Source organism: Iningainema tapete BLCC-T55 (assembly GCF_014698965.1).
GTDB classification, from domain to species: Bacteria; Cyanobacteriota; Cyanobacteriia; order Cyanobacteriales; family Nostocaceae; genus Iningainema; species Iningainema tapete.
This window is the reverse complement of record NZ_JACXAE010000072.1, coordinates 173015-560217: the sequence shown is the minus strand read 5'-3', so window position 1 is coordinate 560217 and position 387203 is coordinate 173015. Positions and strand designations below refer to the sequence as shown.

The 387203-nt window shown below is 41.2% G+C and carries 350 protein-coding genes, 3 tRNA genes, 11 pseudogenes and 1 other annotated feature (1 of these 365 cut by a window edge); of the genes and pseudogenes, 185 read left to right on the top strand and 179 right to left on the bottom strand.

The window, feature by feature from the left end; translation table 11 throughout:
• The coding region (locus ICL16_RS23625; protein ID WP_190832626.1) for an ABC transporter ATP-binding protein/permease at positions 1 to 1313 on the bottom strand (1313 nt) is incomplete at its 3' end.
• A 560-nt stretch (positions 1314 to 1873) separates the two neighbouring features.
• On the opposite strand from ICL16_RS23625, the gene ICL16_RS23620 reads away from it, so the two are divergent.
• The 4 genes from ICL16_RS23620 to ICL16_RS23605 all read left to right on the top strand — a co-directional run bounded on the left by ICL16_RS23620 (position 1874) and on the right by ICL16_RS23605 (position 6211).
• Positions 1874 to 2098 carry a UPF0175 family protein gene (locus tag ICL16_RS23620; RefSeq protein WP_190832624.1) on the top strand — a complete coding sequence of 75 codons (225 nt, stop codon included), beginning with the start codon at positions 1874 to 1876 and terminating at the stop codon, positions 2096 to 2098.
• The gene (locus tag ICL16_RS23615; RefSeq protein ID WP_190832622.1) at positions 2095 to 2541 is read left to right on the top strand and encodes a PIN domain-containing protein; all 447 of its coding nucleotides are present in this window, start codon (positions 2095 to 2097) and stop codon (positions 2539 to 2541) included. Before ICL16_RS23620 ends, ICL16_RS23615 begins: the two co-directional genes overlap by 4 nt.
• A gap of 167 nt (positions 2542 to 2708) precedes the next feature.
• Positions 2709 to 4862, top strand: coding sequence for an NACHT domain-containing protein (locus ICL16_RS23610; protein WP_190832619.1), 2154 nt, complete (start codon positions 2709 to 2711; stop codon positions 4860 to 4862).
• Entirely contained in the window at positions 4859 to 6211 is a 1353-nt protein-coding gene (locus ICL16_RS23605) for a hypothetical protein (protein ID WP_190832616.1), read from the top strand. Before ICL16_RS23610 ends, ICL16_RS23605 begins: the two co-directional genes overlap by 4 nt.
• A 37-nt stretch (positions 6212 to 6248) precedes the next feature.
• Here the strand turns inward: ICL16_RS23605 and ICL16_RS23600 are convergent, their stop codons facing one another.
• Together ICL16_RS23600 and ICL16_RS23595 are read right to left on the bottom strand one after the other, a co-directional pair.
• A complete protein-coding gene (locus ICL16_RS23600) occupies positions 6249 to 6611 on the bottom strand; it encodes an aspartyl protease (RefSeq protein WP_190832613.1) in 363 nt (120 codons plus the stop codon).
• Positions 6608 to 6928 (bottom strand): hypothetical protein, encoded by a 321-nt coding sequence (locus ICL16_RS23595; RefSeq protein ID WP_190832611.1) that lies wholly within the window; start codon positions 6926 to 6928, stop codon positions 6608 to 6610. Before ICL16_RS23595 ends, ICL16_RS23600 begins: the two co-directional genes overlap by 4 nt.
• Before the next feature lie 123 nt (positions 6929 to 7051).
• Here ICL16_RS23595 and ICL16_RS23590 point away from each other — a divergent pair, with 123 nt between their 5' ends.
• Positions 7052 to 7915: a hypothetical protein gene (locus ICL16_RS23590; RefSeq protein ID WP_190832609.1), complete on the top strand. Its 864-nt coding sequence runs from the start codon at positions 7052 to 7054 to the stop codon at positions 7913 to 7915.
• A gap of 47 nt (positions 7916 to 7962) precedes the next feature.
• On the opposite strand, the gene ICL16_RS23585 is transcribed toward ICL16_RS23590, so the two are convergent.
• The 4 genes from ICL16_RS23585 to ICL16_RS23570 all read right to left on the bottom strand — a co-directional run bounded on the left by ICL16_RS23585 (position 7963) and on the right by ICL16_RS23570 (position 10677).
• Positions 7963 to 8406, bottom strand: coding sequence for a cupin domain-containing protein (locus ICL16_RS23585; RefSeq protein WP_190832607.1), 444 nt, complete (start codon positions 8404 to 8406; stop codon positions 7963 to 7965).
• A 112-nt stretch (positions 8407 to 8518) separates the two neighbouring features.
• On the bottom strand, positions 8519 to 10105 hold the full coding sequence (locus ICL16_RS23580; protein ID WP_190832605.1) for a glucose-6-phosphate isomerase: 1587 nt from the start codon (positions 10103 to 10105) through the stop codon (positions 8519 to 8521).
• 104 nt (positions 10106 to 10209) lie between these two features.
• Positions 10210 to 10461 (bottom strand): cytotoxic translational repressor of toxin-antitoxin stability system, encoded by a 252-nt coding sequence (locus ICL16_RS23575; RefSeq protein WP_190832745.1) that lies wholly within the window; start codon positions 10459 to 10461, stop codon positions 10210 to 10212.
• A gap of 18 nt (positions 10462 to 10479) precedes the next feature.
• Entirely contained in the window at positions 10480 to 10677 is a 198-nt protein-coding gene (locus tag ICL16_RS23570) for a hypothetical protein (protein ID WP_190832603.1), read from the bottom strand.
• 103 nt (positions 10678 to 10780) lie between these two features.
• Here ICL16_RS23570 and ICL16_RS23565 point away from each other — a divergent pair, with 103 nt between their 5' ends.
• From ICL16_RS23565 to ICL16_RS23555, 3 genes are all read left to right on the top strand, one after another.
• Positions 10781 to 11914: a branched-chain amino acid ABC transporter permease gene (locus ICL16_RS23565; RefSeq protein WP_190832601.1), complete on the top strand. Its 1134-nt coding sequence runs from the start codon at positions 10781 to 10783 to the stop codon at positions 11912 to 11914.
• Complete coding sequence (locus ICL16_RS23560; protein ID WP_190832599.1) at positions 11904 to 12677, top strand: ABC transporter ATP-binding protein; 774 nt, start codon at positions 11904 to 11906, stop codon at positions 12675 to 12677. Before ICL16_RS23565 ends, ICL16_RS23560 begins: the two co-directional genes overlap by 11 nt.
• A 188-nt stretch (positions 12678 to 12865) precedes the next feature.
• Entirely contained in the window at positions 12866 to 13678 is an 813-nt protein-coding gene (locus ICL16_RS23555; RefSeq protein WP_190832597.1) for a TRADD-N-associated membrane domain-containing protein, read from the top strand.
• 126 nt (positions 13679 to 13804) lie between these two features.
• On the opposite strand, the gene ICL16_RS23550 is transcribed toward ICL16_RS23555, so the two are convergent.
• Entirely contained in the window at positions 13805 to 14176 is a 372-nt protein-coding gene (locus ICL16_RS23550) for a hypothetical protein (RefSeq protein WP_190832595.1), read from the bottom strand.
• A gap of 150 nt (positions 14177 to 14326) precedes the next feature.
• A complete protein-coding gene (locus tag ICL16_RS23545) occupies positions 14327 to 14908 on the bottom strand; it encodes a DUF2087 domain-containing protein (RefSeq protein WP_190832593.1) in 582 nt (193 codons plus the stop codon).
• Between the two features lie 270 nt (positions 14909 to 15178).
• Between ICL16_RS23545 and ICL16_RS46880 the strand changes: the two genes are divergently transcribed.
• Positions 15179 to 15310: a hypothetical protein gene (locus ICL16_RS46880; RefSeq protein ID WP_273039314.1), complete on the top strand. Its 132-nt coding sequence runs from the start codon at positions 15179 to 15181 to the stop codon at positions 15308 to 15310.
• Between the two features lie 96 nt (positions 15311 to 15406).
• Here the strand turns inward: ICL16_RS46880 and ICL16_RS47365 are convergent, their stop codons facing one another.
• Together ICL16_RS47365 and ICL16_RS47360 are read right to left on the bottom strand one after the other, a co-directional pair.
• Positions 15407 to 15592: a hypothetical protein gene (locus tag ICL16_RS47365; RefSeq protein ID WP_337907104.1), complete on the bottom strand. Its 186-nt coding sequence runs from the start codon at positions 15590 to 15592 to the stop codon at positions 15407 to 15409.
• Between the two features lie 5 nt (positions 15593 to 15597).
• Positions 15598 to 15948: a cyclic nucleotide-binding domain-containing protein gene (locus ICL16_RS47360; RefSeq protein ID WP_475579618.1), complete on the bottom strand. Its 351-nt coding sequence runs from the start codon at positions 15946 to 15948 to the stop codon at positions 15598 to 15600.
• 418 nt (positions 15949 to 16366) lie between these two features.
• On the opposite strand from ICL16_RS47360, the gene ICL16_RS23535 reads away from it, so the two are divergent.
• Positions 16367 to 16987, top strand: a complete 621-nt coding sequence (locus ICL16_RS23535) for a chemotaxis protein CheB (protein WP_337907103.1) — start codon at positions 16367 to 16369, stop codon at positions 16985 to 16987.
• A gap of 156 nt (positions 16988 to 17143) precedes the next feature.
• Here the strand turns inward: ICL16_RS23535 and ICL16_RS23530 are convergent, their stop codons facing one another.
• The gene (locus ICL16_RS23530; RefSeq protein WP_190832591.1) at positions 17144 to 18430 is read right to left on the bottom strand and encodes a glutamyl-tRNA reductase; all 1287 of its coding nucleotides are present in this window, start codon (positions 18428 to 18430) and stop codon (positions 17144 to 17146) included.
• An 86-nt stretch (positions 18431 to 18516) separates the two neighbouring features.
• Complete coding sequence (gene glpX, locus ICL16_RS23525) at positions 18517 to 19554, bottom strand: class II fructose-bisphosphatase (RefSeq protein ID WP_190832589.1); 1038 nt, start codon at positions 19552 to 19554, stop codon at positions 18517 to 18519.
• Between the two features lie 386 nt (positions 19555 to 19940).
• On the opposite strand from glpX, the gene ICL16_RS23520 reads away from it, so the two are divergent.
• The 7 genes from ICL16_RS23520 to grxD all read left to right on the top strand — a co-directional run bounded on the left by ICL16_RS23520 (position 19941) and on the right by grxD (position 24359).
• Positions 19941 to 20711, top strand: coding sequence for an FkbM family methyltransferase (locus ICL16_RS23520; protein WP_238360915.1), 771 nt, complete (start codon positions 19941 to 19943; stop codon positions 20709 to 20711).
• Between the two features lie 142 nt (positions 20712 to 20853).
• Positions 20854 to 21156 carry a glutaredoxin 3 gene (grxC, locus tag ICL16_RS23515; RefSeq protein WP_190832584.1) on the top strand — a complete coding sequence of 101 codons (303 nt, stop codon included), beginning with the start codon at positions 20854 to 20856 and terminating at the stop codon, positions 21154 to 21156.
• Positions 21157 to 21247: 91 nt separating this feature from the next.
• Positions 21248 to 21733: a tRNA adenosine(34) deaminase TadA gene (tadA, locus tag ICL16_RS23510; protein WP_190832740.1), complete on the top strand. Its 486-nt coding sequence runs from the start codon at positions 21248 to 21250 to the stop codon at positions 21731 to 21733.
• Positions 21734 to 21848: 115 nt separating this feature from the next.
• Positions 21849 to 22619 carry a lysophospholipid acyltransferase family protein gene (locus ICL16_RS23505; RefSeq protein ID WP_190832582.1) on the top strand — a complete coding sequence of 257 codons (771 nt, stop codon included), beginning with the start codon at positions 21849 to 21851 and terminating at the stop codon, positions 22617 to 22619.
• Between the two features lie 232 nt (positions 22620 to 22851).
• A complete protein-coding gene (locus tag ICL16_RS23500) occupies positions 22852 to 23472 on the top strand; it encodes a hypothetical protein (protein ID WP_190832580.1) in 621 nt (206 codons plus the stop codon).
• 267 nt (positions 23473 to 23739) lie between these two features.
• Positions 23740 to 23991, top strand: coding sequence for a BolA family protein (locus tag ICL16_RS23495; protein WP_190832578.1), 252 nt, complete (start codon positions 23740 to 23742; stop codon positions 23989 to 23991).
• A 44-nt stretch (positions 23992 to 24035) separates the two neighbouring features.
• Positions 24036 to 24359, top strand: coding sequence for a Grx4 family monothiol glutaredoxin (gene grxD / locus ICL16_RS23490; RefSeq protein ID WP_190832576.1), 324 nt, complete (start codon positions 24036 to 24038; stop codon positions 24357 to 24359).
• Positions 24360 to 24533: 174 nt separating this feature from the next.
• Here grxD and ICL16_RS23485 read toward each other — a convergent pair whose 3' ends face one another.
• Complete coding sequence (locus ICL16_RS23485) at positions 24534 to 24782, bottom strand: DUF6761 family protein (RefSeq protein WP_190832574.1); 249 nt, start codon at positions 24780 to 24782, stop codon at positions 24534 to 24536.
• 614 nt (positions 24783 to 25396) lie between these two features.
• Here ICL16_RS23485 and ICL16_RS23480 point away from each other — a divergent pair.
• From ICL16_RS23480 to ICL16_RS23465, 4 genes are all read left to right on the top strand, one after another.
• Positions 25397 to 26164 carry a response regulator gene (locus tag ICL16_RS23480; RefSeq protein WP_190832572.1) on the top strand — a complete coding sequence of 256 codons (768 nt, stop codon included), beginning with the start codon at positions 25397 to 25399 and terminating at the stop codon, positions 26162 to 26164.
• Positions 26165 to 26597: 433 nt separating this feature from the next.
• On the top strand, positions 26598 to 27167 hold the full coding sequence (locus tag ICL16_RS23475) for a COP23 domain-containing protein (RefSeq protein ID WP_190832569.1): 570 nt from the start codon (positions 26598 to 26600) through the stop codon (positions 27165 to 27167).
• A 25-nt stretch (positions 27168 to 27192) separates the two neighbouring features.
• Complete coding sequence (locus tag ICL16_RS23470) at positions 27193 to 27942, top strand: S1 family peptidase (RefSeq protein ID WP_190832567.1); 750 nt, start codon at positions 27193 to 27195, stop codon at positions 27940 to 27942.
• 7 nt (positions 27943 to 27949) lie between these two features.
• Positions 27950 to 28894, top strand: a complete 945-nt coding sequence (locus ICL16_RS23465) for a S1 family peptidase (protein ID WP_238360914.1) — start codon at positions 27950 to 27952, stop codon at positions 28892 to 28894.
• Positions 28895 to 28901: 7 nt separating this feature from the next.
• On the opposite strand, the gene ICL16_RS23460 is transcribed toward ICL16_RS23465, so the two are convergent.
• From ICL16_RS23460 to ICL16_RS23445, 4 genes are all read right to left on the bottom strand, one after another.
• The gene (locus ICL16_RS23460) at positions 28902 to 29663 is read right to left on the bottom strand and encodes an ABC transporter ATP-binding protein (RefSeq protein WP_190832565.1); all 762 of its coding nucleotides are present in this window, start codon (positions 29661 to 29663) and stop codon (positions 28902 to 28904) included.
• 67 nt (positions 29664 to 29730) lie between these two features.
• Positions 29731 to 30273: a hypothetical protein gene (locus tag ICL16_RS23455; RefSeq protein WP_190832558.1), complete on the bottom strand. Its 543-nt coding sequence runs from the start codon at positions 30271 to 30273 to the stop codon at positions 29731 to 29733.
• Entirely contained in the window at positions 30273 to 30728 is a 456-nt protein-coding gene (locus tag ICL16_RS23450) for a DUF4079 domain-containing protein (RefSeq protein ID WP_190832733.1), read from the bottom strand. Before ICL16_RS23450 ends, ICL16_RS23455 begins: the two co-directional genes overlap by 1 nt.
• Positions 30729 to 30837: 109 nt before the next feature.
• Positions 30838 to 31230 carry a DUF1830 domain-containing protein gene (locus ICL16_RS23445; RefSeq protein ID WP_190832555.1) on the bottom strand — a complete coding sequence of 131 codons (393 nt, stop codon included), beginning with the start codon at positions 31228 to 31230 and terminating at the stop codon, positions 30838 to 30840.
• A 582-nt stretch (positions 31231 to 31812) separates the two neighbouring features.
• Between ICL16_RS23445 and ICL16_RS23440 the strand changes: the two genes are divergently transcribed.
• The 3 genes from ICL16_RS23440 to ICL16_RS23430 all read left to right on the top strand — a co-directional run bounded on the left by ICL16_RS23440 (position 31813) and on the right by ICL16_RS23430 (position 35544).
• Positions 31813 to 33405, top strand: coding sequence for a photosystem II high light acclimation radical SAM protein (locus ICL16_RS23440; protein ID WP_190832553.1), 1593 nt, complete (start codon positions 31813 to 31815; stop codon positions 33403 to 33405).
• Positions 33406 to 33560: 155 nt separating this feature from the next.
• Positions 33561 to 34916, top strand: a complete 1356-nt coding sequence (locus ICL16_RS23435; protein ID WP_190832551.1) for a DICT sensory domain-containing protein — start codon at positions 33561 to 33563, stop codon at positions 34914 to 34916.
• Complete coding sequence (locus tag ICL16_RS23430) at positions 34906 to 35544, top strand: pentapeptide repeat-containing protein (protein WP_190832549.1); 639 nt, start codon at positions 34906 to 34908, stop codon at positions 35542 to 35544. The genes ICL16_RS23435 and ICL16_RS23430 overlap by 11 nt, the downstream gene beginning before the upstream one ends.
• Before the next feature lie 24 nt (positions 35545 to 35568).
• Here the strand turns inward: ICL16_RS23430 and ICL16_RS23425 are convergent, their stop codons facing one another.
• On the bottom strand, positions 35569 to 37005 hold the full coding sequence (locus tag ICL16_RS23425; RefSeq protein ID WP_337907102.1) for an MFS transporter: 1437 nt from the start codon (positions 37003 to 37005) through the stop codon (positions 35569 to 35571).
• A 543-nt stretch (positions 37006 to 37548) separates the two neighbouring features.
• Between ICL16_RS23425 and ICL16_RS23420 the strand changes: the two genes are divergently transcribed.
• Entirely contained in the window at positions 37549 to 37779 is a 231-nt protein-coding gene (locus tag ICL16_RS23420) for a hypothetical protein (RefSeq protein WP_190832546.1), read from the top strand.
• Here ICL16_RS23420 and ICL16_RS23415 read toward each other — a convergent pair.
• Complete coding sequence (locus tag ICL16_RS23415) at positions 37754 to 38593, bottom strand: CPBP family intramembrane glutamic endopeptidase (RefSeq protein WP_190832544.1); 840 nt, start codon at positions 38591 to 38593, stop codon at positions 37754 to 37756. The genes ICL16_RS23420 and ICL16_RS23415 overlap by 26 nt on opposite strands.
• Before the next feature lie 62 nt (positions 38594 to 38655).
• On the bottom strand, positions 38656 to 38937 hold the full coding sequence (gene clpS / locus ICL16_RS23410; RefSeq protein ID WP_190832542.1) for an ATP-dependent Clp protease adapter ClpS: 282 nt from the start codon (positions 38935 to 38937) through the stop codon (positions 38656 to 38658).
• Positions 38938 to 39160: 223 nt separating this feature from the next.
• On the opposite strand from clpS, the gene ICL16_RS23405 reads away from it, so the two are divergent.
• The gene (locus tag ICL16_RS23405; protein ID WP_190832540.1) at positions 39161 to 39499 is read left to right on the top strand and encodes a hypothetical protein; all 339 of its coding nucleotides are present in this window, start codon (positions 39161 to 39163) and stop codon (positions 39497 to 39499) included.
• 157 nt (positions 39500 to 39656) lie between these two features.
• Here ICL16_RS23405 and ICL16_RS23400 read toward each other — a convergent pair whose 3' ends face one another.
• The gene (locus tag ICL16_RS23400) at positions 39657 to 39851 is read right to left on the bottom strand and encodes a hypothetical protein (RefSeq protein WP_190832538.1); all 195 of its coding nucleotides are present in this window, start codon (positions 39849 to 39851) and stop codon (positions 39657 to 39659) included.
• A gap of 451 nt (positions 39852 to 40302) precedes the next feature.
• On the opposite strand from ICL16_RS23400, the gene ICL16_RS23395 reads away from it, so the two are divergent.
• The 4 genes from ICL16_RS23395 (at position 40303) to ICL16_RS23380 (ending at position 46612) form a co-directional block, all read left to right on the top strand.
• Positions 40303 to 40665 (top strand): STAS domain-containing protein, encoded by a 363-nt coding sequence (locus tag ICL16_RS23395; RefSeq protein WP_190832536.1) that lies wholly within the window; start codon positions 40303 to 40305, stop codon positions 40663 to 40665.
• Positions 40666 to 40759: 94 nt separating this feature from the next.
• A complete protein-coding gene (locus ICL16_RS23390; protein WP_190832534.1) occupies positions 40760 to 43372 on the top strand; it encodes a TIGR03960 family B12-binding radical SAM protein in 2613 nt (870 codons plus the stop codon).
• A gap of 496 nt (positions 43373 to 43868) precedes the next feature.
• Positions 43869 to 45908 (top strand): ribonuclease E, encoded by a 2040-nt coding sequence (gene rne / locus ICL16_RS23385; RefSeq protein ID WP_190832532.1) that lies wholly within the window; start codon positions 43869 to 43871, stop codon positions 45906 to 45908.
• Positions 45909 to 45931: 23 nt separating this feature from the next.
• Entirely contained in the window at positions 45932 to 46612 is a 681-nt protein-coding gene (locus tag ICL16_RS23380) for a ribonuclease HII (protein ID WP_190832529.1), read from the top strand.
• Positions 46613 to 46633: 21 nt separating this feature from the next.
• On the opposite strand, the gene ICL16_RS23375 is transcribed toward ICL16_RS23380, so the two are convergent.
• Positions 46634 to 47218: a DUF1997 domain-containing protein gene (locus ICL16_RS23375; protein WP_190832526.1), complete on the bottom strand. Its 585-nt coding sequence runs from the start codon at positions 47216 to 47218 to the stop codon at positions 46634 to 46636.
• 108 nt (positions 47219 to 47326) lie between these two features.
• Between ICL16_RS23375 and pheA the strand changes: the two genes are divergently transcribed.
• A complete protein-coding gene (pheA, locus tag ICL16_RS23370; protein ID WP_190832524.1) occupies positions 47327 to 48211 on the top strand; it encodes a prephenate dehydratase in 885 nt (294 codons plus the stop codon).
• Positions 48212 to 48234: 23 nt separating this feature from the next.
• Here the strand turns inward: pheA and ICL16_RS23365 are convergent, their stop codons facing one another.
• The 9 genes from ICL16_RS23365 to ICL16_RS23325 all read right to left on the bottom strand — a co-directional run bounded on the left by ICL16_RS23365 (position 48235) and on the right by ICL16_RS23325 (position 57178).
• Entirely contained in the window at positions 48235 to 48876 is a 642-nt protein-coding gene (locus ICL16_RS23365) for an LON peptidase substrate-binding domain-containing protein (RefSeq protein ID WP_190832522.1), read from the bottom strand.
• A gap of 219 nt (positions 48877 to 49095) precedes the next feature.
• Positions 49096 to 49413 carry a 30S ribosomal protein S10 gene (rpsJ, locus tag ICL16_RS23360; protein WP_008232935.1) on the bottom strand — a complete coding sequence of 106 codons (318 nt, stop codon included), beginning with the start codon at positions 49411 to 49413 and terminating at the stop codon, positions 49096 to 49098.
• Between the two features lie 97 nt (positions 49414 to 49510).
• On the bottom strand, positions 49511 to 50740 hold the full coding sequence (tuf, locus tag ICL16_RS23355; protein ID WP_190832519.1) for an elongation factor Tu: 1230 nt from the start codon (positions 50738 to 50740) through the stop codon (positions 49511 to 49513).
• A 22-nt stretch (positions 50741 to 50762) separates the two neighbouring features.
• Positions 50763 to 52841 carry an elongation factor G gene (gene fusA / locus ICL16_RS23350; RefSeq protein WP_190832517.1) on the bottom strand — a complete coding sequence of 693 codons (2079 nt, stop codon included), beginning with the start codon at positions 52839 to 52841 and terminating at the stop codon, positions 50763 to 50765.
• Between the two features lie 147 nt (positions 52842 to 52988).
• Positions 52989 to 53459, bottom strand: a complete 471-nt coding sequence (rpsG, locus tag ICL16_RS23345) for a 30S ribosomal protein S7 (RefSeq protein WP_190832515.1) — start codon at positions 53457 to 53459, stop codon at positions 52989 to 52991.
• Between the two features lie 191 nt (positions 53460 to 53650).
• A complete protein-coding gene (rpsL, locus tag ICL16_RS23340) occupies positions 53651 to 54031 on the bottom strand; it encodes a 30S ribosomal protein S12 (RefSeq protein ID WP_190832513.1) in 381 nt (126 codons plus the stop codon).
• A gap of 80 nt (positions 54032 to 54111) precedes the next feature.
• On the bottom strand, positions 54112 to 54438 hold the full coding sequence (locus ICL16_RS23335) for a HesB/IscA family protein (RefSeq protein ID WP_190832511.1): 327 nt from the start codon (positions 54436 to 54438) through the stop codon (positions 54112 to 54114).
• Between the two features lie 175 nt (positions 54439 to 54613).
• Positions 54614 to 55042 carry a phosphomannose isomerase type II C-terminal cupin domain gene (locus ICL16_RS23330; protein ID WP_190832508.1) on the bottom strand — a complete coding sequence of 143 codons (429 nt, stop codon included), beginning with the start codon at positions 55040 to 55042 and terminating at the stop codon, positions 54614 to 54616.
• A gap of 228 nt (positions 55043 to 55270) precedes the next feature.
• On the bottom strand, positions 55271 to 57178 hold the full coding sequence (locus tag ICL16_RS23325) for a phosphodiester glycosidase family protein (protein WP_190832506.1): 1908 nt from the start codon (positions 57176 to 57178) through the stop codon (positions 55271 to 55273).
• A gap of 597 nt (positions 57179 to 57775) precedes the next feature.
• Here ICL16_RS23325 and ICL16_RS23320 point away from each other — a divergent pair.
• Entirely contained in the window at positions 57776 to 62527 is a 4752-nt protein-coding gene (locus ICL16_RS23320) for a glutamate synthase-related protein (RefSeq protein WP_190832504.1), read from the top strand.
• 103 nt (positions 62528 to 62630) lie between these two features.
• Here ICL16_RS23320 and ICL16_RS23315 read toward each other — a convergent pair whose 3' ends face one another.
• The 9 genes from ICL16_RS23315 to ICL16_RS23275 all read right to left on the bottom strand — a co-directional run bounded on the left by ICL16_RS23315 (position 62631) and on the right by ICL16_RS23275 (position 73320).
• Complete coding sequence (locus tag ICL16_RS23315) at positions 62631 to 63545, bottom strand: polysaccharide deacetylase family protein (RefSeq protein ID WP_190832501.1); 915 nt, start codon at positions 63543 to 63545, stop codon at positions 62631 to 62633.
• A 613-nt stretch (positions 63546 to 64158) separates the two neighbouring features.
• Positions 64159 to 65304 carry a mannosyltransferase family protein gene (locus ICL16_RS23310; RefSeq protein WP_238360913.1) on the bottom strand — a complete coding sequence of 382 codons (1146 nt, stop codon included), beginning with the start codon at positions 65302 to 65304 and terminating at the stop codon, positions 64159 to 64161.
• A 97-nt stretch (positions 65305 to 65401) separates the two neighbouring features.
• Entirely contained in the window at positions 65402 to 66805 is a 1404-nt protein-coding gene (locus ICL16_RS23305) for a DUF2079 domain-containing protein (RefSeq protein ID WP_190832499.1), read from the bottom strand.
• 21 nt (positions 66806 to 66826) lie between these two features.
• A complete protein-coding gene (locus ICL16_RS23300) occupies positions 66827 to 68230 on the bottom strand; it encodes a mannosyltransferase (RefSeq protein WP_190832496.1) in 1404 nt (467 codons plus the stop codon).
• The gene (locus ICL16_RS23295) at positions 68223 to 69605 is read right to left on the bottom strand and encodes a DUF2079 domain-containing protein (protein WP_238360912.1); all 1383 of its coding nucleotides are present in this window, start codon (positions 69603 to 69605) and stop codon (positions 68223 to 68225) included. Before ICL16_RS23295 ends, ICL16_RS23300 begins: the two co-directional genes overlap by 8 nt.
• Before the next feature lie 25 nt (positions 69606 to 69630).
• Positions 69631 to 70926, bottom strand: a complete 1296-nt coding sequence (locus ICL16_RS23290; RefSeq protein ID WP_190832494.1) for a hypothetical protein — start codon at positions 70924 to 70926, stop codon at positions 69631 to 69633.
• Positions 70927 to 71066: 140 nt separating this feature from the next.
• The gene (locus ICL16_RS23285) at positions 71067 to 71435 is read right to left on the bottom strand and encodes an EamA family transporter (protein WP_190832491.1); all 369 of its coding nucleotides are present in this window, start codon (positions 71433 to 71435) and stop codon (positions 71067 to 71069) included.
• A gap of 100 nt (positions 71436 to 71535) precedes the next feature.
• Entirely contained in the window at positions 71536 to 72504 is a 969-nt protein-coding gene (locus ICL16_RS23280; protein WP_190832724.1) for a glycosyltransferase, read from the bottom strand.
• Between the two features lie 75 nt (positions 72505 to 72579).
• Positions 72580 to 73320, bottom strand: a complete 741-nt coding sequence (locus ICL16_RS23275) for a class I SAM-dependent methyltransferase (RefSeq protein ID WP_190832489.1) — start codon at positions 73318 to 73320, stop codon at positions 72580 to 72582.
• 94 nt (positions 73321 to 73414) lie between these two features.
• On the opposite strand from ICL16_RS23275, the gene ICL16_RS23270 reads away from it, so the two are divergent.
• The 3 genes from ICL16_RS23270 to ICL16_RS23260 all read left to right on the top strand — a co-directional run bounded on the left by ICL16_RS23270 (position 73415) and on the right by ICL16_RS23260 (position 76789).
• Positions 73415 to 74986 (top strand): DUF2079 domain-containing protein, encoded by a 1572-nt coding sequence (locus tag ICL16_RS23270; RefSeq protein WP_238360911.1) that lies wholly within the window; start codon positions 73415 to 73417, stop codon positions 74984 to 74986.
• Positions 74987 to 75096: 110 nt separating this feature from the next.
• The gene (gene dxr / locus ICL16_RS23265) at positions 75097 to 76287 is read left to right on the top strand and encodes a 1-deoxy-D-xylulose-5-phosphate reductoisomerase (protein WP_190832484.1); all 1191 of its coding nucleotides are present in this window, start codon (positions 75097 to 75099) and stop codon (positions 76285 to 76287) included.
• A gap of 304 nt (positions 76288 to 76591) precedes the next feature.
• Positions 76592 to 76789, top strand: coding sequence for a hypothetical protein (locus ICL16_RS23260; RefSeq protein WP_190832482.1), 198 nt, complete (start codon positions 76592 to 76594; stop codon positions 76787 to 76789).
• 20 nt (positions 76790 to 76809) lie between these two features.
• Here the strand turns inward: ICL16_RS23260 and ICL16_RS23255 are convergent, their stop codons facing one another.
• A complete protein-coding gene (locus tag ICL16_RS23255; protein ID WP_190832480.1) occupies positions 76810 to 77298 on the bottom strand; it encodes an acyl-CoA thioesterase in 489 nt (162 codons plus the stop codon).
• A gap of 64 nt (positions 77299 to 77362) precedes the next feature.
• Here ICL16_RS23255 and ICL16_RS23250 point away from each other — a divergent pair.
• Positions 77363 to 77773, top strand: a pseudogene (locus ICL16_RS23250) (CHAT domain-containing protein); the annotation flags it as partial.
• Between the two features lie 63 nt (positions 77774 to 77836).
• Here the strand turns inward: ICL16_RS23250 and ICL16_RS23245 are convergent.
• The 3 genes from ICL16_RS23245 to ICL16_RS23235 all read right to left on the bottom strand — a co-directional run bounded on the left by ICL16_RS23245 (position 77837) and on the right by ICL16_RS23235 (position 80949).
• Positions 77837 to 78181: a DUF1815 family protein gene (locus tag ICL16_RS23245; RefSeq protein WP_190832478.1), complete on the bottom strand. Its 345-nt coding sequence runs from the start codon at positions 78179 to 78181 to the stop codon at positions 77837 to 77839.
• 837 nt (positions 78182 to 79018) lie between these two features.
• Entirely contained in the window at positions 79019 to 79231 is a 213-nt protein-coding gene (locus tag ICL16_RS23240; protein WP_190832475.1) for a DUF2839 domain-containing protein, read from the bottom strand.
• 167 nt (positions 79232 to 79398) lie between these two features.
• Positions 79399 to 80949 carry an ATP-dependent DNA helicase gene (locus ICL16_RS23235; protein ID WP_190832472.1) on the bottom strand — a complete coding sequence of 517 codons (1551 nt, stop codon included), beginning with the start codon at positions 80947 to 80949 and terminating at the stop codon, positions 79399 to 79401.
• A 127-nt stretch (positions 80950 to 81076) separates the two neighbouring features.
• On the opposite strand from ICL16_RS23235, the gene ICL16_RS23230 reads away from it, so the two are divergent.
• Complete coding sequence (locus ICL16_RS23230) at positions 81077 to 82033, top strand: M48 family metallopeptidase (RefSeq protein ID WP_190832470.1); 957 nt, start codon at positions 81077 to 81079, stop codon at positions 82031 to 82033.
• A 94-nt stretch (positions 82034 to 82127) separates the two neighbouring features.
• On the opposite strand, the gene ICL16_RS23225 is transcribed toward ICL16_RS23230, so the two are convergent.
• A complete protein-coding gene (locus ICL16_RS23225) occupies positions 82128 to 82367 on the bottom strand; it encodes a DUF2283 domain-containing protein (RefSeq protein WP_190832468.1) in 240 nt (79 codons plus the stop codon).
• Between the two features lie 476 nt (positions 82368 to 82843).
• Between ICL16_RS23225 and ICL16_RS44905 the strand changes: the two genes are divergently transcribed.
• From ICL16_RS44905 to ICL16_RS23205, 4 genes are all read left to right on the top strand, one after another.
• Positions 82844 to 82993 (top strand): hypothetical protein, encoded by a 150-nt coding sequence (locus ICL16_RS44905; protein ID WP_202895666.1) that lies wholly within the window; start codon positions 82844 to 82846, stop codon positions 82991 to 82993.
• Positions 82994 to 83041: 48 nt separating this feature from the next.
• The gene (gene lysS / locus ICL16_RS23215; protein ID WP_190832466.1) at positions 83042 to 84568 is read left to right on the top strand and encodes a lysine--tRNA ligase; all 1527 of its coding nucleotides are present in this window, start codon (positions 83042 to 83044) and stop codon (positions 84566 to 84568) included.
• A gap of 104 nt (positions 84569 to 84672) precedes the next feature.
• Positions 84673 to 85368: a hypothetical protein gene (locus tag ICL16_RS23210; RefSeq protein WP_190832463.1), complete on the top strand. Its 696-nt coding sequence runs from the start codon at positions 84673 to 84675 to the stop codon at positions 85366 to 85368.
• Between the two features lie 61 nt (positions 85369 to 85429).
• Positions 85430 to 85891 carry a hypothetical protein gene (locus ICL16_RS23205; protein WP_190832461.1) on the top strand — a complete coding sequence of 154 codons (462 nt, stop codon included), beginning with the start codon at positions 85430 to 85432 and terminating at the stop codon, positions 85889 to 85891.
• Between the two features lie 105 nt (positions 85892 to 85996).
• Here ICL16_RS23205 and ICL16_RS23200 read toward each other — a convergent pair whose 3' ends face one another.
• Complete coding sequence (locus ICL16_RS23200) at positions 85997 to 86590, bottom strand: glyoxalase-like domain protein (RefSeq protein WP_190832459.1); 594 nt, start codon at positions 86588 to 86590, stop codon at positions 85997 to 85999.
• Between the two features lie 365 nt (positions 86591 to 86955).
• Here ICL16_RS23200 and ICL16_RS23195 point away from each other — a divergent pair, with 365 nt between their 5' ends.
• Both ICL16_RS23195 and ICL16_RS23190 read left to right on the top strand, forming a co-directional pair.
• A complete protein-coding gene (locus ICL16_RS23195) occupies positions 86956 to 87594 on the top strand; it encodes an RNA polymerase sigma factor (RefSeq protein WP_190832457.1) in 639 nt (212 codons plus the stop codon).
• 63 nt (positions 87595 to 87657) lie between these two features.
• Entirely contained in the window at positions 87658 to 88677 is a 1020-nt protein-coding gene (locus ICL16_RS23190) for a tetratricopeptide repeat protein (protein ID WP_190832455.1), read from the top strand.
• Between the two features lie 40 nt (positions 88678 to 88717).
• Here ICL16_RS23190 and ICL16_RS23185 read toward each other — a convergent pair whose 3' ends face one another.
• The 3 genes from ICL16_RS23185 to ICL16_RS23175 all read right to left on the bottom strand — a co-directional run bounded on the left by ICL16_RS23185 (position 88718) and on the right by ICL16_RS23175 (position 92348).
• Entirely contained in the window at positions 88718 to 89527 is an 810-nt protein-coding gene (locus tag ICL16_RS23185; RefSeq protein ID WP_190832452.1) for a hypothetical protein, read from the bottom strand.
• A gap of 368 nt (positions 89528 to 89895) precedes the next feature.
• Positions 89896 to 90363, bottom strand: coding sequence for a DUF2267 domain-containing protein (locus ICL16_RS47355; RefSeq protein WP_337907107.1), 468 nt, complete (start codon positions 90361 to 90363; stop codon positions 89896 to 89898).
• Between the two features lie 548 nt (positions 90364 to 90911).
• Positions 90912 to 92348, bottom strand: coding sequence for a sensor histidine kinase (locus ICL16_RS23175; protein ID WP_190832447.1), 1437 nt, complete (start codon positions 92346 to 92348; stop codon positions 90912 to 90914).
• A 259-nt stretch (positions 92349 to 92607) separates the two neighbouring features.
• Here ICL16_RS23175 and ICL16_RS23170 point away from each other — a divergent pair, with 259 nt between their 5' ends.
• On the top strand, positions 92608 to 95310 hold the full coding sequence (locus tag ICL16_RS23170; protein ID WP_190832445.1) for a hypothetical protein: 2703 nt from the start codon (positions 92608 to 92610) through the stop codon (positions 95308 to 95310).
• 121 nt (positions 95311 to 95431) lie between these two features.
• Here the strand turns inward: ICL16_RS23170 and ICL16_RS23165 are convergent, their stop codons facing one another.
• The gene (locus ICL16_RS23165; RefSeq protein ID WP_190832443.1) at positions 95432 to 95863 is read right to left on the bottom strand and encodes a hypothetical protein; all 432 of its coding nucleotides are present in this window, start codon (positions 95861 to 95863) and stop codon (positions 95432 to 95434) included.
• A gap of 221 nt (positions 95864 to 96084) precedes the next feature.
• Between ICL16_RS23165 and ICL16_RS23160 the strand changes: the two genes are divergently transcribed.
• The 3 genes from ICL16_RS23160 (at position 96085) to ICL16_RS23150 (ending at position 99499) form a co-directional block, all read left to right on the top strand.
• Positions 96085 to 96549: a hypothetical protein gene (locus ICL16_RS23160; RefSeq protein ID WP_190832441.1), complete on the top strand. Its 465-nt coding sequence runs from the start codon at positions 96085 to 96087 to the stop codon at positions 96547 to 96549.
• A gap of 193 nt (positions 96550 to 96742) precedes the next feature.
• The gene (gene ppk1, locus ICL16_RS23155; protein ID WP_190832439.1) at positions 96743 to 98947 is read left to right on the top strand and encodes a polyphosphate kinase 1; all 2205 of its coding nucleotides are present in this window, start codon (positions 96743 to 96745) and stop codon (positions 98945 to 98947) included.
• A gap of 162 nt (positions 98948 to 99109) precedes the next feature.
• Entirely contained in the window at positions 99110 to 99499 is a 390-nt protein-coding gene (locus ICL16_RS23150; protein ID WP_190832431.1) for a response regulator, read from the top strand.
• 145 nt (positions 99500 to 99644) lie between these two features.
• Here ICL16_RS23150 and ICL16_RS23145 read toward each other — a convergent pair whose 3' ends face one another.
• On the bottom strand, positions 99645 to 99824 hold the full coding sequence (locus ICL16_RS23145; RefSeq protein ID WP_190832428.1) for a hypothetical protein: 180 nt from the start codon (positions 99822 to 99824) through the stop codon (positions 99645 to 99647).
• A gap of 172 nt (positions 99825 to 99996) precedes the next feature.
• Here ICL16_RS23145 and ICL16_RS23140 point away from each other — a divergent pair, with 172 nt between their 5' ends.
• Positions 99997 to 100551: a DUF2854 domain-containing protein gene (locus ICL16_RS23140; RefSeq protein ID WP_190832425.1), complete on the top strand. Its 555-nt coding sequence runs from the start codon at positions 99997 to 99999 to the stop codon at positions 100549 to 100551.
• 70 nt (positions 100552 to 100621) lie between these two features.
• Here ICL16_RS23140 and ICL16_RS23135 read toward each other — a convergent pair whose 3' ends face one another.
• On the bottom strand, positions 100622 to 100882 hold the full coding sequence (locus ICL16_RS23135; RefSeq protein WP_190832423.1) for a CRR7 family NDH-1 assembly protein: 261 nt from the start codon (positions 100880 to 100882) through the stop codon (positions 100622 to 100624).
• A 125-nt stretch (positions 100883 to 101007) separates the two neighbouring features.
• Between ICL16_RS23135 and ICL16_RS23130 the strand changes: the two genes are divergently transcribed.
• Positions 101008 to 102060, top strand: coding sequence for a response regulator (locus ICL16_RS23130; RefSeq protein WP_190832412.1), 1053 nt, complete (start codon positions 101008 to 101010; stop codon positions 102058 to 102060).
• Positions 102061 to 102072: 12 nt separating this feature from the next.
• On the opposite strand, the gene ICL16_RS23125 is transcribed toward ICL16_RS23130, so the two are convergent.
• Positions 102073 to 102144, bottom strand: a tRNA-Thr gene (locus tag ICL16_RS23125).
• 34 nt (positions 102145 to 102178) lie between these two features.
• Between ICL16_RS23125 and ICL16_RS23120 the strand changes: the two genes are divergently transcribed.
• Positions 102179 to 102448 carry a DUF3493 domain-containing protein gene (locus ICL16_RS23120; RefSeq protein WP_190832410.1) on the top strand — a complete coding sequence of 90 codons (270 nt, stop codon included), beginning with the start codon at positions 102179 to 102181 and terminating at the stop codon, positions 102446 to 102448.
• Between the two features lie 306 nt (positions 102449 to 102754).
• Here the strand turns inward: ICL16_RS23120 and ICL16_RS23115 are convergent, their stop codons facing one another.
• From ICL16_RS23115 to ICL16_RS23080, 8 genes and pseudogenes are all read right to left on the bottom strand, one after another.
• Complete coding sequence (locus tag ICL16_RS23115; RefSeq protein ID WP_190832722.1) at positions 102755 to 104419, bottom strand: DUF1565 domain-containing protein; 1665 nt, start codon at positions 104417 to 104419, stop codon at positions 102755 to 102757.
• A gap of 178 nt (positions 104420 to 104597) precedes the next feature.
• Entirely contained in the window at positions 104598 to 104795 is a 198-nt protein-coding gene (locus ICL16_RS23110; RefSeq protein ID WP_190832407.1) for a hypothetical protein, read from the bottom strand.
• 119 nt (positions 104796 to 104914) lie between these two features.
• A complete protein-coding gene (infB, locus tag ICL16_RS23105) occupies positions 104915 to 108028 on the bottom strand; it encodes a translation initiation factor IF-2 (RefSeq protein WP_190832714.1) in 3114 nt (1037 codons plus the stop codon).
• 80 nt (positions 108029 to 108108) lie between these two features.
• The gene (locus ICL16_RS23100) at positions 108109 to 108339 is read right to left on the bottom strand and encodes a hypothetical protein (protein ID WP_238360909.1); all 231 of its coding nucleotides are present in this window, start codon (positions 108337 to 108339) and stop codon (positions 108109 to 108111) included.
• Between the two features lie 146 nt (positions 108340 to 108485).
• Positions 108486 to 108737: a DUF448 domain-containing protein gene (locus ICL16_RS23095; RefSeq protein WP_190832405.1), complete on the bottom strand. Its 252-nt coding sequence runs from the start codon at positions 108735 to 108737 to the stop codon at positions 108486 to 108488.
• Positions 108738 to 109074: 337 nt separating this feature from the next.
• A pseudogene (gene nusA / locus ICL16_RS23090) lies at positions 109075 to 110412 on the bottom strand (transcription termination factor NusA); the annotation flags it as partial.
• A gap of 123 nt (positions 110413 to 110535) precedes the next feature.
• Positions 110536 to 111000, bottom strand: coding sequence for a ribosome maturation factor RimP (gene rimP / locus ICL16_RS23085; protein ID WP_190832403.1), 465 nt, complete (start codon positions 110998 to 111000; stop codon positions 110536 to 110538).
• Between the two features lie 162 nt (positions 111001 to 111162).
• Entirely contained in the window at positions 111163 to 112554 is a 1392-nt protein-coding gene (locus ICL16_RS23080; protein WP_190832401.1) for a hypothetical protein, read from the bottom strand.
• Between the two features lie 152 nt (positions 112555 to 112706).
• On the opposite strand from ICL16_RS23080, the gene ICL16_RS23075 reads away from it, so the two are divergent.
• Positions 112707 to 113408 (top strand): peptidoglycan-binding domain-containing protein, encoded by a 702-nt coding sequence (locus ICL16_RS23075; RefSeq protein WP_190832399.1) that lies wholly within the window; start codon positions 112707 to 112709, stop codon positions 113406 to 113408.
• Positions 113409 to 113455: 47 nt separating this feature from the next.
• Here ICL16_RS23075 and ICL16_RS23070 read toward each other — a convergent pair whose 3' ends face one another.
• The 3 genes from ICL16_RS23070 to ICL16_RS23060 all read right to left on the bottom strand — a co-directional run bounded on the left by ICL16_RS23070 (position 113456) and on the right by ICL16_RS23060 (position 117360).
• Positions 113456 to 114349, bottom strand: coding sequence for an SDH family Clp fold serine proteinase (locus ICL16_RS23070; protein ID WP_190832397.1), 894 nt, complete (start codon positions 114347 to 114349; stop codon positions 113456 to 113458).
• Positions 114350 to 114492: 143 nt separating this feature from the next.
• Positions 114493 to 116307 carry an ABC transporter ATP-binding protein gene (locus ICL16_RS23065; protein ID WP_190832395.1) on the bottom strand — a complete coding sequence of 605 codons (1815 nt, stop codon included), beginning with the start codon at positions 116305 to 116307 and terminating at the stop codon, positions 114493 to 114495.
• A 288-nt stretch (positions 116308 to 116595) separates the two neighbouring features.
• Entirely contained in the window at positions 116596 to 117360 is a 765-nt protein-coding gene (locus ICL16_RS23060) for a DUF6816 family protein (RefSeq protein ID WP_202895664.1), read from the bottom strand.
• Positions 117361 to 117862: 502 nt separating this feature from the next.
• Here ICL16_RS23060 and ICL16_RS23055 point away from each other — a divergent pair.
• From ICL16_RS23055 to arsC, 9 genes are all read left to right on the top strand, one after another.
• Positions 117863 to 118741 (top strand): DUF4388 domain-containing protein, encoded by an 879-nt coding sequence (locus tag ICL16_RS23055; protein ID WP_190832393.1) that lies wholly within the window; start codon positions 117863 to 117865, stop codon positions 118739 to 118741.
• Positions 118741 to 119286, top strand: coding sequence for a GTP-binding protein (locus tag ICL16_RS23050; protein ID WP_190832391.1), 546 nt, complete (start codon positions 118741 to 118743; stop codon positions 119284 to 119286). Before ICL16_RS23055 ends, ICL16_RS23050 begins: the two co-directional genes overlap by 1 nt.
• Before the next feature lie 157 nt (positions 119287 to 119443).
• Positions 119444 to 119962: a roadblock/LC7 domain-containing protein gene (locus ICL16_RS23045; protein ID WP_238360908.1), complete on the top strand. Its 519-nt coding sequence runs from the start codon at positions 119444 to 119446 to the stop codon at positions 119960 to 119962.
• 76 nt (positions 119963 to 120038) lie between these two features.
• Positions 120039 to 120497: a hydrocarbon-binding protein gene (locus tag ICL16_RS23040; protein ID WP_190832389.1), complete on the top strand. Its 459-nt coding sequence runs from the start codon at positions 120039 to 120041 to the stop codon at positions 120495 to 120497.
• A gap of 85 nt (positions 120498 to 120582) precedes the next feature.
• The gene (locus ICL16_RS23035; RefSeq protein WP_190832703.1) at positions 120583 to 121137 is read left to right on the top strand and encodes a protoglobin domain-containing protein; all 555 of its coding nucleotides are present in this window, start codon (positions 120583 to 120585) and stop codon (positions 121135 to 121137) included.
• 112 nt (positions 121138 to 121249) lie between these two features.
• Positions 121250 to 121579 carry an ArsR/SmtB family transcription factor gene (locus ICL16_RS23030; RefSeq protein ID WP_190832387.1) on the top strand — a complete coding sequence of 110 codons (330 nt, stop codon included), beginning with the start codon at positions 121250 to 121252 and terminating at the stop codon, positions 121577 to 121579.
• Between the two features lie 147 nt (positions 121580 to 121726).
• Entirely contained in the window at positions 121727 to 122794 is a 1068-nt protein-coding gene (locus ICL16_RS23025; protein WP_190832385.1) for a PstS family phosphate ABC transporter substrate-binding protein, read from the top strand.
• A gap of 1 nt (position 122795) precedes the next feature.
• Positions 122796 to 123509 (top strand): MIP/aquaporin family protein, encoded by a 714-nt coding sequence (locus ICL16_RS23020; protein WP_190832383.1) that lies wholly within the window; start codon positions 122796 to 122798, stop codon positions 123507 to 123509.
• Positions 123506 to 123901 (top strand): arsenate reductase, glutathione/glutaredoxin type, encoded by a 396-nt coding sequence (gene arsC, locus ICL16_RS23015; RefSeq protein ID WP_190832381.1) that lies wholly within the window; start codon positions 123506 to 123508, stop codon positions 123899 to 123901. Before ICL16_RS23020 ends, arsC begins: the two co-directional genes overlap by 4 nt.
• Here arsC and ICL16_RS23010 read toward each other — a convergent pair.
• From ICL16_RS23010 to ffh, 6 genes are all read right to left on the bottom strand, one after another.
• Positions 123898 to 124302: a ChuX/HutX family heme-like substrate-binding protein gene (locus ICL16_RS23010; RefSeq protein ID WP_190832380.1), complete on the bottom strand. Its 405-nt coding sequence runs from the start codon at positions 124300 to 124302 to the stop codon at positions 123898 to 123900. The two genes, arsC and ICL16_RS23010, sit on opposite strands and share 4 nt — an antisense overlap.
• Before the next feature lie 63 nt (positions 124303 to 124365).
• On the bottom strand, positions 124366 to 125319 hold the full coding sequence (locus tag ICL16_RS23005) for a PhoH family protein (protein WP_190832379.1): 954 nt from the start codon (positions 125317 to 125319) through the stop codon (positions 124366 to 124368).
• 177 nt (positions 125320 to 125496) lie between these two features.
• Positions 125497 to 125673, bottom strand: a complete 177-nt coding sequence (gene rpsU, locus ICL16_RS23000) for a 30S ribosomal protein S21 (protein ID WP_190832378.1) — start codon at positions 125671 to 125673, stop codon at positions 125497 to 125499.
• 94 nt (positions 125674 to 125767) lie between these two features.
• On the bottom strand, positions 125768 to 126211 hold the full coding sequence (locus ICL16_RS22995; RefSeq protein WP_190832377.1) for a KH domain-containing protein: 444 nt from the start codon (positions 126209 to 126211) through the stop codon (positions 125768 to 125770).
• Entirely contained in the window at positions 126174 to 126434 is a 261-nt protein-coding gene (gene rpsP, locus ICL16_RS22990; protein WP_190832375.1) for a 30S ribosomal protein S16, read from the bottom strand. The genes ICL16_RS22995 and rpsP overlap by 38 nt, the downstream gene beginning before the upstream one ends.
• Positions 126435 to 126590: 156 nt before the next feature.
• A complete protein-coding gene (gene ffh / locus ICL16_RS22985; RefSeq protein WP_190832372.1) occupies positions 126591 to 128054 on the bottom strand; it encodes a signal recognition particle protein in 1464 nt (487 codons plus the stop codon).
• Positions 128055 to 128275: 221 nt separating this feature from the next.
• On the opposite strand from ffh, the gene ICL16_RS22980 reads away from it, so the two are divergent.
• On the top strand, positions 128276 to 129409 hold the full coding sequence (locus ICL16_RS22980) for a pentapeptide repeat-containing protein (protein ID WP_190832369.1): 1134 nt from the start codon (positions 128276 to 128278) through the stop codon (positions 129407 to 129409).
• A gap of 17 nt (positions 129410 to 129426) precedes the next feature.
• On the opposite strand, the gene ICL16_RS22975 is transcribed toward ICL16_RS22980, so the two are convergent.
• Positions 129427 to 130905: a CHAT domain-containing protein gene (locus tag ICL16_RS22975; RefSeq protein WP_190832367.1), complete on the bottom strand. Its 1479-nt coding sequence runs from the start codon at positions 130903 to 130905 to the stop codon at positions 129427 to 129429.
• A gap of 866 nt (positions 130906 to 131771) precedes the next feature.
• On the opposite strand from ICL16_RS22975, the gene ICL16_RS22970 reads away from it, so the two are divergent.
• Positions 131772 to 132086 (top strand): hypothetical protein, encoded by a 315-nt coding sequence (locus tag ICL16_RS22970; RefSeq protein ID WP_238360906.1) that lies wholly within the window; start codon positions 131772 to 131774, stop codon positions 132084 to 132086.
• A 32-nt stretch (positions 132087 to 132118) separates the two neighbouring features.
• Here the strand turns inward: ICL16_RS22970 and ICL16_RS47350 are convergent, their stop codons facing one another.
• Positions 132119 to 132397, bottom strand: a complete 279-nt coding sequence (locus ICL16_RS47350) for a helix-turn-helix domain-containing protein (RefSeq protein ID WP_190832365.1) — start codon at positions 132395 to 132397, stop codon at positions 132119 to 132121.
• On the opposite strand from ICL16_RS47350, the pseudogene ICL16_RS22960 reads away from it, so the two are divergent.
• Positions 132368 to 132572 (top strand): annotated as a pseudogene (locus tag ICL16_RS22960) (hypothetical protein); the annotation flags it as partial. The gene ICL16_RS47350 and the pseudogene ICL16_RS22960 overlap by 30 nt on opposite strands.
• Here the strand turns inward: ICL16_RS22960 and ICL16_RS22955 are convergent.
• The 8 genes from ICL16_RS22955 to ICL16_RS22920 form a co-directional block, all read right to left on the bottom strand.
• Positions 132569 to 133126 (bottom strand): Uma2 family endonuclease, encoded by a 558-nt coding sequence (locus ICL16_RS22955; protein ID WP_190832363.1) that lies wholly within the window; start codon positions 133124 to 133126, stop codon positions 132569 to 132571. The pseudogene ICL16_RS22960 and the gene ICL16_RS22955 overlap by 4 nt on opposite strands.
• Before the next feature lie 88 nt (positions 133127 to 133214).
• Positions 133215 to 133613 carry a helix-turn-helix domain-containing protein gene (locus ICL16_RS22950; protein ID WP_190832362.1) on the bottom strand — a complete coding sequence of 133 codons (399 nt, stop codon included), beginning with the start codon at positions 133611 to 133613 and terminating at the stop codon, positions 133215 to 133217.
• Positions 133597 to 133896, bottom strand: coding sequence for a type II toxin-antitoxin system HigB family toxin (locus ICL16_RS22945; protein ID WP_190832361.1), 300 nt, complete (start codon positions 133894 to 133896; stop codon positions 133597 to 133599). The genes ICL16_RS22950 and ICL16_RS22945 overlap by 17 nt, the downstream gene beginning before the upstream one ends.
• Before the next feature lie 172 nt (positions 133897 to 134068).
• Positions 134069 to 136672 carry a UDP-forming cellulose synthase catalytic subunit gene (gene bcsA, locus ICL16_RS22940; protein ID WP_190832360.1) on the bottom strand — a complete coding sequence of 868 codons (2604 nt, stop codon included), beginning with the start codon at positions 136670 to 136672 and terminating at the stop codon, positions 134069 to 134071.
• 90 nt (positions 136673 to 136762) lie between these two features.
• Positions 136763 to 139072, bottom strand: coding sequence for a cellulose biosynthesis cyclic di-GMP-binding regulatory protein BcsB (locus ICL16_RS22935; RefSeq protein WP_190832359.1), 2310 nt, complete (start codon positions 139070 to 139072; stop codon positions 136763 to 136765).
• 31 nt (positions 139073 to 139103) lie between these two features.
• A complete protein-coding gene (locus ICL16_RS22930; protein ID WP_190832358.1) occupies positions 139104 to 140363 on the bottom strand; it encodes a family 8 glycosyl hydrolase in 1260 nt (419 codons plus the stop codon).
• A gap of 123 nt (positions 140364 to 140486) precedes the next feature.
• Positions 140487 to 142799, bottom strand: a complete 2313-nt coding sequence (locus tag ICL16_RS22925; protein WP_190832357.1) for a tetratricopeptide repeat protein — start codon at positions 142797 to 142799, stop codon at positions 140487 to 140489.
• Positions 142796 to 144544: a carbohydrate porin gene (locus ICL16_RS22920; RefSeq protein WP_238360905.1), complete on the bottom strand. Its 1749-nt coding sequence runs from the start codon at positions 144542 to 144544 to the stop codon at positions 142796 to 142798. The genes ICL16_RS22925 and ICL16_RS22920 overlap by 4 nt, the downstream gene beginning before the upstream one ends.
• Before the next feature lie 211 nt (positions 144545 to 144755).
• On the opposite strand from ICL16_RS22920, the gene ICL16_RS22915 reads away from it, so the two are divergent.
• Positions 144756 to 145535: a hypothetical protein gene (locus ICL16_RS22915; protein WP_190832356.1), complete on the top strand. Its 780-nt coding sequence runs from the start codon at positions 144756 to 144758 to the stop codon at positions 145533 to 145535.
• 47 nt (positions 145536 to 145582) lie between these two features.
• Here ICL16_RS22915 and ICL16_RS22910 read toward each other — a convergent pair whose 3' ends face one another.
• On the bottom strand, positions 145583 to 146311 hold the full coding sequence (locus ICL16_RS22910; protein ID WP_190832355.1) for a hypothetical protein: 729 nt from the start codon (positions 146309 to 146311) through the stop codon (positions 145583 to 145585).
• A gap of 829 nt (positions 146312 to 147140) precedes the next feature.
• Here ICL16_RS22910 and rpsT point away from each other — a divergent pair.
• From rpsT to ICL16_RS22875, 6 genes and pseudogenes are all read left to right on the top strand, one after another.
• Positions 147141 to 147449, top strand: coding sequence for a 30S ribosomal protein S20 (rpsT, locus tag ICL16_RS45890; RefSeq protein WP_190832701.1), 309 nt, complete (start codon positions 147141 to 147143; stop codon positions 147447 to 147449).
• Between the two features lie 169 nt (positions 147450 to 147618).
• Positions 147619 to 148398 carry a TatD family hydrolase gene (locus ICL16_RS22900; protein WP_190832354.1) on the top strand — a complete coding sequence of 260 codons (780 nt, stop codon included), beginning with the start codon at positions 147619 to 147621 and terminating at the stop codon, positions 148396 to 148398.
• A gap of 590 nt (positions 148399 to 148988) precedes the next feature.
• The gene (gene rpoB / locus ICL16_RS22895; protein WP_190832353.1) at positions 148989 to 152309 is read left to right on the top strand and encodes a DNA-directed RNA polymerase subunit beta; all 3321 of its coding nucleotides are present in this window, start codon (positions 148989 to 148991) and stop codon (positions 152307 to 152309) included.
• A 153-nt stretch (positions 152310 to 152462) separates the two neighbouring features.
• Positions 152463 to 158480: pseudogene (locus ICL16_RS22885) on the top strand (DNA-directed RNA polymerase subunit beta'').
• Positions 158481 to 159001: 521 nt separating this feature from the next.
• Entirely contained in the window at positions 159002 to 160303 is a 1302-nt protein-coding gene (gene hisD, locus ICL16_RS22880) for a histidinol dehydrogenase (protein WP_190832350.1), read from the top strand.
• A gap of 155 nt (positions 160304 to 160458) precedes the next feature.
• On the top strand, positions 160459 to 160884 hold the full coding sequence (locus ICL16_RS22875; RefSeq protein ID WP_190832346.1) for a universal stress protein: 426 nt from the start codon (positions 160459 to 160461) through the stop codon (positions 160882 to 160884).
• 6 nt (positions 160885 to 160890) lie between these two features.
• Here the strand turns inward: ICL16_RS22875 and ICL16_RS22870 are convergent, their stop codons facing one another.
• Positions 160891 to 161322: an RrF2 family transcriptional regulator gene (locus ICL16_RS22870; protein WP_190832344.1), complete on the bottom strand. Its 432-nt coding sequence runs from the start codon at positions 161320 to 161322 to the stop codon at positions 160891 to 160893.
• 146 nt (positions 161323 to 161468) lie between these two features.
• Here ICL16_RS22870 and ICL16_RS22865 point away from each other — a divergent pair, with 146 nt between their 5' ends.
• Together ICL16_RS22865 and ICL16_RS22860 are read left to right on the top strand one after the other, a co-directional pair.
• Positions 161469 to 162080, top strand: a complete 612-nt coding sequence (locus tag ICL16_RS22865; RefSeq protein ID WP_190832343.1) for a TetR/AcrR family transcriptional regulator — start codon at positions 161469 to 161471, stop codon at positions 162078 to 162080.
• Between the two features lie 20 nt (positions 162081 to 162100).
• Entirely contained in the window at positions 162101 to 163666 is a 1566-nt protein-coding gene (locus ICL16_RS22860) for an FAD-dependent monooxygenase (RefSeq protein ID WP_190832341.1), read from the top strand.
• A gap of 42 nt (positions 163667 to 163708) precedes the next feature.
• Here ICL16_RS22860 and ICL16_RS22855 read toward each other — a convergent pair whose 3' ends face one another.
• Entirely contained in the window at positions 163709 to 164533 is an 825-nt protein-coding gene (locus tag ICL16_RS22855) for a DUF4351 domain-containing protein (RefSeq protein ID WP_190832339.1), read from the bottom strand.
• Between the two features lie 518 nt (positions 164534 to 165051).
• Here ICL16_RS22855 and ICL16_RS22850 point away from each other — a divergent pair.
• On the top strand, positions 165052 to 166998 hold the full coding sequence (locus ICL16_RS22850; RefSeq protein ID WP_190832337.1) for a sister chromatid cohesion protein PDS5: 1947 nt from the start codon (positions 165052 to 165054) through the stop codon (positions 166996 to 166998).
• Positions 166999 to 167104: 106 nt separating this feature from the next.
• Here the strand turns inward: ICL16_RS22850 and ICL16_RS22845 are convergent, their stop codons facing one another.
• The 3 genes from ICL16_RS22845 to ICL16_RS22835 all read right to left on the bottom strand — a co-directional run bounded on the left by ICL16_RS22845 (position 167105) and on the right by ICL16_RS22835 (position 170256).
• Complete coding sequence (locus tag ICL16_RS22845; RefSeq protein ID WP_190832335.1) at positions 167105 to 169312, bottom strand: pentapeptide repeat-containing protein; 2208 nt, start codon at positions 169310 to 169312, stop codon at positions 167105 to 167107.
• A 206-nt stretch (positions 169313 to 169518) separates the two neighbouring features.
• Complete coding sequence (locus ICL16_RS22840) at positions 169519 to 169725, bottom strand: DUF4351 domain-containing protein (RefSeq protein ID WP_202895663.1); 207 nt, start codon at positions 169723 to 169725, stop codon at positions 169519 to 169521.
• Between the two features lie 330 nt (positions 169726 to 170055).
• A complete protein-coding gene (locus ICL16_RS22835; RefSeq protein WP_337907106.1) occupies positions 170056 to 170256 on the bottom strand; it encodes a DUF4351 domain-containing protein in 201 nt (66 codons plus the stop codon).
• Positions 170257 to 170536: 280 nt separating this feature from the next.
• On the opposite strand from ICL16_RS22835, the gene ICL16_RS22830 reads away from it, so the two are divergent.
• Positions 170537 to 172132, top strand: coding sequence for a gamma-glutamyltransferase family protein (locus tag ICL16_RS22830; RefSeq protein ID WP_202895661.1), 1596 nt, complete (start codon positions 170537 to 170539; stop codon positions 172130 to 172132).
• Between the two features lie 117 nt (positions 172133 to 172249).
• Here ICL16_RS22830 and ICL16_RS22825 read toward each other — a convergent pair whose 3' ends face one another.
• On the bottom strand, positions 172250 to 173797 hold the full coding sequence (locus ICL16_RS22825) for a glycosyltransferase (RefSeq protein ID WP_190832333.1): 1548 nt from the start codon (positions 173795 to 173797) through the stop codon (positions 172250 to 172252).
• 163 nt (positions 173798 to 173960) lie between these two features.
• Here ICL16_RS22825 and ICL16_RS47780 point away from each other — a divergent pair, with 163 nt between their 5' ends.
• The 3 genes from ICL16_RS47780 (at position 173961) to ICL16_RS22810 (ending at position 177042) form a co-directional block, all read left to right on the top strand.
• On the top strand, positions 173961 to 174209 hold the full coding sequence (locus ICL16_RS47780) for an inorganic diphosphatase (protein ID WP_420485293.1): 249 nt from the start codon (positions 173961 to 173963) through the stop codon (positions 174207 to 174209).
• A 300-nt stretch (positions 174210 to 174509) separates the two neighbouring features.
• The gene (locus tag ICL16_RS22815; RefSeq protein ID WP_190832329.1) at positions 174510 to 176618 is read left to right on the top strand and encodes an ATP-binding protein; all 2109 of its coding nucleotides are present in this window, start codon (positions 174510 to 174512) and stop codon (positions 176616 to 176618) included.
• Positions 176619 to 176682: 64 nt separating this feature from the next.
• Entirely contained in the window at positions 176683 to 177042 is a 360-nt protein-coding gene (locus ICL16_RS22810) for a hypothetical protein (RefSeq protein WP_190832327.1), read from the top strand.
• A 137-nt stretch (positions 177043 to 177179) separates the two neighbouring features.
• Here ICL16_RS22810 and ICL16_RS22805 read toward each other — a convergent pair whose 3' ends face one another.
• Both ICL16_RS22805 and ICL16_RS22800 read right to left on the bottom strand, forming a co-directional pair.
• Positions 177180 to 177647 (bottom strand): hypothetical protein, encoded by a 468-nt coding sequence (locus ICL16_RS22805; protein ID WP_190832325.1) that lies wholly within the window; start codon positions 177645 to 177647, stop codon positions 177180 to 177182.
• A gap of 520 nt (positions 177648 to 178167) precedes the next feature.
• A pseudogene (locus ICL16_RS22800) lies at positions 178168 to 178422 on the bottom strand (NF041680 family putative transposase); the annotation flags it as partial.
• Positions 178423 to 178608: 186 nt separating this feature from the next.
• On the opposite strand from ICL16_RS22800, the gene iscB reads away from it, so the two are divergent.
• Positions 178609 to 179958, top strand: coding sequence for an RNA-guided endonuclease IscB (gene iscB, locus ICL16_RS22795; protein WP_238360903.1), 1350 nt, complete (start codon positions 178609 to 178611; stop codon positions 179956 to 179958).
• A gap of 51 nt (positions 179959 to 180009) precedes the next feature.
• On the opposite strand, the pseudogene ICL16_RS47345 reads toward iscB, so the two are convergent.
• Both ICL16_RS47345 and ICL16_RS22775 read right to left on the bottom strand, forming a co-directional pair.
• Positions 180010 to 181074 (bottom strand): annotated as a pseudogene (locus ICL16_RS47345) (transposase); the annotation flags it as partial.
• A gap of 288 nt (positions 181075 to 181362) precedes the next feature.
• A complete protein-coding gene (locus tag ICL16_RS22775) occupies positions 181363 to 181689 on the bottom strand; it encodes a hypothetical protein (RefSeq protein ID WP_190832317.1) in 327 nt (108 codons plus the stop codon).
• A 31-nt stretch (positions 181690 to 181720) separates the two neighbouring features.
• On the opposite strand from ICL16_RS22775, the gene ICL16_RS22770 reads away from it, so the two are divergent.
• Positions 181721 to 182038 carry a hypothetical protein gene (locus tag ICL16_RS22770; protein WP_190832315.1) on the top strand — a complete coding sequence of 106 codons (318 nt, stop codon included), beginning with the start codon at positions 181721 to 181723 and terminating at the stop codon, positions 182036 to 182038.
• A gap of 210 nt (positions 182039 to 182248) precedes the next feature.
• Here the strand turns inward: ICL16_RS22770 and ICL16_RS44890 are convergent, their stop codons facing one another.
• From ICL16_RS44890 to ICL16_RS22755, 3 genes are read right to left on the bottom strand one after another with little or no spacing between them, the layout of a single operon-like run.
• A complete protein-coding gene (locus tag ICL16_RS44890) occupies positions 182249 to 183109 on the bottom strand; it encodes a hypothetical protein (RefSeq protein WP_202895658.1) in 861 nt (286 codons plus the stop codon).
• Between the two features lie 4 nt (positions 183110 to 183113).
• The gene (locus ICL16_RS22760) at positions 183114 to 184403 is read right to left on the bottom strand and encodes a DUF3696 domain-containing protein (protein ID WP_190832312.1); all 1290 of its coding nucleotides are present in this window, start codon (positions 184401 to 184403) and stop codon (positions 183114 to 183116) included.
• Positions 184403 to 185518 (bottom strand): DUF262 domain-containing protein, encoded by a 1116-nt coding sequence (locus ICL16_RS22755; RefSeq protein WP_190832310.1) that lies wholly within the window; start codon positions 185516 to 185518, stop codon positions 184403 to 184405. Before ICL16_RS22755 ends, ICL16_RS22760 begins: the two co-directional genes overlap by 1 nt.
• 98 nt (positions 185519 to 185616) lie before the next feature.
• Here ICL16_RS22755 and ICL16_RS22750 point away from each other — a divergent pair, with 98 nt between their 5' ends.
• Both ICL16_RS22750 and ICL16_RS22745 read left to right on the top strand, forming a co-directional pair.
• A complete protein-coding gene (locus tag ICL16_RS22750) occupies positions 185617 to 185772 on the top strand; it encodes a hypothetical protein (RefSeq protein WP_190832308.1) in 156 nt (51 codons plus the stop codon).
• Positions 185773 to 185941: 169 nt separating this feature from the next.
• Positions 185942 to 187285: a serine hydrolase domain-containing protein gene (locus tag ICL16_RS22745; protein ID WP_190832306.1), complete on the top strand. Its 1344-nt coding sequence runs from the start codon at positions 185942 to 185944 to the stop codon at positions 187283 to 187285.
• On the opposite strand, the gene ICL16_RS22740 is transcribed toward ICL16_RS22745, so the two are convergent.
• Positions 187215 to 187760, bottom strand: coding sequence for a phycobiliprotein lyase (locus ICL16_RS22740; protein ID WP_190832304.1), 546 nt, complete (start codon positions 187758 to 187760; stop codon positions 187215 to 187217). The two genes, ICL16_RS22745 and ICL16_RS22740, sit on opposite strands and share 71 nt — an antisense overlap.
• A 387-nt stretch (positions 187761 to 188147) precedes the next feature.
• Here ICL16_RS22740 and ICL16_RS22735 point away from each other — a divergent pair, with 387 nt between their 5' ends.
• From ICL16_RS22735 to ICL16_RS22705, 7 genes are all read left to right on the top strand, one after another.
• On the top strand, positions 188148 to 189596 hold the full coding sequence (locus tag ICL16_RS22735; RefSeq protein ID WP_190832302.1) for an efflux RND transporter periplasmic adaptor subunit: 1449 nt from the start codon (positions 188148 to 188150) through the stop codon (positions 189594 to 189596).
• A 157-nt stretch (positions 189597 to 189753) separates the two neighbouring features.
• A complete protein-coding gene (locus ICL16_RS22730; protein WP_190832299.1) occupies positions 189754 to 193035 on the top strand; it encodes an efflux RND transporter permease subunit in 3282 nt (1093 codons plus the stop codon).
• A gap of 252 nt (positions 193036 to 193287) precedes the next feature.
• Positions 193288 to 193572, top strand: a complete 285-nt coding sequence (locus ICL16_RS22725) for a hypothetical protein (protein WP_190832297.1) — start codon at positions 193288 to 193290, stop codon at positions 193570 to 193572.
• A 34-nt stretch (positions 193573 to 193606) separates the two neighbouring features.
• The gene (locus ICL16_RS22720; RefSeq protein ID WP_190832295.1) at positions 193607 to 193813 is read left to right on the top strand and encodes a hypothetical protein; all 207 of its coding nucleotides are present in this window, start codon (positions 193607 to 193609) and stop codon (positions 193811 to 193813) included.
• A 135-nt stretch (positions 193814 to 193948) separates the two neighbouring features.
• Positions 193949 to 194173: a DUF2281 domain-containing protein gene (locus tag ICL16_RS22715; protein ID WP_190832293.1), complete on the top strand. Its 225-nt coding sequence runs from the start codon at positions 193949 to 193951 to the stop codon at positions 194171 to 194173.
• Positions 194173 to 194577 carry a type II toxin-antitoxin system VapC family toxin gene (locus tag ICL16_RS22710; RefSeq protein ID WP_190832291.1) on the top strand — a complete coding sequence of 135 codons (405 nt, stop codon included), beginning with the start codon at positions 194173 to 194175 and terminating at the stop codon, positions 194575 to 194577. The genes ICL16_RS22715 and ICL16_RS22710 overlap by 1 nt, the downstream gene beginning before the upstream one ends.
• A gap of 259 nt (positions 194578 to 194836) precedes the next feature.
• Positions 194837 to 195028 carry a hypothetical protein gene (locus ICL16_RS22705; RefSeq protein WP_190832289.1) on the top strand — a complete coding sequence of 64 codons (192 nt, stop codon included), beginning with the start codon at positions 194837 to 194839 and terminating at the stop codon, positions 195026 to 195028.
• Between the two features lie 77 nt (positions 195029 to 195105).
• Here the strand turns inward: ICL16_RS22705 and ICL16_RS22700 are convergent, their stop codons facing one another.
• The gene (locus ICL16_RS22700) at positions 195106 to 195615 is read right to left on the bottom strand and encodes an NHL repeat-containing protein (RefSeq protein WP_190832288.1); all 510 of its coding nucleotides are present in this window, start codon (positions 195613 to 195615) and stop codon (positions 195106 to 195108) included.
• A 59-nt stretch (positions 195616 to 195674) separates the two neighbouring features.
• Here ICL16_RS22700 and ICL16_RS22695 point away from each other — a divergent pair, with 59 nt between their 5' ends.
• Together ICL16_RS22695 and ICL16_RS22690 are read left to right on the top strand one after the other, a co-directional pair.
• The gene (locus tag ICL16_RS22695) at positions 195675 to 196181 is read left to right on the top strand and encodes a hypothetical protein (RefSeq protein WP_190832286.1); all 507 of its coding nucleotides are present in this window, start codon (positions 195675 to 195677) and stop codon (positions 196179 to 196181) included.
• A 159-nt stretch (positions 196182 to 196340) separates the two neighbouring features.
• A complete protein-coding gene (locus tag ICL16_RS22690) occupies positions 196341 to 196691 on the top strand; it encodes a hypothetical protein (protein ID WP_190832284.1) in 351 nt (116 codons plus the stop codon).
• Between the two features lie 101 nt (positions 196692 to 196792).
• Here ICL16_RS22690 and ICL16_RS22685 read toward each other — a convergent pair whose 3' ends face one another.
• Complete coding sequence (locus ICL16_RS22685) at positions 196793 to 197755, bottom strand: glycosyltransferase family 2 protein (protein WP_190832281.1); 963 nt, start codon at positions 197753 to 197755, stop codon at positions 196793 to 196795.
• A gap of 348 nt (positions 197756 to 198103) precedes the next feature.
• On the opposite strand from ICL16_RS22685, the gene rplS reads away from it, so the two are divergent.
• The 8 genes from rplS to rplL all read left to right on the top strand — a co-directional run bounded on the left by rplS (position 198104) and on the right by rplL (position 202305).
• Entirely contained in the window at positions 198104 to 198466 is a 363-nt protein-coding gene (gene rplS / locus ICL16_RS22680; protein ID WP_190832279.1) for a 50S ribosomal protein L19, read from the top strand.
• A 140-nt stretch (positions 198467 to 198606) separates the two neighbouring features.
• Positions 198607 to 198679, top strand: a tRNA-Trp gene (locus ICL16_RS22675).
• A gap of 188 nt (positions 198680 to 198867) precedes the next feature.
• Complete coding sequence (gene secE / locus ICL16_RS22670) at positions 198868 to 199089, top strand: preprotein translocase subunit SecE (protein WP_190832277.1); 222 nt, start codon at positions 198868 to 198870, stop codon at positions 199087 to 199089.
• On the top strand, positions 199089 to 199730 hold the full coding sequence (gene nusG / locus ICL16_RS22665; RefSeq protein ID WP_190832275.1) for a transcription termination/antitermination protein NusG: 642 nt from the start codon (positions 199089 to 199091) through the stop codon (positions 199728 to 199730). Before secE ends, nusG begins: the two co-directional genes overlap by 1 nt.
• A gap of 6 nt (positions 199731 to 199736) precedes the next feature.
• The gene (gene rplK / locus ICL16_RS22660; protein WP_190832273.1) at positions 199737 to 200162 is read left to right on the top strand and encodes a 50S ribosomal protein L11; all 426 of its coding nucleotides are present in this window, start codon (positions 199737 to 199739) and stop codon (positions 200160 to 200162) included.
• Positions 200163 to 200264: 102 nt separating this feature from the next.
• Complete coding sequence (gene rplA / locus ICL16_RS22655) at positions 200265 to 200981, top strand: 50S ribosomal protein L1 (protein ID WP_190832271.1); 717 nt, start codon at positions 200265 to 200267, stop codon at positions 200979 to 200981.
• 40 nt (positions 200982 to 201021) lie between these two features.
• Positions 201022 to 201127: a sequence feature (ribosomal protein L10 leader region), on the top strand.
• Between the two features lie 147 nt (positions 201128 to 201274).
• Entirely contained in the window at positions 201275 to 201847 is a 573-nt protein-coding gene (gene rplJ, locus ICL16_RS22650) for a 50S ribosomal protein L10 (protein ID WP_190832269.1), read from the top strand.
• A gap of 44 nt (positions 201848 to 201891) precedes the next feature.
• A complete protein-coding gene (gene rplL, locus ICL16_RS22645; protein WP_190832268.1) occupies positions 201892 to 202305 on the top strand; it encodes a 50S ribosomal protein L7/L12 in 414 nt (137 codons plus the stop codon).
• 50 nt (positions 202306 to 202355) lie between these two features.
• On the opposite strand, the gene ICL16_RS22640 is transcribed toward rplL, so the two are convergent.
• The 5 genes from ICL16_RS22640 to ICL16_RS22620 form a co-directional block, all read right to left on the bottom strand.
• On the bottom strand, positions 202356 to 204176 hold the full coding sequence (locus ICL16_RS22640; RefSeq protein ID WP_190832266.1) for a serine/threonine-protein kinase: 1821 nt from the start codon (positions 204174 to 204176) through the stop codon (positions 202356 to 202358).
• A gap of 100 nt (positions 204177 to 204276) precedes the next feature.
• Complete coding sequence (locus ICL16_RS22635) at positions 204277 to 206082, bottom strand: ATP-binding protein (RefSeq protein WP_190832264.1); 1806 nt, start codon at positions 206080 to 206082, stop codon at positions 204277 to 204279.
• Positions 206083 to 206513: 431 nt separating this feature from the next.
• Positions 206514 to 207977: a hypothetical protein gene (locus tag ICL16_RS22630; protein ID WP_190832263.1), complete on the bottom strand. Its 1464-nt coding sequence runs from the start codon at positions 207975 to 207977 to the stop codon at positions 206514 to 206516.
• Positions 207978 to 208080: 103 nt separating this feature from the next.
• Complete coding sequence (locus tag ICL16_RS22625; RefSeq protein WP_190832261.1) at positions 208081 to 209049, bottom strand: lysylphosphatidylglycerol synthase transmembrane domain-containing protein; 969 nt, start codon at positions 209047 to 209049, stop codon at positions 208081 to 208083.
• A 60-nt stretch (positions 209050 to 209109) separates the two neighbouring features.
• Entirely contained in the window at positions 209110 to 210291 is a 1182-nt protein-coding gene (locus ICL16_RS22620) for a glycosyltransferase family 2 protein (protein WP_190832259.1), read from the bottom strand.
• A gap of 962 nt (positions 210292 to 211253) precedes the next feature.
• Between ICL16_RS22620 and ICL16_RS22615 the strand changes: the two genes are divergently transcribed.
• The 3 genes from ICL16_RS22615 (at position 211254) to ICL16_RS22605 (ending at position 213900) form a co-directional block, all read left to right on the top strand.
• Entirely contained in the window at positions 211254 to 211637 is a 384-nt protein-coding gene (locus tag ICL16_RS22615) for a helicase-associated domain-containing protein (protein WP_238360902.1), read from the top strand.
• Between the two features lie 74 nt (positions 211638 to 211711).
• Positions 211712 to 213241 carry an AAA family ATPase gene (locus ICL16_RS22610; protein WP_190832256.1) on the top strand — a complete coding sequence of 510 codons (1530 nt, stop codon included), beginning with the start codon at positions 211712 to 211714 and terminating at the stop codon, positions 213239 to 213241.
• Positions 213238 to 213900, top strand: coding sequence for a DUF4276 family protein (locus ICL16_RS22605; RefSeq protein WP_190832254.1), 663 nt, complete (start codon positions 213238 to 213240; stop codon positions 213898 to 213900). The genes ICL16_RS22610 and ICL16_RS22605 overlap by 4 nt, the downstream gene beginning before the upstream one ends.
• 33 nt (positions 213901 to 213933) lie before the next feature.
• Here the strand turns inward: ICL16_RS22605 and ICL16_RS22600 are convergent, their stop codons facing one another.
• Both ICL16_RS22600 and ICL16_RS47340 read right to left on the bottom strand, forming a co-directional pair.
• Positions 213934 to 214326, bottom strand: a complete 393-nt coding sequence (locus tag ICL16_RS22600; protein ID WP_190832688.1) for a response regulator — start codon at positions 214324 to 214326, stop codon at positions 213934 to 213936.
• Between the two features lie 282 nt (positions 214327 to 214608).
• Positions 214609 to 215211 (bottom strand): annotated as a pseudogene (locus ICL16_RS47340) (hypothetical protein); the annotation flags it as partial.
• A gap of 132 nt (positions 215212 to 215343) precedes the next feature.
• Here ICL16_RS47340 and ICL16_RS22595 point away from each other — a divergent pair.
• From ICL16_RS22595 to ICL16_RS22575, 6 genes are all read left to right on the top strand, one after another.
• Entirely contained in the window at positions 215344 to 215649 is a 306-nt protein-coding gene (locus ICL16_RS22595) for a TRADD-N-associated membrane domain-containing protein (protein ID WP_190832252.1), read from the top strand.
• 237 nt (positions 215650 to 215886) lie between these two features.
• Positions 215887 to 216003 (top strand): DUF6888 family protein, encoded by a 117-nt coding sequence (locus ICL16_RS47775; protein WP_420485292.1) that lies wholly within the window; start codon positions 215887 to 215889, stop codon positions 216001 to 216003.
• Complete coding sequence (locus ICL16_RS22590; RefSeq protein WP_190832250.1) at positions 216000 to 216212, top strand: DUF6887 family protein; 213 nt, start codon at positions 216000 to 216002, stop codon at positions 216210 to 216212. The genes ICL16_RS47775 and ICL16_RS22590 overlap by 4 nt, the downstream gene beginning before the upstream one ends.
• Positions 216213 to 216430: 218 nt before the next feature.
• Positions 216431 to 216715, top strand: a complete 285-nt coding sequence (locus ICL16_RS22585; protein WP_190832248.1) for a DUF3037 domain-containing protein — start codon at positions 216431 to 216433, stop codon at positions 216713 to 216715.
• The gene (tam, locus tag ICL16_RS22580; RefSeq protein WP_202895657.1) at positions 216675 to 217661 is read left to right on the top strand and encodes a trans-aconitate 2-methyltransferase; all 987 of its coding nucleotides are present in this window, start codon (positions 216675 to 216677) and stop codon (positions 217659 to 217661) included. Before ICL16_RS22585 ends, tam begins: the two co-directional genes overlap by 41 nt.
• 345 nt (positions 217662 to 218006) lie before the next feature.
• The gene (locus ICL16_RS22575) at positions 218007 to 218708 is read left to right on the top strand and encodes a hypothetical protein (RefSeq protein ID WP_190832246.1); all 702 of its coding nucleotides are present in this window, start codon (positions 218007 to 218009) and stop codon (positions 218706 to 218708) included.
• Between the two features lie 115 nt (positions 218709 to 218823).
• Here the strand turns inward: ICL16_RS22575 and ICL16_RS22570 are convergent, their stop codons facing one another.
• The 5 genes from ICL16_RS22570 to cysS form a co-directional block, all read right to left on the bottom strand.
• Positions 218824 to 221655, bottom strand: coding sequence for a peroxidase family protein (locus ICL16_RS22570; RefSeq protein WP_190832243.1), 2832 nt, complete (start codon positions 221653 to 221655; stop codon positions 218824 to 218826).
• Between the two features lie 130 nt (positions 221656 to 221785).
• Positions 221786 to 223846 carry an alpha/beta hydrolase gene (locus ICL16_RS45885; RefSeq protein ID WP_238360901.1) on the bottom strand — a complete coding sequence of 687 codons (2061 nt, stop codon included), beginning with the start codon at positions 223844 to 223846 and terminating at the stop codon, positions 221786 to 221788.
• 439 nt (positions 223847 to 224285) lie between these two features.
• Positions 224286 to 225632, bottom strand: coding sequence for a TldD/PmbA family protein (locus tag ICL16_RS22560; protein ID WP_190832241.1), 1347 nt, complete (start codon positions 225630 to 225632; stop codon positions 224286 to 224288).
• A 25-nt stretch (positions 225633 to 225657) separates the two neighbouring features.
• Positions 225658 to 227097 carry a TldD/PmbA family protein gene (locus tag ICL16_RS22555; protein WP_190832240.1) on the bottom strand — a complete coding sequence of 480 codons (1440 nt, stop codon included), beginning with the start codon at positions 227095 to 227097 and terminating at the stop codon, positions 225658 to 225660.
• A 7-nt stretch (positions 227098 to 227104) separates the two neighbouring features.
• Positions 227105 to 228580 (bottom strand): cysteine--tRNA ligase, encoded by a 1476-nt coding sequence (gene cysS, locus ICL16_RS22550; RefSeq protein WP_190832238.1) that lies wholly within the window; start codon positions 228578 to 228580, stop codon positions 227105 to 227107.
• A 234-nt stretch (positions 228581 to 228814) separates the two neighbouring features.
• Between cysS and ICL16_RS22545 the strand changes: the two genes are divergently transcribed.
• Complete coding sequence (locus tag ICL16_RS22545) at positions 228815 to 229939, top strand: CobW family GTP-binding protein (protein ID WP_190832236.1); 1125 nt, start codon at positions 228815 to 228817, stop codon at positions 229937 to 229939.
• Between the two features lie 113 nt (positions 229940 to 230052).
• Here ICL16_RS22545 and ICL16_RS22540 read toward each other — a convergent pair.
• Positions 230053 to 230836: pseudogene (locus ICL16_RS22540) on the bottom strand (Rpn family recombination-promoting nuclease/putative transposase).
• A 41-nt stretch (positions 230837 to 230877) separates the two neighbouring features.
• Here ICL16_RS22540 and dtd point away from each other — a divergent pair.
• From dtd to ICL16_RS22525, 3 genes are all read left to right on the top strand, one after another.
• Entirely contained in the window at positions 230878 to 231330 is a 453-nt protein-coding gene (dtd, locus tag ICL16_RS22535; RefSeq protein WP_190832234.1) for a D-aminoacyl-tRNA deacylase, read from the top strand.
• Between the two features lie 103 nt (positions 231331 to 231433).
• The gene (gene psb28, locus ICL16_RS22530) at positions 231434 to 231769 is read left to right on the top strand and encodes a photosystem II reaction center protein Psb28 (protein ID WP_190832232.1); all 336 of its coding nucleotides are present in this window, start codon (positions 231434 to 231436) and stop codon (positions 231767 to 231769) included.
• An 81-nt stretch (positions 231770 to 231850) separates the two neighbouring features.
• Positions 231851 to 232351: a MogA/MoaB family molybdenum cofactor biosynthesis protein gene (locus ICL16_RS22525; RefSeq protein WP_190832230.1), complete on the top strand. Its 501-nt coding sequence runs from the start codon at positions 231851 to 231853 to the stop codon at positions 232349 to 232351.
• Positions 232352 to 232402: 51 nt separating this feature from the next.
• Here ICL16_RS22525 and mraY read toward each other — a convergent pair whose 3' ends face one another.
• Together mraY and ICL16_RS22515 are read right to left on the bottom strand one after the other, a co-directional pair.
• On the bottom strand, positions 232403 to 233503 hold the full coding sequence (gene mraY / locus ICL16_RS22520; protein WP_190832228.1) for a phospho-N-acetylmuramoyl-pentapeptide-transferase: 1101 nt from the start codon (positions 233501 to 233503) through the stop codon (positions 232403 to 232405).
• Between the two features lie 86 nt (positions 233504 to 233589).
• Positions 233590 to 233829, bottom strand: coding sequence for a DUF3134 domain-containing protein (locus tag ICL16_RS22515; protein WP_190832225.1), 240 nt, complete (start codon positions 233827 to 233829; stop codon positions 233590 to 233592).
• A 211-nt stretch (positions 233830 to 234040) separates the two neighbouring features.
• Here ICL16_RS22515 and ICL16_RS22510 point away from each other — a divergent pair, with 211 nt between their 5' ends.
• The 5 genes from ICL16_RS22510 to mdh all read left to right on the top strand — a co-directional run bounded on the left by ICL16_RS22510 (position 234041) and on the right by mdh (position 237458).
• Positions 234041 to 234625 carry a PAP/fibrillin family protein gene (locus tag ICL16_RS22510; protein WP_190832223.1) on the top strand — a complete coding sequence of 195 codons (585 nt, stop codon included), beginning with the start codon at positions 234041 to 234043 and terminating at the stop codon, positions 234623 to 234625.
• Positions 234626 to 234811: 186 nt separating this feature from the next.
• The gene (locus ICL16_RS22505) at positions 234812 to 235024 is read left to right on the top strand and encodes a photosystem I reaction center subunit IV (RefSeq protein ID WP_190832220.1); all 213 of its coding nucleotides are present in this window, start codon (positions 234812 to 234814) and stop codon (positions 235022 to 235024) included.
• A gap of 106 nt (positions 235025 to 235130) precedes the next feature.
• The gene (locus tag ICL16_RS22500; protein WP_190832217.1) at positions 235131 to 235991 is read left to right on the top strand and encodes a DNA-formamidopyrimidine glycosylase; all 861 of its coding nucleotides are present in this window, start codon (positions 235131 to 235133) and stop codon (positions 235989 to 235991) included.
• 259 nt (positions 235992 to 236250) lie between these two features.
• Positions 236251 to 236466, top strand: a complete 216-nt coding sequence (gene ndhO / locus ICL16_RS22495; protein WP_190832214.1) for an NAD(P)H-quinone oxidoreductase subunit O — start codon at positions 236251 to 236253, stop codon at positions 236464 to 236466.
• A gap of 14 nt (positions 236467 to 236480) precedes the next feature.
• Positions 236481 to 237458: a malate dehydrogenase gene (gene mdh / locus ICL16_RS22490; RefSeq protein ID WP_190832211.1), complete on the top strand. Its 978-nt coding sequence runs from the start codon at positions 236481 to 236483 to the stop codon at positions 237456 to 237458.
• Positions 237459 to 237506: 48 nt separating this feature from the next.
• Here the strand turns inward: mdh and ICL16_RS22485 are convergent, their stop codons facing one another.
• Positions 237507 to 237968, bottom strand: coding sequence for a hypothetical protein (locus ICL16_RS22485; protein WP_190832208.1), 462 nt, complete (start codon positions 237966 to 237968; stop codon positions 237507 to 237509).
• Positions 237969 to 238042: 74 nt separating this feature from the next.
• Positions 238043 to 238537 (bottom strand): hypothetical protein, encoded by a 495-nt coding sequence (locus ICL16_RS22480; protein ID WP_190832206.1) that lies wholly within the window; start codon positions 238535 to 238537, stop codon positions 238043 to 238045.
• Between the two features lie 342 nt (positions 238538 to 238879).
• Between ICL16_RS22480 and ICL16_RS22475 the strand changes: the two genes are divergently transcribed.
• Genes ICL16_RS22475 through ICL16_RS22465 form a run of 3 tightly spaced genes read left to right on the top strand, consistent with a single transcriptional unit; the run spans position 238880 to position 243061 of the window.
• Positions 238880 to 239551: a hypothetical protein gene (locus tag ICL16_RS22475; protein ID WP_190832203.1), complete on the top strand. Its 672-nt coding sequence runs from the start codon at positions 238880 to 238882 to the stop codon at positions 239549 to 239551.
• Between the two features lie 46 nt (positions 239552 to 239597).
• Entirely contained in the window at positions 239598 to 241592 is a 1995-nt protein-coding gene (locus ICL16_RS22470) for a P-loop NTPase fold protein (RefSeq protein WP_190832201.1), read from the top strand.
• Entirely contained in the window at positions 241589 to 243061 is a 1473-nt protein-coding gene (locus ICL16_RS22465) for a DUF1802 family protein (protein WP_190832199.1), read from the top strand. Before ICL16_RS22470 ends, ICL16_RS22465 begins: the two co-directional genes overlap by 4 nt.
• 270 nt (positions 243062 to 243331) lie before the next feature.
• Here ICL16_RS22465 and ICL16_RS22460 read toward each other — a convergent pair whose 3' ends face one another.
• The 3 genes from ICL16_RS22460 to ICL16_RS22450 all read right to left on the bottom strand — a co-directional run bounded on the left by ICL16_RS22460 (position 243332) and on the right by ICL16_RS22450 (position 247418).
• Positions 243332 to 244654 carry an ATP-binding protein gene (locus ICL16_RS22460; RefSeq protein ID WP_190832197.1) on the bottom strand — a complete coding sequence of 441 codons (1323 nt, stop codon included), beginning with the start codon at positions 244652 to 244654 and terminating at the stop codon, positions 243332 to 243334.
• Positions 244655 to 244724: 70 nt separating this feature from the next.
• Positions 244725 to 246023 carry a tellurite resistance TerB C-terminal domain-containing protein gene (locus ICL16_RS22455; RefSeq protein WP_238360900.1) on the bottom strand — a complete coding sequence of 433 codons (1299 nt, stop codon included), beginning with the start codon at positions 246021 to 246023 and terminating at the stop codon, positions 244725 to 244727.
• A 66-nt stretch (positions 246024 to 246089) separates the two neighbouring features.
• Entirely contained in the window at positions 246090 to 247418 is a 1329-nt protein-coding gene (locus ICL16_RS22450; protein WP_190832195.1) for an ATP-binding protein, read from the bottom strand.
• Between the two features lie 86 nt (positions 247419 to 247504).
• Between ICL16_RS22450 and ICL16_RS22445 the strand changes: the two genes are divergently transcribed.
• The 4 genes and pseudogenes from ICL16_RS22445 to ICL16_RS22430 all read left to right on the top strand — a co-directional run bounded on the left by ICL16_RS22445 (position 247505) and on the right by ICL16_RS22430 (position 251132).
• Positions 247505 to 247828 (top strand): TMEM14 family protein, encoded by a 324-nt coding sequence (locus ICL16_RS22445; protein WP_190832193.1) that lies wholly within the window; start codon positions 247505 to 247507, stop codon positions 247826 to 247828.
• Positions 247829 to 248295: 467 nt separating this feature from the next.
• Positions 248296 to 249528 (top strand): aminoglycoside phosphotransferase family protein, encoded by a 1233-nt coding sequence (locus ICL16_RS22440; RefSeq protein WP_190832191.1) that lies wholly within the window; start codon positions 248296 to 248298, stop codon positions 249526 to 249528.
• A gap of 14 nt (positions 249529 to 249542) precedes the next feature.
• Positions 249543 to 250613, top strand: coding sequence for a T3SS effector HopA1 family protein (locus ICL16_RS22435; RefSeq protein WP_190832189.1), 1071 nt, complete (start codon positions 249543 to 249545; stop codon positions 250611 to 250613).
• A gap of 71 nt (positions 250614 to 250684) precedes the next feature.
• A pseudogene (locus tag ICL16_RS22430) lies at positions 250685 to 251132 on the top strand (acyl-CoA thioesterase).
• A 6-nt stretch (positions 251133 to 251138) separates the two neighbouring features.
• On the opposite strand, the gene ICL16_RS22425 reads toward ICL16_RS22430, so the two are convergent.
• Both ICL16_RS22425 and menA read right to left on the bottom strand, forming a co-directional pair.
• The gene (locus tag ICL16_RS22425) at positions 251139 to 252113 is read right to left on the bottom strand and encodes an o-succinylbenzoate synthase (protein ID WP_190832185.1); all 975 of its coding nucleotides are present in this window, start codon (positions 252111 to 252113) and stop codon (positions 251139 to 251141) included.
• Positions 252097 to 253020 (bottom strand): 2-carboxy-1,4-naphthoquinone phytyltransferase, encoded by a 924-nt coding sequence (gene menA / locus ICL16_RS22420; RefSeq protein WP_190832183.1) that lies wholly within the window; start codon positions 253018 to 253020, stop codon positions 252097 to 252099. The genes ICL16_RS22425 and menA overlap by 17 nt, the downstream gene beginning before the upstream one ends.
• Positions 253021 to 253322: 302 nt before the next feature.
• Here menA and ICL16_RS22415 point away from each other — a divergent pair, with 302 nt between their 5' ends.
• Positions 253323 to 254732 (top strand): isochorismate synthase, encoded by a 1410-nt coding sequence (locus tag ICL16_RS22415; RefSeq protein WP_190832181.1) that lies wholly within the window; start codon positions 253323 to 253325, stop codon positions 254730 to 254732.
• 277 nt (positions 254733 to 255009) lie between these two features.
• Here the strand turns inward: ICL16_RS22415 and ICL16_RS22410 are convergent, their stop codons facing one another.
• Together ICL16_RS22410 and ICL16_RS22405 are read right to left on the bottom strand one after the other, a co-directional pair.
• Positions 255010 to 255426: a hypothetical protein gene (locus tag ICL16_RS22410; RefSeq protein WP_190832179.1), complete on the bottom strand. Its 417-nt coding sequence runs from the start codon at positions 255424 to 255426 to the stop codon at positions 255010 to 255012.
• Positions 255427 to 255430: 4 nt separating this feature from the next.
• Positions 255431 to 256279 carry an FAD-binding domain-containing protein gene (locus tag ICL16_RS22405; RefSeq protein ID WP_190832177.1) on the bottom strand — a complete coding sequence of 283 codons (849 nt, stop codon included), beginning with the start codon at positions 256277 to 256279 and terminating at the stop codon, positions 255431 to 255433.
• 237 nt (positions 256280 to 256516) lie between these two features.
• On the opposite strand from ICL16_RS22405, the gene ICL16_RS22400 reads away from it, so the two are divergent.
• The 3 genes from ICL16_RS22400 (at position 256517) to ICL16_RS22390 (ending at position 258062) form a co-directional block, all read left to right on the top strand.
• A complete protein-coding gene (locus tag ICL16_RS22400; protein ID WP_238360899.1) occupies positions 256517 to 257188 on the top strand; it encodes an SDR family NAD(P)-dependent oxidoreductase in 672 nt (223 codons plus the stop codon).
• Positions 257189 to 257285: 97 nt separating this feature from the next.
• Positions 257286 to 257675, top strand: a complete 390-nt coding sequence (locus tag ICL16_RS22395; RefSeq protein WP_190832173.1) for a hypothetical protein — start codon at positions 257286 to 257288, stop codon at positions 257673 to 257675.
• Positions 257676 to 257678: 3 nt separating this feature from the next.
• The gene (locus ICL16_RS22390; protein WP_190832171.1) at positions 257679 to 258062 is read left to right on the top strand and encodes a hypothetical protein; all 384 of its coding nucleotides are present in this window, start codon (positions 257679 to 257681) and stop codon (positions 258060 to 258062) included.
• A 16-nt stretch (positions 258063 to 258078) separates the two neighbouring features.
• Here ICL16_RS22390 and purU read toward each other — a convergent pair whose 3' ends face one another.
• On the bottom strand, positions 258079 to 258933 hold the full coding sequence (gene purU / locus ICL16_RS22385; RefSeq protein WP_190832169.1) for a formyltetrahydrofolate deformylase: 855 nt from the start codon (positions 258931 to 258933) through the stop codon (positions 258079 to 258081).
• A gap of 140 nt (positions 258934 to 259073) precedes the next feature.
• Between purU and ICL16_RS22380 the strand changes: the two genes are divergently transcribed.
• On the top strand, positions 259074 to 260243 hold the full coding sequence (locus tag ICL16_RS22380; RefSeq protein WP_190832166.1) for a cysteine desulfurase family protein: 1170 nt from the start codon (positions 259074 to 259076) through the stop codon (positions 260241 to 260243).
• Between the two features lie 53 nt (positions 260244 to 260296).
• Here the strand turns inward: ICL16_RS22380 and ICL16_RS22375 are convergent, their stop codons facing one another.
• Positions 260297 to 265060, bottom strand: coding sequence for a tetratricopeptide repeat protein (locus ICL16_RS22375; protein WP_190832164.1), 4764 nt, complete (start codon positions 265058 to 265060; stop codon positions 260297 to 260299).
• 211 nt (positions 265061 to 265271) lie between these two features.
• Here ICL16_RS22375 and ICL16_RS22370 point away from each other — a divergent pair, with 211 nt between their 5' ends.
• On the top strand, positions 265272 to 265610 hold the full coding sequence (locus ICL16_RS22370; protein WP_190832162.1) for a type II toxin-antitoxin system HicB family antitoxin: 339 nt from the start codon (positions 265272 to 265274) through the stop codon (positions 265608 to 265610).
• On the top strand, positions 265607 to 266026 hold the full coding sequence (locus ICL16_RS22365) for a type II toxin-antitoxin system VapC family toxin (protein ID WP_190832160.1): 420 nt from the start codon (positions 265607 to 265609) through the stop codon (positions 266024 to 266026). The genes ICL16_RS22370 and ICL16_RS22365 overlap by 4 nt, the downstream gene beginning before the upstream one ends.
• A gap of 137 nt (positions 266027 to 266163) precedes the next feature.
• Here the strand turns inward: ICL16_RS22365 and ICL16_RS22360 are convergent, their stop codons facing one another.
• The 4 genes from ICL16_RS22360 to ICL16_RS22345 form a co-directional block, all read right to left on the bottom strand.
• Positions 266164 to 270927: a tetratricopeptide repeat protein gene (locus tag ICL16_RS22360; protein WP_190832158.1), complete on the bottom strand. Its 4764-nt coding sequence runs from the start codon at positions 270925 to 270927 to the stop codon at positions 266164 to 266166.
• Between the two features lie 290 nt (positions 270928 to 271217).
• Positions 271218 to 271415: a hypothetical protein gene (locus ICL16_RS22355; RefSeq protein WP_190832156.1), complete on the bottom strand. Its 198-nt coding sequence runs from the start codon at positions 271413 to 271415 to the stop codon at positions 271218 to 271220.
• Positions 271405 to 271608: a hypothetical protein gene (locus ICL16_RS22350; RefSeq protein WP_190832154.1), complete on the bottom strand. Its 204-nt coding sequence runs from the start codon at positions 271606 to 271608 to the stop codon at positions 271405 to 271407. The genes ICL16_RS22355 and ICL16_RS22350 overlap by 11 nt, the downstream gene beginning before the upstream one ends.
• 190 nt (positions 271609 to 271798) lie before the next feature.
• On the bottom strand, positions 271799 to 271978 hold the full coding sequence (locus tag ICL16_RS22345; protein WP_190832679.1) for a UPF0175 family protein: 180 nt from the start codon (positions 271976 to 271978) through the stop codon (positions 271799 to 271801).
• Positions 271979 to 272460: 482 nt separating this feature from the next.
• On the opposite strand from ICL16_RS22345, the gene ICL16_RS22340 reads away from it, so the two are divergent.
• Positions 272461 to 273504 carry a S41 family peptidase gene (locus ICL16_RS22340; protein ID WP_190832152.1) on the top strand — a complete coding sequence of 348 codons (1044 nt, stop codon included), beginning with the start codon at positions 272461 to 272463 and terminating at the stop codon, positions 273502 to 273504.
• Between the two features lie 90 nt (positions 273505 to 273594).
• Here ICL16_RS22340 and ICL16_RS22335 read toward each other — a convergent pair whose 3' ends face one another.
• Entirely contained in the window at positions 273595 to 274872 is a 1278-nt protein-coding gene (locus ICL16_RS22335) for a S41 family peptidase (RefSeq protein WP_190832150.1), read from the bottom strand.
• A gap of 404 nt (positions 274873 to 275276) precedes the next feature.
• On the opposite strand from ICL16_RS22335, the pseudogene ICL16_RS45880 reads away from it, so the two are divergent.
• Positions 275277 to 275405: pseudogene (locus ICL16_RS45880) on the top strand (VapC toxin family PIN domain ribonuclease); the annotation flags it as partial.
• A gap of 99 nt (positions 275406 to 275504) precedes the next feature.
• Here ICL16_RS45880 and ICL16_RS22330 read toward each other — a convergent pair.
• A complete protein-coding gene (locus tag ICL16_RS22330) occupies positions 275505 to 276188 on the bottom strand; it encodes a tetratricopeptide repeat protein (RefSeq protein WP_337907101.1) in 684 nt (227 codons plus the stop codon).
• 216 nt (positions 276189 to 276404) lie between these two features.
• Between ICL16_RS22330 and ICL16_RS22325 the strand changes: the two genes are divergently transcribed.
• Together ICL16_RS22325 and ICL16_RS22320 are read left to right on the top strand one after the other, a co-directional pair.
• On the top strand, positions 276405 to 276731 hold the full coding sequence (locus ICL16_RS22325) for a YbjQ family protein (RefSeq protein ID WP_190832148.1): 327 nt from the start codon (positions 276405 to 276407) through the stop codon (positions 276729 to 276731).
• A gap of 249 nt (positions 276732 to 276980) precedes the next feature.
• Complete coding sequence (locus ICL16_RS22320) at positions 276981 to 277604, top strand: hypothetical protein (protein WP_190832146.1); 624 nt, start codon at positions 276981 to 276983, stop codon at positions 277602 to 277604.
• A gap of 121 nt (positions 277605 to 277725) precedes the next feature.
• Here the strand turns inward: ICL16_RS22320 and ICL16_RS22315 are convergent, their stop codons facing one another.
• Entirely contained in the window at positions 277726 to 277971 is a 246-nt protein-coding gene (locus ICL16_RS22315) for a hypothetical protein (RefSeq protein WP_190832144.1), read from the bottom strand.
• Between the two features lie 122 nt (positions 277972 to 278093).
• Entirely contained in the window at positions 278094 to 278768 is a 675-nt protein-coding gene (gene sufR / locus ICL16_RS22310) for an iron-sulfur cluster biosynthesis transcriptional regulator SufR (protein ID WP_190832674.1), read from the bottom strand.
• A 215-nt stretch (positions 278769 to 278983) separates the two neighbouring features.
• Between sufR and sufB the strand changes: the two genes are divergently transcribed.
• From sufB to ICL16_RS22290, 4 genes are all read left to right on the top strand, one after another.
• Positions 278984 to 280423: a Fe-S cluster assembly protein SufB gene (sufB, locus tag ICL16_RS22305; protein ID WP_190832142.1), complete on the top strand. Its 1440-nt coding sequence runs from the start codon at positions 278984 to 278986 to the stop codon at positions 280421 to 280423.
• A gap of 101 nt (positions 280424 to 280524) precedes the next feature.
• Entirely contained in the window at positions 280525 to 281307 is a 783-nt protein-coding gene (sufC, locus tag ICL16_RS22300) for a Fe-S cluster assembly ATPase SufC (RefSeq protein WP_190832140.1), read from the top strand.
• Entirely contained in the window at positions 281307 to 282686 is a 1380-nt protein-coding gene (gene sufD / locus ICL16_RS22295; RefSeq protein ID WP_190832138.1) for a Fe-S cluster assembly protein SufD, read from the top strand. Before sufC ends, sufD begins: the two co-directional genes overlap by 1 nt.
• 54 nt (positions 282687 to 282740) lie before the next feature.
• A complete protein-coding gene (locus ICL16_RS22290; protein WP_190832136.1) occupies positions 282741 to 284006 on the top strand; it encodes a SufS family cysteine desulfurase in 1266 nt (421 codons plus the stop codon).
• A gap of 153 nt (positions 284007 to 284159) precedes the next feature.
• On the opposite strand, the gene ICL16_RS22285 is transcribed toward ICL16_RS22290, so the two are convergent.
• The gene (locus tag ICL16_RS22285) at positions 284160 to 284507 is read right to left on the bottom strand and encodes a Uma2 family endonuclease (protein WP_190832134.1); all 348 of its coding nucleotides are present in this window, start codon (positions 284505 to 284507) and stop codon (positions 284160 to 284162) included.
• A gap of 131 nt (positions 284508 to 284638) precedes the next feature.
• On the opposite strand from ICL16_RS22285, the gene ICL16_RS22280 reads away from it, so the two are divergent.
• From ICL16_RS22280 to ICL16_RS22260, 5 genes are all read left to right on the top strand, one after another.
• Positions 284639 to 286207: a CPBP family intramembrane glutamic endopeptidase gene (locus ICL16_RS22280; protein ID WP_190832132.1), complete on the top strand. Its 1569-nt coding sequence runs from the start codon at positions 284639 to 284641 to the stop codon at positions 286205 to 286207.
• A gap of 770 nt (positions 286208 to 286977) precedes the next feature.
• Positions 286978 to 287253 (top strand): TM2 domain-containing protein, encoded by a 276-nt coding sequence (locus tag ICL16_RS22275; RefSeq protein WP_190832130.1) that lies wholly within the window; start codon positions 286978 to 286980, stop codon positions 287251 to 287253.
• A 140-nt stretch (positions 287254 to 287393) separates the two neighbouring features.
• Complete coding sequence (locus ICL16_RS22270) at positions 287394 to 287597, top strand: hypothetical protein (protein WP_190832128.1); 204 nt, start codon at positions 287394 to 287396, stop codon at positions 287595 to 287597.
• Positions 287598 to 287704: 107 nt separating this feature from the next.
• Positions 287705 to 290104 (top strand): heavy metal translocating P-type ATPase, encoded by a 2400-nt coding sequence (locus tag ICL16_RS22265; RefSeq protein ID WP_190832126.1) that lies wholly within the window; start codon positions 287705 to 287707, stop codon positions 290102 to 290104.
• A gap of 195 nt (positions 290105 to 290299) precedes the next feature.
• The gene (locus ICL16_RS22260) at positions 290300 to 290737 is read left to right on the top strand and encodes an FHA domain-containing protein (protein ID WP_190832124.1); all 438 of its coding nucleotides are present in this window, start codon (positions 290300 to 290302) and stop codon (positions 290735 to 290737) included.
• 126 nt (positions 290738 to 290863) lie between these two features.
• On the opposite strand, the gene ICL16_RS22255 is transcribed toward ICL16_RS22260, so the two are convergent.
• On the bottom strand, positions 290864 to 292381 hold the full coding sequence (locus ICL16_RS22255) for a thioredoxin-like domain-containing protein (RefSeq protein WP_190832122.1): 1518 nt from the start codon (positions 292379 to 292381) through the stop codon (positions 290864 to 290866).
• 183 nt (positions 292382 to 292564) lie between these two features.
• Here ICL16_RS22255 and ICL16_RS22250 point away from each other — a divergent pair, with 183 nt between their 5' ends.
• From ICL16_RS22250 to ICL16_RS22235, 4 genes are all read left to right on the top strand, one after another.
• On the top strand, positions 292565 to 294331 hold the full coding sequence (locus ICL16_RS22250; RefSeq protein WP_337907100.1) for a sensor histidine kinase: 1767 nt from the start codon (positions 292565 to 292567) through the stop codon (positions 294329 to 294331).
• A 74-nt stretch (positions 294332 to 294405) separates the two neighbouring features.
• Positions 294406 to 296532, top strand: coding sequence for an ATP-binding protein (locus ICL16_RS22245; RefSeq protein WP_190832119.1), 2127 nt, complete (start codon positions 294406 to 294408; stop codon positions 296530 to 296532).
• Positions 296510 to 296839 carry a response regulator gene (locus tag ICL16_RS22240; protein ID WP_190832117.1) on the top strand — a complete coding sequence of 110 codons (330 nt, stop codon included), beginning with the start codon at positions 296510 to 296512 and terminating at the stop codon, positions 296837 to 296839. The genes ICL16_RS22245 and ICL16_RS22240 overlap by 23 nt, the downstream gene beginning before the upstream one ends.
• Entirely contained in the window at positions 296836 to 297225 is a 390-nt protein-coding gene (locus ICL16_RS22235; protein ID WP_190832116.1) for a response regulator, read from the top strand. Before ICL16_RS22240 ends, ICL16_RS22235 begins: the two co-directional genes overlap by 4 nt.
• A gap of 12 nt (positions 297226 to 297237) precedes the next feature.
• On the opposite strand, the gene modA is transcribed toward ICL16_RS22235, so the two are convergent.
• The gene (gene modA / locus ICL16_RS22230) at positions 297238 to 298017 is read right to left on the bottom strand and encodes a molybdate ABC transporter substrate-binding protein (RefSeq protein WP_190832113.1); all 780 of its coding nucleotides are present in this window, start codon (positions 298015 to 298017) and stop codon (positions 297238 to 297240) included.
• A 295-nt stretch (positions 298018 to 298312) separates the two neighbouring features.
• Positions 298313 to 299737, bottom strand: a complete 1425-nt coding sequence (locus ICL16_RS22225; RefSeq protein ID WP_190832111.1) for a hypothetical protein — start codon at positions 299735 to 299737, stop codon at positions 298313 to 298315.
• A 446-nt stretch (positions 299738 to 300183) separates the two neighbouring features.
• Here ICL16_RS22225 and psaA point away from each other — a divergent pair, with 446 nt between their 5' ends.
• The 5 genes from psaA (at position 300184) to ICL16_RS22200 (ending at position 307853) form a co-directional block, all read left to right on the top strand.
• The gene (gene psaA / locus ICL16_RS22220) at positions 300184 to 302442 is read left to right on the top strand and encodes a photosystem I core protein PsaA (RefSeq protein ID WP_190832109.1); all 2259 of its coding nucleotides are present in this window, start codon (positions 300184 to 300186) and stop codon (positions 302440 to 302442) included.
• Between the two features lie 105 nt (positions 302443 to 302547).
• Positions 302548 to 304761 (top strand): photosystem I core protein PsaB, encoded by a 2214-nt coding sequence (gene psaB, locus ICL16_RS22215; RefSeq protein WP_190832107.1) that lies wholly within the window; start codon positions 302548 to 302550, stop codon positions 304759 to 304761.
• Positions 304762 to 304939: 178 nt separating this feature from the next.
• A complete protein-coding gene (der, locus tag ICL16_RS22210) occupies positions 304940 to 306301 on the top strand; it encodes a ribosome biogenesis GTPase Der (RefSeq protein ID WP_190832105.1) in 1362 nt (453 codons plus the stop codon).
• Between the two features lie 7 nt (positions 306302 to 306308).
• The gene (locus tag ICL16_RS22205; protein ID WP_190832103.1) at positions 306309 to 307265 is read left to right on the top strand and encodes an energy-coupling factor transporter transmembrane component T family protein; all 957 of its coding nucleotides are present in this window, start codon (positions 306309 to 306311) and stop codon (positions 307263 to 307265) included.
• Between the two features lie 168 nt (positions 307266 to 307433).
• Positions 307434 to 307853: a retroviral-like aspartic protease family protein gene (locus tag ICL16_RS22200; RefSeq protein ID WP_238360898.1), complete on the top strand. Its 420-nt coding sequence runs from the start codon at positions 307434 to 307436 to the stop codon at positions 307851 to 307853.
• Between the two features lie 4 nt (positions 307854 to 307857).
• Here ICL16_RS22200 and ICL16_RS22195 read toward each other — a convergent pair whose 3' ends face one another.
• The 12 genes from ICL16_RS22195 to ICL16_RS22140 form a co-directional block, all read right to left on the bottom strand.
• Positions 307858 to 308775 (bottom strand): glycosyltransferase family 2 protein, encoded by a 918-nt coding sequence (locus ICL16_RS22195; protein WP_190832097.1) that lies wholly within the window; start codon positions 308773 to 308775, stop codon positions 307858 to 307860.
• Positions 308776 to 310068 carry a rhamnosyltransferase WsaF family glycosyltransferase gene (locus ICL16_RS22190; protein ID WP_190832095.1) on the bottom strand — a complete coding sequence of 431 codons (1293 nt, stop codon included), beginning with the start codon at positions 310066 to 310068 and terminating at the stop codon, positions 308776 to 308778.
• Positions 310069 to 310132: 64 nt separating this feature from the next.
• A complete protein-coding gene (locus ICL16_RS22185; RefSeq protein WP_190832094.1) occupies positions 310133 to 312487 on the bottom strand; it encodes a glycosyltransferase in 2355 nt (784 codons plus the stop codon).
• Positions 312488 to 312514: 27 nt separating this feature from the next.
• Positions 312515 to 313432, bottom strand: a complete 918-nt coding sequence (locus tag ICL16_RS22180; RefSeq protein WP_190832092.1) for a class I SAM-dependent methyltransferase — start codon at positions 313430 to 313432, stop codon at positions 312515 to 312517.
• A gap of 176 nt (positions 313433 to 313608) precedes the next feature.
• On the bottom strand, positions 313609 to 314169 hold the full coding sequence (locus tag ICL16_RS22175; RefSeq protein ID WP_190832090.1) for a phytanoyl-CoA dioxygenase family protein: 561 nt from the start codon (positions 314167 to 314169) through the stop codon (positions 313609 to 313611).
• 6 nt (positions 314170 to 314175) lie between these two features.
• Positions 314176 to 314622: a hypothetical protein gene (locus ICL16_RS22170; RefSeq protein ID WP_190832087.1), complete on the bottom strand. Its 447-nt coding sequence runs from the start codon at positions 314620 to 314622 to the stop codon at positions 314176 to 314178.
• Between the two features lie 105 nt (positions 314623 to 314727).
• Positions 314728 to 315966 (bottom strand): class I SAM-dependent methyltransferase, encoded by a 1239-nt coding sequence (locus ICL16_RS22165; RefSeq protein ID WP_190832085.1) that lies wholly within the window; start codon positions 315964 to 315966, stop codon positions 314728 to 314730.
• A 21-nt stretch (positions 315967 to 315987) separates the two neighbouring features.
• Positions 315988 to 316665 carry a class I SAM-dependent methyltransferase gene (locus ICL16_RS22160; RefSeq protein ID WP_190832083.1) on the bottom strand — a complete coding sequence of 226 codons (678 nt, stop codon included), beginning with the start codon at positions 316663 to 316665 and terminating at the stop codon, positions 315988 to 315990.
• Positions 316662 to 318029: an ABC transporter ATP-binding protein gene (locus ICL16_RS22155; protein WP_190832081.1), complete on the bottom strand. Its 1368-nt coding sequence runs from the start codon at positions 318027 to 318029 to the stop codon at positions 316662 to 316664. The genes ICL16_RS22160 and ICL16_RS22155 overlap by 4 nt, the downstream gene beginning before the upstream one ends.
• A 115-nt stretch (positions 318030 to 318144) precedes the next feature.
• The gene (locus tag ICL16_RS22150; RefSeq protein ID WP_190832079.1) at positions 318145 to 318924 is read right to left on the bottom strand and encodes a Uma2 family endonuclease; all 780 of its coding nucleotides are present in this window, start codon (positions 318922 to 318924) and stop codon (positions 318145 to 318147) included.
• 49 nt (positions 318925 to 318973) lie between these two features.
• Positions 318974 to 319822 carry an ABC transporter permease gene (locus ICL16_RS22145; protein WP_190832077.1) on the bottom strand — a complete coding sequence of 283 codons (849 nt, stop codon included), beginning with the start codon at positions 319820 to 319822 and terminating at the stop codon, positions 318974 to 318976.
• A 39-nt stretch (positions 319823 to 319861) separates the two neighbouring features.
• Positions 319862 to 320695, bottom strand: coding sequence for a Uma2 family endonuclease (locus ICL16_RS22140; RefSeq protein ID WP_190832075.1), 834 nt, complete (start codon positions 320693 to 320695; stop codon positions 319862 to 319864).
• Between the two features lie 106 nt (positions 320696 to 320801).
• On the opposite strand from ICL16_RS22140, the gene petP reads away from it, so the two are divergent.
• The 4 genes from petP (at position 320802) to ICL16_RS22120 (ending at position 323774) form a co-directional block, all read left to right on the top strand.
• Positions 320802 to 320993, top strand: a complete 192-nt coding sequence (gene petP / locus ICL16_RS22135) for a cytochrome b6f subunit PetP (RefSeq protein WP_190832073.1) — start codon at positions 320802 to 320804, stop codon at positions 320991 to 320993.
• Positions 320994 to 321116: 123 nt separating this feature from the next.
• Positions 321117 to 322217: a Get3/ArsA fold putative tail anchor-mediating ATPase NosAFP gene (locus ICL16_RS22130; protein ID WP_190832071.1), complete on the top strand. Its 1101-nt coding sequence runs from the start codon at positions 321117 to 321119 to the stop codon at positions 322215 to 322217.
• Between the two features lie 77 nt (positions 322218 to 322294).
• Complete coding sequence (chlG, locus tag ICL16_RS22125) at positions 322295 to 323302, top strand: chlorophyll synthase ChlG (RefSeq protein ID WP_190832069.1); 1008 nt, start codon at positions 322295 to 322297, stop codon at positions 323300 to 323302.
• Positions 323303 to 323486: 184 nt separating this feature from the next.
• Positions 323487 to 323774 carry a hypothetical protein gene (locus ICL16_RS22120; protein WP_190832066.1) on the top strand — a complete coding sequence of 96 codons (288 nt, stop codon included), beginning with the start codon at positions 323487 to 323489 and terminating at the stop codon, positions 323772 to 323774.
• A gap of 46 nt (positions 323775 to 323820) precedes the next feature.
• Here ICL16_RS22120 and ICL16_RS22115 read toward each other — a convergent pair whose 3' ends face one another.
• Complete coding sequence (locus tag ICL16_RS22115; RefSeq protein ID WP_190832064.1) at positions 323821 to 324780, bottom strand: MDR/zinc-dependent alcohol dehydrogenase-like family protein; 960 nt, start codon at positions 324778 to 324780, stop codon at positions 323821 to 323823.
• Positions 324781 to 324828: 48 nt separating this feature from the next.
• On the opposite strand from ICL16_RS22115, the gene ICL16_RS22110 reads away from it, so the two are divergent.
• Complete coding sequence (locus ICL16_RS22110) at positions 324829 to 325758, top strand: ChaN family lipoprotein (protein ID WP_190832061.1); 930 nt, start codon at positions 324829 to 324831, stop codon at positions 325756 to 325758.
• A gap of 36 nt (positions 325759 to 325794) precedes the next feature.
• On the opposite strand, the gene ICL16_RS22105 is transcribed toward ICL16_RS22110, so the two are convergent.
• Positions 325795 to 326601, bottom strand: coding sequence for an inositol monophosphatase family protein (locus ICL16_RS22105; protein ID WP_190832059.1), 807 nt, complete (start codon positions 326599 to 326601; stop codon positions 325795 to 325797).
• Positions 326602 to 326687: 86 nt separating this feature from the next.
• Positions 326688 to 328154 carry a BCD family MFS transporter gene (locus tag ICL16_RS22100; protein ID WP_190832057.1) on the bottom strand — a complete coding sequence of 489 codons (1467 nt, stop codon included), beginning with the start codon at positions 328152 to 328154 and terminating at the stop codon, positions 326688 to 326690.
• 115 nt (positions 328155 to 328269) lie between these two features.
• Here ICL16_RS22100 and ICL16_RS22095 point away from each other — a divergent pair, with 115 nt between their 5' ends.
• A complete protein-coding gene (locus ICL16_RS22095) occupies positions 328270 to 329211 on the top strand; it encodes an aldo/keto reductase (protein ID WP_190832054.1) in 942 nt (313 codons plus the stop codon).
• A 98-nt stretch (positions 329212 to 329309) separates the two neighbouring features.
• Here ICL16_RS22095 and ICL16_RS22090 read toward each other — a convergent pair whose 3' ends face one another.
• The 4 genes from ICL16_RS22090 to rimO all read right to left on the bottom strand — a co-directional run bounded on the left by ICL16_RS22090 (position 329310) and on the right by rimO (position 333271).
• Positions 329310 to 329630: a type II toxin-antitoxin system HicB family antitoxin gene (locus ICL16_RS22090; RefSeq protein ID WP_202895673.1), complete on the bottom strand. Its 321-nt coding sequence runs from the start codon at positions 329628 to 329630 to the stop codon at positions 329310 to 329312.
• Positions 329631 to 329755: 125 nt separating this feature from the next.
• Positions 329756 to 330034, bottom strand: a complete 279-nt coding sequence (locus ICL16_RS22085; RefSeq protein ID WP_190832049.1) for a serine hydrolase — start codon at positions 330032 to 330034, stop codon at positions 329756 to 329758.
• 306 nt (positions 330035 to 330340) lie between these two features.
• Positions 330341 to 331891: a DEAD/DEAH box helicase gene (locus tag ICL16_RS22080; RefSeq protein ID WP_190832047.1), complete on the bottom strand. Its 1551-nt coding sequence runs from the start codon at positions 331889 to 331891 to the stop codon at positions 330341 to 330343.
• Between the two features lie 63 nt (positions 331892 to 331954).
• Complete coding sequence (gene rimO / locus ICL16_RS22075) at positions 331955 to 333271, bottom strand: 30S ribosomal protein S12 methylthiotransferase RimO (protein WP_190832045.1); 1317 nt, start codon at positions 333269 to 333271, stop codon at positions 331955 to 331957.
• A gap of 724 nt (positions 333272 to 333995) precedes the next feature.
• Here rimO and btpA point away from each other — a divergent pair.
• The 4 genes from btpA (at position 333996) to ICL16_RS22055 (ending at position 339213) form a co-directional block, all read left to right on the top strand.
• On the top strand, positions 333996 to 334844 hold the full coding sequence (gene btpA / locus ICL16_RS22070; protein ID WP_190832672.1) for a photosystem I biogenesis protein BtpA: 849 nt from the start codon (positions 333996 to 333998) through the stop codon (positions 334842 to 334844).
• Between the two features lie 72 nt (positions 334845 to 334916).
• The gene (locus ICL16_RS22065; protein ID WP_190832669.1) at positions 334917 to 335879 is read left to right on the top strand and encodes a vitamin K epoxide reductase family protein; all 963 of its coding nucleotides are present in this window, start codon (positions 334917 to 334919) and stop codon (positions 335877 to 335879) included.
• A 181-nt stretch (positions 335880 to 336060) separates the two neighbouring features.
• The gene (locus ICL16_RS22060) at positions 336061 to 338262 is read left to right on the top strand and encodes a CHASE2 domain-containing protein (RefSeq protein WP_190832043.1); all 2202 of its coding nucleotides are present in this window, start codon (positions 336061 to 336063) and stop codon (positions 338260 to 338262) included.
• 708 nt (positions 338263 to 338970) lie between these two features.
• Positions 338971 to 339213, top strand: a complete 243-nt coding sequence (locus tag ICL16_RS22055; protein ID WP_190832041.1) for a hypothetical protein — start codon at positions 338971 to 338973, stop codon at positions 339211 to 339213.
• Between the two features lie 7 nt (positions 339214 to 339220).
• Here the strand turns inward: ICL16_RS22055 and nadB are convergent, their stop codons facing one another.
• From nadB to ICL16_RS22040, 3 genes are all read right to left on the bottom strand, one after another.
• Positions 339221 to 340897: an L-aspartate oxidase gene (nadB, locus tag ICL16_RS22050; RefSeq protein ID WP_190832039.1), complete on the bottom strand. Its 1677-nt coding sequence runs from the start codon at positions 340895 to 340897 to the stop codon at positions 339221 to 339223.
• Between the two features lie 69 nt (positions 340898 to 340966).
• The gene (gene psbU, locus ICL16_RS22045; RefSeq protein ID WP_190832037.1) at positions 340967 to 341398 is read right to left on the bottom strand and encodes a photosystem II complex extrinsic protein PsbU; all 432 of its coding nucleotides are present in this window, start codon (positions 341396 to 341398) and stop codon (positions 340967 to 340969) included.
• 201 nt (positions 341399 to 341599) lie between these two features.
• Positions 341600 to 342250 carry a DUF3120 domain-containing protein gene (locus ICL16_RS22040; protein WP_420485295.1) on the bottom strand — a complete coding sequence of 217 codons (651 nt, stop codon included), beginning with the start codon at positions 342248 to 342250 and terminating at the stop codon, positions 341600 to 341602.
• Positions 342251 to 342524: 274 nt separating this feature from the next.
• Between ICL16_RS22040 and ICL16_RS22035 the strand changes: the two genes are divergently transcribed.
• The 7 genes from ICL16_RS22035 (at position 342525) to ICL16_RS22005 (ending at position 355073) form a co-directional block, all read left to right on the top strand.
• A complete protein-coding gene (locus ICL16_RS22035) occupies positions 342525 to 343466 on the top strand; it encodes an undecaprenyl-diphosphate phosphatase (protein ID WP_238360897.1) in 942 nt (313 codons plus the stop codon).
• Positions 343467 to 344798: a TIGR03279 family radical SAM protein gene (locus tag ICL16_RS22030; RefSeq protein WP_190832033.1), complete on the top strand. Its 1332-nt coding sequence runs from the start codon at positions 343467 to 343469 to the stop codon at positions 344796 to 344798.
• A 74-nt stretch (positions 344799 to 344872) separates the two neighbouring features.
• Positions 344873 to 347638, top strand: coding sequence for a glycoside hydrolase family 10-like protein (locus ICL16_RS22025; RefSeq protein WP_190832031.1), 2766 nt, complete (start codon positions 344873 to 344875; stop codon positions 347636 to 347638).
• A 200-nt stretch (positions 347639 to 347838) separates the two neighbouring features.
• Positions 347839 to 350799 (top strand): PAS domain S-box protein, encoded by a 2961-nt coding sequence (locus ICL16_RS22020; protein ID WP_190832028.1) that lies wholly within the window; start codon positions 347839 to 347841, stop codon positions 350797 to 350799.
• Between the two features lie 57 nt (positions 350800 to 350856).
• Positions 350857 to 352062, top strand: coding sequence for an EAL domain-containing response regulator (locus ICL16_RS22015; RefSeq protein WP_190832026.1), 1206 nt, complete (start codon positions 350857 to 350859; stop codon positions 352060 to 352062).
• Positions 352063 to 352097: 35 nt separating this feature from the next.
• Positions 352098 to 353192 (top strand): hybrid sensor histidine kinase/response regulator, encoded by a 1095-nt coding sequence (locus ICL16_RS22010; protein WP_190832024.1) that lies wholly within the window; start codon positions 352098 to 352100, stop codon positions 353190 to 353192.
• A gap of 561 nt (positions 353193 to 353753) precedes the next feature.
• Positions 353754 to 355073: a PQQ-dependent sugar dehydrogenase gene (locus tag ICL16_RS22005; RefSeq protein WP_190832022.1), complete on the top strand. Its 1320-nt coding sequence runs from the start codon at positions 353754 to 353756 to the stop codon at positions 355071 to 355073.
• Positions 355074 to 355179: 106 nt separating this feature from the next.
• On the opposite strand, the gene ICL16_RS22000 is transcribed toward ICL16_RS22005, so the two are convergent.
• The 7 genes from ICL16_RS22000 to dndE form a co-directional block, all read right to left on the bottom strand.
• Complete coding sequence (locus tag ICL16_RS22000; protein ID WP_190832020.1) at positions 355180 to 355938, bottom strand: HEAT repeat domain-containing protein; 759 nt, start codon at positions 355936 to 355938, stop codon at positions 355180 to 355182.
• Between the two features lie 105 nt (positions 355939 to 356043).
• On the bottom strand, positions 356044 to 356523 hold the full coding sequence (locus tag ICL16_RS21995) for a GNAT family N-acetyltransferase (protein ID WP_238360896.1): 480 nt from the start codon (positions 356521 to 356523) through the stop codon (positions 356044 to 356046).
• A 3-nt stretch (positions 356524 to 356526) separates the two neighbouring features.
• Positions 356527 to 356736, bottom strand: a complete 210-nt coding sequence (locus tag ICL16_RS21990; protein WP_190832018.1) for a hypothetical protein — start codon at positions 356734 to 356736, stop codon at positions 356527 to 356529.
• A gap of 62 nt (positions 356737 to 356798) precedes the next feature.
• The gene (locus ICL16_RS21985; RefSeq protein WP_190832016.1) at positions 356799 to 357194 is read right to left on the bottom strand and encodes an ABC transporter permease; all 396 of its coding nucleotides are present in this window, start codon (positions 357192 to 357194) and stop codon (positions 356799 to 356801) included.
• On the bottom strand, positions 357179 to 358687 hold the full coding sequence (locus ICL16_RS21980) for an AmpG family muropeptide MFS transporter (protein ID WP_190832013.1): 1509 nt from the start codon (positions 358685 to 358687) through the stop codon (positions 357179 to 357181). Before ICL16_RS21980 ends, ICL16_RS21985 begins: the two co-directional genes overlap by 16 nt.
• A gap of 165 nt (positions 358688 to 358852) precedes the next feature.
• Positions 358853 to 360301 (bottom strand): DNA phosphorothioation-associated putative methyltransferase, encoded by a 1449-nt coding sequence (locus ICL16_RS21975; protein ID WP_190832011.1) that lies wholly within the window; start codon positions 360299 to 360301, stop codon positions 358853 to 358855.
• Between the two features lie 87 nt (positions 360302 to 360388).
• Positions 360389 to 360775: a DNA sulfur modification protein DndE gene (gene dndE / locus ICL16_RS21970; protein ID WP_190832009.1), complete on the bottom strand. Its 387-nt coding sequence runs from the start codon at positions 360773 to 360775 to the stop codon at positions 360389 to 360391.
• 256 nt (positions 360776 to 361031) lie between these two features.
• Between dndE and ICL16_RS21965 the strand changes: the two genes are divergently transcribed.
• The 3 genes from ICL16_RS21965 to ICL16_RS21955 are packed head-to-tail and all read left to right on the top strand — an operon-like array spanning position 361032 to position 362208.
• Entirely contained in the window at positions 361032 to 361379 is a 348-nt protein-coding gene (locus ICL16_RS21965) for an XRE family transcriptional regulator (protein ID WP_190832007.1), read from the top strand.
• 57 nt (positions 361380 to 361436) lie between these two features.
• The gene (locus ICL16_RS21960; protein ID WP_190832005.1) at positions 361437 to 362006 is read left to right on the top strand and encodes a Uma2 family endonuclease; all 570 of its coding nucleotides are present in this window, start codon (positions 361437 to 361439) and stop codon (positions 362004 to 362006) included.
• Positions 362007 to 362037: 31 nt separating this feature from the next.
• A complete protein-coding gene (locus ICL16_RS21955) occupies positions 362038 to 362208 on the top strand; it encodes a hypothetical protein (RefSeq protein ID WP_190832003.1) in 171 nt (56 codons plus the stop codon).
• Positions 362209 to 362370: 162 nt separating this feature from the next.
• Here ICL16_RS21955 and ICL16_RS21950 read toward each other — a convergent pair whose 3' ends face one another.
• From ICL16_RS21950 to dndC, 3 genes are all read right to left on the bottom strand, one after another.
• Positions 362371 to 364020 (bottom strand): RNA-binding domain-containing protein, encoded by a 1650-nt coding sequence (locus tag ICL16_RS21950; RefSeq protein ID WP_190832001.1) that lies wholly within the window; start codon positions 364018 to 364020, stop codon positions 362371 to 362373.
• 32 nt (positions 364021 to 364052) lie between these two features.
• Positions 364053 to 366029 carry a DNA sulfur modification protein DndD gene (gene dndD / locus ICL16_RS21945; protein WP_190831999.1) on the bottom strand — a complete coding sequence of 659 codons (1977 nt, stop codon included), beginning with the start codon at positions 366027 to 366029 and terminating at the stop codon, positions 364053 to 364055.
• A gap of 70 nt (positions 366030 to 366099) precedes the next feature.
• Positions 366100 to 367710 carry a DNA phosphorothioation system sulfurtransferase DndC gene (dndC, locus tag ICL16_RS21940; protein WP_190831997.1) on the bottom strand — a complete coding sequence of 537 codons (1611 nt, stop codon included), beginning with the start codon at positions 367708 to 367710 and terminating at the stop codon, positions 366100 to 366102.
• A gap of 147 nt (positions 367711 to 367857) precedes the next feature.
• Between dndC and ICL16_RS21935 the strand changes: the two genes are divergently transcribed.
• From ICL16_RS21935 to ICL16_RS21930, 3 genes are all read left to right on the top strand, one after another.
• A complete protein-coding gene (locus ICL16_RS21935) occupies positions 367858 to 369453 on the top strand; it encodes a DGQHR domain-containing protein (protein WP_190831995.1) in 1596 nt (531 codons plus the stop codon).
• 182 nt (positions 369454 to 369635) lie between these two features.
• Positions 369636 to 370178: a hypothetical protein gene (locus ICL16_RS44885; RefSeq protein WP_202895654.1), complete on the top strand. Its 543-nt coding sequence runs from the start codon at positions 369636 to 369638 to the stop codon at positions 370176 to 370178.
• On the top strand, positions 370159 to 371631 hold the full coding sequence (locus ICL16_RS21930) for a hypothetical protein (RefSeq protein WP_202895653.1): 1473 nt from the start codon (positions 370159 to 370161) through the stop codon (positions 371629 to 371631). Before ICL16_RS44885 ends, ICL16_RS21930 begins: the two co-directional genes overlap by 20 nt.
• A gap of 151 nt (positions 371632 to 371782) precedes the next feature.
• On the opposite strand, the gene ICL16_RS21925 is transcribed toward ICL16_RS21930, so the two are convergent.
• Positions 371783 to 372256: a DNA phosphorothioation-associated protein 4 gene (locus tag ICL16_RS21925; RefSeq protein WP_190831993.1), complete on the bottom strand. Its 474-nt coding sequence runs from the start codon at positions 372254 to 372256 to the stop codon at positions 371783 to 371785.
• 176 nt (positions 372257 to 372432) lie between these two features.
• On the opposite strand from ICL16_RS21925, the gene ICL16_RS21920 reads away from it, so the two are divergent.
• A complete protein-coding gene (locus ICL16_RS21920) occupies positions 372433 to 372681 on the top strand; it encodes a hypothetical protein (RefSeq protein WP_190831991.1) in 249 nt (82 codons plus the stop codon).
• Here the strand turns inward: ICL16_RS21920 and ICL16_RS21915 are convergent.
• The 5 genes from ICL16_RS21915 to argF form a co-directional block, all read right to left on the bottom strand.
• Complete coding sequence (locus ICL16_RS21915) at positions 372665 to 374737, bottom strand: AAA family ATPase (RefSeq protein WP_190831989.1); 2073 nt, start codon at positions 374735 to 374737, stop codon at positions 372665 to 372667. The genes ICL16_RS21920 and ICL16_RS21915 overlap by 17 nt on opposite strands.
• Positions 374734 to 374907, bottom strand: a complete 174-nt coding sequence (locus tag ICL16_RS21910) for a hypothetical protein (protein WP_190831987.1) — start codon at positions 374905 to 374907, stop codon at positions 374734 to 374736. The genes ICL16_RS21915 and ICL16_RS21910 overlap by 4 nt, the downstream gene beginning before the upstream one ends.
• A 95-nt stretch (positions 374908 to 375002) precedes the next feature.
• Entirely contained in the window at positions 375003 to 376469 is a 1467-nt protein-coding gene (locus ICL16_RS21905) for a DNA phosphorothioation system restriction enzyme (RefSeq protein ID WP_190831985.1), read from the bottom strand.
• A gap of 92 nt (positions 376470 to 376561) precedes the next feature.
• The gene (lexA, locus tag ICL16_RS21900; RefSeq protein WP_190831983.1) at positions 376562 to 377167 is read right to left on the bottom strand and encodes a transcriptional repressor LexA; all 606 of its coding nucleotides are present in this window, start codon (positions 377165 to 377167) and stop codon (positions 376562 to 376564) included.
• Positions 377168 to 377386: 219 nt separating this feature from the next.
• Entirely contained in the window at positions 377387 to 378307 is a 921-nt protein-coding gene (gene argF, locus ICL16_RS21895; protein WP_190831981.1) for an ornithine carbamoyltransferase, read from the bottom strand.
• 181 nt (positions 378308 to 378488) lie between these two features.
• On the opposite strand from argF, the gene ICL16_RS21890 reads away from it, so the two are divergent.
• A tRNA-Thr gene (locus ICL16_RS21890) sits at positions 378489 to 378560 on the top strand.
• Positions 378561 to 378575: 15 nt separating this feature from the next.
• Here ICL16_RS21890 and ICL16_RS21885 read toward each other — a convergent pair.
• Positions 378576 to 378785 carry a hypothetical protein gene (locus ICL16_RS21885; RefSeq protein ID WP_190831979.1) on the bottom strand — a complete coding sequence of 70 codons (210 nt, stop codon included), beginning with the start codon at positions 378783 to 378785 and terminating at the stop codon, positions 378576 to 378578.
• Positions 378786 to 378837: 52 nt separating this feature from the next.
• On the opposite strand from ICL16_RS21885, the pseudogene ICL16_RS21880 reads away from it, so the two are divergent.
• Together ICL16_RS21880 and ICL16_RS21875 are read left to right on the top strand one after the other, a co-directional pair.
• Positions 378838 to 378978, top strand: a pseudogene (locus ICL16_RS21880) (type II toxin-antitoxin system HigB family toxin); the annotation flags it as partial.
• Positions 378979 to 378989: 11 nt separating this feature from the next.
• Positions 378990 to 379370, top strand: a complete 381-nt coding sequence (locus ICL16_RS21875; RefSeq protein WP_190831977.1) for a helix-turn-helix domain-containing protein — start codon at positions 378990 to 378992, stop codon at positions 379368 to 379370.
• On the opposite strand, the gene ICL16_RS45875 is transcribed toward ICL16_RS21875, so the two are convergent.
• Together ICL16_RS45875 and ICL16_RS45870 are read right to left on the bottom strand one after the other, a co-directional pair.
• A complete protein-coding gene (locus ICL16_RS45875; RefSeq protein WP_238360895.1) occupies positions 379311 to 379940 on the bottom strand; it encodes an SNF2-related protein in 630 nt (209 codons plus the stop codon). The genes ICL16_RS21875 and ICL16_RS45875 overlap by 60 nt on opposite strands.
• The gene (locus ICL16_RS45870; RefSeq protein ID WP_238360894.1) at positions 379859 to 380158 is read right to left on the bottom strand and encodes a phospholipase D-like domain-containing protein; all 300 of its coding nucleotides are present in this window, start codon (positions 380156 to 380158) and stop codon (positions 379859 to 379861) included. Before ICL16_RS45870 ends, ICL16_RS45875 begins: the two co-directional genes overlap by 82 nt.
• Before the next feature lie 61 nt (positions 380159 to 380219).
• Between ICL16_RS45870 and ICL16_RS21865 the strand changes: the two genes are divergently transcribed.
• Genes ICL16_RS21865 through ICL16_RS21845 form a run of 5 tightly spaced genes read left to right on the top strand, consistent with a single transcriptional unit; the run spans position 380220 to position 383271 of the window.
• Positions 380220 to 380573, top strand: a complete 354-nt coding sequence (locus tag ICL16_RS21865) for a hypothetical protein (protein WP_190831975.1) — start codon at positions 380220 to 380222, stop codon at positions 380571 to 380573.
• Complete coding sequence (locus ICL16_RS21860) at positions 380570 to 381016, top strand: type II toxin-antitoxin system VapC family toxin (protein ID WP_190831973.1); 447 nt, start codon at positions 380570 to 380572, stop codon at positions 381014 to 381016. The genes ICL16_RS21865 and ICL16_RS21860 overlap by 4 nt, the downstream gene beginning before the upstream one ends.
• 54 nt (positions 381017 to 381070) lie before the next feature.
• Positions 381071 to 381634 (top strand): hypothetical protein, encoded by a 564-nt coding sequence (locus ICL16_RS21855; RefSeq protein WP_190831971.1) that lies wholly within the window; start codon positions 381071 to 381073, stop codon positions 381632 to 381634.
• A 17-nt stretch (positions 381635 to 381651) separates the two neighbouring features.
• Positions 381652 to 382029 carry a C6orf136 family protein gene (locus tag ICL16_RS21850; protein WP_190831969.1) on the top strand — a complete coding sequence of 126 codons (378 nt, stop codon included), beginning with the start codon at positions 381652 to 381654 and terminating at the stop codon, positions 382027 to 382029.
• A gap of 54 nt (positions 382030 to 382083) precedes the next feature.
• Positions 382084 to 383271 carry a TRC40/GET3/ArsA family transport-energizing ATPase gene (locus ICL16_RS21845; protein ID WP_190831967.1) on the top strand — a complete coding sequence of 396 codons (1188 nt, stop codon included), beginning with the start codon at positions 382084 to 382086 and terminating at the stop codon, positions 383269 to 383271.
• 69 nt (positions 383272 to 383340) lie between these two features.
• On the opposite strand, the gene dnaN is transcribed toward ICL16_RS21845, so the two are convergent.
• Positions 383341 to 384519 carry a DNA polymerase III subunit beta gene (dnaN, locus tag ICL16_RS21840; RefSeq protein WP_190831965.1) on the bottom strand — a complete coding sequence of 393 codons (1179 nt, stop codon included), beginning with the start codon at positions 384517 to 384519 and terminating at the stop codon, positions 383341 to 383343.
• Positions 384520 to 384888: 369 nt separating this feature from the next.
• On the bottom strand, positions 384889 to 386265 hold the full coding sequence (gene dnaA, locus ICL16_RS21835; protein WP_190831963.1) for a chromosomal replication initiator protein DnaA: 1377 nt from the start codon (positions 386263 to 386265) through the stop codon (positions 384889 to 384891).
• A 165-nt stretch (positions 386266 to 386430) separates the two neighbouring features.
• On the opposite strand from dnaA, the gene ICL16_RS21830 reads away from it, so the two are divergent.
• A protein-coding gene (locus ICL16_RS21830) for an HhoA/HhoB/HtrA family serine endopeptidase (RefSeq protein WP_190831961.1) crosses the window boundary here: on the top strand, positions 386431 to 387203 show its 5' portion. 466 nt of this gene lie beyond the right edge of the window; 773 of the gene's 1239 nt are visible here — the first part of the coding sequence; its start codon is at positions 386431 to 386433; its stop codon lies off the right edge, out of view.

Genomic DNA, 387203 nt, shown 5'->3' with positions numbered 1-387203 from the left:
GATTCTAGGGGAGGGCGCACCAGACTACCAGTCCCCGCATTCCACAAACCAGCGATCGCTCGCAACAGAGAACTTTTACCTCTGCCACTCGGTCCCACAATCAATAAACCTTCTCCTGGTTCAACTGACACTGACAAGTCTTCGACGATCGTCTGCTCATAATTCGGCGTTTGTAAGGTGACATCATCGAAAGCGATCCGGTTTTCTTCTATTATTTTAATGGTACTGACATTCTCTGGCTGTTTGGTCACTGCTTCTAACGCATCAGAAAACTCAGCTAAACGCTCAGCGTAACTAGCAAATCGTCCTGAATTTCCAAATTCTTTGATTAAAGTTGCCATAGCGTTGGCAAACTGATTACAAGCTATACTGGCTTGGACAACTTCTCCAATCTCAATTCTATCCGTCATATATAAAGGTGCAAGTATTATGTATGGAAATATTTGGATAATAGCCTCATATCCTCCGTTAAAAAGTTCCTGATTTCTCTCCCAATTAATCTTACGTCCTACATTTTTCAGGATATTATTAAATCGGCGTCCAATTATATTTAATTCTTGGTTTTCTCCCTGAAAAAAAGCTATCGATTCAGCGTGATTACGAACATGAGTTAGGCAATAAGTGTACTCGGCTTGAACTTCTAGTTCCTCTTGATTAATTTTATTCAATTCTTGAGTTAAGTAAATAGCAATCAAATTGCCTCCAATCGTATAAAAAACCAGAACTACTGCGATAAATTGAGAAATTGACCAGACAATTATCAAAAAAACCGTCATTTCCAGTACTTTTTCTAAAACAGTGGTGGAAAACGAGAGAGCATTACTGGTAATAGGTTCGATTTCTTGGGATAGACGTTGGTCTGGATTATCTAGCTCTGATTTAAAGTTGATTTTATAATAGGCACGATTGCCCAAATATTTGTCTAAAATATAATTATTCAGCCAGTGATACCAATCAAGAGCTATGTTTTTTCTGACAAATTTAGAAAATCCTCCCAAAAGTGTTACGCTCAAAAGACCAACGCTGTAAAGCGATATCATCCGAATAAAGTTGTAATAATCTTTCGCTTCAATCACATCGGTCAAATAGCGAGTAACGAAGCTATTAAAGGCAGTTACGCCGACGAGCGCGATCACTAATAAGATCAGGAGAGCTAGCATCCCCCACGCACGAATCACGTCGGAAAATGCTCTTCCCTCTGCCTCTATTGGATACCAGTAAGGTTGAGCGATCGCTTTTACATCCGACCAAAATTTATTAAAAGTTGAATAAGCATTCGTTAAGGGTTGATTGAGATAAATTTGGGTTGGCATATTCTAGAAATCAAATGAACATGAGTATATGTTTGCGCTCCCCCATTCGGCAGAGCGTCATGGGAAAAACCTTAGAGTTCTTGCACAACAATCTCTTTAACTTCTTGAGAGCGGAATAAAACGATGGGGCTTAATCCACTCTAAATATTTTAATGAAACGAAGGAAATTTTTCACAAATATTTCTTCTGACGCCAGTTCTTTATTTTTGTCTACTCATGTTATTGTGGTAAAAAGCTTATTTTAGACCCTTTTGCCACTCAATACTTTTTTCTAAGCATTTGGGGAAATATTCTGCCCTGACGACATGCGGGTTTGTGTAGTATTGCTTCAGTCATATTACGATCCCTAACTGTTCCTAAAATTATCATATTATTTTAAATCTACTAAAGTAATATAAATTTTATGATAAAAATTAATTAAGATTGCTATTTGCTTTTACGAACTGTGAGACATACTAAAAATTTAATGTGTTTGACAGAGTAGAGAAACGATTTCGCCGCAGTGAGCGTTCATTCATTAGGTTATGCTGATAATGTAGAGTAAATTGGGCGGTATAACAATGAGTACAAGCGCATTAAGAGTAGATTTACCTTTGGGATTATCAGAAGATGAAGCTAAGTTACTCCTTGCTGTCAAACTCTACGAAGTCGGAAAAGTCTCACTTGGACAAGCAGCGAAAATAGCTGGTTTCTCCAAGCGTACCTTTATGGAAATATTAGGTCGGTATAAAGTACCTATTTTCGCTTATTCCCCTGAAGAATTGCGACAGGAACTTGGTTTATGACACCAGTTGTAACGGACAGCACTTGTCTTATTGGATTAGAAAGAATAGGAAATTTAGATATACTACCAGCACTGTTTGAACCTATTTTAATCCCACCAGCAGTTCAGCAGGAGTTTGGAGTTACATTTCCGTGGTTACAAGTACAGATCCCATCCGATCAAGGGCAAGTAGTTGCTCTGAAACTGCTTGTTGATGAAGGTGAAGCAGAAGCCATTGCACTTGCTTATGAGCGGAAATTACAAATTATTTTAGATGATAGACAAGCGCGATCTGTCGCTCGAAACATGGGTATTTCCGTAATTGGAACAGTCGGAGTATTGGTAAAAGCCAAGCAAGCTAAACTGATTCCAATTCTCAAGCCTTTACTAGATGAATTAGAAGAAAATGGATTTTATCTCACTTCTGCTCTGAAAGCAGAGGCGCTAGGTCTTGTAGAGGAGTGAAAATAGCTTGCAATTGTCTTTTTTTATATGCATAGGAAAAGATTCAGCAAGCATTTGCGTCTACCTATGGATAGATTCTTGATTAAAGCTCTGCGTCAAGTTGGCAGGAGGGGTTATTTTATGTACATGTATATGAGCCTAACTGATAGGCGATCGCACTCAGTTGTTTGTCTCACCCTCCTATGCCGAGATTTATCAAAGATTTGCTGCTACCGTTGCTATTAATATTAAGTAATGGTTTTTTGGGTTGGCTGATCAACCAATTACCCAGCAAACAGGATTTAAAAATTGACGATCCGCTCGTACTGTTGCTGACTGTCGGCTGTATTATAGCGCTTTTTATCCTCGGCTTACTTTCGAGTCAGTCTCAACCAAATTCAGCACCAGCAAATCAAAATTGGATTGGTGGCTTTTTACCTCTACTGGGAGGTGTCATCCTCTACGCACTACTCAAAAGTAACTCTGTGGCTGCTGAATTCAGTACAGCAGTTTTTTATGCATCCCTGTTTCTCTTTGCTTTAGGTACTTTACTGCCACCTGTGCTGCTTTTACCAACAAAATGGCAGAAAAGGCTGGTATGGGTTATTCCTGGTGCTACACTAGTGATAACGTTTCATTTTATTCTCAGCCACCAATGGACAGCAGCAGTTGTGTGGTTAGTGTTAACAGGAATTATAGCAATATTGGCATTTTTTGGCTCATTTGTTCAAGGTGTCATTAGCAGAGTTTTAGACCAGATTAAGCAAAGGTTAGAAAAGCTTGAGCAGCCTTTTGCCGACTGGATTGTCAGCAAATTATGGGCATCAACCCCACCATTTAAGCAGGAATATTATCAAAGTTTGATTTATACTTGTCGAGACTATCAGACACAGGGATTGGATAAAGACCGCATTCTAAAATTAGAAAAGGTATTTGTGCCACTCAAGATAGTCGCAAAAGAGGCGGTACAGGCAAGTTCCAGAATTATTCCGCAGGTTTTGGCAGAAGCGAAAAACCCAAGGGAAAAGCAAATTTGGGATTTTTTAGCAGCGATGGCTAACGAACCCGCGTTTCGGCGCATGGCAGTGCTGGGCGCACCTGGCTCTGGGAAAACTACTCTCTTAAGACATTTAACACTGATTTATGCTCATAAACAAGAGCGACAACGCCATGCTAAAGCGCCAAAACTAATTCCGGTGTTGTTGTATCTTCGAGATGTGCGTCAGGAAATTGTCAATAACCAACCGTCAATAGCCGAGTTAATTACTCAACAAGTAAAGCAGCAACGAAAAATTCAACCACTTAATCCACCCGATAACTGGTTTGCAGAAAAATTGCGCGAAAATAAATGTTTAGTGATGCTAGATGGGTTGGATGAAGTGGCGGATGAAACCGAGCGTCTACGGGTTAGCAATTGGGTAGATGAACAGATGCAAGCATACCCCGACACAGCCTTTATCTTAACTTCTCGACCATTTGGCTATAAAACTGCACGGCTACAGCAAGAGGTAACAGTTCTAGAGGTGCAACCCTTCAGTCTGAAGCAGATGGAACAGTTTATTCATAACTGGTATCGGGCAACGGAGGTAATGAGTCGCGCTGGGGAAGAAGACTTGGGAGTGCAGGAGGAAGCCAAACAACAAGCGGATGATTTAATTAAACGGATTAAAAATAGCGCTCCCATTGCTGCTATGGCAGTGAATCCTTTGCTATTAACAATGATTGCCACAGTTCACCGTCGCGGTAGCGCCCTGCCCGGAAAACGAGTCGAGCTTTACAAAGAAATTTGCCAGGTTTTACTAGAAAGGCGACTGAGAGCTAAGAATATATCTGATTTGCTCACAGCTACCCAAAAGCAAGCTGTGTTGCAAGTGCTTGCACTGGGATTAATGCAGCAAAAGACTCGTGAGTTCAAGTTATCTGAGGGAATTTCTCTAATTCAAGACAAGTTAGCAAAGGTAGCTGGCAGTGGGGTAAATCCAGAGGAGTTTATAAAGCAAATTAGGGATGTTAGTGGGTTGTTAGTCGAAAAGGAGCTAGGAGTTTATGAATTTGCTCACTTGAGTTTTCAAGAATATTTAGCAGCAGTTCAGATTAAGGAATTTAACCAAGAGAATCTATTAATTACAAATATTAATAATTCTTGGTGGGCGGAAACTATACGTTTATATGCTGCTCAAAGTAATGCTAGTAATCTAATTCGTGCAGTCTTAGCTATACCATCTCCATCAGTTGAGGTTATGGCACTCGCCTATGATTGCTTGGACGAGGGTTTAAGTATAGATTCAGATGTTCGGCAACAACTGGAAGAAAGATTAGAGGCAGATTTGGAAAGTCGATGACAGAAAAATTTAACTTAGCAGCTAACGTAATGCTATCCCGGCGGCTGAAGAATTTATTACGCATTGATGAGAACGTTGAAATTGACATAAGCTACATCACTTGCGCGGAATACCAACTTTTTATCGATGAAATGTTAAAAGTAGGTAAACATCGGCAGCCCGATCATTGGACAACTGACAGATTTCCACCAGGAGATGCAAAAAAGCCAATTGTTGGAGTAAGAGGCAGTTATGCAGAGGAGTTTTGTAAATGGTTAACTCAGCAGCACTTAGCACAGGACTTTAGGTACAGACTACCTAATTTAGCAGAGATTCAGCAGATTATGGTAACGCAAGAAGCAGCACAAGAGTTCATTAGGTGCTGGTATAGAGAAGGAGAAAACAATATAATTGAACTACCTCAAAAGCAATGCAAAGAACATCTAGCTAAGATCTGTGATACTGACATAAAAGGTATACATTATCTTATTAGTCTTTTTGACTTTAACCGTATCCTTCATATTGCTACAAAGCTTCAGCAATCTGCTTATGATTTTAAGCATGAAGAAATTATTAAATTTATTAGAGCAATTTACAGTTACGATAGCAATAACTTTATCTCTGCCAAGCTTCTTAGCAGTGTAAATGATCTTTGGAAGAACTTTGATTCTACTACTGCCCTCAAGCTTAATCATACCTTTGACCAGAGTAAAATTGCCAAGGTTTTTCACCAAGCTGTAACCGATGTTCTTCTACAGATTGAAAAAAATACTCTTAATAATCTCAGTAAATATCCAGAAAGGCTTGATAATCAACGCCGCATAAACTATGAGAGCATAAGAGACGCAAAACTTAGGCTTCAGCTTGCTGAAAAACATACAATTCAGACTACTGAAGAAATTTTTATCCCTATTCATTCTAGAGATTTTATACGTGAACTAGATTGGGTTGAAATTGAATCTCGTCTTCCAGAATTTGTCGATGAACTCTTTGAACTAAAATCTCAAGGAGAACTTGTACAATATAATATTCAACGTATCCCTGAATTAAAAGAGGATATTAAATATATCAGAACTTGTGAATTTGCACTAGACGAAACTATTGCTGATGCCAAATTTCGCGAGGAGGAACTGGAAAAAGCTAAAGATAGAGATGAAAAACTTCGCGACCAAATTCCTCATGCACGTAATCTGCTTGAAGTTAGCCACTATTACTTACTGTTTATTTGTGTTCTCTCCAACTACTTAGGGAAACGAGAATTCAAAGAGGAAATTTTAAATCTTTATCTTTTTTGTGTGTTAATAGATGAACGACGAGCAGGAAGGCTACCATCGTGGGAGGGAATTAGGATTGTAAGGGAAAGAATTTAGTGAGGATGAAATAGCGAAAAAAAGGGATACGCTGCCTTCATCCCAACGTCAGTATTCCAGCTTGATAATTCACAACTAACGGCATAAACTTGAGCCACCCCGAACCTAGCAAAACTTCGGGAATTGCTTCTCCTACAAAAACAGGAATTTCATATTCAATTCCATCCAATAATACCTTGCCTAAGTATTTTTCAAAGAAAATTTCTCCTTGCGCTGTTAGTAGAGGTTCCTGACCTACGTAAGCCCAATCAAGAGCATCTAAATCTTGTTTGTGAATTGCTAAAAAACCTGTGAAACCAGTATCAAACATGGCATCCACAGGCAAATTTAATCCATCAGTAGTAATCAATTCAATTTCAAAAAATAGCTGTCCTCTACTGCCAAACGTACCCTGTATCATATTCTGCCAGTGGCTCCAGTCTCATTTAAACAAAAAACGCAGTGGTCAGCATTTGGGTATTTATCGAGAGCTTTTTTGTGAGCTTGCATATTATCTTCATCAATGAAATAATCGCCACTATTTGGCTCAACAGCAATATACCAACCATAGTGTTTCTCTATCCATTCCGGACGCACTCGCTCAAAAATTGCTCGACAACGTTGATGAAATGCCTCTCGTTCAGCTTTGCGTCTAGCTAGTTCCTCTGGTGGCAAAGTGCGTTCTGGAAATATCCTGCCCCGACGACGCTCAGGTTTTTGTGGTATTGCTTCAGTCATACTATAATCTCCATTGGTTAGTGAAATTATAATATTATCTTAAATAAAATGTTAGAGATGTTATTTTGTTTACATGTATATGCGCCTAACTGATAGGCGATCGCACTTAAAAAACTACCTGCCATGTTTCGTCCAGTATTTACTATTTTTGCTCAACAGTATCTTAAAGCTTTGCTCAGTGATTATGGAAACGTTTACCTCAACGAACCGATTCCTCGTGATCCAAAGTTGAGAATCTTTAAACATCCTTCTCGATTTAATTGGGGAACTGAGTACCTTAGTAAAATTACCGCAGGCAGCGAGCGCGTAATGATTAGCCCAGAGGTTATTGCAGAAGCAGAACTGGTAGATGTTCTGTTTGAACCTGAAGAAGAAAAATCGAGAACATCTTTAGGGCTATTAGGAGAACTCGTATCAATTCCGTGTATTATTGAAACTTTGCGCTGGACACCGAATCAAAGAAACTTAAGAACTTGTCTAGGACATTGGTTAACTTGGACAGTTGAAGCTGATGGCGGCATCATTCCTGTCGATGAAAATCCGGTTTATACAGAAGAAGAAAATGATCAGCTAGATGATGATGAGGAAAATGATCAGCTAGATGATGATGAGGAAAATGATCAACTAGATGATGTTAATAAAAAACTACTGATTATTACACCCTCTATTACCCCTGAACGTCTTCAAGGATTCGGAGCAAGAAAAACTGATCTTAATATTCCTGGTGTTTACGAGCTAGCGCCGGCTTTCTACACAACTATTGTTGTCACAAGTGAACTTCAACAAGACGCTTCCACCCTTTGGCTGCGAATTTTGGGAAGAGGAAGCACTCAAAGAACAGCAATTATGGAACTTCAAGAATTAGATGTTGAGCATCCACATCGCGCCGTGGTTAGACAACAGTTACAGCAATGGTATCAGCTTTTATCACATGGTCAAATGGGAAAAGAATCCAAAAGACTAATGCAAACGTTAGCTACTTGTTGATAGCTCAGATCCCCGACTTCTTAAAGAAGTCGGGGATCTTGTCTTGTCTAAACCTCTATTTTCTTTGTTGCTTCCAACTGCTTCAACGCATGAGCAGCAGCATCCAAATCATAAGGAAAAGGTCTAACACGAGTAATATAATCTCTTTCCTGAGTAGGGCGAGAACGCAGCACAGCATTCACAACAAAACATGGCTGTGAACTCAAATTAATTACACCGTGCAAAACTCCAGGCGGAATAGTCACGAGCACAGGATAATCCTCACTCAAAGGGATATACTGATATTTCTTATTTACTAAACTAACAAGAACAAACTGCCCTTTAACTACCATCAATTGGTCAGTTTGTGATTTATGAACAAATAAATCATCTACTGTATTAGGCGCAACTTGCACCAACATAGTTTCATGACTTTGTTGAGGAGTAAAGAACTCAACCATCCCCCCCTTGATTGACTCTAACTGACGGATTTCGATTTGTCTAATACTCATATAAAAAATCCTAAAAGAGCATCTTAAAGATTGAACTTATACATCCAATCTTAGATGCTCAAAAAGAAAAAAGTGTTGCAAAAGCAACCAAATATGATAAAATTACCGAACTCTACTGAGCGGATATCTTCAAACTGCTAGGTTCCCCAAAATTACCTTGCAACACTATACCGCGTCCATTGGCGTGTAAGTGACGTATAATCTTGTAAACTGCTTCAATCTGATCTGATACACCTGCTTTTTGGGCAACTTCCTCTAGGGAAAGAGGAGTTTTTTCGGTATGCAATACTTCAACAACTTGTTTTTGCAAATCGAGAATCACCGCAGCAGCTTTTTTACCAGCTTCTACTCCTGGTTGGTGGTAGGCGTTAACGTTTACCAAACTGCCATAAAAACCAACAGCACGGTCATACAAAGCAATTAATGCACCTACTGTGCGAGGATTAACTTGAGGAATAGTGACTGTAATGGAATCCCGCTGGTTTTCGTATAGTGCTTGTCGGGTTCCTTGGAGAAAACCAGAAAGATAATCACCTGATGTAATTCCCGGATCTATTTCTGGAGATGAACCCTTGCGGTCTTCTAAAACTTCAATGAAAGTGACAAAGAAATTCGCCACACCCTCGCGTAATTGCTGTACATAAGCATGTTGGTCGGTTGAGCCTTTGTTGCCGTAGACCGCAATACCTTGATGGACTACGTTGCCATCTAGGTCTTTCTCTTTGCCCAAAGATTCCATTACCAGTTGTTGCAAATAGCGACTGAATAATAGTAAACTGTCTTTGTATGGTAGGACAACCATGTCTTTTTCACCACGTCCATTGCCAGCAAAGTACCAAGACAAAGCTAACAATGCTGCTGGGTTCTGTTTAATGTCTGGTATACGGGTGGCGTCATCCATTTCTTTGGCGCCATCTAGCATAGCACGAATGTCGATGCCTTGCAATGCTGCTGGTACTAACCCTACAGTAGACATTTCGGAGGTGCGTCCTCCCACCCAGTCGAACATGGGAAACCGTGCCAGCCAGTTTTCGGATTTTGCCGTTTCGTCCAACTTACTACCAGGCATGGTAATGGCGATCGCATAATTAGCAAAGTCCAAATTATGCCCAGCGTAAGCTTTTTTCACCTCAATCATGCCGTTGCGCGGTTCCGGAGTTCCCCCTGATTTGGAAATCACTAACACCAAAGTACTGGCAAGGTTATTCCGCAAATGAGTCAAAGTGCGATCAATCCCTGCCGGATCGCTATTGTCGATGAAGTGAATTTTCAAAGGTGGGAATTCGGGAGATAATGCATCAGCCACAAATTCAGGACCAAGAGCAGAACCACCGATACCAATAGAGATAATATCAGTAAAGCGCGTAGCTTTGGGAGGATGTATTGCTCCTGTGCGAATTTTTTCGGCAAATACTTCGATTTGCTCTATGGTTTCGACAATTTCTGTTTCGATTTCTGGAGTGGGGGCGAGTTTTGGATTGCGCAGCCAGTAGTGTCCAACCATCCGATTTTCATCGGGGTTGGCGATCGCACCCTTCTCTAGTTCCGCCATATCCGCAAAAGCCTTTTCAAACTTTGGCTGCAACCCCTTGACGAAGGCATCATCAAACCGCATCCGGCTTACATCCAGATAAAATCCTAATCCTTCGTGGAAATATAACCATTGCTGGTATCTTTGCCAAAGTGCCGTCGCATCCATAAGGAGATCTCAGGTAAAGTGTTTTTCACCAACAAGTTTAAGTCAAGGTGAGAGTGTATCCCTGCCACTCTTATACAGTTTTAACTGTTGGCTATTAAATCACTTCAGGCATCTGGCGCTGGTATGACTCGCAGAAATTTCACAATCTCCCCCCTAACTTCTATCCCCACCAGATATTTATCTAAGGTAAAACGGTAAAAAATCCCTTCATTATCGAGCTGCCTGAGATCTGGTAAGCAATGCCAGGGTAACTTTTGGGGAAACTCCACCAATATAAAATCATGCACCAGCTGGTAGGCAGCTGGCTCTAAACTCTTCAGGTCTAACAAAAAAGACCGCGCATAGCGCACATCCATGTTCACATACCACCTACCCTATGAGCAAGCGAGTAATTGTACCGCCTCGTCATGGGTCAAAGTGTCCCAAGGTTGAGTAGATCGCTTGACTTCTTGTATAGCTTTCATCATATACATATCACAATGTAAAGCATAAACAATACTCCAAACATCTTCCAAATTCTCGTCAGCTAACTGCTCGATTAAGAAATGTATTCTGATTCTCAACAAATTCATCTAGCATTCACCTAGCACTATGCACTATATTGTTCCCAGAAAATCAGCTCATGTTAATGACACAGCCCTGCGCTAAAATTGATCAACCTAAATCCCCATTAATATGTTTGACTATTTAATATTCCTAGCGATTTCTACATCAATTTTTGGTTTGTTCAGTTTGGGATTGAACTTACAATGGGGCTTTACAGGCTTAATTAACTTTGGTCATGTTGCCTTCATGACTTTGGGAGCATACACAACAGTTTTGTTAAGCTTAAAAGGCTTCCCCTTACTTATATCTTCACTTGCTGGTGCCGTTTTAGCAGCATTGTTGGGGCTGGTAATAGGTTTCTCCACTTTACGCTTACGGGAAGATTACCTGGGAATCGTTACTATTGGTGTTGGGGAACTAATTCGTTTAGTTGTCAACAACCAGGAATTACCAGTGGGTGATAGTTGGACTCCTGGGGCTTTTGGTGTACAAAGTTACCGTATACCTATATCTGAACCACCTGGTTTGCCCATCAGATTTGTCATGATCGGGCTATTTACACTGCTTACTGGTATAATTATTTGGCAGTTGTGGCACTGGATTCAAAGAGCAAAACCATCGCGAGTTATTGATACAAATAAAAAGGTGGGAAATCAGCAAGAATACGTATCTCGGCTAGTAGTGGGAATTTTTTTAGGGCTATTAGCAGCAACAATTTATATCTCCGGGGTAATTGCACTGTACGACTACAACCCAAAAGCAGGTTTAATGTTTTTATCGTCGATCGCGTTCGCCTTTGTGTTCTGGCGGTTGGAGATTTTGGTAAGATCGCCTTGGGGTAGAGTCCTCAAAGCAATTCGTGAAGATGAACAAGTTCCCAAAGCACTAGGCAAAAATGTCTTTTGGTACAAACTACAAGCTCTCATGCTCGGAGGTGCGATCGCTGGGATTTCTGGTACATTCTTCGCATGGCAACTCAGCGCCATTTACCCAGATAACTTCCAGCCACAGCTTACCTTCGATGCTTGGATTATGGTAATTTTAGGAGGTTCTGGTAGTAACATCGGTACTATCTTAGGAGCAGTGATTTATTTTACATACGATGCTCTAACCCGCGAATTCTTACCGAAACTTTTCCCGCTTGATGAAGCACGCTTAGGTGCATTTCGCATCATGGTCATAGGTCTAATCTTAATGATACTAATGATATGGCGTCCTCAAGGAATCTTAGGGAAAAAGGAGGAACTCACCCTTGGCAAATAACCAATCATCCCCACTACTTGCAGCAAGTGGACTTTGCAAAAGCTTTGGTGGCATTAAAGCTGTAGATAATGCTTCCATACAAGTAGCTAGCCGCAGCATCACGGGATTAATTGGTCCTAACGGTGCTGGTAAAACCACCTTATTTAATTTACTATCTAACTTTATTCGTTCAGACAAAGGCAAAGTAGTGTTTGATGGCGAACAGATTCAGCACTTGCAGCCATACCAAATTGCCCAGCAAGGATTAGTACGCACTTTTCAAGTAGCGCGGGCTTTATCGCGGTTGACAGTCTTAGATAATATGCTTCTGGCGGCGCAAAAACAAATTGGGGAAAACTTTTGGCGAGTACAATTTCAACAAAAACAAATCGCTCAAGAAGAAAATCAACTAGAACAACGAGCGCTATCGGTGTTAGAATCAGTAGGATTAGCTCACAAGGCACATGATTACGCCGGGGGTTTGTCAGGGGGACAACGTAAGTTACTAGAAATGGGACGAGCGTTGATGACTAACCCTAAACTAATTTTATTGGATGAACCAGCTGCAGGGGTGAATCCTCGATTAATTGATGAGATATGCTCGCGCATCCTCGCTTGGAATCGCGAGGGCATGACGTTTCTCATTATTGAACATAATATGGATGTAATTATGTCCTTGTGCGATCATGTTTGGGTACTGGCGGAAGGAAGTAACCTTGCTGATGGTACTCCAGAACAAATTCAGACTAATACGAAAGTTTTAGAAGCTTATTTGGGAAAGTAATTTAAATAACTTGGCAAATATATAGAAAATGATCTTGTGGGATGGAGAGCAGCGCCGTGCTCTGGTTCCCAGAGTTGAGGCGACTGCGGAGCATCCTGCCCGTCAAGTGAGCTGGCAAGATACCCGTACCACAAGATGTAAGATGTAAAAAGCGCGATTCATAACATTGTATACATATACTTGCCCTTATGCTAATTGTGAAAAAAGTAGTTGTAGCGACTATAGCTATAACTACGGCAATTTTCGCCGCACCCGCTTACTCTCAGTCGTTACCACCGACATCAACTTACACAAATAGTGATAACCAAATTTCTAGTTTCAATTCTATAGAAGTAACTCGACCTATTTTAATTGGGGGTGTTGCCGCCACTGCTTTAACTGCTCTTGGACTTGCCACTGCACTACTTTCTGGTAAAAATAAACACCAGTTAGAAACAGAACTCAAAAGTGCAAAAGAAATTGCCGTTGCTGCTAAAACATCAAAAGTCCAAAACTTCCTAACTCACAGTTTCCGGGAAAGGGGGATCAATTCATCAGAGGAAAGCCTCAAAGCAGTAGCTACAGATTTGATCGAAGGATACCACACTCAAGCATTAGCTCAAGCGACAGCACAATTTTGGTTTAGTGTGACAGCAGCATCTTTTGGGTTCCTCTTAATTTTGTATACAGGTTTTAGCTCATTACGTTCAAAAGAACCGCAAATGTTGTTAGTTAATACTCTTCCCGGTTTAGCGATAGAAGCTGTGGCAGCACTGTTTTTTAGTCAAGCTGAAAATACCAGAAAAAGGGCTACAGAATTATACGATCGCTTGCGTTCAGATGATCGACAAATACAAGCGATCGATTTAATTGAATCTATCGAAAATCAAGAGTTACGGGATTTGGTAAAAGCTAGATGGGCGCTACAGATTGTTGGATTAGAAACTCAGCCCTTGGATCTAAGTTCTTATTTACCCAAGCCGCCTCTACCTAACGATGGAATACAACAATATCCGCAGTAGAAAAAACTAACTTAGGTTATAGAACTTTCAACACAAAGACTTAGTAGCCACGCTACCAAAAGCGTACTACTAAAGAAGGATAATTTGGCACTCTTGTTACTAAACTTTTGCAGTCAAAGAAATTTGTTAATTGAGATTGAGCTTTCTACTTCTAAATCTCATTTGACTAACTCCAAACATCACTTGACTATCAGCAAATTTAGATTGAGCAGTAAGAAATTTTTTGTGATTTTCAGCCTTAAACGCCAAAATTTTAGCCTTTACAACTGCTAAATAGCGTTTTTCTTCAGCAAGTTCTTCCGCCGTGTATATCTTACCCAAAGACGAATTACCTGTTTCACCTACAATCATTTCCTGCTTGGATTCTAATTCAATTTCTTCGTTAGGTTGACTCGCAGGTTCTATATCTAAAGCTTTCTGTAAAACAGCTAAAACTTCTAAATATTTTTGAATTATGTCTTTTGGAGTAATTAATGAAGGGGTAATTTCGTCAACCATTGGACGCACCTATGAATTCATGAACAACTATTGACTAAAGTTAGTACAACAATATCAAAAATATCAAAAGTTTATGCTCTCCAAAGTCTTAAATTTTGTGTACTATATCCAGTGGGAAGGAAATCTAACCACCGGAGCTTTTCAAATTTGTTAATCAAGTGAAGAAAGCTTGTAAATCCCGTTTTCATTTTGCATCAGTTGGTGGCTAATTAATTCTTGTCGTAGGATAATGTAGTCGGGATGGTAGCGCTGAAGAATTTCATCTACACCACTTTCTGAGTAATTAACCCCTACCTCAAAGAGGCTAGCTAGCCATTTGAGAATTACTAAGCGCTTTTTGCGGCTGGTAGGAATTTCTTTGAGGCGTTGAACAGAGTTTGCATCACCCTCTAGGTAGGTTTTAAGTACTTTGGTTTCCCACGCTTGTGTATTCACATTTTCTACCAAAGAGGCGATGTTTTCTGGAGTAAAAATCTCTTTACTTATTGTCTGTAATGCGATCGCATCTAACTGGTATAAGTGCGAATTTCCTTCTGGACGCATAGTTACCAAATTTAGTTCTTTTAGTTTTGTAAGATGATGGGATACTGTAGGTTCTTTCAGTTGTAGTAGTGCCGCTAATTCCTCGACACTGCACTCCTGATTTGCCAAGATACCTAATATTTTGAGCCGACTTTCATCTGCTAACGCTTTGAAAAAGCGCAGCAAAATTTGAAACTGTTCATTTTTCATTTTCGGTGATAATTTGATTAGACGTAAATCAAATTAGTTGTGCATCGAATTATTGCTGCTGTCTTCCTTTACACAGCATCAATTTGTTGTATTTTTTTACATAAATTAATTTTGTTATGAAATTATACAAACAGATAATTTTCTTAATTTGTTTTTTAGATTTGCTAAGGCAGCTATGCAGGAGGTAATTGCCAATTAATCCTGTTAACAGATGATGAGACAGATACATTGGCGTTATTTACTTTATAAGTAATAGTAAATTAGAGCATTATGCATAAGGTTTCAGAGGAGGCAGTAAAAGCCGCACAGGAACATGCCTTGATCTCACTTGAGCATGGCAAATCCATAGAAAAGGTAGGATTGAGTATGCACGATCGTACAGGAGCAGATCAAAGCAACTGAAGCTCATGTGAAGGCAGTTAGAGAATTTGAAAAGGCATCGCAAGCTTATTTAGATCGGGTAAAAAATAATGTTGACCTTAATGATCCCGATGGAAATTAAAGTGATGCATTGCCTAGCAAACGTTTAAACTCCTCTTGGATGATTCCATAACATTCACAGGTGGCGTCTTCCAAACCAACTCTGTCCAAAATCTTCATCTTGCCACGCTTGTAGGAGATTAGCCCCGCCCTTTGGATCGTAGCGGCTACTACACTCACACCGGCACGACGCACCCCCAGCATTTGCGCTAAGAACTCCTGGGTAAGAGGAACTCGTCTGTGTCTACTCGATCTTGAGTCATTAATACCCACCGACAAAATCGCTCTTCAATCGAGTGTAAGCGGTTGCAAGCAGCACCTTGGGCAATCTGATTAAACAGCGTTTGCGTGTAGCGTTGCAGTAGTTTGTACAGCGGGCTTTGTGAAGTCACTTCGCGTTGAAATACATCTACTCTCATCCTAAAAGCATTGCCGGGAATCTGCGACATAGCCATACCTGGAATTGAATTGGCTCCCAGGAATATGGGCAAACCCGCCATTCCTTCATTGCCCACCGTAGCTACTTCCACTACATCGCCGTTTTCCATTAGATTGAGCATAGAGACAACGCCATAGTTAACGAAATAGACGTACTCGATGGGTTCGTTGGGTTCGTAGAGGACTTGCTAGAAAGTTAGTTGGACTAGCTCTAGGTGCGGTTGGAGGCGATCATATTCTTCTTTGGGCAGGGCAGCCAAGAGCCCATTAATTCGATCAGGGGGATTTTGAGACGCGGACATTAATAACCTCTGTGAGCAAGTTGTATTTCAATTTAATAACTCATAGCATCTGTAGAGATCGTCTGGCGAAAGATGAACTCTTTTGTCAAGAAGTTTTGTACGCTTGCGTACAAAACTTCTTGACGATAAAATAAAATAGTACTTCTACGTTACCGTACATAAAGGTTTTACTTGCCCTCGCATACTAAGACACTCTAGAAGCGGTTGATTACAGAACTTCCGAGGCAGAAGAAAAAACGTGATTTCACAATTGGGACACAGAGTTATCTCTCACTTCCCCAACGTCCCTTATAATGTAGTGGCGATCGCCGCTTCTAGAGGTGGAATAAAAGCTATCAGCAAAATTCTATCGGCATTACCAGCTGACTTTCCGGCAGCAATTACCGTAGTACAGCATCTATATCCCCTGTACCCTAGCTATATGCCCCAAATCCTTAGCCGCTGCACGGCTTTGCAGGTAAAGCAGGCAGAGGATGGGGAACTGTTACGCCCAAGGACAGTCTACACCCCCGTTCCAAACAAACACCTGTTGGTTAACTCCAACGGTACTCTTTCCCTTTCCGATGCGCCAAAGGAGAACTTTGTTCGTCCCGCCGCCGATCAAATGTTCGCGTCAGCAGCTGCTAGTTTTAAAAGTCGAGCGATCGCAATCGTTCTTACTGGCGGAGACGGCGATGGTAGTGAGGGGGTGCTGGCTATCAAAAAGTATGGCGGTATAGTGATTGCCCAGGATGAGGCTAGTTGCGAGTGTTTCAGTATGCCCAAATCTGCTATTGATACTGGAAAAGTCGATTTGGTTCTTCCTCTAGACGCGATTGGCGATCGCTTGCTTAACTTAGTCATGAAAGAAGTAGCTTAACTACTGCTTACTGCACGGGACATCCCTAAACAACCCATTCCATAATACTTTTGAATGCGTGAATGCGTGACTTTCGCGCAGCGGTGCTACTTGAGAGATGCAAAACATAAAACAGTTAACTGTTAACAGTTAACTGTTTTTTAATCCAAAATTTGTTTAACTATATTGTTGTTCTACATCTAGGTTAAACAAAGTTTGTAGGGTTTGCATACAATGGCGTCTTGCCTCAACGTCTTGCTGAGCGCGTAGTTGTACCATTGGGTCATGTAAAATTTTATTAACTATTCCCCGTGTTAGGGCTTCGATGACTTCTTGATGTTTTTCGGCAAATTCTGAACCCAGTCGAGATAAAGCTTTTTCTAATTCTTGTTCGCGGATAGTTTCGATTTTATGACGTAAACAGCTAATAGTGGAGACAGTTTCCAGCGAGCGCAACCATTCCTCAAAAGTTTCTACTTCTTCTTCTAGTAATCCTAAAGCTTCTTGTGCCATTTTGCGACGGCTTTCGTAGTTTTGTGCGACTACTGCCTTTAAATCGTCTACATTAAACGCTTGTACGTTTGCTAGTTCGTTTACATCTGAGTGAACATTGCGTGGTACAGAAATATCAAATAGCATTAAGCGTCTACTTTGTTCTAAAACCATTTCTAGTTTAGCGCGGTCGAGTATCGGTTCCATTGCTGAAGTACTTGTAAACACCAAGTCACTCTCTGCAATTACTGGTAACATTGATGATATTGGATGAATTTGAATTGGTTGACCGGGGAATTGCTGTGCTAATTCTTGCGCTCTTGCTACTGAACGATTGAGAACGTAGATGGCGAGCGCGCCTTTGGAGAGCAGGTGTTGTACTAGCAAGCGGGACATTTTCCCCGCACCAACAATTGCTACTCGACAAGCAGCTAAATTTTGCACTTTCATTTGCGCCAGTTCCACTGCCGCAGAACTAATAGAAACTGCGCCCGTCCCAATACTGGTTTCAGTGCGCACCCGCTTACCTGCTGTAATTGCTTGTTTAAATAATCGATTCAAAATTGTTTTAATACCGTTATATTGCTGACCCAATTTGTGTGTGTTTTTTACCTGAGCCAGAATTTGACCTTCGCCTAGAACCAAGCTATCTAAACCTGCTGCTACTCGCATCAAATGCATTACTGCATCCTGATGTAGCAAAACAAACAAATGTTGCCGCAGTGATGATTTTGGTAATTTACTATGTTCCGACAGAAACTGAGTAACTTCCCGGATGCCTAATTCTGTTTCCTCTGTAACTATGTAAATTTCTAATCGATTACAAGTGCTAACAATTGCAACTTCTTCAATATTGGGGTAGCTAGCAAGTTGCGCGGTAGCGCCTTCCATCTGTGGTTCTGGAATGCTCAGCTTTTCCCGGACTTCAACTGGGGCTGTTTTATGGCTTAACCCCACTACTACTATATTCATTTGCTAAACGGTAATTGGTAATTATTGTGTGTTGATTGTTAATTGTTAATAGCAATCAACAATTAACAATCAACCATTAACATTTCTTAACGCAGTTGCAGAGTCTTGGTTGGTTCAAACATGTGAATCGTGTCTACAAATCGAGCAGTTTGCGACTGGCTGGAGATTACCAAACTTTGAGTTCTTGCACCTCCGTGGAAGAAGCGGACGCCTTCCATGAGGGTGCCTGGGGTAATACCGCAAGCTGCAAATAGTACAGTGTTGCCACTGGCTAGTTCCTCAGCATTGTAAGACCGATCTGGGTCATTAATACCCATTTCTTTGAGTCTGGCGATGTTACCTTCTTTGCTTTCCCCAATCAAACCTGTTTTTACTACTTCTGGATCGTAGATCAGTTGTCCTTGGAAGTGTCCTCCTAAGCAACGTAAAGCTGCAGCAGAAATTACACCTTCTGGTGCAGCACCAATACCCATCAAGCAGTGGATGTTAGTTCCGGCAAAGGCGCAGCAAATAGCGGCAGAAACGTCTCCGTCACTAATTAAACGTACTCTGGCTCCTGCTGAGCGAATTTCCTGAATTAGTTCTTTGTGGCGGGGACGATCCATTACCACTACTACCAATTCTTCTACAGCACGGTCTAAACACTCAGAGAGGATTTTCAGGTTTTGAGTAGGGGTCTTGTTAATATCTACATGACCGCGTGCTGCTGCTGGGGCTGCTAGCTTCTTCATATAGAAGTCTGGCGCTGCGAATAAACCACCTTTTTCGGAAATTGCCAAAACTGCCATTGAGCCATTTTGACCGTAAGCGACAAGGTTTGTGCCTTCACAAGGATCAACGGCGATGTCAATTTCTATGAGTTCGTCTGGGTTACAAAAATCTTTGGCATCTGTACGGGTACATATCCCTACTTCTTCCCCAATGTAAAGCATGGGTGCTTCGTCTCGTTCACCTTCCCCAATGACGATCCGACCACGCATGTAAATTTTGTTCATCCGCTCCCGCATAGCTTCTACAGCTACTTGGTCTGCTGTGTTTTTCTCTCCTTTGCCCATCCAACGAGCCGAGGCGATCGCCGCTTGCTCCACTACCTCTATAATCTCTAACCCCAGTGTATTTTCCACAAACTTTTCCCTCTAAGTTTACGCAGGTTGTTTCTTTTCTTAACAGCGTTTTCAGTTTTCAAGTCTACCAAACGGTGGATACCTGTGGAAAATAGTCTCTCTCTCCTACTGTATTAAGTTTTGCTACTTGCTGCTTTAACAAGTCTTCATATATGATAAATATCTTACGTGATCTCACTAGGTTGCTCAAATACAGTCATTTTGTCTATTCATTACAGGGTGAGAATTTTTCCAGTTTGAAATTGCCTCAGGGCTAATCAGATTCAAACGCAAGTTTCGGTGCATAGCCAAATATTTTAGTTGTTGCTGGTAGAAGGTTTGTTTCTGCCACCAATAATCAACATTCAGATGTGAATTATTGAGGTATGTTACCAATGGTAAAGCAAATGAAAATGTTCTTTGAAATTAAAAACTCTTTCAAAGAAATGCTCAAGGGTACACCAATAGAAAACTTTGCTAAGTCTACTTATGATTTGCTCATCCCTAGCAGCTACGAAATGGATTTGAATAAGCAAGACAATGCCTTAATGAGTCAAATTTTGCAGCGAATTTTGAACCAAGAATCTAACTGTATTGATATTGGCTGTAATACAGGAGATGTTTTAGCTCATATAGTACAACTTTCTCCTTCAGGCTATCATTACGCTTTTGAACCATTACCCAGGCTAGCTACGAGGTTAAAAAATAAATTTCCTCATGTGGATATTAGGCAAGTAGCTTTGAGTAATTCAGAAGGAGAAACTTCATTTTGGTATGTTGTCAATGCCCCTGCTTTAAGTAGCTTAAAAAAAGATATCTGGAAGCGACATATTAGGGATGCAATCACAGAAAATATCACCGTCAAAACGCAACGACTCGATGATATATTGAATCCAGAATTGAAGATAGATCTGGTGAAAGTAGACGTAGAAGGAGTAGAGCTTGAAGTGTTGAAAGGCGCTATACGTACTTTAAAAACTCATAGACCTTACGTATTTTTTGAACATGGTGAGCTGGTTGATGGTAAACCAGTACACGATCGCCGGATTTATGACTTGTTAGTTAACGAGTGTAATTTACATATTTTTGAGTTAAGAAGTTGGCTGCAAGGTTTGTCCCCACTCAGTCTAGATGAATACCTCCATACTGGAGTCTGGAATTTCTTCGCAGCACCGTAGTATTTCTGTAAGATGTACCAATAGGTAGGGGTGAAGAGCTTTTCGCCCCTACTTTTGTGCTGAGATTACAGCAATGGGCGATCGCACAAATAATTAATGATCTAGGCTAGAAATAGTTCACAAAAATAAATAATATAAAGATATGTTGAACCTCAACTCACTTTTCCATCGACACCCAGAGCGCGTCAAAGCCAATGTGGAGATTTACACATGGCAAATTTGCCCTTACTGTATCCGCGCTAAATTGTTGCTGTGGTGGAAAGGAGTAAAATTCACTGAATACAAAATTGATGGAGACGAAGCAGCTAGGGCGTCCATGGCTGAACGTGCTAATGGACGCCGCACAGTACCGCAAATTTTTGTGAACGGGCAACATATTGGCGGCTGTGACGATCTCTATGAGTTGGATACACAAGGTCAATTAGATCCTCTTCTTGCCCAATGATTGTATGAACGTTGAGGGAACTTATCTACAAACACCCTTGATGATTGTCGAAAGACGCCCCGGTGGGGCGTCTCTAAACTATGCACAGAATATGTTAGTGGAGTACTCAGAATATCTTATACATAGACAATGGATGAATCGCGCTTTAGAATTAGCACTAGTTGCAGGTAATGCGGGAGAAATTCCCGTAGGCGCTGTGATTATTGATTCATCTGGAAAATTGATTGCGGAGGGAGAAAATAGAAAACAACGAGATCAAGATCCAACAGCTCATGCAGAAATTATTGCCATTAGAGCAGCCGTGCAAACTTTACAAACTTGGCGTCTCAATCAATGCACTCTTTATGTCACTCTTGAACCTTGTCCAATGTGTGGGGGTGCTATTGTACAAGCGCGGATCAAACTTCTGGTTTATGGAGTGGACGATCCAAAAACTGGCGCAATTCGTACTGTCGCTAACATACCCGATAGCGCAGTTTCTAATCATCGTCTACATGTACTCGGAGGTATTCTAGAATCTCAATGTCGCCAGCAGTTGCAAGCTTGGTTTGCATCTGTACGACATAGTTCCATCTAAAGGACAGAGATAAAACTGTCCAGAAGGTGTTACACAAGTTGGTGAAGAAAATTTACGGTGTATATAAAAAGTCATCCCGATCATAAGAGCAAAAATTCACCACTCAGCCACTGTCATGATTGAGCTACTTTCGCCGTCTAAAATTCATAGTCAAACTTACTCTAGTCCAAAAGTAGATGCTCATGTTGCTAAATTCGCTACTTCGCGGGTTTCGCCATGGTTTAGTCCCTTAGCATATCTACTAGGGCATCACTTCGTCCTACCATTTTTTTTTGGGAGAATTAAAGTAATTGGACAAGAGAATCTCCCAAAAATTGGTCCTGTGATCCTTGCTCCTACCCATCGGGCGCGTTGGGATGCATTACTTATCCCCTACGTAGCGGGTCGTTGTGTAACGGGTAGAGACTTACGTTTTATGGTGACTATTACTGAGTGTCAAGGATTGCAGGGCTGGTTGGTTCGGTGGATGGGAGGATTTCCTGTAGATCCCAAACGTCCATCCATTGCGACTTTACGTCATGGAGTAGATTTACTTCAACAGGGAGAAAGCTTGGTGATTTTTCCCGAAGGTGGTATTTACCGCGATCGCCAAGTTCACCCTCTCAAACCCGGAATTGCTCGTATAGCCTTAGCTGCTGAATCTAGTTACCCTGAGCTAGGCGTTCAAATTGTACCTATTGACATTAATTACAGTCAACCTTACCCTAGTTGGGGCACAGATGTTACCATTCATATTGGACAAGCAATTAAAGTAGCTTCTTACAATCAGAGCAATTCTAAACAAGAAGCTAAACGCCTCACAGCTGATTTAACAAAGGCTTTGCAAAAACTAGGTCAACAAGAGTCAGAAATTCCTCCGCACACAATCTTGGATTTTAGATTTTAGATGATGGATTGTGGATCACAAAATGTACAGACGTTCCGCCGAAACGTCTCTACTAGCTCTTTAGGGTGATTTTAAATACTGTCAATCATGGTAAGGGAAACTAACTATACTGATTTTCGGTCTAATTCTTCAGAAATTAAGTATTTAATTCTGTTTTGTTTAAGTGCAAAACAGAGTTAAGATACCCGAAGTCTGTATCCCTGTATTTAGTTGTTGCACAACGCCAATAAAAATGATTCTTGCTACAACTGCTCCCTTGATTCGCTTTACCTCTCTATCAGTAATAGCAGCCCTTTGCCTGCTGTCACCAGTCCAAGCGCAGGAGGTAATTAAACTACCTTCCAACTCCACTCCAGTACAACCCATAGATCCAAATTCACCCAACAACCTTCGTCCCACCACATCAAGTGGTAGCGTTTTAAGTGTTGACGGAGGGAAACGTCTCATGAGTGAGGCAAGTAATGCAGTTTCTTCACAAAACTACCCTGTAGCGGCAAAAAAACTCCAAGAAGCGCGGGTAGTTTTCAATCAACTATCCAATTTTTATCAAGAACTGAACTCTAGCTTTTCTGGAATTGACAATAAAGTTGCTGACTCTCAGCGTAAAAAAGCCTTGGAAACAGCCCAAATGCGAGATGAAGCAACCTATCAGCTAGCATTGGTACATAGAGCGCAAAATCAACCGGAATTAGCAGTACCTTTGCTAGTCCAGATTATCAAGAGTCAAAACCCTACTAGAGAATTAGGTAAAAAAGCATACCAACAGTTATTAGAATTAGGTTTTGTGGAAGCTCCTTTTCCCAAAGCAGGTGGTAATACTTCCCCCTCCTCTAACTCATCCTCCAAAAAATAATTCTTTTGTTCGGTGTTTTCTCCCCTTTCTCCCCAATAGTGGTACTGTATACTGTTGGGGATGGGAATTTTTGCATTATTATATTATAAATTTAAGATCAATAATTTTTCGTTATTATTACCCCAATCTCTTTTACTCCCATACCCATTCTTAATGCAGATTAAACCATACATGTCAAGATATTTAGGTGTAAATTGTTGTAAAATAAAGTAGCCGCTCCGGTTAAAATTCCTATCAAGGTTGGAAATAAAATTTTCAGGAATTGCGATGATTAGTCCGCAGCAAGTTGAAGAAATGATTAAGGCAAAGCTGCCTGACGCTCAGATTCAAGTGCAGGACTTGACTGGTGGCGGTGACCACTATCAAGTCACAGTAGTGTCATCACAGTTTAGCGATAAGGGACTGGTGCAGCAACACCAATTAATTTATGCTGCATTACAGCAAGCTATGTCTAGCGAAGCGATTCACGCCCTAGCACTCAAAACCTACACTCCCGAAGCTTGGCAAAATAGCCATTAACAATTAGCAATCAAACCAAATCTAGCACAGTAAATACAAAGACCATGACCCCAGAACTTAAAGAGCGCATTGATAACTTGCTACAACAAAACAAAATTTTAGTTTTTATGAAGGGAAGTAAATTAATGCCCATGTGTGGTTTTTCCAATAACGTGGTGCAAATTCTTAATACGTTGGGAGTTCCCTTCACAACTGTGGACATTCTTGAAGATCCAGAACTCCGTCAGGGAATTAAAGAATATTCCAACTGGCCAACAATTCCCCAAGTTTATATCGACGGACAGTTCGTCGGTGGCTCAGATATTATGATTGAGCTATACCAAAAAGGCGAATTGCAGCAAAAAGTAGAAGTCGCACTCGCTTCTTAACGACATAAATCCCCCTCAGTTGCTTTAGGATATTGTCATCCATCTGAGGGGGTAATTATTGTAAAAGTAAAGTCTCCAGAAAATCACACCACAGTTACTTGTCAAATTGGGCAGATAGTATGCTATACTTGTCTGCGTTGATTGTGTTAAATTTACTTTTAAGCTACCAAACCATTAATAATAGTCGATCTGAGGTTCTGGTTGCGTCATGGCAAAATTTGATGGGTCGTACATGTAGCGAGAAGCTTCCTCCTCCAAACGATTAATCAAATATGGTTCAATGACGTTTCCGTGCCGCAGGGAGGCAATATAGCCATCCAAATACATCCGCATATCATCAGTACGATAACCGCGATTCCATAATTCGACGAAGGCGTCTGTTAGTCGTTGGTAAAATCGGATGGTTTGTGTGTCTTGGAGCATAACTGCTGTAAAAACTCTATTTGGAACGAGAATTGTAAATTATCCGAACTGAAATGTGAAGTCCTACATTCCAGCTTGACATTAAATCAAATCCAATATCTCTCCTCAAGGGAACACCCGTGAGCAGCTACAACCTAGCTTGATTCTATTCCAGAAGATAGGGGTTAGAACAGATTGGTAAGCTATTGTTATAGTGATTTCTACCAAAAGCCTAATAAGATAAATAGGTGATAAAGTTAACTTATGCAACATTAGGTTTGCTTTCACCATCAAATGGGCACAATTGTAGAAGTCCTAGCTTTGGGGTTCTTGTTGAAAACAGGAGTAAGAGCAGGTTGGCTCCGTTTGTTTCCGTTTTTTTGATTTAGTGACCTGATGAAGGTAAATCGCCTCCTGTAGTAGGAATGTACTTTACTAAAAGCATTTTTGGCAATTCTAACAAAAATTTAATCATAATTACTAACTTCTGTTTGCTCAAAGCCTAAGTTAAAGACTTTACGGGAATTAGCAATAGTAAATATTAAGTAAATAACCATTGAGGTAACAACAGTTACAAACCGGGAAGAAATGCTTTGATACCTTGAAAGTCATGCACGCTAAGGGGTCTTGTCACCGTGGGTTCGGTTTGTATTGAAATCATAGAGGGAAATCCCCATCTGAGGTCTTTGTTGGGCTGGCATCTACAACAACTGGACTATCGGGTGCACCAAGCCGCAAGTATTTACCAAGCAAGAGAAGTTTTTTTAACTAATCAACCAACACTAGTGATTCTTGATGCGGATTTACCGGATGGCGATGGCATTGAGTTCTGCCGTTGGTTGCATCGTCAGCAAGAGCCTTTAATTTTAATGTTATCAGCTCGTAATAATGAAGCTGATATTGTTGTGGGTTTGAAAGCCGGAGCAGACGATTATTTGAGCAAACCTTTTGGGATGCAAGAATTTCTCGCTCGGGTAGAAGCCATTATTCGCCGCAAGCGTACACCAGTCGCACCTGCTTATTTAGATTATGGCTCACTGCAAATAGATTTAGTCCAGCGTCGCGTCCGCTTTCAAGGAGAGTTTATCGACCTCACACCACAGGAATTTAGTTTACTATACGTTTTGGCACAAGCAGGAGGAGTACCTCTTTCGCGATCAGAATTACTCCGTCGCGCTTGGCCTGATGCGATCGACAATCCGCGCACTATAGATACTCACGTTTTATCTTTACGCAAAAAAGTAGAACTTGATCCTCGTCAACCCAGTTTAATTCAAACTATTCGCAATGTGGGCTATAGATTTAACATGGAAATTTTAAATGCTAATCTTCCCCAATCACAAACAAAGTTAGCTAAAGAGAGATTTAACAATCATCGCCCCACCTTGAGTGGACATGGTTAAGTTAGGCGGATGAGCGATCGCCGCGAATCAATTACTCCAGTCAGTACATTACTAGTAATTAAAAAGACACAGCATTAGGTCAGATGTAAATGCTTAAAAATAAAATTGTTACTTTATTTAATTCAGTATTTACTGAGTGACCAAACGTCAGCAAATAAATTGATGATGCTAAGTTGTACTTAATACATTGTTCCTAGAATGCTGAGACTTTTTACAGTGAGCATGAGAACTGTTTTCGGCTGTTGATATTGCATATTCTCACTTGTTTACTTGTGCGGCTATTTCAGTATTTATATTTTTTAAAAGTAAAAAATTTATCAATTTCTCAGCAATTACTGATCTGTTTTGGTTGAGTGTATCTTCTGTAGCGTGTTGTTTTAAAGACAAATTAACTTAGTAACTATAGTAATTTAGCGCTGTAGGAATGTCTTATATGCTACGAAAAGCTTTACACGTGTTGGGTGGTGTGGTAGTTTTAAGTGGTTTGGCAGGGGTTTTCAATGACCCAAGTTACGCTGGCAGTGGTATTCAATTTTCCTGTAATACTAGGGGTTCTTTGCCCACAACTGTCGCTTACAATTTGGCTGAAGGTACAAGCATGACAGTGATTCGCTGGTATTCAGAATATTTTACTGGTTCTGGATATGACCCCTTATCGCGCTGCCAGCAAGTTTCCGCAAGGTTTCAACAGGCATACAATAGTGATTCTTTAAATTACATCACTGCTGGCATTGTCAACGGTTTACCTGTGATTTGTGCTGCTACTCCCGGAGGAAGTTGCAACTCCAGCAATATGCTATTTACTCTCAAGCCGGGTGTGGATGCAGCAGCAACAATGCAAAGACTGTTTGATGTGCGTGATAGCGCAAGTCCTGCTTTACTGGAATCTCAAGAGCGGACTTACATTAACTTAATGCAAAAGTTAGCTCCTGTAGGTGTAGAAGCACCAAAGGCTAAAGCAAATTCTCAAGCTGCACCCAACAACCGTAGTCGTGCGTTTTAATTAGTTGGTATTTTTCCAGTTAAACATGGATTTTCGCATCGTTAGTTTGATTGCCTGTGTTGCTTGTCTATTACTTGCACTATCAACACAGGCACTTTCTTCAAAACTTGTTTTTAGTGCCACACCTAGTCAAACAAAACAGCAATTATCTTTGCCGGAACTGCGCGATCACGCCCGTTCAATTACTGTTAAAGTAATCACACAGCAAGGTTGGGGTTCAGGAATTTTAATTCAAAAAAACGGTTTAGTTTACACTGTATTGACTAATGCCCACGTCCTCAGAATTGGCAGTAGTTATCAAATCCAAACTCCTGACGGTAAGGTTCATGCGGCACAAGCAATCAAATCTGCTAATTTTCAAGATGATGATTTAGCATTAGTGAATTTCACAAGTGCTGATAATTATCAACTAGCCACCTTCACCAGTTCATTCAGTCTTGCTGTTGGCGATGAAACTTTTGCTGCTGGTTTTCCTGACGAGCAAAACCAATTTGTGTTTACAACAGGGAAAGTTGACTACGTTTTACCTCAAGCTTTCCTCGGTGGCTATCAACTTGGGTACAGCAACGACATTTTCAAAGGAATGAGTGGGGGACCGGTACTCAATCGTCAGGGCGAACTTGTAGCAATTAACGGTAAGCATAAGCATCCCCTGTGGGGAAATAGTTACATTTTTAAAGACGGTTCCACACCGAATTCAGAAGTTCGCCAAAAACTGGTTTATTCTAGCTGGGCTGTGCCGATACAAACATTTTTACAACAAAGTAAAAAGTGAAAACTAAATGTTAAATAGATATACCCTATCTGGGTGTTTTGTTGGCGTCGTGATGGTAGTGGTAGCAAGTCCGGCTTACGCTCTTGATGCTTTGCTGCCAACTCAAGTAGCTGATATTGCTAAATCTACTGTTGTACAGATTGAGCCTACGGTTAATTCTCCTGGTTCTGGCGTTATGATTGGGCGCTACAAAGAACAAGGAAAGAATGTTTATGTGGTACTAACCGCAGCTCACGTTGTCCAATACCTAGATGATGAATATCAAATTGTTACACCTTTGCCTCAAGACGGGAAAAAACAACGCCAAAAGATAGCGATTTCCACACGGAAAGATATTCAGAAATTGCCTGGGGTAGATTTGGCAATTGTGCGATTTAGGAGCGATCGCACTTATCAAACGGCAACTATTGGTGATTCTAATTACACAACTGAGGGTGCTAGTGTGTATATTGCCGGATTTCCCCAACCCGGTGCGGCGATTAAAAAGCGTGTCTTTCAGTTCACCTCATCCTTGGTTTCCAGTCGTTTAGATGGAGATACTGTGGAGGGCGAAAAAGAAGTAGTTGAAAATGGTTATGCAATTGTTTATACTAATGTTACCCGTGTGGGGATGAGTGGTAGTCCTATATTTGATGTATCAGGACGGGTTGTGGGTATTCACGGTAAAGGCGACAGAGAAGAAAGAGGTAGCCACTCGTCGTTACTCGCAAGTAAAACCGGATTTAACTTAGGTATTCCGAGTCAGACTTTTTTGAAATTAGTGTCAAATGCAACTCAAAAACTAGGTGTTAAATATGATAGCTCACAACCTGGTGTATCTAATACAACTATTACTGTCAGAAGTCGTAGAAATAGTTCTTCTCCAGCCCCGTCACCTATAAATATTCGTAAAGAAGATAATACAACCGTCGAGTCGGTGCAGACACCTTCTCCGATTGGTAACTCGTGGTGATGTTAATCTAAAGTTCAAAATCCTCTTGTGTTTGGAGCAAACTTGTGCGTAAGTTAGTCCAGTCTACTACCGACGCTGTTTGATTTGCGACTAACTTCCCTTGCTGGAGGTGCAACAGCCTGGTACAAAACATCTGAGCGAGATCGAGTTGGTGATTTACCATCAGAATGGTAGTTTGATGATTTTGATTTAAATCAATTAGAACTTGTATTAATTGCGTTGCTGTACCGACATCTAAAGCAGAAGTTGGTTCGTCTAATAACAGAATTTTTGGTTGAATAACCAAGCCACGAGCCGCCGCCACTAGCTGTCTTTGCCCTGCGGAGAGTTGCACTTCAGTTCTTCCTAACCAATCATTGGGAATGTGCAATTTTTCTACCCAATGACTGATGCGTTGCTGAATATTTTGTTTATTCAACCCGCGTAAAACTAGAGGATAAGCCAAAGCTTGCTCAACAGTCATGCCCAATAGCTTAGACTCTTGCGGTACAAGTGTCACACAGGCGCGTAACTGCAAAACAGGAATTTGACGATACTCTTGGTTTTCTAAAAAAATTTTGCCACTACTTGGATCGCTAAGACGATTCAATAGACGTAATAAGTAAGTTTTCCCTGCTCCAGATGCTCCGGTAATTGCAATGCGCGAACCAGCAGATACTTCAAAAGAAATATCTTGTAATATAGGGTATCCTGTCTGCTGAGTTTTCAGCTTTGTAAAAACATTAACTTGCTCTAGCCGTAACTGAGCTTTAGGAATGACATTATCCAAGTTTAGATTTATAGGTAATTAATTTAAATTAGGACGGGCAAGATGCCCGCCCCTCACTGCTACAATTTTAACCACTAATAGTCCAAGCCGTAGTAATAGTCCAAGCATCAACTAATAGTAGCAGTAGAGTAAATACCAGTAAAATAAGATACATCCACGGCTGCGCTAATGGATACACATCCGTAGTGTCTATCCCCGTCTTTTCCTGCACAAATTTCACCAACCGGGCAAATCCTGCCACACGCATCGGCAGTAGATAAGCTTTTCCATCTTGACTAAGAAAGTAGTATACAAGTCCTCCTTGACCAGTAGTGCGAGGTTTTAACTCCTTCACTTCCGCCCAAGGTAATAACCAACCCTTACGGAAAAAACGTGGTACCCAAAAGGGATAAGTTACCTGAATTCCTTGGTCATCTAGAATAACACGTTCGCTCAATGCTGCATACAGAGCAACTAAACCAATACTAATACCTACCCAAAGTAGTGCTGGTGGTACAGAAGCACCTGTTACCTGAGACAAAAAAGGTAATGGTACTGTAAGTGCTACATACAAACTTAAAAGAGTAACTCTAATTAGAGGAGACAGGCGAAAAATAGAAGGTGATGTCATTAGGGTAAATACTTTTGTACTACACTCCAGCCAGTGAGTGAAACCCAGATAAAGCTGACTAACAGAGCAATGTTAGCACCGATATGAATAGATCTAGCCCAAGATGTTTTGCTGATTAATGTTGCACTACTAGCGGAAAGCAAAACTAGGAACACGCTTGTTAAACCTGCCCACAGGTGTAATGAGTGTCCTAAGGAGCCAAAGTGTCCTAAAGTACCTATAATACCTATAAGTAGTAAAAGCAGGACTAAGCTAACCATACAAGTGCCGATTATGTAGTGGAGAGAACTTACTTCTTTATTTCCTCCTATATAATTCGGGATGAAAGAATTGAGTGAAGTTCTGGCAAGATACATCCATATACCGGTGACAGCTAATAGTAAGTAGGCTAGCAGCGACAAGCCCATCGACCAAGCGGCAATTTTCCACAACCAAAGGAAAGAAGGTAGATTCATATTCATTATTATATGTGGGGGGATGTAGAGACGTTACGGCGGAACGTCTCTATCAATAAAAAAGGGCTGCTGAATTTAGCAACCCACAAATTTAACAAAATTGTTTTTTTTAATCAACGTAGACTAAACCAGCGACTGTTAAAGATTTTATTGTATCTCCGGTTTTGGTGCTAATTGACTGGACATTTGGTTTTTTATGGTTTGGGTGTATTGGCTGTTCTGAGTTTTGCAACTCATAACTGCTAGGTTCTTGCATAGCAAGGCGATCGCACGGTATTTTATCCGATAGAATTGCGCTTGCCATCATCCCGGTGTGAATCTCTAGTTGAGCAACTCTAGGGGCTTCAAAAACCAGCCTTTGTCCGGGAAATACAACCCGTTCAAAGTACCAATTAGGGATATTCGAGATGCGTGCCACCTGTATTTTGCTCGTGGCATTCACATAGCAGCAGAGAGATTTTCCCGATTGCTCAGGTGGTAGAGGATCTAGTATTTGAGCCATAACTGCTGAGGAGCTTTACGCCACAATTTTACATTACAAAAGCAAAATTAGCATCGGCTGATCCCCGGATGCTGTAACCCCGACTACCAACTGAACTTTTTTACATTATTTATATCTTAAGATATTTCTGTCTTATGAAATTATTGTAAAAATCTATGCTTTTTCTGCAATTATATATTAGAGCACGAACAGCGCTCATATTTGGTAGATTACACCAAAAATCAGCTAGAACCAAAAGCCAGAAAAATTTGGCATCGCTGTTTGAGCGCAGTTTTCCTTCTTAACCACAATAGACATTTTTGTTTTCTTGCTCCTCAAAAAACACGTGAGTTCGTAGCTAAGTAATAAATTGGAGTGTTATTGTAGAAGAATAGCAAAAATACTTCCTTGATATATATCGACATATAGATACTATCCAAATAAAAAAATTATCCGGTTTTACTCTGCCGCTCACGGCAAAAAAAGATTATTGGTAAGCAAGAATATACTTGAATGTCAAGTATCATAGTAGTAGAGAAGAAAAATTAAAACAAACTTTAAGACATTGAGATTACCAATACTCAAGAGTAGAACAAAAACAAGATGGAAGTACAAACACCACTAAACGAAAACCGAATTCTCTACGTTCGACTTCCTTGTAACCCAATCTTTCCCATAGGGGTTGTCTATTTAAGCGATCACGTCCACAAACTGTTACCTAGCATATCTCAGCGCATTTTTGATTTGGGGTGCGTACCACCATTGGACTATGCAGAGGCACTAGATCGGTGTATAGATGAATTTAAACCAACACTACTAGTCTTTTCGTGGCGAGATATTCAAATATATGCTCCGGTAGGGGGAAGAGGCGGAAACCCATTACAGTACTCATTTGAAATCTTCTACGCCAAGAATCCCCTAATTAAATTACGTGGCGCATTAGGAGGACTACGAGTTCTGACAAGTTATTATGGAGAACTATGGCGGAACTTAGGATTAATCAAGCGGGGTTTAAAACGCGCTCAAAAACATAACCCACAAACCAAGCTCATTGTTGGTGGTGGTGCAGTCAGCGTATTTTACGAACAGCTAGGAAAAAGCTTGCCCACTGGGACAATTATTTCTGTAGGAGAAGGCGAAACCCTGCTAGAAAAACTTTTAAGCGGAAGAGAATTCAAAGATGAACGCTGTTACGTAGTCGGAGAAAATCAACCACGCGATCGCCTAATTCACGAACAACCCACACCACTAGAAAAAACCGCTTGTAACTACGACTATATCGAAAGCATTTGGCCCGAATTTAACTATTACTTGAACGAAGGAGACTTCTACATCGGCGTACAAACAAAACGCGGTTGTCCCCACAACTGTTGTTATTGTGTTTACACAGTTGTCGAAGGAAAACAAGTACGTATAAACCCGGCAACAGAAGTCGTAGCGGAAATGCGACAACTATATAATCGCGGCATTCGTAACTTCTGGTTTACCGACGCCCAATTCATCCCAGCGCGAAGATTCATCGAAGATGCCGTCGAACTACTGCAAAAAATTCTTGATTCCGGCATGACAGACATTCACTGGGCAGCATACATCCGTGCCGACAACCTCACACCAGAATTGTGTGACTTAATGGTAAAAACCGGAATGAACTACTTTGAAATCGGCATCACCAGTGGTTCCCAAGAACTAGTACGGAAAATGCGCATGGGCTACAACCTGCGCACAGTACTACAAAACTGCCGAGACTTAAAAGCAGCAGGATTCAACGACATAGTTTCCGTCAACTACTCCTTCAACGTCATAGACGAACGTCCCGAAACAATTCGCCAAACCATCGCCTACCATCGCGAACTAGAAAGTATCTTTGGAGCCGATAAAGTCGAACCAGCCATATTTTTCATCGGACTACAACCCCACACCCACCTAGAAGAATACGCCTTCAAAGAAGGTATCATAAAACCAGGATACAACCCCATGAGCCACATGCCGTGGACAGCCAGAAAACTCCTCTGGAACCCCGAACCCCTCGGCTCCTTCTTCGGCTCCGTCTGCCTACAAGCATGGCGACAAAACCCCAACGACTTCGGACGCGAAGTCATGAAAATCCTCGAACAAAAACTCGGTAGTGCCGACTTAGAACAAGCACTAACCGCCCCAATCGAAACCAAACAAAAACAACTCGTCAACCTATCCTAACCCACAGGTTCAAACCTGGGGCTACACAAACAAAGCTCCGAAGTTCCCTACGGAGGGAAACCCTCCTGCAGGACTTCTCTCTGCCGGAGCAGGCTAAAAAACTCCCTCCTTCCTCTCTTCCTCAGCGTCCTTGGCGTCTTGGCGGTTCATTAAAAATGTTACAAGGCTCACTACTCCAACAACTACAAACAGCCCATTCGCATAGCAAAACACCAATTAGATTTGGCGTATACTACAAAAATACCCTAGTATCCCTATGCCATGCCCTAGAAGATCACATCCTCACCGACAACAGTAAACCCCTAGTCATCACAGCCTTCCAACAAGGCAAATGGTATCTGCAAGAAGCCGATCGCTACGCAGACATTGCCCAAAAATCCCGTCATATAGCCATCATGGCAGCCCCCGACACTGGCTTCAAAGATCATCCCACCAGCGCCTTACCCAACGTAGACCTAGTAGAATTAAACCCAGCCGATCCAGTAGCACAGGAGTGGCACTTAATTATTATATCTCCAGAATACACAGCAATGGTAATTTGTCAAGAATTATCAGCAGCAGATTATGGGGCAGCCGGATTACCAGCATCGGACATAGAGCGGAAATTTTATGGTTTGTGGACATTTGTACCAGAACTAGTACAACAAACAGCAGAATTAGCGCTCGCCCACATCAAAAAATACAACCCCGAACTAGCACAACTCCTCCTCCCCCTACCAACACCAATCGCCACAACAAATCACCTTGCACCAGTAGTCTCCCGTGTAGTAGACTACCTTCAAACAGGGCAAGCAAAACTAACCGTCCCCACAGCAACTCGCATTGCTGAACTAGACAGTAACTTGATTTCTAACGAAATTCAAGCATTTTTTCGGATGGCAGAAATTATCGATGCTACAGATCTTCACAACCCACAAGCAGCAGCAGAAATTGTCGCACTATGCGAAACAATGGCACAACTTTTAAATCTTCCCGCGTGGCAAATTAAACGCCTGCGACTCGCGGGTTGGCTGCATCGGATTGATCCATTGCAAACAACAGAAAGTGCGATCGCCACAGGTACTTCCACTTACTATCAAGAAGATACATCCACTTGTCCATTGACTTGTCCCTTAGTACCAGGTGCGCAAGTACTGCGTACAATGCCAAGATTGCGGGCAGTAGCACAAATTATTACTCATCTAACCGAATGGTGGGATGGTACAGGCAAGCCGGGTGGTTTAGCAGGAGACGAAATTCCCCTAGAATCAAGAATTTTGGCAATAGTAGCAGAATTTCAGTGGCGAGTCAATCAGAAAAAAACATCTCAATTGAGTCGTGAAGAAATATTTACTCAAGCTTTGGCAGAGTGCCAACAACAATCCCGTCGCTTTGATCCTAAACTAGTAGATACCCTATCTTTATTAGTCATGGGTTTGCAACAGGGATTGGAGTTAGTAGCGATAGAACCTAAAGTTAGCACAGGAATGTGGTTGCTTGATGCCCAATGGGAGAGCGAAAATGGATATTGAAGCAATTAAATCGGGAAAACTCAAACAACTGCCAGGAACAGATTTAGAAGACGAGGATTTATCAAAACTTGATTTAAGCCGCGTTAACTTTGCTGGCGCTACCCTTGTGGGGACAAATTTCACTGGCTCTAAATTAGAAGGTGGGCATTTAGAAGGCGCAAATTTGATGGGAGCAAACCTTCAGCAAACAGATTTGCGGGCAAATTTGATGGGCGCTAATTTAATGCAAGCTGATTTGACAGGTGCTGATTTGCGGGGTAGCAATTTACGTGGTGCTAACTTAATGGGGGCAAGGCTGAGTGAGGTATCTTTTGCTGGTGCTTTTTTAAGTGGTGCTAATTTAATGAGTGTGAACTTACAAGGCGTTGACTTCAGAGGCGCTGACTTACGTGGTGCAAACCTTACAGGCGCAAATCTCAAAGGTGCTGACTTGAGTCGTGCAGATTTGCAAGGCGCGTTGTTAAGTGAAGCGAACCTAGAAGAATCTGATTTGCGTGGGGCGAATCTTGCCGGGGCAACTTTGACAAGGGCAAATTTACTGTGTGCTGAATTGGAAGGCGCTTCTTTGAATGGTGTTAATTTAGATCAAACTTGTTTAAGAGGAACAGTGGTAGCGACTGTTTCGTAATTCAAATCGTATATTATCTCACAATTATTTTACCAGAGCAACGATCACTTCTGGCTTCTGTTCACCGATCGCCTCAACTTGCTCTGGCTTAAAGGGTAGGAGATTTCGTAGCACTTGAAAAACTGGCTGACTGTGCTTTTCATGCACAAATACCAAAGGTAATAAAGCAATTAATCGCACAATAGCTGAAAGAGCAAATAATCCCAGTAAGCCTCCTGTAATATCCAACCCAGCTAAAAAGCCGCCCATTGTTGAACCTAAGCCACCACCAACACCGCTAACTGCTGCAGTGAGCGCAAAATATTTAGAAGGACGACGATTTTCTGATGCTAAGGACATTTGAAGATTGTTGTAGCACAAGTCAATCGCATCCCCGAAACCACCCCAAAACAGATACATCAGTGGTAGCCACACCCACACCGAAACTGAATCAGCCCCAATCCCAAACCACAATACGGGTGTTATGGCGATGGGAATTCCCACTAATAACAGTAACGGACGATTCCCGATTCTGTCAGCTAACTTGCCCCAAAACCTGAGCATTACTATGTTCGCCCCAGATACTAAACTGGTGTAAACTGTGACTGTGCTTAGGTCTAAAGCCAAATTTTTCATCATGTAAAGATTAAAAAACGGTGAACTGAGGTTCACTGCAAACATCCACAACCCAACATAAAGGAGAAACTTCAAGAAATTGGTATCTTTCAGGATACTGATTTCTGGTTGGTTGTCAGATTCTTGTTGTTGCGCCTGAGAATCTACACAGGGGCTGGAAACTGGATTTACATCCGTCATCCAACCTTGGCATCCCAAACTTACTAACCCGATCGCTACTCCTACAATTAACAGTACACCGTAACCAGAGATGATGTCACCAGGCAAAGCCGACACAGCAAATCCCAGTAACGGTACTACCAGCAAATTAGTCAAGCTAACGGCACTATTACGAAAGCCAAAATACCTGCCGCGTATGCCCTGAGGAACCAAAACCGCCATCCAACTCAACCAAGCGGAACAACCCAAGGCATTGAGTATATTACAAATGAAGATGATGATTAGTGTCGAGGTTACCAGTAGGTGTGGATCAGTATTAAACCAACTGTAAAGAGCAATCAGCGCAACTAATACCAGCCATAATAGCCTGGAAAGACCAACCAGTGTTCGGATATAATTACGTCGGCTCTGTGTGCGATCAGCAAAATAGGCTCCTAGTGGTTGCAAGAAATTCATTACCATCGGAATTGACGACAAAAAGCCAATTTCTACTGGAGTTGCTCCCAGTTGAAGTAGGAAGTTAATTAGCAATACGCCACCAGCAATGTTGGAAAAAATTGTGGCAAAAACTCCATCGAGGGTAGAAGCTTTTAAGCTCGTCCGAATGGCTTGCTTAGAAATTTTCTTTGCTGCTAAGTCAGCAGCAACAGGTGATTGTATTTCTATAGGAACAGATAAGGTATCCACGCTTGGTATCCCAACTATTGAGTTATATGAGCAACTAGTGAACTAGTTTAATTGGTAGACATAAAGCTGAATCACATTTGGCCATCGCTCCAGATAAATCAATTTATCACAACATCTAAAATTCTATCCTGAGGTACATGTAAAGCTATTTACAGCCAGGTAAAGTTACTATCAATTGTGGAAGTATTCGCCCAGTAAGGTTTTTTGACCAGCAGTTATGCTAATGAAATCATGATTGGGCGGTAATGACAGCACAAGAAATTTGTGAGCTGAAGATCGTCCTAAGTCCAGTGTACACAATGGACACAAGGTGGCGATATCATCCCCATCTGACAAATCAAACTGTGTTGCTAAACTTCATGAAATCTTTATATTTTATATTTAATCATAATTGCCATAAGTTAGGCAATGAGAAACCAGAATATTTTTTATTTGAGTAGGTGAGAATGCTTACTGTACCTTAATTTTGAAAATTGAGTAACTAGGTCGAGTATATTTCAAATCCACTGCTAGAATTTTTGTAGGTGAAGTAGGGGAAAACTTGTGACTCTACAAGAAGTTCTCAACCAAGCATTGCAGCTTTCCACAGGGGACAAAGTGCGTTTGATTCAGCAAATTGCGCCTGAAATAGAACGCGAGCTAATGGATAAACCACCTACGCCCCGTAAATCATTGTGGGGTTTGTGTGCTGATTTGGGGCAAGCACCAACAGCCGCTGAAATTGATGCAGCACGGGGTGAAGAATGGGCTAACTTCCCACGGGAGGATATCTAAATGCTTGTGCCCTCATCCACAAAGCTAGTACGCTCAAAAATAGTAGCCCCATCACTCCAGCGAGGGGATTATTATTCACACCAGTTACCCAATCGGGTACTTGACCAGAATATTTGACTAATTCGCCTACATTAATAATGTAATAACCCCAGATTATACCACCGTGCAGCCCCATTGGGAAGCCAAGGCGTCCTCTGCTCCATCGCTTTCCCCACACCAGCGTTAACCCTAATAGTACCAAAGCGGGAAATTGCGGTAATGTATGAATAATGGCATCTTTAGGCTTAATAAAATGTAATGTAGCAAATGCAACTGCATTAGCCCATAATGTCGTAGTCGGGCTGTAATCTCGCTGCAACTCATCAAGCAACCAACCCCGGAATAATAACTCCTCAGCAAACCCGTAGGCTACACCTACAACTAACCCTTCTAAAATTACTTTAACAAGAAATACTTTGGGTTGTTGCCACCATAACCAACCTAAAATCCCTTCTACCCCAAAAAGGAAGACGATACTAATCAATCCCGTAGCCAAACCATGTAGTAAATCTACACCATTAAGGCGTGTTAACTCTAAACCATAATGTTGTAGAAGCTTCTGTTGTTGATAGACATATTTACCCCATAGTCTGAGTAAGATCACAAACTCAACATATAAAGGCGGAATTGTCAAGATAGTGATTAAATTTGTATCCCTTACCAGTAAGTAAATTGGTACAGCTATGGGCAACCACAGCATTAATAAAGTCAAAGTAAAGCAAATTAACCTGATGGGGGCTGGCTGCTGGGCAAGACGATAGAAGTTGATTTTCATATGATGCTGCAAATAGCTAACCGCCCATCGTAGTCAAGCAATCAGCAAAGTGCTAATTAATTTTATTCATCAGGTTCAATAGTGCTAGTCAAACCGTGATTTTTCAAAGTTTCACAATAAAACTCAGCATGTTCTTGAGCGCAAGTAATGACTAATGCTAACCCGTTAGAGTGAGCCTCCATCATAATACTGACAGCTTGGGGCTGGGTAAGGTTTGGCACTGTGCTTAATAGAACCTCTACCACATACTCCATAGTGTTGTAGCTATCGTTATGGAGCAACACACGATATCGAGGCGCTAGCTTACGGGATGTTGAACGCTTCTCTATAGTTTCGACAGACACAGTTCTTTGCTCTTTTCTCGTTTTGTGACTACAACAGATCTATCTGCTCAGCGTTAGCTTAACAGTTGTTTACTCATTGTATAGCATTTTAATACAAAAATTCAGCCATGAAAATTTTTGCGGATAAATTTGACTGCCGCATTAGCGCGTAATGTCCGCGACTTCTTCAAGCAGTTGGAGTTGGGGTTACACTCAAAATTAGCGCTACTCCGAGTAAACTACCATGAACTCCACAGACTTTCAACCAGGACAAATTGTATCTTTAGAATATAACCACAGAAGGTTGTATGCAGAAGTCATCCAAGTTGTGGTTTCGCGCCAGCTATGCTGGGTACGCCCTTTACTACTTGCCAACTACTGTGGGGAAATACCCGAAGTAACGGATTTACGTGATGCCGCTGACTTAATTTTGACGATAAATTTTTTTCGTCCCGCTCTAGATACGGAAGTAATTGGCTTGTTGAGCGAAATTCAAAGCTTATCAAAGCTCAACACTGATACTGGTGCCAGATTCCAACTCAATCAGTTTATTCACGAAGTTTGGCAAGCGTATAAAATTTAGAAATTCAGGTAAAGACTTTAGTGGTGTGCGCTCAAGACAAGATTTTTGGATTAATTTAGAATGGCACTATAGCGCTAGAAAAGATAGGTAGATAGCTTCCTTGATCTATTTTGTTTAATTAAGCTGACTAAGCATAAAAAAAATCTATGGTTAGCATTTAAAAACTGGGAACTAACTTAATTCTACCAGCATCCATCTCTGCCATTAATAATTCCAACGCCTCGTAGTCAACGTCAGAAATATAACCTTTTTCAGTTAATTCTGAATTGATTTCGTTCTCTATTTCTGGTGTTAGTTTTTTAATATCAAGTGCTTTTGCTACCAGTTGACGAATAACGTACTTAGTTTTCATAACGACTCACCTGATGTCTTTAAATACTAATTATCCAATGCCTAATTCAGTAAAAAATGTGATCTGAGTATGGGTGTGTTAGTGATTTGGATCACAAATTAAATGTTGATTAAGCTGGGTAACAAGTAAGTCATCTGCCTATGGAAGGAAAATTTAAGTATTCTTCCTGATGAGATCAGCTATTTTCCTCGCCTAACTCAGGTTTTTCGTTAGTATCGTTGTTTTACAATCGGTTCTACGGCTGTTGAAGTTAATTATTTTCTCAGTGATAGCAGAAAAGAGTATATTTGAATACAGTTTTTCTCAAGGTTATAAAGATCTTTAATAGAAAGACAACAGCAGTAAAGATTCAGCAAAGAAAAGTAATACAAATGGTCGATGTATGAGAAAAAAGATTATGGTCAAATACATCTAACTTTAAAGTTCGACAACTTTAAGATAGGATCTAACAATGCAAGTAGCACTAAATTATCCACAAGTTACAGTTGTGTCTCCCTGTGGCACAATCAACGCCGCCAACGCTTTAGAATTTGAACGCGATTTAACCAAAGCGTTGACAGAAGATGAAACCAGCATATTGCTAGTAGATTTAAATCAAGTAGAATCATTAGACAGCGCCGGCTTGATGGCATTAGTATCTGCACTCAAGCTGGCGCAAAATTTAAGTAAGGGTTTTAGCCTTTGTTCCGTATCTCCATCATTGAAGATTATATTTGAACTAACCCAGTTAGATCGGGTATTTGAAATACATGAAAGTAAAGCAGCATTTGAGGCTAGTTGTCTGAACTTGAATCAGAGGCTAGTGTTGGCGTAGAAGTCGAGTGAGGGGAATCCTCTGATTTCTGTGCTCAAAAATGCTAAGGTTGGAGGTGAGAAGACGAAATTAAAGTAGAGAAAAGAAGCACACAGTGGCTGTTGCAGTAGAAAAATTAATCACACCGGATATTTTAAAGCCGGCTCGTTACCTGGGTAACGAGCTGTTGGCTGTTCACAAGCCTTGGGATACGGCAACAATACGTTGGGTATTAACTTACCCAGAGGTATATGAAGTTGGCGCAGCTAATCTAGGGCATGTCATTCTCTATAACATCTTAAATACTCAACCGCGTTCGTTATGCGATCGCGCTTACCTCCCGGCTCCAGACTTGGCAGCAAAACTCAGGGCAACCAATACACCCTTGTTTGCTGTAGAGTCTAAGCGATCACTTTGTGAGTTTGATATTTTAGGTTTTAGCCTCAGTTACGAACTCGGTGCAACCAACATTTTAGAAATGTTGGATTTGGCTGGTATTCCTTTGACTTGGAAGGAGAGGGAAGTAGGGGAGAAGGGGAGTAGGGGAGTGGGGGAGAATCAAGAGTTACTCCCGACTTACCCTTTGATTTTTGCAGGAGGGCAAACAGCGACATCTAACCCTGAACCTTATGCTGACTTTTTCGACTTCATCGTTTTGGGCGATGGAGAAGAGGTACTTCCAGAAATTGGTTTAGTTTTGGAGGAAGGTAAACTTGCCCGATTGAGTCGCCAAAAACTTTTGCTGGATTTGGCACAAATACCAGGCGTTTACGTTCCTCAGTTTTACGATATGAAACCCCCCTCTGGAGAGGTTCAACCGAATCGCCCAGATGTACCAAAACGAATTTTGCGGCGAGTTGCTACCCCTATGCCAGCATACTCCATTGGCTTGGTTCCTTACATTGAACCAGTACATGACCGTCTGACAATTGAAATTCGGCGTGGCTGTACCAGGGGTTGTCGCTTTTGTCAACCAGGAATGCTGACACGCCCAGCTAGGGATGTGGAACCAGACAAGGTGGTTCAAGCGATCGCCCAAGGAATGCAAAAGACAGGTTATAATGAGTTCTCTTTACTGTCTCTGAGTTGTTCTGATTATCTATCTCTACCAGCAGTAGGGATGGAAATCAAAAACCGCTTAAAAAATGAAAATATTACCCTCTCTCTACCCAGTCAACGAGTAGATAGATTTGACGAAAATATTGCTAATATCCTTGGTGGTACTAGAATGGGGGGAATCACCTTTGCCCCAGAAGCAGGAACCCAAAGGATGCGGGATATCGTCAATAAAGGTTTGACGAATGAGGAATTACTGCGCGGTGTGAAAACAGCCAGCGAAAAAGGTTGGGATAAAATTAAGTTGTATTTCATGATTGGTTTGCCAGGAGAAACCGATTTGGATGTACTGGGCATCGCGGAAACAGTAAACTGGTTACAGCGTGAATGTCAGGTAGAAGGCAGAAAATCACTGTCATTTAACTTGACAATTTCTAACTTTACCCCTAAGCCTCATACGCCATTTCAGTGGCATTCGGTTTCCACAGCAGAATTTAAGCGTAAGCAGCATTTACTGCGTCAAGCATTCCGCCGCAATAAACGAGTTCATGTGAATTTCACTGATGTCCGAATTTCGGCAATGGAAGATTTTGTTGGTAGAGGCACGCGCTCACTCGCTCCCGTGTTACGTCGTGCTTGGGAGTTGGGCGCTGGCATGGATTCCTGGTTTGAAAATGTCGAACAAGCTTTTAATGCTTGGGGACAAGCAATTGCCGAAGCTGGTTTAGATTGGAAATACCGCCAAATCGAAAACGGTGAATGGAATTCAGATGATCTCCCTCTCCCCTGGGACCACATTAACACGGGAATTGATAAAAAGTGGCTGCAAGAAGAGTTGCAAAACGCTCTAAAAGCTGCTACGATACCAGACTGTTCTTTTGCCGAATGTTCTCATTGCGGAGTGTGTGGTACTGATTTTGGTCACAATGTTGTGATTGAGTCACCACCAATTCCTCAATTTGCAGGTGAATTTGTCCCAAACACCACTAAAGCACTGAGGCTACGGGTTAAGTTTGGTAAACTGGGCAATATGGCTTTGGTAAGTCACCTGGATCTGATGCGTCTGTTTGATCGAGCAGCGCGACGGGCAGGATTACCAGTAGCTTTTACTGGTGGTTTTCATCCCACTCCCCGTATTTCCATCGCCAGTGCTTTGCCACTAGGAGCAACAAGCAGTGGTGAAATTGTAGATTTTGAGTTAACTCAAGCAATTGATGAAGAAAATTTCACCAAAAAGCTGACGTTTGCTCTACCCCCAGACATTCCTGTATATGATGTTCAAGTAGTGGATGTATCAGCTCCTGGTGCGGCGACGCATTTAGTAGCAGCAGAGTACCTGGTTACTGTGAGTTGTTCACAATCGGCAACAAAAGTAGACTGGCAGGCTGGGATTGATACAATAAAATCATCATCTGAGATTTGGATGGAACACACAACTAAATCAGGCAAAACGCAGCAGGTAAATCTGCGCGAGCGCCTATTTGAGTTGGACTTAATAGAAATTAACACAAGCTCCCTATGGGAAACAGCTATCCTAAAATATGTGGGTAGCTGTCGCCAAGACGGCACAGTGTTGCGTCCCGAACAAATTCTGTTTATGCTAGAACAAGTGGTAAGCGCAGAATTTCATCTGTTGCACATCCATCGCAATCAGTTAATGTTGGGGATTTAAATTAGGGAGGGCAACTTACCTTGTGGTTGTCCTCTAGTGGCACATTAAAAGAATTGATTTTTCACAAGGTTGCGTTAGAATGGGATGAAGAGAAATTTTCTGGCGCTGCGTTGAGTGATTCTGATTCATAGCCCTGTTACCCAGGGTGTGAGAGCCAAGATATAAGAGTGAATTTCTAGGACTTTATCGAAAGATTTGCAAAAAGTAGATAAAAGAACACTCTTTTTTATATAGCTACTTCGTGAATCAGTAACCAACAAAAAGCTCCAAGAGACAACTCTTTGTCTATGCTTTAAATCTAAACCTTGACGAAGGTAAGGGCTAATAGCTCAATTCTGTGAAAACGGATTTAAAGAGTTATTAAGCTCTCAGCCCCAAAATTGATTTATGGGGAGCTAAAGAGTGATTTTTAATATCAGCCAAGAGTGCAGCTTGTAGGGTGAGAGGAATAAAAACCCGGAAGCAACTTTGTGCTGCCAATTTTTGAGGAAATTGAATGCCGAAACAGATAATTATAGCAGAACAGCATCAAATTGCTGCAGTTTTTTCCGAGGACCAAATACAAGAACTAGTTGTTGCTACGGGTCATCACCAAATTGGTGATATATATTTAGGAGTAGTAGAAAACGTACTACCTGGGATAGATGCAGCATTTGTTAACATAGGTGATCCAGAACGGAATGGCTTCATTCATGTCACGGACTTGGGACCTCTCAGACTGAGGCGTACAGCCGCCGCAATTACTGAATTATTGACACCACAACAAAAAGTGTTGGTGCAAGTAATGAAAGAGCCAACAGGTACTAAGGGACCAAGGCTCACAGGTAACATTACGTTACCGGGAAGATACGTAGTGCTGATGCCTTATGGAAGAGGTGTAAATTTATCACGTCGAATCAAAAGTGAAAGCGAACGTAATCGCTTAAGAGCTTTGGCGATTTTGATTAAACCAGCAGGCATGGGCTTGTTGGTACGCACCGAAGCTGAGGGTAAACAAGAAGAAACGATCATAGAAGATTTAGAAGCGCTGCAAAAGCAATGGGAAATTATCCAGCAAGAAGCGCAATCAACCCGCGCCCCAGCATTACTCAATAGAGATGATGATTTTATCCAGCGCGTACTACGAGATATGTATGGCGCAGATGTAAATCGGATTGTGGTAGATTCCAGTACTGGTTTGAAGCGGGTGAAACAGTATTTGCAGAACTGGAGTGGGGGACAAACACCACAAGGGTTATTGATCGATCATCACCGCGATCGCATGGCAATTCTGGAATACTTCCGAATAAATGCGGCGATTAGAGAAGCCCTCAGACCAAGAGTAGATCTACCCAGTGGTGGCTACATCATTATCCAACCAACAGAGGCATTAACGGTAATCGATGTCAACTCCGGTTCGTTTACGCGATCGGCAACAGCAAGAGAAACGGTTTTGTGGACAAACTGCGAAGCCGCCACAGAAATTGCACGTCAATTGCGCTTACGTAATATTGCTGGAGTGATTGTCGTAGATTTCATTGATATGGAATTGCGGCGTGATCAATTACACGTCCTTGAACACTTCAACAAATCTCTCAAAGCCGACAAAGCCCGCCCTCAAATTGCTCAACTAACCGAACTAGGTTTAGTCGAACTAACTCGGAAACGTCAAGGTCAAAATATTTACGAATTATTTGGTCAAACTTGCCCCACGTGTGGCGGTAATGGGCATATCGTTCATCTGCCTGGAGAAACAGAACACAAATTGCCGACACCAACAGAATTACCAGAGCGTTTTGTGTCTGTACCGCAGAAAGAACCGCGTTTACCAGTAGTTCGGTCAACTGAACCACGAGAACCTTACGAGCAATACGGGGAATATGAGGCAGAAACACCAGAAGAGAATGCTCTGAATTTACTCAATCATCCCAGTTATCAAGAACTTGGTCGTGGTGGAAAGCGCCGTACCCGTCACAGTACTCGCTTGGCTAATGGCGGTAATGGTATTTCAGAGCCAAGAGTGGGTCATAATCCGATCGGTTATGTAAATGAGCCAGATTTGGATTTTGATGAACCAGAACTAGATCCAATCTCAGAACATCCCTCACCAAGCATTAACAAAGTTTCTTGGACTGAGAGAACAGAGCGTGCTAAACCTACTAAGATCGAGCCGATTAAGCCAGTAGTAGAACCGCCGGAAATTGTCACTGTAGAAATGCCTTCCGAGGAACAAGATGTTTATGCCTTAATGGGTGTTTCTCCACTGATAAAGTTAAACCGGGAGGTGAAAAACCCTAAATCTGTAATTATCAATGTTACAGGACCAGGACAAGCGCCAACTACACCAATTGAATCGCCCAGAGAAACAACTACAGCTACCATTACATCTCCAATTAGAAACCAAGAAGAAACATTTGAGCCAGAAGAAGAAGAAGAACCGATATTCACGCCACCTGTAACTCAACCACCAGTTGCTCCTGTAGCAATGGATGACAGCGAAAGCAGAGAAGCTAAGCGTCGTGTTCGCCGTCGTTCTTCTGCTGTAGAAAATACGTAAACGCAGAAAGTAACGAAATGCTTATGGTCAAAACAGAGCAACTGAGCGCAGTTAAAACGCCAACATCTGTAAATTCACACAGTTGGCTAGAATTATCTGCGCCGCATGATCAAGGACTAGTTGCAGGCGTAGATGAAGTAGGGCGAGGCGCTCTGTTTGGTCCTGTAGTTGCAGCAGCCGTGATACTGCCAGAGTGTGCTTTATTGGATCTAGCAGCGTCTGGCATTAAAGACAGTAAACAGCTTAAGAGTCAAAGAAGATCTCAGCTAGCGCAACTCATTTGTGCGCTAGCTGTAGACTGGAAAATTGGTTTTGCCACATTAGCGGAAATAGACTCAATCAATATTTTGCAGGCTTCACTCTTAGCAATGAAGCGGGCTGTTCTTAAATTAAAAGTACAGCCTGCTATATGTCTAATTGACGGTAATCAATTGGTCAAAGATTTGCCAGTACCACAACAAACTATTGTTAAGGGAGACTCGCTTTCGCTTTCGATCGCCTCCGCCAGCATTGTGGCTAAAGTTTGGCGTGATGATTTGGTGCTTCGTCTGGCAGCTAAGTACCCGATGTACGACTTGGAACGTAATAAAGGTTATGGAAGTCCTCGTCATTTAGCAGCACTACAAAAGTACGGTCCCTCGCCGTTACATCGTCAATCTTTTGGTCCGTGTCGTGTAGAGACGTTTGACCAGAATATCGTGTAGAGACGTTCCGCCGGAACGTCTCTACTCTGGATTTAGGATTGGTAAATCTGTTGTTTTATCCTTCATGGTTTCTGCTGTTTGTGAAATTACCCAATGGCGATAATCTACTAGGAGTTGATGCAGTAATCTTTGCTTAATTGTTAATAGGACGCTTTTGAGCAAACCGTTACCAGTCGCTTCTAAAATTGGTTTGGGTGTCAAGGTTATAGGCATAGGCAGATCTACTTGCACAACTAAATCAGCTTTTCCTTTTAAATAAGTATTATTACTTGACTCACAAGCAGATAAATACCCTTTTAAAGTCAGCGAAAAGCGTTGATTAATATATTCGACACCAAGTATTTCACAACCAATCGATTGTAAATACACTGTTCCATTTAATTCTGCCCATACTCTCATGTCTACAGTAGGTTGAATACTGAGAGACATAAAGTTTAATGGACGCATTTTTAAGCGAAAAACTTCAGCAGAAAGTTGTTGGATGCGGCTGGGGTCAACTAAAGCATTAACTAAACGTTGCGGCTGCCGCAGGTAGTGCTGAATGGGAATAGGCTGATCGGGAACAGGAATGTCAACAGATAGGGAGGAAGTAAACTTGGTTGTCATAAAGGAATAAAATATCTAATTCCTATATTTTAATCTTTTTTAAAGATTTTCTTTACTACCGTAGAAGTACATAAGTTTAATATTTTAAAAAATACTATACACAACCCTATGACCACACTCATTGCACATCTAGGACCTCCTGGTACTTATGCAGAACAAGCTGCTAATTTATACCTAAATTGGCTAAATAAAAATTCAGGCTTAGAAGCTGTTTTATGTCCTTATCCCAGTATTGCTCAATCACTACGAGCGGTAGCAAAAGATCAAGCACAGTTAGCTGTTGTCCCAGTGGAAAATTCTATTGAAGGCAGTGTAACTATGACATTGGATACACTTTGGGAGTTGGATAGTTTACACATTCGCCAAGCGTTGATAATACCTATTGCCCATACCTTAATTTCTTGCGCTCAGAGTTTAGAGGATGTCAAAATTGTCTATTCCCATCCCCAAGCTTTAGCACAATGTCAAAGATGGTTGGAACGGTTTCTTCCTCATGTACAGTTAATTCCTAGTAACTCTACAACTGAATCACTACTGCTACTGGAGCAAGATTTGAAAGTAGCGGCAATCTCATCTCAAAGAGCGGCACAACTATATAATTTGCCTGTACTTGCTACTGGTATTAATGATTATGCGGAAAACCGTACTCGTTTCTTAGTGGTTAGTAAAGACGCAATTTGTCGAGACGTTACATGTGGAGACGCGATTAATCGCGTCTCTACAGCACCTGCCAGTCATACCTCATTAGCGTTTAGTTTGCCTGCCAATGTCCCGGGTGCGTTGGTAACACCACTACAAATTTTTGCTAAATTGGGTATTAATCTTAGCAAAATAGAATCTCGCCCAACTAAGCGATCGCTCGGAGAATACTTATTTTTTATTGATGCGGAAACAGATGTAAATGAAGCACAAATGCAATCTGCTCTTAGCGAATTAAGAGTTCATACAGAAGTCTTAAAAATATTTGGCAGTTATAGTGTTTTACCCATGTAGAGACGCGCCATGGCGCGTCTCTACTAATTCAAGGTATCTTTAAGAACAGTACGAGCCGCCAAGTGATTACGAGTAGAAGTTAATATTTCGGCTTCTCGTTCCAAGCGAGCGTTCGTATCTTGTAGCTCTAGTAATGCTTGCTGCTCTGAGGCAACACCATAAAGTTTACTTGCTACCCAGTAAGAGAGTTCTATGGGTAAATCTGGCAAGTCTTCTGGCAGTTCAATTTCTTCTTCTGTTAACTTAGCTGAAAGACGCACAACATCCCGTAGGAGTTGTTCTAGGTTTGTTGCTACTGGACGTAGATCTTTATGTGGTGGTTCATCTTCGATCCATTCTACCAAACCCACGTAGTATGGTTTTTCACGCACATACTCTAAAATGCGAAACCTTTGCTGTCCTAAAGTTAACATCTTTAATCTGTCATCAGGCAGCCTTTGATAATGAATAATTTCTGCGCAGCATCCAACGTTAGCAATTGTACCTTTATGTGGATCTACCATCACAACTCCGAACCTGCGATCGCTTTCCAAGATTGTGTTCATCATAATTCGATAGCGAGGTTCAAATATATGCAGGGGCAATGGTCTCGTTGGAAATAGAACTACTTCCGATAACGGGAACAATGGTAGTTCGCGTACTGCAATTCGAGAATAAGATGTCATTGTTTCCTTTGTATAAATTTACTCAATAAAGATGTTTATTCTCTGATTTTCCCGTAATATATTTTCATTCTATCCTAAAAGTTTTCTACCTAATAAAAAGCCCTGAGATATATTTTTTCTCAGGGCTTTGTTAATATTGTGACAATTAAAATTTTTGCTAACAGTTAACTATCAGACGAATGTACAGACGTTCCGCTGGAACGTCTCTACGACAACTTCTTACAGCTTAACTTCAATATCTACACCTGATGGTAGATCTAATTTCATCAAGGCGTCAATAGTTTTAGAAGAAGGCTGATAGATGTCAATAATGCGACGATGAGTACGGGTTTCAAAATGTTCGCGGGAATCCTTATCTACGTGTGGCGATCGCAACACGCAGTAGATGCGGCGTTTTGTTGGTAAGGGAATTGGACCAATTGCTGTAGCGTTAGTACGGTTAGCAGTATCTACAATCTTCTCGCAAGATGTATCAAGTAAGCGGCGGTCAAAAGCTTGTAAGCGAATTCTAATTTTTTGCTGCTGTAGCGTTGCCATTTCTTTAATTTTCCTGGTACAGATGAGTTGTGGTCAGACAAAAGAGCAGAGAGGTATTATACCATCTCTGCTCCCATTAATTTAGGGTGAAAAGATGTTATTTGACTATTTTAGCAACGACACCAGCACCGATGGTACGGCCACCTTCACGGATAGCGAAGCGCATTCCTTGCTCAATCGCAATCGGGTTGATCAATTCCACGGTCATCTTAATACGGTCTCCGGGCATCACCATTTCTGCTTCAGAGCCATCGTCAGCGGTGAAGGCTTTGATAGTACCAGTTACATCTGTTGTACGCACGTAGAACTGAGGACGGTAGCCGGGGAAGAAAGGAGTCTTACGACCACCTTCTTTTTCGGTGAGAACGTACACTTCACCTTCAAATTGTGTATGAGGGGTAATAGAGCCTGGTTTAGCAAGTACCATACCCCGTTCAATATCAGCTTTCTGGATACCACGCAGCAGTAGTCCGGCGTTGTCACCTGCCATCCCTTCATCAAGACTCTTCTTAAACATCTCGATCCCGGTTACGGTGGTAGCGCGAGTATCTCTGATACCTACAAGTTCCACGTTATCGCCGATTTTAACTTTACCCCGTTCAATACGTCCTGTAGCTACAGTACCACGACCTGTAATGGAGAACACGTCTTCCACCGCCATGAGGAAGGGCTTATCCACATCACGTTCTGGTGTGGGGATGTAGGAATCTACAGCATCCATCAACTCGTAAATTTTATCTACCCACTTATCTTCACCCCGCTGTGTTTTGGGGTTAGCGGTCATTTTTTCCAACGCTTGCAAACCAGAACCGATGACTACAGGAATGTCATCACCAGGAAAATCATAGCTAGATAGGAGTTCGCGAACTTCTAGTTCTACCAACTCTAGCAGTTCTGCATCGTCCACCATGTCTTCTTTGTTCAAGAAGACTACCAGGTTAGGAACGCCGACCTGCTTTGCTAGTAGAATGTGTTCGCGGGTTTGGGGCATAGGACCATCTGCTGCTGAAACCACCAGGATGCCACCATCCATCTGAGCCGCACCGGTGATCATGTTTTTCACATAGTCAGCGTGTCCGGGGCAATCTACGTGAGCATAGTGCCGATTGTCGGTTTCATACTCTACGTGAGCGGTATTGATGGTAATACCCCGTGCCTTTTCTTCTGGTGCGTTATCGATTTGGTCGTATGCCCGAGCTACCGCTCTACCCTGAGCTGCCAAGGTCATGGTAATGGCTGCTGTCAACGTGGTTTTACCGTGGTCAACGTGGCCAATCGTACCGATATTAACGTGGGGTTTATTCCTTTCAAACTTTGCGCGTGCCATTAATACTGATTTCCTTTTTTAATTATGCGTTCCCTTTGCTTTTAGCGATGATAGCCTCAGCCACGTTGCGAGGTACTTCTTCGTAGTTGCTAAACTCCATCGAGAAGATGCCTCGTCCTTGGGTTTTCGACCGAATGTCAGTAGCGTAGCCAAACATTTCTGCCAATGGGACTTTAGCAGTTACTTTGGCTAGCCCCTGCTCTGATCCCATACCCTCAATTTGCCCACGACGGGAATTGAGGTCGCCCATAACATCCCCAAGGAAGTTTTCGGGAACTTCCACCTCAACTTTCATCATAGGCTCTAACAGTACGGGTGAAGCTTTCATCACTGCCTCTTTCATCGCCATTGAGCCAGCGATTTTGAAAGCCATTTCTGAAGAGTCTACTTCATGGTAAGACCCATCAATCAAGGTTGCTTTGACATCAATCAGTGGATATCCAGCTAAAACACCTGTTTCACAGCTTTCTTTCATTCCTGCTTCTGCTGGGGAGATGTACTCTTTAGGTACAGTACCACCAACAATTTTGGAAACGAATTCAAAGCCTGTGCCTGGTTCTCCTGGTTCCAAGTCAATCACAACGTGACCATACTGACCTTTACCACCACTTTGACGGATAAATTTACCTTCTACTCTGTTGACGGGCTTACGAATTGTTTCGCGGTAAGCTACTTGCGGCGCACCGACATTCGCTTCCACTTTAAATTCTCGTAACATCCTGTCTACCAGAATTTCCAGGTGTAACTCTCCCATCCCTGCAATTACAGTTTGGTTAGTTTCCGGATCGACGTGAACACGGAAGGTAGGATCTTCTTCGGACAGAGATTGCAGAGCCTTGGATAGTTTGTCCATGTCGTTCTTGGTTTTGGGTTCTACCGCTACCGAGATGACTGGCTCTGGAATGTATAGAGATTCGAGAATCACTGGTGAGTTTTCATCACACAAAGTGTCGCCTGTTAGGGTATCTTTCAATCCCAAAGCGGCTCCCAAATCACCTGCTCTTAGTTCATCAACGTCGATCCGATCGTCCGCTTTCAAAACTACTAAACGAGAGATCCGTTCTTTCTTGTCCTTGGTGGCGTTGTAGACATAGCTACCTTTTTTCAGCACACCAGAATAAACACGAACGAAGGTCAAGCGACCATATGGATCTGCCATAATTTTGAATGCCAGCGCCGACAGTGGTTCATTGTCGTCTGCACGGCGTTCCACAGCTTCGCCATTGCGCAGTGTACCTTGAATTGGCGGTACTTCACTTGGTGCTGGTAGGTAATCTACTACAGCATCTAATAGTAGCTGCACACCTTTATTTTTGAAGGCAGAACCACAAAGCATTGGCACAATAGTACCAGCGACTGCGCCTTTGCGTAGAGCTGTGCTGACTTCTGCTTCGGTTAGTTCTTCTCCCTCGAAGTACTTGTTCATCAAGTCATCTGAGGTTTCTGCTACCGCCTCTACTAATTTGACGCGGTACTCATCCACCAAAGCCTGCATTTCTTCGGGGATTTCTGTATCTTGAATGTCTGTTCCTTGATCGTTGGTGTAGATGTATGCTCGCATCCGCACCAAATCCACAATTCCCTTAAATTCGGTTTCACTACCAATTGGCAGTTGAATGGGTACGGCATTTGTCCGCAGGCGATCGCGTACTTGCTCGTAAACTTTATAAAAGTTTGCTCCTGTGCGATCCATCTTGTTCACAAACACGATGCGTGGCACTTTATAGCGATCTGCTTGACGCCATACCGTTTCTGTTTGGGGCTGTACACCACCTACAGAACATAGAACTGTGATTACCCCATCCAACACCCGCATAGAACGTTCCACTTCAATTGTGAAGTCTACGTGTCCTGGAGTATCGATAATGTTAATTTGATGATCTTTCCAACTGGTACTAATGGCAGCAGCAGTAATGGTTATTCCCCGCTCCCGCTCCTGTTCCATCCAGTCGGTTACTGCGGTTCCTTCATGAACCTCACCAATCTTATGAATAATTCCAGAGTAGAACAGTATTCTCTCTGTTGTAGTTGTTTTGCCCGCATCTATATGCGCCGCAATTCCGATATTGCGTACTTTCTCTAGCGGGTTAGTACGTGCCACAGCTGCCTCCTATTAGTTTTTGGCTCATGATATCTTGTATATTACACTTTGTTAAAGTTGTTATACTTTTACGGAAAACCGTCAGGTGTTTGTATATGCCTCTGGCGTTATATGTGGAGACGTTCCGGCGGAACGTCTCTACAAATATTAATAGCGATAATGTGCAAATGCTTTGTTTGCTTCTGCCATCCGGTGCGTTTCTTCCCGCTTACGAATAGCACTTCCAGATTCATTGGCTGCATCCATTAATTCATTTGCCAGTCTACTCGCCATTGTACGACCTGGACGTTGTCTAGAGAACTGTACTAGCCAACGTAGCGCTAGGGTTGTACCCCTTTCTGTACGCACTTCCATTGGTACTTGGTAAGTTGCTCCACCCACACGACGGGCTTTAACTTCTACTAGAGGCGTTGCATTGCGCACTGCTCTTTCAAAAGTTTCCATCGGATCGTTACCAGTCCGTTCGCCAATTGTTTTCATGGCATCATAAACAATCCTTGTTGCCAAAGATTTTTTTCCATGACGCATGATTCTGCGAATGATCATGCTAATCAAGCGACTATTATATACAGAGTCAGGCGGAATAGGGCGCCTTTGAACAATACCACGACGAGACATACTTAACCCTTACTTTGCTTTGAAACGTTATGACAATTTGTACAACTGCCCCGCCGGGGCAACTCCACATCGATCAGCTTTTCCAAATTTAACCTAAATTTTTTTCTGCTTGCTGTCTGCTGAAAGTAATTGCACTCCTTCCGACACAGACACAATTAACCGAGCGGACTTGCTCGATTAATTACGCTTGCTTACTGCTTGGCTTTGGGACGCTTAGTTCCATATTTGGAACGTCCTTGCTTACGGTCTTTGACTCCGGCTGTATCTAATGTGCCACGGATGATGTGATATCTCACGCCGGGTAAATCCTTAACCCTACCGCCGCGAATCATTACTACTGAGTGTTCTTGGAGGTTGTGACCGATACCTGGAATATAAGCCGTAACTTCAAATCCAGATGTCAATCTTACCCTTGCTACTTTGCGCAGAGCTGAGTTAGGCTTTTTCGGTGTTGTTGTGTATACCCTAGTACATACCCCTCTACGTTGAGGGCATTGCTTTAGAGCTGGGGACTTGGTTTTCTGACGCGCTAGTTCGCGCTCACTACGTATTAGTTGCTGTATGGTTGGCATGAGTTACAGCCATTGCTGCTTGTTGTCTAAGTTTTAACAAATCCTAATTATAGCTCTTATAGTTGATTTTTGTCAAACTTTTATGTCATAATGGAAAATGAATTGCCACAACTACAATTAGCGTGGGCAATGGGGTTATTAAAACGAAAACCACCGCCCATCAAGTCCTCAGAATAGTCCAAGAGTAGACCATCAAGGTAATTCAAACTTTCTGGATCTATAATCACCTGAAGACCATGACAATCAAAAATTTGGTCGTCAGTTGCGATCGCCGCATCAAAAGACATATCGTAAAACCATCCAGCACAGCCGCCTGGTTTAACAGCCAATCGAAACAAAACGTTTTCCGGCTGCTTTAATTTTAATCGCCCAATCTCTTTTGCGGCTTCTGGACTCAGTTTGAGCATAGAAATTTTCAAGTAAGGAAACACCCTATTTTAATATGTTAAAGGGAAGTATGTAGCTGGCGTGCAATACGCCCACACCAAGCTTATGTGGGGATAATCAAACAAAGCCTGCGTAGGCAGGCTTTGTACGTCTAGCGACACCCTTCTAGGGTGTCGAATTTTCGATATTGACGAGCTACGATTTTTTTCCTTCGGTACGAGCGTAGTCATCTTGGTAGCGGATAATATCATCTTCGCCAAGGTATTCGCCATTTTGTACTTCAATCAATACCAAGGGAATCACACCAGGATTCTCGAGACGATGTGCTGTACATTGGGGTACATAGGTTGATTGATTATTTTTGAGTAGTACTTCTGAATCACCACAAACTACCCTAGCTGTACCAGAAACAACAATCCAGTGTTCGCTGCGGTGATGGTGCATTTGTAGGCTGAGGCGATGCCCAGGTTTAACTTCGATGCGCTTAATTTTGTATCCCCGTCCTTCTTCCAAAACTGTAAAAGAACCCCAAGGACGTAGTTCTGTAGCAGCAATGCCTTTGGGTGTAACATTTGAGGGTAGGGGCAATGTGTTAATTTGTGTTGCTTCTTGAATTTGAGCCATAGTTACCTCGTTTTAGTAAAGATTTCGATGCACTTAAGACACTGAGTAATCTGATCAATTGATGAAAAATATGGCGTGATGTTGCAACCGTGAGAACTAGCAATTTATGCCACCTCTGCCCAACATAACACTCATCACATACTATGGTGTAATCAATTACTAATAAAAATGCCTTGTCTATACAAAGTCTTCATCAAAGCTAGGGTAACTATTAAGTAAACTTCAAAATTATTTCTGTTGTAGGAATATACCGATCGCGTTATGAATACGAGCAGCAGTACTGGGAAAACGATCAAGTAGTTGTCCTCCCAAGTAAAGGCTAGTAGAACTACCACCGTCTAAATTTAAGGCATTGATACATCCCAATTGCTGCATTAGTTGTGCGTGTTCTGCTAAATTTGGCCCTGCACCACCAACACGGTTATGTACAGCAGCAATAATGAGATTTCCTGCTCCAGTTGTACAAATACCGCTACGAATGGCTTTTTGAGTAATAAAAGCATTGTTGAATTTTTCGCCTTTGCCATCAAGGACAATTTGACGATTGAGAAGTAACACTGGTCCTGCGCCCAATATATGAGGGTAACGGCTAAAATCAGATGGATTGGTAGTACTGACAATGCGCACAGAAGAGCCTATAGGCATGTTTATACCAGTGGTGTTACCACGCAGTGTGAGCAGGTAGCCATTTGGTGGAATGGGAATAGTCGTTTCACCTGCCTTACCCCCTGGTAACTGATTGGTAACTTGGTTTTTTTGTACCACAAAGATAATTTCGTTGTCAGTTAGAGGAGTGTAAGTTACTCCCCAACTAGGAGTATAACGGGCAAGGCCACTTTGAACGTAGCCGCTATTGAGATTTGAAATCGGCAGTTGTAAATTATTTGCCCCAATTAAAGTTTCTTGCCAGACTAAACGGGCAATGTAAAACTGTCCTGCATCATTCCAAGCGATCGCCCCTCGATTTAAAATCGGACTTGACAACCATTGTCCATCGCGACGAATTGCTCCCAAAGGTAAGCGATTGTTCCGATTAAAATAACCACCGTTAATTGCGGCGTAAGCCCCTGTTTTTTGTGCAGTTTGAATTATTGGTGCTGTTCCTACCAAAGTATCTTCTTGCGTCCAAATCGGTTTCAACTTTAGTCCAGAAGTACGAGGATTAATTTCTAACCACACCACCGCAAAGCGTTCCTGATTTAAGGTACGATACTGCTGTTGCCAACGTAATCCCGATGCCCAGGTGATTGAACGTTGTACTAGAGTATCCGCTCGAATATCAATGATGAGGCGATTGGGGTTGGCTAAACTACTGACGCGAACAGACAAACCAACCGGAACCGAAAGATGAATAATTGTTTGGTTGTTGATTACCTGTACCTGTTTAATTAGGTAGAGACGTTCCGCCGGAACGTCTGTAAGCGGATTATAGCGTTGAAGCACTGAAGGATCGGCTATACCATCTATGGAGATCGCCCAATCTTTCCGTGGTACTGAAAACCCCCCCTCATTCTCCGACTCCCCGACTCCCCTGCTCCCCTGTTGACTAACTTGCCAAGATACTGGACGATCTAAGGTTACGACTATGCTACTCAAATCTTGCTTATTATCATTGATGTCCACCACTTTGGCAGTTGGAGTAGAAATTACTAAGGTATCGCCATATACTTGTAGTTGCCATGCTGCTGTTTGTGTTAAAGGAGAAATATCTAAATAGCGATATCCACCAGCCAATATACTTGCTAATAGTACGGAACTTTGAGGTGATGAAAACCACTTTACTTGTTGTTGGTTTGGATGATTGCTGTCGAGTAAATCTACCCCCATTAATTGGCTAATTACTCCATCACTCAGATAAGTTTTTAAAGAAGCATTTGTAGTCCGACGAACAAGCCAAGCCCCAGAGTAAGTGCGACCATTGAGAGAAATTTGATTACCTGCGGATATTACTCCCGATACAGAATATTCCTTCTGGTTAGTTTCTGCTAATAGTTTTGTGCTACTATTAGTATAAGTAGTCACAATTAAACACAGTACTAGCGAAAGTACTGCTAATCCCATAACTTTGATCAACTTACTCTTGCCTCGTGAAGCAAAAGTACTTTGATACTGTTGTTGCCAATTATGTATTTTCATTGAAATTTGTTGAGAAATGCGTAACAACGATCGCTTGAAAGCCGCGTTAACTGAATTTTTTGGACAATATCAAAGATTTATGACCTAAGTTTTGAACTATAACGTGATAATGTATATAAAGAATCTTTGCTTGTTGTAAAAATAAACAAAAAAATTTATCATTAATCCTACCTAGTAAGTCAAAAGAATTTCAATGGGTTCGTAGTAGCGCTAAGTGCGCACTTAGCACCACTAAAAACAAAGACGAATATTGTCAAATTGTACTTAATGTAATACTCTGGCTTTATTGGGAAATCGGAATAAATATTTTTGTAATTTAAATTGAGTTTTTTAGGTGAGTCTAGACGGCGAAAATCTCGAACTTAGCTTTTCATCAGGGAAAAAAATTGGCACAGAAAGCAAGACACGAATAAAAAATGCGTAAGACAAAAGTGATTTGTCTGACTCAGCATAAACACATAAAAAATACAAGGCTAATTTTAACACGGGTGAAACAGATGTGCAGCCCGACGTTAAAATTTTTTTTCCCTAAATTTTGGCTATTCTTTTTTCTCTTCAGTAGCAAAATTGCTAACTTCACAACGTCAGGGATGGTATATGAATCACAAACGGATGCATCAAGAACAGACAACAGATAGTATTGAACAAGGGCAGAGGTGGTTAGTAGAAGAAAGAGACGCTTGTGGTGTGGGTTTTATCGCCCATTACCAAAACATTGCCAGCCATAAAATTGTCGCCAGAGCCTTGGTAGCTTTATCTTGCTTAGAGCACAGAGGTGGTTGTAGTGCGGATCAAGACTCAGGAGATGGCGCAGGTATATTGAGCGCAATTCCTTGGGATTTGTTCCAACAAGATTTAGCGGCACAGGGAATACAACTATCCGCAACAGAAAACGTAGCTGTGGGTATGTTATTTTTACCTCAAGACCCAGAAGCTGCGCAAAAAGCTAGGGCAACAGTTGAGCAAGTAGCAAGTAGCGAAAATTTAACTGTACTGGGCTGGCGAGTAGTACCAGTGCAGTCTAATATATTAGGGGTACAAGCGAGAGAAAATCAACCCCAGATTGAGCAAGTTTTTGTCGCCGCACAAGATAAAAGTGGTGAGGAATTAGAACGACATCTGTATATCACTCGTCGTCGCATTGGTAAAGCTTTCCGTGATTTGCTCAACAGCGATTGGTCAGAAGAATTTTACATCTGCTCTTTCTCACACCGTACAATTGTCTACAAAGGCATGGTGCGATCGGCAGTATTAGGAGACTTTTACCAGGATTTAAAAAATCCTCTGTATAAAAGTGCTTTTGCTGTTTATCATCGCCGCTTTAGTACTAACACCCTGCCCAAATGGCCTTTAGCTCAACCAATGCGGCTTTTAGGTCATAATGGTGAAATTAATACCGTGTTGGGTAACATCAACTGGATGATGGCACGAGAAGCAAGTGTTAGTCATCCGGTGTGGGGAGAGCGCTTGGATGAACTCAAACCATTTGTTCATGTTAATAATAGTGACTCAGCTACACTAGATAACGTGTTTGAGTTACTCGTGCGCTCTGGACGCAGTCATGAAGAAGCTTTAATGATTATGGTTCCAGAGGCATACCAAAATCAACCTTCTTTACGTGATTACCCAGAAATTATAGATTTCTACGAATACTATAGCGGGTTACAAGAAGCTTGGGACGGACCGGCGCTTTTGGTGTTCGGCGATGGGCAAAAAGTTGGCGCAACATTAGATCGCAATGGTTTAAGACCAGCCCGTTATGTTATTACTAAAGATGGTTACATTGTGGTAGCTTCAGAAGCAGGTGTGGTAGACTTTGCTGAAGCTGACATCCTTGAGAAGGGTAGGCTCGGACCAGGGCAAATGATTGCCGTGGATTTAGAAACCCATGAAATACTGAAGAATTGGGAAATTAAGCAGCGTGTGGCAGCGAAGCTACCATACGGGGAATGGTTGAGCGAGTACTGTCAGGAACTTAATTCGTCATTGGTTATCAGTCATTCGTCATTAGAAAACGGCAACGGACAAAGGACAATTGACAAAGGACAATTGACAATTGACAGACAAACCTTGCTGCGTCAACAAATCGCCTTTGGCTACACCGGGGAAGATGTGGAAATGGTGATTCAGCCAATGGCGATAGAAGGTAAAGAGCCAACTTTCTGTATGGGTGATGATATTCCTTTAGCTGTACTGTCAGGAAAACCCCATCTACTGTATGACTATTTCAAACAGCGCTTTGCTCAAGTAACTAACCCGGCGATTGATCCTTTACGGGAAAGTTTGGTGATGTCGCTGACTGTTACATTGGGTGAACGGGGTAATTTGTTGCTTCCTTTGCCAGAATATGCTAAGAAAATTAAGTTAGCATCGCCGCTGGTTTTTAGTAAGGATTTGTCGGCTATTAAGCATTCAGGTTTTGCTACGGCACAATTGTCAACTTTGTTTGAAATTGCTAATGGTCCAGAAGGGTTGAAAGCTGCTGTAGAGTATTTGCAGGCACAAGCAGCGGAATCAGTACGGGCGGGTGCGAAGATTTTGATATTGAGCGATAGGAACCCCCCTACCCAACGCCAGACGCCTCTGTCGGGAAACCCGGATGCAGCGCTGGCTCCCCTTATCAAGGGGGGTACTGAAGGCGAGGGAATTGGTACTGAGTATACTTATATTCCACCGTTGTTGGCTGTGGGTGCTGTACACCACCACTTGATTCGTGAGGGATTGCGAATGAAGGTGTCTTTGGTTGTGGATACGGCTCAATGTTGGAGTACTCATCATTTTGCTTGTTTGATTGGTTATGGTGCGGCGGCAGTATGTCCTTATATGGCGCTGGAAACTGTGCGTGATTGGTGGCAAGATCCGAAAACTCAGCAGTTCATGGAGCGGGGTAAAATTACTGCCATGAGTTTAGAGCAAGCTTTTACTAACTATCGCAAAGCGGTGGAAGGTGGTTTGCTCAAAATTCTCTCGAAGATGGGAATTTCTCTGCTTTCGAGTTACCAAGGAGCGCAAATTTTTGAAGCGATTGGCATTGGTAAGGATTTATTGGATTTGGGATTCTATGGCACTATTTCCCGTGTCGGCGGCATTAGTACAAAAGAACTAGCACAAGAAGTACTTTCGATCCACAGTAAGGCTTTCCCAGAATTAACGACGAAGAAGTTAGAAAATTTGGGCTTTGTTAATTACCGTCCTGGGGGCGAGTATCATATGAACAGCCCAGAATTGGCGAAGGCTTTGCATAAAGCTGTGGATGGGAAGAAATACGATCACTATGAAGTATACAAGAAGTATTTGGAAAATAGACCAGTAACGGCTTTACGCGATTTGCTGGATTTACAAAGCGATCGCTCACCCATTCCAATTGAAGAAGTGGAACCAGTCAGCGAGATTGTGAAGCGTTTCTGTACTGGGGGAATGTCCTTAGGAGCGTTGTCGCGAGAAGCACACGAAACTCTGGCGATCGCCATGAACCGCATTGGGGGTAAATCTAACTCGGGTGAAGGTGGCGAAGATCCAGTACGTTATCAAGTCTTAGATGATGTGGATAGTTCTGGTTACTCGCCCACTTTGCCCCATTTAAAAGGTTTGCGCAATGGCGATCGAGCAACTAGTGCAATTAAGCAAGTTGCATCGGGGCGCTTTGGTGTCACACCAGAGTACTTGATGAGCGCAAAACAAATTGAAATCAAAATCGCTCAAGGGGCAAAACCAGGAGAAGGTGGGCAACTACCAGGGAAAAAGGTTAGCCCCTACATTGCCATGTTGCGGCGCTCCAAACCTGGTGTCACCTTAATTTCACCACCACCGCACCACGATATCTATTCTATAGAAGACTTGGCGCAGTTAATCTTTGACTTGCACCAAATCAACCCCCAAGCACAGGTATCAGTGAAGCTAGTAGCGGAAATTGGCATCGGTACCATTGCTGCTGGTGTAGCAAAAGCTAACGCTGATATTATCCAAATTTCCGGTCATGATGGTGGTACAGGCGCATCACCGCTGTCATCAATTAAACATGCAGGTTCACCGTGGGAACTGGGATTAACCGAAGTGCATCGCTTGTTGATGAAAAATAGTTTGCGCGATCGCGTAATATTGCGTGTAGATGGTGGCTTCAAGAGTGGTTGGGATGTGGTAATGGGTGCCTTGATGGGCGCAGAAGAATTTGGCTTTGGCTCCATCGCGATGATTGCCGAAGGTTGTATCATGGCACGAATTTGCCACACCAACAACTGTCCAGTAGGTGTCGCCTCTCAAAAAGAAGAACTGCGCGAGCGGTTTAAAGGCATCCCCGAACACGTCGTCAACTTCTTCTACTTCATAGCTGAAGAAGTACGTAGTCTGTTAGCAAAACTTGGTTATCGTCAGTTGTCAGATATAATGGGGCGTGCTGACTTGTTGAAAATGCGTGAGGACGTACATTTAACCAAGACACAATCACTCAACCTTGACTGCTTAGTTCAGCTACCAGATACTAGAGAAAACCGCAGTTGGCTACAGCACGAACAAGTCCACAGTAACGGCGCAGTTTTAGACGATCAATTACTTGCCGATCCCGACATTCAAGCAGCGATTAGTAACCATTCTACTGTTACCAAGACTTGGAAAGTTGTCAATACCGATAGAACAATTGGCACTCGTTTAGCTGGGGTAATTGCATCTAAGTACGGCGATAACGGCTTTGAAGGGCAAATTAACCTCCACTTCAAAGGCAGTGTAGGACAAAGTTTTGGTGCATTCAATCTCCCAGGAATGATTTTGACACTAGAAGGAGAAGCCAACGACTACGTGGGTAAGGGGATGAATGGTGGGGAAATTATCATCAAACCATGTCATAAAGCTACTTATGACCCAGCACAAAATGTGATCATTGGCAATACCTGTCTCTACGGAGCTACTGGAGGTGTCTTGTTTGCTAACGGTTTAGCTGGAGAACGCTTTGCTGTGCGTAATTCCAAAGGAATGGCGGTAATTGAAGGAGCCGGGGATCATTGCTGTGAATACATGACTGGCGGTGTGGTTGTTGTCTTGGGTAAAGTAGGACGCAATGTAGCAGCAGGGATGACTGGTGGACTTGCTTACTTCTTAGATGAAGATGGTGGGTTTCCTGAGTTAGTCAACCGCGATGTTAAATTTCAAAGGGTAATTACCAAGGCAGGAGAACAGCAACTGCATGATTTAATTAAAGTTCATGGGGAACGTACTGGTTCATCAAAAGCTAAGATGATCCTGCAATCTTGGCAAGAGTTTTTACCCAAATTCTGGCAACTAGTTCCACCTTCTGAGGTTGATAGTCCAGAGGTAAATCCCCAAGCTGTAGAAGAAAAACAGCTTGTGAGTCCTTAGTCGTTAACTAATTAAATAAGAACCACAGATGGACACAGATAAACACAGATGAAACTGGATTATCTGTGTTTATCTGTGGTTTAATTATCCTGCTTTGAGAGCTTTATTTCTTTCTAGCGGCGATCGCTTTTTGATCGTCTTTATCTTGCATTTCTAGAAGTTCTGGGATCGTAACAAAGCGATATCCTTGTTTTCTAAATTTATTAATAATCTCTGGTAAAGCTTGTACAGTGTTGGAACGGTTTCCACCGCCATCATGTAGGAGAACTATCCCACCAGGGCTTGCCGCTCTCATCACATTATTAATTAACCTTGGCACTCCGGGACGGCTATAATCTATGGAATCCGATGACCACATTATAGTCGCGTACTTTTTGTTTCTGGCGTAATCAGCTACCCCGTTGTGCATCTTTCCACCTGGTGGGCGGAACAAATTTGTTCTCACCCCTGTGATCTGATAGATTTGGTCTGTTGTGCGTTCTATCTCAAAGGCAGCTGCTTGTGGATTCATATAGTGATACCAGTGATGCCAAGTATGATTACCAATAGCATGACCTTCTGTCACTATTCGCTTGGTTACTTCTGGATGCTCTTTTAAGTTTTGCCCAACAACAAAAAATGTGCCTTTGATGTTATTTTTCTTCAGTATATCTAACACCTGTGCTGTAGTTCCAGCCCAAGGACCATCATCAAAGGTGAGAGCAATTACTTTCTCTGGTTTACTTAGTTTTGCTTGTACAATTGTTGCTCCTTGAAAGCGTGTTGGTAAAAAGTAGCCAAAACCTTTAGCTTTTGCTTCTTGCTGCCAAGTCGTCAAAAGCGCCGCCTTTAGTTTTTCAATCCGTTGTGCTGTTTGTGTTTGAGCGGCGATAATTTTTGGATTTGTACTTGGTTTTGTCTGAGCCTCTATGGTATTGGGATTTATTGGTAAAATTAAACCAAGGGTTAAACTACCACATAAAGCAGTGAGTGCAAATAATATTCCCTGCGGCCATGCGAACGATTTATGATTTTCCACGACACAGATCCTCAACGGGTTTCACCGTAAGTCATAAACCTGATAATAAGTTCTAATACAGTTTTCGTAGGAATCAGATACTTAATTATTCTCTGTTAATCCGGAAATTTACCCTAGATTAACAGAAATTTAGCAATTTTAATAGGTAATTAGATTACATCCAAAGCTTAAATTCTTTGGTTTTTATCGCCATTGCTGATCATCGGTAAATAGGCGTTTAATGATTAACCTATCGTACACAGTATGATACTATCAATTAATACGAAAAATTAGTCTTTTTGTTGACCAGCTACATTGTACTGCTTAATTTTATTCATTCATTTAAAAAAATATTAAATTTTTACACGACAAACTTTTTCACTAGACGTAAATCACATTCCGAGAGTTTCTCCTTACTACACCATATTTAATCAATAATCCAGATATTCTCCATTAAAAAATTAATAGCCATGTCATCTATTTTGCATAATGATACCTATAAGTACTTACAGCTTAAGTAAAGCTACTGTTGGCACTTTTTTCGGTAAAAAAATTATACTTACCACACTATTAACGTTAATCTCAAATACTAACGTCTACCGTGTAAACACTGAAAAGTAGTGGGGAGTTTAATCTAAGCAACCCATAACTTTTGCGCAAATCGCACAGCAAAGCTTGCTAGTAATATGGAAAATAAGCCCATAACTGGGTATCTCCAACGCGAATGACGAGCAAGTAGTAAACCAAGTGCGATCGACACTGACACGATACCATAAGTTAGGCGATTTAGGGAGATAGTACTTCCAGATGCTAGCAGTAGACCAATACCGCAATAACCATAGACTAAGGTAATTGGGCTAAGTTCAGTACGTAATCGCCATAATAGATAAAGACCACCAAAAATCATCACAACATTGGTTAAGGGATCGCCAGCCAACAGCCATAAAAATAAAGCTAAGCAGATAAAACCGTATTCTAGCTTGGCATTACCCAATTTTTGGCGAAAGTGCCATAATAAATAACCACTGCCAACAATAATCACGAATAGCAGTGGATGCCAAGGATCTTTAATGTAGCCGTACTTCCAATTAGTTGTACCGACTACAATTTGCATCAGCATTTTCAACCAATCTAGCCAATCAATACCCAATGAAGGACGCCACGCTTTCTGGGCATGGAGGAAAGCCAAAGCATCACCAAGTTTGATGTGGCAATATAGGCTAAATACAAATAAACCGCTACCTGAAGCACAACTGGCAATATAAGCTTTCACACCTCTACGTTCAATCCCCGCCACAAGCAAAAAAGCAAGTATTAACGCGATCCCGGTAGGACGTGTTGCAGTGGCTAATGCACCCCAAAGTGCTGTTTGAGTATACTGTTTTTGATCAAAAGCTTTTAAAGCCGCTGTACTAAATAAGAGGTACAGTCCTTCTGCATAAATGACTGTGCCAAATAAAGATAAAGGACACCACGCTAACACTGCTGTTGTCCATCTTGCTGTGCTACTTCCATGCCGCTCGTTCATCCAAGCGTACAATACTAGTAGCGCTCCTAAAAAAGCTATGTTGTTGACCAATGTACCTGCTACTGTCCAAGGTAAGCCAAAGGTCATTAATGTGCGGGTAAATAAAGGTAGTAAGGGGAAGAAGACAATAAATACAGGTTGTTTTTGCTCGATTATTAAGCGATCGTAACCGTCAGTTGCTATTCTTTCGTAGAAGGTACTATCCCAAGCTGAAAAAACATGCCACCCTTGGTTGGGAGCAATTAACAACATAATTATGCATATAAAGGCGCGGCTCGATAGCCACATTATCAGGGGGTAAAATAACCAGATACCCGACTTCTTAAAGAAGTCGGGTATCTGAGGAATCTTATGAAGCTGATTTCTCAAATAGGTAAACATCATTGCGATGAAAGATTGACTTAAATTTTGGATGATTTTTTAGTTGGGTTACGTAATTAATAGCTAATTTTTTATGCGCCCGTGAAAAGGTATGGCGGGTATTTAGTAATATATAATCGAATTTAGCAAAATCAATTTCGGGAGTTTCGGGAGATAGCAAATTAATAACTTTTCTCTGGCTTAAATGTGGAGCAGTTTCATCTAAGGTAAGAACATTTGCTTCCGGTTTTACAAGTGCGATCGCCTCACGAGTAGCTTGCCAAGTATCTAGAGATGACAGATACTTTCCGCCAAAATGACCATATTTAGCTAAAGCTAAAAACGCTACTAACGACCATAATATGATGGCACGTTTGTGTTTGAACCATCCCCGTCCTGCGGCAAGGCTATTAATGACAACTAAAAATAAAAATGGTATAATTGATAAAGAATACTGGTGAATTAAATCTTTCTGTGGGCGGTAGTCAGCAAGAATATTGATTACCAAAGTAGGAATCGCAGCGATCAAAGGCGTCATTTGTGCAAGTGAAAAGCTCCAAATTACAGGTGCTACCAGCAGAATTAAATATTCCAGGTTCGCTAAAGAAAAAACTTTTCCCAAAACAATTCCTGGGTGGAAGAGGAAATTTTTAATCATTTCTGGAAACGAGTTTCCCAGATAGCTATATCTATAAATATGACGATCCACTGACGCAGCAGATCCACCAAAATAAGGAATAATCCCCTTCGTCGCAATTATAAACCAAGCGATCCCGGAAAGTAGTGCGATCGCACCATACAAACGTCGCTGCTCAAATACCAGCAGCCAAACCCCCAGTGCAGCAACTGTTAAAGATAATACCGCCTTACACCCAAACACCAAGATAATACTGACACAAAACCAGCCAATTTTTCTTGCTCTTGTCGCCCACACCGCCGTCAATAGTGCTGGTACAGCAATGACATCTGGGTGAAAATCAAACAAACTGATGTTGAATACTAGTGGGTATAACAAGTAAGCTGCGGCTACTGCTATTCCAAGATTCTGCTTTAATCCTGCTTGTTGCGCTAGCTGATAGATGGGCAAAGCACCTAACGCTAAAGCTACTGCTTGTACAGCAAATAGCCAATAAACACTAGGGTAGATTTTGTATAGTACAGCTAATGGGTAAAAAATCCAAGCGGCATGATCGCCAAGAATGTGAAAACCAATTAAAGAAGATATTGGTTTTTCTCCTTGACTGATTAAGTAAACTACTTGATCGAAAATTGCTAAGTCTAAGGCGGTTGATTTAAAAAGAAGGTGTTTTACTGTGCTACAGGTGAATAAGATTAAAGCACTCACACCTATTATTAAGTTTATGGTATTAAGATTACCGAGTTTTTTGCTCATCCCTCCTGTCTCCTGTCTCCTTCAACCAAGCCATTTATCTTGACCGTAATTAATCCATTGTTTGACTAAAGTGATGGCTGAGATTACAATGAATAATAGCAGGGTTTTGTATTTGGTTGCGTCGAGAATACAACGATATATATATCCAACTGCGAGGAAAAAGTAAGGTAATGCGAATATAAATCTAGCTAGACTATATAGACGGTCTTGTGTGAATATTACAATAATAGAGTGAATGGCAGCAAAGTAGACGCAAAACCAAAAGATATAGTTTTTAGATAAGCTGTAAGTGTAATCTGATGTTATCAGCTTATCTAGTTTTAGTTTTTGCCGTTTGATAAATTGAAAAGCGTATAAAATAATGAGTAAGGGTGGGTAAAGGAATAATATGCTCCAGAATATAGATTTAGGTTTGTATATGTATGGTTCGCGTTGAATAATTTTGAAGTAAATAAATGTAAGTGATAAGCATAAAATGATTAAGGGTAGATAGAGTCCTAATAGGTCGAAGAATAATGATTTAGGGTAAAATAATAGTTCTACGTGTAATCCAAATTTTTTACTCCAGGATTTCTGATCGAGAAAAGGAGCAAAAAAGTTACCTCTAGTTTTTAAACAGAAGCTTCCGTACAGAGAATATCCTAGTATGGATGATATCCAGATGGTAAGAGTTGTTTTTAGATCAGAATTGAACCCCCCAACCCCCAAACCCCCCCTTGGGGGGGTGGGCAATAAACTTTGCGTGGGCAGAGGGGGTGGTGGAGGGGTATTTGCAAATGTTTTGCTCTGTAAAATTTCAAAAATAAAGATTGTTGCCAGGGCGGCTGTGCTAGAAAATAATATTTGTATCAATACTGGACGAGTTAAAGCCATCAAAAATGTGATGGGGAAAATAAGTAAAAGTTTCAGATTTTGATTAAGTTTTGATTGCGGTAGGCAAATCCAGATAAGTAGGGTACTTAGGGTGGCGAATAAGCTTTCTGTGTACCCAATCACACGGAAAATAGCCATCGGGTTAACAGTATAAGCTAAAACTAATAAAAAAGCTAAATTTATGCGTTCTAATCCTTTTTTAAATACCCAAAATAATAAGAAAGTTGAAATAAAGAATAAAATAGTGGCGACGATGACAAAGTAGTGTGCAGCTTGTTCTATAGTTTGAGGATGGAACAATGTCCGAATGATTAAAGGCCAAAGTGGATAGAAAGCGTCACAAATAGGATTTATAGCTTTGTAGGCGTATAGTTCTACATCCCAGTAGTAACTTTGCGAAAGCACGGCAGGAATTTCGGTAGATAATCGTATTGGCGAAAAGAATTTGTGGAAAGCTTCGGGAGATATCAGCATACCTACGGCAGCACACAAAATAAATGCGCCACAAATAATTAAAGGTATAGCTGTAATGATTATTCTTTTTTTAGTCATTCTTCTTCATAAACAAATACACATCGTCACGCTGATAGCTCAACTTAAATTCTGGCTGGCTTTTGAGTTGATTTGCCGCTTTTGTAGCAAATTCTTGATTACTTGACCATCCAGGATGACGCACGTTGAGTAATATATAATCAAAGGCACTATAATTTACTGGTGGAGAGTTAGCATTTGTCAAATTAATCAGTTTTCTCTGACTTAAATGAGGGGCAATTTCTGCTGTGGTAAGAACACTTCCTTTAGTTTGTACGAGTGCGATCGCATCACGAGTAGCTTGCAAAGTATCTATAGGTACTAAGTATCTCGACCAAAAATAACCAAACTTTGCCAAAGCTAAAAACGTCACCAAACACCATAAGATAATCGCACGTTTGTGCCTCAACCATCCAAGCTTGGCGGCAAAACTTTGAATTACCACCAAAAATAAAAATGGTAGAATTGGTAGAGAATATTGGTGGATTAAATCTTTTTGCAACCTATCCTCAGCTAAAAGGTTAAGCGCCAAAGCAGGAATAGCACCGAGCAAAGGCGTGATTCCTTGTCGTGAAAATCCCCAAATTACAGGTACTAGCAGTAAAACTAAATAGAAAAGGTTATCTACTGAAAAAAGTTTACCCAACAAGATATCTGGGTGGAAAAGCAAATTTTTAAAGATTTCCGGAAAAGATTTCCCCAGATAGCTATACCGAGAAATATGACGCTCTACCGACGCACCAGTACCACCAAAATAAGGGATGATACCTTTAGTCGCAATTATAAACCAGGCGATCCCAGAGAAAATTGCGATCGCACCATACAAACGTCGTTTCTCAAATACCAGCAAACATCCCAGCGCCACGACTGTTAAAGATAAAACCTCTTTACAAACGAATACCAAGAAGATACTCACACAAAACAACCAAATGCGTCCCCCCCTCGCCGCCCATACCGCCGTCAACAGTAATGGTACAGCCAAGACATCTGGGTGAAAATCAAACAAATTGATATTAAAAACTAGTGGATACAACAAGTAAGCAGCGGCAACAGCTACACCAAGATTATCCTTCAACCCAGCTTGTCTTGCTAAGTAGTAAATCGGCAAAGCTCCCAACGCCAAAGCAGCAGCTTGAAGAGCGAATAACCAATAAACACTAGGGTAGATCTTGTAAAGTACCGCCAAAGGATAGAAAATCAAAGCAGCATGATCGCCGAGAATGTGAAAACCAAGAAAAGAAGATATTGGTTTTTCCCCTTGACTGATAAGATAAATAGCCTGGTCAAAAATTCCTAAATCCCAAGCAGTAGATTGAAACAGAAGATGGCGTAAGCTGCTACAAACAAATAAAACTAAGGCACTTACGCCAATCATCCCACCAATAACACTAGGCATAATGAGTTTTTTTGGGAATGACGTTTTAGGCAACCCAAAGTTTCTGAGCAAATCGGATACACAAACTCAAAAGTGGCAGGGAGAAGAAGCCTATCACCGCGTACCCCCATTGTGGATAACGAGCAAGCAGCAACCCGAATGCGATCGCCAAAGATACAATACCATAAGCGTAGCGTTCAACAGAAAGAGTAAGTCCGGTATTGAGGATTAAACCGTAAGAGCAAAAGCCATACACAACCGCAACCAGAGGAAGTTGATTGCGTGAAAACCACAGCAAAAATAATCCACCAAAAATGAGTACAATTTTAACTAACGGATCGTAGGAAAATGGCTCACCTGGTAAAGGATTACGAGTGATGATCCACAGCAACATCCATAACAGATAAAATCCATAGCGCATCTTGGCACCCAGTTGCCTACGGAAGTACCATAACAAAAAAGCACTACAGACAATCATCGCAAACAGCAGTGGATGCCACAGTTGAAAAGAATTATTAATATCTTTTGTCCCCAAGACAATTTGTAGCAGCATTTGCCACCAGCCCTGCCCATCAAACCCAAAAGAAGAGCGCCAACCTTTCTGTGCATGAAGGAATGCCAAAGGATCGCCAAATTTAATCAAGCAATACAGACTAAAAAGAAATAAACCGCCACCAGCAGCACAACTTGCAACGTAAGCTTTTACCTCACGGCGCTCCTTCCATGCCACAAATAAAAAACTAGGTATAAGCATAGCTCCACTCACTCGCGTTGCGGTAGCTAAAGATCCCCAAAAAGCGAACCTAATATGCTGATGTCGATCAAAAGCACGTAAAGCCGCCGTGCTACATAATAAAAACAGCCCTTCAGTGTAAATTATCGTTCCGTAAAGAGAATAAGGACACCATGCTAAAGTAGCAGTTGCCCACCTAGCTGCACTTTTACCATAACGCTCCTCAACCCAAAAATACAGAACAATCAAAGCAGCTAAAAATGCTAGATTATTCACCAACATACCAGCCGCTTCAAACCTCAAGCCAAACGACATAACTATGTAGATGAGTAAAGGAAATAACGGGAAAAATGCAATAGAATGTTCCTTCCCATCCGGTGCATAATCGTAACCGACAGTTACTATTTTTTGATACCAAATACTATCCCATTCTGAGAAAGCTCTCCAGTTAAACATCGCCGCCGCACCATCAGGTGGAGCCGGAAGTAAAGGAGCAATGAACAAGATGGTAATAGCGATCGCAACTCGGCTAGATAGCCACATTATTACCGGGAAAATAATCTTTGTGTCTTGATAATTTTTGATTTCCAGCTTTTTATAATCAATCATTTTAAACAGGAGTAAAATTACTACTTGCTACAAGTAAGTAGATGAAATTAAATGTGAAATACACGCTTATGTTCGTAGTGAGCGCTTTAGCGTTCAATGCAAATATTTTAAGGGCTAAAGCCCTTACTACAAACTTTCGTTTATTTTCTCCAAATCACTAATATGACTCCGGTAACAATAAAGCTTAAACCGACGAAGCGAACTAAGGGAATAGATTCTCTAAATATGAAGTAACCCAGTAAAACTGAAAAAACGTAAACTAGTGAAGCAGATGGAGCGGCAATGCTTAAGTTAACTCTTGTTAAAAGGAGGATGTACGCTACAGCACCGAAACCATAGCAAGTTAGCCCAAATATAAGTTCATGGTTTGTGACAATGCCGAGAATCAAATTAACAAAATTTCCTACATTAACTCTGCCTAACTTCATTGCGCCCATTTTTAAAAATAACTGCCCTGCTACACTAGCAATAACTGATATTAGTAATAAAATAAATTCAGGCAAAGTCATAGGATTTTGGCTCTTATTTGCGCGATTTTGGATTGAATGTACAGACAAATTCTGGGACATGTGTACATCAATTCTTTTTTCCTGGGGTTTAAACCCCAGGCTATGAAGACTTGTGAATTGATACAGCAGACTGAGAAACACCGCTCATTTCCTTAACAGTATAAATAGGACGTCCCTTTACCTCCTCATATATACGACCAATATACTCCCCCAAAATACCAATACAAAACAATTGCACAGAACCCAAAAAAAACAAAGCAATTGTAATTAACGTATAGCCAATTAAAGGCGAAGCAGGATCGAACAAGCGCCAATACAGCACAAGGAATATCATTAGAATTGCTAACGCTGCAGACAGCATTCCCAAATAAGTAGCAAACCTGAGGGGAACTTTCGATAAAGAAACAATTCCGTTAACTGCCAATGCCCAAGACTTACCAAAGGTATACTTCACATTTCCCGCAAAACGAGGGTTGCGTTCAAAATGTACAGATGTTTGACTAAAACCCACCCAAGCACGTAAGCCGCGAATATAACGATTCCTTTCCGGCATAGCGTTCAGTATATCTACTACCTGCCGATCCATCAAGCAAAAATCTCCTGTATCAGCAGGTATATCCACGTCAGCAAGAATTTGCAGAATGCGGTAGAAGAGGTATGCTGTGAAGCGTTTGAGCCAACTTTCCTTCTGACGGGATATGCGCTGGGCATAAACTACTTGATACCCTTGTCGCCATTTCTCAATCATGGTTAAAATTAACTCAGGCGGATCTTGCAAATCGGCATCCATGACGATCGCAATCTTTCCTTGCACAAAGTTCAAACCCGCTGTCACAGCAATTTGATGACCGAAATTTCGCGCAAAACTTAGGTATCGCACCCGACTATCACGATGATGGAGTTCCCGAATCATACTAAGTGAGCGATCGCGACTACCATCATCAACTAAAATCAACTCTACATCACCGTCTAACTTTTCCATCACATTACAAATACGACGGTACATTTCCGGAATGTTCTCTTCTTCGTTATATATCGGTATAACTATTGAGTAGATTTGTTTAATCACGGCTAATTTTATCGGCACACTTGGGTTTAAATATTACAGTAATTAACCAGCCTGAGCGCGACAAGCTGGAGAACTTTAAAATTTTTTTTGTGCGAGAAGTAAAATGGATACACCAAAGGGAAGGCGAAAGCGACCGATCAAGTGACGTTCAGTAGCAAATAAAATAGTTAAAAATTGATTGACTAGTAGAGGTGGCTTTTTCAAGTCACTGCTGAGAGCAGAATTACTCTCAATGTGGAATAATTTTCGGAAAATACGCACACCAGCGACGAGAGGAAACAGAAAAGAGTTAAAATAACTACCGTGACGTACTGCAAAGCCTGCTTTAGACACAACTCGCTTTAAATCTCTCAAAACATAACGGCGCTTGTGATGATTAATCTCATCGTGATGACTCCACAAAAACTGGTACGCTGGAACGGTGATTAACAACCAACCTCCCGGCTTTAATTGAGAATGCAACTTGCGCAGCGCTGCCAAGTCATCATCAAGATGTTCCAAAACATCTAAGATGACAATCAAGTCATACTCAGTCGAGAAAGGAATGCGCTCTGGCAAGCTACCTAAATAAACTTTCGTCACTTGTCTTTGATTGGCAATAAGGCATGCAGTTTCATCTAACTCCATTGCCGAAACTTGACCGTGACGCGCTAGCATACTCAAGTTACCACCAGTACCACAACCTACCTCCAGAATTTGCGCGTTTTTTGGTAAAGTTAGTTGACGAATCACTTGATCGACAATCAAGCGACGACCAACAAACCACCAGTGTTGATCTTCAACTGCTGCATACTGTAGGTAAAAGTCTTTCTCCATATTGCTGTGAATGTTGCTTAATCGCTTTCATTTTATAAAAGACAAATCTAGCTTGCGCTTAACACTGACACTGGCAGCAATTTTTTTTGCTTTCATGTTGGTTTTTTCCCTACATCGCTTCTACACTTTATACGCCTCCTACGATCAAGCACTTTTTGACCAGCTTTTTTGGAATACTATACATGGAGACTGGTTTCAAGGCTCTCTCTCTTCAGGTCAATCGAGCGCCGTTTTACAAGATGGTCAAGTACATACAGTATTCTACTGCCATTTAGGACAACACTTTGTCATAGATTTTCTGTTATGGCTACCTATATACGCTTTATTCCCGAATGGTGCGACTCTTGTTGTTCTCCAAGTTACTCTCATTACTGCGGCAGGTATAGTTCTTTACTTTTTAGCACGACATTACCTGCCGGGTGCGATCGCCACTTTCATCGCTGCCAGTTATTATGGAGCTAATGCAGTAATAGGGCCTACTTTTGCCAATTTTTACGAACATAGCCAAATTCCTTTATTTGTTTTCTCTTTACTATTAGCTTTGGCAAAGCGTAAATGGTGGTTTTTTTGGCTGTTTGTAATTTTAATCTTAGGAATTCGCGAAGATACAGGTATTATTCTCTTTGGTATTGGTCTTTATCTACTTTTAAGTCGTAGCTATCCCCGTTTAGGTGTAGCGTTATGTCTGATTAGCTTTGGCTACATTGCGCTCTTGACTAATGGGATCATGCCTCTATTTTCTCATGATAATTCCCGTCTCTACCTCAGCTCATTCTTTGCTAAGTTTGCTCCCGGAAATCCTCGCCCCAATACTTTACAAATTCTCTGGGGTATGCTAAGCAATCCTGGGGTGCTGCTGGAAAGTTTGTTCTTTCCCCTTGACAAGCGGGTGAAATACTTTTTAGGGCAATGGCTACCTTTGGCGTTTGTACCTGCTATCTCCCCAGCTGCTTGGATGGTTAGTGCGCCTCCAATGTTGGTACTGCTAATTCAAGATAGGCAATTAGCTCTGGGTATGAGTGTTCGTTTTGCCTTAACTGTTGTTCCTGGCTTGTTTTACGGCACAATTTTATGGTGGCATCAACATCAAAGTAAGTTTAGGTCGCTGCGTCGTTGGTGGATAAGGTGTATTGTACTGTCAGTAGCGATCGCAATTACTTCTAGCCCCAATCAAGCTTTTTATTTTTTAATTCCTGACTCCATCAATCCTTGGGTTCATATTCCACTTACGCGCCAGTGGGAACATGTGGGCTATACCCGTCAATTAATCAAGTTGATTCCTCCGGAGAAAAGCGTTTCTGCAACTACTTTTGTGCTTCCTCTTCTGGCGACTCGTCGAGGAATTATTCGTTTCCCGGTTTTACAGTTACGGAATGATTTAAAAGAGGTTGTTGATGTTGATTATGTTTTGGCAGATTTATGGCGGCTGCAGCAGTATCAATCTGCTTTTAAGGTTGAGCGACAGCAGTTGCAAGATTATGTGGTTGAGGTTGATAAGGTTTTAGCGCAGGGTAGGTATGGTTTGGTTGATGTGCTTGATGGTGTTGTTTTGCTGGAAAAGCAAATTTCTTCCTCACCTCAGTCTTTAGGGCGGTGGTTGCAGTTTAAAAAAGAAATTCAGAATATAAAATTTTGTCCTTCGTGCCCTTCGCGTCTTCGCGGTTAAAAAATAAATTCTCAACCGCGAAGACACGAAGAACGCGAAGAATGAAGATTGAGTGATAAGAATTACCCACTTGATTTTATAGTGTAGTTGGAGTTTATTATAAGATCTTTGTGAAAGCTATTACTCTTGTTGGTTCAACTGGCTCTATCGGTACTCAGACTTTAGATATAGTGGCTCAGTACCCTTCGGAGTTTCGGATTGTGGGGTTGGCTGCTGGGAATAATGTGGATATGTTGGCGGAGCAAATTCGCGCCTTTCGACCTAGTATAGCAGCGATTTGTGCTGAGGAGAAGTTGTTAGTTCTTAGAGAAGCGGTTAAAGATGTTGATCCTCAACCGATTTTACTGGCTGGCGAGGCGGGGGTGATTGAAGTTGCTCGCTATGGTGATGCGGAAACTGTTGTTACGGGGATCGTTGGTTGTGCTGGTTTGCTACCTACTATTGCGGCAATTGAAGCTGGTAAGGATATTGCTTTGGCAAATAAAGAAACTTTGATTGCTGGCGCTCCTGTTGTTTTACCTTTGGTGGAAAAACATGGGGTGAAGTTATTACCAGCAGATTCAGAACATTCGGCTATTTTTCAGTGTCTGCAAGGTGTACCAAAAGGTGGTTTGCGGCGCATTTTGCTTACTGCTTCTGGTGGTGCTTTTCGAGATTGGGCTACAGAAAAGTTGGCGGAAGTTACTGTCGCTGATGCTATCAAACATCCTAATTGGTCGATGGGGCGTAAAATTACGGTGGATTCTGCTACTTTGATGAATAAGGGGTTGGAAGTGATTGAGGCTCACTTCTTATTTGGGTTGAATTATGATGATATTGAGATTGTGATTCATCCCCAAAGTATTATTCACTCTTTGATTGAGTTGCAAGATACTTCGGTTTTAGCTCAACTCGGTTGGCCTGATATGCGTTTACCTATACTATATGCTTTATCTTGGCCTGAGCGGATCTATACTAATTGGGAAAGATTGGATTTGGTGAAAGCTGGTAGTTTAACTTTTAAGGAGCCAGATCATCAGAAGTATCCTTGTATGAAATTAGCTTATGCTGTAGGACGTTCTGGTGGTTCGATGCCTGCTGTTTTAAATGCGGCAAATGAACAAGCTGTGGCTTTATTTTTAGCAGAGAAAATTAGATATTTAGATATTGCTCGGTGTCTGGAATCAGTTTGCGATCGCCATCAAAACGATCAATGTAACAATCCTTCTTTAGATGATATTATAGCAGCCGACCGTTGGGCAAGACAAGAAGTAATTAGTATTACGCAAAAGTTAGACTCCCGTGTAATTTCTTTACGCTAACCTTTGCGGTGATGTTGTTTCCCCTCATAGTTCCCAGCCAGAAGCTGGGAATGCTTTCCTGTGGGCTGCCGCCTCTACTAAAGTTCTAAAACATTTTTATTAAGTTATGCAAAAAGTTTGATTCAATACAGATTATTTTATTCCTGTTGGGTACACTAATCACAGGAAAATTTGCTCAAAAAATCCCCGATTAGGGAGCATTCCTAAAAAGAAGATTCGCAACAGAAATTGTTACCAAATGTAACAAAGGCATTTTTAAACAAATACTTTACATAACTTAAAAGTTTCTCAAGGATTAATCTCTATGATTATTGCTTTAATTGTGGCTTGGATAGTATTCACAATTTTAGTAAAAATACTGAAAACTACAGTAAGCAATGCGCTTACTGTTGCGGCAGTTATCGTTTTGTTGCAGGTAGGTTATGGCATTACTCCGCAAGATATTTGGCAACAGTTAATGCAGCTACCACAAAATCTGACGCACCTGAAAAAAATAATGTAGAGACGTTACATGTAACGTCTCTACATTGTGGAAATTTTAGCTAAGGCATCTTGGAAATTTGTTGGTAACTGACGCATGATTTTACCTCTTTGACGATCTACTGCAACTAAGGTCACTGCTGCGGTAACATATAATTCCTGGCGATCGCCTGATTCAATTGCATAATCCCAATTAATCCGGACGCCACTTACCGTCATGCGTGTTTTTACTACCGCTACCTTACCTAATTGAATTGGTTGGTGATAGCGTACAGACAATTCAACAACTGGTAATTCACAGCCCAAAGCCACTAAATTAGCATATTCAACACCGATTGAACGTAAACATTCCACCCGAGCTTCTTCCATCCAAGCTATGTACGTGCCATGCCAAACAACACCTGCATAATCGGTGTGGTGGGGTTGTACTTTGACAGGATACTCAAACCAATTTTTAGCTTCCTTACCTTTTGGACTATCAATGGTAAGTGTAGGGGGAAGTTGTGATTGATTTAGGTTTTCTTGATTCATTTTAAACTTTCTTCGCAATTCAGAAAGATTTTCTACCTGTATAATGGCAAACAATGGTTAGTAAGATACTTCTATTATTTTAGATGGAAATGGAAAACGAGCAAGCTTTAGAGAAGTTGCTACTGAGTCAATACTTAGAGCAGATTTGGTAGTGTTGAGCGCTTGCGAAACTGGCTTGGGCGGTTATTTCGGTAACGGTGAGAAAATTTTGGGTTTTGGTTACCAAATTCAAAAAACTGGGGCAAAGGCGGCGATGGCGTCTTTGTTAGCTGTAGATGACGGAGGTACTCAAGCTTTAATGAATGCTTGTTATAGTCTAATGTCCTCTGGTAAGTTGACACAAGCCCAAGCCTTAAGACAAGCGCAAATTACTTTAATTGCTGGGGACTTTTCTTTCCTCAGACAATAGCGTATTTGTAATCACCAACGAGAAGTAGTGGGCAGTAGTTTTAATCACCCCTACGATTGGGTATAGTTGATTTTGATGGAGAATAGATTGCCATTCCTAATTTGAACTACCCCAATAGCACAGAAATTCTTATCTTTTGGCGAGGGTTTTGTTACCTGTGTTGGTTTGCACAGGAGGGTATTTAATGATGTTGGCAAGTTCCTGTAACTGGTTTACTGCCTCTGCACCTTCTAATTTCATTAGTTCGCGATCGTCGCGCATTTCCGTCCAAGTGATCCCGTAATCAGATACCAGAAACCGAATCAAGTGGTTTTCTCCCAGGCTAACCATAAAAGAAGCACTATTCATCTGATCTCCACAGGTATAGCAAGAAGCGGGATATCCACGCCGTTCTAGTACTATTGCCAAAGCTTGTAGGTTCATTACCAAGTCTTGGACAAATTGTCGATGTTGTTGCGCTAGTCTCAGAAACACTTTTTTTCTCCTAACACCACAGTGATTTTAGACTCTTTTAGATTTTCTTTAGATTTTCTTCCCAAGTGGTATTGTAAACTATTCATTACCATTTCTAGATAGTCATAGACTTGTTCAGCGGCTACCTTGCTTAAGGTAGTCCAAATCGGCTTGTTTCGCCGTATCAAAGTATTCAGTTTGCTTAATTTAGATATCCGACAGGATCATTAATCTTTACATTTTTTTCATATATCCCTGTCAGGGTAGATGGTAGCAGATGACGATCCGATTTAAGAGTAGCGCAAATTGCACACAAGTCAACTACGTAAAAAGACACATATAGCTTCGTAAAAAGTAATTTTTCGCGGAAAAATGTAGTTAAAGATGCTTTTTACGCAATCGCACGTCTTTACTCTTCAATTCAGCTTTTGAGTAGCTTGTCAACTCTAAAACAGCCAACAGGTAGAAAGTACTCAAGCTTGATGTCAGCTACTTTAATTTATCCTGTGTATTTTGAGTATGGTAGATGTAGCTAATGTCGTTGAATTGTTGCTACTAACTATTGGTAATTTGTTTTACTTCACTGTTTGTAAGACGCTTCTCATCGACGATCCCAAGTTTTTCACCCAAATCATTTTACATATGACTGACAATAACTAAAAACACGGGAGCGATGTTGCCATTTCGGCAGCATTTTTCTCAATTGAAAGTAAAAAGTAGTGTTTTATACTATTTATTCTAGTTGATGTCCAGCGATCCCCACCGAAGAAATTTGATTTACTGTATAAAAATTTATTAAAACTTAAAGGCAGCTGGGTTGTCCTAGCTGCCTTCATGAAAAAAATATATAGTATTGGTTTAAACTACTTGCCACCAACCAAAAGCCGGACCGATAAAACGAATTGTTAACCAAGCTACAATCATTACACCAATACCAATCCAGGCACCCTTGCTAGACCATTTTACGAATAGTTCTGCTTGATTTTTGGTGATAGGAACCCACGGTAAGATACGAGTATCTTGACCGTATTTCTCTCCCAGTGCGGCTTTACGACGCTTTGCTTCGCCCATAGTTTTAAAAATGAAATTCAGATCTAGGCTGATAATAACGTTAAGTAGGGTGTAAGGTACCAATTCGTAATTCGTAATTCGTAATTCGTAATTATGAAGGTAGGGTATGGGTTCTGGAGTCTGAATCTGTTGCTTTGATGTTCGCTCATTGGAGGGGGTAGGGTGTATTAGTCTGTATCGTCCTTGTTGGCAGCAGAGAACAAATTGGGATCAAGATAGTTAATGCGAGCCAAAGGACTTAGGGCAGCGAGAATTTGCACACCATAACTACGCACAACTACACGATTATCAAGTAAGGCAACAATACCTTGATTTTCTCGCACCGGAGCTATTGCCCTTTGCAACTCATTTATTGCCACGGGCAACAAGTACAGCCGAAACCAATCTTGATGCGATCGCTTATAGTGAGCTACCCTAAGAGCTACTAATGGATGTTCTAAAGATGGTAGAGGTAAAGTAGCAATCACAAGCAGCCCTGGTGCTGGCAAGACTTTTTGATGTTCTCGCCAAAATTCCCAACCACTGACTAAAATACCATTTTCATCCAAACAAGTTTTTTCTACCTGTACTCGCGAACCAAATTCAGAGGCAAGAATTGCTCCTACTTGAGATTTCAACGGTACATCACCCACCAGCACAACAGTTAATTCTGATGCTGTAGCACTCAGACACACTAAAGTGCGAACTTTATTGATAAATGCCGCTTGAAATTCTGGTGTATTGGGTAAAGGTAATTGATAGGGTATGTACAGTTGAATTGCTTCGCTTTGGTTATCTGAGGAAAACTTGAGACAAGTTACATCTTCCAAACCCAAACTGGAGCGAAAAATTGGTGCCTCGGTTTCCGGTTCTAAGGAACTGCCAATTAGTACTACTGGTTGACGTTGCCAAATTGGCGATAGTATTTTTCCTAATTCAACAGGAACACAGTGTAAAGAAAATAAACCTTGACGACGGGCAATTGTCGCCCACAGCAGAGGTGGGGACGGGGGGGGCGTCTGGATAGTAGTAAATTGTAATGAGTCGCGGAAGTTTTTCCAAGATTCGGGGAGGTGAGCGGGGTGTAGTACCGAGAACAGACGGCACAAAATTTCTTCTTCTTGAGCAGAAATCAGATAACATTCATAGGGATTTACTGGATGCTGAAACAGTTCGTGTGTAATTTGTACCCGTGCAGAGCGAATGATTTCCCCTTGATTGGGGTAAGCAAGCATCAGTTGATCCCAGTCATATGGTTCAATGCTGACGGTAAGTTGATCGCGTACCCAATCTTCTAAATCGTCTACGCCATCGATAATTGTCGGAATGCCAGCGGGAAAATTATTACCAGATAGCTGTGCTTTTAACCAAGCTTGGGGGGAAATTAGGAAAAGTCCTTGGAACTCACCACCAGGCCAAGTTTCACCCGTTCTAATCGGTTTATTAACTTGTAGCCACTGCTGTAGGCGGGGAATTTCTACTTGGAGTAGGCGTTGCTGTACTGTTGGTGTCGCCACAATAATTACAGGATCGTGCCACATTAATGCCGATGCACTGTAACTGGTACGATACCGTCCTTGGTAGCCACAAGCCGCCCCTACTTGAATTAAGGCGCTACGTCCTAAGCGCAAGGCGCGTGCTACCAACCGTGCCATCGTCAAATGATGGGGCCACGTTGGGAAACCCGCCTGCGATCGCAGGAAGTTATGTAGTGACAAATGAACTTCTGCCTCAATCACACGCTTATAATCCCATACAAAGTGATTTTTACTTGCTGTCTCCCCATTTCTATTATGTTGTCAGTTTGAGTAGTTAGCTGTTAGTTGTTAATTGTTACTTCTAACTACTCATCACTATTAACCCTGTATGCCAACCTATAAAGGAATTTCCAGCGAAGCCTTCAGACATCCCCTGGATCGCCAAGCAGAACTTGCATTACGCAGTTTACCTGGATTTGATTTTCTCGCTCGTAAATTTGTGGAATTCTTTGCTGAGCGCCCTCAGTTAATTTATCTAATGGGCAACACCATCCAAGTCGGGCCACGCCAATATTCCACTATTTACCAGATATTTCGCGAATGTGTGCGGGATTTGGACATTTACCCAGAACCAGCACTGTTTGTCGAGCAAAACCCCAGAGCAAATAGTTATGCACTGGGACAAGAGCATCCTTTGATAGTCATAGATACAGGGATCTTAGATCTACTGAACGAAGACGAAATTAGGGCGGTGCTTGCCCATGAACTGGGGCATATTAAGTGTAGTCATACTATTTTAATTCAAATGGCAGGGTGGGTAATGAGTGCTGCTTCCACCCTTGGGGATATGACCTTTGGGATCGGTAAATTCGTCAGTCAAGGTCTAATTTATGCCTTTTATGAATGGCGGCGCAAAGCTGAGTTATCTGCTGATCGCGCTGCGTTGTTGGTTTTAGATGACCTAAACCCGGTGATGAATTCAATGATGAAAGTCTCTGGTGGCAGTATCAAATACAACCATGAATGTAGCTTACAAGAGTTTATTCGCCAGTCAGAAAATTATCAAGCACTCGACGAAGATGGATTAAATCAAGTTTACAAATTTTTGATTTATAACGGTGGTGGTAGTATGCTCACCCATCCTTTTCCTGTAGATCGCTTGCATTATCTCCGGCAATGGGCAGTATCAGAAGAATATCAGCAAATCAAAAAAGGAAATTATCAGCGCTCTCCAAGTGAGGGAGCAGTTAACGTCACACCAGATACAACGCCTACCGAAGTAGAAAATTTACGCAGTCAGATTGAAGAATTGCTCATAGAAATCAACAGAATGAAAAAGTCATAGTAGCCTCCCTCGTTCCCAGTCAGAGGCTGGGAATGCACTCCTTGAAGCTCCGCCTCACAGTAGTGTTTTCCCCTAGAGAATGTAAGAGCTTGACTTAAGCAACAGGAACAAAATGAAAATCTGCTACTAATGGCAATTCCAAAAGAGGTTGATTTGATAACCTTTGGGAAAAAAATAGAATTTCCAGATTTTCAATTTCACCAGTAGTAGGGTTAAGACGAGCAGTCACACCATACTCAATTTCTGCTGGTTCTTGTTCTGGGTAAGGAGGGCGTTTGTTGATATACAGAATGTCTTCTTCTTTGTCGTATTCAAACCCTAATTTCGCGTCCATATCATTCGTGGTATATTGCTTCTATCTGGCTACTACCAAAAAACAATCATCATGTCTTTCCATGCCGTAGAGCCAAATCAGCAGATGGATTTTACTGAAGCTACTTTCGGATTTACTATCTATCTTTTAGTTGGCATTTTTGCTTACATACCTAACACAATTAAAAGCAAAAATCCTCAAAGAATCTATTCCCCTAGCAATTACTCTTTATAGAGAATGATTCCGATATAATCTTATTATAGCTCCAATTTTCTTTTCAGTCTATTCCTAACCAAGAAATTGTCCGTGATTACTAGCCTTAAATAAATATACTTGTAATTGATACAAACCAAGGTGAGAACGATGACAATCCTAGCTACTGAATATAAATACGTGCAACTCTACGGAGTGTAATATGCCTATGATTGAAGGAACTTCGATGAAAATCGTTCTCATTAATTACTTCTGTAAAGGCTTACGGCTGGAGTCCTGAAGAATTGCAGCAAAACAACTACCTCACCTTAAGTAAAATTCACTCCGCATTGGCTTACTACTGGGAGCATAAAAAGGAAATAGATGGGGATATAGAGCGACGGGAGCAGTACGCCCAACGACTACAGCAGGAAGCCGAGAGAATTAACAGATAATTTGGCAGCATTTATAATAATACTTTGCCCTATTTTAGTTCGTTAATCATGTCGGAAGAAGATATCCGTGCTACGCGGCTGGAAAAAGTAGAACAGCTCAAGCAGCTAGGGATGAATCCCTACGCCTATCGTTGGGAAATAACTCATCACGCCGCTGAGTTACAAGAAAAATTTGCTGATTTAGCCAGTGGTGAAGAAGTTGATTTGGATGTGGCGATCGCTGGACGTATTATGGCACGTCGTGTCTTTGGTAAGTTAGCTTTCTTCACTCTAGAAGATGAAACAGGCACAATTCAGCTTTACTTAGATAAAAAGCGTATCCAAGAATGCATGGCAGATGTTGATGCTGATGCCTTTAAGCATTTAGATAAGCTTACCGATGCAGGTGACATCATCGGCGTCAAGGGGACAATTAAACGGACTGAAAAGGGCGAATTATCTGTCTACGTAAAAGAATATACCATACTTACGAAATCTCTTTTACCCTTACCTGACAAGTGGCATGGCTTGACAGATGTTGCTAAGCGCTATCGTCAGCGTTATGTTGACTTAATTGTTAACCCTGAAGTCCGACAAACCTTCCGCCGTCGCGCTCAAATTACTGCTGGTATTCGTAAATACTTGGTAGAACGTGATTTTATTGAGATTGAAACCCCGGTTCTACAATCGGAAGCAGGGGGTGCGGATGCACGTCCATTTATTACTTACCACAATACTTTAGAGATGCAGTTGTATCTGCGCATCGCCACAGAACTCCATCTCAAGCGGTTGATTGTTGGTGGATTTGAAAAGGTGTTTGAACTAGGGCGAGTTTTCCGCAATGAAGGAATTTCCACTCGGCATAACCCCGAATTTACGACACTTGAAGTCTACCAAGCTTACGTTGACTACAACGATATGATGGCGTTGACGGAAGGTATTATTACCACCGTTGCCCAAGAGGTTTTGGGAACACTGCAAATTACTTACCAAGAACAAGCAGTTGATTTAACTCCGCCTTGGCGGCGTGTGACAATGCACGAGTTGGTAAAAGAATATACTGGCTTGGATTTCAACTCGTTCTCGACTTTGGATGAAGCGAAAACAGCAAGTAAAAATGCTGTGGTTGAAGGTATAGAAGATTGCTCATCTATCGGCAAGTTGCTCAATGAAGCGTTTGAGCAAAAGGTGGAGGCAAACTTAATTCAGCCCACCTTCGTGATTGACTACCCAGTAGAAATTTCACCATTGGCAAAACCTCACCGTTCTAAGCCTGGTTTGGTGGAGCGATTTGAGTTATTTATGGTGGGGCGGGAGACTGCGAATAGTTTCTCGGAGTTAACAGATCCTGTCGAGCAGCGTCAACGCTTGGAAGCACAAGCCGCACGTAAAGCGGCAGGTGATTTGGAAGCTCACGGTGTTGATGAAGATTTTCTCACAGCCTTGGAATATGGTATGCCCCCTGCTGGTGGTTTAGGTATTGGGATTGATCGCTTGATCATGTTGCTAACTGACTGCGCTAGTATTCGGGATGCGATCGCTTTTCCGTTACTCAAGAAAGAATTAACCCAAGATACGGAGGAAGACAAGGCTTAGCAATTTATCTTGAGGTGCGTTACGTTTCACTAACGCACCCGACAAATTTGGGAATTGTATATTAAGATATACAATCTAAAATGGTGTGAGGTAGAGCATTCCTATTGCAAGCAAAAGAAATAAAAGATAAACTGAAGTCACTCATCAAAGAAGCATCTTCAATCGACGCCAATTTAGCGAGAAGATTAGGTGAGATAAATCGCTGGGTAAAAGATGTCAAGCCTGGTTCACTGACAGCTAAAAAATTTGTCATGCATTTCCTGCAACAGATAATCAAGGATGCTCAAATTTGGCTAGACATCAAATCCTTAACTTCAGAAGAAGAGCGACAGTGGTATTATCAGCAAATGACAGCAACTGAAAGCTATTGGTATAGCTATTTATTTCCTAAATGGCTAAACGAAACAGATCCAAAGTTTTCTATCTGGAAACAAAAACTGATGGCAGGGGAGTTTAATCAGGCTGATGGTAATTTTCTGAAATCTGTAGCTACTGATATCATCCGTCGTGAATGCACTTTTTGGCAGTGCTATATAGCCGATTTGTCAATGGCAACTGATATAATTGTTAGTAGTAGAAAGGAAAAGCCACTGTGTATTCAATTAACTAGCCTAAATAATGAATTTTTTCCCGAAAAGTCTGAGGATTGGGAAAGTAACCTGCAAAACTGGGGTATAGATAGAGGACTTTTCTTAAGTTATAACCCTAGTACAAATAATTTTGTGCATCAAATAGTTAACATCGCACTATATAACAGTGATAATCTAAGAACAGGCATTTATTTAAAATTAAGTTTATAGTCACAAGTCAAATGCATTAACTGGTTTTTGCATAAACAGGTATTACCTAAACTAGGTCATTATGGTTAAAGAAAAACAGATTGAGCCTCAAGAGAGATTAGAAAAATTTATTCAACATTTACAAGAAGCAAGACAGTTGCAGCGAGACTGGATGACTTATGGGCTTGATTGTGTAAACTTGTATGTTGATGATGTAGATGGAGATTGGGTAGAAAAATGGGGTGAAGATGAAAAAACGGTTTTAGAATCTGTTACCTCTTTCCTGGAAAGTGGTGACTGGGTGGCAGTGAAGGTACGCAAGCACCTTAAAAACAAATCGCTTCAAGAAATTGCTGTCGATTTGGAAAAATGCTTAAGTCTTTCGGAAGAAGAAAACCGAATTTTTGCTGTCAAAAATGTGTTAGTTAGCAACGATGGTGATTACCGAGATTCAACTGATAAAATTGATTTACTAGATTTAGCCGAAAGCCTGCTGGAAAAGTTGACCGATGTGTTAGATGAAACTCAAGATAAAGTAGATTAGTGCGATCGCCTAACGCTTCTAAAACCCCGGTTTCGCAGAATTTACCGGGGTTTTGTTGAGCCTCAAACGTTGGTTTATGCCAAAATTTCCCGATGTACACCTTGACTAATTTGCTACTTCCGCCATTTCAATAATGCGTCCTTCGTAGTCTTTAACTAAAAAGTTCAGTGGCTTTTGACTACGAATTTTAAATTTCAAACCACGCACTTCGACTCGCATTAAAATCATTTCCAAGCAATCACGATCAAAGCAAACATGGCGTTGCTGATGTTTAACGCCGATGCTAGCTCCCGTAATAACGTGCAGTTGGACGTTTTTCTTCAACTGATACCACAGCCCCTCACTAGCATTTGTCATTCTACTGGAGTAGGCAGGGCTACTGGAGAGGTAAAGTGGATCGACTCCGGCTGCTCCTATGGTTTGCTCGTAGTTGTAGTAGTAGTGTAAAGGTACTTCTGCTGCTGGTAAATCTAGCAATCCTTCATACAACTGCCGTGCTATTTCTAAATCCGACGCCATCACAGTGTATACTTTTGGTGCGCTGGTAAGAAATAACCACATAGCACCAGCATAAGCTGCTAGCAGCATCACCATAATGCCCTGAGTTGAGAATAGGCTATCTAATGGTAGGTTTGGTAAAAAAGAGCCTAGAGTATAAGGCTGAACAAGATCAGAGATACTACCAATGGTTGCAAGCATGAAATTACAAGGGGATAAATAACAACAAATTACGCTTAAATTGAGTTTTGGCTGACTGATCTAAAAATTAATAAGACTAATAATACCTAGTCTATCAATGTCAAGCTCAGGTTGAGGAAACTGTTTTTCTAGTTTTACATAAACTACACAACTCATCTGTGACGTTGAGTCGTTCAAATTGTCTCCGGTACGCCCATCAAGCTTTGTTGATCTAGGGTAAGTGATTATAGCTGAGAGTCGCAACTAGTTGTGGCTCTACTTTATTAGTATGTATGTTAAAAGATCAGTAGCTAGGCAAAAACCTGTTGATTTGCGCCTACATACCGATTTTTTACGCTTATTCTCGTTTTTGGTGGCAAAAGTTTGTGCAAATCCCTCATTTTCCTGAAGCTAATCATCCGCTGGTAAAATCAATGTTTCATCTGAGCGACGAGGAACTGCTGAATCTGTTTCAGCACCATCCCGACGCGGGAAGGTTCTTTACAGCAATTTTTTGTCGCTATAGCCCAATAGTTTATACGCTAATTCAGCATTCGGCACGATCGCCTGTACAAGCTGACTATCTTTTTGCCCTAGTCTGGCGACAGGTTTACTCTGAACTTGGTGGATTAAATCTCGACAATAGTCAAGGAGCTAAAGAAAATCTCACTTTGCAAAATTGGCTAATTAACATGACTGCTCGCTGCATCAACGAAATTGAACTACCCCCCACAGAAGCAATTCATTATTCGCTCAAAACAACTTCTCCACCATTATGGTGTTATGTCGAACAAGCTTTGGATCAACTTCCTCCCATGTTACGACTAATGGTCTTGATGGCGCAAACTTTTCATTGGAGCGAAACTAGAATTGCTGCCTACTTACAAGCTGAAGGAGAAGCGATCGCTCCTAACGAAGTAGCCAATTTTCTCCAAGAAGGTTATCGTATGTTAGAGGAAAAATTACCAGCAGATATTCGTGCCATATACTTGGGCGAACATTTACTTCAACCAGGTGCAGCGTAGAAACTCTTATTTATATTAATTCTGTTGGTAAAAAATAGCTTTATTAAACTACGGATAATACTTATGGACAGAGGGCATTTTTTACCAATATTTTTACTTTTAACTATTTTGTTCCAGCCGATGACAGCAACTGCTGCTGATATTACCGAACAACTTCACCGTCCCATAGGTAGTTCTTTGAAGCGAGAATCAAGGAATGAAGCAGACAGATTATTGAGTTTAGGTGAAAAACAGTACCAGCAAGGCTCTTATGCTAAAGCGATCGAATCTTGGTTACCAGCGCTGGAAATATATCGTTTACTTGGCGATCTCAAAGCACAAGGTTTAACTTATGATTTCTTAAGTAGAGGTTATGTTCAACTAGGGCGAGACAAAGCTGCTGACGATGCTTTACGCAGAAGATTAGCGTTTGCTCGAGATCTTAAAGATTTTCAAGGTCAAATTTTTGCACTAAATAATATTGGTACATTTTTACTCCAAAAAGGAGAGGCACTTGCTGCTGTGAAAACCTTTAGTGAAGCTGTGGAAATTGCTCGTTCTGTGAAAAATATAGAAGGGCAAGGACTATCATTAAGTAATCTAGGTCTAGCAACAGCAAGGTTAGGAGATTACAATAAGGCAATTAAACTATATGAATCTGCTTTGAATTTCCGCCGTCAAATTCGGGATAAAAATGGTGAGACAAATACTCTAAATAATTTAGGCGATGCTTACCTTGCCGCACTTAATTATCAAGATTCAATTGGCGCTTACGGATATGCGTTGCGACTAGCTAAAATAACAAGCGATCGCACCAGTCAATTACGAGCGATTGATGGTTTAGTTATGGCACATAGTGCTGTTGAACGTTATCAAAGAGTTTTCGACTTACTACAAGATCGATTAGCACTTGCGCAAGAGTTACAAAATCCGCAGGAAGAATTGAACTCTTTTGAATATTATGCACAAGTCTGTGAGCAACAAGGTAATTATTTAACTGCTCGTAATTTTTATGAGAGAGCGATTATTATGGCGCAAACGTTAAAAGATAGTAAAAAGGAATTATTTCTTGTTGATAAGATGAATAAAATGCCTAAACGATAGATGTGAGACGCTCCAGTGGAGCGTCTCTACAACAACACTTTTAATTCAGGTATACGGAACCATTTGGCTCAATTCTCATGGTAGTTCTATCCATGTTAAAGTCAGTTGTTTCCCGCAATGTAAGTTGCAAACTTCCTTGTGAAGATGAACCTTGTGGTGTTACCATCAGTAATCCGCGATCTTGACGGTAGAAGGTTACAGTTTTAGGTATAGCCAAACCTTGCAACATTACCTCTGACTTTCCGCCTAGAGTTCTTTGTGTGCTATCGCCAATGATTTGATAAGTAACAGGTGCGTTTGTTTCATTGACCAATTTGACACTTACTTTGCCACTTGTCGGTGAGACTGTTGCAACTGCAGTTTGTTGTGGTAAATTGTAAGACCTATTGGTTTGTTGCTGTCCTTGTAAAGGTGGTTGAATATAATTCGTATTTGTTTGTCTGCTACTTTGATACACTCTAGTTTCTGACGATGAACTATTCATGTTCATGTCTTGTCTTTGTTGCATTGTTGGTGCTGACGGAGTTGTTTGCTCAGTTGTTTCACCGCCTACGCCCATTTGAATTTGAGATTGTGAAGGTGTTGCAGGATAGTTACTAGAACTTACACCTTGTCCATTCTGTCTAGTGAAAGTATTTGCAGGGCAACCTTCAGGAACAAATACTCTGGTATCATGTGGCTGTTCGTAGAATATTTTTGGGCAAGGATTAACCTTAGCGTTTGGCTTTTGTTGCGGCTGCTGTTGCGCTACTACTAATTGAGGAACAGCAGGTACAATTAGTAATCCACCACAAAAAGCACCAAATAGGGCAACTGATGTGTTGCGTAACTTTTTAGTTATTTGATTCATTTATTCCTCCGAAAAAAAGATTTAAATTTATGAAAATATCTGAGTGCGTACTTTAAACTGACGCACCCTACTTAATTATGATTAACTCACAACTCTAAGCTAACAATCACCAATAGTTCTGACTTCTTACTATAGAAGTGAAAATATATGACAGCTAAGAACATGTTTTCTTTCTAACGTAAGAAAACATCTATCATTAGTCGCATACATACAGCAGATTTCAACTTAATGAAGTACAAAATACCCCACACCCCACCCTACCCTCCCCGATCTTCGGGGAGGGTAGGGTGGGGTGTACTCCATTTATATGCAAAATGCTGTAAAAACCCGGTTTCTTTTACGAAACCGGGTTTTTTAAAGTTTAAACGTTAAGCTTCTTCCCAGAGTTTGCGGACGTGATCTGGTAACCAACTAGCAATTTCCTCAATTCTTTCTTTGGATAATTCATCTTTGGTAGCAGAAAATACCGCCTTAACTACCTGTTCGCGGTCTACCTCTGGCTGCAATCCACCTTCATTGGCAACTCGGAATAAAAAGCGGTCAGAATCAATCTTAAAAATGCCGGGTCCTTGCCAAGGTGGACGAACTCGGCTGAGGAAGCCGACTATGGGGTTTGTATCGTGCCACAAATCGGCAATTTCCATTTGCAGCGCTTTATCTTCTGTAGGTAATGCCTCTTTGTGCAGTTCCTGTTCAACTCGATCAGCGGCTTCTGTAGTCATGAGGTCGCGCATAACGCGGAAGACTACCTCTGTTACGTCCCTAGCGTCAAATATATCCCCTAAACCGCCTTTCACCAAAACTTTTTCTAAGAAAGGCAAATCTTTTGTGTTAATGGGAGCTGATTCTGCTTGAGCTTCTGCTTCATACTTTTGTAATACTTTACGTCCTTTCTCGGTCGATTCGACGTTTTTGACGTGACCATCACCAGTAAATTCAGCTTTGATATACTGATTTTGATTTAAGTAATCTAAATGAGCTAACAAATCAGCTTCTGTTAATTGATGACCTGCTACGGTGATTCCTGCGAAATTAACTTGGTGGGAACCCTGACCACTTTCTTCAATTTTTTTTAGTAAGGTGTAAGTTACATCTTTTCTTATGGGAATTGACATCTACCCCTCCGGAATGTTTTTAAAGATGGCTTGTATCTGAATAAATGCCAATATTTCCCTATCAGTTTGTATTGCTACTTAAGTATGTTTAACTCGTTGGCAATTTTAAACTTAGAGAAACTGAGTTAATGACACTATTTTTCAGACATTGCCATATAAATTATTAGGTAGTGTTACTCAGTCGCATCTGCCACAGGAAACATTTATGAATTGGGGTGTAGAATTTAGGAGGTAGAGGGCGGAGATTTTATCACACCTGACAACATAATTTAAAGTTCCGTAGCCAAAGGTAGGGTAACAGTAACAGTGGTGCCAACGCCTTGAGTACTTTCTACGCTAATTTGCCCCTGATGGTTTTCAACAATGGCTTGAGCGATCGCCAGCCCTAATCCCGAACCAGTAGCATGTATCGCTGTACTTCCAGACACATGGGTACGTGCTGGATCGATTCGGTAAAAACGATCAAACAAGCGGGGTATAGCTTCTTTTGGTATACCAATTCCGGTATCACTAACTTTAATTTGCAACTGGGCAGCACCATAACGTAATCCAGAACGGTTGATTCCGTCTATACGTGCCAATTCCACATTCACTTGTCCAAATGGATTTGTATATTGCAAAGCATTACGAATCAAGTTTGTGAACAACCGCACTAATTGATCCCAGTTGCCTATCATCGTAAACCAACTGTCAAGTAATTCAGGATCGCTTTGTCTGTTGCTGGCTTCAACCAATTTCAAAGTCAGGGCGATATTCTTTTCTTTTGCTAACAAAAGTTGTTCTTCCACTACTTCCATTAGCAAAGCATCAATAGGACAAGAGGAAAAACTGATACTGATCCCACTATCTTGGCGTGCTAAAAATAGTAAATCATTAACTAACTTTCCTAAACGCTGTGTTAGTCTTTCTACTACCTTTAATTGTTGGCGATAATGTGTAAGATTAATACTTTCTGTTGGTGTGGACTCTAAATCGGCAAGGGCAACTTGTACATTAGTTTGAATTAAAGTAATCGGACTTCTGAGTTCGTGAGAAGCATCAGCAGTAAATTGTTTGAGGCGTTGATAAGACTCACGCACTGGTTCCATTGCAATACCAGAAAGAAACCAACCACTAGCTGCTACTGAAATTAACATCAATCCAGTACCAAGTGCTAAATCTAAGATTAACTGACGACTAGGTTTTGTAACTTCAAACCAGGGATGGCTTACACGTAAATATCCCACTACCTGTCGTCCAATTTGTACTCTATCTGTTACTTGTCTTAGTAAAAGTGGAGAAAGAGAAAAATCCTGACTCCTGTCTCCTGACTCCTGTCTCCTGACTCCTGACTCTTGTCTCCTAACTACACGAACAGTTTCCCCATTACGGTTGGAATGAATAGGAATATTCAATGGCTCAGATAAACTTGACCAAAGCAACTCACCCGTAGGACTAAACCATTCTAGGTCAATGTGGTCATCTTCGACTGTATCAGTACTACCGCGAAAACTAGCTTCGATATTAATACGGAATTGACCAGATTTAACAGGTTCAATGACAAGCGATCGCTCAACCACTTCCACCACATGATTCAAGGTATCGTCAATCCGTTCAATCAAGGTACTACGGACATACAAATACACCCCACAAGCAAATAGTAGTAGCAATACTGCTGTTACGGCAGTATACCACAAAGCCAGACGGCGACGAGTAGCTTGAAACATAATATTTGATTACGTGTTTATACCATTAAATTAAATTCTAATTTAGTTGGAACTTCAGCAATTTTGCTGAACTGTAATTTTTCTAACTGGTGTTAGATTCTGTTTGCAATATATTTACCAGGGTGTTTGTAAAACTTTAGTATAACTGAGCTTAAATACTCACTGCAAGACATTTACGCTTCCAGAAATTAATGCAGATTTTTAGTCTAGCTAAAAATCTCAGTACTTATGTTGTCCAAGACAGCAATATTTTGCCAAGATGATGAAATGGTATAAACTCCTAAAAATTATCATACTTTTTCTAATTTATCCTAGTATTTTACTCAAAGTTATATTTACACAACCAGCAGCATATGCTACACAATTTAATTTAGCAGACGTTGTTCCTATTGAAGAGTATAAAGTAGAACCACCTCAACAAACGGAAGATGAAAAAACGCAAACAAACACAACTGAACCATCTATAGAGGAACAACCAAAACCAGAAAAACCTCAATTAGAATCACAACAAACACAAGAAAAAATCATTCTTGATGCTTTAACAATAAGTACAATTAAATATCCTTGGGTTGTGAATCCAACAGATAACTTCACATTTGCTCCTCAATTATTTAAACCAAATCAAGAAGAAAATTATCTAGAAACAGATTTACGTGTTAGATTTGATAAAGATGATCAGATTATCAATAAGTTTACCTATGCTCATTTTCCTCAAGCCGAACAGTTTTATTGGGTTCTCGATCAAAATCGAATAGTGATTGAAACCAAAGGTTCACAAGCAGGTATTGTTTACCAAGGAAGAACAACAGATACTAAAATTACAGAAAACGTTACATCAAGCCAAGCATTTTGGGGATTACAATCTCTATCTATTATACCTGTAGATTTGAGAAATTTGACTGGTAAAGTCGATACTCAAGATTTTACAGTCACGTCTATAGCTGGACAAATAATTAATCTTGAAGGTATACCTGCCGGACAGGTTATTATTAATAGCGGTGTTAATCCACAAGATCCTAACGTCACAGTTATAAAAAAATCTACACCAATGATTGGTAATGCTTCTACCTTAAGTTCTCAAGGAGGCGAAGCGTTATTTAAATTTTTAGACTCTGACAATGCCCCACTAATTCTACAAGGATTTCCCACAACAAATCTTCAATCCTTACTAGATGATGGCAATATTAAACTACAAGAAGGAGAAATCATTCCTAATCGGGTTTTAGAAGCATCAGGTATTTTCTGGGGAAACATTTTAACTGGAAAAGGCTTTAATTTCACTGCTCCTATTTCTTCTTTTCCTGGGATTAAAATTGCCCAACCTGACAAATTTAGTAATTATGATTTATTAAATATAGCCGTTAACCCTTCACTCTCTCCTACTGAGAGGGATTATCATTACCTTAATTCTCTACTTTGGGTATCTCTTGGTAAAAGAAAACCAGAGGTAGAAATTTTATCAGAGCAGCAAGAAAGTTATGGTTGGCATAAATTTTATATTAGTTATCCCCATAATCGCAGTATCATTCAATATGATCCTATAGAAATTAGTGCTACTTACTCTAATATTTTCTCTAATCCTGGATTGTCTATAACAGCTAGTTTCAATGATTTAAGTATTGATTCTACTCAGACTTTTAATTCCCTATTAGGAATGGCATTAGGTGCAGTATTTGAAGTTATTAAAATCGACAATATTGATACATTTTTGGCAGAAGCTAGGCAAAAATTTAAGGACGGAGAAAGTTTTGTTCCTTTAAATACAACCGCAACAGATCTTCAAAAGAGACAAATTAATCAAAGACTGAATCAAGCCTTAAGCTATGCTAATTCAGCTAGTGATATTGAGCAGGTATCTGGTACTTTGACATTTCCCAGTAAAATTACTCCTCATAACTCTACTATCTTTCAAGTGAGAACAGGAACTCACAAACGAGTAGTGCAGTTTCTGGAAAGAGATATTGCTATTTTACGTGAAGGTGATTCAATATTTTCTGATTTAAGGCTATCTAATCGAAAGTTTGGTCCTCTCAGTTTTATTGGCGTACCAGTTCCTTTAAATAATACCACCATTCAGCCTGTTAATGAATCTTCTGCTGTAGAAGTGATTTTAACTAACTCTGAAAGTCAAATTGTACAACAGTTTAGTTCAGCCGACAATACAAATGTACCGCTGAATGTTCGTTCTTCTGATTTAGCATTTGATTATATTGAACTGACAAGAGTTGATTTAGTTCAAGATAGATTTAAAAGCTTTAATGGTTATTTATCTCTACCTTCTGTCGAATTTTTAGTTGCTGGTTCTTCAGGAGATTTTAACTACAGTGCTACCTTAGGAGGTTGGTTTAATATCAATCCTGATTCTGCCCCAAACGTTGATAATAATAATTTGGGACTACAAGAACCTACAGTAGGTTTATATACTAATCTTTTACTTAATTATATTAAAACTAATGTTCATTTGGACTCACAAAAAAAACCTGTTGCCGTCAATACACATATCCCGTTTTTAAAAATTGACTGGAATAGCGCAGCTAACAGAAATAATCCCTTTTCAACTTTTGTTAATTATCTGTTTCAACATCAAGGTAGAAAAGTAGGATATTATATCTCACCTGGTATAGCTTTTATTGAAGATAATAGTAATGGAAATTTAATCGGTTTATTAAATGGGGGGTTTGGTATTAATACTGGCTTTAATTTTAAAACTAATTTAGAAATAGGTAAAGATGTTTACTATGAGTTACAAAGTTTACAAAAAGTTAATAAAAACCATCAAGCGGGGTTATATTTGCGAAATTACAGTTTGAAAAATATTGGATTAAATACTAGACTTTCTGGTTTGAACTACGGTGTGATTTTGCGCCATGTTCTTCCTAATAATAATGTTTATCTAGAAACAGAAATTGGTACAGGTAGTCAAGGGTTTGATTTTAAAATGCAAGGTAGTTACCGATTTTGAGTAAACTCAAGCGATCGCCTACATGATAAGAAACCCGGTAACTTTTACGAAACCGGGTAACAGATGTCTTACTATATAATTTAACTGATGAGTTCACCAGTAGCAGAAAGAAAACATTTGTTTAATCCATAGCACCACCACTAATACCATCTGCACCAACAGCCGCTTTAATGATCGTTGCTTTATCTTCAATTGTTGTGGCGTTTATCAACTCTTGCGTTACTTGAGCGTCGAATGAGTTTGCAGCATCATCAGGTATAGCTGTAACTTCTCCTGGTGTTACATTGAGAGTTGCAACTTCTTGATTTGTTCCTGGATTTGTCGAAGTAGGTGTAACTGTTAATGCACCATTATAATATAAACTAGCGGGTAGAGTAACTTCACCAGAAACGCTGAAAGAAGAACCAGAAGGTCTAACAATTGTCACAGCACCACGAGCGGAAGCTTGGTCTGCTTTTGCTGGTGCTGCCATGAAATTTCCTAAGCTGATCAAACTTAATAAGCAGACGCTTCCTTTAACGATTGAAGATAGTTGAACAGACAATTTATTCATGGTTAATTAAATGGGATAGTTTGTGTTCACGTTTTAAATTTAACTTCACATTTGCCAAGTAACTTCAGCAATAATACTGAAGTTAATCATAAATCTTGGCGCTTATAAATGAGAAAAATAATTCATTAAATTGGTGTGGTCACATAGCGTGTGCTTTGTGAGATCGCGCTTTAATTAGAAACCGATTTTCTTAAAGAAACCCGGTTTCTTGAGGAGTCAAAATGAAAATATTGAATCATCTGCTTACGATATTATTTGTATTATTTCCGACACTAGTTGCTCAATCTGAATCTAATTTACTGCAACAAAACTTCTTTGTTCCTCAATTAAAGACCATTAGTCTTCATAAACTATTACTTGCACAAGTAAATACTGTTAAGGCTGGAGTAACTTCCACAGATGATAACGGTACATTTTTTGTCACTGATTTAATACCAAATACTAAATACACAGTAAGAATTTATGAATTATATTATGGTGGTTTGACTAAAACTATTACTAAAAACTCGCAAACTTCTAATAGCTGTGGACAATATGTCATCGGTAATTTGAATAAAAATGCTTATAATCTAATTGTCAAAATAAATTTAGAAGAAGATAATAGTTCTGTTATTACTTTTACAAAGCTAGCTGTAATAAAACAAGGTGCAGCAGCAATACCTGATTGTATGTTTTACAATAATTGAACAAAATTCAATTTGCTATAAATATTTAAATTATATATGTAATAAATTTATCTTTACTACACCGTATTTCTTCTTTTATCGTCACAATTGACAGTTTTTCACTCTGGTTAATATTAGATCCTATAGGGGAATAAACCTGTAGTATATTGAATATTCCCCTGTAGAATGAGCTATACTCAGCTTCTGCTCCGAAATGCCTAAATCAAAAAAGACAGTCCACCCGATTAATCTAAGCGATCCGCAATATTATTTCAACCGAGAGTTAAGCTGGTTGGAATTTAACAGTAGAGTTTTATATGAAGCTTGCGACTCGCGCACACCACTTCTCGAACGTCTGAAGTTTCTGGCGATCGCCAGTTCCAACTTAGACGAATTTTTTATGGTACGTGTTGCGGTATTAAAGCAACAGGTAGAAGCCAAAGTCAGCCAATTAAGTTTCGATGGGCGCACACCCCAACAACAGTTAGATGAAATTAGCTTGACTTTACGTCCTCAAGTAGCCCAACAACATCAACATTTCGAGGAAGTTATTCGACCATTGCTTTCTCATCATGGTGTTCACATCCTCAACTATATGGATTTGACGGAAAAACAGCAAAAATATCTAGATAACTACTTTGAGGAGCAAATCTTTCCTGTTCTCACTCCCTTGGCTGTTGATCCTAGCCATCCTTTTCCCCACATTTCTAACCTCAGTTTAAATCTGGCAGTGGTAGTCAAGAACCCAGAAACAGAAGAGGAATTGTTTGCCAGAGTTAAAGTACCAAATAACATCCTACCACGATTTGTTTCCCTACCGACGGAGTTGGGAATTCACCACGACCTCGAAGCAGCTGTTTGGACAGGTACACCACTAGAACAGGTGATAGCCCATAACTTGGAGTCTCTATTTCCAGGGATGAATATTCAGGAATATCATCCCTTCCGCATTACTCGTGATGCCGATATAGAAGTAGAAGAAGATGAAGCTGATGACTTGTTGTTAGCGATTGAACAGGAAATACGTAAAAGGCGTGTTGGTGGTTCGACAGTAAGGCTGGAAATTCAACCCCAAACTCCAGACTCAGTTCGTTCTAGGCTATTGGAAGATTTAGGCTTAGCACAAACAGATATTTACGAAGTAGAAGGTTTATTGGGGCTGCGGGATCTGATGTACTTTATGGCATTACCATTGCCTGAGCTCAAAGACGCGCCTTGGCAGTCTGTAGTACATCCCCGTTTGCAAAGGATTAGGGAACCGAATCTGAACTCGAATAGACGCTCCATCGAGGAAGGAAAAGACTTTTTTGCTGTCATCAGGGAACGGGATTTATTCGTACATCATCCCTATCAATCTTTTTCAGCTTCGGTGGTACGGTTTATTACCACTGCTGCCCACGATCCGGATGTGTTGGCGATTAAAATGACTCTTTATCGCACAACTAGCGACTCGCCGATACTTAATGCCTTAATTGCTGCTGCAGAAAATGGTAAGCAGGTGTCTGTATTGGTGGAACTAAAAGCACGGTTTGACGAAGAGAATAATATTAGCTGGGCAAGACGCTTAGAAAGCTTCGGAATTCATGTTGTTTATGGTTTAGTCGGGCTAAAAACTCATAGTAAAATTGTCTTGGTAGTGCGGCGTGAACAAGACAGTATTCGCCGTTACGTACATGTCGGTACTGGTAATTACAACCAGAAAACAGCGCGAATTTATACAGACTTAGGGTTGTTTACTTGTAGTCCGGAAATCGGCTCTGATGTTACAGATGTATTTAATTACTTGACAGGGTATTCACGGCAAAAGTCTTATCGAAAATTGTTGGTAGCACCAGTGAATATGCGCGATCGCTTTGACGCTTTGATTCGGCGTGAAATCGAAGCAACTCGAAATGGCTCTAATGGGCGGATTGTTGCCAAAATGAATTCCTTGGTAGATCCGCAAATTATCGCTACTTTATATGAAGCTTCCCGTGCTGGGGTACAAATTGATTTAATTGTCCGAGGAATTTGCTGTTTGCGCCCTGGATTAAAAGACATTAGTGAAAATATTCGCGTTGTTAGCATTGTTGGGCGCTTCTTAGAACACTCCCGCATGTATTATTTTTACAATCACGGACAAGAAGAAATTTACATTGGTAGTGCCGACTGGATGCCACGCAATCTCGATAGAAGAGTAGAAGTAATTACTCCAGTAGAAGACCAAGATATTGCTAAAGATTTGCAAGAGATTTTGGGCATTATGCTGGCAGATAACCGCCAAGCTTGGGAGTTACAACCAGATGGCAATTACATTCAGAGGCGTCCTGGGATTGATTGTCCTGAAGCTAGTTCACAAAAAACTCTGATGTCTATGGCTAATCGATCTACTAGTATCACTGCCAACTTAATTAATTCAAAACATACTCATAAAGATTAATGGATCAACTCAGCTTTTTTAGAAAAATTTAATTTTTACTAAGGAATCTAACTATTTGCAACAGAATAACACAGTTTATTCAACCATTGGATAGAGTAAGTAATGGCTGTTGTTCTCATAGACTATAAGAGTTATCTTACACTATCTTTCTAGTTTGCTTGGATGTTAATGTTGTCTTGTAAACCTTCTACCTTAAAAGTTCTAGTAGTTGACGATCACGAACTGACTCGTTTAACTTTAAAGTTAGCTTTTTCATGCCAAGAAAATATTCAAGTTGTAGGTTTAGCCAGTAACGGTCAAGAAGCTGTAGAAATGGTTAAACGCCACTATCCAGATGTCATCGTCTTAGATTTACAGATGCCAATTATGGATGGATGGAGTGCATCTTGTAAAATTAAAACAATTGCTCCAGATACTCAAATCATTGCTTACTCGTCAATGGAGGATAGTAAGTCCAGAGAAATGGGGAATCTGGATGCCTTTTGTAAAAAAGATACACCAACAACTGAATTGGTTGCTTTAGTTAGACAGTTGGGACACGCTCAGTGTTAAAGGAAATCATGAAATATACAGCGCAACAGGCTCGGCTCAGTCCCAAATTGGGAATAACAGATTATTTAATGGCGTCGGTACTTTAGTTGAAAAATATTTGTAACCGACGCATTTTTATTGTTTATACCATTAATAAGTGAGCAAATTAGTTTGCGTCTTGTGGAAAGGTGCGTCTATATTCATCAATTAACTCGTCCATTTCTTCCAAAGCCTGATTGACATCAACTCTCAAAGTCCCCAAATTTGGTTGCTCCAAGAGACTAAGCAAATACTCTCTTTTACTTTTAACAATGGCAATCCTTTCTTTTAAAGTTAGTAAATCCATATCCGTATTACCGTACTTAACAGTTATTAAATTCCAACAAGAGCGCAAGTAGTCAATAATTATTATAATATATAGCAATTTTGTCGCCGAGTTAGGCGATCGCCACTGCTTGTGCCTATAGATATCTTTCCACTATGCTGAGATTTTAACGGATATCCATCAACCTCAGCTCATGTTACGCAAAATTTCTTTAGGAACACTAGGTTTAACTATTGGTAGCATTTTAACTATTATTGGCTTCGTCGCCTACGCTGGCAATAATGCTACACTCAATCTGGCAGGATTTTTCTACGGGATTCCCTTACTACTTGGAGGCTTAGCACTTAAAGCCAGTGAACTTAAGCCTGTACCCTTCACTCAACCAACAACGCCAGCAGTATTAGCATTACAAAAGCAGCAAGCCACTAGCACACAAAATCAAATCCGTCAAGACATCACCCGGTATCGCTATGGTCAAGATGCTCATCTAGATAGCACTTTATCTTTTCTCGGTCTTGGTGCTATGGAAGAAGAGCAGCCAGTACTAACTGGGTTAAGAGAAACCGAAGTTAATGGAGCTTACGCCTTAATTCTAGAGTTTGACTCGCCCCAAGTAGCAATTGATGAGTGGCAAAATAAGTTAGAAAAGATGACTAAATATTTTGGTCCTGGAGTAGAGGTTACAGTAACACAGAAAGAACCAAATCAAATAGAACTAGCTTTAATTACTACGCCTAAATCTACATGATACTTACAGACGCCCCGGCGGGGCGTCTCTACAATCAACATCATGGTACAGACGCTCCGGTGGGGCGTCTCTACTTTTCTAATCGTACAGCGTACCACTGTAAATATTGATCAGGACCCAAATCTAAGTCGCAACTAGTGTCGATTAAATATTGTGCTTGCGCTTGGTGTGAATCAAAAGAACGCAAATCTGAGGGTAAATCTTCAAAGTTCATCGTTTGAAGAATGGAAGTGAGCTTTGTTAACAATTCTGAGGCAGTCAAAAATTGCTCTGGTTGATTTGTTTCCAGAACAACAAAATGATCCTGCCGATACATGAGTGGGTCAGGCATGAGGAGATTTACAACTCTGATGGCAATTACAGGTTAAAACTTGGGCATCATAAATAATAACATTTTCAACTCCATGCTCTAAGCATGATACATTCTTAATCTCATTTTTTTGTAAAACACTACTAATGTCAGGCACAAGGCCATTGTTTAATCCAACCCAACCCCCTCTAATTCTCGTGGCTGATGATGACAAAACCACGCGAGTGCTGTTGCGTGAAGCTATGGAAAAACAAGGGTATCGAGTGATTGAAGTCAGTAATGGCAAGCAGTGTTTAGATGCTTACACTGATGTCAAACCCGATTTAGTTTTGCTCGATGCCATTATGCCAGTTATGGATGGCTTTACGTGTTGTAAAGAGTTGATTCAGATTGCTAAGAATAATTTAGTACTGGCACTGTCCTCTTTCGATTCTGAATCTTTTTTTGGTAATACCATTATTTCTAAATTGTGGGATCGCACCCCTATATTAATGATTACAGGTTTGGATGATCCAGAGTCAGTAGATCGTGCCTTTGAGTCGGGAGCAAGCGATTTTGTTACCAAACCAATTCATTGGGCTGTATTGCGCCAAAGGGTACGACGGCTACTGCAACAAGCACAATTATATAAACAGTTAGAAGCCGCCAATCAAGCTTTACAGGATCTGGCTAATCTAGATGGCTTAACGAGAGTAGCGAATCGTCGCCGATTTGACCACTACTTAAATACTCAGTGGTTAAATTTAGTACACAATTCTCCTCCTGACGCAACGCCAACGCCCTTGTCACTTATTTTGTGCGATATCGATTTCTTCAAACTTTACAACGATAAGTATGGTCATCCTGCTGGAGATATGTGCCTGCAAAGGGTAGCAGGTGTTTTAAATGCTACAGCGCAGAAAAATCAGGATTTAGTAGCGCGTTATGGCGGAGAAGAATTTGCGGTGATTATGCCCAATACCTCGGCGGCTGGTGCAGTTCACGTTGCGGCGACGATGCAAGCCGGAGTCAGGGAACTGGAAATTGTTCATTCTGAGTCTGCTGTTAGTCAGTACGTCACCCTCAGTTTAGGAGTCGCGACTACCATCCCCAGTTTTGAAACTTCGCCCTCAGGTTTAATTGAGGCAGCAGATAAGGGACTATACCAAGCAAAAGCTGAGGGACGCAATCGTATTATTCTTAAACAAGTAAACTATTAATGATCTTATAAAAGCCGATGACGGGATTTGAACCCGTGACCTGCTGGTTACGAATCAGCTGCTCTACCACTGAGCCACATCGGCGTACACAATCAAAGATTATAGCATAATTATCAAAATGGTAGAACCCAATTCTCAAAATCGTATTAAACCTGAACAATATGCCCGTCTCAAAGCAGAAATGAAAGCGCCTTACCGTGGCTTACGAAAATTTATTTACCTAGTTTGTGGTGCTTCTGGTTCTATTGGTGCATTTATCTTTTTTACACAGCTACTTGCTGGACGTAATGTTGATAGTGTATTGCCTAACCTAGCCCTTCAAGTGGGAGTGGTTGCTCTGATGGTTTTTCTCTGGCTTTTGGAGCAACGTGGGCAAAGACTTTCATAAGTGGGTTTTCTGAAAATACGTTAAATTTCTATACAATAAACAACAATCATGACAGGAAAATTAAAAAAATATTAGGAATTCTGAGAAATAACACATTTCATTAGAAACTAGTAATTGTTGAAACGAGGTCAGCTTAGATAAAGACCTTGAATATAAAACCGCTTTAATAAAAAGGGGTCAGCCAATTTTAAAGACCCCAAAATTAGTATAAAAAACTACAATACAAGCGCCAGACTGTTAATTTACATGTCTGGCGCTTTTAATTTTAAAGGAGTCGTAGAGACGCTCCGCCGGAGCGTCTCTACTTTAAGGAACCTTGACTAAATAGGGTGATGCAATAACTTGCGCACGCCCTGCATTAACCAAAGCTTGATAAACAAAAGCCGCTACTTCTGCCCTAGTTGCCTGACGATTAGGACTGAGTTGCCCAATTGTTGGGTAGTTAACGACTAATTGCCGTGCTGTTGCTGCTGCGACTGAATCTGTGGCATACTTGGGAATCTGAGCAGCATCGGTATATACTGAGAGTACAGTTTGATTTTGAGCAGTCAAACCCAAACCATTAGCTAAGGAAACTAGAACCTGCACACGGGGAATTTGCTGCTGAGGTTTAAAAGTGCGATCAGGATAACCAGAAACAAAGTTACCTTGGTAGGCTGATTGAATTACTTGGTATCCCCAGAAGTTGCGATTTACATCAGGAAACTCATTCTTCTGTCGCTTTGCTGCTGGTTCAAAAGCTTTGGTAACAATGGCGGCAAATTGAGCGCGAGTGACAGGTTCGTTGGGTTTAAAATTGCCATCACCAAAGCCAGCAATAATGTTTTTAGCTGCTAAAGCTTCAATGTAGCTTTTTGCCCAGTAACCTGTAGGTACATCCTTAAATGCAGTTGCACCGCTTGCGGGTGGTTCAACTTTAGCGACGACCAAATCGACTTTACCAGAAATTCGACCTGGTTCAATATCATTGCCGATCGCCACTATTGTACTGCCTGTAGTCGCATTTAATACATCAAAGAATTTTTTCTTGTCTTTGCTACCGTTGTTACGGATAAGATTTTTGCCAGGATTTTCTTGAGTACCTAAATCTGGTTGTGCATTTTGAATTGCAACTAAACCATGATCTCGATTATTTTCAATAACGTTGTTACGTAGCACTGGTTTAGCAGAACCGTTGATGACAATGCCACCATTATTTTGAATAATTTGGTTATCACTAATTAAAGGTGATGCCAGATCACTTATGGCTACTCCAAATCCTGTATCTTGAAATAAGTTATTACGAATCTGTCCAGAGGCAGACTTAGCGATAGAAATTCCATTGCCTTTGTTTTGGACAAAGATATTATTTTCTATTTTCGGATTGGCTGTTCCTGTAAGAAAAACACCATCGCGAATACTGTTCGTAAATGTACTGTTCGTAATTACCGCATTGGTTGATTCAACCCACACACCAGTACCACGGTTCTCTGGGTTAGTGACAGTTACGCCAGTGATTGTACTATCTTTATCGGCGCGAATTGTCATATTTTGACGAGCAAAGGTGGGACTAATATAAATACCACTACCTGTAATTAATACTGCCTGACCTTTATTAGATTCATCACCCCGTAGAGTCACACCTTGTTTAATTAATAACGGAAAGGTTTCTCCGCTCTCTTGGTTATACGTACCAGGAGCCAGTTGAATAACTGTACCCGCTTGAGCGTCTTTGAGCGCGTTGGTGATAGTTTTATAGGGCTTGGCTTCGTCTTTACCGACACCTGTAGTATCTGTACCAGTTTGTGGGTTGACGTAAATAACTGCTTCAGTAGTTGGAACTTGGGCTTGAGTTACTGTGATTCCAACTTTGGCTGCACCAGCGTTTACTTGAAGTGGTAGCAGCATTGAGCTAGTGGAAAAGAGTAAGACTGTGAGTCCTGAATAAATAGAAAAATATTGTAGCGGAATATACAATCCCTGAGATTTCATTTTGATTTGCAAATTCAATGTGCTAGTAGTCATAGTTTGTGCAATGTAGAGACGTTCCGGCGGAACGTCTTTACAGTATCCTTGCCAAACTATAACCGTATGACCAGCACAAAAGCAGCTGGGTTCCCTATATTCTTCAACTGCACGCTTATATAAAAATTTACAAACCTTACTATACTTAGTATGCTAAAGTTTCTAATGTTTCCCGTAAATACCGTTGTACTTGTTGTTCAAGACTTAAGTGTTGCAATTGAGCGCCGCGTTCTGATTGCCAACGTTGGAAACCTGAGCTAGCTGCGATCGCCCATTTTAAACTATTCCACATTTCAGTATCACCCTGAAATTGGGGACTGTTATTTGTGTGAATTCGAGCCATAGTACCGCACCTTAATTGTTACTTTAACAGTTATACCTGTCTGTTCAGCAATAAAATGCATTCAGCGTCACAGTAGAGACGCCCCGGTGGGGCGTCTTTACAAAATTTAACATCACTGTTTATCTTGTCATAGTGAGACTGCGACGCTTGGTTACCATTTGGAAGGCGTCAAGAATGTCACCTTCAACCCATTCATTAAATTTATCAATGCCCACGCCGCATTCATAACCGGCATTTACTTCGCGTGCATCTTCTTTCATCCGCTTGAGTGAGTCTAGAACGCCATCGTAAATCACCTTACCACTGCGACGTACCCGCACTTTGCAGTTACGAAGTAGCTTACCCGACTGAACGTAGCAACCAGCAACGGCTCCACGCCCAACTGGGAAGACAGCACGTACTTCTGCTTGTCCAAGAGGTTCTTCAACCAACTCTGGTTCTAGCAATCCTTCTAAAGCTCCTTGAATGTCTTCGAGGAGTTTGTAGATAATGTCGTACTCGCGCACATCCACACCTGCTTCGTCGGCGGCTTGTCTTGCACCACTGGCGTAGGTAGTGTTGAAGCCAATAATTACGGCTCCACTGGCTGCGGCTAAGTCGATATCTGTTTGAGTGATTTCTCCTGCCGATGCCAACAACATGCGAATTTGCACTTCGTTTTGCGGAATTTGCCTGAGCGATCCGATGATGGCTTCTACCGAACCTTGTACGTCGCCTTTGAGAATCAAGTTGAGTTCTTTCAACTCGCCTTCTTGAGCTTGAGCGGACAAAGTTGTCAGAGTGACACGTCCTTGGAGTAGGCGGGACTGACGCTGTTTTTCGGCGCGTTGTGTGGCGATCGCTCGTGCTTGTTTTTCGTTGCTGAATACCTCGAATTCGTCGCCTGCTGCTGGTACTTCGCTTAAGCCCAGTACCTCAACTGCAAAGGATGGACTAGCTGCTTCTACTCTCTTACCTCCGTCATCTACCATTGCCCGAACTTTACCAAATACGGAGCCTGCCACCAACAAATCGCCGACGTGCAGGGTGCCATTCTGGATTAACAGAGTTGCTACTGCTCCCTTTGCCTTATCCAGATGTGCTTCAATTACAGTTCCTTTAGCGAGGCGGTCGGGGTTAGCCGAGAGTTCTTCTACTTCTGCTACCAGCAGAATCATTTCTAAGAGCGTATCCAGGTTTTCACCCTTAATAGCGCTCACCGGAACCATAATCGTCTCACCGCCCCATTCTTCTGGCGTCATCCCATACTGAGTCAACTCTTGCTTAACCCTGTCTGGCTGTGCCCCTTCTTTGTCGATTTTGTTGATTGCTACGACAATTGGTACTTCGGCGGCTTGAGCGTGGCTGATGGCTTCCACTGTTTGAGGTCTTACACCATCATCAGCGGCTACGACAAGAATAGCGATGTCTGTTACCCTTGCACCCCGTGCCCGCATTGCTGTGAATGCTTCGTGTCCAGGTGTATCTAAGAATACTACCTGCTGCATTTTGCCTGCGTGTTCCACATCTACGTGGTAAGCACCAATGTGCTGAGTAATACCACCTGCTTCCCCTGCCGCCACCTTGGTTTTGCGAATCGAGTCGAGCAGGGTTGTTTTGCCGTGGTCTACGTGACCCATAATTGTTACTACTGGTGGTCGTCGCTGGAGATTTTCCAGGTCTTCCACATCCAGCATTTCGGTGACTTTGCGGGCTTCTGCTTCTGGTTCGGCTGTTTCGACTTCTATTTCTAAGTCTGTTGCCACCGAAGTAATAGTTGGAACATCAAGATTTTGAGTGATACTTACTGCCATCCCTTTCATAAACAGGATTTTGACAATTTCCGTATCAGGTATCGCCAGTACCTCTGCCAGTTCTTGAACTGTCAGAGGACCTGTGATCACCACTTTTTCTGGACGTTCGCGCTTTTGTTCTGCCTGCTTTTGTTGACGATTTTGGTTTTGTTCGCGTCCGGACGACTTTTTATTTTTAGTTGGAGTTGCGACTGCAACTGCTGCTGGCACAGATGCTCTTGCTGACTTAGGTTTAGGTGGACGTGCGATGGAAAGACTTACTTGGACTGCTGCTGGTATTTCCAGTCCTTCTTCATCTAGTAGTAAATCGTCTTCGTCTTCAAAGTCATCAACTATTGGTTTGGTACGCTTACCTTTGGTAACGCCCTTACCTACCTTAGCTGACTCTTTTACTTCGTCAATTTCCTCTTCTTGCCATTTTTTGCCGCCTTTAGCTATGCGTGGCGGTGTTGGGCGTTTGAGTTCGAGAATATCTACGCCAACTGCTGGTACTTCTTCAATTACATCTGATTTTTGCGCTGCTACTTGTACAGGTCTTGGTGGAGTAGCGATGGGCATTGATGGCGAGGAAGGATCTGGACGAGTTGGCTTTGGTCTTGGCGCGTCTATTCCACCAGGACTTGAGGGCCGCACCTTCTGCTCCGGTTTCGTCGGTGCCGGAGTGGGACGCCCAGATTTTTGCGGTGCTCCTTGTGGTGCTTGTGTTTCCCCAGTTGGTGCTGCTGCTTTGACCTTTGGTTTTACAGCGTCGCGATCGCGCTTTAGGATTGGTCGCTCACCTTGACTAAGTTGAGGTGGACTTGGTTTTTCATCAACTGGTCTTGTTGGTGGCGCTGACAATTGCGGCTTTTGGGGTCTTTCTTGTCTATGTCTGGGCGCAGCTGGTTTTTCTGGTTTTTCTGCTGCCACTTTTTCTACTGACTGTTGGTTATTGGGCTTGTTGTCCACGTCCACCACAGAAGTTTGCTCTGTGGTTTCCGACTGATTCCGGGTTACAGGTCGAGTTGGTGCCAAGGGCTTCATCGTTGAGGCTGGTGTAGCGAAGGGGCGAGGGGGTGATGGAGTTGAAACTTCAGAGGAAGCAATTTCTGTATTGGTAGCAGGCGACGCATCTGGGGCGTTTGCCGTGTTATTCCGAATAGGTATAGGTTTACGAATCTCCAAAATTTGTTGTTTATTAGGTGCTGGTCGAGCTATTGAGCCATTTGGTGATGAATTTGCTTTATGGCTTATTATGCCATGATCCCGATTCGGCGTCACTTGTTGTATCGCCGCGTTTTTTTCCGCTTGAGCGCGGATCCTTTCTGCTTCTGATTCTGTAATTGTACTGCTATGGCTTTTGACCGCGATGTTGAGCTGGTCGCAAATTGCTAGTAGCTCTTTGTTATCCAAATTCAATTCCTTTGATAATTCGTAGATTCTAACTTTGCCGTTGTTCATCCACTCTTCCCCTACTAAGATTACAGTTTTGGCGGATGGCTGCCAGAAGAAAGAGACATCTCCATCCAATGATTACTGTTTTAGGTTGCCGCTGTAATTTTGACGGTGCCTCCAATCAGGAAAGAGAGATGTTTCGGTTTAATGCTGGCATCTCCATCTAGGGTGATGGTTGACGCCTTTGTGCGCACGGGCGCTACCAGGTTTATGTGTTGTTCTTTTTTGTTTTGCTGATTCTGAGTCTTCCACGACACAACCCTTGTCAAACTTTTTGGGAGTGTTGCTTCGCCCCCTAATTGTTGGAGTTTAGTCAACTCACCCTATTACTATTTTGGCACTAAAAGAAGTGTTTCTTGCCAATTGTGATGAGCAAATCAATGTTCGGCTCTAAGCACAATTTTATTCGGGATGTCCGGCGCACTTTTTTTGGTTTGCTTACTCATTCAATTTATGAGTTTGCTCATCTGGCTAGTCTTTGCCACAATGTTTGATACAGTGCGGATGGCACTGATGCACGTAGCGATCGCCCTAGCCGATTTTTCTTTTGTGCTGCCTCCAGGCAGCTTTCAAGGGGGCAAATGTAAGCGGAACGCCCCATGCCCTCATCTAATTGTAACTGCCCTGACTCACCATATACACGAACTACTCGCCAAAACTCCTGTTTTAAGCCAACTTTGCGACAACTAATACAACGTCGATAATTTGGTTTCACGATCTCCAAAGTTTAGTTCAATGTGGCTGGACTGGAGAAATGACATGAGTGCCTAACTTTTTAGTAAAGCTTGGACACTTTGCGGTGTATCACCTCCTTGTGCAAAAGCATTTTTGAGTTCATCTATGGCAGAATCCGTACCAGAATCTATAGCAATAGTAGCTAAACTTTCCAGAAGTGGTTTAAGTTCACCAAGACTTGATTTAAGTACCAAGTCTCTAAACAGAGGTGCTGCTTGTGAATCTTCATCTGTAATACTTTGTAGCGCAATTTTCAGGTCAAGGGACAAATGCTGGATTGACTTTGCTGCTGTTTCCAATTTGTTTTGAGATGCTTCTATTTCTTCTTCAAGCTCGGAAAGTTCTTCTTCTTCAAGCTCTTGTTCCTGTTCTTCTGGCTCTTCAGGATACTCCTCGTCATACTCCATTACATCTATTTCTTCTGGTTGTTCATACTCAGGTTCAATTTCCAGTTCTTCTTCTTGTTCTTCCTCCTCCAGCAGGGCTCTTGCTCGCGCTGCGGCAAATCTAGCATCTTCTGCGGCACTGTCGTATTTAGCTTTATCTTTAATATCTATTTTCCAACCAGTCAGCCGAGCTGCTAAACGAACATTTTGTCCTTCTTTCCCAATTGCTAAACTTAATTGATCCTCAGCCACTAATACGTGAGTTTGTCTAGTTTCTGGGTCCATTAGACGCACTTCATCTACCCGTGCGGGCGATAGCCCATTAGCAATGTAAGTAGCTGGATCTGGGGACCAACGAATTACGTCTATTTTTTCACCCCGCAGTTCGTTAACAACAACTTGAATGCGCGAACCTCGCGCACCAATACAAGCCCCTACCGGATCTACATCCCGATCTAAAGTGTCTACGGCGATTTTTGTTCTTGGTCCCACATGACGCGAAGGAGGATTAGCTTCACGTGCTACGGCGACGATCCGCACAACTTCATCTTCAATTTCTGGTACTTCATTAGCAAACAGGTAAACCACCAATCCTGCATCAGCACGCGACACTAGTAATTGTGGTCCCCGTTGTTGACCTTGAGAAACTTTTTTCAGATAGACCTTAAATGTAGCATTTGCTCGATAATTATCGTTGGGTAGTTGTTCGCGTTTGGGCAATTCAGCTTCAACTTCTGGTTGACCAAAGCCACTACTAACTGCCATGATTACCGATTGTCTTTCAAACCGTAGGACTCTTGCCTGTAAAACTGTTCCTTCTAAGTCTTGGAACTCTTCTTGTACCATCTGGCGTTGCTGATCCCGCAGTTTTTGCGCTAATACCTGCTTGGTTTGCATCGCCGCCATGCGCCCAAAATCTCTTTGTTCTGGGGTAACATCTAATACCACTTCTTGCCCTAGTTGAGCTTCATCGCCACCCATGTCCTGAACTTGTTTCAGTTCAATTTCATGGTCTGTGTTGTTGACTGCTTCAACTATTGTTTTCGTCGCAACAACGCGAAAACCTTCTTCTTCTACATCCAGTTGGACATCAAAATTGTCAAAGTAATCCTCATCAAACTGTCTTCGCTCTAAGTTTTGCGCCCGTCGAAAACGTTCGTATCCTTTAAGTAGTGCTTCTCTAATAGCTGATTGAACTGCAACACGAGGTAAATTACGTTCTCTACTTATATTTTCAATTAAATCTTTTAATCCAGGTAAAGTAACCATTGACATAGGCAATCTCCTTTTTTATACAAGCACCCTGCATCAGCTAGGAGTTAGGAGTTGTAAGGATGAGTTGTGAGTTTAAAATTCACAACTCATCCTCAAAATTAACTCTTAACTCTTAACTCAAGCTCGACGTTCGTCTAGTTGAACTTTGGTAATCAGGGAGCGATTGATTTCAACTACACGACCTTTTTGGTTTAAGTAAACATTTGTTTCATCCCGGCGAATCAACTGACCTGTCCACTCTTGTTGTCCGTTGTATGGTGGAGAAGTCCAAACAATGACAGGAAATCCTTTAAAGGAATTAAACTCTCTATCAGTGTTTAGTTGTCGCGAAATACCAGGACTGGAAACTTCCAATACATAAGCATCTGGAATTATTGACGCTGCATCTAAGGAGGCTTCCAAAGCACGGCTCATTAGCTCACAATCATCCAACCCTGTGTCCTGTTGAGGATTGCGGATGTCTACTCGCAAAATTGGTGGACGTTGATTGGTGTGGAAAACCACAGCAACCACCTCCAATCCCAGTTCTTCTGCTACTGGTGTTGCCAATTCTATAATTTGTGGAACTATCGGATGAGTCATGTGCTAATTCAACAAAAAAAGTGGGCTAGTACCCACTTCCTGCGATAAGTATATCTTCCAAGAAGTCTTGCGACGAATCAATGTTGATTCGCCTCTTTTTCGAGTTTAACGCATTTCTTCGAGGGCGAACAGTCAGAAATGATTTTCTTTTGAATAGAGTTTTTACGATGTGCTTCGTAGTTGTTTTGTTTGCTGGAGAATTTGCGTTATGTCCTCTTGCGATAAGCGTTGTACGTAATTAAGCTTGACTTCTTCTAAAAAGTCTAAAAGTAAGTTCTGAATTTCTGAGAGTACGTGTTTTTTCTGAATTGCTGTGCCTAAAATATCACTAAAGCTTTGCACTAGTTGATTGGAGAGTTTGGCGGAAACAGGATCTTCCACCGCGCTAACTAAGGTATTGTAAAGATTACTAGCGATTTGAGTTGCCAATTGCTCACTGAATTGAGATTGCATCTTTCCCATCATTGGTAAATATTGCAGATTGCGATAGATGGGGGATTGATTCAAGACATTATCTATATTATGGCGCAAAATAGCAGTTACCTCTGGTTGGATTTTGGGCAAAACTTGGTATACTACTGTCTTGACTAAAATGCCAACTAGTGCTTCAATTTCATTGATGTTATTCAAGTCTATATAAGGACGCAAGTTCTCTTTTTGCAATAGCCATCCAACCAATTCCCCTCTTTGAATTGAACCTTGGATTTGGTTAATTACTCGAACCACGACAATTTCTGTGAGTTCTTCGGCAAAGTTAGCGACAATTCCTTGATGAATTTGCTGTCTAACGGGTTGTAAAGTAAATAACTTTGCTTGATCTAAACGAATAATTACAGGTATAATTCGTAACCAGCGCCAAAATGGTAGGAGTAAAAACAGGTCATACCAGCGCCATAAAATCGCATTTAACCAACTAAAACTTGGTTGGGTAGCTTTGATGTAGTAACTACGTATGAGTAATTCTAGAGCAAATAATATTATAAAAGGTAAGTCAATTATCCAATAACGATCAATAAATTCGCCATCTTCGCCAATTTGACGGTAATAATTTGTAGCAATTAAGGGGGCAATTTTATGGTCGAAAAAATCAATTTCTTGTGACAAATTTGATGACAAATACCTTTGACTCCAAAAAGTAGCAAAGGCTTGTTTGGCAGATTTTTCGCCTATGTGTTCGCGCATCCGATTTTTAATCTTTTCCAAAGTGCCACTTTTCGACGCTCCGGCAAACGGATTGCTTTCGATCATCTCCACACTGAGACGACGCAATTCTTCTAACTGTTGTGCTACTTGCGGTGATTGTAAAGAAGTTTGTCTAACTTGTTGAGTGAGTGTATTTACTGCTGCTAAATAGTTTTCTGTTTCGCGATGAGGTTCAATTCCTTTAACCTTGTCGTATATTTGAACAACTTGCGGCAGATTGCGGAAAAAGAAATCTCGTCGGGAAACGTAGCTTAAATCAAATAAAACTAGGAACAAATTTACTAGGGCAATAATTGCCATTAATCGTTCATACAATAATTTACGTCCATGAGGCGATCGCGTGTTAACCATTCTCGCTGATAATTTCTTAAATATTAGTTAATACAAATACAACTCATACTAATCTAAAGATATTAAATAATTAGGAAAACAGACGTTAAAGAAAATTAAAATCATTTTTTAACGTCAACATCCTGTCGATCTTACCGTGAGGAGTTTTCATCATGTGGTGTGAGTTCAGAAAATCTAGAGTTGCTATTGCGGCAATTATTTGCCTTTTCTCTGCTAGTCTAGTTATAACAGACGCAGGTTTTGCCGTCCGTAAGCGTAACAATTATACACCGCAGCAATTTCGTGCTTTGTTGCGGGGGCTAGGGTACAAAGTTACAGCTTCAAATGCGCCTCTAACTGATGCTGAGACAAAAGCAGCAATCCAAGAATTTCAAAAGGGGTACAAATTAAAAACCGCCGATGGTGTAGCGGGACCAAATACGCAAGATTTTGCCGCACAAATAGTAGAAATTTTACAGGCAAACTTGAATTTAGTACTTAAACCCCAAAATCCTCTACCCCGCAACCAATATTATGGTCCGCAAACTGAAGCCGCAGTTAAGCAATTTCAGAAGAAATTCCAGTTGCAAGAAACCGGAGTAGCCGATTTAGCTACACGCCAAAGAATCGATCAAGAAGCAAGGACATTATTAACCAAGCCTGCATCCGAACCTTCACCAAAACCAACAGCGACACCAAAAACGACACCAGCGGCGACACCAACACCTGCACCTACATCCACACCGGAGGCAACCACAACACCAACATCTACGCCGACACCGGAGGCAACACCAGAGACAACTACAACACCAACACCAACACCTACACCTACACCTACAACAACACCGACATCTAAACCAAAACCCAAGAGTTAATAGCGCATTTGTGTAGAGACGCACCATGGAACGTCTCTACAATCTATTTACCTGGTTGGATTTGGTTCTTCTAAAGGTCTACCCTTAGGTGTAGGGAGAATAGGGCGACCACCATCGTAGGGCATGGGAATATATTGTACAGTGGGACGTCCACCTTGGGGTTGTGGATATAAATCCATCAGATCATAGATCACACGGGGTAGTCCAACGGTGATGGGTAGCCCCATTTCTGTTGCTTCCTCAACAGTGATAGGGTAGTCGTGAGTGACACGCCCAGTAGTTAAGGCATCGACAATTTTTTCGATGTTTTCTGGTTGAATTTTTTGATTGGGGATATCATCTTTAAGCAAAGTGCGTACAAAACGCTGCACCTGAGTAATGGCTTTGCGTGATAGATCTGCCATAATCAAAGTTTGATCATCAACTTCACCAATAGGTTTATCTTCAACTACTTTAATAATACTGGCTGCTGGGAAATTACCAAGTTGGGGATCAACCGGTCCGAGAACAGCATTGGCATCCATAACAATTTCATCAGAAGCAAGAGCTAGCATCGTACCACCACTCATAGCATAATGAGGTACAAAAACTGTAACTTTTGCTTGATGGCGAATTAATGCTCTAGCTATTTGTTCAGTAGCTAAGACTAAACCACCAGGAGTGTGCAAAATTAAGTCAATAGGTACATCTGGCGGAGTCAAGCGAATTGCTCGCAAAATTTGTTCTGAGTCTTCGATAGTGATGTAGCGCGATAAAGGAATTCCCAGTAAGCTGATAGACTCTTGGCGGTGAATGAGTAAAATCACCCTGCTTTTGCGTTGCTGCTGGAATTCCTGGAGAGCACGCAAGCGCCGAAACTCTATTTGGCGTCTCTGCCATATAGGTTGCACAGACGAAAGGAGGAGGAAAATCCAAAATATATCACCAATACCGAAGCCCATAGGATTGATTGTTCAATAATTGCCGTTATTATTGTCCCAATTTTTAGAGAAGTACAAGTCTATCTGAGGAATTAGACATTTGAACCAGCAGTAGGGACACGGCAATGCCGTGCCCTTACCCCGTGATTGACGACACCGTACCCCTAGCTCAGAAGTTCACCTGTTTCTTGCAGTGAGTGCAAGCGACGGTAAATTCCTTCGTGGCGCAGAAGTTCATCATGGCTACCAACTTCGGCAATTCTACCTTGATCTAAAACCACAATCTTGTCTGCCTCCCTGACTGTACTCAAACGGTGAGCAATAATAATTGTGGTGCGGGTGCCTAAAATTGATCGCATTGCTAGCTGAATCAATCGCTCAGATTCATAATCCAAGCTAGAGGTTGCTTCATCGAAGATCAAAACATCAGGATTAACCAGTAATGCCCTAGCTATTCCTAACCTTTGCCTTTGTCCACCCGATAATCTCACACCTCTTTCCCCGACAACAGTATAATAACCTTGTGGTAAAGAGCGAATCACTTCATCAACTTTGGCAATTCTACAGGCTTCCTCAACTTGAGCAAAACTGCAAGAGCGATCGCCATAAGTCAAATTTTCCAACAAAGTGCCGTTAAAAACATCTACTTCTTGATGCACAATACCCAAACGACGGCGATACGCACCAACCTCCAAATCCCGAATATCTTGCCCATCAATCAAGATTTTCCCTTGATTTGGTTCAAAATATCGAAACAGCAACTTCACCAAAGTAGACTTACCTGAACCGGAGCGCCCTACCAATGCCACTGTTTGATACGGTTCAATCAGTAGATTGATGTCTTGCAACACAGGGCGACTAGCATCATACCCAAAACTAAGGTTATAAAACTCTACTTTCCCTGTAAAGTTATAACTACCACTTTTTTCTGGTTCTACTAAACTTGCGGCATCAACTCCAGTTGGTAACTGCATAAGTTCGTGATAACGCAGCATAGAAGCATAGCGACGAGCAAAAACTTCTGCCAAGTTACTGATAGGTTCTAACTCAGCATAAGCCATACTAGAAACTGTCAAAGTAGTCACAAAATGTCCTAAGGAAATTTGACCTCTTACAGTAGATGCCAACACCAAACCAAGTACAGCAAAAACACAAAACTGAATTAATGTCTTTTGCCAAGTAGCTAGTTTAATGTAACCAAGGTGAATGCGGTAGTCAACAACTTTAAACTCACGATTAATTCTTTGTCGTTGACGCTTCAATTCCTGTGCTTCTGTGGCGAAAGCTTTAACAGTTTTGATGTTGGTGACAATTTCCGAAGTACGGCTTTGGGTATTTTCCATGTACTTATCTATTTTTCGTTCTTGTTCCATCAGCCGTCCTAAGTCTTTTATTGTCCAGCCAAGAATAACTATGAACGAAATTAGAAATAGTATGGCAATCCGCCACTCAATCAATAAGATAACTACAAAAATACCCAGTACTCGAAACAACTTGGGAATCAATTGTCCGGCAATTTCTGGGTAAGTCCAAGTCTGATTCTCCAAACCTCTAGCAATACGTCCGGCAATGCGTCCTGGGTTGTTTTCATCATAAAATTCTAGTGGTAAAGTCAGAATTTTCTCTAGAGTTAGCTGAAAATGATCCCGACGACTACGTAAAGCAATATCCCAATGAAACCACCAAGTACTCCACAGTTGAATTGGTGCTCTAATCACAGTGACGAGGAAGATTACACTCATAATCACCGCTAGGGATAGTAAGCGATCAATAGGTAGTTGAGTTAAGTTGGCAACTACTGCTATTGTATTTTGTACTGGACGATCTAGTGGTTGATTAGACAACACGTTTAACAACTGCCCGATCGCATACGGTACTACTAAGTCAACTATTTCAAAAAAGCTGGCTGCTGTAATACTGAAAATAGCCGCTGCTTGATAGCGACGGTAGTAATTAATGATGTCCCGAAATTTAGCCATGATGTATGCACCTTGGATGAATTAGTGAAGTACAAGATTACTGTACTCATAAGTTTTTACGAATGAAGAGTAAAAATCATCACCCGTAACTTTTCACTATCTGGCTCTGGACATTTTATGTTACATTTGTACTACAAAATAGTCAAGTTCAAAATTAGTAAATCTTTCTTAAGAAGTAGTGACAAGTTACAATCAACTACCTGTGGAATGATTTTTGCATGAAAATTAACTTCACCATGTCTTGGTAGGCGTTCGGACAATAGCGTCAGATTTGAACCGATGGTAGTTTCAAGGTGTTCTAGGTGGAAAAAATTCTAGACGATAGCGGTATAATGCTACAGGATGAGAGCCAGCTGTAAAGTAATCTGCATCTTGGGGCGAAAGGTAGACTGCGGTAACTTGATCTGCTTCTATTGCTGGATCAGATGTAGGTAATTTGTGATAAGCGGTTGTCGATTCAACACTATTAAAGTAAGGACGCGAACCACCTTTAAATAGTTGTTGAAACACTTCAGTGGTGATGAATCCAAGTGGTAAGGATTCTGTAGCGCGTTTTGTGACAATGGAAACTAGTTGGCGTTCGCCACGTAAAAAAGTAATCTGACGATTAGGAGAATCTGGATCTACTTTGACTGATAACACAGTGTTGTCTCCTAAATAAGCTCGTGCCAAACTTAAGCCATTAAAGGCTCTATCTGCTACTACTTTTTTCTCTTCAACAAATTTGACTGGAAAGCTAATTGGCACATTCAGAAACTGACGATTACCTTCAAACCCTGGCGTCACTATATCAGGAGCCAAAGGCGCAACCAAATCTACCAGTGTGCTTGTCACCTGCCAATCACCTAACATCCAGTCGGGATAAACTAAATCCCCCACTGCAGGTTGCACTACAGTTATTTTTTCCCACTGGGGAAAATGCGCTAACCGTTCAGCTAACTGCCCTGCGATCGCTTCGTCATTACCAAAGAAAAATAAACACAACAAATATAAACTCCAAATTACCCTAATAGTAAGGATTGACAGTGTTTTTTGCAATAATGTAATATTCATGTGATTGGTAACTTCGTTAATAAGAAGTTATATTGCATTATTTTTATTAAACTTAATATTTACATTAAAAATCTTAACATGAACATTAGGTGTTGTAGAGACTTTGCCTGCAACGTCTCTACAATCCACCAAACCTAGATATGGTGACATTACCCACCCCACATGTATTTCAAAAATCAAATAGTAGCTGTATGTATTTTAGGGGCAAATATGTGTTTGCCCCTAAAAGTGTTTAATTATCTCAATATAAAGTATTAATAATTACTTATATGGTAATATTGGTTAAGTAGAGTTACTTAAAAAGAGTTAATAGCACAAAATTATTTTTTAGCGTTAGTAGAATTACTTATTCTAATCAGTTTGGCATATATTTATGCTTCTAATTATGTACAAGTAAATGCATAAGTAACTTTTTACCACTGCAGAAATCAAATTTGCAGATCAGGTGAACTTGAGTGGGTGCAAGTTCATAGAAAATACCTTCATATTAATTTTTGAACTAATGAGCTTATCTAGTTCTTTTACAGATTTTTCCCTAGCTGAATTATTTCAACTAATTGACCAAGGACAAAAATCCGGATGTTTGACTGTATGTACTTTACCAGACCTTCATGCAACTGGATCTAAATCTCAATACTTCTACATCTGGTTTAAAGGCGGGCGCATAGTCGCGGCGGCTAACCGTCTCAATGGTCACGGTTTGACAGACAAAATTATACAACGGGGCTGGGTAAAACAATCCGCGATAGATATTTTGACGAGAATATCCACGTCAACACCATTGGGGTTGCATCTCAAAACTCAAGGTATACTGAGTGCAGAGCAACTAAACCTGTTATTTGCCAGCCAACTACAACAAATCCGAGATTTATTTGAAATTCAAAAGGGTGTATTTAAACTTGATAGCAAAGCAACTTTACCTTGGCAGGAAATGACAGGATTAAGCCTAAAAACAACCGAAGTAGCAATGATTGCGTTGAGAGCATTGAAAAACTGGAAACTGCTGGCTGATTTACTGCCAGCGCCTCATTTTGGAATCCAAAGTATCTCAGGTACAAAACCACAGCTAAAGTTAAATGCTTTTGAGTGGCAAGTGTGGGAGTTTGCTAATGGTAGTGTAGATATACAGGCGATCGCATCTCAACTCAACCAACCAGTACATTTAGTACAGCAGGCTGCGTTTCGACTCATGGTGATTGGTTTAGTACAAGAAGTTGCTTTAGTAAAATCTACAATAGAGTCATTGAAAGATTACACCATGGATTGGACAAGCGTGAATTCTCTCAGTAGGGAAGCAGAAAAACTAAGACAACCAGAAACGCTCAAAGTCAGTACAGCGTTTCTGCAAAATCTCGTTGGGTTTTTAAGGAGTAAAGCGTAATGGAAATCCTACGCATAGTCGTAACCGGAGGCGTAGGAGCAGGGAAAACAAGCTTTATTCGCACAATCAGTGAAATAGAAGTGGTTGACACCGACAAAAAAGCCACAGATGAAACTTCCCAGTTCAAAGATACAACTACGGTAGCAATGGATTTTGGGCGATTAAGCATTGCGCCAAATCAATCATTACACCTGTATGGCACACCAGGACAAAGCCGATTTGACTTCATGTGGGATATCCTAATTAAAAAAGCCCATGCTTATATCCTACTAATAGATGCTCATCGCCCAGAGCAATTTCGTTATGGGAAGCGAATACTCAACTTTCTTAATCAGCGCGTGCAAATACCATATCTAATTGGGCTGACTCATACCGATTGTCAAAATGCATGGGAAGTTGAGGATGTAGCAATCGCTTTGGGGTTAGTAGATGAGCGGGTGCGATCATCCATTATCTCAGTTAACGCTACTGAACGAACATCAGTGTTGCAAGCTGTGATTGCACTGGTGCAAGAATTTGCTCAATACCAGCAATCCTGCGGTTAATGATTAAGGTTTTGTAGTTGACTACAAGCCTATTTAAATGTAAAAGTAAGTAAAAAAGTTAAAAGCTTGTTTTACCTTTTTTCTCGTTTTCGGGCAAGGCATTTACCGTCAAAAATATGATTACAACCACTGCATTGCAGTAAGCAGCATAGCCCTTATGGCTTTGGGCAAATTTTTTCAGCTATTGTTAGGGGCATTTCAAAATCTGCCCTCTGAGTCGAAAAAGATACCTGTGGAGCGAGCAACAGAAGACTTCCAGTTGCAGATTCCGGAAACACGTTTACCAAAAGTTTTGGAGGAAAAACTGATGATTAATATTTCCATGCTACAAGATGAGATGCAAAACTTCGTTTCAGGTAGTGCTGAGGTTCAAGGGGCAATTCTCGCCAGCCCTGATGGCTTATCTCTAGCTTCTGTACTACCTGTGGGAATGGATGAAGAACGTACTGCGGCTATGTCTGCATCTATGCTCTCATTAGGCGAACGCATTGGCAGAGAACTAGCTCGCGGTAATGTGGATCGTATTGTCGTGGAAGGGGAAAAAGGCTATGGCGTGTTAGTAGGCTGTAGCAATGAAGCTGTTTTATTAGTTCTTGCTAGTTCTGCGGTGAAGCAAGGTTTGTTATTTTTGGAAATCAAACGGGCTGTGAGCAGAATTGCGCCTTTGCTGGCTTAAAAGTTAATAATTTGAGATTTTGGGATTGGAATCTAAAATCGCTCTGCTAGTAAAATTGTTGAGATAAGGGTCATTTATGTTACGACCAATACTGGGAGACTACAGTAGTATAATCTGTTTTAAGTCGGCAGTTGTCGGCATAGAAGATACTTTGGGTGAAAAAGCGGCGGCGATCGCTTTGACTGCAGCCGGTCGTAGTCGTGGCAAACTTCTTGCCCAAGAATTAGGTTTGACTGGATCATCATTGTCCTTTGAAGATATTACCTATAAAGTCGGGTCTGCTTTAGGTAACGATGGTACTCGTTTGTGTATCATAAATAGCATTGTAAAAGAAGGCAATGTTATTAAAGTTTACACTTCCGAAACTTTTTGTTCTGCTGGCGAACCCCAAGGTTCACCTCGTAAATGTACTTACACATTAGGTGCTGTTTGGGGAGTACTAGAGCAAACTTTAGGTAAGCGCTTACAAGGCAGACACAGCGAATCTGTGCTACGCGGTAGTGAATACGATGTATTTGAGTTTACCGAATTTTAATCTGTGAACAAGATAGCTAACTTTATTCCTCATTTCTAACTTTTGAGTGAGGAGTTTTTTGTCGAAACTACGAGGGAAGAATATGATTACATTGGAACCACAAGCCTTTATGACGAAACTAGAAAAGCGCGTAGGCTTGACAAATGAAGATAAAGAACTGCTAAAAACAAATTCAGAATGGGGATTACAAATTGCTCCAGAAATGGCAGATCACTTTTACGACTACCTGGGGCGCGATGAGGAAATGAATGGAATTTTACACACTGGGGAAGGACGTATTCATCGCCTACGTGAAACCTTTATTGAATGGTTTCATGAAATGTTTACAGGAATGGATGATTGGGGTGTTGTTTATGCCGAACGTCGTTGGAAAATTGGTTTAGTTCATGTCCGGATTGGCATTGGTCCTCAACACGTTGTTCCCGCAATGGCAACGGTAATACACGAAGTAGGTAAGCGCTTAGAAACTGATGGTAAAAGTTTAGCTCTTAAAGATGCTCTGGGTCGCATCTGCATGATTGACTTGGCTTTTATTGAACAAGCTTATGTAGAGGTATCTTCTGCTGCTGTTCTCCAAGAAACTGGTTGGACAGAAGGTTTGTTTAGGCGTTTAATCGCTACTGGCGCACGTTCTATGTAAACTAACTACACTTGGCTGCGGCAACATCAATGGGAATTGCCGCTACCAAAACACACATAACCACAATCTATTCCACTGTCTTAAAATAGAATTGTTGTTTCAAAAAAAGTTGATGACAGCTACCTCAACTGTAGTCCCAAATAACGTCATTGCAGGTTTTCATGCCCTGAGCGATCCCATCAGAGTTAACGTACTGGAACTGCTGCGAGAAAACGAACTTTGTGTGTGTGATTTGTGTGATGCTTTAGACGTGCCTCAGTCAAAACTATCTTTTCACCTCAAAACTCTTAAAGAAGCAGGTTTAGTTCGCTCTCGTCAGGAAGGACGCTGGATTTACTACAGTCTAAACTTGCCTCAGTTTATCATTCTAGAGCAGTATCTATCTGAGTTTCGACGCTTTAGCCAAATATGCGGTACTCGTTACTGCCAAAACCCTGAATAACCAATCATTTAGGGACGAACTGCTGTTCGCCCCTACTAACAGTTTAATAAATATGAAGATATAATACAGCTTAGCCAATACATCAATTTTTTTTGAAATGATGTAGATACTAACTTAAATTAATCATATCCTAAAGGAGTGAGGTCAATGGACGCCACATTAGTCAAGTTAGCCCTCGTACTAGGGGTGTTGGCTTGGACAACTAGTTGCACAACCACACCCAGCTCATCGACGAAGACTCAGAAGTTGCAAAATGTCAGTTACGTTACTAGCGGGGAAAGGATCGCTCAGACAGCAGTAGTAACAGTTGATGGTTCTAGTACCGTATATCCGATTACACAAGCGATCGCTAAACAATACCAATCACAACAAAATAAATCGGCACAAGTGAGAGTAAGCTTTTCTGGTACTACAGGAGGCTTTGAGAAATTTTGTGCCGGAAAAACAGATATCAACAATGCCTCGCGTCCAATCCTCAAGAACGAGATGGAAGCTTGTAAGAAAAATGGCATAGGGTATATAGAAATTCCCGTTGCTTTTGATGCGTTGACAATTACCGTTAATCCGCAAAACAACTGGGCAAAAGATGTTACTGTAGCCGAGTTGAAAAAAATGTGGGAACCAGCAGCACAAGGAAAAATTACCCGTTGGAAACAAGTGCGATCTTCTTGGCCAGATCGACCTCTGAAATTGTACGGTGCAGGAGACAAATCTGGTACATTTGACTATTTTACAGAAGCAATAGTAGGACAATCAAAAGCTAGTCGCAAAGACTACACAGGCAGTGAGGATGATGACGTTTTAGTGGCGGGAATCAGTAAAGACACTGATGCTTTAGGTTACTTCGGTCATGCATACTACGAAGCACACCAAAATCAGTTAAAAGCGCTAGCAGTTGACAATGGTAAAGGAGCAGTAACACCAACACGTCAAAACGTGGAAAAATCTCAGTACCAACCATTATCTCGACCTTTATTTGTCTACGTCAATCCATGGTCTGCTGAGCACAAAGCAACAGTTTACGAATTCGTCAACTACTACATTGATGTAGCCCCAAAGGTAGTAAACTCGGTAGGCTACATACCTTTACCAGATCAAGCGTATAAAATTGCTCATGTTCACTTGAACAGAGGCAAGGTGGGAACCGTATTTGGCGGACGAGCAGCATTAGATCTGACGATTGGAGAGTTATTACGCAAACAAAAACAGTATTAAGATGAAGTTTTTTCTTAAAGAAGTTTCTCAATCTAGGCGAGAAATATTAGCAGAAGCAATCGGCACCTTTACTTTGGTATTTGCCGGGACTGGTGCAGTGATGGTAAACTCCATCAGCAATGGTGCGGTAACTCATTTGGGTATTAGCATTGTCTTTGGTGCTGTAGTCGCCGCTTTGATTTACTCGATTGGACATCTCAGCGGCGCTCACTTCAACCCAGCAGTAACTTTAGCATTTTACACAAGTGGTTTCTTTCCCAAACGTCGAGTTTTGCCGTATATTTTCGCACAGTCAGTAGGGGCGATCGCTGCTTCTGCTTTACTCTTAATTAGTCTGGGAAGAGTTGGTAATTTGGGGGCAACTCTGCCACTGAATGATAATTGGTGGCAATCTTTGGTTTTGGAGTTTGTTCTTACCTTCATCTTGATGTTTGTGATTTTTGGTTCTGGATTAGATCGTCGTGCCCCGATTGGCTTTGCCGGGTTGGCGATCGGTTTGACGGTAGGGGTGGAAGCTGCGTTTATGGGACCAATTACAGGTGCTAGTATGAATCCGGTACGTTCATTAGGTCCTGCACTGGTGGGTGGAATTTGGCAGCACCACTGGCTTTATTGGCTCGGACCGATTTTAGGAGCGCAATTAGCGGTGATAGTTTATCGGCAACTTTCTCACAACTTTCAAGATATTCATTCTCATTGGAGGAACGGCACATGAAACGAGTTATGTTTGTTTGCAAGAAAAATTCTCGCCGTTCTCAGATGGCTGAGGGATTTGCTCGCACATTGGGTGAAGGCAAAATTGCTGTAGATAGTTCGGGTTTGGAATCAAGTCACGTAGATCCAACTACCGTTCAAGTTATGTCAGAGATCGGTATTGATATCAGCAATCAAAACTCCAAGCCTTTAAGCAATTTCAACTCAGAAAATTATGACGCAGTTATTTCTTTATGCGGTTGTGGAGTTAACTTACCCGAACAATGGGTATTAAGAGAAGTATTTGAAGATTGGCAACTAGACGATCCCGAAGGGCAAGATATAGAAACTTTTCGCCGTGTTAGAGATGAAGTTAAAGAACGAGTGGCGAAGTTAATTACATCTCTAAGTTAAAGGAGCTTTGGTTCCCACTCTTCCCCATACTGCTCCCTTAGACTGTGCCAAGCCTCTACCTGCCCTGGTTCATATTCTCCTGGCTTACCCCACTGCAAAAACGCACTTAAAGCTGGTTCTTGTTGCTCGTCAAGGAACCGAATCGCATAGGTAGTAAAGTTACCCCGCTTTGCTTCACCTATTTCAAATTTCACTTTGGTAATTTTATCCATATTTAAGTGAAACTCGAAGCCCTCGGTATGCATGTTTGCGTATTTACCTTTGGGCAGTTCTGCATAAAACAGTTTTTCTATCTTGCCGCGTGCTTCTAAAACAGCGGCACTGCTAGTGACAATGAGACGCAAAGTTCCCAGAGTGTGGCAAGTTTCTAAAAAGTCTTTTAAAGATTTGTCATTTGTCATTTGTCATTTGTCCTTTGTTGTTTGTATGTCTCATACTACTCACTCCTGTCTCCTGTCTCCTGACTACTTCTCATGTTGTTCGTAGGCGGCGACGATGCGCTGAACTAGGGGATGGCGCACAACATCTTTTTGAGAAAATTCGCAAAAGGCAATGCCTTCAACATGTTTTAAAATTTGTAAAGCTGTGACTAATCCTGATTGTTGGTGGGGTGGTAAATCGTTTTGTGTCATATCACCTGTAATTACCATGCGGGAATGGAAACCTAAGCGTGTTAAAACCATTTTCATTTGAGAAGGTGTGGTGTTTTGGGCTTCATCCACAATTACAAAAGCGTTGTTGAGTGTACGTCCTCGCATATAAGCTAAAGGAGCAACTTCAATTACACCTTTTTCCATCAGTGTTGGTACTTTTTCTGGGTCGATAAATTCGTTAATAGCGTCGTAGAGTGGACGTAAGTAGGGATTAACTTTCTGTTGCAAGTCTCCTGGTAAAAAGCCGAGTCTTTCGCCTGCTTCGACCGCAGGACGAGTTAAAATTAATCTTTCAAACTGATCGGCAAGGAGTGCTTGTACGGCGACAACAACAGCCAGAAAGGTTTTCCCAGTACCAGCCGGTCCAGTGCAGAAGGTAAGATCGCGTTTGCGGAGTGCTTCAATGTAGTGTCGCTGGCGAAAGGTTTTGGCACGAACTTCAACGCCATTACGAGTCCGGGCGATTACATCTCGCTGTAAGTCTTGTAGTTCGTCTACTAGATGGCTATCTAGAGCTTGACGAGCTGTTAATATATCGGTGTTGGTGATGCTGTTGCCCTTACTCCAAAGATCTTCAAGTGATCGCACTAATTTACAAGTGAGGTCAATTTGCTGACTCGTGCCGGAAATGTACAGTTCTTGTCCGCGTAGCACTATCGTAGCTCCTGTTTGTCGGGACATGATTTTGAGATTTTCTTCTCCCGCACCTGCTAGAGCGATCGCACTTGAAACATTCGGCAGTTGGAAGGTTAAGGCATCTGCCATAGATTTTCTGATTTTTATGGAGTAATTCCTAATAAAGCTTAATATTTTTTGATTGATTATAGGGAAATTTTTAATAGACAAAGTAGAGAATATTAGCAATTAAAATCTCTACTTTATCTCTCCCTAAATTTAACTACTGACATGAGTTAGCCACAAAAACAGACACTTTGCCATGTTTTAGACGTGACTACCTTTGCGTGCGGCTTCTGCTTTGCGTTTACGACGTAGACTGGGTTTTTCGTATCTTTCTCGGCGTTTGACTTCTGATAAGATACCGGCTTTCTGAATTTTCTTTTTAAAACGTCTTAGTGCCGAGTCAATCGACTCATTTTCACCCAAACGGACTTCAGCCACTCCCTAGTTTCACCTCCTTACAGAGATCATTGATAACTGGAAATTGGAATTGTGCCTCTCTTAGTAGAGACGCGAGAGAAATCGCGTCTCTACTTTAGTCTAAATAAGCACGAGTGCGGGGTTTTGTGATAACTTTGTGTCCATTTCCAGGTTTTTCTCTAGGCTTTGGTGGTGGTAATCGCTCTTGCTCTTCTTCTTCGGTATACATTTCTTCTCGGCTAAGACCTGTACTGCCGTAGATATCTAAATATACTGATTGCCCAGCGGCAGAAGCTGCTGCTGCCACCACAGTGCGAATTGCTTGAATATTGCGTCCACCTCGACCAAACACTTTTCCTTTATCTGTGTTGTCAAAAGCGATCCGAATCCAAGCCCGTTTACGGGTGTGAAAAATTTCACAATCAACGCTTAAAGACTCCGGTGAATCTAAAAATGGCTGCAAGAGAAAGCGTAGCAGCCCAACGTAGTCAGGATCATTTGTTGGGGATTTTATTCCTATCCTAAGATGCGGCTTGTGCACTGACCTGTTCAAAAACATTAGCTTTTTGTAAGATGCGACGCACTGTATCAGTGGGTTGAGCGCCTTGTTGTAGTCGCTTGACGATGCCGGGAACGTCTAGTCGTACTTCATCTGTTCTAGGGTTGTAGAATCCCAATTCTTCTAAGGGACGTCCATCGCGACGAGCGAGGCTGTTAATAGCGACTATGCGGTAGCTCGCTTCCCGCTTTTTACCGTATCGCTTCAAGCGCAGTTTAACCATGATTCAGAAATCATTCTCCTGTTTCTAGATTCTGTGGACGATTAGTTGGTGCTAAAATGCCCATTTTAACACTAAATTAGCATTCTTGGTCAGTTGTCATTTGTATTTTATTTTTACTCACTTTTGTAGAGACGTTCCGCCGGAACGTCTCTACGATTACAACGTGCCGAAACCCTTCTTTTTTTTGTCCTTTTTGGGCTTCTTTTTAGTGGTGTCGCCGCCACTATAACCCCGCCAACCAGGGGCGGGACGATTGCCTGCACCTGCTGCTGCATAGGGATCTCCCATATTACCACCGAACATTCCTGGCATTCCTGGGAAGCGACCTTGACCCATTTGCTGCATCAAACCGCGCATTTTTTGGAAGTCACCCACTAGCTTACTGACATCGGCTTCTTTGTAACCAGATCCGCCAGCAATCCGTCGCCGCCGACTGGGAGAACTTGCCAATAAATCAGGATTCTTGCGCTCCTGAGCTGTCATGGAATTAATCATCGCTTCGCAGCGTTTGAGCTGGGTTTCCCCTTGCTTGAGTTGATCATCTGAGATCTTATTCATACCTGGGATCAGCTTCATGATCCCTCCCAGCGATCCCATGTTTTTCAGCAAACGTAATTGCTTGACAAAGTCTGTGAAGTCAAACTTAGCCGAGAGGATTTTCTCCTGCATTTTTTCCGCATCGGCAAGATCAAACTCCTCTTGGGCTTTTTCTACCAAGGTAAGAACATCGCCCATTCCCAGAATTCGCGATGCCATGCGATCTGGATAAAACGGTTGCAAAGCTTCGACTTTTTCCCCAACACCGATAAATTTAATCGGTGCGCCAGAAATCCGCCGTACAGATAGCGCCGCACCACCACGGCTGTCACCATCCATTTTGGTGAGAATTGCACCAGTAATCCCTATTTGTTCATGGAATGCACGGGTAAGATTCGCTGCTTCTTGACCAGTCATGGCGTCCACCACCAAAAGTGTTTCATGGGGTTGGACGGTTTCCTTGATGCGGGCTAACTCCGCCATCATGTCTTGGTCAATTTGCAAACGACCCGCAGTATCAATAATTATAGTATTAACGCCTTCTGAAGCACCTTGTGCCACACCCTGACGGGCTATCTCCACAGGATCAGCATCGCTACCCAAGGAAAATACTGGAACCTCAATTTGCTTGCCCAAGGTAATCAATTGATCTATGGCAGCAGGACGGTATACGTCTGCCGCTACCATCAAGCAGCTACGGTTCATTTTCCGTAGATGTAAAGCTAGCTTGGCGGTAGCAGTTGTTTTCCCAGTACCTTGCAACCCAGCCATGAGGACAATTGTGGGGGGCTGCGGTGCTTCATGTAGAGGAACATTCTCTTCCCCCATTACCTTCAGCAGTTCATCATAAACAATTTTGATGAACTGTTGGTCGGGACGCACACCCGTGATTACTTCTGCTCCCAGAGCCGATTGTTCTACTTCGGCAATAAATTCTTTAACTACCTGAAGATTAACGTCTGCTTCCAATAAAGCGCGGCGCACTTCCCGCAACGCTTCAGTAATGTTGGATTGGGAAATTTTGTTCTGTCCCCGTAGTTTTTTCCAGGCAGATTCTAAGCTATTGGCAAGTGCATCAAACATAATACAGATATTTAGTCAGCAAAAATTTAAAGCGCTATTTACCAGCTTAGTAGTTTTTACTTCGACTATAGCGACAGGATAATTACTAAAATCCCTGAAAAACCGCAAAATGGCTTTTTTTACACAGAAATTTTTGTGGTCAATGGTTGGTATTGTCCGAGGCGATCGCTACGGTATTCAGATTAAAGTAGTTGTATAAGGGGTAAAAGAGGGTATTGGGCATGAGTGTAGCTAATGGAAGAAAGATTAGTTTTTGTCAAGAACTAAAAGCCGCATTGCAAACATTAATAAAGCTAATAGCTTTAGTTAGTTTAGCTTTTATAGCTACAATATTGCTCACAAAAAACAACCCATTGGGATTAGTACTAGGTTTGAGCTTTTGTTTAGGAATATTATCTATGGTTTGGCAAGAACAGAAATACCTAGCAAATAAGTCTCAAGATAATTTAAGTGTATTTACTGTTATAGTTGCTAAAAATAACACTAATAATATAATACAAGAAAATGACACTAGTTCACTTGAGCAAGTAATCTTTGAGAGATTTGCAAGTCTTGATCTTAGTCATACCAGTTTAATCCTCGCTAACCTCGAAAATGCACAGCTAACCAATGCTAACCTCACTAACGTATACCTGAGCGGTGCAAACCTTAATAACGCCAACCTAAGTGGTACTAATTTGTACAATGCTAATCTTAGTGATGCACAATTGGTAAATACTAACCTCAGCGATGCAAAGCTAGAAAGTGTCAACCTCAAGAATGCTAATTTAGAGAGTGCTAACCTCAGTAACGCCATTTTAACAAATGCCAGCCTGAGCAGCGCTCAACTTGACAATGCTCAGTTAGTAGGTGCTAACCTCAACGGTGCTAACCTCAGCGATGCGAAGTTGGTAAGCGCAAATCTCAGTAATGCCAACCTTGATAGTGTGTACCTGTGGAATAGTAATCTCACTCATGCTCAGTTGGTAGGCACTAACTTTAGCAAAGCCTACATGAATAGCGTCAAGCTCAGCGAAGCTAACCTTAGCAGTGCAATTCTCCAAGATGCAGTTCTTACCAATGCTAAGTTGAAAGATGCAAATCTTCGTGGTGCAAATCTTCGTGGTGCAAACCTCAGTGGCGCAAACCTCAAGGGAGCCAACCTCACCGATGCAAATCTAGAAGGTGCAAATCTAGAGTGTGTAAATTTGGAAGGCGCAAACCTAAGTAGAACCAATCTCAATGGGGCTAACTTAAAGTGCGTAAAAATTAATCAACAAACAATTTTAGAAATGCACTCAGATTCTCCTGGGAAGTTGGAGCAAGAACATGAAAGCAACGATGCACTCTTATCATTTCAAGATACCAACCTTTAATATAACATAGTTGTGTGCTAATTACTATTTTGTCTTGACGTTCCAGCCCTTATTTCTACACGTTGGCATTGCTGTTGGGTTAAACCTAACACCTGAATCGATGGTGATGTGAGGATGGTGTGTTTTTCAATCAGGTACTTACCACCTTGATCTTGTAAAGCAGGGAAGGGAACCAGGAATAAAGATTCTTGCGGCATGAAGATTACTCTGTCGCTGTCTTTTTTGGGTAAAAGATCAGCAATGGGTTTAATTAGTAATTCATGTAACCGCTTGAATTGATTTTGCGCTTTGGGTGCATTGGGGTTGTAAGATACAACAATACCGCGACCTCTGACACCGATAGATTGACGGCTAGTGGTAACTAACTCATATAAATTAGTATTGTCTTTTTGCCACAGAGGCTTGAGGTCAGCTTTACGGAATATAACTTCACCTGTTGGTTTTATAACCCAAATATAGAGTTCTGATTGTTTGGTTTGTTGTTTACCTGCTACTTTGAATTCATTATAAATAATCGAATATTGAACAAGTGTGCTTGATTGCTGTTTGGCGATTTGTTTAATCTCTTGAATAGTTGGTGCTTGGAGCTTTATTTGGGAGTTTAAACGAGACGAGAGTAAATCAACAAACGCCCTAGCGCGACCGCGTTCGGCAATTTCTAAGGCTGTGTCAGTTTTATTTTGGGCAATGAGGACTTGTTGTAAAGCGCGGTATGTACGAGCTTGCTCCTCAAAAATTGAGACTTTGTTTGTATCGTCTAATCCACCTCGGAGAGATTCAACAACGGTTATTCCCTTGAATAAAGTTTTCTCTGCCGAGGCAAGATTACCTTTTTTGTAGAAAGCTAGTCCGAGATTGTTCAAAGCTAACCACTCGCTTTGACGGTCTTTAATCTCCCTGGCAATTACCAACACCTGCTGAAAATACTCAATTGCTTTGGCGTAGTTTCCCAGATATAGGTAAGCAAGACCGAGATTACCCAGCGCCGTCCCCTCGCTTTGACGGTCTTTAATCTCCCTGGCGATTGCCAACTCCTGCTGAGAATACTCAATGGCTTTGGCGTAATTTCCCAAATTTCGGTAAGCACCACCGAGATTACCCAGCGCCATCCCCTCACCTCGACGGTCTTTAATCTCTCTGGCAATTGCCAACTCCTGCTGAGAATACTCAATGGCTTTGGCGTAGTTTCCCAAATTTCGGTAAGCAAGACCGAGATTACCCAGCGCCTTCCCCTCGCTTTGACGGTCTTTTATTTCTCGATAAATAATCAGTGCTTGTTGCCAAGACTGTAATGCTGCTTGAAATTGACTAGTTTGATACTGCTGTAAACCTTGTTCAAACAATCGGTCTGCTTCGGCTTGTGCTTTTCGCTCATTTGCCGAAAGCGCTAATACCTGCGAAGCTGTAAATGCTACTGGCAAATTGGCAGCATAAGACGATGATACAACAATCACCAGGGTAATAAATACACTTAGTCCAATTTTATTTGAACGCATATTCGTTAATCCAAAATCTAAAAGGTCATCTCCAATTGCAAGAGCGCAATGACGCTCGAAGACTCGCTAACGCTTCGCTAACGCAATTCGCAATTAATACCGAATGCCGAAATAGGGGGCGCAAAGATTGATACTGCGTGTTTTTTTATTTTCAGCACGCTCAGTTGGGGGCTTGAATCCCGAATGAACCAATCTTAATAATGCTCATGCTGTCGCTTTGTCAGGGTTTTTTAGTAGATTCTCATAAAACTCGCTCAGGGAAAAGAGTAGGTATATAAAATTACCAAATCTAGGCGCATTTTTTCCAGACTTTGCAGACAAACTCTGAACACGCCGTTGGGAAAGTAAATCTAAAACTTGAATTGAGAAGGCACTAGCGAGCCTCCTTTGGAGGAGCAATGCTAACGCCTTGATGGTTATAATACCAGGGGCAAGTTGAGAAATTACGTAGCTCAAGGGATTTTTGGGATGCATAGTAGTGATAGCTGTAACAGGATTCACTATCTATGTATTTCTCAGCGGACTGAGGTTATGCAATTTTTGGCAAAGAGGCAATGGTTCTCTTGGGAGGAAGAGGGATTTGATGCCAAAGCAATACCACTATTCAAACAAGGGTGATCATCAAGTATGCCTAAAGTCGCAATTTAGGGACAATGCGTGCAGAAGGTTTTCGCCGCAATACTACCTAGATACCTACTCCCCAAAGCGCCCTGAATGCAAAACTTGGATGAAAGAAGCCAAGAAAATTGTCTAGGCACACATTTTAATGGATATTAATCAACAAAAAGAACAGTTCAGTAGTACTTATATTCGGGCAGTTGTCACAGTTGCTCTTTATTTTGCTTATTAGTTTTGGAGGAATACCTGTGAAAGTTACTATACGAGATTGCCAAATTCTCAAAACTATAGAACCGGAGGTGCTACAGGTACACTTGCAAGAACGAGGCTGGCATGAATCTGGACGGATTTATGATAATGCGGGGGCAATCTGGAGATTAAAAAAAGACTCTAGTAATGAATTGGAGATTTTGCTACCCCTACAGCAAAATTTAGGTGATTATGCAGCTAGAGTCAGTGATATTCTTAAAACACTGGAAATTGTCGAAAATCGCTCTCAAATTGAGATTTTAAGCGAATTTATTACCAATGCTCCCAATATTACTAATGTTGAATATTGCTGATAATCCTTAATCATGGCAACCACTCCCGTAGATTAATTCCTACCTGTGCTGGCGATTACAATTCCAATTTCTTGAGCAGTTGCACCACAAGCCAACATTGCTCGAATCAGTAATTCAATAGAAACCGAAGCATCACCATTTTCAGCCTTTGCAATACGTAGTTGACCGGAGTGAATTTTTTCTGCCAGTTCATTCTGCGTCATCAGCTTTTGCCGCCGCTCTTTTAAAGAGTGACTGAGAGCTAATTTAATTTCAACTAAAGCAGCCTCTTGAGGTGTGAGTTGAATGCGACTCGGATAGTTATTGCTCACCGCCTAAGTACTATTCGTGGCGGCTAACCAAATTTATGTAATTGAAGAGGGGCACGTGGTGCAAGTAGGTACATTTGAGGAACTAGTGAAACTTGAAGGGCTATTTGCTCACCTGGTAGCCCGACAAATGGAATCAACCAAGGCGGCTGCGGTAGCTAAATTTCTTGTTAACTAAGGCGACATTACCTGCTGAACAGTTAGGTTTATTTCTGGGAACAGCTTAGAGATAATTTGTTGGCTGCCAGTAAACACACTTTGCTGGTAAACTTTTCCTATCAGTAGGCAAACCGTGACCTTGTTCTCCAAAGGATCAACAATCCAGTATTCGCCAACACCAGCTTCTGCGTACTCGGACGTTTTTATATTGTAGTCGCGGTCAACAGATTCGGGAGATACCACCTCAACAATCAGTAGTGGTGCCGTTTGAAGAACAGCAGAAGTTTTCTCGATTGTCTGTGCTTGCTCTTTTGTCATGACCAACACATCAGGTCGCCTGAGTTGTTTTTTGGTCATTACCTCGGTGCCATTGGGGCGCGGCTTTAGAGTCAAACCCAAGCGTTGTTTTTCTAAAAGAAACTGAAATAACAGCAGAGTAATAATCGCCTCATGCTTACCAGTACCGGGGGGCATTTCTACCAGCACCCCATCTTCCAATTCATAGCGTTTGTCTGTGCCATCATCGTAGGTTAAATACTCCTCAATTGTAAACTTTACAGGGGTTGTGGACATTGCGTAGCCTCCTTCTCCATGAGCGTGCGCTACTGCACTACTCTGTCCTTATGATAAATACTCTTGAAGGTTTTCTCAAAAAGAAAGCTTAAAAAAACAGACTTGGTGATACCTTGAAATAATCACCGAGCGCTTTAGCTTGTGCCTTGCTAATCGAACGTTTTCCATTCACAACCTCAGAAACTACACCAGAAGAACCGATAATTCCTACTAAGTCAGCTTGACGGATACCACTGGCTTCCATAATATGTTGCAGGATTTCATGAGGCGCAGATCGATCCATCGGATAGTTCTGTGTCTCATAAGCTTCAATCAATATAACTAGCAATTTGTATAAAGCTTGCTCCTCGATTGTACGATTTTTCTTAAAAGTTAGCTGTTCTACTACTTTTAAAATACGCTCGTACTCTTCTTCAGTGTCAATTGCGATCGGAACAACTTCAGTCAACAGATTGCGATAAGCGTTTTGGTCAAAAGTAAGGGTCATTTTTCCACTTTTCTTTATCGTATTCGGCGTGTGTCAGAAAATATTTGTAATAAACTACTTGGTTTTCATAGTCAATACCGACAATTAAGCGATAGGCATTGCCTTTAATATTAAAGACGGTAAAATTCCCAACGGCTTCGGCATCTTGATAGATTTTACGGACATCCTGTAAGTTACACCAATCCGCCTTATTGACGGTTGCATACCAGTCGTCAATTTGCTTTTTCACATCGGGAAACTTAGCTGCATCAACGCGGAGGTTACGAATCGAAATCAAATGCATTCGTCTGTTGTTTTGTAGTCATACTTGTTAACCAATAAAAATCTATTAAATGAATACTCTCAAACTGAGAGCAAAATGTCAAGAAGAACGCGAAATCTTAAGAGACTTTATGAAAAAAGATACCCGACTTCTTAAAGAAGTCGGGTATCTGAAGGGTATCTAAAGGAAAATTTTACAAAATTTGTAAAAGTTGTTTGATTTTGGTATCTTGGCTTTGCTTGAATTTATCAGGGAAATTCAACTCTAGGATAATATTACCGTTGGCTTCTTCTTGTACTGAAGAAATTTCGACAACAAATCTTTTGGGTAATAAATTATCTGATTCCTCACTCAAAAGCAAACCAACGAGTGGTTTCAAAGTGCGCATTTTGTGCAAGTCTTCTTCTACAAGCAATCGATTGGCTTGTTTAGCTTTTTTGCTTTGTAATTCCAACTTTAAACCAGTGACACCAAGTTCTGTTGCCACTCCGCCAAAAAAGTGACCATCCCAGTAAAGATCGCCTCTAGCTTGTACCTGCTTGCGTATCCTTTCGCCTGAAGTTGGTTTAACGTCACGCAACGAGCGAGTCAAACTGGTAGCAAGGAATCCAAGGGAAGCAAATGGTTTGTCTGTGAACTGTCGCTTCTGAGAATACCATTCACGGACATCAGAAAACAAAACCAGGGTGAGAGCATCTTGTTGAGCGCGATCGAGATTGACAAAATCAACTGCCAAATGTGTCTGGTGATCGTCAACAGGCGAAAGTCGAATCACTCTTGCGGTTAGAGTTACCCTAGCTGTAAAATCTCCCATAATCTCAAGCTGTACTTCATCTGGTAAGTTGGGCCAAGATTCCAAGGAAATTAACGCACCAGTTTCTGAGATATTGATCGTCTCACCCATCATCGTTTGGTCGTTACTAGAAACTACCACCCTAAGGCGTCGCTGCAAACGGTGAGCAGTACGAATTTGTGGTTGCTCGAAGCCAACTAACAAAGCCGCCATCAGCAAAACCAGGTTAAAAACAGACCACAAGGTATTGACTAAAACCGCCTCGGAATCTTCTGGACGTAACAGCAACCAATAAGGTACAGCTAGTAAGGAAACAATTACTAATCCTGTTACCACTAGCAAACCGCGCATAGATTGCCAGTCAAAAGTGCGTTTGGTAACATTTATCCCTTTATCGGTAACGTTGAAAGTACCCATTTTGGGGTTAATCAGTGCCAACATTGTTACCCATCCAGCCTGGAAAGCCATCACAAATTCAAAAATTTCGTTCCAGAAGGAGAAGCGGACGTGTTTGTAAATAATGTAGTTGGCATATAAAGACAGTAGGATATGTGGTAGGGCGTAAGCTAGAGTTTCTAAACCCAAACCTTGGATTGGGTTAACGCCAAATAGTAAAAACAGGGTTGGTATTATAGCATATGTTAGTCGCGGATATCCATACAAGAAGTGGGAAGTTGCGCTCATGTAACAAAGCCGTTGCGCTAGCGTTAAGTTCAGCTTTGGGTTAAACAGAGGATTTTCCAGCCGTAGAATCTGCGCCATTCCCCTCGCCCAGCGTACTTGTTGACCTACGTAGGAAGAAAAAGTGTCTGGTGCTAAACCAGCTACCATAATTTTGTCGTAGTAGACCGACTTGTAACCGCGTGAGTGTAACCGCAATGCTGTGTGACAATCTTCTGTCACAGTTTCAACGGCAATTCCCCCCACTTCTAAAGCGTGGTTTTTACGGATGATAGCTGCTGAACCGCAAAAGAAAGAGGCATTCCAAAAATCGTTGCCTTTTTGCAGTACTTTGTAAAATAATTCGTTGCCCACTGGGATTCTACCGCCTGTGAGCAAGTTGCGCTCGAATGGATCGGGGTTGTAGAACCAGTGAGGAGTCTGGACAAAGGACACTTTTGGATCGTAGAAGAAACCTACTGTGTGCAGCAGAAATTGGCGCGATGGGATGTGATCGCAGTCTAATATCATCACTAAATCGCCCCCAGTTTTGTGAAAGGCGGTGTTGATATTACCGGCTTTGGCGTGGCTGTTATCGCCCCGCGTCATGTGAATGCAGCCAATTTCTTCACACATTTGCTTGAGTTGTTCGCGTCTGGCTCGGAACTTTTCTCGCCGTGGATCGTCTTCTTTATACCTTTCGGGACGACCATCATCAAGGATATAAACTTTCTTTTTCTCTGGTACGTATTCGCAAGCCAAAGCGGCGATCGCTGTCTTACGGACTATCTCAACGTCTTCGTTGTAGGTAGGAATATAAATATCAACTGCGAACCATTTCTCTGGGGGAATATTAGAAAGATCGACTGGCTGACGTTCCTTGATTTTTAGGGTTTGAAAATAAGCCAGTACTAGGGTGGCGATCGCGTACAACTCTGCTCCGTACAACATCAAACAAGCAATGCTGTTAACCCATCCATTCAAGTTAAGCGTGTAGCTGGTACGGTAAAACAGATAACGCATTGTTGTTACTAAGCTCAGCCATACCAAAAATAAGTGGTAGTACTGACTAATTTCAGCAGAGGATTCTGCCTCCTCAGCTTGTACAACTAACTGACCTAATAGCACTAAAAATACAGCTACTGCTCCCTGTTGCCATATTTCGAGAGGAGTAACAATTACTGGAACTGAAAGCACCAATAGCAGCAAGACAAGCCACTTGAACTGTTTCACACCCACTTTTTCTAAAGCACGGTCAAAAAATTGGGGTGTAAGATCAATCAGCCATCTTCTTAAACTAAAGCGTTGACGTTGCCCACGAGGCGATCTCAATGATGACGACATTTTGGAATGAGGAATGAGGAATGGGGAATTGTAATCAGCAATTAACAATCAACAATTAACAATTAGCCATTAGCAATTAGCAATCAGCAATTAATGTTTGTTGGCGCTACTGATGCGTTTGAGATACAACTGAACAATTCCATACATCAGTAGTGATATGCCAACAATGCCTGCTGGTAGTAATAGCCAGTTTTCTTGCAGCAAACGGGATATTTTACTGAGTAGATTGGTATCTTCCAAGCGTTGAGTGGAGGGGGAACTTTGGAAAAACTCTAACTGATAAGCGTCGGGAGAGTAGGGATCGACATCCTTACTATCACTACTAATTAGCACTGTATCTTTTTTCAGTTGGAAGAACCACGGATCTTGATTGAGTACTTGTCGGACTCGCTCTAAACCTGTATCTGTTTGAGCAGTCAAAGCGAGAACAACGCGCGAGCCACTCCAAGGAGAGATTGTTTGCTTAATCATCCCTTGTGCATCCTGGGGAGTTTGAACTGCGCCTGCTGCGGATGAGCGGAAAAATGCTTGACTTAAATTAAAGCCACTAGATTTAAATATTTCTGGTAAAGGAAATTTTTCCCTTGTACCAATTCCCACCAAATGGTAATTTTTACGTGCTGTATCCGGTAATGAATCTGACGTGTAAACATCAAGTTTGATCGAATCTGCTCGACTTAACCTTCCTAAACGCTCACTCAAAGCTAATAAAGTCAAAATATCTGTGTCCGTTGGATTTTGTGGTAATACAACTGCTGTTTTCGACAAATCTTGCGGTGCAGCAAAGGGATAACCAAATTGTAGTAGTTTCAAATCTGGTAGTTGTACAGAACTTTCCCGTTTTAAATCAAAGCTAGTGTCAGCGTGTACTGTACCTGTCAATTGCTGATCTGGTGCGTTGGCACAGTTTTGTTTGTCAAATGGTTCCCTGGGATTCATCCGGAAAAACACCTGTAGCTTCGAGTTAGGCTTAACTAAGTTAGCTGGTAAGTCCACTTTCAGGTTTTTACGATTTTCGCCGCGATCTGAATCAAGACGTGCACCACCAATGAACACGTTATCGAGTAAAACTTCTACTGCAGAAGTTCTGGGATTCATCTGTGGACTATAACTGTAAACCAGATTCATGGAACTACCGCGTACAAAGCGATCGTCTGGTAGCGCACGGAAATCTATATCAATTGACGGTGCAGATGAACCACGTACAGTCACATCATTAAAAGGATCTCCATTTACCTGGGTTTTAATATCGCCTAATCTAAAAGTATTTTCCTGTGGTAAATAACGAGGCCATTGACGGAGTCCGGGTGTTGATATTTCCTTAACTTGATTGACTAAAACTACTTGACCAGTACCTAATCTCCGCAAGTCAGGCTCAGCCAAAAACTGTGCCGCCTTAGCAACGCCTTTTGCGCCATTACCAGTAGCGATTAACACGGGAGAACCAGTTTTATTAATAGTAGCAATTAATACGCCTATGTCCTCGGAAATAGGATTTTTATTGGCATCGAGAATTAAATTGCTAGCAACCAACAAAGGTAACTTCATCGTAGCTAGTTCCGGTTGTTCACTGGGAGTACCAATAATCACCAACCGCTGTTCTGGCTTTACCTCTGTTAAATTAGTTACTACATTAGTTTCTATAGGACGGAAATCTGCCAATCTACCCAATGCTGCTTGTAATCTCGCTGCCCCAGTTAGCCATGATTGGCTCACAGAACTAGGTTGTAAGTAAGCAATACTGTTAGTTTCTAAACTTAAGTCGTCAAAAAATGGATAAGGATAACGGCTGAAATTAAGCGCAACTGGTTGCCGTTGATAGTTGAAAATCAGTTTGGAATCTGGTAGTACTTCTGTCCACAAATCGGGATCGTTAGAATTACTACATTCCTGTGAGTTATTCTGCTGTACTACAATCTTAAGTTCATTGTAGTCTTGTAGCAGCTTAGGATTAATATCTAGCAGTACTTGACCTAACTGAGACTGTTTTTTGTTAAGTGGTACACTGCCTACAGCTCTGTCATTAATTAAAACTGTCAAATTAGAGCGGTTAGCATATAGTGCTGGCGAATGTTGGAAGCGAATTAAAGCTTTGACATTAGCTACTTTCCAACTACGAGGACGAGTAAAACCAAGCCGCCCTTCGGCATAAACTCCGCGCAAGCGCATACGGTTGCCAACAATCGGACTGCGATTAAATTCAAGGCTATAGGGAATCAAACCTTTGGCAACAGCCGCCTGTGATTCATCTGTACTACTTTGGGCTTTTGGTGTCGTTTGTTGTGCCAATACTTGTTGAGTGTTGGCAATTTTTGGGTTTAACAAAGAATTTGGAAACAGTAAAAAGCAACTAGTAAAGACGATCGCCTTTGTACTAATGTTATAAAACAAATGCTTCATAATTATTTTTTATCTACACCCAGTTTTATGACTACTTTTGTAACAATTGTTTCGGTACGACGGATGGTGGCAGTAACCCTAACCAAGCAAGATTTTGGCTATAATAAGATGTTTTATCATCCCAAATTCCTTGTTGATAGTTTAGTAATAATTTTTGCCTAAACACTTGTTCTGCTAACTGTGGTTCTACTATGTTCCAAGCAGCATAAAGCATTGCGTACTGCGATGTCGCTTCGTAATCGACTATTCCCTTGCCTTGAAGGTCGAGACGTGCGGGTATTCGCGATCGCTCTCGCCACATATTTTGTAAGTGTTTGGTATTTGTTTGCAAATAGCGCCGTGCTGCTAGTGAATTGAACCATGCAGCATCCAGCGACAAGCGCCACCAAACTCTATAAGCATCAAAGCTATAGACAGTCTGTAGAGGATTAGATGGTGGAAAAGGTTGGTATTTGCCTGTGGTAATATCTAGAGCAACCCAGTCACCGGGCAAACCAACAGTAGAAAGTTGTGACGATTGTTCAAGTATTTGATAGCTACTATCTACTAGACTCAACCAATCACGATTTGGATCGACTTGGGCAAATATACGAAAAGCATAAGGAGCCAGGTATGAAGGATTGAGATAGAGAGTAGAAGGATTGGGGACAAATGCCGCCTTTGGACCTGGTAGTAGGTAGCGCTTCCCTTGTGGTCCAATTGCAGTAGAATAGTCCCACAGAGAAACCAGCTTAACCTTTGCTAGTTCTAGGTATTCCGGGCGATTCCAGCGTCTGTAGGCAAAAATTAGGGCAGTAATTGCATCAATATCGCCATCACTGGCGAAGTTGTTGTCGATTGTACCCCACTTACCCTCGGCATTTTTTCCCCACTTCCAAGCCCATAAACCGTCAGTAACTTTACCGTTTTCTATTCGCCGGAGGTTATTTTCCCCCCATTTTAAGGTGAGGGCAAAGGTGGTGGGATCGTTAACTAGTACTGCCCGCAGCATAGCATAAGCTTGACCTTCACTAGTTGAGCGATCGCCCGCTTCGTAGTCAATCACCCGTCCATCTTTTTGAATAAATCTCCGACGATAACTATCCCAACTTTCAGCTAGTAACTGACCATTAGGGATATCACGTAAAGCCTCTACAGATACTGCTATATTTTCGTTACCACCTCCAGGTAAAGATGTTCCCACAACTTTTTTGTCATCTGGACTCTTGGGCTTTACTACTGGGTAACCAGAATAACAGGCATATAAACTACTTAAGCTGGCAATAACTGCCATTTTGGCTAAGCGCTGCATCCTCAGAACCGTTGGAATTGTGAGGGTCTTTGTAGAGACGTTCCATGGAACGTCTCTACATTTCCCCCTGTTCTTATTGTTCCCATACAAATGTTCACAATTAACGTAGTCGGGCAAATTCCTTTATCTGCCTCTACGCTCATAGTCTTCCCAAGGAGGTTGAAACCCTCGCCGCAACAGAAAGTCTTCTTGTATCTGCCGCATTTGGCGTAAGGCATCAGCATCAGTAGAACCCTGAGACATTTGCTGTATTTGTAGCTGTTCTAGTTGTGCCATTGCTGCTAAAGGTTGATCGGAAATAGCATTCAACCCAGCGAGGGCGCGACGTGCGTCTTTGTCTTCCGGCTTTTGTGCTATCACCTGTGAGTAAATCTGTTGAGCCGAATCATAACGCCGTTGTTGAAAGCGAATTCCGCCTAAACCCGCAAGGGCATCTAGGTTATCTGGTTGCTGCGCCAAAATATTTTTATAAGCAGCTTCAGCCAAATTGAAATCGCCCACCGATTTAGCTAACTCTGCCTGTAATTGGAATGAGTTAGGGTTGTTGGGTAAACGGGCAATCAACTGCTTGACACGCGCTTGAGCTTGTGTCGGGTTCCGTTTTGCCATTGCCTGTACAAAACGTAATTGCATGGGTATGTAACTGGGATCTACTTGAATCAGGTAACTATACAGTGGTTCACGTTGTTCTGTTGCCGGCAGCACACCCACCAAACTAAATAATTCTGGCGGTGTGTTGGTTGCAGGCTGTGTTGCTAACCAATTGTTGAGAACTGCTTCTGCGTCTTGTTGGGAAATACGCTTTGCTTGATAAGCGATACTAGCACGCCCTAACTGAGAGGTCAAATTTTGCGGTTCATAAGCTATCAACTGCTCATAAACTGTTAAGGCGTCGTCAAAACGCTTTTGTTGTACTCGCACACCTACCAACCCGCGTAAAGCACCACTAACTATGTCGCGCTCTGGTTTAGTGGTAAGTACAGCTTGGTAGCGCTGAGCGCTGGCTTCTAAATTACCTTCACGCCGCTCAATTTCTGCTGCTAGTAATTGAGTTGCTAAATCTTTACTACCTTGATCCGTTGCTGTATAAGCTGCTAAAGCAAGCCTAGCTTGATTCATGTCGTTTTGCTCTACATGAATTTGGGCGAGGCGAAAATTGAGAAACGGTACGTTAACTTTTGGTAGAATACTTTGGTAGACAGGAAGAAGTTCCGGATCGGGAGCATCTATATCCGCTAGGGCAACACCTAACTGTTGCAGTTGTCCTACTTCTGTGGGTAGGGTTTGCACTGCTGCTACCAAACGCTGTTTAAGATCGTTTTTGCTCAGCAATCCTAGTTTATTTTCCAAGGCTAACTGCCTAATAACTAAACTTTGATCGTTTGGCAACAATCTCGCCACCTGTCGATAAAGTTGTAGCGCTGTTTGTCCTTCACCAGGCAAGCCAGTGAAAACGTCAGCTACTTCTTTAAGTAATGTGGGTGAGGGATTGGTGGTATTGGCGAGTGCTTGACGGTAGAGAGTTGCGACTTGCTGTGTGAGGGCGGGATCGTTGGTTTTCTTGCGAATATCGTTGAGACTTCGCGCCAAAGGTAAAATTGCATCTTGTCTACCTTGGATTGGCTCTAACACAGCCACAGCTTTTGCTTGTTCAAGGTTTGCGATATACGCTTTGGCAAGTTCGGCACGAGTTTCTATGGCGATTTTGTCGAGTGTACTAGAACGCTGTAGTTGTGCTTCTAAAAGCTGTATCGCTGCTTTTTGATTGCCAGTTTCTCTTAAAGTGCTGGCGTAAGCTACTGCTGCATACCCTGTAATCGGTTTTCCAGTTGCTTGGTAGCGATTAAAAAGCTCTAAAGCTTTTTGGTAATTACCACTATAAGTGTATGTTTGAGCAGCACCAATAACTACTTCCGGCGTCGGGTTGTTAGCTAGAGCAATTTGGTAATCGGCTAACGATTCACTCATCCGTCCTTGGTAGGAATATAGCAGAGCGCGATAACCACGAGCTTGGGCATCGTTGGCATTTAACTTTAATAAAGTGCTGAGAGCTTCAATTCCTCGTAGATTCCATTCGGGGCGATAAGTCCCCATGATCCCAACTGTCTTTAAAGCCATTTGGTTATTGGGATCTAATCCTAGTACCTTTTGATAAGCACTCCAAGCTTCTTGAATCTTGCCAGCGCGATTATAAGCGATCGCCAACCCAATATAACCTTGTAAAGATTGTGGTTGCTGCTTGACAACTTGTTGGAAAGTACTAATTGCATCATTCACCCACCCCTTTTTTAACAAGTTAAAACCTTGTTGTAGTGAGGCAGTCTTCTGTGCTTGGGCTGGGGCAATATTTATTGGCGGTACAAAAGAAGTAAAAAGTAAAAAGTAAAAAGTAAAAAGAAAAACAGCCCTCTGCCCTCTGCCTTCAAATTGACTCATCGGTTCCTCCCTCTGGGAGTGATATCAAAATCTGATCTCACTCTCACGCCGACTACAGTTTCGTCAAAACCATCTCTTCCTTGGACTGTAAAACCCAGCCGCAAATAGGGAAGAACTTGAAAATCGTAATAAAGCTCCAAAACATCTAGGTTGTTCCGACGTAAACTGTCATTGGACAGAGCGCGTCCATAGGCTAATCCCAGACGATCATTGGCGGTAAATAAATCTAGTAAACTACCTCCCACTACGTATGTATTACCACCCTTACCTAAATCGCTGTTTTCGTAACGACCATAGCGTCCAAAAAGACCTAGTTTGAGATTGGGAATAAAAACTTCCGCATTTAAACCATAGGCTTCTTCGCGATCATCTTTAAGTGGACCAAATAAAGTTGCTTCGGAATTTCTGGCAATGCCAAAACTTTCTGCGAAAGAATCGCGGATACCAGAGTCGCGATCGGTTGCATAAGTACCGCGAATAATCGCGTTACCGTAACGAATACCAATTTCTCCAGCAAATCCATCTAAAGAAAAGTCACTGATTTTGTCTGAAGAAGAGAAAACAGCGGCTTTGGCTTCGATATTGTCAGTAGCACTCCAATTCACTAATAAGCCTGTGCGAGAAGCAATTCCCGTAGCAGCTAACGCCGGATTTGTTTGAAACACAGGATTAAAGAATTGGCTGGCTCCATCTTTAGCAAAGCTGTTTCGGTCAAAATAAGACGTTAAATCTAATTGCCCTATGACAAACCGTAGATTGGGTATCCCTGCCACCGAAGTCGCTAGATAAAGCTCGTTGATATTTAAACCTTCATTACGAGAATCATCAAAAGTGCTACCTTGGCTAGTCAAATCCAAAGTTGCTCCCACCAAAGCTTGAGGTGAGAGTGGGTAAACTCCTTCCAATCGCGCTCTTGCTGAAGTATCGCCTCCTTGGGTGACGTAAACTCCTTGGAACCTTAAAAATGGTTCTCTTAAAGCTGGATTAGTTACCAGTGGGAGAGGTTGATTGGGTGGTTGTTGTCTAGGTGGTACAGCAGGGTTATTGATTAATGGGGGTAGTAAATTAGGATCTCTATTCTGAGCATTAATTAGTTGATTGAAAGTTGGTGTTGCTCCAGTTACAGAGTCTTGCCTTGCCATCCCAGGGAGTGGTGGTAAAGGAGCTAGGGGTTGAGATGTGATTTGGTTGAAAGCTGGTGTACCAGGTGCGGTGAATTCTTGCCCCACATTCTGTGCCACCGGGCTTTTTTGTGACTCGTTCTTTTGATTGGATGGCAGCTCCAAATTGAGAAACGAGGCTTTGTTGGTATCAGCAGCTAGCTTTGGTAATCGTCTTTTTTGAGGATTAAGCTTGTTTAAAGAAGGTGTTTTTGGTGCAACACCCGTTAGCTGCTGCTGAATAAACGAGTTCTCTAGAGATTTAATCTCTTGTGTCGGTGTACGCTGTACTGGTTTGGGTAATGGTAGGTTGAGCGGTGCTACTGCTACACCAGGAGAGCCAGGTGGGGGTGGTACTGTCGATTGTCGCTTCTTTTGTCCGGGTAATGGCGTGCGTGGTACTGGTAACAGTCCCCCCATGCCCAGTTGAAAGTCGTTGTTGTGGTTATTGGACTTTGTTTGTGCTAAACAAGCGTTACCCGTAACCAGTATCCAGCACAAGACTGACACAATGTAAAACACCCAATATTTGTGTTGCTTGTGGGTAGAAGCATTTTGGTAACTATTTAATCTTGTGTTCCTCATTAGGTTAACTCATGGTTAAGTCAATCATTCAGTTATCGGTTGTCGCCACTTTAACAAAAAATCTAAGTAACTTCGAGGATAGTTGGTAAATTTTTCAGTTTCAGTTAACTTAGTTTAGAGTCAAATGGATTTTCTCTTTTATAGGCTATTATTTGTAAAATCGGGAAAAATCGATTTTTTACTTCTTACCAGTATCAAATACTTTTTTTATATGCCTAGTCTCTATTTTCAGCTTTTTAGGCAAAAATTTAGCCAGTTGCCTTCTTCTCTCTCCCTAGCCGCTATTTCTCTATTACTGCTTGTTGTTAGCTCTGGCTGTGTTCAAAAAGCACAAGAAGAAGTACAACTAGAAATAAAAAACGTTCAGTCAGTTCAGAGTAATGGTTTATACAATATATCAGGCAGTACAAATCTGCCTGACTCTAGCCAAATTACCGTAACAGCTGTGCGTAATTTACGACCACAAGAAGGACAACAACTATTAAATTCTCCTGATAGTACAAATCGCTCTATTTTGGCTCGTCAAATCGTCGAAGTCAAACAGGGAGAATGGCTTGCGGATCTCAATCTCTGGCAAGTGGCAGCCAATGGTACTTTTCAGGAAAACTGGCAAGCATCTCAAGTGCTAACGAGACTAACACCAGAAAACGGCGTCACGTTTATCGCCACTTTTGACGCCGCAAGTCAGCAGCAATCACAGCAAAGCTTGAAAAAACCCGATCAAGACTATCAAAACCTCGAAGGTAAGTTGATTCGCTTTACAAATGAAGGCGAAATCTATGTACAAGCGAGTCAAACTTTAGCAATTCCTCTACCCACAGGAAAAACAATTGCCCCTCGTTTCCAACTAGAAGACATGAATGACGGTTGGGGAATTCGTAACCAAATCCCGCCGCAACCAACAATAGGGGTAAATACCCGAGCGTCTTTACTAGCTACTAAATTCAGGCAGACAAACGCTTCTCTCAAGGCTTCAGAATTTATGCGTTGAAAAATGTAGAGACGCCTCGGCGGGGCGTCTCTACAAATTTTTTTGATTTAAATCATATGGACTTCATTAGTTTTGTAAGATTCATAAAATACTCTCAATCTTTCTGGTGCTTCTACCTCAGTATTTGTTGCGGGAGTTTTTTGTAGTAAATTGTTATGCATGATTTGCATCTGCAACATCATATCTCTAAGTTGTGTTTGTAAATGCTCAAACTCAGACATTGTAACTGTTGTTTGCTCTACATTTGTCGTAGCAACTTCTTTTGTACCATTTGTACTTGCTTGCGCAAAACCCAGGTAATTTTGTGCAGAAGAAAATGTCGATGCAGCCGTAACAGGTGTAGTTTCATGACTTACTGCTGGTTTATGCACTTTTGAATTCACTTGTAACATTTCATCATTCAAGAAGCTACTCAATCCAGAAGCTTGTAAGCGAGTCTCTGATAGTTTGAGTTCTTTGATCAATTCTTCCTTTTCTTGTAGGTTTTTCTCTAAGACAGATAACTGCTGCTCAAACTCTGTCGATTTTTGCGCAGAATTCCGCCAACCACACATAGCGATCGCCGATAAACCTGCTCCCATACTAATTGCCGTAGCCAAAACTACGTAAGGAGTAGCAACATCTCTAAGTTTCCCAGAGAAAAAAGGTTCTTCCTTGAATTTGATGTTTATTTGCTCAGCACCCAGTACAAATAAAGGTGCGCTCATTACTGAAAAAACAGCAGCAGAAGCCATCACTGGTGGTAGCAAAAATTTGGCGAGAGCAGATAGGGACATATTTAAATGTTGAATTAGTTATAACGAAAAACAATCATTCAATCGCAACAGATTCTGAACTACCGTCTATTAAATATAGCTTTTACAGCTAAAAACGGTAATTTAATATGTTGACTACATTCTTGTTCTAATTTATTCTTTATATCTCCCAAACGCCATAATGTTTTCCGTAAAATCAATTAAATTTTTTGTAAATTTAACAATAACACTCTACCTGCTTAACCCTACTGATTTTTATATATAAAATTTTCTTAAAGTTTTCGACTGTATCTTCTCAGTAATTAAACTTAAATCGTTTTCCCAGTAGGCAAACTATCTGAGTTAAAAATCCAGAGTTATAACTAAACAAGTTTGAATTTAAAAACATCATACATACTGATAACAAGCAAAATTAAGTCGTGAAATTCTCTTATTCTCTTTCCTCTGCGTAGGAGTGCGGTTGAGCAAAAAAACAAGTTTCCAAATTAAAGATACTCAATTTGAACTTTTTTCATAGCACTCTTCAAATCGGAACCTTCAAAAAACTCGCAATCGGATTCTCACTTATGGGATTCAGAGCTATAATATAATATAGATGTACTTATCTATAACGAAGCGGGCAGTAAAAAATCGCTCCTATCTACTTCGAGCCGACTTCCTGTAGCGTGACTATGAGTAGGAGCATTTGTCAAGTAAACTTTACTATGTTGATCTGCCCATGAGCGAAAAAGCTCATGGCAGAAAAATTTTTAGGGAAATTTTTCTTTTTGACCCTCACATTGGCAATAAGGGTGCTATATTAGTAAGTCTAGTAGTGTGTGTACATATATATAGTCTTTTTGGAATTGCTGTGGCGAATATAAAATCTGCTCAGAAACGCGCCCAAATCGCAGAACGTAACCGACTGCGTAACAAATCTTACAAATCAGCAGTGAAAACGCTGATGAAGAAGTACTTTACTGCCGTAGAAACCTACGCAGCTAACCCTAGTCCTGAATTAAAGCAAGAAGTACTTGCTCACATGTCAGCAGCTTACAGCAAAATCGATAAAGCCGTAAAGCGGGGAGTACTGCATCCAAATAACGGAGCAAGAAAAAAATCGAGATTAGCTAAAAGGCTCAAACCTCATACACAACCAGCAGTAGCAACTGCTGAGTAATCCTTAATTTTCCATAAATCCCAGTAGAGACGTTCCGCCAGAACGTCTGTACCAATGAAAAGGAATACAGTAGAGACGTTCCGCCGGAACGTCTGTACAAATTGAATCGGCAGTGAGAAAAATAGCAAAGTTTATTCTGTAGCCTGTCGCCTGTCTCCCCTTCCTAAAAATGCAGCTGATAGATACCCACGTTCATATCAATTTTGATGTTTTCCAACCAGATTTAGAAGCAGTGAGATCGCGATGGCAACAAGCAGGGGTAGTACGTTTAGTCCACTCATGTGTCTTGCCGTCAGAATTTTCGTCTATTCAAGCGATCGCCACTCGTTTCCCGGAAGTAAGTTTTGCAGTAGGATTACACCCGTTAGATGCGGAAAAATGGAGCGATGAGACAGCAGAATTAATCACATCTTTGGCTGTAGCGGAAAAAGTAGTGGCAATAGGTGAAACAGGGTTGGATTTTTACAAGGCGGATAACATTGAGCAACAGATCATGGTATTTGAGTCACAACTGGCAATTGCCACATCTCTCAACTTACCAATTATTATCCACTGCCGCGATGCAGCGGAAGAAGTAAAGCAAGTGTTGCACAAATGGCACAACAAAGGAGGAGAATTGAAAGGTGTGATGCACTGCTGGGGAGGAAATCCTGAGGAAACAAACTGGTTTGTGGATTTAGGATTTTACATCAGCTTTAGTGGAACTGTTACCTTTAAAAATGCCCAACAGATCCAAGCATCAGCAGCGATGGTAAGAAGCGATCGCTTATTAATAGAAACAGACTGCCCATTTTTAGCTCCGGTTCCTAAACGGGGGCAAAAACGGAACGAGCCTGCTAATGTACTTTACGTAGCAGAACAAATAGCTCGTTTGCGCGGCGAAACTGTCGAAGCGATCGCCTCTCAAACCACCCAAAATGCTTGTGAATTGTTCGGCTTAGTTTTATGAGGCAGTCCACATTTGCATGGGCAGTTGTGAAAAAATTGCTTTTCGGCAAAAATGTGGTAATATAGTTACCTCAAAAAAGGTTTGCTTGCGTCATAATAGTTATGTTGCGATCGCCAACTATTTTTCCTAGTGGCAAAACCATCATTATCACTCCACGCAACGGAAGCTCCTAACCCATAGTTACTCATCTCATCATGCTCAGTTTAACTCAAAAAATCTGCTTCAATTGTTACATATAGAAAGTACTTACACTTAATCATTTCCGCGCTCACGCTTGTGCAAAAACCAACTAATGCAAATGAAAACCAGGCAAAGAGAAGAAATATTTTCTTAGATAATATTGTATACCATGATATTGGGTAAAATTACACAAAACCAGATTAACATTCAGATAACGGTAGTGTAGAACTGCGTAGGCTAGCCAGAACTTTGTTGTCGGGTTAACCAGCTCTCAAGGCGATTGGCTATGAAACAACAAGTTCATTCCCTTTTAGAGATTTAATAGCTCCTGCCCACATCTGCACTCTTGTGTGTAGTGTAAGGAGAATCCGTATACCGAACAGTTGAACCAGGATGATAAAGGTAGAGGCATGACTAACGAATCAATTATGGAATCCGCCTTCTTGTTGCCCGACTTAATTGAAATCCAGCGTGCTAGTTTTCGCTGGTTTTTAGAAGAAGGGCTGATAGAAGAACTGAACTCCTTTAGTCCTATCACAGATTACACAGGCAAACTAGAACTACACTTTTTAGGAAATAACTACAGACTCAAAGAGCCAAAGTATAGTGTAGAAGAAGCTAAGCGGCGTGATAGTACTTACGCAGTACAAATGTACGTACCCACACGCCTAATTAATAAAGAAACCGGAGAAATAAAAGAGCAAGAAGTATTCATCGGGGATTTGCCTTTGATGACTGATCGCGGCACATTCATTATTAACGGTGCAGAGCGGGTCATCGTCAACCAAATCGTGCGCAGTCCTGGAGTTTACTACAAATCGGAAATTGATAAAAACGGGAGACGTACCTACTCAGCTAGCTTAATACCTAACCGGGGAGCATGGCTGAAATTTGAGACAGACCGTAATGACTTGGTGTGGGTAAGGATCGACAAAACCCGTAAACTATCAGCACAAGTGCTACTTAAAGCTTTAGGTTTGTCAGATAACGAAATCTTTGACGCACTACGTCACCCAGAGTATTTCCAAAAAACCATTGAGAAAGAAGGGCAATTTTCTGAAGAAGAAGCCCTGATGGAGTTGTATCGTAAACTGCGTCCAGGTGAACCACCTACCGTTTTGGGAGGACAACAACTCTTAGACTCGCGTTTCTTTGATGCTAAACGCTACGACTTAGGACGAGTTGGACGTTATAAACTAAACAAGAAACTACGCCTGCAAGTACCAGACACATTGCGGGTACTAACTTCTCCTGACATTTTAGCAGCAGTAGATTACTTAATCAACCTTGAATTTGACATTGGTAACACAGATGACATTGACCACTTAGGTAATCGCCGGGTGAGAAGTGTGGGCGAGTTGCTGCAAAACCAAGTTCGAGTAGGGTTAAACCGATTGGAAAGGATTATTCGGGAACGGATGACTGTATCCGATGCCGAAGTACTTACCCCTGCTTCTTTGGTAAACCCCAAACCTTTGGTAGCAGCAATTAAAGAATTCTTCGGCTCCAGCCAGTTGTCGCAGTTCATGGATCAAACCAACCCACTGGCAGAACTGACACACAAACGTCGTCTTTCTGCACTAGGGCCTGGTGGTTTAACGAGAGAACGAGCAGGCTTCGCTGTCCGAGATATTCACCCCTCGCACTACGGACGTATTTGCCCAATTGAAACACCAGAAGGTCCTAACGCTGGGTTGATTGGTTCTTTGGCTACTCATGCCAGAGTGAACCAGTATGGCTTCTTAGAAACCCCATCTAGAGTTGTCGAAAACGGGCGAGTCAGGTTTGACCTGCCACCAGTGTACATGACAGCAGATGAAGAAGACGACGTTCGCGTTGCTCCTGGTGATATACCAATCGATCAAAATGACCAGATCATTGGACCTCAAGTACCAGTACGTTATCGGCAGGAATTCACCACCACTACACCCGAACAAGTAGATTACGTGGCAGTTTCTCCGGTACAAATTGTCTCTGTTGCTACTAGTATGATTCCTTTCTTGGAGCATGACGACGCCAACCGCGCCTTGATGGGATCGAACATGCAACGCCAAGCAGTACCTTTGCTTAAGCCAGAGCGTCCTTTGGTGGGAACAGGATTAGAAGCTCAGGGAGCAAGAGACTCCGGGATGGTAATTATATCACGCACTGATGGTGATGTCACTTACGTAGATGCAACAGAAATTCGTGTGCGTCCTAAACCCGATTCTGGAGTGAGAACAGGACCATCAGGAGAAATTAAGTACACAATTTCTAAATACCAGCGCTCCAACCAAGATACTTGTCTCAACCAAAAACCACTAGTAAGGATTGGTGAACGTGTTGTTGCGGGACAAGTATTGGCAGATGGATCTTCCACAGAAGGTGGTGAGTTGGCGCTAGGACAAAATATCGTCGTCGCCTACATGCCTTGGGAAGGCTACAACTACGAAGACGCAATTTTGATTTCCGAAAAGCTGGTGCAGGAAGATGTGTACACCTCAATTCACATTGAAAAATATGAAATTGAAGCAAGACAAACCAAACTAGGACCAGAAGAAATTACCAGAGAAATTCCCAACGTTGGGGAAGATGCCTTGCGTCAGTTGGATGAACAAGGAATTATCCGAATTGGAGCATGGGTAGAAGCCGGCGATATCTTGGTAGGAAAAGTGACACCAAAAGGTGAATCTGACCAACCACCAGAAGAAAAGCTGTTGCGAGCAATCTTCGGGGAAAAAGCACGGGATGTGCGCGATAACTCTCTACGTGTACCTAACGGTGAAAAAGGACGTGTAGTTGACGTACGCTTGTTTACTCGCGAACAAGGCGATGAACTGCCACCCGGAGCAAATATGGTGGTACGGGTGTACGTGGCACAAAAACGCAAAATCCAAGTCGGCGACAAAATGGCAGGACGACATGGAAATAAAGGGATTATTTCCCGCATTCTCCCACTAGAAGATATGCCCTATTTGCCCGATGGTTCTCCGGTGGATATCGTCCTCAACCCCTTGGGTGTGCCAAGCCGGATGAACGTTGGACAAGTGTTTGAATGTTTGTTGGGCTGGGCTGGTCATAATTTGGGAGTCAGGTTTAAGCTCACACCTTTCGACGAAATGTACGGCGAAGAATCTTCCCGGACAATTGTACATGGCAAATTGACCGAAGCACGGGAGGAAACAGGCAAAGACTGGTTATTTGACCCAGATAACCCTGGTAAAATTACAGTTTATGATGGTAGAACTGGGGAGCCTTTTGACCGACCAGTAACAGTAGGTGTGGCTTACATGCTCAAATTAGTCCACTTGGTGGATGATAAAATTCACGCTCGCTCTACAGGTCCATACTCACTGGTTACTCAGCAGCCTTTGGGTGGTAAAGCACAACAAGGTGGTCAGCGGTTCGGTGAAATGGAAGTGTGGGCGTTGGAAGCCTTTGGTGCAGCTTATACCTTGCAGGAGTTGCTCACTGTGAAGTCGGATGATATGCAAGGGCGGAATGAAGCACTTAATGCGATCGTCAAAGGTAAAGCAATTCCTCGCCCAGGTACACCAGAATCTTTTAAAGTATTGATGCGAGAACTGCAATCACTGGGCTTAGATATTGCTGTACATAAGGTTGAAACACAAACAGATGGCAGCTCTTTGGATGTGGAAGTCGATTTGATGGCAGATCAAGCTACCCGTCGTACCCCTCCTCGTCCCACCTACGAATCTCTCTCCCGTGATTCGATGGAAGAGGAAGAGTAAATAGGGCAATGGGCATTGGGAATTGGGCAATGGGCATTGGAAAAATCAATTACCCATGCCCATTGCCCCATGCCCCGCCCCCTAACAATTAAATATCCCTCAAACACGGAATCTTAGTCCGTGAACTCATAACTAACGATTGAAATATTGCATATGAGAAGCGCCCAAACTAATCAGTTTGACTACGTAAAAATTGGCTTGGCTTCCCCTGAACGTATACGTGTATGGGGAGAAAGAACTTTGCCTAATGGTCAGGTAGTAGGTGAAGTTACTAAGCCGGAAACTATCAACTATAGAACTTTAAAGCCAGAGATGGATGGCTTATTTTGTGAGCGCATCTTTGGTCCGGCTAAAGATTGGGAATGCCACTGTGGTAAGTATAAAAGAGTACGGCACAGAGGAATTGTGTGCGAACGCTGTGGTGTAGAAGTGACCGAATCGCGAGTGCGTCGTCACCGCATGGGTTACATCAAGCTAGCAGCACCAGTTGCTCACGTTTGGTATCTCAAAGGGATTCCCAGTTATATTTCTATCCTGCTAGATATGCCGTTGCGGGATGTAGAACAGATTGTTTATTTCAATTCTTATGTTGTTCTCAGTCCTGGTAATGCCGAGACGCTAACGTATAAACAGCTATTAAGTGAAGACCAGTGGCTGGAAATTGAAGACCAGATATATAGCGAAGATTCTACCTTACAAGGAGTAGAGGTAGGAATTGGTGCCGAAGCATTGCTGCGGTTATTGGCTGATATCAAACTGGAAGAGGAAGCAGAAAAACTACGAGAAGAAATCGCTAATGCCAAAGGACAAAAGCGGGCAAAGTTAATTAAGCGATTGCGGGTAATTGACAACTTTATTGCCACCGGCTCTAAACCAGAATGGATGGTAATGACTGTGATACCTGTGATTCCGCCTGATTTGCGTCCAATGGTGCAGTTAGACGGTGGACGATTTGCAACTAGCGATTTGAATGATTTGTATCGACGGGTAATTAACCGGAATAATCGTCTAGCACGCCTACAGGAAATTTTAGCTCCGGAAATTATTGTGCGCAACGAAAAGCGGATGCTGCAAGAAGCAGTGGATGCTTTGATTGATAATGGTCGTCGAGGACGAACAGTGGTGGGAGCAAATAACCGACCACTAAAATCTTTGTCAGACATTATTGAAGGTAAGCAAGGACGCTTCCGACAAAACTTGTTGGGTAAACGGGTAGATTACTCCGGACGAAGTGTGATTGTGGTGGGACCAAAGTTGAAGATCCACCAATGCGGTTTACCACGAGAAATGGCGATCGAACTATTTCAACCGTTTGTGATCAATCGCTTGATTAAAAGCGGAATGGTAAACAACATTAAAGCCGCGAAAAAGTTAATTTCTCGTTCAGATCCAAGTGTTTGGGATGTTCTGGAAGAAGTAATTGAAGGACACCCAGTGATGCTCAACCGCGCCCCAACGCTACACCGTTTGGGTATTCAGGCTTTTGAACCAATTTTGGTAGAAGGAAGAGCTATTCAACTACATCCCTTGGTGTGTCCAGCGTTTAACGCCGACTTTGACGGGGATCAAATGGCGGTACACGTACCTTTATCTCTAGAGTCACAATCGGAAGCACGGTTGTTGATGCTAGCTTCTAACAACATTCTGTCACCAGCTACTGGTAGACCAATTATTACACCTAGCCAAGACATGGTGTTGGGGTCTTACTACTTAACCGCAGAAAATCCTCATGCCACAAAGGGCGCAGGGCGCTATTTTGCTTCTCTAGATGACGTGATTATTGCTTACGAACAGAAGCAAATTGATCTCCACTCCTACATATTCGTTCGTTTTGATGGCGAAGTAGAGTCACCAGAAGCAGATACAGAGCCAGTAGAAGTGAAACAAAACGATGACGGTAGCCGGACAGTGCTTTACAAGTTCCGCCGTGTTAGAGAAGACTCTCAAGGAAATCTCATATCTCAGTATGTACGGACAACACCGGGTCGCGTTATTTACAATAAGGCGATTCAAGAAGCACTAGCAAGTTAATAGCTAATTGTTAATTGTTAATTGCAATTAACAATTAACAATTAACAACTAACAAATGACTGAGGACTAAAAATGACAAACGAAAACATGGTCTTTCGCAATCGTGTTGTTGACAAAGGTCAACTGAGAAAGTTAATTTACTGGGCATTTACCAATTATGGTACGGCGCGAACAGCAGTAATGGCGGATAAGTTGAAAGATTTGGGCTTTCGCTACGCCACTAAAGCAGGGGTGTCGATCAGTGTTGATGATTTGATGGTGCCACCAACTAAGCGATCGCTCCTAGAAGCAGCAGAAGTAGAAATTCGCGCTACAGAAGAACGCTACCAAAGAGGAGAAATCACCGAAGTTGAGCGCTTCCAAAAGGTAATTGACACTTGGAACGGAACTAGTGAAGCGCTCAAAGATGAAGTTGTCAGCCATTTTAGAAAGACAAATCCCTTGAACTCGGTATATATGATGGCGTTTTCCGGGGCAAGGGGTAATATCTCTCAGGTGCGGCAATTGGTGGGAATGCGGGGACTAATGGCAGATCCCCAAGGTCAAATTATTGACCAACCGATCAAAACTAACTTCCGTGAAGGTCTAACTGTAACAGAATACATTATTTCTTCCTATGGTGCAAGAAAAGGCTTGGTAGATACTGCTTTGCGCACAGCAGACTCTGGTTATCTTACCCGACGTTTGGTAGATGTATCCCAAGATGTGATTATTCGGGAAATCGATTGCGGCACGACAAGAGGTATTCCCCTACGCTCAATGACAGAAGGTGCGAAAGTCTTGATTCCTCTAGGTTCAAGACTATTAGGACGAGTAGCAGCAGCGGATATCGTTCACCCAAAAACGGGTGAAGTGCTGGTAGCACGCAATATAGCGATTTCCGATGAAATGGCTAACAAAATTGATAAAGCAGGCGTGACGTCCGTTTTCTTGCGCTCACCCCTGACTTGTGAAGCCGCACGTTCGGTTTGCCAACACTGCTACGGTTGGAGTCTGGCCCACGGGAAAATGGTAGACTTGGGTGAAGCTGTAGGTATTATTGCAGCACAAAGTATCGGTGAACCAGGTACTCAGCTCACCATGCGTACATTCCACACAGGTGGTGTGTTTACTGGGGAAGTGGCAAAACAAGTCCGTGCGGAAAGTGATGGTACGATCCGCATCTCCCGGAAAATGCGTACCAGAGGCTACCGCACCCGCCACGGGGAAGACGCTTTGTATGCAGAAGCTAATGGCTTTATTCAGTTGGAGTCAATCACAGAAAACTCCGACAAACCAACTAGCAATGAAATTTCGGTCACTCAAGGTTCGACAATCTATGTTGTCGATGGACAGCAGGTACAAAAAGGTCAGTTGATAGCTGAAGTAGCAATTGGTGGTAGGACTACCCGTGTAAATACAGAAAAAGCGGTCAAAGAAGTAGTTTCTGACTTGGCAGGGGAAGTTAAATTTGCGGAAGTAGTTCCAGAACAAAAAACTGACCGTCAAGGCAATACTACCACGACCGCCGCACGCGGTGGTTTGATTTGGATTCTCTCTGGTGAAGTTTATAACTTACCACCAGGAGCCGAATTGGTCGTCAAAAATGGTGATGCGATCGCCACCAATGGAGTATTAGCGGAAACTAAGTTAACAACTATACACGGTGGTGGTGTGCGTTTACCGGAACCAACCCCAGGTAAAGGTACAAGAGAAATTGAGATTATTACTGCTTCGGTAGTTTTAGATCAAGCAACCGTCACGGCGCAAAGTTCCCAAGGTCGCAACAACTACACTGTAACTACTGGTAATAATCAAGTATTTAACCTCAGAGCCACACCTGGCACAAAAGTACAAAATGGTCAAGTGGTAGCAGAGTTAATTGATGATCGCTATCGCACAACCACAGGTGGATTGCTCAAATACGCTGGTGTGGAAGTACAGAAAAAAGGTAAGGCAAAGCAGGGATACGAAGTAGTAGAGGGCGGAACCCTACTGTGGATTCCCGAAGAAACCCACGAGGTAAACAAAGATATCTCCCTACTATTAGTCGAAGACGGACAATTTGTCGAAGCAGGTACAGAAGTAGTTAAAGATATCTTCTGCCAAAACAGCGGTGTAGTAGAAGTTACCCAGAAAAACGACATTCTCCGCGAAGTAGTGATTAAGCCAGGGGAACTGCTGATGGTAGACGATCCAGAAGCAGTGATGGGCAAAGATGGTACATTTGTCCAACCAGGTGAAGAATTTATGGGGCAAGTTGCTACTGAACTACGGTATATTGAGTACGTTGAATCTCCTGAAGGTCCTGCTTTATTAAGCCGTTCTGTAGTAGAGTTTGCTGTACCAAAGAATCCTGATGTACCATCAACTACATCAGTAAGTCAACAAACCGGACGTTCAATTCAATTACGCGCAGTACAGCGGTTGCCATATAAAGATTCTGAGCGTGTCAAAACAGTAGAAGGTGTAGAACTGCTACGCACTCAACTAGTGTTGGAAATTGAACAAGTTGGCGAACTTGATCACAACGCTTCTCCTCTAGCAGCAGACATTGAGTTAGTGCCAGATCCAGATGACTTAGAGATCCAGCGCTTGCAATTAGTGATTTTGGAATCCTTAGTCGTTCGTCGCGACATCACTGCTGACGCTACCCAAGGTAGCACTACTACAAGCCTAGAGGTGAATGATGGCGACACCATTGCACCAGGGGCAGTGGTGGCACGTACTCAAATTCTCTGTAAAGAAGGCGGTTTGGTACGGGGTGTACAAAAAGGTACAGAGGCAGTCCGTCGCTGTTTAGTACTTCGCGAAGCTGACAAAGTAGTGATGACTACCAACACCGCTCCGAGCGTCAAAGCTGGTGACTTGTTGGTTGAAGGTACGCAAATTGCTCCGTCCGTATTTGCTTCTGAATCTGGGCAAGTGGTAGCGGTGAAGAGAGTTCAGGGAGCAACGGATGCCCTGGGAGTAGGAGAAGAAACTTCTGCTCTTGCTGCTGTGTCAGCTTACTCTGTGGTGATTCGGACTGGACGTCCTTATCGGGTTAGTCCGGGTGCTGTGTTGCAAATCGAAGATGGCGATTTGGTACAGCGTGGTGATAACTTGGTGTTGCTGGTCTTTGAACGTGCGAAAACTGGCGACATTATTCAAGGTTTGCCGAGAATTGAGGAACTTCTCGAAGCTCGTAAACCAAAAGAGGCTTGTGTTTTAGCACGTAGAGGCGGAGAAGTCAAGGTAGTTTATGGCGATGGTGATGAAGCGATCGCGCTGAAGATTGTGGAAAGCAACGGCGTGGTGACAGATTATCCCCTGGGACCAGGACAAAACTTGATCGTTCCTGATGGAGCAGTTGTACAAGCGGGAGATGTTTTGACCGATGGTCCTTCTAACCCTCACGAAATTCTGGAAATCTTCTTTAACCTTGGTTCCGAAGATGGTATTTACGCTTGTGCGAGCCACGCTTTGCAGAAGGTACAAACCTTCCTCGTGAATGAAGTGCAATTGGTGTATCAATCCCAAGGTATTGACATCGCCGATAAGCACATCGAAGTTATTGTCCGGCAGATGACAAATAAAGTGCGGGTAGATGACGGCGGTGACACCACTATGCTTCCTGGTGAATTGGTGGAGTTGCGCCAAATCGAACAAGTCAACGAAGCGATGGCAATTACTGGCGGTGCGCGAGCGCAGTATACTCCAGTACTGTTGGGTATTACCAAAGCATCTTTAAACACCGATAGCTTTATTTCTGCTGCATCCTTCCAAGAAACAACACGGGTACTCACCGAAGCCGCCATTGAAGGAAAATCTGACTGGTTGCGTGGTTTGAAGGAAAACGTGATTATCGGAAGATTGATTCCGGCTGGTACTGGATTCAACGCTTATGAAGAGCCAGGTGCCATTGAAGACTATGCGAATGATATGACTAGTAGTGTCTTGGATGAAGTTGATGATGCACTTGATATGGTGTTGGACGATCGCACCGCCCGCACCTACAATCTTGATTCTCCAACTTTAGCTGATGGATTCGGCGCTCGGCGTACAGATTCGGTTTTAGATTTGGATGATGATGAGTTGATCACTGATGAGGTAGATGACCTCATTGATGAAGAAGACTTTGAGGATGACGACGATTTCGAGGAGGAAGAAGAAGAATAAACTGACAAGTAATCACAAATAGGGAATGGAGAATGATTTATTCTCTATTCCCTATTTTTTTCTTCATCCTGACCAAGGATTTTTCTGTTCTCCGTCAAAAATGCGTTAAAATTAGGTACTCCAGTAAAACTAAACTGATTGTTGATTTTCACACTTACTCAAAAAGAGAAATGAGCAATATTGCGGTTTTGTATGTATAATATAAGCAGCAATAAACCAAAATCATACTCAAACATCACCTAAACAAAGGTTAGGGGAGTGAAACGGCAAAAAGTGCTAATGAGTCTATCCACTATATGCTACAGCTTTTTAGGTTTTTTCTGAAAAGTCGTGAGCAATCAAGAAGAAAATAGTAATTTAGTCGCTTCTATAATTAAACCACGTTTCCCACCATGTGGGAGTATCAAAAAAATCCAGGTTAAGCTAGAGAAGAGAGTGGTTTTCTTGTTTGAACCCTGTGGGTTCATAGCAAGACTCATTCTCAAACAGGAACTTCGTTCATTTGGCAATGTCCTTACTCCATGCTGCGAATTATTACTCAGCAGGCAGACGTAAAAGCAGAAGTGCAACGGATCTGCGATCGCACTCATGACGAACAGGTACTTCACAAAGAGGCAACAGTGCGGGAAGTGTTGCAGGCGGTGAAGCGCCAAGGCGATAAAGCTGTATTACACTATACAGCCGAATTCGACCATCAAACTCTCAAACCAGAAGAACTACGTGTTACAGGCTCAGAACTTGATTCCGCATACCAACAAGTGTCGCAAGAATTGCTCGAAGCAATTCGGCTAGCTTGCCATCAAATAGAAGAGTTTCACCGCCAACGAGTGCCAAAAAGCTGGGTACAATTTGGCGATGACGATATAGTTCTGGGCAAGCGGTATACTCCTGTAGACAGGGCAGGATTATATGTACCGGGTGGTCGTGCGGCATATCCGAGTACGGTGTTAATGAATGCAATTCCGGCAAAAGTGGCAGGTGTACCGCGTGTGGTGATGGTAACACCACCAGGCGCAGGAGCCGCAATCAACCCAGCAGTGTTGGTGGCAGCCCAAGAAGCCGGATTGCAAGAAATTTACCGCATTGGAGGAGCACAGGCGATCGCCGCCTTAGCTTACGGTACAGAAACAATTCCCAAAGTTAATGTTATCACTGGTCCGGGAAACATCTACGTTACTCTAGCGAAAAAACTTGTCTATGGTACTGTAGGCATTGATTCCCTAGCCGGGCCCAGCGAGGTGCTCATTATCGCCGATGAAACAGCAAATCCAGTCCATGTTGCCGCTGACTTGTTAGCCCAAGCCGAACACGATCCAATGGCAGCAGCTATTTTATTAACTACAGATACAGCTTTGGCGAAAAACGTGCAAGTGGCGGTAGAAAGACAATTAATAGATCACCCCAGGCGTACACTCACCGAGAAGGCGATCGCTCACTATGGCTTAATTGTGGTTGTAGAATCCTTAGAAGCTGCAGCAGAAATCTCCAACGAGTTTGCCCCCGAACATTTGGAGTTGGAAGTAGAAGACCCTTGGGCAATATTACCACTCATTCGCCATGCTGGTGCTATTTTCTTAGGTTATTCTACCCCAGAAGCTGTAGGGGACTACTTAGCCGGACCAAATCACACTCTGCCCACCTCTGGCGCTGCCCGTTATGCTTCAGCATTAGGAGTGGAAACTTTCTTAAAACACTCCAGTATTATCCAATACTCCCAAACAGCATTGGAGAAAGTAGCAGGTGCAATTGATGTGTTAGCAACCGCTGAAGGTTTACCCTCTCACGCCGATTCGGTACGTCGTCGAGTGCAAAAGCAAGAGTGATGACCTTTCGACTTTGACAAAAGTCAGTTTATAGCTTAAGCTTAAAAGTTTAAGGCTATACAAACTACGCTGCCTACCAGTCATAGTTAGTGTAGCCATTAATAACTTTTATCCTGGTACTAATGTCAGAAGTCTACTCTTGAGGAGACACAGCGGTGCTGAAAACTATTTTGGTGGCTCTGGACGATTCCGATATAAAAGATAAAGTAATTGAGACTTTGCAACAATTGATGGTGTCAGAAGACACTAAAGTTATTCTCTCTCATGTATTTCCTACATTAGAATCACAAATAGAAATTCCCGCTGATCGCCCTCTATCAGCTACTCCAGCATTATCTTACTTACAAGTAGAAAAACAGCTACAATCTTACCAAGCGCAGTTAAGCGTCAAAAGCGAACTAGAAATGGTAACAGGCGATCCAGCCGAAGAAATTATTCGCCTTGCCAATATTTATAAAGCTGATTTAATTGTCATTGGCAGTCGTGGCTTAACTGGTATGAATAGAATTGTCCAGGGTTCTGTTAGTGGTGAAGTGGTAGAACAAGCCCCTTGTTCAGTATTAGTAGTAAAACATAAATAAAATTATTCAAATATAGTACATAATATCTATTTTTTGTCTAATTGCTAGTTGCTCACAAAGATCTTGGAGCGTACATTCTTGTAAAACTAAGGATGCTGCTTGATGAGCTTGTTGCCAAACTTCCTCAATCACTTCAATGTCTACTGTTTTAGGAGTGGATTCCTTCTTCACGGCATCTGCCCCTTCCATGCAGTTAAAAACATCTAAAACCGTAATTTTTTGGGGCTGTTGTGCTAAAACATACCCGCCTTTAGCTCCACGCACACTCTTAATTAAACCTCTAATCCTTAAAGTTGCTAGAATCTGCTCCAAATAACGATTTGGTATATTTTGTAGCGCCGCTATTTCTTTGATGTGCAAAGATTCGCCGTCGCTGTAGTGCTTGGCTAGTTCTAACATGGCTAGCATGGCGTATTCAAATTTGTTTGAAAGTTCCATTAGTACGTAATCTCTGACTAGCTAGTTGATTTTACTCTAGGAACTTCTAGTAATAAAAGCAAATGTTTATTTCTATAATTTTGATAAACAAAAATGATTGACTAACAGCAGCTAGTCCCAATCTTGTTGTGCTAGCATTTTGTTGAATGAACGCTCAATCAGTAAATATGCAAGCGAAGAATTCGCGACAGCAGCAAGCGGTCCTGCGGCGTGACCATCTAGTAGATACGGCGTTAGCACTGTTTTCCGAGCAGGGTTATGATGCGACGAGCATCAAGCAAATTGCGGTGGCGGCAGAGGTGGCAGTTGGTTTGCTGTATCACTACTTTCCGAGCAAGAGCGCGGTTCTTAGGGCGGTCTGTGAGCGGCACAGCTTTTTGCCGGAACTACGCAAGCTGCTTTTGGTGGAGCATGGCGAGACGACGATGCTTGTTCTGCAAGACGTGGCAGAAAGCTTTTCAGCCCTGATCGATCGCAAGGAGGCGTTTTTTCGCCTTATGGTGCGCGAAAGCCAGAGTGACCCCGAAGTCGCAGCCTCTCTGCACGCCGTCGTGGAAGAAGGCATCGGAGCGTTGGGGGCTTATCTGGAAACGCGAGTTCAGGTCGGGGAGTTGCGTCCCCACGATACGACCCTGACAGCCAGAATGCTGCTTGGAACTGTGTTTACCACGCACTTGGCGCGTCTGCCAACTCGGCCGTGGGCAGAACTGGTTGCTCAATTGCTGCACGGTATCAGTACTCACCCTGACCAAGGCTGACTTAGGAAGAGGTTAAAACTATGGAGACAACGATCAAAACGGACGTCATCATCGTCGGTGCAGGCCCAACCGGGCTAACGCTTGCTGTGCAACTGATTCGTTACGGCATCGACTTTGTGATCTTTGACAAAAAAGAAGGTGTCACTGATTTATCAAAGGCTCTGGTCGTTCACGCACGCACACTAGAGATTTACGACCAGGTTGATCTGGCGCAAAAAGCAGTCGTTGGCGGCGAGATCGTGCAAAAAGGTGACCTGATGCACGACGGCAAAATTAGCGCCCACCTTGATTTTTCGGACTTCGGCGGACGGCTCAGCCCTTTTCCTTTTTTCCTCGTTTTTGAACAAAGCAAAAACGAACGTCTTCTTTACGAGTATCTCCGGCACAACGGGAAAGACGTTCAGTGGCAGACCGAAATAGAAAGTTTGACGCAAGATGCAGACGGCGTGAAAGCGGTTCTCAAAGCCGCAAACGGTGAAACACAAACCATTGAAGCCCGATATTTAGTGGGCTGTGACGGCGCGAGCAGTCCGACGCGGCATCTCCTCAATCTCCATTTTGAAGGTTCGACTTACCCGCGCCTGTTTTACGTCGCGGATGTGGAGATGGAGTTCCAAGCGGAAGAGGCAACGTTCAATGCTGCCTTGGGGCACAACTCGTTTGTGCTGATCGTTCCCATGCAAGGCGAGAAGCATTGGAGGCTGATCGGTAACCTGCCTGAATACAACGACCAAGTTGATCGAGAAGTGACCTTCGATGAAGTCGAAAACAAGGTCAAGCAATTGGTACAGTGGCCACTGGAGATTACTACTGTGCGCTGGTTTTCGACTTACAAAGTGCATACTCGTCGCGCCGATAAGTTCTCCATCGGCAGATGCTTTCTTACCGGTGATGCCGCGCATATCCACACCCCTGCAGGTGGTCAGGGAATGAATACGGGTATTCAGGACGCTTATAATCTGGCTTGGAAGATTGCGTTTGTTTTGAAAGGTTATGCCGGGGATGCGCTGCTCGAAAGTTACAATGAGGAACGTCTGGCGAATGCGAAACGGCTGTTGCAGACCACAGACCAGTTTTTTGATGTCGCGGCAGGCGATCAGTGGTATTTGCGATTTTTCCGCGACAACATTCTGCCGAGCCTTGCCAGTTTTGTGACGCGCTTTGATGCGGCAAAAGAGTTCCTCTTTCCGATGGTTTCTCAAATCGGACTCAACTACCGCGACAGTTCTTTAAGTTGGCATCAGGGCGATCGCTCGTTTCATATCAAAGCCGGAGACAGGATGCCGTATTTTCTGGTAGACGGCGCAAACGTGTACGACAAACTTCGCGCTCCCAAATTCCACCTGCAAGTTTTCTCCGACGGGGAACACAGCTATGAAGGTTTGCAGCGCTTAATCGAAAGCGAATACGGCGACTTGATCGATTTCAACGTCATTCCCCTTTACCCCCACGTCGTAGAAATCTTCGGCACCAACCAGCCTTTCAAAGTGCTGCTTAGACCCGATAACTACATTGGATTTATCTCCACGGACTTCTCTTTGGACGATCTCAAAGCCTACTTCAATAGGTTTGTCAGGCATTCGTAGACGCGGTGCACGCTTGTTTGGTGAGCGCGATCGCGCTCAACCCTAGTTGCCATGTTCCTCCAACCAAGCCTCCAAATCAGCTGTGTAAGAAAAATCCCACAACGCTTCATTTAAATCTTCCAACTGTGCAGTGGTAAGCTTTTGAATCCGCGCTTGTAAATCAGGGTTGAGTGTACCGAAGCAGCGCGTTACCACACGCATAACCATTTTTACCGCCTCTTCCTGCCTTCCCTCTTCTAAAATATCTTGGAAAATTACCGACTCGCGCATAACTTCTTCCCGAAAAAGATTACGAATTAAACTTTTGCTAAACCTCAACCCAGCAAATACCTGAGTACAAGCTGCAATATCCTGGCGTTGTTCTGTTTCTTCTATGTTACTAATCTCTTGGGCTACCCGATAGAGCAATTGTGTAGAATCCTGTGCAGCACATAGCGGTGCTAATGGCAGCAATGCTGGTTCCTTTAGCAATGGTATTGGGGTTTGCTCCCACATGCGGATTACTTGATAACTATGTCTGGTTGATTCAAGTTGGAACAGGTTTTCAAACACTGCTGGATTAGTGGTTGGTTTTAGCCATATCAGTATTTGTGTCACTGGTAAACTGTATTGCCAATGTAAGCGCACCCAATAATTTAACATCCGCAACGGTATCGGTTTACCAGTAGTTGGCACACGTACCTGAAATTCTAAATGTAAAATTCTTGATTCGGTGCGTAAAAATGTCACTGAATCGGCACGAATTGGCTCTAAGCTCAACTCAGTTTTTAGTACTTCTACCCTAGTTGTAGGTTCGTCTAATAACCAGCTAGCAAATTGAACGGGATATTTTTCTGCTAGGTACTTACACAAATTATCAAATTGCATTCTCAATCAAGGATTTAAAAAATCTAAATGTTTGTCGCTAAGTAAGTGTAACTCCTCTAGAGAGCCTCGTATTTTCACTTTACCGTGAGCTAGTAGCACAATATTTACAATGCTGGCTTAATTGTGATTGGTAGTTGCGGGTTAACTGGTATTGGGTGAATTGTTCAAGGTTCTAGAGTAGTGAAGTAGTGTAAGAAGTCGATTGTGAGCGTGTTATTAGTGAAACCAAGATCGGCTATTAAGTATATTTCTCGTTCCCAGGCATGAGCCTGGGAATGCAATTGGCGGAGGCTCTGCCTCCGGTCGATCAACTGGTGGAGGCACTTAAGAGGCGTTCCCAGCTAGAAGTTGAGAACGAGAGCAGGAAAAATTGTGCTACAGTCTTAGTAATAAGTTTAACAAGCTTAGTCTGGGTGCATCGTGATGAAGATGCTTTTTGAGGTAGCATTTTGGTTCAGAATACCAGACACAAAATTTTTGTAGTAATTGCGGTTGCATTTTTATGCATTTCATGCACATTGCTTCTACCTAGTACAGCATGGGCGCAACCATTTACTGACGCTAATATTGCTCCATTAATCGAGAAGTTAAAAACTGACAATGAATGGGAACGGGAAAACACGATTAAGATGTTGAATCAAATAGGTTCTCCAGCTACTCCCGCCTTAATCGAAGCATTAAAAGATCCGAATGTGCAAGTTCGCCGACGTGCTGCTTATGCGCTAAGTCAAACCGATCCAGCGTTAGAAGCTGACGTGATCTCCGACCTGCAGGCTACACTTAAAGATTCAGATAAGTACGTGCGTATTAGTACGATCAAAGCTTTGGGGCATCATTTTCCTGTGGGAACCATAAGACCTATTCTTATCCACGATCTGCGGACTGCACTCAAAGATCCAGAAAAGTACGTGCGTATCAGTGCTATTGAAACCTTGGGCTATATTCACGCTAAAGACGCTATCCCTGACTTCCTCACAGCGCTGAGAGACTCAGATAAGTATATACGTATCAGTGCTGCCCAAGCTTTAGGCGGAATTGTTAGAAACAATTCCAAGGATCTTACAGAAGAGGAAGTTAAAGCCATTGTCTCTAACCTTCGCACTGCTTTAAAAGATCCAGAAAAGTACGTGCGTATTAATGCCGCCAAAGCTTTAAGCAGTTTGACAGTGGGAATCAAAGCTAAAGCTGCTGTTATAGACCTCAGCGCTGCTTTCAAAGACCCAGAGAATGAGGTGCGTATAAGTGCTGCTCAGGCTTTGGGTGAGATTATTAGGGGCATTTATAATGATTCTTTAAGTAACTTTTATGAACAGTTAAACTTTGGTTTAAAAACCAAAGAAGTTATTCTACAGCTACGGGCTGGTTTGAAAGACTTAGAAAAGGAAGTGCGTAAAATTTCTGCTCAAGCTTTGGGAGAAATTAGTAGCGCAAGTCTTTACCGTGACCCCTATGAATTACTTAGATTCGGTGCAAAGAACGAAGACGTTGTTTCCGACTTAAGCGCGGCTCTTAAAGATCTAGAAAAGGAAGTGCGTATAAGTGCAGCCAATGCTCTGGAAGAGATTGGTCGTAGCATTGCTCGATATCCTCAAGATAGCATCGGTGCCAAAGCCGCTAATAATACTGTCCCAGCACTTAGTAAGGCTCTCGAAGACTTAGATAAGGATGTGCGTATTAATGCTGCTAAGGCGTTAGGGCAAATTGGTAAGAAAGCTAAAGATACTTTCCCAATACGTAGCAATGCTGTTCCAATACTTAGCGCTGCTCTCAAAGACTCAGAGAAGGAAGTACGTATTAGTGCAGCCGAGGCTTTGGGTGAAATTGGTGCGAAAGCCAAAGATGCTGTTCCAAATCTTCGCGCTGCTTTTAAAGACTCGGAGAAAGAAGTGTGTATTACTGCAGCCAAGGCTTTGGGCAAAATTGGTATGGAAGCTAGAGATGCTATTCCTGACCTTCGCGTTGCTCTTAGTGACCCAGATATAAACGTGCGAATCAGTGCTGCCTATGCTTTAGGTGAAATGGGTGCGGAAGCCAAAGACGCTATTCCTGAGCTTAGCGCTGCTTCCACAGGGCAGGAGGGTGTATATTGGCGTACTGTGCAAATTCTGGAGGAAATAGCTCTCAGCCTTAAGAAAAAAGCACAAACACTACCTACATCAGACTTGGAAAAGGTTATATCGAATTTAGAGGCAGCATGGTCAGCTTTAGATATCTCAGAAGACGATTACATCGGGAGTAAGTTTAGTGATAACGACTATTATCTGCTACCTGCCAAGCGGGGCCTATCAGTATTGAATATACGTCTATCCCTCGAAATTCTAAAAGCTACAAGAGATTCTCGTCTCTTTAATCAGAAGCTTAGAAATCAATGGTTATGGGCAACGGGGATTTACCTTATCTCACTCCCAATTCTTTGGCTATTACTTCTTTGGTTACGGCGACGCAAGTCAATGCGGTTCGGTTAAGCGTTGTTTGTGACAATTTCCGACATGTAGAGACGCGAAATTTCGCGTCTCTACAGAGGTTTCTGTGCGATTTAAATCTCTGGCAAACTTGGTAAAGCTAAAGCTACTATTTTGTTGCCTTCCAATCTTCAATAGCTGCAAGTGCAACATTGAAATAAGGATTATCCAAAGACTCTTTTAGTGCTTCCCTTCCAGCAGCTTGTAAAGCACTCACAATCCGTTCTCTTTTCGGTTTAGAAATTGAGGCAGAAAGGTAAGCCTTCTTTTCTTCATCAGTTGCTCTAGGATTGTTACTTTCTAATTGATCTAGCAATTTCTGAATCTCCTTTGCGGCTTGGTCAAGAGTTTGCTTTTGCTCAGAAACATATGTGATATTTTGATTATTTTGTTGATTTCCTAAAACCTTGTCACCTACATTACCAACAGGACCATGAAAATTATAGTTAGAACCTTCGGACATTTTCTCTGAACCTCCAGATTGTTTTTCAAGAGACTGACTGAATAAATCAAATAAAAGATTAATTTGGCTACTTTGAACACCATCCCTTTCTTGATATTGTAGAGCCAACTTCTTGCATCCAGCTTTATACCACTGTAATAAGTCACCCTTTATTTTGGCTTTATCTGTGTTATGAGAAATCCTAATTTTGACATTAACTAAGCTATCTTCCTGATTGTCAATACTTTGAATAACTAGTTGAGCATCTTCATTGGCAATTTTTATATTGTTGAATGCGTAGGTAAATGCTTTCCAATTAACAACATCTTCCCAAGCAATATCAACAATGTTGATATTGTCTTGAAACAGCTTAATCAATTCTCCAGGTGCAAATTCTCCATCAGTAGGACGGCGTTCACATTGATTTGATTTAAGATAAACATATTGACAATCAACTTGGTTCAGCTTTGTAGTTTCATCAATTTTCCATTCCTCTAAACAAGCTCCCGTTAGCTTGGCATTCGTAAGATCTGTACCAATGGCATTTACTTGAGAGAGGTTTGCTCCCTCCAAATTTGCTCCTTTAAGTGTAGCTTTACTAATATCAGCTTTACTCAAATTAGCTTCACTCAACTTTGTATCTTTAAGGTTAGCTCCTTTGAGATTATCCCCTGAGTAATCTTTGTGTTCACCTTTACCATTAACAAGTAATCTTCTAATAGAACTTTTAGCAAGTACAGTATCAGTTACCCTAGCATAGTCAAGACCTTTGACGTGATGAAAACAAGTTTGAGTAAGAATAGCTGTGCCGAAACGCTTACTTATAAAGTTTGTATTGTCGAGAGTTGCTTGAGTGAAGTCAGCATTAGTCAAATCAGCGCCACCAAAATTTGTACCTATTTTTGTAGCAAAATTAATAGCAACCTTTAAAATAATACTATTATCTTGTTGGTATTCATAAATACTGTTAGTAATTGATATACTAAATAGAAATAACGCAATATATCTTGGTAAGTGCCCAAGAAAATAACCATCGAAACTTGTACATACTATAAAAAGCACTGATGTGATTAAAAGCTCATTTATTTTTTCAATAAAAATTAATAAAATAAAAAATGTTAATACTATTAATACTAATGATAGTAAGCCATCAAAATAGGGAATTGGTAATTTATCAGCTTTAAAGCTATATACACATATAGTAGAAATTATAACAAATATATTTAACGAGTAAATACCGCCGATCAAACAAGATACAATTAACAAACTACAATATAAAATTAGATATAAATAACTATTAATAATGTTAATAATAAGAAATATAATTATTCCAATTAATCCAGTAACAGTAAATATGACAACAAAATAAAAAGCGCCAAATAAAGCAATAAATAATTCTTCTAGAGGAGGATAAAAAAGTAAAATAACTACAAAAATACAAACAAGAATACAGACCAAAATTGTACATAATTCTCCAAAAGTTGAATCACGAAAGCCTTCATGGCAAGTGACAAGTAAAAGGTATTCCAATACTACAATTGCTACCACACCAGCAAAAATGTCAGCAAGGTTACTGCTGGTTAAAAATGCTCTTATTGAAGTACTAGGATAACTTACTAAAAACGCTGGTAATGCAAGCAGTAAGCATAAAGCAAATGTTAGAGTAATTGCCGATCTAGATTGTATTCCAGCTTTAGCATCTGTAAAGTTAACGCCTTTGAGGTTAGCGTTAGTAAAATTTGCTCCTCTGATATCCGCGCCACTAAAATCTGCACCGGAAAGATCCTTATTCCTAAAAGATTGACCTTGGAGATTTTCACCTCTAAAATCTCTTCTCCCATTTGCGTATTGCTTCAGAACCTCATAAGCCTTCATGAGCTTGCCTCTTACTACTTTTGAGCGTCACATACAAAACCTAAAGTAGCGATGTCTGACGACAAGCCGCTTTGCGGCTACGCACCCTTTACACGCCATTTCAACCTAGAATGGCGTACATTAGCTTTATCCTGTTTTTAAGTATAACTTAGCACATACTTGATTGCCAAGCATGGTTCCAGTAATTCAGGTTATTTAACTGGAAGCTAAAAGGAGCCTATCCATTGACATCGGCTATAGGCGAAAAAGTAATTGCACTTGCCTTGATTACCGTGTTTCTGTAACCAAGCCACCAAATCAGCACAGGAGGAAAAATCCAACAAAGCCTCTCTTAAATCTCTCAACTGTGGGGTGGTAAACTGGCGGACACGTGTTTGCAAATCAATGTCAAGTGTGCCGAACAGGCACGTCAATTGGCTTATAATCTATGTTTGCGCCTCTAGTTGTCTACCTTCTTCTAAAATGTCTTGGAAAATTACTGACTCGCGCATAATTCCTTCCCGAAAAATATTACGAATTAAACTTTTGCTAAATCTCAACCCAGTAAACACCTGAGTACAGGCTGCAATGTCCCGACGCTGTTCTAATTCTTCTATATTACTAATCTCTTGCGCTACCCGATAGAGCTAGGTACTTACACAGATTGTCAAATTGCATTTTAGGATCTGGTGGCGGAGGCACTTAAGAGGCATTCCCAGTTAGAAGCTGGGAACGTTGTTTGGTGAGCGCGATCGCGCTCAACCCTAGTTGCCATGTTCCTCTAACCAAGCCGCCAAATCAGCTGTGTAAGAAAAATCCACAAACAACGCCTCATTGAAATCTTCCAACTGTGCGGTGGTAAGCTCGCGAATACGTAATTCTAAATTAGAGTCAAATGTACCAAATCGGTGAGTTGCCACACGCAAGACTATTATTGTAGCCTCTAGTTTTCTTCCTTCTTCGATAATGTCTTGAAAAATTAATTACCAATTCGCGCATAACTTCTATTGTTCGTAGTTCTCACTTACCCCAGGTGCAATCGCACTTAGTGGTAGCAGTTCTAGGGGATAGCTGGGAGTGCGTAGACGCTCATAGAGCTGCTCCTGCCTAAGGCATTGCTTTCCCTCGCTTTAAGGAACTCAAAAAAACAGCGCCTAAAACAGAGCAGTTACTGAGAATTCGCATAAACTAGTATTAAGCAATAGTCAATTAACTAGCGTAACCAACCAAGAGCGCATATCACCTTTGTTATCAGGAAAGCTTACCGACTACCCCTACCCTAGTACCCGACGAGTCATTATGGGTACGAGGGGTGCTGTAGCGACAAGTCAGCCACTGGCTGCTATGGCTGGAATGGAGATGTTATGTTCTGGAGGGAATGCAGTGGATGCTGCTTTAGCAATGGCTGTAGCCCTTACCGTAGTAGAACCCACCGCCAACGGTATTGGTTCAGACGCTTTTGCTATAGTTTGGGATGGGCAACTGCATGGCTTAAATGGTTCTGGTAAAAGTCCTCAAAATCTGACCTTAGAAGAGTTTTCTGGACTGAATGCCGTGCCGGAAATTGGCTGGCGTGCCGTTACCGTACCAGGAGCAGTTTCAGCATGGCGGACTTTGTGGTCGCGTTGGGGACGCCTGCCGTTTGAGCAGTTATTTGCACCAGCAATTCGATATGCTGAGCAAGGTTTCCCCGTTTCGCCAGTAACATCACTTCTGTGGAAGCGTGGAGAAAGCATTTTTCTACCTTTGAGGAGTCCTGAATTTACACCGTTCCAAGAAGTATTTTTTCCTAACAACAGAGCACCAGCAGCAGGAGAAATTTGGCATTCCCAGGCTCATGCCGAAACACTGCGAGAAATTGCTACCACTGGTGGTGAAAGCTTCTACCGAGGTAAACTTGCCGAACGCATAGCCAACTTCGCTGTAGATACTGGCGGATACTTGAGCGCAAGTGACTTAGCAGCACATCAAACCGACTGGGTGACACCAATCTCAACTAACTACCGAGGAATTACAGTTTGGGAGCTACCACCTAACACCCAAGGCATTGCTACTTTAATAGCCTTGAATATCCTCTCTGGCTTCGATTTGTCCCAAATGGGGCGCGAATCACTTCAAAGTTATCATGTGCAAATTGAGGCGATGAAGCTTGCCTTTGCTGATTTGCATAGGTACATTGCTGACGAGCGTTTTCTGCAAGTACCTTTGGCGCTGCTTAATTCCTTAGATTATGCAGCTTCTCGTCGCTCTTTAATTGGAGAAAACGCGCTCCTAACAGCTTCCCCAGGATTACCAAAAGGCGGAACTGTTTATCTGGCAGCGGCGGATGGCGAATTGATGGTATCTTTGATCCAATCTAACTATATGGGTTTTGGTAGTGGCATTCTTCCTGCAGGTACTGGGATTGCGCTGCAAAATCGAGGATACGGGTTTACTTTAGAATCAGGACATTCCAATCAGCTAGCACCAGGAAAGCGTCCGTTGCATACAATTATTCCTGGTTTTTTGACTCAAGACAATCAACCGATTGGACCATTTGGTGTTATGGGTGGAGCAATGCAGCCTCAAGGACATTTGCAAGTGGTAGTTAATTTGGTTGATTATGCTATGAATCCCCAAGCTGCTTTGGACGCTCCTAGATGGCGATTTGTGTCAGGTTCTACAGTTCTTTTAGAGTCAACTGTAGCTTCTGATATTATACAGGCGTTAGCTAAGCGCGGTCACGATGTTCGGCTAAGTCCAGAGGGATTTTTTGGTCGGGGTCAGATTATTTGTAGGCAAAATCAAGTGCTGATCGCTGCCAGTGAGTCTCGTGCTGATGGGTTGGCTATTGCTTGGTAAAACTACCCTCACTCATGCGCTGTCAAAATCAATTAGCGCAAGCGTTCGCTCCCCGGTCTTTTTGTGATTGCAATCAGCTGAAATCACCCAAAATCGTTAGAACTAGGGCGATCGCAGTCAATAATTCCGGTTCAAAGTGGTAGTCCTATCAGCTTCAAGGTTAGATCCAAAGTAGAGGTGGCTCAATTCTGCCAAGGAAACATCGGTCTTTTGTTGTGGATTACGGAAGTAGGGATGAATTGGGAGGAGGTCCGCCCTTGGGCGTGCCTTTGGGGAGAACAGAATCTGCTCGATCAGGGTCAGGTAGTTTTGGGCGGTACTTTCCCAGGTGTACGTCTTCAGCACTCGTTGCTGAAGAGCTTTGGCAAAATGCTCCCACTCATGAGCATTGCTTAGCAACCGCTCCAAGCCCCGCGCAATATCAGCAGGGTCTTCTGGGTCAACAAGTACGCCATATTCCCGATCTCCCTCTCGCAGGCTCTCGCTGGGGCCACCGTTCTGAGTTGCTACCACTGGCAACCCCGCCGCCGCCGCTTCTAAGGGAGCCAAGCCAAAGGGTTCATAGAGCGCGGTCAGCGCAAACACAGACCCTCGTTTAGCCATAAACCGATAGGTCGCTGCCAGTGACTCTTGCGATTGCTCTGACAAGCCAAAGGCACTGATCTTACCCCACAAGTTGTTTTCTTCGACCACCTCCCGAATAGGGGCTAATACCTCAAGTTCTGTCTGGTCGTCGCTTGCCGACTCTCGCAGCGGATCGTCCAGCCCCCCTGTAAGTAGCACCAAGTTGGCTCGTTCCTGAAGCTCCGGACTCATTGCATAGGCTTGCACCAGCCCTAATACGTTTTTTTTAGGTTCTAATCGACTGGATGCCAGGATGGCGGGCAAATCCCGACGTGGCTGGGCAATGTCCCGTGCCAATCGCTCCTGAATGAGAAGTATGGTAGCTTCCTCGTTTTGGGAGCGTGCCTGGGTACCGAAGATGGAGAAATCTGCTCCTGGTGGAATCACCGCATAGCGGTTATCGTTTTCTACGTCCACTGCACCATGATACACTTGATGAGAGTACTGTTCAAAGCGTTCCTGTCGTGTACTGGTAATATTGATAGCCGAGCGATTCATGCTCAGGCGTTCGGCTAAGATGCGGTATCTAAAATGGAATTGCTCGTCTATTTGGGTCAGATTCTCTGGAGTGACCTCCAGTTTGTCCATCTTTTGCGCACCCAGAGAATGAGCAGTAAAGGTGAAAGGTATGCCTGTCTCCTCCTCAATCAGAACGCCGCACAGTCCACCATCGCCATAGTGGGCAGTCATAGCATCGGGAAACCCACCCTGCTGTTGATAAAATTTTAGGATGTTCGGTATCCAATCAGTAACCAGATGGGGCCATAAAAACTCTTTAGGCAAAAATTCTTTTGGTCCTGCTGGTAATCTGATGATGCGGACGTTATCGATGCCTGGATAAGTGTCAAACCCTTCAGCAAACTCCGGCCACACCGGGTCAATGATTTGGCGGGTGAGAATATCAACTTTGTGACCCTTTTGAGCTATTGCTATGGCGACTTGCTTGACGTAGATCAGCTGACCCCCAAAATCGGGATGTTCCGTTATATGACTATTGCCTGAATCAAAGTTGCCCTGAGGGTTGAGAAATCCAATGTGCATTGCCCACTTCCTAATACAGGTTGATTTCCACGTTTAGACGCCATCAAAAAGTAAGTCTTCGGGCTTTCATGGATGCCCGAGGTCGTACACCCAGAAAGAGCGAGCGCATTATCCTTAAGTTAATCGCTACTGCGGCTCGCTCACATATACCGGATGACATAAAGTGCTTGCCCTCTTCTATCCGTTAGGGAAAAGCCGCTCGAGAGTCCTTGACCAGAGATTGCCACTAAGACGCAGCGATAGAATAGTAATTGTACGGATACGCATAAACAGCTATGGCAACCGTCTACTCGTTGTCGCCGCTAACTCCCGCAATTATGGCGACGTGCAGACGCTCGACGACCTGAACCAGAACCATCTCCACGAAATCGAACACTTCTTCGTGTCTTATACCATTTTACAAAAAATTTGATACAAATACAGACGGTGTAGAGACGCGAAATTTCGCGTCTCTACAGGGTTTAAATGTATCACGATTAACGTGAAATGGTATTACAACACCGCCAAGGGCAAAAAATTCGAGCCGCAGGTCGCTTTGGACCAGAGCAAGCCCGCCAGCTGGTACAAGAGGCTGCTCTTCAGTTTCGCAAGCATTAGGACAATAGTTAATCACCAAAATATGAGTAGATGCCGAGCAAGAGCATTGCACGATTTCGTCGAATTACGAGAAACTAATGAATAGGTAATCGCGCTTATATTTTGAGCATAACTCATGTCACAAAGGCGTGTATGGCATCGTTTAAGCGAGTTGCGGCGTCAGCGTTTTGTTGGGCGCAAGCATGAAACTTCGCTGTTTCAGTCGGTGTTGGCTCAAGAATTACTGCCTTTTCAGGTTCTATATATCTTTGGCGCTGGTGGTGTCGGTAAAACTACTTTGCTGCGAGAGTTTGCTAAGATTTGCTTTGAGGCGAATACGCCAACAGTTTACATTGATGGTCGTAACATTGAACACACTCCAGAATCATTCTTAAGTGCGATCGCCAATGCCGTCGGTTTCCCACAAGGCAATCTACTGGATGTAATTGCTAACCACAACAGTCACTATGTATTTTTAATTGATACTTACGAAGCACTGAGCAAACTGGAAGATTGGCTGTTACAGATGTTTTTGCCTCAGTTACCAGAAAACGCTCTGATTGTACTTGCGGGTAGGGTAGCGCCCTCCCAAGCTTGGCGGTCTGACCCTGGTTGGCAAGCTTTAAATCATACTATAGAGTTACGTAATTTAACTGAAATTGAAAGTCGTAGCTATCTGAATATACGTCAAATTCCCCATTTTAAACAAGATAGTATTTTAAAGTTTACTCACGGTCATCCTTTGGCACTGTCTTTAGTGGCAGATGTGTTTACTCAACAGGGTGATATTGACTTGGATGCGATCGCCGCCACCGATGTGGTAAAAACTTTGCTAGAACAATTTGTGCAAGAAGTACCAAGCCCCACCCATCGTACCGCCTTGGAAATTTGTGCCATAGTACGCCTCACCACAGAAACACTGCTAGCCCAGACATTGGGAACAGAAGACGCCTACGAATTGTTCAACTGGCTGCGTGGGCTATCATTCATGGAATCAAGTTTACAGGGAATTTTTCCTCATGATATGGCACGGGACGCTATTGCTGCTGATTTGCGCTGGCGAAATCCCCAACGTTATGCTGAACTATTTAGCTGTGCGCGTACTTATTACGTCAAGCGCATCCTACATACTACTGGAGAGGAACTAGAACAAGCTTTATTTGATTATTTGTATAAAAGTCAACATGCACGACAGTTTCTTGTTTGGGAAGACAGCAGTAATTTAGTTTGTGACAGCTTGCGGGAAAATGATAAAAACACAATAGTGGCAATGGTAGCACAGCACGAAGGGGAAGCTTCGGCAAACCTTGCTGCATATTGGATAGAGAAACAGCCACAAGCAGTATCAATCTTTCGCTCTTCTTCTGGAATACCGCTAGGTTTTATGATCATGCTGGCATTGCATGAGGCAAGGGTGGAGGATTTACAGTTAGATCCCGCAACTGGTGCTGTGTGGAATTATATTCAACAGCAGCCTTTGCAGCCAGGAGAAAAAGCAACTTTCTGTCGCTTTTGGATGGCTGCTGATAGCTATCAAGCGGTTTCTCCCATTCAAACCCGCATCCTTGTCAAACTATTTTGCCACACTATCACCACTGCTAATTTAGCTTTCTTGTTTACAACTCTTGCTGAACCTGATTTTTGGGAGTACTTTTGTACAGCAGCCCAGATACCATTGTTGAGAGAGGCTTATTTTACAGTAGGTACGCGCCATTATGGTGTGTGTGGACGCCATTATCGAGGTGAGTCAGCTACAGACTCGATGATACAACTACCAGAATGGGTGTTAGCAATGAATCCCGACTTGAAGTTGAGCAGACAAAACACAATACCAACAGAATCATCGGTAGTTATCAATCAATCTGAGTTTACTTCTGCTGTGCGGCAAGCTTTGCGAGATTATTTACGCCCAGATGCGCTCTATGATAATTTACTATTAGATTCAAGCCTTGTGATTAACAGAATCGGCAGTAATTCTAGTAAATCTGAGCGTGTTGCTACATTACAACTTGTATTGCTTGAGGCGATCAAATCTCTACAAAAATCACCTCGCGAAGCCAAATTTTACCGTGCATTGTATCACACCTACCTGCACCCCGCACCATCCCAGGAAAAAGCCGCAGAAATATTAGATGTTTCCATTGCTTCTTTTCATCGCCACCTAAAAGCAGGAATTACACGAGTAACTGAGATTTTATGGTGTCAGGAACAAGAATTAGTGGGACTTGAACAAAAAGAGATGTGAAATGATAACTAAAGGAGTATCTGGTTTAACATAATGCTTGTCACTCCCAGCAGCAGCAAATTAAATGGAACCTCTACCCAATCAACTGGTAACAGAACATTTGGAATTATGTGATTATAAGGTAAGCGGTTACTGGAATGAAAATAATGAATTTTATGAAGAAATTATCTTGCCTCGTTCACTTTCTGCTGAGTTAGTTAGCAGTTCCATTGGTGTTACATACAGAAAACGCTGGATTCAACTTAAATTTATACTTCAAACTACTGAAAGAAATACCAATGAAGATAAATCGAGTAATATTAACTCTCAAAAAATTGGCGAATTGATTCTCATTTACAATGAAAATATGGAATTTGTTGATGAGAATTGGCTTCTAGATATAGACTCGCCTTTTATTATAGCAAAACGTGAACAACACAAGTAATACAACCGTGCCTTTGTCTTAGGCAAACTTGATGACTTATCAGCGATCGCAAAGTCTAACTGATGTCGGCTCCTTAGGAATAGTGATCGCCGCTGGCAATCATCGATTCCTGTTACGTTAAATTTCAGTTTTTTATATCATTCATATTTTGAGATATAATTATCATAACTTATAATTTCATATCCTATTTGATTAAAATCATCTGAAATAAGGCACTCTGCAAAAGTAAGATGACTCTCATAATCTTCCTGACATTCAACATAGTCGGGTATAGAATTTTCACATTCATTTTGCTCTTTTAAATCACGCATTGGCTGATAATAAGTAGCTTCTATGCAAGCTAAAAATTCTTTAAAAAGTTTCCAACAAACAGTAAAAGTACTAAATACTTTTATTGTTGAGCCTTCTTCATTTTCCTCAACTCTAAAACAGTTAATTTCTTTAGATGATTCCCAATCTAATAAACTATTAATGATATTTTCGCTAGTCTCTAAATCAAAAAAAGGGTTAAACTTAGCATAATAATATTGCTGTTTAGAAATTAAATCAAAAGCCGAAATAATTTCAAATGACCAATCATCTACTATTTGAAGTGAAATATTCATACAAGATTATGATTGCATTTTAAAAATCAGTTTAACTTTTAAATATTGTAGTGTGAACAGGGCAAGCGTATCTCAAATTCTCGTGACATGACTAACAATTTATGTAGATTATGCATTTCCGACATTTAAGGATATTACAAGACAGGAGAATGTGAATTTAATATAACAATTAGCGGCAAAGGCTTACAGTGCAAATAACCCATAAATTAATCTTTTTATCAATAATTGTTAAGATGCGCTTACCCTGCATCCAAATTCCAGCTTGCTCAAATTTATTAAGCATTAATTATGCGTTTTTGATTTTGATATCTGAAGACATTAAAACCATTGTTCAAAAATTATAAACTTTAGAATGCATAACATTTTCACTATATATTTTGATTTCTTATACTAGCTTTTCCTTTAAAACTTGAGTTTGGACTAATTGGTATTCAGCAACCATCAATAGAATGGCTTGAAAAAGTCACCCAGCTTCTTCTGGAGGCTGAGTTAAGTTGAATCGTGAAAAAAGAAGCAGAAACTAAGCAGCAGTTAGGTCAGCGTTCTTAAGTGATTCTTCGGTTTTAGACCGTTTAGACGCATGTTTTTTGACAGTTGGATAACGCTTACGCGGAGGTGGCTGATGCCCTTGGGTACGCCCAGGTGATTTACCGCGAGTTTTCGGGGGTTGAGCAGGAGTGCCTTCTTCGGCTAAAATTAGGGGAAAGGCTTGTGCCACACGTCCTGGAGACAGTTTATCCTGAGTCGATTGCCAAGGCAAGGGGGAATCAATACAGGGTAGTTACCAAAACGGCATAGACCGTAACAAACCGTAGTAATACGGACTACCCCAGACCACTCCTTAAGCAAGAGTAGCCGTTATCTCTAAGCGTTAAAGTTCGTACCTTGGGATGTCGAGTTAGCTTAGACTCACGCCAGTTCCAAGCTCTATAACTCAGTGGTTAAACAGGTGAATTTGTTAATGGTTAAGCCAGTGCTACTGAGAAAGTACCGAGAGATAACGGGTCGAGGCAAACATTACCAATTAATTGCGTTCCTAACCGGAATAAAAATGCAAAACTACGTTTTTATCGTTGACACAAACAAAAAGCCATTAAATCCTATCCGCCCCAAGCGTGCTAGGAATTTACTTAATAGTGGAAAAGCAGCAGTTTTGAGAATGTATCCTTTTACCATAATCTTGAAAACTGCTGTAGAAAATCCAGCTTTAAGACCTGTTGAATTAAAAATTGACCCTGGTAGTAAAGTTACTGGGTTAGCTTTAGTTCAAGATGGTGAAGTAATCTGGGGAGCAAATCTGGAACATAGAGGTAGTGAGATTAAATCAGATTTACAATCTCGTGCTGCGACAAGAAGATCAAGAAGAAACAGGAAAACACGCTATAGAGAACCAAGATTTTCCAACAGAAAACGTTCTAAAGATTGGTTCCCACCAAGTCTCATGCATCGTGTTTTAACGATAGAAACCTGGGTAAAGCGAATTTGCAGATATGTTCCAGTTACAGTGATTGCAATGGAATTAGTAAAGTTTGACACTCAAGCTTTACAATCACCAGAAACGAACGGCACAGCTTATCAACAGGGTGAACTTTTTGGATACGAAGTCAAAGAATATTTGTTAGCCAAATGGGGCAGGAGTTGTGTTTACTGTGGCAAAGAAAATATACAACTTGAGGTTGAACATATTCAACCAAAATCAACAGGTGGTAGTGATAGAGTAAGTAACCTCACCTTATCTTGCCGTTGTTGTAATCAAAAGAAAGGCAACAAAAAGATTGAGGAATTTCTTCATAAAAAACCAGATTTACTGAAAAAAATTAAAGCAGTTGCCAAAACTCCGATGATCGATGCAGCAGCCGTCAATTCAACGAGATGGAAGCTTTACTATACTCTCAACAACATTCCTGAACTCAAAATAACCACAGGAACAGGTGGACGCACTAAGCATAATCGAATTAAGAATGGCTTTGAAAAAGACCATTGGATCGATGCTTCTTGTGTTGGAGAAACTGGTATGTCGGTCAACTTAAAAACTAGACAACCAATCAGAATCAAAGCGAACGGTGTAGGCTCTGGACGCCAGATGACACGAGTAAATAAGTTTGGCTTCCCTTGTGCTAAAGCTAAACAATGTTATCAGCACGGGTGGAGGACTGGTGATATAGCTAGGTTCTCTGATGGAAGGATTGGACGGGTAGTGGTTCAATCGGCAACTCGGCTAGAAATTCGTATTGGAAAGCAAAGAATATCTGGGACATTAAATAAGTTTACAAAACTACATTCACTAGATGGGTACAATTATGCATTCTAATTTGTTCCGAATTATTCCGGTATATACCAATATTTCGTCATCTAGTGACACGGCGAGTCTTGCTAGCCATAGTTGCCAAGTTAACAATGGCATTAGGTCACTCCATCGCTCTGTTGCCTGAGTAGAACCAAGCTGAGGTTGTGTCCAATGTAACCGCTGCTTGGCAAATCGATACCAATGCTCTAGGGCAAAGCGGCGTAGGTATTTGTGCCAGAGGTTCTCTAATGTAGGCATCGTCTGGCCCAACCAAGCACGAGGCAAAGGGTTGGAACTTACGATTGCGTCCAACTGGTTGGATCACCTCGACGCGAATGATTTCCATTGCCCGGTTTGGGGATTGAAGGAAATGAAACCCACTCCAACGCATTACTTTAACTAGACCAACTTTCGGGTCTTCAACTTCTAGAGTTTCAGTTGCCTAGGAGCCAAGTTTGGGGGTCATTGAGCTTAAACTTATGACCATGCTTACATGGTGCGCCTCGTCCTTTATAAGCACCGGGTGTACCCCATACGCATCGGTTAGAAGCTAAACGCAACAACAGGTCTGCCTCAATCTCCTCCGTTGCTTGGACAAATTTGGCGTTGCCGTAGCCTCTGTCATAAGCGGCAAGGGGTCTAGTTCGTAACTCACGGGTTACTTGTTTGAGTTGGAATGCTGCTTTACTTGTTGGCGTTTCAAAGCTGGTGATCCGTTCATGTTTCAACGGCAATGCCCAACTCCCATCCGCCTCTGGTATCCAGGCGTGAGCGTACTGTAACTTTGTCCGATGTTTATGCTCTCCCTTCTGTCCCCATGAAAAGTTCTTTCTTTGAGTGTCTTCGCTTCTGGTCGTGCCCAAAAGCTATGATCTCCTGCTAGAAATGGCTGTTCATCTGTCATTACCTGCTGTACCAGTAGCTTCACGACTCTTCCTTTTCGGTGGACGACTATCATGCAGTGCTGCATAAATACTCGACCATTGCCGTCGAAATACTGGGCTTTGTGACAAGCTTACAAATGATGGGATACTTGGACTTGTCAATACTGCATCCATCAATTCAAATACTGCATCTTTGGCCTTCCCCAAACAATCGTAGACAGCGGGCGCGGAATTTTTCTAGTTGTGTCAGGATCATCACGTCAATGATTTATCGATTACTTTCATTGACTTTACCGCAGTCAGTGTCATTGCTGACTGCTTTTCTCTAGCTCTTTAGTCCAAAGTCCAGTTAAAAAGTTTACAGAGAAAAATTACTTAATACAGTTTTTTAGTAAACTTCAGTAGCATCCCTAGCTATACGGTTGACATCAATAAATATACCTGTTAATAAGTTGCGCTATACTAAAATGTAACCTGTTAACAGGTATTTATTATGCCAAAACCTAAAGGTGGTAGAGGACAGAAAGCACCTTATCAAACTAAATTAATGCGCGTCCCTGTTCTCCTGGAGCAGCAGATCAACCAACTTAAAGCTATGGGTGGAGACTCGCTTCAAACCTATATAGTCACAAGCTTTGAGTAGAGCTAGGTCTGCTGATTGCCTATTGCGATAACCTAAACCATTTCTTCCCGCAAACAAGTAGCCAATTTTTGGTAAGCCCACCTCAATCATCAATTCAGCTAGCTTCTGGGATATTTTCACTTCTCTAGACTTTTTGGTTTTAGTTGTGGGAGTGCGGAACATAATGCGATCGCGAATAATATCTTCTAGCGTGTAAAAAGACAATAAAATACGTAACAATAAAATCATAAATGCTTTAATTTAACAGGGAAAAACAACAATGACCGAAGCAAAGCGTACTCGCACGGTACGTAGAGGAAGGATATTCCCTGAGATTCAGTGGACAGAAGAACAGAAAGCGCAGTGGCAAGCTGAACGCGAGGCATTTTACCAGCGCAGCAAACCCATTTTTGACCGCCTTAAGCCTGAATTAATTAAAACGCACTACAACTGGTACATGGCTGTTGAGCCAGAGAGTGGAGAATATTTTATCGATAAAGATGAAATAGTAGCGATGAATCTGTCGCGTCAAAAGCACCCGAACGCTCCTTTTTTTCTTTTCCGAATCAATGAAACAGGACTATCGGGGACTATATGATCGAGGGCTGGTTTGGTGATGATGAATCCCTACTTAAAGTGTAGCAGACAAAACACAATAATAACAGAATCATCGGTAGTTATCAACCAATCTGAGTTTACCTCTGCTATACGACAAGCTTTGCAGGATGATTTACGCCCAGATGCGCTCTCACATACATAATGTACTATGCAGTAATTTATATATAATTGATTAATTTGTGGATGTCAATCAAGATAGAGTGATAGTCTTATTTGCATCGCGTTTTAAATTATCAATAGTGCCATCTAAATCAGCTTCTCCAAGATGATTATTACCCGTTTTGTCGAAAACTTCTAAATGAGCTGCTTCGCCAAAATGTAAATTGTCTACATACCAATATCTTCCAGTAGCTAATTCACAGTATATAATTCTTCCCTGAACCCTAAATGATGTTTTTTCAAATCTTGTAGTATCTCGTAAAATCGTCTGTTCATCCCTTGGTGGTTCAGTAGCATATGTCGCATATTCTACTTGACTCAAACGTAATTTATATTCTAACCAATGTTCCAATGCCAATTTAGTATCAATACTATCTAAACATATATGATTTACTTCATCATTATTTTTGATAATAGTAATTAAGCAACAACTGTTAATCTGTGTGTGAGATTTTTTAAAACTAGAATTAATGAAATTAATCAACAAATAATCATTATCACTATTTTGCAATTTTCTTTCAGCAACTTCAGCTAAAGTGGTATTACTTACATTCTTGCAATCATTATCATTCGTCAAGTAATCAAAAAAATCTGTTGGTACATGTATCTGTTCCTTTCGCCATTCTTTAGGATTTGACTTGTTAAAAACAATATTGATAAAAGCTGTTTTTAAAGATTTGTCTCTAATTTTATTAAGACTTGCATTAAAATGAGAACCTTTGATTGCTTCATAGTTGGCGTATATATTACTATCTTCTTTATAAAGATTTTTATCTTTAACTTTTTGATTAATTAAGTCAAAAATAGAGATAAATACTTTTATAGCATTACGAAATTCAGTTTCTGTAGGATATTGACCCTCCAAGGATACTTCGTTGATAAATATTTCCATTCTTCTAGAGTCCAAAAAGTCGTGCAAAATCTTTATCCATTTGGTCAAAAAATCCTTCGGACCATTCTTCAATTCCTCCATCAGGTTGAACGGGAATTTGCACAACTGGCTGTTCTGGATTTTGCTGAAAATATAATATACTTAACTCTTCATTCGTGATAATCTTATCAAGAACAGCTATTCGCAAGGCATTCAAAATATGATCGCTATGTGTTTCAATAAAAACTTGTACTCCACAACTGCTCACTTTTGCTAAAAATCGTGCCAATCTTGATTGCGCTCTTGGATGCAAATGAGCTTCAGGATTTTCTACAATTAATATCTCACCTTCTTTGGCAATCAATCCTGAAACAACAATTGGCAAAATACAATGGTATCCAAACCCGACGTTAGCTGGTTTGTAACGGTCTTTAGAGGCACTGGTATTAAACAAAGGTTCCAGAATATTACTTCTTGATTTAGGTATTTCAACTTTTGCTCCATCAAAAATTTCATTCAGCCATTCTTCAGTTTGAGTAGATAATATTTTTGCGTTTTCCCCTATACACAGTTTTTCATTAACTAAATCATCGGCTTTCTTATAAAGCAAATTAACAGTGAACTCACCTCTAGCTCCAACATTTGGAAAATTTGTAAGCGTAGATTTAAAGTAAAATTCTTGCGGTCCCATTCTATCTGCTGAGATGTAATGAATATGACTAAAACTTAATGATGCGCTGATTTCATTTAAATGTATAGATTCACTACCAACTCTAATAGAATCTTTAGGTATTAATTTAAATATGTCAGAATAATACAAAAGCTTTGATTTATCATTATCATTTTTATATTCATATACTTCTAAACTACTTCCAAATGATGTTTTTTCATAAAATCTATCTACTTTAAAATATTCATTTTCAAAATTCAATTCATTACAAACCCGAATACTACTAATTTCAGCTATCATATCATCGCTGATATTTTCTGTTAAAAAATATTCAATAAAACCTTCAGTATCTTTACCTTCACCAAAATTTTCATCATAATAGTATTTGATAACAATAGATTCTTCTCTTGAAATGTTACTATTCCTAACATCGCTAAAATTACCTAATTTAACACAACTACTATTTAATATAATTTGAGATATCATCTCGTTATGCTCAATAGACTGACGCATCAAAAGCAAAGATTGTAAAAGAGTGGATTTACCTCGTCCATTTATACCTGTTAATAAATTTAGCTTATTTAAAGGAAACTCGACTTCTTCCTTAAAACATTTAAAGTTTTTTAAATTTATTTGTTTTAGCATTACACATTACCTAAAATTTCTTGTGCTAGTTTGAATCTAGTAATAACCTTAGCTTTACTACTTGTAGAATACTTAATTGCATCAATATATTCTTTGTTATCAAGTAATTTAACAAAATTTTCTTGAATAGCTTTCTTATTCTCTTTCAAGAAATTATCACTTTTTAAGGAAAAAAAGTAAGATACAGATTCAAATATAGCAATATTGATTCTTCCCCTACTCTCACCTGATGGCAACCGAAAATTTTTATTACCAAAGAACTCAAATGTTAAGTTCATTACCCGCTCAAAATCTTTCTTGATAACCTCAATTTTTTCCTTGGGCATCAGATTAATTTTTTTCATTGCATTTTCTACAAAATCACTCAAGTCACCCTGGTAATTATTCTCATAATCAAAAATTTTAAATGCTAAATATCGTAAAATTACTTCTCGGTCTTTCATCCGTTTTGGTGAAATTCCATTATCAATAGCTTTTTTAAAAAATTCTTTTTCTGACAATTCTTTCAGTAGCTCAGTAGATTTTCCTGAAAATATACAGTTTCTAACTTCTTGACGTTCAAGCTTCGTTCCTCCCGTATTTATTCTACTGAAAATATCATAAACTACTTTGATTGGTACAGAAGGTTTGATAATATATATATTAAGTTTTTTGTCTTCTATTTTTGTTTGATAGTCTCCTGGTAATAGTTTCAATTCGGAAAAATTATAACCAATTAACTTAGTTAAAGCCTCTAAGCCTTTTAATTCAAATTTATCATTAACAAATTCATGTAACGTAGATGTTCGCTGTAAACCGTCAACAATAATATACTTACCTTCCACAGTTTGATTAACATACCAAGGAGGTAAGGGAAAGTTGAGAATAACAGATTCAATAAATTTACTTTTTTGTTCTAATGACCAAACTAGATTACGTTGAAAATCTGGGTCTATAATAAGTTTTCCATTGTCGTATTTTCTCATTAACTCGAAGACCGTTTGTGGGTCTTCTCTAATGTCAATATCGGCTTTCGTTGGGTCATAAGGATACAAACCACCATTATCACCTTTCTCTTCTTCTGCAGTATCTTCGTCCGTTACTATGACATCGCGATCTTGTAGTTCACTAAGCATTTTTACTTGCTCCGCTTTTTCTAAGAGTTTATATATACGATATCGTTCGGACTTGCGGCGATTCTTAAAGTGCCTGACAATTAGATTATGACATCTCTGTGCTGTCTCGAATCTCCGAACGATACATCCACTCCCGTCTTTCCCGCCAAATGCCTGATTTGCTCTCATCAATCTTTGTCGCCGAACTCATTAACCCCAAGCCTTTGCTTGTGGCTCGTCTTTCACCGGATATCCGACATCCCGGTTATCGATAACACCGCTAACACCTTTGATACGGGAGTATTTAGGCGCGTGAGGATAAGTAAGTGTATTGTCAAAAGCACCACAATGAAATAAAATTGATAGTTTTTTGATAGGAATGTGATATTGAATTCACTCACTGTTTTCGCCAAACTGAAACTAACATCAAAAAGGATGGCGAATATGCGCTTTTTATATCAAACGACTGCATCATTAACTATTGCTGCAACTGTTTTTATTGGCATGGCAGGAAGCGCGGAGGCAGCATCATTAACTCCCACTTCATCTATATATAATGCAGTTTCATCAACAAATACTGTCTCAGATGACTTGGCGAGTAAACTACAGGCAACTCTAGACAAGACTGTAAAAGATAATGGCATTACTGGTGCTGCTGTAGCAATAACTACACCGCAAACAACGTGGTTTGGTGCAAGCGGTGTTTCTAATCTGGAAACTGGAACAGCCATGAGAAAAGAAGATAGATTTCCCATCGCTAGCACCACCAAACCGTTTACAGCAGCAGTGGTGCTGAAGCTGGCGGAAGAAGGAAAGCTGAGTTTAGAGGATACTTTAGACAAATGGCTGCCGTCTTCAATTGTGGATAACATTACCGACGGTAGAAATATCACGATTCGCCAACTTCTCAACGGTACTAGTGGCATCTACGACATTGCCTGGAGTTTTGAAGGTAAAGAATCCCCGCTTCAGCAAGACATTCGTAGCAATCCTACTAAGCAGTGGGCAAAAGAAGAACTTGTTGCTTATGCTTACGGCAAACCAAGATTTGCAACTGAACTACAGGGAATCTCTTGTACGCCAACGTATTGTTACCCTAATACTGGCATGATTTTAGCTGGAATGATTATTGAAAAAGCCACAGGCTCAACCTATGCTGAAGTTCTTCGCAGTCGGATTCTCGATCCTCTAGGGCTTTCTAATACCTTTTTTGCCCCACAAGAGCAGATTCCTGGTGGATATGTTAACGGCTATCTCGATTACGACGATAATGGTACTCTTGATGATGTCACTGCAGTTAACCTGTCCTCTGCATCGACGGCTGGCGGTATAGTTTCTAACACTCAAGACTTAACACGATTTGCTCAAGCGCTGTTTGGGGGTGAGTTGCTTTCTTCTGACAGCCTTCAGCAAATGCTTGACTTTCAAGGTAGTGGGGATGATAGCTTTGAGTACGGACTAGGCTTAACTAGTCGTGAATTTCAAGACATCGGTAGGGCGTGGGGACACCGTGGCGATTTTGTTGGACATGGCTCCCAATGGTGGTACTTCCCCGACTTGGGTATCACTTTTGTGAGTTTGCAAAACAGTCCGTCTGAAAAAGATATCCTATCTCCCATGCTGGAAACCTTGCGCACGCAAGGGCAGCATAGCAATCTTAAGGAGATTCCTGAGCCAAGTGCTATGACAGGGTTGATGATGGGTGTAGTAGGATTTCTTACTCTTCGCTTTCGATCCGCTTCTCTAAATACTGCCCAATCATCAATTGTTCCCCGGCACGAGAAATAATCGACTGGCGGGTGCGGTATTTGCTACCAATTAACTTTAACTCTTCTTCAAATACTGAACCGTTGTATTCAGTGCGCAAACACAAAGTTTTGGGGTTGGGGAAGTGATATTCGGCTGTCACTGGTTTGGGTGTGGCGAAACCGCGATCGCGATACAATACATTCCCCAAAGCACCAAACAACGTTAAACCCGACGACTCTTTCTTGCCTGTATCTGACTTAGTATCCCAGGTTACTTCAGCGCCACAAGTTAAACTTACTGATTCAGGCAAACCGTGCATCTGAGCTAGTTTAGACAATTCATCGCATCCCGCCTCTAAAAACCTAATGGTAATTATACTTACCATTTCTTTTGTTTCGCCAGACGGAAGGGTGTAGTAACGCCTTTCTGAACGCCACTTTCCCACTGATTCCTGAAAAAATTCTGCGATCAGAAGTTCGTCAGATGTTTGTGCAACTTTTAGCTGTGATGTCACTGGTGGTTCTCCTTTTGTTGGTTGGATACAGGTATATACAATATATCTGTACCCAATACCAGATGTGTTTATAAATTTTAATATTAACTAAACATTTTCAAAAATACTGGTACTTTGGCTACAACAATTTCAGATCTCGTGACTTTAGTCATGGTGAAAGGGTTACAACTCCTCACCACCGATAGAGCCAAGGAAATTTAAAGAAAAGTTATAATCTGAGTGTGATAAATTAAAAGTGTAAAAAATAACTTTGTCTCATCAGTGGTCAAAGGAGGGGAATTTTGTTCTTATCGCTTTTGTAACAGCGATAATTTTTTATATGGGTTATTAAGTTAGAGAACAAAATTAACAATAAATCCGGAAACTACTTTGATAGGAGTGGGAAAAATGATTTTGGAGGAGAATTGGCAACCGAAAGTGAAACACAACCAAGTTCGTAAAGCAATCAGCCCAGAAAAAGCAAACCGTTATATGCAAAAGCAAATTATCAGTTTGTGGCAGCAACTAAACAAAAAGATTTTGATCGCTTGTTTCATTAGCTTGGGGTTATTAACAGTGGGTTGCGGTTCATCTGAGAAATCAGCAGAAGCTCAATCTCAAGGTAGTAATCAAAGGCGAGATAGTAAAATCCCTGTAGATGTAGCTGTTGCCAAAACAGGTGTGCTGCGACAACAACCAGAATATACAGGCACGACTGTACCATTTCGGAGCGTGTCACTGCGATCGCAAGCAGAAGGGCGACTATTAGCTTTGAATGTAGACGTGGGTGATGCCACAAAACAAGGGCAAGTAATCGCACAGTTAGATGATGCCTTGCTGAGAACAGCATTAAATCAAGCTGAAGCAGAACTAGCCAGCCTTAAGTCAGAAGTAGCAAGGGCAAAGAACCAAGTAAGTAATGCCCGTGCTGAAGCAGAAAGACTGCGCCTAGTGGTAGTGCAAGCACAAGCAGACTCACAACGGCAACAGAAACTAGTCAAAGAAGGGGCAATAGCACAACAAGTAGCCGAACAAGCTCTTACCGAAGCGAGAACCGCCGCTCAAGCACTCCGCGCCGCCCAAGAAAGAGTCGATACCGAACAGCAAGCAGTAGCCGCCGCCCAAGGTAGAGTTGTCGCCCAACAAGCAGCAGTTGCACAAGCCCAAGAACGCAGATCTTACAGCCGCATAGTATCCCCCATCAACGGTGTAGTTACAGCAAAGGTAACAGAACCGGGTAACCTATTACGACCTGGTGATGAAATTTTGCGCATTGGTGATTTCAGCCGTGCAAAAGTGCTGCTTCAAGTTTCAGAAAAAGAATTAGCAAAAATTCGCCCTGGGCAATCTGTGCAAGTGCGTTTAGACGCCATCCCCAATCAAGCATACACTGGGCAAGTTGCACGCATTTCCCCAGCAGCAGATGCAGTAGCTCGTTTAATCCCAGTAGAAGTAGAAATTCCTAACGTTGATGGCAAGATTGGCAGTGGTTTGTTAGCACGAGTCAACTTTGAAATTCCCACACAAGCGCGGGTAGTAGTACCGGAGACGGCTCTTGGGGGAGTCGGGGAGCAGGGGAGTCGGGGAGCAGGGGAGCAGGGTAGTCGGGGAGCAAGCAAAATCCAAAATAGTCAGGGAACTGTGTTTGTTGTTACAGAAGGGCAACAGGGAGCAACAGTTCAAGCAAGAAATGTCACACTTGGGAACAGAGCTGATGGGAAGGTAGAAATTTTATCAGGCTTGCAACCAGGAGAGCAATTTGTTGCACGTAGTGGCAAGCCGTTGAAGGATGGTACTGCTGTGCGTCTTTCAATTCTTTCGGAAAAACCGCGATCGCAAGGGGGTAGAGGGCAGTAGTAATTAGTAAGTAAGTGAAATCGCTTATGTTCGTAGTGAGCGCTTAAGCGCTCAAAGCAAGGGTTTTAAGCGCTTAAGCGCTTACTACAAACTTTTATTTATGCTTTGTTACAGAAATAAGTAAATACGTATTAAATATAATTGGACAGTAACGGTGATGCAGCAGGTTAATAAAAGTAGCAAATTTAGTATCAGCGCTATTTCCATTCGCCAGCACATCGGCACACTCATGCTCACCTTGTCAGTAGTTGTGCTAGGTGTATTTTTTCTGACAACTATCCAAGTAGATTTGTTACCGTCGATTACCTATCCGCGTATTGGTGTTCGACTAGATGCGCCTGGTATATCCCCTGAGGTGGCGGTAGATGAAATTACTAGACCCCTAGAAGAAGCTCTATCAGCTACTGAGAATGTAGTGCAAGTATTTTCCCGTACTCGTGAAGGACAAGTTAGTATCGATTTGTTTTTCCAACCAGGGGGCGATATCGATCAAGCTCTCAACGATGCTACTGCGGCTTTTAACCGAGGCAGAGGACAATTGCCAGATACGATTGAAGAGCCGCGTATATTTAAATTTGATCCATCCCAGCAGCCTATTTACGAATTGGCGCTGACATCTTCTTCGCTACAAGGTAAAGATTTACGGGTGTTTGCCGATGAAGAGTTATCTCGCGAACTCAGTGTTGTACCTGGTGTGGCTGCTGTTGATGTATCCGGTGCAGCGGAGGAAGAGGTGCGGGTGCTGGTTGATTTAAATCGTCTTCAAGCATTGGGTGTAGGATTAAACAGTGTACTTAATGAATTAACAGCACGTAACCAGGATATATCTGGTGGGAGAATTTTAGGTCGCAATTCTGAACCTTTAACCCGTACTTTCGGACGTTTTCGAGATGCAAAGGAAATCGAAAACCTCTCTTTTCAAGTAGGAAATGCGAATAGTACTTCTGCTACCAACCAGTTGCTTCCCCGCCGCGTCTATCTGAGAGATTTTGCCACTGTACAAGATGATACGGAAGAACAACGTATATTTGTTTATTTAAATCGTCAACAAGCTGTGAAAGTGTCTGTGCAAAAGCAGCCTGATGCTAATACTATTACGGTTGTTGATGGCGTGAAGCAGCGAATTGAACAATTGCGACAGTCTGGCTTGATTCGTGCAGATATGATTTTGACGCCCACTACAGATGAATCTCGCTTCATTCGCAATTCTTTGAATGATGTGGTGGTTTCGGCTGTTTCTGGTGCTTTGTTAGCAGCGGCAGCAGTACTGTTATTTTTGGGATCGCTACGACAAACTTTTATTATCACTTTGGCAATTCCATTATGTACTCTGGCGGCGATCGCTTTAATGAAGTTGTTCGGCTTGAGTTTGAATGTATTCAGTCTAGCAGGTTTGACTTTGGGAATTGGTCAAGCAATTGATACATCGGTAGTGATTTTGGAAAACGTCTCTGAAAAAGCAGGGATGACTCCCAATCAGAAAGAAGAGGAGAGGTTGGGAGAGAGGGGGCAGGGGAGAGAACCCAATCCCTACGAGGTGGAGGAAAATGCAAATTTCTTTATTGAGACGGCGATCGCATCTTCTGGTGAGGTAGAATCGGCTTTGGTTGCTGCTACTGCTGCAAACTTGGTTTCTGTTGTGCCATTCTTGTTGATTGGCGGTTTTATCTCACTACTATTTAATGAACTAATTCTCAGTATTAGCTTTGCGGTTGCGGCATCGCTTCTAGTTGCCGTGACTATTGTACCAATGCTTTGTTCTCGACTACTGGCAATTCGCTGGTCGAGTGGGATAAGTAAGTTTTGGTTGCTGCGCCAGTTTAATCGCCGCTTTGAAGATGCCACTATTTTATATAGTAGATTGTTAGGTAGGGTTTTACGCTATCGGGTAGTGGCGATTGCTGCAGCTTTGCTAATTTTGGGTGGTAGTACCTTGTTCATGGCTGGACAAATTCCTCAAGAAATTCTACCGCGAATTAGTACTGGACAAGCAAACTTGCGTGCGCAGTTTCCTCCCGGTACACCTCTAGAAACTTCTGCGAAAGTGATGAAGGCTGTAGATGACATCTTAATGAAGCAGCCAGAAACAGATTTTGTTTTCTCAACTGTGGGTGGTTTTCTATTTGGCACCAATACTTCGGAAAATCCTTTACGCGCTAGCGCTACCATCACTTTGAAAGAGGGCAAAGATGTGGAGAAGTTCGTTCAAAAAGTGAATCGCGAATTGAACAAACTTAACTTAGCAGGAATTCTACTACGCCTCAGTCCCGGTCAGGTACGTGGTTTAATTTTAAGTAATACTCCGGCTCAAGGTTCAGAAGTTGACGTAATTCTGCAAGGTGAGGATGAACAAAAGTTACAGCAGGCTGGCAGAGAAGTACTGCAAGCTTTGGAGGAAAGGGCAACATCAGCAAGATTTCGCCCTGATGCCGATCCTCGTCAACCAGAAGTGCAAATTCGTCCTGACTGGGAAAGAGTTGCAGGTGTAGGGTTGACAGCGCAAGAAATTGGTGCTACAATCCAAACCGCTATTGAGGGTTCTGTTCCGACACAAATTCAACGTGGAAACCGCTTAGTTGATGTGCGTGTGGAGTTGAATCAAGAAGCAATTGAGCGTCCCTCTCAACTAGAGCGATTACCTTTATTTACCAGTAATAACCAACAAATTCGCCTTTTGGATGTCGCGAATATTGAAGAAGGGCAGGCACCAGGAGAAGTTCAGCGAATTAACCAGCGTCAAGTTTTCATAATTGCAGGTAACTTGAGCGAGGGTGCAAGTCTTGGTGAAGCCCTCAAAGAAGTTCAAGAGGTACTTAAGAGTGTTAAGTTACCTGAAGGAGTTTCTGTGATCCCAAGTTCTGCTCAAGAAACTAATCAGCAATTGCAAAACTCTTTGAAAACTTTGGGAGCCTTAGCGGTATTCTTGATCTTCGTTGTCATGGCTGTACAGTACAACTCGCTAATTGACCCACTGGTCATTATGTTTACTGTACCGTTGGCGTTAGCTGGGGGAATTTTCGGACTTTACATTACGAAAACTGCGATTGGCGCAACTGTAATTGTTGGTGCAGTACTACTGGTAGGTATCGTAGTTAACGCGGGAATTTTGATGGTGGAATTGGCGAACCAAATTCGTGAAGAAGAACATTGTCCTCGTCAAGTAGCTATTATCAAAGCTGCACCTCAGCGTTTGCGTCCCATTATGATGACAACAATCACTACTATTTTGGGACTGTTTCCACTAGCTTTAGGTATTGGTGAAGGTTCGGAGTTTTTGCAGCCCTTGGGGATTGTGGTTTTCTTTGGGATGGCGATCGCTACAATGCTTACTCTATTTATTATCCCCTGTTTTTACACTTTACTGCACGATCTACTTGATTTGAAATGGGCGAAACCCATATTATATAGCATCAGTAGATGGAGGAAAATTTTTAAATAGTACGAGCGCTAAAAATCCTAGTGTATTGGAGTCGGCGATCGCATTTGAACAGAAACAATAAAATCTTAAGTTTTATTGCTACGCTACAAAGAGTAACAATAAAATATATAGTATGGTTCAAAAAACATCTATAGGAATCCGGTTTGATTTTTGAACAAATCTACGTATGTGTAGGGCACTGCCCACCATATCTAGGCTTTGTGCGCTTGCGCCCTACCTACGTGTATTTCAAAAATCAAATAGTAATCCTATATGACACTCAACCTTAGCTTGACACCAGAGTTAGAACTGTATTTGACACAAAGAGCCGAACAACAAGGTACAACTGTTGAGACTTACACTCTACAACTTTTAACAGAACACATTTTATTAGAAGAGAGACAAACAAACCTGGTTAATCTACTCCAGTCTTGGTTTGATGAAGATGATGCCCAAGAGCAACAAGAAACAGGTGAATTTTTAATTCATGCCTTGGACGAAGATAGGTTATATGAGCGTAAGTTATTTCCCTCTGAATTGAAGGGTGTAACCTGGTGAGCTAAACTAAAATCAGTAAAGTTTTTGTTGAAAAATGGTATCTACTGAGTTAATTGAACCAGATCGCAAACTCAATCGTGCATGCAAACTTCAGGTGATTCAACTTTTAGCTACTGAACTAGCAAACGAAGAAAATAAGCTGATACAATCAGGTGCGTCCTACCCAGTTTGGTCTCCCTACGATGCTGTCGAAGCTGCCAATATTATGTTAGAAGCTTTAAATGCTGAAACTTCTCCTTAAATGATGAATAATCCAGCAAGATCTTTTTTGGAAGAAGATTTTTAAACTGCAGAGTTTCAAGATGATACAGAAGATAGCTTATACTGGTCTTAGCAAGTAGTCAAAGTAATATGAATTAAAAAAGGTAATGAATTTATGAATATTGAGCAAGCAGTCTTGGAAAAATTACGCCAGCTACCTGTAGATAAGCAGCAAGAGTTACTAAATTTTGCCGAATTTTTGTCTCAAAAAAATACTTCAAAAACTCCCTTACGTAGTGTTAGAGGGTTATGTGCTGATTTAGCAGTAGATATTACTGAAGAAGACATTACCCAAGCTCGTCAAGAAATGTGGGGGAATTTTCCCAGGGATATCGTCTGATGATATCAGTAGTTGCAGATACACATGCTTTAATTTGGTATATTTTTGATTTGAAGAGACTATCAGAAACTGCTTTAACAACTTTACAGCAAGCAGTTAGTAGTGGTAATCCTATTTATGTCTCATCTATTTCAGTAGTCGAAATTACTTATTTGGTTGAAAGGGGACGCTTTGCAGAAGAAGTATTGACACGAACTCTAAATGCTTTAGATGACCCTAATGTGGGTATCATATTAGCACCTTTAGATCGTAAGATTTCGGGAGCAATTCGTCAAATTGACCGCGCAACTGTTCCTGATATGCCAGATAGAATTATAGCAGCTACTGCTTTCTCTTTGGGTCTTCCCTTAGTTACCCGTGATTCGCAAATCCAAGCATTAACAAATATTCAAACCATCTGGTGAAATGAATATAAGAGCGATCGCATATAGCGTATTGAGGAAAAGACATCCCGCTCAAGTCATATCAATATTTTTATTAAGCAAATGGTTAAGTGCGAATGCCTTGGCTATCCTTTCTCATCCTGATTCTCAGTTAGTTATCCCTGCAACTACATGAGCTTTAAGCTTTGGATGCGCTCTTATTAAAATAGAGTTAGCAGTAGGATTTACTTGATTAGGAGGTTCTCTGATTACTTTATAAGAAATTATTAATTCTATTGAAATGCCCACAGAAGATCGAGAGTATTTATTTGAGTTTCTTCGTCAGCAACGAATTGAGGATCAGCGGGTTGAAATTTTGGCTAATGCCCAGGAAGTGATGCAGGCTTTTCAGGATGGGACAGCTTATAGGGGAAGCGTTGATGATTTGATCGCTGATTTACTAGGAGATGATGATGGAAGTTGTCTGGAGTAGTGGATTTAAGCGTGCGATCGCATCAAATCATCGTGTAATTAGGTAAGTTAAAGTGCGCTCGCCCCCTAAAACGAAGTCTATTTGCGTTTCCTGTGCAAAATTGTAGATAAAGCGCCTAAAGATAGTAAACCTACTGTTGAAGATCCTTCAGGTATGTTTATAGGGGCATAAACAATCCCAACAGGGCGCAACAATCGACTGTCAGTGGGTACGAAAATGGCACCAGACTGACCAACTGCGGGTAAAGGATTTCCAGTCGCTCCGTCATAACGCAGTATTACACCAAAATTATTGTTTGTAAAATCAAACCCAACTGTGTAGAGCTTCTCGTCTGGAGTGAAGGTTAAATTACCAATGAAATTGTTAGAAGGAACCGTACCAGTGTAATTAGTCGATAAATCATCCAGTAACTGACCCGTTTCTAAATCGTAACTTCTAATTTCGTTTGCAAAGTCACTGACAAAAAGGTTCCCAGATGGGCTTAGTGTTAACCCAAGGAAGCTAACAAATCCAAGACTTTCTGGTAGTGGTGTTGGTTGGTCAACAAATACAGTAGATGTTTTGGTGGTTAGTAAGGAAAATTGCATAAGTTGATGTAGTTTGCATTGTATGGTAAATATGACCGTAAAATTACATAGTGACAAAAATGATCGGCAAGATTTTTCCCCAGGTTGTATTTTCAGTGGCTGGCACTATCTTGAGCCTAATGGCTGTTGTTGATTCTATTCCGGCTGGTGCGATCGCACCGAAAACTGACTTGAATGAGTCTTGGTCTTTTGGCTTCCAAAACTACCCCATTGAGCATCAGGGAAACGCTACCCTCGATATCAAGGTTAGTTATAAATACATTGATGGGATTGGTAAAAACGATCCCTTGGAGTATCCTGAATTCACTCAAATTTACAAATACATCGATAACTTCTTAGTCAACTATCCCAATGAAACCGATTTCTGGGAAGTCCTCAACAAAAACTTAGTAACTGAACTACTCACCAAACCCATCCCTACCGAGTTTGGATTCAATTATAACTTGGCAAATGTAGTAGATTCTTTAACTGTTGACCTCGCTGTTCAACCTGGTTCTTCAAATGTTCCCTATCCTCGTGCCAGTAAAGTTACTGGTATTCCTGGCGAGCAAGTCGATCTCAATTAATCTTGGTCTTTTGGCTTCAGAAACTATCCAATTGAACATCAGGGAAACGCTACCCTCGATATAGATGTTAGCTACGACTACATTGATGGGATCGGCAAAAACGATCCCTTAGAATATCCCGAATTCACTCAGATTTACAAATACATCGATAACTTCTTAGTGAATTATCCCAATGAAACTGACTTCTGGGAAATCCTCAACAAAAATTTAGTTAATGAATTGCTTACCAAACCCATCCCCACTGAGTTTGGCATTAACTACAACTTAGCAAATGTAGTTGATTCATTGACTGTTGGCATCAACATTCAACCCAACTCATCGGGAGTTCCCTACCCTCGATCTACGACAGTTACGGGCATTCCTAGTTCTAAAAATGCTATCGTTCCTCTGTCAGCATCTGTTTTGATTCCCAACTCAGTATCCGCTTCTGTTCCTGAACCAAGAGTTTTATTTGGGCTGGATGTACTTACCTTGATTGGCTTACGCAGAAGAAAATTACTACTCAACTAAGAAATAAAAGCAAATTGGCGTTGTATATTTGTAGGACTCATGGTGTATTTCTTGTGGGATAGGCATCTTGCCTGTCCCTTCTATTATAGGGATCTTGGTAATTACTCAATTAACACGAATTTACGAATATGAGAATCACTGAGATTAAATCGGCGTGCAAATGCAGCACTCAACAATAGCTGCCAAGCTTTTAGAGATAGTACTTTTGCATCTACCATATTTAAAAAGCTGTTTATTTTTCTTTGCTTGAGCGCTACTATCGCCCAATGCAGTTTTAAGTAATTTTTAATATCTTGAAGGGCTGGTATATTTTTCTGGTGTTGTTTGTCAACTAAAGCGTAAATCTTTTCCTTCATTAACATGTTTGTATCTAAACGCTGTAGAAGAGAAAACTTTTGATTATAAGCACCAGTCCAAATAGTACGGTAGGCAAGACACTGATTAAGAATCAGGGCATCACCATATTGGGTAATACGAATCCAAGAGTCAATATCATCACAGTTAGCATCAAGTTTGGAATCCCAACCACCACTTTTTAAGAAAGCGTCGCGGCGACATGCGACTTGAACAGGTGTGCCTAATGGGAGCAACTCTAACAGCATACCATAGTGAATGTCTGATTGCGGGATATAAAAAGCTAACCCAGAACCAAGTTGAGGTGTGCGGCTGAGTTCAACTTCTTGTTCGTTTACTTGTGCGGCAATACAAGAGCAGATGACGGCTTCTTTTCTCAGTGCGATCGCTCTTACCATTTCTTCTAAACAATTTAGACTCAAGTAGTCGTCATCATCCAAAAATTTAATCCAATCTCCACTTGCTTTATTTACTCCTGCATTTACCGTTGCTGCGTGACCTTTGTTTACTTCATTACAATGATAGACTAGGCGCGATCCAAGTTCACCCAGCTTTGATTTAAGCTTATTTACATAATCTTGGGTATTGTCAGATGAACAGTCATCAGCAACAATCACCTCACAAGGAATTGTCTGGTTGAGAGCTGAGTCAATTGCCCGTTGCAATAACGTTAAGCGGTTATAAGTTGTGATGACGACGCTAAATTTCATTAACTTAACACTTTTAGCACATTAATATACTATGCTTCTTGACTGAAACGTTCTTGTCACTATAATTTATTCTTATCAAATCACTCATGTCTCCTGAAATTTGCAATTCTCAATGTAGAATGGTACTGTGTAAAATACCAGCGCCCAAAGGCGTTAAACGCCACGAATTGAAGGAAACTGTAAGCTTACCCGTGTTCTGAATTGTGCATGGGTAGTGGATACTTTGCTGGAAAAGTATCCAGAGTAACAGCGCGAAACTAAATATAGAACAACGTTTGTCACTTCAAACAGCAGCTAGATCTAACCGTGGGGCGCACGGTGATGAAATAATGGTTCTTTTGTAAACGTATGAAAGCTCAAGAAATCATCCGCTCTATAGAAGCGGAACAATTGAAATCGAATCTGCCCGAGATTTATGTGGGCGACACAGTTAAAGTCGGAGTGAAAATTAAAGAAGGCGACAAATACCGCGTACAACCCTACGAAGGAGTGGTGATAGCTAAGCGTAATGGTGGGATCAACGAAACTATTACAGTGCGTCGTGTATTTCAAGGCGTAGGTGTAGAGCGTGTATTTCTTCTTCATTCTCCACGGATTGACAACATCAAAGTGTTACGACGTGGTAAAGTAAGACGTGCTAAACTGTACTATCTACGCGATCGCGTCGGTAAGGCAACCCGGATTAAGCAACGCTTTGACCGGGCTTTGTAATTTAATAGTATGGCAATGCTCAAGTAATTAGCGGCAGCCAGCCGCTCTGAGCGCAAAAAGCAAAAATATAGTGAAATAAGATCTTTATTGCGTTATACTAGAAAAAGCTGAACGCGATAACTGAATCAAAGGCAGCTTATGCGCTCTTAGTTCAGTTGGTAGAACGCAGGTCTCCAAAACCTGATGTCGGGGGTTCAAGTCCTCCAGGGCGCGCTATAAGCAAAAAAATATAACCCGAAAGTGCTGTATCTGCTAATATAGTAAGTAGCACAACAAATTTCGGGTGTAGTTTTTTGTTTAGAAGCTGTTGCTGTAAGCAAGCTTTTGAGCCGAAGCTGTCACCATACATAAAAATTAACAGACAATACATATATTTAAGAAACTGGGAGAGACAAACGACTGTGACCAAGAAAAACGAGGCAGAAATCGAACAAAACAGTAACGGGTTCAGCATCGGCAACTTTTCTCAAGGACTCAGAGAAGAGTTCGACAAAGTAGTTTGGCCCAGTCGGAAGCAGTTGGTGAGCGAATCAGCAGCTGTTTTATTAATGGTGACTCTCTCAGCATCTTTAATATTTTTTGTTGATAGGTTCTTTAGTTGGGCAGCCCAACAGGTGTTCTGATGACTTATGCAACAAACGAAGAACGCTCCGGCGTATTGCACTCAGATGAACTAGCTGAATCTGGTATAGAGGCTTCTAATGAAGCTCGCTGGTATGCAGTACAAGTAGCATCTGGATGTGAAAAGCGGGTAAAAACAAATTTGGAACAGCGCATCCAAACATTTGATGTTGGAGAAAAAATACTCCAAGTAGAAATTCCACACACGCCAGCAGTAAAAATCCGTAAAGATGGCAGTCGCCAACATACAGAAGAAAAAGTCTTCCCAGGCTATGTGCTAGTACGGATGATGATGGATGATGATACCTGGCAGGTAGTGCGCAACACATCCCACGTAATTAATTTCGTGGGATCAGAGCAAAAACGTGGCACAGGCAAAGGACGGGGACACGTCAAACCCTTACCGCTGAGTCATACAGAAGTAGAAAGAATCTTCAAACAGACTAGCGAACAAGAGCCAGTCGTTAAAATTGACATGGCAACAGGTGATAAGATCATGGTGCTTTCTGGTCCATTTAAAGATTTTGAAGGCGAAGTGATTGAAGTTAGTCCAGAACGGAGTAAACTGAAAGCCTTGCTTTCAATCTTTGGAAGAGATACACCAGTAGAATTGGAATTTAATCAAGTTCAAAAACAGAGCTAATACAAAATGGCGAAGAAGGTTGTAGCGGTTATTAAACTGGCACTAAATGCTGGGAAAGCCAACCCAGCACCGCCAGTGGGACCGGCACTGGGTCAACACGGCGTTAATATTATGATGTTCTGCAAGGAATATAATGCCAAAACAGCAGACCAAGCTGGAATGGTAATTCCTGTAGAAATATCAGTCTATGAAGACAGGAGTTTTACATTTGTTCTCAAAACTCCACCAGCATCAGTGCTAATTACTAAAGCCGCTAAAGTAGAAAGAGGCTCGAATGAACCTAACAAAAAAAAGGTAGGTTCAATAACTAGAACACAGTTGCAGGAAATCGCCCAAACAAAAATGCCCGATCTCAACGCCAACGACATTGAGGCGGCAATGAAGATCATTGAAGGCACAGCCAAAAACATGGGTGTAACTGTCAAGGATTAGCTAATTGCTAATGGCTAATAGTTAAGAGCAATTAGCAATTAACAATTAACAAATACTATCGGGGGAGAGAATCAACCTCGCTAAGCACCCCAGGAGAAAAAAATGACGAAAAAAATATCGCGCCGATTGCAGGCGCTGCAAGAAAAAGTAGAAGATAGGGATTATCAGCCTTTAGATGCGTTAGCCCTTCTTAAAGAAACAGCAACAGCAAAGTTTTCTGAAGCAGCAGAAGCCCATATTCGGTTGGGAATTGATCCAAAATATACAGATCAACAGTTGCGGACAACGGTAGCACTGCCCAAAGGCACAGGACAAATAGTTCGGGTGGCAGTAATTGCCAGAGGTGAAAAGGTAACCGAAGCAACAAACGCTGGTGCTGATATCGTAGGCTCAGAAGAGCTAATCGACGAAATTCAAAAAGGAATGATGGACTTTGACAAGTTAATCGCTACGCCAGATGTGATGCCACAAGTAGCGAAACTTGGTAAATTACTAGGTCCCCGTGGTTTGATGCCATCGCCTAAAGGTGGAACGGTAACATTTGATTTGGCAGGTGCGATCGGCGAATTCAAAGCCGGTAAATTAGAGTTTCGTGCTGACAAAACTGGCATAGTTCATGTTATGTTTGGTAAGGCATCGTTCTCCCCCGAAGATTTATTGGTAAACTTGAAGGCGTTACAAGAAACAATCGACCGTAACCGCCCTTCAGGAGCTAAAGGTCGTTACTGGCGGACTATGTATGTATCTGCCACAATGGGACCATCAATTAAAGTCGATATCAACGCCCTACGGGATTTGAAACAGACAGAAGCTGCATAATGGTTAATAGTTAATGTTTGATTGCAATTAACTATTAGCAATTAACAAAATTTATCAGCCAAAGACAGCAGGTGCTTTGCCGCTTAATATCCTGCCGAGGTTTTAGCCCCAATTGCTCAAAGTACAACACATTTATTAGTGTAAGTACCACTGCATAAGGATTATGTATAGACGCCCAACTACATAGCGCGTCTGTACTGCTAAACCCCGGCAACCAAAAGCCGGGGTTTATTGTTTTGGCTGCTAATAGTTAATAGCAATTGGCAATTAACATGCAAAGGAGGTGAGAAAAAATGAGTAGAACGATAGAAGAAAAACGTGAGATAGTGGCTGAACTCAAAGAACTATTGAGTCAGTCTCAACTAGCGCTAGTCATCGACTATCAAGGTTTATCTGTAGCCGAAATTACCGATTTACGGCGACGGATGCGCTCAACAGGTACAGTCTGCAAAAAAACCAAGAACACGCTAATGCGTATTGCTGTTGATGGTGATAGCAAATGGCAGCCAATGACAGAATTTCTCAAAGGTTCTTCTGTCTTCCTGCTGGTTCAGGAGGATATGAAGGGAGCAATTAAAACATATGAGGAATTCCAAAAAGCTACTAAGAAAACAGAACTTCGTGGCGGCGTGTTTGACGGGCAGGCTTTGACTTTAGCTGATGTTAAAGCACTGACTGAATTGCCTACCAAAGAAGAACTCATGGCACGCTTGGCTGGTGGAATCAAAGCTATTCCTACCAAGTTGGCAGTGGGACTCAATGCTGTACCAACCAAACTGGCTGTGGGCATCAAAGAAGTACCTGGTTCCTTGGTACGCGCTATCAAAGCAGTCTCCGAGAAAGAACAAGATTCTCAAGCTGCATAAGCAAACACTTAACAAACATCATTCACAATTCATAGGAGTTATCCATGTCTGTAAAAACTGACGAAATTCTAGAACAATTAAAATCTCTAACTCTGTTAGAAGCTTCTGAATTGGTTAAGCAAATTGAAGAGGCTTTTGGAGTAGATGCTTCTGCTCCTGCTGGTGGTGGCATGATGATGATGCCCGGTATGATTCCTGGTGGTGGTGGCGGTGCCGCTGCTGCTGCTGAACCAGTTGAAGAGAAAACTGAGTTTGACGTGGTTCTTGAAGAAGTACCAGCTGACAAGAAGATTGCCATCCTCAAGGTAGTACGCGAATTGACTGGTTTAGGTTTGAAAGAAGCCAAAGATTTGGTGGAATCTGTTCCCAAGCCAGTTAAAGAAGGTATTGCTAAGGAAGCCGCCGAAGATGCTAAGAAGCAAATCGAAGGCGCTGGTGGTAAGGTATCTGTGAAGTAGTCATGATTAGAAACCCGACTTCTTTGAGAAGTCGGGTTTCTAACAAAACCTCAACACCTTCTCGCTTGTGCTGGACTAACAAAATCATGTAAGTCAGCATCCCAAATACTAATGTATATAAAATCACAATCTTGGCGCACAATTTGACCCTTCACAGTGCCTTTGGTAAAAGTGAAATTATCTATTTGACGCTGTTGTAGCTGTTGTAGTCCTTGCTTAATTTCTTCAGTAGCCTCACTGCCTAACATTCCATTTAAAGTATTTTGTATTACTTGTATATCTACTGTTTGGGCAAAAGCTGCTTCTGTTTGGCGAAGTTGCCCAGAATCTCGGTCAAATAAATAACCAAGGTCAATTTGGTTTGGGACTAAGTTGTAGCTGATAGCGCGAGTATTGCGCCAAACACCTCTTGAATCTTTAGCTGGTTTGCCTAAGGTTGCTTCTACATTGCTTCTTGGTGTGCCTATAGGAAATGCGGGAACATTCTGTCTAATGGGATTGCCAACAGAAATATTGCGAGGCGGAGTAGTTTTCTGCGGTGTAGGAGTTTCTTCTGGTGTTGGCGTCACAATTTCTGGACTAGGTACTTCTGATGCAGTGGGATTTGTAGGAGTCTCTAAAATTACAGGCGGCTCATTCTCTTGCTGCGGTGCGATCGCCTCTGGTTGTGGTATAATCTCAGGTGTTTCTGGTTGTTGTACTTTTGGAGTATTTGGTCTAATCGGGGTTATAGATGGTTGCTTAACTACAGGTGTCTCAGTAATTTCAACAGTAGGTTCAGGTGTTGGTGTGAGATTGGTAATTGGGGATTGTGGTAGTGTGGATTCGCTTGAAGTAGCAATGGGTACTTCAGATTCAGTGGAACTATTTAAATGAGCGATCGCCACAGCACCCATTAAGCTACCTACAACCACACCACCAATAATCCAAGCAGGTTTTTGCCAGTTAGTAGCTGGGAAATTTTGTGTATTACCACTAGACAAAGCTTGTGTAGGTTTTGCCACCGTTGGTGTAGCAGTAGGAGTAGCAGTAGCAGATTTTAAGGCATAAAGCATTTTGCTAGCAGTACTGTAGCGATCGCTTGCTTGAGGCTTAATTGCTTGATTAATAATCTTTGCTAAATCCAATGAAACGCCATAGGCATGTTGTTGCCAAAGAATTTCTCCGGTTTGTGGATTAGTTTGTAGTTCTTGGGGATTTTGAGCAGTGAGCAGATAAATAGCTGTCAAACCCAAACTATATATATCAGTAGCATAAACTGGGCGTCCCACAGCTTGCTCACTCGGCATATATCCCGGTGTGCCAATTATGAGCGATTGCGTGGGGTTGCCTGGTAAATTCACTACTGAACGGATCGTTTCTTTAACTGCGCCAAAATCAATCAAAACAGGTTTACCTCCCACCGCCTCTGGCAAAGAGGGGGTGCGTAGAATAATGTTATCAGGCTTAATATCTCGGTGAATAATGCCTTTACTATGGACATAATCCAAAACCGAAAGCAAGCTGAGTAAAATTTCTCTCACAACAGATTCTTTGAGTTGTCCTTTAGCTTTGACAATCTCTGTAAGTGTTTGACCTTGAATCCATTCCTGAACAAGGTAAAATAGTCCATTCTCCGAAAAGTAGGCATAGAGTTGAGGAATTTGTTCGCTATTTTCGCCCAAAAACTCCAAGGTTGCGGCTTCCCGTTCAAAGCGCTGTTGAATGAGTTGGTAAGTTTTGGGATCGTTTGCAATTGGCTTGAGTTGCTTAATCACACAGCGACGACGAGAAGGCATATGGGTATCTTCAGCCAGAAAGGTTTCGCCAAACCCACCAACACCCAATACCTGGATTACTCGATAGCGATTGTTTAGTAGCGTTATTGTCATGCTCCATTAAAAGCGATCAATCCTTTCAAATGTATCTTAGATGGTTAAAAACTATAGCGGTTCTCATTTGAGTCTTCTCAAAGGCAGGAGAAATTTTTTCCTACTGACTTTTGACTGTAGGAAGGGGAAGTTTGATGGTGAAAGTTGCCCCCTGCCCTTCGCCCGGACTTTGTGCATGGACAGTTCCACCATGCAGTTCTACTAAGTGACGGACTATCGCCAACCCTAATCCGAGTCCACCGTGCGATCGAGTACTGGAACTATCAGCTTGACGGAAGCGCTCAAAGATATATGGTAGAATTTCTGGCTTGATACCAATACCTGTGTCTGTAACTGTAATTTCCACACAGGAGTCTATGCGAGCAAGTCTGACTTCAACTCTTCCCCCTTGTGGGGTAAACTTGATGGCATTGGAGAGCAAATTCCAGACCACTTGCTGTAAACGATCTGTATCACCAGAAATTGAACCAACTGTAGAATCAACTAGAGACTCAAGACGAATTCCTTTGGCATCAGCCGCTAACTGCACAGTATTAATAGCAGCTTCAATCACTGACACCAAATTAATTGAGCAAATCTGAAGATCTAGTTTGCCCCTAATAATGCGTGAGATGTCTAAGAGATCTTCAATCAAATTAGTTTGCAGCTGAGCATTGCGCTCGATTGTATCGAGTGCTTTAGCTGTAGTCTTTTGGTCAAATTGCCGAGTCCGAAGTAGTTTAGCCCAGCCAAGAATAGCATTTAGAGGTGAGCGCAGTTCATGAGAGACTATAGCTAAAAATTCATCCTTCATTTGGTTAGCTGTTTCTGCCTCTTTACGTGCTGCCTGTTCGCGAGCAAGTAGTTCCTCCCGTTCAGACTCTGCCCGTTTGCGCTCAGTGATGTCTTGGGCTGCACCATAAATGCGTAGAACACCGTCTTGGATGGCGTCTGTGACTGGACGTGCATAATTACGTACCCAACGTACCTCTCCGTTCTTAGTAAGAATACGGTGTTCAAATACATCACTTTGCCCAGAAAAGAGTAGCCGTGCGTGTTGGATAACTATCACCGTATCCTCAGGATGAATTAGGCTTTGCCAGCCATTTTCTGCCATTTCCTTGACGGTATAGCCACATGTGCGGGTAAAAGCTTCATTAAGCAATTCCGGGATCAGGACGCCATCTGCTTCGACTCGATAGACATAAGTATAGTCAGAGATAAGTTCAGAAATAACTCGGTATCGTTCTTCGCTCTGCCGCAGTGCCGCCTCCAACTGCTGACGCTCTTTGATTTCTGTTTCCAATGCTTGGTTTGTCGCTTCTAGTAGCTGTGCTTTTCGGTTCGCTGATTCTGCCTGCTTGCGTTCTGTAATGTCGCGTAATAGCCAACGCAGGGCGATTGAGTTCCCGGAGCGGGAGCGCACGTTGGTTACACTCAAGGCTGCATCAATTGGCTCACCCTGACGAGGACAAAGTAACACTTCCCATTCTTGTATTCGTTCCATGTGGTGCATTTGATCAAGTTTGTTCTGAAAAGCTGTACGTTCTGACGATGCAACGAAGGAGAGCAATGGTTTACCTACCAAAAATTGTAGCGAGATGTTGAGCAGTTTTGCCGCAGCACAGTTAGCTTGTTGAATTATGCCTTCTGTATTTGTGACTAGATAGCCATCAGGAGCTTCTTCAAATAGTTCTTGGTAGCGCTGACGTTCTACTTCCACGGCAGCGCGAGTTTTTACTAATTCTTGATTTTGCTGATATAATTGATCTTCTGCTACACGTAATTCTGTTAGGGCGACGCGGAGTTCTTCAAGTGAGTCCATAGCCAGATGTGATTTGTTGCTAAACTCTGCACTACAGTTATACAGTGCAATAGCGCGATCATTTATGCTTTGAAGTTGCTCGTAAAATTGTTCCGCGTTCACTCCACACCTCTTTTGTTAAAGATTCTCTCAACCCACTAAATATTTAAACACTATGATTGTTTTTAATTTCGCCTATAAATTCGTATTTTCCAATCTACTGTAAGATTGATATAAACTCTACTATCCCAAGATCGAAATTCGGATGAAAATGTAGCGAATACGAGGATTTTCAAATCCAGTGTCCAGTGTCCTTTGTTACAAATGACTAATGACTGTCTTCACGAAAAAATGTTCAATTTAGATGCGCACCAGCTTAGCAAGTACTGCTTTTCGGAAAAAAGATCCCCAACTTTTAAAAAAGTCGGGGATCTTTTTTCACTTGAATACTTTTTAACTTACAATCTTTAGAAAAATACTCACGTTAATCATGAGTTTGAGTTGTTATAGGTGTACTCCATCTGAACTTATACAGTTTAATTTACCTAACAGCGTCATTCACCTTTTCTACCAGTAAGCTGAGAGAGTACTTTGTTCTGATGTAAATAAATAATTAAGCATAATGGCACTAGCCAAATTACTCTAGCTTGATATCTATGGAAATAAGAAGATAAAGTACCAACTACCAATGCATTAATTATCACAGACAGTATGAGCAAAAGAATTAAGTAATGTGCATAAAGTAATGGTGTTTTTTTGATTAGATCAATAGTAGTAAATATTACTATGAAAAGAAATGATATATAGAAAACAAAAGCATAAAAATTATTTAGGTAGTATACGAAGATTGGAACATTTACTGGCTGATCATCACCTGTCCATATTGGTAACTTAGTCTTAAAGTTGTCAAATGTATCCTTCAGCAGCGATTTATCATTTGGTAGATGAATTGATATTTGGTTTTTTACATACTTATCAGGAGGTTTGAGAAAATCATATATGTCAAAAGTTATCAGTTGTTTAAATGTATTGTTGAGCGAGCTCATAGCGAACTGAAAAACAAGTTTAGGGTGAGAAAAAAATTTTTTATTAATTGGACTAAAATCTTTTGCTGCCTTTTCAAAATCACTATTCCAAAACTTATTAAATGGGCTGCTACTATCCCAAAGAAACTTATTAAGATTACTTGAATAATCGTTAATATAATCACAAGCTTTTGTCCTTAACTTAGGGCATTCAAACTCCATTAAAGGTTTTAAGACTCTAGCTTCTGAAAGCCTTGCCGCAAAAAATACAGGTCCTCCCTTTGATAAACTAAACCCTGCGTTTTGGGTCTTATTAATTCCGGGTATGATGATAAAAGATAATAGAATTATAGTTGTTAGTAGGTAAAGTATATCTCTTTTAATCCGCAAAATATTTATATTTGCTATTTGTGCGATCGCTAGTATGGTTATTAAGAATAATAATAAAATTGGAATACTACTTAGGTGTACCATAATTGACAGACAAAAAATACAAAACAGAATAACTTTTTCATACTTATTTAAAAGTGATTTAAAAAATAGTATCTCTAACACAGATAATATCCCAATTGGTATAAATATGTCAGGCATTACACATGAAGTAACCCAAGATACACCACTAAGAAAGCTTAGGGCAAAGATCAGCCAAATACTGCTGTTCTTTCTAAAAAAGTACTTATTTAAAATCCTCAAGCAAAACAACAGCAAAAGTGATTGAGCAACGACAGTTAGCCACAATGATATTCCTAAGCTAGTTTGTCGAATGAAGAAACCATAAAATATTGGTCTATCTTGTGGCACATAGGAATCAAAACCACTGCCAATATAAGTAGCAGTGTCATCAAAAGTAAGTGGATAGCCATTAATTATAGCAGGAAATAATAACATAAATAAACATATAGCAATCCTAAATAATTTGTAAACACAAATCTTTATTTTCTTCTCCTGTCGGAGACGCTGCGAGAAGGCGTTCTTGGCGTCTTGGCGGTTCATAACTCAATTAGGATTGCTATATATTAAGGTCAATAATTAATCGCAAATTAGAAATTGCTATCAGTTTCTTAAACATTTATGTACTTCCATTTGTACATTTACTCTAGCTATTTTGATAAAAATCCTTATCCTGATTGCTAGATTTGGCAAAATAAAGATACAAATAAAGTCCTAAACCAATTAACGTCACACTCCCCAACAAAAAAATTTGCACGGCTGTTGCTGCGGCAACTCCTCGTGCTGGTTCATAACTAAATAAGCTGACAGTCCATGCAAAAGCAAACTGATAAGTTCCCACAAAACCGGGAGCAGAAGGAATTAGAGAACTTAAGCTGACTACACCTAACAACAACAGCATTTGCTGCCATCCTAAAGATATGCCAACAGCCTTTAACACTGACCAAATCATCATTCCTTCCAAAAACCAAATAATCACACAAAGATTTACCACCCTACCCATATCACCTTGCACGGCACTCACGCCTTGGCTAAAATCTTGTATTTTTCTGGCGATTGTAGGGGGCAAACGTCTCTCCCAAACTTGTCCGGATTTTCTGCTTAAAAGCCAAATTGCACAAAAAATACCGGTAAAAACTATGGCACTGACTGCTGTGAGACTATTCAAAACTGCTTGTTCAGAGACAAATAATTTGCCAATCACTAGGCATAGTACCACAATCAGTCCATCTAATACTCTTTCCACTACAATTGAACCCATGACTGCAGAGCGAGAGAGACGATAGCGTCGCCCAGCAAAATCTGCACGAAATAATTCACCCAAGCGAGCAGGGAAAATATTATTTGCTGCATACCCTATGATCAGGGCTATACCTACAGATTTGAAGGAGAGAGTTTTGACATTGTGGAGTAACAAACGCCAACGCGATACTCTAAACGAAAGATCGGCAGCATATAAACCAAGTGCAAAAATCAGCCATCCAGGATTAGATTTGGAAAGAATTGCTTGGACTTGTTCTAAACTTGTTTGGCGTAGAGCTAGCCATAAAAAAATAGTTCCAATTAAAAGACCAATTACTCCACGAGCATAATTACGCCAATTACCAATAGCCATTACATTAGCCTTTTTCGGGAGAATATAGATAGCATATCCGAGAACACCTATATTAATATCCTACAGGCGTTTTAATCCTAATACACTTAAAAAGAAACTAGATAGAACAATCTGACAACCAAGAGCAAGGCTGGTGACTGATGGAATGACTATACGCATCATTTGAGAAGCATTCAATGAACCAAATGATTTTGTCTGCCAAAGAATAAAAGCGTAGATAGAACCAGCTATGCCAAGGAACAAAAGTGTAACGCCAAAGATTAATCCTCTCTCTAAATCTATATAGCGAAATAACTTGTTTAACCGCCTGTCTTGAGGAAGTAGTCCTTCACTAATTGCAAATATTTTGGTAAATACAGCAAAAGAGACGGCTTGGAAACCGATAATAATTGCTGTGGCTGCATATAGTAATGTGTGTATATCAAAAATACCTCTTGGTCCAGGTAAAAGCCACAAAATAGTGATTAAACCCACAACCATTAACAAAATACCAGGATACAGGAAAAGCCACCGAGGACTATATAGAAGTAGGAATCGTAAGTGCCGCCAACCATCTCGCCAACTACGCAAGTGAGGTGGACGACTGCGCCCATCAGGGGATAAGGTGGTGGGGACTTCAGTAATTCGCATTTTGTGTAAAGTGGCTTTTACCACCATTTCACTAGCGAATTCCATTCCCGTTGTGCGTAGATCAAGTTTTTCGATCGCCGCTTTTCTGAAACCACGTAATCCGCAATGAAAATCAGTGCAAGGGCTGCCAAAAAATAACCGCCCAATCCAGGTAAGAACAGGATTGCCGAGATATTTGTGCAAAGGTGGCATTGCTCCTGGTTTGATCCCACCTTGAAAACGGTTTCCCATCACCAAATCGTAACCTGCTCGCATTTTTTGGATAAATGGAGTTAACCCAGTGAAGTCATAACTATCATCAGCGTCACCCATAATGATGTATTCACCACGAGCAGCAGCAATACCACCTTTAAGGGCGCTACCATATCCTCGACTTTGAACGTGAACTACACGAGCGCCTAACTGTTCGGCAATATCTTGAGAACCATCTTTACTACCATTGTCGGCGATGATAACTTCACCATCAATATTATGCTGATTTAAATACCACTGTGCTTTCCTAATGCAGGTTTCTAAAGTTTCTGCCTCATTTAAGCAAGGCATAAGAATGGAAAGCTCTAGAGATGATTCTTGGACATTAGATGACTTAGTTCTATGAATATTTTCTTGCATGGTTCAACCTTACGTACATTCGTGACAGGCGAAGACGGTGCTGCTCAAAGCAATAAGGAATTGTGCTGAATTTGAAGACGAAAATTAGGTATCAAATTAACCTATGCACCAGAACTTTAACGGTATTCTGGATACACAAATGTAAAGATTGTGTAGATTTTTCTGCTCAATTGTAAGTTTTATATAAAGTCTTTTAAATAATTTTTGGTATTATTTTTTACGACTTTAAAAGCAAGGGACTTGCTAAGCTTACACTTCAATGGCGCATAGTTTGTAGTCAGCGCAGAGAGCGCTAAAGCACTGACTACAAACCCCTTAAAATAAATTTGACGGAGTACTAAGTAAGTATGCACAGATAGATTGAGCATCAGAAACCGGGTTTCTTGAAGAAATTTTGTTTCTCAAGCAACACGTTTCACAGTTAATTTGACTTATACAATTTCACGTTGATCACAATACAGAGCAATCCTGTAGAGACGCATCATGGCGCGTCTCTATACCGTCTGTTTTGTCTCATAATTATTGTGAAATGGTATTACCTGGTGAATAGATAGTGTGATGGACTAATTTTGTTAAAAACAAAATTAGTATTCATTTATACATTACAGTCTTCAGACTTTGGTGTTAATGAACAATCTTTTGCTCAATTTAAAAATTCTTTTGCTCTTTACATTTTTATAAGTGGTTAACGTAAAATATATTACTCAAGTTTGAGCAGCTATACTGTTTAAGCAAATAAGTTTGAAGAGAAGCTTTGAGAAATTATTTGTATACTAAATAACATAAAAACCCGGTTTCTTCAAGAAACCAGGCTTGTATTATAAGGTATATGTAAAATCTTCTACCAACATACCAGGAACCATGCTGCCCCCTAATTGGCACGCAAAGACTCATAACTATTAGCACCATTAGCAGTTTTTTGATACTCCTTAGCCGGTGCGCTAACTCCTGCTTATACTTTAATGCTGGATACTTATGCTGAGAAAACTTCTGATGTAGTGTGGCGGTTGGATCAAGCTAAGTTGTTGAGTGCAATTGAAGAAAATCACAATGTTGCCCAGTTGCGAGAGTTTCTGGCAGCAAGCAGTGGTAATGAATTGCCAGAAACAGTGAATCAATTTTTGGCTGATGTGGAGGAAAGAGGACAGAGTTTGTGCGATCGCGGACAAGCACGGTTGATTGAGTGTGCTGATGCAGCAATAGCTATGTTAATTGCTAATGATACCAGAACAAAGAAACTGTGTTTTTTGGCTGGGGAAAAACATTTGGTTGTCCCAATTGAATCAGAAACCAAGTTTCGCAACGCTGTGAAAAAGTTGGGTTACAGTATTCCTGCTGGAAGTTAGTAATAAGTGTTAAGTTTCAAACAGCCACGTCTGCTTGGCACATTTACAATATTCTCTGCCAACAGAGGAAAATTATGCTGACAAGGTTGAAAGTATCTGGTTTTAAGAATTTAGTCGATGTTGATGTCCGCTTCGGATCGTTTACCTGTGTAGCTGGTGGTAATGGTGTTGGCAAGTCTAACTTATTTGATGCCATCAGGTTTTTGAGTGCGATCGCAGATCGTCCCTTGATAGAAGCTGCATTAGCTGTTCGAGATGAAGAGGGTAGGACAGCCGATGTGCGAAGTCTGTTCCATCGTGTTGGAGATATTTATACGAATCAAATGTTCTTTGATGCCGAAATGATTATACCAGAAGAAGGGGTGGACGACCTCGGTCAAAAGGCAGAAGCTAGTATTACCTTTCTTCGCTACTCCATCACCCTCGCTTACAGATCGGATGATGGCTTGCGGTCTTTAGGTTCTCTGGAAATAATTAAAGAGGAGTTAGTTCACATCAACCTTGGTGATGCCAAGAAAAACTTATTGTTTCCACACAGTGTTGATTGGCGTAAATCAGCAGTCAAAGGGCGACGAACTTCACCATTTATTTCCACCGAGGACGACAAAGGAAAAACAGTAATTAAGCTACATCAAGACGGGAGAAAAGGAAACACTCTATCTCGACTTGCCATGAATCTTCCCCGAACCGTACTTTCTGTGACTAATGCTACCGAAAGTCCAACAGCGCTACTGGCACGCAGAGAAATGCAATCTTGGCGGCTACTTCAATTAGAACCTTCAGCACTAAGGCAACCAGACGAATTTACATCTCCGACAAAATTAGACATGGATGGTTCCCACTTAGCCGCTACACTTTATTACTTGGCACGGTTTAACAAAAATCATCCCACAAATGAAATGTCAGACTCGGAGGCGGAAGCACAGGTTTACAGCCAAATTGCCAATCGTTTGGCAGAACTAATTGATGATGTAGGTGAAGTAGGCATTGATCGGGATGAACGGCGTGAACTGCTCACATTAATAGTTACTGGTAAAGACGGCACATCCCATCCAGCAAGGGCATTATCAGATGGAACCCTACGCTTTTTGGCATTAGCTGTTTTGGAATTAGATCCTCAAGCACAAGGGCTTTTATGTTTGGAAGAACCAGAAAACGGCATTCATCCAGAACGTATTCCAAAAATACTCCAATTGCTTCAAGACATTGCCACTGATGTTGATGAACCCATCGGCATAGATAACCCACTCCGGCAAGTAATCGTCAACACCCATTCACCTTCTGTAGTTATGCAAGTACCAGATGACAGTTTATTGGTTGCCGAATTAAAGGAAAAGGTAAGTTCAGGGCAGAGATTTCAGCGAGTTTCTTTTGGTTGTTTACCGGAGACTTGGCGACAGAAAGCCCCTGAATCCGTCAATGTTGTTCAGAAAAACAAATTACTTGCCTACTTGAATCCGGTAATACTTAGTGAATCAGAACCTGATAGCAATGGGACAGGAAATTCCCAACAATCAAAAGCAACACAACCCAAGAAACGCCGAGTTGCAGATAGAATTGACCTTCAACCACTCATTCCCGGATTCCCTCATGAATTGGCATGAAAGAACTTTGTTATACGTTGCTGTCTGACGGCAGTTCAGATAAAGCACTCATGCCTATTCTTACCTGGTTATTACGGAAGCATCAAGTTGAATGCGCTATTCAATCTAATTGGGCGGATCTGCGACGCTTACCCAAACCACCGAAAACTTTATTACCACGCATCATTAGCAGCCTAGAACTCTATCCTTGCGATTTGTTGTTTGTCCATCGTGATGCAGAAGATGAACCACGGGAAAAACGTGTGGTTGAAATCCAAAAAGCGGTAGAAGAAGCAGTTAAAAAATCAGTGGCAGTACCACCTGCTGTTTGTGTTATTACAGTGCGTATGCTGGAAGCATGGCTACTATTTGACGAAGCAGCACTGCGGAAAGCGGCAGGAAATCCTCATGGACGCCTGCCGTTACAACTACCAGATATCACGAAACTTGAACAACTACCCGATCCGAAGGAAATTCTTCATAGACTTCTGCGGGAAGCCAGTGGGTTAACAGGTAGAAGGTTAAAGCAATTCTCAGTTAATGAACGTGTTCATCGAGTAGCAGAACTCATTGATGACTTTTCACCACTGATAGCTTTACCAGCTTTTCAAGCATTGGAAGCTGAGATTATAAAAGTTATCCAATTGCATGGTTGGTGTTTCAAGGCAGAGGATAATTAGCCTCAAATACACTACATTAAAAACTAGAGCTACCTAAAAAATATTATTAGTAAGCGCACGCTGTCCTAACTGTCTGGTCAAAGCAATTAGTTCATCTGTTGGTACATCTTTTCCACAAAAAGCATCCATACTACCCATTTTCCTAAGTTCCTGAACATTAGTGTCTTCCACTAAGCCGTAAGCAATGATCTGAGTATTTGGAGCAATAAGTTTAATATGTTCTGACGCACTCCAACCATCCATAACTGGCATCTGTAAATCTAGAACAATTACGTCTGGTTGGTAGCGTTTAACCATTTCTATGGCTTCTTGACCATTACTAGCTAAACCAACTACTTGGATATTTTCCTGACAAGAAAAAGCTAATTTTAGGGTTAAACGAGTTAGTTCGTGCTCATCAACTACTAGAACTCTAAGAGTGTTAATTGTCGGGAGGGAGCTTCTGCTGCCAAGCTCTGCCTCACTCAAGTTGCCACTGCTCCGGCTTCGACTTATAGCTCCCTCATCAGTAGAGTTTTCCTGAACTAGACTAGATTTGTTATCAGATTCTGTCTTATTCTCATCGTTTGAAGTTTCCGTAAGTGCAATTTTTAATTTTGCTATATCAGCTTTAGAAACATTGCTAGCAATGGTAAACGCTAATAGTTTTTTATCAGTTATTGTATCTCTATCATTATCTGAAGTTCTGGTAGCTACAAACTCAACATCCCCGACAGGGATGCCCGATACCTCTGTTAATTTTCCTGCTTTGAATAAAGCCTCAAGACGCTCAAGACCTTTTTGAGAACCTTCTAAGATCAGTTTGATGCTACCTTGCTCAATGTCAACAATTTTTATAGAAGTATCCTTAGCTAACTCCTTCAAAAGGGCAGCAATTGCTTTTAATTTTAAAATATCAACTTCATCAACACTGCCTGCGATGGCATATGCATAACGTTTTTCATCAGTTGCCTTTTGTCCTGTAGTCACATCTGCTGGAGTAGTCAACACCTGTGTATTGCTACACGACTCCTGGCTAATTTCACAAGTTTTTTCTTGTGCCGTCTGCGCCAAATTGCCGATACTAAAAGGTCTGCTGTATTGAGCTTCCTCTGGCTCCAGTTCCGCAACTTCTCCCCACTCTAGGTTTATTTCAGTACAAATGTGTTGAAAAATGTTTTTTTCAACACAGCGTCTGGCGAAAAATTTAATTACGGTCTGGCGAGTACAGTCAACACGCCCTGCCAGATAATCCTGCGTCCAGCCAGTAAGTTTAAAGGCTTTCTTAGCTTTTTCAAGTCCTTCTTTTGATACTCGGTATGACCTCTCCATTATAAGTTCACTGCAACTTTTACATAAGTTTTACATAAGTTTGACTTCTTAATCAAACCAAAATTCGAGAAATTCGGTGTCTGATGATAATTGTAACGACTTCCGACACAGTTAACCTAGACCCTAAATCCTATGACAAACACTGCCTTACCTTCTCCCTCCAACTTTAATCATGACCCTTACTTAGCAGTAAAATTGAGCATTGCTCAAGAACGCTTGCGCCAAGCAGGTCACAGCTTTAATCTTTCTCTAATTGCAACAGCAGTATCTGCCGTCATTACTCTCACAGGTGCCGGACTTTTGCTTTCAAACCAAAGATCAGAAGGTGTCGTTACCGCAGCAAGTGGACTAACAGCCAGTGTGCGTTTTATTCAGATGGCAAAGGACGCAAACAACAGACTAGACAAGATTTTAGCAGAGCTAAATGATGAAGCTTAAGCAGGATTTACTCACTATTTAAACTAACCCAAAGCAGGAGATATTATTACTCTCCTGCTTTGTTTCGACCAGTTGTCGGTTAGCGGACTAACTGAAATTTTCTCAACGGAATAATGTGTGGTTTCGCACATTTCCCAATCTGGAAGTCGGACACAGGCGTAAGCATGGACGCCGCGATCGCACCTTGGAACTGGTGGGCTAAGTAAATAGACGTGCTTGTACAACAGAAATACTAAAATGTATTTACCCATGTATTTGGTAACTATAGACTGGCGTACAAAAAATGTTGTGATTTTAGGTGGCGAAGAAACAGAAATCGTAATTTACCCAAACGGGAAATGGAGATATTTATGAGTAAACCCAACTTTATGTCAATGACCCGTGCCCAATTGCGTCAATATATTCTTGAATACAGGGAAGATGAAGAGGCACTGCAAATCTACATCGATAGATTTCAATCGGCAAATAGCAAGGTATTTCCAGCACCTCAGACGATAGAGGACTTAGAAAACTTTCCAGAATTGCATCAACAATACTTAGAGCAAAGACGCAATCAAGCCTAAAGACTTTGACGGTAAAATATTGCTATAAGTGTTATTTTGTTGTTAATCTTAATTGATAAGATTTTTATGTCCAGAGCCGACTTGAAATTTCTTAGAGAACAAAAAATTAGCAGAGCAAGAATGGCACTTGAAAGAGCCAGAAATCTGAAGCGTTCTAGGGGTGCTATGGGGGTCAATGGAATTTGCCAACACATTAACGGCGTTGACGGTGATTGGCTATGGTAAGTAGGTACAGCATCATTCAATATGTTCCAGATCCGATAGCAGATGAGCGGATTAATATCGGTGTAGTTGTTTTTAATGAAGATGCTGTCAAAAGCCGCTTCCTAACAAACTGGGAAAGAGTTCGCCTTTTTGGGATGGAAGATATTGACTTTTTGAAAGATTTTGCCGATCGCGTACAGAAAGCTGCTCTTGATGATATTCTCTTTCCTGGAGACGAGCATAGTAAAATTCCCAACCATGAACGGCGCTCGAGCGATCGCACATGGATGGATGAATAGTATCCAGTTCACAGAGCCTCGTGGTTCACTTGATACTTTGGATAGTTTACTAGAAGATACTGTAAACACTTATTTACGCGAGCCTCTGGTTGAATCGAAGCCTAAGACTCGCGATCGCGCAAAGCGCAGCGGCAAAGCCGATCGCGCCCGCTACTGCAACAGTAAACTCGATTTTATGCCAACTTGGAACCCTAACCTTTACTTACAATTTGCCAACGAACGCACGCGGCCGTCGTTAGATTTAATTGCACGCATAGCCATTTCCAATCCTCAACGAATTATCGATTTGGGATGCGGACCGGGCAACAGCACCGAGATGCTTCGCCAACGATGGTCAAAAGCCGACATTACCGGACTTGATAGCTCACCAGAAATGATTGCTGCTGCATCGAAAGCTTATCCAGAAGCAAAATGGGTTTTGGCAGATGTCGCCACATGGACGGCTGACGCGACCTTTGACATTGTTTTTTCTAATGCTACCTTACACTGGGTGCCAAATCACGCTACGTTATTTGCGCATCTTTTGGAACAGGTGACTCCTAATGGAGTTTTAGCAGTGCAGATGCCCACGCATTTTCACTCACCTGTTCATCAACTCATGTATGAAATTGCGGACGATCCAGCGTGGCAAAACTTGATGCACAAGGCAAAAAACACGTTGGTCAATGAAAAGCCGTCTTTCTACTATGACGTGCTGCAACCTAAAGCCTCACGAATCGATATTTGGGAAACGGAATATCACCACGTCATGGACAGTCACGAGTCAATTTTGCAATGGATCAGCGGTACTAGTCTGCGTCTGTTTCTCGAAGCCTTGGAATCGTCCGAGCAAAAGCATCAATTTCAAGAAATGCTACTTGCTGGTGTTCGCGGTGCATACCCTCGACAAAAGGATGATCGCGTATTGTTTCCTTTTCGTCGGCTCTTCATCATCGCCTACCGCTAACCCACAGCAACGGTAATGCCCCTAACTCTAAGGCAATGCAGTAGTTAAAGGGATTTCACGGAGATCCGCGAGACGGAGCAAGTATCATTCATATCGCGTTTGATATATTGGTAAGTGCAGATTTTTATTAATCCGTAGTATTTGGCACGTAGTTGCGCTTTAGCGCTAAAGCGCACGGACAGATTCTTTCGGAGGGAAACCCTCCTGCGAACTGTCCTCAACTACGTACCAAGATATTATTTGGGGTACGAGTAACAATTGAGTTTATTCTGTTCTTCCAGCCTACAGTCCATTGTGGGCTGGTTATCTGTTCTGCTCATTCAAAATATCTAGAGGAAAATCACTATGAACAAGCGTTTTTTATCGAAGGCTATTTTTGTTCTATCCATTCCAACCTTCTCTGCTTTTCCTACCATCCCCTCGGTAGCACAAGAGTCAACTCCACAACAAAATCAGGAAGTCACCATTCCTAAATCTTCGGCGATTACCATCTCTTTTCCCACACCAGTAACCTTTAACGCTGGTCAGAAAAAAAGTTTACCTACTGCCGCCTTGCTTGCTCATCCAATTTTAGATAGCAACGGCAATGTAGTTGCACCTCCTTCTTCTCCAGTTAGCATTGAACTGCAACCCTTTGATGGTGGCGCGAAAATTGTTGCTCAGTCCGTAGTTATCGGTGGGCGAGTTATTCCCATAACCGCATCAAGTCCATTAATTCCTGGCAAAACTGTTACAATAGCAAGCGGCGCTCAACTAGCTCAAGAAAATCAATATTTCTACCGTAACCTTGTTGGTTCTGTCTTTGGTGTCTTTGGTTCTGCAAATAGAGCAAGTAACGATATAATTACTAACCTCACTAATTTTGGCAACACTGTGGGTACTGGAATTGGCATCTTAACTGGATTAAGTTCTCCTAAAACCACTAGACAAGTAGAGATTACCTCAGGAAGCATGTATGTTCTCACGCTACAAGCTCCTGTTACCTTACCTGCATCGGTTGTGATCACAGCCCCACCTACTCAAAAGATCGCCCCTGCACAAAGCTAATTGAGATATGGCAATCGTATTTTGTTTGTAAAAATAGCGCATCTCAAGAAATCGGGTTTCTTGGGATGCGTCGGTTCACAAATAGAAGCGAGGATTGCTATAGAATTTGGACAAATTATACCTGCTTTAACTCTTTCTGCAAATCATTCATAAATGCAAGAAAAAAGTCTTGGAAAACACAGGCTCGCTCTGGACTGCCGGTGCCGAAAGTAAAAGATATGTCATGAGTTTCAGCAGCGGCTTCGCCAACCTTGAATATTACAACTGTCTTTCCTGGGGTAGTAGGAACAAACAATAAACCATCCAAATTCGATGACTTTACAGCGATTCGAGGTACTTGGGGAGTAGGAGCATGTGTTGTAAAAATTTCTTCCACTGGCTTGTCGAGATTATCTTTTAACCTTCTTAACGCACCTACTGACGCCTGAACAACTTCGCCTATATTATGTCCCACATCTAGAATATGAACATCCTTAGAAAGGTTTTGTTCACAATAATTCATGATTTCCCGTCGCGCTTGAACGCCACGTATATATTTCCACGGCAAGAGCGCTTCCCCTAAACTTTGTAATGGGCATTTTGCAGCTTTGGTAATAGCCAAAGGAATTTCTTTACCAAAGAATCTATGATTAACTACTTGAACCATTTCATGTGCCAAAACTTCATCGGAGGCATTTGTCCTTAATAGTTCGGCAATGCTTTGGACATCTTCTTGGGTATAACCTGTTGCTACTTTTTCCTCAAGATATGCCCGTCTTGGTTGATAGCTAGGATTGGAAGTTGGTTCAAATGGGCAAAACCACAAGTCGCGCTCATCATCATGGAATTTCGTAGCTCGGAAATAAAATTTCACCCACCACGGTAAGGATGCAGTATCATATGCATGGAAACGGTCTACATCTCCTGACGTCTCTATTTTCCTAATTTGTTCTGGATCGGAGACTATGATGATATCTAGCAAAAACGGGATGTTGATGCGTAGGGGATTAAAGAGCGATTTAATGCGATCAAACACTGATGGTTTTTTGCTGGAAGTGGTTGGATTTGAGGTGCTTACAGGCAACCAAGGTGCAAATGCGTTCTTGCTTAGTCTGAGTGCGGGTTCTAGTTTGGGATAGTGCCGCAGAAGGACGCTAATCATGGTGTTATTAGCAACCCAGTCAAGTCCGGTTTGGGTGTACACTTGTGGCGTGTAGTGGGTAGTAAAGAAGCGATCGCTGTTAAGCCGTCGAGACGCCATCAAAACAAATATGCGGAATGCCGTATCGCTGAAGCCAAAGCCTGGGGGTGGTGTTTCTCCAAACATTCCCACCATCAGATCCACATCATCAATCTTACCTTGATAAACTGACTCGATTTTTTGAGCGAGTTTAGGATCGGCAGTTAGTTCGCGGAAAGTCTTAATCGGCTCAAGGCGGAGTAATTTGCGGAATTCGTTGTAACGCGGAACGCCCCGTTCGCGATCGCGTAAAATTTCCACGGCTGCCAAGTCAATTAAACGACCATCACGCCTGAGGTTTTTACGTAAAAAATTTGGATAGTTTTTCAACGTCACTGCACCTGGATTAGCAATACCAAAAGAGTAAAACAGGTCACTCGTTTCAATTTGCTCCATGAGCGCACGGGCTTTAGCACCCACAACTCCATCAAGTTTCGTTTCGCCCACCAGTTGATCGGTTTCAACAGAACGGAAGAAGAAATCATCAGGTAGTAATGGATGCATTCTGTATACAGAAACAAACTCCTCAGTGAGCGAATAAGGAACACCAAAGTGATTGGTATCAGATCCAGGAATACCGCTAATAGCCTCGCTATCACTGATTCTACCAAAAGCCTTTTTAAAATGCTCTCCGGCAAGTCCCCACCAGTTTGCATTCATAGCGATTTCAAGTGTAGGGTTGCCCAGAATAGCAGGAGTCCACTCCACTGTATGAATCTTCGCGATTAGAGCAGTATTGATTAAACGGGCTTTGTTGAAGAGTTGCTCGTCACTCCAGTTAGGGTACTCTTGCTTGAGGCGATCGCAGATGGCATTGTGTTCCAAGGTAAACAACGTATGTAGTAGACTTAGACCAAGCCACCAGTTTTCGTTAACAGGAACTACCTCAACTCCATCAGTACCATCTTCACTATTTACCTCAACCTTAGGTAGAAGACCTGTTTGCTCATCAATGGTAAGTTTACCGTCAACGTGAGAGCGAACTTTATGTTGAAGCTCTTCATTTCGACCGTAAATCTGCGATCCATCCCACCAAGGAGTTTCTTTGTTTATGTAGGGCGTTGGATGTTGATCCGAATCTCCTACAGCCGTGGGATCTACTGCTGTGCGGCGAACTTTCATCGGTCGATGCTCTTGTGGCCAGTCATGATCATTTTGATCGATCTCAATCTCAAAGTACGGTTCGTCCTTTGTAGTGATATGAGCAAACCAATCATGAATCATAAACTGAATCCATGCAGCTGCAAGTACATTTAGCGTTTTTGCTGGTTGGAAACGCTCTCTAGTCATGAGTTCGCGAGCGACAAGACGAGGATTTGGTGTTAGGATTGTGCGATCGCTTGGTCGCTGAACACTATCCAACGGCATGTTACGACCAAATCGCCTATCTGCCTGTCCCATAGTTGGATCGTTGAGGTCATTATAAGAGCCATCAGGCGATCGGTTGGTGAGAAAATGTACTGGACAGCGGAGCGGGAGCGGTGAAGAAGCTCTGGAAGCAGCGGTTTGGGTGTCGTATAAATTATGCTTGCGTAACTTTGTGCGGATCTCTGACAAGCTAAGAATGCCAAGCCACGGCGGTAGTTTATCCCATCGAACGAATCGATTCACAATGGCAAAAACGCCTTCAATTAAACGGGTTAGCAGTGACTGAGATGGCACGTACTTTTCATGCTTTGAATTCTCTTCCTTGCTTTCATCGGTCAATTGTTTGTTAGTCAAAGTCATACTGTTCCTCCACAATAATTTCTAGGAATGGCTCTTCATTTAAACTTCACAAATCTTGTACTGCTTTTCGGAAAATCAGATCTCCTCAGATCCCCGACTTCTTCAAGAAGTCGGGGATCTTAATCTGATTTCACTTTATTTCTTTATAACGCTTTGGAGAAAGGACTACTTGAATACCTTTTGACTTACAATCATCAGAGAAATCCTTAAGTAGTTTTTCCCTTTCATTGAGTGGAAGTCCATCGAATTGTTGACTACCCCTTGATTTTAATTGTGAATTACTTAAATAGGAAAGTAGAAAACCTTTAAAGCCCAAAAAGGCAATCTCATAAATAGCTTTCTGGCTAAATTTACCATCAAAGTAACCTCCATGAGTATCTATGTTTTTAGCTCCTTTATAAACAAAATAAGCAAGACCAAGCCGAAAATAGTCAGGAAAGTTTAGAGAAGATTTCTTGAGAGCATAGCTAACAATTCCTTGAGATTGTACGTTTTGTAAACCTGTAGCTACGTAATCTTTAACGTCTGTATAGTCAGTGCAGTCAAAGTAAGTAAATAAGTCGGAAACTTGAATGTCATCTTTGTCAATTGAACCTGGTATAGTTTCACAAAGTTTTGTGTATTCAAGTTCACAAAGGTTTCTATGTTCTAGATTTGAGGCACGAACTTCAAGATATTTATAAGGAGAGTCAATATTACCTTCCTTAAGGTTAACAATTCCATATTCTTGCTCTGGTATTAATTTATTGCTTTCGTCGTATTTATTTTGAAATCGTAAAGATGTCAAATTACCTAGCTTGTACCCACTAAAGCGGGTTTTAGCCGGAAAAACAAAGTAATTTGCTGCTGTCGAAGCAAGCCGTAAAGCCAAATCACCCTCGTTACTAAAAACGTAAGCTTCTTGACAGCGACGGAGCGAGTGACTCAAGAAATTTGCTCTTCCTGGCATAATGGATTCTACAGGAATATCAGGAGCAACTAGAACTAATCTACACAGACAGAAAGAATGTCCAATCTCTGAAGTGGTTTGATTGAGTGCGCTTGGATCAAATACATCAGACAAAGTACGAATCACATTTGTCACAACAAAGCAACCCATACTGTGACCAATGAATGATAATTTAACTTTATTGTTAATGAGATTACTAATCTCTTGTTCCTTTTCTTGTTCTATGTTGCTCTTTTGCTGAATATTTTTTTCTATTTTGTCCCATAATTCCATTTTTTCTGCTAAGCTTTTTGATGACCATTCTGCTCTTGTTTTAAGATTCATTTCCTTCAGCAGGTCATCTGTTAAATTAGAATCGTTCTGATCGAGGTAATCCAGCAACTTGGCTTCAAATATATATTTGTCGAGGTATTGAATTAATCTCACCAAATCCAAAACGCCATAATTGCTAGCTCGATAGCCATCACGCAAATAAGTAGATAATCTCAATATGATTAGTGTTACTAAGATAGCGGAGATAGCGACAAAAAGAACTAGAAGCAACACAAGTACTATGTTAAGATTGAGAATATTTAACAAAGTTGCAATAGCTGCTACTCCCAATCCACCAAAGAACATCCAAACAGGTAATTGAGGTAATATTCTGCTAGCACAGGTTATTTTCAGTACAATTTTGCTTGCTAAAAACGGGAACACAACAATTATTGGCAAAATAAAAACTGTTGTAAATGTGTAAGTATTCGCAATCAGCATTAAAATTGTTACTATGCTAAGTATCACCCCAGCAATGAGATTTCCCACTAGCATAGCTGGTAGAGATTGAAGTGCGTACAGCAACTTATCTTGAAAGGTGATAGGCTGCTCGCCATCGCGTTCCGGATCGTCTTTAATAGGATTTTCAGCTGGCCAGCGATAGCCTATGAATACGTTGTGTCCTGATTGACAAATTCTACTAGCATATTGATAAACTTGCTTGGCTCGCTCTTTTACATAAGAAACCTTACTAGAGTAACCCTGAATTGATATAATTACCTGTGGTTCATCATCCTCTAGCAAATGCAGAGCTATTTCCCTAATTTTCGCCTTAACTGAATCTTGAGGAAAAACAGGTTGATCTTCAATATTTATTGAAGCAGTACTATTTACATAGTAGCCTTTTAGATTAGGTGATGAAGGCTCAGATGATTCTAGAGGGTTAATATCAAACTCTTTAATGTCGCGTAATTGCGAATGAGATACCATAATTTTTTCTCCTTCATTGTTCATCGTTTAATGTAAAGATTCCCAAAGTAGCCTTCGTCTTATGCCGCATGACGCAACTATGGCACAATTGTTAAGCAATGTAACAAAATACCTAGAGAATTTCAGTTAGTTAAATAAAAGGTGTTTGAGTTTTAATAGTTGTATTCCATCTTAACTTATGCACATTAATATCGTTGTTTAGTCATGCAAAGCTAGAGCGCCAATACGTTCGGAACTCTACAAGATCCCCCCAACCCCCCGAATATCGGGGGGCACTAAACCATTGGTGTTAACTTAAGTAGAAGCCAACACCAGCACTAAGATCGTAAGATCGTAAGATCGTTCTCTCGTTCCCATGCTCTGCATGGGAATGCCTTGCTTGAGGCTCTGCCTCATTGGTGAAAATGGCTAAAATCGAGTTTAAAAAACCGGGCATATACTATAAAGTATATGTAAAATTTTCTACCAACATACCAGGAACCATACTGCCTCCCAATTGGCGTCCATCATAGGTGCCGACTTCGGGAATAAATTCTTGAAAATTAGTCAAATCAACAAGGTTTTCGCCCCAAAAGCGATAAAGACTTTCATCAAACCGTAAATTTTCAATGGGTGCAACGATTTCGCCACTTTCTACCCAAAAACAAGCATAACGAGTCATGCCTGTAATTCGACCTGTGGGGCGATCGCTCCAATTCAAGTAATGTAAATTTGATACATATAATCCCGTATCCAAACTAGGAATAATCTGCGCAAATGCTAAATTTCCTGGGAGTACTTCTGGCGCACGCAAAGACTCATAACTATTAGCACCATTAGCAGTTTTTTGATACTCCTTAGCTGTGCGAGAATTCACCAAAGTATTGAGCAAAACTCCTTTTTCAATTAAAGGTAACTCCGGTGCTGCCATTTCTCCCCATTCATTAAATCGTGGCACTAACCCTAGTTGAAAATTTTCTTTCAGACTAAATGCACTATTCAACTGCTTTTCTTTGCGCCACATAAAAGCTAAAGCACTACCCCCTTGTTGTAAATCAGCTTCACTCACACCGCCCCAAGAAAGCATACTCAATAAATCTGCAACTGCTGCTGGTGCAAAATAAGTTTTATACTGACCTCTTGGTAATTCTTTAGCAGGACGTTCAAGTAATTCTAGTTGTTTTTTCCCATCTTTAATTTGCTCTGCATAAGCTTGATTATTCCAATCACTCCCAGCAAAAACCCCTTTAACAGCTCGTCCACTTGAAGTAAATAAAGAATAATCTAACGTAAAAGAATCTGTAGCAAACCAATGCTTTTGCCCACTAGAATCACCGTAAGCTTTAATTACTACTCCCGCCGCATATATTCCAGTAAAATCTAATTCTGCCACTGGTTCTAGCAGAGTTTTTACTACTGATTCTTCAGCTAACAGATTCCCCGAATGTATTTCTCTACTGGTATTTTTACCTGATGGCAAAACTAGATAGGGATCGACAGGTAACTGAGGAAGTTCTTCACGTAGTTCCTGCAATGCTTGATAAGCCAAAATCCAATCTGCTTCCCAATTACCAGTAAAAGGAAAGGTGCGAAAACTACTGCGTTGATTTTCCATCAAACTCAGTTCAATCCAACCATCAGTTACGCAACCTGTTTGTCGCACCTTAGCATGATTGAAACGAGTAAATTGACTTCTTTCACTACTAAGTTTCACAGTAAATTGTTCACTTTCTGCTTTTTTCTCTAGTAGGGTTTCAATCAATTGGTTGAAGCTGACTTCGAGGGCAGATAATTTTGCGTTTTTCATGAGCCATGCAGGAGAGTGAGAAAGTTTAATTGCCGCCGCCAAAAACTTCTATATTGGCGTAGGCGCAGACGGGTGAACCATGTCCTACCCAAATTGCCTGGTTTGGTTCACCCTTACCGCAGTAAGGAGTACCATACATCTGCCAAGTAGAGGAGTTTCCGACTTTGATTAAGTTGCTCCAAAACTCCGGAGTAGTGGCTCGATAGTTAGGATTACGCAGAGTTTTAGTCAGCTTACCGTGTTCAATCAATTTAGCGTACTCGCAACCAAATTGAAATTTATAGCGTTGATCGTCAATTGACCAAGAGCGGTTAGATTCCATGTAAACACCGTGTTCTATGTCAGCAATGATTTCATCAAAGCTGGTTTCACCTGGTTCTAAATTCAAGTTCGCCATCCGATCAATTGCCGGTCGATTCCAAGAGCAAGCACGAGCGCAGGCAACACCTGGTACACCAGATCTTGCTTGGCTATCCTTACTGCCCAAACCCCGCACAAGTACTCCTTCTTTAATTAAATACTCCCGTGTTGCCACAGCCCCAGTATCATCAAAACCGTAGCTGGCAAATTCACCTTCGTAGGTGGGATCAAAGGTGATGTCCATTAACGGTGAACCATACACCAAGTTGCCAAAGTCACTGTTGTTAACAAAACTACCACCTGCGTAGTTACGTTCATCTCCCAAAATTCTGTCTATTTCTAGAGGATGCCCAACGCTTTCATGAATTTGCAGCATCATTTGATCTGGCGCTAATACTAAGTTGGTGCGCATAGTTGGGCATTCATCTGCTGTCAACAGTTCTACTGCTTGAGAGCCAATTTGCTGTACCCGATGCCATAAATCTGGTTGTTGAAATTCCATTCTGCCTTGGTAGCAGTTTGCTTCCCACCCATTGTTGGTGCGTTGCTGAACGATCGCTCCATCTTGAGCCGTAGCTCCGTAGTGCGAACGCAAAAACCTAAACTTTTGATATACTTCTGACCCATTACTACTGACAAACCAAGTCTCTCTATCGATAGTTGTGGCGCTGGCTATAGTTTGGACAATTTGATCACAGACTTTGAGAGTATGACAGATGCGGACTAGAAAATTGTTGACTTCACCAGGAGTGAGCTCATCATCTTTGTCGGCATCTGGGGAAATGTATTGCCCAACGACTTTCGGACGAGAGGTAGCGGCTTGGAATGGATGTATCCACCATTCACTTGCTGCCAGTGCTTGTTTATACGCACTTTCTGCTGCTGCTTGTAGTTCTTGAAGTTCCAGGGAATTGGTAGCTGCATAGCCAAAAGTGCCATTTACCATAACTTCCAACATAGCTCCACAAGTGGAAGACTTACCGTTATTTTGTGGTAAGCCATCACGAACATAACGGCTTGCGGATGTTTCTTTAACTACTCTAATCCCAATCCAATCTGCTGGGATGTTGATATTGGCGATCGCCTTTTGGAGTTGAAACCACATAATTAATTTAGTTACGGTGCCATCGAGTGCCTTCACGGCTATCAATCAGAGTAATACCTGCCTGCTGCAGTTCGTCACGAATGCGATCAGCTTCAGCAAAATTTCTCTGTTTGCGTGCAAGTTGTCTAAGCTGAATTTTTTCCTCAACTTCTACTTCACTTAAACTACCATTACTGGGTGTTTGTACTTCCATTTTTGCAAATAAACCAAGCACTTGAGCCAAGGTAACTAATGTGTTCCATTGTCGCTGTAACTCAGTAGGTGACGTCTCTGTTTTCCCTTCATGCACTAAGACATTTCCTTCCTTCTGTAACTTTTTCGCTAATTCAGCTAGCACTGCTAAACTACCTGTGAAGTTAAAGTCATCATCTCCTGACACTTCAAACTTTTCGATGATTTCTTTGTCAAGAACCCCCCCTATGTCCCCCCCGTAAACGGGGGGGATGAAAGGGGGGGTAAAACCAAGTTTTGTACCGTACTGCTCGCCAAAAAGTAAACCTTCTTTGAGAGTTTTCCAACTATGAGTGGCAGTGGCGATCGCTTCATCAGTAAAATCTAGCGGTTTGCGATAATGAGCTTGCAGGACAAATAACCTTACCGCCATAGGGTCAACTGGTTTGTCGAGCAAATCTCGAATAGTGGTAAAATTGCCCAAAGACTTGGACATTTTTTGACCATTCACCATCACCATACCGTTGTGCATCCAGTAACGTGCCAGCGGTTTGTTGCTCGCTGCTTCTGACTGAGCGATTTCATTCTCGTGGTGAGGAAATATTAAATCTCTGCCTCCACCATGAATATCTATCGTTTCACCCAGTCTTTGGTGAATCATCGCACTACATTCAATATGCCATCCCGGACGACCTTTACCCCAAGGCGATTCCCAAGCTGGTTCTCCTGGTTTCGCTGCTTTCCATAAGGCAAAGTCAAAGGGATGTTGTTTTTTTCTACCTTCGGTATCTTCTAGGTCTACTCTACCGCTAGCACCTGCAAGCTTTTGTTCCAATTCTTGTCCAAACAGCTTGCCATATGTAGGGAAACGCTCTACTCTGTAATAAACATCACCATCAACAGCGTAAGCGTAGTCTTTTGCTTCTAAGGCTTTAATCAGTTCCAAAATGGCGGGAATATGTTCTGTTGCCCGTGGATACGCATCAGCATCCGTCACATTTAAGCGACGGATATCTTCAAAATAAGCATCGATAAAACGATTTGCCACGGCTTCCATCGTCGAACCTTGTTCCTTAGCGCGGTTAAGAATTTTATCATCTATATCAGTAAAATTCTGGATGTACAACACCTGATAGCCGCGCCATTGAAGATAGCGACGTATTGTATCCCACACAATGTAGGAACGTGCATGACCCAAATGGCAGTAGTCGTACACTGTCACGCCGCAGCAATACATCTTAACAATTCCTGGTTCAACAGTTGTAAATGGTTCCTGGCGACGAGAGAGAGTATTATAAACGCTTAGGGTCATAAACAAGTAATACTGTATTAGAAATACATAATAATACAACAAAGCAACTGGGATAAAATACCAGCATCCCTATCCTAGTGTTTTCTTGCCTGTTTGTGCTACATTTCTCGTCTGGAGTTTTTGACAGCCGTCTTAAGTCAAAAAAGCGAATTAAACTGAAAATAGCGATTTACAAACCTGGTTTTTGGGAAAAATCTGGTTTGTGGTCTTAGACTTATTTAAATAGACTGACATATGCAATCAGCAGTTACTTCCCCAAATCAAGCAATGGACGCGCCGAAGAAAGGATTGCCAGTAACAATTATTACTGGATTCCTCGGTAGTGGTAAGACGACATTACTCAATCATATCCTGACCAATCAGCAGGGCTTGAAAACCGCTGTATTAGTCAATGAATTTGGCGAAATTGGCATCGATAACGAATTAATTATTTCCACCAGTGATGACGATAATATGGTGGAATTGAGCAACGGTTGTATCTGCTGCACTATTAATAATGATTTGGTAGAAGCCGTTTACAAAGTTTTAGAACGCCAAGAAAATATAGATTATCTTGTGGTAGAAACCACAGGACTCGCAGATCCACTACCAGTTGCTCTCACATTTCTGGGTACAGAATTGCGAGATTTAACTCGTTTAGATTCGATTATTACTGTAGTAGATGCAGCCAACTACAGCCTGGATTTGTTTAATTCTCAAGCAGCTCACAATCAGATATTATATGGAGATGTAATTCTGCTCAACAAGACAGATTTAGTTAGTGACGAGCAATTGGAGAATTTAGAAGCAAAAATTCGCCAAGTTAAAGACGGGGCAAGAATTATCCGCACTAAGCGATCGCAAGTACCACTACCCTTAATTCTCAGCGTCGGTTTATTTGAATCTGACAAGTATTTCGACACTGTTGATGAACACGATCATGATCATCACCACCACGATCATGACCATGAACATCATCACCATCATGACCATGAACATGACCACTCAGAATGCGGTCACGATCACGACCACGAACATCACCATCATCACTCAGACCATTTAGAAAATGATGGGTTCACCTCAATTTCTTTCCAAAGCGCTCAACCTTTTTCTATTAGGAAATTTCAATATTTCTTAGATAATCAATTACCAGAAACAGTCTTCCGTGCTAAAGGAATTATGTGGTTTGATGAAAGTCCAAATCGTCATATTTTCCACCTTTGCGGCAAGCGTTTCACTCTAGATGATGATGAGTGGAAAGGTGAGCAGAAAAACCAAATCGTGCTGATTGGTCAAAATCTCGACCAAGAGACTTTACTCCAACAGTTAGAAAACTGCGTCTGCCTACCTTCAACTCGCGGTAAAGGCTTTGGCAAATAGCTTTTGCCGCTAGACTCGTTCCCAGGTTCCACCTGGGAACGCATACGAGAGTGGCTCTGCCACTCCTTCTCAAGATTAGATGAGTGCTTGCCACTCTAGACGTGCTCGCCCCTTCACTCTTGTTGGTTTTCTACATTTGTCACTTGCAACTGCTGTACCTGTTCCACTGTCAATCCAGTAACTCGGGCGATTAGTTCTACGGACATTCCTTCAAGTAGTAAATTCATAGCGACACGCTGAACTGCTTCAGCGTTGCCTTCGGCAAGCGCTTCTGCTCGTAGTTCTTGATATATTACAGACTCTTGCATAATTTCTTTCCTTAAAACTCTTTGAATTACCCCTTTCTCCAATACTAGTCCAGCTAGAATTGATGTTGCAGCAGCTACGTTACTCTGAACGCTTTGATCTGCTATATTGAGAATCTCTTCTGCTGCTTGTTCTAGTGTAGAAGTACGGTTATTAGTATTACTCAATACTGCAAATGGTAATAATCCTGGTGATTTTAGGAATACATTTGGAGGTTGTTCCCAAAGCCGAACTACATCAAACTCATGACTAGTTCTTTCCAGGGTAAATGTATTCTGTCGCACCCTTGGAGAATTAGTTTGTTGCAGATAAATAACTACTTGTATCATCCTTTTTCGCGGAAAGCGACGATATCCGCGCAACCTATAATCTGTCATTCGCTCATGGTACATCGGGTTTGGGTTCAGTTTGGAATTCTATATGTAGAACAACTTCATCTGATTGTAATAGTATCAAAGCATCGGCACGAATAGGTTCCAAAGATAGTTCTTGTGGACTTAACTCTGTCAGAGCGATCGCTTCTCCTAATAACCAACTGGCAAAGTCAGTGGAAAAAGTTTCCGCTAGGAATTTACAGACATTATCGAACATGAAGGTATTCTATTAGGTGAGAGTGGAGTAATATATCACATATGCGTGTAGTTATTCAGCGAGTTAAATCTTCACAAGTTACTGTTAATGGTGAAATTGTTGGTAAAATTGGGCGGGGACTAAACTTGCTTGTCGGGATTGCCGATAATGATACTGATGCCGAAATTGACTGGATGGTGCGTAAGTGTTTAGAATTACGCTTGTTTCCAGAAGAGGAAGGTGATGGACGTTGGCAAAAATCTGTGCAAGAAATTGGCGGCGAGTTGCTGGTGGTGAGTCAGTTCACACTCTATGGCGATTGTCGCAAAGGACGCCGCCCCTCATTTGACCGTTCAGCCGCACCAAAAGTGGCACAAGAGTTGTACAATAACTTTGTTGCTAAGTTGCGCTTGTCTGGTTTGCGGGTGGAAACAGGACAATTTGGGGCAATGATGCAAGTTTCGATAGAAAATGATGGTCCTGTTACTATGTTACTGGAGTCAGAGGCGACATAAGGGTTTGTACGTAGAAAAGAATCTGAGGATGATTTAGACAGCTTGGTTCTAAATGATGAGAGAATGTTAGTTTAAGCATTAAAAAAGTTTAGATTCACTCATCATGGCTCAAATACAGTTTTCCAGAGGTATAAACGAAGAAGTAGTTCCAGATGTGCGTCTGACGCGATCGCGCACTGGCGACAGTGGCACGGCGACGTTTATTTTTACCAATCCCAAGGCTTTGGACAGTGGCAACACCGAAGAAATTACTGGGATGTATATGATTGACGAAGAAGGCGAAATAATTACCCGTGAAGTCAAAGGTAAATTTGTCAACGGCAAGCCAGAAGCATTAGAAGCAGTTGTCTTGATCAAGTCCTCACAAGACTGGGATCGTTTTATGCGCTTTATGGAACGCTATGCAGAAGAACATGGTTTAGGATTCAATAAATCCTAATTAGTCATTGGTCATTAGTCATTAGTATGAGAAAAATAACAAAGGACAAATGACTAATGACAAATCATTAATAGTTTATTTATGCCGCATTTTCCCCATCCAGATTCAGGTATGAAGGTAACTTGTGCTGTTGTTACCGTCAGTGATACACGCACACAAGAAACAGACAAAAGTGGTCAAATAATACAGCAATTACTCCTAGATGCTCACCACACAGTAGGATTCTACACAATTATTCCAGATGAACCAGTACAAATTCAGGAGCAGATGGAACTAGTTAGTAATACTGATTGTGATGCGATAATTTTCAATGGTGGTACGGGGATTGCGCCCAGAGATACCACCTACGATGCCTTAGAAAAGTTGCTGGAAAAAACTTTGCCTGGGTTTGGTGAGTTGTTTCGCTATTTAAGTTATCAGGAAATTGGTTCACGAGCGATCGCATCTCGCGCTGTAGCGGGTGTTTTTCGCCAGAAATTAATTTTCTCTGTTCCTGGCTCTAGCAATGCTGTGCAATTAGCGATGAAAAAACTGATTCTACCAGAACTTTCTCACCTTGTCAATCAAATACACAAAAAATGACCCCCTGTACTTGAGGGGGTTGGTAGATTTTTTAGGTTTTGCCCAAAAACATTACAACCGACCAATGAGGAAACTGATGACAGCCAAAATTGCACCTATGATATAAAAAGTGGCTACTACTTGTAGCTCCGACCAACCAGAAAGTTCTAAATGATGGTGCAGTGGTGCCATTTTGAATAGGCGTTTGCCTTTACCATCGGGACCTTTGGTAGCTTTGTAATAGCTAACCTGCGCCATTACAGAGAGGGTTTCGACAAAAAAGATGCCGCTGAGAATAAACAATACTACTAAACTATTTGTCATCAAACCCACAGCTGCTAAAGCTCCTCCCAGTGCTAGGGAGCCAGTGTCTCCCATGAACACGCGGGCTGGGTTACGATTGTGAGCTAAGAAACCTAAGCAACTGCCACTCAGGCTAGCACAGAAAATCATTAACCCTGGGTGTGTGGGTGCAATAGTTGCCCCCAAAGCCAGTAATGCGATCGCCACTGTTCCTGCGGCTAAGCCATCAACCCCATCTGTGAGATTAGTAGCGTTACTTTCCGCTACTAATACAAAGCCTGCTAAAGGCCAAAACAGTAAACCCAGGGGTAAAAACAATCCCAAGGGTAGACGAATATTAGTAATGTTATGTGGTTGAGTGAGAAACAGCCATAAACAAAAAACTAATGCGAAACTGATTTGCATCGCCAGTTTCATCCGAGGCGATATGCCTTTATTGGACTTCCGGCGCAGAATTTGCCAATCGTCTATCCAACCTATCAACCCATAGGATAGTGTTAATGCAGAAACTGCGATCACTTCTGCTGAAAATTGAGACCATACACAGGCAGCTATAAGTGCCACAGGTACAAAGAATACGCCACCCATTGTTGGCGTACCTGCTTTTTTCAGATGTGCTTGAGGCCCATCCTCGCGAATTATTTGCCCTGTTTTCAGAGCTTGTAGCATAGGTACTACCCAGTAACCTACTGTTGCACTTGCTACTGCACAGAACAATAGGGGCAGGGTTAGTGATGTACCTTGCCACGGCGTTCTGTTTGCCATCCAATCGAGAATCAGCGCTGCTACACCAAGTCCTGCACCCAATGAATAAGCTAGACCAATGCCGGATATGGTTGTACTTTGGTCAGGAGATAATTTAGCGTCCACAGAAATTTCCCTTCACTCCACACTTGTTAAAACTGAACAATTTAATAGGGACTATCTATACCAACAACGTACATCCGCTCGCAAAACTAATCTTCGTCTGGTGCAATGTCATCGTCGTCATCAAAATCATAATCCGCAATTCCATCTTCAACACCCATCAGGGATTCTATTTCTTCTTCGTCATCTAGAAAATCGTTTTCATGAACATCACGAGGAATAAGACGACCGTTGGATTGTAACCAGTCGATGAGGGAAGATTCCTGCTTTAATGGAATTACAGCCGCACGCTGGTTGCGAGGTACTTCACGCAATGGAGAATTTAACATATCAATCTAGATGCGACAAGGTTAAAGAAAGTAGACACCTTTGAGTCTATCAATAGATTCAACTCTTTTACTAACAATCAGACAAAAAATTTATTTTCACTCTTATCATTAGTAAACCGCCAAACTCAACAAATTCTTAGTATGGCGCTATACATTAAACATTGAATTTCTCCTTCTGTGATTAATACTGAATAGTGTTGAGGTAAATACGATGCTAGGAAAAGCGACTCTTTTAGAAGCAATAGCTGGTAAAAATCGCGGAATTCTTGCTTCGGAGCAAGATAAACAAGCAATTCTGGCGGCGATCGCATCTTTAGAAGATCTTAACCCTACACCAAATCCTGTTGAAGCTGCCGAGTTACTTGATGGCAACTGGCGACTACTATACACTACAAGTAAACCACTATTAAACCTTGATCGCTTTCCTTTTTCTAAGCTAGGTCAAATATATCAGTGTATTCGCGTAAAAACTTTTAGCGTTTACAACATAGCAGAAATTTATGGTTTACCCTATCTTGACGGCATAGTCAGCGTTGCTGCTAAGTTTGAACCAGTTTCCAATCGGCGTGTCAACGTAAAATTTGAACGCTCTATTGTTGGCTTGAAAAGCTTGATAGGGTACGATAACCCAGAAAACTTTATCTACCAAATAGAAGCTGGTAAAAAATTTACTGCTATTGATTTTTCTCTTAACCGAGAAGAACAACAAGGTTGGTTGGATATTACTTATTTAGATAGCAATTTGCGTGTTGGTAGAGGTAACGAAGGAAGCGTCTTTGTCTTGACTAAACCATAGATGGTTCTCCATGAGTGTTGGCGAAACAAAAGGGTACGCGATAATTGGACCTTTGTCAAGAAGGGGGTGGGCATGATGCCCTACGATAAATAACTTAACAAATCGTTTGCAAACGACCTGAAAACTGTACAGTGAAAACAAATAGCCGTATACTTTGGCGATTGATAAATAAAAGGGAAAAAACTCATGGTTCAACGTGGTTCTAAAGTACGGATTCTCCGCCCTGAATCGTACTGGTATCAAGATTTAGGAACTGTAGCGTCTATTGACCCAGGTGGCATCAAATACCCAGTAATCGTCCGGTTTGAGAAGGTAAATTACTCTGGTATCAACACCAACAACTTTGCCCAAGATGAATTGCTTGAGGTAGAGCCACCAAAGGCTAAGCCAAAAAAGTAACTGGATGAGCGTAGGGGGGTAGGGGAGTAGGGGAGATATCCCCCACTCACAAACTCCCTCTCTCCCGATAACTGCTACCCTAAGAAAAGTGGTTGTATAACAATTAATGCCTGAACTGCCTGAAGTTGAAACAGTCCGGCGGGGTCTAAATCAATTGACCCTCAATAAAGAAATTACGGGTGGAGATGTTTTGCTGGAGCGGACGATAGCATACCCATCTTCTGTAACCGAGTTTTTGACAGGAATCAAGGGGAGTGCGATCGCCACTTGGCATCGGCGTGGGAAATATCTTGTTGCTGAATTGGTGTCTATGGATGAAATGTTCCGCCGGAACGCCTCTAGGGGTTTGCTGGGGGTTCATCTACGGATGACCGGTCAATTATTGTGGTTAAATCGTGATGAACCTTTACATAAGCATACGCGGGTAAGATTATTTTTTGGCTCGGAGGAATTGCGCTTTGTCGATCAGCGCACCTTTGGGCAAATGTGGTGGGTTCCTCCCCAAGTTGCTGTAGAAAAGATTATTACTGGATTGGCAAAACTAGCGCTAGATCCGATGATGAGCGAATTCACTGTCGAGTATTTAGCAGAAAAATTACGTTATAGCCGTCGTTCCATAAAAGCAGCTTTACTAGATCAGTCTGTGGTAGCAGGTTTAGGTAATATTTACGCTGATGAAGCGTTGTTTAAGAGTGGGATATTACCAGACACCCCAAGTCAGAAATTGCAGCTAGAGCAAATTGAGCTTTTGCACTCCAGCATTATCCAAGTTTTGCAAACCAGTATAGAGGCGGGTGGTACAACTTTTAGTAATTTCCTCAACGTTAAGGGAACAAACGGTAACTACGGCGGTATGGCGTGGGTTTATAACCGTGCCGGAAAACCATGCAGAGTTTGTGGAACCCCAATTGGGCGGACTAGATTAGCTGGGCGTTCCAGCCATTTTTGTATCCAATGTCAGCACTAAACAATTCTAAATATAAGTATATTTTTCCGAAAATAAATGTATAAAAATAAATACAGGTCATGTTACTATAATTGCGGTTTTGGGATTTAACAATTGTTTACCATCGGTAAGCAATTGAAGAATTCCGCATTTGACGCATAACGGATGTAAAAGGTGTTCCCTAACAGTGCTAGTACGAAAATAATTTCTAGCTCAAAGCATCCGATTCACGAGCTAAAATCCTGAATAAAACAATTTACAACACTCCGGAGCTTTATTTATGGCTGTCAAGAGAGGGGATATAGTTCGTGCTGTTCGCGAAAAGCTGGAAAATAGCCTAGAAGCACAAGCAAGTGATACTCGCTTTCCTTCTTATTTGTTTGAAAGTAAGGGGGAAATTGTGGATATCAAAGGCGATTACGCACTAGTGAAGTTTGGGAAAGTGCCAACGCCTAACATTTGGTTGCGTTTGGATCAACTAGAAGAGTTTAAGTAATATTTAACGTAATTATGAACTATTCCCTTTCCTCCTCTACTCGGTGTCATTCTCCTCGTGTAACTGTCGTTGGTGCAGGTAAAGTAGGCAGCACTCTAGCCCAACGTATTGTCGAAAAAAACCTGGCAGATGTGGTGTTATTAGATATCGTTAACGGTATGCCTCAAGGACTAGCGCTTGATTTGATGGAGGCAAGGGGAATTGAACTTCATAACCGTAAGATTACTGGCTCTAATAACTACGCTGATACATCTGGTTCTGATATTGTGGTGATTACGGCAGGTTTTCCCCGCAAGCCTGGTATGAGTCGAGATGATTTACTTTTGATGAATGCCAAGATTGTGGTGGAAGCAGCGAAGAGAGCGATCGCTCATTCTCCTAATGCTATATATATAGTTGTCACCAATCCTTTGGATGTGATGACTTATTTAGCAAAAGAAGCAACAGGTTTAGGGCGCGATCTCATCATGGGTATGGCTGGTGTATTAGACTCTGCCCGCTTTCAAACCTTTATCGCGATGGAGTTGGAAGCTTGTCCCAGTGATATCAACGCTATGGTACTAGGTAGCCACGGCAATTTAATGGTGCCTTTACCGCGATATTCTACTGTGAACGGCATTCCTATTACAGAATTGCTAGATGCAGCAACAATTGAGCGCTTAGTTGAACGTACCCGCAATGGTGGTGCAGAGATTGTCGAACTGATGCAAAATGGCAGTGCTTTTTACGCCCCTGCCTCTTCCATTTGTGTGATGGTGGAATCGATTTTGCTCAATCAGTCTCGTTTGTTGCCCATAGCAACATACCTTCAAGGCGAATACGATTTGAAGGATGTTGTTACCGGAGTTCCCTGTCGCTTGGGTAGTAGTGGTATTGAAAGTGTCTTGGAATTAAGCCTTACCGATGAGGAAATAGCAGCGTTACATGCTTCCGCTGCTGCTGTGCGTCAAAGTATTAACCAGGCGCAGCAAATTTTTGCGCTTTGTGGGTAGATATCCCCCCCAACCCCCCCTTATGAAGGGGGGGGCAGAACACTTTCATTACCTTGACCGACGTTCGTCGCCGTAATATTCTTGATCGGCAGGATCGCCGTAGGGATCTTGGCTTGCGGGGATAGCATTGCCATAATATTCTTGATCGGCAGGATCGCCATAGGGATCTTGACTTGCGGGGATGGCGTTGGCGTAGTAATCTTGGTCAGCAGGATCGCCGTATGGATCTTGGCTTGCTGGTAGAGGGTTGTAGGACTCAACGTCAGCAGGATCGCCGTAGGGATCTTGGCTTGCTGGGATCACATTACCATACTGCCCGTAGACATCAGCAGGATCGCCGTATGGATCTTGGCTTGCGGGGATGGCGTTGGCGTAGTAATCTTGGTCAGCAGGATCGCCGTATGGATCTTCACTAGCTGGACGGACAGGGCGATCGCCATACTCAGCATCTTGATCGTTATTTTCGCCAACGATAAAATCCTTTGCTCTACGCAGAAAGTCATCTACCATGATTTTTCTCCTTGTTAAGTTATTGCTCCATTACCTTCCAAACCACAAACCCGGTTATGAATTTGATTGCTGGTTTATATTGGAGCGTTTGCTGGAGCTACGTCTCTTAGCGTGCGACCTGTTTCACGCCCGTTGTATCCTTGAAAATCCCGGTACTGTTGCGCTTCAGATTCCGGAACTCTGATTCCTTCTGGTGGTGGTGTTACCCAGACTGGGCGATTTTGCTCGTCGCGGTAGTAAACACGCCCGTTCTTAGAAAGATAGTACTTGCCCTTGGCTCCTGCGCCTTGAGAATTCTTATACCGATTGTAGAGATAATACAGAGCAGCTGCTCCCGCCAATGTAATTGCAACTTTCTGCCCCGTATTTAATCCCCTCTTAGTTTCGGTTGGCGTAGGAGCAGGATTATTTACATTTCTACTCACGGTACTATCAACAGGAGGCGGTGGCGCTGCAGTTTGGGAACCGCCGCCACCGCAGCTACTAAGCACTGGAACTGTTAGCAAAATTGAAAGAAACACTGCCACTGGAAGCGGTGCTTTTTTACGCTTTGGGGAAGTTGTGTTCATAGTATTTCCTCATCACCCTGCGGTTGTAAATGGGCAGTGCTGTGACAAAAACAGCTTAGTAAACGTTTACCACTCGTTTACAACCGCACAAGTACACCTTGTTATTGCAATGATGATGGAATATTTCCAGTCTTTCATCCTGCCTTTGAGAGAATTTACGTTCATTCTTTGGAAATATCGTAGGGATGAACAACTCGCCCCTATAGGACGCGATGATTTATTTCAGTAAATACACTTAAAATATTTCATTTTTATTTTATTATAAATAACAGTATATTTATCAATATTAGAGAAAAAATTTTTAATTAAAATATACTGATAATGTTTAAAATAACACTGAAAATGTCAGCAGAAAATACTAGTGTACAAGGTAGAGAAGCTCAAGCTAAAACTCGCCTCCTTCTGGCTTTGTGGGATTTAGGAGGAGCTAAGGAAGAAGTAAAAAAAGGTGAACTAACTAAGCGAATTGTCACAAAGGGCAAGAAGGTATCCGATTTTAAAAGTATCTTTGATATTTTAGAAAAACAAGGAGCGATCGCCATCTCCAAAAAAGGATTATCTTTGGTATCTCCCAGGGGTATAGATGTACTAGGTGAAGGTTTAAAAAGCGATGATTTTAGATTTGAAGGGAGTATTGTTGGAACTTGGACAGCTAATGCACTGCTAAAGTGGATGCATCAGAAGAATGGTGCGGTACCTTATGCATCAGCGAAAGCGATAAAGAGTGCGATTAAATCTTACGACGAGTTTGAACAGGAAGCTTTAAAAGTATACGACCAGCTTAACCGCGATTATAACCTCAATGACTTAGTGCCAATTTATCGAATCAGAAGGGAAGTAGGCGAAAGCATCAGTCGCGAATACTTCAATGAGTGGCTGCTAGAAATGCAAGAGAAAGACATTGTTCAGCTAATGGCGGGAGAAATGCGAGACATTACCCCAGATAAACGAGAGGACTCAATCATCATCCCAGGAGGTGGATTGCGCTATTACGTCAAGCTTTTAAATTCCTAAATTTTTCTAAATCCTTATGTAGTCCCTCACCTAACACTCAAGCATTATGAACAGTTCGACTGTTTCGCCCATAGAAGCCGTTAACACCGTCATCCAAACTTACAACCCATTTATCAACGCTGGCATTGTCAAAGAACAAGATGTCTGGGGAAAGGGATTCCTGGATGTGCCTACCCTAAATGCCCACGCTTCTAATGCAGTTTTTCAGGCTATTGAACTAGTGCATACCACTAAATCTTGCCAGGAGAAAGTGACATCAATAGCCATAACTGCTGCATACGGAGTTGGTAAAACTCATATCCTCAGTCGCATTCGCCATCAACTTAAAGCCAATGGAAGTGCGTTGTTCGTATATGCAGGAGTAAATAACTACACCGACTTAAATCTGATTAAATACCAATTCCAGCAAACTTTGGCAGATAGTCTTAGTAACATCGGTAGTCAAGGAGTGACGCAGTGGCAGCAGGTAGCAGCCGAGATGGCAAACGAAGGTTTCAAAGCTATCGACGCCAATTTTCCGAGCCTTTCACCCCAAGTACTAGTTGAAAGATTTGACAAAGTATGTGCAAGTTGGTCAGCTAAAAACAGAAACTTAATGGATAGGCTGACCAAAGAAGTTCTGAAAATAAAACCAAATGCTGACCCCTATATTGTCCGGGCAATTTTGTGGATGCTTTCAGAAACTCAGGCATCTTTTGCCATCAAATGGTTGTCTGGCAATGAGATAGCCAACTCTCATGCTGAAGCTCTAGGATTACCAAATTCAAATACAACTAACAAAGATAAAGAAGCTGAAGCTTTCAAAACTATTCAACAAATACTGAATTTGGTGAGCTACTATAACCCCATGGTTATTTGTTTTGACGAAATAGATGTAGAAAACAACTGTAATACTGATGGATTAACAACTCCACAGGTAATTGCTGATTTAGTTAAGCGTTTACATGATACTCTTGAACACTCAGAACTTGGTCGAGGAGTTGTTATTCTCACAGTTATGTTGCCTGATACATGGACTCTAAAGGTAGATCAGATGTATGGTGGCACACCAGATAGAGTTTCAAAATATACCCAGCGCCGACCGATAGATTTAAAATCTCTTAGTGGCGATTCTATGGTAGAGTTAGTCACCCTTTGGCTGAAAGAGTTTTACGAGGCAAAAAATTTAATCCCTCCTCATCCCCTTTACCCATTTGAAGAAAGTGAACTGAGAAAATATGGTAAAAATGGACTAACAGTCAGGGAAGCTTTGAAATGGTGTGCAGAGAACTTTAAAGTTGATGACGAGATACTACCACTAGATCCAGGTGAACGATTTGAGCTTGCTTTGAAGAGGGAGAGTGAGGTAAATCGGGGAAATTATCTAGATGATAATTCCCTGATTGCTGATGCTTTGCGTTTTGGTTTTCAAAGTCTCAAAGGACAAACATTAGATGGTGAAACTTCTACAGGTGAGAAATTAGAACAAGTAACAATCGAAGATGTTGCTGAAATTGAACCAAAATCAAAGAATTTAGGATGGATAAACTTCAAAGTTATTGGCAAAGAAAAAGGTAAAATGTTCAAAATTGGCGTTGCTGTTCTCCAATACTCTCATGGAAAACCAGTAGGAGCTGGAATGTGGAGGTTAATCGAATATAAAACTTTCGATATAACGCGAGGTTGTTTAGTTCGTTCCAAAACAGAAGAAAAAAAGATTCGTAAGAATTGGGACTCATACGAATATCTCAAGAAGCTTGTGGAAGAATTGGGAGGAGAACATGTAGATCTAAAATCAGCGGAAATTAGACCACTAATTGACCTCTATTTTGTTTATCAAAAGCGCGAACGTTATCAGCTCAACGATGAGCAAACTCTGAAGTTTTCCTATCGGCTAACTCGTGATAATCCTTTGCTACTAGAAATTTTGAGCGCTCCTTCGGGTCAGATTGATGAAGATACTATACAGGGAGAAGAATTATTAAACGACTTCCTTAACCCTTCGATTCAGGAAAACGCAGACGAATCAGAAGACCTAAGTGAGTTATTTAGCCAAGTATGACTCAATCAGTCTTGCTTCAAACAGCCCTATGTTTGCCTGCTGCCGATGTTGAAGCTTTAATCCAAGGGCGAATTATTGTTGCAATGCCCCAGAATTTCATTAACCCTGGGCAGCAATTTGCGCTCTATCCAGCTAACGTCTCGATTTTACCTCTTGAGCGGTACTACCGCTCAGGTTTTTTACCCATTGCCCAAAAGGTTTTTGTAAACTTAGGTTCTCAAACAGTTGTGATTAAAGCTTGGGCTAAATGCGAAAGCTGCAAAATGCATCTTCCTGAAACATTTGAGTCTTTGTCACAGTTAACCGTTTGGACAAAAGAAGCATTAAAGCAAGCACTTGGGGAACGATCTCATATTTTTCTGGCTTACTTGCGCGTTTACCAACTACTCAATCACTGTGAAATTCCTGTACAACTCCAAAGTCGTCAGTTTGTGCCTTTACCTAATTCTTTGAGAGGTTCTGAAGCACAACCAGTAGTAAGCGATCGCCTATTCACCCAACGTAAAAACCAATTAGAAATACGCCAACCATCACAAAATCCTGAATTAGAAGAATTGCAAGGCGCTTTAGCTTTCCTTGCTATCACCAACTCAGCCGCGAAACAATTACACCAGGATATCCAACTATTTTTAGGTTGGACTACTGAGCAGCTACCAACGCTACCTCAGCAAAATTTAGCTTGGATTAATGACATTGTAGCTTTGGGGAAGCGCAGCAAAGAACAAGATGAAGGCAAAAGTAATTATCAAGCAGGGACAGACTTTGAAAATATAGTTCGTCAGAGCATAGAGTTTTTAGGATTTACAGTTGATGAATTCCATAAAGGCGGTGCTGGTGGTGTAGATGTATTCTGTTCACAGCCATATCCACTAGTAGGGGAATGTAAAGCTGGTAAAAAAATTCCCAATGATACGGCAGTACAACTACTAAACTTAGGAACATTACGCCTAAAAAGTCAAGAAATATTTCAGCGATCTACTAAATTAATTATCGGTCCTGGTGAACCTACAATCCAACTACAAGATTCTGCAAAGGTACATGGTATGACTATTATTAATCCAGAAACACTTCAGAAACTGGTGAAACTACAAAGTACTTATCGTAACTCAATAGACTTGTTTAAACTAAAAGAATATCTAAAAGTAGGTCAGTCCGATGAGGAAGTTGAAAAATACATTAATCAAGTTTATCGAGAAATGAGTTTGCGATCGCAGATTATTCAAGCAGTCAAAGAACTCTCCGAGCAAGATAACGAAAATCCAGGAGCCATTAATCAGGGTTTCACAGTTACAGAAATTCGCGCTCATTACAATGCCACTCACAATCCCAAGCAAACTAGCGAGGCAGTTCACGATTTATTGATAGAGCTTTCCTCTCCTTTGACTGGCTACTTGGGGCGGGGGAATGTAGGTGATTTGAAGAGCGATCGCTTTTACTTCCTCCGTAACTTACCAATTAATCAAACCTAACCCACTTCTTTCCTCTGCGCCCTCTGCGTCTCGGCGGTTTATTTTCTTGAATCATATTCTGCCAGTGGCTCTTATCTAATAGGAATATTAATCACAAACTCAGTACCAACACCAAGCTGCGAAATACAATCCAATGATCCACCATGTTTTTGTGTCACAATTTGATAGCTAATTGATAATCAAGTCAGGTTGAATACAAGCTTTGTCTAATCCCTCTTAACCGTTTACTTGCGCTCGTTACCTCAAAACCAATCGGTTCGAGTAAATTGACTATAAACTAAATTCTGCTATGTCGTCGTTGCTATCTGTGCTACCGTAAGCAGTGGGTTTAAAATCAGAGCCATGAATTACTTTACTAAACGAGATTTCTGGATTTTGGTAAAGAATATTTAGTACACTAATAAAGTCCCGCACGATTTCGCCGGGTGTAAGCAATGCTTCTGCCCCTAAGCGATTGACAATTTCTTTTACAAACTCTTTCAAATCGCTAGTTTTTAAAGTTTGGTTATAGCCGAAGTTGAGAGCGTGAATTTCTGTCAAATTCAGTAAAAGTTTGAGAATTTCTTCTGATGTTAATGGGTTAAGTCTTATTACTGGACCTAAAAATTCTTGGACACCTGCTTGAGTGGTAAAACGGCTTTCTTTTGTGCGTCTTCGCCATGCTTGATCGGCAAAAAGTCCCCGATTTGGATCTTCTAAAAATTTTGTTGTTCCACCGATGATAATACCTAAATGTTCTGCTTTGCACTGCATAGTATCGTTGAACATTCCTAGCAGTCTGTTGTAATTTTTTTCTCTACTAACTGTAGGGGATATTTGATATAAATTTACAGCTTCATCAAGTAAAATTAAAAGTCCTTTATAGCCAATCTCAGCGACAAACTTAGCTATGAGCTTAACGTAGTCATACCAACTCTCATCGTCAATGATAACTCGCACTCCTAAAGCAGCTTTTGCTTCTATTTTGGTGGCAAATTCTCCTCGTAACCAACGTAAAGCTGCACCCTTTAATTCATCATCATCTAATCGGTAGCCACGCCAATAAGCAACAATAACGCTACCAAAATCAAATCCGTGCACCAAGTCTTCAATATATTGAACTACTTCCCTGATTTTCTCTTCTACTTTATCGTCAAAACCGTCTTCGTTAGGACGCATTCCCGTATCTTTCGCAACTTCTTGTTGAATTTTATTAATCCATCCTTCCAAAATTGAAACTAGCGCACCACCATCAGGACGTGTTTTTGTAGCGAGACGACTCATTAATTCTCGGTAGGTTGCCAAACCTTCATTGTTTGTTCCTGCCAATCTGCGTTCTGAGGATAAATCTACATCAGCGACGACAAAACCTTGTTCCATTGCCCCATTGCGAATCAGTTGCAGCAGAAAGCTTTTGCCTGAACCATAGTTGCCAATGATAAAACGAAATGCTGCTACCCCTTCTGCTATATCGTCAAGATTTTGTAACAGGCTTTTTAGTTCTTGTTCCCTACCTACTGCTATATATTCTAGTCCTACTCTTGGTACTACTCCTGCACTAAGAGAGTTGATTAGAGCCGTAGATACTTTTTTTGAGATTTTCAACTTTGCCATGTACATCACCTGACCTCATTTTATTTTACCCTGAGGGTAAGCATTGCATTCAAGCCTATGTGTTTTAATTTTATGAGGTTTGCCGTGCCATGATGTTTTGGTGCATGGCGATCGCACGTTTCACCATTGTCATATGCTCTTGATATATTACTATGGGTTCAGAACTAGGGTTAATAATTAGTTCCCCTATCGTATCATTAGCATGTTCATTAATGGCATCAATTAATATATTTGGCATGGTGATGTTTTCCTCTGCTATTTTTTTTATGGTAGCATAAGGATTTTCTTGCTCGATGATTGCTTTTAATACCTGAATTTCATGTTCTCTGAGATGTTTGATCAGGTTAGTCCACTCCAAGGGTAACTCTGTTTTTCCGCCTATCGTCGCTACGGGTTCTAAAGACTCAATTAAATCAGCAAAAGGAAATAAATCTACATTATTACTTACATCACTATCATTATATAATGGCTCCTGCTCTAGGGTATTTACTTGTTGTAGTAATTCCCAAACTTGGCTTTGCAATTGATCTCGTTCTGCTTGCAATACTCCAACTTGCCCTTGCAGATTTTCTAGTTGAGTTTGTTCCTCTCCTATTTGAGTTTGGAGAGACTTCAGCTTATTTTCTATATTTTCTTTTTCTTGCCTTTGACTTGATAGTAATTTATTTTGCTTATTTACCTGAGTTTCTAGTTTTTGAATTTGCTCTCGCAATTCATGTAGTTTTTCTTCTAATTGCGGTTTAAGTCGATTAAGTAAAGTTACACTATTTTCCAGTTCTTGTTTTTGTTGTTCTAATTCACCAATTTGCTTTTGTACCTGAGTTATTTCTGAACGGGATAGGTTATAATTTAAATCGAGCCGGCGTTTTTCAGCGGCAAGAGAAGTGAAGGTGTTATTCAGTTCTACTTTATTTTTCTCCAAATTATGAATTTCAGTTTGTAAGTAGTTTACTTTTACTTCTAACTGTTTTTTCTCGCCAATAAAACTGCTTAACTCTCGATTGAGACTATCTCTTTGACAACGACGATCTGTGATTTGATTTTGCAGTTGGGTTGATTCTTTATATAATAAAGAGCGATGAGCTTCTAGTCGATTGACTTCTTCTACAACACGATTCTTCAGCCCCTCAAGTTCTCTGATTCGACGAGAAAGAGAATCTAAAAGCAGCATTTCAGAATTTCTACGTCGCTTATCAACGAATAATGCGGCTAGATAGGTGGCAGGTACAGCGATCGCACCTGTAAAAAGGGCTTGATTAAAGTTCCAGTTTAAGACCAAACTTAGTCCAAAACTCACACTAAAAGCAATGATACCGATCATGATTCGATTGCTACTGGTTGCAGGTTGCATATGGCTAGTTTTTAGCATAGTTCAGTAATTGGAATAAATTATAAAGGTTGTAGAGAAGCTCCTGCGGAGCGTCTGTACTATGAATTAGCATTTCTGATTTTGTGCATTAAATAATGTTAAATCTGCCTTTAAGAAATCTACAAATTGACGTGCTGTTCTTCCCGATCTACCATTATGACGAATCGCCCACTCTTTAGCTTGGTGTTCTAAATCTTCCTGACTGATATTAATTTCTGCAATTGTGGCAAGATGCCGGACAATTTGTAAATAAGTGTTTTGGTCTGCAGGTTCAAAAGTCAAAGTTAAACCAAAGCGATCGCTAAAAGAAAGCTTCTCTTGCATAGTATCCCATGCATGAACTTCATCATGATCTCTGGGCGCAGGTCGGTCAGCAAAAAACTCTCGAACTAAATGACGGCGGTTAGAAGTTGCATATACTATAACGTTTTGCGGTCGTGCAGTTACATTTCCTTCTAAAACTACTTTAAGAGCTTTGAAAGCGTCATCATCTTCCTCAAAGGAAAGGTCATCAACAAAGATAATAAATTTTTGTGGTGCTAAACGTAAATATTCGACAATTTCTGGTAAATCTTTTAATTCCGATTTAGCAACCTCCACTAAACGTAGATTGCGATCGCTATACTCATTTAACAACGCTTTCACCAAAGAAGACTTTCCCGAGCCACGACTACCATAAAGTAATACAGAAAGCGCCCTAAGTCCAGATAATAAAAATTCTGTATTTTTCAGCAAAGCCTCGCGCTGATACTCATAACCCACTAATTCATTTAACTTTACTGGATCGGCGTGTCGGATACCAACAAACTTCCCATCCAACCAGCGTGCAGCCTTGTATTCCGCAAATAAACCTGTACCACATTGACGGTAATGTGCCGCCAAATCTTCTACAGCATCAGCCCAATTTTCTATCTCTTGTAGAGACGCGATATATCGCGTCTCTACAGTTGTGTTCAATTGCGTCTCTATTTCTTGATACCATACTACTGGTGAAACAGGCATTCTTGCCACGACTTGCACCCATTCACTCAAAGAAGCGCTGCTACATTCATAAAGACTTTGCAGTGCTTGTAAATCATGAGCTGCTGCTGCTACCAAACAAGCAGGCAAATTCTGAAATTCTTGCTGTTGAGCTTGCCGAGTAAAGGGATTGTCATCTTTGAGAATTTGCGCGATGAGAAATTCCTCCCAGTTTTGATTTAAAGCAGCTAAGGATTTGAAGTAAATGCCGTAGGCTTCGAGACAACCCCGTGCATCGGCGTCAGTGTAGCGTATAGCTTGCAACAAGTCAAGAAATGCCTTACCCACTTCCGCTTGGAGGACAGATTGGTAGAGTAATAAGGACGCTGCTTGACGCTGGAGAAATTGAACCTTTGCAATCGCTTGATTATCCATTAATTATTCAGGTTATTTTGCTAAACAGCGCTTGTTAAATTGTCTGCCGACACATGCAGCTAAATCACAATCTAATAGGTTTAACAATGACTTTAGGTATTCTTGTCGCTCTTGCCTACGGCATCTTGGTAATTGTTGGTGGTATAATTGGTTACTTTAAAGCCAACAGCATCGTTTCCCTGATTAGTGGTAGTGTCAGTGGTTTATTACTTGTGTTTGCTGCTATTGTCCAATTTCAAGGACACAATTGGGGTTCCATTCTGGCTACCATTGTCACCACCATTTTGTTAATTTTCTTTACCTTGAGATTAGTTAAAACACGTAAGTTTATGCCAGCGGGATTGATGACTATTCTCGGTATAGTAGCACTAGCAGTCATGGTAAAACAAGTTGTAGTTTTTATCACATAAATTTCAACTTTCTTGCGGAGATAATTATAATAGTACACTAGTATTACTGTAAGGAGGGCGTTTGTGACAAAAAATATTGTACAGACGCCCTCACCCACAAATTAATCGTAGAGACGCTCCCTTGGAGCGTCTCTACAGATGAATCAAATCATTCTATTTATCCGGAGAATACTAATCAATCTTGTAATTTGTTATTAATACCTGAGCAAATAAGTCCATTTCCAGTCTTGTTGATAGGACTTATGCCTACAGCCCGTAAATAGATTTACGGGCTGTTTTTATCACAAAATGTACTCAAAAACTTGAAAGTAATAGTCAAGGTATAATTGGCATTTTGGCAGATCTTCCTAAGCAAAATCAGATATTAGTATATAGTATCAATCCAATTGTTCTGCGTGTAAGAGTTGCTATCTACCAAATACTCAGATAACGATATCTTTTTAGCTTGACAACATAGGAAATATTATATGGTACTTTCACTATCTGAACATAACGTTATCAAGTATCTACAGGATGCCGATCTGATTAGTTCAGAAGATAGCGTAACTACATCCGTATTGTGCCGAAGTGATCGGAAAAATTTTAATTTACTGATTACTTCCAGAGGAAATCGTCAACTTTTGGTTAAACAGGAACTAACAATTGATAATGCCGGAATACCACAAGAATTTTTTAATGAGTGGCTGTTTCATCAATTATTACAACGGTTTCCTGTACTGGGAAATATGTCAGCGATCGCACCATTGGTAGTACATTACGATCCAGAAAATTCCATCATTGTACGTAACTACCTCAATGAATATATTGAGCTAGCAAGTTTTTATCAGAACAACCAGTATCCAGAAGCAATTGCAATCGCTATTGGCACAACTTTAGGAGTATTGCATCGTGCCACATTTAACCGCCAAGAGTATCGTAACTTCATGGCAACACCGCCAGAAGGACAGTTTCGCTATCAGTATTACAACCCAGCACAAGGGATAGAATCAATAGGACCAGAAATTTTTGGTACAGTTCCTATTGATGCATTAAAATTCTATGTTCTTTATCAACGTTATGAAAGTTTAGAAGCGGCAATAGCAGAATTGGCTGGAGAATTTGCTCCTTGCTGCCTAACTCACAACGATCTAAAATTTAACAATATTTTGGTGCATTCTCGATGGAAGCAGCTAGACAATTGCCTTATACGGTTGATTGACTGGGAAGCTTGTAGTTGGGGAGATCCAGCTTTTGATTTAGGAACAATAGTTGCCAGCTACTTAGAAAATTGGTTGCGTAGCTTAGTAGTAGATTCATCGATATCATTAGAAGAATCGTTAGAATTAGCGGCGACACCATTAGATTTGCTTCAACCTTCAATACTTAGCTTAGTTAGAGCATATCTCAATGCTTTTCCCCTGATTTTAGCCGAGCGTCATGACTTTATGGTGCGCGTTATTCAGTTTGCCGGATTAATCTTAATTAATCAAGTGCAAGAAATGATTCAGAATCGCAAATACTTTGATAACGCCAGTGTTTATACAGTTCAGGTAGCGAAAAATTTACTTACACTTCCCCAGGAATCTATGCTGACAGTATTTGGCATGTCAGAATCAGAAATCATCAAACCATTTACAAATTTTTCTAGCTTGTCTGAGACTGAAGTAAAACAAAATTTATTGCGTATTTATTACGACAAAACTCGCTTACGTGGCTGTTAAGGAAAAAATGAAGTATGAATCAATTACTAGATTCTCTCTTCGATATTGCCAAGTTAATTCAAATAGAACCATTTTGCATTTACCATCCTCATTATCAAGAGTTTGCACTGCCAACTCAAGTAGCAGAGCGATTCAAGCAGACTTCAATCGAATTACAGCTTAAGTATCTCAATCTGTTACTACGAAATTTTCTCCACGGTATTTATTACAATGGCTCACTACAAACAATATTGGCAATAAATACAGACAAGAGTAGCGCTGTAAACCAAAATTTAGAAAATAACTCACTGCTAGAAATCGATTGGCAATTTTACGAACTATTAGACGCCAACAATCATGGCATAGGTTATTTCGATCCTGACTGGCAGGTGTTACGCAAAGAACCGGATGGTAGTATTGCAGTGACTAAAGGTGGTTTGATATTATATGTTGAACAAGTAGACGCACAGCATGTCGCCAATCGCCATCTCGAACCGATAAACCAATGTGCCATTGGCGAGTTTGTCGCTATTTGGATGCCGAAAAATCGACTGAAAAATGGTTTCTACATTGCACTGAGCAACTTTGGACAAGAAAAAAGCTACCCAGATGCTGATTTGGGAGTAGGGCGAATTTTCTTCAACTTAACTCCAGAGGGTGCGATCGCGCTCATGAATAGCCTTACACTACAACTTAACGCTGCTGCAATTGGGTTTAGTTTTCAGGTTCCATACAATCGTTGTGTGTACAATCGCTATGACTCAGGAATACTCTACTTTGAACGCAAAGACTATCCTGTAGTGCGAGAAATTCTGCAGATAATTTATGCAGAAAATCAAGATTATTTTCACACAGAAGTCCCCTTATTTACTAAGTTTTTAGCACCAGGGCTGGGTTTAGCAGAAGAGCCACAAAATCCAAATAGCAATTTTGGTTTGAATCGTTGCCAAATTGTCGCGTCGGCGTTGTTGTCAGCTTGGCAAAAAGGTAAAAATTCACCTGATGAGCGAATGATTGCAATTCACCAACATTTTGCTAAATTTGGTATTGACTTGCAGCGTCCCTACCTGAACCCCTATTCTGAGGATATTTATTTCCCCATATAGAAACCCGGTTTCGTAAAAGTTACCGGGTTTCTGGGCTACAATTATCTAATAAAGAATTTTATATTTTCCCCATGCCATTTAAATATAATCGTACCGTTCGGTTTCAAGACACTGATGCTGCTGGGGTAGTTTATTTTGCCAATGTTTTGGCTATTTGTCATGAAGCTTATGAAGAATCTTTAGAAGCATCGGGCATTAATCTTAAAGAATTTTTTACTCATCCACCTGTGGCTTTTCCGATTGTTCATGCTGGTGTTGACTTTTTTCGCCCTATGTACTGTGGGGATGATTTGGTGATTAGGTTAATGCCTCAAGAACTAAGTGGCGATCGCTTTGAGGTTGTTTATGAAGTTATGATTGATGAGGTAATTGTTGCTAAAGCAATTACTCGGCATGTTTGTATTGATGCAAGTAGTAGAAGTAAAACAGAGTTGTCTGAGGAAATGAGGGTATGGTTGGATTTGAACCGCACAGGCGTAGAGAGCGCACCAGAGAAGAAAGGCTAGAGATGTACTTTGAACTGAGCTAAACATCTTTCCATAAATTCTCAAGCCAAGTTTCTTCCTCTCGATCAAAAAAGTAATTCACACCAAAACCCACTGCTCGGTTATGCTGCGATAACTCCACAGCTAGCCCCAAAGCAGCTTGTCTACCAATCGCCGTCTCAAAAACAGATGAAAACACCGCATCAATCTGATAATGTTGACAAAACCGACGCAAACGAGAAGGAGAACCGACAATCCCAGGCTTAATCACAAAAACACCTCGCCAGCCGCGCTCATAACAAGCCACTAATTGTTTAAGTGTAGACACAGATTCATCTAAAGCGATCGCAGTTGCATAACAACAACTCAACTCCAACATCTCATCAAAATACTCCACAGACAACGGTTGCTCCAAAAACTCAATCTCCAAACTAGCCCTCAAACTATCACAACTCCATAACCATAAATTAGCCTCCTCAAAACAAAGCCCACCATTAGCATCCAACCGCAATTTTGCTCCATCAGGCATTGCCTGAACAAGTAACTCAAAAATTGCCAACTCCTCCTGCACCCCATAAACACCAATCTTCCACTTAAAAGTACGACACCCCGAGCGCCACAACTCCTTCCAAACCCGTAACACAGCTTCCCCAGCAGGCAACAAACCACAGTAGCTTAGAGTAAAACCCTCTTCCTTGGCGCTCTTGGCGTCTTCGCGGTTCATATCTTCCCAAGCAACCTCAAACCCAAACTGACAAGCAGACAACTCATCAGGAATCGAAAAAATAGCCTCCTCCGTAACCACCCCTCCCAACCCACAACAAAAATCCAAAGCCTCTTCTAAACTTTCCGAACCAAACCAGCTAATAGGGGCGATTTCGCCCCAACCCACTCTTTGAGCCTCATCAACAAGACGCACAATAATTCCATCACGAAATTCCCAACTACCGTAGCTGGTACTTAACGCCCGCACAAATCTCCGTCGATAAGGACGAAACTCAAACAGATAACGCATTAACCCCTGCAAGCATAAATCCCACACCGAACAGCAAGCAACTCCAAAAATGTACCACCACAGCGATGAATTTACAGTTACTGACTTTATCAGGTTGGTTATGATACTCACCAACGTGGTGGCATAAATTTTTAGCAAAGGGTATACTTAGCCAACTAAGTAAAGTCCACAAGGGAATTCCCCACAGCACAAACACCACGTTGAGGGCATAAATACTACCTGTGAACCAATGTAGGAGTTGTGCGGCGTTTTGTGTGCCTAAGCGAACAATAGGCGATCGCTTTCCTGCGGCTAAGTCATCTTTAACTTGGTGGAAGTGAGAGCAAAATAAAATTAAACTCGTGGCAATCCCCACAATCACACCAGCTGTTAAACTGGTCATCGACCAGCTATTGGTTTGACTATAATATGCCGCTGACACTGCCACCGGACCAAAAGCAAAAAAGCAAATTATCTCCCCTAAACCCTGGTATCCTAAACGGAAGGGAGGTCCTTGATAAACATAGCCCAAGGCACAGCACAACAAAATTAGCCCCATCACGGTTAAGTCTTTTTGCCACCAGCAGATTACTAGAATTCCCAGCAACCCCGAAACTAAAAACAAATTCCCTAACCAAAATACTAATAGCTTACTGCCTGTCAAATTCACCAGAGAATGGTGTTTATTTTGATCTATTCCCGTTTCTGAATCAAAGACATCATTACTAAGATTCTCCCAAGCCAAAATTAAAATTGCCGCCGCTAAAAAAGTGGAGAATACGGCGACATGAAGAATTTTTGTTTCCGCAAAAGCTACAGCCGTTCCTACCCAGATGGGCATAATCGCAACGCTGTACATGGGCAACTTGATTGCCGCTTTCCATAATTTACTGTTGGGATGATGATATGAAATTAGCTTTGTAGTCATCAGTCGAGATTAATTATATTGCTAGCACGAGTGCATCCAGGTAGGTAACACAGGGTACCACCGTTTTCCCAGTAAAACTTTTAGTTGGGTACAATCCGACTTGTTAATCTGGCGCGGGCTTGACGAATACCCGTAAATTACAGCCAGAAACTAGACACCAAACTGGGTTTTGCTCACTCTCAATCATGCTTGTGCTCCCACGCTGGATCAAAGGCAGCTCTTTGTGTTACCTGTAGAAATACGACCACGATTCATCACACTTTAGGAAGATAACTTCAAAAAAATTTACTATTTCTAGATCCATGACAGTTTCCCCGTGTCTCACCGACTTTTTTATCTATAATCAAGAAATATGTCAATTTCTTTCCACACAACAGAATTACTTAAAAAGTAATCGCACGCAAATTGTGAGTATTGCTTTAGAGATTGACAGAGTTGACCCGCTTGTAGTATTTAATAAACTGGCACAACCAAATCAACTTAATTTTTACTGGGAAAACAAAAGTAAAAATGTGGCGATCGCTGCCATTGATGCTGTAGTAAAATTAGAAGTAGCGGGCAAAAACCGTTTCGTTAAATCAGAAAAATTTATTAAACAGTGCCGGGATAATATAACTTATTTTTCCCAGACAAATCTGCCTTTTTCTAAACCGCTCTTTTTTTGTGGTTTCAGTTTCTTCGATCAATTTCAAACAGATTATCCATTTCCATCTGCTAGCATTTTTCTGCCGCGTTGGCAAGTAACTCTTTTAGATCAGCACTGCATCTTAGTTGCCAATACAATGATTCATGCAGGCGTAGATATTAAAAGATTACTACAGTTTTTCCATACAACAGTTGAAACTATCCAAACTGTAGGATATTACTCACCACATCTTAATTGTTCTGGGTCTAAATTTGGACAAAAATCTGTTGCGAATCCGGAAAGATTTAAAAGTTCAGTAGTATCAGCGTTAGAAAAAATTCAGTCAAATCATTTAAGTAAAATTGTTTTAGCAGATACACTTGATGTCAGCGCAAACACGCAATTTAACTTATTCAAATCTTTAAACAATCTGCGACAGTTACACCCAAATTGTTACGTATTTTCCACAAGTAACGGCAAGGGGCAAAACTTTATTGGTGCAAGTCCAGAACGGTTAATTAGTATACAAAATCAACAATTAATTACTGATGCTTTGGCAGGAAGCGCACCACGAGGCAAAACACCTACTGAAGATGCTGAAGAAGCCAATCGTTTACTAAATAGTGAAAAAGAAAGGCACGAACATTCATTGGTGATTGATTTTATTAGTCAAAGCTTATCAAATCTGGGTTTATTACCTCAAGTGTCAGCACCGCGCTTGCGACAATTATCTAACATTCAGCATTTATGGACACCCATTAGCGCAGTAGTACCTCCTAACGTTCATCCCTTAAGGATTGTGGCGCAACTGCATCCTACACCAGCAGTTGCAGGTGCAGGCAGAGATATTGCTTGTGCGGAAATTCGTCGTTTTGAGCATTTTGAGCGGGGTTTATATGCTGCCCCATTGGGTTGGGTAGACTCGGATGGTAACTGCGAGTTTATTGTGGGCATTCGTTCCGCATTAATAGATGGCGCTTGCGCCCGACTTTATGCTGGTGCTGGTATCGTCGCTGGTTCCGATCCTGACAAAGAACTGGCAGAAATTCAACTTAAACTTCAAGCGTTGCTTAAAGCATTAGTTTGACATTCATTATATCCTCCTAAGGGGGGATATTACTTAGTTAGATTATTTTTGATTACCTATAAGTAAAATACCAAATTAGGATTATTACTTATACGTGTAAAATCTTGCCAAACTGGCAACATAAAGGACTTTTTTTAGTTATGCTTGCTAATAATACAGTTTACAGCTTAACCAGCGGTGCAAAAATCACTACCATCGATTGATTCAGTTTTAGACTAATTAATGTGATGGTTTTCATCAAAAATGGGCGTAAATTTACCAACTTACGCCCATCCCTTTACTCAAACACGTATTTTTCCGCTACCTTCCAGTAGCGAGAGAAGCGCTTGAGATCGATATAGCCGTCATAATCAAAAAACGGCTCTACCTCCAAAGCTTCTAACTCAACAGAACGCTCAATTTCGTCACAGATAGCATCAAAACGAGGACTGGGACTCTCTGCTGTGATAACTTTGTTGGCATTATGCTCTTGAGCAAAAGCCAAAACTTCTTGCGCTACATTGCCACGGCGAATGATGACGGGTAATTCAAGCAAGCATTCATATATAAAAGTAAGGCGTTTGAGACTCAATTGCCATTCTTCGATCAAAGCATCGTCCCAAACCCAGATTGCAGGAGCGTTGGGATACTCTTGGAGTGCGGGATTTTGGGGACTTAGACAGTCACCGTGTACCCAGATGATTGGTTGACTCATAGGATTAACGTTTTTTACCACGCTGGAAACTTTGACTGTTAGATTGTTTGCTAAATTCGCCTTTAGGAAAAAGCCGCGCTTCTATTTCTTCATAGCTACCTTCAAAATCGCACTTACCATATAAAGGACATTGACGACAGTAAACGCCTTCAGTGTAGCGTTCTAAATTCTCACGGTTGAAGAAATACGGTTTGTGACTAAAAGTGCTGGCTACCCATTGCCATGACATATTATTACTAGCAGGATCGCCATCTAAGAGGTGTTCGAGAAACCACTTTGCCCCGGTTTGCCAACGAATGCGCCGCCAATGAATCATGTATGCTGCTAACCACATGCGGGCGTGGTTGTGCAGGTAGCCAATATCCCTTAAGTCACGGCTGAAGCTGTCAATGCAAACTCGTCCGGTAGTACCTTCAGTAATGTCATCAGGTAAATCAGGTGTATAGTCTTTGACAGTATAACCTGTTTTGTATTCCTCTTGATCTTGCCAGATACCATTACCTAGCTTGACATACAACCGCTGCCAGTAGTCGCGCCAGCCTAACTCGTTGATTAGTTTAGTGGCATCGTTTTGATTGTTGACGCGCTCAAGCACATAATCGCGAATTTCACGCAAGCTCAGAACGCCATAGCGAATGTAAGGAGAAAGTCGCGTTACTGCACCAGTGAAAAAGTTACGTGATTTCCCGTAGCGATATGGGTCTACTTTTTGCAGTACGTTTTCCGCAGCTTTACGTCCTCCCACAGTTTCGCTGACATGTTGATCGCGTTTTGCAGCGTGGGGAAATTGTTCGCGGAGGTAGGCTACCAAGTCATCACGGTTGGCAAAGTCGCGTTGCATATTGTTAGTCATATCGTTTTTGAATTTTGGTTCTACCTACGCAAGTTAATTAACTATTATTACGTATAAATAAGCGCGATCGCCCTCAACCTGATGGCAGAACTTTGCTGCTAGCACAGGAGAAAGGTTAAACTAGTGGAAAAATATAATACATGGCGTTACCGTAGTTGCACCGTCAAAAAACACACTTGATGATTAGCAATTTAAAATTAAGAAAATAAAGAGAAAATTTATTATATGATAAAAAACATGCTTATTATTGGCGGTAGTCGTGGAATAGGTCTGGCAGTTGCAGAGTATTACCATGACAAAGTAGAGAACCTAGTATGTGTTTCGCGAAATCCATCAAAATTTGGAAAGTGGATTGAGGCAGATGTCTCAGAACAGCAAGGTATTGATAAAGTTTGTGCAGCCTTTGATTCTCGCCCTCTAGATGCGCTTCTTTTTCTCGGAGGAACCTGGGAAAAAGGTGCATTTACCACTGACTATAATTTTATCAATAGTAGTTATGAGGAAATTGATCGCGTAATAGCTGTCAACCTAATAGCTCCAATTAAATTAGTAAAAGGATTAATTTCATCTTTAAAAAAATCTCAGGTTCCAAAAGTAATTTTTATAGGTTCGCTATCTGGTTTAGATAATCAAGCAACAAGAGAAGTAGCAAATACAGCTTCTAAATTTGGGTTACGCGGTGCTGCACAGGCTTTGCAGATTGAGCTAAAGAACACTGGGATTAGCTTCACGGTGATTAACCCTGGAAATATTGCCACACCAGAAGTCCTAAACGACATAGCTAATAGTACTTTCTCACCTCAAGTTCCTATACCATTAAGCGATTTGATATCTGTAATTGACTGTTCACTGAAGCTTTCGCAGGCATCATATATGCCCGAAATAAATCTTGCACAACTCAAAGGCTAACTGCCACAGTAACATGCTATCGGTAAGAGATAAAACCAAAGCTGTTCGCTCTACAATCTTCTTAAGCAACACATATAGCATTAACTGTGTATAGAATGTGGTTATCCCGTTTAATGACGCTATTAACGAAGCACTCCACTCAGACGACCCTAAAAAGGTTTTAGAAGGCATAGTGGCTAATGCCATCATTCAAGCAGGATTTGAGTTAATCAGCTTTAATAAAGAAGTAGGGTTGAATGGGTCAATAGGTGAAATTGATGTAGAAACTGTTAACGCTATCATTGAAGTAACAACTCAGACTTCCCGTAAATTGAAGCAAATTCAAAAATTGATATCAAACCTTGACTTAAATCCACTCAACAAAGCAGTAATTCTCTATGCACCTAATTACAAATTTACTCCGGCTCAAGATATCACCAATACGGGGGGTTATATAGTTCGTACTCAAGAAGAATTATTGCATTTACTATCTATACTTGGAGCATAATCAATGCCAGAACCTATTTCTCTAATTTCTAGCGCTGATGTTAAACCAGAGGAATTTGAAAATTTTTTACAGCAAGTAGGAGCAGTGTTGCATCCGGATAATTTGTATGATGGACGTTTATCTAAGGGCAATATCAATGTTTGGATAGCTTTAGATAATAGTGAGCTAACAAACTTTGATGTTGAAGAAATTGAGTTGATTACACAGCGGCTTGGTGGTAGTCCAAAAACTCATATCCTACTTGATGTTAGCAAAAAACCTGGGAGTGAAAAAATAGCCCTTGAATTTGCCTGTAACTTTGCCACAAAATGGAATTGCGTGATTTACGACTCAAACCAAAAAGTTTACTCTACACAGGAATTATTGAAGTTGTGTCAAACAGCTTAAGTTTGCTCAATTGATCCTACTCAAAAACTACTGTCCGGTTTCCATACACCAAGACGCGATTTTGCAAGTGGAAACGTACTGCTCTGGCTAATACAACTCGCTCTAAATCCTTGCCCTTGCGAATCAAATCCTCAACTTCATTCCGGTGACTTACCCGCACTACATCTTGCTCAATAATCGGTCCTGCATCCAAATCAGTAGTGACATAATGAGATGTTGCACCGATAATTTTTACGCCTCGTTCAAAAGCTTTATGATAAGGATTTGCACCAACAAAAGCTGGTAAAAATGAGTGATGAATATTGATTAATTGCGGAAATTGAGCAATAAATTCTGCACTGATAATTTGCATATATTTCGCTAACACAACTAAATCAATGTTGTACAGCCGCAGCAATTCTAATTGTTTTGCTTCCTGTTCTGGTTTATTACCCTCGATAATCGGAATGTAGTGATAATCAATGTCAAATTGCTCAGCTACCTCCTTTAAATCAGGATGGTTGCTAATAATTAAGGGGATTTCAGCCGAGAATTCTTTAGCACGCTGCCGCCAAATCAAGTCTAATAGACAATGGTCTTGCTTGCTTACCCAAATGGCGATTCGCGGCACCGTGTCGGAAAAGTGTAGCTGCCAGTTAGCTTCCAGAGGTTTGGCGATCGCATTAAATGCCGGCGCAATCAACTCACGAGGCAAATTAAACCCATCGAGTTGCCATTCAATGCGCGTGAGAAATAACCTAGATGCAAAGTCTGTATGCTGATCGGCATGGATGATATTACCATTATTAGCATAGATGAAGTTGGCAATTTTCGCCACCAGTCCCTGCTGATCGGGACAGGAAATTAATAGCGTTGCTGTCGGACTTTTCATAGTAATAGAGACTAGGAGTTATATATAGCAATCCTAAATCATTCGTATACAACAAGATCCCCGACTTCTTAAAGAAGTCGGGGATCTGTGCCTTCTAGAGTATTATAAAAAAATTAGATTCAATTCTTTACTAAATAATCATGTCTCAACGCCCTATTTATTTAGATTGTCATGCTACTACACCCGTCGATGAACGGGTACTGGCAGCAATGATTCCCTACTTCACACAACACTTTGGCAACCCATCGAGCATCAGTCATGTTTACGGCTGGGAAGCAGAAGCTGCTGTTAAACAAACACGGGAAATTTTAGCAGACGCAATCAACGCCACGCCGGAAGAAATTGTCTTTACTAGTGGTGCGACAGAAGCGAATAATTTAGCTATTAAAGGTGTTGCAGAAGCCTATTTTCAAAAAGGGCAGCATATAATTACTGTTGCCACCGAACACAGCGCGGTACTCGATCCTTGTAAGTATCTTAAAACTCTTGGTTTTGAAATCACAATCCTTCCCGTTCAAAAAGATGGATTGATAGATTTATCTGAGTTGGATCGCGCTTTTCGTCCCGATACAATTTTAGTGACGGTGATGGCTGCTAATAATGAAATAGGTGTGTTGCAGCCATTGGCAGAAATTGGTGCAATGTGTCACTCCCGCAATGTTCTTTTCCACACTGACGCCGCCCAAGCCATTGGTAAAATACCCCTAGACGTGCAGGCGATGAAAATTGACTTAATGTCGCTAACAGCACATAAAGTATACGGTCCTAAAGGTATTGGTGCGTTGTACGTCCGTCGCCGCAATCCCAGAGTACAACTTGCTCCTCAACAACATGGTGGTGGACACGAACGAGGGATGCGTTCTGGCACATTATATACACCGCAAATCGTAGGATTAGGTAAGGCGGTGGAGATAGCGTTACAAGAACAAACAACGGAAACTGAGCGTCTCACCCAATTAAGACAAAGATTATGGGAACAGCTTTCTGGGTTAGAGGGAATTCATCTCAACGGACATCCTACCTTAAGACTACCAGGAAATCTAAACATCAGTGTTGAGCAAGTGGATGGCTCGGCACTGTCGTTAGGATTGCAACCAGTGATGGCAGTGTCTTCTGGCTCAGCTTGCTCCTCCACTAGTACTGCACCCTCTCACGTTCTTACTGCATTAGGACACCCAGAACAGTTAGCTTATGCGTCAATCCGATTTGGCATCGGACGCTTTAATAGTGTAGAGGAAATCGATCGAGTTGCAGCACATGCGATCGCCACTATTCAAAGTTTGCGCCGCCAAGCTTCATTAGTAGGTTGAAAATTTATATTAGGTACGTAGACGCTAAAGCGCTAAAGCGCAACTACGTACCTTTACAATCCATTCCCAATCAAAATGAATGATGCCCAGTAATAAGGGTGTGAAAATCCACTGGCATCGCTGGTTGCAGGTTTTCCTGGTATGTGTGTAACAGTAATGCCACGTTGATCAACATTTCCCCCTGAATCCTTTCCATGCAACAGACTAAGTTGTGCTTGTCGCAAAGCTTCCGCCTTCGTCATCTTTCCACTAGCTAAGTTATGATAGAATTGCTGCATCAGTAGACTAGTACTGGCATCATTGACTTGCCATAGAGATGCGATCGCAGCCTTAGCTTTACCAAGACCAACAAAGAAAGAACTAATACCAGAAATTTCTACCCCATTTTGATTAGAACCACCAAGGGCAGTTTCACAAGCCGAAAGCACGACTAAATGAATCTTACCCAGATTTTGTAATAGTTGAATATCGGTGATGGGAATTTTTGCACCTTTACCTGATAATAAGTAAGATGCGGAGGGATCGTTAGGAACAAATTTACCGTGAGTGGCAATATGTAAAATCTTTTTGCCTTCTAAATTACTTTGTAGTGCCGGAAAATCAAAGGCGAGGTTAAGTAATTTTAACCCAGGATAAATACCTGTAGAAGACTTAGTATTTTCTCTGACTATTGCCTCTAATTCTTTTGGTACATTGGGTAAGGCATTAAAACCAGCAACTCGATCTGATAAACCTACTGCTAATACTGGAGTATTTTCTGTTCCCGGTGGTAAAGGTTCTCCCAAATTTGTTAAACTAGCAGCAATGATAGTTGAAACCTGATAATTCTCTACCAGATATTTTTCGCCATCAAACAAAGCACTCATGGGAATGTAGCGGGTAGAACGGTCGAGTGCAAAGACTAAGTTTTGAATTTTATTGTTTTTAATTTCTGCTTCTATCGGTTTAATTAACCAGTCGTAAAGTTGCTTACCTGTTGCTTTCACAGAGGCAATATCAGAAGGATTTTGTAGTAATTTTCGATATCTCTCAACTGTTTTACCTAGCTGCTGCTGTCCGATACCTTTGACTTCTATACTCTTGACAACTACCCCTTTAGATGCCCAGAATATCACAATTTTATCATCTAAAACTAAAGGATAAACCATGATTGTACCCGGTTGAGCATCGACAATGCTTGTAGCTGAACTGAGGAAGTTACCAGGATAAATTAGGTTAGGATCTTTAAAATCAATAGACTTTTCAATATCGCTAACTTTTTTAATAAATTCTTTATTTAAATTATCCCGTTGAGTAATCAGTGACTGTAATTGGGGACATTTTTGTTGTTCGCATTCGTAGACGCGCTGTCCAAAAGCAATTAAACTACTTTCTGCTTGTTTGATTTGTTCTTCACCACGAGATAGGGGAATATTTACTTTTTTGTCGTCGCTTCTGGCAAACTCTCTTATTTCTTGTATTTTAGATAATTCCAACACTTGTAATGCTTCTGTCTTTCGTCCTTGCTGTTCGAGCAATACTGCTAATTGGCGGTAAATATCAGAAACTTTTACCCCGTCAAAATCATAGGTGGCTTGCAGAAAGGAATTCTGTAACTGTGGGGGTAGCCCTTCAATATTACGGCGGACAAGCTGAATACCGTTGATGGCATCTTTATAATATGCGATCGCCACGTTGGCTTGATTTAAGTCACGGTAAACCATTGCCAACCCAGCGTAAATACCAGAGTCACCGCCTAAAACTTGAGTATCTGTTTTAATTGCCAATGCAGCTTGATAGGCGGCGAGTGCATCTTGTTTGCGTCCAAATTTGCGATGTAAACTCCCGATAAGATTGAGTGCTGTTTTTTCTAAAGCAGGGTTTTGCACTTTTCTGGCAAAAGCTAAAGAACTTTGTACCGCTTCCATTGCCTTAGAATCATTTCCTAACTCACCGTAACCTAGACTCAGCACCAAAAGTGGATAAACTTCCCAAGCTGGTTTTTTGCTTTCTCGTAAAATTGCTAACCCCTGTTGGGCAAAATCTACAGTTTTCTGCGGTTCTCTTAGGCTAAAATAGTTATTAGCCAGGACAACTAAAATAAAACCTTCGCCAGGACGATTCTTCAGTTGGCGTGTGCGAAGGAGTGCTTGCTGGTAGAATTGGTTGCTTTGATTGTAATCTCCCAAGCTCTGGTAGACTTTGCCTAAGTTGTACTGTGCCAAGTACAACAGATACGGACTTTTGATTTCTTGGGCAATTTGTAAGCTTTGCTCTAATAGTTGGGTGGATTTTTGATAGTCGTTGAGATTTTTGTAAGCATTGCCGAGAGATGCCAGCGCTTCGGCTTCTAAAGGACGGTTTTTCAGTGACTGTGCAATAGTCAAAGCTTGTTGAATAAACTCCAGCCCTTTGCTATAGTTACCGATAAGGTTGTAAGCATCGCCCAACTTCATTAGTAAATTCGCTTCTAGAATGCGTTCTTTCCTTTTACGGGCATAAACTAAAGCAGGTTCGGCAAGTTGAATAACCTTGTTTGTTTCCCCTAGTGCGGCATAGGCTTCGCTTAATGGCGATGCAGCAACAGCCTCTCCTATAAAATCTTTGGACTTGCGGGCGATCGCTAAACTGGTTTGTGCTGCATTAATTGCTTGTGCCCATTCTCCCCGGACATTGTATGCATGACTGAGAATATTCAAAGCTAGGGATTCGTTCTGAGGATTTTGCAACTGTCGTGCTAATTTTAAAGCTTGATTTGCAAATTCAATTGCTTTTTGGGAATCTCCTAAATAAATGTATATTAAAGCTAACTCAGTTAAAGCAAGTACTTCATCGTTTTGTAATTTAGCCTGCCTGACAACCGTTAGAATTTGCTGTGCTAGAGAAAGTGCTTTTTGATAATTTCCTTGAGCTTTGTAAATATCTGCTAGTGCACCTAACGCATCTTTTTCTATTTCGGTATTTTGTTTTTTCTGGGCAATTATCAAAGCTTGATTAGCAAATTCAATTGCTTTTTGATGATTGCCCTGCTTGATGTATGCTTGGCTCAGTTTCTCCAAAGCCTTTGCTTCTAAACTAGGATTATTAATTTTCTTGGCAATTGCTAAGCCTTGCTGTGTGAGTTCAATGGCTTTGGCAAATTCTTGCACATTGGCATATAAACCAGCCAATTGAATCAGCGCGTCTGCCTCTTTTTCAGGGCTTTGCAATTGTCGCGCTAGAGTTAAACGTTGTTGGGCAACTTCAATTGCTTTGTCTACTTGCCCAAGACTATAGTAACTCAAACTTAAACCCTTCAAGGTACTAAGCTTTTGATTTGTAACGCCAGGTCGCAAACGAGCATCTAGTTTATCTAATTGAATTTCTCCATACTTGGTTAACGCCAGCTGGAAATATTCAATCGCTTTTTCATACTCTCCTAAGACATTGTAGTCACTGCCAAGAGATAGTAAGACTTGCACTTCATTCCAGGTATTTTTAAGTTGCTGGGCGATTTGCAACTGTCGCAGTTTAACTTCAATATTTTTGATATTGTTGCCCTGTTTATTATAAACATTGATCAAAGTAGTTAAGACACTATCCTCTTTTTCTAAATCGGTAATTTGTCGGGCAATGGCTATGGCAGCCTGTGCATATTCAATTGCTTTGGAGTCATCTCCCAACCAAAAATAGGCCATAGCCAATCCATCTAATACCTCGGCTTCCTGTGCTTTATCTTTGAGTTCTCTGGCAATAAGTAACGCTGATTGTGCTACAGAGATAATGCGAGTAGCTTCTGACTTTTGTATTACAGTGTTCCCGTTAACAGCGGCTGTTGCTGCATTTGTAAAATGCATGTTTATGATGAATGTGAGAGTATTAAGTTGTCCAGGGCGGTCATTTAGTTCTTTATTAATTGCCAGCACTTGTTGAAAAAACTCCAATGCCCTAGCTTTGTCGCCTCGCAGAGAGTAAGTCCATCCTATTAGTTTCAGAATACGTGCTTCTTGTTGGCGATTTTCTAGTTGGCGAAAAATTTTCAGTGCTTGCTGGTAGTATTCCAAAGCTAGGTCATATTTACCCTGAAAGTTATAAATAGAACCAATTACTAACAGGCTTCCACTCTCGATGTTACCGTCGCCTACCTCTCGACTTACAACCAAGGCTTTTTCTACCCAATCCAAGGCAGTGGTATGTTCTTGCTTACCATATAGATACACCCGTGCAACAAAAAATAGGGTAATTCCTTCTTGGTAGCGGTCTTTAACCTCTCGATTAATCGCCAGTGCTTGCTGCAAAGTTTCCAAGGCTTGGGGATATTGCTTTAAGTCCTGATAATTCCCGCCAATTTTGCGCAGAGTTTTACCTTCCCCAGCCCGGTCTTTGACTTCTCTACGAATCCTTAGCGCAGAGTGCAAAATTTCTTGCTCTTTGTCATACTTTTTCAGTCTACCGTAAACTGAACCGATATTATCCAAGGTTTCCCCTTCGCCCCTACGGTCTTTTAATTGCTGGCGAATTGCTAGCGCTTGCTGCAAAACGAATAGCGCTTGGTCATATTTTTCCAAGCTAATGTAAACCACGCCAATATCATTCAAGGTTTGCCCAATTCCCGCCTGATTCCCCAGTTGGCGGTAAATTGTTAGTGCCTCAAGGTAGGTTTTCAGTGCTTTGGGAAAGTACCCTTGGCGATACTGCTGCAATCCCTGCTGGTATAATTTATCCGCCGCTACTTTATTGTTTGGCGTTGCAGTTTGCGCCAATGTGTGCTGAACTACAAAACCCTTTGCCGATACTACGCAACAACTCAGGGAAATTACTAAGGTGGCAAGGGTAAGGCATTTCAAGCGGTATAGCATAATAAATCTCCAGCATCGTACATTGCTCTAACCCTCCATATTTCTGAGTTCACAGAGCTTATGCAATATTTTCTACCATGCTGGTCAAGAAAATTTAGTTGGATTTATACAATATAAAGTCTCTTGTACATCTGAAGATGCCAGTTGTCAGTGAGCAGCCGCTATAAATAAACGTTACAATGAACCAAAGTATGTAGATAAGAATAACATTATGTCGGCTTTGTCGTGGGATCATTCGCTGCCACCTAGTTATCCAGTGTTGATTGAAGTGGATCGGGAAAATCATTGGATCGCAAGCGTAGTCGGTTGGGCTGATGCCAAGGGGGTTGGAACAACACGGCATGAGGCAATCCAAATGTTGCAACAGTATTTAATGAGTAAACAGTCGCGAGGGGAGTTAATTGCTTTGAGGGTGGACTCTGGGCAGCAAGAGTTGCATCCTTGGATGGAATTTGCAGGCATGTGGGCTTCTGATCCGCAGTTTGATGAGTTTGTGGCTGAGATACAGGCTCAACGGGAATTAGATGATCGTTTTGAGGGCATTGTGTGAGTCTGTGGATATTTGATACAGATTGTTTAACCCTATTTCAGCATGGTCAACGTCAATTGATTGAGCGGGTCGCAAGGCTACCCCAAGATCAAGTTACAACGACAATTGTAACCTTGGAAGAGCAGGTTCGGGGACGATTTAATTTGGTACGTCGAGCAGAAACGATTGAACAACTGGTAAATGCTTATCAGCGTTTGCAGGAAGCGATCGTGTTTTTTCAACGGTTTCAAGTATTGGAATTTTCGCCTTCAGCAGGAACACACTACCGATCTCTAAAAGAGCAAAAGTTGCGGATTGGAAGCCGAGATTTGAGAATTGCTGCAATCGCACTTTCAAACGATGGAATTGTAGTCACTCGAAATCAGAAGGATTGTAGTCAAGTTCCAAGACTCAAGATTGAAGATTGGCTGTTGTAATAGGGGTGAGTATACTATCAACAGAACTTTTTTCCCTGTTTATTTAAATAAAGATAACGGCATCATTGGAGTACGATTATGACTCATGACGATATAAAGACCAAATTACACAACCTGATTTCAGGATCAACTCTTTTTCATAAACCATTACCAATCAAAATAAATGGTGCCCAGTAGTAAGGGTGTGAAAATCCACTTTTATCGCTGGTTGCTGGTTTGCCTGGTATTGGTGTAACCAGAATACCTCGTACATCTTGATTTTTCTCTCTTGAGTCTTTCCCATACAACAAACTAAGTTGAGCTTGTCGCAGTGCTTGAGCCTTTGTCATCTTACCACTGGCTAAGTTATGATAAAATTGCTGCATCAGTAGGGTAGTGCTGGCATCATTGACTTGCCACAGAGAAGCGATCGCCGCTTTAGCTTTACCATTACCGATAAAGAAAGAACTAATACCGGAAATTTCGACGCCATTTTGATTGGCACCACCAAGGGCAGTTTCGCAAGCTGACAGCACAACTAAATGAATATTCCCCAGATTTTGTAATAGTTGAATATCGGTGATGGGAATTTTTTCACCTTTACCGGATAAGATGTAAGAAGCGGTGGGGTCGTTGGGGACAAATGCGCCGTGAGTGGCGATGTGTAAAATCTTTTTCCCGTCTAAATTACTTCGTAGTGCCGGGAAATCAAAAGCTTGATTCAGTAATTTTAACCCAGGATAAATACCTGTTGAAGAGGTATTTTCGTGAACGATCGCCTCTAATTCTTTTGGTACATTGGGTAAAGGATCGTAACCAGTAACTCTATCTGATAAACCGACTGCTAATACTGGTGTATTTTCGGTTCCTGGTGGTAAGGGTGAGCCTAAATTTGTTAAACTTGCGGAAATTACCGTGGAAATTTGATAATTCTCTACCAGATATTTTGACCCATCAAACAAGGTACTCATGGGAATGTAGCGGGTAGAACTGTCGAGTGCAAAGACTAGATTTTGAATTTTATTATTTTTAAGTTCAGATTCAATTGGTTTAATCAACCAATCGTAAAGTTGCTTGCTGGTTGCCTTGACTGATGCTACTTCAGTTGGACTTTTGAGTAATTCTCGATATTTCTGAACAGTTGTAGCAAGCTGCTGCTGTCCGATACCTTTGACTTCTATACTCTTGACAACGACCCCTTTAGATGCTATAAAAATAACAATTTTATCAGATAAAACCACCGGGTAAACCATGATTGTATCTGGTTGAGCTTCGACAATTTTTTTAGCATCATTGAGTAAATTACCACCAGGATAAATTAGATTAGGGTCTTTAAAATTAATTGACTTTTCCAGAACGCTAACTTTTTTGATAAATTCTCTGTTTAAATTATCTCGTTGAGTAATCAGTGACTGTAATTGAGGACATTTTTGTTGTTCGCACTCGTAGACGCGCTGTCCAAAAGCAATTAAACTACTTTCTGCAAGTTTGATTTGTTCTTCACCACGAGATAGAGGAATATCGGTTTTTTTGTCAATGCTTCTAGTAAACTCCCTTAACTCTTGTATTTTCAACAACTCTACAACTTGTAATGCTTCTGTATTTAGTCCAAGTTGTCTCAACAAATCTGCTAACTGGCGGTAAATGTCAGAGACTTTCACACCACCAAAATCATAGGTAGCTTGCAGAAAGGAATTCTGTAACTGTGGAGGTAGTCCTTCAATGTTGCGGCGAACTTGTTGAATACCATTGATGGCATCTTTATAATATGCAACCGCCACATTAGGTTGATTTAAGTCACGGTAAACCATCGCCAAACCAGCGTAAATACCAGAGTCACCGCCTAAAACTTGAGTATCTGTTTTAATTGCTAATGCAGCTTGATAGGCGGCGAGTGCATCTTGTTTGCGTCCAAATTTCCGATGTAAACTCCCTATAAGATTGAGTGCTGTTTTTTCCAAAGCAGGATTTTGAACTTTTCTGGCAAAAGCTAAAGAAGATTGTACCGCTTCCATTGCCTGAGAATCATTTCCTAACTCACCGTAACCTCGACTCATTACCAAAAGTGGAGACACGAACCAGGCAGGTTTTTTGCTTTCTTTTAAAATTGCTAACCCCTGTTGGGCAAAATCTACGGTTTTTTGCGGTTCTCTCAGGCTAAAGTAGTTACTAGCGAGATCGACTAAAACAAAACCTTCATTAGGACGATTCTTCAGTTGGCGTGTAATTTGGAGTGCTTGCTGGTAGAATTCATTGCTTTGATTGTAATCTCCCAAGTTCTGGTAGACTTTGCCTAAGTTGTACTGTACCAAATACAACAGATACGGATTTTTGATTTCTTGGGCGATTTGCAAACTTTGCTGTAACAGTTGAGTGGATTTTTGATAGTCGTTGAGATTTTTGTAAGCATTGCCGAGATATGCCAGCGCTTTGGCTTCTAAAGGACGGTGTTTCAGTGAGCGTGCAATAGTCAAAGCTTGTTGGGTAAACTCCAGCCCTTTGCTATGTTTGCCAATTTCGCGGTAAGCATCGCCCAACTCCATTAGTAAATTCGCTTCATCGATGCGTTCTTTCCTTTTGCGGGCAAAAACTAAAGCAGGCTCAGCAAGTTCAATTACCTTATTTGTTTCCCCTAGTGCGGCGTAAGCTTCGCTTAAGCGTGATGCAGCCGTCGCCTCTCTTATGAAATTTTTAGACTTACGGGCGAGTGCTAAACTGGTTTGTGCGGTATTAATTGCTTGTTCCCATTCTCCTCGAATATTGTATGCACTACTGAGTCTATTCAAAGCTAGGGATTCGCTGTGAGGATCTTGTAACTGTTGTGCTAATTTTAAAGCTTGATTTGCCAATTCAATTGCTTTGTGGGAATCTCCCAAATCAAGGTAGATGGAACTCATCTGAGTTAAAGCAAGTGCTTCATAGTTTTGTAATTTAGCCTGCCTGACAACCGTCAGACGTTGCTGTGCGTAAGAAAGTGCTTTTTGATAATTTCCTTGAGCTTTGTAAATATCTGAGAGTGCATCTAACGCATCTATTTCTATGCTTGGATTTTGTGTTTTATGAGCAATTATCAAAACTTGTTGTGCGAATTCAATTGCTTTTTGATGATTGCCCTGCTCAGTGTATGCTTCGCTCAGTTTCTCTAAAGCCTGTGCTTCTAAACTGGGATTATCGATTTTTTTAGCAATTACTAAGCTTTGCTGTATGAGTTCGAGGGCTTTGGTAAATTCTTGCACAAAGGCATATAAATTAGCCAATTGAATCAGCGCGTCTGCCTCTTCTTCAGGACTTTGCAATTGTCGCGCTAGAGTTAAACGTTGTTGGGCAACTTCAATTGCTTTATCTACTTGCCCAAGTTGATAGTAACTAAAACTTAAAGTACCCAAGGTAAACAGCTTTTCCCCTGTAACCCTTGGTCGCAAAATAGCATTTAGTTTATCTAATTGAATTTCTCCATATTTGGTTAACGCCTGCTGGAAAAATACAATCGCTTTTTCATACTCTCCTAAACTATTGTATGTAACGCCAAGAGATTGTAAGACTAGCGCTTCACGCTTGGTATCTTTAAGTTGCTGGGCGATTTGCAACCTTCGCTGATCAACTTCAATCTGTTTGATATTATTGCCCTGTTTAGTATAAACAGCGGTCAAAATAGTTAAGACACTATACTCTGTTTCTAAATCAGGAATTTGTCGGGCAACGGCTATGGCAGCTTGGGCAAATTCAATAGATTTGGAGTCATTTCCCAACCAAAAATAGGCTTTAGCTAATTTATTTAATACGTCGGCTTCCTTTGCTTTGTCTTTGAGTTCAATAGCAAGAGGTAACGCTTGTTGTGCAAAAGAGATAATGCGAGCAGCTTCTGACTTTTGTATTACAGAATCCCCTTTTTCAGCGGCTGCTGCTGCATTCATACCATGCGTGTCTGTGATGAATGTAAGAGTATCAAGTTGTCCGGGGCGGTTATTTAGTTCTTGATTAATTGCCAGCGCTTGTTGATAAAACTCCAATGCCCTAGCTTTGTCGCTTCGCAGAGAGTAAGTCGATCCTATTTGTTGCAGAAAACGTGCTTCTTGTTGGCGATTTTCTAGTTTGTGAACAATTTTCAGCCCTTGCTGGTAGTATTCCAAAGCGAGGTCATATTTACCCTGAAAGATATAAATATAAGCAATATTTAATAGGTTTTTACTCTCGCCATCACCGTTGCCTATCTCTCGATTTACAGCCAAGGCTTTTTGTACCCACTCCTGAGCAGTTGTGTATTCTTCTTTATCAAATAAGTACAAAGACGCAATATAAAATAGCGTAATTCCTTCTTGATAGCGGTCTTTAACCTCCCGATTAATCGCCAGTGCTTGCTGCAAAGTTTTCAAGGCGAGGGGATATTGCTTTAAGTCCTGATAATTCCCGCCAATTTTGCGCAGAGTTTTACCTTCCCCAGCCCTGTCTTTGACTTCTCTACGAATAGCTAACGCAGAGTGCAAAATTTCTTGCTGTTTGTCATACTTGGACAGTCCACCGTAAACTGAACCGATATTATCCAAGGTTTCCCCTTCGCCCTTGCGGTCTTTTAATTGCTGGCGAATTGCTAGCGCTTGCTGCAAAACGAATAGCGCTTGGTCAGATTTTGCCAAGTTAATGTAAACCACGCCAATATCATTCAAGGTTTGCCCAATTCCCGCCTGATTCCCCAGTTGGCGGTAAATTGTTAGTGCCTCAAGGTAGGTTTTCAGTGCTCTGGGAAAGTACCCTTGACGAGACTGCTGCAATCCCTGCTGGTATAATTTATCCGCTAGAGCCTTGTTTGGCGTTGCAGTTTGCGCCAATGTGTGCTGAACTACAAAACCCTTTGCCGATACTACGCAACAACTCAGGGAAATTACTAAGGTGGCAAGGGTAAGGCATTTCAAGCGGTATAGCATAATAAATCTCCAGCATCGTACATTGCTCTAACCCTCCATATTTCTGAGTTCACAGAGCTTATGCAATATTTTCTACCATGCTGGTCAAGAAAATTTAGTTGGATTTATACAATCTTCAGTGAAAATACTAACCTAAAGATGCCTAAAATAAAAATGACTAATTTTGGCTAACGCAATCAACGAATCTGCATTAGTAACTACAGCGTAGGACATCACTTTGACGATGAAACAAAAGTGTTCTCCGGGCAATCAGAGAACACTTTTGCTGTTACTAGAATTATTTTTGTCAATTAAGCTTGTTCAAATTGGGTCAAAGCTTGTTCGATTTTGGGCTGCTGGATTAACTGTCGGCATTTTCTCCCTGCTTCAACAGCTTGGCGCATCAGATTATGACCTTCCACGTAGTGACCTTTTTCAATAAGTTCGATAGCTTGCCCGCTCAGAGTTTTAGCGGCTAGCGACAGCGCTTTTATTTGTTCAATGTCCATTTTCTTGCTCCACTATTATAACAGTAATAGCCTCCGCCTGTTCAAATATTCTTTCGGCTCTTGCTTCAAGCAAGCTGGCGTCGGCATAATTACCATTGTCTATTGCCATATCAACTTCGCGGTACAATTCCTCAACTATTCGTTGTAATGAAACATAGGCGCGATTTAGGGCGGTTTTTGTACTTTGCTTCACATTCTCTTCAAAGGTTACTAGTTTTAGTATAGCTTAAGTCATATTTTTTACATTTAGCAGCCCATTGTTGAGGCTTGGCTGTGCGGGTGATAACGTGCATTTAAATTTACTTGTGACTACGACTATTGTCGCAGTGCTTGAGCCTTTGTCATCTTACCACTAGCTAAGTTACGCAGCCTTAGCTTTACCATTACCGACAAAGTTGCTGAAATTCCCATACTGACAAGTTAGCTAAACGACGAGCTTGAGCAAAGGTAAAAATATTCTGGGCGTATAGCTGTTGGGCGATTTCCTGACGGATTGCTTGTTCGCCTTGGCTAAGGGAAACGGGTGATATTTGTAGGTTAATGGGAGCGATAAATTGATTCATCACGATGTAAAGACCAAATTACACAACCTGATTTTAGAATAAACTATAAAGCGTGTCTTTCGGATCGGCTTGTTTCTCAGTAACGACTACACCCTCTTATTGCAATAGAAAATAGCGTAATTTCTTCTTGCTAAGCTAAGGGTTTGGGCAATTCCAGCTTTGCCACGGTCGAAACCGTATCAACGCGGAACACAAATTGAACTACCGATACCTCACAGCCTCTTCTCTATTTTGAACAAATTTCCTAGAGTTTTAAAGCCCCAATAATTATGAGTAATGATTTCTGGAGTCAAGTAAAGTCCAAGTATCGATTAGGAGAGCTAATACACGGCTTGGTTGAGTACCATGCTCCAAGTTTGGTTGAGTGTAAAACCCAGTGTACTGCAAAAGTCTCTTGTACATCTGAAGATGCTAATTGTAAGTGAGCAGTTATAAAGCAGGTGATCGCAATTGCGCTCGTTTTTTTCCACTCAACCCCAGCCATGCCGAAATTTAACCCTGAACAACCTGACATTACGATTAATGCGGCGACTCGAAGAGAAGTCATTGAAGCAATAACTAAAACACTGGATGACTACGTTTTTCCTATTGTTGCCAAGGAAGTTCAAACCAACATCAGAACCCGTTGGCAAAATGGAGAGTATAACAGCATTACTAGTGCAATAAAATTCGCGCAAACCTTGACTGATAATATCCAAGCAATTAGTAAAGATAAGCATCTGAGAGTGTTTTACAGCCATCAGCCATTCCCCCCTACCAATGAGCAAGGAGACATAAAAGAACGGGAAAAATTCCAACAAAGCCTTGCTTGGGAGAATTTTGGTTTTCACAAAGTTGAGCGGTTAGCGGGCAACATCGGCTATCTTGACATTCGCGCTTTTATGCCACAAAAACAAGCAGGAGAGACTGCAATTGCGGCAATTAATTTTTTAAGCAACACCCGTGCGTTGATTATTGACTTACGACAAAACGGTGGTGGTTCTCCAGACATGGTGGCTTTAATTTCGACGTACCTTTTCGACGATAAACTTGTTCATCTCAACGATTTGCACTGGCGAGAAAAAGATGCTTCGGGGAAATATCGCGATCGCATCGAACAGCATTGGACGCTTCCTTACGTTCCCGGTGAGCGTTATCTAAATAAAGATGTTTATATCTTAACCAGCAAAGACACCTTCTCTGCAGCAGAAGAATTTGCCAACAATTTACAACAACTCAAACGAGCCACAATCATTGGTGAAATCACTAAAGGAGGTGCTAATCCCGGTCTGTTTCAACCCTTCAACAAACACTTCGGTATGTTCATTCCCACAGGTCGTGCAGTCAATCCAATTACTAACACTAATTGGGAAGGAAAAGGAATTCAACCTGATGTAAAAGTTTCAGCCGAACAAGCATTCAAAACTGCTCACCTGGCTGCAATGAAGAGAGTTTTAGTCAAAACAACTGATCTGAAATTTGTTGATGAACTGAAGAAAGCAATTGAAACTGTACAAAAGGAATTGGCACAGCAGGGGAATAAATGATCAAAAAGATATGGTAGGGCATCTTCCAACACCAAAAACCCTTGCAAATCAAACAAGTAACGTTCAAGTTCCGTCAAATTTATCCTCCAATTATGAATTATTCATCAACAATTCCATAGCCCGCTCTTTTTGTGGATCTGCACCCTGAGCATACTCTAAATTGAAGGGAACAACAACATCTGGTGTAACGCCTTTGCCCTCCAACCTTTGATTTCCGTTAACAAACACATTGGCAACTGCCACATAAACAAGGCTACCATCTTGCATCAAAAAAGAACTACCAGCAACTACTGCTCCCGTCGTTTTTACACCCACCACAGGTCCAATTTTATGTTGCTGGAAGCCATATGCCAGAATTTCCTTACTACTTCTGCTTCCTTGATTCACCAACATCACCACAGGTTTTTTCCATTGTGAGATATAAGTGTATTTCTTACCATTACGAGGAACACTGGTAACGCTTGGGCCTTCCTTAGCAGTAAATATATTGAGATAATTGACACTTCCCCCTCCCCAACCATCTCTCAAATCCAATACTAACCCGTCTGCATTTTTCAGACGTCCATAAATCAAGTCTTCTTGAAGTTGCTGCTGCTCTGGATCGGCTGCATTTGACCAAATATGAACATAGCCTATTTTCTTACCTGCTTTTTCGATCACCTTAGTACTAGCATATTGAGCCTCTTTAAACATGGTAGTAGCATCGAACATTTTAGGCGTAACTATGATTTCTTTCTGATTTTTGGGGTCAGAAGAATACTGAATCAATAGCTTAACTTTCTTTCCCGCTTTATTAGCAAATGATTCAATTGGCTGGTATGAACTACCATCTACACTAATTATTTGATCGCCCACTTTTAACCCAGATTGAGATGCTGGACTCTGATCTAAAATGGCACTAACAAATGTTTTACCGTTAATATCTTTAGTAAATGCGCCAATACCGCTATATTCAATCTTACCTTGGGGAAAAAACTTCTTTAATTGTTTTTGTAACTCTATGTTTCCTGCTTGAAAAATTCCTATGAGTTGATAATAAGCAGGCTCATCTTTGGTATAATAACGAGTGTGAGAAGTTTGCAATTCAGACAGCATCTGATTAATGACAACAGCAGCTTCTTGATTTGACCTAGTTTTTGCTACTTGAGATTTATACTTTTCTCGCATCGCTTTCCAGTCAACTCCATTAAATTTTGGATCAAAAAAGTTGTCGTTTACGGTTTGCCATACTTGTTCAAATACTACAGTTTGGGGTTTTGCTAGTGTTTTAGGTAGGGGCGAGGTTAACCAGAGTAGGAGTAATACTGAGAAACCTATTAAGACTGCTTTAGCTATCTTATTAAACTGCAAAAGTCTAAGTTTTTTCATTTTAGTTTCCTGTGTAAATAATTTTAAAATAACCGCTGAGAACGCAGAGAACACAGAGAAAAGAAAGAGAGGATTTTACAACATCCTTTAGAACTACTATAGCAACCCACTCATCAATTGGTATCGTGCTTTCTCTTACTCTGCGCCCTCTGCGTTCTCAGCGGTTTCTTTCTCATATATCAAAGTGATTAGGAACCAGAAACTAGTCTCTTAGCCCTTATAGGCGAGAGAATTTATTTATAAATTTCCGAAATATTACGACGCTAGTAATAGAGCTAGTTTCTGAAACATTAAATGATTTAACATCAGAACAAATAGAAATATTTGATGCTGCTGTTGCTGCAAGATAATTTAAGAATGGCTTATCTGCTTTATACAAATATAGTGACAGCAATTCTTTAAAAATCAACCAAGCAGATATTTTAATAGCTGCAGCGGCAATTACTCGTGGTTTAATTCTTGTTTCTCATGATTCTGATATGGTAAGGGTTGCTGATCTTACTTTGGAAGATTGGCTGCAAACAGAATCATGAGTTTGAGCATTCACGACCGTAGAATAAGACGGGGATGATGGTATGCCCGTCTAAGTTGGAAGATATTTTTGTAGAACAGATCTGACGCTGAGATTAAGTTTATACTCCTAAGGTGCGCAGTAGGGCGTCTACTCTAGCCACGCTATCTGGTTTGCCTTGCTGTTGATACAAGTCACGCGCTTTTTTAAACACTGCGATCGCATCTTTTGATTTACCTCGCTTCACTAACAGGTTTCCTCTAATTTCGTAAGCTTGTGGATTTTTGGGGTCAATGTTCACTGCTTGCTCGTATGCCCACCCTACATTATCGTACTCTCCTAGACGTAACAAGACTGCAGCTAATCCCAAATAGGCATTTACGTTATTCCGGTTCAGTTGAATTGCCTTACGATAAGATTCTTTTGCTCCCTTGGAGTCTCCTAAATTGCCTTTAACGTAGCCCAAAGCATATTGATAATCGCTATTGTTAGGATTAAGATCAACAGCACGACGGTAAGCTGCTAAGGCTGCGTTAAAGTTTCCTTGCTGAGCGTATAAATACCCAATTCCGGAGTGAATTGTGGCGTTTTTTGGTTCTAGATTTGCTGCTTGTTGATAAACAGCGACCGCGCCGCCATAGTCTCCTGAATCTACTAGTCTGCGCCCTTCTTCGAGTAGTTGTTTTACCTCCGTACTGCTTTGTTGTTGGGCTATCAATACCTGAGATTGAGCGATTGAAGGCATTGTTGCCGCAATAGTTCCAACTAAGAGAACACTTATTACGAGTGATGTGCGATTGTACACAGTAAATAACCTGAAAGTTTTTGTAAATTCGTTCAGTTCCGTGATTGCTTGTCTATTAAAACAAAAATATTTGCTAAGTGTAAACTCATCTTTGTTCACTTTTACAAAAAATTTATGAAGAAATAGCCATACCTGTGGTTTTTCCCAATAAACTATCATCCATTTTTCTAATTCACAATTAGTATTAGCCCATCATGAAGTTTTTGAGGTAATTTTATGATTTTAACTACAACCGATGTGCTTCAAGGTGCCATTGTTGAGTCATATTTAGGTATTGTTACTGCAGAAGTGGTGTATGGTAGCAATTTCCTGCGAGATTTCTTTGCTAGTATTCGCGACATCATCGGTGGACGTACTGGTAGCTACGAGCGGCTATTTGAGGAAGGACATCGTAAGGCATTCGCAGAATTAGAGCAGCGGGCAAAACGTTTAGGAGCAGATGCTGTCATCGGCATTGAAGTTGACACTGGCACAATCAATGTTGACTCTTCAGGTGTTCTTCTACTGATTACCGCTACCGGTACTGCTGTGAAGCTACGCTAGTTTGTTAATAGTTAACAGTTAATAATTGTTAATTGTTAACTTTTTTAAACCTCCATCTAGTTAATTATTAACTCTTATTAAGATAATTTTGATAGATGAGGAACAATAATTTTTTCTGACTAAAGAAAGAGCTAATAACTCTTTCTACTGATAGATACTTAGAATAAAGATAGGTAATTAAATTAATAGATAGAAGCATGAATATAACAAGTAAAAAACTCTACTGAAAAAGTGAGGGGAGAAATACCTATGTCATATACAAATCGAGTTGGTGATGATGTTATAAATGAGCCAGCAGTAGTAACTAGAGTTGGTGATTATCACGACCGTGTTCGTTGGGGTCCTATTATTTCTGGGTTATTAATTGCCTTAGCTACTCAGTTAATTTTGAGTGCTTTATTTACTGCAATTGGAGCAGGTGCAGTTGAAGGTTCAGGTAGACCTAGAACAATTGCACCTGATGTTGCAGGTAATGTGGGAATTTGGTCAACAATTGCGTTGTTAATTTCTCTCTTCACTGGTGGCTGGGTTACAGCGCGTGCTTGTGGTCCCATGAACCGTAATACAGCGCTTCTTAATGGTGCGATTCTGTGGGCGACAACTTTAACATTAGGCTCTTGGTTATTAGCCAGTGGTGTATCAGGTGCTTTTGGTGTTGCGGCTTCTAATGCTGGAGAAGTTGTTAACCAGGTGCAAGGAGCTAATCTACCGCAGAATGTACCTAATGTATCTGCCCAACAAGCTCGCAATGTTGCTGGAAATCTACGTGAAGGATTGTGGTGGTTTGTATTCGGTTCCTTGTTAGGTTTACTTGCTTCAATGATTGGAGCAGTCGCTGGTACTCGCAGTCCCCGGACAAATAATTACGTATAAATATTATTGGTTGTACAGAGAGACGCCCCACCGGGGCGTCTCTACTAATCGCACCTTGAAATAGGTGCTTTTTTATTTTAGATCCAATCCAAAATCTAAAATTATGCCTCCAAAATTGGTATTACCATTTCAAATATGCAGCTTCTACTCCCTGCTCTCGTCGAATCTTGCCATCTTTCTCAAACCAAGCAATAATTTGCTGTGCTGTTAAGTCTTCCACCGCAACACCGTACTCGTGAGCAATATGCTTTAAAATTCGTAGCGATGAAATAGTTAATCTAGTTAAAAACTTTTCGGGAGAAGATAGCAAGGCAGCATCAACTTTTACTGATTCTTCTTCGGTTAAAAACTGCTGTGCTGAGTCCATAAATTATATCTATTCAATATCTGTTCGCTGTTTACTGTTTACTAATTTACTGATTGTAAAACTGATGACTGATTACTAATTATAAATAAACTAAACTTTATATGAAAAAATATTTAGTGTTGTTAATTTTGTTTTCGTGCTTGGACTAAATAGCCACAACGGTGTTCGCCGTTAATAATCCAGTGTGTACGTTCTACTGTACAATCTGGTAGAACAGCGGCAAACATTTCTAATTCATGACCGCAAATACTGGGAAAAGAAGAGGCAACGTTAGAAATTGCGCAGTTATGCTCAGTTAAGATAAAGCGATCGCCTACTGATGACTCACTCAATTCTACAGAGTGATACTCAGCCATATAGCCTTCTGCCTTTCTTAGTTCTACCAAAATTGCCACTCTCTGTGATAACGAACCGTTACCCAAACGTTCTCGATATTCTTGTGCTTTACGCTCCCACTGTTTTCGTAAAATCGAACTTACTTGGTCATGTCCCACCGTTTCTGCTAAAGTATCCAGTAAAGAAACGGCAAAATGACCATACCTATCAGTCATTTGGGGCTGTAAGCGATCGCGTCCTTGGGGACTCAGTTGATAAATGTGCTGGGGACGCCCCATTTCCGATTGTTCTGCCAAGGAGTAGGAAATTAGCTTTTGCGCCTCCAGATCCTTGAGATGACGACGAATCGCTTGGGGACTAATATCTAGAGCCGCAGCTAACTCAAAAGCCGTTGCTTGGGAGTTTTTCAGGAGATATTCTAGAATGTCTTGCTTAGTCGAGGACTGGTGGGTAATTGCCATCATCGTCCCAAAAATTTATGAGAAAATTCTACTTTGACAACATTATTGTTGTTAATCTAGCCTAAAATGAAGATGGATTAAACAACATACAAGTTGTTTTAGTATTATCCTTATTGTAGCAGCCCTGTACCACAGGCGCGAACAAATATGGGAATTGGCAAAAAATAGCCCGTCTCCCATCCTTAAAGAGAGTCAACACAATTAAGTAACCAGCAATGAGTGCCACTGTCAAAACCCTAGTCAACCAGCCTTACAAATACGGCTTTATCACTGAAATTGAAGCCGACACAATTCCGCGTGGATTAAACGAGGACATTGTGCGCGTGATATCGGCAAAGAAGAAAGAGCCGGAGTTCATGCTGGAATTTCGCCTCAGAGCTTTCCGTCAGTGGCAGAAGATGGTAGAACCAACTTGGCCCAGCGTCAAGTATCCCACCATTAACTACCAAGATATCATCTACTACTCAGCACCAAAGCAAAGCGAAAAGAAGCTTAACAGCTTAGATGAAGTTGACCCAACCCTGTTGGAAACCTTTGAAAAGTTGGGTATTTCCCTATCTGAGCAAAAGCGACTGGCAAACGTTGCCGTGGATGCGATTTTCGATAGCGTTTCCATCGCCACCACCTTCAAAGAAAAACTAGCTAAAGATGGTGTAATTTTCAGCTCAATTTCCGAAGCATTGCACACCCATCCAGAATTGGTGAAGAAGTATCTGGGTAGTGTTGTACCCCCAGCAGATAACTACTTTGCCGCCTTAAACGCTGCTGTATTTAGTGATGGTTCCTTCGTTTACATTCCTAAAGGTGTAAAATGCCCAATGGAACTATCTACATACTTCCGCATCAACAACGGCGAAACAGGACAATTCGAGCGGACTTTAATTATCGCAGAAGAAGACAGCTACGTTTCCTACTTGGAAGGTTGTACAGCACCAATGTACGACAGCAACCAATTGCACGCCGCTGTTGTCGAACTCGTTGCTCTTGACAACGCTGAAATTAAATACTCCACAGTCCAAAACTGGTACGCTGGTGATGCTAACGGTAAAGGTGGTATTTACAACTTTGTCACCAAGCGTGGTTTGTGTCAGGGTGTGAATTCCAAAATTTCTTGGACACAGGTAGAAACTGGTTCTGCTATTACTTGGAAGTATCCAAGCTGTGTATTGGTAGGCGATAACTCTGTAGGTGAGTTTTACTCGGTGGCGCTGACAAATCATATGCAGCAAGCCGACACCGGTACTAAGATGATTCACGTTGGTAAGAACACTCGCAGCACAATTATTTCTAAGGGAATTTCTGCAGGTTCGTCTAGCAACAGTTACCGAGGTTTGGTGAAAGTTAATCCTAAAGCAGACGGGGCGCGTAACTATTCTCAGTGCGACTCTATGTTGATTGGGGATAATGCTCATGCGAATACTTTCCCTTATATTCAGGTGCAGAATCATACTGCTAAGGTGGAGCATGAGGCTTCTACTTCTAAGATTGGGGAAGACCAATTATTTTACTTTGCGCAGCGTGGTATTTCGACGGAAGATGCTATTTCGATGATGATTAGCGGTTTCTGTAAGGATGTGTTTAATCAGCTACCGATGGAGTTTGCGGTGGAGGCTGATAAGTTGTTGAGTTTGAAGTTGGAAGGTAGTGTTGGGTAATGTTGGTAATTCTTCGCGCCCTTCGTGTCTTCGCGGTTAAATATTTTTTGAACCGCGAAGACGCAAAGAACACGAAGGAAGAAAGAAAAGAGAGAGAGGATATGATTGTTGAGAATAGTGATTTGGTGCTGTCGGTACGAGATTTGACGGCTGATGTTGATGGTACGCCGATTCTCAAGGGTTTGAATCTTGAGGTGCGTTTGGGTGAGGTTCATGCGATTATGGGACCGAATGGTTCTGGTAAGAGTACGTTTTCTAAGGTTTTGGCTGGGCATCCTGCGTATGAGGTGACTGGTGGTGAGGTGATTTTCCAGGGACAAAATCTTTTGGAAATGGAACCGGAGGAACGTGCTAGAAGTGGTGTGTTTTTGGCTTTTCAGTATCCGCTGGAAATTCCAGGTGTGAGTAATTTGGATTTTTTGCGGGTGGCTTATAATTCTCGTCGTAAGGCGCAGGGTTTGGAGGAGTTGGATGCTTTTGATTTTGATGATTTGGTAGAACAAAAGCTCGAAGTGGTGAAGATGAATCCGGCTTTTTTGAGTCGCAGTGTGAATGAGGGTTTTTCTGGTGGTGAGAAGAAGCGCAATGAAATTCTACAAATGGCGCTTTTGGAACCTAAGTTGGCAATTTTGGATGAGACGGATTCTGGTTTGGATATTGATGCGCTCAAAATTGTGGCTCAGGGGGTGAATCAGTTGACTAGCCCGGAGAATGCCACGATTATGATTACTCATTATCAGCGGTTGCTTAATTATATTGTGCCGGACTATGTGCATGTGATGGCTCAAGGTCGGATTATTACTAGTGGTGGTAAGGAACTGGCGCTGGAGTTGGAATCCCGTGGTTATGACTGGATTTTAGATGAAGCTGGGGTGGGTGTGTAATGAGTATTCTAGTTTCTCCTAGTCCGGTTCCTAACTCAATGAGCGTTGATTTGTCTGCTGCTGGGTTAGATAGAGATGCTTTTTTGACTGGTTTGTTGAATCGCGTTGGTGTAGAGACTTTGCAGGCAACGTCTCTACAGGAATTGCGTGAGCGTGCTGCTCTGTGGGTTCGTCAATCCTCTCTCCCTACCACCCGCGATGAAGAATGGCGCTTTACTGATTTGTCTTTTTTGCGTCAAATCGAATTTAATCATGTAGAGACGTTGCCTGCAACGTCTCTACAAATGGATGTATCGTTACCAGAGGCTACTGATAGTCGTTTGGTGTTTATAAACGGGGTTTATGCGCCTGATTTATCCTCGGTAACAGGTTTGCCAGAGGGTGTGGTGGTAAGTAGTTTGGCTGGGTTGCCTGTAGAGACAAGGGTTATCGCGTCTCTACAATCCCGTGTGCAGGAGTATTTGGCACAAGCTGAGGGGGCGCATGAGGTTTTTACTGCCCTGAATACTGCTCTGATGTCTGATGTTGCGGTGGTTTGGGTGGCGCAGAATGTGGTGGTGGAAACACCGATTCATTTGGTGTTTGTTGCTGCTGGTGGTGAGACGCCGATGATTTATTCGCCGCGTTGTTTGGTGGTGGCGGAGACTGGTAGCAGTGTGAGTTTGGTGGAAGAGTTTTTGAACCGCGAAGGCGCGAAGAGCGCGAAGGAAGAGGTTTATTTCACCAATGCGGTTACGGAGGTTTGGGTAGGGGAGAATGCTCAGGTAAGTCATACTAGGGTTGAGCGGGAGGGTACGGAGGCAATACATGTTGGTAAGACTGCGGTGTCTCAGGGGCGTTACAGTCGCTATACCTGTAATGCGGTGACTCTGGGTGGAAGGTTGTCGCGTCACAATTTGGAGATTTTGCAAACTGGTGAGCAAACGGAAACTGTTCTCAATGGGTTGACGATGATTGGTGGGAATCAGTTGGCTGATACTCACAGTGCGATCGCTCTTAATTATCCCCACGCTACAAGTCGTCAGTTACATAAGTGTATTGTAGGCGATCGCGCTCATGGTGTATTCAACGGTAAAATTTTTGTTCCTAAACCCGCCCAATTAACAAATGCAGAACAGTTGAATCGCAATTTACTGCTATCATCTAAAGCCAGAGTTGATACCAAACCCCAACTAGAAATTACCGCCGACAACGTTAAATGCGCTCACGGTGCCACCGTCAGCCAACTAGAAGACGACGAAATCTTCTACCTACAAAGCCGAGGAATCGATGAAAACGATGCCCGCCACCTACTAATCAAAGCCTTCGCCGCCGAAATCATCAACCAAATACCCCTCCCCTCCCTCCAACAAACCCTCACCACCATAGTCAACTTATAACACCTCTTGGCGTCCAAGGCGTTTTGGCGGTTCCATAACTCTTATCTTCCAACCATGACACTAACACAAGAAAAAACACTCGCCGATATTGTCCGTGCCGACTTCCCCATCCTACACCAACAAGTCAACGGCAAACCCTTAGTTTACTTCGACAACGCCGCCACATCCCAAAAACCTCTGCTCGTACTCAACACCATCCGTGATTACTACGAGCAGTACAATTCCAATGTACATCGCGGCGTACATGCCCTCAGCGCCAAAGCTACCGAAGCATACGAAGCTTCCCGCGACAAAGTGGCTGCTTTTATCAATGCAGCATCTCGTCAAGAAATTGTTTTTACCCGCAATGCCACTGAGGCAATCAACTTGGTTGCTTACTGTTGGGGAATGAACAATTTGCAACGAGGGGATGAAATTATCCTCTCAGTAATGGAACACCATAGTAACCTCGTTCCTTGGCACTTTGTCGCCCAAAAAACTGGTGCGGTACTCAAGTTTGTCGAATTGACACCAGAAGAAACTTTTGATTTAGAACATTTTAAAAAGCTGATTTCTGACAAGACTAAGCTGGTTTCTACGGTACATGTTTCTAACACTTTGGGTTGTATTAACCCAGTGAAGGAGATTTGCGCGATCGCTCACAAATATGGTGCTAAGGTATTAATTGATGCTTGCCAAAGTGTACCCCACATGCCCATCAACGTGCAGCAAATTGACTGTGACTGGTTGGTGGCTTCTAGTCATAAAATGTGCGGTCCCACTGGTATAGGCTTTTTGTATGGTAAGTTGGAACTACTGCAATCCATGCCTCCTTTTTTAGGTGGTGGAGAAATGATTGCTGATGTGTTTTTAGACCATTCAACCTACGCAGATTTACCACATAAGTTTGAAGCGGGGACACCATCGATTTGTGAGGCGATCGCTTTAGGTGCAGCGGTGGATTACCTTACTAATATCGGCATGGACAAAATTTATGCTTATGAATCAGAATTGACTGGGTATTTATTTGAACAACTGGAACAAATTCCCCACCTTCGTCTCTATGGTCCTAAACCGATGGTAGCAGGTTTGGGTAGAGCCGCTTTAGCTGCATTTACTGCTGAAAATGTCCACGCTAACGATTTATCTACATTACTAGATCAAGAAGGCATCGCCATTCGTTCCGGACATCACTGTACACAACCATTACACAGACATTTAGTAATTTCCGCAACTGCACGGGCGAGTTTGTCTTTTTACAATACTCGTGCAGAAATTGATGTGTTTATTAAGGCTTTGAAGGAAACTTTAGATTTCTTTGGTGGGATGTTTGGTAAATGAGAGAAAATATGTAAGTGGACGTAAACAAACATCAAATATTTTTGATTTTAAGGGACGGGCAGGATGCCCATCCCACAAGAAAAGTAGATGTTTTATGGGGTAGGCTTCTAGCCTGCTCTGTTTTTTGGCATTTAGTCTTGCGATCGCCATATTTCAAATTAAAGTATCTGGATTTACACCTAACCTACGCAATTCTTCTGCTAGTATTTGGGCGCGTGCTTCAGCAGTGGTAGCTCTTTCTTCAGGGGTGGGAATTCTTTCTCCTTGCTGATCATACCAGTACAACCAATCTCGTGAAATTCCTTGATCGGTTCCTTGTTCGTAGTAAATCCCCATATCTACGCTAAAAAACCAATCCCAACGGTTTGCCCAAATCCAAGCTAGGATGGCTTCTAGTAAACCAGGAATCAAATGTTGTAGTTGATTATCCACAGGCGTATCGTCAGAGTCGGGCAAATCCTCTGCGGAGGGTAAGCAGTGTAAGAGATTATACTTTAACATAATCGTTGATGTTAAACACTTACATCGATGATATCGACTATTGCTGTATTGTGAAATCTACCCGGTTGTGGCGTTATGAGCGATAATTCCCATTATTGCGATCGCGCTTGACAAGATTAAAGGAAGGATAGATGAAATTTAAGCGGTTAGTTTTAGCTGTGCTGACACTAGTAGCAATCTTGCTTTCTGGCTCAGCTTTATGGGAAAGTTGGCAACAACCTCAGTTTCAAAATCGCTTGGAACTGTACCAAACAAACATTATCTTGCAAGCGGCTTTATGGGAACCACCTGATAACAACGAAAATTTTAAAGCAGCGCGAGAAGCGATACTTGGGGACAAACCCTTAGAAAATGCTACCCAGCAGTATCAACAAGCACGTAATTCAGTGCAAACTAATTTGGATAAAGCCAAAAACCAATTGGCGAAACTAAATTCTGCACCAATTACCACTCCCACAACCCCTCAACCCCAACCAGAAATTCCTCCTGCTACCAACGCCTCTCGCTTATTACAGCAGCAACAGTTGCAGCAGCAACAAGATAAATTGGAAAAATCTTTGGCTGAATTAGATTTGCAACTGGGAATCTTACAAGCCAAGCAACAAAAGACAGATACAGCCATTAAAACATGGTCACAATTACAGCAATCACAAATCGATCCAGAATTAGTTACAACTGCTGATGTGTTGATTGGATTGTGGAGTTCTCCACAGCAAATTTTACCCAACGCTGAGCCGACGATTCAAGAACACTTAGAAGGTTGGTTTCGCTACACAGCTCTTTCTCAACTATACCAACTTCAACAACGTCAAGCTGTACTTTCCAATCTCAAAGCAACTCAACAAGAAGTTGCGGAAAAAGCTTTGTTAAAGTTAGCGGTTATTAGCACTGTTCCTGCGCTAGGAGTTTTTATCGGTGTGGGATTGCTAATTTTTTTGGTTGCTCAACGTGTGTGGAAGGGAAAAGCTGCCTTATTGGCGCAAAATGGAGATATGCGTTGGTCAACGCCTTGGGGTGGTGAGACTGTTTTACAAGTTTTTGTTGTCGGCTTTTTTTTAATGGGGCAACTGTTGATCCCCTTAGTCATTAGTGTTCTTCCCATCCCTCGCCCTGCTGCTAATGTGCGCATTCAAGCATTTTACGTTTTAATCAGTTATCTGCTGGTGGCATCTAGTGCGCTATTAGTGCTGTATATTTCGCTCAAACGCTTTTTCCCCCTACCAGAAAACTGGTTTCGATTCAATTTACGAGATAATTGGTTTTTATGGGGATTTGGCGGTTACTGTGTGGCTTTGCCAATAGTGGTGGTGGTATCGTTGATTAATCAACAACTATGGCAAGGACAAGGTGGTAGTAATCCCTTACTGCAACTGGCACTGGAAGGGCAAGATGTTGTAGCTCTTAGTATATTTTTCTTTACCGCTGCGATCGCCGCTCCACTTTTTGAGGAGTTTTTGTTTCGCGGCTTTTTGTTGCCTTCCCTCACTCGCTACTTATCAGTGTGGGGATCGATTCTTGTTAGTAGTTTACTGTTTGCCGTTGCTCACCTGAGTTTATCGGAAATTTTACCCCTCACCGCTTTAGGAATGGTTTTGGGAATAGTCTACACGCGCTCGCGCAACCTTCTTGCACCCATGCTTCTCCATAGCTTGTGGAACAGTGGCACTTTACTCAGTCTGTTTATTCTCGGTAGTAATTAATGTTACTCAGTATAAATGAGCAAAAATTAAAAATATTTACAAATTTGATGTAACAAAAATTTAACGATTATAATTAGCATATGACTGCTATCCTATTGGCTTTGCTCGTCGCAAAAGTCTTTAAATCAGTTTTGCTATTTTCGCAAAACTGATTTAAAGCAATATATTGACACAACCAATTTTGTTTGGTATCCAAATTATCTGGGTGCAAATAACTTTGATTTTATCTGTGCTTACTATATGTAGCTTGCAGATTCTCTATTATGTCATTTTTGACTAAAACTAAATACTAGCTATGGGCAAATTCTTAGATTTACTAGGACATCAGCCTTAAGTCTTTATTAATCAAGGGAACAGTAAGTCTTAAACACCTATTTCTCTAGACTAAAAACAAAATACAGTACAGTAATCAAAAATTACTCTATATTATAAAGTAATCAGAGAAAATCCTGAAGAGCTAGTAGTAAAACACAAAAAATATCACAAATCTGTACTGAGAGGAAACCTAGTTAATTCTTCGCCAGACAGTATTCTAGTGCCTAAACTTCCCCTAGAGGCGCTTTAAGTCAAGTAAAGCAGAACTGAGGGAAATTTATTAGTAAATTGTACCGGAAGTAACTCCCGTACTAAAGAACGTAATAAATTATACTTATTACTTTTGAATACATAGAAAAGATATTTTTTTAGTGAAAATACTGAAAAAATAATTATTTTCAAAAAAAAATATATAGAATAGCAATTTTATACTTACTCATAAAGGAGTTCTATTTATGGCAAATCTCACCCCAAGTCACGCCACAAAACAGCTTATGTCTGGGTATTGCGGCATTATTTTTGGAGGTTTTGGCATCCACAAATTCATTCTCGGCTACCCAGCAGAAGGATTAATTATGTTATTTATTTCCCTAGCAGGTGGTTATTTCACTTACGGCTTCACGTTATTAATTATGCAACTGGTGGGTTTGATCGAAGGTTTAATTTACCTCAACAAATCCCATGAAGAATTTGTAAGTACGTACTTTATCAACAAACAGGGCTGGTTTTAAACTAATTTCTATTTGAGTATAAGTACTTTAAAACCCATATTTGCAACGTATAGATGCCCCACTGGGGCGTCTGTATTACAAAACAAACTCCATGAGGATAAATATCTCTACATACGGTCAACATCTTATTCTAACAAACAATGCTCACACTAAAACGCAAAAACCTCACCTATTTAATGCTAGCTTTACTGGGCTTAGGATATTTTAGTGCAATATCATCCTTAGAAGTTAACGATTTTTTTAAAAGTGAGATAGCGCTGATCCCAATACAGCTAGTAACGATAATTTACCTCAATTACCAACGCTCTCACCGTCATTATCCCTCAATTGAAGCAGACAATTAGAAAAAAGTTCCGATTTTTTGCTTCAACTGTTCCAGATTTCGCCTACCCTCGAAGTAGGGGTACGGCACTGCCGTACTTTGTCAGGCGTTAAATCGTAGCAAGTGAAAATGCAAATTGTCTCGAAAACTAACCTTTCCCCAGAATCAACCCCAACCACAGAGAAAATTACCTTAGATGTTGGCGGGATGAAGTGTGCTGGCTGCGTGAAAGCGGTAGAGCGGCAGCTAACCCAACACCCAGGAGTCAAAAGCGCTTGTGTAAACTTAGCGACAGAGGTAGCAGTCGTAGAATCGGAAATTGGTGCAGTAGCACCAGAAGCACTATCGGCGCAATTGACAGCAGCCGGGTTTCCAACTCAACCCCGAAAGAGTGGGAAAGTAATAGAGCGGACACAAGCAATTGCACATCCAGCACAACAAGTGCGATCACCTTCACAATCGGTAACAAGACAGTTGATTGTTGCCATATTGCTACTAATACTATCAGGCATCGGGCATTTTGGTAGTGCTACTGGCTATGTGTTACCAGTTTTGCATAATATTTGGTTTCATTGTGGATTAGCAACAGTAGCACTATTAATTCCTGGACGTCCGATTTTAATCGATGGTTGGCGTGGCTGGCTACGTAATGCACCCAATATGAACACGTTAGTGGGATTGGGAACGCTGACAGCTTACACTGCTAGTTTAGTCGCGTTGCTATTTCCCCAAATGGGTTGGGAGTGCTTTTTTGATGAACCAGTGATGATGTTGGGCTTTATCCTGGTGGGAAGGACATTAGAACAACAAGCTAGGAATCGTGCTACAGCAGCATTTAAACAGTTACTTGCTCTGCAACCTACTGTAGCAAGATTGATCGCTAAACCACCTGGGAGAGTAGGGGAAGTTAATTCTTCCTCAGTTGTAGAGATTCCGGCGGAATTGGTGCGTGTGGGAGAATGGTTACAAGTTTTACCAGGAGACAAGATTCCTGTAGATGGTGAAGTAGTAGATGGGCGTACAACTGTAGATGAATCAATGTTGACAGGCGAAGCAATGCCAGTCATCAAGCAAACGGGAGATACAGTGGCAGCAGGAACACTAAATCAATCTGGAGTAATCGCCATTGTTGCAACTCGTATCGGCAGTGAGACAACTCTGGCGCAAATTCTTGCTCTAGTTGAAGCTGCTCAAACTCGTAAAGCTCCTGTACAAAGATTAGCTGATACGGTAGCAGGATATTTTACTTATGGTGTGTTTGCATCTGCAGTGTTAACTTTCGGATTTTGGTACTTTATCGGCACTCACATCTTTCCCAATCTGATTACTCATAGTTCATCGTTCATGTCTCATGGTTCATCCATGATGGCAATGCATGAATCAACAATCAACAATCAACCCCTATTATTAAGTTTAAAGCTGGCGATCGCCGTGATGGTAGTTGCTTGTCCCTGTGCTTTAGGACTTGCCACGCCAACTGCTATTTTAGTCGGAACCGCCAAGAGTGCAGAACAAGGTTTGTTAATTAAAGGCGGCGATGTTTTAGAAAGAGTACACAAGTTAAACACTATAGTTTTTGATAAAACAGGTACTCTCACCACAGGTAATCCGGTAGTTACAGATTGTCTCCTGCTAGAAGTAGGGGAGCAATCTGCTCTTCTTCAATTAGCGGCAGCGGTAGAAAGTGGCACAAGTCATCCCCTGGCAAAAGCGATTCAAACTGAAGCCGAGAAGCAACAGTTATCTATTCCTGTGGCTGTTGACTTTCATACAGAACCAGGGTTTGGTGTATCTGCTGTTGTCAATGACACATTAGTATTGTTAGGAAACTGGGATTGGTTGCGTTGGCATGGAATTACCACTGGTGATGCTCTTCCTCAGGCGCAGAAGTTGGCAGCAGAAGGTAAAACCGTGGTTTATGTAGCTATTGGTGAGAAACTAGCTGGGCTAATTGCTGTACAAGATCCACTCCGCTCTGATGCTGTATCTGTAGTAAACAAATTGCACCAGATAGGTTTACGAGTGATATTACTTAGTGGTGATAGTATAGAGGCTGCTAGCTTTGTCGCTGAAAAACTAGGTTTAGACAGCACAGATGTAATGGCTAGTGTTCCCCCAGCAAAGAAAGCAGCTGTAATTCAATCTCTACAGCAACTCAAATCCATTGTCGCAATGGTAGGAGATGGCATTAATGATGCTCCAGCTTTATCTCAAGCAGATGTGGGAATAGCCTTACACTCAGGAACTGATGTTGCCATAGAAACAGCGGATATTGTCTTAATGCGCGATCGCTTAAGTGATGTTGTCCAATCCATTGAGCTCAGCCGTGCAACCTTTAACAAAATCCAGCAGAATTTATTCTGGGCTTTTGCTTATAATGCCATGGGAATTCCCCTTGCTGCTGGTGTTTTGTTACCCAGTTTTGGTTTTCTCCTCAGCCCATCTGGTGCTGCGGCATTAATGGCATTTAGCTCTGTTAGTGTTGTCACCAACTCTCTTTTGCTCAGACGATTTACACCGCGTCCGTAAAGCTTTGTCTTCTGTTTGTATAAAGCTACAGTAGATGGAAGAGTAGAACAACCTCGTTCTACTCTTTGTCAAACTATATACCTTTAGTCAATTTTAGACTAAAAGTGGAAATACTGCTGCTTTAAGAGTAGCAACAGATACTAAACACTTCTTAACTAACCAAAAATTCAATCTTATTGTAGCAACGATTGATCAATGTCAGTACAAACCAATGAAAACCAAAACCATCTACTAATACTAGAAGATGATCAAGGACGTAAAGAATTTGTCCTTGATCGCTCTGTATATTCCATCGGTAGAGACAAAACCTGTGATATAAGATTGGTTTCGCAATTTGTCTCTCGTCGTCATGCCACCCTAGTCAGGCTACCACGAGACGAAAAAAACCATAGCTATTATTATCGAATTGTGGATGGAGATGCCAAAGGAAAACCAAGTTCCAATGGTTTGATGATCAATGGGCGGAAAATACCAGCTCATGACTTAAAGAATGAAGACGAGATAGTTTTTGGTCCGCAAGTACGTGCTATTTATTACTTATTACGAGATGCCACGCGCCCAGGACAAACAGATTCGAGCGAATACGATATCACATTAATTAACCCCAGCATGACAGAAGATCTCGAAGATTAGTCATTGATTGTCTTGTTGCCCATGTCAGTTTTGCACTAAGCAAGTGTTTCTTGTGGGAATGGGCTGCTCTAGCCCGCCCAAATGATCTAGGGACGGGCAGGATGCCCATCCCACAAGAGAGGTAAATTACAATATGTGTTTTGGAATACACACATCTGGGGCGCATAAATTAGGAAATTCAACTGTTGTTACAGTAAACGTCTCCACATCAACACGGCGGATGGCATGATTGTTCGTGTCAGCAATGTACAAATAAGTTCCACAGAAACTCAATCCAGAAGGTTCAGAAAATTTGGTATTCGCCCCGCGCCCATCAAGCCAACCAACTGAACTTCCCAATACTGTTTGACAATCACCTGTATGGGGGTTGACTAATTTAATTTTATGATTATAACTATCTGCTACCCAAATATAATCTTGAGCAAACTCAACTCCCAAACAATGCTGTAGTCTGACATTCTCACCCTGCCCATCCACATCACCAAAACCGAATAAATCTCCACTACCGCAAACTGTTCTGACTGGTGCCGATTCAATCAACCCCACACCACGAATTGAGCTAACTTCGCTGTCGGCAATGTATAATTCTTGTCCATCTGTCGTGATACCACTGGGTTGAGCAAAGGCAGAATCGGTAAGTGTGCTATCAAAACAACCTTCTGCGCCAGTACCAGCATAAGTCCCAATTATGCTCGTTGCCAAATTCATCTCCCAAATTTGGTGAGAACCAGCCATAGCAATAAACAAGCTATTTCCACAAAGTTGTAAATCCCAGGGAGAATTCAAAGCTGTTTTTAAACTATCACCACGATGAGGACGGATGTTATGAGTTTGTTTCCCAGTTCCCGCGATAGTTTCCACTACTTGACGCTTCAAGTCAACTCGTCGCAAAGCATGATTTTCTGTATCAGCAACGTATAAAATTTGATTGATTTGATCACAAGCCATTCCCTGCGGTGCAAAAAACTGAGCCGAGTTGAAGGAACCATCCCTTAACCCAGATTTTCCTGTACCAATTACTTGCAAAATTTCTCCATCTGTGCTAGCCATTACTAGACGATGATGTCCCGAATCAGCGATAAACAACCCAGATGAATTAGCTAAAACTTTACCAGGAAAAGCCAGGGGTGTAATTAATGGTTGGCGCTGTTTTTCTAGGGTGAGATGTAATGGTTGGAAATTAACAGTACCTTTATTTTGATGTTGGTCAATTAACTTTTGAATTAGTTCGTCCAAGACTTCGCGATCGCTTTCCCCTGATACTTTGCTAACTACGTAACCCTCAGGGTCAATTACTACCATAGTTGGCCAAGCACGCACAGCATACTGTTGCCAAACGTGAAAACCACTATCCACTAAAACTGGATGTTCGATATCATAGCGCAAAATAGCTTGACGGATATTTTCGGCTTCCTTCTCATTGTCAAATTTAGCACTATGTACACCGATAACGGTGAGACAATCTTGATATTTCTGTTCCAGATATTTCAGAGTAGGCAAAACGTGAAGACAGTTGATACAACAGTAAGTCCAAAAATCCAAAATCACAACTCTGCCTTTAAGTTGCTTAAGTGACAAAGGCTTGTCAGTATTCAACCACGGGTAATTTTGCGGAAGTTCAGGCGAGCGTACACGGGCATTCATAAAATTTTATCGACAAGGTACGAGACGTGAATTTTTTGGGATGGAATCAACCTGTAAAGGCGTTCACCTTCAAATGCTACATATCTATTTTTTATGGGAACTATAGAAAAGAAAGCAACGCAAAGCTTGAAGCAGTGTTCTCCATATTGCATTTAGATGACTCCAATCAACTTTAGGAAGTTAGTGACCCAAAAAGAAGTAGTAAATATACTCACTAACCTTGCTAGTGAGATAGGTACTTCTTTCTGCATTGAAGATGCAAATCACAAATCGCTCATAGGCACAGATTGTAGTATTTCCGGTAATAGATACCCAGTAAATTTACTGACAGAAGTAATTGGTTGGGTAATCGGTAACCAGAAAACAGCTACCATAGCCTCTTTACTGTCTTACCTAGCACAACAACAGTATGAAAAAAAATTACTTGCTCATGAATTATTAGAGAAATATCAAGAAATCGACTTATTTCATGACATTTCTACACAAGTTACTGCTAGTCTAGCACCCAAAGAAGTGGCTCGACTAGTAGTACAAGAAGCAAGGAAATTAATTCAGTCTACTAACGGTTTAATTCTGCTACTAGATGAAAACACAGGTAGACTAGAAATTCTCTGGGAAGATGGTGTTGGCTCTTTGGCACAGCCCTTGCTGCTAGGAGAAGGAATTATTGATATCATTGTCCAAGCACGTCAGGGTGAAATTGTTAACAATGTCACTTCAGACTCTCGATTTCTTGATAGTAAAGCAATTTGTTCTCTCATTTGCGTACCTTTGATCACTAAGAAACAAATACTTGGTGCAATTATTCTTAGCAGTGATATTCCTACAAATTACTCTACAGAAGACTTAAAATTACTCACTATATTAGCATTACAAACAGCAACGGCGATTGAGAAAGCTTTACTTTACGAGCAAAATTATAATGCTCTTCATGTTGCCCAAGAACAAGCACATCAACTACAGCAAACTTTGTTTGAGCTTCAACAGACACAAACCAAGCTGATTCAAAGTGAAAAAATGTCTAATTTAGGGCAGTTGATTGCCGATGTTGCTCATGAAATTAATAACCCAATTAACTTTGTTAATGGTAATCTTACCCATGCACAACAATACTCTCAAGAAATATTGGAAGTGTTACAACTTTACCAAAAGCATTATCCTCAACCAGTTCCGGAAATTCAAGATTTGCTTGAAGCTGTAGATATAGAGTTTCTTGTCAATGATTTCACGAATCTACTTTCCTCAATGCATTTGGGAATTGGGCGTATCCGTCAACTTACATTGTCATTACGGAACTTCTCTCGTTTAGATCAAGTAGACATGAAACCTGTTAATCTTCATGAGGGTATTGATAGCACGCTACTAATTTTACAAAGTAAACTCAAACCTAATGAAAGACATTCAGGTATTCAAGTGGTTAAAGAGTATGGCGATATTCCTCTAGTTGAAGGTTATGCCAATCAGCTTAACCAAGTATTTATGAATATAATTGCTAATGCGATTGATGCTTTAGAAGAAGGAAATAAAAAAAATGACCAATCTCCAGCCCCGACAATTCACATTCGCACAATGTTAGCTCTTGAGCAAGAAGAATTTAATCATCCATATCTTTCTCTCAGACAATTAGAACTCAGCAATATTAATCTTCAATCAAACCTGAAATTTAAAAATTTTCCCGGCGTTGTTGTGTTGATTAGTGATAATGGAATAGGCATGGATGAAACCGTTCGCGATCACCTATTTGAACCATTTTTCACTACCAAATCTATAGGCAAAGGTACAGGATTAGGACTATCAATTAGCCACCAGATTATTCAAAAGCATGGAGGATTATTACAATGTATATCTCAACCTGGACAAGGAACTACTTTCTGGATACAAATTCCAATTAAGCAAATTATTCAAACAGAATCTACTACCGTTCAAATGTGTAATCAAGAAAGAACTTAGAACTCATAATTCAGACCTTTAAATTCTCGATTAATTTCTTATTCTTTTAATTATACTCATCACTAAAAAATATTATGACTATAAGTATTGAAGTAACTAACCCAAAGTCAACTTCCTCTAAATTAAGGAAACATTTGCAATTGAGTATTCGTCAACGCCTAAATTTATTATTTTTTAGGTTTGTAATAATTAACTTAGTTACTGCAAGTATTGGCGGATTAGGGTTAAATCGAGTACGAAATAATAGTCCACTGCTCAACACTTTTGGTTCAAAGCGGATGTTGACTTACAGGCTAGCTTACTTGGCGAATGTTCGCGATCGCAAGTCTAATCTAGATAGAATCGCTATCAATGTCAGCATTAAAGAAGATATTCGGCAATTTGAGAAGTTACTAACAGCAATGTATCAAGGTTCAACAGAAATAAGACTTGCTCCAGTTACAGAGCCAACAACACTAGCTCAATTGCACAAAATTGAAAATACTTGGCGAATTTATCGGCAGAAACTAGAAAAGTACTTAACTACTTCTCAAAAAGAAAACGAGTATCTCGATGAAATCAATAATCTGACTAGTTTTTTAACTAACTTAATGGATGTTGCCATCAAAATTGTGGAGGGACAAACTACTAATACTGCAAAACAGAGTCAGGATTTATTGCTATTTACATTAATGCTCAACTTTTTGTCAAGCATGATAGCATTCTTTATAGTATTTCATATTATTAGCGGTCTGAGTCAAGTAACAGAAACTGCAGAGCAAATGGCTCAGGGTAAACTAAATGTCAGAGCAAAAGTAACTACTTTTGATGAAATAGGAGTGCTTGCTTATACACTTAATACAATGGTTGAGCAAATTGAAAGTTTGTTACAAGGATTGAAAACACGTAGTCAGGAGTTAGAAGACGCGCTTACTTATTTAAGTACTATTGTTGATAATTTAGCAGATGCTCTTTTGGTTACAGATACACAATGTCAGATCACACGATATAATCCTGTATTACTAGCTATGTTTGGGTTGAAAGATGTAGATTTACTCAGTCAAAACTGTCAAGTATTAGCAAGTCCGAAGGTAATTGAATTAGTAGCACAGACGCAGCAAGGATTTGGACAAGTATTTACAGCCGAATTAGAACTCGCAAATGGACGTATTGGTAAAGCTGTAGCGAGGGCAATTGTTAAAGATGGAGCGGTAGCACAACAGCAAAATTATCTAGGTTCTGTAATTTTGATTCGAGATGTTACCGCAGAAAAACAAGTCGATCAGATGAAGACTGATTTTATCTCCACTGTTTCCCATGAGTTACGTACACCATTGACATCGGTATTAGGATTTGCGTCAATTATTCAAGAGAAGCTGGAAGAAGGTTGGTTGAAGTTAATTCCACTAGAACATCGTAAAGCTCAGCGTACTTTTAAACAAGTTCAAACTAATATCAATATTATTATATCGGAGGCAGAGCGGCTCACTTCTTTAATTAATGATGTGTTGGATGTTGCGAAGATGGAAGCTGGTAAACTAGAGTGGCATATGCAGCCAACTGCTTTTGGGGAAATTATTAATAGAGCGATTGCGGCTACGTCTTCTTTGTTGACAGCGAAGGAAGTGGAGTTACGTTCTTTAGTTGAGCCAGATTTACCCTTGGTGATGGTGGATAGCGATCGCCTCATTCAGGTTATGATTAATCTAATTTCTAATGCTGTGAAATTTACGCCTCAAGGTTATGTCACTTGTCAAGCAATTCACAATGGTGAAATGCTTGTTAGCGTCATAGATACTGGCATTGGCATTGCTGATGGCGATTTTGCCAAAGTATTTGAGAAGTTCAAGCAAGTAGGAGATACTCTCACCGATAAACCTAAAGGCACTGGGTTGGGATTACCTATCTGCAAACAAATAGTAGAATATCATGGTGGTCGAATTTGGGTAGAAAGTGAGTTAGGACTGGGTTGCACTTTTTCCTTTACATTACCACTTATAGATAGCAATCTTGAAAAAGAAAAGCTGAGTATTAACACTCTTGTCCAGCAATTTCAAGAACGTATTGTAACTACAGCCCCCATGGAAAAGCTAGATTACAAAACGATTCTGGTAGTTGATGATGATGCCCACATTCGGGAATTGCTGAGACAAGAGTTAGAAGCCTCTGGTTACAAAGTTCGAGAAGCCTCCATAGGGTATGGAGGCAATTACTCAAGTTAAAGCTACTAAACCAGATTTAATTGTGTTAGATGTTATGATGCCTCAAATTAGTGGTTTTGATGTAGTTGCTGTACTCAAGAATAACCCAGAAACAATGGGAATTCCAATTATTATTTTATCAATTATCGAAGAAAATAAAAGAGGTTATCAGTTAGGTGTTAATCATTACTTAACTAAGCCAATTCACAAAGAAGAACTGCTAAAAAATATTAGCAAAATACTGAATCAAGACTCTTCAAAACCCTTAGAGAAGGAAATGGAAGTAGTCTTTGTTTTACTTCAAGATAGCCAACAGGAGATTGTATGAATAAAAAAGTATTAATTGTAGATGATGAACCTAATATTCTCATTTTGATGGAACAGGCACTTGAGAGTCTAGAGGATGAGGAAGTAGAATTGCTCACAGCTAAAAATGGAGAAGAGGCTTTGGAAATCATTAAGACAGAAAAGCCTAATCTCGTTTTTATGGATGTCATGATGCCAAAAATGAACGGATTAGAAGTTTGTAATATTGTTAAACATGAGTTGAAATTTCCAGATGTTTACATTATTATGTTAACGGCGAAAGGACAAGAGTTTGATAAGCAAAAAGGTACTGATGTTGGTGCTGACTTGTATATGACTAAGCCTTTTCGCCCTAAAAACGTTCTGGAAACCTCTAGAAATATTCTTGGTTTATCAGCTACAGATTGAGTGAATTAATATTTAGATGTTTGTAAATCCATACTTTTCAAACAACGGTTTTACTTGAGTACTAATTAGAAACTTGATAAAGTCTTTTGCTGCACTAATGTTTTGACAGGATTTGAGAATAGCCAGCGGAGAAATAACAGGTTGGTGAGAGTTTTGTGGAGCTACGGCTACAGTTTTCACCAAATTTGATATTTTGGATTCTGTTTCATAGGTAATGCCTACATCTACACTATGACTTTCTACTTGCTTTAAAACTTGACGAATATCTTCTTCAGCTACTACACTTTTTTGCCTAACTTGCTCATAAATACCAAAAAAATTTAAACCTTCTTTAGTATATATCCCTGCTGATACTGTTCCTGCCCCAACTGCCACCCGCTTCACATCTTTATCAATTAAGTTCTTAAAGCTAGAAATTGGTAATTTAGAATCTTTATGCGTAATTATAACAATACTATTTATAGTCAAGTTTTGACGAGTATTGGGAACTATCAAACCTTGAGTCTCTAAAATATCCATTTCTTTGGCAATTCCAGGAATATATATATCTACTGACGCACCTTGTTCAATTTGCTGGCGTAGAAAACCAGAGCCTGCAATGTTATAAGTAATTATGACATTCGGTTTTTCTTTTTTATAACGCAAATCAATTTCTGCTAGACAATTTCTGTACACACCAGCTGCTGATACCGTTAAAACTACTGGTTGTACCTTTTGAGTACTACAGCTATTTAATTCAATAGATAAAACAGAGCTTAAGCTAGTTAGAATAATAAATTTTCTTCTTTTCATCTCAAAAGTGCAAATTGCTATATTTCTATAGTTCCCAAAATTACCCCGTCATTAAACTTTGTGAATGAAGAAACCCGGTTTCTTTAAAAAACCGGGTTTCTGAATATATTGCACTCATTTTTTGCCCACCAAGAAATAAATTTATTGGCTTATAGCTCAAGTAAGCTTTAGCTTACTAAATATTTATTTTTAGAGATTTCATTCCGTTTTAACGGAATGCACGCTATCAGCCTTGAACTAAAGTTCAAGGTTTGCAAGAGCTAAGATGCCATACATTCAAATGCTCGGTTATTAATTAAGGTTCTGGGATTGCCTCTGACGGTGGAGACTCAATAATCTCCGGCAACGTGGGAGGTAAATTGGGAGTAGGTTCCACTGTTGGTTGTGTTGGTGTTTCGATGGGAGTAGGTTCCACTGTTGGTTGTGTTGGTGTTTCGATGGGAGTAGGTTCCACTGTTGATTGTGTTGGTGTTTCGATGGGAGTAGGTTCCACTGTTGATTGTGTTGGTGTTTCAATGGGAGTAGGTTCTACTGTTGGTTGTTTGCTCTGCATCTTGCCCACCCTACGGTTAAAGAATCCTCTCCATCTCCGTTTTTCTCCCTTAACTTCAGGTATTGGTTTTGATTCAGGTTCTTTTGTTACTTCTGGCTGTGGTGCTGTTTCCGGTATTTTTACCTCTGGTTGTGGTGTTTGAATTTCAGTTTCAGGTGTTGGCTCAACTGTTGGCGTTGGAGTAGGGGTGGGTTCAATGGGCTGTGTTTCAGGTGTAGGCGCTACGTTTGGGGTGGCGGGTGTCGGTTCTACGGTCGGCGTTGTATAGTTAGGATATGCGATCGCCTTTGCTTGGTTTAGAGAAATTTCGCCTCTGACAATTCTGGAAAGAGTGTCTTTACCTTTGGGTTCGTAGGTAATTAGTTTGACTGTGCTGTTAAAGACGTTTTTTACAGGATTGCCTTGTTCATCAAGAAATTCCAGTTTTACCCAGTTTTTACCGGGTTTAAAGCCTTTGAGATATACTGACTGCCATCTGTCTAAAACGAAACTTTCGCCGTTAATTGTACAACGAATACGCCAATCAGCTATTTGGTCTTGAGCATTTTCTTGGGCTACAAGGTGTAGTGGCGCATTTGTTAAGTAAAAATCTAGCAGAATTGGTTCTGCTCCATAGCTTCCTTGTGGACTATTGTATGTAATTAAAGGTACTGCCGCGTCGGGGTTATTGTCATCTGTTTTGGTGAAGATGTGAAATGTTGTTTGGGCGTATGCACCTTCGTTTTTAAAGCTTTCATTCCAAGGACGTGTTGCAAATACTCTTAGAGTATGAGTACCTGGGGATAAGTCTGGCAAAATCAATGGTTGATTTAAGTCATATACAGTTATATATGGTTCATTATCAAGAATTACCTGTAAATGAGGACCTATACCTAGTTCTGGATCTTTAAATATAGGTAAGTCCTTCACGAGTAAGCGAACTGTAACTGTGTTGTCTTGGAGGACTTCCTCAGTATGAGGAGTAACTATTGTTACTTGAGGCTGATAGACTTCCAAGGTAGGTTGTAGTGCTTGAATGACTACAGGCGGGGAAACCTCCGTAATTTGCTTTGCAGAAATTTGAGTATTTTCTTTGTGACTGAAAAAAGGTTCTTGACTTACGGCTTGATCACCGCCACAACTAGTCAAAGTTAATACTAGTACCAATGCTATTAGCGCTCTGAGCATAGGGAGGCTGCATGATTGAAGCTTCCCTAAAGTTGTGATTCGCCACGACATGCATTCCACGGATAGTGTTACCCATAAACAACTGACAGTTTATTGTGGCGCATTCCTTGGGTATGGGGGTAGAGGGTGAGATGTAGAGAAAACATCGATACATCACTCAAACAATAAGTAGAAAAACCATAAATGTTGCAAATTGTTTCTCTTTGTAAAATAAATGAAGAAACTATTGACTTTTTGACCAGAGCTTTGAAAGCAAAAAGTAGATGACACAATAAATTCGGGGATCTTGAATTATTGTTAACATGTGTCTCACAAGGTAGGAGATCAGCCTTTATAATTCAACGAGAAACAACTCTCCACATCTGATCTTCTTCAGGTTCCCATTCGCTGAGGTCGGTAAATTGTGGTAATTATATTCCTCAATCCTTATCAAGAGAGGAGGTCGAATGACAATTAGTCCTCCAGAGCGAGAGGAAAAAAAAGCAAGAGTAATAGTCGATAACGACCCGGTTCCAACCTCGTTTGAACGGTGGGGAAAGCCAGGACACTTCGACAGAACTCTAGCTAAAGGTCCAAAAACCACTACCTGGATTTGGAATCTTCATGCGCTCGCCCACGATTTTGATACACATACAAGCGATTTAGAAGACATATCGCGCAAGATCTTCGCAGCACACTTCGGTCACTTAGCCGTAGTGATGCTGTGGCTGAGCGGAATGATATTCCATGGCGCTCGTTTTTCCAACTACGAAGCTTGGCTATCTGATCCCCTAAACATCAAGCCTAGTGCTCAAGTCGTTTGGCCTGTTGTAGGTCAAGACATTCTCAATGCGGACGTTGGTGGTGGTTTCCACGGTATTCAAATCACCTCCGGCTTTTTCCAAATTTGGCGTGGTTGGGGTATCACCAACACATTCCAACTCTACGTGACTGCGATCGGCGGTTTGGTATTGGCAGCTTTGTTACTATTTGCAGGCTGGTTCCACTACCACAAGCGTGCGCCTAAGTTGGAATGGTTCCAAAACGTCGAGTCAATGCTGAATCACCACTTGGCTGGACTATTGGGCTTGGGTTCGTTGGGATGGACAGGTCACATAATTCACGTATCCTCACCAATCAATAAGCTGTTGGATGCGGGAGTTGCCGTTCAAGATGTGCCATTACCCCACGAATTCATTTTGAACAAGGACTTGATCATCGAACTGTTCCCCAGCTTTGCCAATGGTTTAACACCATTCTGGACATTGAATTGGGGTCAGTACGCTGACTTCCTCACCTTCAAAGGCGGTCTTAACCCGGTTACGGGTGGCTTGTGGATGACGGATATTGCCCATCACCATTTGGCGATCGCAGTACTGTTCATTGTCGCCGGACACCAATACCGTACCAACTGGGGTATCGGTCACAGCCTCAAAGAGATCCTCGAAAACCACAAAGGTCCCTTCACAGGCGATGGTCATAAAGGACTCTACGAAAACATGACTACCTCGTGGCACGCTCAATTGGGCACCAACCTAGCAATGCTGGGTTCGTTGACCATCATTGTGGCGCACCACATGTACGCAATGCCTCCCTACCCCTACTTGGCAACAGATTACGCAACCCAACTGTGTATTTTCACTCACCACATGTGGATTGGCGCATTCTGTATCGTAGGCGGTGCGGCACACGCAACAATCTTCATGGTGCGGGATTACGACCCCGTTGTGAACCAAAACAACGTATTGGATCGCGTACTTCGGCACAGAGATGCTATCATCTCCCACCTAAACTGGGTATGTATTTTCTTGGGCTTCCATAGCTTCGGACTTTACATCCACAACGACACAATGCGTGCTTTGGGTCGTCCTCAAGATATGTTCTCCGATACCGCAATTCAGTTGCAGCCAGTGTTTGCCCAATGGGTACAAAACCTGCACACTGTAGCGCCAGGAGCAACAGCACCTAATGCACTTGAACCAGTTAGCTATGCCTTCGGCGGTGGAATCCTCGCTGTAGGTGGCAAAGTGGCAATGATGCCGATCGCGTTGGGTACGGCGGACTTCATGATCCACCACATTCACGCCTTCCAAATTCACGTCACAGTGCTAATTCTGTTGAAGGGATTCCTGTTTGCTCGCTCCTCTCGTCTGATCCCAGATAAGATGAACTTGGGCTTCCGGTTCCCCTGCGACGGTCCAGGTCGTGGCGGCACATGTCAAGTGTCCGGTTGGGACCATGTGTTCCTCGGTTTGTTCTGGATGTACAACACCATTTCCATCGCGATTTTCCACTTCAGCTGGAAAATGCAATCCGATGTCTGGGGAACTGTAGACTCAGATGGTGTGGTAACACACATTACGGGTGGTAACTTTGCCCAAAGTGCCATCACGATCAACGGCTGGTTGCGTGACTTCTTGTGGGCACAAGCTGTACAGGTAATTAACTCCTACGGCAGCGCACTGTCAGCTTATGGTCTACTATTCTTAGGCGCTCACTTCGTTTGGGCATTCAGCTTAATGTTCCTGTTCAGTGGTCGCGGCTACTGGCAAGAATTAATTGAGTCAATTGTTTGGGCGCATAATAAACTAAAAGTAGCACCATCAATTCAACCTCGCGCTTTAAGCATCATTCAAGGACGAGCTGTTGGAGTGGCTCACTACCTCTTGGGAGGTATTGTCACCACCTGGGCGTTCTTCCACGCACGAATTCTCACATTAGGCTAGCAATCAGCAGTAGAGCATTTTGGATTTTAGATTTTAGATTCAATCCAAAATTTAAAATCCAAAATCTCTCTACAGGGCTAAAGGTCGCAGGATTTATCAAAACCTATGGCAACAAAATTTCCAAAATTTAGCCAGGATCTCGCACAGGATCCGACTACTCGTCGGATATGGTACGCGATGGCTACAGGAAATGACTTTGAAAGCCATGATGGCATGACAGAGGAAAATCTTTACCAAAAGATTTTCGCAACACACTTCGGTCATGTGGCAATCATCTTCTTGTGGGCATCAAGTCTCCTGTTCCACGTAGCTTGGCAAGGTAACTTTGAACAGTGGATTAAAGATCCTATTCACATCCGCCCCATCGCCCATGCGATTTGGGACCCACACTTCGGTAAAGCAGCAGTAGAAGCATACACCCAAGCAGGTGCAAGCAACCCAGTAAACATCGCTTACTCCGGTGTTTACCACTGGTGGTACACCATCGGAATGCGCACCAACGGCGACCTCTACCAAGGTGCAGTGTTCTTGCTATTACTAGCAGCAGTGTTCTTGTTCGCAGGTTGGTTGCACTTGCAGCCCAAGTTCCGCCCCAGCCTAGCTTGGTTCAAGAGTGCTGAACCCCGTCTGAACCACCACTTAGCAGGTTTATTCGGTGTTAGTTCTCTGGCTTGGACAGGTCACTTGGTACACGTAGCTATCCCCGAATCTCGCGGACAGCACGTAGGTTGGGATAACTTCCTCACCACCCTGCCTCACCCACAAGGTTTGGCACCATTCTTCAGTGGTAACTGGGGCGCATACGCTGTTGACCCTGATACCGCAGGTCACGTATTCGGCACATCAACAGGTGCAGGAACTGCGATTCTCACATTCTTGGGTGGATTCCATCCCCAGACTGAGTCACTGTGGCTGACCGATATGGCTCACCACCACTTGGCGATCGCAGTCATCTTCATTATTGCCGGTCACCAATACCGCACAAACTTCGGAATTGGTCACAGCATCAAAGAAATGCTCAATGCCAAGAACTTCTTTGGCGTTGAAACCGAAGGTCAGTTCAACTTGCCTCACCAAGGGTTGTACGACACCTACAACAACTCGCTGCACTTCCAGCTTTCCATTCACTTGGCAGCACTAGGTACTGCATTGTCCCTAGTAGCGCAGCACATGTACGCCCTGCCTCCTTACGCCTTTATAGCTAAGGACTACACTACTCAAGCAGCACTGTACACACATCACCAGTACATCGCTGTATTCCTGATGCTTGGTGCTTTCGCTCACGCAGGAATCTTCTGGGTACGCGACTACGACCCCGAACAAAACAAGGGCAACGTACTAGATCGCGTACTCAAGCACAAAGAAGCGATTATTTCCCACCTCAGCTGGGTATCCCTTTTCTTAGGTTTCCACACCTTAGGTTTGTACGTCCACAACGACGTAGTAGTAGCTTTCGGTACTCCTGAAAAGCAAATCTTGATTGAACCTGTATTCGCTCAGTTCATTCAAGCTTCTCACGGTAAGGTACTTTACGGCTTCCAGACCCTGCTATCTAATCCAGATAGTGTTGCTTCCACTGCAGGCGCTCCTTGGTTACCTGGTTGGGTAGATGCTATTAACAATGGCACTAACTCCTTGTTCTTAACCATCGGACCTGGTGACTTCTTAGTACACCACGCCTTCGCTTTGGCTATCCACACCACCGTCCTGATTTTGGTCAAAGGTGCTTTGGATGCCCGTGGTTCTAAGCTGATGCCCGATAAAAAGGACTTCGGCTACGCCTTCCCTTGCGACGGTCCCGGTCGTGGCGGTACTTGCGACATCTCCGCTTGGGACTCTTTCTACCTCGCTACATTCTGGGCGCTGAATACAGTAGGTTGGGTAACCTTCTACTGGCACTGGAAGCATCTCGGTATTTGGCAAGGTAACGTAGCGCAGTTCAATGAATCTTCCACCTACTTGATGGGTTGGCTGCGCGATTACCTCTGGGCTAACTCCGCTCAGTTGATCAATGGTTACAACCCATACGGCGTGAATAACCTGTCTGTCTGGGCTTGGATGTTCCTCTTCGGACACCTAGTTTGGGCTACCGGCTTTATGTTCTTGATCTCCTGGAGAGGTTATTGGCAAGAGTTGATTGAAACTCTCGTTTGGGCGCACGAGCGTACTCCTTTGGCTAACTTAGTTCGCTGGAAAGACAAGCCCGTTGCTCTGTCCATCGTTCAAGGTCGTGTAGTAGGTTTAGCTCACTTCACTGTTGGCTACGTCCTAACCTACGCCGCGTTCTTGATTGCTGCTACTGCTGGTAAGTTCGGTTAATCCGAATACTGGTTTTGTAGTTAACTAATTTAAATCCCCCGCCTTATGGTGGGGGATTTTTTGTAGTTATTAACCATCAAAAGACTTGAGTGGTCGCAAAACACCATTTTCATTCCTCGCGAACTGCGGTCTAAACTCGCTACAATAAAGTTTTGCAGTATTATACAACATCCTTATTATGAATCTTCCTATCGTTGCTATTATTGGTCGCCCAAATGTGGGCAAATCGACCCTAGTCAATCGTCTGGCTGGGGAACAGTCTGCTATTGTTCATGATGAACCGGGAGTAACACGCGATCGCACATACTTACGAGCATACTGGCGCGATCGCGAGTTTCTGGTAGTCGATACTGGTGGTTTAGTATTCAATGACGACACAGAATTTTTACCACTAATTCGCCAACAAGCAATGACAGCGCTAGCAGAAGCCAGTGCTGCTATTTTCGCAGTAGATGGGCAAACAGGACCTATGCCCGCCGATGAAGAAATCGCCCAGTGGTTGCGTCAACAAAAAGTCCCCGTCTTACTAGCCGTAAATAAATGTGAATCACCAGAACAAGGTTTAATTCAAGCTGCTCAATTTTGGGAATTAGGATTAGGCGAACCTTTTGCCCTCTCTGCTATTCATGGTAACGGCACAGGAGAGTTACTTGATGAACTAATTAACCACCTCCCCGCTGTAGAAGAAATTACCGAAAGCAATGAAATTAAAGTTGCTATTGTGGGACGCCCAAATGTAGGAAAATCAAGCTTATTGAATACTTTGGTGGGAGAACAGAGAGCAATTGTTAGCCCGATTTCCGGTACTACACGTGATGCAATTGATACCGTGATTGAACGAGATGGGCAAAGCTATCGTTTGATTGACACTGCGGGAATTAGAAAAAAGAAAAACGTAGAATATGGTCCAGAATTCTTTAGTATCAACCGTGCTTTTAAAGCGATTCGTCGTGCCGATGTAGTTTTAATGGTAATAGACGCAGTTGATGGTATTACGGAGCAAGATCAAAAGTTAGCAGGGAGAATTATCGAAGAGGGTAGAGCTTGCATCCTAGTTGTGAATAAATGGGATGCTGTAGAAAAAGACTCTTACACAATTTACGATTACCAAAAACATCTAGAGCAAAGGATGCATTTTACTGAATGGGCAGAAACGATTTTTGTGAGCGCCTTAACTGGACAACGGGTGGAAAAGATTCTAGAACTAGTAAATACAGCAGCTGAAGCACACAAACGCCGCGTTAGTACATCTGTAATTAACGAAGTTTTGGAAGAAGCCGTTGGCTGGCATTCATCACCAGTTTCTCGCAGTGGGCGTCAAGGTAAAATTTATTATGGTACTCAAGTCAGTACTCAACCGCCTACAATAGCATTGTTCGTCAACGATGCCAAACGCTTCAGCGACAACTACCGCCGCTACATTGAACGCCAATTCCGCCAACAACTAGGGTTTAAAGGCACCCCAATTCGTTTAGTCTGGCGGAGTAAGAAAGTGCGTGAAATGGAAGGAGTTAGTGCCAATAGAGCTACCCGCGTTTAATTAAAGTATGGATTTATTGCGATCGCTACCACTCGGTCTTTACTTAGAACAACCGCAAACTTGGCTACACAAACTCGATCCGCGAGTCAAGTTTATCTGGTTAATGAGTTTTCTCACTACCTACATTTATGCTAACAACTTGTGGCGAGTGCTACTGGTGATAGTGCTAATTGTTGCCACTTTAACAGCGCGGATTCCCCGACGAGTTTGGCAACAGCAAATGGGTTGGCTATTGATGCTGTGCTTTTTTGTATTGTTGATTGCGGCTATTAGTCCTGATGGATTAGGTATAAGTTACCAGCCGCGTCTGCCTAATTCAGATTCTGAGTTAGTATCTAATTCAAAACCATCAAGTACCCCAACTCAACCCCCAAGTACAGACGTTCCGGCGGAACGTCCCGTCAAAACTCAAACTTCTCAAGATTATAGTTATATAGTATTTGCCGGAGGACCAGTTAGAGTAACTCGCCGCTCTCTAGATTTGGCAATCAGTTTGAGCGCCATGTTATTTACTCTTATTTATAGTACTAATTTGTATCTGCTCACAACTGCACCAGAAGAAATAACGGCTGGCATTGAAAGTTTGATGCAACCTCTACGCAGGTGGAAGGTTCCTGTTACCGAAATTACTCTAACTTTAACTTTGTCTTTGCGATTTATTCCCTTAGTTTTAGAAGAAGTCCAAAACTTAATTCGCTCTGTAATGACAAGAGCTATTAATTGGAAAAAGCTAGGAATTAAAGGAGCAGCTAAAATTTGGTTAATAGTAGCAGAAAGACTTTTAAAAAATTTGCTGCTGCGAGCAGAACAAATGGCTAATGCGATGATGGTACGAGGTTTTACTAGTCCTAATGAACATAGAGTACAGTGGCATAACTTACGTTTAACAGGACGTGACTGGGTGGCGATCGCATTTTTAATCTTATTATGGGGAGTACGATTAGCAATAGGAAATCAAGTTTAATTAAAAATTATATGCACATTCTAAGAAGCCCGGTTTCTTGGAGAAACCGGGCTTCTGATTTCTCAGAGTGCTATCTCAGTTTGTTGAGAATGATAAAATCAAAAATAACCAAATAGCTGTCTCACTCCTACACACAAAAACGTTATGTTCACCAAAAATAACTCGAAAATGGGTAAAGTTTTAATAACAGTAAAAATCACCAATCGAGCTGATGAGATTTTAGCAGCACGGGAAGTAATTTCTCAAGACCAAGTGAGATCTGTCACATTAAAAAATGTTTTAGTAGACACTGGTGCTACTACCCTCTGTTTACCTAGTGATGTCATTGCAAAACTGGGGTTAGAACTCCTAAGAGAAGTTAATGTAGCAACTGCCACAGGTATTGCGAAAGCCAAAATATTTCAGGATGCAAAAATTACTATATGCGATCGCAGTGGAACTTTTGAATGTTTGGAATTATCAGGAGAATCTGACGCATTAATTGGAGTTATTCCTTTAGAAGCATTGGGTTTAGAGCCAGACTTACGTAATCAAACTTTAAAAGTCTTACCCGATCAAACTGCCGATACATATTTAACAATTCTTTAACAAGCTAATACCAAGTTTTACCCAACTTACCTTTTAAACCATGATAAGTTCCTAATAAGCAAGCCCAAGTTTTTATCACTTTATCTTCAGGGTCATATATTAAAGTTAAAATAATAGTACGCATCATATACTTTAGACGGCGCAGAAAGCTAGTTAAGCGATACCAGCCTTGTGCATAGCGAGTATCTAAATAGGTATGATTTCGGCATATATAGTAATGGCGTAGAGCAGAGTACTTCTGTAGAAAATACTCCTTGTTTAACAACTTGACTTGAATCGGACTCCCAAATTGGTGTTCTAAAATGGCTTGAGGAACAATCAGATTGTGAAACCCATTTTGCTTTAAACGCAGTCCATAGTCAAGATCGACACCATCAATAAATAAGTCGCCACGAGGAGGAGAAACTTTTTGAGCAGCGGCAAGTGAAATTAGTGAACCAGACGTTATAGGTGCATCGCATTCATAGTATTGTAGTTGAGAATTATGTTTACACCCAATAAACTGATCTTTTTTATAAATTGCACATTCCACAATTTGACAAGTTCTAGAGTCAATAGCTGTGGGAGCTACAATACCAATTTTGTAATTATCTTGACGTAAGCGTTCATAGGTTTCTATTAAAATTTTCAGACAATTTTGAGTAGGTATACTGTCTTGATCAAATGCCCACAAAAAGTTGTATTCCTGCGCAAACGCCCACTTTAAGGCGATCGCCAACCCTTGACCTACTCCAACATTTTCGGGATAATGGTTTACTATTAATAAATTATTATTTGCCGACAAATATGAAATCGGAGAATTATCTACTACAAATACAGCACTAACTGGATAAGACTGTTTGTAAATTGCTTGAATACACTTATCAAGAGCTGCAAAATCTTTATACGCAGTTATATATGCTACAACTTTTTTTATATCCAATTACACCTCTGATACTAATGGGTTACACATGTATGTATATATTTTCTCTATTTGCTTGTGCCAATCAGTGTAAAACATCTGTACTTCCTTAAGAGCGTTAGCGACAATTTTATCTCTTTCCTCATGAGCGAGTAAAGCTTTTTCCAGTACTTCAGCTAAGCAAGTCGCACTAGACTCAGATAGTAAACAATTTTGTCCCTCTTTTAAAAACCATGTTGTTGCTGGATTATAGTTGGAAACTACAAGACAACCACTAGCCATCAGTTCAAACGGCAAATAAGAAGGGTGACGTGTGAACATCATGACTAAGCCAACATCACAACTACTATATATATCTGCTGTTTGCTTATAATTGAGTAATCCTAAATTTTCTACAACTCCTTCTAACTCAAAGTCTTTTGGATTCCAAGCTGCGCCTGCTGATAAAATACGCACTTGATTACCAAGACGAATTTTGAGTTTTCTTAATGCTATTGCACCTAATTCAAAACCATTGCGTGGATTGCCAGGACGACCATAAAAGAATACAGTATATGGAGAAGAATTAGACTTTGTCGGCTCGATGGGACTAAACACTTCTATATCAACACATGGAAAGAAAAAATTGGCTTTTCCACCATACTGCTGTTCATAAATTTCTTTAATTGTGGGTGTATTAGCTATCCCATAAAAACCAAAGCGATATGTTGCCTCGACTTGAGAATATGTAGCACCTGCTGGATAGAATAGAGGTTCGTAATCTTGTAAAAAACAGAATTTACGTTTAGTTTGATTAAATCTGAGCAGAAAGTAAGCAGTAGTCCATAAACTTGCAATAGCTGCATCGGTTGGTTTAATTTGAATAAGTTCTTTGTAAGAAGTTATTTGTTGCACGCTCGCATCAGCAAGAGATGGAAATGCTTGAGCAATCATTTCAGCAGCCCGACTAGCGTAATTCTTTGATATGCTGCCGACAATTACAAACTGGTTGCTAACACCTTTGATTTCCTTAAAATATTGAGCAAACCGTAATATAGTATAAATACCACCATAATAAGGATGGGTAAAATCAGGAATAAACCAAGTAATGCTGTTAATCTTCAATTCACCTGAAAAAGATAGGTGAACTTTTCTGCTATCTTCTACTTCAGATGCTGAAAAATCTAGCCAAGATACCAGAGTTAACGCTTCTTCGCTATACTTATCCCATAAACTTACATGGTAAAGCTTATTTGCAACAGCTTGTTTTAAAGCACGCAGTCCTCTTTTCTTAAGTAATTGAAATGCTTTGTTCGTTATCTGAATTAAACCCATTACTTAGTAAACTATTAATATTACATCTGAGTTAACATTAATTTAGACTAGGTTTCGTCTGTTCTTATTTGTAGTTATCACCTCTTTCTTTCATCCACCAATCATCTATTGTGATGCCTAATGCTTTTTTTAGACGTAACCAGGCTACTCTTAACTTCCACCATTTACTAGTTTCCATTGCTTTAATCATTAAACGTAAACGTTGTAATTCCACCTGAGCGTCTTGTGATATAGGTAATGAATTACTAAAAGAACTGCGAAAATATGCTTCACTTATTTCTTTTGGAGTAATTACCAATTGAGAACTAGTATTGATAATAGTGTGGTTAATTTTTGAATATTCTTCCTCATATTTTTCAGTCATTTCTTCATAAGAAACTAAAGGATATCTTTTGATATTATCTTTAACTTTAATATACTCCTCATAATTATTCTTAATATAAAGTAAAGTTTCCAGTAAATCATCAGCAGAAGCAGAATTGCTTACCCAACCTACTTCAAATTTTTTCACTCTTTCTGATGCTGCATTTAAAGGCGTTGTAATGGCAGGAACTCCATAAGCTATAACTTCATCTACAGTTAAACAGTAAGTTTCTGCCCAAATATTAGGGAAAATTGCTACATCAACATCTGTCAACAAAACACCTAAATCCTGACGAGAGTATTCATTCCTAAATTTTACATTTTGTATATAATTAGGTATAACTAAATTAAAGCGACCAATAATTTCAAAAACAAAACTTTCATTTAACTGCGGATATTTACTTAGCTTTTCTAATAAAGTCATAAAAACTTTAGCACCCTTAGCAGTACTAATAGAACCAACTAAAGCTACCTTCAATGGATGAGTAAAATTATTTTTTCTAGACGTTTCTAATTTTTTTTCTTTCTCTTTTAAATCAAATTGGTCAAAAATACCATGTCTAATTACTAAAGATTTCTCCTTTAGCTTTAGTTGGGGATAGTCTCTTTCAAAGTAAGATAATGCCGTTTGAGATGGAGCTATTATAGTAGTAGCGCTTTCTAAAATCTGCTGACATAAACTTAGCCATTGTTGCCTTAATTCTTCGCCTTCATCAAATAAAGCTTGAATACAAGTTTGGCAATATTCAGGATTTTTATGCTCAAAACAGAACTTTTCTTTATAGTCTATAAGATTATAGCTAGGGCAGATTAAGTAGTAATCATGTAATGAGATTACGTAAGGAATATTGACTTGTTTAATTGCCGAAATGATATCTGCTATTGGTATTCCAATCAAATGATGAATATGAATTAAGCTAGGTTGAAAATATTGAAATATACCTACAAGCAAACGTAATAATTTTGCTTCATGATGGAAGTAGTTATTACTGTAGGGACGCTGTAATTCACAACCAAAGCTGAAATTAAGTTTTTGATTTTTAAAGAATATCTCAAATTCAACCGAACCTTTAATTTTATTGTAGAATAAACTATATACTGGTTTAGTTTTAGATAAATTGGAGATTAATGCTGCACAGTGGACTTCTGTACCTCCTACAGGATGGTTGATTGGCTTATCTATACTGTTATGTAAAATAAAGCAAATTGGTTCTAATTTCTTTATTTGTTCTATAGTTAAATGGAGTTTAATATTATCCAGAATGTCTTTAAGTGGATTAGCCTCTATAAAAGAATGTACCTCAGGAAAATACCTGGGATGCAACTTAGCTAATATTTTACTATTTTCTTCTATCAGTTTCTGCTTATCTGCTTTAAATGATTTTGAGCCGGCGTGGTAAACAAATGTAGAATCATCAATTATATGAAAATATCCTGATTTAGATGCTCTACAACAAAAATCATTTTCCTCACCATAGCCTCTGATAAAATTTACATCATCAAAGTAACCAATTTTCTGCAAAATTTCACGTTTAATATATGTACAAAACCCCACTGCTGTGGGTATTGTAGGGTATTTACGTAAAGATATTTTTTCGATTAAATTGGCAAAGCTTAAAATAGTTTGACCTTCGGGAATTTCGTTTGACTCTAGCCAATTAGGAACTGAACATACTGTGCCATTATTTGTTAGTGGCGTAACTGTAGCTATATGACTACTTGAATATGCTGCCAAAATCAACTTTTCAAGCCAATTTGGGGTAACAATAGTATCACTATTTAGTATGACAACGTCATCTTTTTGCTCTGACTCTCTAAATGCTCTATTACAGGTTTTCACGAAACCCATGTTTTCATGATTTTTCAGTAACATCACGTTAGGGAACTGTAATGAAACTTTCTCCGTAAGCTCTGAAATCCTTTGATCTGGACTGGCATCGTCTACTAATAAAATTTTATGCCTATAATCTGTATATTTTAATAAAGATTCAAGACACTGTTCTGTATCTTTATAAGCATTGTATATTGGTACGACGATAGTAACTGTAACCTTCATAGCTATTCAGATCTTTATCAAAAAATATTAACGTATACCTTCTATCTGCCTCTTTTCAGCTAGTACAAGCATGAAACAAGGCTTGATAATTCCTAGCTTGGTTAAAATTCTCTCAGAAAAGTAGACTATTCTAATTTTTATTTTATTCAATAATTTTGTTTGGTCTATGTTTTGAGCGATACCTTCAAATACAGGATATGATAAACCTCCATACATAACAATCCTAATTGGTTTAAAATATTTAAGAAACTGTGTTAATAGTTCCTGAGAATTACATGCCTCTGATGGATCAAATTCCTTGGCGGTGTATTGAATCCACCATCCCTTTGTTTTTCCCATATGAGTAGTTCTAGTTTTGTGCGATGGAAATAGTAAGAATAGTAATATCGCAGCAAAGATGTGATTGATTAAGGGTATCTGCAAATACTCTAATCCAATCCATTCGTCAAGATAAATTAAACCACCTTGATTAAGTGCTTTGTGAGCTTGATAAAATGCGTTTCCCAGATTGTAAACATGATGAATTCCATGACAGCCTACGATCAAATCATAAGATTCTGGTTCTAAAATCAAATCGTTACAATCTATCACATGAGCGGTAAAATTTATATTTTTGTCTGGCGTATACCTATTTAACGATACTTCACTCAGATCGTATCCATCTACCTTTGTAAATTTAACAAATTGGTGTTCCTCAAAAAAATCTTTTTCAGCTTGCATATCACCACAAACAATAGCAGCACCTTGAAGGTTATTTAATCTCGCTCCTGGTAATCTTTGCGCAAGTAAGTTATGAATGAAAGGTACACAGGTTTCTGTACCAGAAAAACGCATCGCTAATTTTTTACCAAAATAGGAAATAGAATACCATCCAACCTGTCTGACTTGGCTGATATCTATTTCATTCCAGGTTATCCTAGCTTGTTCTAAAGCATCACTGTTCATGTTTACCTTTATACTAACGTTACTTGCAGTTGTAGTGTCTCAGACTGGAAATAATAGTTACATCTAACGAAACCTTTTCAAACATTAGAACATAAAAATCTACACTTTAGTTATGTTCTTTTAATCCTAAGGTACTTTTCAACCTAAATCATGCTTTTCTCAACTTCTAAAACTTACTAATCGCTATACTTCTTACTTTGGGTTGCATTACCTGCAATTCTCTTGATCAATTGAAACAACATCTTGATGTTATTTACTGGTATACTATTTGACATTTTATAGTGATAACTACTGTAGTAACAACCTTCTTTAAACTTTACTTTAACTCGATTGTCAGAAATGAACCTGAAGTAGTTTGGATTGACATCATAAGGGCAGTAGTGAGTTACAAGACTCCTTCTAGTTACATTAGGATTAGGATGAGTAATTTCTGAACCTCCATGCACAAGATCTACAGCCCAGATTAGTACATCTCCTTTTTTAGGTTGAAATTTCTTTAAGGCTAAATTCATTTGCTGGCATTTGGTATGCAAAGTTTTTAAATATTCATGGTGCATTTCAATATCCTCACCATCCCAATGTTTATAAATCCCTTTAAATAAAAATTCTTCTATTCTATGGCTACCTTCGTAATATATTAATTCACCGCTACCTGCTTCAATATCTTCCAATGCTATCCATGAAGCTGCCATTTTCGTAGGTGATGACAGTACAACATAAGCAGGATCTTGGTGCATTCCTTGTTATGTACCCCTTTCAAAAGAAAGACTTTGAAATGCTAAGATATCTTGAGCAAAAATAATTTCCAAAAACCTCTGAATTTTATGAGCAAACATGGCTTCTAGGCAAGCTGGAGAAAGAGCAAAAAAGTCAAGCATTCGGTATCCCGGTTCATGTCGTTTTGATGGATATAGTTCAGATGTTCCGTAGCTTCCATCTGCAACCTTAACTCGACTATCTAATGTCGTCCACGCTCTTTCAATATCCTCAATTATTTTACCGATAACATCATGAGGAACAGCACTAGGAATAATTACATATCCATTGTCAATCCAAAAGTCTAATAGATCCGACTCCTGCTTACTAATCATTCCTGCTTTTAATCTGGCTTTAACTTCTTCATGAGCATTAGCCATATCAGTCCATAAACCACCAAAACAGCTTTGGTATTTCGATGCATTAATTAACATATAATTTTTTCTTACCAAGCGTATTATCTTCTCTGTAAAATTATTAACTATAATGGTGTTCTGTGATTATATGAACAAATAAAAATTGTAAATATCAAGTTAATCTTACTCATCGGCTTTTAAGCCCAGCGACTGCTTGAATTTAAACCAAGTTGTCCTCAGTTTCCAAAACTTGCTAGTTTCCATAGCTCTAACTCTATCTTGAGAACGCCCCAGTTCGTCATGAAAGAGTTGCAATTGTGATCGCAATTGTTCTAATTCTGCTTGAGTTTGTTGCAGATGAGGTTGCGATCGCTCCAATTCTACCTGAGTTTGTTGCAGTTGGGATTGCGATCGCACTAACTCTACTTGAGTTTGTTGTAGTTGGGAGTGCGATCGCTCTAATTCTACCTGAGTTTGTTGCAGTTGCGCTTGCGATCGCTCCAACTCCTCCTGAGCCTGCTGTAGTTGAGATTGCGATCGCTCCAATTCTACCTGAGTATGTTGCAGTTGGGATTGCGACTGCTCCAATTCTACCTGAGTATGTTGCAGTTGAGATTGCGACTGCTCTAATTCAGCCTGAGTATGTTGCAGTTGGGAGTACGAATGTTTTAGTCCAGCCTCAAAGGTTTTAAATAAATCATCGTATCTATCAATGTACACCGAGTCAATACTTTTTTTTAAGCTCGACTTTTCATCTGAACATATAGCTACAAAATAAAGAGGCGACTCCAAACTAGGAACTGTTGCTTTTACATCATTAACTCCACCAGTGTATGTCTTGAAAATACTTTCCTGAGCATTTTCTAAGAAAGAAATAAAAGAACCTATAGCCAATCTTTGACCATAAATTTGAAAATATTTAAAATGCCTACTTAACAAATCAACTAACTCATCATAATAAAGCTCTTTAACATGAAATGGATTAGAATATTGTGGTTCGTCTGAATAAGTCAAGCGATTAGGAGAGGAAAGAATTAACACCCCATCTGATGTCAAAACTCTCTTAATCTCCAACATCATTTCTTCATGCTGAGCGTGATGCTCAATTGTTTCAAAAGATGTTACCACATTAACCGAATTATCTGGTAATGGTACTGCATCGCATGAACCCACCATAAACTTGAGATTTTCAAAGCTGTTATACTGTTGCTGTGCATACTCTACAGCTTCAGCACTGATATCAACTCCCACAACTGATTCAGCGACTTTTGCCAATAACGCAGAACCATAACCTTCACCCGAAGCAATATCTAATACAGACTTACCAGTTGTAAAATCAAGACATAGTGCATAACGATGTAGATGCTCATACTTAATTTGACCATCTAAAGAAGGAACGTATCTCTCACCTGTAAATTCCATAACTAGTTCTTATCTTTATAATTACTTAACTGCCACAAATGCCTGAGCAGAGGGATACTCGAGAGAGAAAATTCTACATTCTTGAAATCCAGCTTGAATGACGTGCTTCCAAGCATCACACCCATACTCTGTATGCACCAGAAAATCAGACTTATTTTCCTTGGAACCATGATAACTAGGTGGTAAACCTGCTCGATAAACAGTTAGCCTATCCACAATCATCGGTATGGTAAAAGCACAGAATCCTCCTGGTTTTAATACCCGGTAGCACTCTGATAAACCTCTAATTGGATGCTGGATATGTTCTAAAACATCTGAGTGTACAACCAAGTCAAAAGACGTATCTGCCAGATTTATGTTCATCATATCTATATCTGGATATACTTTCAAAGTATGACCGGGTATTCCGGACAAAAACTGTGTTAAACTACCAGCTTCATTAATTTCTAGAATTTGTAAATCTTGGATTTTTGGCTGCTTAACAAAATCCTTAAATAAACCTTTGTACCCAAAACATCTCATAATTGATACAGCTAATGCCATTGAACGTAAGTTTGAGTAGCATTCTAGACAATGTAGTCCCTGCTGCCTATTAATATATTCAACTTCATAACGTGCTATCCGCCATTCATCAATTAATTCTTGCCAAAGAACATCCTGAGATTTTAAATTGCTGGAGCCACAACAATAACAAATCATTTTAATAAAGACTCACTTAATAATTGATAATTAATAAATTCACCTGAGTGTGAAACCACTACATCAGTAAACCGGATAAAACCAAAAGTCAAGTCGGTAACTCCTGACTGCAAAGTAACAGGAGCTTGTATCCAATCCATCATTTCATGGTTTTCTTGACTACCATCGGCAATAGCAGGTTCAAGTGAATAACTGTCACTTTTAATATGAGGCCACTTGAGCTTAAAAGTCACACAAATAAGTTTATCTTTTTCTAAAGGAGGTAGTTCATATTCATATTGTGTTGTATTCCAACCTGCGATAGTAACTCTCAAGCGGTCATACATTGTAATCCCAAATAAAGGATTCTTCACATGAGTGTGACTAAGGATTTTTCCTTTTAAAATTAAAGTTTCATCAGGCATAACAAAAGCCGTTTCTTGCCCTTGGGAATCCAAAATTTCTAAACTAATAATTTCACAACGTCCTGTACCAAACCTTCTTAAATTTTGAAATGCTAGGAAAGGCTTTCCCGTAAATGAATTTTGACTTAATTTCTCTTGTTGCTTCTCTTCTAAACTTTCTTTTTTGATATCATTAGTATTTAAATCACTTGAACTTTCCGACTGACTTTTTATTCTTTCATTAATTTTTTCATACATCCATGCTTGATATGACTTACTAACCTCTATTGGCGCACCCTCCTCGACAACTCTACCGTCATTAATCCAAATACAATGAGAGCAAAGACGATTGACAGCGCCTATGTCATGAGATACAAACAAAATAGTTCCATTAGTATCCTGAAATTCTTTAATTTTTGCCATACAGCGATGTACAAATACACCATCGCCCACAGACAAAGCCTCATCCACAATCAAAATTTCCGGATCAACATTAATAGCTACAGCAAAAGCCAAGCGGACAAACATGCCGCTCGAATAAGTTTTTACAGGTTCATCTAGGAAATCTCCAATATCCGCAAACCCAGCTATTTCATCAAATTTTTCTTCAATTTCTCTTTGAGTTAACCCCAACAACTGCCCATTAAAAAACACATTTTGCCGTCCCGTAAACTCAGGGTTAAATCCGCTACCAAGCTCTAGCAAAGCAGAAACCCTACCCTTAACTTGCACTTCTCCTGTTGTTGGTGTTAGTGTTCCCGCTATAATTTGTAATAAGGTACTTTTCCCAGAGCCGTTACGCCCAATAATTCCGACTGTCTTTCCCTGAGGAATTTCTAGATTTATTTCTTGTAGCGCCCAGAATTCATCAGATATACTCTTCCCTGGTAATAAAATTTCTTTAAGTCGATCTACAGGATGAGCATACCGCTTAAAGCATTTAGAAACATTCTTTAAAGAAATGGCTATTTCGTCTCCCATGCATCTGCTATTAATTTTGAAAATCACACCACAATTATCTAAGCACAATCAACCTAATATATCTATACACTTACAAGAAGCGACAACTAACGCCAAAGTTCCTTTGTTGTTTGTTTCAAGGCAAGTTATCAGGATCAATTCCTTGAGAGCGCAAATACTCTGCTAGTCGCTCAGCACGTTGACGTTCTTGCTCGGCGCGTTGGCTTTCTCTCTCAGCACGTTGACGTTCAAGGTTAAGTTGCTCTTTTGGTATTGGTATCCATTGTCCATCTGCACCATACCAACGTAACCACATACCCATAACGCCTTCATAGGTTCCGTGCCAAATTCCCAAGCCTAGCTCTATTTCTTCTAACCAAAGTCTTTGCTTGGGTATTAATAACTCCTGATAACGTGCGCCCTCTAAACGAAATACTCGTAGTTTATTTGTGTAACGGTCATACACTACATAGTAAGGAACTCGTAAAATTTGTTCATAAACTTGCCATTTAGTAGGCGGCTTGTCAACATCTCTAAGGGTTTTTCCTAAGTCTTCTTGTTCCGTACTAGGGGAAAGTAATTCTATGACCAGAAACGGTGCTACTCCTTCCTGCCAAATCACATAACTCAAACGCAGGTCTTTTTGTTCGTTAGTCCGAGGTACTCCTAAGACAATATACCAATCAGGTCTTTTGTACCACAGAGGATGACGCACATCATAATACAGGTTTAAGTCACTGGCAACTAAAAAGTCCTCTGTAGAATAGCAGGGAGTTTGGCAGGTATCGCCAAGTAGTCTAGGTTGGAAAATATGAAATTCGTCTGGCAATCCGGATTCTCCCACTAATTCGCTAGGTAAATCATACATAGTGGGTAGGGTTTCTTGCGGTGGTCGGGGAGGGTCAGTTTGGTACATGGCTTCATCCCACTAGGAACTTTGTCTATCCTAATCTAATTACCCACAGTTATAATACATCCGCAAATGCTGGTCTCAGCCGACGGTAACACCACAGTCCACCGTAAAAAACTGCCAATGCCATGATTGAAGCCACTCCCCACTCACCCCAGTGCTTGACTTCTCCGGCTAAAATTAAATCACGGTAAACTTGTGCGATCGCCGCCATTGGATTCAACCAAAACACCCACCCTCGCCATTCTTGGGGAATCACCTCAGCCGGATAGACAAGTGGCGTCAAATAAAACCATATGTTAATTATTACACCTATTGTTTGCGGTATATCTCGTAAAAATACTGTAAAACCCGCAGCTAAATAACCTAAACCTGCTGTGAATAACAACTGCGGCAGCCAAACCAACGGTAACAACGCTAAAGTTGGATGTAAAGTATGAGAAGTTATTGCTACAAACACAATCAGCGCCATTAAACCAAAAGAACTTTCAATAAATGCTGATAAAATTGGGATCAGTGGTAATAACCCTAGCGGAAATACAACTTTCTTCACTAAATTTGGCTGTCCTACCACAGAACTAGCAGACTGTGATAGTCCACCAGTAAAGGCAATCCAAGGAAGCAATCCCGCAAACAGCCACAGCCCAAACGTCAAACTTTCATTTCCAGGCAAGCCTTTCAGACTCAGTTTAACTTTCAATACTATAGAAAATACATAAGTATAAATTAGTAACTGTGATAGCTGATTCAATAGAGGCCACATATTACCCAAAATAGAACCCTTATACCGCGCCTCTAAATCACGCCGCACTAAAGTTCTCAACAAATCAAACTTCGCCCAGAACTTTTGATTAACTGGCAGGATACGCCTGAGTACACCTGCTCTACGAACAACTCCTCGCATTGATATTTCCGTTTCCTCACTACCTACACTTTGATCTACTTACGTCAAATTACTTGGATCTATTCCTAGCGATCGCAACTGCTCAGTCAATTGTGCCACTCTCTGCTGCTCCTGTTGCAAACGCAATTGTGCCTCAGATGCCTCAGCTTTTGCTGTTTGCGCTTGTTGTTGTGCGGCTTGCGCTTGTTGTTGTGCAGCTTGCGCTTGTTGTTGTGCGGCTTGCGCTTGTTGCTGTGCGGCTTGCGCTTGTTGCTGTGCGGCTTGCGCTTGTTGCTGCAATGCAACAGCTGCTTCTTCCGGAGTTGGGACTAAATCACCATTGCTGGTAAAGTATCGCAGTTTACCTGACAACACTCCCAAATAAAGCTCAAGTACTTGACTCCAAAGCCATCCCTGTGCATTTGGGACAATTTCTTGATATGTATTGCCTACCAATTTAAAACCCACAAACTCCAAATCTGCTGGCGAAAACCAAAAATATTCTGGGGTGCGAAAGCGATTTTGATAGAGATTTTTCTTGACTTTGCGGTCAACATTAGCTGTACTCTCTGACAGTAATTCAATAATTAAGTCTGGATAACGACCATCTTCCTCCCAAACTACCCAAGAACTACGAGGTTTTTTTTCCGTTTCCTTGACTACAAAAAAATCAGGTCCCCGGAATTCTCTATTGCGTAACTGCTGGCGACTAAAATAAATCGTCAGATTTGCACCAACAAAGAAATCCTCCCGTTCGCGCCACAGCCACTCTAAACTAGTTACTAGCAGCAGTAGCTGCAGATAATGCAATGAAGATTCCATCTCCGGCTCATCACTATACAACTGAGTTGCATCGGGCATCTGTTGTTCTAGCTGTTGTGCTGTTACAAGCATCTGCATCTACCTCATTACTCGTTGATTTAATTTTAGTCGTTCAGGCATTTAATGAGAGTCCCAGATTCAGCTACACTGAGTTTTGTTTACTGCATTCTTAGCTGGCATGGAAATCGGACAAAAAGTTAAAGTCGTTCGTTTGCGCGATCGCGTATCTGCTCCTGTCGCCAAAAAACTAGGACAAATCGGCAGCATCGAAGGATTCAGAATGACTGATAGTAGTGGTGTTGGCGTAGTCGTAAAGTTTGAGGATAATTTTTCCACTTGGTTTTTTGAAGATGAACTCAAAGTGATGTAGTCAGGACAAATTTCGCTCTTTTAGCAATTTATTCTTAACTTCATAAACCAGGAGGAAGTTACCAAAACAACGAGGGTGCTAAGTTGGAGTTGGAAAAAGTAAGGTGGGAAGAGGAATCAAGTCATGACCAAGATCTTGACATTTTTGGGCAAAAGCGGTAGCAATCGTACAAAAATAGCGATCGCCGCTGCCAAACAGTTGGCTAGCTTGGGAAAACGGGTACTCCTAGCAGGAGGAGCAGAACCATCATTACCAATCTTGTTGGGTATACCGATGACTCCTGAGCCTCAAGAAATTGCTGCTAACTTGCAAGTAGTACAATTTCAAACATCTATACTACTTGAACGTAGTTGGGAGGAAGTCAAAAAATTAGAAGCGAAATACCTGCGCACACCTATTCTTAAAGAGATTTATGGTCAAGAACTAGCAATCATACCAGGAATGGACAGCGCCCTCGCCCTAAACGCGATCCGCGAATACGACGAAAGCGGCAAATATGACGCAATTGTCTACGATGGTACAGGCGACACATCCACCTTACGAATGTTAGGAATGCCAGAATCTCTGAGTTGGTATGTAAGGCGATTGCGACAAATTTGGATCAACTCCGACTTGGGCAAGACAATTTCCGAATCGCCTTTAATTCAACCGCTAATTAGCACCTTTTTTAACGTCAACTGGACAACAGACAATTTCTCCCAACCAACCAACCAAGTCAATAATTTATTAGACAAAGGAAAAGCAGCCCTTGCAGATCCTAAACACATCGCTGCCTTCTTAGTAACTACTAGTGACCCTATAGAAGTTGCCACTGCCCGTTATTTGTGGGGTAGCGCTCAACAAGTTGGTTTAACTGTTGGTGGAGTTCTGCTCATGTCAGAACAAACAACAGTCAACTTGTCAGAAGAATTTATCCCTCTACCAGTAAGCGTCATTCTTAACACATCTTCGGTTGATTGGCAACCACTTATGGATGCCCTACCCAATTTTGAGGCACAAGCGTTACAAGCTCCAAAGCCTATGGAAATTGATATAAATGCGCGTCAAGTACGTTTATTCTTACCAGGATTTGACAAAAAACAGGTTAAACTTACTCAATATGGGCCAGAAGTCACTGTAGAAGCAGGAGATCAGCGACGCAACCTGTTTCTCCCTCCCTCTCTAAGTGGTAGATCTGTTACTGGAGCAAAGTTTCAAAATAGTTATTTGATCATCTCATTTTAGGAATGGCTAATCGCTAATCGCTAATAGTGCAATTAGCAATTAGCCATTCTTCTATTAACAATTAGCAAGTACGCCCTATGTCTGAATTAACTCCCATTACTCCACCAACACCAACCGAACAAGCAAAAGCAGCTGAGCGCAGTGCTAAAACCAGGCAACTTTTAGGCATGAAAGGTGCTTCCCCTGGGGAAACTGCTGTTTGGAAACTTCGGCTGCAATTGATGAAACCTATTACCTGGATTCCCCTAATTTGGGGTGTAGTCTGTGGTGCGGCTTCTTCTGGTGAATACACTTGGACACTGGAAAATGTTTTAAAGGCAGCTGCGTGTATGTTACTAGCTGGACCGTTGCTAGCTGGGTACACCCAAACCATGAATGAATACTACGATCGCGACATTGATGCTATCAACGAACCTTATCGCCCAATTCCCTCTGGCGCAATTCCTTTACCGCAGGTAGTTACGCAAATTCTGGTTTTACTTATTGCTGGTATTGCTCTAGCATTTACTCTAGATGTTTGGTCAGGTCATGAATTCCCCTCACTCACCATCCTGGCTTTGTTTGGTTCTTTCATAGCATACATCTATTCCGCACCACCTCTAAAGCTCAAACAAAACGGTTGGTTAGGCACTTACGCTCTTGGTTCTAGCTATATTGCTTTACCTTGGTGTACCGGTCATGCTTTGTTTGGTGAACTTAATTGGAAGATTGTGATTCTCACTGTTATTTACAGCTTCGCTGGTTTGGGCATTGCCATTGTTAATGATTTTAAAAGTGTGGAAGGCGATCGCCAGTTTGGGTTAAAGTCTCTACCTGTGATGTTTGGTGTTACTACTGCCGCATGGATTTGTGTGGTGATGATCGATCTATTTCAAGCAGTAATTGCAGGCTACCTAGTTTTCATTCATGAGAATTTGTATGCGGCAATTTTGCTATTGTTAGTGATTCCGCAAATCACTTTTCAAGATATGTATTTTTTGCGCGATCCTCTGAAAAATGATGTAAAATATCAGGCTAGTGCGCAACCTTTCTTGGTGTTAGGAATGCTTGTGGTGGGGTTAGCGCTGGGTCATGCTGGTGTCTGAATTAACAATTATGAATCATGAATGATAAAGTTTGTTATTCATGATTTATAATTCTTAGTTTAGAGAGGATTAAATGAACAGAGTTATGGCGCACCAGATCGCAGAGAAAAGAAATAGAGATTTTTTACTTGTTATTTACTGTATAATATAGTTTCATAGTTGAGATTTATGTTTAGGATTTGCCGTGTTTGAATTACTTTATTTTGTAATTAAGACTATTCAACCTTTTTTAGTTCCAATCTGCTTTTTTACTGCTTGGACTTTAACTATTATTGTTGCTAGGAGTTTATGGACAACGACAAGAGATACTGTTAAAAAAGCTCAGGAAATGCATCAAATTCCTTGTACTAATTGCCAATTTTTTACTAATGATTACCGTCTCAAATGTACGGTTCGTCCATGCGTAGCTAATACGGAAGAAGCTATAAATTGTCTGGATTATCAACCAAAAACAAATGCTATGTTGTATTAGGGAATAAAAGAATTGTTAATTGCTGATTGTTTTGCACAAGTAACAATTAGCTATTAGCCATTTCTACTAAAACTTTTAAAACTCCTTTAGTTTGAGCATGTTCAAAGGCAGTAAGCCCTTGTGACAGAGGGTAGTGGGCATGAATCAGTGGTTTTACGTCTACTTTTCCGGATGCTAATAAATCAAGTGCAGGTGAAAAGGAACCACAACGTGAACCAATTAGAGTAATTTCGTCTACGACTAAAGCGGAAGCATTTAAGCTTAAATTGCCAGCGTATGTGCTTTTGAGTATTAGTGTTCCTCGTGGGCGTAGGGCGCGATGTGCGATCGCAAATCCCTCCGCATTGCCTGTACATTCTACGGAAATATCAAATGTTCTGTCGGTTACTGCGTCGGCTAAACCAGTTTTGATACCCCTTGCTTTTAAATTAGCTAGTTTGTCTTGATGACGCCCTACTACTAAGAGGTTGCAGCCAGTTAAGGCTAATGTCTGGGCTACTAATTGCCCTAGCTTACCATCTCCAACCACTAGTACTCTGTCTTTTGGATGCACAGCTACTTGCTGCTGAATTTCTAAGGCTGCTGCTAAAGGTTCAGTAAATGTTGCTACTTCTGTAGGAATATGATCGGGAACAGGATGTAAATTTTCGATTGGCAAACAAAGATAGTCGGCAAAAGCTCCATTACGGTTAACAATACCAAGTACTGTGCGGTTTTCGCAATGAGTTGGTTGTCCACTACGGCAGAATCTACAATGTCCACAAACAGCGTTGATTTCTCCCACTACACGCAGGTTTACTAGGTGTTTTGGTCCTTGTTCGACAACACCAACAAACTCGTGTCCTATAATTCCAGTGTAGGGATAGTAGCCTCTAATGAGTTCTAAATCAGTGTTACAGATCCCAGCACACAATACCCTTACCAAGGCTTCTCCCTCCGCCAGTTCGGGAGTAGGGATGTCAGTACGTAGTTGTAGTTGGTTGTTTTCGAGCCAGAGTCCTTTCATGATCAATAGCTGTACAGGACAGTCACATTATATTTTACACATCTTTCGATGAAACAGTTGATTCAAAAGCAGTCCCTCCTTCCTCTGTCTCAAGCGTTTGCTCTATGGTTGGGAATATTTTTACTTTGCGCCTCACCATCTTATGCTAAACAAGTAGAAACCTGTACTCAGAAATTTGCTGCTAGCAAATGCGTTAACCGTTTGTCAGAGATAATGCTGGCATTATCTAATGCGAATGTTGTGTATCTGGGGGAAACTCACGACAGTGCCAAAGATCACCAAAACCAGTTAAAAATTATTCAAGAACTTTACCAGCGTAACCCCAAAATCGCGATCGCGATGGAAATGTTTCAGCGCCCCTATCAAAGTATTATTAATCAGTACCTAGCAGGGAAAATCACAGAAAAAGAACTGCTAAAGAAAAGTGAGTACGAGCAACGCTGGGGTTTTCCCTGGGAGAATTACGCCCCTATCCTCAGGTTCGCTAAAGAAAAACAACTACCCGTTATCGCTTTAAATACCCCTTCAGAAATCACCCGCAAAGTAGCTCGCTCAGGCTTAGAATCTTTAACACAATCAGAACGACAACAAATTCCCCCTTTAGAAGAAATTCGTACAGATAACGAAGAATATCGTCAACAGTTACTAGCAGCTTTTAAACAGCACCAAGCCGCAGGACATGGTAGTAGTGTTGATGCCGAGCGCTTCTTGTTAGCACAAGTTCTCTGGGATGAAACAATGGCAGAAAGTATTGCCAAATTTATCAAAGCAAAACCAGATTATCAAGTAGTAGTATTAGCAGGACAAGGACATATAATTTACGGCTACGGTATTCCCAGCCGCGTTGCCCGACACCACAAAGGTAAACTAATTCAGCGTTCCGTCTTACTTAGTCCCCCCGTAGATACCTCACCACCAAAAAATCAGCGCATCGCCGACTTCATTTGGTACGATCAACAAGACGCGAAAACTCGCTAAAATCTTCTTCCTTAGCGTTCTTGGCGCCTTTGCGGTTCAAATCTTCAACCTCTCCACAAAAGGACCAAAAACCGGAATTAACTCAGGGCGACTCACAACTAAAGTAGGGAAAGAGCGATCGCTATAATCTTCCCCAGCTAACAAAGGAAACGGCTCTGACTTCAGCGATAACCATCTACCCCCAGCAGCCTGAACAATTACCCAAGCCGCCGCAATATCCCAAACTTTGGGTGTAGCCTCAATCCCACCCAGTGTTGCTCCATTAGCGACTGTGAGAAAATTATAACTAGCCACACCCAGCATCCGAATTTTGCAGGGAAAGTTTTGTTGAATCACAGCAGTGCTACGAGAACAGAGATTGAAAAAATGATTTTTGCTTGGTACATCACCACTGGTATGGATGGGATGGTGATTGCGAAATGCTCCACTTGGTACTGCTAACTCAAAAGAACCTGCCCAAAAACCATGAAAAGTTTGATTTAATGGTGGCACGTTAATGTAACCAAATATCGGTGTCCCTTGATACAGTAACCCAAGAGAAATTGACCAAATAGGAATGCCGCGTGTAAAGTTAGTTGTACCATCTAAAGGGTCAATCACCCAACACCATTCAGTCCCAGGAAAAGTTTTCTCACCCTCTTCACTCAGGATACCGTAACCAGAAAATGTGGATGCGATCGCATCGCGAATTTCTTGATCCGCCCATTTATCTGCTTGCGTCACTAAACTACCATCAGCTTTTTGCAAAGCCTGCACCTGCCCAAAATCTTGCATTAACTGCTTACCCACGCGGTTTGTGGTGGTTTGGGCAAATTCGAGAATTGTTGTCCAAAATTCAGTCATACGATCAATAGCTAATAGCTAATGGATAATGGCGAATGGTGCAATTAACAATTAGCAATTAGCAATTAACACCATTAACAACATTATCAATCAAGATCACTTTCTAAAATAGATGAGATTGCCTGCTTGGCATTGCTTTGAAATTCTCTCACATTCACGCGCTTGAGGAACCAAATTGCCACCAGCATTCCCACTGCTTGTAATCCAAACACTAAGCTATAAGCTAGTACTTGCTGCCCAAAAAGTTGTTTGCCGATATCTAATACTGCACCACCGCTGACTGTGGCTAACGCTCTTGCGATCGCTTGTGCTAAACCCCAAGCACCAATAAATGTGCCTGCGGTTTCTGCTGCGGTAAGATCTAGCATTAAACTGAGTGCTCCAGTGGTGGTGACACCAGAGGCTAAACCGAACAATATTAATGCTCCTTGTAGCAGCTTTTGATTGGCGGTGAATCCTGAGAATATGATTATTACCATAGTTATGGCAACCAGGAAGCATCCTAATTGGGCTGTTTTTTGTTTGCCTATGCGTGGTACGATCAAAAACCCGGTCGAACTGATCCCAATTAGAGTTCCTGTTCCCCAAAAAGCATTTAGCCTGGTAGTATCTGATACACACATACCAAAGACTTCGCCTCCGTAGGGTTCGAGTACTGCTTCTTGCATAAACAAGCTGATTGTCATCACAAGTAAAAAGGTGAAAAATAAACCTGTTTGACGACTGGCAGTTAAGACTTTGAGAGCTTTGCTTAAAGTAATTTGATCTTCCCTTTGTGCTACTGTGGAGCGTAAATGATAACGTGAGTATTTTTTTTCAACGCCGAATGTAGATATTACGGATAAGCCAAAAACTACGGCAGGAAGAAGCAAGAACAAACGGTTAATTGAGTTTTGTAGTGCTGCTAATTGTTGCGGTTGTTTGAATAAGGATATTGTTCCTTGGGAAGCTTCTTGACAGGACGTTGCTCCTGGTAATAATTTTGAACTGATAATTGCGCCAATGACAATACCTACCATCAGCATTGACCAAACAATACCAATGAGTTTAGAACGGTTATCTTCATCGGAAATGTCTACCAGTAATGCGGCAAAGGGTGTGGAGCTTGAACTTAATGTTAGTCCATAGAAGGCAAAAATTCCTGCTAGTAAGGCAATCCAACCGTAAGTAGAAGTTGTCCAACCGGATGAGTAAAAACTAGCACCCAACTGCCAGGTAACTTGTACGGCTAAAAATGCTGTGAGCGCCAGCATTGCTGCACCTACCCATACATAACCTGTGCGATGATATCCAAAGAATGGTTTAGCGTCAGATAATTGCCCAAACCACAGTCTTGCTGGTGCGACAAACTGATGCATTGCGATCGTCCCTGCTACCAGTGTAGCCGGAATCGCTAACTCTTTAATCATAATGCGATTCAGCACTCCCAAGGTGAGAAGGGACATGATGCCCAATCCCATCTGAAATAAACCCAATCGGAACATTGTGAGTAAATTAACCTTGGGTACTATGAATGAATTTTTCTCACCATCTGATAAATTTTCCCTTGCCATATTCTTTGAAAAATTAATGAATATGTCTTCTAGCATAGACTTTACGAGCGATCGCCAGATTTTAACAAGCGATAAACTAGGAGAATATGAAGAAATGTAAATAACGGTAGCAAAAGTGGAAACTATTACTTTAGGAAAAAATGGTCCTGCAGTTACACCCCTTTGTATTGGTACTTGGGCTTGGGGTGATAAGCTTTTTTGGAATTATGGTAATAATTACGGTGAACAGGAGTTACAAGCAGCGTTTACAGCAGCGTTAGAAGCTGGTGTCACCTTTTTTGATACCGCTGAAATCTACGGGTTTGGCAAGAGTGAGGAATTTTTGGGGCAATTCATGCGCCAAACAAATCAACAGGTGCAAATTGCTACCAAATTCGGTCCTGTGCCTTGGCGATTCACAGGTGATTCTGTTGCTGAAGCATTGACAAACAGTCTTAAACGCTTACAATTGGAGCAAGTTGCTCTGTATCAAGTGCATTGGCCTTTTACCTTCTTCATGAGCCAAGAAACTTTAATGAATGCTTTGGCAGACGAAGTGAAGCGGGGCAGAATTGTTACAGTTGGTGTCAGTAATTACTCTGCTCAGCAGATGCGGGAAGCGCACGAGATATTAAGCCGTCGTGGTGTACCTTTGGCTGTCAACCAAGTTAACTACTCTTTGCTAACTCGTCAAATAGAAACTAACGGTATTTTCAACACAGCGCGTGAGTTAGGCGTAACAATTTTGGCATACAGTCCCTTAGCTCAAGGGCTGCTGACAGGTAAGTATACCCCAGATAAAGATTTTAACTTCAAAGATGGTAGAAGGATAGATCCAAGATTTAGTAAACAAGGCTTACAGAAAATTGAGCCTGTGATATCTTTGCTACGCCAGATAGGAGATAAACACGGACGTAACCCTGCCCAAGTAGCGCTCAACTGGTTGATAGCACAGGGTAATGTAATTCCTATTGCTGGGGCGAAAACAGCCGAACAAGTAAAACAGAATGCTGGTGCTTTAGGTTGGCGATTGAGTGAAGATGAAGTTGCGCAGCTAGAAAGAATTACTCGTCCTTAGCAATATATCTTTTGGGGCGAACGGCTGTACCCTACGGGTTCTCCAAAGGGCTACGCCCCCACTCAAAAACAAATCTCTTAACTTTAGGTATTAATAACTTAATTTGCTGCAATAGTTAAAACTTCGTCTATCCAAGCATTAATACTTTTACCGGATTTTTTAGCGGCAATAAAAATCTTCCGGTGGTTTTCTGGAGTAGTGCGCAAAGGAAGCTTACCAGAGAAAGGTTTATCAGGCTCCTCTCCTAATTCTGAGCAAAAAGCTAAATAGTCATCTACTGATTTGTGGAATTCTTCACGAGCCTCATCAACTGTTTTTCCTTTAAATGTTACTACATCATTAATATCTAGTACCCGCCCAAAAAGAATTCCTGCTTCTACATCTACTTCAATACTGGCTGTATATCCTTTGTAAATCATCATAGTTACAGTGATTATTAATTTTTCAACATTCAAGAAAATTCATGGCTGATTAAAAAATAGCAAGTAGTGATATCATTGACCTGTAATTGCACGCTTGTGGACGACTTGATTTGATGAACCCCTTAATTTAAGGGAATCTTTGCTGCATGTTTGAGGATTTGTACAGCCATAGCATCTACAGAAAAATCGTTCGCCATTGCATCTCCGTAGTTGGAGAGAATCACAACTCCTGTTTGATGTTTTTTATCGAACCCAATAAAACTCTTGTATCCACCTGTACCGCCGTTATGGCAGTATATTTCCTGTCCTTCTGGGAGAGTAATAATTTGCCAAGCTAATCCCAGACTCTCGATCCCATTTTGAAACTGTTGTTGGTGGGAACGTGTAATTGCTTTTGTCAACTTCTATTCTTGACTACAGCACGGTGATGAGAATTTTTGCACATTAAGAAGAACGACTTCTTAAAGAAGTCGGGGATCTTGTTAATCATATATATTGACAAATTAGGGTTTTTATTATATGCAATATAAAATTTAGCCGCTGCTTTGGGAATAGTAGGAGTAATATTCCTAATTGAAGGACTTGTAGACTTGAGAAATCCCACTTATATAGCAGCAGCTATTGTTGTGGCTTTTTTCGATGCCACTACTCGTGAAGAAGTCTGGTTAACCGAGAAGTTCCAGATCATCCAGACTACTACGTTTTAGTCAAGAAGCTGATTCTCTTGCTGTACTAGAACCTAGCTTTTTACTTGGTGTTACAGAAGGTTCGCGACGGGAAGTCCGTAATTTGGGCTTGGGAGTGCCACCGCGTTCACGCTTTTCGCCTTCGCTGGTATCTGATGATACCCAAGCAGAAGAGCGGGGGCGATCGCCATTATAATCTCGTCGAGAAGATGTCCGTAGCTTTGGTTTGGGAGTAGGAGGAACCATTTCCTCTTCTGGCATCATCTCTGTTTTTAACCAAGCCGGACGAGTTTGATCGTAAGCAATTTGCAACGCCGCTGCGGCTATTGCTTGGGCATCGTATTTCTCTGTTAACTCGCTGACAATTGGTAAAAATGAAGCCAGACGCTCTCCTGCTAAAGCTTCACGAACCTGAGCTTCCAATTTTTCAATGTGCCGTGCTTCGATTTGTGCGCGTGTAGGAATTGAAAGTACTTGCCAATTTTGACGCACATGGCGCTCAAATATTTGCTGCTTGCGGCGCTCAAAGGGTTGTACTAGAGAAATCGCTGTACCTTCTTTCCCAGCTCTACCAGTACGACCAATTCTATGGACGTAAGTTTCTACACTATCAGGTAAGTCGAAGTTAATTACGTGAGAAAGTTGATCTACATCCAAACCGCGTGCGGCAATATCTGTAGCTACTACCCAACGCACTTGACGATTGCGGAACCGTGTTAATAACCGTTCCCGCGCTTGCTGAGACAAGTCACCATGATATTCATCTACACTATGACCTGCTGATTGTAGTTGATTGGTGAGTTCTGCGGCTGTACGTCTTGTGCGGACAAAGATTAAAGCCGTTTCTGGATCTTCCATTTCGAGAATCGGCTGTAAAGCTTTGGCTTTTGTCCAGTGACGTGGTATGAGGTAAGCTACCTGATTAATTTTGGTTGGTGCTGCTTTTGGCTGCTCAACAGTAACTGTAATGGGCGAGTGCAAAAACTTGGATACCAAAGAGCGAATTGATGGCGGCATTGTTGCCGAGAATAAAGCTGTTTGGCGTTCGTTTGGTGCTTGGGAGAGAATTTTTTCTACATCATCGATAAAGCCCATGCTCAACATTTCATCGGCTTCATCTAATACCATCCACTTCACTTTGTCTAGTTTGAGACAACCCCGCTCTAGCAAGTCTATTACTCGCCCTGGTGTACCCACAACAACGTGAACGCCACGCTTTAGTTGTAAAATTTGACGGTCAATTGATTGACCTCCATAAATTGCTAAAGCTCGCAATCCTGAGTTACCAATAAATTCACTAATTGCATCGTGGACTTGAATTGCTAACTCACGAGTTGGCGTCAGAATTAAAGCTTGTACTGCCTTTTGACTAACATCTAACCGTTCGAGAATGGGCAGAGAAAACGCTGCTGTTTTACCTGTACCTGTTTGGGATTGACCGACTACATCACGACCACCTAGTAGTTGAGGAATCGCTTGTGCCTGAATATTAGTTGGTGCGGTAAAGCCTATTTTTTCTAGTTGCTCAACGCGCTCTTGTGAGATGCCTAAGTCTTGGAAAGAAAGGTTCATTAAATCTCCTCTATTTTTCTGCTTGATTTTAGATTGGAGACGCAATTAATTGCGTCTGTACATTTAGTTAACAACTTGACCAAAAAGGTCATATTCATTAGCTACTTCAATCGCTACTGGAACAATAGTTCCTAAACTTGCTTGACCTTTTACATATACCAGCCCATCTACTTCTGGAGCGAATCGAATCGAGCGTCCGATTAATTCTCCTGTTTCTGGGTTTTCTTGTTCAATGAGGACGTTAACTACTTTGCCAACTTCCTGTTGATTTTTTTGCAAAGAGATTGGTTGTTGGAGTGCCATAATTGCATCTCGCCGCTCTTCCATCACAGATTGTGGTAGTTGATTAGGCAAATTATAAGCGGGTGTTCCTTCTTCTGGTGAAAAGGTGAAAACTCCAACATGGTCAAATTCATGACGCTCGACGAACTGTTGTAGATGCTCGAAATGCTCCTCTGTTTCTCCGGGGAAGCCAACAATGAAAGTTGTCCGCATTACTGCTTCAGGCAGTGCCAACTTGATGCGCTCGATAATCGCATCATTCACTTGTCCTTGCCAAGGACGGTTCATCGCACGAAGAATCTCAGGATGAGAATGTTGCAGGGGCAAATCTAGATAGGGTATTACATTGGGGGTTTCTTGAATTGCCGCTATCACGGATGGGGTTAGTCCCGTAGGATAAGCATAGTGCATCCGAATCCAAGGTACATCTACTTTTCCCAAGGACTGCAGTAATTCAGCTAACTTTGGCTTACCATAAATGTCTATACCATAGTTAGTAGTAATCTGGGAAATTAAAATAATTTCCTGTACGCCTTGAAGAGCTAACTGCTCTGCTTCAGCGACAATGGATTCGATGGTGCGCGAGCGCTGGTTTCCACGTAAATGAGGAATAATACAAAATGAACAGCGATAATCACATCCTTCTGCCACTCTTAGGTAGGCTACACCAACAGTTGTGGTTCGGTAGCGTGGTGTGGTTTCATCGGCAATATAGGTTGGTTCTGGACTGATTTGCTTGACGCGCTCTCCTTTTTCTACGCGCTCAATTACGTTGACTATTTTGTGGTAGTCGCCTGCTCCTACCACTGCTACTGCTTCTGGCAACTCTTCCAGCAACTGTTCTTGGAAGTGCTGCGCCATACAACCTGTTATGACGATTTTTTTATTGGCTTGTGCCAGTTCTACTAAAGTTTTAACCGATTCTTCTCTTGCTGCTGCAATAAAACTACATGTATTTACTATAACATATTTTGCTAATTCTTCATCGGTATCTACGCCATAGCCTGCTTCTACCAGAAGCCCCAACATATGTTCTGTGTCTATTCTATTTTTCTCGCAGCCCAGGTGAGAAATTGCAATTGTTGGTTTATCACCCATAATCTGACAATATTTTCACAATTAGTGCAGTTAGTTCAAAAGTTAATTACCTAAATTCCGATTCGGTCGTCTGCCTGTGATCTCAACATTTTTCAGAGCGTGTGTTCGCGCCAATCAGATTCATGACTCATTCCACGCGCTATTGCGGTCATGATATGATATCTCTATTCATATTTTTTTTCCGGGTACAATCAACAGTCTTTGGGTAAATTTAACACTAGTAATCTTTGTTTTAAAAATTGCCTTAAGGTATTTTACATTACTAGAGCGTATTGGCGTATCAATCTACTCAATCCAAAACCAGGGGAAGCTGCCCTCTGAATGACACTAGCATAGAGAGTACGATAACGTCACCTATGAGCGTCAATGGCTTGTTGTGAGAAGTTGCTACCCCTAAGTTTAGTCTTGCTTGACTACGCCTTCATAATGATAGCGAAGATGCTACCCTTTCGCTCTGAATACCGCTTACTAATAAAGGGGAAGGCATTTTAGAGTTGGCGATGACGCTTAAACTCTACTAGCCGCCTCAAATCATAAATGATTGCCTTGCGTTTTGGAGAGTGGCAAACTCCTCTTGTCGCCATATTTATCTTAACATATCTTATGGGAGGTATTCGGCTACTTTATTTCTTTGGAAAGAGGCAGGAAACCGAACAAGATAAAATAAATCGTCAGTCATTACACTCAAAAAATGACACCAGACTCCGCGCAGCGGGTTAAAGACGTGGACTTATATCAGATATTTAAAACCAGAGTTCCAATTATTGGTGTAGTTCACCTACTACCATTGCCTACCTCACCCCATTGGTCTGGTAGCCTCAAAACAGTGATTGACCGTGCCGAACAAGAAGCAACAGCCCTCGCCAGCGGAGGGGTGGACGGAATTATGGTGGAAAATTTTTTCGACGTACCGTTCACCAAAAATTCTGTCGATCCAGCAGTTGTCAGTGCGATGACGTTGATAGTGCAACGAATCCAAAACTTAGTGACACTACCAATTGGAATAAATGTTCTGCGGAACGACGCTTTGAGTGCAATGGCGATCGCCACAATAGTCAAGGCACAATTCATTCGTGTCAATGTACTAACAGGCGTAATGGCAACCGATCAAGGATTAATTGAAGGAGTTGCTCATCAATTACTACGATATCGACGCGAGTTGGGCAGTGATGTCAAAATTCTCGCTGATGTATTGGTCAAACATGCCCGTCCTTTAAGTTCTGTAAATCTGACAAATGCTGTCTGTGACACAATTCAACGTGGATTGGCAGATGCAGTAATTTTGTCAGGCTGGGCTACAGGTGATCCGCCCAACTTAGAAGATTTGGAACTAGCGATGGATGCAGCCAACGGTACTCCAGTGTTAATAGGTAGTGGAGCTACGGTTGAAAATATTGCTACACTAATGCAGGCAGCGGATGGTGTAATTGTTTCTAGTTCTCTCAAGCGGCGAGGACGCCGCGAACAACCAATTGACCCCCATCGGGTGAGTCAATTTGTGGAAGCCGCACGCCAAAGTTGGAACTCTAAAAGTGAGAAACCATCAATTTCCGAAGTAGATTTACGTTCTTAAATAGCATAGCTAATAGCTAATGGCTAACGGCTAGTGGCTATTAGCAATTCACAATTAGCAATTGACAATTTTATGAGTCGCCGTCGTTCTATTCCTTGGATTCATCGTTGGTCGCGCTTGATCATAGCAGCGATCGCCGCATGTGGTGCCCTAACAACGGCTTATCTTACAGTAGTTAAGTTTACCCAAGGCACTGCAGCTTGTCCCACTCAAAGCTGTGATATTGTACTTTCCAGTCCATACGCCACAGTTGCCGGACTACCCCTTGCCTTGTTTGGGTGTTTAGCTTACACGGGTATGGCTGGCTTTGCTTTGGCTCCTTTAGCAGTTGACAGTGCGCAAAATAAAAATACCCGCACAAAGTTAGAAAATTGGACTTGGTTACTGCTGTTGGCAGGGGCGATCGCTATGTCAGTCTTCAGTGGTTACTTAATGTACCTACTGTTTTTCCAAATTAAGACATTATGTATCTACTGTATTGCCTCAGCTATATTCTCTGTCAGCCTTTTAGTACTAACCATCATTGGTCGCGCTTGGGATGATATTGGGCAAATCTTTTTCACTGCCATTGTTGTAGGCATGGTAACATTGATTACCACTTTAGCTGTATTTAGTCAACCAGCTAATACAGCAAAAGTTGCTAGCCCATCACCCACTGGAGATCCGACAATCGGAGTTGGTTGGGAAATCCGCTCTACTTCTGGTCCTGCAGAAATTGAGTTAGCACGTCATCTCACCCAAATTGGTGCGAAGGAATATATCGCTTGGTGGTGTCCTCATTGCCACGAACAGAAAGAACTATTTGGTAAAGAAGCGTACAAAGAAATTAAACACATTGAGTGCGATCCTCAGGGCAAAGACAATCCCCGTCCAGATTTATGTAAAGCAGCTGGTGTTCAAGGCTATCCTACCTGGGAGATTGGCGGTAAACTTTATCCGAACGTACAACCACTAGAAAAACTAGCTCAAATTTCTGGCTACAAAGGTTCACGTAATTTCAAGAATTTTCCTGACGCTTTTCAGAAGAGGAGTTAGTAGGCAGGAGACAGGAGACAGGAGGCTTTGATCGCCATTCTGGCTCCGTCGGCTTCTGCCCATACATTCACCGAAAGTACATCAGCTTACTCAAGCATTTCCGGTTGGCATTTTTATTGTTAGTAATGGTTAATTGATAATTGAAGGCAATGAAAATATTTGTCCCAATCAGGTGATGGGAATGAGTAAGCAGCTAGGTAATGGGCTTAAAATTTTACTATTGGCAATCAAACAAAGACTGAGTAAAGTACAAAGGGAGTTAATCACTGCCTCAGTCCTGGGAATCTGTGTTTTATTATTACGCTCTTTTGGATTATTACAATCCTTAGAGTGGGTAGCTTTGGATCAACTTTTTCAACTACGCTCAAACGAAACAACGCTTGACTATATAACTATTGTAGCAATTGATGAACCGTCTTTACGCAAAGTTGGTTCTTGGCCAATTCCTGATAGTGTGATTGCTAAGTTATTACAACAAATAGCATACAAGCAACCACGTGCGGTTGGTTTAGATATTTACCGAGATATGTCAGTCAAAGTTGGACATCCGGATTTAGTTCATACCTTTGAGTCTATGCCCAACTTGGTGGGAATTGAACTAATGTCTAGTAATAAAAACGTCAGTGTCTTGCCCCCACCGATTTTAGGTAAACTTGAGCGAGTGGGTTTTAATAATGTGCTATTTGACGCAGATGGCAAAATTCGTCGCAACTTATTATATTCACATTTTGATCATCAAGTACATATCAGTTTCTCGCTCAAGTTAGCTTTGTTGTATTTAAAAACACAAGGTATCACTTTAAAGCAATCAACCAGTAATCCTAATTATTTACAGTTAGGTAAAGCTGTATTTAAACGCCTTCAACCTCATGATGGCGCTTATGTAAAATTAGATAACACTGGCTACCAAATTTTATCCAACTTTCCTAAAGTTTGTATTACGAAATCGCCAGTTGAAGGCTGTGGCTTTCGTAAAGTTTCCATGAGCGAAGTTCTCGCTAACCGTGTACCTGATAACTGGTTTAGAGATCGCATTGTACTAATTGGTTCTACTGCTACCAGTCTCCAAGATTTTGTGTTAACTCCCTACTCCAGTCGCTTAATTGGTACAGTCCATCGTGTGGCGGGGATTGAACTACAAGCGTATTTTATCAGTGAATTAATAGAAGCGGCAATTAATGGACGACCTTTACTGAAATTTTGGTCTGACTTTCAAGAATATTTATGGATTTTTGCCTGGTCATATTTAGGGTCTTTAATTATAGGGCAAATTAGAAAACCTAGCATCAGTGTGGTATGTATTATAATCTCATGTTTTATATTGAGTAGTAGCGCCTACTTTGCTTTCTTACTTGGTTGGTGGATACCAATTGTACCTGCGTTGCTAACTTTCTTTGGCTCAGCTATTTTGATTACAAGTCAGATTGCTTATCGGCAAGAAGAGTGGAAACGCTCTAAAGAGTTTTTACATCAAGTACTTAACACGATTTCCGATCCTGTTTTTGTGAAGAATGAGCAATATCAGTGGATTGTTTTGAATAAAGCATTTTGTCAATTTATTGGTTATCCTATTGGCAAATTAATGGAAAAGTCAGATTATGACTTTTTCCCTCAACACGAAGCAGATATTTTTCGAGTGTACGATAAACTAGTTTTCCAAACTCAGCAACCTCTGGAAAATGAAGAAGCATTTACTGATGCCAAAGGAAATACTCATCTGATTGCTACTAAGCGCTCGCTACACAAAGACGCGGCTGGCAATTCCTTTTTAGTTGGCGTAATCCGAGATATTACCAAGCACAAGCTGAGGGAACAAGAACTTGAGCGTGCAGCGGATGAGTTGCATCGCTCTAATTATGAATTAAAAAAGAAGGAAGATCATTTACGTTATCTTGCTTACCACGACAACCTCACTGGCTTACCTAATCGCAAGTTCTTCGACGAACAACTTGAGGATTCTATACAGTGGGCTTATAGTAATAACTTGTTATTAGGATTGCTGTTCATTGACTTAGATGGCTTTAAGCAAGTTAATGATACTTTAGGACATAAAATGGGCGATCTCTTACTGGTAACTGTTGCCCAACGTCTCAGTAACTGTCTACGTGGCAGTGATACTGTTTCTCGTTTAGGTGGTGATGAGTTTACCGTAATTTTACGGGCTATTCCCAACACGAATGTAGCGGCTAAAGTCTCTGAAAAAATTCTCGCCACTATTACCGAACCAATTGTTTTGGATGGAAATATTACTAAAGTTTCTGCAAGTATTGGTATCAGTATTTATCCTATCAACGGTAATAACATTGAAATTTTAATGAAACAAGCAGATATTTCCATGTACCGTGCTAAGCAGCTTGGTAAAAATCGCTACGAGTTTGCTTAAATATGGAAATTATCACTGAACACGGTCATAACTCACGTATATAGAATTTGTAGGTTGGGCAAACCCTTAGGAAACGCAATAAATGCTTGTATATGTTGGGTTTCGTTCCTCAACCCAACCTACATTGATCCGGAACATCTTCGTTTTTAGCCAACTCCCTTCTAGGGTGCGGGCGGGCGTATTGCAAAACTGACATGCTCCCGCATTTGCCGAATATATTAACTTTTGTAAAGAATTATTTTGGGAAAATTTGCCAAAGTGGCAAGTATGCTGTTGTGAATATAGCTATATTCACTGATAAAAGTATGTATTCAAGTATCTAGTAGGGATAAATGAATTTTGCACAATGTTATTTAAGTAATAAGTGTTTACTCGCTTAAATATTAAGATAATATAAAAAAAAGCCAAAGATATTTATGTAGTTGTGTTATCAAATAAACGGATAACACTCTGGTCAGAGGAAAAAAACGTAACTTAGAACAGATAGAAATGAAGGAATCTAGAGAATACAACTTAAATGCCAGGTTAAATTTTTGTAGTAGTCGCGCTCATCAGTGTTGTTACTGTTGAGTAGTTGGTTAATCTTTTAACCTGTGTACTTTTACTAAAAACAGCGAAAATTTTATAAAATTTTTATAATCAAGTAAAATAAAGCCAAGTAACCACTTGAATTTAAACAGAGTTTTATAAGTAAATTTACTGATACACATGGACACTAGATTAAAAATCACGAGCATTGTTGTGTTTTTGATTGGAGTGCATCTGGTAATTCCTAAAATTGCTGATGTTTCAAAAGCTTTAAACCCAATGACAGTTAGTCATCCCTTAACTACCATTCAGGTTGATGCTCAAGTTTGGAAAGAAGTAAGTTTCAGCGCTCAATCAAATAGCGCCTATCAACTGTACAATTACGGTAGTCCTGATAGCTTATACGGCAGTGGTACGAGGTAAATACTGACTAGTTCAATACAGGTGCTTTCCACCAATTGTGTTTTTGTACAAGAGTATGAACTTGCCATTGAGAATCTGATTGAGGATAATCTAAGCGATAATGTCCACCTCGGCTCTCGGTTCTAAAGGCAGCACTTTGAAGAATTAAGTAAGCAACATCAAGTAGATTTTGTGTTTCTGCCCACAGTCGCAAATGACTCTCAACATGGGGTAAATCGAAACTAGCTGGTTCTTCTGGATGCAAAGACATTAAGAATTGACTTACAGGCAAAACAGCAAAGTCTTTCTGCCAAGATTTAATCGTAGCAATTGCAGTTAAGAGCGTAGACTGTGAGCGACAAATACCAGCACTTTGCCATACTAGACGCGGTATTTTTTGCCGCATGACTTCTATTTGCGCTTGTTGAGTATTCCACTCAATTATATCTATACTAAATTTCCGTACAGGTTGTAGAGACGCGAAATTTCGCGTCTCTACATGGAGCGTCTCTACATGTGCCATTTGTGCGCCAAACACAATACATTCAAGTAGAGAATTGCTGGCAAGACGATTTGCACCATGTACACCAGTACTAGCGGTTTCTCCCACTGCATATAAACCGGGAATACTCGTGCGGTTCATTAAATCTGTAACAATACCACCCATCCAGTAATGAGCAGCTGGCGCTACGGGAATTAGTTGTGAGAATACATCAATACCCCAGTGTTTACAGACATTTATAATGTTGGGAAAGCGATGGCGAATCTTCTCGACGCCAATAGGACGCATATCTAACCATACATGTGCTGTAGCGGGATCTACTGAAGTGCGTTGGATGTGACTATAAATTGCCCGACTAACCACATCTCTGGGTGCAAGTTCACCTGCTGGGTGATAGTCAAAAGCAAAACGTCGTCCTTGACTATCTACTAGATATGCACCTTCACCGCGCACAGCTTCACTAATTAGAAAACGATCTGCGCCATCTTTTGTCAAAGCAGTAGGATGAAATTGGACAAATTCTAAGTCCCGCAGAATTGCTCCAGCTCGCCATGCGATCGCTACTCCATCACCAGTACTTACATTCGGGTTAGTAGTTTGGGCAAATACTTGTCCACCACCACCTGTTGCTAAAACTACAGCACCTGCTTTGATCCATTTCACTTCTCCTTGATAAAGGAGACTAATTCCCTGACAGTGCTTTGTTTTTGGTTCTAGCCATAAGCTTAACGCTAATGCCTGTTGAATAACTTGAATATTATGTTGTTTTAATACTTGGGCGGTAAGAGTAGTAATTACTTCTCTACCTGTGGTGTCTGCCGCATGGAGAACACGGTGTTTGGAATGAGCTGCTTCTAAAGTTAAAGCTAAATCTTTGCCATGACGATCAAAGGCTACACCCAAATTTACCAATGATTGAATGCAGCTGGGTGCATGTTGAGCGAGAAATTCTACCGCCGTTCGCTCGCATAATCCTGCACCTGCCCGTAATGTGTCTTCTACATGCAACTGCGGCGAATCATCTGCCGCTACAGCAGCAGCAATACCACCTTGCGCCCAGTCACTAGCAGACAGAGAAACTGTTTCTTTAGTAATTAAACCTATTTTTAAATGTTTGGGCAGACATAGTGCTGTATATAGTCCAGCAGCTCCTGCTCCTACTACTAATACATCAAATTGAGAAAAAAAATTTATTTGGGACAAGGTGATGGGTGATGGGTGATGGGGTGCGACTGTAGAGACGTTCCGGCGGAACGTCTCTACGGGGGTTATTTATCTGTAGATACCGTTGTTAAAACGGTCATATCCCTCTGTGAACGCGGGTTCCATTTCTGTTACGGTAAAATGGTCTAAGTTGGCTTGTAGAAGTTGTTTTTGGCGATCGCTCAATCCTTGAATATTTAACACATCGTCTACTTTTTCGTAGGGAGCGTTGGAGAGGATTTTACGTGCCAAAGTGGGATAAAGCCCTGGATACTTCTGAAAAGCCCGCACGTTAGTATTATTCAAATCAATTTTTTTACCGTAAACATCTGCCAACCTGTCATCTGCACGGTTGCGTAGCACTTGAGTTTCTTCAACTGCTAAAACCGGAGCTGATATGCGGTTGAAACTAGCTGCTTGGGCTACATGAGCAGTTCCTAACCAACCCCAGCATCCCAGCAATAGACTAAACACTGTTAATAAACGTACTAAACTTTTCACGATTTTTCTACCTCTTTCCGTCAAACTGAAATAAAAACTTTAAGCTACGGTTTGTCAGCACTCAGTACTCTTGAATGAACACCAAGTGACAACTGACGCGCTTAATCAACACACAGCAGTCATCAAAAACTAATATACAGCGTCGTGAATGAATATCTACAATACCTGCTATTACTAGGTTTGACTATTCTTCTTCTCGACTCACGCGCTCAAGGCTGCTAGGAAAAAGAGGCAGTCTACTAAAATAGTACTCAAAACCGCTCCACTAAAGGCGTACCAGTGCCGCTGCTTGTTTTTTAAAGGTAAAATTCCTACTATTAATAGTACTGTAGCAATAATTAGCGCCCAAGTTTGTCCCCAAGACGTTTGCACTTGCGCTACGGCGTTATGTAAGATTTGTGGCACTTCTATTGGTTCGACTAGCATAATTTGTCGCCAATGGGGTATTAAGTCCACTAAATAAAAATACACATCTGTTAACACTGTACCGAATAAAGAACCTAAATAAAACCAGTTACCTACCTTAGCCCAATTTCGATACAAGCACCACAAAGCAAATGGTAAACCAATAGATTCTACTGGTAAATGGTACAACGGTTCCCAACGTAACCAACCCCAATAAATTGATCCAGCTAACCAACTCCAACTAAATCCGAACAGCAAATCACCCCACAAATGGGTAGAGGGACGAGACATTAAGCGAAAACTCAGCCATAGCCAAAATCCACTCATGGCTAGACTTAACCACGGAAGCGATCGCACCAGTGGTGCTTCAATAAATACTGGTACACACACGAGAAATACCGCTGCCGCAAATACCACCCAAACTCCTTGAGTGGCTACTTTCCACAATAAATCTACGTCAGCATTTTTTGACTCGACTGACTCCAGCGACTCCGTAGAAACAACGTAAGATGACAAAGTGTTGTTAACCAAAGTTTTTTAATATTTGTAACTTAACTTAACTTTATTTTACTTAAAATATTATCATATAAATGCCCCTGGGGGGGATATTTATTTTATTTTAACAGTGACAGAGATCCCCGACTTCTTTAATAAGTCGGGGATCTGGGATCTTCAGGAATCTTAAGTTAAAATTACCGAGTAATTTTCACTCGTTGGGTTGATGTTAATAGAAGTGGCTAAGATGGAGTGGTACGGGTTGCTTGAGCCTATGTGGGGACTATTACTACAGGTAGGAGAATCCCAAAAAGCTGTGGCAGCGAGTAATAGTCTGATTCAGCAACTGCTTGAGGCATTTGTTTTAGGGTTTATCCAAGGTATAACAGAATTCCTACCCATTAGTAGTACTGCCCATTTGGAGGTGTTTACTAAAGCCTTCGGTTGGGAACTCTTGGGGCAAAAGGCTTTTGTGGCGACAATCCAATTCGGTAGCGTAATTGCCGTACTTATGTATTTTTGGAAAGACATCTCTCTCATCTTGAGAGGCGGTTGGCAAGCAGTGCAACAAAAAGACTGGCAGCGAGACGAATGGCAACTGCTAGTAGGTATAGCAATAGGCACATTGCCAATTTTAGTGGTAGGTTTTCTCGTGAAGAAAATACTTAATGACGAAAACTCGGCAGTTAATAGCATGACTACCATTGCCATCAATTCCATTGTGCTAGCAATTTTATTAGGGGCGGCAGAAAAATTTGGCAGCCGCAAGCGAGACTTTAGTACTTTGAAAATTCGTGATGGATTGCTGATAGGATTAGGGCAAATGCTGGCTTTAGCACCTGGTGTATCTCGTTCTGGTGCGACTTTAACAACTGCTCTGTTTCTAGGGCTACAGAGAGATACAGCAGCAAAATTTTCCTTTTTGTTGGGAATTCCTGCTTTGGCGATCGCTACTTTATATCAATTTATCAAAGAAGCGTTGGGCAAAATCGATTTGGTGGTGGTGAGTTTTGGCATCCTTTCCGCTTTTATCTTTTCTTACTTATCCATTGCTTGGTTACTACGCTACCTGCGCACCAGAGACAACTGGATTTTTGTCTGGTATCGCTTAGCATTTGGCGCTGCAATACTAGGTGCTGTCTTTACAGGAATGTTAAAAAATAGTTAAATGACTACAATTCATCCAGCCCGTATTATTCGGGTTATACCTGATTCCATAGCAGCAGAGGTGGGATTTGAGCCGGGAGATGCAATTGTCAGCATCAACGGCTCAAATCCACGTGATTTAATTGATTATCAGTTTTTGTGTGCTGATGAAGTGCTAGAACTTGAAGTTTTAGACGCTGCTGGAAAAAACCATCATTTGGAAATAGAAAAAGACTTTGATGAAGATTTGGGGCTAGAATTTGAAACGGCACTGTTTGATGGTTTAATTCAGTGTAATAACCATTGCCCTTTTTGCTTTATTGACCAACAACCACCAGGCAAGCGCTCCAGCTTGTACCTCAAAGACGACGACTATCGGCTGAGCTTTTTGTATGGTTCTTACCTGACCTTAACTAATTTATCACAGAAAGAATGGCAGCGCATAGAACAGATGAGGCTATCTCCTTTGTATGTTTCTGTTCATGCTACTGAACCGTCTTTAAGAATTAGATTATTGAAAAATCCCCGTGCGGGGCAAATCTTAACACAAATTAAGTGGTTTCAACAAAGGCGATTGCAAATTCATGCTCAAGTAGTGGTTTGTCCTGGGATCAATGATGGTATACACTTAGAAAGAACTATTAGAGATTTAGCCTCTTTTCATACTGGTGAAGTACCTACGGTTGCTTCTATAGCAATCGTGCCAGTAGGTTTAACTAGGTTTCGTCCTACTCAAGACGAACTTATACCCGTAGATAAGTTTACAGCCATTGAAGTGATTGCTCAAGTGCGATCGCTACAGCAAGAATTTCGCCAAAAACTTGGTTCAACCTGTGTGTGGTTAGCTGATGAGTGGTTTTTGATTGCGGGTGAGGAATTGCCTGGTGAATCTGAATATGAAGATTATCCTCAAATTGATAACGGTGTTGGTTCGATTCGGTTATTTCTCAAAGATTTTGCCACAGCCGCCGAAAAACTGTTACCACCCAAAGTACAAACACGCAGATTGACTTGGGTTGTGGGTAATGCAGTAGAAAAAGCATTTCAACCTATCCTCCAACGTTTAAACTCAGTTGAAGGGTTAGATATAAGGCTGCGTGCTTTGAAGAGTGATTATTGGGGACAAAATATCACTGTCACAGGCTTGCTAACTGGTCATGATTTGCTTTTTAATTTACAAGGGCAAGATTTAGGCAATGGAATTTTACTGCCAAATGTAATGCTCAAACATGGTGAATCTCTATTTTTAGATGATATAAGTGTTGAGGAAGTCGCTTGTCGGTTGGGAACAAAAATTTTTCCCATAGCAGGAGTTGAAGAATTAATCAAGACCTGTATCGCACCAATTGACTAAATTATTTGTCCCAGCATTGTAGAGACGTATCATGGTACGTCTCTACATAAAAGACGAAATGGTATGAGGAGTAGATGGTGAGGAATCAAAAAAAAATAAGTAGAAAGGAAAAATTAAACCTAAGAAAAACAGGATTATTTATTTTAAATTTTCAAGTTTTACTATTTTATTTATTTACAAATATACCAGCAAAAGCGACAACCTCAGAACCAATATTAAGCGTAGTACACAGTCAAGAAAACGCAAATCAATGGACAGGAATCACAAATCGGTTACAGTCGGTAGGAGTTAAGTACTGCGTCATTCCCCTAGCTAACGTGAAGAGTGCGACAGATTTAGGGGAGCGTAAGGTATTATTTTTGCCTAATGTGGAGACATTAACGCCAACACAAGCAATTGCCATAGAAGCATGGATGAGTAAAGGTGGACGCTTAATTGCCAGTGGTCCTGTAGGAAGTTTATCACCACCAGGGGTGCGCCAGTTGTTACGAGCGCTTCTGGGTGGTTACTGGGGATTTAGTCTGAGCAACGTGCAAAAGCTGCAACCGTCAAACACTAAGTTACAGCAATGGGCAACTCAAAACGAATTGTTTGGACAAGTGCGTGGTGGTGTTGTGATTCCGAATAATATCGCGACTCAAACTGCTGCTGTTTGGGATGCTAAAGATAATCCGGTAGCTGTGATGGCTACTGAACGTTCTACTTTTTTTGGTTGGCGCTGGGGAGTAGATGCAGTAGCAAGTGCAGACGTGGATAAAGCTTGGTTACAAGCAGTGCTTAATCGTTATTTAAAAACGTCCTCGACTAGGGAAAATACAGCTAAGGTACAAGGAGCAGCGCAAAACTGCGCAACAACAGTGGCAACTGCACCAACTAAGAGGGGAGCAGGGGAGCTCTTGAGTCGGGGAGTCGGGGAGAAAATATCTCCTCCTGTGTCTAACTCACAAACTCAAAAACTCCCCTCTCCATCTTCCGTGCAACAAAAGACTGCTACTGCTCCTCAACCTATACCGATTCCTAATATTACACCGCCCAAGTCAGAAGAGGCGATCGATCAACTGGAACAAAGGGTACGTCTGGATGTTATACCCAACTCCCAAACACCAATTAGTCAGCGTGAAGCTCTAGCCCTTCAACAAGAGCTAGAAAATTTGATTGGTAGAGTTGAAAGTGCTAATTTAGCAGCCACAGTCAATGGTAATCACTCAACAGCAGCGAAAGTAGAGTCAGCATTTGCGTTAACAACATCCCAGGTACAAGTTCCCACCAAACAAGAAGTTTTAGCCAAAGCTAGGGAAGTGGCGAAAAACTTGCCGCAAATGATTGCTAATAAAAACTATGTCCAAGCGCGTCAACAGTGGTTGATGGCGAAGAATTCTCTGTGGAACCAGTTTCCCATAGATCAGAAATTAGCTCAACCAGAAATTCGGGCAATGTGGCTTGATCGAGGAACAATTGTTCGTGCTAAGAATGAGCAGGGATTAGCTGTAATTTTCGATCGCATGGCGCAAGCCGGAATTAATACAGTATTTTTTGAAACAGTCAATGCCAGTTATACTATTTACCCCAGCCAAATTGCTCCAGCACAAAACCCTTTAACTCGTGGGTGGGATCCACTGGCAGCCGCTGTTAAGTTAGCTCACGAGCGTGGTATGGAATTACACGCTTGGGTTTGGGTATTTGCGGCTGGTAATCAACGTCATAATGAAATCCTCAATATCGATTCTAAATACCCAGGACCTGTACTTGCAGCAAATCCTGATTGGGCAGGATATGATAATCGTGGTCAAATGATACCACCTGGTCAAACTAAGCCATTCTTTGACCCGGCTAATCCCCAAGTACGCCAGTATTTACTGAGTTTGTACGAGGAAATTGTCACTCGCTATAACGTAGATGGTCTACAATTAGATTACATTCGCTATCCCTTTCAAGATTCTAGCCAAGGTCGCACTTACGGTTACGGTAAAGCCGCAAGAGCGCAGTTTCAGCAGCTACATGGTGTAGATCCGATCAATATTTCTCCTAGTCAATCAGATTTGTGGCGAAAATGGACAGAGTTTCGCACTCAGCAAGTTGATAGCTTTGTGGCTGCTGTGTCACAGTTGCGGCAAAAGCAACCTAATCTCATTTTATCTGTTGCTGTATTCCCTCTTCCTGAACAAGAACGTATTCAAAAAATTCAACAGCATTGGGAAATTTGGGCGAGGCGTGGTGATGTGGATTTAATTGTTCCCATGACTTATGCTCTAGATACCATTCGCTTCGACAGATTGGCACAACCGTGGATTTCTTCTAGACAGTTAGGCTCTAGTTTGTTAGTACCGGGAATTCGGCTCCTGTCATTACCAACGGTTGGAGCGTTCGATCAAATCCAGTTAATTAGAGATTTACCTGTCAGTGGTTATGCTCTGTTTGCTACAGCAAATTTGAGTAATGACTTATACAAAGTTTTTAACAGTACTCAAGGTAGCTTGTCACCTGCACAAAAAGAACCTGTTCCTCTACGTCAACCTTTTCAAAGTGCTGCTGTCCGTTATGCTGCACTCAAAAAGGAATGGAAGTTTGTTTTGCAAAATAACCAATTACAAATGTCTACGGCAACATTAGCTGATTTTAACACCCAGGTAGATGTTTTGCAAACTGCTTTGAATCAGCTTGCCGAGTCACCAACCCCTACTAGGTTGCAGGGAGCAAAAGCAACGCTAGTGCGCTTCCAAGCTCTTTTTAGAACATGGATGCGGCAACACTCAACATCCAATCCTTACCAAGTTAAAGTTTGGGAAAATCGTCTTACTATTATAGAACGACTTTTGCGTTATGGCGATCGCCGGAAATAGTAGGAGTGGGGGAGCAAGAGAAAATCATCACTCCTGTACAGACGCTCCGGCGGAGCGTCTGTACGACTGAATTCGTATTTCTTTTAAAAATTTTCAGTATATATACCCAAGATATTGTGCCAGTACAAGGCAAAAATATTAGAAAATAGTAAAATCTGTAATTAACCTAAAATTTTACATCATGGCTATTGCAATTACTTATGCACGCCTTAGCTCAGTTAAACTCATTCTCACTGTTAAATTCAGCAATTGATTTAGAGCCAATCACTGTCACACCAAATACAAGCTTAGCGGACGTAATTACGTTGATGTGTCAAAATCAGCCACAAGCAACTTACGTTTTAGTTGTGGATAATTATGACGTATTAGGGTGGTTGACAGAACAAGATATAGTGCGGCTTCTCTACTTGGGGGTTGATTGCAAAACAACCATAATTTCTGAAGTGATGGTGACTTCATCAATAATGCTGAATTATATAGAAAGTAACAGTTTGTCTTCAGTATTGTTCATGTTACATCAAAATCAATTACCTTTACTACCAGTTCTTGATGAACAAGGTAAACTATTTGGTTGCATTACATCAGAAAGCATTTGTAAAGCTTTATTAAGAGAACTAGTAATTCCAGATAGAAGCGAGCCAACAGAAGAACGGTTGAAATTACGAGAATCAGCAATTGACAATACAAGTGATGCTATTGTAATTACTCAAGATAATATAGTTAATGTATTAGAACTTCAAACAGAATATCAGCTTATAAAGGAAGAACTAGCACAGACACAAATAGCTCTTAAAGAGGCAAATGAACAGCTAGAAATACGAGTTAGAGAACGTACAAAAGCTTTAAAAGAAATGAATCGGCAACTAGTACATGAAATTGCCGATCGCCAATTAGCTGAAGAACAACTAAGACAATCGCAGGAAATGTTGCAGCTAATTATGGACAACATTCCGCAAAGTATTTTCTGGAAAGATACAAGTTCTGTTTACTTAGGCTGTAATCGTAACTTTGCCAGAATAGCAGGTTTGAAAAGCCCAGAAGATATCGTGGGCAAGAGTGATTATGATTTGGTGAGTAAAGAGCAAGCAGACTTCTACCACGAATTTGACGCTCTGGTGATGGAGGCAGATAAACCTCAACATCATGTAGTTACACCTCATTTGCGCAAGGATGGCAAACAAATTTGGCTAGAGACGAATAAAGTTCCATTTCATGATGCCGAAGGTAATGTGGTGGGGGTGTTGGGTAGCTTTGACGATATTACTAAGCGGAGGGAACAAGAAGTAGTACTGCGAGAGATTCAACAGCAATTACAGGCAATTTTGGATAACTCACCAGCAATTATTTACTTAGTAGATACAGAGAATAAATATTTATTTATTAATCTTCAGTATGAAAAAATGTTTAAAATACCCAGAGATGAAATTAAAGGTAAAAGCATATACGATTATTTTCCGCGCGAATTCGCTGATAGGTTTGCGGAGAATAACCGTAAGGTACTAGCAACTGGCACAAGCGTAGAAGCTGAGGAAGTTGCTCCTCACGAGGATGGGTTACACACCTATATGTCCATGAAGTTTCCTTTACAAAATACTAACGGAGTACCTTACGCTGTTTGTGGCATTTCTACAGATATCACAGAACGTAAGCAGGCAGAAGAAAGTGTTAGACTACGCGATCGCGCAATTGCCGCTAGTAGCAATGGTATAGTAATTTGTGATGCCACAGTACCTGATTGGCCAATTATCTACGCTAATCCTGCCTTTGAAAGGATTACTGGCTACAATTCAGCAGAAGTAATGGGGAAAAACTGTCGTTTTCTTCAAGGTACTGATACAAATCAACCAGAATTAGAAACATTACGCGCCGCACTCAAAGAAGCAAAAGACTGCACTGTTATTCTCCGTAATTACCGCAAAGATGGTTCTTTGTTTTGGAATGAGTTAAGCATATCTCCTGTTTATGATAACAACGGCAAAACCCACTACATTGGTATTCTCACAGATATCACTGAGCGTAAGCAATCAGAAGTGGCGCTACTAGTATCTCAGGAACGGCTACAATACTTACATTCCTCAATTCCTGGTGTAATTTATACTTGTAAACCTTTTGGAGATTACGGTATTACCTTTGTGAGCGAAAACGTTATTACCATGACAGGCTACGAGGTAGAGGAATTTTTACAAGATTCTCGCTTTTGGCAAAACCACATTCATCCAGAAGACTTAACGAACATGATTTGTGAGTTGTCAAAGTTGTATGAGCAAGGACATAATAACCAAGAGTACCGTTTTTTACATCAAGATGGCACTTATCGTTGGGTATACGATCAAGCAAAATTAGTGCGAGATGATGAGGGGAACCCTTTGGAAATTGTCGGTTATTGGGTAGAAATCACGCAACGTAAAGAATTAGAAGAAGAACTAAAAAATGCTCTAGAGAAAGAAAAAGAACTGAATGAACTGAAATCGCGTTTTATTGCGATGACTTCCCATGAATTTCGCACACCTTTAAGTACAATCCTTTCTTCGGCAGAGTTGTTAGAACATTATCGCCACAAATGGAAGGAGGAAAAACAAATTATTCACCTGCGTCGTATTCAACACGCTGTCAAACACTTGACGGGAATGTTAAATGATGTGTTAGTTATTGGCAAAGTTGAAGCAGGAAGACTAGATTTTAGACCAGTACCATTGGATTTGGTCGAATACTGTCGTAATTTAGTCGAAGAAATACAACTAAATGTTCATAATCCACACTTAAACATGCAGTCTGATGTCAGCATACTATTTAATAGTGAGTATCAATCCTTGCCTGGGTTAATGGATGAAAAATTACTGGGACATATACTCAGTAATTTACTTTCCAACGCAATCAAATATTCTCCTACTGGTAGCACAGTTAAATTTACTCTCAACTTAGAGCAAGAGCAAGCGGTATTTGAAATTCAAGATCAAGGGATCGGTATTCCAGAGGAAGACATACCCCTTCTGTTTGAATCTTTCTATCGTGCCACCAATGTAGGTAATATTCCCGGCACTGGATTGGGATTAGCGATCGTCAAAAATTGTGTAGATATCCACAATGGTAAAATTACTGTTACCAGTAAAGTTGGAGTAGGGACTAAGTTTAGTGTCATTCTACCCATGAGGAATGACTAATAGCTAATCAGAAAAATTAACAATTAGCAGTTAACAATCAACAATTAACAAACGTATATGACGAAAATTTTAGTAATTGAAGACGAAGACTCAGTAAGAGAAAATATTTTAGATTTATTAGAAGCCGAAGATTTTGAAACTATTGAGGCTGGTAATGGTAGAGTAGGTTTAAATTTGGCAACGTCTGAAGTTCCAGATTTAATTTTATGTGATTTGATGCTACCAGAAATAGATGGATATGGTGTACTTACGGCATTACGAGAAGAGCCTATTACAGCTACAATTCCGTTTATTTTTCTTACAGCAAGATCGGCGAGAACTGACTTTCGTCTTGGCATGGATTTAGGCGCAGATGACTATATTACTAAACCCTTCACTCGGGCTGAGTTATTAAGTGCTATTTCTAGCCGTTTAGCAAAGCAAGCTACTTTGACTAAATATCTTAATAGCCAAAAAACTGAAAAAGTATCTTCAGAGATACAGGTGATAGAAAAGAGTTTACGCCATACTATAGAAGAATGTACTTTTGGAGAATTTCAGATTTATTATCAACCACAAGTTAATATTGTTACAGGTGAAATTATTGCAGCAGAAAGTCTAATTCGTTGGCATAGTCCTGAATTAGGTATGGTTTCTCCTTCTGAATTAATCCCCTTAGCAGAGTCTACAGGTTTAATTATTCCTCTTGGTGATTGGATATTAGAGAGTGTTTGTAAACAAATAAAAATGTGGCACAATGTAGGATTTGATTCGTTACGTATTGCAATCAATCTATCAGCACATCAATTAACTCAACCAAATTTTACACAAAAAATTTTTGATTTTATATCAACTCATAATCTTTCCCCACAAAATTTAGAGTTAGAACTCACAGAAAGCATGATTATGCAAGATGTGAATAATGCAATTTCTGTTATACAAGAATTAAGATCTATAGGTGTACAAATTGCTATTGATGATTTTGGAACAGGATATACTTCATTAATTTATTTAAAGAAATTACCAATCAACACTTTAAAAATTGATCGTTATTTTATTCACAATGTTGCTGATGATACACAAAAAGCAGCAATCACAAAAGCATTAATTCAAATGGCACATAATCTCAATTTTCAGGTAGTAGCTGAAGGTGTAGAGACAGAAAAAGAAATGAATTTTTTAAGGCAGCATAACTGTGATGCTATGCAAGGTTTTATTTTTAGTCGTCCTTTACCTTTAGGAGCTTTTGAGAAGTTTTTATATAACAAAAATTTTATTGTTTAATAAGTCATTTTTATGTAAAATATGATGGGTTAATAATGAAGAAAATTTTAGTAATTGAAGATGATAAAAATGTCAGGCAAAACCTCATGGAATTGTTGACATTTGAGAATTTTCACGTAATTATAGCAGCAAATGGTGAGCTTGGTGTTCAGTTGGCTCAAACTGAAATTCCCGATTTAATTATTTGTGACGTAATGATGCCAGAATTAGATGGTCATACTGTTTTAAAGACATTACGTCAACAATCAGCAACAGCAATAATTCCTTTTATTTTTTTGACTGCTAGATCTGATAAAAATGGCTTTCGTCAAGGGATGGAATTAGGTGCAGATGATTATTTAACAAAACCTTTTACAAGAGCAGAATTATTAGCAGCTATTACTTCTCAACTGAAAAAACAAGTTAGTATTCATCAGCGATCGCAAAAAAAACTTGACGATTTACGTAGCACTATTGCCTTCTCTCTTCCGCACGAAATGCGAACACCGCTCAATGGAATTTTAGGTTTTTCAGAACTTTTAAGTAAAGACGTAGATGTGCTAACCACACAAGAAATTCGGGAGATGGCAGAAGGTATTAATAAATCTGGACAACGTTTATATAGATTAATTCAAAACTTTCTACTATATGCAGAAATTGAAATCGTAGCAACTGATACACAGCGAATTAAAGAGTGGCAAAGTTATCAAACTATATTTCCTACAGGAGTTTTGAAAAATTTAATTATTGATAAAGCTAAAAAAGCCGGAAGAGAAACAGATTTACAAATAAATATAGATACACCTTGTCTTGTCCAAATGTGTGAAACAAGACTTTATAAAATTATTGAAGAATTAATTGATAACACTTTGAAATTTTCTCCATTGGGAACATCTATTCAAGTAGAGAGTACAGCTATTAAAGATAAATTTATTCTATCTTTTATCAACTATGGACGTGGTATTACCGCCCATCAAATAGCTGAGTTAGGAGCATATAAGCAATTTGAGCGTAAAGTTTATGAACAACAAGGCTTAGGTTTAGGTTTAATCATCGCTAAGCGCTTAACTGAATTACATGGAGGCGAGTTAAAAATCCAAAGTCAACCACAAGAAAAAACAATTGTACAAGTGGTATTAAAAACTGCTTAATTTATATCTTGCTATCAGAAACCCGGTTTCGTAAAAGTTACCGGGTTTCTCGGTGTTCGTGAATTATTTAGGACTGCTATATACATTAAAACAATGGATTATGTTCAGCATCCCAACAATCGTCATTACGCCATGTTCTACCAGTATGTTCGCATAATGATTTGTTATTAATCCACGGAACTGATGTAGGATGAGGCGAGGCAGATACGTTAGCAAGTGAGGATAATACTAAGGATGTAGTATATCCAAATATTGATAGGATGATAAAAAATCCTATCTTATAATGTAATCTTTTCATGACCTATGTATTAATAGATGCGCTCTGAGCGGAGAAGTGTATTTTCAAGTTTCTACACGGAGCAAAACATTTATCTTTTTGAATACCCTGTGTTTCTATTAATAATTGATAGCGCTCATCTAAAAATAAACTACAATTTATATTTTTTTCCGTAGTGAAAATATCAAACTGACTAGATCCCCGACTTCGTAAAAGTTGTCGGGGATCTGGAGTGGGTTTAAGGTATATAATGGGACTATGCATAATCACTTAAAACTAGGGCGATGAAACTCTTTGCGCGGTTGTTAATATTTTTTTCTTTACTAACAGTAGCTGCTTGTACTCAGACTCGCGCCTATGAAGAAGAATCTCAACGTCAACTGGTGGCACAGAAATCTACACAACCCAAAAATATTATTCGTACAGAAACACTTTCACCCACACCCATCCGCATCAGTCTCAACAATTTACCAAAACCCTTTGCCACACAAAGTGCCTCCAAGTCGCCCAATGTAGTGCCGATTCCTACTAACCCCACACTGCGCGTACCTCCTGGTTTTGTCGTTAATGTTTTTGCTGAAAATTTAGACGCCCCACGATGGCTATCTTTAACACCGAGTGGTGATGTGTTGGTAACAGAAACGCAACAAAACCGTATTCGTTTACTACGCGATACTAACGGCGATGGAGCAGCTGATGTAAGTCAGACATTTGCTAGTAGAACAAATGGATTAAATAGACCTTTTGGTATGGCTTTTGCTGGTAATTCCTTCTTTTTAGGTAATACTGATGCAGTTTTACAGTTTCCTTATACAAAAGGTCAACAGCAACTTAAGGGTGCTGGTAAAAAAATTGCTGACTTACCTGCAAGGGGCTACAATAACCACTGGACAAGGAACGTGGTTGTATCACCTGATAATAAAAAGTTATATGTTTCTGTTGGTTCGGGAACCAACGTAGATGAAGAACCATTACCACGAGCTTCGGTACAGGTAATGAATTTGGATGGTTCTCAGCAGCAAACTTTTGCTTACGGCTTGCGTAACCCAGTGGGTTTAGATTTTCATCCAGTAACTAAGGAACTTTACACCACTGTGAATGAAAGGGATGGTATTGGGGATGATTTAGTCCCAGACTATCTCACACGTATACGAAGCGGAGAATTCTACGGCTGGCCTTATGCTTACTTTAACTCAAACAATCTCGATCCACGTCAAACAAGGAATGGTAAAAGTAAACGCCCCGATTTGGTAACTCGTACTCGCACCCCCGATGTGCTATTTCAGGCACACTCAGCAGCGTTGGGATTGCAGTTTTATGATGGTAAGGCTTTCCCAGAAAAGTATCGAAATGGTGCGTTTGTTGCCTTCCGTGGTTCTTGGAATCGCGATCGCGCTACTGGCTATAAGATTGTATTTGTTCCTTATAATTCTCAAGGACGTCCGCAAGGCTACTACGAAGATTTTCTGACCGGGTTTGTACTTAACCCTGATGTACCAACTACTTGGGGTCGTCCTGTGGGGTTACTGGTTTTACCTGACGGTAGTCTTTTGGTTACAGAAGAAGCGAATAACCGGATTTATCGGATTCAGTATATTCAGTAGAGACGTTCCGGCGGAACGTCTGTACAGCTGGAACAGCGGAACGTCTGTACAGCTGGAACAGAGGAACGTCTCTACAGCCGTCAGGAGAAAAAATCCTGAATTCATATCAAAACCACCCTTCCTGTTCCAAGGTTTCAATTAACTGGAGTCCACGGGGATCGCCAACACCCAAGAGTGCGGCTTTGGCGTCTTCGCGCACTCCTAAATCTTGGTCTTCGGCAAAAGCTTGAATTAAAGCATCAATAGCTGTAGCGTATACTACGTTAGAAGGTAGTTCGCGGCATAACTGTCCAATTGTCCAAGCGCAATTACTACGTACTGGGGCAACAGGATCTTTGACTAATGCTTCAATCAAAGGTGGAATTGCTCCCACTACTGCCTCGTAACCTATTTCTGTCATTTGCGCCAAAGCTGAAGCTGCCCACAATCGCACTGCGGAAATATCTGTTTTTAAAGCGTCAGCTAACGGTGCTAGACAGCGGCGATCGCGACAGTTCCCCAATGCCCAAATTACTCCTTTACGCACATAGCCATTCCATTCCCGATTCAATTGAGCAATTAAAGGTTCAACAGCATCTGGACTGGGATTGCGTCCGATCCCATAAGCTGCACTTACTCGTACTAGAGGACAAGTATCTGTGAGAAGACGAATTAAATACGGCGTCGCTCTTGGATCTTCAATGTCGCAGAAAGCCCGCGCCGCTAACATCCTTTGCTGCGGCTGGGTGTTTTCTAACAGGGCTAGCATCGCCTCTGGATTAGGTTTAGGCGTCTCTGATTCAGCCGTCAGTGTTCCTAGATGATCTAGTGGGCTATCTAGTTCAGTTTCGATATCAAGTAGGCTTAGTTCGTCTTCGTCATACATAATGGCTTGGGAAGTCAGCTATACAGCTATACAGCTATGCTAAAGGCAGAAGGAGACGCTAAGCGAACAAAATTCCGCCTTCATAGTGAGAATCTCTTTATTAATTTACTTCTCAGTATGCAGTGATTTTACCATCCACAAGGACTGAGTTTGATAACCGATTTGATTGTAAAGATTTAATGCAGGCGTGTTGGAATCAAACACTTGCAAGCTAATTTGGCGATCGCCTCTGTGTAAAGCCCAATTTTCTACATATCGCATCAAGGCTGTGCCAATGCCTTGGCGTCGATGTTCTGGCACAACGTAAAGTAAAAAGACGTGGGTATAGCGATCGCCATGCACTTGATCTATAGCATTTCCTGCCCAGAGACAAGCTACGGGAGTTGGTGAGTGGGGGACTTCTTCATACACCCACCATAAAGGACTTTCGTTAGATAAGTATTGCTCAACTGTTTTTGTCAAATGAGAAAAGTCCTGATGAGGAAAAATTTCTTGGTAAGTTTGCTGCATAAAGTTGACTAGCCGTGTTCGATCTAAAGTGGAGCCACGGCAAATGTAGTAACCTGGTAACAGTTGTTCAGCCAAAGTTTAGTTAATATCAACTGTTTTGTGGACTTGACTAAAAGACATACTCTGCACATCTTCCATTCTCCGCGTCGCAGTTCCGGCATCCTGCTCAATTGGTGCGGGGGAAGCCATATCTGAGGGTAAAAATATCCGAGCGCTAACTGCCACAAGAGCAATTAAAAAAATTAGCACTACAATCAACGGTGCAATGTACTGACGAAAAATAGCCATGAGGGAGTTAAATAAAAAATTTGTTCAAGATTTGTAAACCTTACTTATTTTAGCTGTATCGATCACAAATCGCGCTCTACCTCAGCAATCACTCTTTCCCAATACCAATTTTCCGGCATTCCGGGAAATTCTTGCTTTGCTTTAGCAATCATCCGTTCAGCAGCGGCGCTATCACCAGACAACATAGATATCAGCTTACTTTGCAGACGCTGATCTGGCGCTCTTTCCATCTGGATTACTGCTCCTTCAGGAACTGATTGCGACTGCTGTTTTCTAAACTCCCAAAACAAAACGTAATATAAAGTACCAAAAATTGCAATTAAGCTGAATGTTCCCAAAAAGGTCAGTAGATTCAGTGTCAGAAATCCTAGAACTAATTGGGAAAGAACGTAGCCCAGCAGAGTACCAGTGATAATCAGAATGGTTGTGGCGATATAAATAATTACTTTCTGCCCCATAAATCTTGTTCCTCATTGTCTAATCCAGGTCTAGATATTGCTACTTTCTGCGGGTTCCAAGGCGCAACAATAGGCAAAAGCAGTAATCCTGGTAAAGCTGTTACTAGAGTCAGCAAAAAGAATGAACTCCAGCCTGTTGCTTTTGCTATTTGTCCAGCCGGAGCCGAGAGAATATCTCTACTAATAGCCATTAAGCTAGAGAATAAAGCAAACTGAGTAGTAGTAAAGCTGTGATTACAAAGGCTCATCAAATAAGCCACAGTGGCAACCGTGACTAATCCAGCACAGCAATTTTCTATATTAATAGCTAAAACTAAAACAGAATAATTTTTTCCCGCGCTTGCTAGAGCATAATACCCTAAATTGCTAACTAATTGTAGTATGCCAAATACCCAAAGAGCGCGATTGATACCAATTTTAGTTAGAATTACACCGCCTACCAGTACACCAACAGTTGTGGCAATAAAGCCCATTCCCCCTTGAATTGCCCCAATCTCAGTTTTACTAAAATTTATTTCTCTTAAGAATAAATTTCCGGTAATTCCAACTAAGGAATCACCTAGTTTGTACAGAAGAATAAAGACTAAAATTATACTGCCTTTAGTAATTCCAAATCTTTGAAAAAAATCTTGAAATGGTAGCAAAACGGCATCTTGTAAAGTTTGCGGAGCATTTTGTGATTGATTTAAATCACGTTTAGGTGCTAAAAAAGATATAGCTATCCAGCCTACAAGCAAAGCTGCTAATAGCCAAGAAAATACTGGCATTGGTATGACACCTGTAATTACCCCGCCGAGCAACCCGGCAACCAAACCACCGATCAACAAAAGAAAAATACCATCTTTACCAGATAGCGTTGTGGTGATATTTGCTTGTTCGTAGCTACGTGGCGCTTCTGGTGCCCAAATAGTAGCAAGGATTCCTAATGCCATCAAAGCAGCCATGAGGAAATAAACTACATTCCAAGGGATAACATCCGCTAAAACTAGAGCTAAAGAACTAGTGATGAACAAAGAAACGCGGTAGCCCAGTACCCAAACAGATGCTCCGGTTTCTAATTCCAATGGTGTCAAAACATCTGTACGGTAGGCATCACCAGCAATATCCTGGGTGGCACTTAAAAAAGCAATGACGAGAGTGTTAATTGCCAGCAATCTTAACACTTCTACATTTTGGGCTGGTTGTTGCAATGCCATAACAGCGATCGCCAAAACTAACCCCACCTGTGTCAAAATTAGCCAACCCCGTCTTTGTCCCAGAATTGGCGGTGCAAATCGATCTAATAACGGTGCCCACAAGAACTTGAGGGAATAGGGTAAACTCACCAAACCAAACAAGGTAATAGCCCCTAAATCAACCTTGGCGTCTTGCATCCACAGTTGCAAGGTTTTACTAGTTAAGAACAACGGCAACCCCGATGCAAAACCTAATAACAGCAAAGATCCCATCTTGCGACTCTTCAATACTAGTCGCAGTGATTCAATTTCTTTCACGGTTTTATATTACTCCTGTATTGAGTAAATTTGAGTCATGGCAGTTTTGATTTATTCATCACCTCGATGATTTTTCCAGGAAGAAATAATCTATCAATCCCGAATAGGGATTGAAATATATTGCCATAACTGCTACACAATTTCATGCCAAGACGCCAATTTGAGTTAATTTTGATATACTTGGTGTCCTTTAATCTCTACCCCGTATTCAGCAAGGCATTTTTCCCAACCTTCACGAGTACCGATATCGCTTTTATGCTCAAGCAATCCTAGTTCCTCTTCTTGCTGGGTAAGTTGAGCAAACTGTTCGTAGAGTGGGTAGGAATTAGTAACAAATGTTTCTTTCCGGTGTAAAATTGGTGGATTTGCCCTGGTTTCGTAGTCTCGGTGTGTTACTTGTAAAGATTTTAAATCAATACTGATACTTGTTTTCAGGGCAGGATGGGGGTCGGTGTCAAAATCTGGGTACGATAGATATGATATTTGTGGTTTATCAGTAGAAAACTTGATCAACGTTGCTTCATCGACACGCCCAAAGGTACGACTAGCACAGCCTTCATAAATTCGTAGCAAGGGATCGAGTTCACAAAGTACAGAAATATGGAAGTAAAGAGCGCCACGGGTAAGTTTACCAATCTTACTTTTTTGACAAGCTTTCTCAATTACCCCTGGCTTTCCTAAGCTGAAAAGCTTTTCGTCGGCAACTGCACAAGCTTCTTCGTAGCTACCAAAAAAGGCTTTGATGTCGTGGCGCATTTGTGATGCTAGTTTTTGCCAACTGGGGCGTCCGGTAAAATGGGACAGAGCAAGGTAAACTTGAATATCAAGAGAACGACGGTAGGCTATAGCATCCCATTCTGCTTCGTCAGTAGCTTGCAAAACTACACTAAAAGCACGGCGGAAGTTACCAAATTCACTCAGCAATTCCTGTTCATTTTCTAATTCACCCTTAACTGGAAGTCTACCCCGCTGAGTAAAAAAAGCCATCAGTGGTTCCAGCGTCTCTTGGTAGTCCTCAAACCGTTTGCTAGGAATGCGTACTCTAGGCGTGTAAGTCTTAGAGAAAAAGCGTATAGCTTTATAAGCCTCTTTTTCAGCTTCATCTCTAAAAACGAAATAAACACCCAGCGCCACTGGTACTGCATCGACATTCAACACCTTATCAATGTAACTTTTAAGTTCTTCTTGCTCGTAATATTTCTGAAAAGTATTGCGGCGAGTAACGATACCATCACCGTAAGCTAGTTGAGCTTTGCTTGGCGCATTAATTAGTACTTGTGCAGCGACAATCAAGACTTTGCGGGTGAGTTCCCAAGCATGGATAAGACTTTGTTGGCGTTCCTCAGTATCTTCAATTACATTTAGTACGTATCCCAAATTAACCACATCAGCCAGGATGCGTGGAGCATCGGGACGGTAGTAAGGGTCCCAGCCTGCGCTAGTATAACCCAAGTTTGCCACTCGCTGTACATCGCCACCATGACCACATCCATAATCAAAAAACGTGGTGTCTTGATTAAGGATTGACGATTCTATTGCCAATCGTACCGGGCGAGATAAATCAGTGCGAAAAATCGCCGCTTTGTGACGTTCAATTTCTACAGCTTCAAACATAGTAATTGAAAGTTTTGCATTTCCTCTCGTTCCCAGCCTCCGGCTGGGAATGCCTTCCGGGAGGCTCCGCCTCCCCAATCATATCCTTCAACTCTTTGCCGCTAATTCAATTAAATCTTCAATCTTCTTGATATTTAGATCTCCAGCCAAGTAACCAATACCACGATGCAGGTGGAGGCGAAATTGTGTAGCTAAGGTTTCCTTGTCAGTACCGAAGCCGTCGTTGTAGCAGCGTTGCTTGAGGGCGAGTAACAAAATATCAGAAATATCACCGCCAAACACGCGCCATGTCATCTCGACGTTGCTGTCAGTAATTATTGGTACTGGTGACGGGGAAGTTGGTTCGGCGAGGGAACGACAAAACGCCCACCGACATAGTATATTCCATTGGTCGATTTTGGTGGAGCGTCTGAGTTTTAGGAGTTGATCTTTAGCTGTTTGGGAAAGTTTGATTCTGTCGATTGGTGGTTCCATATTTTTTCAAACCGCATAGCCCCAGGTTTAAACCTGAGGGAAGCTGAGAACACAGAGAAGAAGAGTAGTGGTAGGGTGCTAATGGTGCTATTGTATATTAATTTATATTAAAAATTAACTGAATGCGATCCCTAGCGCTGCCCAGATTAGACCCAAAAGACTCCACAAGAAAAATTTGGGTATTTATTAAAAAAGCCGATGAACGCTTCGACGACCATTTGACCCAGTTAAAGAAGCAGGAAGAGGAGGAGAACAAATGACCAAAGGGAAAATCTTACAAAGTATATGGGATAATTTGCCAGAGGAGCGCAAGCAACGAATACAGGCATTGACGGAAGAATTAGAAGCTGAATATCTCACTTTGCAGGAGTTGCGAAAAGCTGTGGGTTTAACACAGGCGGAAGTTTCACGAAGTTTGCAAATGCCACAATCTAATGTGTCACGCCTGGAAAGAGAGTCTGATATGTTGCTGTCTACTTTAAGGAACTATATTGATGCTATAGGGGGTAATTTAACTATTTTGGTTGAGCTTCCCAATAAGCCACCTGTTCGCCTGAAGACGTTAAGCGACCTTGTAAGCCAGGATGTGGATAGTAAAATATAACGTTAGGAATCCCTTGAAGATTTTTACTCACTCTGTTTTTTTCTTGAGTAACTACTTATGACTTTATCATCTCAGTTATCCTCAACCCTTTCTCTAGAAGAGTTCTTAAAAGAACCCGAAACAGAACCAGCAAGTGAGTACATTAACTGTCAAATATACCAAAAACCGATGCCACAAGGGAAACATAGCAGAATTCAAACTCGTTTATCAACCACTATTAATGAAGTGGGTGAACCGCAGCAAAAAGCTTTAGCATTAACTGAGTTACGCTGCACTTTTGGTGGGCGATCGCTGGTTCCTGATATTGCAGTATTTGAGTGGTTACGCATCCCAACTGATGAGGAAGGGGAGATTGCTAACAGATTTGACAGCTACCCAGATTGGACGATTGAAATTCTCTCTCCAGATCAATCCCCTAACCGTGTCATTAATAAAATTGTTTTTTGCCTCAACCAGGGGACAAAACTAGGTTGGTTCATTGATCCTAGTGATAAATCGGTGATGGTATTTCAACCCAATCAGTTGCCTGAAGTGAAATATGATATAGATATATTACCTGTTCTTGATGTCTTGGTTGATTGGCAAGTACGAGTAGCTGATATATTTAGTTGGTTAAAAGTTAAATAGGTTTCCCTGCTATCGTCTTTTAATTGAAACCATGCTGGTCTTAAGTGAATTTAAAACCAGTCGGCTTTATCAAAGCATATTGAAAAAAACTAAGCTGGAAGTTGTACCTATTTTGCTGGAAACAGGATTAAGTATTCAAAAAATTGCTGAACGTTTGGAATTAGATGTAGAAGAAGTCAGAAAAGTTGCACGAGGGCAGTAAGCAATTTTTACCAAAAATAGCCCGGTTTCACATATTGGGGTTTTTGACAACCTTTAATTTGGGGAAGTAGCTGCGATGGTTTGGAGTTGGCGGTTTTATTGCCGAAAATGCGCTTAAAAATGCGCGGCGCGTATTTTAAAATGCGCGGCGCGTATTTCCGCGCTAAAAAAGCACATAATGTGCACCTCGGCGTTGCCCAACTAATTTTAATCGCTTGGCATCAGCTAGTCTACGCAGTAGCCGACTTGCCTGGTCTTCGCTAATGCGGCATAGTTCCATTGCTTCAAGTCTTGTGATTTTGCCGTGAGTATTGACGTAACTTAACACCATTTGCTCTTGCTGAATGGAATCAAAGCCTGCTTGTCTGACATAATCGGCTGACTGTCCCAATTCTCGATAAACCCGTGGACTTAAGGTATAAGTGCGTCCTTTTTTGACACCGTGGGCTTCAACTAAGCCTGCCTCTACTAATCTTTCTAATACACTGCGTGCGATCGCCTCGTCTCGTTGAATGGCTTGGGCTAGGGTATTTGTGTCCAAGCGTCTTTCTTGCCGCAATTGAGCCAAAGCAATTAGAGATTCAACTGGAAGTTGGCTTTGCCGACGATTTTCTTCTTCAATCACAACCCGCAACAGTGGCAAGTCGGCTTCACCACCAGGAAGTCTAACAACTACAGAATACGCATCGCTACGTCGATAATCGGGGGCAGATCGTCCGTAGCGCAGTAAACCCTGGTATATTAAATCTACACCACGTCCAGTGCGTTCAGCTAGTCCGATACGTTTGATAGCATCAGCAAGAAAAGGATTTCTGGGTCTGGGTTCTACAACGAGCAGGTTATCTAAAGTTACGCCTTCGACAAAACCTCCTGGGTTGCTGATGACAATTCCGTAATCTTCCCAACGGACATGAACTGCTCCCAGTCTAGTGTAATCCCGATGAATTAGGGCATTGACAAAAGCCTCACGAAATGACCTGCGGTCGTAGTTGGGAATCGGCACGCGAAATAGACCGATTTGCATTTCATCTTCTTCTACACGCACCTCAAACTGTTCCATCACTCGCTCAAACAGTTTCAACATGGGGGTGCGGTAAAAATCATTTACTCGCACTTGCGTTCCTTCCAGAACTTGAAAAGCAACTTCGTGAGTCGGTATGTGTTCGCGCAGAGCTGCTTCTCGACCCAAAATCAGCAATCCCGTAACTGTGGGGACGCGATCGCCATCACGAGAACGCACAAATCCCAAAGCACCGTCTAGTTCTTCATCTCTTAAGGATAACAGAGTGCGATCTCCTCCATAGCGTTCTATCAACTGGCGCAAGCGTTCCCGTTCTAAGGGATCAAAGTCGGCTACAGATGCCCCCACTACTGGTAATGAGGAGTAATCCATTACACCTAAATCTGATTGACGACTGGCAAATTCGTGGGGATAGAAGGGGGTGCATTGGGGAGTTCCATCAGCTTGCAGACGGCGACGCTGTAGCAGTCCATCGGAAGTAGCTACCAAGCGGTAAGATTTGGGTACTTCAATCCGGGCAATGGTTTGACCTTCTTCCTGAAGTGCAGTGACGCGCACACTAACAGGGGGATTGCTACGGTTGGCAATCATAGCGGCTAAGGTAGATAAGTTTTGATGTTGGGGATGCACACCAGTTATTTGACCATCATCTTCAACACCAAGGTAAATTTCGCCGCCATCAGTATTGGCAAGGCAAACCACTGTTTCAATCAATTCCTTATCAGGTAGACGCGAGCGATCGCTTTTGAACTCGACAGTGAGGGATTCCTGTGTTGGAATAGTGCGTGTCATTTGCCTTTCACAGCTTACAAGAAATGGGAGTTTTACCAAAAATAGCCTGGTTCGATATTTGTTTGGCGCGTGGATGAGTCGTATTTGAGCAGGTACTCACGGGCGATAGCATCATTCTCTCTTAACTTTTGCACTTCTTTTTCGCCAATTTCAGTATCGGTGGAAAGTAGAATTACTTGATGACTGGCACTAGGGAAGTAACGCTCTACTAAGTTACTACGGTGAGAAGAATCTAGTCTGCCCAAAGGTGTATCAATTGCGACTGGTAAGCGGTGTCCGGAAACACGAGCTAATGCCCAGAGGAAGGCGATCGCTAATAGTTGTTTCTCCCCAGCACTAAGGCGATGTTTGGGAACGGGTTTCCCTTGTAAATCATACAGGGAGAGACTAAAGGTGTGAGTGTCAATAGCGATGCGATGCACTAAATCTGATTTGGAAAGAAGGTAGCGGAAACACTCGGTTATTTCTAGTTCTAATTTGTTGAGTTTTCTTAACGCCAGTCGTTCGCGGAAAAGTTTGAGTGTCTCTTGAACTTTAGTAGATGCAGCAATTACATGTTCTTTGTTGTGACGTTTAATATTTTGATCAGTATATTGTTTTAAGTCTTTTTTTGACTTTTCAATCGCCGCTTCTAATTCAACTAAACGACGACGTGCTGTTTCGTATACTACTTTAGCTTCAGCAACTTTAGTTTGCGTGTGTTCCACTGCATCTAATAGCTGTTGATATGCTTCTGGAGATGCAGCCGTTTGTAATTGTCTTTCTAAAGTAATGAGTTCTTCTTCTTTAGTTTTGAGAACTGCTAGTTGCTGTTGGGCAGATATTTTAACTTTTTCTAAGTCGTTGTTTATAATATTAGCTAGTTGCTGCATATTTTCTGGAGCAGCTAATAACCATAATTCTTTTTTTTCACCAATAATTTCTTGATTCTCTTCGTTAATTAACGATTTAATTTTATCTAATTGTTCTGCTGTGATTCCTAACTGAGTTATTCTATCAACTAGCCGTTTATCTCGCTCTAATAATATCTCTTGCGCTATTTGTGCTTGTGTTGTCGCTTTTTCTTTTTCTCCTTGTACTTGTACCTGTGTAAGTAGCGGTTGAATCAATGCCAAGGGTAAAATATCTTCTGCACAGGTACACAAGCGGGAGCGCGTTTCCTCAGCTTCAGCAATTTTTTGCTTCTCCTGTTGCTCTAGCTGACTGCGATCGCCTGCTATTTTCCCACCTTCTGCAATGAATCTATCCAAAGCTTCTTTCTGTTTTTTTTCGGCAAGTTCTAATTTATCTTTAAATACATCTAACTGATTATTTGTTGATTGATATTCAGCATTTTGTTGTTTCAGCTTTTGTTCAATATCCTCCAAATTTGCTAAATTTTGTATCTCAGCAATTTCCTTACGTTTGCGATTTACTAAAATATCTATATCATCTGCTAAACGTTCTGCCAACTCTAGCCCTAAAAGTCCGCGAATAGCATTAGCTACAATTGGTGGAGGTACTTCTTGCTCTGCAAGTTCTTTAACCTGTTCACCATCAAATAGAAATAAGTTAGAAATTCCCAGAGGCAGCAAATTTTCAATATACTCGTCCCAAATATTAACTAATGAGCTATCCAGCCATTCTTGAGCATCCAAAATGCCTAAGTTATCCTTACCATCTTTTGGGTTTTTTGTCCAATATCGCACTACCCGGTAATGTACTGGTTTATCGTTTTCGATGTGTTCAAAAACTAATTCAATCCGAGTGTCTTTATTTGGTGGAGTGTGGCTATTGACGCATTGTGTGAGAAAATCACTATAACTTAAATTGCCACGGGTAGAACATTGGGCGCGTTGTCCGTAAAGTGCGAGACGAATAGCATCCATTAGGGTAGTTTTTCCCCCTCCATTCATCCCTCCTAACAGGATGATGGGGCGAGAATTGCCATGTTCTTGTGAATCGAGGTTGATGACTTGACGCCCTCTATAAGGACCAAAATTTTCTAGTACGAGTTCAATAAATCTCATTTTTAAGTCTCACGCAAAGGCGCAAATATTATTATTTAGAGACGCGAAATTTTGTGTCTATTCAACGAAATTATTTATCATTGGTTGTTTCCTTGTTGCGGAATTTTCTACTTGCCCAAGTATCTGGTTCAGTGGTTGAAACTTCTGTTACCTCAACATCTCCTAAAGTTAACTGTTTTACTTTGTCAACGTCGCCTTCACTTGCTGCTGTTTTTAAATTCCGGATGAATTTGGCATTTTCAATTGCATCTTCTTGGGAACGTGAGCTGGTGTTGAAACATTTTTCTAAGGCGTCATATATTCCTCTACGACTAGCCATTTTACGATACTGGCGTTCTGTGTTTAATAGTTTCGCCATTAGTTCTAAGTGCATGGCATCACCATCACAAATTTCCTCTAGCACTGCCCATTCATCACTACCTAGTAAGCTGTGTTCTGCACCAGGGCGCGGATCTATGAAAGGTTCACCTGTGACTTCCTGATATATACGGGGTAAACTATCATCAAATTCGTGTTTTTCTTCTAGCCAAATGCGTCTAATTTCGCTGAGTTCTTCTTTAGTCATGAGAGTAATATCACGCATATTTTCTGGTGCTGACTGACGACTTTTTGTTTGTGCTTCTAAAACTTTTCTCAGCCAGTATTCTCGCCAGTATTTTGTATAAGGACCATGAATGGTTTCAATAGAAGTTTCGCCTTCTACGTTGCGTTCAAATAGTTGAACTTCGCCCCAGATTCGGCGGAAGTCTCTTTTGTCGCGATCATCTTTAATATCTAATTCATTACGAATATCTAATAAAGGTTGCATCCATTCTTTTTCTTCATCGTTTTGAATCATTGCCTCCATCGATCTATCTTTATTTACCATTGTACAAACCCAACACCCAAATCGGGAATCGCCACAACTAGGAGTAGAGGTATCAACTACGAGGGGGCATTCGTTATCTGCTGTTGCACCCCGGTACATGTTGAATAACTCTTTGTTGCTTTTTCCCCAGGGATTTTCACACTGATTTAGATAGATCCAGACATCATTATTACTCCAATCTTCGATGGGGCTGTAAATTAGTGAGTTAGGTAAGCTGGCGTTGGGGCTAAGGCGATCGCGCACTCTACCAATTTGATGCTTTTGCATTGTCGCCGCACGTTTGGTGCTTTCGGCTTTGCGAGTACCCAAAACCAGAATTGTTTCGCCGTTTGCTCTCACCATTTCCCGAATGAATTGGTTGGCTGGATTAATTTTCAAGCGTTGGGTACACCAGCGAAACTGGTGGCGCGGTGCTGGGTAGCCTTTGCCAATCAGATTTACCCAAAATGTTTCTTGAACTATTGGTTGCAGCAGATGGGGTTCAATTGGCATATTCATTTCTTTGGCAGCTTCTTTGAGTTGCTGTAAAGATTTACGTACCCAACCAGCAACTATCGGATTTTCTACCAACGTGTCAGTTGTAATGACGTGGATTGTTTTCGTGCGTTTTTCTTTGGGTAGAGCGGCGATCGCATTCCACACCAACTGTAGTACAGTACTTGAATCTTTACCCCAAGATACACCGATAATCCAGGGTATTTCGTCCAAACAATATAATTCTTGAATTTCCGTGGTGAGAGTCTGGATAGTTTCCACTAACTCTGCCACTGTACGCGGCTGAACTTTTTTTTCTTGCTGTTGTACTGAAGTCATGTGCCTATCCCTGTTCAACCCCCTATTTTGACAAGGGCAAATTTAGTATTACATAAATTTGTACTAATTACGGTTTTTAAAAACTTAATTTTTTAACTTTCAATTTCTTATATATTGATTCTGGGCTAAAAATTCAAATTTATTCAAATGAGCAACATTCCAGATTACCCAATCGATCTTCTCAAAAACCAGAACATTGAACAGGGGCAGAACGATCTCAAGCAATTCGGTTCATTGCTAGATAACTATCTTGATAGCAACAACCAAATTCTGGTTCAGAAAACCGAGATGGGAGGGAACCAGGCGTATGTAGGTTCCGTTACACTGGAATGGTTTGCGCATCGGGTTAACTTTGCATCTGGCTTACCCTTACTCAAGCAAAAGTACAATCCCGTAACTGGTAATATTGAGATAGACGCGGATAGTATTGATGAAATTCAACAGCGTCCCCTTGATTGGTCTCGTCAAGCACCGTTAGTACAGTATTTGGCAGTTCGCAATCACAAATTTCCACCAGTTTTGGTAGTGATTAACCAGCCGTGGGTGGATAATCCTCAAGCATCTCAGTGGGATAGTCAGGCACGGGCTATAAAATCTACCACAGAATTTACACCACTGGATCGAGATGGTAGATTTGGTTTACTTAACGTTTCTGATGAAAATGTAACTATTTATGCTTTAGATGGTCAACATCGGTTAATGGGAGTGCAGGGTTTGATGGAGTTACTCAGAACTGGTAAACTCCAGCGATACAAAAAGGATAAAACTCCTTACGACACAGTAATTACACTAGATGATTTGATCGAAAAATACCACGCCTCGCCTGCTTACCTAAAAAGCTTACCCAAAGAAAAAATTGGGATTGAGTTTCTCAGTGCAGTTGCGGTAGGTGAAACCCACGAAGAAGCAAGACGAAGGGTAAGATCAACTTTTGTTCACGTCAACCTTATGGCTGTACCTTTAAGTAAAGGTCAACTAGCACAGTTGAATGAGGATGATGGTTTTTCTATTGTTGCCAGAAAGATTGCTGTCACTCATCCACTTTTGGAACAACGTGAAGGTAGGAAACCTCGCGTCAATTGGAATAGTGCAACTGTAGCGGCTAAGTCAACAGTTTTGACAACGCTACAAGCTCTACAGGATATGTCAGAGCGCTATTTGGGGCAAAAATTCCAGCATTGGAAACCTTTATCTAAAGGTTTAATTCCCCTACGCCCAGAAGATCGAGAACTATCCGAGGGAATTAGAGATTTTCAGGAGCTGCTTGATTATCTCGCAACTTTACCAAGTTATAAAATTTTAGAATACGAAGATACCCCTCAACTGCGAAGATTTAGCTTTGAAAAGGATGGAGGCGAAGGAAATATGCTTTTCCGTCCTGTTGGTCAAGTAGCATTAGCTCAAGCTTTAGGTATCTTGGTATTTAGGAAAGGTTTATCCTTAGAAGACATATTTAAGAAGCTGCGAAAATACGATCAACAAGGCGGTTTTAGCAGCATGGAGTATCCGCAATCACTCTGGTATGGAGTTTTATATGACGCAAATCGAAAACGAGTGCAAATTGCTGGGCGGGATTTAGCAGCAAAATTACTAATCTATATTCTTGGTGGTATTCAAGATCACATAGAACGTGCCGAACTGCGTCAGAATTTAGCTAAAGCCAGAACTGTAGAAAATAAAACAATTGGTTTTGAGGGCAAGTTTGTCGAACCCAAAGCGGTAGGACTTCCATCAATTTTATAATTACTAGTCTTTACAAATCTTTAGCTGTATTCTTTTTATCTGCCTACTGAAATACCGTAACTTTGCTGTTGTGCTATCAAAGTAAATTGCTGTATAAAGGGAGTCATGTTTATGACATAGCTACACGGAAATCCACCGGGCTATTTCTTCGCTCATTTACTCTCAAATACGGTTAATTCAGGATGCTCATACTACCAAATAATGAAGGAAAAGCAAGATTCAACAAACCTCTTTATGGTTTAACAGGGACTTACACGTTATCAGAAGGTATAGCACTTCCCTACTTCCTTTCACTTATTGAAATTAATAGAGCCATTGATGAGCTTAAGATAGCTGAACAAATTCCGGCTTCGTTAGACACAAAATGGTCGCTCAAAGAACTTTTTCAGCGAGAAATTGATGACAAAAGGGTAGAGGATGATATCGTTAAAGGCTACCTTCTCGATCCCAAAAAACTCAAATTTTTCAATGCGATTACCATTCTATTGATGCCAAAGGGAGCCGATGGTAAGATTCAGGATACCTTCGATAACTCTACAACCATCGATCCTCCCCCTATACCTTGGGATGGTACCGATCCGGATGATTCTCAATGGAACCATCCACAAGCTCAAGTTTCTAACTTCGGCGGTGTTCAGTTCATGTCTATCGGACTCTCCGCCCGACTTCGTTGGGATGAAGATCGTGTACTGGCAGTAGCTGTAGATGGACAACATCGCATGTAGGGCACTGCGTACCTTCCGTGAAGATCAGAAGTTTCGGGGTGGTACTCTTCGCACCATTGAGCAACAAACTAAAATTCCAGTCTTGTTTGTTTTGCTTCATTCTAGTGCTGGGTTCCAAAATGTTCAAAGTGAAGCTGATTACTCTATTAGGGGAATTGCTCGTGAATTATTTACTGATTTGAATAAGAATGCCAAGACTGTAGATAAGGCTAGAGAACTGATCCTTGATGATAAGAGTATCAATGCCCAGTGTGTTAGAACATTGCTAACTGAAAAAACAGGTGAAGATGCCCAAGATCGACTTCCCCTTTCTTTAGTGCGCTGGCAAGACGACTTAAACCGATTTGATACCTCCTACTACCTGAATTCACTAGTTCATCTTGATCTGTTGGTTTCGGCAACTCTGGATCTAAAACCACCACGCGATCCAATGGAAAAAAAGCAAGTTTTAGAATTTATTGATAGCATTGATTCTACACTGGGTATCAACGATCAAAAAGTCCAGTATGAGGGGCGAGCGCTCTTGCAATATTACTTAGAAGACTACTGTGACGAAGATGAAGAACCTGTTACACCATTTGCGCGAATACCAGAGAATTACCTTGATTCAGCAATCAAAGGATTTAAAGTAAACTTTCGTCCCTGGCTAGTGAAGCTTTTACTAGAATTTAACCCATACCGTAACTTGCTCAAGTATGCTCGCGAGCATCATTTGATTGAGGGTACTTTTGGCAGGTTTCAAGCTCAAACCAGTAAACACAAAGGAATTATTAGAGAGCAGGAGAATGCTAGGGATAGTGATTGGCATAACCGAGAAATACTAGCGCATCAAATTGCGATCGCTAGCATGAAAGATAATCAATGGGCTTTCAAAACCATTTTCCAGAAGGCTATGGTTCGTTTGGGAAGAATGGTGGAATTTGACTACAAAGGCAAAGACTCAAACTTAGGCAACATAGATGATGTGTTGCAATTTTTGGATCGGCTCTATGACAAAGGCGTTCTTAGAGTAGATGCCAACTTGCTAAATTACCCTTTTCGTCTATGGACATTTGTAGCTATAAACCCGGGAAATGACAAAATTAAGGTTGCAAGAGCTGTAGAAGATAGAATATTTTTCTTATTGTGCTTGTGGTATTTCGGCTCTCGCAAAATTGAAATTGATGCAGCCAATGGTTATCCAATGTTGTCGAGGCGAAAGCTACTCCATTTCTTTAGCGCAGATACAAATAAAGATCAGTGGAATGATTGTAGTGATGCATACAAAGCATTATACAAGGGTTTTGACACAACTGCCTTCTATGGTAGGGACCATGAAAAAATGAGTAATCAGCGAAAAGAAGACTTGGTTCGTGACAGGTTTTCTGCAGTACTTGCGGTAGGTTTGCCTGATTCATATAGTCAGCCTTCCTCGCAGCCACTATCTGAGGAGGAGGAGGAACAAGGTTTGTAAGTAAGATTATCCAAATATGCGCTTTGTACTACCTTAAAAAAGGTAAAACGAAGCAGATATAAGTAGGGTGCGAAGCGTGAAACGTAACGCACCATTAATCTGTTGTTTATTGCCGTACTCTCGGCGCTACGACACCCTACTTTTGCTTAAATCAATTCATGAATTTGGTTAAATCAAATTCCTCGTCTTGTTGCTCTTGATTAACTTTAAACTTACTGAGAAATAATGAAACTTGGTATGTATAGTCTACTGATCCTCGTAACTCATTCTGCAAAACTTCCAGCCCACCATTAGCATACTCTTCAAAAATTAGGTTTCGCTGCTCTTCAGCTTCGTGTTCATTAACTGCTAGTATCTTAATATCTTTTGTTTCAGTAATTCCCAGCAACTTGATTACCCAATCATGTCCCATTGCATTAAAAGTTTCTAATCTAATGGGAGATGGTTCTCTTTTGGATATCTCAGAGAAAGGAACACGCTTTTTATACTTAGCTCCCAAAGTAGCTGCAAATACAATTACATCAGCATAAGTTTGAAAAGGACCTGTTGTACCATTTGCTGATGTTAAAGCTTTGACTAAATCAGCCTTATCTTTAGCAACTCTAATTCTACCTGCTTCCGCCATATACTCGTATCTAATTTGTCATCATCTTAACTCAAAGTCTTAAACATTGCATTGTCTATTGGGGGGTTAATACCCTCCCCCCATGAAATTATTCGCGTGATAGAATTAGGACGAAAGCTACCAAATAGCTAGCAGCTTACCAGATTTCGGGGTGCGATCTTAGTTACGAAATATAAATGCCTAATGACTTAATGTCAGAAAAGGCATATTTAGAGGTAAACGGTTGTTTGCCTAACATCAGGGTTGATATACATAGAAATGCAAATGTCTGTAGAGACGCCCCGTCGGGGCGTCTCTACATCTGTGTGCGATCGCTAATATACATGATTAACTCGCTTTTTGAAAGGCAAAAATCAAAATATCTAGAAATTTTCACGGTGCAGACGCCCCACCGGGGCGTCTCTACAGTTAAATTTCGCGGTTGACTTCAATGATTTCTGTGTACTCGAATTCATTTGGACTTTGTCTGACTAAGGGATAGTATTCATCACCCAATTCAATGTAATCTTGTTCGCAATCGGGTTTGGAAGAGTAGTAAGTCAGTACATATTCTTTACCTATTTTGTCGGTGATTTCTTCTTCTACTTCTCCGCGCCACTGAGTTTTAGTCACTAAAACCATCAACTGATTTGCTAATTTGGGTATTGTTTTGGCAATCCGCCGTCGATAATGTTCATCCAAACTGCCAAAGGGTGAATCCATGATAATCGGGAAGGTGCTACTATCTGGAGCCATCAACATTTGTCTTTTCCCACTCCATTCCCGCACCATGTCGATAATGCTGCTAATAAACGATAAACTCAAGATTTGATTTTCTCCGGTAGAAGCTGCAACAGATGCTTCTACGCCTGTGGTATTTTCCACCAGCGTCAGTTCATATTTATCACTGATTTTAGGAATATAAGGCGTAAATGAAATTTCACTAAATATTTCTTGTACCCGCTTTTCTAATGAAGCGCGAAACTGTTTCTCTTGACGAACTCTCATTTCCGTTAATCTTTCAATTGCATCTTGAGTTGCGCTGATGCGTCGCTGAGTTAGTGCCTGTCGTTCCTCATTCAGTTTCTGCTTAGCAATTTGTTTACCCAAACCTTCCAATTCAGCTTTACAGTTAGCAATTTGTTGCTGATTCGCACCTTGCTCTAGCGTTAAATCTCTGATTCTTTCTTCAATTTCATCCAATCGCTTTTGTAAACTGCTAATTTCTTCGTTAGCATCTTTACGCAATCGTTCTTGAATATTATCTAACTCACTCTCTATTGTTGACACAACTTGTCTTAATTGATTTTGTCTTGCTTGTTCTTTGTCAATTTCTTCCCAAAAAGCTGCTACTTGCTTATCAATTTCATCCACTTGTGCGCTGATGCGGATAGATGTTTCTTCGACTGCTGAGGAACCAGCTTTATCTAACCAACTTTTCACATGCTCGTGTACAGGTTTTCCTACTTTTAATTCTGTGCCACAAATACAGCGCCGAGAGTTGAGTAAATTATTGATAAATTCACGCGAAATTCCTGCCTTTAACTCACCTCGTTGCTTAAAATCTTCAATTATTTCCTGATATATGTTTGTATGTTCTGATAGTAATACTGTATAACCGCGTGCCGAAATTGCTTTTTGGATAGCTTCCCTAGTTTGTCTCAAGTTATCTTGATTCGCTGCTTTTTGTTTTTCTAATTCTTGCCGTCTTTCTGCTAATTCCTTAGCTGCACTAAGCTCTCTTAAACGGTTATTTGTTTCTTTTTTAAAAGTTTGTTGGTACTCTAACTCTTGTTCAATTTCCGTTTGTCTTTTGGAGATGCGCTCAATTTCTTGTTCTATGTTTTCTGCTTCGCGCAAAATCTGTTTAATTCCCGCATCACCAATTGCTTTTAACTCCTGCTCCAAAGTTTTTTTCGCTTCTCCCAAGTGTCTAATCGAACGGTTAATTACCTCCACACCTAAGAAAATTTTTGTGGCTTCAGCAATTTCCGCTTTTTTATCAGAACGAACTATCTCTTCAATGCGTTCGCCGTCAAAGAAGAAATATTGATGTAGACTAGCAGGTAAAATTTGCCCAATGACTTCTTCTGGTTGCTGTGGGGGGAAATACCACTTTCCATCATCCCCAGCTACCTGCATAAACAACTCTGTTTTACCAATGTCAAAGTCAGTTTTATTCTTATAAACGCGACACTGGCGTTTTACTCGGTAGCGTTTACCTTCATGTTCCCAAAAAACTTCTACCCAACATTCTACCGCTTGTCCTTGTTTAGCTTCTGCGATCGCACGCTTATTCACTAACTGCTCAGACGATGCGAAAGCTGCACTAAACTTTTCATACAGCACCCAAGTAAACGCATTCAGCAGACTTGTTTTTCCAGAGCCATTATTACCGTGAATAATCGTGGTGTTGCGATCGTCACCTCCGGCTACAATAATCTCTGGTGTCTTACCATAAAAAGAGCGAAAATTACAAAGTTTAATTGAAGTCAGCTTCATCGAACGGCTTCCTTCACAATTGTCAAAATATCATCATTAATATGGCTATTACTTTTCTTATCTAATCTACTCTTTTCTAACTGCCATACCTGCTCAATAATCTGCCGCACTTCCGGGGTAGCACTGCTAATTGGCTCTTGTACATCATCTATATTAGTTTCTCGATTCATGTGGGTGCTTAAATTTGGTTTTTTGTATATCTTAGCACTTTATTATCTCGTCATCAATAATCTTGTAGAGACGTTCCGCCGGAACGTCTCTACAATTATATATCTAATAATCCGTATCTCTTTTGTAAATTCAGTAACTTCATTCTCGCTTCACCTGCATTGTCAGCCAAATCAGCAAATTCTACGAATCTCAGTAATTCTTTCCGTAGCAAATTACGTTCAACTTCTAAAGTATCCCGATCTAAATCTGGTGGCAATACAATCATGTCAAATATTGTGGCACGAGTTTTACCTGGTGCAGGACGTAAAACTCGCCCACGTCGCTGAATAAACTGACGAGGATTAGCTGAACTTGCTAAAATAACAGCAGTTTTAATAGCCGGAATATCCACTCCTTCATCTAAACAGCGAATGGCGACTAAACCTTGTAATTCGCCGCTTTCAAATTGTTGGCGTAAAACTTCTCTTTCTTGTAAAGATGTTTGGGCGGTGTAGGTGCTTACTCTATAACCTAGTTCTACCCCCAAAATTTTAGCAACGGCTTTCAATTGGTGCAAGCTAGAACGCTGTCCTATTTCTTGTGAACCATCGCTGCAATAAAATAGTGTATGACTAGTTTCTCTGCGAGTTTTCATTAATTCACGCAAAGCGTTTAGCTTATTTTCAGCAGCACCGATTAATCTTGCCCGCTGCATTAACAAAGGCTTCAAGTCTTCATTGTCTTCAAAATTACCCAATTCAACATCTCGTTCCCGATATAGCAACGCTCTACCAATTTTTTGTGTCAATTTAGCGTAAGTGCGGCTTTCTGTATCTGTTAGTTCTACTAAAATGGGATAGTAAAGATAATGTACTAAAGCGCCTTGATTAATGGCATCTTTTAATGTAAATTCTGGCTGGAGTACTGAACCAAAGTAATTAAATATAGATTGGGTGCCACTTTCATCAAAATACCTTTCTGGTGTTGCAGACAAAGCCAGTCGCAAGCCAATTGTGCGGGGTAAACTTTCTTCTAACCTGGGTGCGCCTAAGTTATGTGCCTCATCGCCAATAATTAGGGTTTTTTCGGGAAAGTACTTAAGTTGAGATTGTAATCCATCTCCAATTAAAGTAGAGTTAGTGGTAATTACTGTAAGAAACGCTTGAGAACCAGAACGTACATTGTATAGTTGGTTAGAAAGTTCATTTTGCCAACTGCGTAAATTCTCGAAGGCTAGGATGGGTTTTAAATTGAATTTTTCACATTCTCGCGCCCATTGGGTGACGAGATGTCGGTAGGGACACACGACTAGTAAAACTTGTAAGTTAATTTGTTTGTATAATTCACAGGCAATAGCCAGCGCAGTAATGGTTTTACCACTACCTGTCGCCATTTTCAGCGTACCTCTGCCATTGTTGGCAAACCAGTTATTGATTGCTTGTTGCTGATATGAGCGCAGTTGCACCAGATGCGGCATCATTGGGCATCCTGGTAATGGTGGCTGAGTTTGATAAGTGCCTTTTTTCTCGCCTGCAAATGGTAGTTTAAGTTTGAAATTTACTTGATTTTGTACTAAATACATAAATTTGCAATAACTAAGATTGTTAATTGCTAATGGCTAATTGCTAGTTTTTTTAGCGATTAGCCTTTAGCGATTAGCCATTACCCATTTATTTAGTTGTAACTGCGCCAAACAGCAACAAGGGAACCTTGTACCTGTACTTGGAAGGCGTTAACATCAATGGGGTTGTATTTAGAATTGGCTGGTTTGAGGGTGACGCGATCGCCCATACGATAAAATCGCTTTAATGTTGTACCATGTCCCTCTACTCTGGCAGCAACGATAGTACCATTTTTGAGATGAGATGGTTCTTGTACTGGGCGTAGAAATACCAAATCTCCATCAGCGATGGAATCTTCTATCATGCTGTCGCCTGTGACTCGCAGAGCATAGGTTTGTGGGGGTAACGACAAAGTAGTTAAGTCTAAATGTTCTACTGCATCGTTGAAAGGTTCTATTAAACCACCTGCGGCAATAGAGCCTAAAATTGGCACACCTTGCTTCTGTGGATGTATAATCCGAATTGTCCGCGCCTTGCCTTCATGCCATTCAATATATCCCTTGACTCGTAAATGTTCCAACCGACTTTGAATTGGTGCTGGAGACTTAAGATTCATCGCCAGCATCATCTGTCGAATTGAAGGCGAATGTTGGTGCGTGCGGATGTATTCCACCAGCCATTCGTAAAGTTCTCTTTGAGCTTCTGTCAAACTTTCCATAATTTTGTAGGGAAGTAAATACACTTCTTAGAACATTAGTACTACAAAAAACCCCTTTATGGAAAGGGGAAATTCAAAAGATTCAAGATAAAAGAAAAAATTAGGAGTGTGAATTCTTCAATTATGAGTAAAAATACTCAAAATGTATTTTTTGCTAATACTAGATTTTAAAAAGAAAAATTGCACGTTGTACAGACGCCCCGGCGGGGCGTCTGTACGTTATTCTGCACCTAAAATGCTGGCAAGTAAAGCTTTTTGCGCGTGCAAACGATTTTCCGCTTGCTCCCAAACTCTTGATTGAGAACCTTCGATGACTTCATCAGTAAGTTCTTCTCCCCGGTGAGCGGGTAAGCAGTGTAAAACAATTGCCTCTGAATCGGCAAGACTTAAGAGCTGCTCATTAATTTGATAAGGTTGGAAAACTGGCATTCGGTTAGTTGCTTCGGCTTCTTGCCCCATACTTGCCCAAACATCTGTGTAAAGTACATGAGCACCTTTTGTTGCAGCTTCAGCATCATGAGTTATAATTATTTGCGTTTTATCGCCTGCAATTGAGCGTGCTTTTTCAACAATCGCTGCATTAGGCTCATATCCACTTGGTGTGGCTACTCGAACATTCATCCCCGCTAAAGCACAACCTAGCATCAAAGAATTAGCCACATTATTCCCGTCACCCACGTAAGTTAAGGTTAACCCAGTGCATGTGCCAAAGCATTCTTGAACTGTCATCAAATCAGCCAATACCTGACACGGGTGCTCTAAATCTGTCAGAGCATTAATTACTGGAATTTTGGCATAGTGGGCAAAAGTTTCTAATTCTTGCTGGGCAAAGGTGCGAATTGCTAGAATATCTAAATATCGATCCAAAACTCGTGCTGTATCCTGCACAGGTTCTCCGCGACTTACTTGAGTGACGTTAGGATTAAGATCAATTACTTGTCCACCAAGTTGGTACATCGCTACAGTAAAGCTTACCCTGGTTCGAGTCGAAGCTTTAGAAAATAGTAGTCCCAAAACTTTGTTACACTGCAAATTCAGCCTTTTTAATTTTAGCTGGGTTGCCATGTGCAGGAGTTCAAGAACTTCACTGGAACTAAGGTCTGCTAAGCTTAATAAATCTCGTCCGCTCAATGCTGCCATGCTAGTACTTTTTAAAGTCTGATTGATCGAGAACGATTATGTGTTTCCTCTGCTTTAGATAACTGTATGGCAAAACACATGTCTCTTCCAAGCTCTTCAAGACAAATCTAATTATTTGTTGACAGTCAGCTCGTTTATGCTATAATCTCAAATTAGTGCGACGTTGTTAGACTAGTAGTACGCCAGCATAGCACAGTGGTAGTGCATCCGACTTGTAATCGGAAGGTCGTCGGTTCAAATCCGACTGCTGGCTTTGACCCTATTTATCTTAGTGTGACTTTTCATTATGTAGATTATCGGCTGTTACTCGTGACAGTAGTTCATCAAGGTCATGTACTTTTTCTGTGCAGCGGGGTAAGTTACTCGTGATACTTTGTAGTGCCAGAAATTCGACAGATTGTCCTGTCAACTCAGCAAAATGATGTAGTTGCTCAAAGAGCGATTCTGGGATTTCCAACATCAACTTTTGGGTAGTCATCTTTCACCAACTTTGATTGTTATTGTCCGTAGTCTAGACTAGAATCGAAAAATCAAATAACCGTGTTGTATTTAATATCAAAGGTAATGATTATCGCTTGATAGTTCACATTCGCTATGACATTAGTATTGTGTTTATTCGTTTTATTGGTACGCACAAAGAATATGACAACGTAGATGCAGAAACGATTTGAGGTGATACATCATGCTTGAACTTCGTCCTATCAAAACAGAAGCTGACTATCGTGCTGCGTTGGATGAAATTGAAAGACTTTTCGACGCCCAAGCGAATACACCAGAGTGCGATCGCCTAGAAATTCTCACGACGCTGGTGGAAGCATACGAAAAACGTAACTACCCAATTGAAGCACCAGATCCGATTGAGGCGATTATGTATTATCTGGAAAGTCGTGGGTTATCCCGGCGCGATTTGGAGCCTGCAATTGGCAGTCGGGCGCAAGTGGCGGAGGTGTTAAATCGCAAACGGGCGTTAACTTTGGAGATGATTCGACGTTTGCACAGTCAATTAGGGATTCCGGCGTCCGTTTTGATTCAGCCTTACGAGCTGGAAAAAGCTTCGGCATAGAGCTAAAGAGCGTACAGAACATTGATGCTTTCTGATCAAGTCTAATTCTCTCACCGTACCGCCGCCTAGTTGATTAAGTAAGGCTTCTGGACGAAATCCCAAATCTTCATCTTCTGGAACAAATAACCGCAGTTGGGCAGACAAGTCAAGATAGGTTTTATTGTAAGGAGTTGCAGAGAGCAAAATACATTTACTTTGATTGGTAGCTAGATATTCAGCGATCGCTCTATATCTCTTTCCTTCCCGATTCCTGAGATTATGACTTTCATCAATTAAAACAACTCGATAGCGGCGTAATTCTGGTAACTGATGCACTTGAGAGATAGACAGTACTTTAGCATACAACCGATAGTTATCTACATACTCCTGCCACATTTTTACTAAGTTTTTCGGGCAAATAATTAGCGTTTCTAGTAGACAGTCTTCTTGTAAAATTTTAGCAAGGGCAGTTCCTACCAAAGTTTTGCCTAAACCAACCACATCCCCAATTAGTACACCCCCACGTCTGGTGACATGACGCGCTGCCAGTTGAACTGCTGCTTTTTGAAAGTCAAATAAATTGTTAAACATGCTGCTTGAACTTCATCACTCTCGTGATTTTGCATCCCTATCAGCAAACGACAACAAGCACCTTCACTACCCACATACTGCTCAATCAAGTCGTCAAGTTTCCGCCAACCCCTGAGATTGAAGTAGCCGACGCAAAAATCAGCGCGATAAGAGACTTTGAGAGTTGATCGCAGAATCGGTAGTAGTTGCAAGTTGATGTTGTCAAAGATGCGCGGCATAATCTCATATTTTGCTTATTCGCTAAGATAATGTAATAATTCCTAGAAAGGGTGAGTGAAAATGACAGATAAACAAGTAGCATCTATAACAGTAGAAGAACTAAAGGATTTAATTGCCACAGTGGTTGATGCGCGATTGAGTGCAATGAAAACCAGCCTTTTGCAGGAAATTGCTGATTTGATTGAGAACAATGCCAAGAGAGAAGCGCCTACTACGACTGGGCAAAGTGGTTCACATGTACGAACCAAATTAACTGAAGCTGAGAAACAACAGAGATTGAAAGATTTAGATGAAATGTTCCGTAGGTGGGATGAAGAATACGATGAAGAGGAGCAGCGAGAAACTTTTGAATATTTGCAAAAAGCATTAGATGAAGATCGTCTCTCAAATCGACCACTGTTTCCACAAAAATGATAGTTTTATTAGATTCTGGTCCGTTGGGAATATTAACCAATCCCAAGGCTTCACCTCTCAACACGGAATGTCGGTGCTGGGTGTTATCTTTACAGTCCAAGGGCTATAGGATAATTTTACCAGAAATAATAGACTACGAGGTGCGGCGAGAGTTAATACGAGTAAATAAACTAGCGGGTATCAAGCGGCTGAATGAATTCAAAGTAACGCTGGAATATTTGCCTTTGAATACAGCTATGATGCTGCAAGCAGCTGAATTCTGGGCGCAAGCACGACAAAGGGGAATCCCTACAGCAGATCCTAAGGCGCTAGACGGAGATGTGATTTTAGCGGCGCAAGCTACACTGGTAGAAACGGAGGGTGACGCAGTGGTAGTTGCCACAACTAATGTAGGTCATTTATCCCAGTTTGTAAATGCGCGGGAGTGGCGAGAAATTAGCTGAGATCAATGCTACCTCTAAGCGTTACGCTAGAGGCAATAAGCATAAAAAAAGACTATGAAACCACAAGAAATAGCAGATGCACTCACAGATTTATTTGATGCAGCATCAGTCAATCGGATCGCACCAGGTTCTTGGCAAGTAGAAGCTCCTGCTTTCCGTCTATTAGTCATGCTTTCGGAAGATGACACTTGGCTGCGAATTTTAATACCAATAGTACCTGAACAAGAAGCTCTGCCATTCTTAGAACAGTTCATGGAAGCTAATTTTGATGAAACTCAAGAGGTACGTTACGCTTTGCATCAAGGTGTAGTGTGGGGTGTATTTCAGCATAACAGCAATAGTTTGGTGGTGGAAGATTTTCGCTCGGCGATCGCTCGACTGATTTCTTTCTACGAAGCCGGGTTAGATAAAGTCTTTAATCGGTTAGTAGAAAGCCGTGTGCGGCAAATAATTATAGCAGCAAAACAGCAAGGTCAATCATTACAAGCTACAATGCAAAACCTTGATCGCTTCTATGCAGAAGGATTGATGGGTGATTCAGATCAAACCCCTGAAGCGCAAGAAGAAGTTTTAGCAGCTTGGCGACGTCAACTAGAACGCCTTTGGGATGAAACTTAATAATTGGTAATAAAGACATGGACATCATTCAAACTCTGAAAGATGACTATCAGAGATTCCCCGTTAATCAGACTTACAGCATCTACGCTCAAGAGGTTTATTTTCAAGATCCGCTCAACAAGTTCCGTGGTGTCGAGCGCTACAAGCAAATGATTAAATTCATTGAGACTTTTTTTCTAGATCCGAAAATGGACTTGCACGACATTCAACGACAAGGAGACACAATTAAAACCAAGTGGACACTGAGTTGGAATACTCCCCTTCCTTGGAAACCGCGTATTTCCATTCCTGGCTGGAGCGAATTACGCCTCGACTCAGTTGGATTGATTGTTTCTCATATAGATTATTGGAATTGTTCACGCTTGGACGTGCTGAAACAACATTTCTTTGCTTAAACATTCGATAATGTAAATAAATGTAAAAACTTCTCACACAGGACAAAAGCATCCATGCGTGTAATTTTAATGACAGGTAAAGGTGGTGTAGGAAAAACCTCTGTAGCCGCAGCCACTGGACTCCGTTGTGCAGAACTGGGTTATCGTACTCTAGTATTGAGTACAGATCCCGCCCACTCTCTAGCTGACAGTTTTGACTTAGAATTAGGACACAATCCGAAACAAATTCGCCCAAATTTGTGGGGTGCAGAACTAGATGCCCTGCAAGAACTAGAGGGAAACTGGGGTGCTGTAAAGCGTTACATCACTCAAGTTTTACAAGCGCGGGGTTTAGACGGGGTACAGGCAGAGGAACTGGCGATTCTACCGGGCATGGATGAGATTTTTGGCTTGGTAAGAATGAAACGCCATTATGACGAAGGCGATTTTGATGTACTGATTATCGACTCAGCACCCACTGGAACAGCATTGCGTCTGTTGAGTCTACCAGAAGTAAGCGGCTGGTACATGCGCCGTTTTTATAAACCATTTCAAAACATCTCAGTTGCACTTAGACCTTTAGTAGAACCTTTTTTTAAACCCATTGCTGGTTTCTCTCTACCAGACAAAGAAGTAATGGATGCTCCTTATGAATTTTATCAACAAATTGAAGCTTTGGAAAAAGTCTTAACTGACAACACTCAAACTTCTGTGCGTCTTGTCACCAATCCAGAAAAGATGGTGATTAAAGAGTCTCTTCGCGCCCATGCATATCTAAGTTTGTATAATGTTGCAACAGATTTAGTAGTAGCCAATCGTATTATTCCCAACGAAGTTCAAGATCCATTTTTCCAGCGTTGGAAAGAGAATCAGCAGCAATATCGACAGGAAATTCATGAAAACTTCCACCCATTAACTGTGAAAGAGGTTCCCCTATTCTCAGAGGAAATGTGCGGTTTAGCTGCCCTAGAAAGACTAAAGGAAACACTGTACAAAGACGAAGATCCCACTCAGGTTTATTACAAAGAAACCACTATTAAAGTTGTTCAAGATAAAGATCAATATAGCTTAGAGCTTTATTTACCTGGTATTCCCAAAAACCAGATTCAACTGAGTAAAACAGGTGATGAATTAAATGTTACGATTGGTAACCATCGACGTAATTTAGTTTTACCACAAGCTTTAGCAGCACTCCAACCTGTAGGGGCAAAAATGGAAGAAGACTATCTCAAAATCCGTTTTGCTGAAGGTACAAGGGTGTAGAGACGCCCCGGTGGGGCGTCTCTGTTTCATTTATTAGCCCAGAAATTCTTTTCTGGACTAATATACAATCTAATTTCTCAATTGAACAGGCATAGCTAAATAAGTCATCTTCACACCGCCCAAGGGAGTGAAAATCACAGGAGTTAAATTTGTATTCAACTGCATTTGAATTTCCGTAGAAGGTAAAGTTTTTAAACCTTCCATCAAATATTTAATATTGAAAGCGATTTCTATATCTTCTCCTAATATTTGGGCTGAAATTGTTTCTCTACCACTACCCACATCTTGAGATTCACAAGATAAAGTAACTTCTTGAGCCTCGCTCTCTATACTCATCTTAACAAGATTATTTTTCTGATCTGCTAATACAGCAATTCGTTCTAAAGCACTCACTAACTGTTTGCGATCTAAAATCAATTCTCTTTGAAACTGACGAGGTATAAGTTGATGATAAGCAGGATATTGCCCTTCTAAAGTACGACTAGTCAACCTTTGATTCTGCCATTCAAAAACAACTTGACCTTGATCGAATTGTAAAGCTACTAGTTGATCTGAATCTGAGCTATGAGCTAACATCCGCTCTAATTCTCTCAATGCTCTGGCTGGTACTGTTACCTCTATAGGCGCAATTTCTGCTCCTGCTTCTTCTGCGTCTGAACTTTCGTTCGTAGTTTCTACTACTGCCAAGCGATGCCCATCAGTAGCTGCAAATTCTAATGTATCTTGTTTTACTGTTAAATGTACTCCAGTAAGTACTTGCTTAGTTTCATCTGCACTGGTAGCAAACAATGAACCCCGCAATCCTTCTATGAGCGCCCCCCCAGGAAGATAAACTACTTGAGCATCTTCGATGACAGGTAATTCGGGAAAATCTTCGGCTCCCATCGCTCTTACTTGATAACGCCCGCTTTTTGGTGTAAGTGTGACAATTAAACCTTCTGCACCCACTGAATTATCCTGGTTTCCTGATTCATCCTCTAAAGTGATTTCTCCTTCAGGAAGACGAGACGTAATGTCATTAAGCAACTTGGCAGGAATAGCAACTGTCCCTGAGTTTAAAACTTCAGCGCTAAAGCTAGTACGAATACCCAAGCTGAGATCAAATGCCGTTAAGCTAACCAGGTTAGTCTCTGCATCTGCGTGTAACAACACGTTAGCTAGTATTGGGTGGGTTGGGCGTGAAGGTACAGCGCGGCTAGTAAGAGATAAGTTGGTACTGAGTTCACTTTGGGTGCAAACTAATTTCATATTGGCGATTCAGCTTGTGCGTTCGCTATGTTAGCAGGTTTTTGGTCTTCGTCGCAGTATTCTGGTTTTGCGTTTTTTTGTCCTGCGACTACTATTAAATAATTAATTATTTTATTTATAGTAGTAGTCTCTGTGGAAATTGTGGAAAATGTTGGACGTTTCTCTTATTTATTGGGTTTTACGTGTTAATTTCTGTGGAAAAAGTGTGGAAAAACTTGGTTACTTATCCACAGAGTATTTGTACTTAGTAGAGTTTTCCACTAAAAACCTATAGTTTTCCACAGCAGTTTTAGTAGTTTTCCACAAAAAATTAAGCTTTTTCCACAATCTAACTTTATCTTAAAAAAAATTTATAGTTTACTTAATATTTTAAGGTCTTTTCGGATTACTAGTCATGGAGATGCGATCGCTCAAGGAACGCAAAGTTTCTGTTAAGCCAGAATCAGTTTCTCGCAGTTGAGTTATTTTTTCACAGCTGTAGATTACAGTTGTGTGATCTTTACCACCAAATTCCTCTCCTATTCTCGGCAAACTCAAATCCGTGTGATGCCGCATTAAATACATACCGATTTGACGCGCCCAACTAATTTCTCGACGACGTGAATTACTTTTAAGGTCTTCAATTGAAACACCAAAAGCATCAGCGATAATCGTTAAAATTACTTCTGGGGTTGCCTCTACCTTCTCTCTTGGCGGTTCTAGTACTGGCGTAATGTTTTCTACCGTCATTGGTAAACCCCAAATAGAAATATAGGCAAGAGCGCGAATTAAAGCTCCTTCCAACTCACGGATATTTGATGTATAATTAGAGGCAATATACTCAATTACGTCTCTAGGTAGACGAATATTTTCGTACTCAGCTTTCTTCTGTAAAATTGCCATTCTAGTTTCTAAATCAGGAGGTTGAATATCAGCAATTAAACCCATAGAAAACCGTGAAGATAATCTTGCTTGTAATCTCGGTATTTGATTAGGAGGACGATCTGATGCTATGACAACCTGCTTACCTGCTTCATGTAATGTATTAAAAGTATGAAAAAACTCTTCTTGGGTGTATTCTTTACCCTCAATAAATTGAATATCATCCACTAAAATTACATCAGCAGCACGGTAATGTTCGCGAAAACTTTGCATACTATCTTTACGAATGGCAGTAATTAAATCATTCGTAAACTGCTCGGTAGAGACATAAAATATTTTTGAATTAGGACAAATTTCTAAGCGATAATGTCCGATCGCCTGCATGAGGTGAGTTTTACCTAAACCAACACCACCACACAAAAACAACGGATTAAATTCTCTGCCTGGAGATTCGGCAACTGCCAAAGCAGCAGCATGAGCCATCCGATTGTTTGCACCTACCACAAAGCGAGAAAATACATATTTTATGTTTAAATTAGAACTTATTGGTCGATTTTTGGGTAGATCAACATTCTTGTTTGGAGTAGGTGTTCCCCAATTAGCTTCTTGTTCATTTAATTGAAAATCTTCTTCAAATGAAGCAACTGTTAAGTAAATTTCTACAGGATAACCAATAATGTCTTGCACTACATTCGCAATAGTCTTAATGTAATACTTTTGTAACCAATTGCGTGCAAAGGGATTAGGGGTACGAATTACTAAACAGTTGTTTTCCAGTCTTTCCGCACTAGCGGTTTTAATCCAAGTTTCAAAGGTGGGACGAGATAGCTCTACTTGTAAGCGCTCTAGTACCTGAGTCCACAGATTATCTATGGTAATTTCCATAATTTACCACCTTTGCCCATAATCGTCACAATAAAGGAGATAAGCTTGCACCAATTTAACAAACTAGTTCACAAAGTGTGAAACTATCTTTTGAGTTAATTATTCCGAGACTCTCCTAGTAGCCAATATCCTACCACCACAATTCACACGTAGAAATAAAAATACATGAAGCTCACTAACCATCATCCCATTACCTCATCACTACGTACATTTACCACTAAAATTAGTTTCGTTCTATTTCAAGGTTTAGTAGTAACCTATCTTGGGGGTTGCTCTATGCTTGCCAATACTCTGGAAGCAAAAAAATTTGATACTACCGATCCTCTACAACCCCAGACTGTAGTACAAACAAATCCCCAACTGGCACCACCACCGATTATTGCTGCTGGCAAGGGAGATCCTAATTTTGTAGTTGGAGTAGTACAAAAGGTAGGCTCTGCGGTAGTGCGTATTGATGCTAAAACTGTCATCTCCCAGACGCCAGAAGAACTAGATGAACCATTACGGAGATTTTTTGGACGCGGCTCTTCACAGCCTAGACAGCGGCTAGAGCGGGGAAGTGGTTCTGGATTTATTATCAATGCTAACGGTCAAATTTTGACTAATGCTCATGTGGTAAATGGTGCTGACATTGTAACTGTAAAATTAAAAGATGGTCGCACGTTTGATGGCAAGGTACAAGGTGAAGATCCAGTTACGGACGTTGCTGTGATCAAAATTGATGCAAATAACTTGCCAATTGTGGCTTTAGGGAATTCAGAAATTTTACAACCTGGTGAAGCAGTGATTGCCATTGGTAATCCTTTAGGTTTAGATAATACCGTTACTTCTGGTATTATCAGCGCTACAGGTCGTTCTAGCAGTGATATTGGTGCTAACGATAAGCGTGTTGATTACCTTCAAACCGATGCGGCAATTAATCCTGGTAACTCTGGTGG

Excerpts from the sequence above, each read along its gene's own strand:
- ICL16_RS23435 (WP_190832551.1), top strand. The coding sequence starts at position 33,561 with ATGTTACAAGGCTCACTACTCCAACAACTACAAACAGCCCATTCGCAT.
- ICL16_RS22170 (WP_190832087.1), bottom strand. The coding sequence starts at position 314,622 with ATGTTAATTAATGCATCGAAATACCAAAGCTGTTTTGGTGGTTTATGG.
- ICL16_RS22160 (WP_190832083.1), bottom strand. The coding sequence starts at position 316,665 with ATGATTTGTTATTGTTGTGGCTCCAGCAATTTAAAATCTCAGGATGTT.
- ICL16_RS21875 (WP_190831977.1), top strand. The coding sequence starts at position 378,990 with ATGCTTGAACTTCGTCCTATCAAAACAGAAGCTGACTATCGTGCTGCG.
- ICL16_RS23380 (WP_190832529.1), top strand. The coding sequence starts at position 45,932 with ATGGTCAAAACAGAGCAACTGAGCGCAGTTAAAACGCCAACATCTGTA.
- ICL16_RS23365 (WP_190832522.1), bottom strand. The coding sequence starts at position 48,876 with ATGACATCTTATTCTCGAATTGCAGTACGCGAACTACCATTGTTCCCG.
- ndhO (WP_190832214.1), top strand. The coding sequence starts at position 236,251 with ATGGCTGTCAAGAGAGGGGATATAGTTCGTGCTGTTCGCGAAAAGCTG.
- ICL16_RS23330 (WP_190832508.1), bottom strand. The coding sequence starts at position 55,042 with ATGGCTCAAATTCAAGAAGCAACACAAATTAACACATTGCCCCTACCC.
- ICL16_RS22015 (WP_190832026.1), top strand. The coding sequence starts at position 350,857 with ATGACGAAAATTTTAGTAATTGAAGACGAAGACTCAGTAAGAGAAAAT.
- ICL16_RS23520 (WP_238360915.1), top strand. The coding sequence starts at position 19,941 with ATGAAAATGTTCTTTGAAATTAAAAACTCTTTCAAAGAAATGCTCAAG.
- ICL16_RS23150 (WP_190832431.1), top strand. The coding sequence starts at position 99,110 with ATGTTAATGTTGTCTTGTAAACCTTCTACCTTAAAAGTTCTAGTAGTT.
- ICL16_RS21915 (WP_190831989.1), bottom strand. The coding sequence starts at position 374,737 with ATGAAGCTGACTTCAATTAAACTTTGTAATTTTCGCTCTTTTTATGGT.
- ICL16_RS22575 (WP_190832246.1), top strand. The coding sequence starts at position 218,007 with ATGAACAAGCGTTTTTTATCGAAGGCTATTTTTGTTCTATCCATTCCA.
- ICL16_RS22360 (WP_190832158.1), bottom strand. The coding sequence starts at position 270,927 with ATGCTATACCGCTTGAAATGCCTTACCCTTGCCACCTTAGTAATTTCC.
- ICL16_RS22255 (WP_190832122.1), bottom strand. The coding sequence starts at position 292,381 with ATGAATGCCCGTGTACGCTCGCCTGAACTTCCGCAAAATTACCCGTGG.
- ICL16_RS21985 (WP_190832016.1), bottom strand. The coding sequence starts at position 357,194 with ATGGGGCAGAAAGTAATTATTTATATCGCCACAACCATTCTGATTATC.
- ICL16_RS22190 (WP_190832095.1), bottom strand. The coding sequence starts at position 310,068 with ATGGGTTTAATTCAGATAACGAACAAAGCATTTCAATTACTTAAGAAA.
- ICL16_RS21850 (WP_190831969.1), top strand. The coding sequence starts at position 381,652 with ATGGACATCATTCAAACTCTGAAAGATGACTATCAGAGATTCCCCGTT.
- ffh (WP_190832372.1), bottom strand. The coding sequence starts at position 128,054 with ATGTTTGATGCACTTGCCAATAGCTTAGAATCTGCCTGGAAAAAACTA.
- ICL16_RS22130 (WP_190832071.1), top strand. The coding sequence starts at position 321,117 with ATGACCAAGATCTTGACATTTTTGGGCAAAAGCGGTAGCAATCGTACA.
- ICL16_RS21885 (WP_190831979.1), bottom strand. The coding sequence starts at position 378,785 with ATGACTACCCAAAAGTTGATGTTGGAAATCCCAGAATCGCTCTTTGAG.
- ICL16_RS46880 (WP_273039314.1), top strand. The coding sequence starts at position 15,179 with ATGCATAAGGTTTCAGAGGAGGCAGTAAAAGCCGCACAGGAACATGCC.
- arsC (WP_190832381.1), top strand. The coding sequence starts at position 123,506 with ATGAAACGAGTTATGTTTGTTTGCAAGAAAAATTCTCGCCGTTCTCAG.
- ICL16_RS23285 (WP_190832491.1), bottom strand. The coding sequence starts at position 71,435 with ATGACTTTGCCTGAATTTATTTTATTACTAATATCAGTTATTGCTAGT.
- ICL16_RS22860 (WP_190832341.1), top strand. The coding sequence starts at position 162,101 with ATGGAGACAACGATCAAAACGGACGTCATCATCGTCGGTGCAGGCCCA.
- ICL16_RS22110 (WP_190832061.1), top strand. The coding sequence starts at position 324,829 with ATGAAACAGTTGATTCAAAAGCAGTCCCTCCTTCCTCTGTCTCAAGCG.
- sufD (WP_190832138.1), top strand. The coding sequence starts at position 281,307 with ATGAGTATTCTAGTTTCTCCTAGTCCGGTTCCTAACTCAATGAGCGTT.
- ICL16_RS22590 (WP_190832250.1), top strand. The coding sequence starts at position 216,000 with ATGAGTAAACCCAACTTTATGTCAATGACCCGTGCCCAATTGCGTCAA.
- ICL16_RS22720 (WP_190832295.1), top strand. The coding sequence starts at position 193,607 with ATGGTATCTACTGAGTTAATTGAACCAGATCGCAAACTCAATCGTGCA.
- grxC (WP_190832584.1), top strand. The coding sequence starts at position 20,854 with ATGTTGAACCTCAACTCACTTTTCCATCGACACCCAGAGCGCGTCAAA.
- ICL16_RS22480 (WP_190832206.1), bottom strand. The coding sequence starts at position 238,537 with ATGAACACAACTTCCCCAAAGCGTAAAAAAGCACCGCTTCCAGTGGCA.
- ICL16_RS22910 (WP_190832355.1), bottom strand. The coding sequence starts at position 146,311 with ATGTCCCTATCTGCTCTCGCCAAATTTTTGCTACCACCAGTGATGGCT.
- ICL16_RS22995 (WP_190832377.1), bottom strand. The coding sequence starts at position 126,211 with ATGTTTTTGAACAGGTCAGTGCACAAGCCGCATCTTAGGATAGGAATA.
- ICL16_RS23620 (WP_190832624.1), top strand. The coding sequence starts at position 1,874 with ATGAGTACAAGCGCATTAAGAGTAGATTTACCTTTGGGATTATCAGAA.
- lexA (WP_190831983.1), bottom strand. The coding sequence starts at position 377,167 with ATGGAAAGTTTGACAGAAGCTCAAAGAGAACTTTACGAATGGCTGGTG.
- ICL16_RS23050 (WP_190832391.1), top strand. The coding sequence starts at position 118,741 with ATGGAAATCCTACGCATAGTCGTAACCGGAGGCGTAGGAGCAGGGAAA.
- ICL16_RS23065 (WP_190832395.1), bottom strand. The coding sequence starts at position 116,307 with ATGGCTAAATTTCGGGACATCATTAATTACTACCGTCGCTATCAAGCA.
- ICL16_RS22545 (WP_190832236.1), top strand. The coding sequence starts at position 228,815 with ATGCAATCAGCAGTTACTTCCCCAAATCAAGCAATGGACGCGCCGAAG.
- ICL16_RS23550 (WP_190832595.1), bottom strand. The coding sequence starts at position 14,176 with ATGGTTGACGAAATTACCCCTTCATTAATTACTCCAAAAGACATAATT.
- ICL16_RS22725 (WP_190832297.1), top strand. The coding sequence starts at position 193,288 with ATGACACTCAACCTTAGCTTGACACCAGAGTTAGAACTGTATTTGACA.
- ICL16_RS22950 (WP_190832362.1), bottom strand. The coding sequence starts at position 133,613 with ATGACCCTTACTTTTGACCAAAACGCTTATCGCAATCTGTTGACTGAA.
- ICL16_RS22460 (WP_190832197.1), bottom strand. The coding sequence starts at position 244,654 with ATGGCAAAGTTGAAAATCTCAAAAAAAGTATCTACGGCTCTAATCAAC.
- ICL16_RS23405 (WP_190832540.1), top strand. The coding sequence starts at position 39,161 with ATGAACTCCACAGACTTTCAACCAGGACAAATTGTATCTTTAGAATAT.
- ICL16_RS23110 (WP_190832407.1), bottom strand. The coding sequence starts at position 104,795 with ATGGCTCGAATTCACACAAATAACAGTCCCCAATTTCAGGGTGATACT.
- ICL16_RS22435 (WP_190832189.1), top strand. The coding sequence starts at position 249,543 with ATGAATCAATTACTAGATTCTCTCTTCGATATTGCCAAGTTAATTCAA.
- ICL16_RS45870 (WP_238360894.1), bottom strand. The coding sequence starts at position 380,158 with ATGCCGCGCATCTTTGACAACATCAACTTGCAACTACTACCGATTCTG.
- ICL16_RS22060 (WP_190832043.1), top strand. The coding sequence starts at position 336,061 with ATGAGTAAGCAGCTAGGTAATGGGCTTAAAATTTTACTATTGGCAATC.
- ICL16_RS23145 (WP_190832428.1), bottom strand. The coding sequence starts at position 99,824 with ATGGATTTACTAACTTTAAAAGAAAGGATTGCCATTGTTAAAAGTAAA.
- ICL16_RS22475 (WP_190832203.1), top strand. The coding sequence starts at position 238,880 with ATGTCAGCAGAAAATACTAGTGTACAAGGTAGAGAAGCTCAAGCTAAA.
- ICL16_RS22945 (WP_190832361.1), bottom strand. The coding sequence starts at position 133,896 with ATGCATTTGATTTCGATTCGTAACCTCCGCGTTGATGCAGCTAAGTTT.
- dnaN (WP_190831965.1), bottom strand. The coding sequence starts at position 384,519 with ATGAAATTAGTTTGCACCCAAAGTGAACTCAGTACCAACTTATCTCTT.
- ICL16_RS23595 (WP_190832611.1), bottom strand. The coding sequence starts at position 6,928 with ATGACTGAAGCAATACCACAAAAACCTGAGCGTCGTCGGGGCAGGATA.
- grxD (WP_190832576.1), top strand. The coding sequence starts at position 24,036 with ATGACCCCAGAACTTAAAGAGCGCATTGATAACTTGCTACAACAAAAC.
- ICL16_RS22345 (WP_190832679.1), bottom strand. The coding sequence starts at position 271,978 with ATGAATCAATTTATCGCTCCCATTAACCTACAAATATCACCCGTTTCC.
- ICL16_RS22290 (WP_190832136.1), top strand. The coding sequence starts at position 282,741 with ATGACACTAACACAAGAAAAAACACTCGCCGATATTGTCCGTGCCGAC.
- ICL16_RS23295 (WP_238360912.1), bottom strand. The coding sequence starts at position 69,605 with ATGCCTAGTGTTATTGGTGGGATGATTGGCGTAAGTGCCTTAGTTTTA.
- ICL16_RS22815 (WP_190832329.1), top strand. The coding sequence starts at position 174,510 with ATGTCACAAAGGCGTGTATGGCATCGTTTAAGCGAGTTGCGGCGTCAG.
- ICL16_RS22930 (WP_190832358.1), bottom strand. The coding sequence starts at position 140,363 with ATGCAGCGCTTAGCCAAAATGGCAGTTATTGCCAGCTTAAGTAGTTTA.
- ICL16_RS23135 (WP_190832423.1), bottom strand. The coding sequence starts at position 100,882 with ATGCCTGACCCACTCATGTATCGGCAGGATCATTTTGTTGTTCTGGAA.
- ICL16_RS21990 (WP_190832018.1), bottom strand. The coding sequence starts at position 356,736 with ATGGCTATTTTTCGTCAGTACATTGCACCGTTGATTGTAGTGCTAATT.
- ICL16_RS22405 (WP_190832177.1), bottom strand. The coding sequence starts at position 256,279 with ATGACTAACAATATGCAACGCGACTTTGCCAACCGTGATGACTTGGTA.
- ICL16_RS44890 (WP_202895658.1), bottom strand. The coding sequence starts at position 183,109 with ATGGAAATATTTATCAACGAAGTATCCTTGGAGGGTCAATATCCTACA.
- ICL16_RS23545 (WP_190832593.1), bottom strand. The coding sequence starts at position 14,908 with ATGAAAAATGAACAGTTTCAAATTTTGCTGCGCTTTTTCAAAGCGTTA.
- ICL16_RS22200 (WP_238360898.1), top strand. The coding sequence starts at position 307,434 with ATGGGTAAAGTTTTAATAACAGTAAAAATCACCAATCGAGCTGATGAG.
- ICL16_RS23290 (WP_190832494.1), bottom strand. The coding sequence starts at position 70,926 with ATGATTGATTATAAAAAGCTGGAAATCAAAAATTATCAAGACACAAAG.
- ICL16_RS23010 (WP_190832380.1), bottom strand. The coding sequence starts at position 124,302 with ATGACAAATGACAAATCTTTAAAAGACTTTTTAGAAACTTGCCACACT.
- ICL16_RS22770 (WP_190832315.1), top strand. The coding sequence starts at position 181,721 with ATGACCGAAGCAAAGCGTACTCGCACGGTACGTAGAGGAAGGATATTC.
- iscB (WP_238360903.1), top strand. The coding sequence starts at position 178,609 with ATGGTTAAGCCAGTGCTACTGAGAAAGTACCGAGAGATAACGGGTCGA.
- ICL16_RS22900 (WP_190832354.1), top strand. The coding sequence starts at position 147,619 with ATGCAGCTGATAGATACCCACGTTCATATCAATTTTGATGTTTTCCAA.
- ICL16_RS23325 (WP_190832506.1), bottom strand. The coding sequence starts at position 57,178 with ATGAAAATACATAATTGGCAACAACAGTATCAAAGTACTTTTGCTTCA.
- ICL16_RS23175 (WP_190832447.1), bottom strand. The coding sequence starts at position 92,348 with ATGTTTCAAGCTACTCGTCGCCGTCTGGCTTTGTGGTATACTGCCGTA.
- rplJ (WP_190832269.1), top strand. The coding sequence starts at position 201,275 with ATGAGTAGAACGATAGAAGAAAAACGTGAGATAGTGGCTGAACTCAAA.
- ICL16_RS22585 (WP_190832248.1), top strand. The coding sequence starts at position 216,431 with ATGGTAAGTAGGTACAGCATCATTCAATATGTTCCAGATCCGATAGCA.
- ICL16_RS47365 (WP_337907104.1), bottom strand. The coding sequence starts at position 15,592 with ATGCTGGGGGTGCGTCGTGCCGGTGTGAGTGTAGTAGCCGCTACGATC.
- ICL16_RS22870 (WP_190832344.1), bottom strand. The coding sequence starts at position 161,322 with ATGGAACTTTCAAACAAATTTGAATACGCCATGCTAGCCATGTTAGAA.
- ICL16_RS23130 (WP_190832412.1), top strand. The coding sequence starts at position 101,008 with ATGTCAGGCACAAGGCCATTGTTTAATCCAACCCAACCCCCTCTAATT.
- ICL16_RS22380 (WP_190832166.1), top strand. The coding sequence starts at position 259,074 with ATGTCTCAACGCCCTATTTATTTAGATTGTCATGCTACTACACCCGTC.
- bcsA (WP_190832360.1), bottom strand. The coding sequence starts at position 136,672 with ATGTCGTCATCATTGAGATCGCCTCGTGGGCAACGTCAACGCTTTAGT.
- ICL16_RS22280 (WP_190832132.1), top strand. The coding sequence starts at position 284,639 with ATGAAATTTAAGCGGTTAGTTTTAGCTGTGCTGACACTAGTAGCAATC.
- ICL16_RS22605 (WP_190832254.1), top strand. The coding sequence starts at position 213,238 with ATGAAAGAACTTTGTTATACGTTGCTGTCTGACGGCAGTTCAGATAAA.
- ICL16_RS22145 (WP_190832077.1), bottom strand. The coding sequence starts at position 319,822 with ATGCGAGGAGTTGTTCGTAGAGCAGGTGTACTCAGGCGTATCCTGCCA.
- ICL16_RS21845 (WP_190831967.1), top strand. The coding sequence starts at position 382,084 with ATGCGTGTAATTTTAATGACAGGTAAAGGTGGTGTAGGAAAAACCTCT.
- ICL16_RS23030 (WP_190832387.1), top strand. The coding sequence starts at position 121,250 with ATGACAGCTACCTCAACTGTAGTCCCAAATAACGTCATTGCAGGTTTT.
- ICL16_RS22265 (WP_190832126.1), top strand. The coding sequence starts at position 287,705 with ATGCAAATTGTCTCGAAAACTAACCTTTCCCCAGAATCAACCCCAACC.
- ICL16_RS22760 (WP_190832312.1), bottom strand. The coding sequence starts at position 184,403 with ATGCTAAAACAAATAAATTTAAAAAACTTTAAATGTTTTAAGGAAGAA.
- ICL16_RS22445 (WP_190832193.1), top strand. The coding sequence starts at position 247,505 with ATGACTTTAGGTATTCTTGTCGCTCTTGCCTACGGCATCTTGGTAATT.
- ICL16_RS23120 (WP_190832410.1), top strand. The coding sequence starts at position 102,179 with ATGGTAGAACCCAATTCTCAAAATCGTATTAAACCTGAACAATATGCC.
- ICL16_RS23075 (WP_190832399.1), top strand. The coding sequence starts at position 112,707 with ATGTGGTGTGAGTTCAGAAAATCTAGAGTTGCTATTGCGGCAATTATT.
- ICL16_RS23590 (WP_190832609.1), top strand. The coding sequence starts at position 7,052 with ATGTTTCGTCCAGTATTTACTATTTTTGCTCAACAGTATCTTAAAGCT.
- ICL16_RS21965 (WP_190832007.1), top strand. The coding sequence starts at position 361,032 with ATGACCAAAGGGAAAATCTTACAAAGTATATGGGATAATTTGCCAGAG.
- ICL16_RS22030 (WP_190832033.1), top strand. The coding sequence starts at position 343,467 with ATGACTACAATTCATCCAGCCCGTATTATTCGGGTTATACCTGATTCC.
- infB (WP_190832714.1), bottom strand. The coding sequence starts at position 108,028 with ATGAACAACGGCAAAGTTAGAATCTACGAATTATCAAAGGAATTGAAT.
- purU (WP_190832169.1), bottom strand. The coding sequence starts at position 258,933 with ATGAAAAGTCCGACAGCAACGCTATTAATTTCCTGTCCCGATCAGCAG.
- ICL16_RS23570 (WP_190832603.1), bottom strand. The coding sequence starts at position 10,677 with ATGAATTTGTTGAGAATCAGAATACATTTCTTAATCGAGCAGTTAGCT.
- ICL16_RS22610 (WP_190832256.1), top strand. The coding sequence starts at position 211,712 with ATGCTGACAAGGTTGAAAGTATCTGGTTTTAAGAATTTAGTCGATGTT.
- ICL16_RS22515 (WP_190832225.1), bottom strand. The coding sequence starts at position 233,829 with ATGTTAAATTCTCCATTGCGTGAAGTACCTCGCAACCAGCGTGCGGCT.
- ICL16_RS22865 (WP_190832343.1), top strand. The coding sequence starts at position 161,469 with ATGAACGCTCAATCAGTAAATATGCAAGCGAAGAATTCGCGACAGCAG.
- rpsG (WP_190832515.1), bottom strand. The coding sequence starts at position 53,459 with ATGTCTCGTCGTGGTATTGTTCAAAGGCGCCCTATTCCGCCTGACTCT.
- ICL16_RS23160 (WP_190832441.1), top strand. The coding sequence starts at position 96,085 with ATGAAAATATTGAATCATCTGCTTACGATATTATTTGTATTATTTCCG.
- ICL16_RS22055 (WP_190832041.1), top strand. The coding sequence starts at position 338,971 with ATGGACACTAGATTAAAAATCACGAGCATTGTTGTGTTTTTGATTGGA.
- ICL16_RS21960 (WP_190832005.1), top strand. The coding sequence starts at position 361,437 with ATGACTTTATCATCTCAGTTATCCTCAACCCTTTCTCTAGAAGAGTTC.
- lysS (WP_190832466.1), top strand. The coding sequence starts at position 83,042 with ATGTCGGAAGAAGATATCCGTGCTACGCGGCTGGAAAAAGTAGAACAG.
- ICL16_RS22325 (WP_190832148.1), top strand. The coding sequence starts at position 276,405 with ATGATTTTAACTACAACCGATGTGCTTCAAGGTGCCATTGTTGAGTCA.
- ICL16_RS22180 (WP_190832092.1), bottom strand. The coding sequence starts at position 313,432 with ATGAACAGTGATGCTTTAGAACAAGCTAGGATAACCTGGAATGAAATA.
- ICL16_RS22080 (WP_190832047.1), bottom strand. The coding sequence starts at position 331,891 with ATGAACCTTTCTTTCCAAGACTTAGGCATCTCACAAGAGCGCGTTGAG.
- ICL16_RS23270 (WP_238360911.1), top strand. The coding sequence starts at position 73,415 with ATGTTGGTTTTTTCCCTACATCGCTTCTACACTTTATACGCCTCCTAC.
- ICL16_RS22775 (WP_190832317.1), bottom strand. The coding sequence starts at position 181,689 with ATGATTTTATTGTTACGTATTTTATTGTCTTTTTACACGCTAGAAGAT.
- psaA (WP_190832109.1), top strand. The coding sequence starts at position 300,184 with ATGACAATTAGTCCTCCAGAGCGAGAGGAAAAAAAAGCAAGAGTAATA.
- ICL16_RS21860 (WP_190831973.1), top strand. The coding sequence starts at position 380,570 with ATGATAGTTTTATTAGATTCTGGTCCGTTGGGAATATTAACCAATCCC.
- ICL16_RS22570 (WP_190832243.1), bottom strand. The coding sequence starts at position 221,655 with ATGACTTTGACTAACAAACAATTGACCGATGAAAGCAAGGAAGAGAAT.
- ICL16_RS23200 (WP_190832459.1), bottom strand. The coding sequence starts at position 86,590 with ATGCTTGCAACCATTGGTAGTATCTCTGATCTTGTTCAGCCTTATACT.
- ICL16_RS23605 (WP_190832616.1), top strand. The coding sequence starts at position 4,859 with ATGACAGAAAAATTTAACTTAGCAGCTAACGTAATGCTATCCCGGCGG.
- ICL16_RS23455 (WP_190832558.1), bottom strand. The coding sequence starts at position 30,273 with ATGACATCACCTTCTATTTTTCGCCTGTCTCCTCTAATTAGAGTTACT.
- ICL16_RS23495 (WP_190832578.1), top strand. The coding sequence starts at position 23,740 with ATGATTAGTCCGCAGCAAGTTGAAGAAATGATTAAGGCAAAGCTGCCT.
- ICL16_RS22630 (WP_190832263.1), bottom strand. The coding sequence starts at position 207,977 with ATGAACCGCCAAGACGCCAAGAACGCCTTCTCGCAGCGTCTCCGACAG.
- ICL16_RS22730 (WP_190832299.1), top strand. The coding sequence starts at position 189,754 with ATGCAGCAGGTTAATAAAAGTAGCAAATTTAGTATCAGCGCTATTTCC.
- ICL16_RS23600 (WP_190832613.1), bottom strand. The coding sequence starts at position 6,611 with ATGATACAGGGTACGTTTGGCAGTAGAGGACAGCTATTTTTTGAAATT.
- ICL16_RS23040 (WP_190832389.1), top strand. The coding sequence starts at position 120,039 with ATGTTACGACCAATACTGGGAGACTACAGTAGTATAATCTGTTTTAAG.
- ICL16_RS23500 (WP_190832580.1), top strand. The coding sequence starts at position 22,852 with ATGATTCTTGCTACAACTGCTCCCTTGATTCGCTTTACCTCTCTATCA.
- ICL16_RS23440 (WP_190832553.1), top strand. The coding sequence starts at position 31,813 with ATGGAAGTACAAACACCACTAAACGAAAACCGAATTCTCTACGTTCGA.
- ICL16_RS22975 (WP_190832367.1), bottom strand. The coding sequence starts at position 130,905 with ATGCGTTCAAATAAAATTGGACTAAGTGTATTTATTACCCTGGTGATT.
- ICL16_RS22335 (WP_190832150.1), bottom strand. The coding sequence starts at position 274,872 with ATGAAAAAACTTAGACTTTTGCAGTTTAATAAGATAGCTAAAGCAGTC.
- rpsJ (WP_008232935.1), bottom strand. The coding sequence starts at position 49,413 with ATGGCAACGCTACAGCAGCAAAAAATTAGAATTCGCTTACAAGCTTTT.
- ICL16_RS23305 (WP_190832499.1), bottom strand. The coding sequence starts at position 66,805 with ATGAGCAAAAAACTCGGTAATCTTAATACCATAAACTTAATAATAGGT.
- ICL16_RS22685 (WP_190832281.1), bottom strand. The coding sequence starts at position 197,755 with ATGAAATTTAGCGTCGTCATCACAACTTATAACCGCTTAACGTTATTG.
- rimO (WP_190832045.1), bottom strand. The coding sequence starts at position 333,271 with ATGGGTGATAAACCAACAATTGCAATTTCTCACCTGGGCTGCGAGAAA.
- ICL16_RS22375 (WP_190832164.1), bottom strand. The coding sequence starts at position 265,060 with ATGCTATACCGCTTGAAATGCCTTACCCTTGCCACCTTAGTAATTTCC.
- ICL16_RS22705 (WP_190832289.1), top strand. The coding sequence starts at position 194,837 with ATGCCCACAGAAGATCGAGAGTATTTATTTGAGTTTCTTCGTCAGCAA.
- tam (WP_202895657.1), top strand. The coding sequence starts at position 216,675 with ATGAACGGCGCTCGAGCGATCGCACATGGATGGATGAATAGTATCCAG.
- ICL16_RS22390 (WP_190832171.1), top strand. The coding sequence starts at position 257,679 with ATGCCAGAACCTATTTCTCTAATTTCTAGCGCTGATGTTAAACCAGAG.
- rpoB (WP_190832353.1), top strand. The coding sequence starts at position 148,989 with ATGACTAACGAATCAATTATGGAATCCGCCTTCTTGTTGCCCGACTTA.
- tuf (WP_190832519.1), bottom strand. The coding sequence starts at position 50,740 with ATGGCACGCGCAAAGTTTGAAAGGAATAAACCCCACGTTAATATCGGT.
- ICL16_RS23140 (WP_190832425.1), top strand. The coding sequence starts at position 99,997 with ATGTTACGCAAAATTTCTTTAGGAACACTAGGTTTAACTATTGGTAGC.
- ICL16_RS21910 (WP_190831987.1), bottom strand. The coding sequence starts at position 374,907 with ATGAATCGAGAAACTAATATAGATGATGTACAAGAGCCAATTAGCAGT.
- ICL16_RS22755 (WP_190832310.1), bottom strand. The coding sequence starts at position 185,518 with ATGCTTAGTGAACTACAAGATCGCGATGTCATAGTAACGGACGAAGAT.
- ICL16_RS21950 (WP_190832001.1), bottom strand. The coding sequence starts at position 364,020 with ATGACACGCACTATTCCAACACAGGAATCCCTCACTGTCGAGTTCAAA.
- ICL16_RS22500 (WP_190832217.1), top strand. The coding sequence starts at position 235,131 with ATGCCTGAACTGCCTGAAGTTGAAACAGTCCGGCGGGGTCTAAATCAA.
- ICL16_RS23060 (WP_202895664.1), bottom strand. The coding sequence starts at position 117,360 with ATGAATATTACATTATTGCAAAAAACACTGTCAATCCTTACTATTAGG.
- ICL16_RS22010 (WP_190832024.1), top strand. The coding sequence starts at position 352,098 with ATGAAGAAAATTTTAGTAATTGAAGATGATAAAAATGTCAGGCAAAAC.
- rplL (WP_190832268.1), top strand. The coding sequence starts at position 201,892 with ATGTCTGTAAAAACTGACGAAATTCTAGAACAATTAAAATCTCTAACT.
- rne (WP_190832532.1), top strand. The coding sequence starts at position 43,869 with ATGCCGAAACAGATAATTATAGCAGAACAGCATCAAATTGCTGCAGTT.
- menA (WP_190832183.1), bottom strand. The coding sequence starts at position 253,020 with ATGACTACAAAGCTAATTTCATATCATCATCCCAACAGTAAATTATGG.
- ICL16_RS23165 (WP_190832443.1), bottom strand. The coding sequence starts at position 95,863 with ATGAATAAATTGTCTGTTCAACTATCTTCAATCGTTAAAGGAAGCGTC.
- ICL16_RS22625 (WP_190832261.1), bottom strand. The coding sequence starts at position 209,049 with ATGGCTATTGGTAATTGGCGTAATTATGCTCGTGGAGTAATTGGTCTT.
- ICL16_RS22560 (WP_190832241.1), bottom strand. The coding sequence starts at position 225,632 with ATGAAAAACGCAAAATTATCTGCCCTCGAAGTCAGCTTCAACCAATTG.
- rpsL (WP_190832513.1), bottom strand. The coding sequence starts at position 54,031 with ATGCCAACCATACAGCAACTAATACGTAGTGAGCGCGAACTAGCGCGT.
- ICL16_RS22165 (WP_190832085.1), bottom strand. The coding sequence starts at position 315,966 with ATGGAATTTACAGGTGAGAGATACGTTCCTTCTTTAGATGGTCAAATT.
- ICL16_RS22745 (WP_190832306.1), top strand. The coding sequence starts at position 185,942 with ATGCGCTTTTTATATCAAACGACTGCATCATTAACTATTGCTGCAACT.
- ICL16_RS22715 (WP_190832293.1), top strand. The coding sequence starts at position 193,949 with ATGAATATTGAGCAAGCAGTCTTGGAAAAATTACGCCAGCTACCTGTA.
- ICL16_RS22260 (WP_190832124.1), top strand. The coding sequence starts at position 290,300 with ATGTCAGTACAAACCAATGAAAACCAAAACCATCTACTAATACTAGAA.
- ICL16_RS22175 (WP_190832090.1), bottom strand. The coding sequence starts at position 314,169 with ATGCACCAAGATCCTGCTTATGTTGTACTGTCATCACCTACGAAAATG.
- hisD (WP_190832350.1), top strand. The coding sequence starts at position 159,002 with ATGCTGCGAATTATTACTCAGCAGGCAGACGTAAAAGCAGAAGTGCAA.
- ICL16_RS23565 (WP_190832601.1), top strand. The coding sequence starts at position 10,781 with ATGTTTGACTATTTAATATTCCTAGCGATTTCTACATCAATTTTTGGT.
- ICL16_RS22225 (WP_190832111.1), bottom strand. The coding sequence starts at position 299,737 with ATGCTCAGAGCGCTAATAGCATTGGTACTAGTATTAACTTTGACTAGT.
- ICL16_RS23300 (WP_190832496.1), bottom strand. The coding sequence starts at position 68,230 with ATGACTAAAAAAAGAATAATCATTACAGCTATACCTTTAATTATTTGT.
- ICL16_RS23185 (WP_190832452.1), bottom strand. The coding sequence starts at position 89,527 with ATGAATCAAATAACTAAAAAGTTACGCAACACATCAGTTGCCCTATTT.
- ICL16_RS23430 (WP_190832549.1), top strand. The coding sequence starts at position 34,906 with ATGGATATTGAAGCAATTAAATCGGGAAAACTCAAACAACTGCCAGGA.
- ICL16_RS22245 (WP_190832119.1), top strand. The coding sequence starts at position 294,406 with ATGACTATAAGTATTGAAGTAACTAACCCAAAGTCAACTTCCTCTAAA.
- rplK (WP_190832273.1), top strand. The coding sequence starts at position 199,737 with ATGGCGAAGAAGGTTGTAGCGGTTATTAAACTGGCACTAAATGCTGGG.
- ICL16_RS21935 (WP_190831995.1), top strand. The coding sequence starts at position 367,858 with ATGAGCAACATTCCAGATTACCCAATCGATCTTCTCAAAAACCAGAAC.
- der (WP_190832105.1), top strand. The coding sequence starts at position 304,940 with ATGAATCTTCCTATCGTTGCTATTATTGGTCGCCCAAATGTGGGCAAA.
- ICL16_RS22855 (WP_190832339.1), bottom strand. The coding sequence starts at position 164,533 with ATGCAATTTGATAATTTGTGTAAGTACCTAGCAGAAAAATATCCCGTT.
- ICL16_RS23240 (WP_190832475.1), bottom strand. The coding sequence starts at position 79,231 with ATGGGCGAAGCAAAGCGTCGTAAAGCCGCACTGGGAGAGAAATACGGT.
- modA (WP_190832113.1), bottom strand. The coding sequence starts at position 298,017 with ATGAAAAGAAGAAAATTTATTATTCTAACTAGCTTAAGCTCTGTTTTA.
- ICL16_RS22450 (WP_190832195.1), bottom strand. The coding sequence starts at position 247,418 with ATGGATAATCAAGCGATTGCAAAGGTTCAATTTCTCCAGCGTCAAGCA.
- chlG (WP_190832069.1), top strand. The coding sequence starts at position 322,295 with ATGTCTGAATTAACTCCCATTACTCCACCAACACCAACCGAACAAGCA.
- ICL16_RS23335 (WP_190832511.1), bottom strand. The coding sequence starts at position 54,438 with ATGCTCAAACTGAGTCCAGAAGCCGCAAAAGAGATTGGGCGATTAAAA.
- ICL16_RS22115 (WP_190832064.1), bottom strand. The coding sequence starts at position 324,780 with ATGAAAGGACTCTGGCTCGAAAACAACCAACTACAACTACGTACTGAC.
- ICL16_RS22555 (WP_190832240.1), bottom strand. The coding sequence starts at position 227,097 with ATGTGGTTTCAACTCCAAAAGGCGATCGCCAATATCAACATCCCAGCA.
- sufC (WP_190832140.1), top strand. The coding sequence starts at position 280,525 with ATGATTGTTGAGAATAGTGATTTGGTGCTGTCGGTACGAGATTTGACG.
- ICL16_RS22140 (WP_190832075.1), bottom strand. The coding sequence starts at position 320,695 with ATGCTTGTAACAGCACAACAGCTAGAACAACAGATGCCCGATGCAACT.
- ICL16_RS23225 (WP_190832468.1), bottom strand. The coding sequence starts at position 82,367 with ATGGACGCGAAATTAGGGTTTGAATACGACAAAGAAGAAGACATTCTG.
- rplS (WP_190832279.1), top strand. The coding sequence starts at position 198,104 with ATGAAAGCTCAAGAAATCATCCGCTCTATAGAAGCGGAACAATTGAAA.
- ICL16_RS23310 (WP_238360913.1), bottom strand. The coding sequence starts at position 65,304 with ATGTTGTTAATTGCTCCCAACCAAGGGTGGCATGTTTTTTCAGCTTGG.
- ICL16_RS22020 (WP_190832028.1), top strand. The coding sequence starts at position 347,839 with ATGCACGCCTTAGCTCAGTTAAACTCATTCTCACTGTTAAATTCAGCA.
- ICL16_RS47360 (WP_475579618.1), bottom strand. The coding sequence starts at position 15,948 with ATGCTCAATCTAATGGAAAACGGCGATGTAGTGGAAGTAGCTACGGTG.
- ICL16_RS22155 (WP_190832081.1), bottom strand. The coding sequence starts at position 318,029 with ATGGGAGACGAAATAGCCATTTCTTTAAAGAATGTTTCTAAATGCTTT.
- ICL16_RS22470 (WP_190832201.1), top strand. The coding sequence starts at position 239,598 with ATGAACAGTTCGACTGTTTCGCCCATAGAAGCCGTTAACACCGTCATC.
- ICL16_RS23275 (WP_190832489.1), bottom strand. The coding sequence starts at position 73,320 with ATGGAGAAAGACTTTTACCTACAGTATGCAGCAGTTGAAGATCAACAC.
- ICL16_RS23445 (WP_190832555.1), bottom strand. The coding sequence starts at position 31,230 with ATGGCTCAAATACTAGATCCTCTACCACCTGAGCAATCGGGAAAATCT.
- ICL16_RS23485 (WP_190832574.1), bottom strand. The coding sequence starts at position 24,782 with ATGCTCCAAGACACACAAACCATCCGATTTTACCAACGACTAACAGAC.
- ICL16_RS23465 (WP_238360914.1), top strand. The coding sequence starts at position 27,950 with ATGTTAAATAGATATACCCTATCTGGGTGTTTTGTTGGCGTCGTGATG.
- dndD (WP_190831999.1), bottom strand. The coding sequence starts at position 366,029 with ATGAGATTTATTGAACTCGTACTAGAAAATTTTGGTCCTTATAGAGGG.
- ICL16_RS23070 (WP_190832397.1), bottom strand. The coding sequence starts at position 114,349 with ATGGGCTTCGGTATTGGTGATATATTTTGGATTTTCCTCCTCCTTTCG.
- ICL16_RS22710 (WP_190832291.1), top strand. The coding sequence starts at position 194,173 with ATGATATCAGTAGTTGCAGATACACATGCTTTAATTTGGTATATTTTT.
- ICL16_RS23505 (WP_190832582.1), top strand. The coding sequence starts at position 21,849 with ATGATTGAGCTACTTTCGCCGTCTAAAATTCATAGTCAAACTTACTCT.
- ICL16_RS21955 (WP_190832003.1), top strand. The coding sequence starts at position 362,038 with ATGCTGGTCTTAAGTGAATTTAAAACCAGTCGGCTTTATCAAAGCATA.
- ICL16_RS22150 (WP_190832079.1), bottom strand. The coding sequence starts at position 318,924 with ATGTACCAAACTGACCCTCCCCGACCACCGCAAGAAACCCTACCCACT.
- ICL16_RS21855 (WP_190831971.1), top strand. The coding sequence starts at position 381,071 with ATGAAACCACAAGAAATAGCAGATGCACTCACAGATTTATTTGATGCA.
- ICL16_RS23530 (WP_190832591.1), bottom strand. The coding sequence starts at position 18,430 with ATGAATATAGTAGTAGTGGGGTTAAGCCATAAAACAGCCCCAGTTGAA.
- ICL16_RS22485 (WP_190832208.1), bottom strand. The coding sequence starts at position 237,968 with ATGGTAGATGACTTTCTGCGTAGAGCAAAGGATTTTATCGTTGGCGAA.
- ICL16_RS22735 (WP_190832302.1), top strand. The coding sequence starts at position 188,148 with ATGATTTTGGAGGAGAATTGGCAACCGAAAGTGAAACACAACCAAGTT.
- ICL16_RS22410 (WP_190832179.1), bottom strand. The coding sequence starts at position 255,426 with ATGAGTCAACCAATCATCTGGGTACACGGTGACTGTCTAAGTCCCCAA.
- dtd (WP_190832234.1), top strand. The coding sequence starts at position 230,878 with ATGCGTGTAGTTATTCAGCGAGTTAAATCTTCACAAGTTACTGTTAAT.
- ICL16_RS45875 (WP_238360895.1), bottom strand. The coding sequence starts at position 379,940 with ATGTTTAACAATTTATTTGACTTTCAAAAAGCAGCAGTTCAACTGGCA.
- ICL16_RS22275 (WP_190832130.1), top strand. The coding sequence starts at position 286,978 with ATGGCAAATCTCACCCCAAGTCACGCCACAAAACAGCTTATGTCTGGG.
- ICL16_RS45885 (WP_238360901.1), bottom strand. The coding sequence starts at position 223,846 with ATGGTATCTCATTCGCAATTACGCGACATTAAAGAGTTTGATATTAAC.
- ICL16_RS23475 (WP_190832569.1), top strand. The coding sequence starts at position 26,598 with ATGCTACGAAAAGCTTTACACGTGTTGGGTGGTGTGGTAGTTTTAAGT.
- ICL16_RS44885 (WP_202895654.1), top strand. The coding sequence starts at position 369,636 with ATGCTCATACTACCAAATAATGAAGGAAAAGCAAGATTCAACAAACCT.
- ICL16_RS23025 (WP_190832385.1), top strand. The coding sequence starts at position 121,727 with ATGGACGCCACATTAGTCAAGTTAGCCCTCGTACTAGGGGTGTTGGCT.
- dndC (WP_190831997.1), bottom strand. The coding sequence starts at position 367,710 with ATGACTTCAGTACAACAGCAAGAAAAAAAAGTTCAGCCGCGTACAGTG.
- ICL16_RS22920 (WP_238360905.1), bottom strand. The coding sequence starts at position 144,544 with ATGAGGAACACAAGATTAAATAGTTACCAAAATGCTTCTACCCACAAG.
- ICL16_RS21930 (WP_202895653.1), top strand. The coding sequence starts at position 370,159 with ATGGACAACATCGCATGTAGGGCACTGCGTACCTTCCGTGAAGATCAG.
- ICL16_RS22320 (WP_190832146.1), top strand. The coding sequence starts at position 276,981 with ATGTCATATACAAATCGAGTTGGTGATGATGTTATAAATGAGCCAGCA.
- dnaA (WP_190831963.1), bottom strand. The coding sequence starts at position 386,265 with ATGGAAATTACCATAGATAATCTGTGGACTCAGGTACTAGAGCGCTTA.
- ICL16_RS23575 (WP_190832745.1), bottom strand. The coding sequence starts at position 10,461 with ATGGATGTGCGCTATGCGCGGTCTTTTTTGTTAGACCTGAAGAGTTTA.
- ICL16_RS22025 (WP_190832031.1), top strand. The coding sequence starts at position 344,873 with ATGGTGAGGAATCAAAAAAAAATAAGTAGAAAGGAAAAATTAAACCTA.
- ICL16_RS22640 (WP_190832266.1), bottom strand. The coding sequence starts at position 204,176 with ATGACAATAACGCTACTAAACAATCGCTATCGAGTAATCCAGGTATTG.
- ICL16_RS22090 (WP_202895673.1), bottom strand. The coding sequence starts at position 329,630 with ATGATTTACAAAGGATATACAGCCAGTATTGAAGTAGATGTAGAAGCA.
- ICL16_RS23005 (WP_190832379.1), bottom strand. The coding sequence starts at position 125,319 with ATGGCAGATGCCTTAACCTTCCAACTGCCGAATGTTTCAAGTGCGATC.
- ICL16_RS22035 (WP_238360897.1), top strand. The coding sequence starts at position 342,525 with ATGTTAATAGAAGTGGCTAAGATGGAGTGGTACGGGTTGCTTGAGCCT.
- ICL16_RS21920 (WP_190831991.1), top strand. The coding sequence starts at position 372,433 with ATGCCTAATGACTTAATGTCAGAAAAGGCATATTTAGAGGTAAACGGT.
- rpsP (WP_190832375.1), bottom strand. The coding sequence starts at position 126,434 with ATGGTTAAACTGCGCTTGAAGCGATACGGTAAAAAGCGGGAAGCGAGC.
- ICL16_RS21905 (WP_190831985.1), bottom strand. The coding sequence starts at position 376,469 with ATGTATTTAGTACAAAATCAAGTAAATTTCAAACTTAAACTACCATTT.
- ICL16_RS22425 (WP_190832185.1), bottom strand. The coding sequence starts at position 252,113 with ATGCGTTATCTGTTTGAGTTTCGTCCTTATCGACGGAGATTTGTGCGG.
- ppk1 (WP_190832439.1), top strand. The coding sequence starts at position 96,743 with ATGCCTAAATCAAAAAAGACAGTCCACCCGATTAATCTAAGCGATCCG.
- tadA (WP_190832740.1), top strand. The coding sequence starts at position 21,248 with ATGTTAGTGGAGTACTCAGAATATCTTATACATAGACAATGGATGAAT.
- ICL16_RS22440 (WP_190832191.1), top strand. The coding sequence starts at position 248,296 with ATGGTACTTTCACTATCTGAACATAACGTTATCAAGTATCTACAGGAT.
- ICL16_RS22525 (WP_190832230.1), top strand. The coding sequence starts at position 231,851 with ATGCCGCATTTTCCCCATCCAGATTCAGGTATGAAGGTAACTTGTGCT.
- ICL16_RS22205 (WP_190832103.1), top strand. The coding sequence starts at position 306,309 with ATGGATTTATTGCGATCGCTACCACTCGGTCTTTACTTAGAACAACCG.
- ICL16_RS23375 (WP_190832526.1), bottom strand. The coding sequence starts at position 47,218 with ATGACAACCAAGTTTACTTCCTCCCTATCTGTTGACATTCCTGTTCCC.
- ICL16_RS22925 (WP_190832357.1), bottom strand. The coding sequence starts at position 142,799 with ATGAGTCAATTTGAAGGCAGAGGGCAGAGGGCTGTTTTTCTTTTTACT.
- ICL16_RS23170 (WP_190832445.1), top strand. The coding sequence starts at position 92,608 with ATGATGAAATGGTATAAACTCCTAAAAATTATCATACTTTTTCTAATT.
- ICL16_RS23205 (WP_190832461.1), top strand. The coding sequence starts at position 85,430 with ATGGTTAAAGAAAAACAGATTGAGCCTCAAGAGAGATTAGAAAAATTT.
- rimP (WP_190832403.1), bottom strand. The coding sequence starts at position 111,000 with ATGACTCATCCGATAGTTCCACAAATTATAGAATTGGCAACACCAGTA.
- ICL16_RS22505 (WP_190832220.1), top strand. The coding sequence starts at position 234,812 with ATGGTTCAACGTGGTTCTAAAGTACGGATTCTCCGCCCTGAATCGTAC.
- ICL16_RS22415 (WP_190832181.1), top strand. The coding sequence starts at position 253,323 with ATGACAGTTTCCCCGTGTCTCACCGACTTTTTTATCTATAATCAAGAA.
- ICL16_RS22695 (WP_190832286.1), top strand. The coding sequence starts at position 195,675 with ATGATCGGCAAGATTTTTCCCCAGGTTGTATTTTCAGTGGCTGGCACT.
- ICL16_RS22845 (WP_190832335.1), bottom strand. The coding sequence starts at position 169,312 with ATGAAGGCTTATGAGGTTCTGAAGCAATACGCAAATGGGAGAAGAGAT.
- ICL16_RS22935 (WP_190832359.1), bottom strand. The coding sequence starts at position 139,072 with ATGAAGCATTTGTTTTATAACATTAGTACAAAGGCGATCGTCTTTACT.
- ICL16_RS23255 (WP_190832480.1), bottom strand. The coding sequence starts at position 77,298 with ATGAATCAAGAAAACCTAAATCAATCACAACTTCCCCCTACACTTACC.
- ICL16_RS23395 (WP_190832536.1), top strand. The coding sequence starts at position 40,303 with ATGCAAGTAGCACTAAATTATCCACAAGTTACAGTTGTGTCTCCCTGT.
- ICL16_RS23055 (WP_190832393.1), top strand. The coding sequence starts at position 117,863 with ATGAGCTTATCTAGTTCTTTTACAGATTTTTCCCTAGCTGAATTATTT.
- ICL16_RS22000 (WP_190832020.1), bottom strand. The coding sequence starts at position 355,938 with ATGTATGACGAAGACGAACTAAGCCTACTTGATATCGAAACTGAACTA.
- psaB (WP_190832107.1), top strand. The coding sequence starts at position 302,548 with ATGGCAACAAAATTTCCAAAATTTAGCCAGGATCTCGCACAGGATCCG.
- ICL16_RS22915 (WP_190832356.1), top strand. The coding sequence starts at position 144,756 with ATGCCTAGTCTCTATTTTCAGCTTTTTAGGCAAAAATTTAGCCAGTTG.
- ICL16_RS22315 (WP_190832144.1), bottom strand. The coding sequence starts at position 277,971 with ATGGACTCAGCACAGCAGTTTTTAACCGAAGAAGAATCAGTAAAAGTT.
- ICL16_RS22105 (WP_190832059.1), bottom strand. The coding sequence starts at position 326,601 with ATGACTGAATTTTGGACAACAATTCTCGAATTTGCCCAAACCACCACA.
- ICL16_RS23190 (WP_190832455.1), top strand. The coding sequence starts at position 87,658 with ATGGACAGAGGGCATTTTTTACCAATATTTTTACTTTTAACTATTTTG.
- ICL16_RS21975 (WP_190832011.1), bottom strand. The coding sequence starts at position 360,301 with ATGTTTGAAGCTGTAGAAATTGAACGTCACAAAGCGGCGATTTTTCGC.
- ICL16_RS23615 (WP_190832622.1), top strand. The coding sequence starts at position 2,095 with ATGACACCAGTTGTAACGGACAGCACTTGTCTTATTGGATTAGAAAGA.
- ICL16_RS22455 (WP_238360900.1), bottom strand. The coding sequence starts at position 246,023 with ATGCTAAAAACTAGCCATATGCAACCTGCAACCAGTAGCAATCGAATC.
- ICL16_RS22355 (WP_190832156.1), bottom strand. The coding sequence starts at position 271,415 with ATGGACATTGAACAAATAAAAGCGCTGTCGCTAGCCGCTAAAACTCTG.
- ICL16_RS22465 (WP_190832199.1), top strand. The coding sequence starts at position 241,589 with ATGACTCAATCAGTCTTGCTTCAAACAGCCCTATGTTTGCCTGCTGCC.
- ICL16_RS23555 (WP_190832597.1), top strand. The coding sequence starts at position 12,866 with ATGCTAATTGTGAAAAAAGTAGTTGTAGCGACTATAGCTATAACTACG.
- argF (WP_190831981.1), bottom strand. The coding sequence starts at position 378,307 with ATGGCAGCATTGAGCGGACGAGATTTATTAAGCTTAGCAGACCTTAGT.
- ICL16_RS22235 (WP_190832116.1), top strand. The coding sequence starts at position 296,836 with ATGAATAAAAAAGTATTAATTGTAGATGATGAACCTAATATTCTCATT.
- nusG (WP_190832275.1), top strand. The coding sequence starts at position 199,089 with ATGACTTATGCAACAAACGAAGAACGCTCCGGCGTATTGCACTCAGAT.
- ICL16_RS23115 (WP_190832722.1), bottom strand. The coding sequence starts at position 104,419 with ATGAAATCTCAGGGATTGTATATTCCGCTACAATATTTTTCTATTTAT.
- mdh (WP_190832211.1), top strand. The coding sequence starts at position 236,481 with ATGAACTATTCCCTTTCCTCCTCTACTCGGTGTCATTCTCCTCGTGTA.
- ICL16_RS22340 (WP_190832152.1), top strand. The coding sequence starts at position 272,461 with ATGCCGAAATTTAACCCTGAACAACCTGACATTACGATTAATGCGGCG.
- ICL16_RS23080 (WP_190832401.1), bottom strand. The coding sequence starts at position 112,554 with ATGGTTAACACGCGATCGCCTCATGGACGTAAATTATTGTATGAACGA.
- ICL16_RS22240 (WP_190832117.1), top strand. The coding sequence starts at position 296,510 with ATGGAGGCAATTACTCAAGTTAAAGCTACTAAACCAGATTTAATTGTG.
- ICL16_RS22510 (WP_190832223.1), top strand. The coding sequence starts at position 234,041 with ATGCTAGGAAAAGCGACTCTTTTAGAAGCAATAGCTGGTAAAAATCGC.
- ICL16_RS21865 (WP_190831975.1), top strand. The coding sequence starts at position 380,220 with ATGACAGATAAACAAGTAGCATCTATAACAGTAGAAGAACTAAAGGAT.
- ICL16_RS23230 (WP_190832470.1), top strand. The coding sequence starts at position 81,077 with ATGCCAACCTATAAAGGAATTTCCAGCGAAGCCTTCAGACATCCCCTG.
- petP (WP_190832073.1), top strand. The coding sequence starts at position 320,802 with ATGGAAATCGGACAAAAAGTTAAAGTCGTTCGTTTGCGCGATCGCGTA.
- ICL16_RS47775 (WP_420485292.1), top strand. The coding sequence starts at position 215,887 with ATGTATTTACCCATGTATTTGGTAACTATAGACTGGCGTACAAAAAAT.
- sufR (WP_190832674.1), bottom strand. The coding sequence starts at position 278,768 with ATGGCAATTACCCACCAGTCCTCGACTAAGCAAGACATTCTAGAATAT.
- ICL16_RS22270 (WP_190832128.1), top strand. The coding sequence starts at position 287,394 with ATGCTCACACTAAAACGCAAAAACCTCACCTATTTAATGCTAGCTTTA.
- ICL16_RS22615 (WP_238360902.1), top strand. The coding sequence starts at position 211,254 with ATGCTGGATACTTATGCTGAGAAAACTTCTGATGTAGTGTGGCGGTTG.
- ICL16_RS23585 (WP_190832607.1), bottom strand. The coding sequence starts at position 8,406 with ATGAGTATTAGACAAATCGAAATCCGTCAGTTAGAGTCAATCAAGGGG.
- ICL16_RS22620 (WP_190832259.1), bottom strand. The coding sequence starts at position 210,291 with ATGCAAGAAAATATTCATAGAACTAAGTCATCTAATGTCCAAGAATCA.
- ICL16_RS22810 (WP_190832327.1), top strand. The coding sequence starts at position 176,683 with ATGGAACCTCTACCCAATCAACTGGTAACAGAACATTTGGAATTATGT.
- rplA (WP_190832271.1), top strand. The coding sequence starts at position 200,265 with ATGACGAAAAAAATATCGCGCCGATTGCAGGCGCTGCAAGAAAAAGTA.
- ICL16_RS23400 (WP_190832538.1), bottom strand. The coding sequence starts at position 39,851 with ATGAAAACTAAGTACGTTATTCGTCAACTGGTAGCAAAAGCACTTGAT.
- cysS (WP_190832238.1), bottom strand. The coding sequence starts at position 228,580 with ATGACCCTAAGCGTTTATAATACTCTCTCTCGTCGCCAGGAACCATTT.
- psb28 (WP_190832232.1), top strand. The coding sequence starts at position 231,434 with ATGGCTCAAATACAGTTTTCCAGAGGTATAAACGAAGAAGTAGTTCCA.
- ICL16_RS21925 (WP_190831993.1), bottom strand. The coding sequence starts at position 372,256 with ATGGCGGAAGCAGGTAGAATTAGAGTTGCTAAAGATAAGGCTGATTTA.
- pheA (WP_190832524.1), top strand. The coding sequence starts at position 47,327 with ATGACCACACTCATTGCACATCTAGGACCTCCTGGTACTTATGCAGAA.
- ICL16_RS23470 (WP_190832567.1), top strand. The coding sequence starts at position 27,193 with ATGGATTTTCGCATCGTTAGTTTGATTGCCTGTGTTGCTTGTCTATTA.
- ICL16_RS22185 (WP_190832094.1), bottom strand. The coding sequence starts at position 312,487 with ATGAAGGTTACAGTTACTATCGTCGTACCAATATACAATGCTTATAAA.
- ICL16_RS23580 (WP_190832605.1), bottom strand. The coding sequence starts at position 10,105 with ATGGATGCGACGGCACTTTGGCAAAGATACCAGCAATGGTTATATTTC.
- ICL16_RS22825 (WP_190832333.1), bottom strand. The coding sequence starts at position 173,797 with ATGCACATTGGATTTCTCAACCCTCAGGGCAACTTTGATTCAGGCAAT.
- dndE (WP_190832009.1), bottom strand. The coding sequence starts at position 360,775 with ATGGAACCACCAATCGACAGAATCAAACTTTCCCAAACAGCTAAAGAT.
- ICL16_RS22100 (WP_190832057.1), bottom strand. The coding sequence starts at position 328,154 with ATGGCAAGGGAAAATTTATCAGATGGTGAGAAAAATTCATTCATAGTA.
- ICL16_RS23415 (WP_190832544.1), bottom strand. The coding sequence starts at position 38,593 with ATGAAAATCAACTTCTATCGTCTTGCCCAGCAGCCAGCCCCCATCAGG.
- ICL16_RS22005 (WP_190832022.1), top strand. The coding sequence starts at position 353,754 with ATGAAACTCTTTGCGCGGTTGTTAATATTTTTTTCTTTACTAACAGTA.
- ICL16_RS22595 (WP_190832252.1), top strand. The coding sequence starts at position 215,344 with ATGACAAACACTGCCTTACCTTCTCCCTCCAACTTTAATCATGACCCT.
- ICL16_RS22805 (WP_190832325.1), bottom strand. The coding sequence starts at position 177,647 with ATGAATATTTCACTTCAAATAGTAGATGATTGGTCATTTGAAATTATT.
- sufB (WP_190832142.1), top strand. The coding sequence starts at position 278,984 with ATGAGTGCCACTGTCAAAACCCTAGTCAACCAGCCTTACAAATACGGC.
- ICL16_RS22955 (WP_190832363.1), bottom strand. The coding sequence starts at position 133,126 with ATGTCCACAACCCCTGTAAAGTTTACAATTGAGGAGTATTTAACCTAC.
- ICL16_RS23450 (WP_190832733.1), bottom strand. The coding sequence starts at position 30,728 with ATGAATCTACCTTCTTTCCTTTGGTTGTGGAAAATTGCCGCTTGGTCG.
- ICL16_RS22285 (WP_190832134.1), bottom strand. The coding sequence starts at position 284,507 with ATGTTAAAGTATAATCTCTTACACTGCTTACCCTCCGCAGAGGATTTG.
- ICL16_RS22065 (WP_190832669.1), top strand. The coding sequence starts at position 334,917 with ATGAGTCGCCGTCGTTCTATTCCTTGGATTCATCGTTGGTCGCGCTTG.
- ICL16_RS22700 (WP_190832288.1), bottom strand. The coding sequence starts at position 195,615 with ATGCAATTTTCCTTACTAACCACCAAAACATCTACTGTATTTGTTGAC.
- ICL16_RS23320 (WP_190832504.1), top strand. The coding sequence starts at position 57,776 with ATGAATCACAAACGGATGCATCAAGAACAGACAACAGATAGTATTGAA.
- ICL16_RS22400 (WP_238360899.1), top strand. The coding sequence starts at position 256,517 with ATGCTTATTATTGGCGGTAGTCGTGGAATAGGTCTGGCAGTTGCAGAG.
- ICL16_RS23260 (WP_190832482.1), top strand. The coding sequence starts at position 76,592 with ATGATTATTGCTTTAATTGTGGCTTGGATAGTATTCACAATTTTAGTA.
- ICL16_RS23045 (WP_238360908.1), top strand. The coding sequence starts at position 119,444 with ATGGCTTTGGGCAAATTTTTTCAGCTATTGTTAGGGGCATTTCAAAAT.
- ICL16_RS22980 (WP_190832369.1), top strand. The coding sequence starts at position 128,276 with ATGAGTGTAGCTAATGGAAGAAAGATTAGTTTTTGTCAAGAACTAAAA.
- ICL16_RS23020 (WP_190832383.1), top strand. The coding sequence starts at position 122,796 with ATGAAGTTTTTTCTTAAAGAAGTTTCTCAATCTAGGCGAGAAATATTA.
- ICL16_RS22370 (WP_190832162.1), top strand. The coding sequence starts at position 265,272 with ATGTCGGCTTTGTCGTGGGATCATTCGCTGCCACCTAGTTATCCAGTG.